The 361140-nt window shown below is 70.6% G+C and carries 335 protein-coding genes, 1 tRNA gene and 3 pseudogenes; 201 read left to right on the forward strand and 138 right to left on the reverse strand.

The annotated features are described in order from the left end of the window. From BHU06_RS11000 to BHU06_RS11010, 3 genes and pseudogenes are all read right to left on the reverse strand, one after another. Positions 1–154, reverse strand: a pseudogene (locus BHU06_RS11000) (electron transfer flavoprotein subunit beta/FixA family protein); the annotation flags it as partial. After that, complete coding sequence (locus BHU06_RS11005; RefSeq protein ID WP_070399241.1) at positions 151–996, reverse strand: CoA ester lyase; 846 nt, start codon at positions 994–996, stop codon at positions 151–153. The pseudogene BHU06_RS11000 and the gene BHU06_RS11005, both read right to left, overlap by 4 nt. Beyond that, the gene (locus BHU06_RS11010; protein ID WP_070399528.1) at positions 996–1316 is read right to left on the reverse strand and encodes a 2Fe-2S iron-sulfur cluster-binding protein; all 321 of its coding nucleotides are present in this window, start codon (positions 1314–1316) and stop codon (positions 996–998) included. Before BHU06_RS11010 ends, BHU06_RS11005 begins: the two co-directional genes overlap by 1 nt. Positions 1317–1440: 124 nt before the next feature. On the opposite strand from BHU06_RS11010, the gene BHU06_RS11015 reads away from it, so the two are divergent. The 21 genes from BHU06_RS11015 (at position 1441) to BHU06_RS11115 (ending at position 23936) form a co-directional block, all read left to right on the forward strand. Further along, entirely contained in the window at positions 1441–2730 is a 1290-nt protein-coding gene (locus tag BHU06_RS11015) for a Rieske 2Fe-2S domain-containing protein (protein ID WP_139147049.1), read from the forward strand. Continuing rightward, positions 2730–3221 carry an aromatic-ring-hydroxylating dioxygenase subunit beta gene (locus BHU06_RS11020; RefSeq protein WP_070399242.1) on the forward strand — a complete coding sequence of 164 codons (492 nt, stop codon included), beginning with the start codon at positions 2730–2732 and terminating at the stop codon, positions 3219–3221. Before BHU06_RS11015 ends, BHU06_RS11020 begins: the two co-directional genes overlap by 1 nt. Before the next feature lie 22 nt (positions 3222–3243). Next, entirely contained in the window at positions 3244–4068 is an 825-nt protein-coding gene (locus BHU06_RS11025) for an enoyl-CoA hydratase/isomerase family protein (RefSeq protein WP_083293167.1), read from the forward strand. Then, complete coding sequence (locus BHU06_RS11030) at positions 4069–4809, forward strand: SDR family NAD(P)-dependent oxidoreductase (protein ID WP_070399243.1); 741 nt, start codon at positions 4069–4071, stop codon at positions 4807–4809. Beyond that, positions 4806–5813: an alpha/beta hydrolase gene (locus BHU06_RS11035; protein WP_083293168.1), complete on the forward strand. Its 1008-nt coding sequence runs from the start codon at positions 4806–4808 to the stop codon at positions 5811–5813. The genes BHU06_RS11030 and BHU06_RS11035 overlap by 4 nt, the downstream gene beginning before the upstream one ends. Continuing rightward, entirely contained in the window at positions 5810–7273 is a 1464-nt protein-coding gene (locus tag BHU06_RS11040; protein ID WP_070399245.1) for a 3-oxoacyl-[acyl-carrier-protein] synthase III C-terminal domain-containing protein, read from the forward strand. The genes BHU06_RS11035 and BHU06_RS11040 overlap by 4 nt, the downstream gene beginning before the upstream one ends. 11 nt (positions 7274–7284) lie before the next feature. Beyond that, positions 7285–8487 carry an acetyl-CoA acetyltransferase gene (locus tag BHU06_RS11045; protein ID WP_070399246.1) on the forward strand — a complete coding sequence of 401 codons (1203 nt, stop codon included), beginning with the start codon at positions 7285–7287 and terminating at the stop codon, positions 8485–8487. A 2-nt stretch (positions 8488–8489) separates the two neighbouring features. Next, positions 8490–9284, forward strand: coding sequence for an enoyl-CoA hydratase/isomerase family protein (locus BHU06_RS11050; protein ID WP_070399247.1), 795 nt, complete (start codon positions 8490–8492; stop codon positions 9282–9284). Then, positions 9281–10063, forward strand: coding sequence for an enoyl-CoA hydratase-related protein (locus tag BHU06_RS11055; protein WP_070399248.1), 783 nt, complete (start codon positions 9281–9283; stop codon positions 10061–10063). Before BHU06_RS11050 ends, BHU06_RS11055 begins: the two co-directional genes overlap by 4 nt. 26 nt (positions 10064–10089) lie before the next feature. Then, the gene (locus BHU06_RS11060; protein WP_070399249.1) at positions 10090–11607 is read left to right on the forward strand and encodes a 3-hydroxyacyl-CoA dehydrogenase; all 1518 of its coding nucleotides are present in this window, start codon (positions 10090–10092) and stop codon (positions 11605–11607) included. Next, entirely contained in the window at positions 11604–12458 is an 855-nt protein-coding gene (locus BHU06_RS11065; protein ID WP_070399250.1) for a MaoC family dehydratase N-terminal domain-containing protein, read from the forward strand. The genes BHU06_RS11060 and BHU06_RS11065 overlap by 4 nt, the downstream gene beginning before the upstream one ends. Positions 12459–12494: 36 nt before the next feature. Beyond that, entirely contained in the window at positions 12495–13811 is a 1317-nt protein-coding gene (locus BHU06_RS11070) for an NAD(P)/FAD-dependent oxidoreductase (RefSeq protein ID WP_070399251.1), read from the forward strand. A gap of 8 nt (positions 13812–13819) precedes the next feature. After that, a complete protein-coding gene (locus tag BHU06_RS11075; protein WP_070399531.1) occupies positions 13820–15502 on the forward strand; it encodes an acyl-CoA dehydrogenase family protein in 1683 nt (560 codons plus the stop codon). A gap of 1 nt (position 15503) precedes the next feature. After that, positions 15504–16727, forward strand: a complete 1224-nt coding sequence (locus BHU06_RS11080) for a CoA transferase (protein WP_070399252.1) — start codon at positions 15504–15506, stop codon at positions 16725–16727. A gap of 143 nt (positions 16728–16870) precedes the next feature. Further along, positions 16871–17911, forward strand: a complete 1041-nt coding sequence (locus tag BHU06_RS11085; RefSeq protein WP_070399253.1) for a TRAP transporter substrate-binding protein — start codon at positions 16871–16873, stop codon at positions 17909–17911. A gap of 3 nt (positions 17912–17914) precedes the next feature. Beyond that, positions 17915–18406, forward strand: a complete 492-nt coding sequence (locus BHU06_RS11090; RefSeq protein ID WP_070399254.1) for a TRAP transporter small permease — start codon at positions 17915–17917, stop codon at positions 18404–18406. Between the two features lies 1 nt (position 18407). Continuing rightward, a complete protein-coding gene (locus BHU06_RS11095; protein WP_070399255.1) occupies positions 18408–19715 on the forward strand; it encodes a TRAP transporter large permease in 1308 nt (435 codons plus the stop codon). Further along, a complete protein-coding gene (locus BHU06_RS11100) occupies positions 19712–20788 on the forward strand; it encodes a phosphotransferase family protein (protein WP_070399256.1) in 1077 nt (358 codons plus the stop codon). The genes BHU06_RS11095 and BHU06_RS11100 overlap by 4 nt, the downstream gene beginning before the upstream one ends. Then, the gene (locus BHU06_RS11105; RefSeq protein WP_070399257.1) at positions 20785–21240 is read left to right on the forward strand and encodes a hypothetical protein; all 456 of its coding nucleotides are present in this window, start codon (positions 20785–20787) and stop codon (positions 21238–21240) included. Before BHU06_RS11100 ends, BHU06_RS11105 begins: the two co-directional genes overlap by 4 nt. 5 nt (positions 21241–21245) lie before the next feature. Further along, complete coding sequence (locus BHU06_RS11110; protein ID WP_070399258.1) at positions 21246–22361, forward strand: hypothetical protein; 1116 nt, start codon at positions 21246–21248, stop codon at positions 22359–22361. Positions 22362–22382: 21 nt separating this feature from the next. After that, a complete protein-coding gene (locus tag BHU06_RS11115; RefSeq protein ID WP_070399259.1) occupies positions 22383–23936 on the forward strand; it encodes a long-chain fatty acid--CoA ligase in 1554 nt (517 codons plus the stop codon). Here BHU06_RS11115 and BHU06_RS11120 read toward each other — a convergent pair. Beyond that, on the reverse strand, positions 23878–24540 hold the full coding sequence (locus BHU06_RS11120; protein ID WP_070399260.1) for a TetR/AcrR family transcriptional regulator: 663 nt from the start codon (positions 24538–24540) through the stop codon (positions 23878–23880). The genes BHU06_RS11115 and BHU06_RS11120 overlap by 59 nt on opposite strands. 115 nt (positions 24541–24655) lie before the next feature. Between BHU06_RS11120 and BHU06_RS11125 the strand changes: the two genes are divergently transcribed. The 7 genes from BHU06_RS11125 (at position 24656) to BHU06_RS11155 (ending at position 32817) form a co-directional block, all read left to right on the forward strand. Beyond that, positions 24656–25921: an NAD(P)/FAD-dependent oxidoreductase gene (locus BHU06_RS11125; protein WP_070399261.1), complete on the forward strand. Its 1266-nt coding sequence runs from the start codon at positions 24656–24658 to the stop codon at positions 25919–25921. 131 nt (positions 25922–26052) lie between these two features. Continuing rightward, positions 26053–26883 (forward strand): ABC transporter ATP-binding protein, encoded by an 831-nt coding sequence (locus BHU06_RS11130; RefSeq protein ID WP_070399262.1) that lies wholly within the window; start codon positions 26053–26055, stop codon positions 26881–26883. Continuing rightward, positions 26880–27671, forward strand: a complete 792-nt coding sequence (locus BHU06_RS11135) for an ABC transporter ATP-binding protein (RefSeq protein ID WP_070399263.1) — start codon at positions 26880–26882, stop codon at positions 27669–27671. Before BHU06_RS11130 ends, BHU06_RS11135 begins: the two co-directional genes overlap by 4 nt. Next, positions 27664–29526 (forward strand): long-chain fatty acid--CoA ligase, encoded by a 1863-nt coding sequence (locus tag BHU06_RS11140; protein WP_070399264.1) that lies wholly within the window; start codon positions 27664–27666, stop codon positions 29524–29526. The genes BHU06_RS11135 and BHU06_RS11140 overlap by 8 nt, the downstream gene beginning before the upstream one ends. A gap of 58 nt (positions 29527–29584) precedes the next feature. Next, on the forward strand, positions 29585–30457 hold the full coding sequence (locus BHU06_RS11145; protein ID WP_070399265.1) for a branched-chain amino acid ABC transporter permease: 873 nt from the start codon (positions 29585–29587) through the stop codon (positions 30455–30457). Beyond that, positions 30457–31503, forward strand: a complete 1047-nt coding sequence (locus BHU06_RS11150; protein WP_070399266.1) for a branched-chain amino acid ABC transporter permease — start codon at positions 30457–30459, stop codon at positions 31501–31503. The genes BHU06_RS11145 and BHU06_RS11150 overlap by 1 nt, the downstream gene beginning before the upstream one ends. 156 nt (positions 31504–31659) lie before the next feature. Next, complete coding sequence (locus BHU06_RS11155) at positions 31660–32817, forward strand: ABC transporter substrate-binding protein (protein WP_070399267.1); 1158 nt, start codon at positions 31660–31662, stop codon at positions 32815–32817. Between the two features lie 22 nt (positions 32818–32839). Here the strand turns inward: BHU06_RS11155 and BHU06_RS11160 are convergent, their stop codons facing one another. Next, positions 32840–33433: a TetR/AcrR family transcriptional regulator gene (locus tag BHU06_RS11160; protein WP_070399268.1), complete on the reverse strand. Its 594-nt coding sequence runs from the start codon at positions 33431–33433 to the stop codon at positions 32840–32842. A 142-nt stretch (positions 33434–33575) separates the two neighbouring features. On the opposite strand from BHU06_RS11160, the gene BHU06_RS11165 reads away from it, so the two are divergent. The 5 genes from BHU06_RS11165 to BHU06_RS11185 are packed head-to-tail and all read left to right on the forward strand — an operon-like array spanning position 33576 to position 38818. Further along, positions 33576–34739 carry an acyl-CoA dehydrogenase family protein gene (locus tag BHU06_RS11165; RefSeq protein WP_070399269.1) on the forward strand — a complete coding sequence of 388 codons (1164 nt, stop codon included), beginning with the start codon at positions 33576–33578 and terminating at the stop codon, positions 34737–34739. A 4-nt stretch (positions 34740–34743) separates the two neighbouring features. Next, a complete protein-coding gene (locus BHU06_RS11170) occupies positions 34744–35919 on the forward strand; it encodes a CaiB/BaiF CoA-transferase family protein (RefSeq protein ID WP_070399270.1) in 1176 nt (391 codons plus the stop codon). Beyond that, positions 35916–36452, forward strand: coding sequence for a DUF2889 domain-containing protein (locus BHU06_RS11175; protein ID WP_070399271.1), 537 nt, complete (start codon positions 35916–35918; stop codon positions 36450–36452). The genes BHU06_RS11170 and BHU06_RS11175 overlap by 4 nt, the downstream gene beginning before the upstream one ends. After that, positions 36449–37258, forward strand: a complete 810-nt coding sequence (locus BHU06_RS11180; protein ID WP_070399272.1) for an enoyl-CoA hydratase-related protein — start codon at positions 36449–36451, stop codon at positions 37256–37258. Before BHU06_RS11175 ends, BHU06_RS11180 begins: the two co-directional genes overlap by 4 nt. Before the next feature lie 33 nt (positions 37259–37291). Next, a complete protein-coding gene (locus BHU06_RS11185; RefSeq protein ID WP_070399273.1) occupies positions 37292–38818 on the forward strand; it encodes a cryptochrome/photolyase family protein in 1527 nt (508 codons plus the stop codon). Positions 38819–38827: 9 nt separating this feature from the next. On the opposite strand, the gene BHU06_RS11190 is transcribed toward BHU06_RS11185, so the two are convergent. Then, positions 38828–39820: a sodium-dependent bicarbonate transport family permease gene (locus tag BHU06_RS11190; protein WP_070399274.1), complete on the reverse strand. Its 993-nt coding sequence runs from the start codon at positions 39818–39820 to the stop codon at positions 38828–38830. Between the two features lie 88 nt (positions 39821–39908). On the opposite strand from BHU06_RS11190, the gene BHU06_RS11195 reads away from it, so the two are divergent. The 8 genes from BHU06_RS11195 (at position 39909) to tcuB (ending at position 53638) form a co-directional block, all read left to right on the forward strand. Then, positions 39909–40796, forward strand: coding sequence for a LysR family transcriptional regulator (locus BHU06_RS11195; RefSeq protein ID WP_070399275.1), 888 nt, complete (start codon positions 39909–39911; stop codon positions 40794–40796). 163 nt (positions 40797–40959) lie between these two features. Next, positions 40960–42171 (forward strand): efflux RND transporter periplasmic adaptor subunit, encoded by a 1212-nt coding sequence (locus BHU06_RS11200; protein ID WP_070399276.1) that lies wholly within the window; start codon positions 40960–40962, stop codon positions 42169–42171. Positions 42172–42277: 106 nt separating this feature from the next. Then, a complete protein-coding gene (locus BHU06_RS11205) occupies positions 42278–45403 on the forward strand; it encodes an efflux RND transporter permease subunit (protein ID WP_070399277.1) in 3126 nt (1041 codons plus the stop codon). Between the two features lie 6 nt (positions 45404–45409). Beyond that, a complete protein-coding gene (locus tag BHU06_RS11210) occupies positions 45410–48553 on the forward strand; it encodes an efflux RND transporter permease subunit (protein WP_070399278.1) in 3144 nt (1047 codons plus the stop codon). A 4-nt stretch (positions 48554–48557) separates the two neighbouring features. Then, positions 48558–49985 (forward strand): efflux transporter outer membrane subunit, encoded by a 1428-nt coding sequence (locus tag BHU06_RS11215; RefSeq protein WP_070399279.1) that lies wholly within the window; start codon positions 48558–48560, stop codon positions 49983–49985. 9 nt (positions 49986–49994) lie between these two features. Next, a complete protein-coding gene (locus BHU06_RS11220; protein ID WP_070399280.1) occupies positions 49995–50960 on the forward strand; it encodes a LysR substrate-binding domain-containing protein in 966 nt (321 codons plus the stop codon). A gap of 100 nt (positions 50961–51060) precedes the next feature. Further along, positions 51061–52476: an FAD-dependent tricarballylate dehydrogenase TcuA gene (gene tcuA, locus BHU06_RS11225; RefSeq protein ID WP_070399281.1), complete on the forward strand. Its 1416-nt coding sequence runs from the start codon at positions 51061–51063 to the stop codon at positions 52474–52476. After that, positions 52463–53638, forward strand: coding sequence for a tricarballylate utilization 4Fe-4S protein TcuB (tcuB, locus tag BHU06_RS11230; protein WP_070399282.1), 1176 nt, complete (start codon positions 52463–52465; stop codon positions 53636–53638). The genes tcuA and tcuB overlap by 14 nt, the downstream gene beginning before the upstream one ends. Before the next feature lie 36 nt (positions 53639–53674). Here the strand turns inward: tcuB and BHU06_RS11235 are convergent, their stop codons facing one another. Together BHU06_RS11235 and BHU06_RS11240 are read right to left on the reverse strand one after the other, a co-directional pair. Continuing rightward, a complete protein-coding gene (locus tag BHU06_RS11235; protein WP_070399283.1) occupies positions 53675–54082 on the reverse strand; it encodes a hypothetical protein in 408 nt (135 codons plus the stop codon). A gap of 50 nt (positions 54083–54132) precedes the next feature. Next, entirely contained in the window at positions 54133–55068 is a 936-nt protein-coding gene (locus BHU06_RS11240; protein ID WP_070399284.1) for a LysR substrate-binding domain-containing protein, read from the reverse strand. A gap of 158 nt (positions 55069–55226) precedes the next feature. Between BHU06_RS11240 and BHU06_RS11245 the strand changes: the two genes are divergently transcribed. The 11 genes from BHU06_RS11245 (at position 55227) to BHU06_RS11295 (ending at position 68831) form a co-directional block, all read left to right on the forward strand. Further along, a complete protein-coding gene (locus tag BHU06_RS11245; RefSeq protein WP_070399285.1) occupies positions 55227–56477 on the forward strand; it encodes an ABC transporter substrate-binding protein in 1251 nt (416 codons plus the stop codon). A 69-nt stretch (positions 56478–56546) separates the two neighbouring features. Next, positions 56547–57422 carry a branched-chain amino acid ABC transporter permease gene (locus BHU06_RS11250; RefSeq protein ID WP_070399286.1) on the forward strand — a complete coding sequence of 292 codons (876 nt, stop codon included), beginning with the start codon at positions 56547–56549 and terminating at the stop codon, positions 57420–57422. Positions 57423–57433: 11 nt separating this feature from the next. After that, positions 57434–59968 (forward strand): branched-chain amino acid ABC transporter ATP-binding protein/permease, encoded by a 2535-nt coding sequence (locus BHU06_RS11255; protein WP_070399287.1) that lies wholly within the window; start codon positions 57434–57436, stop codon positions 59966–59968. Positions 59969–60011: 43 nt separating this feature from the next. After that, positions 60012–60404: a cupin domain-containing protein gene (locus BHU06_RS11260; RefSeq protein ID WP_070399288.1), complete on the forward strand. Its 393-nt coding sequence runs from the start codon at positions 60012–60014 to the stop codon at positions 60402–60404. Next, the gene (locus BHU06_RS11265) at positions 60404–61864 is read left to right on the forward strand and encodes an aldehyde dehydrogenase family protein (protein ID WP_070399289.1); all 1461 of its coding nucleotides are present in this window, start codon (positions 60404–60406) and stop codon (positions 61862–61864) included. Before BHU06_RS11260 ends, BHU06_RS11265 begins: the two co-directional genes overlap by 1 nt. Positions 61865–61886: 22 nt before the next feature. Then, positions 61887–63665, forward strand: a complete 1779-nt coding sequence (locus tag BHU06_RS11270) for a thiamine pyrophosphate-binding protein (RefSeq protein WP_070399290.1) — start codon at positions 61887–61889, stop codon at positions 63663–63665. A gap of 26 nt (positions 63666–63691) precedes the next feature. After that, complete coding sequence (locus BHU06_RS11275; protein ID WP_070399291.1) at positions 63692–64417, forward strand: SDR family NAD(P)-dependent oxidoreductase; 726 nt, start codon at positions 63692–63694, stop codon at positions 64415–64417. Positions 64418–64505: 88 nt separating this feature from the next. Further along, a complete protein-coding gene (locus tag BHU06_RS11280) occupies positions 64506–65411 on the forward strand; it encodes a sugar ABC transporter substrate-binding protein (protein ID WP_070399292.1) in 906 nt (301 codons plus the stop codon). After that, positions 65408–66382: a tripartite tricarboxylate transporter substrate binding protein gene (locus tag BHU06_RS11285; RefSeq protein ID WP_070399293.1), complete on the forward strand. Its 975-nt coding sequence runs from the start codon at positions 65408–65410 to the stop codon at positions 66380–66382. The genes BHU06_RS11280 and BHU06_RS11285 overlap by 4 nt, the downstream gene beginning before the upstream one ends. 25 nt (positions 66383–66407) lie before the next feature. After that, positions 66408–67382, forward strand: a complete 975-nt coding sequence (locus BHU06_RS11290; RefSeq protein ID WP_070399294.1) for a tripartite tricarboxylate transporter substrate binding protein — start codon at positions 66408–66410, stop codon at positions 67380–67382. A gap of 9 nt (positions 67383–67391) precedes the next feature. Then, positions 67392–68831, forward strand: coding sequence for an FAD-dependent oxidoreductase (locus BHU06_RS11295; RefSeq protein WP_070399295.1), 1440 nt, complete (start codon positions 67392–67394; stop codon positions 68829–68831). Here the strand turns inward: BHU06_RS11295 and BHU06_RS11300 are convergent. Then, entirely contained in the window at positions 68828–69616 is a 789-nt protein-coding gene (locus BHU06_RS11300) for an IclR family transcriptional regulator (protein WP_070399296.1), read from the reverse strand. The two genes, BHU06_RS11295 and BHU06_RS11300, sit on opposite strands and share 4 nt — an antisense overlap. A gap of 188 nt (positions 69617–69804) precedes the next feature. On the opposite strand from BHU06_RS11300, the gene BHU06_RS11305 reads away from it, so the two are divergent. Genes BHU06_RS11305 through BHU06_RS11330 form a run of 6 tightly spaced genes read left to right on the forward strand, consistent with a single transcriptional unit; the run spans position 69805 to position 75751 of the window. Beyond that, positions 69805–70803, forward strand: a complete 999-nt coding sequence (locus BHU06_RS11305; RefSeq protein WP_070399297.1) for a tripartite tricarboxylate transporter substrate binding protein — start codon at positions 69805–69807, stop codon at positions 70801–70803. Then, positions 70800–71621, forward strand: a complete 822-nt coding sequence (locus tag BHU06_RS11310) for an SDR family NAD(P)-dependent oxidoreductase (RefSeq protein ID WP_070399298.1) — start codon at positions 70800–70802, stop codon at positions 71619–71621. Before BHU06_RS11305 ends, BHU06_RS11310 begins: the two co-directional genes overlap by 4 nt. A 19-nt stretch (positions 71622–71640) precedes the next feature. After that, on the forward strand, positions 71641–72792 hold the full coding sequence (locus BHU06_RS11315; RefSeq protein ID WP_070399299.1) for an acyl-CoA dehydrogenase family protein: 1152 nt from the start codon (positions 71641–71643) through the stop codon (positions 72790–72792). Then, on the forward strand, positions 72789–73688 hold the full coding sequence (locus BHU06_RS11320; RefSeq protein ID WP_070399300.1) for an acyl-CoA dehydrogenase family protein: 900 nt from the start codon (positions 72789–72791) through the stop codon (positions 73686–73688). Before BHU06_RS11315 ends, BHU06_RS11320 begins: the two co-directional genes overlap by 4 nt. A gap of 24 nt (positions 73689–73712) precedes the next feature. Beyond that, on the forward strand, positions 73713–74942 hold the full coding sequence (locus BHU06_RS11325; RefSeq protein ID WP_070399301.1) for a CaiB/BaiF CoA-transferase family protein: 1230 nt from the start codon (positions 73713–73715) through the stop codon (positions 74940–74942). 14 nt (positions 74943–74956) lie between these two features. Further along, positions 74957–75751 (forward strand): enoyl-CoA hydratase/isomerase family protein, encoded by a 795-nt coding sequence (locus BHU06_RS11330; RefSeq protein ID WP_070399302.1) that lies wholly within the window; start codon positions 74957–74959, stop codon positions 75749–75751. A gap of 10 nt (positions 75752–75761) precedes the next feature. Here BHU06_RS11330 and BHU06_RS11335 read toward each other — a convergent pair whose 3' ends face one another. The 3 genes from BHU06_RS11335 to BHU06_RS11345 all read right to left on the reverse strand — a co-directional run bounded on the left by BHU06_RS11335 (position 75762) and on the right by BHU06_RS11345 (position 78570). Then, positions 75762–76484: an aldolase gene (locus BHU06_RS11335; protein ID WP_070399303.1), complete on the reverse strand. Its 723-nt coding sequence runs from the start codon at positions 76482–76484 to the stop codon at positions 75762–75764. After that, a complete protein-coding gene (locus BHU06_RS11340; protein WP_070399304.1) occupies positions 76481–77404 on the reverse strand; it encodes a delta(1)-pyrroline-2-carboxylate reductase family protein in 924 nt (307 codons plus the stop codon). The genes BHU06_RS11335 and BHU06_RS11340 overlap by 4 nt, the downstream gene beginning before the upstream one ends. 83 nt (positions 77405–77487) lie before the next feature. Next, on the reverse strand, positions 77488–78570 hold the full coding sequence (locus tag BHU06_RS11345) for a TRAP transporter substrate-binding protein (protein ID WP_070399305.1): 1083 nt from the start codon (positions 78568–78570) through the stop codon (positions 77488–77490). Positions 78571–78841: 271 nt separating this feature from the next. On the opposite strand from BHU06_RS11345, the gene BHU06_RS11350 reads away from it, so the two are divergent. Continuing rightward, a complete protein-coding gene (locus BHU06_RS11350; RefSeq protein ID WP_070399306.1) occupies positions 78842–79315 on the forward strand; it encodes a (2Fe-2S)-binding protein in 474 nt (157 codons plus the stop codon). 13 nt (positions 79316–79328) lie between these two features. Beyond that, a complete protein-coding gene (locus tag BHU06_RS11355) occupies positions 79329–81575 on the forward strand; it encodes a xanthine dehydrogenase family protein molybdopterin-binding subunit (protein WP_070399307.1) in 2247 nt (748 codons plus the stop codon). Between the two features lie 90 nt (positions 81576–81665). Here the strand turns inward: BHU06_RS11355 and BHU06_RS11360 are convergent, their stop codons facing one another. Further along, positions 81666–82589: an AraC family transcriptional regulator gene (locus BHU06_RS11360; RefSeq protein WP_070399308.1), complete on the reverse strand. Its 924-nt coding sequence runs from the start codon at positions 82587–82589 to the stop codon at positions 81666–81668. Between the two features lie 186 nt (positions 82590–82775). Here BHU06_RS11360 and BHU06_RS11365 point away from each other — a divergent pair, with 186 nt between their 5' ends. Beyond that, positions 82776–83720 carry an RNA polymerase sigma-70 factor gene (locus BHU06_RS11365; protein ID WP_070399309.1) on the forward strand — a complete coding sequence of 315 codons (945 nt, stop codon included), beginning with the start codon at positions 82776–82778 and terminating at the stop codon, positions 83718–83720. Positions 83721–83767: 47 nt separating this feature from the next. Continuing rightward, positions 83768–84226 (forward strand): carboxymuconolactone decarboxylase family protein, encoded by a 459-nt coding sequence (locus BHU06_RS11370; protein ID WP_070399532.1) that lies wholly within the window; start codon positions 83768–83770, stop codon positions 84224–84226. 15 nt (positions 84227–84241) lie between these two features. Here the strand turns inward: BHU06_RS11370 and BHU06_RS11375 are convergent, their stop codons facing one another. Further along, positions 84242–85132: a LysR family transcriptional regulator gene (locus BHU06_RS11375; protein ID WP_070399310.1), complete on the reverse strand. Its 891-nt coding sequence runs from the start codon at positions 85130–85132 to the stop codon at positions 84242–84244. Between the two features lie 101 nt (positions 85133–85233). Here BHU06_RS11375 and BHU06_RS11380 point away from each other — a divergent pair, with 101 nt between their 5' ends. Beyond that, positions 85234–85848 (forward strand): FMN-dependent NADH-azoreductase, encoded by a 615-nt coding sequence (locus BHU06_RS11380; RefSeq protein ID WP_070399533.1) that lies wholly within the window; start codon positions 85234–85236, stop codon positions 85846–85848. A 21-nt stretch (positions 85849–85869) separates the two neighbouring features. On the opposite strand, the gene BHU06_RS11385 is transcribed toward BHU06_RS11380, so the two are convergent. Continuing rightward, a complete protein-coding gene (locus BHU06_RS11385; RefSeq protein ID WP_070399311.1) occupies positions 85870–86376 on the reverse strand; it encodes a LysR substrate-binding domain-containing protein in 507 nt (168 codons plus the stop codon). Between the two features lie 316 nt (positions 86377–86692). Here BHU06_RS11385 and BHU06_RS11390 point away from each other — a divergent pair, with 316 nt between their 5' ends. The 10 genes from BHU06_RS11390 to BHU06_RS11435 all read left to right on the forward strand — a co-directional run bounded on the left by BHU06_RS11390 (position 86693) and on the right by BHU06_RS11435 (position 98330). After that, the gene (locus BHU06_RS11390; protein WP_070399312.1) at positions 86693–87709 is read left to right on the forward strand and encodes a TRAP transporter substrate-binding protein; all 1017 of its coding nucleotides are present in this window, start codon (positions 86693–86695) and stop codon (positions 87707–87709) included. A gap of 52 nt (positions 87710–87761) precedes the next feature. Further along, the gene (locus BHU06_RS11395) at positions 87762–88247 is read left to right on the forward strand and encodes a TRAP transporter small permease (RefSeq protein ID WP_070399313.1); all 486 of its coding nucleotides are present in this window, start codon (positions 87762–87764) and stop codon (positions 88245–88247) included. Positions 88248–88313: 66 nt separating this feature from the next. After that, positions 88314–89600, forward strand: a complete 1287-nt coding sequence (locus BHU06_RS11400) for a TRAP transporter large permease (protein WP_070399314.1) — start codon at positions 88314–88316, stop codon at positions 89598–89600. A gap of 33 nt (positions 89601–89633) precedes the next feature. Next, positions 89634–91088: an NAD-dependent succinate-semialdehyde dehydrogenase gene (locus BHU06_RS11405; RefSeq protein ID WP_070399315.1), complete on the forward strand. Its 1455-nt coding sequence runs from the start codon at positions 89634–89636 to the stop codon at positions 91086–91088. Between the two features lie 27 nt (positions 91089–91115). Next, entirely contained in the window at positions 91116–92537 is a 1422-nt protein-coding gene (locus BHU06_RS11410; RefSeq protein ID WP_070399316.1) for a Rieske 2Fe-2S domain-containing protein, read from the forward strand. A gap of 20 nt (positions 92538–92557) precedes the next feature. Continuing rightward, positions 92558–93520: a PDR/VanB family oxidoreductase gene (locus tag BHU06_RS11415; protein ID WP_083293173.1), complete on the forward strand. Its 963-nt coding sequence runs from the start codon at positions 92558–92560 to the stop codon at positions 93518–93520. Positions 93521–93610: 90 nt separating this feature from the next. Next, a complete protein-coding gene (locus tag BHU06_RS11420; protein WP_070399317.1) occupies positions 93611–94384 on the forward strand; it encodes a GntR family transcriptional regulator in 774 nt (257 codons plus the stop codon). Positions 94385–94418: 34 nt separating this feature from the next. Continuing rightward, complete coding sequence (locus BHU06_RS11425) at positions 94419–95876, forward strand: sulfatase-like hydrolase/transferase (protein ID WP_070399318.1); 1458 nt, start codon at positions 94419–94421, stop codon at positions 95874–95876. Between the two features lie 12 nt (positions 95877–95888). Then, on the forward strand, positions 95889–97526 hold the full coding sequence (locus BHU06_RS11430; RefSeq protein WP_070399319.1) for a GMC family oxidoreductase: 1638 nt from the start codon (positions 95889–95891) through the stop codon (positions 97524–97526). Next, positions 97527–98330, forward strand: a complete 804-nt coding sequence (locus BHU06_RS11435; RefSeq protein ID WP_083293174.1) for a TSUP family transporter — start codon at positions 97527–97529, stop codon at positions 98328–98330. Between the two features lie 4 nt (positions 98331–98334). Here BHU06_RS11435 and BHU06_RS11440 read toward each other — a convergent pair whose 3' ends face one another. Further along, positions 98335–99096, reverse strand: coding sequence for an IclR family transcriptional regulator (locus tag BHU06_RS11440; protein WP_070399320.1), 762 nt, complete (start codon positions 99094–99096; stop codon positions 98335–98337). A 96-nt stretch (positions 99097–99192) separates the two neighbouring features. Here BHU06_RS11440 and BHU06_RS11445 point away from each other — a divergent pair, with 96 nt between their 5' ends. The 6 genes from BHU06_RS11445 to BHU06_RS22520 all read left to right on the forward strand — a co-directional run bounded on the left by BHU06_RS11445 (position 99193) and on the right by BHU06_RS22520 (position 104689). Next, complete coding sequence (locus BHU06_RS11445; RefSeq protein WP_070399321.1) at positions 99193–99993, forward strand: SDR family oxidoreductase; 801 nt, start codon at positions 99193–99195, stop codon at positions 99991–99993. Positions 99994–100096: 103 nt separating this feature from the next. Continuing rightward, on the forward strand, positions 100097–101413 hold the full coding sequence (locus tag BHU06_RS11450; RefSeq protein ID WP_070399322.1) for an NAD(P)/FAD-dependent oxidoreductase: 1317 nt from the start codon (positions 100097–100099) through the stop codon (positions 101411–101413). 19 nt (positions 101414–101432) lie between these two features. Continuing rightward, positions 101433–102359: a bile acid:sodium symporter family protein gene (locus tag BHU06_RS11455; protein WP_083293175.1), complete on the forward strand. Its 927-nt coding sequence runs from the start codon at positions 101433–101435 to the stop codon at positions 102357–102359. A 7-nt stretch (positions 102360–102366) separates the two neighbouring features. Beyond that, positions 102367–103341, forward strand: coding sequence for an SDR family oxidoreductase (locus BHU06_RS11460; RefSeq protein ID WP_070399323.1), 975 nt, complete (start codon positions 102367–102369; stop codon positions 103339–103341). Next, positions 103338–104237, forward strand: coding sequence for an EamA family transporter (locus BHU06_RS11465; RefSeq protein ID WP_070399324.1), 900 nt, complete (start codon positions 103338–103340; stop codon positions 104235–104237). The genes BHU06_RS11460 and BHU06_RS11465 overlap by 4 nt, the downstream gene beginning before the upstream one ends. Further along, a complete protein-coding gene (locus BHU06_RS22520; RefSeq protein WP_175442839.1) occupies positions 104234–104689 on the forward strand; it encodes a helix-turn-helix domain-containing protein in 456 nt (151 codons plus the stop codon). The genes BHU06_RS11465 and BHU06_RS22520 overlap by 4 nt, the downstream gene beginning before the upstream one ends. A gap of 26 nt (positions 104690–104715) precedes the next feature. On the opposite strand, the gene BHU06_RS11475 is transcribed toward BHU06_RS22520, so the two are convergent. The 6 genes from BHU06_RS11475 to BHU06_RS11500 all read right to left on the reverse strand — a co-directional run bounded on the left by BHU06_RS11475 (position 104716) and on the right by BHU06_RS11500 (position 110754). Next, positions 104716–105426 (reverse strand): hypothetical protein, encoded by a 711-nt coding sequence (locus BHU06_RS11475; protein ID WP_139147051.1) that lies wholly within the window; start codon positions 105424–105426, stop codon positions 104716–104718. 261 nt (positions 105427–105687) lie between these two features. Beyond that, entirely contained in the window at positions 105688–105996 is a 309-nt protein-coding gene (locus BHU06_RS11480; protein ID WP_070399326.1) for a type II toxin-antitoxin system RelE/ParE family toxin, read from the reverse strand. Beyond that, entirely contained in the window at positions 105993–106265 is a 273-nt protein-coding gene (locus BHU06_RS11485; RefSeq protein WP_070399327.1) for a YlcI/YnfO family protein, read from the reverse strand. The genes BHU06_RS11480 and BHU06_RS11485 overlap by 4 nt, the downstream gene beginning before the upstream one ends. Before the next feature lie 115 nt (positions 106266–106380). Further along, positions 106381–107358 carry a tripartite tricarboxylate transporter substrate binding protein gene (locus tag BHU06_RS22815; RefSeq protein WP_070399328.1) on the reverse strand — a complete coding sequence of 326 codons (978 nt, stop codon included), beginning with the start codon at positions 107356–107358 and terminating at the stop codon, positions 106381–106383. Between the two features lie 53 nt (positions 107359–107411). Beyond that, positions 107412–109388 (reverse strand): NAD(P)/FAD-dependent oxidoreductase, encoded by a 1977-nt coding sequence (locus BHU06_RS11495; protein ID WP_083293176.1) that lies wholly within the window; start codon positions 109386–109388, stop codon positions 107412–107414. 46 nt (positions 109389–109434) lie between these two features. Continuing rightward, positions 109435–110754 carry a carboxylesterase family protein gene (locus BHU06_RS11500; RefSeq protein ID WP_254668156.1) on the reverse strand — a complete coding sequence of 440 codons (1320 nt, stop codon included), beginning with the start codon at positions 110752–110754 and terminating at the stop codon, positions 109435–109437. 106 nt (positions 110755–110860) lie between these two features. On the opposite strand from BHU06_RS11500, the gene BHU06_RS11505 reads away from it, so the two are divergent. Then, complete coding sequence (locus BHU06_RS11505) at positions 110861–111778, forward strand: LysR family transcriptional regulator (protein WP_070399329.1); 918 nt, start codon at positions 110861–110863, stop codon at positions 111776–111778. 14 nt (positions 111779–111792) lie between these two features. Here the strand turns inward: BHU06_RS11505 and BHU06_RS11510 are convergent, their stop codons facing one another. From BHU06_RS11510 to BHU06_RS11530, 5 genes are read right to left on the reverse strand one after another with little or no spacing between them, the layout of a single operon-like run. Next, positions 111793–112803, reverse strand: coding sequence for a 2Fe-2S iron-sulfur cluster-binding protein (locus BHU06_RS11510; RefSeq protein WP_070399540.1), 1011 nt, complete (start codon positions 112801–112803; stop codon positions 111793–111795). Positions 112804–112826: 23 nt separating this feature from the next. Next, positions 112827–113306 (reverse strand): heme-binding protein, encoded by a 480-nt coding sequence (locus tag BHU06_RS11515; RefSeq protein WP_070399330.1) that lies wholly within the window; start codon positions 113304–113306, stop codon positions 112827–112829. Positions 113307–113338: 32 nt separating this feature from the next. Beyond that, positions 113339–114838 (reverse strand): aldehyde dehydrogenase family protein, encoded by a 1500-nt coding sequence (locus BHU06_RS11520; RefSeq protein ID WP_083293177.1) that lies wholly within the window; start codon positions 114836–114838, stop codon positions 113339–113341. Then, positions 114835–115683, reverse strand: a complete 849-nt coding sequence (locus tag BHU06_RS11525; RefSeq protein ID WP_070399331.1) for an alpha/beta fold hydrolase — start codon at positions 115681–115683, stop codon at positions 114835–114837. Before BHU06_RS11525 ends, BHU06_RS11520 begins: the two co-directional genes overlap by 4 nt. A gap of 53 nt (positions 115684–115736) precedes the next feature. Beyond that, positions 115737–116468, reverse strand: a complete 732-nt coding sequence (locus BHU06_RS11530; protein ID WP_070399332.1) for a TenA family transcriptional regulator — start codon at positions 116466–116468, stop codon at positions 115737–115739. A 192-nt stretch (positions 116469–116660) separates the two neighbouring features. Here BHU06_RS11530 and BHU06_RS11535 point away from each other — a divergent pair, with 192 nt between their 5' ends. From BHU06_RS11535 to BHU06_RS11555, 5 genes are read left to right on the forward strand one after another with little or no spacing between them, the layout of a single operon-like run. After that, complete coding sequence (locus BHU06_RS11535) at positions 116661–116951, forward strand: 2Fe-2S iron-sulfur cluster-binding protein (protein ID WP_070399333.1); 291 nt, start codon at positions 116661–116663, stop codon at positions 116949–116951. A 28-nt stretch (positions 116952–116979) separates the two neighbouring features. Beyond that, positions 116980–117303, forward strand: a complete 324-nt coding sequence (locus tag BHU06_RS11540) for a hypothetical protein (RefSeq protein WP_070399334.1) — start codon at positions 116980–116982, stop codon at positions 117301–117303. Further along, positions 117300–117581, forward strand: coding sequence for a 2Fe-2S iron-sulfur cluster-binding protein (locus tag BHU06_RS11545; protein ID WP_070399335.1), 282 nt, complete (start codon positions 117300–117302; stop codon positions 117579–117581). Before BHU06_RS11540 ends, BHU06_RS11545 begins: the two co-directional genes overlap by 4 nt. 5 nt (positions 117582–117586) lie before the next feature. Beyond that, the gene (locus tag BHU06_RS11550; RefSeq protein WP_070399336.1) at positions 117587–118342 is read left to right on the forward strand and encodes a sulfite exporter TauE/SafE family protein; all 756 of its coding nucleotides are present in this window, start codon (positions 117587–117589) and stop codon (positions 118340–118342) included. A 13-nt stretch (positions 118343–118355) separates the two neighbouring features. Continuing rightward, the gene (locus BHU06_RS11555; RefSeq protein WP_070399337.1) at positions 118356–119276 is read left to right on the forward strand and encodes an ornithine cyclodeaminase family protein; all 921 of its coding nucleotides are present in this window, start codon (positions 118356–118358) and stop codon (positions 119274–119276) included. Positions 119277–119376: 100 nt separating this feature from the next. Here the strand turns inward: BHU06_RS11555 and BHU06_RS11560 are convergent, their stop codons facing one another. The 3 genes from BHU06_RS11560 to BHU06_RS11570 all read right to left on the reverse strand — a co-directional run bounded on the left by BHU06_RS11560 (position 119377) and on the right by BHU06_RS11570 (position 122822). Beyond that, positions 119377–120030 (reverse strand): GntR family transcriptional regulator, encoded by a 654-nt coding sequence (locus BHU06_RS11560; protein ID WP_070399338.1) that lies wholly within the window; start codon positions 120028–120030, stop codon positions 119377–119379. A gap of 192 nt (positions 120031–120222) precedes the next feature. Continuing rightward, positions 120223–121254 (reverse strand): porin, encoded by a 1032-nt coding sequence (locus BHU06_RS11565; protein WP_070399339.1) that lies wholly within the window; start codon positions 121252–121254, stop codon positions 120223–120225. 38 nt (positions 121255–121292) lie between these two features. Continuing rightward, positions 121293–122822 (reverse strand): hypothetical protein, encoded by a 1530-nt coding sequence (locus tag BHU06_RS11570; protein ID WP_070399340.1) that lies wholly within the window; start codon positions 122820–122822, stop codon positions 121293–121295. A 481-nt stretch (positions 122823–123303) separates the two neighbouring features. Between BHU06_RS11570 and BHU06_RS11575 the strand changes: the two genes are divergently transcribed. Together BHU06_RS11575 and BHU06_RS11580 are read left to right on the forward strand one after the other, a co-directional pair. Further along, positions 123304–124785, forward strand: coding sequence for a gamma-glutamyltransferase family protein (locus BHU06_RS11575; protein ID WP_070399341.1), 1482 nt, complete (start codon positions 123304–123306; stop codon positions 124783–124785). A 35-nt stretch (positions 124786–124820) separates the two neighbouring features. Then, positions 124821–125441 (forward strand): glutathione S-transferase family protein, encoded by a 621-nt coding sequence (locus BHU06_RS11580; protein WP_083293178.1) that lies wholly within the window; start codon positions 124821–124823, stop codon positions 125439–125441. A 7-nt stretch (positions 125442–125448) separates the two neighbouring features. On the opposite strand, the gene BHU06_RS23115 is transcribed toward BHU06_RS11580, so the two are convergent. The 7 genes from BHU06_RS23115 to phnD all read right to left on the reverse strand — a co-directional run bounded on the left by BHU06_RS23115 (position 125449) and on the right by phnD (position 133589). Then, positions 125449–127041 carry a methyl-accepting chemotaxis protein gene (locus tag BHU06_RS23115; protein ID WP_070399343.1) on the reverse strand — a complete coding sequence of 531 codons (1593 nt, stop codon included), beginning with the start codon at positions 127039–127041 and terminating at the stop codon, positions 125449–125451. 256 nt (positions 127042–127297) lie between these two features. Further along, positions 127298–128743, reverse strand: coding sequence for a phosphonoacetaldehyde dehydrogenase (gene phnY, locus BHU06_RS11590; protein ID WP_070399344.1), 1446 nt, complete (start codon positions 128741–128743; stop codon positions 127298–127300). Continuing rightward, a complete protein-coding gene (gene psrA, locus BHU06_RS11595) occupies positions 128740–129837 on the reverse strand; it encodes an iron-containing alcohol dehydrogenase PsrA (RefSeq protein WP_070399345.1) in 1098 nt (365 codons plus the stop codon). The genes phnY and psrA overlap by 4 nt, the downstream gene beginning before the upstream one ends. Before the next feature lie 8 nt (positions 129838–129845). Beyond that, entirely contained in the window at positions 129846–131087 is a 1242-nt protein-coding gene (gene phnA, locus BHU06_RS11600; protein WP_070399346.1) for a phosphonoacetate hydrolase, read from the reverse strand. Next, positions 131087–131902, reverse strand: coding sequence for a phosphonate ABC transporter, permease protein PhnE (gene phnE / locus BHU06_RS11605; protein WP_070399347.1), 816 nt, complete (start codon positions 131900–131902; stop codon positions 131087–131089). Before phnE ends, phnA begins: the two co-directional genes overlap by 1 nt. Beyond that, positions 131902–132714, reverse strand: a complete 813-nt coding sequence (gene phnC, locus BHU06_RS11610; protein WP_070399348.1) for a phosphonate ABC transporter ATP-binding protein — start codon at positions 132712–132714, stop codon at positions 131902–131904. Before phnC ends, phnE begins: the two co-directional genes overlap by 1 nt. Further along, on the reverse strand, positions 132711–133589 hold the full coding sequence (gene phnD / locus BHU06_RS11615) for a phosphonate ABC transporter substrate-binding protein (protein ID WP_070399349.1): 879 nt from the start codon (positions 133587–133589) through the stop codon (positions 132711–132713). The genes phnC and phnD overlap by 4 nt, the downstream gene beginning before the upstream one ends. 176 nt (positions 133590–133765) lie before the next feature. Here phnD and BHU06_RS11620 point away from each other — a divergent pair, with 176 nt between their 5' ends. After that, the gene (locus BHU06_RS11620; protein WP_070399350.1) at positions 133766–134629 is read left to right on the forward strand and encodes a LysR substrate-binding domain-containing protein; all 864 of its coding nucleotides are present in this window, start codon (positions 133766–133768) and stop codon (positions 134627–134629) included. Positions 134630–134649: 20 nt separating this feature from the next. Here the strand turns inward: BHU06_RS11620 and BHU06_RS11625 are convergent, their stop codons facing one another. Further along, positions 134650–135300 (reverse strand): GntR family transcriptional regulator, encoded by a 651-nt coding sequence (locus BHU06_RS11625; RefSeq protein WP_070399351.1) that lies wholly within the window; start codon positions 135298–135300, stop codon positions 134650–134652. A gap of 114 nt (positions 135301–135414) precedes the next feature. Between BHU06_RS11625 and BHU06_RS11630 the strand changes: the two genes are divergently transcribed. The 6 genes from BHU06_RS11630 to BHU06_RS11655 are packed head-to-tail and all read left to right on the forward strand — an operon-like array spanning position 135415 to position 140985. Continuing rightward, positions 135415–135966, forward strand: coding sequence for a TRAP transporter small permease (locus tag BHU06_RS11630; protein ID WP_070399352.1), 552 nt, complete (start codon positions 135415–135417; stop codon positions 135964–135966). 58 nt (positions 135967–136024) lie between these two features. Then, complete coding sequence (locus BHU06_RS11635) at positions 136025–137314, forward strand: TRAP transporter large permease (protein ID WP_070399353.1); 1290 nt, start codon at positions 136025–136027, stop codon at positions 137312–137314. Positions 137315–137356: 42 nt separating this feature from the next. Then, on the forward strand, positions 137357–138361 hold the full coding sequence (locus BHU06_RS11640) for a DctP family TRAP transporter solute-binding subunit (RefSeq protein WP_070399354.1): 1005 nt from the start codon (positions 137357–137359) through the stop codon (positions 138359–138361). Beyond that, positions 138358–139335: a C-terminal binding protein gene (locus BHU06_RS11645; protein WP_239478189.1), complete on the forward strand. Its 978-nt coding sequence runs from the start codon at positions 138358–138360 to the stop codon at positions 139333–139335. Before BHU06_RS11640 ends, BHU06_RS11645 begins: the two co-directional genes overlap by 4 nt. A 53-nt stretch (positions 139336–139388) precedes the next feature. Continuing rightward, positions 139389–140036: an RraA family protein gene (locus BHU06_RS11650; protein ID WP_070399355.1), complete on the forward strand. Its 648-nt coding sequence runs from the start codon at positions 139389–139391 to the stop codon at positions 140034–140036. A gap of 1 nt (position 140037) precedes the next feature. Beyond that, positions 140038–140985, forward strand: a complete 948-nt coding sequence (locus tag BHU06_RS11655) for a sugar kinase (protein WP_070399356.1) — start codon at positions 140038–140040, stop codon at positions 140983–140985. Here BHU06_RS11655 and BHU06_RS11660 read toward each other — a convergent pair whose 3' ends face one another. Both BHU06_RS11660 and BHU06_RS11665 read right to left on the reverse strand, forming a co-directional pair. Beyond that, positions 140986–141867, reverse strand: coding sequence for an oxaloacetate decarboxylase (locus BHU06_RS11660; protein WP_070399357.1), 882 nt, complete (start codon positions 141865–141867; stop codon positions 140986–140988). Between the two features lie 5 nt (positions 141868–141872). After that, complete coding sequence (locus BHU06_RS11665) at positions 141873–142865, reverse strand: tripartite tricarboxylate transporter substrate binding protein (protein WP_070399358.1); 993 nt, start codon at positions 142863–142865, stop codon at positions 141873–141875. Positions 142866–142994: 129 nt separating this feature from the next. Between BHU06_RS11665 and BHU06_RS11670 the strand changes: the two genes are divergently transcribed. From BHU06_RS11670 to BHU06_RS11695, 6 genes are all read left to right on the forward strand, one after another. Beyond that, positions 142995–143912 carry a LysR family transcriptional regulator gene (locus tag BHU06_RS11670; RefSeq protein ID WP_070399359.1) on the forward strand — a complete coding sequence of 306 codons (918 nt, stop codon included), beginning with the start codon at positions 142995–142997 and terminating at the stop codon, positions 143910–143912. 133 nt (positions 143913–144045) lie between these two features. Then, on the forward strand, positions 144046–145548 hold the full coding sequence (locus BHU06_RS11675) for a COG3014 family protein (RefSeq protein ID WP_070399360.1): 1503 nt from the start codon (positions 144046–144048) through the stop codon (positions 145546–145548). 19 nt (positions 145549–145567) lie between these two features. Then, positions 145568–145972, forward strand: coding sequence for a YcfL family protein (locus BHU06_RS11680; protein WP_070399361.1), 405 nt, complete (start codon positions 145568–145570; stop codon positions 145970–145972). Between the two features lie 31 nt (positions 145973–146003). Then, the gene (lpoB, locus tag BHU06_RS11685) at positions 146004–146600 is read left to right on the forward strand and encodes a penicillin-binding protein activator LpoB (RefSeq protein WP_070399362.1); all 597 of its coding nucleotides are present in this window, start codon (positions 146004–146006) and stop codon (positions 146598–146600) included. 14 nt (positions 146601–146614) lie between these two features. Then, positions 146615–147502 (forward strand): hypothetical protein, encoded by an 888-nt coding sequence (locus BHU06_RS11690; protein WP_070399363.1) that lies wholly within the window; start codon positions 146615–146617, stop codon positions 147500–147502. A 7-nt stretch (positions 147503–147509) separates the two neighbouring features. Further along, on the forward strand, positions 147510–148496 hold the full coding sequence (locus tag BHU06_RS11695; protein ID WP_139147052.1) for an alpha/beta hydrolase: 987 nt from the start codon (positions 147510–147512) through the stop codon (positions 148494–148496). A gap of 42 nt (positions 148497–148538) precedes the next feature. On the opposite strand, the gene BHU06_RS11700 is transcribed toward BHU06_RS11695, so the two are convergent. Continuing rightward, complete coding sequence (locus BHU06_RS11700) at positions 148539–148880, reverse strand: YciI family protein (protein ID WP_070399365.1); 342 nt, start codon at positions 148878–148880, stop codon at positions 148539–148541. Between the two features lie 53 nt (positions 148881–148933). Next, the gene (locus BHU06_RS11705) at positions 148934–150934 is read right to left on the reverse strand and encodes a PAS domain-containing protein (protein ID WP_070399366.1); all 2001 of its coding nucleotides are present in this window, start codon (positions 150932–150934) and stop codon (positions 148934–148936) included. A gap of 305 nt (positions 150935–151239) precedes the next feature. On the opposite strand from BHU06_RS11705, the gene BHU06_RS11710 reads away from it, so the two are divergent. From BHU06_RS11710 to BHU06_RS11730, 5 genes are all read left to right on the forward strand, one after another. Further along, positions 151240–153831 (forward strand): PAS domain S-box protein, encoded by a 2592-nt coding sequence (locus tag BHU06_RS11710; RefSeq protein ID WP_070399367.1) that lies wholly within the window; start codon positions 151240–151242, stop codon positions 153829–153831. Between the two features lie 43 nt (positions 153832–153874). Next, the gene (locus BHU06_RS11715) at positions 153875–154516 is read left to right on the forward strand and encodes a response regulator transcription factor (protein WP_070399368.1); all 642 of its coding nucleotides are present in this window, start codon (positions 153875–153877) and stop codon (positions 154514–154516) included. Between the two features lie 93 nt (positions 154517–154609). Then, the gene (locus BHU06_RS23120) at positions 154610–155044 is read left to right on the forward strand and encodes a hypothetical protein (RefSeq protein WP_175442840.1); all 435 of its coding nucleotides are present in this window, start codon (positions 154610–154612) and stop codon (positions 155042–155044) included. Between the two features lie 91 nt (positions 155045–155135). After that, entirely contained in the window at positions 155136–156680 is a 1545-nt protein-coding gene (locus BHU06_RS11725) for a methyl-accepting chemotaxis protein (protein WP_070399370.1), read from the forward strand. A gap of 8 nt (positions 156681–156688) precedes the next feature. Beyond that, positions 156689–160396: a CHASE domain-containing protein gene (locus BHU06_RS11730; RefSeq protein WP_175442841.1), complete on the forward strand. Its 3708-nt coding sequence runs from the start codon at positions 156689–156691 to the stop codon at positions 160394–160396. A gap of 18 nt (positions 160397–160414) precedes the next feature. Here the strand turns inward: BHU06_RS11730 and BHU06_RS11735 are convergent, their stop codons facing one another. From BHU06_RS11735 to BHU06_RS11775, 9 genes are all read right to left on the reverse strand, one after another. Next, positions 160415–162436 carry a PAS domain S-box protein gene (locus BHU06_RS11735; protein ID WP_070399372.1) on the reverse strand — a complete coding sequence of 674 codons (2022 nt, stop codon included), beginning with the start codon at positions 162434–162436 and terminating at the stop codon, positions 160415–160417. A 103-nt stretch (positions 162437–162539) separates the two neighbouring features. Beyond that, positions 162540–164219 carry a SulP family inorganic anion transporter gene (locus BHU06_RS11740; protein ID WP_070399373.1) on the reverse strand — a complete coding sequence of 560 codons (1680 nt, stop codon included), beginning with the start codon at positions 164217–164219 and terminating at the stop codon, positions 162540–162542. An 87-nt stretch (positions 164220–164306) separates the two neighbouring features. Next, positions 164307–165752: an NAD-dependent succinate-semialdehyde dehydrogenase gene (locus BHU06_RS11745; RefSeq protein WP_070399374.1), complete on the reverse strand. Its 1446-nt coding sequence runs from the start codon at positions 165750–165752 to the stop codon at positions 164307–164309. Then, on the reverse strand, positions 165749–166507 hold the full coding sequence (locus tag BHU06_RS11750) for an SDR family oxidoreductase (protein WP_070399375.1): 759 nt from the start codon (positions 166505–166507) through the stop codon (positions 165749–165751). Before BHU06_RS11750 ends, BHU06_RS11745 begins: the two co-directional genes overlap by 4 nt. 9 nt (positions 166508–166516) lie before the next feature. Continuing rightward, the gene (locus tag BHU06_RS11755) at positions 166517–167473 is read right to left on the reverse strand and encodes a PDR/VanB family oxidoreductase (RefSeq protein WP_070399376.1); all 957 of its coding nucleotides are present in this window, start codon (positions 167471–167473) and stop codon (positions 166517–166519) included. Beyond that, complete coding sequence (locus tag BHU06_RS11760; protein WP_070399377.1) at positions 167470–168510, reverse strand: aromatic ring-hydroxylating dioxygenase subunit alpha; 1041 nt, start codon at positions 168508–168510, stop codon at positions 167470–167472. Before BHU06_RS11760 ends, BHU06_RS11755 begins: the two co-directional genes overlap by 4 nt. Positions 168511–168529: 19 nt before the next feature. Further along, entirely contained in the window at positions 168530–170050 is a 1521-nt protein-coding gene (locus BHU06_RS11765) for a tripartite tricarboxylate transporter permease (protein WP_070399378.1), read from the reverse strand. After that, positions 170047–170547 (reverse strand): tripartite tricarboxylate transporter TctB family protein, encoded by a 501-nt coding sequence (locus BHU06_RS11770; RefSeq protein ID WP_083293180.1) that lies wholly within the window; start codon positions 170545–170547, stop codon positions 170047–170049. Before BHU06_RS11770 ends, BHU06_RS11765 begins: the two co-directional genes overlap by 4 nt. A 7-nt stretch (positions 170548–170554) precedes the next feature. Continuing rightward, on the reverse strand, positions 170555–171526 hold the full coding sequence (locus tag BHU06_RS11775) for a tripartite tricarboxylate transporter substrate binding protein (protein ID WP_070399380.1): 972 nt from the start codon (positions 171524–171526) through the stop codon (positions 170555–170557). 126 nt (positions 171527–171652) lie between these two features. Between BHU06_RS11775 and BHU06_RS11780 the strand changes: the two genes are divergently transcribed. Continuing rightward, on the forward strand, positions 171653–172570 hold the full coding sequence (locus tag BHU06_RS11780) for a LysR substrate-binding domain-containing protein (protein WP_070399381.1): 918 nt from the start codon (positions 171653–171655) through the stop codon (positions 172568–172570). On the opposite strand, the gene BHU06_RS11785 is transcribed toward BHU06_RS11780, so the two are convergent. Genes BHU06_RS11785 through BHU06_RS11795 form a run of 3 tightly spaced genes read right to left on the reverse strand, consistent with a single transcriptional unit; the run spans position 172561 to position 175855 of the window. Further along, a complete protein-coding gene (locus BHU06_RS11785; protein ID WP_070399382.1) occupies positions 172561–173886 on the reverse strand; it encodes a sulfatase in 1326 nt (441 codons plus the stop codon). The genes BHU06_RS11780 and BHU06_RS11785 overlap by 10 nt on opposite strands. Positions 173887–173893: 7 nt before the next feature. Beyond that, positions 173894–174862: a tripartite tricarboxylate transporter substrate binding protein gene (locus BHU06_RS11790; RefSeq protein WP_070399383.1), complete on the reverse strand. Its 969-nt coding sequence runs from the start codon at positions 174860–174862 to the stop codon at positions 173894–173896. A gap of 30 nt (positions 174863–174892) precedes the next feature. Further along, positions 174893–175855 (reverse strand): tripartite tricarboxylate transporter substrate binding protein, encoded by a 963-nt coding sequence (locus BHU06_RS11795; protein ID WP_070399384.1) that lies wholly within the window; start codon positions 175853–175855, stop codon positions 174893–174895. 110 nt (positions 175856–175965) lie between these two features. Here BHU06_RS11795 and BHU06_RS11800 point away from each other — a divergent pair, with 110 nt between their 5' ends. From BHU06_RS11800 to BHU06_RS11820, 5 genes are all read left to right on the forward strand, one after another. Next, positions 175966–176484 (forward strand): MarR family winged helix-turn-helix transcriptional regulator, encoded by a 519-nt coding sequence (locus BHU06_RS11800; protein ID WP_070399385.1) that lies wholly within the window; start codon positions 175966–175968, stop codon positions 176482–176484. A 71-nt stretch (positions 176485–176555) separates the two neighbouring features. Further along, on the forward strand, positions 176556–177629 hold the full coding sequence (locus tag BHU06_RS11805) for a cyclopropane-fatty-acyl-phospholipid synthase family protein (protein ID WP_254668157.1): 1074 nt from the start codon (positions 176556–176558) through the stop codon (positions 177627–177629). A 4-nt stretch (positions 177630–177633) separates the two neighbouring features. Next, positions 177634–178440, forward strand: a complete 807-nt coding sequence (locus BHU06_RS11810; RefSeq protein WP_070399387.1) for a DUF1295 domain-containing protein — start codon at positions 177634–177636, stop codon at positions 178438–178440. Then, positions 178437–179075, forward strand: coding sequence for a DUF6134 family protein (locus BHU06_RS11815; protein ID WP_139147053.1), 639 nt, complete (start codon positions 178437–178439; stop codon positions 179073–179075). The genes BHU06_RS11810 and BHU06_RS11815 overlap by 4 nt, the downstream gene beginning before the upstream one ends. 36 nt (positions 179076–179111) lie before the next feature. Then, positions 179112–179597, forward strand: a complete 486-nt coding sequence (locus BHU06_RS11820; protein ID WP_083293181.1) for a DUF2177 family protein — start codon at positions 179112–179114, stop codon at positions 179595–179597. Here the strand turns inward: BHU06_RS11820 and BHU06_RS11825 are convergent. Both BHU06_RS11825 and BHU06_RS11830 read right to left on the reverse strand, forming a co-directional pair. Further along, the gene (locus BHU06_RS11825) at positions 179560–180246 is read right to left on the reverse strand and encodes a ChrR family anti-sigma-E factor (RefSeq protein WP_070399388.1); all 687 of its coding nucleotides are present in this window, start codon (positions 180244–180246) and stop codon (positions 179560–179562) included. The genes BHU06_RS11820 and BHU06_RS11825 overlap by 38 nt on opposite strands. Before the next feature lie 33 nt (positions 180247–180279). After that, positions 180280–180867: a sigma-70 family RNA polymerase sigma factor gene (locus tag BHU06_RS11830; RefSeq protein WP_070399389.1), complete on the reverse strand. Its 588-nt coding sequence runs from the start codon at positions 180865–180867 to the stop codon at positions 180280–180282. A gap of 207 nt (positions 180868–181074) precedes the next feature. On the opposite strand from BHU06_RS11830, the gene BHU06_RS11835 reads away from it, so the two are divergent. The 4 genes from BHU06_RS11835 to BHU06_RS11850 are packed head-to-tail and all read left to right on the forward strand — an operon-like array spanning position 181075 to position 185375. Then, positions 181075–182445: an NAD(P)/FAD-dependent oxidoreductase gene (locus tag BHU06_RS11835; protein WP_070399390.1), complete on the forward strand. Its 1371-nt coding sequence runs from the start codon at positions 181075–181077 to the stop codon at positions 182443–182445. Next, positions 182442–183299 carry a DUF1365 domain-containing protein gene (locus tag BHU06_RS11840; protein ID WP_254668158.1) on the forward strand — a complete coding sequence of 286 codons (858 nt, stop codon included), beginning with the start codon at positions 182442–182444 and terminating at the stop codon, positions 183297–183299. Before BHU06_RS11835 ends, BHU06_RS11840 begins: the two co-directional genes overlap by 4 nt. An 11-nt stretch (positions 183300–183310) precedes the next feature. Beyond that, positions 183311–184567 (forward strand): cyclopropane-fatty-acyl-phospholipid synthase family protein, encoded by a 1257-nt coding sequence (locus BHU06_RS11845; RefSeq protein ID WP_083293182.1) that lies wholly within the window; start codon positions 183311–183313, stop codon positions 184565–184567. Positions 184568–184625: 58 nt separating this feature from the next. Next, positions 184626–185375, forward strand: coding sequence for a YoaK family protein (locus tag BHU06_RS11850; protein ID WP_070399391.1), 750 nt, complete (start codon positions 184626–184628; stop codon positions 185373–185375). Between the two features lie 98 nt (positions 185376–185473). Here the strand turns inward: BHU06_RS11850 and BHU06_RS11855 are convergent, their stop codons facing one another. After that, positions 185474–186829, reverse strand: coding sequence for a TonB family protein (locus BHU06_RS11855; protein ID WP_070399392.1), 1356 nt, complete (start codon positions 186827–186829; stop codon positions 185474–185476). 46 nt (positions 186830–186875) lie between these two features. Further along, the gene (locus BHU06_RS11860) at positions 186876–188561 is read right to left on the reverse strand and encodes an FAD-dependent oxidoreductase (protein WP_254668159.1); all 1686 of its coding nucleotides are present in this window, start codon (positions 188559–188561) and stop codon (positions 186876–186878) included. Positions 188562–188724: 163 nt separating this feature from the next. Between BHU06_RS11860 and BHU06_RS11865 the strand changes: the two genes are divergently transcribed. Together BHU06_RS11865 and BHU06_RS11870 are read left to right on the forward strand one after the other, a co-directional pair. Then, complete coding sequence (locus tag BHU06_RS11865) at positions 188725–190272, forward strand: BCCT family transporter (RefSeq protein ID WP_083293183.1); 1548 nt, start codon at positions 188725–188727, stop codon at positions 190270–190272. Then, a complete protein-coding gene (locus BHU06_RS11870) occupies positions 190269–190952 on the forward strand; it encodes a MarC family protein (protein WP_070399394.1) in 684 nt (227 codons plus the stop codon). The genes BHU06_RS11865 and BHU06_RS11870 overlap by 4 nt, the downstream gene beginning before the upstream one ends. 6 nt (positions 190953–190958) lie before the next feature. Here the strand turns inward: BHU06_RS11870 and BHU06_RS22930 are convergent, their stop codons facing one another. Genes BHU06_RS22930 through BHU06_RS11885 form a run of 3 tightly spaced genes read right to left on the reverse strand, consistent with a single transcriptional unit; the run spans position 190959 to position 193986 of the window. Then, positions 190959–191669 carry a GNAT family N-acetyltransferase gene (locus BHU06_RS22930; protein WP_204743381.1) on the reverse strand — a complete coding sequence of 237 codons (711 nt, stop codon included), beginning with the start codon at positions 191667–191669 and terminating at the stop codon, positions 190959–190961. Between the two features lie 8 nt (positions 191670–191677). Further along, positions 191678–192847, reverse strand: coding sequence for an acyltransferase family protein (locus BHU06_RS11880; RefSeq protein ID WP_070399395.1), 1170 nt, complete (start codon positions 192845–192847; stop codon positions 191678–191680). A gap of 59 nt (positions 192848–192906) precedes the next feature. After that, positions 192907–193986 (reverse strand): patatin-like phospholipase family protein, encoded by a 1080-nt coding sequence (locus BHU06_RS11885; protein ID WP_070399396.1) that lies wholly within the window; start codon positions 193984–193986, stop codon positions 192907–192909. A gap of 54 nt (positions 193987–194040) precedes the next feature. Between BHU06_RS11885 and dinG the strand changes: the two genes are divergently transcribed. After that, positions 194041–196272, forward strand: coding sequence for an ATP-dependent DNA helicase DinG (gene dinG / locus BHU06_RS11890; RefSeq protein ID WP_254668160.1), 2232 nt, complete (start codon positions 194041–194043; stop codon positions 196270–196272). A 6-nt stretch (positions 196273–196278) separates the two neighbouring features. On the opposite strand, the gene BHU06_RS11895 is transcribed toward dinG, so the two are convergent. Further along, positions 196279–197253: a hypothetical protein gene (locus BHU06_RS11895; protein ID WP_070399397.1), complete on the reverse strand. Its 975-nt coding sequence runs from the start codon at positions 197251–197253 to the stop codon at positions 196279–196281. Positions 197254–197399: 146 nt separating this feature from the next. Here BHU06_RS11895 and BHU06_RS11900 point away from each other — a divergent pair, with 146 nt between their 5' ends. Both BHU06_RS11900 and BHU06_RS11905 read left to right on the forward strand, forming a co-directional pair. Further along, positions 197400–197870: a CopD family protein gene (locus tag BHU06_RS11900; RefSeq protein ID WP_070399398.1), complete on the forward strand. Its 471-nt coding sequence runs from the start codon at positions 197400–197402 to the stop codon at positions 197868–197870. Positions 197871–197935: 65 nt separating this feature from the next. Further along, a complete protein-coding gene (locus BHU06_RS11905; RefSeq protein ID WP_070399550.1) occupies positions 197936–199435 on the forward strand; it encodes a phospholipase D family protein in 1500 nt (499 codons plus the stop codon). Between the two features lie 7 nt (positions 199436–199442). Here BHU06_RS11905 and BHU06_RS11910 read toward each other — a convergent pair whose 3' ends face one another. Genes BHU06_RS11910 through BHU06_RS11920 form a run of 3 tightly spaced genes read right to left on the reverse strand, consistent with a single transcriptional unit; the run spans position 199443 to position 201823 of the window. Beyond that, positions 199443–200465, reverse strand: a complete 1023-nt coding sequence (locus BHU06_RS11910; protein ID WP_070399399.1) for a metal-dependent hydrolase — start codon at positions 200463–200465, stop codon at positions 199443–199445. A 28-nt stretch (positions 200466–200493) separates the two neighbouring features. Beyond that, positions 200494–201126 carry a protocatechuate 3,4-dioxygenase gene (locus tag BHU06_RS11915; RefSeq protein WP_083293185.1) on the reverse strand — a complete coding sequence of 211 codons (633 nt, stop codon included), beginning with the start codon at positions 201124–201126 and terminating at the stop codon, positions 200494–200496. A gap of 49 nt (positions 201127–201175) precedes the next feature. After that, positions 201176–201823, reverse strand: coding sequence for a DUF502 domain-containing protein (locus tag BHU06_RS11920; protein ID WP_070399400.1), 648 nt, complete (start codon positions 201821–201823; stop codon positions 201176–201178). Between the two features lie 152 nt (positions 201824–201975). Here BHU06_RS11920 and BHU06_RS11925 point away from each other — a divergent pair, with 152 nt between their 5' ends. Further along, positions 201976–202293 (forward strand): hypothetical protein, encoded by a 318-nt coding sequence (locus BHU06_RS11925; protein ID WP_070399401.1) that lies wholly within the window; start codon positions 201976–201978, stop codon positions 202291–202293. Here BHU06_RS11925 and rsmI read toward each other — a convergent pair. After that, entirely contained in the window at positions 202284–203126 is an 843-nt protein-coding gene (gene rsmI, locus BHU06_RS11930; RefSeq protein ID WP_083293207.1) for a 16S rRNA (cytidine(1402)-2'-O)-methyltransferase, read from the reverse strand. The genes BHU06_RS11925 and rsmI overlap by 10 nt on opposite strands. Positions 203127–203207: 81 nt before the next feature. Between rsmI and BHU06_RS11935 the strand changes: the two genes are divergently transcribed. From BHU06_RS11935 to BHU06_RS22125, 13 genes are all read left to right on the forward strand, one after another. Beyond that, positions 203208–203612 carry a YraN family protein gene (locus BHU06_RS11935; RefSeq protein ID WP_070399403.1) on the forward strand — a complete coding sequence of 135 codons (405 nt, stop codon included), beginning with the start codon at positions 203208–203210 and terminating at the stop codon, positions 203610–203612. A 28-nt stretch (positions 203613–203640) separates the two neighbouring features. After that, positions 203641–204261: an SIS domain-containing protein gene (locus tag BHU06_RS11940; protein WP_070399404.1), complete on the forward strand. Its 621-nt coding sequence runs from the start codon at positions 203641–203643 to the stop codon at positions 204259–204261. Beyond that, positions 204258–204965 carry a BON domain-containing protein gene (locus BHU06_RS11945; RefSeq protein ID WP_070399405.1) on the forward strand — a complete coding sequence of 236 codons (708 nt, stop codon included), beginning with the start codon at positions 204258–204260 and terminating at the stop codon, positions 204963–204965. Before BHU06_RS11940 ends, BHU06_RS11945 begins: the two co-directional genes overlap by 4 nt. A gap of 205 nt (positions 204966–205170) precedes the next feature. Next, complete coding sequence (locus BHU06_RS11950; RefSeq protein ID WP_070399406.1) at positions 205171–207099, forward strand: filamentous hemagglutinin N-terminal domain-containing protein; 1929 nt, start codon at positions 205171–205173, stop codon at positions 207097–207099. A 444-nt stretch (positions 207100–207543) separates the two neighbouring features. Further along, the gene (locus tag BHU06_RS11955) at positions 207544–207969 is read left to right on the forward strand and encodes a hypothetical protein (protein ID WP_139147055.1); all 426 of its coding nucleotides are present in this window, start codon (positions 207544–207546) and stop codon (positions 207967–207969) included. Between the two features lie 342 nt (positions 207970–208311). Continuing rightward, positions 208312–208605 (forward strand): DUF1330 domain-containing protein, encoded by a 294-nt coding sequence (locus tag BHU06_RS11960; RefSeq protein ID WP_070399408.1) that lies wholly within the window; start codon positions 208312–208314, stop codon positions 208603–208605. Between the two features lie 41 nt (positions 208606–208646). Continuing rightward, positions 208647–209003 (forward strand): RidA family protein, encoded by a 357-nt coding sequence (locus BHU06_RS11965; protein WP_175442842.1) that lies wholly within the window; start codon positions 208647–208649, stop codon positions 209001–209003. After that, positions 209000–210373, forward strand: coding sequence for a (Fe-S)-binding protein (locus BHU06_RS11970; RefSeq protein ID WP_083293186.1), 1374 nt, complete (start codon positions 209000–209002; stop codon positions 210371–210373). Before BHU06_RS11965 ends, BHU06_RS11970 begins: the two co-directional genes overlap by 4 nt. After that, complete coding sequence (locus BHU06_RS11975; protein WP_070399411.1) at positions 210370–211338, forward strand: tripartite tricarboxylate transporter substrate binding protein; 969 nt, start codon at positions 210370–210372, stop codon at positions 211336–211338. Before BHU06_RS11970 ends, BHU06_RS11975 begins: the two co-directional genes overlap by 4 nt. Positions 211339–211345: 7 nt before the next feature. Continuing rightward, the gene (locus tag BHU06_RS11980; RefSeq protein ID WP_070399412.1) at positions 211346–212122 is read left to right on the forward strand and encodes a ferredoxin--NADP reductase; all 777 of its coding nucleotides are present in this window, start codon (positions 211346–211348) and stop codon (positions 212120–212122) included. Further along, entirely contained in the window at positions 212119–212445 is a 327-nt protein-coding gene (gene fdxA / locus BHU06_RS22115; protein ID WP_083293187.1) for a ferredoxin FdxA, read from the forward strand. The genes BHU06_RS11980 and fdxA overlap by 4 nt, the downstream gene beginning before the upstream one ends. A gap of 8 nt (positions 212446–212453) precedes the next feature. Next, the gene (locus BHU06_RS22120; protein WP_139147056.1) at positions 212454–213113 is read left to right on the forward strand and encodes a Crp/Fnr family transcriptional regulator; all 660 of its coding nucleotides are present in this window, start codon (positions 212454–212456) and stop codon (positions 213111–213113) included. Between the two features lie 38 nt (positions 213114–213151). Next, positions 213152–214141: a fumarylacetoacetate hydrolase family protein gene (locus tag BHU06_RS22125; protein ID WP_083293189.1), complete on the forward strand. Its 990-nt coding sequence runs from the start codon at positions 213152–213154 to the stop codon at positions 214139–214141. A gap of 179 nt (positions 214142–214320) precedes the next feature. Here BHU06_RS22125 and BHU06_RS11985 read toward each other — a convergent pair whose 3' ends face one another. Together BHU06_RS11985 and BHU06_RS11990 are read right to left on the reverse strand one after the other, a co-directional pair. Next, positions 214321–216093, reverse strand: coding sequence for a hypothetical protein (locus tag BHU06_RS11985; RefSeq protein WP_070399413.1), 1773 nt, complete (start codon positions 216091–216093; stop codon positions 214321–214323). Positions 216094–216102: 9 nt separating this feature from the next. Next, on the reverse strand, positions 216103–217020 hold the full coding sequence (locus tag BHU06_RS11990; protein WP_175442843.1) for a DMT family transporter: 918 nt from the start codon (positions 217018–217020) through the stop codon (positions 216103–216105). Positions 217021–217129: 109 nt separating this feature from the next. Between BHU06_RS11990 and BHU06_RS22525 the strand changes: the two genes are divergently transcribed. Both BHU06_RS22525 and BHU06_RS11995 read left to right on the forward strand, forming a co-directional pair. Next, the gene (locus tag BHU06_RS22525) at positions 217130–217375 is read left to right on the forward strand and encodes a hypothetical protein (protein WP_139147057.1); all 246 of its coding nucleotides are present in this window, start codon (positions 217130–217132) and stop codon (positions 217373–217375) included. Between the two features lie 22 nt (positions 217376–217397). After that, positions 217398–218183, forward strand: a complete 786-nt coding sequence (locus tag BHU06_RS11995) for a hypothetical protein (protein WP_070399415.1) — start codon at positions 217398–217400, stop codon at positions 218181–218183. A 13-nt stretch (positions 218184–218196) separates the two neighbouring features. Here the strand turns inward: BHU06_RS11995 and BHU06_RS12000 are convergent, their stop codons facing one another. The 3 genes from BHU06_RS12000 to BHU06_RS12010 are packed head-to-tail and all read right to left on the reverse strand — an operon-like array spanning position 218197 to position 221351. Continuing rightward, complete coding sequence (locus BHU06_RS12000) at positions 218197–219090, reverse strand: NAD(P)-dependent oxidoreductase (RefSeq protein ID WP_175442844.1); 894 nt, start codon at positions 219088–219090, stop codon at positions 218197–218199. A gap of 55 nt (positions 219091–219145) precedes the next feature. Then, positions 219146–220282 (reverse strand): PilT/PilU family type 4a pilus ATPase, encoded by a 1137-nt coding sequence (locus tag BHU06_RS12005; protein WP_070399417.1) that lies wholly within the window; start codon positions 220280–220282, stop codon positions 219146–219148. 25 nt (positions 220283–220307) lie between these two features. Then, positions 220308–221351: a type IV pilus twitching motility protein PilT gene (locus BHU06_RS12010; protein ID WP_070399418.1), complete on the reverse strand. Its 1044-nt coding sequence runs from the start codon at positions 221349–221351 to the stop codon at positions 220308–220310. Positions 221352–221392: 41 nt separating this feature from the next. Between BHU06_RS12010 and BHU06_RS12015 the strand changes: the two genes are divergently transcribed. Then, a complete protein-coding gene (locus tag BHU06_RS12015) occupies positions 221393–222115 on the forward strand; it encodes a YggS family pyridoxal phosphate-dependent enzyme (protein ID WP_070399419.1) in 723 nt (240 codons plus the stop codon). A gap of 114 nt (positions 222116–222229) precedes the next feature. Here BHU06_RS12015 and BHU06_RS12020 read toward each other — a convergent pair whose 3' ends face one another. Continuing rightward, complete coding sequence (locus tag BHU06_RS12020; RefSeq protein ID WP_070399420.1) at positions 222230–222700, reverse strand: Lrp/AsnC ligand binding domain-containing protein; 471 nt, start codon at positions 222698–222700, stop codon at positions 222230–222232. A 98-nt stretch (positions 222701–222798) separates the two neighbouring features. On the opposite strand from BHU06_RS12020, the gene BHU06_RS12025 reads away from it, so the two are divergent. Both BHU06_RS12025 and BHU06_RS12030 read left to right on the forward strand, forming a co-directional pair. Then, positions 222799–225795, forward strand: a complete 2997-nt coding sequence (locus BHU06_RS12025; protein ID WP_070399552.1) for an L-glutamate gamma-semialdehyde dehydrogenase — start codon at positions 222799–222801, stop codon at positions 225793–225795. Positions 225796–225868: 73 nt separating this feature from the next. Beyond that, the gene (locus BHU06_RS12030; RefSeq protein ID WP_070399421.1) at positions 225869–227224 is read left to right on the forward strand and encodes a glutamine synthetase family protein; all 1356 of its coding nucleotides are present in this window, start codon (positions 225869–225871) and stop codon (positions 227222–227224) included. Between the two features lie 15 nt (positions 227225–227239). Here the strand turns inward: BHU06_RS12030 and BHU06_RS12035 are convergent, their stop codons facing one another. After that, positions 227240–230176 carry an EAL domain-containing protein gene (locus BHU06_RS12035; protein WP_070399422.1) on the reverse strand — a complete coding sequence of 979 codons (2937 nt, stop codon included), beginning with the start codon at positions 230174–230176 and terminating at the stop codon, positions 227240–227242. Between the two features lie 245 nt (positions 230177–230421). Here BHU06_RS12035 and BHU06_RS12040 point away from each other — a divergent pair, with 245 nt between their 5' ends. Together BHU06_RS12040 and BHU06_RS12045 are read left to right on the forward strand one after the other, a co-directional pair. Beyond that, positions 230422–230727, forward strand: coding sequence for an RNA-binding protein (locus tag BHU06_RS12040; protein ID WP_239478184.1), 306 nt, complete (start codon positions 230422–230424; stop codon positions 230725–230727). A gap of 35 nt (positions 230728–230762) precedes the next feature. Continuing rightward, a pseudogene (locus tag BHU06_RS12045) lies at positions 230763–232574 on the forward strand (carboxyl transferase domain-containing protein); the annotation flags it as partial. Positions 232575–232581: 7 nt separating this feature from the next. Here BHU06_RS12045 and BHU06_RS12050 read toward each other — a convergent pair. Genes BHU06_RS12050 through BHU06_RS12060 form a run of 3 tightly spaced genes read right to left on the reverse strand, consistent with a single transcriptional unit; the run spans position 232582 to position 238485 of the window. Beyond that, positions 232582–233067: a response regulator gene (locus BHU06_RS12050; RefSeq protein ID WP_070399425.1), complete on the reverse strand. Its 486-nt coding sequence runs from the start codon at positions 233065–233067 to the stop codon at positions 232582–232584. Then, positions 233064–236933, reverse strand: a complete 3870-nt coding sequence (locus BHU06_RS12055) for a PAS domain S-box protein (RefSeq protein ID WP_070399426.1) — start codon at positions 236931–236933, stop codon at positions 233064–233066. Before BHU06_RS12055 ends, BHU06_RS12050 begins: the two co-directional genes overlap by 4 nt. 49 nt (positions 236934–236982) lie before the next feature. Further along, positions 236983–238485 (reverse strand): FAD-linked oxidase C-terminal domain-containing protein, encoded by a 1503-nt coding sequence (locus tag BHU06_RS12060; RefSeq protein WP_070399427.1) that lies wholly within the window; start codon positions 238483–238485, stop codon positions 236983–236985. 185 nt (positions 238486–238670) lie between these two features. Here BHU06_RS12060 and BHU06_RS12065 point away from each other — a divergent pair, with 185 nt between their 5' ends. Beyond that, complete coding sequence (locus tag BHU06_RS12065) at positions 238671–239093, forward strand: Hsp20/alpha crystallin family protein (RefSeq protein WP_070399428.1); 423 nt, start codon at positions 238671–238673, stop codon at positions 239091–239093. Positions 239094–239124: 31 nt separating this feature from the next. Here the strand turns inward: BHU06_RS12065 and BHU06_RS12070 are convergent, their stop codons facing one another. Beyond that, positions 239125–239994 carry a LysR substrate-binding domain-containing protein gene (locus BHU06_RS12070; protein WP_070399429.1) on the reverse strand — a complete coding sequence of 290 codons (870 nt, stop codon included), beginning with the start codon at positions 239992–239994 and terminating at the stop codon, positions 239125–239127. Between the two features lie 106 nt (positions 239995–240100). After that, positions 240101–240949 (reverse strand): formyltetrahydrofolate deformylase, encoded by an 849-nt coding sequence (gene purU, locus BHU06_RS12075; protein ID WP_070399430.1) that lies wholly within the window; start codon positions 240947–240949, stop codon positions 240101–240103. A gap of 119 nt (positions 240950–241068) precedes the next feature. Between purU and BHU06_RS12080 the strand changes: the two genes are divergently transcribed. Beyond that, complete coding sequence (locus BHU06_RS12080) at positions 241069–242412, forward strand: aminotransferase class III-fold pyridoxal phosphate-dependent enzyme (protein ID WP_070399431.1); 1344 nt, start codon at positions 241069–241071, stop codon at positions 242410–242412. On the opposite strand, the gene BHU06_RS12085 is transcribed toward BHU06_RS12080, so the two are convergent. Further along, positions 242413–243210 carry a ChaN family lipoprotein gene (locus tag BHU06_RS12085; protein WP_070399432.1) on the reverse strand — a complete coding sequence of 266 codons (798 nt, stop codon included), beginning with the start codon at positions 243208–243210 and terminating at the stop codon, positions 242413–242415. It lies immediately after the preceding gene. A 54-nt stretch (positions 243211–243264) separates the two neighbouring features. On the opposite strand from BHU06_RS12085, the gene BHU06_RS12090 reads away from it, so the two are divergent. Continuing rightward, complete coding sequence (locus BHU06_RS12090; RefSeq protein WP_254668161.1) at positions 243265–244359, forward strand: AbrB family transcriptional regulator; 1095 nt, start codon at positions 243265–243267, stop codon at positions 244357–244359. A 39-nt stretch (positions 244360–244398) separates the two neighbouring features. On the opposite strand, the gene BHU06_RS12095 is transcribed toward BHU06_RS12090, so the two are convergent. The 3 genes from BHU06_RS12095 to BHU06_RS12105 form a co-directional block, all read right to left on the reverse strand. Then, on the reverse strand, positions 244399–244683 hold the full coding sequence (locus BHU06_RS12095; RefSeq protein WP_070399434.1) for a DUF3567 domain-containing protein: 285 nt from the start codon (positions 244681–244683) through the stop codon (positions 244399–244401). A 162-nt stretch (positions 244684–244845) separates the two neighbouring features. Continuing rightward, positions 244846–245613, reverse strand: a complete 768-nt coding sequence (locus BHU06_RS12100; protein ID WP_217494349.1) for a DUF3108 domain-containing protein — start codon at positions 245611–245613, stop codon at positions 244846–244848. A 17-nt stretch (positions 245614–245630) separates the two neighbouring features. Further along, entirely contained in the window at positions 245631–246515 is an 885-nt protein-coding gene (locus BHU06_RS12105) for an IclR family transcriptional regulator (protein ID WP_070399436.1), read from the reverse strand. Between the two features lie 83 nt (positions 246516–246598). Here BHU06_RS12105 and BHU06_RS12110 point away from each other — a divergent pair, with 83 nt between their 5' ends. Next, entirely contained in the window at positions 246599–247612 is a 1014-nt protein-coding gene (locus tag BHU06_RS12110) for a fumarylacetoacetate hydrolase family protein (RefSeq protein ID WP_070399437.1), read from the forward strand. Positions 247613–247642: 30 nt separating this feature from the next. Here BHU06_RS12110 and BHU06_RS12115 read toward each other — a convergent pair whose 3' ends face one another. After that, positions 247643–248002: a TraR/DksA family transcriptional regulator gene (locus tag BHU06_RS12115; protein WP_070399553.1), complete on the reverse strand. Its 360-nt coding sequence runs from the start codon at positions 248000–248002 to the stop codon at positions 247643–247645. Positions 248003–248111: 109 nt separating this feature from the next. Between BHU06_RS12115 and BHU06_RS12120 the strand changes: the two genes are divergently transcribed. From BHU06_RS12120 to BHU06_RS12130, 3 genes are read left to right on the forward strand one after another with little or no spacing between them, the layout of a single operon-like run. Continuing rightward, a complete protein-coding gene (locus BHU06_RS12120; RefSeq protein WP_175442845.1) occupies positions 248112–248954 on the forward strand; it encodes an enoyl-CoA hydratase/isomerase family protein in 843 nt (280 codons plus the stop codon). 29 nt (positions 248955–248983) lie between these two features. Beyond that, complete coding sequence (locus BHU06_RS12125; RefSeq protein WP_070399438.1) at positions 248984–249802, forward strand: PhaM family polyhydroxyalkanoate granule multifunctional regulatory protein; 819 nt, start codon at positions 248984–248986, stop codon at positions 249800–249802. A 31-nt stretch (positions 249803–249833) separates the two neighbouring features. Continuing rightward, a complete protein-coding gene (locus BHU06_RS12130; protein WP_070399439.1) occupies positions 249834–251126 on the forward strand; it encodes an FIST C-terminal domain-containing protein in 1293 nt (430 codons plus the stop codon). Between the two features lie 13 nt (positions 251127–251139). On the opposite strand, the gene BHU06_RS12135 is transcribed toward BHU06_RS12130, so the two are convergent. Both BHU06_RS12135 and BHU06_RS12140 read right to left on the reverse strand, forming a co-directional pair. Further along, positions 251140–251880 (reverse strand): ProQ/FINO family protein, encoded by a 741-nt coding sequence (locus BHU06_RS12135; RefSeq protein ID WP_254668166.1) that lies wholly within the window; start codon positions 251878–251880, stop codon positions 251140–251142. Further along, a complete protein-coding gene (locus tag BHU06_RS12140; RefSeq protein ID WP_070399441.1) occupies positions 251844–252575 on the reverse strand; it encodes a helix-turn-helix transcriptional regulator in 732 nt (243 codons plus the stop codon). Before BHU06_RS12140 ends, BHU06_RS12135 begins: the two co-directional genes overlap by 37 nt. 135 nt (positions 252576–252710) lie before the next feature. Here BHU06_RS12140 and BHU06_RS12145 point away from each other — a divergent pair, with 135 nt between their 5' ends. Then, positions 252711–254660 carry an MFS transporter gene (locus BHU06_RS12145; RefSeq protein WP_070399442.1) on the forward strand — a complete coding sequence of 650 codons (1950 nt, stop codon included), beginning with the start codon at positions 252711–252713 and terminating at the stop codon, positions 254658–254660. A 3-nt stretch (positions 254661–254663) separates the two neighbouring features. On the opposite strand, the gene BHU06_RS12150 is transcribed toward BHU06_RS12145, so the two are convergent. After that, positions 254664–256985: a PAS domain S-box protein gene (locus BHU06_RS12150; protein ID WP_070399443.1), complete on the reverse strand. Its 2322-nt coding sequence runs from the start codon at positions 256983–256985 to the stop codon at positions 254664–254666. A gap of 116 nt (positions 256986–257101) precedes the next feature. On the opposite strand from BHU06_RS12150, the gene BHU06_RS12155 reads away from it, so the two are divergent. Next, positions 257102–257881: a hypothetical protein gene (locus BHU06_RS12155; RefSeq protein WP_139147058.1), complete on the forward strand. Its 780-nt coding sequence runs from the start codon at positions 257102–257104 to the stop codon at positions 257879–257881. An 80-nt stretch (positions 257882–257961) separates the two neighbouring features. Here BHU06_RS12155 and BHU06_RS12160 read toward each other — a convergent pair whose 3' ends face one another. From BHU06_RS12160 to ssb, 3 genes are all read right to left on the reverse strand, one after another. Further along, positions 257962–258381 (reverse strand): hypothetical protein, encoded by a 420-nt coding sequence (locus BHU06_RS12160; protein ID WP_139147059.1) that lies wholly within the window; start codon positions 258379–258381, stop codon positions 257962–257964. Between the two features lie 190 nt (positions 258382–258571). After that, the gene (locus BHU06_RS12165; RefSeq protein ID WP_070399446.1) at positions 258572–259231 is read right to left on the reverse strand and encodes a response regulator transcription factor; all 660 of its coding nucleotides are present in this window, start codon (positions 259229–259231) and stop codon (positions 258572–258574) included. 167 nt (positions 259232–259398) lie between these two features. Further along, positions 259399–259896 (reverse strand): single-stranded DNA-binding protein, encoded by a 498-nt coding sequence (gene ssb, locus BHU06_RS12170; RefSeq protein WP_070399447.1) that lies wholly within the window; start codon positions 259894–259896, stop codon positions 259399–259401. A gap of 116 nt (positions 259897–260012) precedes the next feature. Here ssb and BHU06_RS12175 point away from each other — a divergent pair, with 116 nt between their 5' ends. Then, on the forward strand, positions 260013–261560 hold the full coding sequence (locus BHU06_RS12175) for a chloride channel protein (protein ID WP_254668162.1): 1548 nt from the start codon (positions 260013–260015) through the stop codon (positions 261558–261560). Here the strand turns inward: BHU06_RS12175 and BHU06_RS12180 are convergent, their stop codons facing one another. The 6 genes from BHU06_RS12180 to BHU06_RS12205 all read right to left on the reverse strand — a co-directional run bounded on the left by BHU06_RS12180 (position 261561) and on the right by BHU06_RS12205 (position 268321). Next, complete coding sequence (locus BHU06_RS12180) at positions 261561–262730, reverse strand: MFS transporter (RefSeq protein WP_070399448.1); 1170 nt, start codon at positions 262728–262730, stop codon at positions 261561–261563. Between the two features lie 155 nt (positions 262731–262885). After that, on the reverse strand, positions 262886–264253 hold the full coding sequence (locus BHU06_RS12185) for a CoA-binding protein (protein ID WP_070399449.1): 1368 nt from the start codon (positions 264251–264253) through the stop codon (positions 262886–262888). Further along, a complete protein-coding gene (locus tag BHU06_RS12190; protein WP_239478181.1) occupies positions 264234–265322 on the reverse strand; it encodes a nitronate monooxygenase family protein in 1089 nt (362 codons plus the stop codon). The genes BHU06_RS12185 and BHU06_RS12190 overlap by 20 nt, the downstream gene beginning before the upstream one ends. Beyond that, complete coding sequence (locus tag BHU06_RS12195; RefSeq protein WP_070399451.1) at positions 265322–266302, reverse strand: tripartite tricarboxylate transporter substrate binding protein; 981 nt, start codon at positions 266300–266302, stop codon at positions 265322–265324. Before BHU06_RS12195 ends, BHU06_RS12190 begins: the two co-directional genes overlap by 1 nt. Before the next feature lie 24 nt (positions 266303–266326). Then, the gene (locus BHU06_RS12200; protein ID WP_070399452.1) at positions 266327–267490 is read right to left on the reverse strand and encodes an acyl-CoA dehydrogenase family protein; all 1164 of its coding nucleotides are present in this window, start codon (positions 267488–267490) and stop codon (positions 266327–266329) included. Between the two features lie 12 nt (positions 267491–267502). Continuing rightward, a complete protein-coding gene (locus BHU06_RS12205; RefSeq protein WP_070399453.1) occupies positions 267503–268321 on the reverse strand; it encodes an IclR family transcriptional regulator in 819 nt (272 codons plus the stop codon). Positions 268322–268475: 154 nt separating this feature from the next. Here BHU06_RS12205 and BHU06_RS12210 point away from each other — a divergent pair, with 154 nt between their 5' ends. Continuing rightward, positions 268476–269687 carry a CaiB/BaiF CoA-transferase family protein gene (locus BHU06_RS12210; RefSeq protein WP_070399454.1) on the forward strand — a complete coding sequence of 404 codons (1212 nt, stop codon included), beginning with the start codon at positions 268476–268478 and terminating at the stop codon, positions 269685–269687. A 45-nt stretch (positions 269688–269732) separates the two neighbouring features. Here the strand turns inward: BHU06_RS12210 and BHU06_RS12215 are convergent, their stop codons facing one another. Genes BHU06_RS12215 through BHU06_RS12225 form a run of 3 tightly spaced genes read right to left on the reverse strand, consistent with a single transcriptional unit; the run spans position 269733 to position 272479 of the window. After that, positions 269733–270215 (reverse strand): MaoC/PaaZ C-terminal domain-containing protein, encoded by a 483-nt coding sequence (locus BHU06_RS12215; RefSeq protein ID WP_070399455.1) that lies wholly within the window; start codon positions 270213–270215, stop codon positions 269733–269735. Between the two features lie 4 nt (positions 270216–270219). After that, positions 270220–271242 carry a YhdH/YhfP family quinone oxidoreductase gene (locus BHU06_RS12220; RefSeq protein WP_070399456.1) on the reverse strand — a complete coding sequence of 341 codons (1023 nt, stop codon included), beginning with the start codon at positions 271240–271242 and terminating at the stop codon, positions 270220–270222. A gap of 16 nt (positions 271243–271258) precedes the next feature. Next, complete coding sequence (locus tag BHU06_RS12225) at positions 271259–272479, reverse strand: acyl-CoA dehydrogenase family protein (RefSeq protein ID WP_070399457.1); 1221 nt, start codon at positions 272477–272479, stop codon at positions 271259–271261. Positions 272480–272665: 186 nt separating this feature from the next. Between BHU06_RS12225 and BHU06_RS12230 the strand changes: the two genes are divergently transcribed. Then, positions 272666–273784 (forward strand): CaiB/BaiF CoA-transferase family protein, encoded by a 1119-nt coding sequence (locus tag BHU06_RS12230; protein WP_070399458.1) that lies wholly within the window; start codon positions 272666–272668, stop codon positions 273782–273784. 170 nt (positions 273785–273954) lie between these two features. Beyond that, positions 273955–276927, forward strand: coding sequence for an excinuclease ABC subunit UvrA (gene uvrA, locus BHU06_RS12235; RefSeq protein WP_254668167.1), 2973 nt, complete (start codon positions 273955–273957; stop codon positions 276925–276927). Between the two features lie 28 nt (positions 276928–276955). Here the strand turns inward: uvrA and BHU06_RS12240 are convergent, their stop codons facing one another. The 3 genes from BHU06_RS12240 to BHU06_RS12250 are packed head-to-tail and all read right to left on the reverse strand — an operon-like array spanning position 276956 to position 279585. After that, positions 276956–277825: a MipA/OmpV family protein gene (locus BHU06_RS12240; RefSeq protein ID WP_083293195.1), complete on the reverse strand. Its 870-nt coding sequence runs from the start codon at positions 277823–277825 to the stop codon at positions 276956–276958. Further along, entirely contained in the window at positions 277822–278376 is a 555-nt protein-coding gene (locus BHU06_RS12245) for an RcnB family protein (protein ID WP_070399460.1), read from the reverse strand. The genes BHU06_RS12240 and BHU06_RS12245 overlap by 4 nt, the downstream gene beginning before the upstream one ends. Before the next feature lie 18 nt (positions 278377–278394). After that, positions 278395–279585, reverse strand: a complete 1191-nt coding sequence (locus BHU06_RS12250) for a DUF4382 domain-containing protein (RefSeq protein ID WP_070399461.1) — start codon at positions 279583–279585, stop codon at positions 278395–278397. Positions 279586–279715: 130 nt separating this feature from the next. Between BHU06_RS12250 and BHU06_RS12255 the strand changes: the two genes are divergently transcribed. Beyond that, on the forward strand, positions 279716–281263 hold the full coding sequence (locus BHU06_RS12255; protein ID WP_070399462.1) for a CYTH and CHAD domain-containing protein: 1548 nt from the start codon (positions 279716–279718) through the stop codon (positions 281261–281263). A gap of 35 nt (positions 281264–281298) precedes the next feature. Here BHU06_RS12255 and BHU06_RS12260 read toward each other — a convergent pair whose 3' ends face one another. From BHU06_RS12260 to pyrF, 9 genes are all read right to left on the reverse strand, one after another. Beyond that, the gene (locus BHU06_RS12260; RefSeq protein ID WP_175442846.1) at positions 281299–282393 is read right to left on the reverse strand and encodes a DUF1513 domain-containing protein; all 1095 of its coding nucleotides are present in this window, start codon (positions 282391–282393) and stop codon (positions 281299–281301) included. 76 nt (positions 282394–282469) lie between these two features. Continuing rightward, entirely contained in the window at positions 282470–283510 is a 1041-nt protein-coding gene (locus BHU06_RS12265; protein ID WP_070399463.1) for an imelysin family protein, read from the reverse strand. Continuing rightward, positions 283510–284907: a di-heme oxidoredictase family protein gene (locus tag BHU06_RS12270; RefSeq protein WP_070399557.1), complete on the reverse strand. Its 1398-nt coding sequence runs from the start codon at positions 284905–284907 to the stop codon at positions 283510–283512. The genes BHU06_RS12265 and BHU06_RS12270 overlap by 1 nt, the downstream gene beginning before the upstream one ends. A gap of 59 nt (positions 284908–284966) precedes the next feature. Continuing rightward, on the reverse strand, positions 284967–286121 hold the full coding sequence (locus BHU06_RS12275) for an imelysin family protein (protein WP_070399464.1): 1155 nt from the start codon (positions 286119–286121) through the stop codon (positions 284967–284969). 66 nt (positions 286122–286187) lie between these two features. Next, positions 286188–286829: a glutathione S-transferase family protein gene (locus BHU06_RS12280; RefSeq protein ID WP_070399465.1), complete on the reverse strand. Its 642-nt coding sequence runs from the start codon at positions 286827–286829 to the stop codon at positions 286188–286190. Beyond that, complete coding sequence (locus BHU06_RS12285) at positions 286826–287539, reverse strand: glutathione S-transferase family protein (protein ID WP_070399466.1); 714 nt, start codon at positions 287537–287539, stop codon at positions 286826–286828. The genes BHU06_RS12280 and BHU06_RS12285 overlap by 4 nt, the downstream gene beginning before the upstream one ends. Before the next feature lie 61 nt (positions 287540–287600). Next, positions 287601–289034: a DUF1501 domain-containing protein gene (locus tag BHU06_RS12290; RefSeq protein WP_070399467.1), complete on the reverse strand. Its 1434-nt coding sequence runs from the start codon at positions 289032–289034 to the stop codon at positions 287601–287603. Positions 289035–289044: 10 nt separating this feature from the next. After that, a complete protein-coding gene (locus BHU06_RS12295) occupies positions 289045–290886 on the reverse strand; it encodes a DUF1800 family protein (RefSeq protein WP_070399468.1) in 1842 nt (613 codons plus the stop codon). Between the two features lie 150 nt (positions 290887–291036). Continuing rightward, a complete protein-coding gene (gene pyrF / locus BHU06_RS12300) occupies positions 291037–291879 on the reverse strand; it encodes an orotidine-5'-phosphate decarboxylase (RefSeq protein WP_070399469.1) in 843 nt (280 codons plus the stop codon). A gap of 75 nt (positions 291880–291954) precedes the next feature. Between pyrF and BHU06_RS12305 the strand changes: the two genes are divergently transcribed. Beyond that, positions 291955–292866, forward strand: a complete 912-nt coding sequence (locus tag BHU06_RS12305; RefSeq protein ID WP_070399470.1) for a DMT family transporter — start codon at positions 291955–291957, stop codon at positions 292864–292866. A gap of 15 nt (positions 292867–292881) precedes the next feature. On the opposite strand, the gene BHU06_RS12310 is transcribed toward BHU06_RS12305, so the two are convergent. The 3 genes from BHU06_RS12310 to tsaB form a co-directional block, all read right to left on the reverse strand. Beyond that, the gene (locus BHU06_RS12310; protein WP_070399471.1) at positions 292882–293727 is read right to left on the reverse strand and encodes a uracil-DNA glycosylase family protein; all 846 of its coding nucleotides are present in this window, start codon (positions 293725–293727) and stop codon (positions 292882–292884) included. Next, positions 293724–294269 (reverse strand): ribosomal protein S18-alanine N-acetyltransferase, encoded by a 546-nt coding sequence (gene rimI / locus BHU06_RS12315; RefSeq protein WP_070399558.1) that lies wholly within the window; start codon positions 294267–294269, stop codon positions 293724–293726. The genes BHU06_RS12310 and rimI overlap by 4 nt, the downstream gene beginning before the upstream one ends. A 140-nt stretch (positions 294270–294409) precedes the next feature. Further along, positions 294410–295171 (reverse strand): tRNA (adenosine(37)-N6)-threonylcarbamoyltransferase complex dimerization subunit type 1 TsaB, encoded by a 762-nt coding sequence (gene tsaB, locus BHU06_RS12320; protein WP_070399472.1) that lies wholly within the window; start codon positions 295169–295171, stop codon positions 294410–294412. A gap of 61 nt (positions 295172–295232) precedes the next feature. Between tsaB and dacB the strand changes: the two genes are divergently transcribed. After that, entirely contained in the window at positions 295233–296702 is a 1470-nt protein-coding gene (gene dacB, locus BHU06_RS12325; protein WP_254668163.1) for a D-alanyl-D-alanine carboxypeptidase/D-alanyl-D-alanine-endopeptidase, read from the forward strand. A gap of 257 nt (positions 296703–296959) precedes the next feature. On the opposite strand, the gene BHU06_RS12330 is transcribed toward dacB, so the two are convergent. The 3 genes from BHU06_RS12330 to purE are packed head-to-tail and all read right to left on the reverse strand — an operon-like array spanning position 296960 to position 299698. Further along, complete coding sequence (locus tag BHU06_RS12330) at positions 296960–297955, reverse strand: L-threonylcarbamoyladenylate synthase (RefSeq protein WP_070399560.1); 996 nt, start codon at positions 297953–297955, stop codon at positions 296960–296962. A 13-nt stretch (positions 297956–297968) separates the two neighbouring features. Then, positions 297969–299207 carry a 5-(carboxyamino)imidazole ribonucleotide synthase gene (locus BHU06_RS12335; RefSeq protein ID WP_070399473.1) on the reverse strand — a complete coding sequence of 413 codons (1239 nt, stop codon included), beginning with the start codon at positions 299205–299207 and terminating at the stop codon, positions 297969–297971. Next, positions 299204–299698, reverse strand: a complete 495-nt coding sequence (gene purE, locus BHU06_RS12340) for a 5-(carboxyamino)imidazole ribonucleotide mutase (protein WP_070399474.1) — start codon at positions 299696–299698, stop codon at positions 299204–299206. The genes BHU06_RS12335 and purE overlap by 4 nt, the downstream gene beginning before the upstream one ends. 77 nt (positions 299699–299775) lie before the next feature. Between purE and trxA the strand changes: the two genes are divergently transcribed. Then, entirely contained in the window at positions 299776–300684 is a 909-nt protein-coding gene (gene trxA / locus BHU06_RS12345; protein ID WP_070399475.1) for a thioredoxin, read from the forward strand. A 70-nt stretch (positions 300685–300754) separates the two neighbouring features. Here trxA and BHU06_RS12350 read toward each other — a convergent pair whose 3' ends face one another. The 3 genes from BHU06_RS12350 to BHU06_RS12360 all read right to left on the reverse strand — a co-directional run bounded on the left by BHU06_RS12350 (position 300755) and on the right by BHU06_RS12360 (position 304545). Next, entirely contained in the window at positions 300755–301663 is a 909-nt protein-coding gene (locus BHU06_RS12350; RefSeq protein WP_070399476.1) for a phosphoribosylaminoimidazolesuccinocarboxamide synthase, read from the reverse strand. A 118-nt stretch (positions 301664–301781) separates the two neighbouring features. Then, positions 301782–302780, reverse strand: coding sequence for a tripartite tricarboxylate transporter substrate binding protein (locus BHU06_RS12355; protein WP_070399477.1), 999 nt, complete (start codon positions 302778–302780; stop codon positions 301782–301784). Between the two features lie 67 nt (positions 302781–302847). Beyond that, on the reverse strand, positions 302848–304545 hold the full coding sequence (locus tag BHU06_RS12360; RefSeq protein WP_070399478.1) for a long-chain fatty acid--CoA ligase: 1698 nt from the start codon (positions 304543–304545) through the stop codon (positions 302848–302850). A gap of 162 nt (positions 304546–304707) precedes the next feature. Here BHU06_RS12360 and BHU06_RS12365 point away from each other — a divergent pair, with 162 nt between their 5' ends. Continuing rightward, the gene (locus BHU06_RS12365) at positions 304708–305535 is read left to right on the forward strand and encodes an IclR family transcriptional regulator (protein ID WP_070399479.1); all 828 of its coding nucleotides are present in this window, start codon (positions 304708–304710) and stop codon (positions 305533–305535) included. 75 nt (positions 305536–305610) lie between these two features. Here BHU06_RS12365 and fba read toward each other — a convergent pair whose 3' ends face one another. Next, positions 305611–306675, reverse strand: coding sequence for a class II fructose-bisphosphate aldolase (gene fba / locus BHU06_RS12370; RefSeq protein ID WP_070399480.1), 1065 nt, complete (start codon positions 306673–306675; stop codon positions 305611–305613). A gap of 164 nt (positions 306676–306839) precedes the next feature. Between fba and BHU06_RS12375 the strand changes: the two genes are divergently transcribed. After that, positions 306840–307604, forward strand: coding sequence for a YdiY family protein (locus BHU06_RS12375; RefSeq protein WP_070399481.1), 765 nt, complete (start codon positions 306840–306842; stop codon positions 307602–307604). A gap of 16 nt (positions 307605–307620) precedes the next feature. On the opposite strand, the gene pyk is transcribed toward BHU06_RS12375, so the two are convergent. Continuing rightward, positions 307621–309048, reverse strand: coding sequence for a pyruvate kinase (pyk, locus tag BHU06_RS12380; protein WP_070399482.1), 1428 nt, complete (start codon positions 309046–309048; stop codon positions 307621–307623). 237 nt (positions 309049–309285) lie between these two features. On the opposite strand from pyk, the gene BHU06_RS22820 reads away from it, so the two are divergent. Next, positions 309286–309444: a hypothetical protein gene (locus BHU06_RS22820; RefSeq protein WP_175442847.1), complete on the forward strand. Its 159-nt coding sequence runs from the start codon at positions 309286–309288 to the stop codon at positions 309442–309444. 33 nt (positions 309445–309477) lie between these two features. On the opposite strand, the gene BHU06_RS12385 is transcribed toward BHU06_RS22820, so the two are convergent. From BHU06_RS12385 to BHU06_RS12410, 6 genes are all read right to left on the reverse strand, one after another. Then, the gene (locus BHU06_RS12385; RefSeq protein ID WP_070399483.1) at positions 309478–310830 is read right to left on the reverse strand and encodes an ATP-binding protein; all 1353 of its coding nucleotides are present in this window, start codon (positions 310828–310830) and stop codon (positions 309478–309480) included. After that, positions 310827–312245 (reverse strand): CHASE3 domain-containing protein, encoded by a 1419-nt coding sequence (locus BHU06_RS12390; protein ID WP_083293199.1) that lies wholly within the window; start codon positions 312243–312245, stop codon positions 310827–310829. Before BHU06_RS12390 ends, BHU06_RS12385 begins: the two co-directional genes overlap by 4 nt. A gap of 12 nt (positions 312246–312257) precedes the next feature. Next, positions 312258–312683: a response regulator gene (locus BHU06_RS12395; RefSeq protein WP_070399485.1), complete on the reverse strand. Its 426-nt coding sequence runs from the start codon at positions 312681–312683 to the stop codon at positions 312258–312260. A gap of 169 nt (positions 312684–312852) precedes the next feature. Continuing rightward, positions 312853–313173: a BON domain-containing protein gene (locus BHU06_RS12400; protein WP_070399486.1), complete on the reverse strand. Its 321-nt coding sequence runs from the start codon at positions 313171–313173 to the stop codon at positions 312853–312855. Positions 313174–313198: 25 nt separating this feature from the next. Then, positions 313199–313636, reverse strand: coding sequence for a BON domain-containing protein (locus BHU06_RS12405; protein ID WP_070399487.1), 438 nt, complete (start codon positions 313634–313636; stop codon positions 313199–313201). A gap of 70 nt (positions 313637–313706) precedes the next feature. Further along, positions 313707–313952 carry a CsbD family protein gene (locus tag BHU06_RS12410; RefSeq protein ID WP_070399488.1) on the reverse strand — a complete coding sequence of 82 codons (246 nt, stop codon included), beginning with the start codon at positions 313950–313952 and terminating at the stop codon, positions 313707–313709. A gap of 242 nt (positions 313953–314194) precedes the next feature. Here BHU06_RS12410 and BHU06_RS12415 point away from each other — a divergent pair, with 242 nt between their 5' ends. Beyond that, the gene (locus BHU06_RS12415; RefSeq protein WP_070399489.1) at positions 314195–314827 is read left to right on the forward strand and encodes a response regulator transcription factor; all 633 of its coding nucleotides are present in this window, start codon (positions 314195–314197) and stop codon (positions 314825–314827) included. 15 nt (positions 314828–314842) lie between these two features. Here the strand turns inward: BHU06_RS12415 and BHU06_RS12420 are convergent, their stop codons facing one another. Beyond that, positions 314843–316288 (reverse strand): phosphatidylserine/phosphatidylglycerophosphate/cardiolipin synthase family protein, encoded by a 1446-nt coding sequence (locus tag BHU06_RS12420; RefSeq protein WP_070399490.1) that lies wholly within the window; start codon positions 316286–316288, stop codon positions 314843–314845. A gap of 249 nt (positions 316289–316537) precedes the next feature. Here BHU06_RS12420 and BHU06_RS12425 point away from each other — a divergent pair, with 249 nt between their 5' ends. The 4 genes from BHU06_RS12425 (at position 316538) to BHU06_RS12440 (ending at position 321852) form a co-directional block, all read left to right on the forward strand. Continuing rightward, positions 316538–316702 carry a DUF1328 domain-containing protein gene (locus tag BHU06_RS12425; protein WP_009515886.1) on the forward strand — a complete coding sequence of 55 codons (165 nt, stop codon included), beginning with the start codon at positions 316538–316540 and terminating at the stop codon, positions 316700–316702. Positions 316703–317130: 428 nt separating this feature from the next. Then, positions 317131–318903 carry an N-acetylglutaminylglutamine amidotransferase gene (locus BHU06_RS12430; protein ID WP_070399491.1) on the forward strand — a complete coding sequence of 591 codons (1773 nt, stop codon included), beginning with the start codon at positions 317131–317133 and terminating at the stop codon, positions 318901–318903. Between the two features lie 22 nt (positions 318904–318925). Further along, positions 318926–320656: an N-acetylglutaminylglutamine synthetase gene (ngg, locus tag BHU06_RS12435; RefSeq protein ID WP_070399492.1), complete on the forward strand. Its 1731-nt coding sequence runs from the start codon at positions 318926–318928 to the stop codon at positions 320654–320656. Beyond that, complete coding sequence (locus BHU06_RS12440; protein WP_070399493.1) at positions 320653–321852, forward strand: osmoprotectant NAGGN system M42 family peptidase; 1200 nt, start codon at positions 320653–320655, stop codon at positions 321850–321852. Before ngg ends, BHU06_RS12440 begins: the two co-directional genes overlap by 4 nt. On the opposite strand, the gene BHU06_RS12445 is transcribed toward BHU06_RS12440, so the two are convergent. Genes BHU06_RS12445 through BHU06_RS12455 form a run of 3 tightly spaced genes read right to left on the reverse strand, consistent with a single transcriptional unit; the run spans position 321853 to position 325218 of the window. Beyond that, positions 321853–323034, reverse strand: a complete 1182-nt coding sequence (locus BHU06_RS12445) for an MFS transporter (RefSeq protein WP_070399561.1) — start codon at positions 323032–323034, stop codon at positions 321853–321855. Positions 323035–323080: 46 nt separating this feature from the next. Then, positions 323081–324253: a tRNA guanosine(34) transglycosylase Tgt gene (tgt, locus tag BHU06_RS12450; RefSeq protein WP_070399494.1), complete on the reverse strand. Its 1173-nt coding sequence runs from the start codon at positions 324251–324253 to the stop codon at positions 323081–323083. Between the two features lie 47 nt (positions 324254–324300). Then, the gene (locus tag BHU06_RS12455) at positions 324301–325218 is read right to left on the reverse strand and encodes a LysR family transcriptional regulator (RefSeq protein ID WP_070399495.1); all 918 of its coding nucleotides are present in this window, start codon (positions 325216–325218) and stop codon (positions 324301–324303) included. A gap of 117 nt (positions 325219–325335) precedes the next feature. On the opposite strand from BHU06_RS12455, the gene BHU06_RS12460 reads away from it, so the two are divergent. From BHU06_RS12460 to BHU06_RS12485, 6 genes are all read left to right on the forward strand, one after another. Next, positions 325336–326619, forward strand: a complete 1284-nt coding sequence (locus tag BHU06_RS12460; protein ID WP_070399496.1) for an aromatic ring-hydroxylating dioxygenase subunit alpha — start codon at positions 325336–325338, stop codon at positions 326617–326619. After that, the gene (locus BHU06_RS12465) at positions 326616–327110 is read left to right on the forward strand and encodes an aromatic-ring-hydroxylating dioxygenase subunit beta (RefSeq protein ID WP_070399497.1); all 495 of its coding nucleotides are present in this window, start codon (positions 326616–326618) and stop codon (positions 327108–327110) included. Before BHU06_RS12460 ends, BHU06_RS12465 begins: the two co-directional genes overlap by 4 nt. Then, a complete protein-coding gene (locus BHU06_RS12470) occupies positions 327107–327487 on the forward strand; it encodes a chorismate mutase (RefSeq protein WP_070399498.1) in 381 nt (126 codons plus the stop codon). The genes BHU06_RS12465 and BHU06_RS12470 overlap by 4 nt, the downstream gene beginning before the upstream one ends. Further along, positions 327484–328479 carry a tripartite tricarboxylate transporter substrate binding protein gene (locus BHU06_RS12475; RefSeq protein ID WP_070399499.1) on the forward strand — a complete coding sequence of 332 codons (996 nt, stop codon included), beginning with the start codon at positions 327484–327486 and terminating at the stop codon, positions 328477–328479. The genes BHU06_RS12470 and BHU06_RS12475 overlap by 4 nt, the downstream gene beginning before the upstream one ends. 22 nt (positions 328480–328501) lie before the next feature. Next, positions 328502–328819, forward strand: coding sequence for a non-heme iron oxygenase ferredoxin subunit (locus BHU06_RS12480; protein ID WP_070399500.1), 318 nt, complete (start codon positions 328502–328504; stop codon positions 328817–328819). Between the two features lie 134 nt (positions 328820–328953). Further along, entirely contained in the window at positions 328954–329388 is a 435-nt protein-coding gene (locus BHU06_RS12485) for a cytochrome c (RefSeq protein WP_070399501.1), read from the forward strand. Between the two features lie 12 nt (positions 329389–329400). On the opposite strand, the gene queA is transcribed toward BHU06_RS12485, so the two are convergent. Beyond that, a complete protein-coding gene (gene queA / locus BHU06_RS12490) occupies positions 329401–330444 on the reverse strand; it encodes a tRNA preQ1(34) S-adenosylmethionine ribosyltransferase-isomerase QueA (protein ID WP_070399502.1) in 1044 nt (347 codons plus the stop codon). Positions 330445–330507: 63 nt separating this feature from the next. On the opposite strand from queA, the gene recG reads away from it, so the two are divergent. From recG to ubiA, 3 genes are all read left to right on the forward strand, one after another. Continuing rightward, positions 330508–332604 (forward strand): ATP-dependent DNA helicase RecG, encoded by a 2097-nt coding sequence (gene recG, locus BHU06_RS12495; protein WP_070399503.1) that lies wholly within the window; start codon positions 330508–330510, stop codon positions 332602–332604. A 117-nt stretch (positions 332605–332721) separates the two neighbouring features. Further along, complete coding sequence (locus tag BHU06_RS12500; RefSeq protein ID WP_070399504.1) at positions 332722–333681, forward strand: hydrogen peroxide-inducible genes activator; 960 nt, start codon at positions 332722–332724, stop codon at positions 333679–333681. Then, positions 333678–334556, forward strand: a complete 879-nt coding sequence (gene ubiA, locus BHU06_RS12505; protein ID WP_070399505.1) for a 4-hydroxybenzoate octaprenyltransferase — start codon at positions 333678–333680, stop codon at positions 334554–334556. Before BHU06_RS12500 ends, ubiA begins: the two co-directional genes overlap by 4 nt. Positions 334557–334640: 84 nt before the next feature. On the opposite strand, the gene BHU06_RS12510 is transcribed toward ubiA, so the two are convergent. The 4 genes from BHU06_RS12510 to BHU06_RS12525 form a co-directional block, all read right to left on the reverse strand. Next, entirely contained in the window at positions 334641–335108 is a 468-nt protein-coding gene (locus BHU06_RS12510) for a DUF2846 domain-containing protein (protein ID WP_070399506.1), read from the reverse strand. A 160-nt stretch (positions 335109–335268) separates the two neighbouring features. Then, on the reverse strand, positions 335269–336102 hold the full coding sequence (proC, locus tag BHU06_RS12515) for a pyrroline-5-carboxylate reductase (protein WP_070399507.1): 834 nt from the start codon (positions 336100–336102) through the stop codon (positions 335269–335271). Positions 336103–336131: 29 nt separating this feature from the next. Continuing rightward, on the reverse strand, positions 336132–337631 hold the full coding sequence (glpK, locus tag BHU06_RS12520; RefSeq protein WP_070399508.1) for a glycerol kinase GlpK: 1500 nt from the start codon (positions 337629–337631) through the stop codon (positions 336132–336134). Between the two features lie 19 nt (positions 337632–337650). Next, complete coding sequence (locus BHU06_RS12525; RefSeq protein WP_070399509.1) at positions 337651–338436, reverse strand: DeoR/GlpR family DNA-binding transcription regulator; 786 nt, start codon at positions 338434–338436, stop codon at positions 337651–337653. A 155-nt stretch (positions 338437–338591) separates the two neighbouring features. On the opposite strand from BHU06_RS12525, the gene BHU06_RS12530 reads away from it, so the two are divergent. The 26 genes from BHU06_RS12530 to BHU06_RS12655 all read left to right on the forward strand — a co-directional run bounded on the left by BHU06_RS12530 (position 338592) and on the right by BHU06_RS12655 (position 355559). After that, positions 338592–339671, forward strand: coding sequence for an ABC transporter ATP-binding protein (locus BHU06_RS12530; RefSeq protein WP_070399562.1), 1080 nt, complete (start codon positions 338592–338594; stop codon positions 339669–339671). After that, positions 339671–340756: an ABC transporter ATP-binding protein gene (locus BHU06_RS12535; RefSeq protein WP_070399510.1), complete on the forward strand. Its 1086-nt coding sequence runs from the start codon at positions 339671–339673 to the stop codon at positions 340754–340756. The genes BHU06_RS12530 and BHU06_RS12535 overlap by 1 nt, the downstream gene beginning before the upstream one ends. Positions 340757–340814: 58 nt before the next feature. After that, positions 340815–341708, forward strand: a complete 894-nt coding sequence (locus tag BHU06_RS12540; protein ID WP_070399511.1) for a carbohydrate ABC transporter permease — start codon at positions 340815–340817, stop codon at positions 341706–341708. After that, positions 341701–342513, forward strand: coding sequence for a carbohydrate ABC transporter permease (locus tag BHU06_RS12545; RefSeq protein ID WP_070399512.1), 813 nt, complete (start codon positions 341701–341703; stop codon positions 342511–342513). The genes BHU06_RS12540 and BHU06_RS12545 overlap by 8 nt, the downstream gene beginning before the upstream one ends. A gap of 30 nt (positions 342514–342543) precedes the next feature. Then, positions 342544–342852 carry a DUF2160 domain-containing protein gene (locus tag BHU06_RS12550; RefSeq protein WP_070399513.1) on the forward strand — a complete coding sequence of 103 codons (309 nt, stop codon included), beginning with the start codon at positions 342544–342546 and terminating at the stop codon, positions 342850–342852. Between the two features lie 90 nt (positions 342853–342942). After that, entirely contained in the window at positions 342943–344673 is a 1731-nt protein-coding gene (locus BHU06_RS12555) for an ABC transporter substrate-binding protein (RefSeq protein WP_070399514.1), read from the forward strand. 63 nt (positions 344674–344736) lie between these two features. Then, entirely contained in the window at positions 344737–346281 is a 1545-nt protein-coding gene (locus BHU06_RS12560; protein WP_070399515.1) for a glycerol-3-phosphate dehydrogenase/oxidase, read from the forward strand. Between the two features lie 201 nt (positions 346282–346482). Beyond that, positions 346483–346851: a 50S ribosomal protein L14 gene (gene rplN / locus BHU06_RS12565; RefSeq protein ID WP_009514936.1), complete on the forward strand. Its 369-nt coding sequence runs from the start codon at positions 346483–346485 to the stop codon at positions 346849–346851. A gap of 10 nt (positions 346852–346861) precedes the next feature. Further along, positions 346862–347182 carry a 50S ribosomal protein L24 gene (rplX, locus tag BHU06_RS12570; protein ID WP_070399516.1) on the forward strand — a complete coding sequence of 107 codons (321 nt, stop codon included), beginning with the start codon at positions 346862–346864 and terminating at the stop codon, positions 347180–347182. 2 nt (positions 347183–347184) lie between these two features. Then, positions 347185–347724 carry a 50S ribosomal protein L5 gene (gene rplE, locus BHU06_RS12575; RefSeq protein WP_070399563.1) on the forward strand — a complete coding sequence of 180 codons (540 nt, stop codon included), beginning with the start codon at positions 347185–347187 and terminating at the stop codon, positions 347722–347724. 8 nt (positions 347725–347732) lie between these two features. Further along, positions 347733–348038, forward strand: coding sequence for a 30S ribosomal protein S14 (rpsN, locus tag BHU06_RS12580; protein WP_070399517.1), 306 nt, complete (start codon positions 347733–347735; stop codon positions 348036–348038). 18 nt (positions 348039–348056) lie between these two features. Further along, positions 348057–348452, forward strand: a complete 396-nt coding sequence (gene rpsH / locus BHU06_RS12585) for a 30S ribosomal protein S8 (RefSeq protein WP_070399518.1) — start codon at positions 348057–348059, stop codon at positions 348450–348452. 24 nt (positions 348453–348476) lie between these two features. Then, on the forward strand, positions 348477–349010 hold the full coding sequence (gene rplF, locus BHU06_RS12590) for a 50S ribosomal protein L6 (RefSeq protein ID WP_070399519.1): 534 nt from the start codon (positions 348477–348479) through the stop codon (positions 349008–349010). Positions 349011–349021: 11 nt separating this feature from the next. After that, positions 349022–349387 carry a 50S ribosomal protein L18 gene (gene rplR / locus BHU06_RS12595; protein ID WP_070399520.1) on the forward strand — a complete coding sequence of 122 codons (366 nt, stop codon included), beginning with the start codon at positions 349022–349024 and terminating at the stop codon, positions 349385–349387. An 18-nt stretch (positions 349388–349405) separates the two neighbouring features. Continuing rightward, entirely contained in the window at positions 349406–349924 is a 519-nt protein-coding gene (gene rpsE / locus BHU06_RS12600) for a 30S ribosomal protein S5 (RefSeq protein ID WP_070399521.1), read from the forward strand. Between the two features lie 11 nt (positions 349925–349935). Further along, the gene (rpmD, locus tag BHU06_RS12605) at positions 349936–350118 is read left to right on the forward strand and encodes a 50S ribosomal protein L30 (RefSeq protein ID WP_070399522.1); all 183 of its coding nucleotides are present in this window, start codon (positions 349936–349938) and stop codon (positions 350116–350118) included. Between the two features lie 14 nt (positions 350119–350132). Continuing rightward, the gene (rplO, locus tag BHU06_RS12610) at positions 350133–350573 is read left to right on the forward strand and encodes a 50S ribosomal protein L15 (RefSeq protein WP_070399523.1); all 441 of its coding nucleotides are present in this window, start codon (positions 350133–350135) and stop codon (positions 350571–350573) included. Positions 350574–350596: 23 nt separating this feature from the next. After that, positions 350597–351916: a preprotein translocase subunit SecY gene (gene secY / locus BHU06_RS12615; RefSeq protein ID WP_070399524.1), complete on the forward strand. Its 1320-nt coding sequence runs from the start codon at positions 350597–350599 to the stop codon at positions 351914–351916. Between the two features lie 3 nt (positions 351917–351919). Beyond that, entirely contained in the window at positions 351920–352138 is a 219-nt protein-coding gene (infA, locus tag BHU06_RS12620; protein WP_009514918.1) for a translation initiation factor IF-1, read from the forward strand. Between the two features lie 42 nt (positions 352139–352180). Beyond that, a complete protein-coding gene (gene rpmJ, locus BHU06_RS12625; protein WP_009514917.1) occupies positions 352181–352294 on the forward strand; it encodes a 50S ribosomal protein L36 in 114 nt (37 codons plus the stop codon). A gap of 22 nt (positions 352295–352316) precedes the next feature. After that, positions 352317–352682 carry a 30S ribosomal protein S13 gene (gene rpsM / locus BHU06_RS12630; protein WP_009514915.1) on the forward strand — a complete coding sequence of 122 codons (366 nt, stop codon included), beginning with the start codon at positions 352317–352319 and terminating at the stop codon, positions 352680–352682. An 18-nt stretch (positions 352683–352700) separates the two neighbouring features. Then, entirely contained in the window at positions 352701–353105 is a 405-nt protein-coding gene (gene rpsK, locus BHU06_RS12635) for a 30S ribosomal protein S11 (RefSeq protein WP_009514913.1), read from the forward strand. Between the two features lie 170 nt (positions 353106–353275). Next, positions 353276–353899 carry a 30S ribosomal protein S4 gene (gene rpsD / locus BHU06_RS12640; RefSeq protein ID WP_070399525.1) on the forward strand — a complete coding sequence of 208 codons (624 nt, stop codon included), beginning with the start codon at positions 353276–353278 and terminating at the stop codon, positions 353897–353899. 102 nt (positions 353900–354001) lie between these two features. Then, the gene (rpoA, locus tag BHU06_RS12645) at positions 354002–354985 is read left to right on the forward strand and encodes a DNA-directed RNA polymerase subunit alpha (RefSeq protein WP_070399526.1); all 984 of its coding nucleotides are present in this window, start codon (positions 354002–354004) and stop codon (positions 354983–354985) included. Between the two features lie 84 nt (positions 354986–355069). Beyond that, positions 355070–355465: a 50S ribosomal protein L17 gene (gene rplQ / locus BHU06_RS12650; protein WP_070399527.1), complete on the forward strand. Its 396-nt coding sequence runs from the start codon at positions 355070–355072 to the stop codon at positions 355463–355465. 17 nt (positions 355466–355482) lie between these two features. Next, positions 355483–355559 (forward strand) — tRNA-Met (locus BHU06_RS12655). 330 nt (positions 355560–355889) lie between these two features. On the opposite strand, the gene BHU06_RS12660 is transcribed toward BHU06_RS12655, so the two are convergent. Both BHU06_RS12660 and BHU06_RS23125 read right to left on the reverse strand, forming a co-directional pair. After that, the gene (locus BHU06_RS12660; RefSeq protein ID WP_368072911.1) at positions 355890–360827 is read right to left on the reverse strand and encodes a DUF3320 domain-containing protein; all 4938 of its coding nucleotides are present in this window, start codon (positions 360825–360827) and stop codon (positions 355890–355892) included. A 6-nt stretch (positions 360828–360833) separates the two neighbouring features. After that, positions 360834–361001, reverse strand: a pseudogene (locus tag BHU06_RS23125) (DUF4011 domain-containing protein); the annotation flags it as partial. Positions 361002–361140 lie beyond the last annotated feature (139 nt).

Below are 361140 nucleotides of genomic sequence, written 5' to 3' on the forward strand. Positions count from 1 at the left end.
TCTCCTTCAGGCGCACCGCCTCTTCCACCGCGATCTCGTCGAACGGGTTCATCGACATCTTCACGTTGGCAATGTCGACGCCGCTGCCATCGCTTTTCACGCGGACCTTGACGTTGTAGTCGACCACCCGTTTCACGGGCATCAGAATCTTCATGCGTTCTCCTGCGGGTTGATGTCTTGGGCGAAGCGGCGCGCGCGCGCCAGCACCGGGGCGTCCACCATGGCGCCCTCGAAACGGAAGGCCCCTTCCCCGTGCGCGGCGGCCGCCGCCAGCACGCGCCGCGCCCAGGCGCGCTGTTCCTCGCTGGGCCCCAGGGCCGCGTTGATCGGGGCGACCTGGGCCGGGTGGATGCACAGCTTGGCGCCGAAGCCGAAGCGGCGCGCGCGGCGCGCATCGGCGCTCAGGCGCGCGTTGTCTTGGAGCGCCGTGGTCACGCCGTCCACGGGTGGCGCCAGATCGGCGCGGCGCGAGGCCATGACGAAAGACAGGCGCACCGGCGCCAGTTCGGCCTCGTCGCTCTCGCAGTCCATGCCAAGGTCGGACTGGAAATCCAGGTGGCCAAAGGCCAGGCGCAAGACGCCGGGCACGCGCGCGATGGCATCGATCCGCGACAGGCCCTGGGCCGACTCGATCAGCGGCAGCCAGCGGCGCGCGGGGAAGGCGGCGAACAGGCGCAGCAGGTCGGCGGGCGCTTCCACCTTGGCGGGCATCACCGCGCCCAGGCCCTGCAGCGCCACGAGCAGGGCCGCGTCGTCCGCGTGCCAGGGCGTGGCCGGGGCATTGAGCCGCACCAGCAGGCGCGAGCGAACGCTGGCGTCCAGCGAGGGCCACAGGCGCGCCAGTGCCTCGCGCGCGCCGGCCTTGCGCTCGGGCGCCACCGCGTCCTCGAGGTCGATGACCAGCGCGTGCGCGCCGCTGGCGAGCGCCTGGGGCAGGCGCTCCAGCCGGTCGGCGGGCAGAAACAGCAGGCTGCGGGCGAGGGCGATGCCGTGCATCAGACCTGCTCGTCCGGCAGCTGGATGCGCATGCCCGCCAGCGCGGGCTGCATGCGGATCTGGCAGCACAGGCGGCTGTTGCCGCGCAGGTCGGGCACGCCTTCGAGCATGAAGACCTCGGTCTCCGAACGCGGGGGCAAGCGGTCCAGGAAGGCCGGGTCCACGTAGCCATGGCAGGTGGCGCAGCTGCACACGCCGCCGCAATCGCCCAGGAGGCCGGGCACGGCGTGGTCGATCGCAACCTGCATCAGGCTGCGGCCTTCGGGGGCCTCGACCGCGTGCTCGCTGCCGTGGGGGTCGATGAAAACAACGGTGGGCATGGGTGAATCGTCCTTGGTGAAAACCCCGAGATGGTGGTTTGACATAGTCCGTCTCGTCGGACTATTATTCCACCAACCGAGGCACCGGACAACACACATTCCATCCCCAACGGAGGACCCCGAATTGGACCACTGCGCCCCCGTGATCCCCATCGCCAGCGCGCCCGCCGCCGAGCCGCGCTGGGACCAGCTCGTGCGCGACGAGCACGTGCACGGCTCGCTCTACACCGACCCCGCCATCTACCAGGCCGAACTGCAGAAGATCTGGTTCCGCACCTGGGTCTACGTGGGGCATGAGAGCGAGGTACCGAACGCCAACGACTACGTCATGAAATCCATCGGCCCCGAGCCGGTCATCATGACGCGCGACCGCCACGGCACGATCCACCTGCTGCACAACCGTTGCCCGCACCGCGGCAACCGCGTGTGCATGACCGAGCAGGGCAACGCGCGCTCCTTCACCTGCCCCTACCACGGCTGGACCTTCGCCAACGACGGCGCGCTCAAGGGCTGGCCTTTTCCCTCGGGCTACGAGGGCGTGGACCGGGGCGACTACGGCCTGGGCAAGGTCGCGCGCGTGGCCAGCTACCGCGGCTTCGTCTTCGGCTCCATGGCGGCCGAGGGCCCCAGCCTGGAAGAGCACCTGGGCGCGGCCATGAAGGCCATCGATGCGCTGTGCGAGACCTCGCCCGAGGGCGAGGTGGAGATCACCGCCGGCTTCCTCAAGCACAAGGTCAAGGCCAACTGGAAGTTCCTGGTCGAGAACGAGACCGACGGCTACCACCCGTCCTTCGTGCACGCCTCCATCTTCGAGGTGGCGCAGAGCGGCATCGGCTCGCTCTACAGCGCCGAGTCCACGGCGGTGTCGCGCGACTTCGGCAACGGCCACACCGAGAACGACCTGCGCCCCGAGTTCCGAAAGCGCGACGTGCCGCTGTCCTGGTTCGGCACCACGGTCGACAAGCTGCCCGAGTACACCGCGAAGATGAACGCGGCCTACGGCGAGGAGAAGGCGCGCAAGATCATGATCGACGGCACGCCGCACATCATGATCTACCCGAACCTGTTCATCGCGGAGATCCAGATCTTCGTGATCCAGCCGCTGTCGGTGGACGAGACCGTGCAGCACGTGACCGCGCTGCAGTTCAAGGGCGCGCCCGACCTGAACCGGCGCATGCGCCAGCAGACCATGGGTTCGGTGGGCCCGGCCGGCTTCCTGCTGGCCGACGACGCCGAGATGTACGAGCGCACCCAGATGGGTGTGCGGATGCGCAATCCCGAGTGGCTGTTCCTGGGCCGGGGCAAGCACCGCGAGCGCCGCGACGCCGACGGCTTCCTGATCGGCGACAACACGGACGAGGTGCCCAGCCGCGGCATCTGGCGCCACTACCGCGCCACCATGGAGGCCGCGTGATGCCCATGACGAGCGAACAACGCGCCACGCTGGAAGACGTCACGCAGTTCGTCTACCACGAAGCGCGCCTGCAAGACGAGCACCGCTACGACGACTGGGAGTCGCTGTGGACGGACGACGGCGTCTACTGGGTGCCCGCGAACGGTGACGGTGGCGACCCCGAGAAGGTGATGTCCATCATCTACGACAACCGCTCGCGCATCGCGCTGCGCATCCGCCAGTTCCACACCGGCAAGCGCTTCAGCCAGACGCCGCAGTCGCGCCTGCGCCGCCTGATCTCCAACATCGAGGTGCTGGAGGACGACGGCCGCGAACTCAGCGTGGGCAGCAACGTGCTGATCTTCGAGAACCAGACGCGCGGCGACGTGCTCTGGGCCGCGCGCACCGAGTACCGCCTGCGCCGCATGGACGGCCAGCTGCGCATGGCGCGCAAGACCGTGACCCTGGTGAACAACCAGGACGCGCTGTACTCCATGGCCTTCCTGATCTGAATCCCGAGAACGGAGGCGAACGATGAGCCAAGAGACGGCATCCGAGGTGCTGGTGGGCGAGGGCCCGGTGCGCCTGGCGCTGCACGCCGACGGCGTGGCCCACCTGCGGCTGGCGCGGCCCGAGGCCGCCAATGGATTGAACGTGGAGCTGTTGCGCGCCCTGCATGAGGCGGTGCTGCGCATCCACGGCGAGGGCCGCGTGCGCGCGGTGCTGCTGACGGGCGATGGCCCGCACTTCTGCGCCGGGGGGGATGTGCACACCTTCCTGGCCAAGGGCGAGGCGCTGCCCGATTACATCCGCGTCGCGACGGCGCTGCTGCAGCTCGCCACGGCCGCCCTGATCCGGCTGAACCCGCCGGTGGTGGCGGCGGTGCAAGGCTTTGCGGCCGGCGGCGGCGGCATGGGCCTGGTGTGTTCGTCCGACTTCGTGGTGGCTGGCGAGTCCACGCGCTTCCTGGCCGGCGCCACGCGCGTGGCCATGGTGCCCGACGCGGGCGTGTCGGTCACGCTCACGCAGCTCGTGGGCTTTCGCCGCGCGATGGAAATCCTGATGCTCAACCCCACGATCACCGCGGCCGAGGCCAAGGACATGGGCCTGGTCACGCGCGTGGTGGCCGACGAGCGCCTGATGGACGAGGCCTGGTCGCTCGCGCGCCAGCTGGCGGCCGGCGCGCCGGCCGCGCTGGCCAACACCAAGCGCCTGCTGTGGAACGGCATTGGCCAGGGCGTGGAAGCCGCCATGCCCGAGGAAAACCACATCCAGGCCCTGCTGTCCGGCATGGCCGACGCGCGCGAGGGCCTGGCGGCGGTGATTGAGAAACGCACGCCGCGTTTCACGGGGCGTTGAATGGCCATTGACAAGACCGCGCGACGGCGCGCCCTGGTCACCGGGGGCGCCAGCGGCATCGGCGAGGCCATCGTGCGCCGCCTCGCGGCCGATGGCCTGGACGTGCTCATCGCCGACCGGCAGGCCGAGGCCGCCCGGCGCCTCGCGCAAGCGACCGGCGCCCGCGCCGTGGCGCTGGACGTTTGCGACTTCGACCGCGTGCACGCGGTGGTGGCCGAACACGGCCCCTTCGATGTGCTGGTGAACAACGCGGGCGTGGACCAGCACGCCTTCTTCACGAACACCACGCCGGCCGACTGGCGCCGCCTGCTGGCGGTGAACCTGGAGGCCGTGCTCAACACCACGCACGCGGTGCTGCCGGGCATGCAGGCGCGCGGCTTCGGCCGCATTGTCAACGTGGCCTCGGAAGCGGGCCGGCTCGGCTCGCGCGGCGGCTCGGTGTACGCGGCGGCCAAGGGCGGGGTGATCGCCTTCACGCGCTCCATCGCACGCGAGAACGGCCGCAAGGGCATCACGGCCAACGTGGTGGCGCCGGGGCCGATCGACACGCCGCTGCTGCGCCAGGCCGTGGCGCAGGGCGGCGACAAACTCTTGGACGGCATGACCCAGGCCACGCTCGCGGGTCGGCTCGGCACCGGCGAGGAGGTGGCCTCGGCCGTGGCGTTCCTCGCCTCCGAAGGCGCGGCCTACGTCACCGGCGAGGTGCTGGGCGTCTCGGGTGGCATGGGGTGCGGCGCATGACACAGGACCACCACGCTCCGCCGCTGCCCGCCGAGGGGGCCGATCCGGCCGGGGGCGGCCCGGCGCCGGATCGGACCTCATCGCCGTCCTCGGTCGAGACCGTCGTCGCCCGCGTGAAAGCGGTCTACGGCCGCTGGCGCCGCGACACCCCCGTGGCGCAGATGCGCGCCGACTGGGACCGGCTCTTTGACGCCACCGGCGAGGCCGCGTTCGAGCCGCTGACCGCGGGCGGCGTGCCCTGCGCCTGGGTCACCGCGCCCGGCGCGCGCACCGACCGCGCCATCGTCTACTTCCACGGCGGCGGTTTCCAGGTCGGCTCGCTGCGCTCGCACCGCGAGCTGATGGCGCGCCTGTCGGCCGCCGCCGGCACGCGCGTGCTGGGCGTGGACTACCGCCTCGCGCCCGAGCACCGCTACCCGGCGCCGCTGCAGGACGCGCTGGCGGTGCTGCAGTGGCTGCGCGGCCAGGGCCTCGCGGCGCGCGACACCGCGCTCGCGGGCGACTCGGCGGGCGGTGGCCTGGCCCTGGGCGCGCTGCTGGCGCTGCACGGCCGGGGCGATGCCCTGCCGGCCGCGGCCTTCCTCATGTCGGCCTGGACCGACCTCGCCGCCACCGGCGAGAGCTACGAGACCCGTGCCGGCGCCGACCCCATCCACCAGCGCCCCATGATCCTGGCGATGGCGCGCAACGCCCTCGGCCCCGACGGCGATGCGCGTGACCCGCTGGTCTCACCGCTGTACGCCGACGAACAGGCCCTGGCCGCGCTGCCACCCCTGCTGCTGCAGGTGGGCGATCGCGAGACCGTGCTCAGCGACTCGGAGGCCTTCGCGCGCCGCGTGAATGCCGCCGGTGGCCAGGCGCGATGCCAGGCCTGGCCCGGCATGGTCCACGTCTTCCAGCAATTCCCCGACGAACTGCCCGAGGCGCGCGACGCGCTGGCCGAGGGCGGCCGCTTTCTCGCGTCCCACCTGGGGCGCCCCACTTCCGGAGACACCTCAGCATGATCGGAATCACCGCCTATGGCGGCTACGTGCCGCGCCTGCGCCTGTCGCGCCAGGCGGCGGCGCAGGCCAACGCCTGGTACGCCCCGCAGTTCGGTGGCCGCAAGGGCACGCGCGCCTTCGCCCACTGGGACGAGGACAGCATCACCCTGGCCGTGGCCGCCGCGCGCGACTGCCTGGGCCCGGTCGGCCAGCGGGACCGATCGACCGTGCGCGCCCTGCTGCTGGCCAGCGACACGCTGCCCTTCGCCGAGCGCCTGAATGCGGCCGTGGTGTCCGGCGCGCTCGATCTCGACGAGGGCATCGAGGCTCTGGACCTGGGCGGCACGCAGCGCGCGGCGCTCTCGGCCTTCACGCAGGCCGTGGCGCGCGTTCAGGCCGGCGGCGGCGACACCCTGGTGTTGGCCGCCGACAACCGCCGCACGCGCGCGGCCAGCGCGCAGGAGCTGGAGTACGGCGACGCCGCCGCCGCCCTGCTGGTGGGCACGCAGAACGTGCTCGCCGAGTACCTGGGCGCGGGCACCGTCACGGCCGATTTCGTGGACCACTTCCGCGCCGCCGGCGAGGACCTGGACTACCACTGGGAAGAGCGCTGGGTGCGCGACGAGGGCATCACCAAGCTGGTGCCGCGCGCGGTGCAGGCGGCGCTGGCCCAGGCCGGCGTGGCCGCCGCCGAGGTCGACCACTTCATCTTCCCCACCACCTTCGCCAAGATGGACCAGCAACTGGCCAAGGCGTGCGGCATCCGCGCCGAGGCGGTGGTGGACAACCTGGGCGACAGCGTGGGCGACAGCGGCGTGCCGCACGGCCTGCTGCTGCTCGCGCAGCTGCTGGAGCGCGCGCGGCCTGGCCAGCGCATCGTGCTGGCGCAGTTCGGCAGCGGCGCGCAGGCCCTGGTGTTCCGCGTCACCGAGGCCATCGATGGCTTCAAGCCCGCGCGTGGCGTGGGCGAATGGCTGGCGCGCGGCGTGGAGGAGCGCCACTACACGCGCTTCCTCTCCTTCAAGGGCCAGCTGCAGCTGGAGCGCGGCATGCGCGGCGAGCAGGACAAGAAGACCGCGCTGTCGACCGCCTGGCGCCACCACCGCGCGCTGCAGGCCCTGGTGGCCGGCCGCTGCGAGGTGACGGGCAGCGTGCACTTCCCGCCTTCGCGCCTGACATACGACGCCCAGCCCCTGCAGGACACGCAAAAGCCCCACCCGCTGGCCGACCGGCCCGCGCGCATCCTGAGCTGGTCGGCCGAGTACCTGTCTTGGCACCCGGCGCCGCCGCACCACTACGGCCAGATCGACTTCGAGGGCGGCGGCCGCATCCTCATGGACTTCACCGACCTGGAGGTGGGCGAGGTGGACAGCGGCACCGCCATGGAGATGGTGTTCCGCGTCAAGGACGTCGACGACCGCCGCGGCTTCACGCGGTACTTCTGGAAGGCCACGCCGGTGCGTGGCGCGTCCAAGACCTGAAGGAGAACAGCATGGCACAAGGCATCAAGGACAAGGTCGCCATCCTCGGCATGGGCTGCAGCAAGTTCGGCGAGCGCTGGGACGCCAGCCCCGAGGACCTCATGCTGGAGGCGTACAACGAGGCCATGGCCGACGCCGGCATCGCGCCGGACCAGCTCGGCGCGGCCTGGTTCTCCACCCACATGGACGACGTGGGCACGGGACGCGGCGGCACGCCCATGGGCATCGCGCTGCGCCTGCCCAACATCGGCATCACGCGCGTGGAAAACTTCTGCGCCGGCGGCTCCGAGGCCATCCGCGCGGCGGTGTACGCGGTGGCCGCGGGCGCCTGCGACATCGCGCTCGCCCTCGGCGTGGAAAAGCTCAAGGACACCGGCTACGGCGGCCTGCCCATGGCCACCGTGGGCACCTACATCCCGCAGTGGTACCCGAACGCGGTGGCGCCGGCCAACTTCGCGCAGCTCGCCAGCGCGTACCGCGCCAAGCACGGCATCGACGCGGCCCTGCTCAAGCGCGCGATCGCGCATGTGTCGGTGAAGAGCCACGCCAACGGCGCCAAGAACCCCAAGGCCCACCTGCAGAAGCCCATCACCGAAGAGCAGTGCCTGAAAGCGCCCACCATCGCCGCGCCACTGGGCCTGTTCGACTGCTGCGGCGTGTCCGACGGCGCGGCGGCGGTGATCGTCACCACGCCGGAGATCGCGCGCGGCCTCGGCAAGCAGGGCCTGGTGACCTTCAAGGCCCTGCAGGTGGCGGTCTCGAATGGCTGGGAGCTGCAGTCCAACGAGTGGGACGGCAGCTACGTGCACACCGCGCGCGTGGCCGCCAAGCGCGCCTACGCCGAGGCCGGCATCGAGCGCCCGCGCGAGCAGATCAGCATGACCGAGGTGCACGACTGCTTCTCCATCACCGAGCTGGTGACCATGGAGGACCTGGGCCTGTCCGACGAGGGCCGCGCCGTCTACGACGTGCTCGATGGCCACTTCGACGCCGAGGGCCGCGTGCCCTGCCAGATCGACGGCGGCCTCAAGTGCTTCGGCCACCCGGTGGGCGCCAGCGGCATCCGCATGCTCTACGAGATCTACCTGCAGCTGCAGGGCCGCGCGGGCGCGCGCCAGCTCGCGGACCCGAAAACCGGCCTGATCCACAACCTCGGCGGCCAGCCTTCGCAGAACGTGTGCTCGGTTTCCATCGTGGGGCTGGAAGGCGTCTGAACATGAGTGAGCCCGTCGTTCTGCTCGACCACCCCGCGCCGCGGGTGGCGCGCCTGCGCATCAACCGCCCGGCGCAGCGCAACGCCATCGACGAGGCCGTGCGCCAGGGCTTCATCGATCATCTCGACGCCCTGGGCCGGGACGCGTCGGTGCGGGCCCTGGTCATCGGCGGCGTGCAAGGCGTGTTCTCCGCCGGCGGCGACGTGCCCAGCATGCTGGGCCTGAGCGAGGCCCAGGCGCGCGCTCGCCTGGGCCATGTGCAGCAGGTCTGCCAGCGCGTGGCCGATCTGCGCCTGCCCGTGGTGGCCGCTATGGAGGGCGTGACCGCGGGCGCGGCCGTCGGCCTCTCGCTGCTGGCCGACCGCATCGTGATCGGGCGCGAGGCGCGCGTGCTGTTTCCCTTCCTCAAGATCGGCCTGGTGCCCGACTGGGGCCAACTGCTCACGCTGCCGCGCCGCGTGGGCCTGCCGGTGGCTCGCCGCCTGCTCTGCGGCGGCGAGCCCGTGCGCGGCGAAGAGGCGCTGCGCCTGGGCCTGGCCGACGAGCTGTGCGAGGACGCGCAGGTGATGGACCGCGCCGTGGCCCTGGCCGGCGAGCTGGCCCTGCTGCCCGCCGAGCCCTTCGCCCGCATGAAGCAGCGCCTGCAGCACCCCAGCGCCACGTTGGCCGAGGAGCTGCAGCGCGATCAGGACGACCAGGCCGCCTGCCTGCTGGGCGCCGACTTCCGCGAGGGTTTTGCGGCCTTCCGAGAGAAGCGCGCGCCCGATTTCATTCACCGCCCCGGAGACCGCGCATGAGCGAAGCCCCCCAGGAGCCGGTGCGCCTGTCGCGCGACGGCGCGGTGGGCGTGCTCACGCTCAACCGCCCCGACAAGCGCAACGCGCTCGACCTGACCATGCGCGCGGCCATCGCCGCCGCCGTGCGCGGGCTGGAGGCCGACGCCGAGGTCAAGGCCATCGTGGTCACCGGTGGCGACAGCGTGTTCGCCGCCGGCGCCGATCTGAACCTGCTGGTCGACAAGGGCGCGCAGGACGTGGCCGACATCGACCTGGGCCAGTACTGGGCGCCGCTGGCGAACGCGCGCAAGCCCGTGGTCGCGGCGGTCAGCGGCTTCGCGCTCGGCGCGGGCTGCGAACTGGCGCTGATGTGCGACTTCATCGTGGCCGATGCCAGCGCCCGCCTGGGCCAGCCCGAGCTGGCCGTGGGCATCATGCCCGGTGCGGGCGGCACGCAGCGCCTGGTGCGCAGCGTGGGCAAGCAGGTCGCCAGCCTCATGCTGATGACGGCCGAGCCGCTGACGGGCGAGCGCGCTTTTCAGCTCGGCCTGGTGGCCGAACTCGCGCCCGAGGGCCAGGCGCTGGTGCGCGCGCTGGAGCTCGCGCGCAAGGCCGCGCGCCTGCCGCCGAAGGCCATCGAGGCCACCAAGCGCGTGCTGCGCCAGGGCGCCGACCTGCCGCTGGAGGCGGCGCTGGCGCTGGAGAACCGCGAGTTCCTGTTGCTCTTCGACACCGAGGACAAGACCGAGGGCATGCGCGCCTTTCTCGACAAGCGCAAGCCGCAGTTCAACGGCCGCTGAACGCGGCGCACCTTTTCCCTTTCTCCATGGCGACTGTTTCCCCCACCACCATCGGCGTCGTCGGCGCCGGCACCATGGGCCGCGGCATCGTGCAGCTCTTCGTGCAGGCCGGCCACACCGTGTACTGCCACGACGCGCAGCCCGGCGCGGCAGCGAAGGCCATTGACTACGTCGACGGCATGTTCGCGCGCGCGGTGGAGAAGGGGCGCCTGGCGGCCGCCGACCACGAGGGGGCGAGGCATCGCCTGAAGGCCTGCAACACCCTGGCCGATCTCGCGGGCTGCGAGCTGGTGATCGAGGCCATCGTGGAGGACCTGGCGGTCAAGCGCGCGCTGTTCCGCGAGCTCGAAGGCCTGCTCGGCGAACAGGCCATCCTGGCGAGCAACACCTCGTCGCTCACCGTGGCCGAGATCGCGTCGGCCTGCCAGCGGCCCGAGCGCGTGGCGGGCCTGCACTTCTTCAACCCCGTGCCGCTGATGAAGGTGGCCGAGGTGATCGCCGCCGTGCGCACCGCGCCCGCCGTGGTGCGGCGCCTGAGCGAACTCACCGAAGGCGCGGGCCACCGCGCGGTGGTCACGGCCGACCAGCCGGGCTTCCTCATCAACCACGCCGGGCGCGGCCTCTACACCGAAGGCCTGCGCCTCGTTGAGGAACGGGTGGCTGCGCCGGCCGACGTCGACGACGTGCTGCGCGAGGCCCTGGGTTTTCGCATGGGCCCCTTCGAACTGCTGGACCTCACCGGTCTGGACGTGTCCTCGCGCGTGATGGCCTCGATCTACGAGCAGTTCCAGCAGGAGCCGCGCTTCCGGCCGTCGTCCCTGGTGCCGCCGCGCGTGGCCGCCGGCCTGTTTGGCCGCAAGAGCGGGGAGGGCTGGTACCGCTACGTGGACGGCCAGCCGCAACGCCCGCCTGCCCGGCCACTGCCCCCCTTGCCCGAGGCGCTGGCGGTGTGGGTGGACCCGGCCGCGAGCGGCGCCGACGGCCTGCGGGGGCTCGTGGCGGCGGCCGGCGCGCGCCTCGTCGACGGCCCGGGCAACGCCGACCTGTGCCTGGTGATGCCCTGGGGCGAGGACGCCACCGGCGCGGCGCTGCGGCTCGGCCTGGACGCCACCCGCTGCGCCGCCGTGGACCCGCTGCCCCCGCTGGCGCTGCGCCGCACGCTCATGCTGACGGCGGTGACCTCGCCGGCCGCGCGCGACGCGGCCCACGCGCTGCTGGCGAAGGACGGCACGGCCGTGACCCTGATCAACGACAGCCCCGGCTTCATCGCGCAGCGCGTGATGGCCACCATCGTCAACATCGCGGCCAACATCGCGCAGCGCGGCATCGCCAGCGTGGCCGACCTGGAGGATGCGGTGCGGCTGGGCCTGGGCTACCCGCAGGGCCCGCTGAGCTGGGGCGACCGGCTCGGCGCGGCGCGCCTGCTCGAGGTCCTGCGCGCGCAACTCGCCGCCACCGGCGACCCGCGCTACCGCCCCAGCGCCTGGCTGCAGCGCCGCGTGGCCCTGGGCCTGCCGCTGACCACGCCGGAGGCCGAACGATGAGCGCGGTTGACCTTGAGCACCTGCGCCAGTGGGTCGGCCGCAGCGACAGCCGCGAACAGCATCTGGACCCTTTCCCGGCGCGCGCGCTGGCCGGCCTGCTCGACCATGCACAGGCGCCGGAGGAGGGCGATGCCCTGCCGCTGCCCTGGCACTGGCTCTACTTCCTCGATGCGCCCAGCCGCGAGGGCACGGGCGTGGACGGCCACCCCCGGCGCGGCGGCTTCCTGCCGCCCGTGCCGCTGCCGCGCCGCATGTGGGCGGCGGGCGAGCTCACGCTGCACGAGCCGCTGCGCCTGGGTCGGATGGCACGCAGGACCTCCACCGTGCGCAGCGTGGACCTCAAGCAGGGCAAGGCCGGCGCCTTGGTGTTTGTCACGGTGGCGCACGAGCTGGAACAGGACGGTCAACCCCGCCTCAGCGAGTTGCAGCACATCGTCTACCGCGAAGCGCCCACCGCGCCCGCGCCGCTGCCGCCCGGCGAGGCCGCGCCCACCGACGCGGACTGGCGGCGCGACCTCGTGCCCGACCCCGTGATGCTGTTCCGCTTCTCCGCGCTCACCTACAACGGCCACCGCATCCACTACGACCGCGACTACGCCACGCGCGAGGAGTTCTACCCCGCGCTGGTGGTGCACGGCCCGCTGCTGGCCACGCTGCTGCTCGACCTGGCCGCGCGCGAGCGGCCCGGCGCGCTGCCCGCGCACTTCGGCTTTCGCGCCCAGCGACCCGCCTTCGACACCGACCCGCTGCGCCTCAACGGCCGCCCGAACGCCGGGGCCGACGGCGCCGCGCTCTGGACCAGCGACCCCCAGGGCTTCGTCGGCATGAGCGCCACGCTGCGCTGGCGCTGAGCGGCCCGCACACGAACTTCCACAGGAGACCCACTGATGACCCATCCCCCCTACGACGTGGTCGTGATCGGCGCCGGCGCCGGCGGCATGAGCGCGGCCGCCCACCTGGTGGCCGCCGGCCGCAAGGTGCTGATCGTGGAGTCGCAGGACCGCCTCGGCGGCCGCGCCTCCAGCGAGGAGATCGACGGCTTCATCGTCAACCGCGGCGCCATCGCCATCGAGCGCGGCAGCGGCTTCGAGCAGACCTTCGACCTGCTGGGCGTGCCGCTGGACGTGCGCGAACCCCAGCCCGCGACCGTGTTCCGCATCGACGGCAAGATCATCGACCCGAGCAAGGGCGGCGGCTGGAACCTCATCCTCGGCGGCCTCACCAAGGCCGCGGCCAAGATCGGCGCGAGCTTCGGCGACGTGCGCAAGGGCAATGCCGAACTGCCCGAGGAAGCCCTCAGCACCGAGGACTGGCTCAAGAAGTTCACCAAGAACGCCACGGTGCACCGGCTGTTCCGCAACTTCTGCGCGGCGATCTGGGCCGCCAACGCCGACGAACTGCCGGCGCGCGCCTTCCTGACCTACTTCGCTTTCAAGGGCGCCTTCAAGCGCTTCGGCTTCTGCCCGCGCGGCACCATCGGCCTGTGGAACGACCTGGGCGCCGGCATCCGCGCCAAGGGCGGCGAGATCTGGCTCGACGCGCCGGTCCGCAAGATCCACGTCAGCGACGGGCGCGCCACGGGCGTGGACGTGGAGCGCCACGGGGTGACGCAGCGCGTCGACGCGCGGGTGGTCATCAGCAACGTCGGCCCGGCCGCCACCATCGCGCTGGCCGGCGAGGCGGCGCTGGGCGCCGAGTACGTGGCCAAGGCCCGGCGCGTGCTGCGCCCGGCCGCGAACATCGTGGTCAACTTCGCGACCCGGCAGCGCCTGATCGACCAGCCCGGCCTCATCACCTTCGCCAACACCGAGAGGCTGTGCAACATGGGCGAGCTCACGGCGATGTGCCCCGAGATGGCGCCGCCGGGCTGGCACCTGTACGTGGCCTACGTGGTGCCCAAGCCGGCCCTGGGCGACTTCGACGAGAAGGTCGAGACCGAGCTGGGCCTGCAGGACCTGCGAAACGAATTCCCCGGCTTCGCCGACGCCAGGATCCTCTCGATCCGCGTGATGCGCGGTGAGTGGCCGGCCCAGCGCTCCTGCGCCGGCTTCGACCTGCCGCAGGAGACGCCGCTGCCCAACCTCTGGAACGTGGGCGATGCCGTCAAGGACTACGGCGGCGGCGGCACCCAGGCCTGCGTGGACACCGGTCGCGAGGCGGCGCACAAGGCGCTGGGCGTGCTCGGCGTGGGTCAAGCCGCATGATGCGCGACATGAACACCGCCCTGCAACAGCCGCTCGCCGACGCCTCGGCCGTGCTGGCGCGGCTGCGCTCGCTGTTCGACGCGGGTGTGCTGGTGCTGGCGCGCCATTGCCTGGAGAACGGCCGCCTGAGCGCGCGGCGCCTGGACGCGGTGCAGGTGCCCAGCTTCGAGATGGCCTGGGCCGGCGCCGAGCTGCTGGCCGCCGAGACCGCCATCGCCGCGCTCACGCCCGACAGCGACCCGCTGGACGCGCGGCTTGCGCTGGTGTTCACGGTGGACGCGGTGGTCTCGCTGCTCGACCGCCTGGACGCGATGCTCGCCGAGACCGGCGAAGACCCGGCGGCGGTGGACGCGCTGCGCGCGGCGCCCGAGTGGCGCGCGCTGCGCCGCGCCGTGGGCGGCGCCGAGGCCCTGCAGGCCACGGGCCGGGGCGTGGTCGAGGCCCAGGGCCTGGTCGGCGACATCGCCCTCGACGAGGCCCATGGGCTCGCGCAGGATGCCTTTCGCCGCTTCGCCGCCGAGGTGGTGGCCCCGCAGGCCGAAGCCATCCACCGGCACGACCTCACCGTGCCCGAGTCGCTGCTGCAGCCCATGCGCGAGATGGGCGTGTTCGGCCTCGCCATTCCCGAGCGCTTCGGCGGCAGCGCGCCCGACGATCGCGAGGACACCCTGCTCATGGTGGTGGTGACCGAGGCCTTGTCCGAAGGCTCGCTGGCGGCCGCGGGCAGCCTGATCACGCGGCCCGAGATCCTCACGCGCGCGCTGCTCGCGGGCGGCACCGACGGGCAGAAGGCGCACTGGCTGCCGCGGCTCGCGGCCGGCGAGCCGCTGTGCGCCATCGCCATGACCGAGCCCGACTGCGGCTCCGACCTCGCGGCCTGTCAGCTCAAGGGCACGCGCGTGGACGGTGGCTGGTTGCTCAACGGCGCCAAGACCTGGTGCACCTTCGCCGGCAAGGCCGGCGTGCTGATGGTGGTGGCGCGCACCGACCCCGACCGTTCGCTGGGCCACAAGGGCCTGTCGGTGCTGCTGGCCGAAAAGCCCTCGGTGGACACGCACCAATTCGAGGTGAAGCAGGACGGCGGCGGCACGCTCACGGGCCGCGCCATTCCCACCATCGGCTACCGCGGCATGCATTCCTTCGATCTTTCGTTCCAGGACTACTTCGTGCCCGACGCCAACCTGGTCGGCGGCGAGGCCGGCCTGGGCAAGGGCTTCTACTACACCCTCGCGGGCATGGTGGGCGGGCGCATGCAGACCTCGGCGCGCGCCTGCGGCGTGATGCGCGCGGCCCTGCGCGCGGCCGTGCGCTATGCGCAGGACCGCAAGGTCTTCGGCGCGCCGCTGGCCGACTTCGCGCTCACCCAGGCCAAGCTGGCCCGCATGGGCGCGCGGCTGGCGGCCTGCCGCCGCCTGGCTTACACCGTGGCCGGTATCGTCGACGGTGGCCACGGCCGCATGGAGGCCAGCCTGGTCAAGCTGCTGGCCTGCCGCTCGGCCGAGTTGGTGACGCGCGAGGCCCTGCAGCTGCACGGCGGCATGGGTTACGCCGAGGAAACCGCGGTGAGCCGCTACTTCGTCGACGCGCGCGTGCTCTCCATCTTCGAGGGCGCCGAGGAGACGCTGGCGCTCAAGGTGGTGGCGCGAAGCCTCATGGAGCGCGCGCTCGGCATCGCGCCAGCGGGGGCTTGAGATGGCGCAGCCACAGGGCATCCTGAGCGGCCTGCGCGTGGTGGAGGCCGCGGCCTTCGTGGCCGCGCCGCTGGGCGGCATGACGCTGGCGCAGATGGGCGCCGATGTGATCCGCATCGACGCCCTGGGCGGCGGGCTCGACCACCGCCGCTGGCCCGTGACCCGGGACAACACCAGCCTGTTCTGGTGCGGGCTCAACAAGTCCAAGCGCTCGGTGGCGCTGGACCTGGCCTCGCCCGAAGGCCGCGAGCTCGCCATGGCCCTGGCCTGCGCGCCCGGCGAGGACGCGGGCCTGTTCCTCACCAACTTCCCGCCGCGCGGCTGGCTGGACCACGAGGCCCTGAAGGCGAAGCGGCCAGACCTGATCCAGCTCACGCTGATGGGCGACCGCCACGGCGGCTCGGCCGTGGACTACACCGTCAACCCGCGCCTGGGCCTGCCCTACGTGACGGGTCCGGTGGACGGCGAAGGCGCGGTCAATCACGTGCTGCCGGCCTGGGACCTGATCACCGGCCAGATGGTGGCCGTGGGCATGCTGGCCGCCGAGCGCCACCGCCGCCGCACCGGCCAGGGCCAGCACGTGACGCTGGCGCTGGAGGACGTGGGGCTGGCGGTGATGCAGCACTTGGGCTTCATCGCCGAGGCGCAGCAGGGCCAGCCGCGCGAGCGCCATGGCAATGCGCTGTTCGGCGCCTTCGGCCGCGACTTCCTCACACAGGACGGTGAGCGCGTGATGGTGGTGGGCCTCACGCCCCGGCAGTGGCGTTCCCTCGTCGAGGCCACGGGGCTGGGCGCGGCGGTGGACGCGCTGGGCGCGCGGCTGGGGGTGGACCTCTCGCGCGAGGGCGAGCGCTTCCAGGCGCGCGAGGCCTTGGCCGAACTGATCGGCCCCTGGATCGGCGCGCGGCCATTCGCGCAGGTGGCGCGGGCCTTCGACCAGCACGGTGTGTGCTGGAGCCGTTACCAGACCGTGGCCGAACTCGTGCGCGACCCCGAGTGCTCACCGGCCAACCCGCTGTTTCAGCGTGTGGAACAACCGGGCGTGGGCGAGATGCTCGCCGCGGGCATTCCGCTGAATTTCGGCGCCGTGCCGCGCCTGCCGGCGCAGGCCGCGCCGCGCCTGGGCGAGCACACCGAGGAGGTGCTCACGCAGGTGCTGGGCATCGACGCCGCGCAGTTCGGCCGCCTGCACGACCGCGGTGTCGTGCGCGCGGCCGACCGCTGATCCGACAGACCGGGGAAACCCCGAGTGATCGCGCCGCACAAACCCTTCTCATATACCGTCCCGTCGGACTATTATTCAACCCATGCAGCGCAGCTTGTGTTGCGCCGTCGTTCCGACCCCCGCCCAACCCTAGGAGACCAGCCATGATTTCCCGCACCCGCCGCCTCGTCGGCGCCCTGGCGCTGATCGGCGCCTTCGCGGCCGCCGCGCCCGTGTCCGCCCAGACCACGGTCATCAAGTACTCCAACTGGCTGCCGGTGGGCCAGGCCATGCGCATGGAGGTGATCGAGCCCTGGATCGCCGAGGTGGAGAAGGTCACCGCCGGCCGCGTGAAGATCGACACCCTGCCCAAGGTGGTGGGTACGCTGCCCGCGCAGTTCGACGTGGCGCGCGACGGCCAGGCCGACCTGGTGGTTTTCATTCCGGGCTACACGCCCAACCGCTTCGACATCCTCGAAGCGCTGCAGATGCCCTTCGTGAGCGACAACCCCGAGGTGCTCGCGCCCATCGCCGACCGCTTCTTCCGCAAGCACCTCGCCAGCTACGGCGAGTTCAAGGGCGTGCACCCGCTGTCGGTCTACGTCGTGTCACCGGGCCAGCTGTTCAACAACAAGCGGCCGCTGCGCAGCATCGCCGACTTCAAGGGCCTGAAGTTCCGCAGCCCACAGCCCAGCGCCACGCAAGCGCTCACGCTGCTGGGCGCGGTACCGGTGAACAAGCCGGTAAGCGAGACCTACGAGCTGATGTCGTCCGGCGTGCTCGACGGCACGCTGATGCCACCGGAGTCCATCCCCGCCTTCAAGCTCAACGACCTGGTGCCCTACGCCACCATCGTGCCGGGCGCCATCTACAACACCGTGCTGGTGCTGGGCATCAACGAGGACAAGTGGAAGTCGCTGCGCGCCGAGGACCGCGAGGCCATCACGCGCATCAGCGGCGACGCCTTCGCCGCCAAGATCGGCGCCGCCTACGCCAAGGGCGACCGCGCGGCCTTCGACGGCCTGCGCAAGGCGGGCAAGAGCGTGGAGACCGCGTCCGGGCCGTTGGTGGAGGAAATGAAGAAGGTGCTCGCGCCGGTCGAGAAGGACTGGATCGAGAAGGCCAAGAAGAAGGGCGTGGCCGATCCGCAGAAGCTGCTGGACGAGCTGCGCGCCGAGGTGGCCGCGGCCTCGCGCGGGAAGTAAGGCATGGCGCGCGCACGGGAAGGACGCCTCGAACGCGCCCTGACGGCGGTGGGCACGCTGAGCCTGCTGGCGCTCATGGCCATCGTGTTCATCGACGTCGCCGGCCGAAACCTGCTCAACAGCCCGCTGCCCTGGGGCACGGAGGTGATGGAGGTGCTGCTCGGCCTGATGGTGTTCGTGTTCTATCCCGTGCTGGCGCGCCGGCACGGCCACATCGTGGTCGACCTGGTGCCGGTGCCGCGCGGGGCGCGCACGGCCCAGCGCCTGCTGGCGGGCGGCGTGGGCGCGGCGCTGTTCGGCGTCATCGCCTGGACCTGCGGCCGCCAGGCCATCCGTTCGGCGGGTTATGGCGACGCCTCGGCCATCCTCGGCATTCCCACGGCCTGGGTGCTGTGGGGCATGGCGGCACTGGCCGGCCTGAGCGCGCTGGTCTTCCTGGCGCAGGCCTTCGGCGCCTGGCGCGACGACGCGGCACCCGCCGATCACGGAGCTTGAGATGCTCGCGGTCTCCCTTGGATTCCTGATCGCCTTTGCGCTGATCTTCCTGCAGGTGCCGATCGCCACCGCCCTCGGGCTGGTGGGATTCGGCGGCGTGGTGGTGCTCAATGGCTGGACGCCCGCGCTCAGCATGGCCGCCACCATCACGCGAGACAGCACGCTGGTCTACACGCTCATCGTGCTGCCGCTGTTTGTTCTCATGGGCAATCTGGTGGCGGGCGCCGGCATCTCCGGCGACCTGTTCCGCGCGGCGCAAGCGCTGATCGGCCGGCGCCGCGGCGGCGTGGCCATGGCCACGGTCGCGGCCTGCGGCGCGTTCGGCGCCATCTGCGGCTCCAGCGTGGCCACGGCCGCCACCATGGGCAAGGTCGCCATTCCCGAGATGCGCCGCCTGGGCTACGGCGACCGGCTGGCCTCGGCCGCCGTGGCGGCGGGCGGCACGCTGGGCATCCTGATCCCACCCTCGGTGATCATGGTGGTGTATGGCGTGGCCACGCAGACCCACATCGGCAAGCTGTTCGCGGCCGGCATCGTGCCGGGCCTCATCGCCGTCGTCGGCTACCTGCTGGCCGTGCGCTACCTGGTCTGGCGCGACCCCTCGCAGGCACCCGTGACCACCGAGCGCCTGGTGATGGACGTGCGCGGGTTGGTGCGCACGCTGTGGCCCGTGGTGGCGATCTTCGGCATCGTCATGGGCGGCATCTACGGCGGCCTGTTCACCTCGGTCGAGGCCTCGGGCATCGGCGCCGCGGCGGCGCTGCTGTTCGCGCTCACGCGGCGCAACCTCACGCTGGCGCAGATCCGCGGCATCTTCGTGGACAGCGCAAGCACCTCCGCCATGATGTTCGCCATCATCCTGGGCGCGGCCCTGTTCGGCGAGTTCGTCAACATCACCGGCGTGCACGAGGGCCTGCTGGCCATGGTGCAGGGCAGCGGCCTGTCGCCCTTCGGAGTCATCCTGGTGATGATTGCGATCTACCTGGTGCTCGGCTGCGTGCTCGAGAGCCTGTCCATGATCCTGCTGACGGTGCCGATCTTCTTTCCCATCGTCACGGCACTGGGCTACGACCCGGTGTGGTTTGGCGTCCTGATCGTGGTGGTGGTGGAGATCGGCCTCATCACACCCCCTATCGGCGTCAACCTGTTCGTGATCCGCTCGGTGACGCCCGACATCGCCATGGGGTCCATCGTGCGCGGCGTGCTGCCCTTCATCACGGCCGACCTGCTGCGCGTGCTGCTGATCGCCTCCGTGCCCGCGCTCAGCCTGTGGCTGCCCAATCTGTTGTTCAAGAGCACCGGCGGATGAACGAACCCAGCCTGGACCTGTCGGCGGACACGCTCGGCCGCCGACTCGCGCCCTTTCTCTCGCGGGCCCTGAACCACCCGCTGCGCCTGGACGGTTGGCGCCGCTTTCCGGCGGGCTTCTCCTGGATCACCCTGGGCCTGCGCGCCACGCCCGGGGACGGTGGCGAGCCGCTGGACCTGATCCTGCGCATCGGCGACCCGCGCGGCCTGCTCGCGCCCTACCGCGCCGAGCCCGAGTACCGCGCGCTGGAGGCGCTGCAGGGCCTGGCCTCGCTGCCGGTGCCGCGCGTGTTCGCCTTCAGCGACGACCCCTCGGTCATCGGCGCGCCCTTCCTGGTCACCGGCCGCGTGGACGGCGACACGCCCATGCCCTGGAAGGGCGCGGCCGAGGCGCGCGGCGAACGCCACAACGCCAGCCTGGCGCGCGACTTCAGCGACGGCCTGGCCGCGCTGCACGGCGTGGACTGGCGCGCCACCCCGCTCAAGCGCCTGTGGGGCGAGGTCGACCCCGCCACGGTGGCGCGCGAGCAGACCCTGTACTGGTGGCGCCATGCCGGCTTTGGCGACGACGCCACGCACGCGCCGCCGCAGCTGCACCACGCCATGCGCTGGCTGCTGCGCCACGCGCCCGCGGCGCCGCGCGTGGTCATCGTGCACGGCGACTACCGCGTGGGCAACTTCCTGCAGCAGGACGGCCGCATCACCGCCGTGCTGGACTGGGAACTGGTGCACGCGGGCGATCCGCACGAGGACCTGGCCTGGGCCGCGCTGCGCGTGTTCTCGGGCGGCACCGGCCGCGTGGGCGGCCTCATGGACCGCCAGGCCTTCGTCGAGCGCTACGCGCGCCAGGCCGGCTTCACGCCCGACCCGGTGGCCTGGCGCTACTACGAGGTGCTGGGCCTGTACAAGAGCGCGTCCATGTTGCTGAGCGCGGCGCAGCGCGTGCAGAGCGGGCGCGCGCGCGACATCCGCATGGCCTCCATGGGCTTTCAGGTCGCGTCCACGCTGTTGGAACTCAATCGCCTGATCGGCGAAGCCGCCGCCGAGTCGCGCGGCGCGGAGGTGATGCCATGACCACCGACCTGGGACGGCTGATCGAGGCCTTGCGCCGCACGCTCAACGACACGGTGGCGCCCGAGCTGAGCAGCGACTTCGCGCGTGGCCAGCTGGCTGCCGTGCACGACATCCTCGGCAAGCTCGCCGGCATGACCGTGTGGGACCCACAGGCCCTGCAGGCCCAGGCCCAGGCCCTGCGCGAAGGCCATCGGCGCTTCGCCGAATGCGCCGCGCGCGCCGGCCTGGTGCTGCCGGCGGGTGGCGACGCCGCCGGCCTGGACGCCGCGCAGGCGCGCACGCGCGAACTCAGCGATTGGCTCGATGCGAACGGCCCCACGCTGGCGCCGGCGCTGGCCGCCGAACTCGACGCCATCCTGCGCCAGGCCCTGCGCGAGCAATTGCGCGTGGAGCGGCAGCGCATCCCCCTCACCGACTTCAGCGCCATGACGGCCGCTGCACCGAAGGACTGAATCCCATGCTGACCCCCCAGGACGACCTGCCCGGCCACCAGACGCCCGGCACCTTCGCTCAGGCCGGCCACGGCGATCCGCGCTTCACCGAGCGCTGGTGGTACACCGCGCACCCGCTCGACGGCCGCCCGCTGATCCTCGACGTCGGCTTCGGTTACTACCCCAACCGCGGCGTCATGGACGCGTTCGCTGGCGTCACCGTGGGCCGTACGCAGTTCAACTTTCGTGCCTCGCGCCGCCTGGGCGCGAACCCGCTGGACCTGGCGGTCGGCCCGCTGCGCCTGGACATCGTTCAAGGGCAGCGCCTGCACCGTTTGGCACTGCGCGACAACGCCTCGGGCATCGCCTTCGAGCTGGACTTCGAGGCCAGCTTTCCCGCGGCGCAGGAAAAGCAGAGCCGGCGCGAGCGCGACGGCGCGGTCGAGGAAGACCTGGCGCGCGTGGCCCAGTTCGGCCGCTGGCGCGGCTGGCTGCAGGTGAACGGCGAGCGCCACGCGGTCGAGCCGGCCAACTGGTGGGGCCAGCGCGACCGCTCCTGGGGCGTTCGTTCGGAGATGCGCACCGACTGGGCCGCGCCGCCCCTGCAGACGCACAAGAAGTTTTTCTGGACCTGGTCCATGTTCCAGACCCCCAGCATGGGCGCGTCGATCTTTCTCAAGGAGCGCGAGCCGGGCCAGCCCTACTACCTCTCGGGCGCGGCGTTCCAACGCCAGCCTGACGGCAGCGTGCGCCACCACGAGGTCGCATCGGTGGCGCACGAGCTGCAATGGGCCGACGACCCGCTGGGCCAGACCATCGCCTCGGGCGAGTTCACGCTGGGTTTCGCCGATGGTGGCTCGCGTCTGATCCGCGTCGAGGCCCTGCCCGCGCGCTACTACCTCAAGGGTGGGCTGTATGGCGGCTGGGGCGGCTGGAACCACGGCGACGACAAGGGCGCCTACGCCGAGGCGCACGACGCCTGGAACCTGGACGATCCGCTCACCCGCCAACGCGCCCGAACCCTGGGCGACCACGTGGTGCGCGTGAGCGTGGACGGCGAGACCGGCATCGGCATCAGCGAGTACGGCGTGGCCGCCGGCTACCCCAGGTATCCGCTGCCGCAGAAGCACCCGGCGCTATAAAGTCGGGAGCAGGAGACACTCATGCAGCTGACACAGGCACTCACACGGGCGGTGCAGACCCGCCACCGCTTCGCCGCCACCCTCTACAAACACCGCCAGCGCAGCTGGGCCCAGGTGGGCGAGCGCGTGCCGCGCCTGGCCGCCGGCCTGCGCGGGCTCGGCCTGCGGCCGGGCGACCGCCTGGCCGTGCTGGCGTTCAACAGCGACAACTACATCGAACTGTTCTTCGCCGCCGCCTGGGCGAACCTGGTGATCGTGCCGCTGAACACGCGCTGGGCCATTCCCGAGAACGTCTACAGCCTGCAGGACGCCGGCTGCGCGGGCCTGGTGGTGGACGACGGCTTCGCGGCGCAGGTGCCCGAACTGCTCAAGGGCCACCCCATGGACCGGGTGGTGCACATGGGCGATGCGCCCACGCCCGCCGGCATGCAGGCCTACGAGGCGCTGATCGCGCGCACGCCGCCCATGGCCGACGAATGCGGCCGCGACGACGAGCTCTGCGGCATCTACTACACGGGCGGCACCACCGGCCACCCCAAGGGCGTGATGCTCTCGCACAAGAACTTCATCGCGGCGTCCATCAACTGGATCGCCACCTTGCACTTCTCGGACCAGACGCGCTACATGCACTCGGCGGGCCTGTTCCACCTGGCCGGCGCGTCCCCGGCCTTCGCGCTCACGCTGGCCGGCGGCACCCACGTGTGCCTGCCCAAGTTCGACGCCGTGCTGGCCTTCGAGGCGATACAGACCCACCGGGTCAACTACGTGCTGTTCGTGCCGACCATGATCAACATGATGTTGAACCACCCGGACTTCGAGCGCTACGACCTCAGCAGCGTGCGCTACTGCGAGTACGGCGCCTCGCCGATTCCCGACGCCGTGCTGGCCGCCGCCATCGCCAAGCTGCCCAGCTGGGAGTTCATCCAGGGCTATGGCATGACCGAGACGGCCGCGCTCACGGTGAGCCTGCCCTGGCGTTTCCACTTTGATGGCGAGCATGGCCCGCACAAGCGCCAGGCCGCCGGCCGCGCGGCCTATGGCGTGGACGTGAAGATCGTCGACCCCGACGGCCGGGAGCTGCCGCGCGGCACGCCGGGCGAGATCGCGGTGCGGGGCGCGCAGGTGATGCTGGGCTACTGGAACAAACCCGAGGCCACGGCCGCCGCCATCCGCGACGGCTGGATGCACACCGGCGACGGCGCCTGGATGGACGAGGACGGCTTCATCTACATCGTCGACCGCGTCAAGGACATGATCATCAGCGGCGGCGAAAACATCTACTCACGCGAGGTGGAAAACGCGGTGCACGCCCACCCGGCGGTGCGCGAGTGTGCCGTCATCGGCGTGCCCGACGAGAAGTGGGGCGAGGCGGTGATGGCCGTGGTGGCGCTCAAGGATGGTCAGCGCGTGAGCGAGCAGGAGATCATCGACCACTGCCACACGCTCATCGCCAACTACAAGTGCCCGCGCCAGGTGGTATTCCGCGAGGCCCTGCCGCTGTCGGGCGCGGGCAAGATCATGAAGAACGTGCTGCGCGAGCCTTACTGGCAGGGGAAGAAGCGCTCGGTGAACTGAAGGCGTTCGCCGGCGGCGCCTTGAACCCGTGCACGAACAGGTGCGAGATGCGCGCCGCCAGCTCCTTCGGGCCGATGTCGCCCGAGGGCCGGTACCAGCTGAAGGTCCAGATCATCATGCCGAAGAGCAGCAGCGCGTAAGGCTTGCGCACGCGTGCGGTTTCCATCAGGCCGGGGTTGAGTTCCTCCAGCAGGCCGTTGAGCAGCTCGGTCATGCTGCTCTCCAGCGAGCGGATGGTGCGCAGCTCCGCGCGCGGCAGGTACTTCAGGTCGTTCATCAGGATGATGTGCTCGTCGCGCTCGCGCGCCGCGCCCTGCATGAAGCTCTCCACGAACTGCTGGAAGCGCACCTCGGCCGGCAGCGGCTGCGCCACGATGCGCGTCAGGTCCTCGGCCTGGCGCGTGATGTGGTCGTGCACGATGGCGTAGAGCAGCTCTTCCTTGCTCGGGAAGTAGTGGTAGATGTGCGACTTGGAGGTGCCGCAGGCCTTGGCCACGTCTTGCATGGTCGCCTGGTCGAAGCCCTTGCGCGCGATCAGCGCGGCGGCCTTGTCCAGGATGGTGGCCTTCTTGTCCTCATAGTCGTCCGCCCGCGTTCTGGTCATCGCTGCTCCTTGAAAGTGTGTCCAGCCCCATTGCGCTCGGGCCCGAAGCTGTTTATATTTAGACCGACGAGACGGACTATATATTGACCTGGATCAACCACTCATCAGGGTAAGCATGGAGACTTCGCACAAGCATCTGGTGATTGTGGGCGCGGGCCATGCCGGCAGCGAGCTCGCAGTGTCGGCGCGCCAGAACGGCTGGCCCGGCCGCATCACGCTGCTGGGCGAGGAATCCGTGCTGCCGTACCAGCGACCGCCCCTGTCCAAGGCCTGGCTGGCCGGCCAGGTGGACGCCGACGGCCTGCTGCTGCGCCCGCGCAGCGCCTACGACACGGCCCGGATCGAGCTGATGACCGGCGCGCGCCTGCAGGCCATCGACCGCGCCAACCACCGACTCGTGCTGGCCGACGGCAGCGCCCTGGCCTACGACAAGCTGGCGCTGTGCACCGGCGGGCGGCCCCGGCCCTTGTCCTGTGCCGGGCTGGCGCCGGGCCAGCGGCCCCGCAACCTGCACTACCTGCGCCACATGGCCGACGCCGAAGGCATCCGAGCCCAGCTGCGGCCCGGCGCTCGGGTGCTGATCATCGGTGGCGGCTACGTGGGGCTGGAGGTCGCGGCCTCGGCGCGCGGCCTGGGCGCCGAGGTCACGCTGCTGGAGCTGCAGCCGCGCGTGCTCGCGCGCGTCGCGGGCACCGAGGTCTCGGCCTTCTATGAGCGCGTGCACCGCGCCGCTGGCGTGGACCTGCGCACCGGCACCGAGCTGGCCTCGGTCGAGGTCGAGGACGACAGGGTCCGCGCCGTGGTCTGCCGCGACGGCGCGCGCCTGCCGGTGGACCTGGTGGTGGCCGGCCTGGGCATGCTGCCCAATGTGGAGGCCGCGCGCGCCGCCGGGCTGGCGGACGAAGGCGGCATCGCGGTGGACGAGCTCTCGCGCACGCGCGACCCGGACGTGCTGGCGGCCGGCGACTGCACACTGCAGTTCAGCCGCCTCTACGGCCGCGAGCTGCGCATCGAATCGGTGCCGAACGCGTTGGAGCAGGCGCGCGCGGCCGGGTCCTGGCTGGGCGGCAAGCCCAGGCCGAACCGCGCCGTGCCCTGGTTCTGGTCCGACCAGTACGCGCTCAAGCTGCAGATGGCGGGCCTGTCACAGGGCCATGAGCGCTGCGTGCTGCGCGGCGACCCGGCCACGCAGTCGTTCAGCGCCTTCTATGTGGCGGGCGAGCGCCTGCTGGCCGTGGACGCGGTCAACCGGCCCGCCGATTTCATGCTGGCCAAGCGCGCGCTGGCCCAGGCCTGCACGGTGGACGCGGCGCGCCTGGCCGATGAGTCGGTGCCATTGAAAGACCTTCTGCAGACCGCCTCGGCGGTCCCCGCCATCTAGGGTATTCCCCAGGGATTCGACAGGAACCAGGCACCATAATTCGCCTCAATTAAAGACCGACGCGACGGACTAATTATTAAGGAGTGACCTCTTGCCGCGCCGCGATGCGCGGGAGAGGAACGGAGACACCCATGACACCCCCTACCGCCGCCAGCGCATCGCCCGCGCCCGCGCTGGCCATCCACAACATCCAGGTCGTCTACGGCGGCGCCATCGAGGCCGTGCGCGACGTCTCGCTCGAGGTGCGCCCCGGCCAGATCGTGGCCCTGCTGGGCTCCAACGGGGCCGGCAAGTCCACCGTGCTCAAGGCCGTCTCGGGCGTGCTCGACGCCGAGGACGGCGTCATCGAGAAGGGCAGCATCCTGCTCGGCGGGCGCGCGGTCGAGAAGGACCCCGCGCCCGCCATCGTGCGCCAGGGCATGGTGCAGGTGCCGGAAGGCCGGCGCCTGTTCCAGACCCTCACGGTCGAGGAAAACCTGATCACCGGCGCGCACCTGCAGAGCGCCGCCCACCTGGCGCAGACGCGCGACGAGGTCTTCACGCTGTTCCCGCGCCTGGCCGAGATGCGCCAGACCATCGCGGGCTACCTCTCGGGCGGCGAGCAGCAGATGGTGGCCATTGGCCGCGCGCTGATGAGCCGGCCCAAGGTGCTCGCGCTCGACGAGCCCTCGCTGGGCCTGGCGCCGCTGGTGGTGAGCGAGATCTTCCGCTGCATCCAGACCCTGCGCGAGACCACCGGCCTGACCATCCTCCTGGTCGAGCAGAACGCCAGCCGCGCGCTGGCCATCGCCGACTACGCCTACATCATGGAGAACGGCCGCGTGGTGCTCGACGGCACCAGCGAGCAGCTGCGCCGCAACGCCGACGTGCGTGAGTTCTACCTGGGCCTGAGCTCGCAGCCCGGCCGCACCAGCATGAAAGACGTGAAGCACTACAAGCGCCGCAAGAGGTGGCTGTCATGAGCGCCGCGCATCAGACCCCCGTGCTCGAGGCCACGCGCATCTCCAAGCGCTTCGGCGGCGTGAAGGCCGTCAACGAGGTGAGCCTGAAGGTCATGCCGGGCGAGATCGTGAGCCTGATCGGCCCCAATGGCGCGGGCAAGACCACCACCTTCAACCTGGTGAGCGGCGTGTTGCCGCCCAGCGAGGGCCGGATCGCCTTCCAGGGCCGCGACACCGCGGGCCTGAAGTCGCACCAGTTCGCGCGCCTGGGCATCGGCCGCACCTTCCAGAACCTGGCCCTGTTCCGCCACGGCACGGTGGTGGAGAACCTGCTGGTGGGCCGGCACATCCACTTCCGCTACCCGGTGTGGGAAGCGCTGGCCTTCTGGGGCCGCCCGCGTCGCGAGGAGATCGCCGCGCGCGAAAAGGTGGAACGCATCATCGAATTCCTCGAGATCGAGGAACTGCGCGACAAGCCCGTGAGCCAGCTCGCCTACGGCCAGCAAAAGCGCGTGGAGCTGGGCCGGGCCCTGGCCTGCGAGCCCAGCCTGCTGCTGCTCGACGAGATCGTCGCGGGCATGAACCGAGAGGAAAAAGAAGACATTGCGCGCTTCACGCTCGACATCCGCGACGAGTTCGGTATCGCGGTGCTCATGATCGAACACGACATGCAGGTGGTGATGGACCTGTCCGACCGCGTCTATGTGCTGGACTTCGGCTGCCTGATCGCCGAAGGCACGCCGGCCGAGGTGGCCGCCAACCCGGCCGTGCTGGCCGCCTACCTCGGCGAGGAGGGCGCCCATGCTTGACCATCAGACGCTGCTGCGCGGCGAGGGCACGCTGCCCGGCCTGCTGCGCCTGCGCGCGCGGGAGCGCGGCCAGCAGGTGGCCCTGCGCGAGAAGGTGCAGGGCATCTGGCGCGGCCGAACCTGGGCCGACTACTACCGCGACGCCCGCCGCACCGCCCTCGGCCTGATGAAGCTGGGCCTGCAGCGCGGCGACCGCATCGTCATCGCGGCCGAGGACATCCCTGAGTGGTTCTACGCCGACCTGGGGGCCCAGATGCTGGGCGTGCAGGTGGTGGGCATCTACCCCACCAACCCCTGGGCCGAGGTGCAGTACATCGCGGGCCACTGCCAGGCCAAGGTGGCCATCACCGGCGACCAGGAGCAGACCGACAAGGTGCTCGACGCCATGAAGGAAGGCCCCGGCCTGCCGCACCTGCGGCACATCTTCTGCGTCGACATGAAGGGCCTGCGCCGCTACGCGCCGGGCCAGCCGCACAGCTACGAGCACCTGATGGCGCTGGGCGACCAGTTGATCCAGGAGGACCCGCTGGCCGAGCAGCGCCTGGACCAGAGCATCGACTCGCTGGTGCCCGACGACGTGAACATCCTCGTCTATACCTCGGGCACCACCGGGCCGCCCAAGGGGGCCATGCTCACGCACCGCAACTTCATCTTCGCGGCCTACTCGTATGGGGCGGCGCGCCAGATGGTGGACAAGCGCTTCGAGTCGGTGTGCTACCTGCCGCTGTGCCACGTGGCCGAGCGCGGCTACTCCACGGTGCTGCACCTGCTCACCGGCGGCTGCGTGAACTTCGCCGAATCCATCGACACGGTGTCGGCCAACATCCGCGAGATCGCGCCCACCTTTTTCTTGGGCGTGCCCCGCATCTGGGAGAAGCTGCAGCAGCACTTCGAGTTCCGCATGAAGGACAGCGGCCGCGTGCAACGCTGGCTCTACCGCGTGGGCATGCAGCGCGGGCGCGCGCTGTCGGACCGGCGCGCCGTGCACGGCCGGCTGGTGGCCCTGGGCGACCGGCTCGAATTCGGCCTCTGGTACCTGCTGCTGTTTCGCAACATGCAGCGCCACATGGGCCTGAACCGCACGCACACCCGCATGTGCGGTGGCGCTTCGGTCTCGCCCGAAACACTCAAGTTCTTCGACATCATCGGCCTGCCCGTGGGCCAGGGTTATGGCCTCACCGAGGCCGGCGGCCTGGCCTTCGTGCAGGTGCCGGGGCGGCCCTTCGTGCCGGGCAGCTGCGGGCCGGCCATGCCGGGCGTGGAATGGCGCGTGGGCGAAGACGGCGAGGTGTTCGTGCGATCACCGGGCGTGTTCCAGGGGTACCTGTTCGACGACAAGGGCACCCAGGACATCCTGGCGCCGGACGGATGGCTCGCCAGCGGCGACATCGTCGAGGTGCGCGCGACGGACGAGATCGCCGTGGTCGACCGCAAGAAGGCCATCATCATCACCAGCGGCGGCAAGAACATCGCGCCGTCGGAGATCGAGAACGCGCTCAAGGACAGCCCCTTCGTGCGCGAGGCCATCGTGGTGGGCGAGGGCCGCAAGTTCCTCGGCGGGCTGATCCAGATCGACTTCGACAGCGTGGGCCGCTGGGCCGCCGAACGCGAGCTGCCGTACACCACCTTCAAGTCGCTCACGCAGATGGGCGAGGTGCGCGAGCTGATCCAGCAGGTGGTGGACGAGGTGAACTCGAAGTTCGCCCGCGTGGAGAACATCCGCAAGTTCGTGCTCCTGGAGAAGGAGCTGGACCACGACGACGGCGAACTCACGGCGACGCAGAAGGTGCGCCGCGGCCTCATCAACAAGAAGTTCGCGCGCGAGCTCGAACAGATCTATGGAGGCGCGTCATGAGCCCCGCACGGCCGCCCGAAGGGGCTCTCACCGCAGCGCGTCGCGCGGAGGTTTCCGAATGAACTACTTCATCGAACTGGTCGTCTCCGGGCTGGCCATCGGCGCGATCTATGGCCTGGTGGCCATGAGCTTCGCGGTCATCTTCAAGGCCACCGGCATCGTCAACTTCGCCCAAGGCGAGATGGGCATGCTCACCGCCTACACCTCCTGGTCCATCGCCACGGCGCTGGGCACCGACGCGGTGTCCACCATCGTGGTCGCGGTGGCCGTGGGCGCGGCCCTGGGCCTGGTCTGCGAGCGCCTCATCATGCGGCCCATGCTCGGCGAGCCGGTGCTGTCGGTGGTGCTGGTGACCGTGGGCCTGGCGGTGGTTCTGCGCGCCCTGGTGACGCTGATCTGGGGCGCCGCGCCGCACAAGTTCAACGTGGAGGGCGCCGACACCATCGTGCACCTGGGCGACATCGGCCTGCGCGCGAGCCAGATCACGGTGATCGCGGCGCTGCTGATCGCCATCGGCGGCTTCTGGTTCTTCCTGCGCCACAGCCGCTTCGGCGTGGCCATGCGCGCCGTGGCGGCGGACGAGAAGACCGCGCGGCTCATGGGCGTGTCCACCGCGCGCGTGCAGGCCGTGGCCTGGGCCTCGGCCTCGGGACTGGCGGGCCTGGCCGGTGCCTTCTTCGCGGTCATCTACGGCCTGGCGCCCACCATCTACGAGATCGGCCTCAAGGCCTTCCCGGCCACGGTGCTGGGCGGCTTCGACTCGGTGCTGGGCTCGGCCTTCAGCGGCCTGTTCATCGGCGTGCTGGAGAACCTGGTGGGCGGCTACCTGCCCAGCACGCTCAAGGAGATCGCCGGGTTCCTGTTGATCCTGGTGGTGCTCATGGTGCGGCCCTTCGGGCTGTTCGGCGAAAAACGGATCGAGAGGGTCTGATGCGCAGTGGTTTCTTCAAGCAAGGCTATGGCGAGCTGGTCGTCCTGACGGACTCGCCAGCGGTCAAGGGGTGGACGGTGGCGTTGCTCGCGGCGCTCGCGCTCGCGCCCTTCGTGCTCGGCAACTTCATGCTGTCGCACCTGACCGTCATCCTGTTCACCACCGTGGGCGCGCTGGGGCTGATGGTGTTGACCGGCTTCACCGGCCTGATCTCGCTCGGCCACGTGGGTTTCCTCATGCTGGGGGGCTACGCCTACGCCATCGCGGTCACGCGCTGGGGCCTGCCGGCGGAGGTGGCGCTGCTGCTGTCGGCGGCGCTGCCGGCGCTGTTCGGGCTCATCGTGGGCCTGCCGTCGCTGCGGCTGCACGGCCTGTACCTGGCCATCACCACGCTGGCCTTCGCGCACATCGTGACCGCGGGCATCCTGGCCGGCGGCGAGCTCACCGGTGGCGGCAGCGGCATCATGGTCGAGCGGCCCGTGGTGCTGGGCATGGACCTGTCCAGCGACCGGGCCTTCTACTGGTTCTGCCTGGGCGTGTGCGCGCTGGCCGTTCTGGCGGTGCTCAACCTGCGCCGCTCCTATGCGGGCCGCGCCCTGGTGGCCGTGCGCGACAACGACATCGCGGCGCGCACCATGGGCATCAGTCTGGTGCAGTACAAGCTGCTGGCCTTTCTCATCAGCGCGGCGCTCACCGGCCTGGCGGGTGGCCTCATGGCCATCTACATGAGCTTCGTGTCGGTCGAGGGTTACCCCTTCCTGCTGAGCATCGAGGCCCTGGCCATTGTCATCGTGGGCGGCATCGGCTCGGTGCTGGGCGCGGTGCTGGGCACGGTGTTCATCGTGACGCTGCCCGAGGTCTTCTCCAGCCTGATGTCTTTCATCGGCGGGCGGCTCGCCGACACCATGACCACCAGCGCGCACGAGATCAAGACCGTGCTCTACGGCGTCGCGATCATCGCCTTCCTGCGCTTCGACCCGCGCGGCCTGCGCGGCATCTGGCACGACCTGCGCCACACCTGGGTGCACTGGCCACTGCGATATTGACATGCACCCCCGCCGCGCTCCGCGCGACCCCCTTCCAGGGGGCGACACCTGCGGCCTGGCAAAGCCAGTTCCGCGGTGTCTCTCGCTGGGGCGGCTGGCGCTCCACCAATCTTTCGCTTTCCCAACGGCTACGGCCATCACATCCCAGGAGACAACATGAACCGCAGACTCACCGCCCTCGCCATCGGCCTGCTGGCCGCGGGCGCCACCTTCAGCGCCGCCGCGCAGCAGCAAGGCGTGACCGATACCGAGATCGTGCTCGGCGACATCCTGCCGCTGAGTGGTCCGCCCGCGCTGCTGGGCGTGGCCCACAACCTGGGCGTCAAGGTCGCCGTGGCCGAGGCCAACGCCGCCGGTGGCATCAACGGCCGCAAGCTGCGCCTCATCACCGAGGACGACGGCTACGTGCCCTCGCGCACCATCCAGGGCGTGCGAAAGCTCGTCAACAGCGACAAGATCTTCGCCTTCACCTCGATCTCGGGCACGGCGCAGTCGCAGGCGGCCATGTCCATCATCAAGCAATCGGGTCTGCCGGCCATGGCGCCGATCACCACCTACGAGGGCCTGTACAAGCCCACCATCAAGAACGTGTTCGCCGTGGGCTACGACATGCGCGAGGCGGTGTATGGCCTGGTCTCGATGATGGCGGATCGGTACCCGAACAAGAAGTGGGCCGTGATCTCGCAGGACGACGAGTACGGCGAGAACGTGCGCGAGGGCTTCGAGCGCGCGGCCAAGGAAAAGAAGCTGCAGGTGGTCTCCAGCCAGATCTTCAAGAAGGGCCAGTCGGACTTCTCGTCCGAGATCCTGAAGGTCAAGCAGTCGGGGGCCGAGGCGCTGATGGCCGGCGGCGTGCTGGGCGAGAACATCACCATGACCAAGGAGCTGGAGCGCATCGGCCACAAGATCCCCGTGGGCGTGACCTATGTGTCGCGCGTGCCCGCCAGCGCCAAGATGATGGGCAGCGCCGGCGAGAACGTGTACACGGTGGACTACGTGTACCTGGAGAGCTCGCCCGAGGCCAAGGGCTTCATGGACAAGATGGAGAAGTACCTGACGGCCGAGGAGCGCGGCCGCGCGAACCGCTACAGCTTCACCGGCTACGCGGCGACCCGCGCCCTGTTCACGGCCATGGAGCGCTGCGGCAAGGCCCTGACGGCGGACTGCACCAACGCGGAGCTGGCCAAGCTGAAGAACCTGGAGACGGGGGCGATGACGCCGATCGGCTTCACCGCCGAGAACCACCTGGCCGCGCCCAAGCTGTTCCTGCTGAAGGCGGATCCGGCGGCGTCGACCTACAAGCTGGCGCAGTGAGCGGCCGGGGGGCGGGGAGGGCTCAGCCCTTCTCGGCCAGGAAGCCCTTGAGGAACAGCCGCGACAGCCGGTCGCACAGTTCCTGGGGCTTCACCTCGCCCGAGGGCTTGTACCAGAAGTCGGTCCAGTTCAGCATGCCCAGCAGCATCATGGTGTAGGGCTTGTAGACCGGCTCCGGCAACTCGGGGTTGAGGTCGTGCAGCAGCCGGGTCACCTGCTCGGTCAGCTGGCGCTGCAGGTTGATCAGCGGGGTCTGCTTGGCCTTGGGCAGGAACTTCACGTCGTTCATGGCCACCATGTGGCGTCGGCGCGACTGCGCGGACTTCTGCGTGTAGGCCTCCACCACCATCTGCAGCCGCTCGCGCGCGCTGGCCTTGCTCACCAGGGCCTCCTCGATCGCGCCGATCAGGCGCTGCAGGTGCTCCTGCAGCATGGCGAACAGCAGGTCGTCCTTGGTGGGGAAGTAGTGGTACAGCATCGACTTGGTCGCGCCGCAGGCCTTGGCCACGTCCTGCATCTTGGCGGCCGGGTAGCCTTCCTTCGCGAAGATGGCCGCCGCCGAATCCATGATGGCCTGGGCCTTGGTTTCGTAGTCGTCCGAACGGATGCGCGGCATGGGTCCTCCTGGCGAAAAAGAGCGGCGCGAGTGTAGCAAGGCGCCTTGCGGGCCCCGGCGCCTGCCCATAAAATAAACCGACACGCCGGACTATGAATGAAAAGGGCCCGGTTTTTCTTGACCCGCATCAACGCCGCATCACATGACCGAATTCGAATTCCTCGAACCCGACTTCCTCGATGAGGACCTGCGCATGGTGCGTGACCAGGTGCGCCGCTTCTCCAAGGAACGCATCGTGCCCTTCGCCGACGCCTGGGAGGCCTCGGGCGAGATTCCGCGCTCCCTCTTCCGCGAGCTGGGCGAGCTGGGCTTCCTGGGCATGCGCCACCCGGTGGAATACGGCGGCGGCGGCCTGGGGCCGCTGGCCTCGGTGGTGCTGGGCGAGGAGCTGGCGCGCTCGGGCTATGGCGGCGTGGCCTCGGCGCTCACGGTGCACAGCGACATGTCGATCAGCCACATCGCGCACCGCGGCTCGCACGAGCAGAAGCAGAAGTACCTGCCCGACGCCTGCGCGGGCCGCAAGGTCGGCGCGGTCTGCGTGACCGAACCCGGCGCCGGCTCCGACGTGGCCGGCCTGCGCACGCGCGGCGAGCGCACCGCCGATGGCGGCTGGCTCATCAACGGCTCCAAGACCTTCATCACCAACGGCGTGCATGGCGACATCTACATCGTGGCCGCGCGCACCGACCCCGAGGCCAAGGGCAGCCGCGGCATCTCGTTGTTCATCGTGGAGAAGGACAACCCGGGCCTCAAGATCACGCGCCAGTTCGACAAGCACGGCTGGCGCTCGTCCGACACGGCCGAGCTGTTCTTCGACGACCTGAGGCTGCCCGCCGATGCGCTGCTGGGCGAGGAGGGCAAGGGCTTCTACTACATCATGGGCACCTTCCAGAACGAGCGCCTGGTGGTGGGCGCGCTGGTCTCGGGCACCTGCGCGCGCGCCATCGAGCTCACGGTGGATTACGTGCGCCAGCGCCAGGCCTTCGGCAAGTCGCTGTGGGACCAGCAGGTGGTGCGCAACAAGCTGGCCTGGATGGCTTCCAAGGCGGCGGCCGTGCGCGCGCTCACCTACCAGTGCGCGCTCATGATCGAGCAGGGCAAGGACACGGTGCGCGAGGTCTCCATGCTCAAGGCCTTCGGCGCCGAGACTCTGCAGGAGGTGGTGCACACCTGCCTGCAGCTGCACGGCGGCACCGGCTTCATCACCGGCACGCCGGTGGAGCGCATGGCGCGCGACGCGCGCATCCTCACCATCGGCGGCGGCGCCACCGAGGTGATGCTGGAAGAAGTCGCCAAGCGCATGTGAGCCCATGCCCGGACCGCTCGCCCACCTCACCGTCATCGAGCTCGCGGGCATCGGCCCCGGGCCCTTCGCCTGCATGGTCCTGGCCGACCTGGGCGCCACCGTCATCCGGGTCGACCGCCTGCCGGGCCCGCCCTCGCGCGGCGGCCTGGAGGACCTGATGCGCAACGACAGCATCGTGGACCGCGGCCGCCAGTCGATCGCCGTGAACACGAAGGACCCCCGCGGCGTGGAGGCCGTGCTTCGGCTGGTCGCGTCCGCCGACGTGCTGATCGAGGGCTTTCGCCCCGGCGTGACCGAGAAGCTGGGCCTGGGCCCCGAGGCCTGCCGCGCGCGCAACACCCGCCTGGTCTATGGCCGCATGACGGGCTGGGGCCAGAGCGGCCCGCTGGCCCAGACCGCCGGGCACGACCTCAACTACATCGCGCTCAGCGGCGCGCTGCACGCCATGGGCCCGGCCGACCGGCCGCCCGCGCCGCCGCTCAACCTGGTGGGCGACTACGGCGGCGGCGGCATGCTGCTGGTGGTGGGCGTGCTGGCCGCGCTGGCCGAGGCCCAGCGATCGGGCCAGGGCCAGGTGGTGGACGCCGCCATGACCGATGGCGCGGCCCTGCTGATGAGCGCCCAGTACGGGCTGATGGCCAAGGGCTTCTGGCAGGACCGCCGCGAAAGCAACTTCCTCGACGGCGCGGCGCATTTCTACGGCACCTACGAATGCGCCGACGGGCGCTACGTGTCCGTGGGCGCCATCGAGCCCCAGTTCTACCGCCAGTTGCTCGAACGCTGCGGCATCGAGGACCCGGCTTTCCAGCGCCAGTGGGCGGCCGGCGAATGGCCCGCATTGCGTCAGAAGCTGGAAACGCTGTTCCGCACCCGCACGCGCGACGCCTGGTGCGCGCTGCTGGAGGGCACGGACGCCTGCTTCGCGCCCGTGCTGTCGATGGCGGAGGCGCCCGCGCACCCGCACAACGCCGCGCGCGGCACCTTCGTGCGCGGCGAGGACGGCCTGGTGCAGCCCGCGCCCGCACCGCGCTTCGACCGCACGCCCGCGCAGCTGCCGACGCGCGCGCCTGTGGTGGGCGCCGACACGCGCGCGCTGCTGGCGCGGGCCGGCTACGCATGCGCCGACATCGAGACCCTGTGCGCGGCCGGCGTGGTGCACGCCGCGCAGGCGGTGCGATGAGCGGGCGCCGGCCGCTGCACCTGCGGCGCGTCCAATGCGAGGCCTTTGAGCGCGAGGATGGCCTGATCGACCTCGACGGCCTGCTCATCGACACCAAGCCGCAGCCGCTGCAGCTGGTGCACCGCGCGGTGCCGGCGGGCCAGGCCATCCACCAGATGCGCGTGCGCCTGACCATCGACCGCGAGCGCCGCATCGTCGACGCCCGCGTGTCCAGCGACCACGCGCCCTACGCGGACTGCCGCGGGGTCGAGGCGGCCTACCGACAGCTCGTGGGCCTGCGCATCGAGCCGGGCTTCACCCTGGCGGTCAAGCGCCTGTTCCGCGGCACGGCGGGCTGCACCCACATGACCGAGCTGCTGCCGACCCTGGCCAGCACGGCCTTCCAGGTGCTGTGGGCCAGCGGCGAATTCGCCGATGCCGAGGCCGTTGCCACCCAACGCCACTCGCCGCTGGGCGGCTGCCACGCGCTGCGCCTGGACGGCGATGTGGTGCGCACCTACTTCAAGGAACACGCCCGGGAGACACCGCCATGAAGCCAGCCGTCCTGTTCGAGTCACGCGAAGGCATCGCCACGCTGACCCTCAACGAAGGCGATCGCCTCAACCCCCTCAGCCCCGCGCTGCAGCAGGGCGCGCTGGACGCCTTGCGCCGCGTGCGCGAGGACCGGTCCATCCGCGCCCTCATCCTCACCGCCGCCGGTCGCGCCTTCTGCGTGGGCGCCGACCTGAACGACTTCAGCGAACGCGCGAAGGACGCCTCGCGCGGCTCGCTGGGCACGCAGGTGGGCCAGATGCTGGACCAGACCGGCAACCCCCTGGTGGCCGAGCTGCGGTCCCTGCCCGTGCCGGTGGTCTGCGCCGTCAACGGCGTGGCGGCGGGTGGCGGCGTGGGCCTGGCCCTGGCGGCCGACCTGGTGATCGCCGCGCGCTCGGCCTACTTCTACCTGCCTTTCGTGCCCGCGCTGGGCGCCGTGCCCGACATGGGCGCGAGCTGGGCGCTGCCGCGCGCCGTCGGCCGCGCGCGCGCGCTCGGCCTGGCGCTGCTGGGCGACAAGCTGGACGCGCCGCGCGCGGCCGACTGGGGCCTGATCTGGGCCTGCGTGGACGACGCCGCGCTGGTCCAGGAAGCCTGGTCCCTGGCCAGGCGCCTGGCCGCGCTGCCGGGGCACGCCATCGCCGAGACCCGTGCGCTGTTCGCGGCCAGCGAGCGCAACCACCTAATGCAGCAGCTGGCGCTGGAGCGCGAGCGCCAGGCCGAGCTGATCGACGGCGAGTCCTTCGCCGAGGGCATGCGCGCCTTCATCGAGCGGCGGCCACCGGTGTTTCGCGGGCGGGGCTGAACCACCGCCCGGGCGCCGTGTAAGGTGCGCGGGATGAGCCTCCCGTGCCGCCACCTGGTCGTCGTGCTCGGCGACCAACTCGACCCCCAGAGCAGCGCCTTCGATGGCTTCGACGCCGCGCGCGACCGCGTGTGGATGTGCGAGGCCACCGAAGAGAGCACGCACGTCTGGAGCAGCCAGCAACGCATCGTGCAGTTCCTGGCCGCGATGCGGCACTTCGCGGCCGCGCTGCGCGAGCGGGGCCTGCCGCTCGACTACGAAACCCTGCGCGAAGGCGGCCTGGCCGATGCGCTGGGCGAGGCGCTCGTGCGCTGGCGCCCGCAGCGCGTGCGGCTCACCTGGCCGGGCGACTGGCGGGTGCTGCAGGCGCTGCGCCTGGCGGTGGGCGACACGCCGCTCGATCTGCTGGAGGACCGGCACTTCTTCTGCAGCGCCGAGCGTTTCGCCCGGCACGCGCGCGGGCGGCGGACCTTGCGCCTGGAGACCTTCTACCGCGAGATGCGGCGAGAACACGGCGTGCTCATGGACGGCGACGGCCCCTGCGGCGGCGTCTGGAACCTCGACAGCGAGAACCGGTCGGCCTTCGGCACGCAGGGCCCGGGCTTCCTGCCGCCGCCCGCGCGCTTCGAACCCGACGCGCTCACCGCGGAGGTGATCGCGCTGGTGCGCGCCCGCTTCGGCGAGCATCCCGGTCAGGCCGAGCCGTTCGGCTGGCCCGTGACGCGCGCGCAGGCGCTGCAGGCGCTGCACCAGTTCATCGACGAGCGCCTGGCGCACTTCGGCCACTGGCAGGACGCCATGTGGGGCGGCGAGCCCTGGCTCTACCACGCGCAGCTCTCGGCGGCGCTCAACCTCAAGCTGCTCCATCCGCGCGAACTGGTCGCCGCCGCCGAGGGCGCCTGGCGCGCGGGGCGCGTGCCCCTGGCCTCGGCCGAGGGTTTCATCCGCCAGATCCTGGGCTGGCGCGAGTACGTGCGCGGCGTCTACTGGCTGAAGATGCCGGCGTACGCCGACCACAACGCGCTGGACGCGCGGCTGGCGCTGCCGGCCTGGTACTGGAGCGGCGACACGCCCATGCGCTGCCTGTCCGATGCCATCGGGCAGACGCTGCGCCACGGCTATGCGCACCACATCCAGCGCCTCATGGTCACCGGCCTGTTCGCGCTGCTGTACGGCGTGGAGCCGAAGCAGGTGCATGCCTGGTACCTCAGCGTCTACGTGGACGCGGTCGAGTGGGTCGAACTGCCCAATACGCTGGGCATGAGCCAGTACGCCGACGGTGGCCTGCTCGCCAGCAAGCCCTACATCGCCACCGGCCGCTACATCGAGCGCATGAGCGACCACTGCCGCGGCTGCCGCTTCGACCCCGGGCAGCGCACGGGCGATCGTGCCTGCCCGTTCACCACCCTGTATTGGGACTTCCTGGTGCGCCACGCGGCGCGCTTCGCGGCGCACCCGCGGCTGGCGCCGCAGATCAGGCACCTCGATCGGATCGGCCCCGAAGAGCGCGCCGCCATCGCCGCGCGCGCCGCCTGGGTGCGCGGCGGCGGCCTGGGCTGAGGCGCCGCCTCAGAGCGCCGTCGCCAGCCAGGTGTAGAGCGGGATGCCCAGCAGGATGTTGAGCGGGAAGGTCAGGCCCAGCGACAGGCCCAGGTAGAGCGAGGGGTTGGCCTCGGGCACGGCGTGCCGCAGCACGGCGGGGACCACGATGTAGGACGCGCTGGCGCTCAGCACCATCAGCAGGGCCGTGTCGGCCGGCGGCAGGCCGAGCAGGCGCGCCAGGGCGAGGGCGATGGCCGCGTGCGTCAGCGGGCCCAGGACCGCATAGGCGATGAGCACCGGCGAGGCGCGCCGCGCGTCGGCGAAATTGCGCGCCACGAGCAAGCCCATGTCGAGCAGGAAGAAGGCCAGCAAGCCCTTGAACAGGTCGCCCGCGAAGGGCTGCATCACGGCCCGGCCCGCGTCACCGCTGACCCAGCCCACCACCAGCGAGCCCAGCAGCAGGAGCTGCGCGCCGTCGGTGAAGGACTCCCGCAGGATGCCGCGCAGCGGCGTGCCGCCGGCCCCCGGCGACAGGGCGGCCTGCCCGGCCCCGACCACGATCGTCGCGCGCGAGGCGTGGCGCGCGGCGTTGGCCAGCAGCACCGCCATCAGGATCGCGGGCGACTCCATCAGCACCATGGCCACGGTCATGTGCCCGCCCGGCGCCAGCCCCAGGTTCTCCAGGTGCTGCGTGGCGGCAACGAAGCTCACCGCGCTGACCGAGCCGTAGGCCGCGGCCACGGCGGCGGCGTCGAAGTGGGAGACGCGGTGCCGCAGGAAGGCATACCCCAGCGCGGGCACCAGGAAGGCCATGAACAGCGCCGCGGCCAGGCTGCCGAGCATGGCCGGCGTGAGGCCCGCGGCGGCCAACGCGAAGCCGCCCTTGAGGCCCAGCGCCATCAGCAGGTAGAGCGAGAGGAATTTGCCGATGGCGGGCGGGATCTCCAGGTTGGAGCGCAGCGCGCCGGCGAGTACGCCGAAAACGAAGAACAGGATCGCGGGGTCCAGCAGGCCGGTCATGGGGAAGCTCCAGGTTGGCCGGCATGCTAGGCAATGGAGAGTGCTTCGTAAAATCGATTTATCCGGGCGTTCACATAGGAAAAAATCTATGAATGTGAGTTTTCGGCAATTGCGCCTGTTTCTCGCCCTGCACGAAACCGGCAGCGTGAGCGGCGCCGCGCGGGCCATGCACGTGACCCAGCCCACCGCCTCCATGCAGCTGCGCGAGATCGGCGAGGCCGTGGGCCTGCCGCTGTACGAGGTGATCGGTCGCAAGGTGCACCTCACGCCGGCCGGGCTCGACCTGGCCCGGACCGCGCGCGCCATGGTGCGCGAGTGGGACAGCTTCGGGCAGCAGGTGGCGGCCACCAAGGGCCTGGCGCGCGGCCGGCTGAAGGTCTCGGTGGTGAGCACCGCCAAGTACTTCGTGCCGCGCCTGCTGGGGCGTTTCTGCCACAAGCACCCCGCCATCGACGTCGCGCTGGAGGTGCTCAACCGCGACGGCGTGGTGCAGCGCATGCGCGAGAACCTCGACGACCTCTACATCATGTCCATGCCACCCGCGGACCTCGCGGTCGAGGGCGAGGTGTTCATGGCCAATCCCCTGGTCGTGATCGCCGCCTCGCGCCACCCGCTGGCCCGCGGCCAGGGCCTGGCGCTGCGCGCGCTGGCCGAGCAGCGCTTCATCCTGCGCGAGCGCGGCTCGGGCACGCGCATGGCCAGCGACCGGCATTTCCGGGCCGAGCGCTTCGTGCCGGACGTGCGCATGGAGCTGGGCAGCAACGAGGCCATCAAGGAGGCGGTGGCCGGTGGGCTGGGGCTGGGCGTGGTGTCGCAGCACGCGCTGCACGGCCACTCGCGCGAGCACGGCGTGGTGGTGCTCGACGTGCAGGGTTTTCCGATCGCCTCGCAATGGAGCATCGTGCACCTGGCCGGCAAGCGCCTGTCCCCGATCGCCCTGGCGTTTCGCGACCACCTGCTCGGCCATTCCCGCTGAAGGGCCCGGTGCCCCCGCGCGCGGCCGCGGCGAGGGCGCCCGCGCGGCCGGGTCTTTCAGGTCGGTGTTGTTGCGACTGGCTATCATTTGCCGCGATACCCCCCCGACGCGCCCCGCGGCGCCTCGCGCGCGCCGCGCCGCCCGCGCTTTCCACGCTGTTCCCATGCCCGAATCCGATCGAACGCCCGCGCCCCCGTCTCACCGTTCCTGGGCGCGCGGCCTGCTCTGGCTGGGCCTGTTGCTGGCCGGGGGCGCGGCGGCCTGGTGGTTTCTGCTGCGCCCGCCGCAGACGCCGCCGCCGGCGCCCAGCCAGTGGCGCGGCCCGGTGGCGGTGCGCGTGGAGCCGGCCCGCACCGAAGACTTCACCGTGCAGGCGCGCGCCGTTGGCACCGTGGCGCCCTACAACACCGTGGTGGTGCGCAGCCGCGTCGCGGGCCAGCTGGCCCGCGTACTGGTGCGCGAAGGCCAGCGCGTGGCGCGCGGCCAGCTGCTGGCCGAGATCGACCCGGAACCGCTGCGCGTGGCGCTGGCCCAGGCGCAGGGCCAGCAGCAGCAGAACCTGGCCCAGCTGCGCAACGCCGAGAGCGAACTCGCGCGCTACGAGCAGCTCTTCACGCGCGACGCCATCGCCCGCCAGCAGCTGGACCGCCAGGCCGCGCTGGTGCAGCAACTGCGCGGCACGCTCAAGGCCGACCAGGCGCAGGTGGACAACGCGCGGCTGCAGCTCTCCTACACCCGCATCGAGGCGCCCATCGCGGGCCGCGTGGGCCTGCGCCGGGTGGACGCCGGCAACCTGATCGCCGCCAACGACGCCAACGGCCTGTTCACGCTCACGCAGACGCAGCCCGTGGCCGTGCTCTTCAGCGTGCCCGAGCCCCAGGTGGCCGACGTGCGCGCCGCGCACGCGGACAAGCCCCCACCCGTGGTCGAGGCCTGGGACCGCGACAACCGCCAGCGCCTGGCCGTCGGCCGCCTCGATACGCTGGACAACCAGATCGACGCCGCCACCGCCACGCTGCGCCTGAAGGCGCGCTTCGAGAACGCGGACGACGCGCTCTTTCCCAACCAGTTCGTCAACGTGCGCCTGGCGCTGCGCCAGCTGCCCGGCGCGGTGACCATCCCCACCGACGCGGTGCAGCACGGCTCGCGCGGCAGCTATGTCTACGTCATCGCCGACAACAAGGCCCGCGTGCGCGACCTCGTGCTGGGCCCGGCCAGCGGCGGGCGCACCGTGGTGACGAAGGGCCTGGCCGAGGGCGAACCGGTGGTGCTCGAAGGCCTGGACCGTTTGGAGGAAGGCCGCGCGGTGAAGGTGGTGCAGGCCACCGAGCTGCCGGCGAACTCACCGCTCGCGCCGGACGCCGCCCCGCGCTGACGTATGAAACACCCCCGCCGCGCTTCGCGCGACCCCCTCCAGGGGGCGGCGCCTGCGGACCGGCAAAGCCGGTTCCGCGGCACCCACGAGCGACGGAGCCACTGAAATGTCCACGCCCTCCCTCTCGCGCCCCTTCATCCTGCGGCCGGTGGCGACCTCGCTGCTGATGCTGGCGGTGCTGATCGCCGGCCTGCTGGCCTGGCGCCAGCTGCCGGTGTCGGCGCTGCCGCAGGTGGACTACCCGGTCATCCAGGTCTTCACCTTCCAGCCCGGCGCCAGTCCCGACGTCACCGCGCGCACCGTCACCGCACCGCTGGAGCGCCGGCTCGGCCAGATCCCGGGCCTGGCGCAGATGTCGTCCACCAGCTCGGGCGGCGCCTCGGTCATCACCCTGAAGTTCGCGCTGGAGGTGGACCTGGGCGTGGCCGAGCAGGACGTGCAGGCCGCATTGCAGAGCGCCAACAGCCTGCTGCCGTCCGACCTGCCGGCGCCGCCGATCTACCGCAAGGTGAACCCGGCGGACGTGCCCATCCTCACCCTGGCCATCTCGTCCGAGACCCTGCCGCTGCCGCGCGTGGTCGACCTGGTGGACACGCGCATGGCGGGCCAGCTCTCGCGCCTGCCCGGGGTCGGCCTGGTCAGCCTGGCGGGCGGGCAGCGCCCGGCCATCCGCGTGATGGCCAACAGCCGCGCGCTGGCGGCCAACGGCCTCACGCTGGAGGAGCTGCGCGCGGCCATCGCCGCCGCCAACAACAACCAGCCCAAGGGCAGCTTCGACGGCGCGCTGCGCAGCACCATGCTCGACGCCAACGACCAGCTGCGCTCGGTGGCCGAGTACCGGCGCCTGATCGTGGCCTGGCGCGACGGCGCGCCGCTGCGCCTGGCCGACGTGGCCCAGGTGGAAGAGGGCGCCGAGGACCGTTTCCTGGCCGCCTGGGCCGGCATGGCCTGCGCCGAAGGCCAGCCGGCCGGCGGCTGCGGCCTGGCGCCGGCCGTGCTGCTCAACATCCAGCGCCAGCCCGGCGCCAACGTCATCGCCGTGGCCGACCAGGTGCGCGCGCTGCTGCCGCAGCTCACCGCCACGCTGCCGGCCACGGTGAAGGTGCAGGTGGTGTCCGACCGCACCGAGAGCATCCGCGCCTCGGTGCGCGACGTGCAGAAGGAGCTGCTGTTCGCCATCGCGCTGGTGGTGCTGGTCACCTTTGTCTTCCTGCGCACGCCGGCGGCCACGCTCATCCCCAGCGTGGCCGTGCCGCTGTCGCTGGTCGGCACCTTCGCGGCCATGCTGCTGCTGGGCTACTCGCTCAACAACCTGAGCCTGATGGCGCTGACCATCGCCACCGGCTTCGTGGTGGACGACGCCATCGTCATGCTGGAGAACATCGCGCGCCACCGCGAGCAGGGCGCGGGGCCCATGGAGGCAGCGCTCAAGGGCGCCAGCGAGATCGGCTTCACCCTGGTCTCGCTCACGGTCTCGCTGGTGGCGGTGCTGATCCCGCTGCTGTTCATGGCCGACGTGGTGGGCCGCCTGTTCCACGAGTTCGCCGTCACCCTGGCCGTGGCCATCGCCATCTCGCTGGTGGTCTCGCTCACGCTCACGCCCATGATGGCCGCGCGCCTGCTGCCGCGCCCGCCCGCGCACGGCGAGCAGCGCGACTGGCTGAGCGGAACCATCGAGCGCTACGGCCACGCGCTCGACTGGGTGCTCGCGCGCCAACCGCTGGCCCTGCTGGCCCTGGCCGCCACGCTGCTGCTCACCGGCCTGCTCTACCTGGCCGTGCCCAAGGGCTTCTTCCCGGTGCAGGACGCGGGCGCGATCCAGGTGGTGACCGAGGCGCCGCAGAGCGTGTCCTTCGGCGCCATGGCCGAGCGCCAGCGCGCGCTGGCCGAGGCCCTGCTGGCCGAAGCGCCGGTGCAGAGCATCGCCTCCTACATAGGGGTGGACGGCAGCAACGCCACGCTCAACAGCGGGCGCATGCTGATCACGCTGGCGCCGCACGCGCAACGCTCGGTCTCGGCCGGCGAGCTGATCGACCGCCTGCGCGAGCGTGCGCGTGGCGTGGGCGGCATCCAGGCCTGGTTCCAGCCGGTGCAGGAGCTGGGCATGGAAGACCGCATCAGCCGCACGCAGTACCAGTTCACCCTCAGTTCGCCCGACGGCGCGCTGCTGGCCGAGTGGAGCGAGCGCCTGTTGCAGGCCCTGGCGCAGCGGCCCGAGCTGGCCGACGTGGCCGGCAACCTGCAGCGCGAGGGCCTGCAGGCCTACCTGGAGGTGGACCGCGACGCCGCCGCCCGCCTGGGCCTGCGCATGAGCGACATCGCCTCCGCGCTGCAGAGCGCCTTCGGCCAGCGCCAGGTCAGCACCCTGTTCACGCACGCCAGCCAGTACCGCGTGGTGCTGGAGAGCGACGACGCGGCGCGCGGCGGCCTGCAGGCGCTGGAGGGCGTGTACGTGCGGCCCGCCGGCGGCGCGGCCGATGCGCGTCCGGTGCCGCTGTCCGCCGTGGCGCGCGCGGTGGAGCGGCGCGCGCCACTGGCCATCGAGCACCAGGGCCAGTTCCCGGCGGTCACTCTGTCCTTCAACCTCGCGCCCGGCCATTCGCTGGGCGAGGCCGTGGCCGCCATCGATGCCGTGCGGCGCCAGATCGAGCTGCCGATCGCCGTGGAGCTGGCCTTCCAGGGCGCGGCCGAGGGCTTCCGCAGCTCGCTCACCAACACGCTGTGGTTGATCCTGGCCGCCGTGGTGGTGATGTACCTGGTGCTGGGCATGCTCTACGAGAGCGCGGTGCACCCGCTGACCATCCTGTCCACGCTGCCCTCGGCCACGGTGGGCGCGCTGGCCGCGCTGCTGCTGGCGGGCCGCCCGCTGGACCTGATCGCGGTGATCGGCGTGGTGCTGCTGATCGGCCTGGTGAAGAAGAACGGGATCATGATGGTGGACTTCGCGCTCGACGCCCAGCGCCGCCTGGGCCTGTCGCCGCGCGAGGCGATCCACCGCGCCGCGCTGCTGCGCTTTCGCCCCATTCTCATGACCACGCTGGCCGCGCTGTTCGGTGCCGTGCCGCTGATGCTGGCCAGCGGCTCGGGCGCCGAGCTGCGCCAGCCGCTGGGCATCGTCATGGTGGGCGGCCTGGTCGTGAGCCAGGTGCTCACCCTGTTCACCACGCCGGTGGTCTACCTGGCCTTCGACCGCCTGGCGCGCCGCCGCGCCGCGCGCGCCCCGCTGGCCTGAACCGCCATGCACGCGCTGGCCCGCTTCTTCATCCGCCGCCCCGTGGGCAGCGCGATGCTGGCCGCCGCCATCGTGCTCGCCGGCCTGCTGGCCCTGCGGCTGCTGCCGGTGGCGCCGCTGCCGCGCGTGGACTTCCCCGTCATCCAAGTGCGCGCCAGCCTGCCCGGTGCCAGCCCCGAGAGCATGGCGTCCACCGTGGCCGCGCCGCTGGAGCGCGCGCTGGGCAGCATCGCGGGCGTCACCAGCATCCGCTCCAGCAGCAACCAGGGCAGCACCGGCGTGACGCTGCAGTTCGACCTGAACCGCGACATCGACGACGCGGCGCGCGAGGTGCAGGCCGCCATCAACGCGGTGCGCGGGCAACTGCCGTCCGGCATGGTGGGCAATCCCAGCTTCGTGAAAGTCAATCCCTCGCAGGCGCCCATCATGGCGCTGGCCCTGTCTTCGCCGCGGCTGCCCCCGTCGGCGCTGTACGACAACGCCTCCACCGTGCTGGCGCAGAAGCTCGCGCAGGTGGCGGGCGTGGGCGAGGTCACGGTGGACGGCTCCTCGCTGCCGGCGGTGCGCGTGCAGGTGCAGCCCCAGGCGCTGGCGCACCGCGGCCTGTCGCTGGACGACGTGCGCCGCGCGATCGCCGACGCCAACGCCTGGCGGCCCGTTGGCGCGGTGGAGCGCGACGCCTCGCGCTGGCAGATCGCGCTGCCGGCGCCGCTGCGCACGGCGGCCGATTTTTCGGCGCTGGTGGTGCGCAACGAAGGCGGCGCGCTGGTGCGCCTGTCCGACGTGGCCGAGGTCAGCGACTCGGTGGAGAACCGCTACACCGCCGGTTACCACAACAACCGCCCGGCCGTGGTGCTGCTGGTGAGCCGGCGGCCGGGCGCCAACATCGTGCAGACCGTCGACGCCATCCACGCGCAGCTGCCGCAGCTGCGCGCCTTGCTGCCGGCCGACACGCAGCTGAGCGTGGTGATGGACCGCTCGCCCGGCATCCGCGCCACGCTGCGCGAGGGCCGCTTCACCCTCGTCCTGAGCTGCCTGCTGGTGATGGCCGTGGTCTGGGCCTTCCTCGGCAGCCTGCGCACGGCGCTCATTCCCGCGCTGGCCCTGCCGGTGTCGCTGGTCGGCGCGCTGGCGGCCATGTGGTGGCTGGGCTTCTCGCTCAACAACCTGTCGGTGATGGCCTTGATCGTGGCCGCCGGCCTGGTGGTGGACGACGCCATCGTGGTGCTGGAGAACATCCAGCGCCACCTCGAGCGCGCGCGCGCCGCTCTGGCCGCCACCGGCCGGCGCGAGATCGGCCGGCGCACCGTCTGGCGCGCCGCCTTCACCGGCGCGGGCGAAGTCGGCTTCACCCTGCTCGCCATGAACGGCGCGCTGATCGTGGTCTTCGTCTCCACCCTGTTCATGGGCGGCGTGGTGGAGCGCCTGTTCCGCGAGTTCTCCCTCACCCTGGTGGCGGCCATGCTGATCTCGCTGGCCGTGTCGGTCACGCTCACGCCGGCGCTGTGCGCGCATGGCCTGCCGGCCGGCCCGCGCACGCGCGCGCCGGGCCCGCTGGCGCGCCTCATCGCCACCGCGCTGGCCGACGTGCAGGCCGGCTACGCGCGCAGCCTGGCCTTCGCGCTGCGCCACCACTGGCTCACCCTGCTGCTGCTCGTGGGCACGGTGGCGCTCAACGTCTGGCTCTACGTGGCCATCCCCAAGGGCATGCTGCCGCAGCAGGACACCGGCCAGCTCAGCGGCTTCGTGCGCGGCGACGACGGTTTCTCCTTCCAGGGCATGCAGCCCAAGGTGGAGGCCTACCGCCGCCTGCTGGTGGCCGACCCGGCCGTGGCCGACGTCACCGGTGTCAGCGGCGGGCGCACCGGCACCAGCAATTCCTGGTTCCGCATCCGCCTCAAGCCCCTGGCCGAGCGCGGCGAGCCGGCCTCGGCCGTGGTCGCGCGCCTGCGCGCCGCCGCGCCGCCCATCGCCGGCGGCATCCTGTTCGTGTCGGTCGATCAGGACATCCGGCTGGCCAGCGGCGGCGGTGACGGCGAGTACCTGTTCGTCATGCGCTCCGATTCGCTGGACGACCTGCGCCAGTGGACGCGCCCGGTGGGCGAGGCGCTGCGCGCGTTGCCCGAGCTGGCCGGCGTGGACTTCGGCGCCGGCGAGGATGCGCAGCAGGTGGTGCTGCAGGTGGACCGCGAGGCCGCGCGCCGCCTGGGCGTGGGCATGGACACGGTGACCACCGCGCTCAACAACGCCTTCTCGCAGCGCCAGGTGGCCACGCTGTACGACGCCCTGAACCAGTACCGCGTGGTCATGGAGGCCGACCCGCGCGGCAACAGCGAGCCGAGCGCGCTGGAAGAGGTGCAACTGCTCAACGGCGCGGGCCAGCGCGTGCCGCTCAGCGCCATCGCCACCTGGCGCTATGGCCTCACGCGCGACCGCGTGCAGCACGACGCGCAGTTCGCTTCCGCCGGCATCAGCTACGGCCTGGCGCCAGGCGTGAGCCTGCAGCAGGCGCAGGCGGCCATCGAGCGCGCCGTCAACGGCCTGCTGCTGCCCACCAGCATCTCCACCGGCGAGCGCGCGGGCGACCCGAACAGCCTGCAGGCCACGCTCAAGCGCCAGCCCTGGCTGATCCTGGCCGTGCTGGTCACCGTCTACCTGGTGCTGGGCATGCTCTACGAAAGCCTGCTGCACCCGCTGACCATCCTGTCCACCCTGCCCTCGGCTGGCGTGGGCGCGCTGCTGGCGCTGCGGATCTCGGACACCGAGTTCAGCCTGATCGCGCTGCTGGGCCTGTTCCTGCTGATCGGCGTGGTGATGAAGAACGCCATATTGATGATCGACTTCGCCCTCGCCGCGCAGCGCCAGCGCGGCCTGGCGCCGCGCGACGCCATCCACGAGGCCGCGTTGCGCCGCCTGCGCCCCATCCTCATGACCAACCTGGCGGCGCTGCTGGGCGCGGTGCCGCTGGTGCTGGGCCTGGGCGAAGGCTCGGAACTGCGCCGCCCGCTGGGCATCGCCATCATCGGCGGCCTGGCCGTGAGCCAGCTGCTCACGCTCTACACCACGCCCGTGGTCTACCTGATGCTGGAACGGCTGCGCGCGCGCCTGGGCCCACCCGCCGCGCCCGCGCCCGCCGCCACCACCGCCTGACGCCATGCCCTTGTTGCCCCTGTCCGCTTCCTTGCCCCGCCGCCTCGCGCTCGCGGCGCTGCCGCTGATCCTGGCGGCCTGCGCCAGCGGTGGCCGCGAGGCGCCCGCGCCGCGCATCGAGCTGCCCGCCGGCTTCCGCCACGCCAACGCCGAGGCCGCGCGCGAGCCCATTCACCCCGAGTGGTGGCGCGCCTACGGCGACCCCGAACTCGACGCCCTGCTGCGCCGCGTGGCCGAGTCCAGCCCCGAACTCGCGCAGGCCGAGGCGCGCTGGCGCCAGGCCCTGTCGCAGGTGGACGCGGCGCGCGCGCTGGCGCTGCCCAGCCTCGGCGCGGGTGTTGGCGTCACGCGCAGCGGCGGCGGCACCACCAGCAGCGGCGCCAGCGCCGGCACGCGCCGCCTCTACGACGCCGGCCTGGATCTGTCGTGGACGCCCGACCTCTGGGGCCGCGCCGCGCGCGAGCGCGAGGCCGCCGCGGCCGGCGCCGACGCCCAGGCCGCGCTGCTCGACGCCGCGAGACTGGCGCTGCAGTTGGCCGCCGCGCAAGGCTACGTGCGCCTGCGCGCGCTCGACGCCCAGCTGGCGCTGCAGGCCGAGGCCGATGCCGCCTACACGCGCTCGCTGCAGATCACGCGCCTGCAGTACGAGGCCGGCCTGGTGGCGCGCGCCGACGTCATCCAGGCGGACACGCAGCTGCAGTCCCTGCGCACGCAGGCCTTCACGCTCCAGCGCCAGCGCGCACTGGAGGCCAACGCGCTCGCGCTGCTGGCCGGCGCCACGCCCACGGACTTTCCCGTCGCGGTGCGTGAAGGCGCCTTGCCCGCCGTGCCGCCGGTGCCCGCCGCGCTGCCCGTCGAGCTGCTGCGCCGCCGTCCCGACCTGGCCGCCGCCGAGCGCCAACTCGCCGCCGCGCACGCGCGCCTCGGCATCGCGCAGACGGCCTGGCTGCCGGACCTCACGCTCTCGGCCAGCGCCGGCTGGCAGGCGTCGAGCTTCGCGCGCTTGCTCGACACGCCCTCGCGCGTGTGGTCGCTGGGCCCGCGCCTCGCCGCCACGCTGTTCGACGGTGGTGCGCGCCGCGCCAACGAGGCCCTGTTCGGCGCTACCTACGACGAACAGGCCGCGGCCTGGCGTGCGGGCGTGCTCGCCGCCGTGCGCGAGACCGAGGACGCGCTTGCGCAACTCGCCACCCTGGCCGAGCAGGAGCGCCAGCAGGCGCGCCTGGTGGAACTGGCCAACGAGAACGAGCGCGTGGTCGGCTACCGCTACGAGGCCGGCGAGATCAGCTTCCTGGAAGTGGCCACCGCGCAGAATCTGGCGCTGTCGGCGCGCCGCGCCGCGCTGGACGTGCGCGCCGAGCGGCTGGCGGCGAGCATGGCCTTGGTGGCCGCGCTCGGTGGTGGCTGGCAAGGCCCAGCCGGGAACGACTGAGGACCCGCCATGGAACTGAGGCAACTGCGCTACTTCGTCCGCATCGTCGAACTCGGCTCCATGAGCCGCGCGGCGGCGGAACTCGACATGGTCCAGTCCGCGCTGAGCCAGCAGATCAGCCGGCTGGAAAGCGAACTCAGCACGCGCCTGCTGCAGCGCACGCCGCGCGGCGTGCTGCCCACCGAGGCCGGCATGGCCTTCTTCCGCGAGGCCAAGCTCACCTTGCGCCACGCCGAACAGGCCGCGCGTGCCGCGCAGGCCGCGCGCCTGTCGGGCTCCGTCAGCGTGGGGCTGGCGCCCACCACGGCGGCCGTGCTGGGCCTGCCGCTGATGCAGGCCATGCTCGAGCGCTACCCCGACGTGCGCCTGCACCTGGTGGAGGGCATGTCGGGCCATCTCGCGGCCCAGCTCAAGGCGCGCGAGCTCGACCTTGCCGTGCTGTTCGATCCGCACGCGGGACAGGGGGGGGCCGCGCCGGGTGACCGCCTGATGGACCGCCAGCCCCTGTTCACCGAGGACATCTTCCTCATCACGCAGGCCAGGCGGCGGCTGCGCAAACGCCTGGCGCTCGCCGACCTTGGCGACGAGCCCCTGATCCTGCCCACGCACCCACACGGCCTGCGCCTGACGCTCGACGCCGCCTTCGCACGTGCCGGCATCCGCCCCCAGGTGGTGATGGAGGTGGACTCCTTGTCCATGGTGATGGCCGCCGTGGACGCCGGCCTGGGCAGCAGCCTGCAGCCCTACGCGGCCGTGCACGGCGTCCCCGATGCGCAGCAGCGCCTGCGCCTCTCGCTCATCGACGACGCCCAGGTGCGCCGCACCAACCTGCTGTGCAGTCTGAGCGAGGACGAGCTGTCGCCCGCCGCCCTGGCCACGCGCGTGGTGGTGGTGGACTGCGTCAAGCGCCTCATCGGGGGCGGTGCCTGGCCCGGCACGCGGCTCTGGTCGCCCGACAGGCTTCACAAAGACTGATACCCCCATGCCTGGCGCCCGCTTCCCGGCGAAGCGGCGCCTGCCTAGAGTGCGGCCATCGTCGGCGGAAGGCCGCTGGCGGCTTTCCCGCGAGGCTGGTTTGGAACCCGATGTCCTGGTCATCGGCGGCGGCAACGCCGCCCTGTGCGCCGCGCTCATGGCGCGCGAAGCGGGCGCCAGCGTGCTGCTGCTCGAAGCCGCGCCGCGCGCCTGGCGCGGCGGCAACTCCGCCCACACGCGCAACCTGCGCTGCATGCACGACGCGCCGCAGGACGTGCTGGTCGACGCCTACCCCGAAGAGGAGTTCTGGCAGGACCTGCTCAAGGTCACCGGCGGCATCACCAACGAACACCTCGCGCGCCTGACCATCCGCGCGTCATCGACCTGCCGTGACTGGATGCGCCGCCACGGCGTGCACTTCCAGCCGCCGCTCTCGGGCGCGCTGCACGTGGCGCGCACCAACGCCTTCTTCATGGGCGGCGGCAAGGCGCTGGTCAACGCCTACTACCGCAGCGCCGGGCGCCTGGGCGTGAAGGTTCGCTACGAAGCCCCCGTCGACCGCCTCGAGCTCGAGGACGGCCGCTTCGTCGCCGCCCACCTGCGCGGCGGCGAACGCATCGCCGCGCGCGCCTGCGTGCTCGCGGCCGGCGGCTTCGAGTCCAACCGCGACTGGCTGCGCGAAGCCTGGGGCCAGAACGGGCGCGGGGAATGGCCGGCCGACAACTTCCTCATCCGCGGCACCGCCTTCAACCAGGGCGTTCTGCTCAGGCACATGCTCGACGAGCAGCGGGCCGACGGCATCGGTGACCCGACGCAGGCCCACATGGTCGCCATCGACGCGCGCGCCCCGCTGTACGACGGCGGCATCTGCACGCGCATCGATTGCGTCTCGCTGGGCGTGGTGGTCAACCGAGAGGCGCACCGCTTCTACGACGAGGGCGAGGACTTCTGGCCCAAGCGCTACGCCATCTGGGGCCGGCTGGTGGCCCAGCAGCCGGGGCAGATCGCCTACTCCATCATCGACAGCCAGGCCATCGGCCGCTTCATGCCGCCCGTGTTCCCCGGCGTGAAGGCCGACAGCCTGCCCGAACTCGCGCGCCAGCTCGGCCTGGACGAGAGCACCTTCATGCAGACCCTGAGCCACTACAACGCCGCCTGCCGCGTCGGCCGCTTCGACCACACCGCCCTCGACGACTGCCACACCGAGGGCGTGTCGCCCGCCAAGACGCACTGGGCCCGGCCCATCGACACGGCGCCCTTCTACGGCTACGCACTGCGCCCCGGCGTCACCTTCACCTACCTGGGCCTCAAGACCGACGACACCGCCGCCGTGCGTTTCAGGGACCAGCCCAGCGAGAACCTTTTCGTGGCCGGCGAGATGATGGCCGGCAACGTGCTGGGCAAGGGCTACACGGCCGGTGTCGGCATGTCCATCGGCACCGCCTTCGGGCGCATCGCGGGCACGAACGCCGCCGCCGCCGCCATGAAAAGGGGAGCGCGGCATGCAGGCGCTTGAAGCCCTCGCGCGCGACGCGCGCGCCCTCGCCCAGGGTGAACCCGTGGCGGCCACGGGCCCGGAGGCCGAGGTCGCGCGCCAGCTCCAGATCTGCAACGCCTGCCGCTACTGCGAGGGTTTCTGCGCGGTCTTCCCGGCCATGACGCGCCGGCTCGAATTCCCCAAGGCCGACGTGCACTTCCTGGCCAACCTCTGCCACAACTGCGGCGCCTGCCTGCACGCCTGCCAGTACGCGCCACCGCACGACTTCGCCGTCAACATCCCCAAGGCCATGGCCCAGGTGCGCGGCCAGACCTACGCTGACTGCGCCTGGCCGCCCGCGCTGGGCCGGCTCTACCAGCGCAATGGCCTCGTGCTGTCGGTGGCACTGGCGCTGGGCCTGGCGCTGTTCCTGCTGCTGGCCGCGGCCTTGCAGGGCTCGCTGTGGGCCGGCGCGCCACGCGGCGACTTCTACCGCGTCTTCCCGCACCAGCTGCTCGTGGGCATCTTCCTGCCGGTGTTCGCCTTCGTGGTCTTCGCGCTCGGCATGGGCGTGCGCCGCTTCTGGCGCGACATCAAACCGGTGACCGGGGGGGTGGATGTGGCGGCCCCCGCCGCCGCCGAGGCCACGCACAACGTGCTGCGCCTGAAGTACCTGGACGGCGGCCACGGCGAGGGCTGCCCCAACGAGGACGACGCCTACACCCTCTCGCGCCGGCGCTTCCACCACCTCAGCTTCTACGGCTTCCTGTTGTGCTTCGCGGCCACCAGTGTGGGCACGCTGTACCACTACCTGTTCGGCTGGGTCGCGCCCTACGACCTGCCCAGCCTGCCCAAGCTGCTGGGTGGCGCGGGCGGTGCGATGCTGGTGCTGGGCACGGCGGGCCTGTGGCGCCTGAACCGCCGGCGCGATCCCGCGCATGGCGACCGGGCGCAGAAGCCCATGGACCTGGGCTTCATCGCGCTGCTGTTCCTCACCGCCCTGACGGGCCTGCTGCTCTGGTGGGGGCGCGGTACGCCCGCGATGACCGTGCTGCTGTGCGCGCACCTGGGTGCGGTGATGGCGCTGTTCGCCACGCTGCCGTATGGCAAGTTCGCGCACGGTGTGTTCCGCACGGCGGCGCTGCTGCGGCATGCGGTGGAGAAGCGCTTGCCGAACCCGGTGGGTTTGGGGACGGACTGATCAGGGTGGCGCCGAGGCCAAGGGCCAAGACCGCGCTCAGTCCCGGCAGTACCCTTCCCCGGTCCGGACCTTCAGGCAGTCCTTCTTGCCGGCCAGCCACTTCATGCCCGTCTGCTCGCCGTTACTGGCGCGCAGGACCTCCTTCTTTCCATCGCGCTCGAATTCGACCGCGTCGCCCACCGCCATGCCGACGAAGGTCCTCGGCCCATCCAGGTTCTGCACGGTGACGTCGTAGTGGCCGTTGCCGCCCGTGATGCGGACGAAGGTCCCTTCCGGACCGCTCCATTCGCCGATCCACTGGTCGGTGGCGGGCGCGGGGGGCGGCGTGGGCGCGGCGGGCGCAGGCGCGGGCGGTGGGGTGTCGGCGCCGCGGTCCGAGCAGCCCGCGAGCCACAGCGCCGCGGCCAGGCCCACGGCCAGCTTCCATCGGGATGGGGTGTTCATGGCCGCAGTGTGCCGCGCCACCCCGCGGGCGCAAAGTCCCGCCCCCGCACTCAGATCAGGTTCACCCCGCGCCAGACGCCACCGCGCACCAGGTCCTTCACCGTCTCGCGCAGCTCCGTCCTCACCACCGCCGCCGCCGGCGACAGCCGCGTCGGGTCCACCGAGTACAGGTAGTTCGGCCGCTTCATGTCGGCGTCGGAGAAGGCCAGCGTGCGCCAGCGCTCGCGCATGCGGCCTTCGAGCAGGGCGGCGGCCATGGGTTTGATGGTCACGCCCAGGCCGTCGCGCACGCAGGTCATCAGCAGCGAGAGCGAATCAATCTCGGCCACGACGTGCGCGGTGAGGCTGCGCTGCTCGAACTCGGTGGTGATGCGCCGGCGCAGGCCGTGGATGCTGGTGGGCAGGATCAGTGGCAGCGCCGCCGTCTCGGCGCAACTGATCTTCACGCGCCGCTGCGGCACCAGCTCGCTGTCCTGCGGCAGCATCACGAACAGCTCTTCCTCCACCAGGGGCTCGCAGGGCAGGTCGGGCACGGCGTCGCGGCTGAAGAGAATGGCCAGGTCCAGCTGGCCCATGCGCATCATCTGCGCCAGGTGGCCGCTCATGCCCTCCACCACGTTGAGCACGATGCCGGGGTACTTCTCGCGGATGCGGCGCATGAAGCTCACGCCCACCGCGCACACCGTGGTGGCGGCCAGGCCCACCGAGACCATGCCGTGCACCGAGCCCGGGTCCTGCCGCGCGATGCTCAGCGCCTGCTCCAGCTGGCGCAGCATGAAGCGCGCGTGGTGATGCAGGGCGGTGCCGCTCTCGGTGGGTGTCACGCCCTTGGCGGTGCGGATCAGCAGGGGCTTGCCCACCTCCGCCTCCAGCTTGGCGATCTGCTGGCTCAGCGCGGGCTGGGCGATGAAGAGCTGGCGCGAGGCCTTGGCCAGGCTGCCGCTTTCAACGATCTGAACGAAGTACTTGAGCTGGCGGAAGTCCATGTTCTGCGGTCTCCATCTCTCTCGGGAAAAGGGGTGTTTTCAGGGCTATAGGATTTTCTTCTATCCAGTCTCGGAAAACAGTATTTTTCATCGCTGTCAGCGCTTCCTATCATGCCGTCCGCATCGAGAAGAGAACCCCTACAACGAGGAGACGAGACATGGATCGGACACTGGACCAAGGAACGCGGCGGCGCACGCTGCTCAAGGCTGGCGCGCTGGCCGCCGGCGGCGCGGCGCTGGGTCTGCCCGCGCTGGCGCAGGGCAACGAGCCCATCCGCATCGGCCACCTGACGCCGCTCACCGGCTTCCTGGGCGCGCTGGGCGACTACGCCATGCAGGGCATCAAGATGGCGGTGGGAGAGGTGAACGCCGCCGGCGGCGTGAACGGCCGAAAGATCGAACTGATCAGCGAAGACTCGGTGAACCCGCAGACGGCCTCCAGCAAGGCCCAGCGCATGATCGAGCGCGACAAGGTGCTGGTTCTGATGGGCGAGATCAACTCGGCCTCGGCGCTCACCATCTCGCAGGTTGCGGCGCGCAACAAGACCCTGTTCATGAGCATCGGCGCGCGCTCCGACGCGCTGCGCGGCAAGGACTGCAACCGCTACACCTTCCACGTCGACATCCCGGTCACGGTGATGGTCAACGCGGCCGGCGAGGCGCTGCTGCGCGAGGGTCTGGTCAAGGGCAAGAAGATCTACGCGCTGACCTCCGACTACCTGTTCGGCCACGACCTCTCGCGCGCGGCCAAGCGCTTCTTCACCGCCAATGGCGGCACGGTGATCGGCGACGAACTGGTGCCCACCGACCTGACCGACTTCAGCCCGCAGCTGCTCAAGATCCGTCAGGCCCGGCCCGACCTGGTCGCCACCAACCTGGGCGGCAACCAGGTCACCAACTTCGTCAAGCAGTACGCCGAGTTCGGCCTGCAGTACCCGGTGGCCGGCTTCAACCTCAACACGGCCGACGCCTGGGCCGCGGGCGAAGGCAACCTGGGCGGCATCTGGCCCACGGTGTGGCACCACGAACTCAAGACGCCGGGCTCCGTGGCCTTCGTCGAGCGCTTCACCAAGAAGTACGGCCGCATCCCCGAGAACCACGCCTGGATCGAGTACGTCTCTCTGATGATGCTGGTGCAGGCGATGAAGGAGACCAAGTCGACCGACACCGACAAGCTCATCGCCTACTTCGAGTCGGAAGCCCAGTTCGACATCCTCAAGGGGCGCAAGGCCTACTTCCGCCGCTGGGACCACCAGCTCATGCAGGAGGCCTACCCGTTCACCGTCAAGCCCAAGGGCCAGGCCAAGCACAAGCAGGACTTCCTGCAGTTCGGCGAGGCCGTGCCGGCCGCCAATGAGCCGCTGGAGAAGCTCGCACCGCCCCAATCGGAGAGCGCCTGCAAGATGTGACCGGGTCCTGAACGACCCCGGCCGGCACCCCGCATCGGGTGCCGGCGTCCCCACTTTCCCCACCCTTCCATGCAGATCGTTTTCTTGCTCGAGCAGGTCGTCAACGGCCTGGTGCTCGGGGGCTATTACTTGCTGCTCGCTCTGGGCCTGTCGCTGATATTCAGCGTGGGCGGCATCGTCAACCTTTCGCACGGCGCGTTCTACGCGCTGGGCGCCTACCTCTCGCTGGAGGTGATCCGCTTCGTCGGCTTCGGCCCCAGCGTGGTGATCACGCCGCTGCTGGTGGGTCTGCTGGGCATCGCCTTCGAGCGCTTCCTGCTGCGCCGCTTCTACGCGGCCGACCCCATCCTCAGCCTGCTGGTCACCTTCGGACTGGCGCTGGTGGCGGAGCAGGCGCTGCGCATGATCTGGGGTTCGGCGCCCTTGCCATCGAACATGCCCGCGGCCTTCAAGGGCAGTGTGCTGTTGGGCGACTTCATGCTCTCCAGGTACCGCCTGTTCATCCTGGTGGTGGTCATCCTGGTCATGGGCGGCATCTGGCTGCTGCTGCACAAGACGGCCTTCGGCCGCGTGGTGCGCGCGGGCGTTCAGAAGCCCGACATGGTGGCCGTGCTGGGCATCAGGCTGCAGCCCTACATGACGGCCATCGTGGTGCTGGGCGTGGCCACCGCCGCGTTCGCGGGGGTGCTGTTCGGCCCCATCGCCATCGTGCACCCGGCCATGGGCATGGAGGTCATGACCGTGGCCTTCGTGGTGGTGGTCATTGGTGGCCTGGGCAGCTTCTGGGGTGTGGTGGCGGCGGCGCTGCTGGTGGGCGTGGTGCGTGGCGTCACCACGCACTTCCTGCCGGCGGCCAGCGAAGCCTCCATGTACGTGCTGATGTTCCTGGTGCTGATGTTCCGGCCGCGCGGCCTGCTGGGTGAGCGCATCGAGCGCTTCGAATGAGAACCACAAGAATGAGTGCCTTCCTGTCTTCCAAGCACCGCCCGCTGTGGGTCGCGGCGGCCGGCCTGGTGCTGCTGCCGCTGGCGTTCCAGGCCGTCGGCCTCACGCTGGACTCGGCCACCGTGGTGATCATCCTGGCCATGGCGGCCATGGGCCTGAACCTGCTGGTGGGCTACACCGGCCTGGTGTCCTTCGGCCACGCGGCCTGGTTCGGCATCGGCGGCTACGCCGCCGGCCTGGCGCAGTTGCACTGGTTCCCGAACCAGATGCTGCTGCCGATGCTGTTCTCTGTGCTGTTCACGGCCGCGCTTTCGCTGGTGGTGGGCTTCCTGATTCTGCGCCGGCGCGGCGTGTACTTCTCGCTGCTCACGCTGGCGCTGTGCGCGCTGACCTTCGCCATTTCCTTCCGCTGGACCGGCCTCACGGGCGGCGAGGGCGGCCTGGGCGGCATCGAGCGCGTGAGCGTGGGCCCCATCGACCTCAACGGCCACCTGAGCTACTACGTGTTCGCCGCGCTGGTGGGCTTCGCCGTGGTCTGCGCCCTGCACCGCGTGGTGCGATCGCCCTTCGGCCACGTGCTGGTGGCCATCCGCGAGAACCAGCAGCGCGCCACCTTCCAGGGCTACGACGTCAACCGCTACAAGCTGCTGGCCTTCGTGCTGTCGGCCACGGTCACCGGCCTGGCCGGCGCGCTGCTGGTGTTCCTGCACCGGCTGGCCGCGGCGGAGTCCACGGCCGTGCATTTCTCGGGCGAGCTGCTGGCCATGGTGGTCATCGGCGGCATGCACAGCTTCCTGGGTCCGGCCCTGGGCGCGCTGTTTTTCCTGCTGTTCCGCGAGCTGTTCTCCATGTGGACCGACAACTGGCTGCTGTACTTCGGCCTGATCTTCGTTGGCTTCATCATCTTCTCGCCCTCGGGCCTGGCGGGCATCGGGGCGCAGCTGCGCCGCCGCCTGCGGCCGCCGCCCACCGACGGCGCGGCCATGAGCAAACGCAAAATCTACGAAGGCCTGCCGCTGCCCGAGTTCCTGCGCCCCGCGCGGCGCGAGGGCACGGTGCTGGAGGCGGCCGAGGTCGGCAAGCGCTTCGGCGGCATCCAGGCGGTGCGTGGCGCCAACATCGCGGTGCAGGCCGGCCAGATCCACGCGCTGATCGGTCCCAACGGCGCCGGCAAGACCACCACCTTCAACCTGATCTCGGGCATGTTCCCGCCCAGCACGGGCGCGGTGAAGCTGCACGGCGAGGTCGTCCACCATCTGCCGCCCGACCGCATCTGCCAGCAGGGCCTGGCGCGCTCCTTCCAGATCACCAACCTGTTCAAGGGCCTGACGATCCAGGAGAACCTGCGCCTGTCGCTGCAGGCCCGGCACCCGGCGCGTTTCAACTTCTGGCGCGACATCGACAGTTTTCCGTCCATCCGGGCCGAGACCGCCGAGCTGATGAAGTTCCTGGGCCTGGAGGGCATGGAGGCGGTGGGCGGGGCCGACCTGTCCTACGGCGGCCAGCGCCTGGTGGACCTGGGCATCGCGCTCGGCTCCAAGCCGCAGGTGCTGCTGATGGACGAGCCGCTGGCGGGCCTGGCCGCGGCCGAGCGCGAGCGCGTGTCGCGCCTGGTGAAGACCATCGCCAGCAACATCCCGGTGCTGATCGTGGAGCACGACATCGACCGCGTGCTGGAGCTGTCGCACCGCGTGACGGTGATGAACCAGGGCGAGGTGCTCATGAGCGGCACGCCCGACGAGGTGCGCGCCGACCACCGCGTGCAGGAGATCTACACCGGCACCGGCACGCCGCCCGTCACGGGCCGCAGCGGCGCGGCGACCGGCGAGCGCGCGCTGGTGCTGGACTTCGAGCGGGTCGACGCCTTCTATGGCAAGAGCCACATCCTCAACGGCGCCAGCCTGCAGGTGCGCGAGGGCGAGATCGTGGCCCTGCTGGGCCGCAACGGCGCGGGCAAGTCCACGCTGCTCAAGAGCCTGGTGGGCCTGGTGCCGCCGGCCAGCGGTCGCGTGGTCTTCAATGGCCGCGACATCGCCGGCCTGGGCGCGCCCGACATCGCGCGGCTGGGGATCGGCTACGTGCCGCAGGGCCGCGGCCTGTTCGCGGGCATGACGGTCGCCGAGAACCTGGAGCTGGGCCGCCTGGCGCGCCCCACCGACGGCAGCACCGGCGTGGTCTGGGACGAAGCGAAGATCTTCGAATTCTTCCCGCGCATCAAGGAACGCATGCACGTCGCGGCCGACTACCTCTCCGGGGGCGAGCAGCAGATGGTGGCGGTGGCGCGCGCGCTGTCGGGCAATGTGCGCCTGCTGCTGCTCGACGAACCGTTCGAAGGACTGGCGCCCACCGTGGTGCAGGAGCTGTTCACCGCCTTCGACCGCCTGCGCCAGCACGTGTCCATCGTCATCGTCGAACACAACCTGGATCTGGTGCTCGCCCTCGCCGACCGCGCCTACGCGCTGGAACGCGGCGCCGTGTTCCACGAAGGCCCGGCCGAGCCCCTGCTCACCAACCTCGACTACCGCAAGAAGATCCTCTGGCTCTGAGCCGGCGGACCGAATCCCACACCGATACGACACAGGAATGCCCATGAACCCAACCCCCCGCCCCCCCGGCACCGCGCTGGTGGAACAAATGGCGAAGCTGCTGTGGAAGGAGTACCCCGGCCACTTCGGCGGAGCCCTCTCCAAGGAGCTGGCCGGCCCCGAGACCACCGGCAGCCGACGCCTGGACTTCCGCCTCTCGCGCTACGCGCCCATGGCCTACGTGCAGGAGCACGTGCACCAGATCCAGGAGCAGGTCTACTACGTGCTCGAAGGCGAGGGCGTGCTCACGCTGGACGAGCAGCGCCACCTGATGCGCCCGCACGACTTCGTCTACGTGCCGCCGGGCGTGCGCCACAGCTTCCACAACACCGGCACCGCCGGCCTGGTGTTCCTGGTGATCACGACGCCCGCGTCGGACGAAGAGGAGAGCCTGTGATGGACCGTCAGGCATCGGCCTTGGTGGACGCGGCGCGGCAGGGCGCGCTGCGCCAGCTCATCGACGGTGAATGGGTGGATGGCCAGGGGCCGCGCACCGCCGTGCGCGACAAGTACACGCTGCAGCCCTTCGCCGAACTCACCCAGGCGGACGAGGCGCAGACGCGCCGTGCGGTGGACGCGGCGCACGCGGCCTTTCGCCGCGGCGTGCCCGCCGCCTATGAGCGCGGCGTGGTGCTGGAGCGCGCGGCCGCGCTGCTGGAAGCGCGCAGCGACGCGTTCGTGCGCGCCATGCAGCGCGAGGCCGGCTTCACGCAGAGCGACGCGGCGGGCGAGGTGCGCCGCTGCCTGCAGACGCTCAAGCTGTCGGCCGACGAGGCGCGCCGCCTCGCGGGCGAGGTGATCCCGCTGGCCGGTGCGCCCGGCGCGGCGGGCCGCATCGGCTTCACCATCCGCGTGCCGCTGGGCGTGGTGGCGGCCGTCACGCCCTTCAACTCGCCCCTGAACACCGTGACGCACAAGGTGGCGCCGGCCTTCGCCGCAGGCAACGCGGTGATCCTCAAGCCCTCGACGCACACGCCGATGACGGCCTGCCTGCTGGCCGAGCTGCTGCTGGAGGCCGGCATGCCCAAGGGCTTCCTGAACGTGCTGCACGGCAGTGGCGAGGTGGTGCGCTGGCTGCAGGCCGACGACCGGGTGCGCTTCTTCGCCTTCACCGGCAGCACCGAGGTGGGCCGCCAGATCCAGCAGGCCGCGGGCCTGCGCCGCACGCAGATGGAGCTGGGCTCCATCGCCTGCACCATCCTCTGCGAGGACGCGCGCCTGGACGCGGCCCTGCCCAAGATCGTCAACGCCGGCTACCGCAAGGCGGGGCAGGTCTGCACCTCGGTGCAGCTGCTGCTGGTGCACGAGTCCCTGCAGGCCGAGGTGGAGACCCGCCTGGCGGACATGGTGCGGGCCCTGCCGTACGGCGACCCGAGCGACAACAAGACCTTCGTCGGCCCCGTGATCAGCGAGGACGCGGCCATCCGCATCGAGGCCTGGATCGAGGAGGCCGTGGCCTCGGGCGCGCAGCGCCTGGCCGGCGGTCCGCGCCAGGGCACGGTGGTGCCGCCCACGCTGCTGACCCGGCTGCGCGACGACATGCGCGTGAGCTGCAGCGAGATCTTCGGCCCGGTGGTCTGCATCCTGCCGTTCCAGACGCTGGAGCAGGCCATCGCGCGCGTCAACGCCACGCCCTTCGGCCTGGCCACCGGCATCTTCACCCACCAGCTCGATGAGGCCTTCGCGGCGGCGCACCAGCTTGAGGTGGGCGGCGTGCACGTGAACGAGACTTCGAGCTCGCGCGTGGACCTGATGCCCTATGGAGGCTCCAAGGACAGCGGCTTCGGCCGCGAGGGCCCGCGCTACGCGGTGCACGAGATGACCGAGGAACGGGTCATCACCTTCACGATGAATTGAACGGAAACCACGGAACACGACCATGCCCCGAATGAAAGGCGGCGAACTGATCGCCCAGTACCTCGTCCAGGAGAAGGTGCCCTACATCTTCGGCATCTGTGGCCACGGCAACGTCGGCATCCTCGACGCGCTGTACGACGTGCGCGACCGGCTGCAACTGATCTCCCCGCGCCACGAGCAGTGCGCCGGCCACATGGCCGACGCCTACTTCCGCGTGAAGCACCAGCCGGTGGCCACGCTCACCTCCACCGGTCCGGGCTCGGCCAACATGGTGATGTCCTGCGCGACCGCGCTGTCGGACTCATCGGCCTTCCTGTGCATCACCTCCAACGTGCCGACCTCGCAGCACAACCGCGCGCCCTTCCAGGAGCTCTACAAGCACAACCAGGCCGATTTCGCGCAGGTGATGCGCCCGGTGGTCAAGCGCGCCTTCCAGCCATCGCGCGTGGACATGCTGCCGCTGGCGCTGCGCCAGGCCATGGACACCATGGTCACGGGCCGCCCGGGGCCGGTGAACCTGGACATTCCCTACAACGTGTACCAGGAAGAGGCGGACGTCGAGCTGCCGCCGGCCTCGCACCTGCACCGCGCGCACCGGCCCGGCGCCAACGAGGCCGACGTGGCCGAGGCCCTGGCCCTGCTGGCCGCCGCGCGCCAGCCCGTGCTCTTCATCGGACACGGCGCCACCCTGTCCGAGGCGGGCGAGGAGATCACCGAACTCGCCGAGCGCCTGGGCATCCCCGTCATCACTTCGCCCAACGGCATGGGTTGCATCCGCGGCGACCACCCGCTGGCCCTGGGCTTCATCGGCCGCAACGGGGCCTACCCGGCGAACGAGGCCGGTCGACGCGCCGACCTGGTCATCACCTTGGGCACCCGCTTCGACGACCGCAGCTCCTCGAGCTGGCACGACGGCTACTCCTGGAACTTCCCCAAGACCCGGCTGGTGCATGTGGACATCGACCCGCAGGAGCTGGGCCGCAACTACGTGCCCGACCTGGGCGTGATCGCCGACGTCAAGGTGTTCGTACGCCAGCTGATCAACGGCTTGCCCCAGCGCGCGCAGATCTCGGCCGATCGCTACGCGCCATGGCTGGAGCAGGTGCGCGGCTGGCAGGCGCAGTGGGAGGCCTTCGTGCGCCCGCACTTCGGCGACTCCACCAGCCCGCTGCGCCCCGAGTTCGTGGTCGGCACACTGCAGCAGGTGCTGCCGGACGACGTCATCCTCGCGCTCGATTCCGGCGTGCACCACAACTGGTTCATGCAGTTCTGGCAATCCAAGCGCCCGCAAAGCATGCTTAACAGCTGGGGCTATTCCAGCATGGGCTTCGGCGTCTGCGGCGTGATGGGCGCGCAGCTGGCCGCGCCCGGCCGGCCCTGCGTGGCTGTGGTGGGCGACGGGGGCTTCACCATGGCGCCCTACGTGTTGTGCACGGCGGTAGAGCACAACCTGCCGGTGGTCTGGATCGTCTGGAACAACTTCGCCTGGGGCGCCATCCGCGACCTGCAGTACGGTCTGTTCGACGGCCGCGAGATCGGCACCGCCTTCTACAAAGGCCAGAGCGGCGAGCGCTACAACCCCGACTTCGCCGCCTGGGCTCGCGCCTGCGGGGCCGACGGCTACACCGTGACGCGCCCGCAGGACCTGGGCGCCACCGTGCAGCAGGCGCTGAAGAACCAGCGCCCCTGCGTGATCGACGTGCACGTGGACGCCGACGTGCGCCCGCCTTCAACGGGCACCTGGCAGCTGCCCCCCATTCCCTACAAAGAACCGGCGTACGGCAAGCCCTTCAAGGCCTGAACCGAATCCATCCCTCAGGAGTTCCCATGAGCAAGAACAAGATCGCCCTGGTGTTCGGCGGCACGCGCGGCATCGGCGCGGCCACGGTGAAGGCGCTGGCCGAAAGCGGCCACGACGTGGCCTACACCTACGTGAACAGCGCACCGAACCTGTCGGCCACCATCGGCGGCGCCACCACCAGGGGCTACCGGGTCGACATCCGCGAGCCCGAGCAGGTGGCCCAGGTGTTCGCCGACGTGGCCAGGGACTTTGGCGCCGCGCCGCATTGCGTGGTGGCCAACGCCGGCATCAACGTGCCGCCCGGTCCCCTCGCGCAATACGACCCGGAGAACTTCCGCCAGGTGGTGGAGGTGAACCTGGTCGGCGCCTTCAACGTGCTGAGCGCCGCCGCCCGGCACGTGGCCGACGGCGGCAACATCATCGGCCTGACCACATCGATGGTGCGCGTGGCCGTGCCCGGCGGCGGGGCCTACACGGCCACCAAGGCCGGCGTCGAAAGCCTGCTGCGTTCCCTGTCGAAGGAGCTCGCGCCACGCGGCATCCGCGTCAACGGCGTGGCGCCGGGCCCGGTGGACACCGACCTGTTCCGCGCCGGCAAGGACGAGGCGGCCATCGCCCGCTCGGCCGGCATGAGCCCCTTCAATCGCGTGGGCCGGCCCGAGGAGGTGGCCGAGGTCGTGGCCTTCCTCGCGTCCGACAAGGCGTCGTGGGTACACGGCCAGATCATCCAGCCCAACGGCGGCATGGTTTGAGCATGGTGCCCCCACGTTCGCGCACCGCGTGTCGCTCTCTGCCCCTCAAGGGGGCGCGTTTCGCCTTGGGGCCGACCGGCGGCGAAACATGATGCGCCTCGCCGTCTTCACCAAGAACCTGACGAACCCGGCCTACGGCGCGGCCCGGCTGGGGGCGGAGCGCGCGGCCGCTGCCCTGGCGGGGGCCGAGGTGCTGCACTTCGTGCCGCAGACGCCGGACGATCCCGATGAGCAGACCCGACTGATCGATGAGGCCCTGGCCCTGAACCCGCGGCCCAACGCCTTCGTGCTCTCGCCCGTGCACGCGACCCGGGTGGACCCCGCGATCCGCCGCATCGCCGCCGCCGGCATTCCCATGGTCGGCTTCGTCAACCCCATCGACGCCGCGCCCATGGCCGGCTATGTGAGCTCGGACGACTTCGCACTCGCGCAAGCCATCGCGGACCACCTGCACGCCCACCTCGGCGGGCGCGGGCGCGTGCTGGTGGTCACGGGCCCCGAACCGTCTTACACCAGCCAGGAGCGCCTTCGCGGCTTTCGCGCGGCGGCCGGGCGCGCGCCCGGCGTGTCGTGGGCGGGCCAGATCGCCGGCGACTACGCGCGCGACGTGGCGCACGAGCGCACCGCGCGATGGCTGGCCGCGCACGGGCCGGTCGACGCCTGCCTGGTGGCCAACGACATCATGGCCATCGGCGTGCTCGACGCGCTGGACGGCGCGGGCCAGCGCGCCGCCGTGGTGGGCGTGAACGCCATCCCGCAGGCCATCGAGGCCATCGCCGCCGGCCGCATGCTGGCCACGGCCGACTTCAACGCCATGCAGATGGCCTACCTGGCCACCGAATGCGCCGTGCGCCACCTGCGCGGCGAGGCCATTCCCGCCCGCATCGAACTGCCCGTGCAGATCGTGGACCGCGGCAACCACGCGCGATGGGACCTGCCCTACGGGCAGCGGCCCGTCATCACGCTGGACGAACTCCGGAGACAACACGCATGAACAAACGCCATTTCCTCCAGGCGGCCGGCGCCGGCCTGCTCGCCGCCGCGCTGCCCGGCCGGGGCCTCGCGCAGGACTACCCGGCCAAGCCCATCCGCATCGTCGCGCCGCTGGCCCCCGGCGGCGCGGTCGACATCCTGGCGCGCCTGATCGCCGAGCGTCTGCAGCCGCTCTACAGCCAGACCGTGATCGTGGAGAACAAGCCCGGCGCCAGCGGCCACCTGGGCGCGCAGTTCGTGGCGCGCTCGCCGGCCGACGGCCACACCCTCATGGTCGGCACCATCGGCATCCACGCGGCCTATGCGAGCTACAGCAAGCTCAACTACGACCCGGCGAAGGAACTGCAGCCGATCCTGGTCATCGGCGAGGCGTCCAACATCGTGGTGGTGCCGGCGAACTCGCGCTTCAAAACCTTCGCCGATTTCCTGGCCGAGGCCAAAGCCAGGCCGGCGGGCATCAACTACGCCTCGGCCGGTCCGGGCAGCTCCATCCACATGATCACGGAGCTGTTCCAGCTCGCCATCGGCCAGCGCATGAACCATGTGCCCTACAAGGGCAGCGGCCCCGCGCTGGCCGACCTCATCGGCGGCCAGGTGGACGTGATGTTCGAGAACATGTCCTCGGGCATGGCGCACGTGCGCGGCGGCCGTCTGCGCGCGCTGGCCGTCACCGGTCCGAAGCGCGACCCGCGCTTCCCCGAGCTGCCCACCATCGCCGAGGCTGGCGTGCCAGGCTTCAGCGGCACCTCGTGGTTCACGCTGGCGGCGCCAGTCGGCACGCCCGCGCCGCTGGTGGACAGGCTCAGTCGTGACGTGCAGAAGCTGCTGGCCGCACCCGACGTGGCCGAGCGCTACAACGCCCTGGGCATGGGCTTCGCGCCCCACACGCCGGCCGAGGCCCGGGCCTTCATCCAGAGCGAGACCACCAAGTGGACGCGCGTGATCGAGGCCGCGAACCTCAAGCTCGACTGAACACGACAACGACCGGAGACACCGCATGATCAAGAAGACCGTTCGCGCGGCCCTGCTGGGCCTCGCCATGAGCGCCGCCGCCCTGTCCGCCACGGCGCAGGACGCGTACCCGAGCAAGCCGATCCGCCTCGTCGTTCCCTACGCCGCCGGTGGACCGGCCGACCTGCTGGCGCGCGGCGTGGCCGAGAAGCTATCGCCGCGCCTGGGCCAGAGCGTGGTGGTGGAGAACAAGCCCGGCGCGGGTGGCCACACCGGTGGCGAACAGGTGGCTAAAGGAGCGGCCGACGGCTACACCTTGGTGCTGGCCACCATCGCCCACAACGGCGCGACCAAGCTCTACCCCAACCTGCGCTACGACCCCAACACCGAGCTGCAGCCCGTGATCCTGGTGGCGGAAAGCCCCAGCGTGTTGCTGGTGCGCCAGGACCTTGCCGCGAAGTCGGTAAGCGAGTTGCTCGTCCTGATGAAGGCCCAGCCCGGCAAGCTGAGCTACGGCTCGGCCGGCAACGGCTCGGCCATGCACATGGCGGCCGAGCTGTTCCGCTACATGAGCAAGACCGAGGTGGTGCACGTGCCTTACCGCGGTGGCGCGCCTGCCATGACCGACCTGCTCGGCGGCCGCATCGACTTCATGTTCGACAGCCTGGGCACCGCACACCAGCACCTGCCCTCGGGCAAGGTGCGCGCCCTGGCCGTGACCAGCACCACGCGCAACCCCAGCCTGCCCGACGTGCCCACCGTGGCCGAGGCCGGCCTGCCCGGCTACGCGTCGGTGCCCTGGTACACCATCTCCGCGCCCAGGGGTGTGCCGGCGGCGGTGGTGAACAAGCTCAACACCGAAATCAACGCGGTCCTGAAGGACGCCGACCTGGTCAAACGCTGGGACAGCCTGGGTGTGGTGGTGCTGGGTGGAACGCCCGCCGAGGCGGCCAAGCGCAACCAGGTGGAAACCGCGAAATGGAGCGCGGTGATCGAGGCCGCGAACATCAAGCTGGACTGACCCGCCACCATGCATGACGTGATCGTGGTGGGCGGTGGCGGCGCCGCGCTGGCCGCCGCCATCGAGGCGCGCGGGCGCGGGGCCCGCGTGCTGCTGCTGGAAAAGAACCCGAAGCTGGGTGGCTCCACCGCCTGGTCCATCGGCTCGGTCACGTCCACCGGTACGCCACACCAGCGGCGGCGCGGCATCGTGGACAGCCCGGCCGACCATTGGGCCGACATGCCGGGCTTCGCGGGCGATCTGGATGCGCGCGACAACGCCGAGCTGCGCCGCGTGCTGTGCGACCACATCCCCGAGACCTTCCAGTGGCTGCTGGATTCGGGCGTGCGCTTCATGGGGCCCATGCCCGAGCCGCCGCATCGCCAGCCGCGCATGCACAACGTGCTGCCGAACTCGCGCTCGTTCATCTACCACCTGGAGCGGCGCGCGCGCCGCGCGGGTGTGGAGATCCGCTGCGGCGTGCGCGTGACCGCGTTGCTGCGCGAAGGCGATCGTGTGACGGGTGTGGAGGCCGACGGCGCCGCAGGCCGACAGCGCTTGGAAGCGCGCGCCGGCGTGGTGCTGGCCGCGGGCGATTTCACCAACAGCCCCGAGTTCAAACGCCGCTTCATGGGCGAGCAGGCATCGCGCGTGGAGGGCGTCAACCCCACGGCCACGGGCGACGGCCAGCGTCTGGCCGAGGCGCTGGGCGCGCGCATCGTCAACGGCGAGCTCGCGCTCGGCCCGGAGATCCGCTTCATCGCCCCCGCCCGCGAGACCTTCGTTCGGCGCCTGCCGCCCTGGCGCTGGCTGGCCACGCTGATGGGCTGGTCGTTGGACCACCTGCCGGCGGCGCTGCTGCGCCCGCTGATGATGAAATTCCTGACCACGGCGCTGGCGCCCTCGTCAGCGCTGTTCGAGGCTGGCGCCGCGCTGGTGAACCGACGCGGCGAGCGCTTCGGCGATGAGCTCGACCGCTCGGCCTGGCGGCTCGCGGACCAGCCGGACAAGCAGGGTTACATCGTGCTGGACCGCGCGCTCGCGCAACGCTTCGCGGCCTGGCCCCATTTCATCTCCACCGCGCCCGGCATCGCCTACGCCTACATCGACGACTACCGACGCAACCGGCCCGACGTGTTCACCGAGGCGCCGAGCGTGGCCGCGCTCGCGGCGCGGCTGGGCCTGGATGCGAACGCGCTGGCCCGTTCGGTGGCGGAGCGTTCGCTGGGCGACGGGCCGTACGTGGCACTGGGCCCGGTGCGCCCGGTGTTCGTGCACAGCGAGGGCGGGCTGATGGTGGACACGCGCCACCGCGTGCTCGGCGCGCACGACCGTCCCATCGAGGGCCTGTACGCAGCCGGCGCGACGGGGCAGGGCGGCCTGCTGCTCAAGGGTCACGGGCATCACCTGGCCTGGGCCTTCGTGTCGGGGCGGCGGGCGGGGGCGCAGGCGGCGGCGCACGGCGCCTAGTCGCGCGCCCGGCCAGGCCCCGCGGCCTGCACTTCTTCCACGATCACCTTCTTCCACGCCGCGATGCGCGACTCCGTGACCATGGTGGCGTGCGCGGCGATGCTGATGGCCAGGTGCGGCGTGCCCTCGCTCGCGGGCAGGGCGCGGCCCATGCCGAAGCCGTCGTCCACCACCGTGCCCTGGCTGATGGCGAAGCCGCTGCGGCGCACCAGGGCCACGGCGGCGCGCAGGCTGTCGGCGTTCAGGCGCGGGTAGCGGTCCAGCCCCGGCGCCACGGCGCGGATCATGTCGTCGGCGCGCGCGGGCTCGAGCGCGGCCAGCAGGGCGGTGGCGCCCGCGCCCACGCCGAGCAGGCGGCGTTGGCCCACGTCCACCGGCACGAAACGCACCACCGCGTTGCCGTCCACCTTGAGCAGGCACACGGCCTCGGTGCCGCTGCGCCGCATCAGGTAGGCGGTGACGCCCGTGCGCGCCGCCACCGCCTCCACCGCGTGGCGCCAGCGCCTCACGTCCTGCGAGCCCGCGGCGGGCGTGAGACCGAACTCGTGGATCAACGGGCCCATGCGGTAGCGGCGGCCATCGGCGCGCTCGACCAGGCGCTCGTCGAGCAGGCAGCCCAGGATGCGGTGCACCGTGGAGCGCGGCAGCGCCAGGCGCTGCGCGATGCCGGCGAGCGAATCGCCTTCGGCGCCGGCCTGGGCGATGGCGCGCAGGATGCTGGCCGCGCGGTGCACGGCCTGCGTGCCGTCGGAACTGGGGGGTGGCGGCGCGGCGGTGCGGGGCATGGTCTTGGTGGTCCGAGTTTTCGATCCAAGCATTCTGTCCACATCGTGGAACACTGGGAATGTGTTTTCCCCTAAAGCGGAGGCCGCCAGGTTCCAGAGAGAGAAGGCCGTTCCTAGAATCGCGCCCCACTGGCCGCTTCCAGGCATGCAGGTCAGATGTTCCATCAATTGAAACAGGAGACAGACCCATGCCCCGCACGCCGATCCACCGCCCTTCTTCGCCGCGCCGCCGCTGGCTCGCGCGCGCCGCCGCCAGCGCGCTGGCGCTGGCCGCCGCTGCCGGCGGCGCCTGGGCGCAGGCCGATTTCCCGAACCGGCCGGTGAAGCTGGTCGTGCCCTTTGCGGCCGGCGGCTCCGACACCATGGCGCGCGCCTTCGCCGAGAAGCTGGGCGCCGTGCTCCGGCAGCCGGTGGTGGTGGAGAACAAGCCCGGTGGCGCGGCCATCATCGGCTCGCAGCATGTGGCGCAGTCGCCGGCCGACGGCTACACCATGCTGTGGCTGGGCGGCGGCAGCCTCACGCCCGTGCTCATCAAGGACCTGAAGTTCGACATCCTCAAGTCGCTGCGGTCGGTGGTGAGCATCGCGCGCGGTGGCATGACGCTGATGGTTCCCGGCGCGATGCCGGTGAACAACTTCAGCGAGTTCCTGGCCTACGCCAAGGCGAACCCGGGCAAGCTGAACTACTCGCACACGGCCGGCAGCATCCTGCTGGCCACCGAGATGCTGAAGTCCAAGGCCGGCTTCGAGGCGGTGGCCATTCCGTACAAGGGCTCCACGCAGGTGGCCACGGCGCTGATGACGAACGAAATCCAGATGGGGATCGACGTGCCGGTGTTCTACCTGGGCATGATCAAGGAGGGGCGCATCAAGGCGATCGCGCACGGGGCGCAGGAGCGCTCCCCCTCGCTGCCCGACGTGCCCACGCTGGCCGAGGTGGGCGTGCGCGATCTGCAGTTCGCCTTCTCCTATGGCATCTGGGTGCCGGCTGGCACGCCCGACGCGGTGGTCGAGAAACTCAACGCGGCCTTCAACGAGGTCCTGAAAGACCCATCCATCCGCGAGCGCCTGGCGCAGGCCGGCGTGGTGCCCGTGGGCGGAGGCACCGAGGTGCACGCGCAGAACACGAAGGCCGAGCAGGACATGTGGGCGGCGGCGGCCAAGCAGATCGGGTACCACCCGCAATGAGCGTGCCGGGTTTGTTCTCTCTGGTGGGCAAGACGGTCGTCGTCACCGGCGGCGGCAAGGGCATCGGGCGTGGCATCTCGGACGCGATGGCGCGGTGCGGCGCGAACGTGGTGGTGTCGGGGCGCGGCGCCCTGGCGCTGGACGAGACGGTGCGCGGCGTGCAGGCCCTGGGCGCGCAAGCCCTCGCGGTGGTGGGCGACATCACGCGCAGCGACGACCGCGACCGCCTGATCGCCGCCACGCTCGAGCGCTTCGGCGCCATCGACGGCTGGGTCAACAACGCCGGCAGCGCCAGCCCCGCCGACGTCGGGCCGCTCGACACCATCGGCGAGGCGCAGTGGGACCGCGTGGTCGACCTCAACCTCAAGGCCGCGTTCTTCGCCGCGCAGGCCGCCGCGCGCGCCATGGTGCGCGGGGGATCGATCGTCAACATCAGCTCGCGCAGCGCCTCGTACCCCAACCCGGGCACGGGGCACTACGGCGCGGCCAAGGCGGCGCTGGAGAACCTCACGCGCACCATGGCCGCCGAATGGGGTCACCGCGGCATCCGCGTGAACGCGGTGGCGCCCGGCGTGGTGATGACGGATGAGTTGGCGAAGACCTTCGACACGCCCGAACGCATCCGCCGCCAGGTGCAGACCGTGCCGCTGCAGCGCCTGGGCCGCCCCGAGGACGTGGGGCCGCTGTGCGCCTACCTGGTGAGCGACGCGTCCGCGTGGACCAGTGGAACGGTGATCGGCGTCAGCGGCGGCAGCTTCGTGCCCATGGGCTACCTGAGTTACCTGCACCAGGTCAACCGCGACGCCGCACCCGCCTGAAAGAACGACAGGGACTCACATGGATTTCTCGTGGACCGAGGAGCAGACGGCCTTGCGCGAACGCGTGCGTGACCTGCTCGCGCGCGAACTGCCGCCCGATTGGGCGCGCCTGAGCCGCCACGGCCCGGGCAGCCCGGAGCAGACGGCCTTCTCGCTGAATTTCTGCCCGAAGCTGGCCGAGGCCGGCCTGCTGGTGCCGCACTGGCCGGTGGAGCACGGTGGCCGCGGCGCGCCGCCCTGGCACCACTTCATCATCGGTGAAGAGCTCTGGGCCGCTGGCGAACCGCGCGGCGCGCAGTACATGAACGTCAACTTCATCGGCCAGACCATCATGCGTTTCGGCTCGGTGCCGCAGCAGCGGCGCTACCTGCCGCCGATGGCCGCGGGTCAGGCGATCTGGTGCCAGGGCTTCTCCGAGCCGTCGGCGGGATCGGACCTTGCGGCCTTGCGCACGCGCGCCGAGCGGCGGGGCCAGGACTATGTGATCAACGGCTCCAAGATCTGGACGTCGTACGCCGGCCTGGCGCAGACCTGCTTCCTGCTCGCGCGCACCGGTGGCGCGGGTCGCCAGGGCATCTGCATCTTCCTCGTGCCCATGGACACGCCAGGCATCACCGTGCGCGGCATTCCTTCGCTGATCGGCGAGGGCGACATCCACGAGGTCTTCTTCGACGACGTGGTGGTACCGGCCGATGCGCTGCTCGGCGAGGAGGGTCAGGCCTGGCCCATCATCGGCTGGGCGCTGTCGCACGAGCGCGTGGGCATCGCGCGCTACGCCTTCTCGCGCCGCGTGCTCGACGGCATGGTGCGCCAACTGCAGTCGCAAGGCCGCTTCGACGATCCGCTGATCCGGGCGCGCGCGGGCCAGGCGCTGGCCGCCATCGAGGCCGCGCGCCTGCTGGTCTACCGCGTGATTCACCAGCGCGCGCGCGGCCTGCCGCCCACGGCCGACGCCAACGTGGCCCGCACGGCCGTGATCGCGGCCGACCACCAGGTGTCCGATTTCGGCATGCAGTTCCTGCCCGACAGCTACTGCGGCGACGCCTTCCCGCTGCACCTCTCGCACCACGAACGCGCCATCGCCGCCGGCATCGCGGCGGGCGCGGCCGAGGTCCAGCTCAACCTGGTGGCGCAGGACTTCCTGAAGCTGCCGCGCGAGGCCCGCGCATGAACTTTGAACTCAACGACGACCAGCGCGCCCTGCTCGACGCGGTGGAGCAGGTGGTGCAGCACCACCTCGCGCGAACGCCCGCGCCGGCGCGCGTGGAGTGCCTGCCCGAACTGGACCGCGACCTGGAGCAGGGCGGCTACTTCGAGGCCATGACCACCGAAGGCCTGGGCCCGGTGGCCGCCGCCGCGATGGTGATCGCCCTGGCGCGCCTGCCGTTCTGCACCGAGCTCGGCGCGTCGGCGCTGCTGGCGCCGCGGCTGGGCCTGCCGCGCGTGTGCGCGGTGCTGGGCGAGGACCGGCACGCGCCAGCGCGCTTTCTCGCGCAGGCGGCCTGCGCGGTGGCCATCGAGGCCGATGGGGTGTTCGCCGCGGCGCTGGCGCCGGGCGACGCGCGCGAGGTCGAGAGCCTGTGGGCCTACCCCATGGGCGAACTGGTCGCGCCCGAGGCCCTGTCCTGGCGGCGGCTGGACACCGACCCCAAGGCCTGCCTGGACCTCTGGCGCGTGGCCCTCGCCGCCGAGATCGCCGGCTGCCTGTCGGCCGCGCTGGCCAGCGTGGTGCAGCACGTGAGCGACCGGCGCCAGTTCGGCCGCCCGCTGGGCAGCCTGCAGGCCGTGCAGCACCGGCTGGCGCACAGCGCCGTGGCCGTGGAGGGGGTGCGCTGGCTGGCGCTGGCGGCGGCGGCGGGCAGTGTGCCGGCCGCGCTGGCCCTGGGCCAGGCGCAGCAGGCCGTGCGCCCGGTGGCCTACGACCTGCACCAGTTCATGGGCGCCATGGGCCTCACGCTGGAACACCCGCTGCACCGCTGGACCTACCGCGCGCGGCGCCTGCAATCGGAACTCGGCGCGGCGGATCGCCAGTTCCAGCTCGCGGCCGGTCAGGCCTGGCCCGCATGACATGAGTTCAGGAAAGACCCGCACATGAAACGCCTGCCCCTCACCGGCATCCGGGTCCTGGACCTCAGCCGCATCCTCGCCGCGCCGCTGGCCGCGCAGTCCCTGGGCGACCTCGGCGCCGAGGTCATCAAGATCGAGCGCCCGGGGCGCGGCGACGAGGCGCGCCGCTGGGGACCACCCTTCCTGAAAGACCGCGACGGCCGCGACACGCGCGAGTCGCCCATGTACCTCTCGGCCAACCGCAACAAGCGCTCCATCACCATCGACCTCGCCCGCCCCGAGGGCCAGGACCTGGTGCGCCGACTCGTCGAACGCAGCGACGTGCTGATCGAGAACTACAAGGTCGGCGACCTTCAGCGCTACGGCCTGGACTACGACTCGCTCAAGCGCGTGAACCCGCGCCTGGTCTATTGCTCCGTCACCGGCTTCGGCCAGACCGGCCCCTACGCCGCGCAGCCCGGCTACGACACGGTGTTCCAGGCCATGAGCGGCCTCATGTCGGTGACCGGCCTGCCCGACGGCGTGCCCGGCGGCGGCCCCATGAAGACCGGGCCCAGCCTGGCCGACTTCATGGCCGGCCAGTTCGCGACCGCCGGTGTCCTGGCCGCGCTGTACGAGCGCGACACCCACTCGGGCGAGGGCGCGCACATCGACATCGCCTTGCTCGACAGCACCATCGTGGCGCAAACGCATTCGGTGGCGACCTACCTGGCCACCGGCCAGGTGCCGCCGCGCCGCGGCACCGAGGGCAACGGCGGCTTGCCTTCGCAGGCCTTTGCCTGCGCCGACCGCAGCGTCATCGTCATCTGCGGCAGCGAGGAGCAATACCGCCAGTTCTGCGAGGTTCTGGACCATCCCGAACTGGCGAGCGACCCCCGCTTCGCCACCAACAGCGATCGCCTGCGCCACCGCGCGGAACTGGCTTCGACCTTCGGCGCCATCACCGCGCGCTGGACCTCGGTCGAGCTGCTCGCCGCGCTCAAGAACGCCGGCATTCCCAGCGGCCCGGTCAACAGCTACCCCGAGGTGTTCGCCGACCCGCAGGTGCAGCACCGTGGCGTGGCGCTCGTGGCCGAGCACGCGCAGGCCGGCCCCACGCGCTTCTGTGGCAGCCCGATCCGCTTCACCGGCGTGGCCGACCGCGCGCCCATGGCGCCGCCGGTGCTGGGCCAGCACACCGACGAGCTGCTGCTCGAGGTGCTGGGGCTCGATGAGGCCGCCATCGCGGCCTTGCGCGGGAAGGCCGTGCTCTGAGCCCGGGGGCCGCGATGGACGCGTACGACACCCTGTTGCTCGGCGTCGACGGCGGCGTGGCCCGCCTGACGCTCAACCGCCCCGAGGCGCGCAACGCCATCAGCCGCCGCATGGCCGATGAGCTGACCGAGGCGCTGCGCGCGCTGCGCGCGCGCGAGGACGTGCGCGTCCTGGTGCTGCACGGCGCGGGCGAGCACTTCTGCGCCGGCGGCGACGTCAAGGGCATGGGCGAGGCCGGTCCGCGCGGCGCGCCCGAAGCCCGGGCCGGCATGGCGCGCTACCGCCACATGACCGAGGCCCTGCACGGTTTCGACAGGCCGGTGATCGCCGCGGTGGACGGCGTGGCCTATGGCGCCGGCTTCAGCCTGCTGCTGCTGGCCGACCTGGTGCTGCTGAGCGAGCGCGCGCGCCTGTGCATGGTGTTCGGGCGCGTGGGCCTGGTGCCCGATTGCGGCGCGCTGCACACGCTGCCGCGCGTGGTGGGCCTGCAGCGCGCCAAGGAGCTGGTGTTCTCCGCGCGCGAGGTCCGCGCGCCCGAGGCGCTGGCGCTGGGGCTGGCGATGGAGGTGCTGCCCGCGCAGACCCTGCTCGACCGCGCCCTGGCGCTGGCGGCGGCGCTGCGCGAGGCCTCGCCGCTGGCTTTGTCGCTCGCCAAGCGCGCCTTGAACCGGTCCTTCGACCAGGACCTCGCCGGCCTGCTCGACGCGGAGGCCGATGCGCAGGCACTGGCCTTGTGCAGCGAAGCGCACGCCGAGGCGGTTCGGCGCTTCGTGCACAAGGCACCCGCGCGCTTCGCCTGGCCGGACTGATCGGGCGCGCTCAGAGGCGGCGCCGCAGCGCCTCGAAGAACAACTCGGACTGCAGGCGTTCGCCCAGGGTCTGTTCGGCCACGCGCGCGGCCATCTCGGGCGTGCTGGGCGCCAGCGGCAGGCCACTGGAGGCGGCGAGCACCTGCGCCATGCAGGCGCGCTCCAGGTAGTAGAGGTCGTCGAAGGCGTGGTCGATGCGCGCGCCGCAGACGATGACGCCGTGGTTGGCGAGGAAGGCCACGTCGGCGCCGCCCATGGCGCGCGCGATGCGCTCACCCTCGGCGTGGTCGAGCGCGAGGCCGTTGTAGACCGGGTCGCTGGCCACGCGGCCATGGAAGCGCATGGCGTTCTGCGACAGCGTGCTGTCCAGCGCGCGCTCGCGCGTGAGCGTGAGCGCGGTGGCGTAGGGCATGTGGGTGTGCAGCACCACGGCCTGGCGCGCCACGCGGTGCACGCCGGCGTGGATGTGCATGGCCGTGCTCTCCACCGGGTGGCGGCCCGCGAGCGCACGGCCCTGCGTGTCCACCATGACGATGTCCTCGGCCTGCACCTCCTGCCAGAGCAGGCCGCGCGGGTTGAGCAGGAAGCGGCCCGAGCCGTCGGGCAGCTCCACGCTGAAGTGGTTGCACACGCCTTCGGACAGGCCGAAATGCGCGGCGGCGCGCAGCGCGAGCGCGAGGTCGGCGCGCAGGCGGCGCACGGGTTCGGTGTGGAAGTCTTGTTCGTGGTTCATGCGTTGATGTCGGTGAGATCGGCCGCCACCAGCCGGGCGGCCGCGAGGTCCCAGCCCGCCCAGCCGCAGTTCTTGAAGAACACCGGGCCCGCCGGGCGCGGGCGCGCCAGCCAGTCGGCCAGCGTGGGCACGGCGGGCACGTCGAGGCCGGCCTGCAGCAGGTCGCCGGCCTCGTGGTCGGCGTCGCGCGTGTCCACCGCCAGCGCGCCGCGCGCGGCGACGTGGCGGCAGACCTCGGGCGCCCATTCGAGCATGGTGGGCGTGAAGGCGCCCACGGCGGCGATGAAGGCGTCGTCGCGCGGCAGGGCGCGCAGCGACGCGGCCTGCGCCGGGGTGGCGCTCACCACCAGCGGGCAGTCGGCGAGCGCGGCGTTGGCGTCGTCCACGCGCCGGGCGTCCAGGCCGAGGTCGCGCGCGTGCGCGACCAGGGCATCGGCGCTGGCCGCACCGCGCGAGGCCACGCGCACCTGCCGAACGCCCAGACCACTGGCGAAGGCCTCCAGGTGGGCGCGTCCCTGCACGCCGGCGCCCACGATGAGCAGCGGGCCGTCGGTGCGCGGCGCGAGCGCGCGCGCGGCCAGCAGCGAGACGGCGGCGGTGCGGCGCGCCGTCACCGTGGGGCCGTCGAGCAGGGCCAGGCGGCGGCCGTCGCGCGCGTCGAACACCACCACGTCGCCCTGGATCGCGGGCAGGCCGCGCGTGGCGTTGTCGGCGACGAAGCTGATCAGCTTGGTGATGGCCACGCGCGCGTCGGTGGCGGGCATGGCGAAGAAGGTGCCGCCCGCGGGCAGGGGCAGCACGGTGCGCGCCGGCACCTTCACCGTGGGGTCGCGCAGCAGCGCGGCGATGGCGTCGGCGAGCGCGGGGTAGGGCAGGGCGGCGGCGGTGGCCTCGGCGGCGTACAGGCGGGGTGGGCTCATGGACCGATGATGCGGCATGGCGCCGGCCCCGCGGACAAAAAAAAGCCCGCCGGGCGGCGGGCTTTGTCTCGGGGCCGGACCGTTCAGATCTTGGCCGAGGTGATGTAGCTGTCGTAGCGCCACTCGGAGAAGCGGCTCCACAGGATCTGGTCGCGCTGGAAGGCGCGCATGTCCTGGTGGATCTTCTTGAACTCGGGCGACTTGGCCTCATGCTCGGCGAAGACCTCCATCGCGGTCTTGAAGCCGGCGTCCATCACAGCCTTGGGGAAGGCGACCAGCTTGGTGCCCGAGGCCACCAGGCGCTTGAGGGCGATGGGGTTCTGCGCGTCGTACTTGGCGGTCATGTCGCGCGCGGCCACGGCACCGGCGGCGCGCACGATGGCCTTGTTCTCGGCGGACAGGGCGTCGAAGGCCTTCTTGTTGATGAAGAACTCCAGCTCGGCGCCGCCTTCCCACCAGCCGGGGTAGTGGTAGAAGGGCGCGACCTTGTTGAAGCCCAGGCGCTCGTCGTCGAAGGGGCCGACGAACTCGGTGGCGTCCAGCGTGCCCTTCTCCAGGGCCTGGTACACCTCACCGGCGGGCATGTTCTGCGCCACCACGCCCAGCTTGGCCATGGACTCGCCGAACAGGCCGCCGCCCATGCGCATCTTCAGGCCCTTGAGGTCGGCCACGGTCTTGATTTCCTTGCGGTACCAGCCGCCCATCTGGGTGCCGGTGTTGCCGGAACTCATGGAGAGGATGTTGTACTTGGCGTAGAACTCGTCCATGAGCTTGCGGCCGTTGCCGTGCTCCATCCAGGCGTCCATGTGGCGCGCGGTCAGGCCGAAGGGCACGGCGCAGCCGAAGGCGAAGATGGAGTCCTTGCCGGTGAAGTAGTAGGACGCGGTCTGCGCCATCTCGATGGTGCTGTCCTGGATCGCGTCGACCACGCCGAAGGCGGGCACGATCTCGCCGGCGGCGTGGATGGAGACCTCGAACTTGCCGCCGGACAGCGCTTTCACGGTCTCGGAGAACTTCTCGGCCGAACCGAAGATGGTGGGCAGCGATTTCGGGAAGCTCGACGCCAGGCGCCAGCGCACGGCGGCCTGGGCATGCACCGCGGGTGCGATGCCGGTGGCGAGCACGCCGGCGATGCCGGCGTTCTTGATGAGGGAACGGCGATCCATGGAAATTGACTCCTCGGGAAACGGGGGTTGGGGTTGCGGACGCAACCACCTATAGGGAGGGGCAGTATGCCACCCCCCATTCCTAGGGTTTCCACTAGATCGCGCCCCACCCCAAGGCCTGGGCCGCGCGCGCCTGGGCCTGGAGGATCAGGCAAGCATCTCGCAGCCCTGTGCTAACACCCCCGGGGGACGCTGGCCAACACTCCCGGCCATGCCGGCGGCCTGGGCCCCGGCATGGCCGATCCGCTTCCTTTTCCCTTTGGGAGACCCCATGACCACCCTTCAAGTCAATGGCCGGAACCACACGCTCGATGTGGACCCCGGCACCCCCGTGCTCTGGGCCCTGCGCGACAACCTGGGCATGACCGGCACCAAGTTCGGCTGCGGCGCGGCGCTGTGCGGCGCCTGCACCGTGCACCTCGATGGCCAGGCCATCCGCTCCTGCATCACGCCCGTGGGCAGCGTGGAGGGCCGCGCGATCACCACCATCGAGGCCGTGGCGCAAGGCGAGGACCGCGTGGGCCGCGCCGTGCACGAGGCCTGGGTGAAGCACGACGTGGCGCAGTGCGGCTACTGCCAGAGCGGCCAGATCATGAGCGCCACGGCCTTCCTCAAATCGCTGCCCAAGGGCCAGCGGCCGAGCGCCGCCGACATCGACGCGGCCATGGCCGGCAACGTGTGCCGCTGCGGCACCTACGAGCGCATCCGCGCCGCCGTGGCCGAGGCCGCGCGCGCCATCGCCTGACGGAGGAACGGACATGCTGCCTTCCACTTTCACCCCCGAACTGCCCCGCGCGCTGCAGCTGATGCTGGCGCGCGGCGGCGCGCCCGCCGAGGGCGCGGCCGAACTGCCGCGCCGCGGCTTCCTCAAGCTCGCCGTGGCCAGCGGCTTCGCGCTGGGCCTCGCGCCCCTGGCCGCCCAGGCCCAGGGCGCGGGCGCGCCCGACGCGGCGCTCAAGCCCACGCAGCGGCCCGGCGCCTTCGTCGCCATCGCCACCGACGGGACCGTCACCGTCACCGTGAACCGGCTCGAATTCGGCCAGGGCGTGCAGACCGCGCTGCCCATGGTGCTGGCCGAGGAGCTGGACGCCGACTGGAGCCAGGTGCGCAGCCAGCTCGGCACCAATGACCCGGCCTACGCCGACCCGCTGGCGGGCATGCACCTCACGGGCGGCTCCACGGCCGTCAAGAACAGCTTCACGCAGTACCGCGAACTCGGTGCCCGCACGCGCGCCATGCTGGTGGGCGCGGCCGCCGCGCGCTGGCAGGCCGACCCGGCCGCGCTGCGCACCGAGGCCGGCCACGTCATCGGTCCCGGCGGCCGCCGCGCCAGCTACGGCGAACTGGCCGAGGCCGCGATGCAGCAGCCCGTGCCCGAGCGCGTGGCGCTGAAGGACCCGAAGCGCTTCAAGCTCATCGGCCAGCCCACCACGCGGCTGGACGCGCGCGCCAAGAGCAGCGGCCGGCAGGACTTCGGCATCGACGTGCGCCGCCCGGGCCAGCTCACGGCCGTGATCGCGCGCCCGCCGGTGTTCGGCGCCAAGCTGCGCTCGGTGGACGACGGCGCCGCGCGCGCCGTGAAAGGCGTGAAGGCCGTGCTGCGCGTGCCACTGGACCGCGGCGCCGAGGGCGTGGCCGTGGTGGCCGAGGGCTACTGGCCCGCCAAGCTCGGGCGCGACGCGCTCAAGCTCGACTGGGCCAGCGACGCGGTGGACAAGGTCGACAGCGAACGCCAGCTCGCCCAGTACCGCGAGCTCGCCGGTCGGCCCGGCGCGGTGCATTTCGACGCCGACATGGCGCCGCTGGCCACGGCGCCGAAACGCATCGAGGCCGAGTTCGTCTTTCCCTACCTCGCGCACGCGCCCATGGAGCCGCTCAACTGCACGGTGGAGCTCGCCGAGGGCGGCGCCACGATGTGGGTGGGCACGCAGATGCCGGGCCTGGACGGCCTGGCCGCGGCGCGCGCCCTGGGCCTCAAGCCCGAGCAGGTGCGCGTGAACGTGCAGGCGGCCGGCGGCGGCTTCGGCCGGCGCGGCGTGCCCAGCAGCGAGTACGTGGTCGAGGCCTGCCAGATCGCCCGCGCCGCGCGCGAGGCGGGGGTGCGCGCGCCGGTGCGCACCGTCTGGAGCCGCGAGGACGACATCAAGGGCGGCTACTACCGCCCCATGCACCTGCACCGCGCGCGCATCGGCTTCGATGAGCGCGGCCGCGTGCTGGCCTGGGACCACGTGATCGTGGGCCAGTCCATCATCGCCGGCAGCCCCTTCGAGCCCTTCATGGTGAAGAACGGCGTGGACCAGACCGCCGTGGAAGGCATGCGCGCGCCCTATCCGCTGCCCATGCGCCTCACCGTGCACCACCCCCAGCTCAACGTGCCCGTGCTGTGGTGGCGCAGCGTGGGCTCCACGCACACCGCTTTCGTGATGGAGACGCTGATCGACCAGATCGCGCGCGAGACGAACCAGGACCCGGTGGCCTACCGGTTGGCGATGTTCGGCGATCAGCACCCGCGCCACCGCGACGCCCTGAAGCTCGCGGTGGACAAGAGCGGCTACGGTAAGCGGCGGCTGGCCGAGGGCCGCGCCTGGGGCGTGGCGGTGCACGAGAGCTTCGACTCGGTGGTGGCCTACGTGGTCGAGGCCTCGGTGAAGGACGGCGCACCCGTGCTGCACCGGGTGACGGCGGGCGTGCACTGCAACCTCGTGGTCAACCCGCGCACGGTGGAGGCGCAGGTGCAGGGCGCGGCGCTGATGGGCCTGGGCATGTGCCTGCCCGGCGCGGCCATCACGCTCAAGGACGGCGTGGTCGAGCAGGGCAACTTCGGCGACTACCGCGTCGCGCGCATCACCGAGATGCCGACGGTGGCCGTGCACACCGTGCCCAGCGCCGACCCGCCCACCGGCATGGGCGAGCCCGGCCTGCCGCCGCTGGCGCCGGCGTGGGCGAACGCGCTGGCGAGGATCACCGGCAAGCCCTTGCGCGACCTGCCCTTCAAACTGGGGTAGCACCCCCGCCGCGCTTCGCGCGACCCCCTCGAGGGGGTGGCACCTGCGGCCTGGCACAGCCGGTTCCGCGGTGCCTCTGGGGGCGCTGCTTCAGGCGGGCACCGGTGTGTATCCCTCGCCGGTGCCCAGCGCGCTCTCCAGGTCGCGCAGCGGCGACAGGCCGAACTGGCGGCTGTACTCGCGGCTGAACTGGGAGGCGCTCTGGTAGCCCACGCGGTAGCCGGCGCTGCCCACGTCCAGCCGCTCCACCAGCATCAGCCGGCGCGCCTCCTGCAGGCGCAGGCGTTTCTGGTACTGCAGCGGCGTCATGGCGGTGACCAGGCTGAAGTGGTGGTGCAGGGACGAGGCGCTCATGCCCACCTGGCTGGCCAGGGCCTCGATGCGCAGCGGCTGCCGGTAGTTCTGGCGCAGCCAGGCGATGGCCTTGGCGATCTTGTTGCTGGGGCTGTTGGCCGAGGCGATGCGCAACAGGGCGGGGCCGTGCGGACCGGTGAGCAGGCGGTAGAGGATTTCCTGTTCGATCAGCGGCGCCATGGCCGCGATGTCCTGCGGGCGCTCGAGCAGGCGCACCAGGCGCAGCATGGCGTCCAGCAGCTCCAGCGGTGCCTTGTGCACGGCCACGCCGCGCAGGCTGTCGCCGCGCAGGGCCTCGGGCGGCAGGCTCACGCGCGACAGCACCTCCTGCAGGCGCGCGCCGTCGATGGCCATGCCCAGGCTCAGCTTGGGCCGCTCGGGCGTGGCCTGCACGATGCACGAGATCACGGGCAGGTCCAGCGTCACCACCAGGCAATCGCCGACGCCATAGTGGTAAACCTCCTCGCCCAGGGTGAGGCGCTTGGCGCCCTGCGTGACCAGCGCGAAGCAGGGCCACTGCGCCGTGTGCATGGGCAGCGAGGGCGAGCTTTGGCGGGCGAAGAACAGGTGGTCCACCGCGGTGGGCGTGAGGCCGTCGCGGTCGGTGGATCGGGCAATGATGCCGTTGATCTCGCTCAGGTAGTCGTCGGGCTTGAGCATGGGGCGTTCAGACGTAGGGGCGGCGCCGGGATGATCCCGCAAATGGCCCGATCCTCCACGCCCGTGGGGTCAAACGGGCGCGGGTCCGCAGGATCGGGCAAGCCCGGCGGAGGATCGTGGCAGCCGCCCGTCGGGCTGTCGCGCGGCCCTGGTCACAATCGCTCCCTCCCATCCGTCTGGCGCGTCATGAACGATCACACCCTGGACAGCTTCCTGCGCCTGCGGCCCCGGCTGCGGGGCATCGCCTACCGCATGCTGGGCTCGGCCGCCGACGCCGACGAGGTGGTGCAGGACGCCTGGCTGCGCTGGCACGGCACCGAGCACGCGTCGGTAGACAACGCCGAGGCCTGGCTGGTCTCCGTCACCACCCGCCTGGCCATTGACCGGCTGCGCGCGGCCCAGTCGCGGCGCGAGCAGTACGTGGGCACCTGGCTGCCCGAGCCCATCCTCACCGAGGCCGAGGCGCCGCACACGCCCGAGCAGATGCTGGAGCGGGCCGACCAGCTCTCGCTCGCCTTCCTCGCGGTGCTCGAGCGCCTGGCGCCCGAGGCGCGCGCGGCCTTCCTGCTGCGCGACATCTTCGAGGCCGAGTACGGCGAGGTGGCGGCGGCGCTGGGCAAGAGCGAGGCGGCCTGTCGCCAGCTGGTGCACCGCGCGCGCACCCTGCTCAAGGACGGGCGCGCGCGCCAGACCGTGCCACCCGAGGACCAGCGGCGCCTGCTGAGCGCCTTCGCCGAGGCGGCGTCGCGCGGCGACATCAGCGGCCTGAAGGCCGTGCTGGCCGAGGACGCGCGGCTCGTCAGCGACGGCGGTGGCAAGGTGCCCAGCTTTGGCGTGCCCCTGCTGGGCGGCCAGCGCATCGCGCAGCTCTATCTGGCCACCAGCCTGCGCTTCGCGGGCCGCGTGCACTACGAACTGGCCCCGCTCAACGGCGAGTGGGGCCTGCTGCGCTTCATCGACGGCGCGCTGGAATCGGCGCAGGCGCTGCGGATCGAGGACGGCCGCGTCGTGGGCATCCAGGTGCAGCGCAACCCCGACAAGCTGCGGCACATCGCGCAGGCGCTGGGCCACGCGCAGCTGGACCCATCGGTCACAAACTACGTCACAGGAGACGGCGCCGCTTCGTCTTGAGGGGTGAAGGCTTTCTTCATTTCTTCTCACAACGAAAGGTGATCCTCGTGAACGCTCCCCGTCTCCCCTGGACCGAGATCGCGCCCAAGACCTACCAGGCCATGGCCGCCGTCAAGGCCAGCACCATGCGCTCCACGCTGGGCAAGGGCCTGATGTCGCTGATGGACCTGCGCGTGTCGCAGATCAATGGCTGCGCCTTCTGCGTCGACATGCACACGCGCGAGCTGCGCCAGCACGGCGAGGCCTGGCAGCGCATCAACAGCCTGTGCACCTGGCGCGAGACGGTGCTGTACAGCCCGCGCGAACGCGCGGCGCTGGCCTGGGCCGAGGCATTGACGCGCCTGCCGGACGGGCACGCGGGCCACGACGCCGCCTTCGACGCGCTGCGCGACCACTTCAATGACCAGGAGATCGTTGAACTCAGCTGGACCATCGCCCAGATCAACACCTGGAACCGCATGGCCGTGGGCATGCACGCGCCGCTGCCCGACAAGCCGATCGAATAACGCTAGCCGCTGCGCTTAACCGGCCCCGCGCGCGTTGGCCAGCAGGATCTCGGCCAGGCGCTGCGCGGCCGGGCCGGCGCCCTCGCGGTCGCCGAACACCAGGTACAGGTCGGCGAAGCGCTCGCCGCCGCGCCGCATGGGCAGGGGCTTGAGCCGGCCCGCGTCGAGGTCCTGGCGGATCAGTTCCTCCGGCAGCCAGGCGAAGCCGTGGCCGCCGCGCGCGGCCTCGATGGAGGTGGAGATGTGGCTCACCGTCCAGCGGCGCGGCGTCTGCACCGCCGGCTCGTGGCCGCGCTGCGGGCTGGTCTCGCGCACCACCAGGTGGCGGTGCTGCCGCAGGTCGCGCAGCGTGACGGCGCGGTCCAAGCGGTGCAGGGGGTGGTCCGGGTGGGCCACCAGCAGGAAGCGCACGCGCATCAGGTGCTGGCCCTCGTAGCCCGTGGGCACGGTGCCGTAGATGGCGATGTCGATGCCGCCTTCTTCCAGCAGCGAGCTGCGGTGGCCGAGCACGGCCTCCACCACCTCGACGCGCGTGTGCTCGGCGCTCTGGCCGAAGCGCTCCAGGCAATCGAACAGGCGCCGGTTGGGGTAGATCACCTCCACCGCCAGCCGCAGCTCGGCTTCCCAGCCCAGCGACAGGCAGGCCGAGGCCGATTCCAGCGCGGCGGCCTCGGCCACCAGGTAGCGCGCGCGCTGGTAGAGCTGCTCACCGGTGGGCGTGAGCCGGGCCTTGCGGCCCTCCAGCTCGAACACCTGCACGCCCAGCTGCGCCTGGATCTGCTGCACCGCGTAGGTGACGGAGGACTGGCTGCGGCTGAGCTGCTCGGCCGCGCGCGCGTAGCCGCCGGCCTCCACCACGGCCACCAGGGCGTTCCATTGATCGAGCGTGACGCGGGGGTGGGCCATGGCTTTTATGATCGATTGAGTAGATGGTTTTGAGCGGAATTTTGCGCTTTTTCATTCGATCAGTCGATGTTTCAATGGCGCATCCCAACAAGGAACCCGCCATGAAAACCCTGCTCCTGATCCGCTCCAGTCTCCTGCTCGGCAACGGCCAGTCCAACCGCCTGGCCGACCGCTACGTCGCCGCCTGGCAGGCCGCCCACCCCGAGGGCCGCGTCGTCGTGCGCGACCTCGCGACCCAGCCCGTGCCGCACCTGGACCTGGCGCGCGTGGGCGCCTTCTCCACGCCGGCCGAGCAGCGCACGCCCGAACAGCAGGCCCTGGTGGCCGAGTCCGACGCGCTCATCGCCGAGCTGCAAAGCGCCGACGTGGTGGCGCTGGGCCTGCCGCTCTACAACTTCGGCATCCCGTCCACGCTCAAGGCCTACTTCGACCACATCGCCCGCGCCGGCGTCACCTTCCGCTACACCGCGGCCGGCGCCGAGGGCCTGGTCAAGGGCAAGCAGGTGCTGGTGTTCGCCGCGCGCGGCGGCCTCTACCAAGGCCAGCCGCACGACACGCAGACGCCCTATGTGCGCAACTTCCTGGGCTTCCTGGGCATGACCGACGTGCGCTTCGTCTTCGCCGAGGGCCTGGCCATGGGCGAGGAACCGCGCCGCGAAGGCCTGCGCGCCGCCGAGGCGGACATCGACGCCCTGCTGGAGCCCGTGGCCGCCTGAGCGCGGTGGCGCCGCAGCCCCTTAGGCGGCTCCCGTGGCCGAACGGCCCAGGTGCTGCGCCAGCGCGCGCAGCAGCGGCGCCGCCGCGGGCGTTAGCGGCACGCCGCGGCGTGCGATCGAGAAAAACTCCATGGTCACCATGGGCTGGCCCATGCGGTGCACGTCGACCGCATAGCGCCGGCAGGTGCTGGCCGCGAAGGCGGGAAGCACCGCCACGCCCTGGCCGGCTTCGGCCATCGCGATCAGCGTGTGCAGGTGAGCGAACACCGGCCGGTCCTCGCGCGGCAGCGCGGGCGCGAGGCGGGCGTCCACGAGCTGCTGGATCGCGTTGTCCGCTGGCAGCGCCAACAGCGGCCGCGCCCGCAAAGCGGCCCAGCTCAATGTGCCGCGGCCATTGAGGGCGGCGGTCAGCGTGCCGCGCGCGCCCACGGCCACCAGCGGCAAGCGCAGCAGCAGCTCGCGCGTGGTGGCCGGCGACTCGCACAGCAGCACACCCACGCCCACATCCACTTCGCCACGTTCCACCATTGACTGGATCTGTCGGCGGGCTCAACGGCGGCGGCCACCACCAAGCCGCGGCACCGCAAGAACACCATGATGCGCTGAGCCAGCCCCCGCCGCTGGCTCGGTCCAGGCCGGTCGCCTCCTTGGCGATCGGCCTTTTTTATAGGCCTCCTCTCGATGTAAGCGCCAGCTTCATGGCATGACCTGGTGCTAGGGTTTCCCCGATCTTCTTCAGAGCTATGGTCCTATATAGTTCATCGCAGTTGGCGCAGACCAACGCACCCATCCACCACCAGATCCAGGAGACAAGATGTCCAGCACATTCGCTCGAAGGGCGGCCTTGGCCGCCCTCGCCACCGCCGGGGCGCTGGTCGGCGGCCTGTTCGCCACCGCGGCCTCGGCCCAGGAAATCACCATCAAGTACGCCAACGTCATGGCGCCGGCGCACGACACCAGCAAGGGCGTGGACAAGTTCGCCGAACTGGTGGCGAAGAAGTCCAACGGCCGGATCAAGGTGCAGCACTTTCCGGGCGGCCAGCTGGGCAGCGACAAGGAAACCTACGAGGCCGCGCAGCAGGGCCTGCTGCAGATCGCCGGCGGTTCGTACGCCAACCTCGTCACCATCACCCGCGCTTTCGAGGTGCTGCACCTGCCCTACATCTTCGACAGCCGTACCGAGGCGCACCGCGCGCTCGACTCGGCCAAGGTGCGTGAGGCCATCAACAAGGAACTCGACCAAGTCGGCCTGCGCTGGTTGATGACCTTCGAATTCGGCTTCCGCGACATCAACACCACCAGCAAGAAGGTACTGGAGCCCGGCGACCTGGGCGGCCTGAAGATCCGCGTCTCACGCTCGCCCACGGAGGTGGGTGGCGTGAAGGCCTTCGGCGGCACGCCGGTCACCGTCGACTGGCCCGAGGTCTACAACGCGCTGCGCTTCAAGGTGGTCGATGGCGAAGCCCAGCCCTTCGGCACCATGGTCAGCGCCAAGCACCACGAGATCATCAAGGAGCACCTCGAGCTCGACTGGCAGTACTACGGCTTCGTGGGAATGATCAGCACCAAGCAGTGGAATGCCTATCCGCAGTGGGCGCGCAAGGTCATCGAAGAGGCCGCGACCGAAGCGGAGCAATACCACCGCCGCATCTGGGCCGAGGAAGACGAGAAGGCGAAGGCGGCCTACCTCAAGGCGGGCGGCCAGATCACCGTGCCCACGCCGGCCCAGCGGGCCCTCTGGGTGAAGGCGGGCCAAGGCATGTGGGGGTCGTCCGGCATCGACAAGTCGCTCATCGACCTGGTCCGCGCCGAGGCCACCGCCACCGCGCCGGCCGCCAGCGCCACCACCGCCGCCAAGTGAAGTCGCGCCCCGCCTGGTGTTCGGGCGGGGTGTCACCCTAGGGATACGCCCCATGGAAAAGCTGCTCGATCGCGCCACCGCCGCGCTGGTGGCCCTGCTCGTTGCGACGATGGTCGCCGTCATCCTCGCCTCGGTCTTCACGCGCTACGTGCTCAACGACCCGCTGAGCTGGGCCGAGCAGGTGGCCAAGTACCTGATGATCTGGGCCGCCTTCCTGGGCGCCAGCATCGGCATCAAGGAGGGCGCGCACATCGCGGTGACGGTGCTGGTCGACGTGTTGCCGCCTTCGCTGCAGCGCATCTGCTCCTACCTGGGGTACGCGCTCACCGCGGCCTTCCTGTCGGTGGCGCTGTACCAGGGCGTGCTGTTCACGAACAAGGTGCGGCCGCACTCGGATCCGCTGGTGTGGGAGATGAGCATGGCCTGGGCCTATGCCGCCATCCCGGCCGGCTGCCTGCTCATGCTGGTGCAGCTGGCCTTCGTGTTCTTCAAGGGCGACGGCGGCCAGAAGATGTCGTCTACCGCCAGCATGACATGAGCCCGGCGCGCCCCCGCGGCCCGGTGCCCCTACTTCCCTTCATTCCTGTCTGACACGAGGTTGCTCATGGGTGCCACCCTGATGCTGACGTTCCTGGGCGTGCTCGCCATCGGCGTGCCCGTCGCCTTCGCCCTGGGCATCGCCGCCATGGTCATCTTCACGGTGATCAACCCTTCGCTTCTGGCCCTGGTGCCGCAGCGCATCTTCACCGGCATGGACCTGTTCGCGCTGGTGGCCGTGCCCTTCTTCATCCTCGCCGGCGAGCTCATGGGTGGCTCGGGCATCCTCGACCGCATCATGGCCTTCTCGCGCATGGTGGCCGGCGGCATCCGCGGCAGCGTGGCGCAGGTCACCATCCTGGTGAGCATGATCTTCGGCTGGATCAATGGCTCGGGCGTGGCGGGCGCCAGCGCCGTGGGCTCGATGATGATCCCCACGGCGACCAAGCAGTACGGCAACGCGGGCTTCGCCTGCGCTGTCACCGCCTGCGCCTCGACGGTGGGGCCCATCATTCCGCCGTCCGTGCCGATGATCATCTACGCCCTGGTGGCGCAGAACGTCTCGGTGGGCGCGCTGTTCGCCGCGGGCGTGGTACCGGGCCTGCTGATCGGCCTGGGGATGATGGCCATCGTGTACTTCATCGCGCGCCGCCGCAACTACCCGGCCGACGGTGGCCGCTACACACTGGGCCAGCGCTTCGTGATCTCGCGCCAGTTCCTGGTGGCCCTGCTGCTGCCGCTGATCATGGTGGGTGGCATCGTCTCCGGGGCCTTCACACCGGTGGAGTCGGGCGCCATCGCCGTGCTCTACGCGATGCTGGTGGGCTTCTTCGTCACGCGAACCCTGGACCTGAAAGGCCTCTACGCCGCGCTGCGCAAAACCGGGGTGATCTCCTCGGTGGTGTTCCTGATGATGGGCGTGGCCAACGTCGCCGCCTGGATCATGACCACCGAGCAGGTGCCGCAGGCCGCGGCCGAGGCGATCCGCGCGTTCACCGACGACCCGCTGGTCTTCCTGCTGCTGGTCAACCTCATCCTGCTGATCGTTGGCTGCCTGTTCGACACCGTGGCCGCGATGGTGATGTTCGGCCCCATCCTGATCCCCATGGCCGAGGCCTTCGGCATCGACCCGCTGCACTTCGGGGTGATCGTCTGCATCAACCTGATCATCGGCATGGTCACGCCTCCGGTGGGCATCTGCCTGTTCGTGGTGTCGGGCATCGCCAAGACGCCGATCGAGCGCGTGGTCAGGGAGAGCCTGCCGTTCCTGTTCTGGCTGCTGGCGGTGCTGGCCATTGTCACTTACCTGCCGCAGAGCTACCTGTGGCTGCCCCGGCTGATGGGCTACGCCTGAGCGGCCTTCCTTCACGCCCTTGCCCGATTCAACATGAACGACAACGCCTATCCCTCAAGCCTCGAGCTGCTGGTGGCTGGTCAATGGCGCGGCCTGGCGGGCCGCGACAGCCTGCCGGTGGTCAACCCCGCCACACAGCAGGAAATCGGCCGCCTGCCCGTCGCCACCGATGCGGACATCGACGACGCACTGGCTGCCGCGCAATCGGCCTTCGAATCCTGGTCGCGCACCAGCGCCTGGCAGCGCGCCGCCGTACTGCAACAGGCCGCCCGGCTCATCGATGCGCGGCGCGATCGCATCGCCACCCTGCTGACGCTGGAGAACGGCAAGCCGCTGGCCGACGCGCAGGGCGAGATCGACCGCGTGCTGGAGGCGCTGCAGTACTGCGCCGAAGAGGCCAAGCGCGCCTACGGCCGCATCCTGCCGCCGCGCGCGCCGCTGCTGGTGCAGTCCACGGTCAAGCGCGCCATCGGGCCGGTGGCCGCGCTGGTGCCGTGGAACTTCCCGGTCTTCCTGGCGGCGCGCAAAGTGGCGGCGGCGCTGGCCGCGGGCTGCACGGTGGTGCTCAAGCCCGCGGAAGAGACCCCCGCCGCTTGCGTCGAGCTCGTGCGCGCCTTCGTCGACGCCGGCGTGCCCACGGGCGCGCTGAACCTGCTCTATGGGGTGCCGGCGCAGATTTCGCAGCGGCTGATCGCCTCGCCCGTGATCCGCAAAATCTCCTTCACCGGCTCGGTGCCGGTGGGCCGGCTGCTGGCCACGCAGGCCGCGCAGCACCTCAAGCCCTGCACCATGGAGCTGGGTGGGCACGCGCCGGTGATCGTGTTCGACGACGTGGACGTGGACAAGGCCGTGCGCGCCTGCGTGGCCTTCAAGTTCCGCAACGCCGGCCAGGTCTGCCTGTCGCCCAGCCGCTTCTATGTGCAGTCGGGCGTGCAGGAGGCCTTCACGCGCCGCTTCACCGAACTGGCCAAGGCCATTCGCGTGGGCGACGGCCTGCTGCCCGACACGCAGATGGGGCCGCTGCAGAACGCGCGCCGCCTGGAGGCCGCCAGCCGCCTCGTCGAACAGGCGCACGGCGAAGGCGCGCGCGTCGAAACCGGCGGCGGCCGTCTGGGCCGCCAGGGCTTCTTCTTCGCGCCCACCGTGCTGAGCCAGGTGCCCGCCAGCGCGCGCATCTTGGCCGAGGAGCCGTTTTGCCCGGTCGCGCCCATCGTGGGCTTCGACACCTTCGACGAGGCCATCGCCCAAGCCAACGCCACCGAATTCGGGCTGGCGGCCTACGCCTTCACCCAGCGCCTGGACCGCGCCGCCGAGTTCACCGAGCGCATCGAGGCAGGCTGGATCGGGGTCAACAGCTTCACGCCCTCGCTGTCGGACGCGCCCATCGGCGGCATGAAGGACAGCGGCCTCGGCTACGAGGGCGGCCCTGAGGGCCTGGACGCCTACCTGCACATCCGTTTCATCAGCCAGGCCAACGCGCTGGCCTGATCGATCGACTTCATCAGGAGAACACACATGACCAACACCGCCAAGGCCCAACCCCTGCGATTCACGGGCTACCAGCAACGCAACAAGCCTGGCCCTGACCTGGAGCTCACCAGCACCGAACCCGGCACGCCCATGGGCGAGTACATGCGCCGCTACTGGCAGCCGGTGTGCCTGTCCGAGGAACTGAAGGACGTGCCCAAGGCCATCCGCATCATGAGCGAGGACCTGGTGGTGTTCCGCGACAAGAGTGGTGACATCGGCGTGATGCACCGCCACTGCTCGCACCGCGGCGCTTCGCTCGAGTACGGGATCATCGCCGAGCACGGCATCCGCTGCTGCTACCACGGCTGGCACTACGGCATCGACGGCCGACTACTCGACGCGCCGTGCGAGGCCGATCCCACGCGCCTGAAGGAGACCGTTTGCCAGGGGGCCTATCCCGCCTTCGAGCGCCACGGCCTGGTCTTCGCCTACATGGGCCCGCCGGAGTCGCAGCCGCCGTTCCCCGAGTTCGACAGCTACGGCTTTCCCGCCGATACCAAGCTGGTGCCGTTCTCCAACATCTACCCCTGCAACTGGCTGCAGGTGTACGAGAACATCATGGACCACATGCACACCGCCGTGCTGCACAACAAGATGGTGGTGGACGGTGTGGACGCGGCGGTGGCCGACGGCGTCTCGCTCGAAGGCTTCGGCGACATGCCCGTCATGCAGTGGGAGCCCACCCGAACGGGCAATGGCTGCGTCTTCGTGGCTGGCCGGCGCTTGCCCGACGACAAGGTCTGGGTGCGCATCACCGAGATGGTCTTCCCGAACTACCTGCAGATCGGCTCCCTGCTGCCGACCGCCGCGCGCGAGCGCCACGGCACCTCGGGCTGTACCCGCTGGAACGTGCCGGTGGACGACGAGCACATGATCATCTTCGGCTACCGCCACTTCAACAGCACCGTGGACCCGGACGGGCTCGGGGTGGAAGCCGACTGCGGCGTCGACAAGATCGACTTCCTGGAAGGCCAGACCGGCAACCGCAGCTACGAAGAAGGCCAGCGCGCCCCGGGCGACTGGGAGGCCCTGGTGAGCCAGCGCCCCATCGCGATCCACGCCCTGGAGCACCCCGGCAGCTCCGACGTGGGCGTGTACCTGTGCCGCAAGCTGCTGCGCGAAGCCGTGCGCGGCAAGGCCTCGCCCGACCCTTTGTACGAGCGCCTGACCGCCGAGGGCCGCAGCCTGCCGCTGTACGCGCAGGACAGCGTGCTGCACGCCGCGGAGCTGCCGCGCGCCGAGGACCGCAAGCTCGTGCTCTCGCTCGGCAAGCGCGTGCTCGACATCATGCGATCGGCCGACGATCTGCCGACGCCTGCCCAGCGCGACGCCTTCGTGCGCGAGCAGCTCGACCGCATCGACGGCGGCCTGCAGGTGCTGGGCCAGGCCGAGACCCAGGCGGGCTGACCCCAAGCAGGAGCCGTTCCGTGAAGCTGCGAGTCCGATCCATCACGCACGAGGCCGAGGGCATCCTGTCCTTCGAACTGGTCGACCCGGCCGGCGCGCCGCTGCCAGCCTTCGAGGCCGGCGCGCACCTGGACGTGCGGGTGCCTGGCGCCAGCATGTCGCGGCGCTATTCGCTGTGCGGCCCCACCGGGGACACGCGGCACTGGCGCATCGCCGTGCTGCGGGTGACCCACAGCCGCGGCGGTTCGCGCGCCATGCACGAGCGCGTACGCCCCGGCGATCTGCTGGAGGTGTCCGGGCCGCACAACTTCTTTCCGCTGTGGGAGCAGGCCGAGCGCAGCCTGCTGCTGGCCGGCGGCATCGGTGTCACGCCGCTGCTGGCCATGCTGCACCGCCTGCGCGCGCAGGGCCGGCCGGTGGTGCTGCACTACTGCTCGCAGAGCCCCGAGCGTACGGCGTTTCGCGAACTGCTTGAGCCGCTGGTGGACGAAGGCCTGGTCCACTTCCACCACGACAACGGCGACCCGCGGACCGGGCTCGACATCGAGGCCCTGCTGCGGCCGGTACCCGATGGCACGCACCTCTACTACTGCGGGCCGGGCGGCTTCATGCAGGCGGTGCAGCGGGCCAGCGCCCACTGGCCCGAGGGCAGCGTGCACTGCGAGTACTTCGGCGCCGAGCCGGCGGCGCCCGCGCCCTCGGCGGCGCCCGGCGAAGGGGATGGCGACGGTGTGCCGGTGCGGCTGTTGCGCTCCGGTCGGACCCTGCAGGTGCGGCCGGCGCAAACGCTGCTGCAGGCCTTGCGCGAGGCCGGGGTCGATTGCGCCAGCTCCTGCGAAGCCGGTGTCTGCGGCACCTGCCAGGTGGCCTACCGCGACGGCACGCCCGAGCACAACGACCTCATCCTGAGCGAAGAAGAACGCGCCTCGCAGGTGCTGGTGTGCTGCGCCCGCGCCCGCGAACCCTTCAGCCTGGACATCTGAGCACCGGCATGATCCGCACGGCTTTCCACACACGATCCGCACCCGGGCATGGGGCCCGGGCACACGCCACCAAGAAGGGAGGGGCGCGCCATGAGCACCGTTGAAGAATTCTTCCAGGTCCTGCAACTGCCCGACCGCAGCGGCCGACCCAAGTACCAGCGCCTGGCCGACACGCTCGTGGACGCGATCCGCCAGGGCCTCTGGCGACCCGGTGACCGCCTGCCGCCCGAGGAGGAGCTGACCCAACTCACGCCGTTCAGCCTGGGCACGGTGCAGCGCGCCCTGCGCGACCTGTCGGAGCAGGGCCTGGTGATCCGCCAGCACGGCCTGGGCAGCTTCGTGGCTGACCCGCCGCGCGAGCTGCAGGACCCCTGGCACTGCCGCTTCGTCGGCGACGACGGCGAAACCCTGCTGCCCATCTTTTCGCAGGCGGTGGCCCGCGTCGCGGTGCAGGGGCAGGGGCCCTGGACGCGCCACCTCGGCGTGGAGGCCGAGGTCATGCGCCTGGACCGCGTGATCATCGTCAACGACGAATTCCGCATCTTCAGCCGCTTCTATGGCGACCGCCGCGTGCTGCGCCACCTGTGGGAGATGCCCATGGAGGAGCTGCACGGCGCCAACTTCAAGAAGGTGATCGTGCGCCAGTGCCAGCTGCCCATCACCGAGATCACGCACTGCGTGAGCACGCGAACCTTCGATGACGAGGCCTGTGAGCGCATCGCCATGCCCGCCGGCACCAGCGGCCTCTACATGTACGCGAGCGCCTACGCCGGCCGCGAGCGCTGCGTCTACTTCCAGGAATTTTCGATCGCGCCCAACGGGCGATCGCTGCAATTTCCCGAGACCACCGTCTCGCCGTTCTGACCCGACCGACCCCCTTTCCCGAGGCAAGACCGCCATGAAAACCCCCGCCCGCAACCTGATCGTCATCATGTCCGACGAGCATTCGCCCAAGGCCCTCGGCTGCTACGGCAGCGAGATCGTGCGCACGCCGAACCTGGACGCGCTGGCCGCGCGCGGCACGCGCTTCTCGGCCGCGTACTGCAGCAGCCCGGTGTGCATTCCCGCGCGCGCCTCGTTCGCCGTCGGCAAGTACATCCACCAGGTGGGCTACTGGGACAACGCCGACGCCTACGACGGCGCCATCCCGAGCTGGCACCACCACCTGCGCGAGCGCGGGCACGACGTGGTCTCGATCGGCAAGCTGCACTTTCGCAAGACCGGCGAAGACCACGGCTTCAGCGACGAAATCATCCCCATGCACATCATCGAGGGCAAGGGCGACCTGATGGGCCTGGTGCGCAGCGAACTGCCGGTGCGCAAGGGCGCTTACAAGATGGCGCGCTATGCCGGCCCTGGCGAGAGCCAGTACACCTTCTACGACCGCGAGATCACCGCGCGCGCCCAGGTGTGGCTGCGCGAGGCGGTGCGCCGCGAGTCCGACAAGCCCTGGGTTCTGTTCGTGTCGCTGGTGGCGCCGCACTTCCCGCTCACCGCGCCGCCCGAGCACTACTACCACTACTACGAACAGAACCTGCCCATGCCCAAGCTCTACGAGAAGGGCGAGCGGCCCACGCACCCCTACCTGGTCGACTACGCGCGCAGCTTCAACTACGACGACTACTTCGACCGCGAAACCGTCAAGCGCGCGGTGGCCGGCTACTACGGCCTGTGCTCCTTCCTCGACGAGAACATCGGCAAGATCCTGCGCACGCTGGAAGAGACCGGACTGGCCGACAGCACGCGGGTGATGTACACCTCGGACCACGGCGACAACATGGGCACGCGCGGCCTGTGGGGCAAGTCCACCATGTTCGAGGAGACCGCCGGCGTGCCGCTGATCATGGCGGGCGAAGGCATCCCGCGCGGGCACACGGTGGACACGCCGGTCAGCCACGTGGACGCCTACCCCTTCATCCTCGACGCCGTGGGCCACACCGATCCCTCGCTGCGCGAGGGCTACCCCGGCGTCTCCCTGTTCGACACCGCCGCTGGCGCGGTGCCCGACCGCAACGTGCTGGTCGAGTACCACGGCATGGGCTCCACCACCGGCGCCTTCATGATCCGCCACGGCCGCTACAAGTACGTGCACTACATCGGCTATCCGGCGCAGCTGTTCGACCTCGAAACCGACCCCGAGGAGCTGAACGACCTGGCCTCCAACGGGCGTTACGCGGCCGTGCTCGACGAATGCCACCAACGCCTGCTGCGCGTGTGCGATCCCGAGGAGGTGGACCGCCGCGCCAAGGCGCGCCAGGCCGAGCTGCTGGCGCAGAACGGTGGCCGCGAGGCGGTCATCGAACGCGGCGACCTGGGCTTCACGCCGGCGCCGGGCGCCGTCATCGCGTTCGATTGACGGGGGCCGGGCATGAGCGACCAGGGCTATGACTTCATCGTTGTCGGCGCGGGTTCGGCCGGCGCCACGCTCGCCTCGCGCCTGGCCGAACGGCAGCGCGGCCGGGTGCTGCTCGTGGAGGCCGGTGCCTCGCGCGAGCGCGACTTCTGGATCCGCGCGCCCATCGGTATCGCGCGGGTGGTGGGCGATCCGCGCTACGTGTGGACCTTCCGCACCGAAGCGCAGAACGCCCTGGTGGGGCAGAACGTGTACTGGCCGCGCGGGCGCATGCTGGGTGGCAGCAGCGGCGTCAACGGCACCATCTACGTGCGCGGCGAAGCGGACGAGTTCGACCATTGGCGCGAGCTGGGCTGCGAGGGCTGGAGCTACGCCGACCTGCTGCCGTACTTCCGCCGGCTGGAGACCACGGCCGTGGGCGACGCGGCCTACCGCGGGCGCGAAGGCCCGGTGCACGTCAGCACGCTGGGCGACATGCGCGATCCCTTGTCCGATGCCTTCCACGCCGCCTGCGTGAGCGCCGGCATTCCCGCCAACCCCGACTACAACGGCGAGCGCTACGAGGGCGTGGGCTACCTGCAGCTCAATACCCGCCACGGCCAGCGCTGCGACACGGCCACGGCCTACCTGAACGGGCGGCGCGCCGAGCACCTGCACGTGGTCACCGAGGCCACGGTCACGCGCGTGCTGTTCGATGGCCGCCGCGCGGTGGGCATCGAGTACCTGCAGGGCGGCGAGCGCCGCCAGGCGCGGGCGGCGCGCGAGGTGATCCTGTCGGCCGGCCCGATCAAGTCGCCGCAGTTGCTGGAGCTCTCGGGCATTGGCCAGGCCGAGCGCCTGCGCGAGTTGGGCATCGGCGTGGTCCATCACCTCGCCGGCGTCGGTGAGAACCTCATCGACCACGTGCAGACGCGCGTGACCTACGAGGCCAACCGGCGCGTCGGGCTGAACCAGGTGGTGGGACACCCCATCCGCCAGACGCTGATGGGCCTGCGTTACCTCACCACGCGCAAGGGCCTGATGGCCACGCCCGCCTTCACCATCCACGCGCTGGCGCGCACCGCCCGCGATCGGCAGCTGGGCCGCACCCGTCCCAGCGTGAAGATCCAGCTCGCCCAGCTGAGCGGCAACGCCCGCTTCGAGATGACCACCGGTGGCACGCCGGGCGCCATGCTGGACGACTACCCGGGCTTCTCCATCGGCTGCTTCCAGCTGCGCCCGCGCTCGCGCGGCCAGGTGCACGTGGCCAGCGCGGACGCGATGGCCGATCCCGTCATCGACCCGCGCTACCTCACGCACGAGGACGATTGCGCGGACGTGGTGGCCTCGGTCCGCCTGGCGCGCCAGGTCGCGTCGCAGCCGGCGCTGGCCGGCTTCATCGTGCGCGAGACGCGCCCGAGCGAGCAGGCGCGCAGCGATGACGAGCTGCTGGCCTACGTGAAGAAGTCCGCCGCGACCTCCTTCCACCCCGTGGGCACCTGCCGCATGGGCGCCGACGAGCAGGCCGTGGTCGACGCCGCGCTGCGCGTGCGCGGCGTCGACGGCTTGCGCGTGATCGATTCGTCCGTGATGCCGACCATGCCTTCGTCGAACACCAACGCGGCGTCCATCATGGTGGGCGAGAAGGGGGCCGACCTGGTCCTGGGGCGCTGAGTGCCGCCGGGGCTGTCCGAGCTGGCGCCGCTCGCCTGGCCCCACGCGCCCTGGCTGCTGCTCCTGGCGGTGCTGGTGTCCTTCGTGGCCGGCGTGGTGCGCGGCTTCGCCGGCTTCGGCTACTCGGCGCTGGTGGTCGCGGCCTTGTCGCCCTTCGTCGCACCGGGGCCGGTGGTGGTGGCGGTGCTGATGCTCGAGGTGCTGGCCTCGCTGCGCGTGCTGCGCCAGGCCGGGCCCTTGATGGACCGTGGCTGGCGCGACGCCCTGCTGGGCGGCAACCTGCTGTTCGTGCCGCTGGGCATGGCCGGCCTGGCCTGGCTGGACCCGGGCGTGGTGCGCGTCGTGGTGGCGGCCTTGTTGCTGGCCGGCGCGCTCGGCGTGCGCCTGGTGATCGGCCGCCGGCTACAGGCCACGGTCTCGCTGCGCGCCACGGCGGCCGCGTCGTCGGGCCTGCTGAACGGCTTCGCGGCCTCGGGTGGCATCGTGGCGGCGCTGCTGATGGCGGCCACGGGCATGCCGGCGACCACGCTGCGCGCCACCATGATCAACCTGCTGATGTGGATCAGCGCCTACGCCTTGCTCTGGGGCGCGGCGCTGTCCTTCGTGGGCCGCTCGCCGTTGTTCGGCGCGCAGGCCCTGGGCTGGCTGCTGTTGCTGTGGGTGCCCCTGCTGGCGGGCATGCGCGTGGGCGGCCGCGCCTTCGAGCGCACAGACGCGCGGCGCCAGGCGCGGCTGGTGCTGGACGTGCTGATCGGCGCCGCCGCGCTGGGGCTGCTGGTGGCCTGCCTGGCCCGCCCCGCCTGAGGCCTCACAGCGTGCGCGCCAGCGCCTGCGCCGCCTCCGCCAGGCGCGGCAGGAACGCGGGCAGCCGCGCCAGCGGCACGCGCGCCGACGGCGCCTGCAGCGCCAGCGCGCAGCGCAGGCCGCGCTCGCCGCTGGCCCGCACCGGCACCGCGATGCAGACCAGGCCGTCGACGAACTCCTCGGCGTCGAAGGCGTGGCCCTGGCGGCGGATGGTCGCCAGCTCGGCCTCCAGCGCGTCGCGCCGCACCAGCGTGGTGGCCGTGTGGTGCGTGAGGCTCAGGCCATCGAGCAGGGCCCGGCGCCGCGACGGATCCAGGTGCGCCAGGAACAGCTTGCCGCTGGCCGAGCAGTGCAGCGGCACGCGCGTGCCCGGGCGCAGCTCCAGCCGCAGCGGAAACGCCGACTCCACCCGGTCCAGGTAGACCACCTCGGCGCCCGACAGGGCCGTGAGGTTGCAACTCTCGCCCAGCTCGGCCACCAGCTGGCGCAGCACCGCGTGGCGCACGCCGTGCTGCGTGCTCGCGCCCAGCGCGTCTTCGCTCAGGCGCAGCAGGCGCGGCGCCAGCGCGTAGCGCCGGCCGTCCGGTTCGCGCTGCAGCCAGCCGCCCATCTCCAACTGCTGCAGCATGCGGTGCACCGTGGGCTTGGGCCAGCCGGTGCCGGCCACCACCTCGGGCAGGGCCAGGGGCCGGCCCTCGCGCACCAGGTGCTCGATCAGGTCCATCAGGCGCAGGCCCGGACTGGTGGGGGAGGCGGGTTCTTCCATGTCTCGAATTCCGAGACAAATCAATAAAAGTTTTCGAGACGCAGTGTAGGCCCCCCCTACAGTCGCCGGCAATAACCCACAGAGGAGGCCCGCGCCTTGCGATTCCACAACGCCGTGCTCACCGGCGCCTGCGGCGGCTTCGGCCAGGCCCTGGCGCGCCAGCTCATCGCGCAGGGCGCCCGGGTGGCCCTGATCGGCCTGAACCGCGCCGCGCTGGACGAACTCGCCGCGCTCGCGCCCGAGCGCTGCGCCGTCTACACGCCCGACGTGAGCGACGCCGCCGCCATGGCCGCCGTGGGCGCCGACTGGCTCGCCCGCTTCGGCGCGCCCGACCTCGTGATCGCCAACGCCGGCGTGGCCGGCGGCTTCGACACCGCCCGCCCCGACGACCTGCGCGTGATGCGCCGCATGCTGGAGATCAACCTGCTGGGCGTGGCCACCAGCTTCTCGCCCTTCCTGGGCGCCATGAAGGACGCCGGCCGAGCGGCCGCGCTGGTGGGCGTGGCCAGCATCGCCGGCTGGCGCGGCATGCCGGGCAACGGCGCCTACTGCGCCAGCAAGGCCGGCGTCATCGCCTACCTGCAAAGCCTGCGCGCCGAGCTGCGGCCCACGGCCCTCACCGTGCACACCGTGAGCCCGGGCTACCTGCGCACCGCGCTCACCGCCGGCAACCGCTTCGCCATGCCCGGCCTGCTGGAGCCCGACGAGGCCGCGCGCCGCCTGCTCGCGGGCGTGGCGCGCGGCACCGAACACATCGTGCTGCCGCGGCGCATCGGCTGGCTCTCGCGCCTGCTCGACCTGCTGCCCGAGAGGCTGCACGACAAGATCCTGCTGGGCCAGCCGCGCAAGCCGCGCGCCGGCGAACCCGGCGCCACCGACATCCCCGGACTGAAATGACGACCACCCCTGCCGCGCTTCGCGCGACCCCCTCAAGGGGGCGACACCAGCCGTCTGGCCAAGCCAGCCCGGCGGTGTCCCTGGGTCAAACCCGCTGATTCCCATGACCGCTCCCACCGAACAACAGATCGCCCTCATCGGCGCCGGCCCGTCCGGCCTGGCCGGCGCGCGCTGCCTGCAGAAACTCGGCGTGCCCTTCCAGGGCTTCGAGGCGCACGGCGACGTGGGCGGGCTGTGGAACATCCACAACCCGCGCTCCACCGTCTACGAATCGGCGCACCTGATCTCCAGCAAGCGCATGACGGAGTTCCTGGAATTCCCCATGGGCGAGGGCGTGGCCGACTACCCCAGCCACCGCGAGCTGCTGGACTACTTCCGCGCCTTCGCCGACCACTTCGGCCTGCGCCAGCACTACCGCTTCCACACCCGGGTGCTCAAGGCCGAGCCGGTGTCCGACGCGCCCGACACCCTGTGGCGCCTGACCACGCAGACCGGCGAGGCCGCGCCACAGACCGCGCTCTACAAGGGCCTGGTGGTGGCCAACGGCACCCTGGCCGAGCCCAACATCCCGCGCTTCGAGGGCTCGTTCAGCGGCGAGATCTGGCACACCGCGCAGTACAAGTCGGCCACGCAGCTCGCGGGCCAGCGCGTGCTCATCGTCGGCGCGGGCAACTCGGGCTGCGACATCGCCGTCGACGCCGTGCACCACGCCAGAAGCATCGACATCTCGGTGCGGCGCGGCTACTACTTCGTGCCCAAGTACGTGTTCGGCAAACCGGCCGATTCGGTGGGCGGCAAGATCTCGCTGCCGCCCTGGCTCAAGCAGCGCATCGACAGCACCATCCTGCAGTGGTTCACCGGCGACCCGGTGCGCTTCGGCTTCCCCAAGCCCGACTACCTCATGTACGAGTCGCACCCGGTGGTGAACTCGCTCATCCTGTACCACATCGGCCACGGCGACGTGGCCGTGCGCCCCGACATCGCGCGCCTGGACGGCCCCACCGTGCACTTCAAGGACGGCAGCGCGCAGGACTACGACCTCATCCTCACGGCCACCGGCTACAAGCTGCACTACCCCTTCCTGGACCACGCGCTGCTGAACTGGCAGGGCATGGCGCCGCAGCTCTACCTCAACATCTTCGCGCCGCGCTTCGACCGCCTCGCCGTGCTGGGCATGGTGGAGGCCAGCGGCCTGGGCTGGCAGGGCCGCTACGAGCAGGCCGAGCTGGTGGCGCGCTACCTCAAGGCCCTGGACGCGGGCGCGCCGCAGGCCGCCGCGCTCAAGGCCGCCAAGGCCGGCCCGCCGCCGGACCTGTCGGGCGGCTACCGCTACCTCAAGCTCGAGCGCATGGCCTACTACGTGCACAAGGGCACCTACCGCAAGGCCGTGCGCGAGGCCGCCAACGCCTTCCCGCAATGAGGATGAGGAGACACCGCCCATGCTGCCCGTCGACGAGATCCGCCTGAACTTCAACCCCGCCTCGCTCGCCGTGCTGAACGCGGTGCTGGCCTTCCTGATGTTCGGCATCTCGCTGGACACGCGCATCGAGGACTTCAAGCGCGTGCTGCGTTTGCCGCTGGCCTTCACCGTGGGCATCGTGGCGCAGTTCCTGTTCCTGCCCGCCATCACCTTCGGGCTCACGCTGCTGCTGGGCGTGGCGCCCAGCATCGCGCTGGGCATGATCCTGGTGGCCTGCTGCCCGCCGGGCAACGTGAGCAACATCCTCACCCACCGCGCCAACGGCAACGTGGCCCTGAGCGTGTCCATGACGGCGGTGTCCAACGCCATCGCCATCGTGGCCATGCCGCTGAACTTTGCCTTCTGGGGCGGCCTGCACCCCACGGCCTCGACCCTGCTCAAGACCATCGCGCTGGACCCGGTGCAGATGGTGGGGCACATCCTGCTCATCATCGGCATCCCCTTCGCGCTGGGGCTGTGGGTGGCGCACCGCTTCCCCCGGGCCACGGCGCGCTTCAAGAAGCCGGTGCGCATCTTCAGCTTCCTCGCGCTCATCGGCTTCATCGTCGGCGCCATCGCGGGCAACTGGCGTTACTTCCTCGACTACGTGGGCCTGGTCATCGTGGCCGTGGCCATCCACGACGCGCTGGCCTTCGGCATCGGCTGGCTCAGTGCGCGCGCCGTGGGCCTGCCCGACTACGACCGCCGCGCCCTGTCCATCGAGGTCGGCATCCGCAACGCGGGCCTGGGCCTGGTGCTGATCTTCAGCTTCTTCGGCGGCCTGGGCGGCATGGCCGTGGTGGCCGGCGTCTGGGGCTTCTGGGACATCATCGCCGGCATGCTGCTGGCGGGCTGGTGGGGCAGGCGCCCGTTGCGGGGCGGCGTGCCGGGGCAGGCCCGCGCATGAGGTCCGCATGAAAGCGAAGAGCATCCTCATCACCGGCGCCGACGGCTTCCTGGGCCGCGGCCTGGTGGCCGCGCTGGCGCGGCGCGGCGACACCGACACGGTGGTGGTCACCGACGTGCGCGAGGTCGAGCCCGCGCGGCGCCTGCCCGGCATCACCTACCGCCGCGTCGACGTGCGCGACGACGGGCTGGGCGCGCTGCTGGCCGAGCACCGCGTCGACACCGTGGTGCACCTGGCCTCCATCGTCACGCCCGGCAAGGGCTCCACGCGCGAGCTGGAGTACGCGGTGGACGTGGGCGGCACGCGCAATGTGCTCACGGCCTGCCTGGCGCAGGGCGTGCAGCACCTGATCGTGTCCTCCAGCGGCGCGGCCTATGGCTACCACGCCGACAACCCCGCCTGGATCACCGAGGACCACCCGCTGCGCGGCCACGAGGCCTTTGCCTACGCGCACCACAAGCGCCTGGTGGAAGAGATGCTGGCCGAGGCGCGCCGCCAGCACCCCGCGCTGGCGCAGACCGTGCTGCGCATCGGCACCATCCTGGGCGAGCGCGTGGACAACCAGATCACCGCCCTGTTTCAGAAGCCGCGCCCCATCGCCATCGCCGGCAGCGACAGCCCCTTCGTCTTCGTCTGGGACGAAGACGTGGTGGGCGCGCTGCTGCACGCGCTGAGCGGCGACGCACCGCCGGGCTGCTTCAACCTCGCGGGCGACGGCGCGCTCGGCATCCATGAGATCGCCGCGCGCCTGGGCAAGCGCGCGCGCGTGTTCCCGGCCGGCCTGCTGCGCGCGGCCCTGGCCGTGGGCCGCGCGCTCGGCGTGTCGCGCTACGGGCCCGAGCAGATCGACTTCCTGCGCTACCGCCCGGTGCTGCTCAACACGGCCCTGAAGGAGCGCTTTGGCTACGTGCCGAAGAAAACCAGCGCCCAGGCCTTCGAGGCCTTCGTCGCGGCGCGGCGGGCGCAAGGGCGCCCGCTGTGAGCGCCCCCCTTCCGTTCTCGCGTGGCGATGCGCTGCGCGCCCTGGCCGTGGTCGTGATCTGGGGCCTGAACTTCGTGGTGATGAAGCTGGGCCTGCAGGCCATCAGCCCCATGCTGCTGGGCGCGCTGCGCTTCGCGGCGGCCTCGCTGCCCTTTCTGCTGTTCGTGAAACCGCCGCCGCTGCCCTGGCGCTTCGTTGCCGGCTACGGCTTGGTGCAGGGCCTGGGCCAGTTCGGCTTCCTGTTCCTGGGCCTGCAGCTGGGCATGACGGCCGGCATGGCCTCGGTGGTGATGCAGACCCAGGCCTTCTTCACTTTGCTGCTGGCCGTGCCGCTGCTGGGCGAGCGCGTGCGCGCCCACCAGTGGCTGGGCCTGGGCGTGGCGCTGGCGGGTTTGTTGCTCATCGCCTCGGCCCATGGCGAAGGCCCGGGCCAGATGACGCTGGCGGGCTTCGTGCTCACGCTGTCGGCCGCGGCCATGTGGGCCTTGTCGAACATCGTGGCGCGCCGCGCCAGCCAGATCGCGCGCTACGAGCCCTTTCCCTTCGTGGTGTGGAGCAGCCTGTTCCCCATCGTGCCGTTCGCGCTGATCGCTCTGGCCACCGACGGCCCGGCCAGCGTGCAGCGGCAACTGCAAGGCATGGGTGCCGGCGCCTGGTTTGCGGTGGTGTACCTGGCGCTGGCCGCCACGCTGCTGGCCTACAGCCTGTGGACGCGACTCTTGCAACGCCACGCGGCCACGCGGGTCACGCCGTTTTCTCTGCTGGTGCCGGTGGTGGGGCTGTGGGCCGCCTGGGTGGCGTACGGCGAGGCGCCGCTGGGGCTGCAGTGGCTGGGGACGGGGGCGGTGCTGCTGGGCTTGGTGGTGAATCAGGTGGGGGGGAGGCGGGCGGGGTGATCGCCCCTGAAACCCCGCTCCTTCTTGCCCAATTGGCGGCGAACCTCTGCGCGCTTCGAGCAAAGGGCAACTGGACTTCCAGCGCGCTGGCGGAGCAAGCGCACATCAGTCGGCGGATGCTTCAACTGCTGGAGCAGGGGGGCGTCAACGTCTCATTGGGCGCCGTGGACAAGTTGGCGCGGGCCCTCGGCGTCACAACGGGTTCACTGCTCGGGAAAAGGCCCCAGGCCCGGCAGGACGGTGCCGTCTTGATCGAGCAGGTTCTGGCAACGAACCTCGTCTCGGCGAGAAAGCGGTTGAACCTGACCCAGGAAACGCTGGCTCAGCAATCCGGTGTCAGCAGAGCCGTCATTGCGCACATCGAACGTCAGGCGCGCAACCCCTCGCTTCACACGCTGGCGAGGCTGGCCGCTTCGCTGGATTTGTCGCTTGAAGCGCTGTTGAGCAAGTAGCTCGGGTGGGGGCGATTGGGTGGTCGCTAGCCTGCCTCAGTGGTGGGAACCAAAGGTTGCCCATCCGGGAAGATCTGCTCGAGCCTGGCAAGAAGTCCCTTCTGGTACTCGATTACCTTCTGATCGCGAGGTTTGGCGTCGTGCGCGAGGCTCCAGAGCATCGCCGCGGCAGCAAGGACGGCGAACTCCGCGTTTCTCGCCCGGAAGTACACGAAGCGCCACTCCATCCCAATTCCGATCTCGGGATGCAGGATCGCAGCTTGAATTTTCCCTGGAGGGTGAACAGCAAGGTCGCGGTACTTGTAGATCTCCTTGAGGTTGTTTCTGAGGGCCAAAGTGCCCCGCGGCTTGAGCGAAAACGCTCTGCGCACAGTCTCCGAGATCTGGCTGTATCGAGCCGTTCGCCTGGTTCGCCACGTCCGCGCCAGGTCGTCGGGAATCACCTTGCACTCGCGCAGGACCGCATACAAGGCGTCCCAGGCAATGGCAGCGGCTGTGATCGCCTGCATTGACGCCTCAAATTCAGCTTCAAGTAGCGCTGCCTTTGTCTCCTCGGTAGCGCTCGCCCAAGCCTGTTGCCGTTGAGATCTCGCGAGCAACGCACTATCGAGGTGGCGCTTCGCAACCTGAACCCAGGTGGGGCATACATCGAATCGAAGGTGCAGGACGATCGGGTCCGCGTCGATCGACCCGTCCTCACCAATGCGAAGCGAAAACTGTGGAATGGAGACGGTCATTCCGCGAGTCAGATAAACGCCGGTCATGCGAGCCCTTGAATGCAAGGTTGTCGATCAAATTGCGATTGAGATCGTCTTTCCGCATCGTATCGGTGTGGCTGCGCTGGCAGAGGGGTCGGGAGGAGCTCCCTGCGGGTCTACGATTCGATCCCTGCGTAGCCCTCGCCGGTACTGAGTCCGCTGCCGGTGCTCAGAGGAATCTCGGCTGCCGACGGTCAGGTCTGCCGCGAATGGCCGCAATCAGTGCAGGCGCAGCTCTGTTCAGTGGTAGTCGTTTTCGCGCTGGTGCCGGATCGCTGCGATGGTGATGGCGTGCGCTTCCACTTCGTACAGCGCGACGTAGCCCGTTCTGCCAAACGAGATGAGCAACTCCCGCTCGAATGGCGAACCGACCTTGCGCCCCATGAACGGGTTCGACGGCAGCAGCTGCAAGGCCAGTCGAATGGTGTTCAGCGCTTGCTCGGGAAGCGCCCAGTTGGGCGTGGAACTCTTGAGCTCGCGCTCGACGATGAAATCAAAGAGGCGATCGAGGTCGTCCCTGGCCTCGGGCGTGAAGCGCAGCAGCCTCACCGGGCGGACGACGCTTTGGCGGCCCGAAGCCGGTCGTCGAGCCGAGACAGAACCTCATCCGCATCAAGGTAGTTCCCCGTCTCCTTGGCGCGGGCGAGCGAGGCGAAGCCGCGCTGGTGGAATTCGGCGTCGGCCATGCGGCGCATCAGCTCCCGGCGCACCGCATGCTCGACGAGCGAACTCAGGGTTTCGCCCTCGGCCAGCACCTCTTCGAGCTGCTGGCGAAACTCGGGTTCGACCCGGATCGGGGGAAGGGAAGCGGATCTCATCCGGCGAATGTATCGCAGATGCGATGCAGCCGGCTGGGCCGCTGGTCGAAGGCGCAGGCCTGCGGGATGCGGCTTTCACGCAGGCCTGCCACGGAGCCCGTCGGCCATGCCGCGCTCAGTTCAGGCGGATGTTGGCTCCCCGAATCACCCCGCGCCATTTCTCCGTCTCCCCCGCCAGAAACCGCTGCATCGCCTCCGGCGTCGAGCCCACCGCTTCCATGCCCTTGGCCGCGGTGCTTTTCTTGAAGGTCTCGTCCGCCAGCACCGCATTCACCATGCCGCTGAGCTTGGCGATGTTCTCGCGCTTCATGCCCTTGGGGGCCACGAGCGAGATCCAGGTCATGGCCTCGTAGCCGGGGTAGCCGGCCTCGGCCACGGTGGGCACGTTGGGCAGGGCCGAGGGGCGCGCGCTGCCGGTGGTGGCCAGGGCCACGATGCGGCCCGACTGGATCATGGGCAGCGCGGCCGTGAGGTCCAGAAAGCCGAGGTCCACGCGGCCACCGCCAATGTCCTGCAGCGCGCCGGGCGTGCCGTTGTAGGGGATGTTCACCATGAAGATGCCGGTCTTCTGTTTGAACAGCTCACCCGCCAGGTGGTGGCTGGTGCCGGTGCCGTTGGTGGCGTAGGACAGCTCGCCGGGCTTGGCCTTGGCGCGCTGCACCAGGTCCTTGAGCGACGTCAGGCCCGATTCGCGGCTGGCCACGATCACCACCGGCGCCTGCGCCAGCATGGAGATCGGCGTCAGGTCGGTCTCGGGGCGGTAGCCCAGGTTGGGGTAGAGCTCGGGATTGATGACCAGCGCGCCGGTCACGCCCACCAGGATGGTGTGGCCGTCGGGCGCGGCGCGCACCACCTGCCCGGTGGCCAGGTTGCCGGCGGCGCCGGGCTTGTTCTCGATGATGAAGATGCCGTGGCCCTGGCTCTGCAGCTTGTCGGCCAGCTCGCGGGTGACGGCGTCGGCCGAGCCGCCGGGCGGGAAGGGCAGCACGAACTTCACCGGCTTGTCCGCCGGGTAGTCCTGCGCGGCGGCCAGCGTGGCGATGAGGGCGCCAAGGCCCAGGGCGATGAGGGAGCGAAGGGCGGACGTGAACATGTGTCTCCTTGTGGTGTGTGTCGGTGAAAGAAAGGGGAGGGGCGGGCCCGTGCTCAGGCGAGCACGTAGTCCTCGGGCCTGAAGCGGGCGGTGAGGTTCCAGTACTCCAGCATGCCGAAGGGCCAGGTCTGCGCGGCGCGGCCGCTCTTGTTTTTGTACCAACTGCTGGTCTTGGCCACGGCCCAGGCCTTGGTCTGGTTGCCCTGGTCGATCCAGGCGTTGTATTGCGCGTAGGGCTCGGGCCGGCAGTCCACGGTCCTGTGGCCCTGGCTGAGCACGTGGCGCAGCGCGCGCAGGGTGTACTCCACCTGGCACTCGGACGAGAAGATGGCGCTGCCGTTCACCACCACGCCGGTGTTGGGGCCGCTGGTCATGAACAGGTTGGGAAAGCCCGGCACGGAGATGCCCAGGTAGGCGCGGCAGTCGCCGTCCCAGTGGCGGTGCAGGTCCTGGCCGGCGCGGCCGGTCACCTTGAGCGGGTAGAGAAAGTCGGCGGCCTTGAAGCCGGTGGCGCAGATGATGAGGTTCACCTCGTGGCGCTGGCCGTCGGTGGTGTGGATGGCGTTCTCGCTCAGGTGCGAGATGCCCTGCGTCACCAGGTCCACGTTGCCGGCCTTGAGCATCTGCGGCCAGGTGCCGTTGTCGCGCAGCATGCGCTTGGCGCCCGGCGGGTAGTCGGGCGTGGCGTGGGCCAGCAGGTCGGGCCGGTCGGCGAACTGCTGCTGCAGCATGGCCAGGCATTCCTGGCGCAGGGCCTCGTTGCCGGCGCTGATGGACACCGGGTGTTGCCACGCCGGGTCCAGTTCCACCAGGTGCAGGCGGCCTTCCACGCCGATCCAGAACTGCCAGAAGCGCACCCAGCGGCCGTAGCTGGGCACGTGGCCCAGCAGCCAGCGGATGCCGGGCTTGAGGTCGTCGTGGTAGGTGGGCGTGGGCAGCATCCAGGGCGGGTTGCGCTGGAACACGCTCAGGCGGCTCACCTGGGCATAGATCTCGGGGCCGATCTGGAACGCGCTGGCGCCGGTGCCGATGAGCGCGACGCGCTTGCCTTGCACGCTCACGTCGGGGCGCCAGGCGGCGGAGTGCACCACCTCGCCCTTGAAGGACGCCAGGCCCGGGAAGTCGGGGATGTGCGGCCGGTTGAGCAGCCCCATGGCGGTGATGACGAAGTGGAAGTGCTCCACGTGCGCGCTGCCGTCGGCGTGGCGCGCCGTCACTTTCCAGGCGGCTTTGTCTTCGTCGAATTCGAGCGCCTCGACCTCGGTGTTCACGCGGATGTGGGGCCGGATGCCCGTGCGGCGCACCACGTCGAGCAGGTAGCGCAGGATCTCGGGCTGCTGCGAGAACTGCTGCGTCCAGTCCTGCTTCTGCGCGAAGGACAGGCTGTAGGCGAAGTTGGGCGTGTCCAGGCGGCAGCCGGGGTAGGTGTTCTCCCACCACACGCCGCCGATCTCGCGGTTCTTCTCGAACACCGTGAAGTCCAGGCCGGCCTGCTTGAGCCGGTAGGCGGCGGTGATGCCGGCGAAGCCGGAGCCGATCACCGCCACCTTGGTGCCGGCGGCCTGCGGGAAGTCGCTCACGTGCCAGCCGGGCGCGCCGCGGTCGTCGGGCACGTTGACCTCGTGGCGCAACAGGTCCATCAGGTCCTCGTGGCCGTCGCGGATGAGGAACTGCACGATGCGGTCCAGCCACTCGGGCGAGGGCGTGGGCGCTTCGGGGCAGCCGGCGTCGCGGTAGCGGATGAGGGCCTGCGTGGCCAGGGCGCGGGCCTTGGCCTGGGCCTCGGCCGACAGGCCGCCCTGTGGCGCGATGCGCGCCGTCATCGACGGCGAGGGCGGCTTGAGATCGTCCTCCAGCAGGGCCGGGTCCTGGGTCAGCATGGCCAGGGCCGCGAGCAGGGCGGGCAGGTCGGCGTCGCGCACGGCGGCCTCGATCTCGGCGTCGGAGGCCGCGATGGGCTGGACGCGGTCGAAGGCGGCCAGGGTGTCGTCGTCAAGGGTCGGGGGCAGGTCCCCTTCGGTCAATCGCATGGTGCTTGCTTGGGCTCTCGGGTAGGAAGGGAAACGGGGGCGGCGTTCACGCGAACACCTGGGGCTGCGGGCCCGGTGCCCAGGGCAGGGGCCGGCCGTGCACGAAGTCCAGCCAGGCGGCCTGCATCTGCTGCGTGAGGCGCTGGCCATCGGCGGGATGCAGCCCGGCGAGCAGGGGCGCCGAGGCGAAGGCGCCGTGCGTGCCGAACACGAAGGGCAGTTCGGCGCAGTGGCAGGCGCCCAAGGGCAGGCCGGGCGGGCCGTCGAAGCGATAGAGCCAGGCCTGGGCGCCGGCGCGCGCCGACTGCGCGGCCCACTGGCGCGCGGGCGTGGCGAAGCGGCGCTCCGTCTCGGCCCCGTCCACCGCTGTGCCGGGGGCGGCGAAGGCGCGCATCTCGTCGCGGTTCCAGCCGGCGAGCACGTCGACCCGGCCGGCCGCGTGGGCGGTCAGCGGCGCCGACAGGGGCGGCAGCGTGTCGCCGTCGAGCACCGGGCCGAAGAGGCCGTGGCCGTCGGCCGCCGCGCGCGTGGCGGCCACCACCTCGGGCGCGAGCTGCGCGCGCAGCAGGCGCTCCACCGGCAGGTCGCGGGCCTGGCGCAGGTCGGCCGCGCCCGCCGCGCGCAGCAGCGTGCGGCCGATGAACCGCGCGGCCTCGGCCGAGCGGGCGCCGCGGCCCAGGGGCGCGCTCTGCAGGATCGCGCGCTGGAAGCCCGAGGCGCCGCGCATGCCCAGGGCCGCGACGTTGACGCCGCCCGCGGACTGCCCCATGGCGGTGATCCGCGCCGGGTCGCCGCCGAAGGCCGCGATGTGGGTCGCCACCCATTGGAAGGCCAGCTCCAGGTCCAGCAGGCCGAGGTTGGCCACGCCGCCGTCGGCCAGCAGCCAGCCCAGGGGACCCAGGCGCGCGTTGAGGCCCACCACGACCACATCGCCGCGGCGCGCCAGGGCCTCGCCGCTGTACCAGTCGAGCACGCCGCCGCTTTGCCAGGCGCCGCCGTGGCACCACACCAGCACGGGGCGGCGCGCCGCGTCGGCCCCGGGTGTCCAGACCGTCAGGTGCAGGCAGTCCTCGGACTGCGGCGCCTCGCAGGCGCCCAGCACCGGGGCGAGCGCCGAGGGCAGCTGGGGCGCGATCGGGCCGGTGCCGGTGGCGTCGACCTCGCCGCGCAGGGGCAGGGGCGCGGGCGGGGCGAAGCGCCGCGCGCCCACCGGTGCCAGCGCGTAGCGCAGCCCGCCAAAGCGCGACACGCCCCGCCGCCGCAGGCCCAGCAGCCGGGCCTCGCCCAGGCGCAGCGCCACGCGCTCGGGCGGGGCGTCGGTCGCGGGCGAAGGCGGGGGGTGATCGGGGCGGTCGTTGCGGCGCACGGGGTGTCCCTGGGGGGCATCGGTCGGCGGGGGGAAGGCCGCGATTGAAGTCCAGATCCGTTCATTCGTAAATCGATAGTTATTCAATCATCCATAAAATGACTTCATGAATACGTCCCGCGTCACCGGCCTCACCCTGAAGCAGTTGCGCGCCTTCGTCGCGGTCTACAAGCTGCGGCGCCTGAGCACGGCGGCCGCGCAGCTCTACGTCACGCAGTCGGCCGTGAGCGTGCTGATTCGCCAGATGGAAGAGGTGCTGGGGATGCGCCTGTTCGACCGCACGACGCGCTCGCTGCAGCCCACGCCGGCGGCGCACGACGTGATCGAGACCGCGCAGCGCGTGCTGCGCGACATCGACTCGCTGAGCGCCGGCCTGGACGACCTGTCCTCGCTGCGGCGCGGCCGTGTCACGGTGGCCTGCACGCCGACCCTGGCGGAGGTCCTGCTGCCGCCGGTGATCCGCGCGTTCCGCGAGCGGCACCCGGACATCCAGGTCAACGTGGACGACTGCGCGCCCGACCAGTTCATCGCGCGCCTGATCGGTGAACGCGCCGACTTCGGCATCGGCACGCCCGACCGCGCGGACGACGGCGTGCAGATGCAGCGCCTCATGGGCGACCACCTGAGCGTGGTGCTGCACAAGGACGACCCGATGGCGGCGCGCAAGTCGGTGCGCTGGAAGGACCTGGACGGCGTGCCCGTGGCCACCGTGCGGCCCGGTTTCGGCGTGCGCCCGCTGATCGACCATTCCGCCGCGCAGGCGGGCATCCGGCTCAACGTGGCGCGCGAGGTGTCCCTGCTGTCCACCGCGCTGTGGATGACGTCCTGCGGCATGGGGCCGTCCATCATGCCGGCCGCCTATCTGCGCTACTCGCGCGACCCGGACCTGGTGGCGCGGCCCCTGAGCGGGCCACGCGTCTCGCGCGACATCTACGTGCTGGTCAAGGAAGGCCGCTCGCTGTCACCGGCGGCGCGCCAGCTGGTGCAGGTGCTGCACGCGCGCATGAAGGCGTTCGCCGGCTGAGGGGGCGGCGCCCCTCAGCCCGCCACCAGTTCGCTCTGGAACAGGAAGCTGTCGGAGTAGAAGAAGGCCGGGTCGGCCCCCTGCGCCGCGAGCTCGGCCTTGGCGCTGGCGATCATGGCGGGCGAGCCGCACATATAGAAGGCGCACTCGCCGAGTTCGGCGCCCAGGTCTTCGATCACCGCCTGCTGCACGTGCCCGCGCCGGCCGCTCCAGGCCTCGCCCGCGCGCGAGAGCACGGGCACGTAGCGGAACTCGTAGAGGCCTTCGCCCCAGGCGCGGATCTCGGCGTCGAGGTAGAGGTCGGCCTCGGTGCGCGCGCCCCAGTAGAGGTGCACGGGCGGGCAGTCCTCGTCGCCCTTGAGCGATTCCAGCATGCTCTTGAGCGGGGCCAGGCCGGTGCCGGTGGCCAGCATCACGATGGGGCGGTAGTCCTGCGGGTGCAGTCGGAAGCTGCCCAGGGGCAGCTCCACCTCCAGCGCGTCGCCGGGCTGCAGCTGCGTGAGCTCGCCGTCGGTGAAGCGGCCGCCCGGGATGCGGCGGATGTGGAAGTCCACGCGCGCGCCGGCCGGGCAGGAGGCCATGGAGAAGCTGCGGTGGCTGCCGTCGGGCAGGTGCACGTTCATGTACTGGCCGGGGTGGAAGCGGAAGTCGGGTTCCACCGGCAGTTCCAGGCACAGGCGCGTGACGTCGCCGCACAGCGCCTCGACGCTGTCCACGCGCGCCAGCAGGCGCTGCGGCGGCGGGCCCAGGTCGGGCTCGACGCTCACCACCAGGTCGCCGCAGGCGCGCGCCTGGCAGAGCAGGGCCTGGCCGGCGGCGGCCTCTTCCTCGCTCAGGCCCATGGGCAGCTCGTCTTCGTAGCGCACCTGGCCCTCCACCACGCGCACGCGGCAGGTGCCGCAGGCGCCGTTGCGGCAGTCGTAGGCGAAGGGCACGTCGTGGCGGCGCGCCGCGCTCAGCACGGCCTCGTCGGCGCCGGCGTCGAAGCAGTGGCCGGTTTCCAGCCAGGTGATGCGGTGGGCCATGGCGCGCTCCGGCGACGGGACCATCAGTACTTCAGGTCGGCCTTGACGACCACGTCCAGGCCTTGCCCGGCCAGCAGGTCCTTGAGGGCCTGCAGCGCGGCCAGGCCGCAGGCGGTGTCCTGCTCGCCGTTGCCGCCGCTCAGGCCCACGCCGCCCACCACCTCGCCATTGACCACGATGGGGAAGCCGCCGACGAAGACGGCGAACTTGCCGTCGAAGCTCCACTGGATGCCGAAGGCCTCGTTACCGGGCAGGGCGGGGCCGTTGGGCGGCGTGTTGAACAGGTGGGTGGACCGCTTGTGGCCGGCGGCCGTGAAGGCCTTGTTCCAGGCGATCTGCGGGCCGGTGACCCGCGCGCCGTCCATGCGCTCCAGCACCAGCGGGAAGCCACCTTCGTCGGTGATGCAGACGGTCTCGGGCACGCCCAGGGCCTGGGCTTTGTCGAGGGCGGCGGCGGCCATGCGGCGCGCTTCGGGCAGTTGCAGCTTGAGAGCGGATTTCATGTGGGTCTTGTCCTTGTAAGAGCGGGGCGGGTTCAGAGGCCGCGGTAGACGACCTTGGTCTGCGTGAAGAATTCCAGGCCCACGCGGCCGGACTCGCGGAAGGTGGAGGTGCTGGAGTTCTTCATGCCGCCGAAGGGCGCGTTCACCAGGTTGCCGGTGGTGGTGCGGTTGATCTTCACCGTGCCCGACTGGATGTTGTTGGCGAAGTCGTGCATGTAGCGCGGGTTGCGCGTGGCGATGGCGGCCGACAGGCCGTACTCGCTGTCGTTGGCCATGGCCATGGCGCTGGCGAAGCTGTCGGCCTCGAGCACGGCGATCACCGGGCCGAAGATTTCTTCGCGCGCGATGCGCATGGACTGCGTGACCTTGTCGAACACGGCCGGCGTCACGTAGTAGCCCTTGTCGTAGGGCGCGCCGGTGAGGCGCTCGCCGCCGCACAGCAGCCGCGCCTCCTGGCGGCCGATGTCCAGGTAGTGCAGCACGGTCTCGAGCTGCTTGGCCGTGGCCAGCGGGCCCAGGTCCATGCCGGGCTGGTGGCCGGGGCCGATCTTGAGCGTCTTCACGCGCTCGACCAGCTTCTTGGTGAAGGCCTCTTTCACGGCCTTCATCACGATCACGCGGCTGGTGCCGGTGCAGGCCTGGCCGGTGAGCGAGAAGCCGCCTTTGATGGCGAGTTCCACGGCCTGGTCCAGGTCGGCGTCTTCCATCACGATCAGCGGGTTCTTGCCGCCCAGCTCCATCTGCAGCCGCGTGGTCAGGTGCACGGTGCGGTGGATGTGCATGCCGGCCTGCGTGGAGCCGGTGAAGGAGATCGCGCGGATCGATTTCGAGGTGGTGATGATGGGGCCCACGTCGCCGGCGCGGCCGGTGATGTAGTTGATGACGCCCTTGGGGATGCCGGCCTCGACCAGGGCCTCGACCAGGCGCAGGCCGCTCAGCGGCGCGTCCGACGAGGGCTTGAAGACGATGGTGTTGCCGGTGATCAGCGCGGGCGCGATCTTGCGCGCCGGGATGGAGGCCGGGAAGTTCCAGGGCGAGATGACGGAGACCACGCCCAGCGGCTCGCGCTGGCTGTAGACCATCATGTTGGCGTCGTCCTGCGGGTAGGTCTCGCCGCCGAAGGTCTGGCCCTCGATGGCGTAGAAGCGGAAGGTCTGGGCCGCGCGCAGGAATTCGTCCTTGCCGAGTGCGACCGACTTGCCTTCCTCGCGGCTGAGCTCCTCGCCGAAGCGCTGGGCGTTGGCCTCCAGGTAGTCGGCGGCCTTGTTCAGGATCTTGGCGCGCTGGCTCGGCGCGGTCTTGCGCCAGTCCTCGAAGGCGGCGGTGGCGGCGTTGACCGCGTCCTCCGCGTCCAGCGCGGTGGAGGCCTGGAAGCGGCCGATCAGCTCGTCGGTGTGGGCCGGGTTGCTGTTGTCGAAGGTGCGCGCGCTGCGGCACTTGACCCATTGGCCGTCGATGTAGTTCAGGAACTCCTCGACCGGCCGGCCCGGGGCGCTGATTTCGGTGAGGAAGGCTTCGGCTGTCGTGCTCATGGTGCGGGTGTTCCGGTGGAGGAGGAAAGCGGTGTCAGGAAATCGCCCAGGCAGTGCGCGAAGGCCTGCGGGTGCGTCAGCTGGGGGAAATGGCCCGCGCCCGCCAGGGTGCGGCGCGTGGCATGGGGGGTGGCGGCGGCCAGGCGGTCCACGCCGGGGCCGAAGGCCTCGGGGCTGCGGTCGCCCTGCGTGAGCAGCACGGGCAGCGGGCTGTGGGCCAGCAGTTCGGGAGACAGCGCCAGCCGCTCGGGGTCGCGCGACTGGTCGAGCCAGGTGGCGGCGTTGGCCACCCAGGTGGCGCGCATGCGCGCGTCCATGACCTCTTCCCAGGGCTGGCCGGTGAGCGCGACCTGTTCCGCGAAGACCCGCGCGCCGAGCGCGGCCTCGCCGTTGTCGATGAGCGCCGCCGCGCGCGCCATGGCCACCTTGGTGGCTTGCGCCAGCGGCGCGTGCGCGGGCGATTCGCCCAGCACGCCGAACAGCGGCGGCTCGTGCAGGCACAGGCTGCGCAGCCGCTCGGGGTGCCGCGCGGCGTACAGCAGCGCCACGCAGGCGCCGTAGGAATGGCCGACCAGGTGCACGGGGCCCTGGCCGATGGCCTCGATCACGCCGTGCAGGTCGGCCACGTCCTGGCTGATGTGTCCCTGTCCACCGGGTTCGGTGCTGCCGCCATGGCCACGGCGGTCGTAGGCCACGACGCGCCAGCGCGGCGACAGCAGCGCGGCCACGGCGTCCCAGGCGCTGTGGTCGTCCCAGGAGCCGTGCACGAAAACCAGGGTCTCGCCCTGGCCGGCGCTGCCGACCAGGAGCTCGACCTCGTCCAGGGTCAGCCGGTGGTGGTTCATATCGGAAGGAGGGGCCGGGTGGGGCGGGCCGCGCCGCGGCCCGCCGCGGGGGCTCAGGCGGCCTTGGCCAGCACCGGCTTCTGCTGGGCCGGGGCCACGTAGTCGTTGTAGAGCGCGGTGGTGTAGAGCAGGCGCATCTCGGCGCCGATCTCGCAGATGCGCAGGCAGCGCTTCTGCAGCTCGGGCGTGTTGGCGTGCTCCAGCACGATCTGGTAGCCGCGCTCGCCGTGGATCTCGTCGGACACGATGTGCAGGTCGAAGAACTCGACTTCCTCGTCGGTGAAGCCGTACTTCTCGCGCAGCGTGGGCGTCTGCTTGCGGTAAATGGACGGCACCTGCGACTCCAGGCCCACCACCAGGCCGGCCACGGCGACCACGGGGTCTTCGCGCATGGCCACGGCGTAGCACCAGCTTTGCAGGGCGCGCGTGGTGGGGCTCATGTTGTCGGCGTCGACGATGCGCTCGCGCGTGGTGCCGCAGGCCTCGCCGAAGCGGATCAGCAGGTCGGTGTGGCGGTCGCCGCCGATTTCTTCTTCATACATGTTGGCCAACAGGAAGTCCTTGGCCTCGGTCATGTGGTCGGGCGTGCGCGCGTACAGGTAGCCCAGGTAGTCGGCGAAGGGGCCGACGTAGTGGTAGTGGTTCTCGGCCCAGCGCGCGAGGTGCTCGCGCGAGAGCGTGCCGCCGGCCCAGGCCAGGCTGAAGGGGGACTGGTTGGCGCTCTTGCCCTTGATGGCGTTTTCGAGGGCGGTGCGGAATTCGTCTCGGCTGAGCAGTTGGGACATGGGGGGCTCTCCTGGTGGGTGATGGGTGGACACCGGCATCGGGGCGGTCTCTCGCGACCGATTGGCGTATACAGTATACATAGCGGTCGATTCCAAGGCAAAAACCGACCGAATCAACGGGCAAATGAGCGCCGTCGTTAAAAGTATACTGTATACTTTCTCCGAATCCAAGACCAGTCCAGCCCTGCCGACATGCCCATCGTCACCTTCCACAAGAACGGCCAGACCTACCGCGACGAGGTGGCGCCCAAGAGCAACCTGGTGGTGCGCGCGGGCATCAAGGCCTATCCCTACCCGCACCTGCAGTACCAGTGCGGCATGGGCAAGTGCGCCACCTGCGCCACCCGCGTGCTGTCCGGTGCCGAGCACCTGCCGCCGCCCAACTGGAAAGAGAAGAAGCAGCTCGGCGAGCGCCTGGACCAGGGCTGGCGCCTGACCTGCCAGCTCTGGATCGAGCACGACATCGAACTCCAGCAGGACTGACCCCCCCGCGCCCGCGAAGGACCGCCCCATGACCACCTACGTGATCCTGACCAGCAAGCCCGGCCAGTTCCGCACCGAGCCGAGCGACGGCCTGGTGCCGGTCGAGGCCTGGGACTACCACTGCGACGGCCGCGTGCGCGCCCGCTTCCTCGTGGCCGAGCTGCCCGCGCCCACGCGCGTGCGGGTGATCGATGAAAGCGGCCAGGACACCGTCAACTCGGTGCCTTCCAAGTTCCTTGAATCCTTCGCGGACCTCGAATCGGCCCGCCGGGAGCTGCGCAATCTGTGCAGCTACGGCAGCACCCAGGCCGAGCTGCGCCCCCGCGATCCCGCCGCCTTCAACACGCCATGACCGTCAACATCACCTTCATCAGCAACGACAACAAGCTCGTCAGCGCGCCGGACAACAGCAACCTGCTGCGCGTCTCACTGCGCGAGAAGGGCGGCATTCCCTTCAAGTGCGGCGGCGGCCTGTGCGGCACCTGCAAGTGCCGCATCGAGCAGGGCCTGGACAACACCGACGAAGTGAAGGCCAAGGAGCGCAAGCACCTCAGCGACGAGGACCTGGCCGCGGGCTTCCGCATGGCCTGCCAGACGTTCGTGAAGGGCGACATCGCCGTGTCCTGGTGAGCGCCATGGACTGGCTGTCCACCGACCTCGTGCAGGGCGTCAGCGGCCTGCACTACCTCGCGGCCGGCGTGCTGGTGCTGGTCGGTGCCTGCCTGCAGGGCGTCAGCGGCCTGGGCTTCGCCATGTTCGCCGCGCCCCTGGCCGCGATGTGGTTCCCCGAGCTGGTGCCGGGCCCGCTGCTGGTGCTGAGCTGCCCGCTCGCGTTGATGGGCGGCCTGCGCGACCGCGCGGACATCCAGTGGAACCTGGCCAGCGTGGCCGTGGCCGGCCGCCTCGGCGGCACCGTGCTGGCCGCGGCCTGCCTGGTGCTGCTGCCGGTGAAGACTTTGTCGCTGATGTTTGCGCTGCTCATCCTCACCGGCGTGAGCCTGAGCCTGACCGGCTGGCGGGTGATGCCCTCGCGGCGCAACATGGCCGTGGCCGGCGTGGCCTCGGGGATGATGGGCACCATCACCTCGGCCGGCGCGCCGCCGTTCGCCATCGCCATGCAGAACATGGGCGCGGCCCAGCTGCGTGGCACCTTCGGCGCCATCTTCTTCATCGGCTCGGCGGTGTCGATCACGGTGCTCACCGTGGTGGGCCGCATGGGCGCCCACGAATACCTGCTGAGCGCCCTGCTGATGCCGTGGATGTTCGCCGGCTTCTTCGCTTCCAACCCGATCAAGCGCTTCGTGCCCGCGCCGCTGGTGCGCAAGATGCTGCTCGCCATGGCGGCGATCGGCGCCATCGTCGTCCTGCTGCGCACGCTGTCCGCGGCCTGAACCCTTCACCACCATGCAACACATCACCGACGCCGTCGTCGACGCCACCATCAGCCCCGAGGACGCGCAGGCCGTGCTGGACGATGCCTTTGCGCGCTTCGGCCGCGGCGAGGCCGCGATGCAGGCGCGCGTGCGCACCGAGGCGGGCGGCGTCAAGCTCTCCACCCTGGGCGCGGTGGTGCCGGGCCAGGGCGTGGTCGGCGCCAAGGTCTACACCACCATCCAGGGGCAGTTCACCTTCGTCATCCTGCTGTTCGCCGCCGACGACGGCCGCGCGCTGGCCTCGTTCGACGCCGGCGCCATCACGCGCCTGCGCACCGCCGCCTGCTCGGTGATCGCGGCGCGCCACCTGGCGCGCGCCGACGCGCGGGTGATGGCCCTGTACGGCGCCGGCGTGCAAGGCCGCATGCACGCGGTGCAGATGGCGCGCGCCTTCTCCCTGGGGGAGATCCGCGTGAGCGACCCCTACGCGCCGCCCACGCTGGCCGGGGAGCTGCAGGCCGCCTGCGGCGTACCGGTGCGCCTGTGCGCGCCGGAGGCCGCGGTGGAGGGCGCCGACATCGTGGTCACCGCCTCGCGGTCCACCACACCGCTGTTTCGCGGCGAGCAGCTGGCACCGGGCAGCTTCGTCGCCGCCATCGGCTCCAGCCTGCCGCACACGCGCGAGCTCGACGACGCGGCCCTGCGCCGGGCCGCGACCATCGCCGTGGAGTGGAAGCCGCAGACCCTGCAGGAGGCGGGCGACCTGGTGCTGGCCGCGCCCGGCGCGCTGGACCCCGCGCGCATCGTCGAGTTGGGCGAGCTGGTCGCGGGCCTCAAACCCGGCCGGCAGGACGCGCAGGCGGTGACGCTCTACAAGTCGGTGGGCGTGGGCCTGGAAGACGTGGCGCTGGCCGGTTTGGTGTGGCAGCGCCTTCAAGGCGCGGCGAACTGAGACAGCCCCAAGGCCAGAGATACCGCGGAACCGGCTTCGCCGGGCCGCTGGTGTCACCCCTTTGAGGGGGTCGCGCGCAGCGCAGCGGGGGTGTTCCTGTTCAGGGTTCCATCTGCGCCGCGTTGTACACGTGGCGCATGGCGAGCAGCGAGGCGAGTTCCGCGTCGCCCTTGATCACCGCGCGCAGGATCGCGGCGTGCTCGTCCCAGTTCTGTTGGCCGCGCGTGCGGTTGAGCGGGGCGAAGATCAGCGCGGTGCGGTCGCGCAGCGAGCGCATCAGCTCCTGCAGCACCGAATTGGCGGCGATGCTGCCCAAGGCGTCGTGGAAGCGCTGGTTCATCTCCAGCAGCGCGGCCTGGTCGTCGCTGGTGGCCATGCGCGTGCCCTCGGCCAGGATGCTTTCCATCGCGGCGATCTGCTTCTCGTCGTGGCGCTGCGCGGCGAGCTTGGCGTTGAGGCCTTCGAGCGTGGCGCGCACCTCGACCAGTTCGCGCACCTGCTCGGGCGAGAAGGCGGTGACCGAGGCGCCGCGGCGCGGCTCGATGGTGACCAGGCCTTCGGCGGCCAGCTGGCGCAGGGCCTCGCGCACGGGCATGCGCGAGACGCCGAGTTCGTCGGAGAGGCGGCTCTCCACCAGGCGCTCGCCCGGCGAGATGGCGCCACCCATGATGCGTTCGCGCAGGGCCTCGACCACCAGCGTGGTCAGGGGCGAATGGCTCGCCCCCAGCGAGGCTTCCTTGCGTGGCAGGTTCATGGTGTGGGCGTGGCTCTGTGTTCGGCGGGGCGTCGGGCGGGGCCGGGGCTGGGTCCGAAGCCGGCCGATTCTATTCGAGCGCCCAAAAAAGACCGCGGCCCGAAGCCGCGGCGAATGCCCTGACGTGAAGGGCTCCAAAGGAAAACTCGACGGATGAACAGCGGGGGGAACACGGCCCCCCGCGCGTCTGCGTCAGAACAGGTGGTACATGCCCACGCCCAGCACGCTGCCGTCCTGGTCGGCGGCGCCCGGCGTCTTGATGGTGTTGGCGCGGTAGCCGCCGTACAGCGTGGTGCGCTTGCTCAGGCTGTAGAAGGCCGCCACGCTCCAGCCCGTGCGCTTGACGTCCGGCGCGCCGGGCGCCACCGTGGTGACCAGCTTGCCCGTGTAGTTGGGGTCGCCCACGAAGCCCGTGACCGAGCCCTTGGACTGCGCGATACCGCCCGACAGCAGCCAGCCACCGGCCAGGGGCACGTCGGCGGCGATGGTCCATTCCTTGGTGTCGTCCGCGCCGTAGGCCACGCGGCCGTAGCTGGCCAGCAGCTTGGCGGGGCCGAAGTCGTACGAGCCGTTGACGCGCGTGAACTTGATCGCCGTGGAATTGCTCGTGGCCTTCTCGTTCTGGAAAGCGACGCCGGCGAACACCGGGCCGCCCGCGTACTTGACGTGCACGCTGGTGATCGAGCCGGCGCCATCGGCGGCGGTCTTGTTCTCGCCGGTGCCGTAGCTCACCACGCCGCTGAAGCCGCCGAAGTTGGGCGAGGCGTAGTAGACGCCGTTGTTCGGCGCGTCCTTGTACGAGGTGCTCAGCCACGCGCCCTGGTTGGGCGCGAGCACCGAGTTCTTGGCCGCCAGCGCCGTGCCGCTGATGTCGTCGAACGCGCTCCAGGCCTTGCCGAAGCGCAGGTCACCGAAGCCGCCCGAGATGCCGACCCAGGACTGGCGCGTGAACGACAGGGCGGGGGCGCCGCCGCTGTCCATCGCGAAACCCGACTCGAGCTGGAAGTTGGCCTTGTAGCCGCCGCCCAGGTCTTCGCTGCCCTTGAAGCCGAAGCGGCTTTCATAGACGCCGCTGCTGTCGAGCTTGCTCATGCGCAGGCCGGTGGCGGGGTTCTTCTGGCTCGACAGGTACATGTCGGCCAGGCCGTACAGGGTGACGCTGGATTGCGCCATGGCCGCGCCGGTGGCCAGCGTGGCGGAGATCAGCAGGATGCTTTTTTTCATGGGAATACCGCAGGTTTGGGGGTGGTGGGGGAGGGGATTCAGAACAGCACGACGGCCAGCACGGTGGACGCCGCCAGGCCGATGAGCACCGGCAGCGCGAGCACGCGCACCAGGTCGGTGACCGGGACCCGCGCGAAGCCGGCCACGGCGATCAGCGAGGACCAGGCGATCAGCGTGCCGCCGCCGGTCCAGATCGCGCCCATCTGGCCGATCGCGGCGAGCGTGGTGGCGTCGATGTTGGAGACCGGGCCCAGGGCGCCGGCCAGCGCGCCGGTCAGCGGCAGGCCGGAGAAGCCCGAGCCGTCGATGCCGGTGACCATGCCCACGATCAGCAGGCCGAAGGCCACGAACAGCGGGTTGTGCGGGATCCAGTCCTGCGCGCTGCGCACCAGGTCGAACAGCAGGCTGGGGGTTTGTGATGCGTCGCCACCGAAGATGGCGGCCGCGGTTTCACTGGCGCCCAGGAAGAAGAAACCGGCGATCGGCAGCACCGAGCCCATGGCGCGGAAGGCGAACACGAAGCCCTCGGTGATGTGGTCGGCGCTGGCTTCCAGCATCTGGCGCGCGCCCTTCATGGCCAGCGTGGCGAAGATCATCAGCAGCGCGGCGGCGCCACCCACCAGCGACGCGCCCGCGCCGCCCTTGAAGTCGCCCAGCGGCACGCCCAGCTTGGGCAGCACCATCAGCACGATCACCGTCAGGAACACCAGCGGCGTGACGATGGCGAACAGCTTGGACCACTTGAATTCTTCGGCCGGCACGCTCTGCAGCTCGCGCTTGAGGTCCTGGCTGGTCACCGGCTGGTGCTCGCGGCTGGTGCCCTGGGCGATCTCGGCCTTATGGGTCGTGCCTTCGTGCTCGTGCGCCAGTTCGCCCTTGACGGCCAGTTCCTGCCAGCGCTCCAGGTGCAGTGGGCTGGCGGGCTGGAACTTGCGGCGGTGGAAGATGAAGATCAGCACCAGCGCGACCACGCCGGTGATGATGGACAGCGCCAGCGCGCGGTCGGCGATCACCGCCGCCGCCGCGCCCGCGGCCTTGGCACTGATGCCGGGGGCCACGCCGATCACGTAGTCGGACGACAGCGCCATGCCCTGGCCGGCCACGGCGATGGCGGCCGCGCCCACGATGGGCGGCAGGCCGGCCGCGATGGCGGCGGGCAGCAGCACCGCGCACACCAGCGGCACGGCGGGCGTGGGCCAGAAGAACAGCGAGATGAAGTAGGTGATGGCCGCCAGCAGCAGGTACGACACCGGCCCGTTCTTCATCAGCAGGCGGAAGGGCCGCACCATCAGGATGTCGGACTTCAAGGCCTTGAGGGCGTTGAGCAGCGACGTCATCAGCGCGATCACCAGGAAGATGTTGAACAGCTCCTTGGCGGCCACCAGGCTGGCGCTGTAGACGCTGCCCACGCCAGCGAGGGGGTTGCCCGTCCAGGCCAGGCCGACGAGAAAGGTGGCGGCGATCGAGGGCACGAGCACGTTCGCGCGGAACACCATCGTCACGATGATGCTGATCACGCCGAGCAGGTACATCCAGTGCGCCGCTGTCAGGGTTACGTTGGAATCCATGGGTTTGTCCGTGGGTGTGGTGCCTGCAGGGTCAGGCGGTGGTTGGTGGGCTGCGACCGGTGCGGGCGGCACCGTGGGGTGGTTGGCCGGCGGCCTTCCCTCTTGTTTCTGCCGGCGGGGTTCTGTGCTTGGCTGTCCTGTGTTCAGGCGCAGGTGCTTCGGTGGCGGGTGAGATCGTATACAGAATACTGTTTTAGCGTTTCAGGGTTTTCCCGCGCCACAACGGGGCCTGTATCGGCCCAGAGTGGTGCGTTTTTGCCCGTCTCAGGGGTGGTTTTGGGGTGTTTGGGCTGGAGTGAGGGCATCTGTGAATACCGTATACATCAGATGCGGCCACGGAATGCAGGCTTCGTGCCAGGCCTTGTGCCCACCCCCAAGGAAAGGGCTTGCCCGGAAAGCGAAGGGCTTGGACAGGCGTTGCCCGGGGGTTTGTCGCTGCCCCCATGTGTTTGTATACTGTATTCTTTTGAGCGGACGACCCATGCACAACAGCCCCCTTCCCTGCGCGGTTCGCGGCGAGACGGCCATGGTGGCGACCGGCCACCCCTTGGCGGCGCAGGCCGCGGCGGGCGCGCTGGCCCAGGGCGGCAGCGCGGTGGACGCGGCCATTGCGGCGGACGCCGTGATGGGCGTGGTGGAGCCCATGGCCACCGGCATCGGCGGCGATCTGCTGGCCATGCTGGTGCCGCCGGGCGCCGAACCCCAGAGCTACAACGGCTCGGGCCGCTCGCCGATGGCTTTCGAGGCCGGGCTGCTGGCGCCGTTTCCCGGCGCCCGGTTGCCCGAGCGCCACGTGCACACCCTCACCGTACCGGGCGCGGTGCGCGGCTGGCACGACCTGCATCAGCGGCATGGGCGGCTGCCCTGGCGCGGGCTGTTCGCGCCGGCGATCGCCGCCGCCCGGGACGGCTTCGCCGTCGGCGCCGTCGCGGCGCGCGAGTGGGCGCTGTTCCAGCCGGTGATCGCCAGCGACCCGGTGAGCGCGCGCCTGTACCGCGCCGACGCCCCGCCACGCGCGGGCGAGGTCTTCCACAACCCCGAACTGGCCGCCACCCTGGAGGCCATTGCCCACGGCGGCCCCGACGCCTTCTACCGGGGCGCGCCCGCCGCCGCGGCCGAGCAGGCCAGCCGCGCGCGCGGCGGCGTGCTGACCGCCAGCGACTTCGCGGCCCACAGCGGCGGGTTCTGCACGCCCCTGCGCGGGCGCTTCCGGGGCCTGGAGGTGCTGCAGTGCCCGCCCAATACCCACGGCCTGGCCGTGCTGCACGCCCTGGAAGCCCTGGATGCGCTGCCCCTGGACCCCGAGGACCCGCGCAGCGCGCTGGACATGGTCCGTTGCATGGGCGAGGCCATGGCCCACGCCAAGCGCGTGGTCGCCGACCCGGCAGGCAACACCGTGTGCACGGTGGTGGTCGACGCCGAGGGTTTCGCGGTCACGCTGATGAGCAGCGTGTTCAAGCGCTTCGGCAGCGGCATCGGCGTGCCGGGCGCGGGTTTCGCCTTGCAGAACCGCGGTTTCGGCTTCGCCCCACCCGGCCAGCTCAACGGCGCCGCGCCGGGCAAGCGCCCCTACCACACGGTGGTGCCCGGGGCCGCGCTGCGTGGCGGCGTCTTTCACGCCGGCTTCGGCGTGGTGGGCGGGGCCATGCAGCCGCAGGGCCAGGTGCAGCTCCTGGTGCGCCTGGCCGCCTGGGGGCAGGAGTTGCAACAGGCCATCGCCGCGCCGCGCTGGCGCCTGGAGGGCGAGCGCGCCCTCGCGATCGAGGCCGGCACACCCGAGCCCGTGGTGCGCGCGCTGCGCGCGGCCGGCTACGCCGAGCCCACCGGACAGGGCGAGCTGGGCGGGCGCAGCGACTTCGGCGGCGCGCAGATGGTGCTGCGCGCGCCCGATGGCCAGCTGCTCGGCGGCTCCGATCCGCGCAAGGACGGCCTGGCCCTGGCATGCGAGGCCGCCACCCGCTGAACCCGCCTTTTCACCGACCCCCGCAAAGGACCCCCATGGCATTGACGATCTATGGCATCGCCGCGTCGCGCGCGATCCGCCCGCTCTGGGCCGCCGAGGAACTGGGCCTGCCCTACCGGCACGTGCCCTGGCACTACAACGGCCCCGAGACCCGCGAGCCGGCCTACCTGGCGATCAACCCCAACGGCACCGTGCCCGCCATCGACGACGGCGGCCTGCTGTTGTTCGAGTCGCTGGCCATCACGCTGCACCTGGCGCAGACGCGCCCGGCGGGCGGCCTGTGGAGCGACACGCCCGAGGGCGTCGCCGGCGTGTACCAGTGGACGCTGTGGGCCGCGACCGAGATCGAACCGCTGGCGCGCCAGTGGTTCCACCACACCAGCTTCCTGCCGCCCGAGCAGCGCATCGAATCGCTGGCCACGGCCGCCCTCGACAAGCTGCAGGCGCGCCTGGCGGTGCTCGAGCGCCACCTGGCCGGGCGCGAGTGGCTGGTGGGCGAGCGCTTCAGCGTCGCCGATCTGAACCTGGCCGCCGTGCTGCAGCGGCTCGACGCCCTGGGCCGCGGTGAGCTGCCCCACACCCGGGCCTGGCACCAACGCTGCCTGGCCCGGCCGGCGGCGCAGCGCGCCTGGGCCCTGCGCCAAGCCAAGGCCTGAGCGGCGCTCAGGCGCGCGCCGGGCCGCTGGCGCCGCCCGCGTCCAGCAAGCGGAAGAAGCCCACCACCTCGGCCAGCCGCGCCGCCTGCGTGCGCAGGCTGTCGGCCGCGGCGGCGCTTTCTTCCACCAGCGCGGCGTTCTGCTGCGTGGCCTGGTCGAGCTGCGCGATGGCGCTGTTGACCTGGCCGATGCCCTCGGTCTGCTCGCCGGTGGCGGCGCCGATCTCCGAGATCAGGTCCGTCACGCGGCGCACCTGGCCGACGATGTCGTCCATCGCCGCGCGCGCGTCGCCGACCAGGCGCGAGCCCGATTCGACCTTGCCCACGCTGGCGCCGATCAGGGCCTTGATCTCTTTCGCCGCCTCGGCGCTGCGCTGGGCCAGGCTGCGCACCTCACCGGCCACCACGGCGAAGCCGCGGCCCTGCTCGCCGGCGCGCGCCGCTTCCACGGCGGCGTTGAGCGCCAGGATGTTGGTCTGGAAGGCGATGCCGTCGATGACGCCGATGATGTCGCCGATCTTCTGGCTGCTGGACTGGATGTCCTGCATGGTGGCCACCACCTGACCCACCACCTCGCCGCCCTTCACGGCGGCCGAACTGGCCGAGGTGGCCAGTTGCGTGGCCTGGCGCGCGGTGTCGGCGCTGTTGCGCACGGTGGCGTTCATCTGCTCCATCGAGGCGGCGGTCTGCTGCAGGTTGCTGGCCTGCTGCTCGGTGCGGGTCGAGAGGTCGGCGTTGCCCGAGGCGATCTGGGCGCTGCCGGTGGCGATGCTGTCGCTGCCCTGGCGCACGTCACCCACGATGCGCACCAGGCTTTCGTTCATGGCCTTGAGCGCGGCCTGCAGTTCGCCCAGCTCGTCGCGGCGCGTCACGGCGATGCTGGAGCGCAGATCGCCCGAGGCCACGGTCTGCGCCACGCTCACCGCTTCCTGGATGGGGCCGACGATGGAGCGCGTCATCAGCAGGGCCAGCATCAGCGCGGCCACCACGGCCACGGCGCTGGCGCCGATCATCAGGTTGCGGTTGCGGGCATAGCTGGCGTTCGAGGCCTGGACCTCATCCGCGGCCTGCTCGGCGGCAAAGTCCAGGTAGGCGTGGCCGGCCTTGACCAGGGCCTCGAGCAGCGGCCGGCAGTCGGTCTCCATGCGCTGCACGGCGCCTTCGCGATCGCCCTTCACGGCGCGGTCCAGGATGTCCAGCGCCACCGGGCCGTACTTCGCTTCCACGGCCACGAGTTCGTCGAACAGGCGGCGCTCCTGCGGGCTGGTGTGCTCGTCGCTGTCCAGTGCCTGGCGCAGCGCCTTGAAACCCTCGACCACCTGGCCGTGGGCGACGGTGGTGGCGTTCTTTTCCTGTTCCCGGGCCCCGGGCGTGCCGACGAGCACGAGGTTGCGCACGCCGATGGCGCGCGCATTGGCCGCGTCCAGCACGTTGTTGGCCAGCATCACGCGGTGCGAGGTCTCGCCCACGTACTGATTGAAGCTGTCGTGCTCGTGCCCGAGCGAGCGCACCGACAGCGTGGCCACCGCGAGCACGATGACCGCGAGCAGCATGAAGCCGGCCATCAGCCGGGCTTTGACGGACAGACGATCGATACCCATGACCCTGGCTCCCTTCCTTGGTGAACGTGTGGCTACCGGTGGGGTATGCGGTCCCGATGGGGGGTCCGCCTTCCGGATATCGACACGCGCCGCGCGGGGATTTCAGGTGACGCGACAGCCGGCCGGCGCCTTGCCACTTTGGTCGTCAGGGGGGTGGGTTCTGGTGCTGAAATGCGGGCCTTTGATCTACAGGTCGACGCCGGCCCGCGCCGGTCGTCACGACCTTAAGTCGTCCAGCGGGCCTTGCCCGCTGCCGTCACCAGGGCATGGAGAAGGTCTTGCAGTTGGTGAAGGACTTGATCGCCTCCTGCACGCCTTCCTTGTAGCCCAGGCCCGAGTCCTTGATGCCGCCGAAGGGTGTGAGCTCGATGCGGTAGCCCGGCACCTCCCACAGGTTCACCGAGCCCACCTTCAGCTCGCGCGCGAAACGCGCGGCGTCGTCGAAGCGGTTGGTGCAGATGCCCGAGGACAGGCCGAAGGCCGTGCCGTTGGACAGTCGGATCGCCTCGTCGATGTCCTTGAAGCCGATGATGGGCGAGACCGGGCCGAAGGTCTCTTCGCGCACCACCGTCATCTCGGGACGCACGCGGTCGAGCACCGTGGGCGAGTAGAGCGCGCCGTCGCGCCGGTTGCCCACCAGCAGGCGGGCGCCCTGCACCACGGCGTCGTCCACCACGCGCTGGAAATGCGCCGCCGCGGCCGCGTCGATCACCGTGCCCATCTCGTTGCGGCGGTCCATCGGGTCGCCGTAGGTCCAGGCGCGGGTCTTGGCCACCACGCGCTCGGTGAAGTCGGCCAGCACCTTCTGGTGCACCAGCATGCGCTTGACGGCGGTGCAGCGCTGGCCCGAGTTCTTGTACGAGCCTTGCACCGCGAGCTCGCTGGCCTTGTCGAGGTCGGCGTCGTCCATCACGATTAGGGGGTCGTTGCCGCCCAGCTCCAGCACCAGGCGCTTGTAGCCCGCCTTGGCGGCGATGTACTTGCCGATGGCCACGCCACCGGTGAAGGTGATCAGGTCCACGTGCGGGTTCGTGATCAGCTCGTCGGCGATCTCGCGCGGGTCGCCGCTCACCACCTGCAGCATCTCCGGTGGCAGGCCGGCCTCGTACAGCAGGTCGGCGAACCAGTAGGCCGACAGCGGCACCTTCTCCGAGGGCTTGAGCACCATGCGGTTGTTGGTGGCCACGCTGGGCACCACCTTGTGCGCCACCTGGTTCATGGGGTGGTTGAAAGGCGTGATGGCCGTGATCACGCCCAGCAGCGGCTCGCGCGTGGTGATCACCTTGCGGCGCTTGCCGTGCGGCGTGAGGTCGCAGGAGAACACCTGGCCGTCGTCGCGCAGGGCCTCGTTGGCGCCGAAGTTCAGCACGTCGGCCACGCGGCCGATCTCGTACACGCTGTCCTTCTTGCTCAGGCCGGACTCGGCGGTGATCAGGTTGGAGCCGGCCTCGGTGCGCTCGCGCAGCAGCGCCGCCGCGCGGTTGAGGATGGCCGAGCGCTCGTAGCGGCTGAGCCGGGGCTGGTAGGCCTGGGCGATGTCCATGGCGCGGCGCACGTCCTCCACGCTGGCCATGGCCACGCTGCCCACGCGCTCGCCGTTGTAGGGGTTGAGCACGTCGAAGCGGCGGCCCGTGTGCACCTGTTCGCCGCCGATGCGCAGCGCTTCTTCCCGGAAGCCGTGGCTTTCCATCACCTCGCTCATGCCATTTCCTTTTCGGCGCTGCCGATGAAATTGCGGCCGCGCGCGCCGGTCAGGGCGTGCGCCACCATTTGTTCGGCCTGTTCGTCGCTCACGCCGTAGTCGGCGAAGCGCGTGCGCACGCCCAGGCGTTCGATGAAGGCGGTGAGGCGCCCGGGCGCCTCGTCCAGGTCGCCCAGGGCCTGGGCCAGCACGGCGTCGCGGTCGGCCCGGCGGCCGATGGCGCGCGCCAGCACCAGGGGCAGCGGGAAGGAGCAGGCGATGCCGTGCGGCAGGCCGTAGCGCAGCGTCATCTCGTAGGAAATGGAGTGCGCCAGCGCGGTGCGCGTGTTCGAGAAGGCCATGCCGGCCTTGAGCGCGGCCAGCGCCATGCGCGCGCGCAGCTCGCGGTCGTCCAGGCGGTGCATCAGTCGCGGCAGGGCGTCCAGGATGTCGTGCACCGCCGCCACGGCGAAGGTGTCCGACACCGGGTTGGCGTTGACGTTCCAGATCGACTCCAGCGCGTGCGACAGCGCGTCCAGCCCGCTCTGCAGCGTCACCGACGCGGGCAGCGAGAGCATCAGCTCGGGGTCGATGATCGCGGCCGTGGGCCAGGTCTCCTTCAGGTGCAGCGAGTGCTTCACCTGGCGGCCACGGTCCCAGATGGTGGCCCAGGGCGTGACTTCGCTGCCGGTGCCGGCGGTGGTGGGCACGGCGATGAGCGCCTTCACGCCGGACGGCGTGAACGGCTGGCCCGAGGCCAGCGCGGCCACCAGGGTGGCGAAGGCGCCGTCGGGCGTGCCCACCATCAGCGCCTTGGCGGTGTCGATGGCGCTGCCGCCGCCGAGCGCGACGATGGCCTCGGCGCCGCGGTCGTCGCGCCAGAAGGCCTCGTAGGGCGCGGCGAGCTCGGCCACGTCGGGGTTGGGGCGCACGTCCTCGATGACGCCCACCAGGCCATCGCCGAGCAGGGCCTCGACCCGGGCCACCAGGCCCAGCGCGCGCGCCTCCGGAAAGGTCACCAGCAGGGCCTTGCGGCCGGCGAGCAGCCCGGGCAGGGCACACAGGGCCCCGGCCCCGTAGACGCTGCGCACGGGGTTGTAGTAGTCATGCGGCATGGGGACCTCTAGCGGTTGACGGCCACGTGGTTGAGCGCGAGGTCGAAGACGTCGAAGTTGCGCAGCCGGCGGGTGGCGGGCACACCCTGCAGCGGGCGGTTGAACAGCAGCGGCACCTTCTGTTCGGAGATGCCGCCGTGCGAGCGCAGCGGCACCGTGAGGCCGGAGAGGTCGTGCTTGTGCTCGCTGGTGCCCAGCACCGTGAGGTGGTCGCTCACGATGACCAGGTCGCCGATGCGCTCAGGCGGCAGCTCGAAGCGGCTGGCGGCCTGCTCGCGGCTGAGCACCACCTCGATGCCCGGCAGGGCCTCGATGGCGGCGCGCGCGCGTGCGATGGCCTCGGCGCCGGGCAGGTGCACGGTGGCGTAGGAGCCCAGCGCGCCGTGGTGCACCACGTAAGGGTCGGTGATGGGGAGGATCACGCGCGCCTGGCCTTCGCCGAGCAGGCCGTCGAGCACCTGCTGCAGGTAGAGCACGCGCGGGCGGCCGGCGGCATCGGTCTTGGCGCTCATGCCGTGGTCGGCGGTGAGGCCGATCACCGCGCCCAGGGCGTCGAGCCTGGCCAGGTAGCCGTCCATCATCCGGTAGAAGGCGTTGGCCTCGGGTGTGCCGGGCGCGCACTTGTGCTGCACGTAGTCGGTGGTCGACAGGTACATCAGGTCCAGCGGCCGCGTCTCCAGCAGGCGCACACCGGCGGCGAAGACGAACTCGCTGAGCTCGGCGCTGTAGACCGAGGGCACGGGCTTGCCCACGAGGTCCAGCACGCCGTCGATGCCGCACTCGGCCACCGTGGCCTTGTCGGCCTTCTCGGCCGAGAAGCAAATGCCTTGCAGGCCGTGGCCCAGCAGCGTGCGCAGCTTGTCCTTGGCGGTGACCGCGGCCACCTTGGCGCCGCTGTCGGCGAAGGCCGCCAGCAGCGTGGGCACGCGCAGCCAGGCCGGGTCGTTCATCATGACCTCGCGGCCACTGTCCACGTCGTAGAAGTAGTTGCCGCAGATGCCGTGCACCGAGGGCGGCACGCCGGTCACGATGGACACGTTGTTGGGGTTGGTGAAGCTGGGCACCACGCAGTCCCCGACCACCGACGCGCCCTTCTCGACCATGCGCTTGAGGTAGGGCGCCACGCCGGCCTGGATGGCCTGGGTCACGTAGTCGGGCTCGCAGCCGTCCACGCAGACCACCACCACCGGCTGCAGCGGCCGGGCATACCGACGGCCATTCACCGTCACCGAATCGACGCGGGCGTCCATCAACGCGCTCCCTTCTGGATCCAGGCGCGCAGCCTGGTGGACACGTAGTCGGCCGCCATCACCATCACGATGATCACCACGATGCAGGTGGCGGTGTCCTGGTATTGAAAGAGCTTCATGCTGCCGACCAGCTCGAAGCCGATGCCGCCCGCGCCCACCATGCCCAGCACCGTGGCCTGGCGCAGGTTGGTCTCGAAGCGGTAGAGAACGACGGCGATCCACGCGGTGATGACCTGCGGGATGACGCCGAAGATGACGGTCTGCACCGGGCCCGCGCCAGTGGCGCGCAGGGCCTCGATGGGGCCCTGGTCGATCTCCTCGATCGACTCGGAGAAGAACTTGCCCAGCATGCCCGCGCCGTGCACGGCCAGGGCCAGCACGCCGGGGAAGGGCCCCAGGCCCACCGCCGCCACGAACACCAGCGCGAGGATGATCTCGTTGATGCCGCGCGTGACGTTGAACACCTGGCGCGTGAAATGGAACACCGCCAGGTTGGGCGTGAGGTTGCGCGCCGCGAAGAAGCACACCGGCACGGCCATGACGACCGCGAGCAGCGTGCCCCACAGGGCGATCTGCACGGTCTCGATGGCGGGCACCCAGAGCTTGTCGAGGAAGGCCCAGTTGGGCGGCACCATGCGCGCCAGGAAGTCGCCGATCCAGGGCAGGCCCTTGCCGAGTTCGCCGAAGCTGACCTGGGCGCCGCGCGCGGCCCACCAGAGCGTCACCAGCGCCAGCGCGCCGAGGCCCAGGCGCGGCCACCAGCCGGCCGAACCGGTGGGGCGTGCGACGAGCAGGGAGTAGGAACCGATGTTCATCACGCCTCCTCCAGGGCCAGATTGGGCCGCGGCGCGGCCTGGGCGGCGCGCGCGGGACTGGCGGCTTTCGCGCTGCCGTCGTCCAGGCCCGGGTAGATGCGGTGCAGCACCTCGTCGGTGAGCTGGTCGGGCCCGCCTTCGAACACGATGCGGCCGGCCGACACGCCCACGATGCGCTCGCCGAACTCGCGCGCGTATTCGATCTGGTGCAGGTTGCACACCACCGAGATGCCCAGCTCGCGGCTGGCCTGCTTGAGGTACTGCAGCACCGTGCGCGAGGTCTTGGGGTCCAGGCTGGCGACCGGCTCGTCGGCCAGGATGATCTTGGGCTGCTGGGCCAGGGCGCGCGCGATGCCCACGCGCTGCTTCTGCCCGCCCGACAGGGTGTCGGTGCGCAGCTCGGCCTTCTCTTCGAGCTCCACGCGGCGCAGGCACTCGCGGGCGATCTCGATGTCGCGGCGCGGGAAAAGCTGCAGCCACGAGGCCACCGAGGGCATGGCGCCGAGCCGGCCGGTGAGCACGTTCTTGAGCACCGACAGGCGCGGCACCACGTTGTAGTGCTGGAAGATCATCGCCACCTGGCGCCGCGCGCGGCGCAGGCTGGCGCGCTCGGCGGTGACCCGCTGGCCGTCGACGTGGATGTCGCCCTGCGTGGGTTCGCACAGGCGGTTGATGCAACGCAGCAGGGTGGATTTGCCGGCGCCCGAGGGGCCGAGCACGACGAGGAACTCGCCGGGGGCCACGTCGAGGTCGATGCCCTTGAGGGCGTCGAAGTCGCCGTAGCGCTTGGTCAGGCCGCGGATCTTGATCACTTCATCTTCCTCAGGTCGAGGTTGAGGGCCTTGGCCGTGTCCCGGATGATGTTGTAGGCCGCGTCGTTGGTGGGGTGAAAGCCGTTGAGCTCGCCCTGGTCGGACCAGGGGATGTTCTTGACCTGCAGGAAGGCGGCCTGCACGCGCTTCTTCAGCTCGGGGTCGAGGTCCTTGCGCCAGACCGTGGGCGACTCGGGGATGGGGTCGGACTTCCACACCGTCACCAGGTCCTCGCGCTTGGCCAGGCCCTTGTTGATGGCGGCGTCGAGGATGCGGTCGGCGATGGCCACCGCGTCGACCTTGCCGTTCTGCACCGCGACCGCGTTCGAATCGTGCGAGCCCGAGAAGATGACGCGGCCGAAGTCCTTGTCGGGGTTGAAGCCGGCCTTGATCAGGCCGGCTTTCGGGAACAGGTGGCCCGAGGTGGAGCTGGGGTCCACGAAGGCGAAGGTCTTGCCCTTGAGGTCGGCCACGGTCTGGATGCCGCTGTCTTTGCGCGCGACGACCAGCGAGTGGTAGAAGGTGCGCCCGGCCTTCTTGGTCTCGGCCACGGCGAAGGCCTCGATGTCGGCCACCGTGGTGCCCAGCACATACGAGAAGGGGCCGAGGTAGGCGACGTCGAGCCGCTTGGAGCGCAGCGCCTCGATGACGCCGTTGTAGTCGGCCGCCACGAAGGGCTTGACCGGCATGCCCAAGGCCTTGGACAGCATGTCCATCATGGCCTGGCTGTTGGCGATCATGGCGCGCGAGTCCTCCGACGGGATCAGCCCGACGGTGAGCACGCCATTGGCGCGGGCGCTCGGCGACAGGCCGAGCAGGGGCGCGCCGAGCAGGGCCGGCGCACTGGCAAGAAGGGAACGGCGGGAAAGCGGCATGGGGTGTCTCCGGTTGCGGTACTTGAAGCTGTCCGTCAGTTTTTGGGCGTCACATGTCCGATCCGTGACGCTGTGTCGCACTGTCGGTGCGAGGACGACATTCATCCAATTCAAGTTTTTACACCGATGTATTGAGAGAATCTATAGTTGAGCAGGGATAACACGGAGGCCCTTCCATGCGACTGACACAGCTGCGCTCCTTCCACGCGGTGGCCACCACGGGCAGCTTCACGCGCGCGGCCGAACGGCTGCACGTGAGCCAGCCCACCGTCACCACGCAGGTGGGCCAGCTGGAAGCGCTCTACAAGGTGGAGCTGTTCCACCGCTCGGGCCGGCGCGTGCGGCCCACCGAGATCGGCGAACGGCTGCTGCAGCTGTCGCGCCAGATGTTCGACCTGGAGGCCGAGGCGGTGCAGCTGCTGCGCGAAACCGGCGAGCTGCGCTCGGGCCATCTGCGCGTGGCCGCGGTGGGGCCCTCGCACGCCACCCGGATGCTGGTGGCCTTCAACCAGCGCTACCCGGGCGTGAAGATCTCGGTCGCCACGGGCAACTCACAGGAGGTGCTGGACCGGCTGGCCGACTACAGCGCCGACGTGGGGGTGCTGGCGCAGGTCTCGCTCGACAAGCGCTTCGTCTCGGTGCCCTACAGCGAGCACCCGGTGGTGATCTTCTGCAACGCGGCCCACCCCTTCGCGCGCCGGCGCAGCATCCGCACCGCCGAGCTGCAGGGCGAGAAACTGATCCTGCGCGAGGAGGGCTCGACCACGCGCAAGGCCATCGAATCCGCGCTGCGCGCCGCGCGCGTGCAGCCCGAAGTGGTGATGGAGGTGGCCAGCCGCGAAATCATTCGCGAGGCCGTGGCCCAGGGCGTGGGCGTGGCCGCGGTGTCCGACGTGGAGTTCGTGCCCGGCCCGGGCCTGCACGCGGTGCGCATCAGCGACGCGCAGGTGCGCACCTACGCGCACGTGGCATGCCTGGCCGAGCGGCGCGACACGCGCATGGTGCGGGCGTTCTTCGAGGTGATCGGGCACGAGGTCTGAGCGCCCGTGGCCGGGGGCGCTCAAGCCCCGCCGCAGGCCGCCCGGTAGCGCGGCTCGTTGTCCAGCACGTGCTCTCGCAGCAGCGCGCCGGCCGCGTCCACGTCGCCGTCGCCCACGGCGTCCACCAGCACCTGGTGGCTGCTGACCGCGTTGTCGATGGGCGAGCGGTGCCGCAGCGCGGTGAGCTGTGAGCGCAGCACCTCGTAGCCGGCGCGCACGTAGGGACTGGGGCAGTGCTCGAAGAGCTGCCAGTGGAACGCCATGTCGATGCGCGCCAGCGCGGGCAGGTCGCGCGCGGCCTCGGCCGCCTTCATCTCCTTCACGCACTGCTTCATGCCCTTGAGCAGCGCGGCGCGGTTGGCCGCCATGGCCTCGCGCAGGGCCTCAGTCTCCACCAGCGCGCGGAAGCGGCAGAGCTGGCCCACCTGTTCGGGCGTGAGCCGAAAGACGAAGGTGCCGCGCTGCGGGTGCACCTGCACCAGGCCCTGCGACTGCAGGCGCACCAACGCCTCGCGCACCGGCGTCTTGCTCACGCCCATCAGGGCCGCCAACTGCGCCTCCGACACCTGCTCGCCCAGCTTCAGGTCGCCGGTGACGATGGCCTCGCGAATGCGCTCGCCCACCACGTCGGTGAGCAGGCGAGGGCGTTCAAGCTCGAGTTGTCGGGTCATGGTGGTTTCGGATCGTGGGTGGGCAGTGTAAGGGCTTTCCCCAAATCCTATATCTGAGATATCAGATACGATTGCGGCAAAACCCTGAGTCGAACCACCGGAGACAGCGCACCCATGGCGTTCAGCGAATCACCGGCCCGCCCCTCGCTCGCGGGCCGCCTGGAGCACGGTTTCGTGCGCCTCAACCAGGCCCTTATCGTGCTGCTCATGGCCTCGATGGCGATCCTCGTGTTCGCCAACGTGGTCATGCGCTACGTGTTCAACCAGTCCATCTTCTGGGTCGAGGAGTTCACCCAGATCCAGATGATCTGGGTCGCCTACCTGGGTGCCGGCCTGGCGCTGCGCGAAGGCCGCCACGTGGCCGTGGACATGCTGCAGGACGTGCTGCCCGCGCGCCTGCGCCACGCCCTCCGCTGGTTCATCGCCCTGGCCATGGCGCTGTTTCTGCTGACCCTGTTGGTGCTGGGCGTGCAGATCGCCGAGTTCACCTGGAACCAGGAAACACCGGCCATGGGCCTGCCCGCCGGCCTGCCCTACCTGGGCATTCCGCTGGGCGCGGCGGCCATGCTGCTGCACCTGCTGCTGTTCTGGCGCCAGTTCATCGCGCGCGACTTCGTGCAGGTGGAAGAGATCGGCGACGACCACGCCGAGGAGGCGCACGCATGAGCCCCGCACGGCCGCCCGAAGGGGCTCGCAACGCAATGCACCGCGCGGAGGTTGCCGAATGAGCGCGGTCCTCTTCATCGTCTTCATGGTCGGCCTGGCCATCGGCGTGCCCATCGCCCTGGCCATGGGCGGCGCGGGCCTGCTGGCCCTGGCCATCGACGGCAACCTCTCGCTGCTGTCGGTGCCGCAGCGCTTCTTCGACGGCATCAACAGCTTCCCGCTGATGGCCGTGCCCTTCTTCATCCTGGCGGCCGACCTGATGACGGCCAGCGGCATCACCACCGCGCTGCTGCGCTTCGCCGGCGCCATGGTGGGCCACGTGCGCGGCGGCATGGGGCATGTGAACGTGGTCACCTCGGTGATGTTCGCGGGCATCAGCGGATCGGCCCTGGCCGACGCGGCCGGCCCGGGCGCGATCGAGACCCGCATGATGGCCAAGAGCGGCTACGACAAGGCCTACTCCGCGGCACTGTCGGCGGCCACCTCGGTCATCGGCCCCATCATTCCGCCGTCCATCGTGATGGTGATTTACGCGCTGACCGATAGCCGCGTCACCGTGGCCGGCCTGTTCCTGGCCGGCGTGGTGCCGGGCCTGCTGATGGGCCTGGCGCTGATGGCCATGAACCACTACCTCTCGGTCAAGCGGGGCTATGGCACGGTGGGCACGGCGCCCGGCTGGGGCGTTCGCCTGCGCGCGCTGTGGAGGGCCACGCCGGTGCTGCTGATGCCGGCCATCATCATCGCGGGCATCCTCACCGGCCTGTTCACACCCACCGAGGCCTCGGCCGTGGCGGTGTTCTACGCGCTCTTCATCGGCCTGTTCGTCACGCGCACGCTCAACGCGCGCCTGATCTGCCGCGTGCTGCTGCAAAGCGGCCTGGTCACCTCGGCGGCGCTCATCATCGTGTCCATGGCCTCGCTGTTCGCCTGGCTGCTCACGCTGCTGCAGATCCCGCAGGCCATCGGCGCGGCCATCGGCGGCATGACCACTGACCCGGTGGCCATCATGCTGATCGTGATGGTCTTCGTGCTGATCTGCGGCCTGTTCATCGACACCCTGCCGGCCGTGATCATCCTGGTGCCCGTACTGGCGCCGCTGTCGGACCAGTTCGGCATCCACCCGCTGCACTTCGCCATGGCCATCGTGCTCAACCTCACCATCGGCCTGGCCACGCCACCCGTGGGCGGGGTGCTGTTCGTCATGAGCTCGGTCGCGCGCCTGCGGCTCGAAGAGCTCACGCGCGCCATCCTGCCGCTGCTCGCCGCCCTGCTGGTGGTGCTGCTGGCGGTGGTGCTCATCCCCTCGCTCAGCACCTTCGTGCCCGGCCTGTTCGGCTACGCGCGCTGAGCCCCTGCTCTTCCGTTCCCCAACCACAAGGAGACACCCGCCATGAAGTTCAAGACCCTCGTCGCCGTGATGGGCCTGGCCCTCGCGCTGCCCCTGGCCGCGCACGCGCAGAAGACGCTGAAGTACGCGCACTTCCAGCCCGCCAAGGACGACCAGCCCAAGCACGTGGCGGCCCTGGCCTTCAAGGAGCACGTGGAGAAAGCCACCAACGGCTCGATCAAGGTCGAGATCTTCCCGGCCGGCCAGTTCGGCAAGGACCAGCCCACCATGGAAGCGCTTCGCCTGGGCACGCTGGAGATGGCCGTGGCGCACGACGGCGCCATCGGCACCGTGCACAAGCCCATCGGCGTTCTGGGCATTCCCTTCCTGTACGACAACCATGAGCACGCCTGGCGCGTGTACGACTCCGAGTGGCTCAAGGGCTTCTCGGACGACATGGTCAAGAAGACCGGCATCCGCGCGCTGGGCTTCGCCGACAACGGCGTGCGCCACTTCACCAACAGCCTGCGCCCGATCCAGACGCCGGCCGACATGAAGGGCATGAAGATCCGCATCCAGCCCTCGCCGGTGTTCAAGGCCCTGGTCGAGTCGCTGGGCGCCTCGGCCTCGGCCATCCCCTGGGGCGAGCTGCCCACCGCGCTGCAGCAGAAGGTGGTGGACGGCCAGGAAAACGGTGTGACCAACATCCTGGCCGCCAGCCTGTACCAGCACCAGAAGTACGCCACGCTGGACGGCCACGTGTGGTCGGTGCACGGCTACCTCGTCAACGACCGCTTCTACACCCGGCTCACCGACGTCGAGCGCAAGGCCGTGGACGAGGGTGTGAAGAAGGCGATGGCCATCCACCGCAAGATGACCGCCGAGCAGGACAAGAACGCCAAGAAGATCCTCGAAGGCGTGGGCATGCAGGTCTATGAACCCACCGCCGCGCAGATCGCCGAGTTCCGCAAGCTGGCCCAGCCGCCGGTGCGCCAGTGGGCCGAGGGTGAGATCGGCAAGAACTACGTCGATGCGCTGTTCAAGGCCGTGGAGGCAACCCGCAAGTGAATGGACTGAACCAGGGAGGCGGGCTCGAGCGGCTCGTCGTCGCCATCGACGACGGGTACGCGAGCTACGACCAGGAAGAGGCCCTGCTGGGCGCCGAGGGGGCGCGTTTCGAGGTCCGCCCCTGCCGGCGCGACCCGAAGCGCGCGCTGGACGCCGCGCGCGAGGCCGACGTGGTGCTGGTGCGCGAGTCGCCGCTGCCACGCGAGGTGATCCAGGGCCTGGCGAAATGCAAGGCCATCGTTCGCTACGGCATCGGCGTGGACAACATCGACCAGGTGGCGGCCAGCGAACGCCGCATCGCGGTGGCCAACGTGCCCGACTACGGCACCGACGAGGTGAGCTCGCAGGCCGTGGCCCTGGCCCTGGCGGTGTCGCGCCGCCTGTGGCTGCACGACCGCGAGGTGCGCGAGGGCCGCTGGTCCACGGGCGTGCTGCAGCCCATGTTCCGCCTGCGCGGGCGCACCCTGGGCCTGGTGGGCTTTGGCCGCATCGCGCGCATGACGCTGGAGAAGTTCGCCGGCTTCGGCTTTGCCCGCGTGCTGGTGAACGACCCGCGCGCCGAGCTGCCCGATGGCGTGGAGCGCGCCGACATCGACACCCTGTGCGCCGAGTCCGACGTGATCTCGCTGCACGCGCCGCTGAACGAGCAGACGCGGCACCTGATCAACGCCGAGCGCATCGCGCGCATGCGGCCGACGGCCATCCTGGTGAACACCGCGCGCGGCGGCCTGGTGCACACCGATGCGCTGCACGAGGCCCTGGCCGCGCGCCGCATCCTGGGCGCCGGGCTCGACGTGTTCGAGCAGGAGCCGCCCGGCATCCACAAGCTGTTCAGCCTGGACAACGTGGTGGTGAGCAACCACATGGGCTGGTACAGCGAGGAAGCGATGCGCGACCTGCAGCGCAAGACAGCCGAAGAGGCCGCGCGCGTGCTGCGCGGCGAGGCGCCCCTGAATTGGCTCAACCGGTGGTGAGGCCACCAACGACACCACCAACGACACCAGCAAACATTGCAAGAAAGCAGGACATGAAAGAACTGATCGACGGATTCAACCAGGTTGCCGTGGCCTCCGTGGCCGACGCGGTGGACAAGGTCTGCGGCAAGCGCGGCTACATGGCCGCCTGCATCAAGCCGCGCATCAACGACAAGCGCATCTGCGGCCCCGCCGCCACCGTGCTGGAGGCGGCCACCGACGAATTCGTGCCGCCGCAGCATGCGCTGGACCTGATCGACGAGGCCCCGGCGGGCAGCGTCATCGTCATCAGCATCGAGGGCGGCGAGCCCGACGTGGCGGTGTGGGGCGGCCTGATGACCGCGGGCGCCGTGGCCAATGGCCACGTGGGCGCCGTGCTGGACGGCGGCGTGCGCGACCTCACCGAGATCCGCCGCGACTACGGCTTCCCGGTTTATGCGCGCGACGTGAGCCCCGGCACCACGCTGGGCCGCTACCGCACGGTGGCCTCTCAGGTGCCGGTGCGCGTGGGCGACGTCCTGGTGCACCCGGGCGACATCCTGGTGGGCGACGTGGACGGCGTGGTGGTGGTGCCGCGCGCCCAGGCCGAAGAGGTGCTGAAGGTGGCGCGCGAGATCGACGAGCGCGAGCTGGAGCAGGCCAAGCTCATCATCGCGGAGAAGTCGCTGCGCAAGGGCCTGGCGAAGTACGGCCGGATCTGAGATGGCGAAGGGAGCAGTCGTGGCGGGAGAAGCACTCGACATCCTCGCCTTGGGCGAGGCCATGGTCGAGTTCAACCAGACCGGCGAGGGCCAGGGCCGCCTGTACCTGCAGGGCTTTGGCGGCGACACCTCCAACTTCGCCGTGGCCGCCGCCCGCCAGGGCGCGCGCGTGGGCTACCTCGGCGCGCTCGGCGACGACCCGTACGGCGCGATGCTGCGCCGCCTGTGGGACGAGGAGGGCGTGGACCACGCGAGCGTGCGGGCCGATCCCGAGGCCTTCACCGCGATCTATTTCGTCACGCACGACGAGCGCGGCCACCACTTCAGCTTCTTTCGCACCGGCTCGGCCGCGAGCCGCTACACGGCGGCGCAGCTGCCGCGCGAGCGCATCGCCGCCGCGAGGGTGCTGCACCTCTCGGGCATCTCGCTGGCCATCTCGCCGACGGCCTGCGACACCGCCTACGCGGCCATGGCCATGGCGCGCGAGGCCGGCACGCTGGTGTCCTTCGACACCAACCTGCGCCTGAAGCTATGGCCGGTGGACCGCGCGCGCGCCGTCATGAGCGACGTGATCGCGCGCTGCGACATTTGCCTGCCCAGCTACGACGATGTGGTGGCCATCACCGGCCTGAGCGAGCCCGACGCCCTGGTGGACCACTGCCTGCGCCTGGGCGCGAAGGTGGTGGCGCTCAAGCTCGGCGAGAAGGGCGCGCTGGTGGCGGACGCGAATGAGCGCCACCGCATCGAGCCTTTTCCCTGCCAGCCGGTGGACGCCACCGGCGCGGGCGATGCCTTCGGCGGCGCCTTCGTCGCGCGCCGCCTGGCCGGCGACGGCCTGCTGGAAGCCGGCCGCTACGCGGCGGCGGTGGCCGCCTTGTCCACGCAAGGCTATGGCGCGGTGGCGCCGATCCCGCGCGCGGACGAGGTGCGCGCGCGGCTGGCGGGCTGATCAGCCGCCGTAGCGGCGCTCCAGCGCGGCCCAGCGATCGAAGCCCACGATGCGCTTGTAGTCCTCGAAGCCCACGCCGGAGCCCACCAGGCGCAGCTCGCCGCTGCGCAGGTCCTCCAGGCTGGCCATCATGGTCTTCACCGAACGCATCAGCAGCGAGATGCCGTAGATGACGATGCGAAAGCCCAGGTCCTCCAGCTCGGCGGGCTTGAGGATGGGCGTGCGCCCGCCTTCCAGCATGTTGGCCATCAGCGGCACGCCCTGGAGCGCGCGGCCCACCTGCTCCAGCTCGGCCACCGATTCGGGCGCCTCGATGAAGAGGCCGTCGGCGCCCGCGCGCGCGTAGCGTTCGCCGCGCCGCAGCGCCTCGTCCATGCCGACCACCTCGCGCGCGTCGGTGCGCGCGATGATGAAGGTGCGCGGGTCGCGCCGCTGCTCGGCCGCGGCGCGGATGCGCCGCTCCATCTCCTCGCAGGGCAGCAGTTCCTTGCCCTTGATGTGGCCGCAGCGCTTGGGCGAGACCTGGTCCTCGAAGAACAGGGCTTGCGCGCCCATCCGTTCATAGGTGTGCACCGCGTGCACCACGTTCTTCACGTCGCCGTAGCCGTTGTCCACGTCCACCAGCACGGGCAGGTCGGACACGGCCATGATGTCGCGGTAGGCCGCGCTGAGCTCGCCCAGCGTCGCCAAGCCGATGTCGGGCAGGCCGTGGCGCGCGCCCACCACCGGAAAGCCGCCGATGAAATAGGCCTTGAAGCCGGCCTGCTGGATGAGCAGGGCGGAGATGGCGTCGTGCGCGCCGGGCAACACCAGCGGGCGCTCGCTGGCGACGAGCTCGCGGAAGTGGGGGTGGGGCGCTGACGCCGTCGGGTCTTGGGACATGGGACTCACTGATCGATCTTGATGTTGCCTGCCTTGATGACCGCGGCCCAGCGCTGGCCGTCCTCCTGAACGAGCCGCTCCAGCTCGCGCGGGCTGCCGCCCAGGGGCTCGGCGCCCTGGCGCTGAAACTGCGCGCGCAGGTCGGGGTCGCGCAGCACGGTGTTGACGTGGCGGTTGAGCTCGCTCACCACCTTGGGGTCCAGCCCGGCGGGGCCCATTAGGGCGAACCAGGTGGTGCCGTCGAAGCCCTCGAAGCCGGCCTCGCGCAGCGTGGGCAGGTCCGGCGCCAGCGGCGAGCGCTGGGCGCTGCCGATGGCCAGGGCTTTCACCTTGCCGGCCTGCGCCTGGGGCAGCGTCCACACGATGCTGTCGAAAGCGAAGTCGATCTGGCCGCCGTTCAGGTCGGGCAGGGCCTGGATGCCGGTCTTGTATGGGACGTGCGTGGTGGGCAGCTTGGCGCGCTGCGCGAAGTCGGCGCCGATGAGGTGCGTGACCGAGCCATTGCCGCTGGACGAGTAGTTCAGCGTGCCCGAACGCGCGCGCGCCGCCTGCAGGAACTCCGCCACCGTGGCGACCTTCAGCGCCGGGCTCACCACCAGCACGTTGGGCGCCGTGGCCAGGCGCGCGATGGGCGCGAAGTCGCGCTGGGCGTCGTAGGGCAGGGGGCGCAGGTGCGGCAGCACCGCGTGCGTGCTGCTGGTGGCCAGCAGGAAGGTGTAGCCGTCGGGCGCGGCCTTGGCCACGGCCTGGGCGCCGATGGCGCCCGCCGCACCCGCGCGGTTGTCGATCACCACCGGCTGCTTGAGCGCGGCCGAGAGCTTCTCGCCCACGATGCGCGCCAGGGCGTCGGTGCTGCCACCGGCGCCGAAGGGCACGACGATGCGCAGCGGACGGTCTGGCCAGGCGGGGGACTGGGCGTGGGCGGGCGCGAGCAGCGCGGCCAGCAGGGCGAGCCCGCCGGCGCCCAGCCAGCGGGCGGGGTGGAAAGAAAAGGGCATGGCGTGTCTCCGGTCGTTGTTTTGGATGCAAGGGGTTCATGCGTTCCGCTTCGCACTCTAGGAAAGCGTCCCGTGGGCATCAAATGATTTGTTTCCATCCCCATTCATGAAGCAGATTGATAATGGTCCATGGACTTCCGCCGCCTCGACCTGAACCTGCTGGTGGTGTTCGACGCCGTGCTCAGCGAGCGCAGCGTCACGCGCGCGGCCGAGCGGCTGGCGCTCACGCAGCCGGCGGTCAGCCACGCGCTGTCGCGCCTGCGAGCGGCCTGCGGCGATCCCATCGTGGTGCGCCAGGGACATGGCATGGTGCCCACGCCACGGGCCGTGGCCCTGCACCCGGAGGTGCGCGCCCTGCTGGCGCGCGCGCAGCGCGTGTTCTCGCTGTCCAGTGCCTTCGATCCGCGCCAGTCGCAGCGCCAGTTCCACCTCGGCTGCTCGGATCACGCGGCCCAGGCCCTGCTGGGGCCGGTGCTCGAGGACCTGCTGCGCGACGCGCCCGGCGTGCGCCTGCAGCTGCTGCACGCGGGCCGCAGCAACGCCGCCGACATGATCCGCGCCGGCGCGCTGGACCTGGCCCTGGGCGTGTTCAACAGCGCCGACGACACCATCGCCGTGCGCACGGTGCGCGAGTCGCCCTATGTGTGCCTGATGCGCGCCGGCCACCCGCTGGCCACCGGGCGCTTGACGTTGGCGCGCTACCTCTCGGCCCAGCACCTGCAGGTGCTGGTGCAGCCGGGCGCTTTCGGCGGCATCGACCAGACGCTGGCGCGCCTGGGGCATGCGCGCGACATCCGCTTGGTGGCCGCCCACTTCGGCGCCGCCTTGGGCTTGCTGCCGCGCGGCGAGCTGTTGTTGACGGTGCCCGACGACCTGGCGCCGGACGCCGCGGCCCGGGGCCTGGTGCGGCGCGCCCTGCCGTTTGCCCTGGAGCCGTTTCGCCACCAGCTCGCCATGAGCCGACGCGCGGGCGAGGACCCGGGCCTGGCCTGGCTGGTCGAGCGCATCGCCGCTGCCCCCGGCCGTCGCGCCCGTTCGGCGCGCTGAAGCCACCGCGCGGCGTCGGCCGTGCACTCACCTGTGCACTTTCCCACGCCTTGCCGTTGGTCGCCCCTTAACTTTTGTTCACATCTGTCGAGATTGGGCGGGCCCAGAGGACCAACTCAATCGGAGGAGTGAGATGAAAGCAAAAAGAGGGGTGACCTGGCTGGCGGTGCTGGCCACGGTGTGGCTGGCGGGTTGCGCCAGCATGCAAAGCCACCACGAGACCGCCACGCAGATGCAGGCGGCAGGACAACAAGGGGACTTCAAGACCGCACTGACGCGCCTGGACGAGCGCCACGCCTCGCCCGAGGCGCGCAAGGAACTGCTCTACAACCTGGAGAAGGGCGAGCTGCTGCGCCTGGACGGCCAGATCGAGCCCAGCACCGAGGCCTTCCTGGCCGCCGACGCCAAGGTGCAGGAATGGGAGCAGGCGGCCAAGACCGACCCGCAGAAGCTCATGGGCACCGTGGGCGCGGCGCTGGTGAGCGAGCGCCTCAAGGTGTACGAGGGCCAGGACTATGAGAAGGTCTGGCTCACCACCCGCCTCGCCCTCAACCGGCTGGGCCAGGGCCGCATCGACGAGGCGCGCGTGGACATCAAGCGCACCCACGAGCGCGAGGCCGTGATCGCCGAGTTCCGCAGCAAGGAAACGCAGAGCACGGTCGACGAGGCCAAGGGCCGCGGCGTGCAGGCCCAAGGCCGCGAGATCAACGGCTACCCGGTCGAACTGCTGGACGACCCCGAGGTGCTGGCGCTGCAGAACGGCTACCAGAACGCGCTGAGCCACTACCTGGCGGGCTTCGTCTACGAATCGCTCAACGAGCCGGGCCTGGCCGCGCCGGGCTACCGCAAGGCCATCGAGCTGCGCCCGGGCGCGCCCGCGCTGGAAGAGGGCCTGCGCGGCCTGGACGAGCGCACCGGCTTCACCTGGAAGCGCAAGCAGCGCATGACCGACGTGCTGTTCGTCGTCGAGGCCGGGGTGGCCCCGGCGCGCGTGCCCAAGGCCTTCACGCTGCCGGTGCCGGTGGGCTCCAGCATCCGCACGGTGAGCATCTCCTACCCGGTGATCGATCCCTCGCGCGACGCCCCGCTGGAGAGCCTGCAGGTCGGCGAGCGCGCGCTGCCCCTGAGCAAGGTGGTCGACCTCAACGTGATGGCGCGCCGCGCCCTGCGCGACGAGATGCCGGGCATGGTGATGCGCGGCTTCTCGCGCGCCATCGCCAAGGGCGTGGTGCAGGACCAGCTGCAGAAGCAGGGCGGCCTGCTGGGCGGCCTGATCGGCATCGTGGCGTCGGCCGCCACCGAACAGGCCGACGACCGCATGTGGCGCATGCTGCCCGGGCGTGTCTACCTGGCGCGCGCGCACCTGCCGCCCGGCGAGCACGACATCAGCTTGCACGGCGTGAGCTTCGGCAAGGCCCGCGTGGACGGCCAGTACGCCGTGGTGCCGCTGCGCCTGTACGAAGGTCGCCCGCTGGCGGGCGCGGTCGGCCAGTTCGGCCAGCTGCCCCTGGTGGAGGCGGTGGCCACGCCGGCCGTGGCGCCGGCCGCCAAGCCCGTGGCCGTGAAACCCGCGGCCAAGCCGGCCCGCAAGCCCCGCCCGACGACGTCCGCCAAGGCCGCGGCCGCCGCCCTGTGAACCCCAACCCCATCCAAGCATGAACCCCATCCTGAACTGGTGCGCCCGGGCCTCGCTGGCCGGCGCCTGTCTGCTGGCGGCGCCGCTGGCGCTCGCCGACGCCGTGCCGGCCTCGGTGTCGCCCGCCGTGGCGGCCAAGCTGGCCTGGCGCGGCGAAGCGCCCGACATGGCCGTGCCCGAGATCCGTGTCGCGCGCAAGGGCGGCTTTCTCTCCGTGCAGTCCGACCTGCGCAACGGCGGCGAGAAGGACCAGGCCCTGTACTACCGCTACCGCTGGCTGGACCAGCACGGCAACCAGGTCGGCGACGGCGACGCCTGGAAACAGCTGAACCTGTTCGCCAAGGCGCAGCAGACCCTCAAGGGCACGGCCCCGCACCTGAGCGTGGCCGACTTCCGGCTCGAACTCAGCTTCGAGACGCCCTGATCCCCTTTCACGACCAACGGACCTTCTTCCCATGAAAACCCGAATCCTCCTTGCCCTGGTGCTCGTCGGCGTGCTCGCCGGCTGCGCCACCAAGCGCAGCCAGCCGGTGGTGCGCTTCGACCGCCAGGTCAACTACGGCGACGCCAAGGCCGTGGAGCTCGTGACCAATGAGTTCGGCTCCTCCGACCTGCAGCTGATCGCCGAGTCCATGGTCGGCAGCCTGCTCGAGACCGAGGTGCTGCAGGGCCGCCCCACGGTGACCATCGCCACCGTGCGCAACAAGACCAGCGAGTACATCGACACCACCAACGTGATGAACTCGATCCGCACCGCGCTGACCAAGTCGGGCAAGGTGCGCTTCGTCGCCAACATCAACGAGATGCAGAACCAGGTCGACGAGCTCAACCGCCAGAACCAGAGCGGGCTCTACAAGACCAACACCACGGCCAAGCTCGGCAAGATGACGGCGGCCAAGTACCGCTTCGAGGGCGAATTGACCAGCATCGTGAAGCAGAACAGCTCCACCAAGGACGTGTACTACAAGTTCACGCTCAACCTGTTCGACAACGAGGAGGGCTCGCTCGAATGGGCCGACGAGAAGGAAATCCGCAAGACCAGCAAGCGCTGATCCGGAGGCACACCATGACCCCCCTCAAACCTTCCCGCCGCGCCTTCGCCGCCACGCTCGCGGCCGGTACCGCCCTGTTCGCCGGCGCCGCCTTCGCGCAGGCCGCGCCGCGGATCGCGGTCACCGACCTGGGCTACACCCAGCGCGTGGCCGAGTACTTCGAGGCCGCCACGGCCAGCCAGCAAAGCGCCATGAAGGCCACGCCGACCTCGCTCAGCGCGAGCGGCAGCGCCAGCATGACCTACGTGGCCGGCACGCATTCCTACATGGAGCACCGCGAGCTGCGCGCTTTCAGCAACGACATCCGCGGCGCCCTGCTCAAGGGCACGTCCTTTCGCCTGGTGCAGGGCAAGGGCTTCGACGCCGGCGACCCGCAGCCCACGGCGGCCGAGCGCGCCCTGCAGCAGGTCAAGACCGGCAAGATCGCCAAGCCGGTGCGCCAGCCCGACGTGAACGACATCATCGCGCGCATCCGCAAGGGCGAATTCGCCGGCGCCGACTACGTGCTGTTCGGGCAGCTCTCCAGCATCGAGTTCCGCGACGCGTTCTCGCCGCTGCAGGGCACCAGCAGCGCCACGCACCAGTACGGCCTGGACCTGCTGGCCGACTTCTCGCTCATCGACACGCGGACTTACGAGATCAAGGCCGCGTTCTCGGCCCAGGGCGCGGGCAACGACACCAAGCTGCTGTCGGCGCGCGGTGACGTGATGCCACCCAACCGCGCCAAGGTGATGCGCGAGACCTCGCAAAGCCTTGCGGCCGAGGTGTTCGCGCAGATCGGCGAGCAGCTCTCGCTGGACCGCGCGCTCGCGCCGCGCCTGCGCGGCGCCTCGCCGGCGGGGGCGGCGAACGCGCCGGCCGGCGCGGCACCGGCCCAGCCCGAGGTGATGATCCTGCGCTGAGCCGGTGGTGCCCGGCGTTTCCCTGCGCGCGAAGCCCTGGCGCGGCCTGCCGCGCACGGCCGCCGCGTTGCTGCTGGCCTGCGCGGGCGCGGCGGCGGCCGCGCCATCGGCCTTGGCCGCGCCCGACGGGCCGAGCGCCGCGCTCCGTGCGCCCTGGAGCCGCGTGGACCTGCCCGGATCGGCGCCGGGCCGCCGCGTGCCCGTGCTGCGGCGAGAGGCCAGCCCCGACGCGGCCGCGCCGCGCGTGGTGGTGGTGCCGGGCTCGGGCTGCGCCGGTCTGGGCCCCATCGCCCCGGCCTACTTCGCGGGCCTGGAGCGCGCGCAGGTCTGGGTGCTGCACAAACCTCTCACGAACCCCTGGGTGCGCACCGCGCCCGACGGCTGCGGCGAGGCCTTCGCGCGCGACGACCGGCCCACGCGTTGGCAGGCCGACGCCCTGGCCGCGCTGCAAGCGCTGCGGGCGAGCGAGCCCGAACGGCCCACCTGGCTGGTGGGCATCTCCGAAGGCGGCGACCTGCTGCCCGCGCTGGGCCAGGCCTTGGGCACCTCGCTGCGTGGCCTGGTGTTGCTGTCGGCCAGCGGGCTGGACCCGGCCGAGACCCTGCGGCTGCAGGCGCAGCGGATCGGCCGCCCCGAGGCCTGGGCGGAAATCCGCGCGGCCGCGGCCAGCGCGCGGTCCGACGACGACCTGGTGCACGGCCGCAGCCTGGGCCATTGGCGCGACCTGTTGGCCTGGCGCCTGTTCGAGCCGCTCACGGCCCCGGTCTGGGCCGTGTGGCAGTGGTGGGGCGACGCCGATGAACTGATCCCCGCCGAGGCCTATGAGCGCTTCGGGCGCGAGGCGGTGGCGCGACCCGCGCGGCTGTGCGTTCGGCGCTGGCCCGGTGCCGACCACGGCCTGAACCGGCCGGGCGCCGGTCCGGCCCAGCCCGCCCTGTGGCTGGCGTTGCTGGCCGCTACCGAGGCCGATGACGCGGGCTGCGGCCTGCCCTGAGCACCGGCCGCCACGGCAGTGGCACCGCGTGCCCCGGTTCGGCTAGCTCTCCGGGTCGTGCCCAAACTCGCGCAGCTCCTGCGAACAGCGGCAGGCGGTGGCGATCCGGGCGGCCCACACGATGGCGGCGTCGCGCGATGGCAGCCGCAGGACGCAGAAGCCGCCGTCGAACCCCTTCGTCTGCGGATAGGTGCCGGGGGTGACCGTGCGGTCCGAGGCGACCATGAGCGGTGCGACGTCTCCATTGATGCCCCCGCCGAACACGTACACGCCAGCGGCCTTCGCCTCGCGGATGACCGCGCGTGCGGCGTCGCCCACGGCCGCCATCTCCTCGGCGGGAACGCTCATCGCGCCGGCGGGAAAAGAGATCAGGTAGTTCGTCATCGTTCGCTCCCTCGGTTGAGGCCGATGTGGGCCGGACCCGCCGCGCCCGGCGCTCAGGGCAGTTCCAGGTCCGTCGACGGCGCGCGCAGCTCCACGAAGAAGGTGCAGCCCTGGCCAGGCGCGGTGTCGCACCACAGCCGGCCTTCGTGCCGCAGCACGATGCGCTGCGCCAGCGCCAGGCCCATGCCGATGCCCTCGTAGTCCATGGAGTGGTGCTGGCGCTGGAACATCACGAACAGCGACTTGGCCTTGGCCAGGTCGAAGCCCACGCCGTTGTCGCGCACGAACAGGGTGTGCAGCCCGCCCACCGGTGGCAGCTGGCCGACCTCGACGCGCGCCTGGGCCACGCGGCGCGTGAACTTGGCGGCGTTGTCCAGCAGTTGGCCGAACACCTCGGCCAGCAGGATGGCGTCGCCGCCCACCACGGGCAACTGGGGGTCGACCACCCAGTCGATCTCGCGCGGCGCGTTCTCGGCGCGCAGCCGGCCCACGATGCCCAGGATCAGCGGCGTGAGCGAGACCGGCGAGGGGTCGACGCTCAGGCGGCCCAGCCGCGCGTACTCCAGCAGGCCGTCGATCATCTGGCCCATGCGCTTGGCGGCGGTGCCGATGGCGGTCTGGAACTGCAGCAGCTCGTGGTGCTGCGCCGGATCCAGGCCCTCCTGCGTGAGCGCGACGTACTGGCCGATGTGGCGCAGCGGCGCGCGCAGGTCGTGCGCCACGGTGTAGGAGAAGGCGTCGAGGTCGCGGTTGGCGGCGTCCAGCTGCTGGGTGCGCTCGGTCACGCGGTGCTGCAGCTCCTCGTTCAGCCGCGCCATCACGTCGGCCAGGCGCTTGGATTCGCTGAGGTCGTGCGTGATGACCGACAGGCCTTGCAGCCGGCCTTGCGGGTCGCGCAGCGCGGTCAGCGTGGCGTGCGACCAGAAGCGCGTGCCGTCCTGGCGCTGGCTCCAGCCCTCGTGCTCGGCGTGGCCTTCCTCCAGGCAGACGTCCAGCATCACCTGCACGTCCAGGCCCGCGAGTTCCTTGTCCTGCGGCTCGAACAGCGCGTCCAGCGAGCGGCCCAGGATCTGGCCGCGCTCGAAACCATGCAGGCGCTGGGCGCTGTCGGTCCAGTCGGCCACGCCGCCGTCGGGGTCGAGGAAGAAGATGGCGTGGTCGCGGATGGCGTGCGACATCAGGCGAAAGCGCTGCTCGCTGGCGTAGAGCTCGGCGCTGCGCTGGGCCACGCGCTCCTCGAGGTCGAGGTTGGCGTTGAAGACGAAGTCCTCGGTGCGGCGGCGCTCGGTGATGTCGATGAGCTCGATGAAGAAGCCGTGCACCTCGCCGTCGTGGCTGTCGGGCAGGTAGTGCACCTCGTGGTAGCGCGGCGTGCCGTCGGCGTCGGGGCGTTCGGCCTCGTGGCTCAGCGACTCGCCGTTGAGCGCCTTGGCCACGCGCGGCAGCACCTCGGGCAGCACCTCGGGCGACAGCACGCGGCTGAGGTCGATGCCGATGACCTCGTCGGCGGTGAGCCCGTAGCCGGCCGCGTAGGCGGCGTTGCAGAAGCGGCAGACCAGGTCCTTGTCGTAGTAGGCCAGGCGCGAGGGCGTGCGGTCGGTGATGGCCTGCAGCAGGCGCAGCCGCGCGACGATCTGGCGCTCGATGCGGTCGCGGCCGGTGACCTCGACCACGGCGGTGTGCGAGCGCAGGAAGCGCCCGCTGGCATCGCGCACCGCAAGCGAGACCAGTTCCACGGAGAAAAAGGCGCCGTCCTTGCCGAACAGGCGCAGGGTGAGCGGGAGCGCGCGGCCCTGGGCGCGCAGCTCGTGCAGGTGGTCGCGCAGCTGCTGCAGGTCGGCCTCGTCGCGCAGGCGGGCGAGCGTGGGAAAGTCCAGGTCGCCGCCGCTGGCCAGCCGGTCCACGTCGGCGCGGTCGTGGCCCAGCCAGTCGAGCAGGGTGTCGTTGATGGCCAGCACGCGCAGGCCGGTGTCCAGCGCGAGCAGGCCGCAGGGGGCGTTGTCCCACAAGGCATGGCCTTCGGCGATCGCCCGTTCGCTGCTCGTGTGTTCCATGTTGGTGTGGCCTCCCACCCGTCGTGTGCGGGTCTTGCGGGGGGTATCCCCCGGAGCGGGCACTCTAGCCGCCGATGGCGTGCTATGCAAATGGGGGCTGGGGCCGCCGGTTCGGCGGCCGGCGTGGCCGGTCGGGCGCTCAGCCAGGGGGCGGTGTTGCTCAAACCCGGCGGACACCGGTGTCTTCGAGGGGAATGGCTGTATTTCCCCTGTGCACAGAGGCGTCTGTAACGTAGAGTTGCCGCACGCCCGATAGAACGACCGTCAGGGAGGCTGGCGGAGCGGGCCAGGAGGAAGCCCCCGGCATGGCGGGAGACCGCAAGCGCTCGGTACAACTCTGGTTGCCACTGCTGCCCGCAGCGGTGGCACTGGTGCTGCTCGCGCTCATGGTGTGGTCGGTGGAGCGGGTGGTGGGCGACGAGCTCGAGCGGCGCGCCCAGCAGCGGGTGGAGCAGACCGCCGCCATCTATGCCGACCGGCTCTCGCGCGTGCTCGCGCGCCACGCCGCCGAACTCGACCTGCTCACGCTGACGCCCAGCCAGCAGGTGTCGCCCCAGGGCTGGCGCCTGCAAATGGACCGCCTGCGCCAGCGCCACCGGGGGTACGTGTGGATCGGCGCCACCGACAGCGAAGGCCTGGTGCTGGCCGCCAGCGATGGCCTGCTCGAGGGCGTGTCGATCGCGCAGCGGCCGGTGTACCTCAAGGGCCGTGAAGGCACCTGGTTCGGCAGCCTGCACCCGCCCGTGTCGCTGCGTGAGCCGCTGGTGGCGCTCCAGCGGCCGGTGCCCACCGAACTCGCCGACCTCGCCATGCCCTATCACGGCGCCGACGGCCAGCCCGCCGGCGTGCTGGCCGCCCACCTCGACGCCGCCTACTACGACGCGCTGCGCCGGGATGTGCTGGGCCCGACGGACGCCCGCCGCGGCCTGCAGCTGGAGCTGGCCGACCAGGACGGCCGGCGCCTGCTCGGCGAGCGCGCGGGGTTGTCGGCCACGCAGTGGCTGGACCTGCTGGGCACGCCCGTGGGCACGCCGCGGGTCTTTGAGGACGAGCAGGGCGAGGCCATCCTGCTGGTGCGCCACGGCATCGACCGCGCCACCCTGCCGGTGAAGACCGACTGGCAGGTGGTGGCCTGGCAGCCCCTGGGCATGACACTGGCGCCGGTGCGCGAGCTGGAGCGCTACGTGCTGGTCTGGGGCGGCGGCACGGTGCTGCTGGTCAGTCTGGGCGGCTTCTGGCTGTCGCGCCGGCTCGCCCGGCCGTTCAACCAAATGCTGGACGTGGTGGCCGAGCGCCTGGGCCCGCAGGCGGACGCCGCGCCCGGCACGGTGCTGCGCGTCATCGCCGAGCAGATGCGACGCCTGCCCGCGCAGGGCGGCGGCGGCTCGCGCAGCGAACAGACCCTGACGCAGGTGCTGCACGACGCCAGCCGCCTGCAGGCCGTGCTGCAGCACCTGCCCGCGCCCATGTACCTGGTGGACATGGACTTTCGCGTGCTGTTCTGGAACGACGCGGCCGAGCGCATGTTCGGCTGGAGCGCGGCCGAAACCGAGGGCCGCCACGTCGACGAGATCTTCCGCGACAAGGACCCGACCAACAGCGCGCGCCAGGCCATCCGCCCGCAGATGATCGCCGGCCAGGGGCCCTGGACCTTCGAGACCCACCTGCTGCGCCGCGATGGCAGCGACATCTGGGGCGAGTGGCGGCTCACCAAGGTGTTCGGTGCCGACGGCGAACCCATCGGGCTGCTGGCCCAGGTGCGCGACCTGACGGCCGAGCGCCTGAGCGAGATGCGCCTGCGCGAGCAAGGCGAGGTGCTGGGCGCCATCATCAACGCCGCCAGCGATGCCGTCATCAGCGTCGACATGGTCGGGCGCATCACCATGTTCAATCCGGCGGCCGAACGCATTTTTGGCCGCGAGGCGCTGGCCATGATCGGCCAGCCGCTGGACAGCCTGCTGCCGCCCGAGCACCGGGGCGAGCACCTGGCCCTGATGCAGCGCTTCGGCAACTCGCGGGTCACCACGCGGCCCATGGGCTTCGGCCGTGTCAAGGGCCTGCGCGCGGACGGCGCCGAGCTCGAACTCGAGGCCTCGATCTCGCACGCCGTGGTGCGCGGCCACAAGCTGCTCACCGCCATCCTGCGCGACGTGACCGAGCGCGTGCGCGCCGAGCAGGCGCTGGCGCGGTACCAGCTCGAACTCTCCGAGCTCACGCACCGCCTGCTGAACCAGGAGCAGGTCACCACGCGCGAGCTGGCCCAGACCCTGCACGACCAGCTCGGCCAGACCCTGGGCGCGATCCGCCTGTCCTTCGACTCGCTGGCGCAGATGACCCGCGAGCTGCTGCCGCCGCGCGCGCAGGAGCGCTCGGACACGGTGGGCCGCCAGATCGACCACGCCATCGCCGAGGTGCGCCAGGCCCTGGTGCGGCTGCGCCCGCCCATGCTGGAAGACATGGGCCTGACGGCCGCGCTGGACAACGACATCCGCCAGCGCGCGGCCGAGGCAGAGGGGGTGGCGCTGCACCTGCAGACCGTGGGCGACGTGGTCGCGCAGCGCTGGCCCGACGACGTGGAGTACGCCGCCTTCATGGTGGCGCGCGAGGCCGTGGCCAACGCGCTGCTGCACGCGAAGGCCAGCCGCATCGTGGTGCGCCTGGAGGGCGACGCCACCCACCTGCGGCTGGACGTCGTCGACGACGGCGTGGGCCTGCCCGAGGAACTGGCCTTCGGGCGACCCGGGCACCTGGGCATGGTGGGCATGCGCGAGCGCGCGCTGGCCATCGGCGCGCGGCTCAGCGCCCGCGCGCGCAGCGGGCGCGGCACGCGGATCACCCTGATCTGGACCGCCCGTCCCGGCAGCGTGTTCGGCGAACTGCCGGACACCGACAACTGAATCGAGCCACGGCCGACACGACCACAACGGAGAACCCCCCCTCATGAGCGACATCTACCTGGTTGACGACCACGCCATGCTGCGTGACGGACTGAAGGCCGTGCTGGAGGACGCCGGCCACCGCGTGGTGGGCGAGTCCGCCGACCCCACGGCGGCCCTGGCCGAGATCGTGCGCCTGGCGCCGTCGGTGGTGCTGCTGGACCTGCACCTCGGCCTGCGCTCGGGCTTCGAGCTGCTGGAGCAGCTGGTGCAGCGCAAGGCCCCGTCGCGCGTGGTCATGCTCACCATGTCGGCCCAGCCGCGCCACGTGGCCGAGGCCATGCGCCTGGGCGCTTTCGGCTACGTGCTCAAGGGCTCGCCCGCGCGCGAGGTGCTGGAGGCGGTGGAGGCGGTGGCCGCCGGCCGCAAGCACCTGGGCGGGCCGGTGGCGCAGTTGGCCGTGGAGGGGCTCACGCAGGCGGACGACAACAACCCCCTGGCCGCGCTGTCGGTGCGCGAGCGCCAGGTGATCCAGCTGGTGGTGCAGGGCCACACCAGCGCGGCCATCGGCGAGCAGCTGCACCTGTCGCCCAAGACGGTGGAGAGCTACCGCAGCCGGCTCATGGCCAAGCTCGGCGTGAGCGACCTGCCCGCGCTGGTGCGGCTGGCGATCCGCGAGGGCCTGATCAGCGCCGACGACCTCTGACACGGGGTTCCCCGCTGCCCGCGCGTCCAGATTTCCCCGCAGCGCCGGCGCGGCCGCGCGCGCACCATCCTTGCCATGGACCTGGAGATCGACATGGCACCCACCCTACCCCCCGGCCTCGGGCACGGCAGCCTGCAGGTGCTGGTGCTGGTGCTTTGCCCGCGCGGCCAGGCGCTGCAGGACGTGCGCGAGCAGGTCGCCCGCTGGGCGGTGCCCGGACAGGTGCGCTGGACCAGCGACCCGGTGGAGGCCCTGCGCCTCGCGCTGGCGCAGCCGCCGGCGCTGGCGATCGTTGACGCGCGCCTGGACCGCGCGGGCGGCCGCGCCCTGGTGGGTCAGCTGGCGCGCTGGCGCTCGGACCTGGAGGTGTTCATCTTCGACGACCCGCCGGCCGAAGGCCTGCGTGGCCAGGGCAGCCTGTGGCACTGGTGCGAGCTGCCGCGCGTGCTGCGCTGGTGGGCGAGCCGCCACCTGCCGTCCCAGGCCGTGCCCGACAGCCTGCCTGTCCCGCTGGCTCGCGCCGCCTGAACCAGGCGCCCGGCCGTCGGAATCAGGGTTTCCTGGCACAAGTCCCCCGTTCTCCCGCCGAAAGCCTGGGAATCCCCCTCTGGAGATCGCCATGCGCAACAACGGACCCGTCACCCGGCGCGAATACCTGATGCAGGAAGGCCAGACCCTGGTCTCCACCACCGACCTCAAGAGCCGCATCGTCTACTGCAACCCCTCGTTCGTCGAGGTGAGCGGCTATGAGCGCGAGGAACTCCTCGGCCAGCCGCACAACATGATCCGCCACCCCGACATGCCGCAGGAGGCCTTCCGCGACATGTGGGCCACCATGCAGGGCGGCCACCCCTGGTCGGGCCTGGTGAAGAACCGCCGCAAGAACGGCGACCACTACTGGGTGCTGGCCAATGTGACACCGGTGATCGACGGCGGGCGCATCACGGGCTACATGTCGGTGCGCACCAAGCCCACGCGCGAACAGGTGCAGGCGGCCGAGGCGCTGTACGCCCGCATGCGCGAGGAAGCGGCGGTCGGCCGCGCGGTGCACGTGCTGTCGGCCGGCGAGGTGCGGCGCCGCGCGCCGCTGGCGCGCCTGGGCCGCGCGGCGGGCTGGGTGTTCGCGCAGCGCACCCTGCTGTCGCTGCTGGCCATGGGCGCGGCCGGCGCGCTGCTGGGCGCTTACCTGCCCAGCCACGCCGCCGCCATCGGGCTCACCAGCGTGGCCGCGCTGCTGGCGGGTGCCTGGCTGCAGCGCCAGGGCGACCGGCCGCTGGGCCGCATCCTGCAGTCGGCCAACCGGCTCGCCGCTGGCGACCTGGCCACGCGCAGCGCCGACGCCGCCAGCGGCCTGATCGGGCGCATCCACCGCGGCCTGTCGCAGCTCAACGTGAACCTGCAGGCCGTGGTGAGCGACGTGCGCACCCAGGTCGAGGGCATGCACCACGCCACGCGCGAGATCAGCGCGGGCAGCGCCGACCTGAGCGCTCGCACCGAGGCCCAGGCCGGCAACCTGCAGCAGACCGCGGCCTCGCTGGAGCAGATAACGGCCACCATCCGGGCCAACGCCGAGTCCTCGGGCCGCGCGGCCGAGCTCGCGCGCCAGGCGCGCGGCCAGGCCGAGCGCAGCGGCAAAGCCATCGAATCGGTGGCGCGGCGCATGGCCGACATCCAGGCCGCCAGCGAGCGCATCACCGAGATCGTCGGCGTGATCGACGGCATTTCCTTTCAGACCAACCTGCTCGCGCTCAACGCGGCGGTGGAGGCCGCGCGCGCCGGCGAGCACGGCCGCGGCTTCGCCGTGGTGGCCGGCGAGGTGCGCTCGCTGGCGGCGCGCGCGCGCGATTCGGCCAAGGAGATCAAGGCGCTGATCCAGGCCTCGCAGGAGCAGGTGGAGGCCGGCGCGCGCCTGGTGGGCGAGACGCGCGCCACCGTGCAGGAGAGCGCCGGCAGCATCGGCCGCGTGAGCGAACTGGTGGCCGAGATCAGCGCCGGCTCCAACGAACAATCCCAAGGCGTGGCGCAGGTCAATGCGGCCGTGGCCCAGCTCGACAGCCTGACGCAGCAGAATGCGGCCATGGTCGAACAACTTTCCGCATCGGCCGCCTCGCTGGCGGCGCAGGCCGGCACCGTCACGCAGACGGTGCGCGTCTTCAAGCTCTGATGGCGGCGATGGGGCTTGCCAGCGGCGGCCGTTCCTGGCCCTGGGTGGCCATCACGCTGCTGTGCGGGGCCCTGCTCACGGCCGTGGCGGTGCTCCACCGCGAACGCGCCAACGACGCCTACGTGCGCGCGCGCTTCGAGGCGCAGTCGCGCGAGGTGGCCGACGACATCACCCACCGGCTCTCGCTCATCCAGTACGGCCTGCAGGCGACGCGCGGCGTGGCCCAGCAGGCGGGCGAGCATGGCCTGACGGTGGACGACTTTCGCGCCTACATGCGCTCGCGCGACCTCGAGCACGAATTCCCCGGCGTGCGCGGCTTTGGCTTCATGCGCCGCCTGCCGCCCGGCGGCGAGGACGACTACCGCCGCCTGCGCCAGCGCCTGGGCGTGGCGGACGCGCCGATCCGCGGCCAGGGCCCGAACGGGGGCGAGCGCATCGTGGTCGAGCTGGTGGAGCCCCTGGCGCTCAACCACCAGGCGGTCGGCCTGGACATCGCCGCGGAGCCGTTTCGCCGCGAGATGGCCGCGCAGGCCGTGCGGCGCAACCGCCCGTTCATGTCGCGCCCGACGACGCTGGTGCAGGCGCCAGGAGCGCGTGCCTTTGTCGTCATGTTGCCGGTGTTTCGCCGGGGCATGCCGATCGACAGCCCGCAGGAGCGCGACGCCGCGGCCTATGGCTGGGTCTATGCGCCGATCGTGTTCGACGACCTGGTCGCCGGGCTGCCGCTGCGCGAGCAACTGATCTCGCTCACGCTGACCGACATCACCGAGCCCGAACTGGCCGAGCCTTTCTTCAGCACGGCGGCGCTGGGCGAGGCGCCATCGGCCGGCGCGCTGTCGCAGGCCCTGCTGCGCGTGCCCTTCGGTCGCTCCTGGGCGATCCACACCGAGGCCCGGCCCTCGTTCGCTTCGCAGTTCGACCTGCCGTCGCCGCGCGGCGTGGCCTGGACGGGCGCGCTTGGCACGGTGCTGCTGGCGGCGCTGCACGCGCTCTGGCTGAACCTGCGCCGCCGCCACCGCCAGACGGCCGAGCTCAACGCCCGCCTCGAAGACCGCGTCGCCGAGCGCACGCGCTCGCTGGAAGACACCGAGCGCTTCCTGCGCACCGTGCTCGATGCCGTGCCGTCCATGATCAGCTACTGGGACCGCGACCAGATCAACCGCGCGGCCAACCGCGCCAACCTGCACTGGCGCCAGCCCGAGGGCGGCACGATGGTGGGCCTGCGCGTGAAGGACACCCTCGACGAGGCCACCTACGCCCGCCTGCAGCCGCGCATCGAAGCCGTACTCGACGGCCGCCAGCAGACCTTCGAGGTCACCGTGCGCACGCCCGCCACCGGCGAGCCGCGCGAGCTGCGGCTGACCTACCTGCCCGACGCGCGCGACGGCCGGGTGCATGGCTGGTACGCCGTCGTCGACGACGTGACCGAGCGCAACCGCAACCGCCGCGAACTGGAGGCCGCGCTCACGCTGCAGGCCACCGAGCGCCTGCGGTTGCAGAGCATCCTGCGGGGCACCAACGCCGGCACCTGGGAATGGAACATGCTGACCGGCGATGCGCGCTTCAACGAGCGCTGGGCCGAGATGCTGGGCCACGACTACGACGTGCTGAGGCCCAGCCACGTGCGGGCCTGGCGGGACCATGTGCACCCCGAGGACCTGACGCTGGCGCGCGAGCGCCTGCGCCGGCACATCGACGGCGAGCTGCCGTTCTACGAATGCGAGGTGCGCATGCGCCACGCCGACGGGCGCTGGGTCTGGGTGCTCGACCGCGGCCAGGTGCAGACGCGCAACGAGGACGGCGCCCCCGAGTGGATGTACGGCACCTCGCAGGACATCAGCGAGAGCAAGGCCAACGAGCAGAGCCTGCGCGAGGCCATGCGCGCGGCCGAGGCGGCCAGCCAGAGCAAGAGCGCCTTCCTCGCCAACATGAGCCACGAGATCCGCACCCCGCTCAATGCCGTGCTGGGCGTGGCCCACCTGCTGGGCGACACGCCGCTCGACGCCTCGCAGCGCGCCCTGCTCGACAGCGCGCAGACCGCGGGCCGCGCGCTGCTGGGCATCGTCAACGACGTGCTCGACGTGGCCAAGATCGAGGCCGGCGAAATGCGCCTGGCCGACGAGGCCTTCGCCCTGGGGGGCCTGCTGCGCGAGGTGGAATCGGTCTATGCGCTGCCGGCGCGCGACAAGGGCCTGTCGCTGTCGCTGTGCCTGCCCGAGGACGTGCCGGCCTACGTGATGGGCGACGCCGCGCGGCTGCGCCAGGTGCTGGTCAACCTGGTGGGCAACGCGCTCAAGTTCACCCAGCAGGGCGGTGTCGTCATCAGCGCCGAGGTGCTGCGCGGCGGCGAAGGCCCGCAGCTGCGCCTGAGCGTGCGCGACAGCGGCATCGGCATCCCGCCCGAGGTGCAGGCACGGCTGTTCCAGCCCTTCACCCAGGCCGACGAAACCACCACGCGGCGCTTCGGCGGCACCGGCCTGGGCCTGTCCATCGTGCGCCGGCTGGTCGCGCTCATGGGTGGGGACGTGGGCCTGAACAGCGAGCCCGGCCGGGGCAGCGAGTTCTGGCTGCGCGTGGCGCTGCGCCCGGCCAAGGCCTCGGACCTGCCGCGGCCCGCGCCGCCCCCCGCGGCCAGCGACTCGAACGGCCTGGCGGGCCTGGCCGTGCTGCTGGTGGATGACAGCGAGATCAACCTGGACATCGCGCGGCGCATGCTGGAGCGCCAGGGCGCGCGCGTGCAGACCTGCGGCGACGGCGAACAGGCCCTGGGCTGGCTGCGCGCCTCGCCCGCCGCCTTCGACGTGGTGCTGATGGACGTGCAGATGCCCGTGATGGATGGCCTGGAGGCCACCAACCGCATCCGCAACGAGCTGCGCCTGGTGGATCTGCCGGTGATCGCACTGACGGCCGGCGCGCTGGCCGACGAGCGCCGCCGCGCGCTGCAGGCGGGCTTCAGCAACTTCCTGGCCAAGCCGATCGACCCCGAGGAACTGATCGAGGCGGTGCGCCGCGCCGCCTCGGCGCGCGGGGCCTCGACGGCGCATGCGCCGGCGGCGGTGCCGCGACCGGCGCCCGTGGCGCCCGGCCCCGTGACGCCCCGAGCACCCGCCGGGGACTGGCCGGCGATCGAGGGCATTGATGCGGCGGCCGCGCGGCGCCAGCTCGGCGGCGATCTGTCGCTGTTCCAGCGCCTGCTCGCGCGCCTGCTGGCCGAACACGGCGACTGGGCGGCGCTGCCGCCCGGGGCCGCCGACCGATGGGACGGCGAAGCGCGCATGGCCTGGCGGGCCCGGGCCCACCGCCTGCGCGGCAGCGCGGGCGTGCTGGGTGCGTTGGCCCTGTCTCGCGCCGCGACCGCCTTGGAGACCGCACTGGAGCCGGGCGGCGAGCCCGCGCCCGCCGGCGCGGCACTGGCGGCCGTGCACGCCGCGTTCGACGCGCTGCGGGCGGCCGTGCCGGCCGAGGCCACGCGCCCGCGACCGGTGCCTTTGGCGACGCCCGGCCCCGATCCCGACGCACCGGCGCTGGCCGCGCAGCTTGAGCGGCTGGCCGAGCAACTGGCGACGCAGGACCTGGACGGTGTCGAGACCTTCGAGGCCTGCCGCGCCGCGCTGGAGGTTCACTTCGGCGCCGAGCGCGTGGCCGCCCTGGCCGCGGCCATCGACGGTCTGGATTTCGCCACCGCGCGGCGCCTGCTCGACGGCACCTCGGCCTGACGGGCCCGGCCGGCGCGCTCAGCCCGGCGTGCAGGGCTGGCGCAGGCGCTGCACCAGCCGGTCGATCGCCTCCAGCAGGTCCTCGCCGGTGTTGGGCTTGTCGATCAGCTCGGTGATGCCGGCGGCCGCGGCGTCGCGGCGCAGCTCGGTGCTGAGGTAGCCCGAGGTGATGGCCATCGCCGCGCCGGGCTGGTGCACGCGCAGCGCGCGCACCAGCTCCACGCCGTTCATGCCGGGCATGGAGTGGTCCAGGATCGCCAGCTCGTAGTCCACCTCGCCATTGCGCACCGCGCGCAGGGCCTCGATCGGGCTGGTGAAGACGCGTGGCTCGTGCCCCGCACGGCGCAGCAGGCGCTGCATGAGGTCGGCGATGAGTTCGTCGTCGTCGACGTAGAGGATGCGCGCGCCGCGCACGGCCGGCGTGGCGCGGTGGGCCTCGGGCGCCGCCGCCGGTTCGCCGCCGTCTACGGGCGCGGCCGCCGCGCGGAAGTACAGGTCGAACCGCGTGCCCTCACCCGGGCGGCTGCGCACCTGCACCACGGCCTGGTGGTCGCGCAGGATGCCATGCACCACCGCCAGGCCCAGGCCCGTGCCCTCGCCCGGCGGCTTGGTGGTGAAGAAGGGCTCGAACAGGTGGGCCAGGGTGGCCTCGTCCATGCCCATGCCGTTGTCGCGCACGCTCAGGCGCACGCCGAGCGCGGGCCAGTCCTGCGTGGGGCCCTGGGCCAGCACGCCGGCCACCGGCAGGGGCGGCGGGCCGGCGTGCGGCTGCAGTTCGATCTCCAGCCGCCCGCGCGAGCGCTCGGGCATGGCCTGCCAGGCGTTGGTGCAGAGGTTGAGCAGCACCTGCTGCAGTTGCGTCGGGTCGGCCAGCACCGGAGGGGTGTCGGGGTCGCAGCGCACGCTCAGCTCCACGCCCTTGGGGATGGTGGCGCGCAGCAGGCGCACCGATTCGTCCACCACCGGTTGCAGCGGCATCACGCGCCGTTGCAGCGCCTGGCGGCGGCTGAAGGCCAGGATGCGGCGCACCAGGTCCTTGGCGCGCGCGCCGGCCTTGAGGATTTCGCCCACGCTATCGGCCACGGCGGGCGCTTCGCGGGCGTCGTCGAGCGCCAGGCGTGCGTTGCCCAGGATGGCCGCGAGGATGTTGTTGAAGTCGTGCGCCACGCCGCCGGCCAGCGTGCCCAGCGCCTCCAGCTTCTGCGACTCGCGCAGCTGGGCCTCCAGCGCGAGGCGCTGGTCCTCGGCCCGGCGGCGCTCGGTGAGGTCGAAGTCGATGCAGAAGATCTCGACGCCGCGCTCGGGGTGCTCGGTGATGATCTCGCTGCACTGCACCTCCACCGCGGCGCCGTCCTTGCGCAGCAGCCAGTGCACGCCGGTGTTGAGCGTGGCGCGCCCGTCCAGCGTGCGCTGGTGGTTGCGGTCGAAGCTGCCGCGCAGCTCGGGCGGGATCACCAGCTCCAGCATGCTGCGGCCGATGGCCTCGTCGGCGCGGTAACCGTAGACGTGCTCGGAGCCCTTGTTCCAGTAGCGCACGATCATGTCGGGCCCATAGGCCTGCACGGCGATGTTGGGGATGCTGTCGAAGATGCGGCGGAAGCGGTCGTCGCTGGCCAGGTCGAGCGAGCGCGCCCGCACGCTGTCGGTCACGTCGCTCACCAGCACGGTCCAGTGCACGCGGCCGTCGGGCTGGGGGCGCGGTTTGCCCATGGCACGCAGCCACTTCTGGCGGCCCCGCGCGTCGACGATGCGCCACTCGTGCGCCCAGGGCGTGCCGCGCCGCGTGGCCTCTCGGAAGCCGCTGCGCAGCAGGCGGCGCTGCTCGCGCGGCGCCATGAGCCAGATCACCGCCTCGTGGGCCAGGATGGTGGCGGCGTCCACGCCCCAGAGCTCGGTGCAGCCTTCGCTGATGTACACCAGCGATCCCTGGCCCCGGGCGTCGAAGTCGTAGCGCATCAGGGCGCCCTGCACGAGCAGGGCGAACGCGTCGAGTTGCGCGAACTCGTCAGGCGTCTCCTGGGAACCGGAACTGAGGTTCAACCGTTTCTCCGCGCGGGCGTGAACACCGGTCTGTTGGGGAATGTACGACCAACAGCCTTTTCGGCGCGACCGCGCCGGTCTTGAGCCGACCGACAGGGTGGCGTCAGTCCCGGGGGGCGGCTTCGGGTTCGGCGGTGGCGCCCTGCGCGATGGCCTGCAGCGCCTCCGCCTCGGTGCGGTACAGGTGCAGGCGCTCGTTCTCGTACAGGTGCCCGGCGGTGCGCAGCACGCGCTCCACCGGCAGCTTCACGCCCACCAGGTGCAGGTGCACGCGCTGGTCGTCGAGGCGCTCGCGCAGGCGGCCGAAGGCCTCGGCACCGGTGGCGTCGATCCAGTTGATGGGGTGCGCCACCAGCATCACGTGCGTGGTGTCGGGCTGCTGCTGCAGGTGGTCGGCCACGGCGCGCTCCAGGGCGCTGGCGGTGGCGAAGTCCAGCGCCGCGTCCATGCGCAGCGCGCACAGGTGCGGGGCCAGCGGCGGCAGCTGCCACAGGTGGCGGTCGCGCAGGCTGCCGTCGGGGTGCAGGCCCACCTCGATGATGCGCGGGTGCAGGCGCAGGTAGAGGAACAGCGTCAGCGCCATCACCACGCCGGCCAGCACGCCCCAGTACAGGCGCGGCGCGGCCAGCAGCGTGATGGCGAAGGTGGCGCCGGCGATCAGCGCTTCCACGCGCGACAGGCGCCACAGGAGCAGGAAGGCGCGCGGCTTGATCAGGCCCCACACCGGCAGCACCACGATGGCCGCCAGCACCGCCAGCGGCACATGGTGCAGCAGCGGCATGGCCAGCAGCAGCGCCAGCAGCACCACCGCCACCGAGAACACCGTGGCCCAGGCGGTTTGCGCGCCCGCGTACAGGTTGAGCGCCGAGCGCGAGAACGAGGAGCTGGTGGGCATGGCGCCGGTGAGGCCCGAGGCCAGCTTGGCCAGGCCCTGGCCGATGAGGTCCTGGTCCTGGTCCCAGCGCGCGCCGCGCTGTCCGCTGTCCACTTTGGCGCTGCTGGCCGTCTCCAGGAAGCTCACCAGCGTGATCATGAGCGTGGGCAGCACCAGCGCGCCCAGGGTCTCCCAGCCCGGCCAGCCGGGCAGGAAGAGCGCGGGCAGGCCCTGCGGCAGCGTGCCGATGACCGGGCCGCCCTGGGCCTCGAAGCCCAGCAGCCGGCTCAGGCCCGCGCTGACCAGCACCAGCACCAGCACCGAGGGAAAGCCCGGGCGCAGCCGGCGCGCGCCCACCAGCAGCGCCAGCGCGCCCAGGCCGAAGGCGAAGGCCTGCAGGTGCCAGCCGCGGCCCGCGAGCAGGGCGCCCATGTTGTCGAAGCCGGTGAGCGCGGGCAGCTGCGAGGCGATGATCAGCACCGCCGCCGCCTGGGTGAAGGCCATGAGCACCGGCGAGTTCACCAGGTTGAGCAGCCAGCCGTAGCGCACCAGCCCCAGCAGCACCTGCAGGGCGCCCGACAGCAGGGCCAGCCACACCGCGAGCTGCACCCATTCGGCGCTGCCCGGCGTGGCCAGCGGCGCGAGCGAGGAGCCCACCAGCAGGCAGGTGAGCGCCGTGGGGCCCACCGACAGCCGCGGCGAGGCCGAGAACAGCACCGCGATGAGCGCCGGCAGCAGCGCGGCGTAGATGCCCGTGACCAGCGGCATGCCGGCCAGCGCGGCGTAGGCCACGCCCTGCGGCACCACCATCAGGCCGACGGTGAGGCCGGCGAGCGCCTCGTTGCGAAGCAGCGCGCCGTCGGGGCGGGGCCACTGCAGGAAGGGCAGGAAACGGTGCAAGCGCGGCATGGGGCGGTCGGTCGACGGGAACGGGAAGCCGGAGCCGGCGATTATCGACGGCGGGACCGCGCGGCCCTCCGCCGCGCCCGGCGGACCTCAGGCCACGAAGTGCGTGAAGCGCGTGTCCAGGTAGGCCTCCATGCCTTCGATGCCCGATTCGCTGCCGTGGCCGCTGTCCTTCACGCCGCCGAACGGCGCCTCGGGCACGGACACGCCCAGACCGTTGATCGCCAGGCTGCCCACCTCCAGCCGCTCCGACACCTTCAGGATGGCCTTGGCGCTGTCGGTGAACAGGTAGCCGGCGAGGCCGTAGGCGTTGTCGTTGGCTCGGGCGATGGCTTCGTCGAGCTGGTCGAAGGGCGCCACGCAGGCCACCGGGCCGAAGGGCTCGTCCTGCATGGCCGGCGCGTCCTGCGGCGCATCGGCCAGCAGCGTGGGCGCGACGAAGCAGCCGACCGCCGGCGCCTCGCCCGCGAGGCGGCGCGCACCGCGCTGCACGCTGCGCTCGATCAGGTCAAGCACGGCCGCGCGGCGGCGCTGGTTGGCCAGCGGCCCCATCTGCGTGCCGGGCGCCAGGCCCGGGCCCAGCACCAGGGCGCGGCTGGCCTGCGCGAAGGCGTCGATGAAATCCACGTAGAGCCTGCGCGCCACGTAGAAGCGTGTGGGCGCCAGGCAGGCCTGGCCGGCGTTGCGGAACTTGTGCGCCACCATCAGCGGCACCGTGCGCGCGAGGTCCGCGTCCTCGCAGACGATGACCGGCGCGTGACCACCCAGCTCCAGGGTGATGCGCTTGAGGTGGCGGCCCGCGAGCTGCGCCAGGTGGCGGCCCACGGGCACCGAGCCGGTGAAGCTCAGCTTGCGGATAACCGGCGAGGCGATCAGCGCCTCGGAGACCTCGGCGGGCACGCCATAAACCAGCTGCAGCGCGCCGGGCGGTAGCTCCTCGGCCAGGCAGGCCACCATGGCCGCCACGCTCGCTGGCGTCTCCTCGGCGCCCTTGAGGACGATGGAGCAGCCGGCCGCGAGCGCGCCGCCGAGCTTGCGCGCCGACAGCACCAGGGGGAAGTTCCAGGGCGAGAAGGCCGCGACCGGGCCCACCGGCTGCTTGAGCACCGTCATGCGGCTGTCGGGCTGGCGCGCGGGGACCACGCGGCCGTACACGCGCCGCGCTTCCTCGGCGTACCACTGGATGAGGTCGGCGGCCATCAGGCATTCGGCGCGCGCCTCGGCCAGCGGCTTGCCCTGCTCCAGCGTGAGCAGCGTGGCGATGTGTTCGCAGCGCTCGCGCATGCGCGCCACGCCGCGCGCCAGGCGTTCGCCGCGCTGGTGGGCCGGCACGCGGCGCCAGTGCTCGAAGCCCTCGGCGCTGGCCCGCAGGGCGTCCTGCAGGTCCTTCGCGCTGGCCAGCGCGAGTTCGTCGAGGGTCTGGCCATCGGCCGGGTTGACGATGGCCTGGCGGCGCTCGCCGCCGCCGCGGCGCCACGCGCCAGCGATCAGCAGCTCGGGGCAGCGGTAGGCGTGCAGTTGTTGGGGAGCGCTCATATGTTGCGTCCCCCGTCCACGTCCAGGCAGACGCCGGTGAGGTAGGCGGCCTCGTCGGAGGCGAGGAAGGCCACGGCCGAGGCCACGTCGCCGGGGCGCGTGAAGCGGCCCAGGGGAATGCGCGCCAGGAAGCGCTCGCGGTTCTGCGGCGTGTCCTCGGCGCCCATGAAGTCGCCCAGCATCGCGGTCTCGCCGATCATGGGGTTGACCGCGTTGACGCGCACGCCCGAGCGCGCGAACTCAAGCGCCAGGCCCTTGGTGAGGTTGATCATGGCGGCCTTGCTGCCGCTGTACCAGGTGAGCCCGGGGCCGGGCCGCACGCCGGTGGTGGAGGCCACGTTGACGATGGTGCCACCGCCCTGCGACACGAAGCCCGGCAGCACCGCGTGGGCCGACCAGAACAGGCTCTTGAGGTTGACGCGGTAGACGCGGTCGAACTCTTCCTCGCTCACGTCCAAGGCGGGCTTGTTGCGGTGCGTGGTGCCGGCGTTGTTCACCATGATGTGCAGCCCGCCCAGGGTGTCGCGGGTGCGCGCCACCATGCCGCGAAAGGCCTGCTCGCTGGCGACGTCGCAGGCCGTGGCGCCGGCGCGGCCGCCTGCGGCGCGGATCTCCTCGGCCACCCGTTCGGCGCCGTCGAGGTTGAGGTCGGCGATCATCACGGCGGCGCCGCGCTGGCTGAGCAGGCGCGCGATGGACGCACCGAAGCCTGAAGCGCCACCCGTGACGATGGCGACTTTGTCGTTGAGTTGCATGGATTTCCTCTAGATGTCGAGCACCAGCCGGTCGCCGGCGCATCGCGAAACACAAACCAGCACCCGCCGCTGGGCCGCGCGTTCCTCGGTCGAGAGCACGCTGTCCAGGTGCAGGGCCTCGCCGTCGAGCAGGGGCGCCTCGCAGGTGCCGCACAGGCCCTCGCGACAGGCGAAGGGGTGCTCCACGCCCAGCCGCTCCAGCGCGTCGAGCACGCTTTCGTGCGGGGCCACCGTGGTCTGCAGCCCGCTGCGCGACAGCCGCAGGACGAAGCCGCGGCGCTCGCCGCCGTCCTCGGTTGCGCTGGCCTTGAAGCGCTCCATGCGCACCGAGCCCGCGGGCCAGTGCGCGCTGGCGCGCGCCAGCGCGTCGAGCATGGGCGCGGGGCCACAGGCGTAGAGGCCGTCCCAGCGCGCTTCGGCGAGCAGCGGCGCGGCGTCGATCGGTCCGCCCTGTTCGTCGTCGAAGTGGGTGCGCAGGCGCGCGCCCGCCAGGGCCTTGAGTTCGTCGTGGTAGGCCAGGCGCGAAGCGCTGCGCGCGCAGGCCAGCAGTTCCCAGTCCAGACCTTGCGCCGCGCAGTGCCGCGCCATGGCGACGATGGGCGTGACGCCGATGCCGCCGGCCACCAGCAGCACGCGGCGGTGCGCGGGGTCCATGGCGAACAGGTTGCGCGGGGCGCTCACGCGCAGCACCTGCCCGGTGCGCAGCTGGTCGTGGATCCACGAGGAGCCGCCACGGCTGTGGGCGTCGCGGCCCACGGCCACCAGATAGTGGGGCTGGCGCTCGGCGCCATCGGCGTTGACCAATGAGTACTGGCGCGTCAGTCCGTTGGGCAGCGCCAGGTCGACGTGCGCGCCCGGCGCCGCGCCGGGCAGGGCCGCGCCGCCGCGGTGGCTGAGCTCGATCGCGAGCACGTCGCGGGCGAGCGAGCGCACCGCGCTGACCACGACCTCGGTGCCGCCGTTCATGCCTGCGCGCCCGCTTCGGCCTTGGCCAGGCGATCGATCAGCCAGCGCGCCTGGTTCAAGCCGGCGTCGGCGGCGATTGGAACCAGCGGCCGGTCCGGCGCCTGGCGCATGACCTTCTGCTGCGCCTCGATCATGGCGCGGTCTTCCTCGAAGGCCACCACCACGTCGCGGTAGATCTGCTCGGTCATGGCGTCGTTGTCGAGCTCGAAGTTGCGCGCCTGGCAGAACCAGTAGTGGCTGGTGTGCTCGGTCTCGGGGGTCTGGATCGAGGTGTGGCGGAACTGCAGGGCCTCGGGCACGCGCGTGCCCTGCGGCGCGCCGCTGCCCGCGGGCGCGGAGCCGGCGTCCATGCGCAGCACGGCCGGCGGCGTCCACTGGTAGATCTGCCAGCGGTCGACCTTGCCCTCGAACCGGGCCACGCGCTTGTGCAGGTTGGGCATCTCGTCGTCGAGGTACCAGCGCGTGATGGTGAGGCTGCCGTTGCCCGTGGTGTCGCGTTCGATGCGCGGCTTGAGATCGGCCGCGCTGCTGGTGCCCAGCGTGGTGGGGTGCACCCAGGCCAGGTGGGTGAAGTCCAGCAGGTTGTCCACGATCAGCCGGTAGTCGGCCTGGTAGTGGATGTAGCCCGGCTTCATGCGCCACTCGGGCGAGTCGTGCCAGAAACAGTCGACGATATCCTCGGCTTTGGCCAGGGCCGGATCGCCCATCCAGATCCACACCAGGCGGTTGCGCTCCACCACCGGGTAGCTGCGCACGCAGGTCTTGGGCGGGATCTGAGCCTGGCCCGGGATCTCGACGCAGGCGCCCGAGGGGTCGAACTTCAGCCCGTGGTACAGGCAGCGCACGCAGTCGCCTTCCTTGCGGCCCAGGTGCAGCGGGGCGGCGCGGTGGCAGCAGCGGTTCTCCAGGGCCACGGCGCGGCCCTGGCTGTCGCGGTACAGCAGCACGGGCTCGTTGAGCAGGGTGCGTTCGAACAGGCCCTCCGGGGGCACTTCGATGTCCCAGGCGGCGACGTACCAGGCGTTGCGGATGAACATGTCTCGCTCCAAAAACGTTTTACGAAGAGGCTTGCTGGCGCGCCTCGCGCGCCCGCCAGTGCAGCCGCAGGCCGCGCACCAGGGGCTGCAGCACGGCCAGCGCGCAGGCGGCCAGCAGCGCGGCGGCGATCGGGCGCATGAAGAAGATGGACCAGGACCCGGAGGAGACGCTGAGCGACTGGCGCAGCGTCGACTCCAGGATGTCGCCCAGCACCAGGCCCAGCACCAGCGGGATCACCGGCAGGCGGCCCAGGGCGCAGGCCCAGCCGAGTACGCCTGCACCGAGCGCGACCCACACGCCGTACATGGAGCTGCTGGTGGAGTAGGCGCCGGTGAAGCACAGGGCCAGGATCGCCGCGCCCAGCCAGCGCGGGTCGAGCCGGCTGAGCCGCGCGAAAGGCCGCGCCAGCACCAGCAGCAGGAGCATGGTGGCGATGTTGATCGACACCAGCGCAGCGAAGATGCCATAGACCAGGTCGGGCTGGTCGGTGAACAGCGTGGGGCCCGGAACGATGCCGTGCACGATGAACACGCCCATGATGATGGCGGTGATGGCGTCGCCGGGGATGCCCAGGGTGAGCACGGTCAGCATGGCGCCGCCGCTGTTGGCGTTGTTGGCGGTCTCGGCGGCGACGATGCCCTCGGGGTTGCCCTGGCCGAAGCTCTCGGGCTGTTTCGCGGCGCGGCGCGCGGCGAAGTACGACATGGTGGTCGACAGCGCCGAGCCCACGCCGGGCAGGATGCCGATGGCCGTGCCGATGCCCAGCGAGCGCAGCAGGGTTCGCGGGTAGCGCAGCGGCTCCAGGAAATGCTCCAGCCGCGGCTTGCCGAAGGCGGCCATGGGCTCCGCCGTGCGCTCGCCGGGCGGGCTGGACAGCAGCACCAGGGCCTGCGCCACGCCGAACAGGCCGATCACCACCGGCACCAGGGGCAGGCCGGTTTGCAGCGCGGTGAGGCCGAAGGTGAAGCGCTGCTCGTTGGAGGTGGGGTCGATGCCGACCGTGCCGATCAGCAGGCCCAGGCCGATCATCATCACCGCGCCGGCGATCTGGCGCTCATAGGCGCGGGCGATGAAGATCATGGCCAGCAGCGCGGCCATGAAGTTCTCGGCCGCGCCGAAGCGGCTGGTGAACTGCGAGACCGGCGCGGCGACGAAGGCCAGCACCAGCGCGCTCACGATGCCACCGACGAAGGCCGAGGCGAAGGCCAGCGACAGCGCACGCTCGGCCTCGCCGCGCTCGGCCATGGGCGCGCCGTCGAACATGGTCATGATGGATGAGGCCTCGCCCGGCGTGCGGATCAGGATGGAGGTGACCGCGCCGCCGTAGTACGCGCCGACGTAGATGCCCAGCAACAGCGTGATGCCGGCCAGCGGGTTCATGCCATAGGTCAGCGGCAGCATCACCGCGATGGCCACGCCCGGGCCGATGCCGGGCAGCACGCCGATCACCACGCCGGTGAGGGCGCCCACGGCCACGGCCAGCAGCACGGCCGGGTGGGCCAGCCCCGCGAAGCCCATGAAGGGTTCGATCCAGCTCATGCCAGCCACCCTTTGATCCATGGTTCGATCCAGGGCTCGGGGAACCACACGTGGAACAGCTCGACGAAGACCAGCTGCAGCACCGTGGCCGCGATCACGGCGAACAGCGCCGAGGCGCGCCAGGGCAGGCCGGCGCCGCGGCAGGCGGCGAGCAGGAACAGCGCCACGCCCGGGGCGAAGCCCAGCAGCAGCACAGCGGGCACCAGCAGAACGAAGAGCGCGAGCCCGGCCAGCGCCACGCCGAGGCGGCCTTCACCGGTCTCCACTTCCTCGTCGCCCAGGGCCGCGTCGCCGCGCTGGTGCAGGCGCAGCAGGTGGACCAGCGCGCCCAGCAGGATCAGCCCGGCCGCCAGCAGCGGAAAGGCGCCGGCGGATTCGTACCAGTGCGCGGCCAGCTCCGTGCCATTCACCAGCGCCGGCAGGTTCAGGGCGATGGCCCCGGCCATGAGGCCTAGGACCACCGAAAGGGATCGCGCCACGGCGCCCGGCAGACTCATCGCGCGCTCACTTCTTCACCAGACCCAGCGATTCCATGACCGGGCGCAGCCAGGCCGCGTCCTGCTGCATCAGCGCGCTGGTCTGCTCGGGCGAGAGGTGCTCGAACAGCGTGCCCGATCTGTCGGCGTAGGCCTTCACCAGCGGGTCCTGCAGCGCGGCGTCGAGCGCCGTGGCCAGCGTCTGGATGATCTCGGGCGGCGTGCCCTTGGGCGCAAACAGGCCGGTCCAGATCGACACGTCGAAGCCGTAGCCCAGCTCCTTGGCGGTCGGCACGTCGGGGAAGGCGGGCAGGCGCTTGGGCGTCATGGCCACCAGCACGCGCGCGTTGCCGGCCTTGACCTGTCCCATGATGTTGATCGACTCGACCGTCACCACGTCGGCGTCGCCCGCGTTGAGCTGGGTGTAGCCCGGCGAAGGGTAGGAGACCAGCTTGGGCTTCCAGCCGTCGATGCCGGACATGCGCACCACGCTTTGCGTGGGCACGGCACCCGGACCGAAGTTGCCCAGGATCACTTCCTTGCCCTTGGCGTGCGCGGCCAGCTCCTTCATGGTCTTGAAGGGCGCGTCGGCCTTGGCGGCCACCACGAAGGGCAGCACGTTGTAGATGCCGATGGGCGCCATGTCGGTCATGGCGTAGGGTGCATTGCCGGCGATCACCTGCGAGACCGCCGGGCCGATGTTGATCGAGCCCAGGGTGTAGCCGTCGGGCGCGGCCTTCACGAACTCGGCGGTGCCGATGACCGCCTGGCCGCCCGGCTTGTTGATCACCTGCACCGGCACGCGCAGCTGCTTGCTCAGCGCCTGCGAGACGGTGCGCATGCCGACGTCGGCCGAGGTGCCGGCGGGCCAGGGCACCACCACCTCGATGGGCTTGCTGGGGTACTTGGCCTGCGCGTGCGCCAGGCCGGCGATGAGCAGGCCGGTGGCCGCGGCGAGAGTGGTGCGCAGCAGGAAGCGGCGCCGCTGGAGGAAGCTCATGTTGTCTCCTGTCGTTTGTGTGGGGAGAGGGTGGGAGCGATGCTAGGGAGGGTTCGTGATCGGCACCAAATCGCTTTTGCCGACCTATGATCCGCAAACCCGATCTCCGTAGAAACCCTGGACCTCATGAAACTGCAGACCCTGCAAGCGCTGATCGGCATCGAGGAGCTGGGCAGCATCCGCGCCGCCGCCACGCGCATGCACATGTCGCAGCCCGCGCTCACGGCGGCGATCCAGCAGCTCGAGGCGGAACTGCAGGCGCCCTTGCTGGCGCGCAGCAAGCAGGGGGTGAGCTTCACGCGCTTCGGCCAGGCCTTCATGCGGCACGCGCACCTGATCGTGTCGGAGAGCCAGCACGCGCAGGATGAGATCGCGCAGATGCGCGGCCTGTGGGAGGGGCAGGTGCGCTTCTCCACCTCGCCAGCGATCGCGCTGGCGGTGCTGCCCCAGGCCCTGACCAGCTTCTCGGCCAAGTACCCCGGCGTGGTGCTGTCGGTGCGCGACGGCCTGTACCCCGGCGTCACGCCCGCGCTGCGCGAGGGCACGCTGGACTTCGCGATCACGCCCGCGCATCGGCAGGAGGTGCAGAGCGACATCGTGGCCGAGCCGCTCTACCAGAGCGACATCGTGATCGTTGCGCAGCGCGAGCACCCGCTCGCGCAGGCCACTAGCGTGGCCGAGCTGCGCGACTGCCAGTGGGTGCTGTCGAGCGCGCCGGGCGGGCCGGGGGCGGTCATCGATGAGGTGTTCGCGCGCGCCGGCCTGGGCGAGCCGCGGCTGGGCATGGTGTGCGAATCCTTCCTCGCCCTGCCGGGCGTGGTGACGCATTCGCGCATGCTCTCGACCATGCCGCGCACCCTGTTCGAGATGAACGCCTTTCGCGAGTCGCTGTGCATCGTGCCGGTGCGCGACGCCATGCCCAGCCCGACGATCTGCGTGCTGCGCCGCCACGACCTGCCCCTGACGCCGGCCGCGCGCGAGCTGATCGGCTGGATCCAGCACGTGGCGCTGGCCGGCCGGCGCGCGCTGGCCGATCAGCGCTGAGGCATGTCCTTATACGAGTAGCCCAGGCTCACCGTCGCGTCCTCGGGGATCGGCGGCATGCTGGCGTTCCAGGCCTCCCAGCGCTCGCGCATGGCGGCCAGGCGTTCGGGTTCGCGCGGCGCCAGGTTGGCGCGCTCGCGCGCGTCCTTGGCGATGTTGAAGAGGTAGTCGTTGCCGTCCACGCGCAGGTACTTCCAGTCGCCCTCGCGCAGCGCGCGCTGGCCGCGGTGGTTCATGCGCCAGTGCATGGGGCGCTCGATGCGCGCGCCAGCGTCGCGCCACACGGGCAGCAGCGACACGCCGTCGGGCGCGCAGGCGGGGTCGGGCGCCACGCCGGCGGCGTCCAGCAGGGTGCGCGAGAAGTCCATGCTCATGCCGTGCTGCGCGGTGCTGCCGCCGGCCGGCACCTGCGCGGGCCAGTGCACGATCCAGGGCACGCGGATGCCGCCCTCGGTGAGGTCCATCTTGCCGCCCACCAGGGGCCAGTTGTCCGAGAAGCGCTCGCCGCCGTTGTCGCTGGTGAAGACGACCACGGTGTTCTCGGCCAGGCCGTGCCGCTTGAGCGCGTCCATGATCCAGCCGATGCCTTCGTCCATGTGGTGGATCATGCGGCGGTAGCTCTCCACGTTGCCGCCGTGCAGGTGGAACAGGTTCTTCGCCAGCTCGGGCGCGACGTGGGCGTCGTCGCGCGTTTCCCAGGGCCAGTGCGGCGCGGTGTAGTGCAGGCTCAGCATGAAGGGCGTGCCGCCCTGGGCGCCTGCGGCCATGCGGTCGACGTAGTCCACGGCGCGCCGGCTCAGCAGGTCGGTGAGGTAGCCCTCCTCGGCCTTTTCCTCCTCGCCGAACCACAGGTCGTGGTCGCCGGTGCTGGCGCAGTGGGTGAAGTAGTCCACGCCGCCGGCCATGGGGCCGAAGAACTCCTCGTAGCCCGAGCGCAGCGGCCCGAAGGCCGGCGGGTAGCCCAGGTGCCACTTGCCGATCAGCGCCGTGCGGTAGCCCGCGCCGCGCAGCAGCGAGGGCAGGGTGGGGTGCTCGGGCGGCAGGCCCAGGGTCTGGCTCTTGCGCGCCTTGCTGTTGATGGGCTCCTCGGCCGCGCCGCGCAGCCGGTACTGGTAGCGCATGGTCATCAGCGCGAAGCGCGTGGGCGAGCACACCGGCGAGTTGGAATAGCCCTCGGTGAACTTGAGGCCACCGGCGGCCAGCGCGTCGATGTTCGGCGAGACGCGGCCGAAGCCGGCTTCGCGGCCGCCGTAGCAGCCCAGGTCGGCGTAGCCGAGGTCGTCGCAGACGATGTAGATGATGTTGGGGCGGTTCATGTCGCGATCATTCCACTTTCATGCCGGTGGCCTTCACGATCGCGCCGTAGCGCGCGTTCAGGTCGGCCAGGCGCTGGCTGGCGGCGGCGCCGGTGAGGCCTTCGTAGAACAGGTCCAGGCCGTTCATGCGGGCCTTGACGTCGGGGCGCCGCAGCGTCTCGGCGATGGCCTTGCCGATCTGCTGCACCAGGGCGTCGGGCGTGGCGGCGGGCGCCATCACCACGTAGAGCACCTCCTGCTCCAGGCCTTTGAAGCCGAGCTCGCCCACGGTGGGGATCTCGGGCGCGAGCGCCGAGCGCTGGCGGCTGGTGACGGCCAGGGCGGTGATCTTGCCGGCCTTCACGTGCGGCAGCATGCCCGGCGTGGCCAGCGCGCCGCCGTCCACCTCGCCCGCGAGCACGGCGGTAACGGCCGGTGTGTTGCCGCGGTAGGGCACGTGGGTGAGCTTGTGCCGGGTGGCTTCGGCGAACACCTCCACCGCCAGGTGGCCCGGGCTGCCGCTGCCGGCCGAACTGAAGTTGACGTTCTTCGCCCCGCTCTGCTCCACCAGCTGGGGCAGGGTCTTCAGGCCGGTGGAGGGGTGCACGCCGATCAGCAGGCCCGAGGAGGCCATGATGATCACGGGCTTGAGGTCCGCGGCCTTGAAGCCCTGGTTGGGGTAGAGGTGCGGGTTGATGGTGAAGGTGGTGTCGATGCCGAACAGCAGGGTGTTGCCGTCGGGCGCGGCCTTGGCGGCGTCGGCCGCGCCGATGTTGCCTGCCGCGCCGGGCTTGTTGTCCACCACGAAGTTCTGCTTGAACCGCTCGTGCAGCCCCTGGGAGACCGAGCGCGCCAGGATGTCCGCCGGGCCGCCCGCGGGGAAGTTGGTGACGAAGCGCACGGTCTGCGCGGGCCAGGCCGTCTGGGCGTGCAGGGCGGGGGCGGCGAGGGCGGCGGCGAGGGCAAGGCCCAACAGCGCGCGGCGGCGAGCGGTCATGAAAAAAACTCCTTCGGACAAGGCGGGTGCTCAGTCGAGCTGGATGCCGGTGGCCTTGATCGGGGCCTCCCAGCGCTTGAGGTCGGCCGCCTGGGCGGCGGCCAGTTCGGCGGGCGTGGAGCCCACGGCGTCGTAGCCCAGGCCGAGCAGGCGCTCGCGCAGGGCGGGCGTCTTCACCGCGGCGGCCACGGCCTTGGACAGGCGGTCGCGCGCGGCGGGGTTCATGTTCGCGGGGCCGTACATGGCGAACCAGGCGGTGGCCACCATGTCGATGCCGCTTTCCTTGAGCGTGGGCACCTCGGGCACCTGCGGGTCGCGCTGCGCGCCGGTCACGGCCAGGATGCGCACCTTGTTCGTGCGGTGCAGCTCGGCGGTTTCGGAGACGACGTCGAACTTGTAGTCGATGTGGCCGCCCAGCAGCGCGGTGTTGGCCGGGCCGCCGCCCTGGAAGGGCACGTGGTTGAGCTTGGCGCCCACCTGCTGCTCGAACAGCACGCCCATGAAGTGCGGCAGCGTGCCCAGGCCCGGCGTGCCGTAGGAGGCCACCCCCGGCTGCGCCTTGGCGGCCTGCACCATCTCGCCCACGGTCTTGGCCTTGCTGGCGGGGCCGGCCACCACGCCGAACTGGAAGTTGGCGATCAGCGAGACCGGGCTGAAGTCCTTCACCGCGTCGTAGTCCAGCTTCTTGTAGACGTGCGGGAACAGCACCATGGGGCCGCTGGGCAGCACGATCACGGTGTGGCCGTCGGGCTCGGCGCGCTTGACGAGGTTGAGCGCGATGCGCCCGCCCGCGCCGGGCTTGTTCTCCACCACGATGGGCGCGTACTGGTCGCGCAGGTGCTCGCCGAGCAGGCGGGCCAGGGTGTCGGCCGAGCCGCCGGGCGGAAAGCCCACCACGATCTTCAACGGGGTCTTGTCCTGCGCGAAGGCACCGCCGCCCAGGGTGAGGGCGGCGAGCAGGCTGGCATGGATCAGGCGGCGGCTGAAGGTCATGGTGTGTCTCCGGGTGTGGTTGTCGTGGTGCGGGTGGTCCCGCTTGGAGCCGGCCATGCTAGGGATTCACAATCGATTGCGGAAATCAACCGTTCTACGGGTTTACCCTGATGTCATCCCCCCCTGCCGGGACCGACCGGCTGCTGCACCCCGAGCGCCAGGCCGACTTCCTGCTCTACCGCCTGTACCGCATCCACATCACGGCCGGGCGCACGGTGGTGCGGATGTGCGAGGAGCGGCACGGCATGACGCGGCGCGAGTGGCGCGTGCTGTCCTTCCTGGCCGAGAACGAGGGCGTGCTGTCATCGGCGCTGGCCGAGCGCGCCATGCTGGACCGGGCGCGCACCTCGCGCACCCTGACCTCGTTGGCGGGCAAGGGGCTGATCGAGCGCCGGCCCAAGCCGCACGACCGGCGTGAGGTGCAGATCTTCCTGAGCGAGGCGGGGCGCCGGGTGCACGACGACATCTTCCCGCGCATCGCGGCCATCAACCACGCGCTGGTGCAGGGCCTGACGCCCGAGCAGCGGCGCGCGCTGGACGCCATGGTCGCGCACGTGCAGGCCCTGGCCGACGGCATGCTGGCGGGCGAGGCGCCGCTGGCGCGCGACAACCCGGACGACGACCACTGAGGCGGCGCGTCGGCGCTCCCCCGGCTGATCCACGGCGCGCCCTCCCGCGTACAAGGACCATTCGCCACTTCATGGGGGCCCGCATGGCGCTCGATCTGTCTTCCGTGGCCCTGCAATGGGCCGAACGTGGCTGGCTGCCCGAGCCGGCTCTGCGCCTGGGCATCCGGCGCCTGCTGCGCGAGCGGCTGGACGAGACCCGCCACCAGGACCCCGAGGGCGCCGCCGCGCTGACGCAGGCCTTCCTGGCCTCGCTGCGGGCCGCGCCCCTGGCGCTGCACACCGACAAGGCGAACGAGCAGCACTACGAGCTGCCGCCCGCCCTGTTCGAGGCCATGCTGGGCCCGCAGCGCAAGTACAGCTGCTGCTGGTGGCCCGAGGGCGTGTCCTCGCTGGAGGCCGCCGAGGAGGCGGCGCTGGCCGAGACCGCCGCGCGCGCCGGCCTGGCCGACGGCCAGCGCATCCTGGAGCTGGGCTGTGGCTGGGGCTCGCTCAGCCTGTGGATGGCGGCGCACTACCCGAACGCCAGCATCCTGGCGGTGTCGAACTCGGCCTCGCAGCGCGCCTTCATCGAGGCCCAGGCGCGCGCGCGCGGGCTGGGCAACCTGCGCGTGCTCACCTGCGACTTCAACGCCTTCGGCGAGGACGGCGCGCACGACGGCCAGTTCGATCGCGTGGTGTCGGTCGAGATGTTCGAGCACCTGCGCAACTGGCCCCAGGCCTTCGCCAAGGTGGCGCGCTGGCTGCGCGACGACGGCCGCTTCTTCATGCACGTCTTCGTCCACCGCGAAGCGCCGTACGCCTTCGAGGCCCGCGACGCCAGCGACTGGATGAGCCGCCACTTCTTCTCGGGCGGCATGATGCCCAGCGACGACCTCGCCCTGCTGTGCCAGGACGACCTGGCCCTGCTGGAACGCTGGCGCTGGGACGGGCGCCACTACGCGCGCACCGCGGCGGCCTGGCTGGAGCGGCTGGACGCCCATCGGGAGGCCCTGCGGCCGGTGTTCGAGTCGGTCTACGGCGCGCGCCAGGCGCCGATGTGGTGGCAGCGCTGGCGGCTGTTCCTGCTGTCGGTGGAAGAGCTGTTCGGCTACGACCAGGGGCAGCAGTGGTGGGTGAGCCACTACCTGTTCGCGCCGCGGCGCTGATCCCATGGAGGCCAACCACGCGCTGCTCGCCGCCGCGGCCGCGGGCCTGCTGACAGCCTTCGCGATCGCGCTGCCCACCTGGCTGGCCAGCCTGGCGCTGCGCGACGCCAGCGTCGCCGACCGCGTCTGGCCGGCCTTCGTCGCGGCGCCCGCCCTGGTCTATGCCTGGCGGCTTGGCGCCGACGCGCGGGCCCTGGCCATGCTGCTCATCGCGCTCGCCTGGGCCTTGCGCCTGGGCCTGTTCATCACCTGGCGCAACTGGGGCCACGGCGAAGACCGCCGCTACCGCGACATGCGCGAGCGCCACGGGCCCGGCTTCGCGCTCAAGAGCCTGTACCTGGTGTTCCTGCTGCAGGCGCTGCTGGGCTGGGTGGTTGGCTGGCCCCTGCTGGTGGCCATGGGGCGCGCTGGCGCGGCCTGGGGCCTGTGGGACTGGGCGGGCGCGGCGCTCGCCCTGGGCGGCCTGCTGATGGAAACCGTGGCCGACGCCCAGCTGGCGCGCTTTCGCCGCGACCCCGCGAACCGCGGCCAGGTGATGGACCGGGGCCTGTGGCGTTGCTCGCGCCACCCCAACTACTTCGGCGAGGCCTGCGTGTGGTGGGGCCTGGGCCTGATGGCGCTGGGGGCGGGCGGCGCGGCCGGCGCCTGGTGCCTGGTCTCTCCGCTGCTGATGACGGTGCTGCTGCTGCGGGTGTCGGGTGTGACCCTGCTGGAAAAAGACATCGGCGAGCGCCGCCCCGCCTACCGCGACTACGTGGCGCGCACCAGCGCCTTCTTCCCCTGGCCGCCCCGGCGCGGAGGCGCGCGGTGAGGGCCTGGCGCGGGTGGGCGCTGGCCTGGCTGCTGGCGGGGGCCGCGGCGGCGCCCGCGCGGGCCGAGGTCTGGGCCTTCGAGGTGCGGCTGGACGGCCGGCCGATCGGCTCGCACCGCTTCGAGCTGAGCGGCCCGCCCGAGGCGCGCGAGGTGCAGAGCGTGGCGCGCATGGACGTCACCCTGCTGGGCGTGCCGCTGTACCGCTACCGCCACGAGGCGCGCGAGCGCTGGCGTGGCGATTGCCTGGACGGGGTCAGCGCGCGCACCAACGACGGCGGCGAAACCAGCCAGGTCGAGTGGCCCGACGACACGGCCGGCGCCAGCGGGCCTGTCCGGCCCGCCTGCCTCATGAGCTACGCCTACTGGAACCCCGCGCTGACGCGCCAGACGCAGCTGCTCAACCCGCAGACCGGCCAGCTCGACGCGGTGCGTTTCGAGCGCCTGGCCGATGCGCCGCTGGCGGTGAACGGGCGCGAGGTGACGGCCGCGCGCTGGCGGCTCGTCGCCACCGCGCCCACGCCCGCCGCGACCCGCCAGACGCTGACCCTGTGGCTGGAGCGCGCCAGTGGCCGCTGGATCGGCCTCGACGCCCTGGTCCGGGGCGATCGGCTGCTGAGCTACCGGTTGCCCTGAGGCCTGTCTTTTTTCTTTTTTTTGGCGGAGACCCCCATGCCACACGCGACTTCCCACGCCCCGGCCGCGACGGCCTCGACCGCTGCCGCGCCGGCCTGGCGCTGGCCGCTGGCCTATGCGCTCACCGCGCTGGTGTTCCTGGCGCTGGACGCGGTCTGGCTGAGCAGCATGCACACCACGCTGTACCAGCCCGCCATCGGCCATCTGTTGTCCGGCACCGTGGACTGGACGGCCGCCGGCCTGTTTTATGTCCTGTACATTACCGGCCTGCTGGTGTTTGCCGTGGCGCCCGCGCTGTCCTCCGGCCGCTGGGGCACCGCGCTCGGCCGCGGGGCGCTGTTCGGGCTCCTGGCCTACGCGACCTACGACCTCACGAATCAGGCCACGCTGCGCGACTGGCCCTGGCGCGTGACGCTGGCGGACCTCGCCTGGGGCGCTTTCGTCAGCGGCACGGCCTCGGGCCTGGCGGCCCGGCTCACCCTGGCTACATGCCGACGAGCCCGCCCAGCCAGCGGGCGATGACCCCGTCGAAGGCCAGCCGGCCGTCGACCGAGGCGAGGCAGATGCACTCGCCGCCGTCCTGCACCACCGGCTGGTGGTGGACATCGGCATCGGCGAGGTCGAAGTCGCCCGGGCCGAACAGGGCGCGCCCGTCATGGAAGTGGCCGTAGAGGATCTGCGTCAGCTCGGTGCCGCGGTGGGTGTGCCGGGGCAGGTACTTGCCGGCGCCGATGCGCAGCAGGAAGACGTTGGCCTCGGGCGCGTCGGGCACGTTCACGCGGCTCCAGCGCATGCCCGGCCCCAGCCAGCGCCAGCGGGTGGCGCTGCAATCGGCCAGGGCGCGTGGCCACACGGCGCCCAGGGGCAGCGGGGGCGGCGCGCTGGGCCGGCGCGGCGCCCGGTCGCCCAGCGTGGGGACGGGCGGGTGTGGCTCGATGCGCGCGATCCGATCGAGGGCGCGCGCCAGCGCGTCTTCCCGCAGCGGCGCGGGCGGCTGCTCGTCCAGCAGCACCCCGCCCAGGGCGCGCAGCGCCGCCACGCGCTGGCGGCAGGTGGCGCAGAGTTCCAGGTGGGTGGCCACCACCAGCCGCGCCCCGATCGGCAGGCCGACCGCGGCATGCGACAGCAGCAGTTCGTCGCTGGGGTGGTGGTGAATCTCGGGGGCGTCCATGGTCGGGTTCGGCAAGGGGATCGTTGGGTGGCCTCAGGTGTCGAGCAACTTGCGCAACTGGGCCACGGCCAGCCGGATGCGCGACTTGACCGTGCCCAGCGGCAGGCCGAGTTCGGTCGCGATGCGCGCGTGCGGCTCGTCTTCGTAATAGGACAGGCGCAGCACCTGCGCCTGCTCGGCGGGCAGCCGCTCCAGCGCCTCGCGCACGCGCTGCGCCAGCCGCTGCGCATCGGTCTGCTCGGCCAGCCCGGGGCCGTCGGCCGGGAGCTGGTCGAACTCGAAGCATTCGTCGCCCGCGAAGTCCAGCCGTTGCCGGCGCGAGGCGTCCACGCGCAGGTGGCGCGCAATGGTGAACACCCAGGTCGACACCGCGGCCTGCGCCGGGTCGAACAGCGCGGCCTTGCGCCAGACCATGGCCAGGGCCTCCTGGGCCAGGTCCTCGGCGGCCTCGTCGCTGCTGCCGGTGCGCATCAGGTAGCTTTTCACGCGCGGGGCGAAGTGCTGGAACAGGCGGGCGAAGGCCTGCGGGTCCCGGTGTTCGGCGATGCGGCGCAACTGGGCCGGCCAGTCCTCGGACGGGTCGGGCGCGGCGCGGTCGGCGTGGAGCGGAACGATGGTCAAGTGCGGCGTCCTGGGCGGGCTCGGCGGGGTCCCGCCCGGGGGGGTGACCCAGGGGGTGGAGGATTCGTCGCGTCGAGCTTGGCCCATGGCCCTTTTACGCGGCGCGCGGGGGATTGGATCATCGCCCAGTCCGGGATGGCGCGGCGGGGAATCCAAAACCGCCTGGCCTGCGTACAAGCAGGGCCTCACCGACCGAAAGCCACCCCCATGAGCCGTTCCCCCGACCTCGATACGCCACCGCGCGCCCGAACCGGCGGCGACCGCCTGCGCATCGCCGTCGTCGGCGGCGGCATCGCCGGCCTGTCCTGCGCCTGGCTGCTGTCGCGCCGCCACGCCGTCGAGCTGTTCGAGGCCGAGGCGCGGACCGGCGGCCACAGCCACACGGTGGACGCGCCCTGCGGCGCGCGGCAGGTGCCGGTGGACATCGGCTTCATCGTCTACAACGAGCCCGCCTACCCCAATCTCACCGCGCTCTTTCGCCACCTGCGGGTGCCGACCCGGGCCTCGGACATGTCGTTCGCGGTGAGCCTGGACCGGGGCGGCCTGGAGTACGCCGGCACCGACCTCGGCGGCCTGTTCGCGCAGCGCGCCAACCTGCTGCGCCCACGCTTCTGGCGCATGCTGGCCGAGCTCTGGCGCTTCTACCGCGAGGCCCCGCGCGACGCGGCGGCCTGCGGCGGGCTGTCGCTGGACGCCTACCTGGACGCCCGGGGCTACGGCCGCGCCCTGCGCGACGACCACCTCTACCCCATGGGCGCGGCGATCTGGTCTTGCTCGGCCGAGCGCATCGGCCAGTACCCGGTGGCCGCCTTCGTGCGCTTCTGCGAGAACCACGGCCTGCTCCAGGTATCGGGCCGGCCGGTCTGGCGCACCGTCGACGGCGGCAGCCGCGAGTACGTGCGCCGCCTGGTGGGCGACTTCGACGGCCACATCCACCACGAGGCGCCGGTGACCGCGGTCGAGCGCGGGCCCGCGGGCGTGCGGCTGCGCCTGCGCGACGGCGGCTGGACGCCGGCCTTCGATCAGGTGGTGCTGGCCACCCACGCGGACCAGTCGCTGCGCCTGCTGGCCGAGCCGACGCAGGCCGAGCGCCGCCTGCTCGGCGCCTTCGGCTACACGCGCAACCTCGCGGTGCTGCACAGCGACCCCGCGCTGATGCCGCGCCGCCGCGCGGTCTGGTCGAGCTGGAACTACCTGGCCGAGCGCGGCGCCCAGGCCGCGCCGACGGTGACCTACTGGATGAACCGGCTGCAGCCGCACCTGCCCCAGGGGCGGGAAGCGCCGCCGCTGTTCGTCTCCCTCAACCCGGCGGCCGCGCCGCGGCGCGAGCACCTGATCCGCACCGAGGTCTACGAGCACCCGAGCTTCGACGCCGCGGCCATCGCGGCGCAGCGTGAGCTCTGGTCGCTGCAGGGCGAGCGCAACACCTGGTTCTGTGGGGCCTACTTCGGCTCGGGCTTTCACGAAGATGGCCTGCAGGCCGGGCTCGCGGTGGCCGAGGCGCTGGGCGGCGTGCGCCGGCCCTGGACCGTGGACGGCGAGTCCGCGCGCATCCACCTGCCCGGGGCCTTGGCGTGACGACGCCTCGGCCGGCGCCACCGCCCCCCGCCGCCGCGCCGGCCCTGGCGTGGCGCTCGGCGCTGTACGACGGGCGGGTGGTGCACCAGCGGCCGGGCCCGGTGCGGCACCGCCTGGCGTACCGCATGTTCTCGCTGCTGCTCGATATCGATGAGCTGGCGTCGCTGCACGCGCGCCTGCGCTGGTTCTCCGTCGGGCGCTTCAACCTGTTCAGCCTGTGGCCCTCGGACCACGGCGACGGCAGCGCCCACGACGCCGCGGGCCTGCGCGCCCAGCTGGACGAGCGCCTGCGCGAGGCCGGCCTGCCGGTGGGCGGCGCCATTCGCCTGCTGGCCCTGCCGCGCGTGCTCGGCTATGCCTTCAACCCCCTGAGCGTGTGGTTCTGCGACGCGCCGGACGGGCGCTTGCAGGCCATCGTCTATGAGGTCAACAACACCTTCGGCGAGCGCCACAGCTACCTGATCGAGGTGCCCGAGGCGCAGCGCGGTGCGCGCCTGATCGAGCAAGGCTGCGACAAGCGCCTGTTCGTGTCGCCGTTCCTGGACATGGAGCTGGCGTACCGCTTCCGCATCGAGCCGCCGGGCGAGCGCCTGTCCATCGGCGTCGGCGTGCACCGCCGCGACGGCGGCGCCGCCGTGCTGCACGCGCGGCTGGACGCCCAGCGCCGGCCGCTCAGCGATGGCGCGCTGTGGCGGACCTTCTTCGCCTACCCGCTGCTGACGCTCAAGGTGATCGTCGGCATCCACTGGGAAGCGCTGCACCTGTGGCGCAAGGGCGCGCGGCTGCGGCCGCGCCCGGCCCCGCCGGCCCAGGCCATGAGCGTCGTGCGCTCCGGCGATTCTTCTTCCTCCTGACGCGAGCACCCATGTCCCACGACACCCCTTCCTTGCGGCCCGTCCCCCACCACGCGGCCCCGGCGGCGCCGGCGGCCACCCTGAGCGGCGACGCCTCGGGCCTGCGCCAGGCGCCGCTGCGCCGGCTGCTGTCGCGCGTGCGCGCCGGCCGGTTGCTCCTGACCCTGCCCGACGGCGCGCGCCTGCAGGCGCAGGGCGCCGCGCCGGGCCCGAGCGCGGAGCTGCGCCTGCACCGCTGGCGCCCCTTGCTGCGCCTGCTGCAGCAGGGCGACCTGGGCCTGGCCTGGTCGTACCGCGACGGCGACTGGAGCACGCCCGATCTGGTGGCCCTGCTGTCCTTCGGGCTGGCGAACGAGGCCGCGCTGGACGGCGCCATCTCCGCGCCCGCGCCGGCGCGCTGGCTCGCGCGGCTGCTGCACCGCCTCAACGCCAATACGCGGCGCGGCAGCCGCCACAACATCGCCGCCCACTACGACCTGGGCAACCGCTTCTATGAGCGCTGGCTGGACGGCAGCATGCTGTACTCGAGCGCGCTGTACGACGGGCCGGCGGACTCGCTGGAGGCCGCGCAGGCGCGCCGGCTGGAGCGCATCCTCGGGCTGCTGGACGTGCGGCCGGGCCAGCGCGTGCTCGAAATCGGCTGCGGCTGGGGCACGCTGGCCGCCACGCTGGCGCGGCGCGGCGCCGAGGTGGTGGGCGTCACGCTCTCGACCGAGCAGCTGGCCTTCGCGCGCGAGCGCGCCGCCGCCTGGGGCGTGGCCGATCGGGTCGATCTGCGGCTGCAGGACTACCGCGACGTCGAGGGCCGCTACGACCGCGTGGTCTCCATCGAAATGATCGAGGCCGTGGGCGAGGCCTATTGGCCGGTCTACTTCGCCACGCTGCGCGAGCGGCTCAAGCCCGGCGGCGTGGCCGTGCTGCAGGCGATCACCATCGACGAGCGCCGTTTCGAGGGCTACCGCGACAACCCGGACTTCATCCAGCGCTGCATCTTTCCAGGCGGCATGCTGCCTTCGCCCGAGCGGATGGCGCAGCAGGCGCGCCAGGCGGGGCTGCGCCTGAGCACCGAACTGCGCTTTGGCCACAGCTACGCGCGCACGCTGGCCGATTGGCGGCGGCGCTTCCAGGCCGAGTGGCCGGCCATCGAGGCCCAGGGCTTCGACGCGCGCTTCAAGCGCCTGTGGGAGTACTACCTCGGCTACTGCGAGGCCGGCTTCCTGGCCGGGCGCGTCGACGTCGGCCTGTACCGCCTGGTCCACGAGAACTGAAGGCGCGCCGGGGGGCGCGGGACAATCGGGGCCACGACAGCGATCCCGGAGTGTTCCCATGCCCATCCAATACGCGCGATTCCTTGTCGGCCGCGAGCGCACGCTGGCGGCCAACCGGCAGGTGGGGCTGCTGCTGGCCTTCGTCGCCGGGGCCATCAACGCGGGCGGTTTTTTGGCCGTGCGGCAGTACACCTCGCACGTGACCGGGCTGGTCTCGTCCATGGCCGACCACCTGGTGCTGGGCGAGGGCGCGCTGGTGGCCTCGGCGCTGGCGGCGGTGCTGGCTTTCCTGCTGGGCGCCATGTGCTGCGCGGTGATGGTCAATTTCGCGCGCCGGCGCGCCATGGCCAGCGAGTACGCCTTGCCGCTGCTGCTGGAGGCCCTGCTCATCCTGTGCTTCGGGCTGATGGGCGCCTGGCTGGCGCGCTTCGAGGGCCTGTTGATCCCGGCCACCGTGGCCCTGCTGTGCTTCATCATGGGCCTGCAGAACGCGGTGGTGACCAAGCTGTCGAACGCGGTCATCCGCACCACGCACATGACGGGCGTGGTGACCGACCTGGGCATCGAGCTCGGCAAGCTGCTGTACTGGAACCGCGCCGAAGGGCCCCAGCCCGTGGTGCGCGCCGACCGCGACCGCATGCGCGTGCTGGGCGGCCTGCTGGGCGCCTTCGTGGGCGGCGGGGTGGTGGGCGCCTACGGCTTCAAGCGCCTGGGCTACGGCTTCACGGTGCCACTGGCGGTGGCGCTCACGGTGGTGGCGCTGGTGCCGGTGTGGGACGACTGGCAGCGGCGGGGGCGCAGGGACTGAGGCGGGGCCCTGGTGGACGGCGCGTCGACCGTGGACAAAGCCCGATCGCGCATCCCCGTCCGCTCACGAACCAACCGCTGTCCGGCATGGTGGGGCTGTCAGGGATCCAGAACGAATCGGAACGGGATCCGCACCGTGGACTCCGTTTCCAGGCCGTCGCGGTCCCTGGCAGGGTGAAAGCGCGAGGCGGACACGCTGTCCAGTGCGGCCTGATCGAGGCTGGCGTAGCCGGAACTGGACGCGACGGCTGGGCGCAGGGGGACACCGTCCGCCCCGATGCGCACGCGCACGCTCACGACGCCGGTGTGTCCGTGCCGACGCGCGGCGGCCGGGTAGGCCGGCGGGACCGTGGTCCGCGCGGCCGGCTTCGTCACGGCCCGCCGCTGCTCCATTCTTTGCTCGTCTTGCGCGAGGGCCTGTGCCTGCGCGGCGTAGCGGGCGGTGGCGTCCTGGTCCCCCACACGCTCTGCCTGGTCACGCAACCAGTCGACGATGGGGCGCTCCCATGGCGTGGGCGCTCCCGGTAGGCGCATGGCCTCATCGAGGGCCTTCCTTGCCCAACTGGCGGCCGCTTCGGATGAGCCCTTTCGATCCAGTATGCGAGCCAGAGTGAACTGGCCATTCGCGATGACTGCGCCGGATGCCTGGTGCTCGGTCCAGCGGCGCATGGCCTCTTGCAGTACGGCCTGTGCCTCATCGAGTCGGGCCTGGCTCAATAGGCTGGACGCCAGGGTGTTGTAGGCGTTCGGCCGCAGCCTGGCATGGGCTGGGTTGGCTTCGACGATGGCGATGAGGCGGCGCACGGTCTTCTCGGCCCGGTCGGCGTCCCCCAAGGCCAAATGGTGTTCGGCCTGCGTTTGCAGAACCATGGCGGTCATCTCGCTCGAGGGGCCCAGTGCCGCTTCGCTGTTTCGCAAGGACGACTCCAGCAAGGCCTGTGCGCGCTGCGGCTGCTGCCGGCTCCACAGAAGACGGCCGTGCGCGAGCTGCAGCTGGGCGGCGAGGTCGCGCTCTGCGTCGGCGGGATCGGCGAGAACGTCCAAGGCCTGTTGGTAGTGCGCATCGGCTTCGGCCAGGTGGCCTTGCCGCTCTTGGAGGCCAGCGAGGACGCCCAGATAGGCCGCCATGAGGGCGGGGGGCGCCGGGGGCAGCTGGCGCAGCACCGCAATCGCCTGCTGCATGGGGCGTTCGGCCTTCGCATACAGCCCTTGCGCCCGGTAGGCCTGCGCCAACGACACGAGGCTCACCACCCGTGGATGGCTGATGGGCGGCAGCAGCTGTTCCGACAGGGTGTCGAGCCGTTGCGCCGCGGCGGTAGCGTCCGAATACCGGTGCGCGTCCGACAGCGCTTCAACCTCCTTTCGCAGGTCGTGCCATTGCGCCGGCTGCGCCCAAGCCGCCGTGACGATCGCCCCTGCCAGACAGGCGGCGCGGACACATTGGGTCATCAGCATGTCGGGTCGTCCCCAGAGCGCACCATGAATGGGGTGGCATTTAACCTCAGGTGCCGGCCACGCGGCGCCACACCGCCGCCGCCTCGGTCGCCTCGCGGCCGCGCCAGGCCACCACCTGATCGGGTCGCACCAGCAGCAGCTGCCCGTCCAGCACGGGCGCGGCCTCGGCTTCCGAAGGGCAGCGCAGCGCCACGTCCAGGCCGCGCGCCCGACCGGCCTCGGCCAGCGCCTGTCCGTCGGCCTGCAGCGCGGGCGGTGCGAGCACGGTCCACTCGAACCCCAGCTCGTCGAACAGCGAGCGCTCGCCGCCCAGCCAGGCGTGCGGCAGGCGGCCCCCGGGGTTGTTGGAGGGCTCGTAGTGGTTGGCCGCGTCGGGCGGGATGCGGCCGGGGTCGCTGAAGACGATCGGCGAGGCGTCATACCGCTCGCCGAAGGTCACGCCGGGGATGTTGAACTCGCGCCGCACGTGCTCGTTGAGCACCGCGCTGGCGTGTTCGCGCAGGGCCTCGCCCTCGGCACCGGCGGCCTCGAGCGCGGCCGTGGTCTGGAACAGGCCGATGGAATCGGCGAAACCGCGCGCGTAGTTCGTGTTGCGCAGGCCGATGGGGCGGCGCTCGGTCTCGTAGCTGTCCAGCAGCGCGGTGGCCGAGAGCCCTTTCAGTACCGACGCCAGCTTCCAGCCCAGGTTCACCGCGTCGCCCACGGCGGTGTTGTAGCCCAGGCCGCCGGTGGGCGTGAACAGGTGCACCGCGTCGCCGGCCAGGAACACGCGGCCCTGCTGGTAGCGATCGGCCACCAGCGAGTGGCCCGCGATCCAGGTGCCGGTGGACAACACCTCGACGGGCAAGTCCATGCCGCTGGCCTGCGCGAACAGGCGCTTCGCGTCCTCGTGCGCCCAGTCCGACGGGTCTTCATGCGCGTGTACGGCCGCGTGGAAGGCGAACTCGCCCTGGCCGTCCACCGACGCCATGAACACGCGCCGCTCGTGGTTCACGCTCACGTACATCCAGGCCACGTCGTGCGGCAACTGCTCATAGAACGTGGGTGCGCGCAGGTAGACCGCGAACATGCGCCCGCCCATGAACTCGCGCTGCACGCCGGTGGCGCCGCCGTAGGCGATGCCCAGGGCCTGGCGCACCACGCTGCGCGCGCCGTCGGCGCCCACCAGGTAGCGCGCGCGCACGGGCACGGCGGTGCCGCTGCCGTCGGCCGGGGCCACGAGTGCGTCCACGCCCTCGGCGTCCTGCTCGAATTCCACCAGCCGCCAGCCAAAGCCCACGGGCCGGCCGGTGCGCGCCTCGGCGTGGCGGCGCAGCACCGCTTCCACGAACTTCTGCGACACGCGGTGCGGCAGCTCGGCCGCGTTCCAGGCGCCGCGCAGGCCGCGCACGTGCTCGCTGGCCTGCGCCGCCGTGGGCAGGCGCAGCCGCGCCAGCTCGTGCGTGGCGAAGCGCGTGAAGTAAGCGATGTCGGTCGGGTGGTCGCCCGGCAGGCCCATGGCGCGGATCTCCTGCGCGATGCCGATGCGCCGGAAGTGCTCCATGGTGCGCGCCTGCGTGGCATTGGCCTGCGGGTTGAAGGCCGTGGTGGCCTTCGGGTCCACCACCAGGCAGCGGATGCCGCGCAGGCCCAGTTCGTTGGCGAGCATGAGGCCGCAGGGGCCGGCGCCCGCGATGAGCACGTCCACGGCCATCGTCGCGCCCACGCGCTGGGCGTCTTGCAGTTCCTTCACTGTTTCTCCTCGGGTCTGATTCGCAGAGGCCGGCGCCGCGGCCTGGCCGATGCGGGATTGGACCGCCAGAATCGCCCCGGTGGCGCGGCGCGGGCCCCCTGGAAAAGAGTTTTCCAGCGTGCTGGCGTGTATGGTGTGGCCTCGATCTGGAGGAGAAGACCCCATGCAACTCATCGTCTCGGTCGGACTGATCCTGGCCATCGTGCTCTGGGGCGTGCTGTCGCCGGCCTCGCTGGGCGCGGTGTTCGACACGCTGCTGGCCGTCATCACGCGCGATTTCGGCTGGCTCTACCTGTGGGTGGTGCTGGGCCTCGTGGTCATGGCCCTGGTGCTCGCATTCAGCCGCTACGGCGACCTCAAGCTCGGCGGCGAGGACGAGGAGCCCGAGTTCTCGCTCGGCTCCTGGTTCGCCATGCTGTTCGCCGCCGGCATGGGCATCGGCCTGGTGTTCTGGGGCGTGGCCGAACCGATCTCGCACTACGGCAACCCGCCGCCCGGCATCGCGCCCCAGACGCCCGAGGCCGCCAACGCCGCCATGCGCTACAGCTTCTTCCACTGGGGCCTGCACCCCTGGGCGGTGTACAGCGTGGTGGCGCTGGCCATCGCTTTCTTCCAGTTCCGCAAGGGCGGTTCGGCGCAGGTGAGCACGGCGATCGAGTCGCTGCCCTGGGGTTTTGCCCGGCGCCTCGGGCCGCTGGTCAATGTGCTGGCCGTCATTGCCACCGCCTTCGGCGTGGCGGCCTCGCTCGGCATGGGGGCCTTGCAGATCAACAGCGGCCTGGCCGCGCTGACCGGCATGCCGGTGGGCCCGGCCTGGCAGGTCGGCATCATCGCCGTCACCACGGTGCTGTTCGTGGGCTCGTCGGTGTCGGGCGTGGGGCGCGGCATCAAGTGGCTGTCCAACGCCAACCTGCTGCTGGCGGCGCTGCTGGCGCTCACGCTCTTCGTGCTCGGCCCCACGGTGGCCATCATCGACACCTTCACCACCACGCTGGGCAGCTACGTCAGCGAGTTCGTGCGCATGAGCCTGCGCATGACCCCGTTCCGCGACAGCGGCTGGGTGGGCGGCTGGACGATCTTCTACTGGGCCTGGTGGGTGAGCTGGTCGCCCTTCGTGGGCCTGTTCATCGCGCGCGTCTCGCGCGGGCGCAGCGTGCGCGAGTTCGTGCTCGGCACGGTGCTGGCGCCCACGCTGGCCGGCTTCCTGTGGTTCTCGGTGTTCGGCGGCACGGCGCTCACGCTTGAGGTGATGCGCGGCGTGCCCTTGTCCGAGGCGGTGAGCGCCGACGTGTCCACGGCGCTGTTCGCGATGTTCGAGGCCTTGCCGTTGGGCAGCGTCATGAGCGTGGTGGCCACGGTGCTGGTGGTGGTGTTCTTCGTCACCTCGGGCGATTCGGCCACGCTGGTGCTGAGCATGATGAGCACGGGCGGCGACGAGAACCCGCGCGCGCGGGTCAAGCTCATCTGGGGCGCGCTGATCTCGGGCATCGCGATCTCGCTGCTGCTGGCCGGGGGCCTCAAGGCCGTGCAGACGGCCACCATCGTGTTCGCGGTGCCGTTCGCGGTGGTGATCGTGCTGATGGCCGTCGCGCTGTGGCGTGGCGTGCGCGACGACTGGGCCGAGGAGAACCGCCGCGAGCGAGCGCTGCGCCGGCGCATGCGGGAGATGGTGGAGCCGCCTCAGGGAGGGAACGGGGTGAGGGGGCCATGAGCGTCGAACTGAGCCTGGCGTTCGGCAAGAGTTTCCTGTTCGTCTTCGCCGCGCTGCTGCCCATCCTCAACCCGGCGGCCACGGCGCCGATCTTCCTCGGCCTCACCGAGGGCGCGTCCGAGCGCACGCGCGCCATGCTGGCGCGCAAGATCGCGCGCAACATGTTCGCGCTAATGGTGGGCAGCATGCTGGTGGGCTCGCACGTGCTGGCCTTCTTCGGCATCTCGCTGCCCATCGTGCGCGTGGGCGGTGGGCTGATCCTGGCGGCCACCGCCTGGCGCCTGCTCACGGCCACGCAGTCCACGGCGGACAGCCGCACCGAACTGGCCGACGCCTTCACGCCCGAGATGGCGCGCCGCCAGGCCTTCTACCCGCTGACCTTCCCGATCAGCTGCGGCCCGGGCTCCATCGCCGCGGCCATCACCGTGGGCGTGTCGCTGAGCAACGACCGCGTGGGCCTGGCGCTGGCCAACATCGGCGGCGGCGTGCTCGCGCTGCTGGCCATCGGCCTGCTGCTGTACCTGGCGTTCCGCTACGCCGAGCACCTGCTGCGCCCGCTGGGCGAGGCCGGCGCGATCATCTTCCTGCGCCTGTCGGCCTTCATCCTGCTGTGCCTGGGCGTGCAGATCGTGTGGGACGGCGTGAGCGAGCTGGTGCGCGGGCTGATGAGCAGCCTCTGAGCGGGCTCAGACCAGCACGTCGCGGATCGACGGGTCCTTGTCGAACTGGGCCTTGGCGAAGGGGCACAACGCGACGACCCGGGTCTTGGTCTCGCGCGCCCAGGCCACCAGCGCGTCGAGCAGCTGGCGCCCCGCGCCCTGGCCCTTGAGGCGCTCGTCGACCTGGGTGTGGTCGATGATGATCAGCGTGGGGTTGGTGCGGCTGTAGGTCATCTCGGCGAGGCGCTCGCCGGCCTGCTGGATGAAGAAGGCGCCGGTGCTGCCGGCTTCCTGGTGTTCGATGGAATGGGTCATGGGAAGGGTTGTTTCAGGTGGGCCGCCGTCGATCCATTGGACAGGCACCCCTTGCCGCAGCGTGTTGTGCACCTCCGCCACCGCATCGGTTTCGCGCAGCAGCCGGGCAATGGTGTCCGGTGGCGCGGGCGACTGTACCCGCGCCCGGTAGCGCACGTCGCGCGCGGCCAGGCCGATGCCGGCGAATTCGGCCTCGGCCTGCACCTCCACCCGCTCCAGCACCACGCCCAGGCGCGCGGCCTCGCGGTACAGGTCGTTGCAGTAGCAGGTGGCCAGGGCCAGCATGAGGAACTCGCCGCCGTTGGTGGCCGAGCCGCCGCCCGCGGCCTTGGGCGCGACGGGCAGCGTGTGTTCGGCGTCGCCTGTGCGCAGAACCACCTGGTGCTGGCCCGGTGCGTGGGTGAGCGAAGCCGAAATGCGCATGCTTCGGCTCATGCCGGTTCGCGCGCGGGGCCGCGCGGGCGCCGCGGGTGGCGCTTGCCATTGAGCAGCTGGCTGATCCAGCCGTGGCGCACGAACAGCGCGTAGCTGCCCAGGCAGACCAGCGTGGAGGCGGTGATGTTGAGCGCGATCTTGGCCGCGGCCGGCAGGGGCTGCTCGAACAGCAGGGCGCCGAACAGGATGGTGAGCGGGTAGTGCACCAGGTAGACCCAGTAGGCGCTGTCCGCGAGGTAGCCCAGCACCGCCTGGCGCGAGGACAGCCAGCGCAGGGCCAGGCCGATGGCGGCGAAGCTCCAGAGCCAGGCGATGCAGTGGTAGCTGTACCCGATCAGCAGCGCCGGGCCCTGGCGCAGCGCCACGGCAAAGGCGATGAGGTAGCAGGCCAGGCCCGCCACCGCGTAGCCCGCCCAGTGGCGCTGGAACCGCGCGAACAGCTCGGCCTGCCGCCCGTGCAGCATCAGCCCGAAGGCGAAGAAGCTGCCGTAGTAGAGCCATTCGTTCCACTCGGGCAGGAAGGCGCCGGCGGGCTGCAGGACGGCGTTCGGGTAGGCCGCGCTGGCCAGCAGCAGCGGCAGTGCCAGCGCCACGCAGGCCCAGGGCTGGCGCGCCAGCCAGGCCAGCGCCGCCTCGGCCGGCGCGAACCAGGCGCGCGGCAGGCGCCACAGCGCGGCGGTGAAGACGCACAGCCACAGCAGCATCCACAGGAACCACAGGTGGATGGTGTTGGGGCCGCCCAGGATGGGCAGCTCCGGCAGCACGCCGGGGTCCAGCCCCCAGCGGTGCAGCACCATGCGGTTCATGAAGAACAGCGCCGCCAGGCCCGAGGCCAGCCAGAGCGGCGGCCAGAACAGCGCGAAGGGCAGGCCCAGGCGCAGCAGGCGGTGGCGCAGCAGGCCGTCGGGGCCGCGCGAGCGCGCCAGCAGCGCCGCGAAGAAGCCGCCCAGGATGAAGAAGGCCGGCATGCGAAAGGCGTGGATGGACGAGACCACCACGTCGGCCACCAGGGTGCGCTGCTCGTCGCGCCAGGCGTTGGGCAGGTGCTGGGTGGCGTAGATGGCCTCCACGTGCAACACGATGCCCAGCCACATGAGCAGGGCGCGCAGGTTGTCCAGCGCGTGCAGGCGCTGTCCGGTGCTCGGAACGGGCGGGTGTTCGCTCATTGGGCGGGCACATTAGCAGCCCGCCGGTGATCGCGCCACCCCGCGCTGGGGACGGCCGCTCAGCCGGTGCCGCCGCCCGCGTCCGTCTCCAGCGCCAGCGTGCCGCGCACGCCCAGGTCGGCGCGGTGCCGCGCGAGCCAGGTTTCGGCCGCGCCGCGGCCCTGCTGGAACAGGCGCTCGAGGAAGGCTGGGTCGGTGCGCGTTTTGCTGCCCGCGCCCAGGGCGGCCAGTTCGGCGCCGCCGTCCACCCGGTGCAGGCGCAGCGCGGCGATGCGGCGGAACACGGGGCTGCGCAACTGCCGCGCGACCCAGCCCTCGGCGGCCAGCAACTCCTTGAGCAGAGCGATGCTGCGCAGCTCCTTGATCAGGCTGGCGTTGAAAGTGACCTCGTTGATGCGGTCCAGGATCTCGTTCGCGCGCACCGGCAGCGCCTCGCGCGCGGCGGGGTTGATCTGCACCAGCAGCAGGTCGTCGCCCGGGCTTTCCAGCAGCGGCAGCAGCGAGGGGTTGCCGGCGTAGCCGCCGTCCCAGTAGGCCTCGCCGTCGATTTCCACCGCCTGGAACAGCAGCGGCAGGCAGGCCGAGGCCAGGATCACGTCGGCCGAGAGCTCGTGCTGGCGGAAGATGCGCAGCTCGCCGGTCTTCACCCGCGTGGCGGCGATGAAGAGCTGGGTGCGGTGGCAGGCGCGCACGCGGTCGAAGTCCACCGTGTCGCGCAGGATGTCGCGCAGCGGGTTGAGGTTGAGCGGGTTGAGCTGGTAGGGCGAGGCCTGGGTGCTGAGCCACTGCGCGTAGGAGCGCACCGGCCCCAGCCAGGGCGCGGCCCAGGGGCTGTCGGGGTCCAGCCAGGGCGCCGCCGGCGCCGACTCCAGGCCGCCAAAGGGGTTGATTTCGCCCACGCGCGTCCAGAACCGCCGCAGCGCGGCGCGCGCGCCGTCGCGCCCGCCTTCCATCAGGCCGCTGGCCAGGGCGACGGCGTTCATCGCGCCCGCGCTGGTGCCACTGATGCCGGTGAGGCGCAGAGAGGGGTCCTCCAGCAGGCGGTCCAGCACGCCCCAGGTGAAGGCGCCGTGCGAGCCGCCGCCTTGCAGCGCGAGGTCGATCGGGGTTTTGTGGGCGGGGACGGCTGGCTTGCTCATGGTCCATTGTTGCACTGCAGCATGAATCCGGGGCTATTCCCGGGCTCGGCGACAATGCCGGGCTCCATGATGAACGCCGAGCACCGCGAAGACCCAGCCAACGCCCCCCAGGGGCCGTTGGCGCGTGAGGCGATCGCGCTGGCCGCTTTCGACCACGTGGTCTCGCACGCGCCGGGCTTCCGGGCGCGCCCCGGGCAGCGCGAGATGGCCGCCTTCATCGCCGAAACCTTGGCCGGCGTGAAGCTGGGCGACGACAGCGTCTCGGGCGAGGCCGGCGCGCCCGAGCGCGGCATCGCCGTGGTGCAGGCCGGCACCGGCGTGGGCAAGTCGGCGGCCTACGCGGCCACGGTGATCCCGCTGGCGCTGGCGCAGCAAAAGCGCGTGCTCATCAGCACCGCCACCGTGGCGCTGCAGGAACAGCTCATCAACAAAGACCTGCCCGCGCTGGCCGCGCTGCTGCCCCAGCCCTTTGCCTACGCCCTGGCCAAGGGGCGCGGGCGCTACGTCTGCCGGCTCAAGCTGGACCAGCTGGCCGGCGGCGAGGCGCAGGACGCCGACCTGTTCGGCGAGGAGGGCGCCGGCCCGGCCAGCGGCGCCGCGAAGGACGACTGGGCGCAGCGCGCGCGCCAGTACGCGCAGTGGACCATCGCGCTCGACCAGGGCGACTGGAACGGCGACCGCGACCGCCTCGACGAACCGCCCGATCCCGCCCTCTGGGCGCCGGTGGCGGCCGAGCGCCACACTTGCACCGCGCGCCACTGCCCGGCCTACAACAGCTGCAGCTACTACCAGTCGCGCAACCGGCTGGCGCAGGCGCAGGTGATCGTGGTCAACCACGACCTGCTGCTGTCCACCCTGGGCCTGCACGCGCTGCCCGCGCCGGCCGACTGCTACCTGGTGCTGGACGAAGCGCACCACCTGCCCTCGGTGGCCCAGGGCCAGTTCACGTCGCAGATGGACCTGATGCGCACCGGCTGGCTCGACCCCCTGCCCAAGGCCTTCGAGGAGGTCGCGCGCGCCATCGCGCACCGCCACGACCTGGACCTGGCCGAGGCCACGCGCGGCGCCAAGGCGGCGCTGGCCGATCTGGCGCGCCTGGGCATGGACCTGCTCGGCCCGGCCGTGCGCGAACACCCGGCCGAGGCGCCGCCGCTGGTGCACCGCCTGGACGCGGGCGCCCTGCCGGCCGGCTGGGCCGAGCCCCTGGCCCAACTGCAGGGGCACGCCCAGCGCCTGCTCAAGCTGGCCGAGGCCCTGGCCACGCAGCTGCGCGCCAACGCGCGCGACAACCCCGGCGAGGCCGCGCGCTGCGCCGAGCACTACGCGCGCATCGGCCGCTTCGCGCCGCGCCTGCAAAGCCTGCACGACACCACCAGCCAGTGGCTGCTGCTGGCCAGCGAGGGTGCGCCGCCGCAGGCCAAGTGGATCGAGGCCCGCGTGGAGCGCGGCATGGTGGCCATGAGCGCGCACGCCTGTCCCTTGCAACCGGGCAGCCTGCTCAGCGGCCACCTGTGGCGCCAGGTGCGCGGCGCGGTGGTCACCTCAGCCTCGCTGGTCACCTGCGGCGGCTTCGACCACTTCCTGCACGAGGCCGGTCTGGCCTGGGACGCCGCCGTGGCCACGCGCGAGGTGCAGAGCCCCTTCGACCACGCGAAACAAGGCCGCCTGGTGGTGGTGCAGACCCGCGCCGACCCCAAGGACGTGGACGGCTACACGCGCGAGATGCTGGACCTGCTGCTGGCCGACCTGCGCGAGGTGAAGCGCGGCGCGCTGGTGCTGTTCACCTCGCGCGCGCAGATGCGATCGGCCCAGCAGTTGCTGGAGCGTGGCGAGCACGCGCGCCTGCGCGAGCGCGTGCTGGCGCAGGGCGAGTCCTCGCGCACGGTGCTGCTCAAGCGGCACGCGCAGCGCGTGGGCGAGGGCGAGGCCTCCATCCTGTTCGGCCTGCAGTCCTTCGGCGAAGGCCTGGACCTGCCGGGCGAGCTGTGCGAATGGGTGTTCATCACCAAGCTGCCCTTCGCCTCGCCCAGCGACCCGGTGGGCCAGGCGCGCGCCGAATGGCTCAAGAGCCAGGGCCGCGACCCGTTCAGCGAACTCGTGGTGCCCGCCACCGGCGCGCGCCTGCTGCAGTGGACCGGGCGCGCGCTGCGCACCGAGACCGACGAGGCCACCGTGGTCTGTTACGACGGCCGCCTGCTGCGCCAGGGTTATGGCCGGCGCATGCTGCAGGGCCTGCCACCCTACCGCCTGCAGCGGCGGCAGGCGGGGGTGACGGCCGACGTGTGAGGCCGCTCAGGGGGTGAGGGCGCGGGCGCAGCGGGCCGGGAAAACGTTCACCTTGTTGACGATGGCCTGCTGCGTCAGCGTGGGGTCGAAACGGTGCAGGTGCGCGGAGGTGGTGGGCGAGGCCGCGGCCTCGCTGGAGCTCCAGTACCAGCTGTCGGCGATGCCGCCGATGTCGCCGTTCTCCTTCAGGCGGCTCTGCATGTTGCCCGCGAGCAGCGGCGCCGCCTGCGTGCCGCAGACGCCACCACCGAAGGTGTAGCCCAGTTCGCAGATGGCGGGCAGGTACCAGTCGGAGAACCCGCTCGCAGCGCTGTCCTGGCAACGGCCCGCCGCGGACGGGATGGCGCCCACGGCCATGACGATCTGGTTGGTGTTGCTGGCGCCGTCGGTCAGGCTGCTGGCGCCCATGAGGCTGGCAGGGCCCCAGTCGCCCATCGGCGTGGCGTCGCTGGGTGCGGCGACCTTGCCGCCGACGCTGCCGCTGGCGACGGTGGTGTCGTCAAGGTCGAACACCCAGCCGCCTTGGTACCAGCTGCCAAAGGTGATCACCTGGAGCGCCGCGTTCACGCTGTTGGTGTTGCTGCCCTCCACCTCGAGCAAGGCGGACGCGGGGGCGGCGTTGCCTGGTGCGGCCGTGGGCGTGGCGCCGGGCGTGACCGTGGCGGTGCAACTGGCGCCCGCCGCCAGCGTGGCGCCGCAGGTCGAGATCTGGCTGGTGCCCGCGGGCAGGCCCGTGGTGTTCAGGGCCAGGTTCAGCGCGGCGTTGGCACCGGTATTGGTGATGGTGAGCGTTCTTGCAGTGCCCGACACCGCCAGCGCCAGCTGCGACACGCTGAGGCTGAGCGTGGTGGCCGGTGCGGGCGGGGGCGCGGGGGCGGGGGCCGGGCCTGGCGAGGGAGAGGAGTTGCCGCCGCAGGCGGCCAGGCTTCCAAGGGCGAGCAAGGCCATGGCCCGGCGCAACAGGGGGCTGATCGACGGCATCTGCTGAGGTCTCCTGAACGATAGGGGTGACGGCGGCGCCGCGCACGATATCACCGACTCGGGCCGGGCCGCCGCGCCGAACGCCCTTTGCTACGATGCCCCGGGCCCACCGCCGGCCGCTTTCTTCCCCTCTCCACCCGATCGCCATGCTCTACGCCGTCCTCAAACTCCTCCACGTGCTCGCCATCGTCTTCTGGGTCGGTGGCATGGCCTTCGCACACGTCTGCCTGCGGCCTTCCGTGACCATGCTGCCGCCGCCCGAGCGCCTGCGCCTGCTGCACGCGGTGATGCAGCGCTTCTTCCGGGGCGTGCTGGTGGCCGCGCTGCTGGCGCTGGTCACCGGCCTGTGGATGATCGGCCGCGTGGCCAAGGAGTCGGTGCAGGCGGGCGTGAACTTCGCCATGCCGCTGGACTGGACCCTCATGGGCGCACTGGGCATCCTGATGATCGCCATCTTCGGCCACATCCGTTTCGCCCTGTTCAAGCGCCTGTCGCGCGCCGTGGCGGCCAGCGACTGGCCGGCCGCCGGCGCGGCGATGGCCTCGATCCGCCAATGGGTGCTGGTCAACCTGGTCATCGGCGTGGCCATCATCGCCATCGCGCTGCTGCTGACCTGAGCGACGTGCGTGCGACACCTGGCCCCGCCTGCCTGCGCCGCGCCGCCACCGCCGGCCTGATCGCCATGCTGTCCGTCCTGCTGCCGGCCTGCGCGCTGCCCCCGCTGGACGGGCGGACCGAATCCCATGCCCTGGCGCCGGCCGAAGCGGCCGGCACCGCACTGGGCCGCGCCCTGGCGCCGCAGGCGGCGGCCCACCCGGGGCAGTCGGGCATCCTGGCGCTGGAGGACGCGCTGGAGTCCTTCGCGGCGCGGATGCTGCTGGCGCGCGCCGCCGAGCGCACGCTGGACGTGCAGTACTACATCTGGCGCGACGACATCACCGGCCACGCCCTGCTGGACGAACTGCGCCAAGCGGCCGCGCGCGGCGTGCGCGTGCGCCTGCTGCTGGACGACAACGGCCAGTCCATGGACGCCACGCTGCTGGCGCTCGACGCCCACCCCGGCATCGAGGTGCGGCTGTTCAACCCGTTTTCGGTGCGCCACCCCAAGGCCCTGGGCTACCTCACGCACTTCTCGCGCGCCAACCGGCGCATGCACAACAAGGCGCTGATCGCCGACAACCAGGCCGCCATCGTGGGCGGGCGCAACGTGGGCGACGAATACTTCGGCGCCACCGATGGCGTGCTCTTCGCCGACCTCGATGTGCTGGCCACCGGCGCGGTGCTGCCCGACCTGTCGGCGGACTTCGACCGCTACTGGGCCAGCGGTTCGTCCTACCCCATCGATCGCATCGTGCCGGCCGGGCGCGCGGCCGACGCGCGCCCGGTCAGCGAGGCGCTGGCGCGCCAGGATCCGCGCGCCGCGCGCTTCTCCGAGGCCCTGCGCGCGTCGCGCTTCCTGCCCGATCTGCTGGCCGGCACCCTGGAGCCCCTGTGGGCCCAGGTGGAGATGGTCAGCGACGACCCGCGCAAAGGCCTGGGACAGGCGCGCGACCAGGACCTGCTGGCCCACCAGCTGCGCCGCATCCTGGCGCGCCCGCCGCGGGCCTCGCTGGACCTGGTGTCGCCGTACTTCGTGCCCACCGACGCGGGCGTGGGCGTGTTCGCCCGGCTGGCCGCCAGCGGTGTGCGCGTGCGCATCCTGACGAATGCGCTGGAGGCCACCGACGTGTCCGCGGTGCACTCGGGTTACGCGCGCCACCGCCAGGCGCTGCTGCGCGCGGGCGTGGAGCTGTATGAAATGCGGCGCGGCGCTACGGTGCCCGGCCGCTCCGGCCTGATGGGCAGCTCGGGCTCCAGCCTGCACGCCAAGACCTTCGCCATCGACGGCCAGCGCGTGTTCGTGGGTTCCATGAACTTCGATCCGCGCTCGGTGCGGCTCAACACCGAACTCGGCTTCATCATCGACAGCCCGGCCATGGCCCAGGCGGTGGAGCGCGCGTTCGGGCGCGAGATCCCGGCCGCCGCCTACGCGGTGCGCTTGGACGGGCAGGGCGGCCTGGTCTGGATCGAGCGCGGCGAAGGCGGGCGCGAGATCCGCCACAACCGCGAGCCCGGCGTCGGCCTGGGGCGCAGCGCCTGGATCGGCCTGTTGTCGCTGCTGCCCATCGAGTGGCTGCTGTAGCCGGCGCTCAGTCGGCCTGGGCCCGCAGCCCCGGTGGCGCCACCCGCTCGCCCCACAGGCGGCGCCACAACCAGTCCAGGCCCTGCGCCACGTCGATGCGCATGCCTTGCAGGCGCGAGGCGCGCGGCCCGTTCGCCCGCTCGGCTTCGGTGCCGAGGTCGAAGTGGAAGGTGTAGTGCGGCTCCTGGCCCATGCGCAGGTCGGTCACGTAGAGCCGGCCCCCGTCTTCCAGGACGCGGAAGAAGCCGTGGGTGAACGCGGCCATGCGCCGCAGGCCCTCGACGCCGGCGTGGCGCTCGGCCAGCGCGGCGCCGCGGGTGTAGCGGCGCCAGTCGATCGCGCGGCCTTCGTCGAGCAGCGAGTAGTGGCCTTCGGCGTACTGCGTGGGGCCCATGGCGACCACCCGCCAGAGCACGGTGTTGAAGGGCGCCGGCGTCACCAGCAGTCGATCGGCCGCGATGCCCTGCTGGCGCAGCGAGTCGCGCGCCACCTGGGCCACGTGGTGCTGCGCCGCCACGCTCCACGCCAGGTAGGCGCTGCTCAGCAGCAGCCCGATGGCGTTGGCCCTGAGCCCGGTGCGCGGCGCCGACAGCGCCCACACCACGCCCACGATCAGGGGCAGGGTGTACGCCGGGTCGATGATGAACACGCTGCCCACGCCGAAGGGGTGGTTGCTGAAGGGCAGCAGCAACTGCGTGCCATAGACCGTCATGGTGTCCAGCAGCGGGTGCGTGACCAGGGCCAGCCACAGGGCCAGCCACCAGCGCCGAAACAGCGCGCCCTCGCCGTGCAGGCGCGACACCCCCCAGGCCAGCAGCGGCGCGAACAGCGTGAGGTAGAACAGCGCGTGCGACTCGCCCCGGTGCAGCACCATGTTGAGCACGGCGTCGCCGTGGTCGATGAAGGCGTCGAGGTCGGGCAGGGTGCCGGCGATGGCGCCCCACAGGGCGGGCTTCCAGGCGGCGGTGCGCCGGCCCATGACGGCCATGGTGACGGCGGAGCCGAGCGCGATCTGGGTGAGTGAGTCCATGGTGGACGCCGATGCTATCGGCGCTCCATCAGGCCTGGACGACGATGGGGAATGTGGCCTTCACGCCATCGCCGTCGGGCGTGAACGGCCGGGTGAGCGCCGCGCGGGCGGCCTCGTCCAGCCGGCGCCAGAGGCCGTCGCGCGGGTTGCCGGGGTCGCCCTGCACGTAGAGCTGGGTGGTGAGCAGCTCCATGCGGTCCAGTTTCACCTTCACGTGGATGTGCGGCGTGCGCCCGGTGTACGGCACGGGGCGCAGGGCGCGGAAACGGTAGCGGCCCTCGCGGTCCAGCGCCGCGCGGCCGAAACCCTGGAAGGCCGGATCGGCGCGGTCGCCGTCGCCCGGGTGGTGGTAGTGCCCGTCCGCATCGCATTGCCAGATCTCGACCACCGCGCCCCGCAGGGGCCGACCGTCCAGATCGACCACCGTGCCCTCGATCCAGGCGGCCTGGCCCTTGCCGTAGCGCACCTGGCCGTTGCGCAGCAGGTCGGCGTCGGTGTCGGCGGGCAGCGTCACGGGGTAGAAGGGGCCCTCGGTCTGGGGGGGCGTGGGCCGCAGGCCGCCTTGCGCGATGGCCGGGCTCAGCCAGCCGGGGGCGGCGATCAGCGCGGCGCTGCCAAGCAGCAGGCAGCGGCGGGTGCGGGCGGGAGTGGAGGTGGCCATGGCGGTTTCGAAGCGCGGGTGGCCGGTGAGTTCCGCGCGCCGCCTCGTATCAGTAGGGTTCGCGCCCCGGTGGGGGCGGGGTGTCGGGCGCGGCCTCGCGGCCGTTGTCGCGGGCCGAGGCCATCCAGGCGATCAGCGAAGAGCGCATGGCCTCTTCCACCGACATCTCGACCGGCGTGACCCAGCTGCGCGGCACGAACACCGTGTAGCCGCCGATCATGTAGCCCATGGGCAGGTAGACGGCCACCTGATCGAGTTCACCGAGCGCGCCGGGCAGACCGCTGAAGTTTTGCCGCGTCACCAGGCCGACGATGGACATCTCGCCGCCCGGTGCGCGCAGCAGGACCACCTGCTGCTGCGGGTGGTCCTTGTCGTGCGGGGCGAAGTAGTCGGCGAAGTTCTTCAGCGAGGAGTAGATGCTCTTGACCACCGGCAGGTTGGTGAAGGGCAGCTCCACCACCGAGAGCACGCGCGCGACCTCGGGGCGCGAGACCAGCACACCCAGGCCGAAGATCAGCGCCGCCACGATGACGATGCCCAGGCCCGGCAGGTAGAAGTCGCCGACGAAGGGGCTGATGAGCGCGCGCGTCAGCGATTCGGTCCACACCACCAGCAGGTACAGCGCGTACAGCGTGAGGGCGGCCGGCAGGAAGGTGATCAGGCCGCGCAGGAAGGTTCGGGTCAGGGTCGATTTCATGGGCGTGGGGGAGAATAGCAGTCCCTGGTGGCGAACGAATGCCGCCGACGGGCGGGCCTTGCAATGGCCGTGCCCGCCCCCAGGTGCCGGATTCGCCCGCATTTCCGCCGCGGGACGCCGGAACTCACGTGACCCCATCCGCTCTCTCACCCATGAATCCTGTTGCCGATCTGCTGGGCCGCGTCGCGGGCTTTGCTCTGCGCCTGGCGCTGGGCCTGGCCGCGGCGGTCTTCCTGGTGAGCCTGTTGCTGGCCTCGGTGCTCGCCGTGGCGGGCATGTCGCTGTGGGCCTTGCTCACCGGGCGCCGGCCGGCGCCGCTGGTGGTGTTCGGCCGCATGCGCGAGCGTTCGCGCCAGTACTCGCAGGGCGTGTGGCGCGCTGGCCCGGCCGCGCCGGGCGCTGCGCCGCGCGGCGAGGTGGTGGACGTGGATGCGCGCGAGGTCGAGGAGCCGCGCCGGCCTCAGCCCTGAGGCGGTGGCGCGCGGCGCGCCAGCGCCGCCTCGTACAGCGCGTTGCGCGGCGCGCCGGTGATGTCGGCGGCCGCTTTCACGGCGGCCTTGAGTGGCAGGTCCGCGAGCAGGCGGTCGAGCACGCGCAGGGCGGCTTCGGGCAAGGCGTCGTCCTCGGGGGATGAACCCTCGCGCGGGTGCACCAGCAGCGCGAACTCGCCGCGGATGCGGTTCGCGTCGCCCGCCAGCCAGCCCGGCAGGGCGTGGGCCGCCAGGTGCACCACCTCCTCGAATTGCTTGGTCAGTTCGCGCCCCAGCGTGATCGGGCGGGGCCCCAGGGCCGCGGCCAGGTCGCGCGCCAGCGCCTCGATGCGGTGCGGCGCTTCGAGCAGGACACAGGCCTGTGGATCATCGGCGATGGCTTGCAGCCCGCGCTGACGCTCCGCGCCCTTGGCCGGCAGGAAGCCGGCGAAGCGGAAACCGCCGTCCCAGCCCGTGTGGCCGCTCACGCTCAGCAGCGCTGTCAGGCTGCTGGGGCCGGGCACTGGCACGCAGCGCAGGCCGGCGTCGCGCACGGCGGCCACCAGGCGCGCGCCGGGGTCGCTCACGCCGGGCGTGCCGGCGTCGCTCACGTACACCACGCGCTGGCCTTCACGCAGCAGGGCGACGACGCGCACCGCGGCCTCGCTCTCGTTGTGCTCATGCGCCGCGATCAGCGGCTTGTGCAGCCCATAGGACTGCAGCAGCGCGGCGGTGTGGCGCGTGTCCTCGCAGGCCACGCAGTCGGCCAGGTCGAGCACGTGCAGGGCGCGCAGGCCGATGTCGGCGCGGTTCCCGATAGGGGTGGCCAGCATGTACAGCGCGCCCTGCGGAAAATGCTGCGCACCCGCCGCGGCGCGCGCGGCGTGGAGCAGTTCAAGGGCAGGGGGTGACACGTGCGGTGGTTTCCATCAGGGGCGCCGAAGCCGGCGCGCGAGGCCGGCCAGCGGGCCGAGGACAGGGCCTTGGCGCACCTGCAAGGCCAGGGGCTGAGCTTGGTGCAGCGCAACTTCCGCACGCCCGGGCGCGGCGGCGGCGAGATCGATCTGATTATGCGGGAGCCCGACGGCACGCTGGTCTTCGTCGAGGTGCGCCAGCGCCGATCAGGGGCCTATGGCGGCGCGGCCGCGAGCATCGATGCCACGAAGCGCCGGCGCATCGTGTTCGCGGCGCGGCACTTTCTGGCGCGGCAGCGGTCCATGCCACGTGCACGCTTCGACGCCGTGCTCATCCACGGCGACGGCGGGGAGCTTCAGTGGCTGCGCGCGGCATTCGACGCCAGCGATCCGTTTTCTTTTTGACACGAGGCCCACGGCTATCATCGCGCCCATGCTCTTGCAGCGCATTCAACAGCAATTCATCGACAGCGCCGACCTCAAGTACCAGAGCGCGCCGGTGCTCGCCCCTCTGGTCGAGGGCGCGGTGTCGGCCTTGCTGGCCGGCCTCACGGGCGGTGGCAAGGTGCTGGCCTGCGGCAATGGCGCCGGTGCCGCGCTGGCCCAGCAGTTCGTGGTGCACATCCTGGGCCGCCACGAGCGCGACCGCCCCGGCCTGGCCGCGCACTCCCTGTCGGCCGACGCCGCCGTGCTCACCGGCATCGCCAACGATTTCGACGGCCGACAGGTCTTCGCGCGCCAGATCCATGCCCTGGGCCTCGCGGGCGACGTGCTATTGGTCTTCAGCACCGACGGCCAGGCCGGCAACCTGGTGGCCGCCATCGAGGCCGCGCACGAGCGCGAGATGACCGTGGTGGCCCTGACCGGCGCGCGCGGTGGCCGCGTGGCCGCCCTGCTGCGCGACACCGACGTGCACATTGGCGTCCCCCACGAGCAAGCCTCGCGCGTGCTCGAGGTGCAGCTGCTGGTGCTGCACTGCCTGGCCGACGGCCTCGACGCCCAACTGCTCGGCCTGCCCGATTCCACCCCCATCGACACGGAGAACCCCGCATGACCACGACCCGACCTTCCGCGAACCGAACCCGCCTGGGCACCGCCGTGCTGGGGGCTGTCGGCCTGTCGCTCGTGCTGTCCGCCTGCGCGCCGCTGGTGCTGGGCGGCGCGGCCGTGGGCACCGCGCTGGTGGCCTCCGACCGCCGCAGCTCGGCCACGCAGCTGGAGGACCAGACCATCGAAATGCGCGCCGGCAGCCGCATCCGCGATCAGCTGGGCGGGCGCGCCAATGTCTACGTCAACAGCTACAACCGCCAGGTGCTGCTCACCGGCGAGGTGCAGAACGAGGCCACCAAGGCCGAGGCCCAGAGCATCGTGTCGGGCGTGGACAACGTGCGCAGCATCGTCAACGAGCTGCAGGTGATCAACTCGCCGGGCTTCTCGCAGCGCACCACCGACACCTTGATCACGGGCCGCATCAAGGCGGGCTTCGTGGACGCGCGCGACATCCCCACCACCGCCATCAAGGTCACCACCACCAACAACGTGGTGTATCTGATGGGCCGTGTCACCGCCAAGGAAGCCGAGCGCGCCACCCACGTGGCCCGCAACGTGGACGGCGTGCAGCGCGTGGTGCGCGTATTCGAGGTGCTGACCGAAGAAGAGCTGAAGCGACTGGCGCCGGAGCCGTCCGTTCAGCCCTCGAACGTCGTGACGCCGCCGCCGGGCAGCAGCGCGCCTGCGACCACCGCGCCGCGCCAGTGAGCGCGACGGGGTGCGCAACACCCCGTGAGTGAGTTGTGATGGAACCCGTCCCCGACAGTGGGCGGGGCGTGCGACTGGCCTCAAGAATCCCTCAAGCTTTCCCCAACTACTGTTGAGGCGGTATTCGGCGTTCTGCCTCGCGCTGATGTGATCGTGCATTCCGTGCCCATGGCGCGGCGTTGTGACTCGCATCAGGGGGCAGGGGATGAGCAGCAAGACGCGCCAGCGCATGGTGTTTCAGCGCATGGCCATGGCGGTGGCCGTGGCCATGGGTGCTTGGTCGATCGGTACGCCAGCCTGGCCGCAGATCGTGGCCGACCCGGGGGCGCCGGGGCGCCAGCGGCCGACGGTGCTGTCGGCGGGCCGCGGCGTGGCATTGGTCAACATCCAGACGCCCAGTGCGGCGGGCGTGAGCCGCAACAGCTACCGCCAGTTCGATGTGGGCGCCGCGGGGGCGATCCTGAACAACAGCCGCGGCGAGGCGCAGACCCAGCTGGGCGGCTGGGTGGCGGGCAACCCCTGGCTGGCCACGGGTGGCGCGCGCATCATCCTCAACGAGGTCAACTCCAGCGACCCCAGCTGGCTCAAGGGCCCGATTGAAGTGGCCGGCCAGCGCGCCGAGGTGGTCATCGCCAACCCCTCGGGCATCCAGGTCGACGGCGCGGCCTTCCTCAACGCCAGCGGCGTCACGCTCACCACCGGCACGCCCGTCTTCAACGGCGGCGCGCTGGACGCCTACCTCGTGCAGGGCGGGCAAGTCCGCGTCGAGGGCGCGGGCCTGGACGCGCGCGGCGCCGACGCCACCGCCATCCTGGCGCGCGCCACGCAGCTCAACGCCGCGCTCTGGGCGCAGCGCCTGACGCTCGTCAGTGGCGCCAACACCATCGACGCGACCAGCCAGCGGCCCACGGGCGCGGCCCCGCCCGCGGGCGAGGCCCCTGCCTTCGCGCTGGACGTGGCCGCCGTCGGCGGCATGTACGCCGGCCAGATCCAGCTCATCGGCACCGAGGCCGGGCTGGGCGTGAACAACCAGGGGGTCATCTCCGCCGAGAGCGGCCCGCTGCAGCTGCGCGCCGACGGCTGGCTCGTCAACAAAGGCAGCCTGCAAAGCGAGGGCGAGCTGCAGGTGAAGGCCCAGGGGGTGGACAACGCCGCGGGCGCCGTCATCGTGGGCGAGCGCGTGGGCCTCGGCGCCGACACCGTCAACAACGGCGAGGGGGCCGTCATCGCCGCGCGGGGCGATCTGTCCATCCAGGCCCGTGAATCCATCAGCAACCGGCGCGGTGGCCTCATCCTCAGCGGCGCGGACATGGCCCTCGCGGCCGAGCGCATCGAGAACCGCAGCGCGCGCATCGAAGCCCTGGGTGAGCTGGACGTCAAGGCGCGCGTGCTCATCAACGCCAACGAGCACCTGCAGACCGAAGTCACCACGGACGGCGGCACCACCACCACCCGCACCCTGTACTTCACCCCCAGCGGCGAAGTCGATGCGAGCGAGATCGCCTGGATGGCCGTCAAACCCCTCTCGCTGATGCAGGGCAGCGAAGGCTGGAACGACTACGTGCGCTATGGCCGCCCCTGGATCCTCACCCGGGCCAGCGCCGAGGCCCTGGGCGTGAGCGACCCGCAGTTCAATGCCTGGTACCACGGCCCCGAGCCCTTTGTCGCCGCCGGCATCGTCACCGTGGGCAGTGGAGACAGCGAGGCCCAGGTCTGGCAAGACGCGCAGTTCAACTACCGCCGCGGCGACCCCATCTGGGCCGCCCTGGGCGTGGCCCCACCGCCCGGCGAGCCTCCGGGCCCCATGCCCCGCCCGCCAGTTCCCGACGGCGCCGTCCCCGTGGACCTGAGCGCCTACCAGCGCGAACTCGCCGCCTGGCAGGCCCAGGCCGCCCCCTGGGTGGCGCTGGGCGAGACGCTCGGGGCGGTGAGAGGCGCCATCAACGCCGAGCTGCGCCCCTTCGACATCTACCAAACCGTCACCGAGACCCGCCCCGCGCTCAAGACCGTGCACAGCGAGCCCGGGCAAATCCTCTCGGGCGGCGGCATGCGCATCGACGCGAGCGAACGGCTCAGCAACCAAGACAGCGAGATCGTGGCCGGCGGCGTTCTGCCGAGCTCCTGCGTTTTCTGACAGCACTGGATGAGTTGATTGCTGTTGCCATAGCTCAGCGGAAAGCGCTTTATGCAATAGCGGATTGATCGGTCCACGTTCTTCGTCGCGCCAGGCGCCATTGAAGGGCAGGGCTCAGAGAGAGCAAGGGCCGCGCGGGCAATATCGGCATCGGTTTGCAGATGGCCGGCACGGGCGCGGTCGTTGACGGCGCCGCTTGTGCGGGCTACCACGCGGAGTTCTCAGCGGAGGGGGAGGCGCGCATACAGCCCGGAGCTGAGATTAAATACAACGCCAACGGAACATATGAGGCACGGGTGCAGATTTGGGATTCGAAGAAGGGTGCTTGGGTGGACAACTTCGCTGGGGGACTGGCTTTGACGCCACCTCGCCAAGCGGCATTCAGATTCAGTTTCGATGGGACGCGAAGAATCAGAGAACCACGTTCTATCCAATCGGAAAACCATGAGCACGAAAAATCAGCTCTTTCTTAGATGTCGGCCCGGAGATTGGATCGTCAAGCCGGAAGAGGGGAAGCATTACAAGGTAGATCTCGACCTTCATGTTTATGACGGATTGGGAAACCTTTTGCCTGCGTTCGAGTTGATGTGCGGGGCCATCTACAGCGACATCCAAAGCGCCAAAGGCTCAGGAGCAAACTTCCTCGAAGGCATTCGCCAGATCGAGGCTGGTGAAACCTCCTACATCGAAGCCGATGGCAACGCCTGGGTGGCCTACATCACCCCTGACAAAGTCTGGTTCGAGGGGCTATACAGCCAAGGCGAAGGCGGCGAGGTCAGCTTCGCTCAATACAAGCTCGCCGTGCAAACCTACGTGCGCTTTCTGGCGGATCCAGAGCAAAAGCCGATCGAGGTCGAATTTCCTTCTTGAGCGCGGAGTTCGCCGCCGATGGGGTCGTGTGGGCTGCTGCCGGTTTCATAGACACCTTGTTGAGGTGGAAGATGAAACCGCGCAGGTCAGGCCAAAGACATGGGGCAGGAATTGCGCTGCGGTCGTGCCCGGCGTCCTCAGGCATGCGATCAAAGCGACTGCCGCGTCTCGTGGTCGGTAGCTCACCAGATGCACCAGCGGAACATCGGGAGGCCGGGCTCCTCCTTGAGAAGTGCCTGATGACCGCGGGCAGGGGATTTCACATCCGCTGTTAAGAACTTAACCGGCAAGACGGTCACGCAGTAGGACACTGGAACTTCCTTAACTCAGAAGGGCGTTCCTGTGGCTGTATACGTTGTCGCTCAACTCAAATTCAAGGATCGGCCAGCCTACGACCGCTACCAGGCTGCATTCGGGCCTGTCTTTCGGCAGTACGCGGGGCAGGTCCTCGCCGCGGACGAAGCACCTCGTGTGGAAGAGGGCAGTTGGTCCGCTGACAAGGTGGTTCTGCTTTCCTTTCCCGATGAGTCGACCTACCGCACCTGGGCGGACTCGCCCGAGTACCAGGAGATTGCCAAGGACCGCCACGCAGGCGCGGAAGGCGTCGTCCTGCTGCTGAAAGGGTTTCCAGCATGAGTCGCCGTGTAGTCGAGGTAGGAAAGCCTTGGGAGAGCACGGTGAAGTTCTCCCTGGGCGTGGTGCACTCCGGCCTGACGCTGCATACCGCCGGTGTAACGGCCCGAGATTCTCAGGGGCAGCTTGTTGGCGAGGGAGACATGAGAGAGCAGACCGCTCAATGCTTTCGCAATCTCGACGACATCATCAAGGCGGCTGGCGCCCGCTGGGAGGACGCAGTGAAGCTCACGCTGTACACGACCGATATTGAGCGATTCCATACCGAGACGATCGAACTCCGGGCTCCCTATTTTGTCGGTAAGCCCGCCGCTACGTTGCTGGAGGTCTCCCGGTTGATTGACCCTCGCATGCTGGTTGAAGTTGAGGCGGTTGTGCATCTGCCGGGTCAGAAGCCATGAGCACCATGGCCGCTGATGCGGGCGCCTACCTGGGCAGCGAGATTGAAGACTTGCTTGCGACATGCACGCGATGCGCGCGATGCGTTGAGGTGTGTCCCGTTGTTCCGCACGGTGCGGCCTCCGGCGCGGAACCCCGCCAGGTGATTGGTGGTGTCTTGAATCTGCTGCGTACCGGCGCTGCACCGGAAGCGGCCTCGTCCGATTGGCTGCACGGGTGCAACGGATGTGGTGATTGCATCCCTGCATGCCCGGAAGAAATCAATCCTCGGCGCCTGCTGATGCTGGCAAGCATGCATGACGCTGCCCGAGAAAGCAGAACGCCCCAACTCTTTCGACGCATGGCACGGTCCATCAAACTGATGATCGCCATGCAGTTGCTGCCATCGGATTACGCCCGGCTGTTCATGCCGACGCGTCCGCGCAAGGCACAAGTGGTCTTCTACACCGGCTGCAATGCACTTCGAACGCCAAACCTCATGTTCAACACCATGGCGATCCTTGATGCGTTGGAGGTGGACTACGAAGTGGCCGGGGGACCCTCATCGTGCTGTGGTGTCATCGCCTCCAAGTGGCAGGGGGAGCTGCAAGTGGGTGGACGTGTCACGGCTCACACGATCAAACGCTTTGAAGCTTTCGAGCCAGAGAAGGTTTTGAACTGGTGTCCGACCTGTGAAATTCATTTGAACGAAACCATGCAAGGCTTTGTTCCCCGTGAACATGAGTTCGACCATGTTACGGACTACTTCATGACTCGTGCGGATCGGCTGAAGGAGCTCTTTGTCCAGGAGATTCCTCGCCGGGTGGTTCTGCACGCTCATCATGGGATGCCCGAGATCGGGCGCAACGTTGAATCCCTGCTGCGTTCGATCCCGGGGCTTGAGGTGGTGGAAGCAGTCCTGGAGTCCTCTTACACCTGCGGTGGTTCGGGTTGCTCCAAGACGCCATCGTTGCAGGCTCAAGAGCATCAGCACCTTGTCGACCGGGTCAGATTTCACCAGGCCGATGCGCTGGTCACGCTGTATCACGGTTGTCACATGGCCTTCATCGGACTTGAGAGAACCGAAGATTTCGAGGTGGTGAACTTCACCGAACTTCTCGCTCAGGCACTGGGGCAGGCGCCACATCCGGATCGGCTCAAGGAGCTCCGTCACCTCGATGACTGGAGGGCCATCGTGGAGGCTTCCCAACCCTTGCTGCAGAAGAATGGTCTGTCGATCGACAGCGAATGGCTGGAGCGTCATGGCGCGGAGATCTTTTCGGTCTCTGAGTTCAAGGGCGGCCTGGACTGCCTGGCGACAGATGCACCCAGAAGTACTTTCACTCCATCCACCCACGTCTCTCACCTACCCACCGCTGGAGGTCTCTCATGAAGTTCTTGACGCGATCCGTGCTCGCCATTGCAGTTGCCGCCTGGACGGTCTTGCCATTGAGGGCGCAGGAGGTGTTCCCGTCAAAGCCCGTGCGTATCGTGGTGCCGTTCACCGCCGGGGGGCCCACCGACGTGCTGGCTCGCATGCTGGGTGAAAGGCTGTCGGAGAAGTGGAAGCAACCGGTGGTGATCGAGAACCGTGCAGGTGGTGGCTCCACCATCGGTACCAACCTGGTTGCCAAGGCCCCTGCGGACGGCCACACCATCGGAATGGTGGTCATGGCGCATGTGGTCAACCCCGCCATTCGCAGCGACCTGCCATACGACACGCTGGGCGACCTCGCGGGAGTGAGCCAGATCACCACGTCGGCCTGTGTGCTGGTGGCCCATCCATCGGTGCCGGCCAACAACGTGCGCGAGCTGATCGCGCTTTCCAAAGCGCAGCCGGCCACACTGAGCTACGCCACGCCGGGTGCCGGAACCCTCAACCACATGTCCGGTGCGCTGCTCAACTCCCTTGCGGGTACCGACCTGTTGCATGTGCCTTACGGTGGCAGCGCGGCTGCCCATGCCGACGTGCTCAGCGGTCGCGTCCCCCTGATGTTCGACGTGTGGGCACCTGTCAGGGAGTATGTCCGGGCTGGCCGGTTGAAAGTACTCGGCATCACCTTGAAGGATCGGATGCCCAGTGACCCCACGTATCCCACGATTGCGGAGACGGTGCCTGGCTTTGAAGTGGTGTCCGCCTTTGGCATGGTGACGTCCAGCAAAGTGCCACGGCCCGTGATTGACAAGCTCGGTGCGGACATTGCTGCCGTGGTGAAGGAGCCGACATTCGCTGCGAAGGTAAGAGATTTCGGCATGGAGCCCGTGGGCAGCAGCCCGCAGGAGTACGACCGCTTCATCCGGTCGGAAGTGTCGCGCTGGTCCCGCGTGGTCCGCGAGAGCAACATCAAGGTGCAGTGAGCCGAGCATGAGTGCCATCACCACCCAACGCGTGACCTCCATAAGGCACTGGAATGACACGCTGTTTAGCTTCACCACCACGCGTGCGCCCGGTCTTCGTTTTCGAAATGGACACTTCATCATGGTGGGCCTGCCTGTGGCAGGCAAACCTTTGATGCGTGCATACAGCATCGCCAGCCCGAACCACGCAGAGGAGCTTGAGTTCTTCAGCATCAAAGTACCTGATGGTGCGTTGACGTCGCGGCTCCAGCATCTTAGTGAAGGGGACGAGGTGCTGGTCGGCAGCAAGGCCGTGGGGACCCTTGTGCTCGACGATTTGCGTCCAGGCCGCAATCTGTACCTTCTCGCCACGGGAACGGGGCTGGCGCCCTTCATGAGCCTTGTGCGCGACCTGGAGGTCTATGAACGGTTCGAGCGCGTCGTTCTGGTCCATGGGGTTCGGTATGTGAGCGAGCTGGCGTATGCAGAGGAACTGCAGGTGCACCTGCCCAACGACGAGTACCTGGGTGAACAGGTTGCCCGAAGACTCGTGTACTACCCGACCTGTACGCGCGAGCCGTTCAAGGTGACAGGGCGCATACCTGAGCTCATTCGCAGCGGTCGTCTGGCGAACGACCTGGGATTGCCCCTGCTCTCGCCCGCCTCGGACAGGGTGATGATCTGCGGAAATTCGCCTGCTCTGGCAGAGATCCGTGCCGAACTGGATGCCCGCGGGTTTGAGGCATCTCCCTGCACAGGCGATGCCGGCGACTACGTGTTCGAGCGAGCTTTCGTAGAGACATGAGCTACGTGGTCACCGAGAGCTGTATCCGGTGCAAGTACACCGATTGCGTGGCCATTTGCCCAGTAGACGCGTTCAGGGAGGGGCGCAACATGCTGGTCATTGACCCGGCAGCGTGCATAGACTGTGGCGTATGTGAGCCGGAGTGCCCAGCTGGGGCGATCGTGTTTGATATGGATGCGGCGCCACTCTGGCGCGACCTCAATCAACGCATGGCTGCTCAGTGGCCAGTTATTTCGGAGCCCAAACGCGCCCCACCCGATGCGGACCTGTTTCGTGGTGAGGCCGACAAGTACGCTAGATACTTCACCGAGACTGCGGCGTAGTGTGCTTGATGGAACGGCGGAACAATCCCAAATGGAACCAGGCGCTGCAAGGCCTCAGTCACGACGAGGCAGAGGCTGTGCACAGCCTGATGCGTGCCCGTTCCTATTCTCCTCGAGGAGTGATCTTCAGTCAGGGTGAGCCCAGCGATACGCTGGTTGTGGTGCGCAATGGACGGGTGCGGCTGTTCATCACATCACCCGAAGGGGAAGAGTTCACGCTCAGCCTGCTGACAGGCGGCAGCATCCTTGGTTTGGCCGCTGCCGTGCTTCAGCGACCGCGGATTCTCTCGGCTGAAGCAGTAGGGCATGTGGATGTCTCCATCCTTTCAACCAGTGATTTTGTTGCCAGCATGGGCCGCTTCCCACGCTTCTCCCACAACATCACTCGCCTGCTGGCCCTTCTGGCCGTAGAGAATATTGAGCGCAGCGCGCCACTTGTGCTGGATTCGGCATCGCAGCGCCTTGGGCGCATTCTGGTGGCCCTGGCTACCCGAATGCCCAGCGGAGAACAGGCGGTGCGCGATCTCACCCACGATGACCTTGGAAAGATGATCGGCGCAAGCCGGACTTGGGTAAGTCTGACACTCGCCGATTTTGAGCGGCGCGGCCTCGTTACCCGTCAGCCAGGATGCATTGCCATTCTGGATCCTAAGGGACTGATGCTCTGAGCGCAGATAGCGCGCTCGCGAACTCTGGAGATAGCTGAATGAAGCTCGCAACCTACCGCGATGGGTCACGCGATGGACAGTTGGTTCTTGTCACTTCCCGACTGGAAGAAGCTGTGTTTGTCTCGGATATAGCCCAGACGCTCCAATGTGCCCTGGACCGATGGGACGCTGTGGAGCGGGACCTGAGGCGTAGGGCTGCCTTACTGGAGGCCGGCCAGCTTGCAGGTGCCTTCCCCTTCCAGGCTTCCATGTGTATGGCGCCTCTGCCTAGGGCCTACCAGTGGGCGGATGGCTCGGCTTATCTCAATCATGTTGAATTGGTTCGCAAGGCTCGGGGTGCTGCCATGCCAGCTGAGCTCTACAGTGATCCCTTGATGTACCAAGGTGGTAGTGACATGCTGTTGGGGCCCACCGATGACATTGTTTTCCAGGATGCATCCTGGGGCATCGACTTTGAGGCCGAACTGGCGCTGATACTGGGCGACTTGCCCGCTGGCGTATCTGCCGAGGCGGCGTCCAAAGGCGCGCGACTTGCCGTTTTGGTCAACGACGTTTCTTTGCGTGATTTGATCCCGACTGAACTGGCAAAGGGTTTTGGCTTCGTCCAGAGCAAACCCGCTTCCGCCTTCTCACCAGTGGCCGTGACGCTCGATGAGTTGGGCCCCGCATGGGATGGGGAACGTGTGCATCTTGACTTGGCGGTCTGGCGCAACAACGAGCAGGTGGGCAATCTGCGCAGCGGAGAGGACATGCACTTCTCGTTCGCTGATCTCGCGTCTCACCTGTGTCGTACTCGCTCCGTTTGTGCCGGTACGTTGCTGGGAGCAGGTACAGTTTCCAATCGCCGCGCGGGCGCTGGGTTCGGCTGCATTGCGGAGAAGCGAATGCTCGAGATCCTGGAAGAAGGCAGGGCGGCGACTCCCTACTTGCAAGATGGCGAGACCGTGCGGATTGAGGCCTTCGACTCTAGCGGTCATACGGTATTTGGTCCTATCCATCAGAAAGTTGTAGTGTCATCGTGTGCCTAGGGGAGAAAGGGCGTTTCGGGGATACCTGAACCGTGTGCGAAGTTCGCTTTCTCCAGTAGCGGGCGCTCTACAAACCGATGGTTTGAAATGGGGGCGTCGGCAGTTTGCAAGTCGGGGCCAACGACGGAAACGGCCTGCAAAGAGAGGGCGTGGTCGATGGGGCTCAGCTGCTCAGTTAGTCAGGTCTCGGGAAGGCCCAGTTGCCGCATGGCATTGGCGATGCGCTGGCGCATGGGGCTTTCTGCGCTGCCTATGGCGAGATACGAGGACACAGTCAGTTCCGGTGCCTCGGCTCGCAACTGGTTCAGGATGGCCTTGCCTTCGTCGAACTGCCCCAGTTCCGCATGAGCCGTCAGCAGCAAACGCAGCGTGGGGACGTGGTGCTTGTGGGCCCTCAAGGACAGGCGGCCACAAGCAACCGCTTGGTCCAACTGGCGATCAGCAAGCAAGGCATTGCCCGTGAGCAGGTCAAAGAAGTATCGCAAGGGGTCGACGGGTGAAAGCGAGCGCGCGACGTACGCCTCGGTCACCGACAGGGAACTGGAGCCCCAGCCAGCGGAATACAGGCTTTTGAATAGCCACGCCATGGGCTCGCTGGGGTTGGCTTCAACGGCCGACGCCAGATAGTGGCTTGCCTGCTGAGGATCGCTCAGCAATTGGCATTGGATGTAGCCTTCCACCGCGAGGGCCATCGCATTCTTGGGTTCGACGTCCAGCGCATGCTGCGTCTGCTCGCGGGCCTGCCTGATGTCGCGGGCCACGTTGCCACTGGTTCCCTTGACCACATTCAAGGCGTGCCACATGGCCAACCACGCACGGGGCAGTGCGTGTTCGGGGTGCCGCATGGTCAACTCGTTCAAGGTTGCGCGCCCACGATCGAAGGCCTTGATGGAATGGCTGTGCACCATCGAAATTCCGGCCAGCATGAGAAAGCTGCTGTCCAGGCTCGGCAGCGGACGCGTCAAGGCCTGGCTCACGTGCGCCTTGTCCAGCGCCTGCGCCACCGTGCGCGCCAACTCGTGCAGCAGCTCGCTTTGCTCCTGCAGCAGATCGCTCAGCGCGTGCTGCAAGTGACCGGTCCACAGCAGGGTGTGGCTGCGCGCTTCGGCCAGTTCGGCCGTCACAACGAGTTTGTCGTTGCGTATGCTGTAGCTGCCTGACAGAATGAAGGTCGCACCCAGGTGTCGTTCGATCTCGGCGAGTTCGCTACTGCCGCGCAGGGCCGACGTGGATTGCCGCGCGATCACCCGTAAGCCGATGCTGTGGGACAAGCGTGCGATCACGCCATCGGCGATCAACTCGCCGAGCACCCAGTGCTTGACTTCTGGTGCGTTGGCCTGAAAGGGAATAACGGCCAAGGCCGGGCGGAGGTCCTGAGCCTCTGCGGTAAGGCGGTCCGAAATTGCCCCGTGTGTCGGATGGGCTCGGAATAGGCGCACGGGTTGGACGAACGACTCCACCCAATGGCCCAGGTCTTCGAAGTCGGCGTCGAGACCATTTGCCAGCCGATCGCGCAGTTCGGCTGTGACCAGGACTTCGCCGGGCGCGGCCAATGCCGTCAACTCCGAGGTCAGTTGCACGTCGCGATCGACGGGCTCAAGCTGGCCGTGGCCATAGCTGGCCAGATGCGCACCCGCGCGCAAGTGCAAATGCTTCGAGGCATCTGTCCGCCCATTCAAAGCATCAGCCAGCTGATTCAGCGCAAAGGCCGCCTGCACGCAGTGGCGAGCGTCGGCAAATTCCATCATCAGGCCGTGGTTCGTTTGTCTGACGATGTGCCCCTTGTGGTGCGACAGCAACTGCCAATACGCATCGCCCGCCCAATGCTGAAGTCGGTCCATGAGCGGATCGGATCCGCCCCAGGTACCTGTCGTGTTGTCGGCGATGTCCATCGCCATCAGTGGGCGTTCTTCGATTCGGGAACTGGGGAAGGTGGTGTCGGCGGCACTCATGGCGTGATCTCAGGACTGAATGCGGTTGTTCCTTGAAAAGGGAGCGGATTTCGCCGGATCGATGCCGGCGAGCACACTGGCGATGAGGATGCCCGAACTGACCAGGACTACCGCCATTGCCTCATGAGGATGAATGCCATCGCCGACGATGGCCCGGCCAAGGAACATGGACAACACGGGGATGGCAGCGAAGAAGACGGCAACGCGTTGGCTGCCGAGTTGGCGCGTGGCGTAGCTGGCCAACAGGACAGCGCAGGCCCCCATGCCGAGGCCCTGGAAGATTGCCTGAGTCAGCACCTCTGAAGCGGGCGCGGTCCAGAGTGCAGACGACGCAGGCGATGCCAGCAGCAACAGTCCCCCAACGATGCCCGAATACACCGCCACCAATGCCGCGGCCTGCATGGGGTCCACCTCATGTTGCTGGACATAAACGAGGTAGGCCGCTGCCAGTGCCGACGACAGCAGAAAGAACAGGTCGCCAATCCATATCCGGCTGTCGAAGGACGTCCACGACGAATAGCCCAGCAGCATTAGCGCGCCCATGGCGATCAAGGCAAGACCCAGCGTTTGTCGCCAGTCTGGCGCTGCCCCGTACCCCAGTCGGCGCCATAGCATGACCCACACCGGGAGAAAGCCTGGCCCCAAGGCAGACGCATGACTGGCGGGGGAGAACTGAAGGCCGGCGATCGCTGTCAGGTGCATTCCCCAGCCGTGCAGAAAGGCGAGAGCCAAGCCCGTCACCGCCAGTTTCCTAGGCAACTGCCGCCAATGGATCAGCAGGAATGGCAGAAACACCAGCCCGCCGATGCCGCAGCGCAGCAGGACCAGATCCAGGGGGCCCAGATGGTGCGTGAGGGACAGCCGCGTGACCGCTGGCGCGCTGGACGCCAGAAGCACCACAGCCACTGTGGCTCCGTAGGCGTTCAAGCGACGGTTGGATGGCGCGAATTGCACGGTACTCCCCCTGGTGGTCTGATCGACCCGGCTCGCGAGCGGGCCAGTCTAGTCCTTTCTTTGAAACTTTCAGGAGATTCTGATGAACATCACTCAAAGCTCATCTTCGAACCGTTCCACCGAGAAAAAGGCCGTCATTGGCGGGGGGTGGATCACCGCGCCAGCTGTGGCGGCGCATGTGCGCCGGCATCTGGCCGATGCGGAATATCGGGCACCGCAACAGCCTGCGGGCGGTGATAGAAAGGCGCTCATCGGCGGCGGCTGGATCACAGCGCCTGCTGTCGCTGCGCATATGCGGCAGAAAATGCGGACCACGACCCAGCGCTGAACCTTTCAGAGAAGCACTCACCATGCCCCAGCAGCCGGATAGGCAACAGCAACCCACCATCAAGTTCCACCGCATCTATCCGGCTGCCATCTCGCCCATGCGGGCCGACAAGTCCGCGCTGGGCCTGATGCCCACGATGGCTTATCGCCATTGCGAGGCCATGCGAGTGGCCTCTTCTTTCGGTTGGTATGCCTTTCCGGCGGAGGAAGTCCACCTCCGCTGGAACGGCGCCGACGTTTTCGTCAGGGAAGGTGGCGGCCAGTGGCAGCCACTGGTGCGGTCCGAGTTGCCGGGGTTCGCGGATCACTGGAACGAACACGCGCCCGAGGACCTGCTGGACCTGGCCCCCCCCTTTCTGACACGCCTGCCCATGCCCGGCCTGGTGCAGGTCTGGACTGGCCTGCTCTGCAGCACCGCCCCCGGCTGGAGTGTGCTGGTGCGGCCGCCGAGCAACATGCGCGGCAGTTTTCTCTATTCCGCGTTCGAGGGGATCATCGAGACCGACCGCTACCGGCCGTGTCCCCTGTTCATGAACATCCAGCTCCTGGCCACCGACGTGGACATCATGCTGCCCAAGACGGTGCCGCTGCTGCAGGTGCAGCCGCTCTTGCGCGAGACCTACGACGAGCGCGCGCATTCGTCACAGGAAGTGGATGGCCTGGGCGCGCAGGAGGACGGCGCGCCGGCCCTGAGTCCGCAGGAGTGGCAGGCCTACCGGCGCACCATCCGCGTCGAGACCGAGGGCCTGCCGCCGGAGTCGGGCCACTACGCCGCCGACACCAGAAAACGGGACAAGTCCGGCGACTGAGGCCGGACACCGCTCACTTCAGCCGCTTGATCAGGCTGGACGTGTCGTAGCGCTGGCCGCCCATGGCCTGCACGTCGGCGTAGAACTGGTCCACCAGCGCCGTGACGGGCAGGCGCGCGCCGTTGCGTTTGGCCTCGTCGAGCACCAGGCCCAGGTCCTTGCGCATCCAGTCCACCGCGAAGCCGAAGTTGAACTCGCCGGCCACCATGGTCTTGCCGCGGTTGTCCATCTGCCAGCTCTGGGCCGCGCCCTTGCCGATGACCTCGAGCACGAGGTTCATGTCCAGCCCGGCCTTCTGGCCGAAGGCGATGGCCTCCGACAGGCCCTGGACCAGGCCGGCGATGCAGATCTGGTTGACCATCTTGGTGAGCTGGCCCGCGCCCGGCGCGCCCATGAGCGTGAAGGCGCGCGAAAAGGCCATGGCCACCGGCTTGACCGCATCGAAGGCCGCCTGGTCGCCGCCGCACATGACGGTGAGCAGGCCGTTCTCGGCGCCCGCCTGGCCGCCCGAGACGGGCGCGTCCACGAAGGCGATGCCCAGCGCCTTGGCGGCGGCGTACAGCTCGCGCGCCACGTTGGCCGAGGCGGTGGTGTGGTCCACGAGGATGGCGCCGGGCTTCATGCCGGCGAGGGCGCCGTCGGCGCCCAGGGTCACCGAGCGAAGGTCATCGTCGTTGCCGACGCAGCAGAAGACGATGTCGGCGCCCGCCGCGGCTTCGCGCGGCGTGGCCTTGAAGGCACCGCCGTGCTGCTGGGCCCAGGCCTCGGCCTTGGCGGTGGTGCGGTTGTAGACGGTGACCTGGTGGCCGGCCACTTTCAGGTGGCCTGCCATGGGGCTGCCCATGACCCCCAGTCCGAGGAAGGCGACGCGGCGCGAGGGAGTGGGTTCGTAGGTCTTGGGGTTCAAGGCGGGTCTCCTGGGTTGGCTGTGGTGCAACCCGGAATGGTACCCAGACCCCAGGTCAGACGATGGTCAGGTGCTCGGTGCCGGCCGCCAGGTCCAGGGTCTTGGCGCGCTGGCTGTTGAGCTTGATCTGCAGGCGCAGGTCGTTGAGCGAGTCGGCGTTGCGCAGCGCGTCCTCGTAGGTGATGAGGTTGGACTCGAAGGCGTCGAACAGGGCCTGGTCGAAGGTCTGCATGCCCATCTGGGTGCTCTTCTTCATCACTTCCTTGATCTCGGCCACTTCGCCCTTGAAGATCAGGTCGGAGATGAGGGGCGAGTTGAGCAGGATCTCGACCGCGGCGTAGCGGCCCTTGTTGTCCTGCCGCGGCACCAGCCGCTGCGAGATCAGCGAGCGCAGGTTGAGCGACAGGTCCATCAGCAGCTGGGCGCGGCGCTCTTCGGGGAAGAAGTTGATGATGCGGTCCAGCGCCTGGTTGGCGCTGTTGGCGTGCAGCGTGGCCAGGCACAGGTGGCCGGTCTCGGCGAACTGGATCGCGTGCTCCATGGTCTCGCGGTCGCGGATCTCGCCCATGAGGATCACGTCGGGCGCCTGGCGCAGGGTGTTCTTGAGCGCCGCCGCCCAGCTCTCGGTGTCCAGGCCGACCTCGCGCTGCGTCACGACGCAGTTCTTGTGCGGGTGCACGAACTCGATCGGGTCTTCCACCGTGACGATGTGGCCGTAGGAGTGCTCGTTGCGCCAGTCGACCATGGCCGCGAGCGAGGTGGACTTGCCCGAGCCGGTGGCCCCCACCAGGATGCACAGGCCGCGCTTGGACATGACCACGTCTTTGAGCACCTGCGGCAGGCCCAGCTTGTCGATCGTGGGCAGCACGGCGGGAATGGTCCGCAGCACCAGGCCGACCTTGCCCTGCTGGATGAAGGCATTGCAGCGAAAGCGCCCGATGGCGGGCGGCGAGATCGCGAAGTTGCACTCCTTGGTGCGCTCGAACTCGGCGGCCTGCTTGTCGTTCATGATGGCGCGCGCCAGCGCCAGCGTGTGGCCCGCCGTCAGCGGCTGAGGCGAGACCTTGGTGACCGCGCCGTCGACCTTGATCGCGGGCGGGAAGTCGGCCGTGATGAACAGGTCGCTGCCGCCGCGGCTGAGCATGAGCCGCAGCAGGTCGTTGATGAATTTGGATGCCTGGTCGCGTTCCATCTGGTGCCCCTTGCCCCGTGTGGGATCAGCCCGGGAAGTTCTCGGGAATCTTGGCCTTGCTGCGCGCCTCGGCCGGGCTGATGATGTTGCGGCGCACCAGGTCGGTGAGGTTCTGGTCCAGCGTCTGCATGCCCGCGCTGTTGCCGGTCTGGATGGCCGAATACATCTGTGCCACCTTGGCCTCGCGGATGAGGTTGCGGATGGCGCTGGTGCCCAGCATGATTTCGTGCGCGGCGACGCGGCCGCTGCCGTCCTTGAGCTTGCACAGCGTCTGCGAAATGACGGCCACCAGCGACTCGGACAGCATGGAGCGCACCATCTCTTTTTCTTCGGCGGGGAAGACGTCGATGATGCGGTCGATGGTCTTGGCGGCGCTGGAGGTGTGCAGGGTGCCGAACACCAGGTGGCCGGTTTCGGCCGCGGTCATGGCCAGGCGGATGGTCTCCAGGTCGCGCATCTCGCCCACGAGGATGGCGTCCGGGTCTTCGCGCAGGGCCGAGCGCAGGGCGTTGGAGAAGCTCAGGGTGTGCGGGCCCACCTCGCGCTGGTTGACCAGGCACTTCTTGGATTCGTGCACGAACTCCACCGGGTCTTCCACCGTGAGGATGTGGCCGTACTCGGTCTCATTGAGGTGGTTGATCATGCCGGCCAGGGTGGTCGACTTGCCCGAGCCCGTGGGCCCGGTCACCAGCACCAGGCCGCGCGGGCGCAGCGCCAGGTCGGCGAAGATCTTGGGCGCGTTGAGCTGCTCCAGCGTGAGGATCTTGCTCGGGATGGTGCGGAACACGGCGCCGGCGCCGCGGTTCTGGTTGAAGGCGTTGACGCGAAAGCGCGCCAGGCCTTCGATCTCGAACGAGAAGTCGCATTCCATGAACTCCTCGTACTGCTTGCGCTGGCTGTCGTTCATGATGTCGTACACCATCGAATGAACGGCTTTGTGGTCCAGCGCGTCGACATTGATGCGTCGCACATCGCCATGCACCCGTATCATGGGCGGCAACCCGGCGGACAAATGAAGATCGGAAGCTTTGTTCTTGACGCTGAATGCCAGCAGTTGGGTGATGTCCATCCCGGGTTTTTCCGTGTGATGAGGGGCAGTTGCAAACGATTATGACGACGATCGCAGGCAATCTCCAGCAAGTGAAGGAGCGCCTGTGGCGCGCTTGCGATGGGGCTTCGCGAGGCAGCGCAGAGGTTACGCTGCTCGCGGTTTCAAAGACCTTCGGACCCGATGCCGTCCGTCAGGCCCATGCCGCCGGCCAGACGGCTTTCGGCGAAAACTATGTGCAGGAAGGCGTCGAGAAGATCGCGCTGGTGGCCGAGTCGCTGCCGCGCGCGGCCATCGAATGGCATTGCATTGGGCCGGTGCAGAGCAACAAGACGCGGCTCGTTGCCGCGCAATTCGATTGGGTGCAATCGGTCGATCGCCTGAAGATCGCGCAGCGCCTGAGCGAGCAGCGCCCGCCCGAGTTGCCGCCGCTCAACGTGTGCCTGCAGGTCAACGTGGACGGGGGGCCGAACAAGGCCGGCGTGCCGCCGGCCGAGCTGCCCGCGCTGGCCGAGGCGGTGGCCGCGCTGCCACGCCTGCGCCTGCGTGGCCTGATGTGCATTCCCGAACCCGCGCCCGACTTCGAGTCGCAGCGCGCGCTGTTCGCGCTGGCGCGCGCGGCCTACGACGACCTGCGCGCGCGGGGCCACGCGCTGGACACCCTGTCGATGGGCATGAGCGAGGACCTGGAGGCCGCGGTGGCGGCGGGCGCCACGATGGTGCGCGTGGGCCGCGCGGTGTTCGGCGCCCGGGCGCCGAAGCCGGTGGCGTCGCCCGCGGCCTGATCGCGCTGTGGGCGCCGGCGATCCCGTGGCCCTGGCCGCTGGCGGCGGACGAGGTCATGCCCTGCCCGTCGAGCCGCTGCCAACGCGGTACTCACCGTCGCATCCCCCGCGGTGTCACAGTGGCAGGCGCGTGCTGGTTTTCACTTCCTCCATCACGGCGTAGGTGCGCGTCTCGCGCACGCCGGGCATCTGCCACAGCACCTGGCCGGCGAAGGCGCGGTAGGCCGCCATGTCGGCCATGCGCGTCTTGAGCAGGTAGTCGAAGCCGCCGGCCACCATGTGGCATTCCAGAATCTCGTCGTGCACCTGCACGGCGGCGCGGAACTGGTCGAAGACATTGGGCGTGGTGCGGTCCAGCAGCACCTCCACGAAGACCAGCAGGCCGCGCCCGAGCTTGTGCGGGTCCAGCCGCGCCTCATAGCCCTGGATGACGCCTTCGCGCTGCAGGCGCTGGGTGCGCGCCAGCACGGCCGTGGCCGACAGGCCCACGGCCTCGGCGAGCTTGAGGTTGGGCAGGCGGCCATCGGCCTGCAGCAGGCGCAGGATCTTGAGGTCGATGCGGTCGAGCTCGGGAGGGGGGTGCATGCCGAGTTATTCTCTTTGAATGGCCAAATAATAGACAAAAATTCATCCAAAAGGCGATCAGGATGCGGGAATTCACTATCTCGCGGACCACCATCGCCATGCTCGACCCCATCCCCCAGGCCCCGCTCCCGCACACCGACCGCCTGCCCGACCCCTACCGCGCCGAAGCCGGCGTGCTCGCCGACCGCCTGGCCGCGCTGGACGGCGCGCTCGACTGGGCCGCGGTGAAGGCCCAGGCCGCGCCCTGGGTGCGCGCGGTGCGCGAGAACCCCCCTCCCTTCTGGGCCCTGGAGCGCCTGCTCACCGAATACCCCATCAGCAGCGACGAAGGCCTGGCCCTGATGCGCCTGGCCGAAGCCCTGCTGCGCGTGCCCGATACCGAGACCGCCATCGCGCTCACCGCCGACCAGCTGGGCCGGGCGGATTTCGACGGGGCGTCCGACGCGGCGATGGCGCGGCTGTCCTCGGCCGCCATCGCGCTGAGCAAGCGGTGCTTGCCCGCCGAGGGTGAGGCCCCCGGCCTGGTGGCGCGCGTGGGCGCGCGCTCGGTGGTGGCGGCCACGCTGCGCGCGGTGCAGTTGCTGGGGCGCCAGTTCGTGCTGGGCGAGGGCATCGAGGACGCGCTGCGCCGCGCCGAGGCCGGGCAGCGTGCCCAGCCCAGGCTGCGCCACAGCTTCGACATGCTGGGCGAGGGCGCGCGCACCGAGGCCGACGCCGCGGATTACCTGGACAGCTACCGCCAGGCGCTGGAGGCCATCGCGCGCCGCGCCGACCCCGCGCGCCACCCCTCGCTCAACGACGGCCTGTCGATCAAGCTCAGCGCCCTGCACCCGCGCTACGAACCGGCCCAGCACAAGCGCGTGATGCGCGAGCTGGTGCCGCGCGTGTGGACCCTGTGCGAACGCGCGGCGCAGGCCTCGCTCAACCTCACCATCGACGCGGAAGAGGTGGAGCGGCTGGAGCTGTCGCTCGATGTCTTCGAGGCCCTGGTCGCTCGCGTGGGGCGCGAATGCCCGCGCTGGGAGGGCCTGGGCCTGGCGCTGCAGGCCTACCAGACGCGCGCGGTCGAACTCATTGGCGAGGTGGCCGCGATCGCGCGGCGCCACGGCGTGCGGCTGATGTGCCGGCTGGTGAAGGGCGCTTACTGGGACAGCGAGATCAAGCGCGCGCAGGAACTGGGGCTGGCCGGCTACCCGGTGTTCACGCGCAAGCACCGCAGCGACCTGAGCTACCTGGCCTGCGCGAGCGCCCTGTTCGACGCCGCCGACGCGGTCTTTCCGCAGTTCGCCACGCACAACGCCGGCACCATCGCCGCCGTCCTGCAGATGGCGCGCCGGCGCGGCACGGCTCGTTTCGAGCTGCAGCGCCTGCACGGCATGGGCGAGGGCGTGTACCGAGAGGTGCTGCGCGAGGGGTCGGTGGGCTGTCGCGTCTACGCCCCTGTGGGCGCGCACCGCGACCTGCTGGCCTACCTGGTGCGCCGCTTGCTGGAGAACGGCGCCAACTCGTCCTTCGTGCACCAGCTCGCCGACGAATCGGTGGGGCTGGACACGCTGCTCGAGTCGCCCTTCGCGCGCTGCGCCGGCGAGGAGGGCGGGCCGGCCTTCGCCCCGCCCCCGCGCCTGTACGGCGTGGCCCGCCCCAACAGCGAAGGCCTGGACCCGGCGGTGGGCGCGCACCGCGAGGCGCTGGCCGCCGCCTGGCGCCAGGCGGCCGTGCCCCTGGTGCCCGAGGCACGGCCCGACGAGATCGCGCCGGCCGTGCGGCGCGCCGTCGAGGCCTTCGAGGCCTGGAACCAGCGCCCGGTGGCCGAGCGCGCCGCCGTGCTGCGCCGCGCCGCCGACGCGATGCAGGCGCGGCTGCCGCCGCTGTGCGCCCTGCTGGTGGCCGAGGCGCGCAAGACCTGGCCCGACGCCATCGCCGAGGTGCGCGAGGCGATCGACTTCCTGCGCTACTACGCGGCCGAGGCCGAGCGCCTGCTGGCGCCGCTGGAGCTGCCCGGCCCGACCGGCGAGCGCAACACCCTGCGCCTGCAGGGGCGTGGCGCCTGGGTCTGCATCAGCCCCTGGAACTTCCCGCTGGCCATCTTCACCGGACAGGTGGCGGCCGCGCTGGTCACGGGCAACACCGTGCTGGCCAAGCCGGCCGAGCAGACGCCCGCGATCGCCTATGAGGCCGTGCGCCTGCTGCACGCGGCGGGCGTGCCGGCCGCGGCGCTGCAGCTGCTGCACGGGCCGGGCGACACCGTGGGCGCCGCCCTGGTGGCCGAGCCCGCCGTGGCCGGCGTGGCCTTCACCGGCTCCACGCCGGTGGCCAAGGCCATCCAGCGCGCGCTCGCGGCCCAGGACGGTCCCATCGTGCCCCTGATCGCCGAGACCGGGGGCGTGAACGCCATGCTGGTGGACAGCAGCGCCCTGCCCGAGCAGGTGGCCGACGCCGTGGTGCAGAGCGCCTTTCGCAGCGCGGGGCAGCGCTGCTCGGCGCTGCGTCTGCTGTGCGTGCACGAATCCATTGCCGACGGCGTGATCGAGATGGTGCGGGACGCGGCCCACGCGTTGGTGGTGGGCGACCCTTCCGATCTGGCCACCGACGTCGGCCCGCTGATCGACGACGACGCCTTCGCCGGCGTGGCGCGGCACCTGGCGCGCCTGCGCGCCACGGCCGTGGCGCTGCTGCCCGAGGGGGAGGACGGGGCCACGCACACCGTGGCGCCGCAGCTGTTCGAGATCCGCGAGGTCGCCGAGGCCTCGCAGGAAATCTTCGGCCCGGTGCTGCAGGTGCTGCGCTGGCGCGGCGACCCGAAAGCCGTGATCGCCCAGGTCAACGCCCTGGGCTACGGCCTCACGCTGGGCCTGCAGACGCGCATCGACAGCCGTGCGCTGGCGCTGGCCGCCCAGGCGCGCGTGGGCAATGTCTACGTCAACCGCAACACCATCGGCGCGGTGGTGGGGGTGCAGCCCTTCGGCGGCGAAGGCCTGTCGGGCACCGGTCCCAAGGCCGGCGGGCCGCATTACCTGCCGCGCTTCTGCGCCGAGCAGACCCTGAGCGTCAACACCACGGCCGCCGGCGGCAACGTGGCGCTGTTCAGCGCGTGAGAAGCGGCCTGTCTCGCGGGGCGGGGCCCGGCGTACAGTCGCGGCCATTCCTCTTCTTCACCCGCGACGCCCCATGGCCGACACCCCCAGCAGCGACCCGCAACGCATCCAGCAGTGGCTCGACGAGCACCGCATCACCGAAGTCGAGTGCCTGATCCCCGACATGGCGGGTCAGGCGCGCGGCAAGATCGTGCCGCGCCACAAGTACGACCCGGCCGTGGGCCTGCGCCTGCCCGAGGCCGTGCTCACCATGACCGTGACCGGCGACTACCCCGAGAAGGACTACACCTCGGTCGCCGACCCCGACATGCAGCTGCGCCCCGACCCGGCCACGCTGCGCCCGGTGCCCTGGGCCAAGGAGCCGACGGCGCAGATCATCCACGACTGCTTCTCTTTCGATGGCAAGGCGGTGGACCTGTCGCCGCGCAACGTGTTGCGCCGCGTGCTCAAGCTGTATGAGGACGAGGGCTGGAAGCCCATCGTGGCGCCCGAGATGGAGTTCTACCTGGTGCAGGTCGAGCCCGACGAGGACATTCCACTCAAGGCCCCGGTGGGGCGCACACGCCGCAGCGAAGCGGGCATGCAGAGCTTCTCGATGGACGCCATCAACGAGTACGACGACATCTTCGACGTCATGTACGACTGGTGCGAGGCCGAAGGCATCCAGCTCGACACCCTCATCCACGAGATGGGCACGGCGCAGATGGAGATCAACCTGGACCACGGCGACCCGTTGCCGCTGGCCGACCAGGTTTTCCTGTTCAAGCGCACCATTCGCGAGGTGGCGATCCGCCACCAGATGTACGCCACCTTCATGGCCAAGCCCATGCAGGGCCAGCCGGGCAGCGCCATGCACATCCACCAGAGCGTGGTGGGGCTGGCCGACGACCAGAACATCTTCAGCCGCGCCGACGGCGAAGCCTCCGACCGCTTCTTCCATTTCATCGGCGGCCTGCAGACCTACCTGCCGGCGGCCATCGCCTTCTTCGCGCCCTATGTGAACTCGTACCGGCGCCTGTCGCGCTACACCTCGGCGCCCATCAACCTGAGCTGGGGCTACGACAACCGCACCTGCGGGCTGCGCGTGCCGCATTCGGTGCCGCAGGCGCGGCGGGTGGAAAACCGGCTGGCGGGGGTGGACGTGAACCCCTACCTGGCGCTGGCGGCCAGCCTGGCCTGCGGCTACCTGGGCATGAAGCAGGGCATCAAGCCCACCGATCCCCTGTCGGGCAGCGCCTACGAGCAGCCGCACCAGCTGCCGCGCCACCTGGACGACGCGGTCGAGAACCTCATGCGCTGCGCGCCGCTGGTGGAGCTGTTCGGCGAGCACTTCATCCAGACCTACGCGGCGATCAAGGACACGGAATACCGCGAGTACTTCGACGTGGTCAGCCCTTGGGAGCGGCGCTTCCTGCTGCTCAACGTCTGAGGCGGGCGGGCGCGCTCAGCCCACCACCACCATGCCCGACACGGGGTTGGACAGCAGCGCGTCCAGCGCCTCGACGGGCAGCGGCTTGGCGAACAGGTGGCCCTGGAACTGGTCGCAGCCCTGGTAGGCCAGGAAGTCGCGCTGCTCGATCGTCTCCACGCCCTCGGCCACCACCTGCAGGCTCAGCGACTGCGCCAGCGCAATGATGGCGCGCGAGATCGCCGCGTCGTTCGGGTCGGTCAGCACGTCGGCCACGAAGGCGCGGTCGATCTTCAGCTGGTCCAGCGGCAGCCGCTTGAGCAGCGACAGCGAGGAGTAGCCCATGCCGAAGTCGTCCAGCGAGAGTGTCACGCCGAGCGACTTCAGCATGCCCATCTTTTCGATGGTGATCTCCATGCGGTCGGCCAGCAGGCTCTCGGTGAGCTCCAGCTTCAGCCGCTGCGGCCGGATGCCGCTGGCGCGGATGCAGGCCATCACCGAGTCCACGAAGTCCGGGTGGCGGAACTGGCGCACGCTCACGTTGACGGCGATGCTGAGGTTGGCCGTCTCCGGCCGCTTGGACCAGGCCGCCAGTTGCCCGCAGGCCGTCTCCAGCGCCCACAGGCCCAGTGGCAGGATCAGGCCGGTGTCCTCGGCCACGGGAATGAAGGCCGCTGGCGAGAGCAGGCCGCGCTCCGGGTGGTTCCAGCGCAGCAGGGCCTCCACGCCGATGATCATGCCGGCCTTGTCCACCTGCGGCTGGTAATGCACCACGAACTCGCGCCGGCGCAGGCCGTCGCGCAGGTCGGACGCGGTGCGCGCGTTGTCGCTCATTTCGGCCTGCATCGCGGGGTCGAAGAAGGACAGCGTGTTGCGGCCCATGGACTTGGCCTGATACATCGCCAGGTCGGCCTGCTTGAGCAGATCGCCCACGTCGGCCTGCGTGCCGTGGAAGATGGTGACGCCGATGCTGGGCGTGGCGAAGTGCTGGTGTCCGGTGAGCGCGAAGGGCTCGCGCAGGGTCTGCAGCACCTTGTTGGCCAGCACGCGCGCCTTGTGCGCCGCCGCCACCGGACTGGGACTGAGGTCGTCGGCCATCACCACGAACTCGTCGCCGCCCAGGCGCGCCACCAGGTCGGTCTTGCGCACGCTGGAGGTCAGGCGCTGCGCGACCTTCTTGAGCAACTGGTCCCCCATCTGGTGGCCCAGGGTGTCGTTGAGGATCTTGAAGTTGTCCAGGTCGATGAACAGCAGCGCGCCGTGCTGGCCGCTGCGCGCGCTGCTGGCCAGGGCCTGCTGCAGCCGGTCGAGCAGCAACTGGCGGTTGGGCAGGTCGGTCAGCGGGTCGTAGAAGGCCAGGTGGCGGATCATGTCCTCGGCCGTCTTGCGCTGCGTGATGTCGCGCCCCACCGCCACCCAGTGCGTCACCTCGTCCGCGCTGGGCTGCACCGACACCACCTCCAGCTCGACCCAGAACAGCGCGCCGTTCTTGCGCCGCACCATCAGCTCGGTGCGCGCCTTCTGCGTGTCGCGCAGGCCGCGCGAGATCTCGCGCAGCTTGGACACCGCCGGGTCCAGGTCGAGCAGCATACCGGGCGACTGGCCCAGCACCTCGGCGCGCGAGTAGCCCGTGTGCAGCTCGAAGGCGTCGTTGACGAAGACGATCTTGGGCTCGTTGCGCAGCTCCTGCGCGCCGGTCTCGGCGATCAGCACGATGTCGTTGAGCCGCGCGACGCTGGTCTCCAGCAGCATCAGCTGTTCCTGCGAGCGGCGGCGTTCGGTCACGTCGCGGAAGTACACGGCCAGGCCTTCGGCGAAGGGATAGGCCCGCACCTCCAGCCATTTGCCCAGGGTGGCGAACCAGTCCTCCAGCTCCACGCGCCGGTTGGTCTGCAGCGCGCGGCCCAGGTGTTCCTTCAGGCGCTGCGCGACGCTGGGCGCGAAACCGTGCCAGACCTCCACGCCCAGCAGGTCGGCCGTGGTTTTTTGCAGCAGGCGTTCGCTTTCCTGGTTGAGGTAAGTGAAGCAGCACTGGCGGTCCAGCGTGACGAAGGCCTCGGTGATGCTGGCCAGCGTGGTCGTCAGGCGCATGGCCAGGCGCAGGGTTTCCTGCTGGGCCTGCTTGGTGGCCGAGATGTCGTGCACGGTCACCTGCACGCGCATGGGGTCCCCGTTGTCGTCGAGCACGGCGGCGCCCACGACTCGCACCCACTTGGGTCCGCTCGTCTCGATCAGCACCTGCACCTCTTCGTCGAAGGGGTCGGCGCTGGCGGCGCAGCGCTCCAGCCGCTGGCGCAGGCCCTGGCGCCACTCGGGCGCATGGTGTTCCAGCAGGTCCTCCAGGGTGCGCGGCTGGGCCTCGGGGCCGAGGCCCAGCAGGCTCAGCAGGCCGGGCGAGCAGTCCACCCGCTCGCCCGAGGTCTCCACCGACCAGCTGCCCAGGCCCGCGGTGCGCTCCACCAGCTCGATCTGGCCCTGGTGGCGGCGCTGCATCGCCACCTGCGTGGCCAGCAGCTCGCGCTGGCGGCGCTGGGTCAGCACCAGGTCGGCCGCCGTTTCGCTCACCAGGCCGATGCCGATTTCGTTGCGGCGCTCTTCCCGCGGGTGGTGGTCCAGCAGCAGCAGGAAAGCGCCCGGCGCGCGGGCCAGCGGCAGCCAGTGCAGGTGGTGGACGGCGCGGCGGCCGCGGCCCAGCTCCAGCGGGACCCAGCGCGATTCGCGGTTGGTGTCGCCCACCCAGGCCTCCTGCGGGCCCAGCGTGTGGACGATGTCCAGGGCGAGCGCCTCCATGGGGGCATCCAGCCCCCAGCGGCCCAGCACGCGAACACCTGTTTCCAAGCGTTCCAGCAACAAGGCCGCCGAGACACGGCCTTCGCGCGCGGCCAGGTGGGCCACGCGGTCGAAGGCCTCGCGCGGCTCGGGAAGCCGAGTGGCATCGGCGGTCGGCACATTTGAGGGACGGGCGGTGGGCATGATGGCCTTAGGATAGCGAGCCTGGCGCGGCCCGCGACCAGCCGGCGTTGCCGGGCGGCATTCGCCATTCGTGAACTACCGCACGCCACGCCGCGCAGCGACGGATTTTTGTAACAGACTTGTGACTTTTTGTAGCCTCTGCCCTAGCATCCGACCCATTGTCATTGGTGCACCGCGATTCAAGGACACACTCCATGCAAGCCATGTCCACCACTGACATCCGAACGGATGGGGGAGCCCGCAAGGTGAGCGCACTCGCAGAACTCCGGCAGCACAACGATGTGTCGAGCCTGAAATCGGCCCTGCACCAGCTGTGCAGCGAATTCGGCCGCATTTCGCGGCTGGACATCCTCACGGCCATGCACGAAGGCACCAAGCAGGCCATCTGCTTTCTGCGCATGGAACGCCCCGAGCAGGAACAGCAGCTCATGAAGACCCTGGGCGTGGGTCGTTTCGGTGGTGAGGTGGTGTTCGTGCTCAACCTCAACGTGCCGAGCAAGCAGAACGACTTCGGCCCCTCGTCGCAGTGGTGCGACTCCGACATCTACTGAGCGGCTTCGGGGCACGCTCCCACCTCCCCTAGACCTTGCGCTCGCCGCTCCAGGCCCAGGTCGTCCAATGGCTGGTGCAGCCGGGCGATCCGGTTCGCCTGGGCCAGCCGCTGCTGGTGGTCGAGGCCATGAAGATGGAGCATGAGCTCCCGGCGGAGCGCGACGGCCGCCTGGCCGACCGCCTGGTGGCCCCGGGCGACACCGTGAACGCGGGCGATCCGCTCTGGCGCATCGAGCCGCTGGTGGTGCCGGCACCGTCCCCCGCCGCCGAGCCTCCATCGCCCGCCGCTCCCGCCGCCGACAGCGAAGCGCTGCATCGGCTGCGCGCGCGGCTCGCCCTCGTGGAAGACGCCGCGCGTCCCGAGGCCGTGGCGCGGCGCCATGCGCTGGGCCTGCGGACCGCGCGCGAGAACGTCGCCGACTTGTGCGACCCGGGCAGCTTCATCGAATACGGCGCGCTCGCCGTGGCCGCCCAGGCCGCGCGCCGCAGCGAGGCCGAGCTGATCGCGCAGACGCCGGCCGATGGCCTGGTCACTGGCATCGGCGCGGTCAATGGCGCGCTGTTTGGCGCCGAGCGCTCGCGCACGGCCGTGCTGGCCTACGACGCCACCGTGCTGGCCGGCACCCAGGGCATGCGCAACCACCAGAAGACCGACCGCCTGCTGGGCATCGCGCTCGACCAGCGCCTGCCCGTGGTGCTATTCGCCGAGGGCGGTGGGGGCCGGCCGGGCGACACCGACATGCCCATCGTGGCGGGCCTGCACGTGGGCACCTTCGCGGCCATGGCGCGCCTGTCGGGGCGGGTACCGAGCATCGGCATCGCGGCCGGCCGCTGCTTCGCGGGCAACGCGGCCCTCTTGGGCTGCTGCGACCTGGTCATCGCCACGCGCGGCAGCAACATCGGCATGGGCGGCCCGGCCATGGTCGAGGGCGGTGGCCTGGGCCGCTTCCCGCCCGAGGCGATCGGCCCGGCCCAGGTGCAGCACGCGAATGGCGTGATCGACCTGCTGGTGGACGGCGAGGCGCAGGCCGTGGCCGCGGCGCGCCGCGCCCTGGCCTTCTTCCAGGGCCGTGTGGCGCCGGTGCCCTCGCCGCCGCCCGAGCGGCTGCGCGAGGCCTTGCCCGCCAGCCGCTCGCGCAGCTACGACAGCCGCGCGGTCCTGCATGGCCTGGCCGACGGCGGCAGCGCGCTCTGGCTGCGCGAAGGCTTCGGCCTGGGCATCCATACAGCGTTGGCGCGCTTCGACGGCCGCGCGGTGGGCGTGCTGGTGAACAACCCGCGGCACCTGGGCGGCGCCATCGATCCCGACGCGGCCGACAAGGCCGCGCGGTTCATGCGCTGGTGCGATGCCCATGGCCTGCCGCTGCTGAGCCTGGTCGACACGCCGGGCTTCATGGTCGGCCCCGAGGTCGAGGCGCGCGCCCAGGTGCGGCACGCGAGTCGCCTGTTCGTGGCGGCGGCGGCCTTGCGCGTGCCGTTCTTCAGCGTGGTGTTGCGCAAGGGCTTTGGCCTGGGCGCCATGGGGATGACGGCCGGCGGCTTCCATGCGCCGGGCTTCACCGTGGCCTGGCCGGGCGCCGAGTTCGGCGCCATGGGGCTGGAAGGGGCGGTGCGCCTGGGCTACCGCAAGGAACTGGAGGCGGTGCCCGAGGGGCCGCAGCGCCAGGCGCTGTTCGATGAACTGCTGGCGCGCCAGATCGCCCAGGGCGCGGCGATTCCCATGGCCACCACGCTGGAGATCGACGCCGTCATCGACCCGGCGGACACGCGGGCCTGGCTGTTGCGCGGGCTGGAAGGCGCCAAGCTGCGCGACGGGCCGGCCGTGCGCACCGTGGACCCGTGGTAAGGCGCCGCTAGAGCAGCTCGCCGAAACCGGTGCTGCGCACGCCCGCGGTGGCCAGCGGCGGCGCGGTCTGGTTGATGTTCACCCAGAACTCGCACACGTGTTTCATGGCGCTGAGGAACTGCGAGAACTCGGTCGGCTTGGCGATGTAGGCGTTGGTGCCGGCGTCGTAGGCGCGCAGCAGGTCGCTGGGCTCGGTGGACGAGGTGAGCACCACCACGGGGATGTTGTGCAGGATGTCCGAGCTTTTGATCTCGCGCAGCACGCCGATGCCGTCGAGCAACGGCATCTTCAGGTCCAGCAGCACCAGCACGGGGTTGCTGCCCGGGCGGTTGGCGAACTGGTTGCGCCGGAACAGGTAGTCCAGTGCCTGCATGCCGTCGGAGACGTGCGTCACGCGGCCGTCCAACCCGTGGCGCGAGAGCGCGAGCTTGGTGAGTTCGGCGTCGTCGGGGTTGTCCTCGACGAGAAGGATGGCATCGGCGGTCTTGTTCATGGTTCCAGGGGGGCCGGCATGGAATCGGTGGGATCGGGTGCTCGGGGGCCGTCGATGGGAAGGGCGAAATGGAAGACGCTGCCTTCACCCAGGCGGCTTTCCGCCCAGATGCTGCCGCCATGGCGCTCCACGATACGACGGGTCAGGGCAAGGCCGATGCCTGTGCCCTCGAATTCCGACGCGCGGTGCAGGCGCTGGAACACGCCGAAAAGTTTCTGCGCGTACTTGGTGTCGAAGCCGACGCCGTTGTCGCGCACGGAGAAGGTGTAGCCGCGCACCGGGTCCAGGTGCCAGCTGACCCCGATGACGGCGCGCTCGCGTGGCCGCGTGTACTTGAAGGCGTTGCCCAGCAGGTTGGCCCAGACCTCTCGCAGCAGCAGGGCGTCGCCGTGCACGATGGGCAGGTCGGAAGCGATCTGCCAGTCCACCACGCGGCCGTCGGTGTCGTGCGCAAGCTGCGAGACCACGGCGCTGACGAGGTGGTTGAAGTCGACCGGCGCGATGTTCACCGCCGCGCGCCCCAGGCGCGAGAAGGCCAGCAGGCCATCGATGAGCTGGCTCATGTGGCGCGCCGAGTTGCCGATGGTGGCGAGGTAGCGCGTGGTGGTTTCGTCGCGCTGCAGGCCCAGGTGCTCTTCCAGCAGGCTCACGAAGCTGGAGATGTGGCGCAGCGGCGAGCGCAGGTCGTGCGAGACCGAGTAGGAGAAGGACTCGAGGTCCCGGTTGGCGGCCAGCAGCTGCTCGGTGCGTTCGACGACGCGCTTTTCCAGCTCGTCGTTGATGTTGCGCATGAGGTCATCGAGCTGCTTCGCGTCCGTCATGTCGCGGTTGATCTTGGCGAAGCCCTTGAGGTCGCCGCGCTGGTCGCGCAGGGCGATCAGCACCGAGTGCGACCAGTAGCGCGAGCCGTCCTTGCGCAGCTGCCAGCTCTGCACGTCGTGCTGGCCGCGCGAGGCGGCCAGGCGCAGCATGCGCTCGGCGTCGGCGCGGCCGGCGGCTTCGTCCACCGGGTCGAACAGCACGCCGTAGTGGCGGCCCAGCATCTGCACGGGCGAGTAGCCGTCCATGCGCTGGGCGCTGTCGGTCCAGTCGGTGATGAAGCCGTTGGCGTCGAGGAAGAAGATGCAGTAGTCGCGCAGGTTGTCCACCATCAGGCGGAAGCGCTGCTCGCTTTCCAGCAGCTCGGCCGAGCGTTCCTGGATGCGCTGCTCGAGCTCCTCGTTCAGGTGGCTGACGCGCTCCTCGACGCGCTTGCGATCGGTGATATCGATGATCTGCACGAACACACCGCGGACCTTGCCGTCCGGCCCTGGGTCGGGCAGGTAGTTCGCGCTCATGAAGATCGGCGTGCCGTCGGGCATGCGGCGCCAGGCCTCGAAATGCTGCGAGGTGCCGGCCAGGGCGCCGCGCATGCGCGGCTCGATGTCGGCCCAGATGTCGGGGGCGACGCAGCGGCTCAGGTGCTGGCCGACGATGCGCTGCGGGTCCATGCCGTAGACCCGCAGGTGCTCGGCGTTGGCGAAGCGGAAGTGCAGGTCCGCATCGAGGTAGGCGATGAGGCCTGGCACGCGGTCGGTGATGGACTGCAGGAAATGCTGCTGGCGGCGCAGCGCGTCCTCGGCCGCCCGGCGGCGGGTGATGTCGACCACCGTGGTGTTGCTGCGCAGGAAACGGCCCTGCGCATCGCGCACCGTGGTGGACGAGACCAGCGCGTAGAAGCGCGTGCCGTCGCGGCGCAGCATCTCGTATTCCACACCGTCGAGCGCGTCGTCCTGCAGCATGCGGTGCATGTGCGAATCGAGCAGCGGCACCTGGTGCGGCGGGATCACGTCGCGGAAGTTGAGCTTGCCCACCACCTCGTCGCGCGTGTAGCCCAGCCACTCCAGCTCGGTGTCGTTGATCGAGACGAATATGCCGTCGATGTCGAGCGAGTGGTAGCCGCAGGGCGCGCGGTTGTACAGGGCGTTGGCTTGTTCGAGCGCGCGCGCGAGCCGCTGGTTGGCCTGCGAGACACGGTCTTCCGAGGCCTTGCGCTCGGTGATGTCGATCATCTGGATGATCAGGCCCTGCACCTGGCCATCCATCTGGAAAGGGATGTACTCGATGCTGGCGTAGTACGGCTCGCCGCCGGGGAAGCGGCGCTCGCCTTCGAAACGCTGCGGCTCGCCCGCGAGCGCGGCGCTCAGGCGCTCGCGCACGGACTCGTAGACCTTGCGGTCGGCGATCTCGCTCAGGTGCAGGCCGACCACCGAGTCGTGCGAGCGGTCTTCCCGCCAGCGGGTGTAACTGGCATTGGCGAAGCGGCAGATGAGGTCGCGGTCGAAGAAGGCGATCTGCACCGGCGCGTTGTCGCTGATGGTCTGCATGAACCGGCTCTGCGCGGCCAGCGCCTGCTGCGCCGCCTTCAGGGCGGTGATGTCGATCAGTGTGTTGTTGGAGCGCAGGAAGCGCCCCTTGCTGTCGCGCACGGCCGTGCTGCTGACGAGCGCCGAGAAGGTGCTGCCGTCGCGGCGGCGCACCACGGTCTCGATCGGGTCGAGCTTCTCGCCGGCGACCAGGCGGTTCAGGCGCTCCAGCACCTGTTCCTGGTTGCCGTCGCCGGGCGGCACCATGTCGCGCACGTTCAGCTTGCCGATCACCTCGTGGCGCTCGTAGCCGAGCCAGTCGAGTTCGGTGCGGTTGATGAGCACCAGGGTCCCGTTGGCGTCGAACGAGTGGTAGCCGCAGGGGGCCTGGTTGTAGAGCGCCTGCGCCTCGGCCAGCGACATGCTCACGCGCTCCTTGGCTTCGGCCAGTTCCTCGGTGCGTTCCTTGACGCGCTTTTCGAGCTCGGCATTGAAGCGGCGGATCTCGTCCTGCTGCTGGTGCAGTTCGGTGATGTCGCGCGAGACGGCCAGCAGCATGGCGGGCTGGCCTTGGGCGTCGCAGATCGGCGTGAGCGCGGTGTCCCACCACTTGGGCGTGCCCTTGAAGGTGTTGCCGAAGGCGACGAAGCGCGAGCCCTTGCCTTGCCGCGCGGCGGCGACGGCGTCGCGCGCGAGCGTGCCGCCCTCGTCGGGCCACCAGGTGGTCCAGTCGCTCAGGCGAACTTCTTCGAAATCGTCCACCTCGACCAGGCGGCAGCCCTGCTCGGTCATTTGCACCACGCGGCCTTCCAGGTCGAGCACCTTGGTGCAGTCGGGGCTGCTGGCGATGATCTGGCGGTTGAGTTCGTCCTTGATGCGGGCCTCGGCCTCGAGCACGCGCATCGGGGTGATGTCCTGCACGAAGCCGAGCTGGCTGACGACGCGGCCGCTGGCGTCGCGCAGCGGGGCGTTGCGCGTCAGCACGTACACGGTCTCGTTGCCCGGCTTGACGATGCGGAACTCGACGTTGAGGCTCTCGCCGCGCGAGATGCCGCGCACCCAGGCGGCCTGCACGCGCTCCAGGTCTTCGGGGTGCACGCGGGCGAGCCAGCCGAAGTTGGGAAAGTCCTCGCGCTGCAGGCCGAAGATCTGCTGCAGCTGGCTGTCGATGTGGGTCAGCAGCCCGCCCTCGTCGGTGCGAAACACGCCGATGGGGAACACGCTCGCGAGCGCGGCGAACAGGGCCTCGAACTCCAGTTTGGCCTGGGCGGGACGGCCGTCGCGGTCGGCGTCCAGGGCCGAGACCAGCGACAGCGGCAGGTCGGCGCGCAGCCCCGGCTGGCTCGCGTCGGCCGCCGGGTTCAGGCCGCTGAGCTGCTGCGCGTAGCGCTGGCGCAGGTACTCGTTCTCGGCGCGCAGCGTGCGCAGCTCCAGCTGCATGGCCCGCTCGCGTTCGCTGACGCCCGCCTCGCCGTCGCGGCGGGCCAGGGGCGCATCGGTGGGCGAAAGGCGGGCGCTCATTGGAGGCAATGTACCCCAGCCCAGGGGGCCTGCCGCGTGGAACAGCGCCCTAAAACCGGGGGAGATCGGGGTGCGGCAACCGCCCGCCGCGCACCAGCAACCGCCCGTACTCCGCACAACGTTGCAAGGTCGGGATCACTTTGCCAGGGTTGAGTAATTCTTTGGCATCAAAAGCGCGCTTGATACCGAACATCTGATCGTTCTCTTGCGCGCTGAACTGCACGCACATGCTGTTGAGCTTTTCCACACCGACGCCGTGCTCGCCGGTGACGGTGCCGCCCATGGCGACGCTGGTCTCCAGGATGTCGGCGCCGAAGCGCTCGCAGCGCTGGAGCTGGTCGGGGTCGTTGGCGTCGAACAGGATCAGCGGGTGCAGGTTGCCGTCGCCCGCGTGGAACACGTTGGCGCAGCGCAGGCCGTAGGTGGTCTCCATGGCCTGGATGGCCAGCAGGATGTCGGCCAGGCGCTTGCGCGGGATGGTCGAGTCCATGCACATGTAGTCGGGGCTGATGCGCCCGCTGGCCGGGAAGGCGTTCTTGCGGCCGCTCCAGAAGCGCAGGCGCTCGGCCTCGTCGCGGCTGACGGCGATGGCGGTGGCGCCGCAGCCGCGCAGCACGGCGCTCATGCGGTCGATTTCCTCGGCCACCTCCTCGGGTGTGCCGTCGCTTTCGCACAGCAGGATGGCCTCGGCGGACAGGTCGTAGCCGGCGTGCACGAAATCCTCGACGGCGGCCGTCATGGGCTTGTCCATCATCTCCAGCCCGGCCGGGATGATGCCGGCGGCGATCACGGCGGCGACCGCGTCGCCCGCCTTTCGCACGTCGTCGAAGCTGGCCATGATGCAGCGCGCCAGCTGCGGCTTGGGCACCAGTTTGACCACCACCTCGACGGTGACGGCCAGCATGCCCTCGCTGCCGACCACTAGGGGCAGCAGATCGAGGCCGGGCGTGTCCAGGGCCTCGCCGCCGAAGGTGACCGGCTCGCCCTCGATGGTGAAGCCGCGCACCTGCAGCACGTTGTGGATGGTCAGGCCGTACTTGAGGCAGTGCACGCCACCGGAGTTCTCGGCCACGTTGCCGCCGATGGTGCAGGCGATCTGGCTGCTCGGGTCGGGCGCGTAGTACAGGCCATGCGGCGCGGCGGCCTCGCTGATGGCCAGGTTGCGCACGCCGGCCTGCACGGTGGCGGTGCGCGAGCGCGGGTCGATGCGCAGGATGCGGTTGAACTTGGCCAGCGACAGCACCACGCCCAGGGCATGCGGCATGGCGCCGCCGGACAGGCCGGTGCCGGCGCCGCGCGCCACCACCGGCACGTCCAGCGCGTGGCAGGCCTTGAGCACGGCGGCCACCTGGGCCTCGGTCTCGGGCAGGGCCACCACCATCGGGCGCTCGCGGTAGGCGGTGAGGCCGTCGCATTCGTAGGGGATGGTGTCCTCGGGCTGCCACAGCAGCGCGTGGGCGGGCAGCAGGGGCGTCAGGGCCCGCACCACGGCGGCCTGGCGCTCGGCGCGGGCCAGGCGCGGGGCCTGGTCGGGGTGGGGTGGGGCGTTCATGGCGGGGGCGTGGGTGGCGGGCCAGTGTAGGCGCGCCGGGCCCGGCGGGGATTGAAAAATCCTGCAGCGGCTGTTGACGAGCGGCGGGGGCGCGGGGTCTTGAAATGTTCGGGGGGCGACTTCAGTTTCGAGGCACCCCGGTGCCGCGGTGGTCGCGGCGCCCTCGAATCTGGAGGACTTTCACCATGACCGGACTCATTGCCCGCAACAGCCTGTTCGATGACCTGTTCCGCGACGTCGCGCCCGGCTTCTTCGTCAAGCCGCTGCACGGCGACGCCCTGCCCGCGCAGATCAAGGTGGACGTGAAGGAAACGCCCGTGGCCTACACCGTGGACGCCGAGCTGCCGGGCGTGGCCAAGGACGACATCCAGGTCACCATCGAGGACGACGTGGTCACCCTGCGCGCCGAGGTCAAGCAGCAGGACGAGCAGCGCGACGGCCAGCGCGTGCTGCGCAGCGAGCGGTACTACGGCGCCGTCTCGCGCGCCTTCCAGCTGCCGCAGCGTGTGGACAAGGACGCGTCCAAGGCGCGCTTCGATAACGGCGTGCTGCGGCTGACGCTGCCCAAGAAGGCCGCCACCTCGGCCCAGCGCCTGGCGATCGATTGAGTGGGAGTGCGGTGGGCGCCGTGGGCGGCGCTCACCCCATGGCCTGCTGCAGCCAGCGCGCGAACGCCGCGCATTCCCAGCGCTCCATGGTGCCGGTGCGCCAGCACAGGTAGTGCGCGTGCGGGCTGGGCACGCGGCGCGGGTACAGGGGCACCAGGGCGCCGCTGTCCAGCCAGGGCGCGGCCAGCTTGTAGCGCAGCAGGCCCACACCCATGCCGGCCGCGGCGGCGTCGCACATCAGGCCGATGTCGTTGAACTGCGAGCCCTCGGTGGGCTCGGGCCAGTCCAGGTCGTGCGCGGCGAACCAGGTGCGCCAGGGCTCCAGAGGGCTGCGCAGCAGGGGCAGGCCTTCCAGGTCCTCGGGTGCCTCGAAGGGGCCGTGCTCGCGCGCGAAGGCCGGCGAGGCCATGGGCGAGACCTCGTCCTTGGCCAGCAGCAGGTACTCCACGTCGGCGTAGCGGCCGGTGCCGTAGCGCACCATCAGGTCGGCGTCCTCGGCCACCACGTCCAGCAGCGGGATGCTGACCTGTAGCGTGAGGTCGATCTCGGGATAGGTGTCGCTGAACTGCTTCAGGCGCGGCAGCACCACCGAGCGCGCGAAGGTGGGGGTGATGGCCAGGCGCAGCTTGCGCCGCCCGGGCGCGGCCTTCTGGCTGGGGAAGCGCTGCAGGGCGCCCAGGCCGTCGCGCACGTGGGTGAGGTACTCGATGCCGTCGGTGGTGAGCGAGAAGTCCGCGCGGCCGAACAGCTTGGTGCCCAGGATCTCTTCCAGCTGGCGGATGCGGTGGCTCACCGCGCTGGGCGTGACGTTGAGCTCGTCGGCCGTCTGCGTGACGCTGCGCAGCCGCGCCAGGGCCTCGAAGGCCAGCAGGCACTGGATGGGCGGGATGCGCGCCGTCATCACGCCCCCACGCTCCGCCGCTGGCGCGGGTCGCTGCCCCCCGCGGGGGCTGGCCCGCCTTGGGGCGGCCCGGCGGCGGTCCGTTCGGCGTTGATGAGGTCTTGCATCACTTGAAGACGACGGTCTTGTGCCCGTTGAGCAGCACGCGGTGCTCGCCGTGCCATTTCACGGCGCGCGCCAGCACCTGGCTCTCGGTGTCGCGGCCCAGGGCGGTGAGGTCTTCCACCGTGTCGGTGTGGTCCACGCGGGCCACGTCCTGTTCGATGATGGGACCCTCGTCGAGGTCGGCCGTCACGTAGTGGGCGGTGGCGCCGATCAGCTTCACGCCGCGGTCGTGCGCCTGGTAGTAGGGCTTGGCGCCCTTGAAGCTGGGCAGGAAGCTGTGGTGGATGTTGATGGCGCGGCCCGAGAGCTCGCGGCACAGCTCGTTGGACAGGATCTGCATGTAGCGCGCCAGCACCACCAGCTCGGCCTGTTCGGCGCGGATGATCTCCAGCTGCTTCGCCTCGGCCTGGGCCTTGGTGGCGGCCGTCACCGGGATGTGGTGGAAGGGCACGTTGTAGCTGGCCGCCAGCTGGTAAAAGTCGCGGTGGTTGCTGACGATGGCGCGGATATCCAGCGGCAGCAGGCCACTCTTCCAGCGGAACAGCAGGTCGTTGAGGCAGTGGCCTTCGCGGCTCACGAAGAGCACGGTGCGCAGCGGTTGCGCCAGCGGGTGCAGGCCCCAGCGCATGCCGAAGGGTTCGGCGAAGGCGCCCAGGCGCTCGCGCAGCTCGGCCTGGCTCAGTTGCGCGCAAGCGAATTGCACGCGCATGAAGAACAGCCCGGTGTCGTGGTCGTTGTACTGGGCTGCCTCTTCGATGTTGCCACCGTGCTGGAACAGAAAGCCCGAGACGGCGTGCACGATGCCGGGGCGGTCCTGGCAGGACAGGGTGAGGACGTAGGTGTTTTCCATGGCGGCGCGATTGTCGCAGGGCGGCCGCCAGTGGGTCTGGCGCGGGGTCGGGCAGTGGCGCCCCCGGCGCGCGGGGGCGGTGCCAGAATGCCCGGATCACCGCTCGCAGGAGACGCCGCATGGCTTACAACGACTTCAACATGGACAACCAGTGGTTGCCCTTCACGCCCAACCGCAGCTTCGCCAAGGACCCGCGCATCTTCGTCGCCGCCGACGGCATGCATTTCACCACGCACGACGGCCGCCAGGTCATCGACGGCATTTCCAGCCTGTGGTGTGTGGGCGCGGGCCACAACCGCCAGCCCATCAACGAGGCCATCAAGCGGCAGCTGGACACGCTGGACTACGCCACCGCCTTCAGCGTGAGCAACGACAAGGCTTTCCGAGCCGCCGAGATGATCGCGGCCCTGGCGCCCGGCGACCTGAACAAGGTGCTGTTCTGCAACTCGGGCAGCGAAGCGGCCGACACCTCCATGAAGGTGGCCCTGGCCTACCACCGCGCGCGCGGCGAGGGCCAGCGCAACCTCTTCATCGGCCGCGAGCGCGGCTACCACGGCGTGGGCTTCGGCGGCATGTCGGTGGGGGGCATCCCGGCCAACCGCAAGGTCTACGGCACCAGCCTGCTGCCGCGCGTGGACCACCTGCGCTTCATCCACGACCCGGTGAAGCACGCCTTCGTGCAGCACCAGGAGCCGGTGTGGGAAGAGGACATCCTGCTGGAGCTGGAGAACCGCATCCTGCCGCTGCACGACCCGAGCAACGTGGCGGCGGTGATCGTGGAGCCGGTGGCCGGCAGCGCGGGCTGGTACGTGCCGCCCCAGGGCTACCTCAAGCGCCTGCGCGAGATCTGCGACAAGCACGGCATCCTGCTGATCTTCGACGAGGTCATCACCGGCTTCGGCCGCCTGGGCACGGCCTTCGGCGCCGACTGGTACGGCGTGCAGCCCGACATGCTGAACTTCGCCAAATGCGTCACCAACGGCGTCATCCCCATGGGCGGCGTGGTCTGCAGCCAGCGCATCTACGACGCCATGATGGGCGCGCACGGCAACGCGCCCGACCACGCCATCGAGTTCTTCCACGGCTACACCTACTCGGGCCACCCGGTGGCCTGCGCGGCGGCCATCGCCACGCTGGAGCTGATGCAGAAGGAGCAGCTGTTCGCGCGCGCCGGCCAGATGGGCCAGGTGCTGAGCGACGCCATGTTCAGCGCCATCAAGGGCCTGCCGCACGTCATCGGCATCCGCAGCCTGGGCCTGGCCTGCGCGGTGGAACTGGCGCCGCAGGCGGGCATGCCCGGCAAGCGCGCCTTCGACGTTTTCCTGGACTGCTTCCACCGCGGCGTGCTGGTGCGCAACGCGGGCGACAACCTGGTGTTCGCGCCGCCTTACATCGTGGAGCGCGAGCACATCGAGACCATGGTCTCCGTGCTGGCCGACGCGATCCAGCGCCTGAAGGACTGATCAGTGCTTGAAGCGCTCGCGCAGCCCGGCGCAGTGGTCGCGCTCGGGCAGCGCGGGCGTGGGCCAGACCACGTCACCCGGCGCGTCGGCGCCGGCCGCGCCCGCGCGCGCCACCACCACGCGGCGGGCCTGGCTGGCGGGCAGGTGCAGCGGCACCCCGATGTCCGTGCGCACATGGCCGTTGCCCGCGATCAGCAGCACCGTGCGGCCCGGCGCCAGGGCCTGGAGCGCGGTGTCCGCCAACGAACGGTCGCGCGCGAGCTGGATGCGCGTCATTGGCGCGATCTGGCTGTCGGGCAGCAGATCGCAGTGGCCTTCGCGCACGGCGGCGCGCTGGCGGTCCAGCACCGGGGCGTCCACCGACCGGTCCAGCGCGGTGTCGGCCATGGCCTCGCGCATCCGCGCGCGCGGCAGGTTGCCACCGAGCACGGGCACGCCCGCGCGCACGGCGGCCATCACCACCGGCCCGTAGACCGGCCAGGGCCAATTGGCCCCCTGGTCCCAGGCCAGGGCCTGGCGCACGGCGTCTTCGCTGGCGTCGCGCGACAGGTGGCGCGTATCGCGGCCGGCCTCGGCCATCTCCATCACCACGGCCGCGAGCTCGCCGCGCGTGGCCAGGGTCTGCACCAGTTCGCGCTGCAACTGCTGGTGCTCGGGCGCGTCGTGCTGCTCGCCCACCAGCAGCAGGGGCGTGGGCTGGGTGCGGGCGAGCAGGGCGGACAGGTCCCGAGGGGTTGTCTGGGCGCAGGCCGCGAGCCAGAGCACGGCCAGGCCAGTGGCGGCAAGGGAGGGCTTCATGCACCGATACTACGGGCCCCGATGGCGCCCTCCGCGCCGCCCGAGATTTCCCGAGTGCCTTTCCCTGTGTCGCGCTTCGGGCCGGCGTCCTGGACGCGCACGGCCCTGACCCTTTTGCTCGCCTACGCCGCCGCCCGCCTGTGCGTCTGGCTGGGCACGCCCATTCCCTGGATGATCGGACCGCTGCTGGCCAGCGCCCTGGTGTCGGTGCTGGGCGCGCCCACCGAAAGCTGGACACCGCTGCGCAACGCCGGGCAGTGGGTGATCGGCGCGGCCCTGGGCCTGTACTTCACCCCCGAGGTGGGCGCCCTGGTCGCCGGCTTGTGGTGGGCGATCGTCCTGGGCGTGGCCTGGGCGCTGCTGCTGGGCCTGGGCTTCGCGGCCTGGCTGCGGCGCCAGCACGCGGCGCGCCTGCGGCTGCCGCCCGCGCAGTTGATCGCCACCACCTATTTTTCGGGCGCCATCGGCGGCGCGTCCGAGATGACCCTGTTGGCCGAGCGCCAGGGCGCGCGCACCGACTTGGTGGCCGCCGCCCACACCCTGCGCGTGCTGCTGGTCACGGTCACCATTCCGTTCGCCCTGCAGGCCGCGGGTGTGCATGGGCTGGACACGCTGCCGCCCGCCATCCGCGAGGTGCACGCGGGCGGGCTGGCCCTGCTGGGGCTGCTCACGCTGGCCGGTGCCCTGGCCATGCAGCGACTGGGCCGCGCCAACCCCTGGTTCATGGGCGCGCTGGTGGTGACCATGGCGATCACGCTGGCGGGCGTGCAGCTCTCGGCCCTGCCGCTGGCCTTCACCAACGCGGCCCAGCTGTTCATCGGCGTGAGCCTGGGGGTGCGCTTCACGCCGGCCTTCGCGCACACGGCGCCGCGCTGGCTGGGTTCGGTGGCACTGGCCACCTTCGCCATGATGGCCCTGTGCGCCGGCTTCGGCTGGGTGGTGGCGCGGCTCACGGGTCTGCACCCGGTGACCATGCTGCTGGGCACCTCACCAGGGGGCATCGCCGAGATGGCCATCACCGCCAAGGTGCTGCAGCTGGGCGTGCCGGTGGTCACCGCCTTCCAGGTTTGCCGCCTGGTGGCGGTGCTGGTCCTGGCCGAGCCGGTGTACCGCTGGCGCTGCGCGCGGGCACAAAAAAGCCTGGCATAGCCAGGCTGGGCTGTGGGTTGTCGGGGCGCCCTGGTGCGCTCAGTGCATCACGACCGGGTTCTGGGCCAGCGAGGCGTAGCCCTCCAGCGTGTTCTCCACCTCTTCCTGCGAGGGGCTGTTGCGCTGCCATTCCACGATCTGGGCCTGGAACATCTCGGCCCAGGAGCCGTCGAGGTAGACCTCCTTGCCCGAGCGCTTGTCCACGATTTCAAAGCCATGGCGCGGGATCTGCGGCCCGGTGTCGGTGGGGGCCTCACCGTCGGCCGGCGCGTTGGCCAGGATGTGGACCACCGCGAACGCTTCCGAGTCGTACAGCATGTGCATGGACTTGATTTCCTTTCCGCCAATCGCTTTCGGCGCTGATGCCGTTATATCGGCAAATTGCATCCCCACTGGAGCAGGGGTATGCCCCAGTTGGGGACGCGACGGCGTTTTTCAATCGGCTTGTGGCGTTTGAGCCGAAACGGGTTCCGGGGTGCTCGGCGGCTAGGGCAAACGGGCGAGCCGTTGATCGGCCACATCGCCATTCGGCTGGGCGATGCGCAGGCGCACCGGCAGGTGGCCCAGGGAGGGCGCCAGCCAGACCTCGACCGTGCTGTCGTGCGGCTTGCGCGGGGTGCGTTTCAGCAGCCGGGCCTCGATGTTGCCGACCGGCAGGCGCAGGGTCTCCAGAGCGCCCACCTCGAACTGCCAGATCTCGGCATCGCCCAGGCCGGCCACCTGGAAGCTCAGCACGTCGCCGGTCTGGCGCGGCTGGGCGCGCAGCAGGCCGGCGAGCTGCAGGAACAGGCTCAGGCGGTCCTGCGCGCCAGGCAGCCACTCGGCCTCGGGGGCGTTGTTGCTGAAGCGGATGCGCTTGGCCCCGGGCTCGAACTGCACGGCGCGCTCGCTGCTGCGCTTGTCGGCGAACCGCGTCGGCCGCAGGCCGTCGGGGCCCACGCTGCCCTGGCTGGTCTGCACGCGCTTGCCGAGCAGGGGCATGGCGAGCTCCAGGCGGGCCTCGTAGTTCGGGCCCTCGCGGCGCCAGGAGAGGCTGCCGGTGGCGCGGTAGTCGAAGCCCTTGGCCTGGCCGAACACCTCGTAACTCAGCTCACTCGCCGGGGGCGGGTCGCTGCGCGGGGCGGTGGCGCTGGCGGCGGGTGCCGGTGGCGCGGCGGCGAACGCGGTGCCGCCCCCCTGGGGGCCGAGCGCCGCGGCGAGGGCCGCCAGCACGCCGGCGCCCAGCCACAGCCAGGGGCGGGATCTCGGGCCCACGGGGGTCTTGAGTGGCTTCATGGCTCGTCGGACCGGGGCGCCGCTTCGCGGTGCCCGAGATCGGCGCTGAGCCGACGGGCGGCGTCGCGCAGCGCGGTCGCCGGGCCGCCGTCCCAGTCGGTGTCCAGGGTGGCCACCGAGCCCAGCACCACCATGGCCAGCACCATGCGGCCCTGCACGTCGAACACGGGGGCGCCAAAGCCGGCCACGCTGGCCTGCAGGCTGTGCACCACGCGCGCCACGCCGCGGCGGCGCACCTCGTCGAGCATTTCCTGCACCTCGGCCATGGAGGTGGGCAGGTCCAGCGGCAAGGGGCCGTTGCGCGGCAGCTTCTTCAGGCGCGCGAGTTCCTCGCGGATCATGGGGCCGACGCGCTGGGCGTCGTGGCCCTCGTCGCCCATGAAAGCGGCGAAGCAGCGGCCGGTGGCGGACGACAGCAGGGGCATCACGTCGCCCAGGCGCAGCGCCACGGGCACGGCCTGGGGCGCCTCGGTCCAGTGCACCATGGTGGGCCCCTGGTTGCCCCAGACGGCGATGGCCAGGGTGTGACCGGTGAGCGGCAGCAGGGCGTCGATGCGCTCGCGCGCCAGGCGCACGGCGTCGATGCGCGACAGGCTGGCCAGGCCCAGGCGCAGCGCGGCCGGTCCCAGGTCGTAGCGGGTGCTGGCGCTGTCCTGCGTGACCAGGCCCAGGCGCTGGAAGCTCACCAGGTAGCGGTGGGCCTTGGCCGCGCTCATGCCGGCGGCGGCGGCCAGGTCGCGCAGCATCAGTGCGCCGCTGGCCCTCGACAGGGCGTTCAACAATTCAAAGCCGACCTCGACCGATTGGATGCCCGCGCGCTGGGGTTCGCTGTCGTCGCTCTCGTTGGCGGGGCTTTGGTCTAGAATCTCGCTCTTACGCATAGGTTAATCGATTTCACTATCCGTAATTATCGCCCCAAAGCCCCTGGGGCACCCATCCACTCAGAAGGCAGCAGGAGATACGCATGAAACTCGCCACCTACAAGGACGGCTCGCGCGACGGACAACTGGTGGTGGTCTCGCGTGACCTGAGCACGGCCCATTATGCGACCGGCATCGCGAACACCCTGCAGCAGGCCCTGGACGACTGGAACTTCATCAGCCCCCAGCTGCAGGACCTGTACGTGACCCTGAACCAGGGCAAGGCGCGCCACGCCTTCCCCTTCGACCCGGCCATGTGCATGGCGCCGCTGCCGCGCGCCTACCAGTGGGCCGACGGCTCGGCTTACCTGAACCACGTGGAGCTGGTGCGCGCCGCGCGCAACTCCGAGGTGCCGGCCAGCTTCTACGAAGACCCGCTGATGTACCAGGGCGGCAGCGACGACTTCATCGGCCCGATGGACGACGTGGTGGTGCCCAGCGAGGACTACGGCATCGACTTCGAGGCCGAGATCACCGTCATCACCGGCGACGTGCCCATGTGCGCGACGCCCGAGCAGGCGCTCGAGGGCATCCGCCTGGTGATGCTGGCCAACGACGTTTCATTGCGCAACCTGATTCCCGCCGAACTGGCCAAGGGCTTCGGCTTCTTCCAGAGCAAGCCCGCCACCGCCTTCAGCCCCGTGGCCGTGACGCCCGACGAGCTGGGCGACGCCTGGCAGGGCGGGCGCCTGCACCTCACGCTGCAGAGCACCTGGAACGGCCGCAAGGTCGGCATGTGCGAGGCCGGCCCCGAGATGACCTTCCACTTCGGCCAGCTCATCGCCCACATCGGCAAGACGCGCAACGTGCGCGCGGGCTCCATCGTGGGCAGCGGCACGGTGAGCAACAAGGGTGTGGAAGTCGACGGCCGCAAGGACTGGCCCAAGGGCTACAGCTGCATCGCCGAGAAGCGCGCGATCGAGACCATCCTCGACGGCAAGCCCTCCACCGCCTTCATGAAGTACGGCGACACCATCCGCATCGAGATGAAGGGCAAGGACGGCCAGTCCATCTTCGGCGCGATCGACCAGAAGATCGCGCCGCTGACCAAGGCCTGAACCCGGCCCCGGGGCGCGGACCGCGCCCGATCAGCGCTCGGCCCGCGCCTGGCAGTCCAGGCAGCGGTCGGCCGTGGGCTGCGCGTGCAGGCGCGCGGCGGGTATCTGCGCGCCGCAGTCCACGCACAGGCCATAGCTGCCGTCGGCGATGCGCGCGAGCGCGGCGTCGATGGCGGCCAGTTCGCCCGCTTCACGCTCACCCAGCACCGAGCCGAGGTCGAAGGCCGGGTCCGCGACGGCGTCGTTGTCGTCGGCCGCCTGGGCGCGCTTGTCGGCGGCCACTTCGGCGCGGCTGCGGGCACCGCCCCGCTGGGCGTACAGGCGCTCCAGCAGCGCCTGGCGCGCGGCACGCAACTGGATCTCGAAGGTGTCGGAAATGAACGTGCTCATGGGGGCCTCCTGCGTGGCTTCCATCTTGGGCCCGGCCGGCGCCGTGGCGCTTGATGCAGGTCAAGCACAATCGATCGGTCCAAGAGCAAACGACCATCAGGAGACCACCATGAGCCCGACCATCGACTACAGCCGCTACCAGACCCTGGAGATCAGCCGCCGTGGCCCGCTGGTGAACGGCACGCCCAGCGTGCTCGACATCCGCATGCGCGCCGATGGCCCCGGCGGCAACGGCAAGCTGCCCACCGCCGGCCACGAAGGCCACTGGGAGCTGAGCGAGATCTGGCGCGACGTGGGCCGCGACGACAGCGTGCGCGCCGCCGTGCTGCGCGGCAGCGGCATGGGCTTTTCCGGTGGCGGCGACCTGGCCCTGGTGCAGGACATGGCCACCGACTTCGAGGTGCGCTCGCGCGTCTGGAAGGAGGCGCGCGACCTGGTCTACAACGTCATCAACTGCGACAAGCCCATCGTCAGCGCCATGCACGGCCCGGCCGTGGGCGCGGGCCTGGTGGCCGGCCTGCTGGCCGACATCTCCATCGCCGCGCGCAGCGCCAAGATCGTCGACGGCCACACGCGCCTGGGCGTGGCGGCGGGCGACCACGCGGCCATCGTCTGGCCGCTGCTGTGCGGCATGGCCAAGGCCAAGTACTACCTCATGCTGTGTGACGCCGTGAGCGGCGAAGAGGCCGAGCGCATCGGCCTGGTCTCGCTGGTGGTGGACGACGACCAGCTGCTCGACAAGGCCTACGAGGTGGCCGACCGCCTGGCCGGCGGCAGCGCCAGCGCGATCCGCTGGACCAAGTACTCGCTCAACAACTGGCTGCGCCAGGCGGGCCCGAGTTTCGACACCTCGCTCGCGCTGGAATTCATGGGTTTTGCCGGGCCCGACGTGCGCGAAGGTGTGGCATCCTTGCGCGAGCGCCGCGCGCCGCGCTACGGCGTCGACGGCTGATCCCCGGTCCTTCCATCGAGGAGTTCGCCATGAGCGATGCGTCCGCCAGCGGCTTCGGCAAGTTCGTGCCGGGTTTCGATTTCCTGCAGAACCTGGCCACGCAGGCCGCCGGCGGCATCGCCCAGGGCATCGGGCAGAACATCCCGCAGCTGCCCAACCTCAGCCACTGGGTGGCGCCCACCTTCAACGTCGAGGAACTCGAGAAGCGCATCGAGGAGCTCAAGGCCGTGCACTACTGGCTGGACCAGAACGCCAAGGCCCTGGGCGCCACCATCCAGGCGCTGGAGGTGCAGAAGATGACGCTGTCCACGCTGAAGTCCATGAACTTCAGCATGGGCGACGTGGCCAACGCGCTCAAGCTCAAGACGGCCGAGGTCGCCGCCAAGGCCAACCCCTTCCCGGGCCTGGAGGTGCCGCCGCGCACCTACAGCACCGAAGTGGCCAAACCCGCGCCCGCGCGGCGCAAGCCGGCCGCGAAGAAAGTGGCGCCCAAGGCCGACAAGGCCGGAGCGGCCGCTCCGGCGGGCGGTGTGGTCGATCCGCTGCAGTGGTGGGGCGCCCTGTCCCAGCAGTTCCAGCAGATCGCCACCAACGCCCTGAAGGACGCGGCCAAGCAAGGCGCGCTGGACACCACGCGCCAGGTCGCCACCGGCCTCACCGACGCCGCCGTGAAGACCGCCACCGGCCTGGCCGGCCAGGCAGCGCGCAGCGCCGCCGGCACCGTGGGCCGCGGCATGGGGGCGGCGGCGGGCGTGGGCCGTGCGGCGGCGCGTGCCGTCTCGTCCGGCGCCCCGGCGGCACCCGCCAAGAAGGCGGCGCCCCGAAAGACGCGCGACAAACGCGCTTGAACCCGCGGGCCCCGCGGGGCTCGAACACCGCATGAAACGTTTCCCCCAGGCGCACGCCACCCACCCGCAATGGCGCATGGCCGCCGCCATGGTGGTGGCGCAGCTGCGCGCGCAGATGGCCCTGCCCGACCACGCCAGCCAGCCCTCGCTGGGGCTGCTCTACATCACCGACCACTACGCCGGCGAGGCCGAGGCCCTGCTGGAGTGGATGAGCGCCGAACTGCCCGAGGTGACCGACTGGGCCGGCACCGTGGGCGTGGGCGTCTCGGCCAGCAACGTGGAGTACTTCGACGAGCCGGCGCTGTCGGTGATGCTGTGCGACCTGAGCCCCGACCAGTACCGCGTGTTCAGTGGCGTGGCCCCGCTGTCGGCCAGCGGGCGCGCGGACGGCGGCGAGGGCTTCGTCGCCCACACGGCCCTGGTGCACGCCGACGCCGGCACGCCCGAGGTGGGTGAGCTGATCGCCGAAATGGCCGAGCGAACCGGCAGCGGCTACCTGTTTGGCGGCCTGGCGGGCAGCCGCGGCCCCACCGTGCAGTTCGCGCTGGGCAGCGCGGGCACCCTCAGCGGTCACGGCGCGGCCAGCGGGGTGTTCCACGGTGGGCTCAGCGGCGTGGCCTTCGGGCGCGAGGTGGGCATCGTCTCGCGCGTCACGCAGGGCGCGCAGCCGATCGCGGCGACCCACGTGGTCACCGAATCCGACTCTCACCTGGTGATCCGCCTGGACGGCGAGCCCGCGCTGGATGTGCTGCTGCGCGAACTGGAGATCTCGCTCGACCACCCCGAGCACGCCATGCTGCGGCTGCGCCACACCCTGGTGGGCGTGACCCGCCCTGGCCCCGACGGCACCCCGCTGGCGACCAGCGAGGCCTCGCACCGGCGCGGCGCCTTCGGGCACGAGGTGATCGTGCGCCACATCATCGGCCTGGACCCGGTGCGCCGGGGCGTGGCCATCGCCGAGCTGGCGCCCGAGGGCTCGCGGCTGGCCTTCTGCGAGCGCCACGTGCAGGCGGCGCGCGCCGACCTCATGCGCGTGTGCGCCGAGGTGCGCGAGGAACTGGAGCCGGAGGAACTGCTGTTCGGCGCCGGTGCGGCCGAGGTGGAGGCCGCGCCGCGGCCGGCCCGCGCCATCGCGGGCGCGGTGTACGTGAGCTGCGCGGGCCGCGGCGGGCCGCACTTCGGCGGGCCGAGCGCCGAGCTGCAGATCGTGCGCCACGCGCTGGGCGACGTGCCGCTGGTGGGCTTCTTCGCCGGTGGCGAGATCGCGCACCACCGGCTCTACGGCTACACCGGCGTGCTGACGGTCTTCGTGCGCGAGGGTTGAGCCGGCCGCGCCCTCAGCGGCGCTGGCGCGCGCGCTCCAGGGCGCGCTGCGCGTCGTCCGGCGTCATGCCATAGCCGTCGGCGAAGGCCGCCACGCTCAGGCCGCTCGATTCGAACGCCCGCAGCAGCGCGGCCTCGCGCGCGATGCGCGCGCTGGCCTCGTCCAGCGCCGCCTCGGTGGCCGCGTTGATCGCCTCGTCGCGCCCGCGCACCAGCGTGGCATAGGCCTCGCGGCCCAGGCCGCTGGCCTCGAAGGCGCGCGCGATGCGCTGGCGCAGCTGCGGCGCCAGGTCTTCGGGGCTGCGCGACTGGCGGCGGCGGTACACCTCCACGATGGCGTGGTGGCGCTGCTCGGGGGCGACCACCTCCACCGCCTGGCCTTGCAGGTCGCGGCGCGGCTGGCCCGAGCCCACGGCGTTGAGGTAGCGCGTGCTGCGCGTGTGCAGGCCCAGGGCGGCCTTCAGGGCCTCGGCCTCCAGCGCCTCGCCGTGCGCGGCGATCAGGTCTTCGAAGATGCCGCGCTTGAGCGGGCGCGGCTCGTCGCCGAACAGGGCGGGGTGCCACTCGGCGAGCTGCGCCAGCAGCGGGTGGCGCGGCGCGGACGGGGCCTTGGGCGTCTTGGGGCCCTGGCGCGGGCGCCGGGGCTGGGGTCGGGTCTCGTTCATGCAGGGGTCGGTTCGACAGGCAAGCCCGCGATCATGCCAGCGGCGCGGCCGGTTCAGCGGCGCAGGTGGGTGAAGGCCTCGAATTCCCAGCGGCGCATGGCCAGCACCAGGGTGTAGCCCTCGCGGTCCTTCTCGGCCAGTTTCTGGTCGGTCTGGTGCTGCTGCGCGAAGTCCTGCGCCACGCGCTGCAGGCGCTCCAGGAACAGCGGCGCCAGCGTGCGGCTCACCGAGCCGTGCACCAGCATCAGGCCCTCGCCGGGGCCGTCGAAGCCGCCCGCGAAGTAGTCAAGCAAGGCGTGTTCGCGGAAGAAGTTCATCACCGCGCCGTGCGGCCGCCAGCGGAAGGTCTTGGCCAGCTTGAGGCGGTAGCGGTTGAGCGGGCGCAGCTCGATGATGCCGATGCGGTCGAGCTGGGCCAGGGACTTCACGCAGTCGGCCTCGCTGAGCCGGTAGGTGCCGGTGATCTGCTCCACCGTCCATTGGCTCAGCACGCAGATGGCCACCAGCAGCAGCTTCTTGTCGGCCACCACGGCCCGCTCCTGCGCGGGCGTGAGCTCGGTCACCAGCGGCTGCGCGTCGGCGACGCGGCGCGCGAGTTCCGCGAAGTCGAGCTTGAGCGCGTGGCAGATGGCGTCGATGCGCGAGAGCGACATGTCGCCCTTGGCCAGCATGCGCTTGACGCTGGACTCGGCCATGCCCATGGCGATCGCCAGGTCGGCGTAGGTCATGCGCGCGGATTTGAGTTCCCGCTTGAGGGCGGTGACGAGGTCGGCGGTGGTGCTCATGGGTGGTCAGAGTATCGAAATTCGGTACCCTGGATGGTGCCAGTCGATCCCGTATCGAAATTCGCGCGGTGGACGGTGGGGGCGGGCAGAATCCGCCGCGCGCCTTCCCGGCGCCCACCCAGAGGAGGAGACGCCATGACCACCGCCACGCTGTCCCCGGACACCGGCGCCGTGCCCCAGGCCCCGGGCCACAACCAGTTTGCCCTGCTCAAGCAGCGCCGCTTCGCGCCCTTCTTCTGGACGCAGTTCCTCGGCGCCGCGAACGACAACCTCTTCAAGTTCGCGTTCACGGTGCTGGTCACCTACCAGCTGCAGATCGGCTGGCTGCCCGCCAGCCTGGCAGGCCTGGTGATCGGCGCGCTCTTCATCCTGCCCTTCCTGCTGTTCTCGGCCACCAGCGGCCAGCTCGCCGACAAGCTGGACAAGCGCTCGCTCATGGTCTTCGTCAAGCGGTTGGAGATCGGCATCATGGCGCTGGCCGCCTGGGGCTTCTTCGGCCAGCACGTCGCCGTGCTGCTGGCCTGCACCTTTCTCATGGGCCTGCACTCCACCCTGTTCGGCCCGGTGAAGTTCGCCTACCTGCCGCAGCACCTGGGCGAGCGCGAGCTCACCGGCGGCAACGGCATGGTGGAGATGGGCACCTTCGTCGCCATCCTGCTCGGCAACGTGGCGGGCGGCCTGATCATCGCCGTGCCCGAGATCGGCGCGCACCACGTGGGCTTCGCCTGCGTGGGCCTGGCGCTGCTGGGGCGCTTCGCCTCGCACCATGTGCCGCCCACGCCGGCCACCGATCCTGCGTTGGTCATCAACTGGAACCCGGTGAGCGAGACCTGGCGCAACCTCAAGCTGGCCCATGGCAACACGGTGGTGTTCCGCTCGGTGCTGGGCATCAGCTGGATGTGGTTCTTCGGCGCCGTCTTCCTCAGCCTGTTCCCCGCCTTCGCGCGCGACGTGCTGCACGGCAACGAGCAGGTGGCCTCGCTGCTGCTGGTGGTGTTCTCGGTCGGCATTGGCGTTGGCTCGCTGCTGTGTGAGGTGCTGTCGCGCCGGCACGTGGAGATCGGCCTGGTGCCACTGGGCGCCATCGGCATGAGCGTGTTCGCCATCGACCTGTACTTCGCCACGCGCGGCCTGCCGCCGGCCGGGGTGATGGCGCTGGGGGCCTTCCTGTCGCAGCCGGCGCACGCGCGCGTGCTGATCGACCTGGCGCTGCTGAGCCTGTTCGCCGGCCTGTACAGCGTGCCCATGTACGCGCTGATCCAGATGCGCAGCCGGCCCACGCACCGCGCGCGCATCATCGCCGCCAACAACATCCTCAATGCGCTGTTCATGATCGCCAGCGCGCTGGTGGCCGGCGCGCTGCTGCAGATGGGGTTCACCATCCCACAGATGTTCCTGGTGGTGGGTCTGGCGAACGCCGTGGTGGCGTTCTACATCTTCATGCTGGTGCCCGAGTACCTGCTGCGTTTCGTGGCCTGGGTGGCCTCGCGCCTGGTCTACCGCTTCCAGGTGAGTGGCGACGAGAGCATCCCCACCGAAGGCGCGGCGGTGCTGGTGTGCAACCACGTGAGCTTCGTCGACGCGGTGCTGATCATGGCCGCCAGCCCGCGCCCGATCCGCTTCCTCATGGACCACCGCATCTTCCGCCAGCCGCTGCTGGGCGGGCTGTTCCGCCTGGCCAAGGCGATCCCCGTCGCGCCGCAGAGCGAGGACCCCGGTGCCTACGACGCTGCGTTCGAGCGCGCCGCCCAGGCGCTGCGCGAGCGCGAACTGGTGGCGATCTTCCCCGAGGGCGGCATCACGCGCGACGGTCAGCTGCAGGCTTTCCGGGGCGGCGTGATCAAGATCCTGGAGCGCGCCCGCGCGGACGGCCTGGAGGTGCCCGTCATCCCCATGGGCCTGACCAACCTGTGGGGGTCGTTCTTCAGCCGCATCGAGGAGCGCCAGGGCGCGCGCGTGGCCATGGTGCGGCCGTTCCGCCGCGGCCTGTTCAACCGGGTGGGCCTGAACGTGGGCGCGCCGCTGGCCGCGCCGGGCCTCACGCCCGACGGGCTGCGCGAGCGGGTGGCGGCGCTGCTCGCCTGAGGCTCAGGCCTCCAGCGCGGCGAGCAGGGCGTCGGGCTCGACGGGTTTGTGCAGGAGTGGGAAGCCGAGTTCGGAGGCTTCCTGGATGCGCTGGGGGGAGGTGTCGCCGGTGAGGATGTAGGTGGGCACGGGGGCGGGCAGGCAGGCGTGCACGGCGGCGATGGCCTGCACGGCGGTCATGTTGCCGCCGAGGCGGTAGTCGGAGAGCAGCAGGTCGATCTCGTGGGCGTGAGCGATGGCCAGCACGACGGCCTCGTCGGCGGAGTTGGCGCACCAGACCTGGTGGCCCCAGACCTGCAGCAGCTGCTGCATGCCCATGAGGACCTGCTCCTCGTCGTCGATGACGAGCACGCGGCGCGCGCCCGGGGCTGGCGCGGCGGCGGGCCGCCCGCTGCGCTGGGTGGGCTCGGGGGGGGAGGGCGCGTGGGCGTGCGTGGGTGTGTGTGCGGGTGCGTTCGCGTTCGCGTTGGCGTTCGCGTGCGTGTGCGTGTGCGTGTGCGTGTGCGTCGGTGCGCGTGGCACGCTGATGCAAAAGAGCGAGCCGCGCCCGGGGGTGGAGCACACGCGCAGCGGCGCGTCGATGAGGCGGGCCGATCGTTTGACGATGGACAGGCCCAGCCCAAGGCCATGGGACTGGCTGCGCCGCGAGTGGGCGGCATCGATTTGGTAGAACTCCTCAAAGATGGCCTCCAGCTGCTCGGGGGCGATGCCGATGCCCTGGTCCCAGACCTGAATCTCCAGGCGATCGCCGCGCGATCGGGCACCCAGCAGGATGCGCCCGCGCTGGGAGTAGCGGATGGCGTTGGCCATGAGGTTGGAGAGGATGCGGCGCAACACGGTGGCGTCGGTGCGCACCCAGGCCGAGGAGCTGGCCACATGCAGGCGCAGGCCCTTTTCGTGGGCGAGCTCGGCGAACTCCTGGTCGAGTTCGGCGAAGAGCTGGGCCAGGGGCAGGGCGGCGAGCTCGACCTGCACGGCGTTGGCGTCGAGACGGGAGACGTCGAGCAGCATGTTGAGCAGCTGGCCCAGGCCGTCCAGGGAGGACTGCATGCGCCGGCAGATCTGGGTGAGCTCGGAGCTGGGCACGCAGGGGGAGCGGGCCATGGCGCGCAGGGCGGTGAGGAACAGGCCCAGGGCGTGGATGGGCTGGCGCAGGTCGTGGCTGGCGGCGGCCAGGAAGACGGACTTGGCGCGGTCGGCGGCCTCGGCGCGGTCTTTCTGCGAGCGCAGGTCCTCGATGAGGGTGTGGATGCGCGCCTGCGCCTGGCGCCGGTCGCGGATGTCGCGGATGACCGTCATGCGCAGCCGCTCGCCCTTGATTTCCATGGTGCGGCCGATCAGCTCGACCGGGATCGTCTCGCCGTTCGCGTGGTGGATCTCCGACTCGAAGTAGGCGTCCGCCCCGCTGCCGATGGCCACGCGCGAGCGGTCCCGGTGGCGCCTTGGGGTCATCGACACCACCGTGCGCCCGACAAGTTCGGCGTGGGGGTGGCCCGAGAGCTGGCAGGCGGCCGGGTTGGCGTCGGTGATGGTGCCGTCGCGATGGAACAGCACCCCCTCCGCGCTGACCTCGAGGAAGCGCGACAGCCGTTCGCGCGAGGCGCGCAGGGCCCTCTCGGCGCGGTGGCGTTCGGTCACGTCGGTCATCAGCACGAAGGTGCCGCGCAGACGGCCATCGGGCGAGCGGTCGGCGGAGAGGGAGACCTCCAGGACCTCTTCCTCGTCCGCGCGGCGGCGCCGGTGCAGGAAGGTCAGGTCCTGGCCGCTGCGGGCGTACGGCCGGCCCGCCCTGCGCAGCTGAAGGCGTTCGTCGGGCGTGAGCAGGTCGGCCACGGTGCGGCCCAGGATCGAGGTGTCGTCGTGGCCCATCGCGCGCGCGAACCGGTTGTTCGCGAACAGGCAGCGCACCTTGGGCGGGGCGCTGAAGTACGCGAGCTGCATGGGCAGTTGCTCGAACAGTCGGCGGATCCAGCCAGTGAGCGCGTCGTGCGCCTGCCGCTCCACTTCCTGGTCCGTGACCTCGACCAGGTAGCAGCCGTGCGCGCGCTGCACCGGGTCCCACCATCCCGCGCAGCGGTAGTGAGCAACGCCCCGTGCGGGGTGCCACAAGCGCAGGGTCAGGGTGAAGTCGCGCGCGCGTGGCAGGGCCTGCAGCAGGTGCAGCCGGCTGTCGCGATCGAGGCCGTTGCGCCAGTCGCCGCCCCAGGGCGCTTCTTGCATGCACGCCTGCCAGCCGGGCGACGCCGCCAGCACCTCGCCCACCGCCGACAGCAGCGCGCCGATACCGGGCACCAAAGCCCAGGCGGCGGCGCTGTCGGGTGGCATGGGGATGGCAACAGGCGGCAAGGTGCTGAAGCCGGTCAATATAGTTCCCGCGCATTATTGAATCGGGCTGCTCGCGCGCCAAGACTCAAGGGGTCTGATCTGCAAGGAGGATGAGCGTGCACGCAGCCGGTTCCAACCCGCGTTTTTCCCCACCGTCCGGCACGCCACCGCGGGTGGCCGTCTCGCCAGGCGCGCTGCCGGTCGGTGCGGTCCTGAGCCACGTGGCCCGCATGGCCATGGATGCGGCCGACGCCCGCCAGCGCACGGTCGCGGCGGTCGACGCCTGCGCCCGCTTGATCGCCGCGCGCCAGCGCCTGACCCTGGCGCTTGACGGCCAGCAACGCATCGAACAACTCATGCAATTGGCCGATGGACGCGAGCGGGCGCGCCGCCTGCGGCCGGATGAGCGCGAGGCCCTCCAACCGCACCTTGAGGCGGTGTGGGCCCGGGCGGCCCAGGCCTTGAGCGAATGGCGCGACGCGGGCCAGCATTTCACCGGCGTGACCCATCTGTTGCCCACCCAGTTGTCGCACGCGGTGGCGCAGGCCCCCGCGCTGACGGTGCAGGCCTGGCAGGCGCTCATGCAGGCCCAGGTGCGCGAGGCGGGGGGCGGACCTTCCGACGAGGTCGACGTGGCCTTGTGCCGGTACATGGCCGCGCACCGGCGTTGCGAAGAGGCCCAGGCACGGGCCAGCGCCGCGCGCGCGGCGCGCGGCCAGGCCGAATCCGGTTGGCGCATGGGTCGAGGCAGCCTGTCGGGCCTGGCCGGCGCCTGCCTGGCCGAAATGGCGAGCGTGGACACCTGGCTCGCGGCCGAGGCGCGGCGGGCCGCTGCGCGTGGCGCCTTGTGCGCGCTGGCGGGCGGCCTGGTGTGGCAGCTGCCGCTCGAGCGCTGAGGAAAAAGTGGGGTGGGGCATAAAAAAAGCCGTTCACGCCCGAAGGCATGAACGGCTCGGTGCATGGGCCGCCGGCCGAATCAATGCACCGCGGTGGCAAACCCTTCAACCGTCGCGGGCGTGCGGAACCACAGGCCCGCGAAGCCGCTGTAGCGCGTCAGGTTGCTGAGCCGGATGCGCTTGTCGATCTTTTTCTCGAAGTACGGCAGGCGGTTCAGCATCTGGATCACGTTCGGCTCCCAGCGCAGCACCTTGATGAAGGCGGCATAGATCTCCATGCCCGCGGGGCTGAAGCCCACGGGGCGCACGCTGACCCGCACGAGCTCGGGTGTCAGACCCAGGACCTGGAACCACTCGTTGATGAGGGTCTCATAGTCGGCGGCGATGGTGGTGGGCATGATTGCCGAGTCGATGTCCGAGTCCATCTGCTCGTCGCTTATCCGGGTCGTGCTCCGGATGCCGAGTCGCTGCATCACGCCGTTGGCCAGTACTTGTCTCATGGTTCCACCTCGTTGGTGAGTGAGCGTTCGTGCGCCGGTCGGAGGGAGGCTGCACGCACGTTCAACATGGACTTCAGTATCCGGACGCGGGGCGTCTGTCTCAATAATGCGCGAGCACTATTTTGATTTTTCGCTCGTGAACACGGGTCCCGACGACCCGGTTTCCCTCTGAGAACGAGGGCGCGAATGCTCAGAGGTTGGAGCCGACGTCGGGGGCTTCCATGAGCCCCGACTGCATCGCGTAGGCCGCGATCTCGGCGCCGTTGTGCAGGCCCAGCTTGAGCATCACGTTCTGCCGGTGCTTGCGCGCCGTGAGCACGCTGATGTGCAGCGCGTCGGCGATTTCCTGGTTGGTGCCGCCGCGCGCGATCATGCGCACGATCTGCTGCTCGCGCTGCGTGAGTGTCTGCGGCAGGCCCTGAGCGTTGGGCCGCTTGTTGGCGGAGCTGTCCAGACCCTTCGCCACCTGAGGGCTGATGTAGCGCCGACCCTCCATGACGGCGCGGATCGCGTCGAGCAGTTCGGCGCCCTGCTCGTGCTTCAGCACGAAGCCGTTGACCCCGGCACCGAAGGCATTGGCCACCGACCCCGGGTAGACGTTGCCCGTGACGACCAGGATGCGCAGGTTGGGGGCCACGCGCCGCACGCGCCGTGCCACCTCGACGCCCGAACTGTCCGACAGGGCCAGGTCGAGCAGCAGCAGGTCGGGCTTGTGGAACTGCACCAGCAGTTCGACATCGCTGCCCTTGGCCGTTTCGGCCACCAGATCAAAGTCGCCAGCGGACTGCAGCAGCATGCCGATGCCTTGGCGAACGAGTGCGTGGTCTTCAGCAACAACAACCCGGACCATGAGAACCTCTTGAGATGAACAGTTAAAACCCCGTCGAGAATAATCAATTGGTCAACAGATTGCAGCGGCGTTTACTCCATAAGCATCAATTTTTTTGAGCTGCCGGGGCCGTGCGGCCAAAAAAAACCCACCGTTGCGGTGGGCCAGATTACGCGGTTTGCGCGAATTCAGAAAGGGATGTCGTCGTCCATGTCGTCGAAGCCCGTGGGCTGGCGCGCCGGCGCCGGCGCGGGGCGGGGCGACGGGGCCGGGCGGCCAGCGGGCGCCGCCGCTCGGGGCGCCGCTGCGGCGCGCGGTGGGGCGCCGCCGTCGTCGCCGCCACCCATGCCTTCACGGCCGCCGAGCAGTTGCATCTCGGTTGCGATGATGTCCACGGTGTTGCGCTCGACGCCGCCCTGGTCGGTGTACTTGCCGTACTTCAGGCGCCCTTCGACGTACAGCGGGCGGCCCTTCTTGACGTACTCGCCCGCGATTTCGGCGAGGCGGTCGTAGAAGGTCACGCGGTGCCACTGCGTCTCTTCCACGGTCTCGCCGGTGTTGCGGTCCTTGCGGCGGCTGGAGGTGGCGATGCTCACGTTGGCCACGGCCTGGCCGGAGGGCAGGTAGCGGATCTCGGCGTCGCGGCCGCAGTTGCCCACGAGGATGACTTTGTTGACGGATGCCATGGGAATTCCTTGCGTGTCGGTTGGGGCCGCGTGTGGCACACGGCCGGCCGCAGGATTGTGCCGCATGCACCCGGGCGCGCCGGTGCGATTTGCCGCGAAGGGAATAATCGGCCTTCATGAGACAGCGCGAGCCCGACTTCTTCCAGAACCTGCAGGATGAATTTTCCGATCTGAGGGCCTGGGTCGATCGCAGCGTGGTGCTCGCCTATGCCGTGGTCGCCGGGCTGTTCGTGGTGGCGTTCACCTGGCTGAGCGAGGCGGCTTTCGAGCTGTTCAAGCACCTGCACGGGCGCGCGCCGTGGGCCGTGCTGGTGTGGACGCCTTGCCTCACGGCCCTCATCGTGTGGTGCACGCGCCGCTTCGCGCCGGGCGCGGGCGGCTCGGGCATCCCGCAGGTCATGGCGGCCCTGGACCCCGGCATCACGCCCGGCATGCGGGCGGGCCTGGTGTCGCTGAGGCTGACCTTCGCCAAGATCGTGCTGGGTGTCGCGGGGCTGCTGGCGGGCTTGTCGGCGGGGCGGGAAGGGCCCTCGGTGCAGGTGGCCGCCGGCGTCATGCACGATGCGCGCCGGTGGCTGCGCCCCGGGTCGGCGATGGGGGAGCACGCTTTGCTGGTGGCCGGCGGTGCCGCCGGCATGGCCGCCGCATTCAACGCGCCGCTGGCCGGCGTCGTCTTCGCGATCGAAGAGCTGTCGAAGAAGATGGAGTCGCGCAACAACGGGCTCATCATCGCCGCCATCGTGGTGGCGGGTCTGGTGGCGATCTCGGTGTTCGGCAACCTCACCTACTTCGGCTCGATCGAAGTGCCGCGCCTGAGCTGGCAAGCCTTCTGGCCGGGCCTGCTGGTGGCGCTGGTGTGCGGCGTGCTCGGCGGCCTGTTCAGCCGCTTGCTGGCCGCGTCGCTGCAAGGCCTGCCCGACCGCGTCAGCGCCTACCGGCGGCGCTATCCGGTGCGATTCGCCGCGGTGGCCGGCATGGGGGTGGCGGTCATCGGGCTCGTCACCGGCGGCGCCACGTTCGGCGCGGGCGCCGAACAGGTCCGGCTCATGCTCGCTGGCGAGGCCGAGACCTCGCCCTTGTACGTGCTGCTCAAGCTGGTCGCAACCTGGCTGACCTCGTGGAGCGGCGTGCCCGGAGGCATCTTCGCTCCCTCCTTGTCCATCGGCGGCGGCATTGGTCATGACATCGCCATGCTGCTGGGCGGCGACAACGCCCGCCTGCTGGCACCCAGTCTGATCGCGCTGGGCATGGCGGGTTTCCTGGCCGCCACCACGCAGGCCCCGCTCACGTCCTTCATCATCGTGATGGAGATGATCAACGGCCGCTCCATGGTGCTGAGCCTGATGGCGTCGGCCATGCTCGCCAGTCTGGTCGCGCGCCTGATCAGCCGGCCGCTGTACTCCGCGCTGGCCGGGATGATGGTGCGCAAGCTGCGCCCGCGCGCGGCAACCACCGCGGCGCCGGACTCGGATCTGCCCAGCGAGCCGGCCAGGCAGCCGGAGCCCGACGCGCAGCGGTCGGACACTGCCCCGCCCCACGCCGAGCCGGCGGCCGAAGCGACCGCTCCGCCGCAAGCCGACCCCCAGCTGGACCCGGACACCGACCGCCCGCCCGAAGCGGAGCCCCCCAGCGAGCCCGGCCCCTTGCCCGCGCCGCCGCGCTGATCAGTGCGCGGCCGCGCTGGGGCGCATACCCCAGGCGATCAGCAGCCAGAGGGCGAGGATCGCGGCGCTGGCGCCGAAGACGCCCGGCGCGCCCCACGCGCGCGACACCAGGCCCCCCAGCGAGCCGCCGACGAAGATGCCGAGCGACATCAGCGTGTTGAAGACCCCCAGCGCGGTGCCCCGCTGATGGGGCTTGGCCAGCCGGGAGGCCAGGCTGGGTTGGCTGGCCTCCTGGGTGTTGAAGCCCACGAAGTACAGGCACAGCAGCACCCCCAGCAGCGGCAGGCTGGGCTGGTGGAGCTGGGCGAGAAACCCCAGCTGCACCACGCCGAGCAAGGCGATGGTGCCGAGGTAGACGGCGCGGAAATGGCCGCGCCGCTCCAGCCGGAACAGGAAGCCGCCGACGATCAGCAGCGAGACCACCAGCGCCGGCAGATAGGCCTGCCAATGCCGCGCCGTGTCCAGCCCGGCCTGCACCAGCAGGGCCGGTACGGACAGCCAGGTCATGATCTGCGCCGCGTGCAGGGCGAACACCCCGGCATTCACGCGCAGCAGATCGCGTTGGCCCAGCACCTCGCGCAGGCTGGCGCGCGGCGCGTGCGCCTGCCGGGCCGGCTCGGGCGGCACCACCCAGGCCACCACCGCCATGGCCGCCAGGCTCAGCGCCAGCGTGATCAGGAACAGGCCCGACAAGCCGACATGCGGCACCAGCGCCGGCGCGGCCACCAGGGACAGCGCGAACATCAGCGCGATGCTGATGCCCACCAGCGCCATGGCCTTGGTGCGCACGCTGTCGCGCGTGAGGTCGGCGAGCAAGGCGGTGACGGCCGCGGAAATGGCGCCCGCGCCTTGCAGCGCGCGGGCCGCCAGCAGCCAGTGCACCGACGGCGCCCAGGCCGCGAGCGCGCTGCCGGCGGCGAAGACCGCCAGGCCCAGCAGGATCACCGGCTTGCGGCCGAAGCGGTCCGAGGCCATGCCCAGCGGCACCTGCAGGAAGGCCTGGGTGAGGCCGTACATGCCCATGGCCAGGCCGATCAGGGCCGGGTCGTCGCCGCCGGGGTAGCGCCGCGCTTCCAGCGCGAACACCGGCAGCACGATGAACAGGCCCAGCATGCGCAGGGCGTAGATGGCGGCCAGCGCCGCACTCGCGCGGCGTTCGCCGGACGTCATGCGGTGCTGATCGACAGGCGGGGCGGAGGGGGAGGGGGCGGTGCGCGAAGCGGTCAAGGCGGACAAGGGGGTCGACAGGCCAACCCTGCATTGTCCGTGATCGGCGCGGGCAGGTCGGCGGCCGGCCGGATTCGGCCCCGCGCGCCGGCGCCGGTTCAGGCCGCCGCCGCTTCCACGGCCCGGGCGGGTTCGTCGAACACCTCGCAGCCCTGCGCGCGCAGCCAGGCCTGCTGCTCGGCGCCGAGGATGCCGCTGAGGACGAGCCGCGCCGCCGCCGGTTCGGCGCGCAGCCGCGCGATGCCTGCCTGCAGCAGCGGCCACACGCCCGGCGCCTGGGCCGCGGCCGCGAGGAACACGGCGAGCGCGCGGTACTGGCCGCAGGTGGCGGCGTCGTGCAGCGACTGCACCAGCACGGCCGGCTGCGCGAAGACCTGCCCGGTCACGTCGATCGGGTTCAGCGTGGACGCGAAGGGGATGGCCTGCTTCAGCCGCTGCGCCGCCGCGTCGGGCAGCGGCGGCAGGCGCAGGCCCAGCTCCTCGGCGCGGTCCGCCATCATGATGCCCACCCCGCCCGAGACGCTGAACAGGGCGATGGCCTGACCGGCCGCGGGGGCGGCCACCGCGCCGGGCCGCGCCGCGTCGCCGAACAGCTCGCCGATGCGCGAGACCTGGCGCGCGCCGCAGGCCTCGAACAGGTTCCGGTAGACCTCGGCATCGCCGGTGTCGCTGCCCGTGTGCAGCTGGGCGGCGCGGGCGCCGGCCGGCGTGTGGCCCACCTTGACCGCCGTCACCGGCTTGCCCGCCGCGCGTGCGGCCAGCAGGGCCTCGCGCAACCGGCCCAGGTCGCGCGCCCCTTCCAGGTACACCAGGATGGCGTGGCAGCGCGGCTCGCGCACCAGCCAGTCGATCGCGTCGGCCGCTTGCACGCCGGCTTCGTTGCCGGTGGTGATCCAGTGGCCGATGGCCACGCCGGCCCGCCGCGCGAGCGTGTAGGCGTAGCCGCCGAAGGCGCCGCTCTGGCTGACCAGGGCCACAGAACCGCTGGCAGGCGCGTCGTCCAGCACGACGGGCGAGAAGGTGGCGAACAGGCGCTCGTGGAAATTCATGGCGCCCAGGCAGTTCGGGCCCAGCAGGGCGATGCCCGCGTCGCGCGCCCGCTCGCCCAGGCGCCGCTGCTGGCGCGCCCCGTCCGTCGACACCTCGGCGAAGCCGGAGCTGAAGACGATCGCCGCGCGCGCGCCCGTGCGCACCAGCTGGTCCATGGCATCGTCGCAGGCCGAGGCGGGCACCGCGACGAGGACCAGGTCCACCGGCGCGCCGATCGCATCGAGCGAGGCGTAGGCGCGTTGGCCTTGGATCTCCGGGGCCGTGCGGTGCACCGGGTAGATCGCGCCCGTGTAGCCGTGCCGCAGCAGCAGCCGGATCGGCATGCCGCCGACCTTGTTGGGCTCGGTGGAGGCGCCGATGATGGCGATGGAGCGCGGCGCCAGCAGCGCGCGCAGATCAGGCCGTGAGGCGCTCAAGGCGGCTCCAGGCCCGCTCCATGCCATCCACCAGGCCGGCCATCTGCTCGGCCACGGTGGTCTCGCCCCGGATGGCGAACACGCTTTGGCCAGCGGCTTCGTAGATCAGGCGCGGATCGCCGTGCTCGTGCATGGAGGCGAAGACGTCGCCGGTCAGCACCTGCTGCAGCGGCATGTCCAGCGGCCGCGGCGCGCCGGGTTGCTGCCAGGCGTCGATCCATTCGCTGCGCACCACGCGGCAGGGCTTGCCGCTGTGCGCGCGCGTGATCAGGGTGTCCTCGCTCGCGCTGTCCACGAGCCGCTGCAGCAGCGCCGCCGGCGTGTGGTTCTCGCGCGCCGCCATCCAGAGCGTGCCCAGCCAGGCGCCCTGCGCGCCCATGGCGATGGTGCCCAGCACCTGTTCGCCGGTGCCGATGCCGCCGGCGGCCAGCACCGGCCGGCCCTCGGCCACGGCGATGACCTGCGGCAGCAGCGACAGGGTGCCGACAGGGCCCGTGTGGCCGCCGGCGTCGTAGCCCTGGGCCACCAGCACCTCGACACCCATCTCCATGGCCTTGCGCGCGTGGCGCACCGAACCCACCAGCGAGAAGGTGAGCTTGCCGCGCGCCTTGGCCCGTTCGATGAGGTCGGCGCGCAGGCCGATGGCGGTGGCCACGCCGCGGCAGTTGGACGCCAGCACGGCCTCGATCTGTTCGTTGAACAGCGCCTCGGATCGCACCTGCGTGGTGAAGAAGCTGGGCTTCACCGGCGGCTTCACGTCGAAGCGTTCGCGCAGCCCCTGCACGAAGTCCCGGTGCTCGGCCGGCAACGCCCCGCGCAGCTCGTCGATGGTGGCGGCCTGCGGCACGCGGCTGGGCAGCATGAGGTCGATGCCGTAGGGCATGTCGCCCATGCGCCGCTGCACGTCTTGCAGGATGTGCGGGATCTCGTGCGGCAGCTCGCGCGCCAGGCCGAGCACCGGGAAGCCCCCGGCCTGGGCGATGGCCACCACGACGTCGACGGAGTGCGAGAAGCCGAAGATCGGGTGGCGAACGCCCAGGCGCTCGCAGATCGGGGTGCGCAGCGCCATCACTGGGGTTCGATGCCGGCTTGCTTGATGACGCGGCCCCAGCGGGTGAACTCGCTGCTCACGAGGGCGTCGAAGTCGGGGCCGCTCTGCGGCGCGAACTCCATGCCCATGCCTTCGAACTTGGCCTTCATGTCGGGCATGGCCAGCACGGCCGCCACGTCGGCGGACAGCTTGCGCATGACGGGCTCGGGCACCTTGGCCGGGGCCACCAGGCCGAACCAGGTGCCGACGTCGTAGTTTGGCAGCTTGGCGGCCTCGGCCACGGTGGGCAGGTCGGGCGCGGCGCTGGCGTGCTTCGCGGTGGTCACCGCCAGGGCGCGCAGCTTGCCCGCCTTCACGTGCTGCATGGCCAGCGCCGCCGTCAGCGGCATCATGTTCACGCGGCCCGCGAGCAGGTCGTTCAAAGCGTCGGGCTGGCCCTTGTACGGCACATGGGTCAGCTTGATGCCGGCCTCCTGCGCGAGCAGCTCGCCGGCCAGGTGGTTGGAGGTGCCGATGCCGGCGGTGGAATAGGTCACCGGCGCGCTGCTTTTCTTGGCCAGGTCGATCAGTTCCGGCAAGGTGTTCGCCGCCACGCTCGGGTGCACCACGATGATGTTGGGCACCACCCCGATGCCGGCCACAGAGCGGAAGTCGCGCACCGGGTTCCAGGTGACGTTCTTCTGCAGGCTGGGGATCACGGCGTAGCCCGGGCTGACCAGCAGCAGGGTGTAGCCGTCCGGGTTCGACTTGGCCACGAAGTCGGTGCCGATGGAGCCGCCCGCGCCGGTCTTGTTCTCCACGATCACGGGCTGCGGGTAGCGCGCGGACAGCTTGTCCGCGATGGCGCGCGCGATCGAGTCCACGATGCCGCCGGCCGAGAAGGGCACGATGATGCGCACCGGCTTGTTGGGGAAGCCGTCCTGGGCGAAGGACGGTGCGGTGGCCAAGGCCAATGCGCTGGCGGCGCTGGCCAGCAGGGTGCGGCGGCTGAGGGTCATGTTTGTCTCCTGGTTGTGGTGGGGTCAATCGGTCGCGGCCATGGCCATGGTCCGCTTGGCGATATTGGTCAGGTGGATCTGGCTCGTGCCTTCGTACAGCCGGAACAGGCGCACGTCGCGGTAGAAGCGCTCCGCCACGTTGTCGTTGATGTAGCCCTGGCCGCCGAACACCTGCACGGCCCGGTCGGCGACGCGGCCGCACATCTCGCTGGCGAACAGCTTGCACATCGAGGCTTCCATGGTCACGTCGAGGCCGTCGTCGCGTTTGCGCGCGGTCTCCAGCAGCAGGGCGCGCGCGGCGTGCACCTCGGTGTTGCTCTGCGCGATCATTTGCTGCACCAGCTGGAACTCGGCGATGGCCTGGCCGAACTGGCGGCGGCTGGCCGCGCGCGCGACCATCTCGTCGACCAGGCGGATGGCCGGTCCGATGCACAGGCCCGCCAGGTTGATGCGCTGCTTGTTCAGGGCGCGCATCGCGGTGCGGAAACCCTGCCCTTCCATCTCGGGGCCGCCGACGATGGCGCTGGCCGGCACGCGCACCCGCTCCAGCACCACCTCGCCCACGGGCGAGCCGTGCTGGCCCATCTTGCGGTAGGCCTCGGGCGTCGACAGGCCCGGCGCGCCGCGCTCGACCAGGAAGGCGGTGATGCCGCGGGCACCCTTGCCCTGCGGGTCGGTGCGCGCGAACACGGTGAACAGGTTGGCCAGGGGCGCGTTGGTGATGAAGCACTTGCGCCCCGTGATCAGGTAGTCGCCGCCATCGCGCATGGCCACGGTCTTCTGCGCGGTCGCGTCCGATCCCGCCTCGGGCTCGGTGAGGGCGAAGCAGCCGGTCAGCTGCCCGCTGGCGAGCCGCGGCAGGTACTGGCGCCGCTGTTCTTCGGTGCCGTCCACCACCAGTGACTCGGAGGCGATGCCGGTGTTGCCGCCGAAGCGGGCGCGAAAGGCGGTCGCGCACTGCGAGACCTCGATGTTGACCAGCGACAGCTCCTCGCTCGTGAGGCCGGCGCCGCCATAGGCCTCGGGGATGCTGTGGCCGAACAGCCCGAGGGCGCGCATGCGCTCCACCAGCGGCTCGGGGATGCGGTCCTCGCGGTCAACGTCCGCTTCGGCGGGGATGCACTCGTCGCGCACGAAGCGACGGACTTCGGCGAGCAGCGTCGAAAAGGCGTCGGGGTCTCGGATCATGGGGGCGGGTTCTCAGTTGGTGGCGCGAACGCCGTAGGCGAGCTCGATCTGGCGCACCGCTTCCAGCAGCAGGGGCGCCACCTCGCGCGAGAGCTTGTCCTTGGGCAGGCTGTAGCCGATGAGCGTGCAGTTCATGGCCACCGGCTGCTCGCGCGCGGGCAGGCGGATGGGCGCGGCGATGGCGTGGACGTCCTTGCGCCAGTCGCCGCGCGAGTGGCAGAAGCCGTGGGCGGCGAACAGCTTCTGGTCGGCCTCCCAGGCGGCGCGGTGCTTGTCGTACATCTCGCGGTCGTGCACCTTGAGGTAGTTCAGGATCGCGGTCTGCTCCGGCTTGGGCAGGCTCTGGATGAGCGCGCGGCCCATGGCCGAGGCCAGCAGCGGGCGGGTGCTGCCGATGTCGGGCCAGTGGTAGTTGGCCTTGTCGGCGCGCACGGCATCCAGGTACACGACGTCGGCGCGGTCGCGCATGCCCAGGTTCACCGAACAGCCGGTCGCGCGCGCCAGCTGCTCCATGAAGGGCCGCGCCACCTGGCGCACCTGGGCGCCGGCGAGCACGGGATGGCTCAGGGACAGCACGCCGCTGCCCAGCCGGTACTTCTGCAGCGCGGGATCGCGCGTGAGGTAGCCCAGCAGCGTGAGCGTGTAGGTGAGCCGCGAGACCGTGGGTTTGGGCAGGCCGGTGCGCTCGGCGATCTCGCGGTTGCCCAGCACCGGATCCGCCACCGTGAAGGCGCGCAGCACGTTGAGTCCACGCGCCAGGTTCATGGAGAACTGGCGGTCCTCCGCGAGGTCGTGGGGATCGACGAGACCGGGGAGCGTGATCGAGGTCATGCGGCGTTTCGCTTGCTTGGGGGCCATGATGGGTACTTCGAAAGACGAGGTAAACGGCTGTTTCGCTGTGCGAAACATCGATTGTGGGCAGCGAAAGGCTCTGGCACAACGGCGTGGCGCGGCCGACCGCGGCCACAGACCCAAGGACCTCACCGTGACCCCGACCCCCCGCTCAGCAGGCGCCCTCGCGGGCGTGCGCATCCTCGACATGGCTACCGTGCTGGCGGCCCCCATGGGCGCCACCCTGTGCGCCGACCATGGCGCCGAGGTCGTGAAGCTGGAACTGCCGGATGGCAGCGACGCCCTGCGCGGCCTGCAGCCGGTGCAGGACGGCGTGCCGCTGTGGTGGAAGGTGGCCAACCGGGGCAAACGCGGCATCACGCTCGACGTGCGCCAGGCGCGCGGGCGCGAGCTGTTCCTGTCCCTGCTCCCGCGCTTCGACGTGCTGGTGGAGAACTTCCGCAGCGGCACGCTGGACCGCTGGGGCCTGGACATCGCCACCTTGCACGCGGCCAACCCGCGCCTGGTGGTGGTGCGGCTCACCGGCTTCGGGCAGACCGGGCCGTACAAGGCGCGGCCGGGCTACGCGCGCATCTTCGAGGCCATGAGCGGCTTCACCAACCTGACCGGCGAAGCGGGCGGGCCGCCGCTGCACAGCAACTTCCCGGTCGGCGATGCCGTGGCGGGCCTGTTCTGCGCCTTCTCCATTGCGTCGGAGATGGTGCGCCTGCGCGGCGACCCGAACGCCAAGGGCGTGGAGGTGGACCTGGCCGCCACGGAGGCGCTGTTCCGGCTGCTCGATTGCCTGCCGGTGGAGCACGAGCGGCTGGGCCAGGTGCGCCGGCCCGAGGGCAATCGCGCCAGCTACACGGCGCCGTCCAACATGTACCGCAGCCGCGACGGCCAGTTCTTCTCGCTGGTGGCCTCGTCGAACGCGATCTTCGCGCGCCTGTGCGAGGCCCTCGGCGAGCCCGAGCTGGCCAGCGACCCGCGCTTCAACACCAACCCGGCGCGCGTGAAGCACCTGGTGGCGCTGGACGAGCACCTGGGCGGGTGGTTCGCGCGGCACGACTACGCCGCGCTGGCCGAGCGGCTCGAGCGCGCGGGCATTCCTTTCAGCAAGGCCTACACCATCGAGGACATCGAGCAGGACCCGCACTTCATCGCGCGCGGCGCGATCGTGCGCCTGCCGGACCCCGATTTCGGGAGCCTGCCCGCGCCCTGCATCGTGCCGCGCGTGGTGGGCCGGGAAATGAACGTGCCGCGCACCGGGCCGTCGGTGGGCGAGCACAACGCCGAGGTGTATGGCGCGCTGGGCGTGGGCGCCGATGAGCTGGAGCGGCTGCGGGCGCAGGGTGTGATCTGAGGCCCTGAGGCCTCGATGGGCGCGGTGGCGAACCGCGCCCTTGTCTCAGTTCGTCGGCGCGCGGTCCGGGTCGCAGAGGTACATGCACTGCACCTCCATGGTGTGCACCGCGGTGCCGTGCTGGTTCACGATCTCGCGCCGGAAGCCGACGACACCGCGGTCGCCCTTGCTGGTGGGGCGCGTCTCGATCACTTCCATCACCAGGTGCACGGTGTCGCCGGCCTTCACCGGCGCGTGGATGCGCCACTTGTCGATGCCCAGCATGGCCACCAGCGTGCCGTCGTTCAGGCCGGACTGGCAGAGCAGGCCGGTGGACACCGCGAAGACCAGCGGGCCGTGCGCGATGGGCTCGCCATAGGGCTGCGTGCGGCAGAACTCGTGGTCCATGTGCGGGGCGTTGAAGTCGCCCGAGACGCCGGCGAAGTTGACGATGTCGGTTGGCGTGATGGTGCGCCGCGCGGTCTGGAAGCGGTCGCCGACCGCGAACTCGTCGAAGTACTTGCCGCGTGGGCGGGTGGTGGTGCTCATGGGCTCAGGCTCCCTCGAAGCGCAGCAGGGCGCGGCCCGAATTGCGGCCCGCCAGCTGCGCTTCGCTGAAGGGCAGCAGTTCGTCCAGGCCGATGAAGCCGAGCTGTGGGCTCAGGCGGTCGAAGTCGGGTTTCCAGTCGCTGCCCAGGCGCGCCCACAGGCGGTGGCGCTGCTCCCAGGGCGCGTTGGCCACGATGCCCACCAGCTTGATCGCCCGCATGATGAAGGGCAGCACGCTGCCGTCGAAGCCGTTGCTGGCCGCGTTGCCCACGCAGGCCACGCAGCCCTGGTCCTGGGTGGAGCGCAGCAGCCAGGACAACAGGGGGCCGCCGACGTTGTCGATGGCCGCCGCGAACTGAGGCTTCTCCAGCGCGCGCGGTGGCGCGGCCAGGATCTGCGTGGCATCCAGCACCTCGCTGGCGCCGGCCGCGCGCAGCGCCTCGGCCTGCTCCATGCGGCGCGTGATGGCGGTGGCCCGGTGGCCCGTGCGGGCCAGGATGCCCAGCGCGCTCAGGGCCACGGCGCCGCCCGCGCCGGTGATGGCCACGGGCCCCGAGTCCGGCCGCAGGCCTTCCATCTGGAAGCGCTCCAGTGCCATGGCCGCGGTGAAGGCCGGCACGCCAAGCGCGGCGCACTCCAGGGCCGTCAGGCCGGCGGGCAGGGCCTGCACGTGGGCCGCGGGCACGCGCACGATCTCGGAGAAGCCGCCGTCGAAGGCGATGCCGGTCTGGAAGCCGTGCACCAGCACGGTCTGGCCCGGGGCGAAGGCGGCGGCGTCCGAGTGCAGGACGTCGCCCACCAGCTCGATGCCCGCCACGCGGGGGAAGCCGGTGATGATCTTGGCCTTGCCATGCAGCGACAGGCAGTCCTTGAAGTTCACGCCCGCGTAGCGGTTGCGGATGACCACCTCGCCGGGGCTGAGATCGTCCAGCGTGAGCTCTTCCAGGCGGCTCTCGGTGCGACCGTCCACCACATGGGTGCGGACGGCGCGAAAACGCGGGGGGATGGGGGTGTTGGCTTGGGGCATGGCGTGTTGGCTTGAATCAGTAGTCCACCAGGGAGCCTTCGTGCAGGCAGGGGTTGCGTTCGGCGCCGCGCGCGCGGCGCACCCAGTCCCGCCCGATCACGGTCTTGTGCACCTCGCTGGAGCCTTCGCCGATCTGGTTGAGCTTGGCGTCGCGGAAGAAGCGCTCCAGGGGAAAGTCCTGCAGGTAGCCGCGCCCGCCGGTGAGCTGCAGCGCGTCGGTGACGACCTTCATGCACAGGTCGGTGGCCTGCAGCTTGGCCATGGAGGCGTAGGTGGCGACGTCGGCGTCACCGCGGTCGTACTTCTCGGCCACCAGCGACAGCAGCGCGCGCGAGGCCTCGATCTGCGTCGCCATGTCGGCCAGCATCCATTGCACGCCCTGGTGTTCGCCCAGGGTCTTGCCGAACACGCTGCGGTCGACGGCGTAGGCGGCGGCGATCTCCACCGCGCCGATCGCGCGGCCCAGGGCCATGGCGGCGTGGCCGATGCGCGCGCGCAGCAGGGCGTCCTGCGCCAGGCTGAAGCCCTCGCCCTCGGCGCCCAGGCGGTGAGACGCCGGCACGGCCACCTCGGTCAAGCTGAGCGAGGCGATGGGCACGCCGTACCAACCCAGCTTGCCCACGTCGGGGCTGATGGTGAAGCCGGGCGCGTCGCGCGGCACCAGCGCGGCCAGGAAGGTCGAGGGCTCGTCCTCGGCGCAGCCCACGATGACGAACCAGTCGGCGGTGCTGGCGCGGGTGATGAACTTCTTGCGGCCGGTGATGCTGTAGCCGCCGGGCGTGCGCCGGAACACGGTCTTGAGGCCGCGCACGTCGGAGCCGGCCTCGGGTTCCGTCAGACCGAAGGCGGCCTGCAGCTCGCCGGTGCACAGGCCGGGCACCAGCTGCTGCTTCAGGGCCTCGCTGGCGCCGGCCACGATGGCGCGCGTCGACAGGTCGGTGCCCGTGATGAGCGAGGCCGAGGTGCTGCACACGCGCCCCAGCTCTTCGATGATTCGGATGCGCAGCTGCTGGCGCGCGTCGCTGCCGCCATAGGCGCGGGGAAAGGCGGTGCCCACGATGCCCTCGCGGGCCAGCAGGCGGAAGTTGTCCCAGGCGAACACGTCCTGTTGGGCCACCTCGGCGGCCTTGGGGCCCAGGGTGTCGCGGCAGAGCCCGCGCACGCGCAGCACCATGGCCTGTTCGTCGCTGGTCAGTCGGTGCAGGAAGTGGTCGCCGAAGAGGGTGGGGTGGTTCATGGTGCGGGCCTTTGCGCGGCATCATGCGGCGCGGGGCAGGCCGAGTCGAGACGGTGTTTCGATGTGCGAAACGGCGCCTTGCGCCCGCGCCGGGGCGGTGGCCTGATGGGCGCTCCACACCGGCCGCGCCATGCCCTCGACCCCTTGCTTTCGACCGTCCGCCCACGCGCCTGGGGAGTGCCCGCCATGACGCGGCAAGGCCCGCTGGCCGGCCTGCGCGTGCTGGAGATCGAGGCGATCGGCCCGGTGCCGCTGGCCGCCATGCTGTTGTCCGACCTGGGCGCCGACGTGTTGCGGGTGGACCGGCCGGCGGCGCCCGAGCTCGGTGTCCCGCGCGACCCGCGCTTCGAGCTGAGCGCGCGCGGACGCCGCTCCGTGGTCATCGACCTGAAAGAACCCGCCGGTGTCGAACGCGCCCTGTGCCTCGCCGAGCGGGCCGACATTCTTCTGGAAGGCATGCGCCCCGGCGTGATGGAGCGCCTGGGCCTGGGGCCCAACGAATGCCTGGCCCGCAACCCGAGGCTGGTCTATGGCCGCATGACCGGCTGGGGCCAGCACGGGCCCTTGGCCAACACGGTGGGCCACGACATCAACTACATCGCCACCACCGGCGTGCTGCACGCCATCGGCCCGCGCGACGGGCCGCCGGCCGTGCCGCTCAACCTGGTGGGCGACTTCGGCGGCGGCGCCCTGGTGCTGGCCTTCGGCGTGCTGGCCGCGCTGCACGAAGCGCGCGCCAGCGGCCAGGGCCAGGTGGTCGACGCCGCCATGGTCGATGGCTCGCTGGCCCTGCTGGCGCCGGTGATCGGCCGCTGGCAAAGCGGCGCCTGGCGCGATCAGCGCGAGGCGAACGCGCTCGATGGCGGCGCGCACTTCTATGGCTGCTACGCCACCTCGGACGGCCAGGCGGTGGCGGTGGGCGCCCTGGAGCCGCGCTTCTACGCCGCGCTGCTCAAGGGCCTGGGCCTGTCGCCGGACGCGCTGCCGCCGCAACACGACCGCAGCGCCTGGCCCGCGATGCGCGCGCGCCTGGCGACCTTGTTCGCCCAGCACCCGCGCGAGCACTGGGTGAAGGTGTTCGAGGGCACCGAGGCCTGCGTCTCGCCGGTGCTGTCCATCGCCGAGGCCATGCGCAACGCGCACCTGCACGCACGCGGCAGCCTGCTCGAGCTCGACGGCGTGCTGCAGCCGGCGCCCGTGCCCCGCTTCTCGCGCACGCCCGGGGCGGTGGCGGGGCCACCGGTGCCCCGGGGCGGTGGCGGGGAGGACGCGCTGGCCGACTGGGGTCTGGCGGCCCCGGGCTAGGCGGTCCGGGGCGCGAATGCGCTGCGGTTTATCATGCCCGGTTGCCCTGCACGAATCGCGCCTTGAACCCGATCCCGCCCGCCGATATGCCGCCCACCGACCCGCGCCCGGGCGATACCGCCGCCCCACCGAAGGTGGCCGAAGCCGACGCCCGCTACCTCGGCGACGCCATGCGTTTGCGCGGCGCCACGCTGTCGGTGCGCGGCGCGCGCACGCACAACCTCAAAAACATCGACCTCGACATCCCCAAGCACCGGCTGGTGGTGATCACGGGGCTGTCGGGCTCGGGCAAGTCCAGCCTGGCCTTCGACACGCTCTACGCCGAAGGGCAGCGCCGCTACGTGGAAAGCCTGTCGGCCTACGCGCGGCAGTTCCTGCAGTTGATGGACAAGCCCGACGTGGACCTGATTGAAGGCCTGGCGCCGGCCATCGCCATCGAGCAGAAGGCCACCAGCCACAACCCGCGCTCCACCGTGGGCACGGTGACCGAGATCCACGACTACCTGCGCCTGCTCTACGCGCGCGCCGGCACGCCGCACTGCCCCGACCACGACCTGCCGCTGGCCGCGCAAAGCGTGGCCCAGATGGTGGACGCCACCCTGGCCCTGCCCGAGGGCACGCGGCTGATGGTGCTGGCGCCCGTGGCGCGCGCGCGCAAGGGCGAGTTCGCCGAGCTGTTCGCCGACATGCAGGCGCGCGGCTACGTGCGCTTTCGCGTCGATGGCGCGGTGGTGGAGGCCGAGGCCCTGCCGGCGCTGAAGAAGAACGACAAGCACGACATCGACGTCGTGATCGACCGCCTGAAGGTGCGCGCCGAGGCCGATGCCGCCGGCACCCACACGCAGCGCCAGCGCCTGGCCGAGAGCTTCGAGGCCGCGCTGCGCCTGGCCGACGGCCGCGCCCTCACGCTCGACATGGACTCGGGCGAGGAACACGCGCACTCGGCGCGTTTCTCCTGCCCGGTGTGCCACTACACCGTGGCCGAGCTCGAACCGCGCCTGTTCTCCTTCAACTCGCCCCTGGGCGCCTGCCCCACCTGCGACGGCCTGGGCCACACCGAGTTCTTCGATCCCGCGCGCATCGTCGCCTTCCCTTCGCTCAGCCTGGCCAGCGGCGCCATCAAGGGCTGGGACCGGCGCAACGGCCACTACTTCTCGCTGGTCGAGAGCCTGGCCGCGCACTACGGCTTCGACGTGGACACGCCCTGGGAGTCGCTGCCCGAGGCGGTGCGCCAGGTGCTGCTGTTCGGCTCGGGCGACGAGGAAATCCGCTTCCAGTACGCGCTGGACGGCGGCGAGCGCGCGAACAAGCGCGTGAACAAGAAGCACGCCTTCGAGGGCATCGTGCGCAACTTCGAGCGGCGCTGGCGCGAAACCGACAGCGCCACCGTGCGCGAGGAACTCGCGCGCTACCGCGCCACGCGGCCCTGCCCGGAGTGCGCCGGCGCGCGCCTGCGCCGCGAGGCGCGCCACGTCTTCGTGGGCGAGGGCGCGCAGCGCCGCGCCATCTTCGAGATCGGCCACGTCACGCTGGGTGAGGCCCTGCGCTGGTTCGCCTCGCTCGCGCTGAGCGGCGCCAAGGGCGAGATCGCGGGCCGCGTGGTGCACGAAATCCGCCAGCGCCTGAGTTTCCTCAACGACGTGGGCCTGAATTACCTCAGCCTGGACCGCAGCGCCGACACGCTCTCGGGTGGCGAGGCCCAGCGCATCCGCCTGGCCAGCCAGATCGGCAGCGGCCTCACCGGCGTGATGTACGTGCTCGATGAGCCCAGCATCGGCCTGCACCAGCGCGACAACGACCGCCTGATCGGCACCCTGCAGCACCTGCGCGACCTGGGCAACACCGTGCTCGTGGTCGAGCACGACGAGGACATGATCCGCGCCGCCGACCACGTCATCGACATGGGCCCGGGCGCCGGCGTGCACGGCGGGCGCGTGATGGCCCAGGGCAGTTGCGAGGACGTGGTCGCGGTGCCCGAGTCGCTCACCGGCCAGTACCTGGGCGGCACGCGCCGCATCGAGGTGCCGGCCCGGCGCACGCCCTGGCAGCCGGCGCGCGCGGCCACCGCGCCGGCCGAACCCGTCAAGCCGCGCTTCCCGAGCGCCAGGGGCCGCGCGGCGGCCGCGCCGCCGGCCTCGGCCGCCGATGGCGGCCAGGCGATCCGCGTGCTCGGCGCCAAGGGCCATAACCTGCGCGGTGTCTCGGTGGATTTCCCGGTCGGCCTGTTCACCTGCGTCACCGGGGTCTCGGGCTCGGGCAAGTCCACGCTCGTCAACGACACGCTCTACGCCGCCGTGGCGCGCGCCATTTACCGCTCGCACGACGAGCCGGCGCCGCACGACGCCATCGAGGGCCTGGAGCACTTCGACAAGGTCATCAACGTCGACCAGTCGCCCATCGGCCGCACGCCGCGCAGCAACCCGGCCACCTACACCGGCCTGTTCACCGGCATCCGCGAGCTGATGGCCGAGGTGCCGGCCGCGCGCGAGCGCGGCTACGGCCCAGGCCGCTTCAGCTTCAACGTGGCCGGCGGGCGCTGCGAGGCCTGCCAAGGCGACGGCGTGGTCAAGGTCGAGATGCACTTCCTGCCCGACGTCTACGTGCCCTGCGAGGTCTGCCACGGCCAGCGCTACAACCGCGAGACGCTGGAGGTGCTCTACAAGGGCAAGAACATCGCGCAGATCCTGGAGCTCACGGTGGAGCAGGCGCACGCCTTCTTCGGCGCCGTGCCCACGCTGGCGCGCAAGCTGCAGACCCTGCTCGACGTGGGCCTGTCCTACATCCAGCTCGGGCAGGCCGCCACCACCCTGTCGGGCGGCGAGGCGCAGCGCGTCAAGCTCGCGTTGGAGCTGTCCAAGCGCGACACCGGGCGCACGCTCTACATCCTGGACGAGCCCACCACCGGCCTGCACTTCGCCGACATCGAGCTGCTGCTCAAGGTGCTGCACCAGCTGCGCGACGCGGGCAACACCATCGTGGTGATCGAGCACAACCTGGACGTCATCAAGACCGCCGACTGGGTGATCGACATGGGCCCCGAGGGCGGCACCGGCGGCGGCACCGTGGTGGCGCAGGGCACGCCGGAAGCCGTGGCCGCGAACCCGGCCAGCCACACGGGGCGTTACCTCAAGCGCCTGCTCTGAGGCCGGCGGCGCATGAAGCCCACCCGTCTCAGCGGTTGCGGTAGGCCAGCCCCAGGCCCGCGCTGAAGGTGGTGGGCCGCGTGGCCAGCGGGCTGCGCCGCGCGGCGCCCTGCAGCTGCGCCACGCCCAGGCCCGCGTAGCCCACCCAGTGCCGGTTGATGGCCGAGGTGAGGCGCCAGCCCAGCGACAGGCTGTCCCAGCCCGAGCCGATGGCGTAGGCGGGCAGCCCGGTGGCCGCGGCGCCCTCGGGGCCGATGCCGTAGTGCGTCTGGCGGAACGTGCCGTTGGCCCAGCCGGCACCGAAGGACAGGTCCCAGTGCGTGTCGCGCGAGAGGCGGTGGCGGTAGTTCAGGCCCGTGTCCAGGCGCAGCCCGCCGTCGCGGCCCAGCAGGTCCTGCGAGGCCCGGCTGGTCAGGCTCCAGTGTTCGCTGAGCGTCAGGCCGAGGGTGAGTCGGCCGCGCACGGTGGCGCGCACCTTGCCCAGGCCGTGGTAGCGCGGGTCCTTTTCGTCGCGCCAGTCGCGGCCCTCGTCGATCGAGAGCGAGGTGTTGAGCGTGAGCCTGTCGCCGCGCGCGAGCTGGGTGCTCACGCCGCTGTCCACGGTTTCGCGGCCCTGGTTGAGCAGGGCGCTGGCGCCGGAACTGGCGAAGCGCCAGCGCCCGAGCTGAAAGGCCCAGATGCCGCCCAGCGAGAGCTTCTGCTCGGCGGTGCCCAGCGGGTTGGCCGAGGAGCCGATGGCCGCGCCGATGAGGTAGTCGCGGCTGGCCTGCAAGGCCACGTCGTCGCGCGGTGCCGATGCCGGCTCGGCGGCGGCGGCGGGGGCGGCGTCGCCGCGTGCTTGCGCGAGCCCGGCCGATGCGGTCACCAGCAGCGCCGCGGCGGCCAGCGCGGGCTTCACAGACGGCCCAGGTCTTCGATGGCGTCGACCACGATGCCGGTGCCGATGGCGATGAGCAGGATGTCGGTGGCCACGCGCACGTACTTGTGGCCCGCTGGCGGCACGCCCAGGCGGATGGAAATGGCGTCCGGCACGGGGTAGTAGACGACGTCGCGCGGCAGCGGCGCGCCGCGGTGCCACTTCTTGGCCTGGCCGGGGGGCATGCAGCCGTTGTGCTTCTTCGCCAGGCCGGGCGGGCAGTGGCCGGCGCGCCAGCGGGGCTCGTAGTACTCGACGGCGGCGCGGCGCTGCGTGTCGGTGAAGTAGCCGCCGATCTGCACGTTCACCGAGAGGTTCGTCCGGTCGCCATCGGGACGGACATACCGGGTGCCGCCGTCGCGATCGCCACGGTCATCGCCCTTGTGGGGTTTGCCACCTTTGTGTTTCTCCTCGGACTGGCCGTGTTTGCCGCCGCCGGCGTGCGGGGGTTTCTCGGCCAGCGTGGGCGCGGCGGCCAGGGCCAGGGCGGCGCCCAGTACGAGGGCGGACAAGGAGCGGGAGGGAATGGGCATGGCTTGAGGCTCTGCGGTTCAGGGGAAAACGAAATCCTGGTCGATGGTGTCGCTGGCGGCCGCGGTCAGGGGACCGGCGGTCTTGCTCACACCGCCCGTGGTGGCGCGCAGCGTGAAGTGGCCCGCCGCCGCGTTGTCGGCCGAGAAGCTCAGGCTGTTGCCGGCGGCGTGCTGGGCCACCTGCGGCGCCGCCACCGCGTTGCCGGTGTAGGCGTATTCGCCGGTGACGGCGTTCACAGGCCGCTCCACCAGCGTGAGGGTGTCGCCCGCCGTGAGCGTCTGGCGCAGGGCCACGGTCGCGTCGAGCTCGGTGGGCACGGGCGTGAGCGAGACCTGTCCCGTGAAGATGGCCGTGCCCGAGGCGGGCGGGTCGATGCGCTGGCCGGCCGGCGCGGCGCGCACCAGCTGGCCGCTGAACACCTGCAGCTGGCGCACCGCCGCCGTGGCCCGCCCGGGCGTGACCACCACCAGCGTGTACTCGCCCGGCTCCACGGGTTGCAGCTTGAACAGGCCGCTGGCGTCGGCCACGGTGGCGCGGCGTACCTCGCCGTTCTGCTGCAGCGAGACGCTGGCGCCCGCCGTGGCCGCAGCGAGGGAGACCTCGCCTATCACGCCGGTCTCCACACGCGGCAGCGTGCGCAGCACGGGCTTGAGCAGGTACTGGCCCGAATTCCCGGCCACCACCACGGACCGGCAGGCGTCGAAGTCGATCACCACGTCGGTCAGGCCGTTGCGCTGCACCGCCAGGCTGGTCTGCACCTTCAGGCCGGACGGCTGGCCGCTCGGGGTTTTGAGTGGCACCCTCACGCCCGGGTTGCCGCTGAGCACGATCCAGTTGCGGTCGGCCTGGGCGCCGGTGTTGGCCGCCAGCACCAGGCGCAGGCGGGTATAGGTGCCCGCGGGCACGCGCGCCTGCCCGAGGTCGAGCAGGGCGCCGTTGGTGTAGTCCAGCAGGTTGACGCGCTGGGGCGGGTCGACGGGGATCGAGCGCCAGCCCGGGTCGCTGTCGGGCGCGTCGGCGGTGTGCACGCGCACCTCGTTCACCGTGACCACCACCTCGTCGTAGCCACACGCGGGGTTGTCGGTGAGGGCCACGCGCAGGGTGCCGCTGCCGCCGTCGCCATCGCCACCACCACCCCCGCCGCAGGCGGCCAGCAAGCCCAGCAGGGCCGCGCCCAGCGCGGCGCGCATCCAGGACATCGTGTTCATGTTTGTCTCCAACGCAACGACACACCGCGCTCCCGTGGCGCGCGAGCGGCCATTGTTGGCCGAGGCAGCGCCCGCGTGGTAACCGGCTGTAAGGTGGCGGGCGTCAGGGGAACTGTGGTCTGATCGACCCATGCCCCAGGAAACCGAGCTCAAGCTCGCGCTGCACCCCAAGGACGCCGCGCGTTTGCTGGCCCACCCGCTGCTGGGCGGCCTGCCGCGCGCGGGGCAGCGCCTGTTCAACACCTATTTCGACACCCCCGAGCTGGCGCTGCGCGAGGCGCGACTGGCCTTGCGCGAGCGCCGCCTGGGCGCGCGGCGCTGGCTCACCGTCAAGACCTCGGGCAGCACCGTGGGCGGCCTGTCGCGGCGCGGCGAATGGGAGGTGCCCAAGCCGCGCGGGCGGGTCGATTTCGCGCGCGTGGTGGATGAGCCCGCGCTGGCCGCCGCCCTGCAGGACTGGGCGCCCCGGCTGCGCGCGGTGTTCCGCACCGACTTCGTCCGCCGCGCCGTGGTGGTGGAACACGCGGGTGCGCGCATCGAGCTGGCCGTCGACGACGGGCACATCAGCGTGGGCAGCGGCCGGCGCGCGCGCCGCGAGCGCCTGCTCGAGGTGGAGCTGGAGCTGCTGGACGGCCCGGTCGACGCGCTGTTCGACCTGGCGCACACCCTGGCGCTCGGCCCCGAGGGCCAGGCGGCGCGCGCGCTGCGCCTGCACCCCGAGCCGCGCAGCAAGGCCGAGCGCGGCTACGCCCTGTTCGCCGGCCAGGCCGCCATGCCCCGGCGCGCCACGCCGCTGGCCTTGGCGCGCGACATGGCGGTGCGCGAGTCCTTCCAGGCCGCCAGCCTGGCCTGCCTCACGCACCTGCAGGCCAACGAGGCCGAACCGCGCGCGCTCGCCGACCTGCCGCTGGCCGGCGCGCCGCTGCCCGACCCGGAGTTCGTGCACCAGCTGCGCGTGGCCCTGCGCCGCCTGCGCACCGGCCTGCGGCTGTTTCGCGAGCACCTGCCGCGCCGCTGGGTGGCGCACTGGTCGGCGCACTGGAAGGGCCTGGCCGACGCGCTGGGCGCGGCGCGCAACTGGGACGTCTTCGCCACCGAATGGCTGCCCGATCGCCTGCCCGACAGCGATACCCGCGCCGAGGCCCAGGCCTTGCGCGCCTGGGTGGACGCCCAGCGCCGCGCGGCCAACCTCGCGGTGGCGCGCCGGCTGGCCGACCCGGCGCACGCCCTGGCCTTGCTGGCCTTCACGCGCTCGGTGTTCGCGCTGCCGGTGCCGCGCGCGCGCGTGAACCTGCCGCGCTGGGCGGTGGCCCGGCTGCGCGCCGGCCATGCGCGGTTGCGCGAACAGGCGCGCGACGCGCGCCGCCTGGGCCCCGATGGCCGCCACGAGCTGCGCCTGGCGCTGAAGAAGCTGCGCTACACGCAGGAATTCCTGATCGGCCTGCTCGACCCCCAGCGCGCCGCGCGCAGCACCGCCACGCTGGCCGAGGCGCAGGCGCTGCTGGGTGAGCTGAACGACCTGGCCACGGCACAAGGCCTGCTGCAGCAGGTGCCGCCCCGCGTGGCGCCCGCGCTCGTGGCCGCCTTGCAGTCGGGCCTGCAGGCGCAATTGGAGGCGGGCCTGCTGGCCTTGCCGGCCATGGAGAGTGCGCTGGAGCGCTCGCCACCGCCCTGGTGAGCGACCCGCGCCGGGGCGGGGCCGGGACCGGGCCCTCAGGCGCGCGCGCTCACCCAGTGGTTGTCGAGTTGCAGCGCGGCGGACAGGGCCTGGCGCTCGCCGTCGTGCCAGGTGACCGCCGCGCCAGCGGCCCAGGCGTGCCCAGGCCGTGCGGCCAGGGCGCCGGCCGAGGGCAGGTTCACCCGCTCGGCGATGGCGCCGCGTGCATCGAGTCCCAGCAGCGCGTTCGCGCGCGTGGCGCTGAGCCAGAAACCGCCGCCGGCGCGCGCGCAGATGTCAGCGCCATAGCCGCGCGCCTGCGCCATCGGGGGCGCGGCGCGCAGCGCGCTGCCGTCCCAGGTGGCCAGCAGGGGGGCGTCGCGGCGCGCGGCCTCGTCGTCGTGCTCGGCCTGCAGGGCGATGCCCACGCGCCGGCCCACCGGGTCCCAGGCAAGGTGGCGCACGCTCAGGCGCGGATCGTCCAGGCGCCACTGGCCCAGCAGGGCGCCCGACGCCGGGTCGAGCGCCACCAGCGAGGGGTCCATGCGCGACAGGTCGCGGTGGCTGCGGCCGGTCTCGCTCTGCGTGGGGATGCCGCCGTTGGCCACGAGCAGCGCGCCGGCCGGGACGCGGCCCAGGGCCTCGGGCAGCACCAGCATCTCGTGCGGGTCCATGCCCTGCGTGGCCCACTCGCCGGTTTTCTCCAGCGTGCGCGGATCGCGCACGCCGATCAGCCCGGCGGCGTCGGCCTGGTTGGTCTCGGTGGTCCACACCGCGCGCCGGTCGGCGGAGGGCAGCACATGGCCGTTGAGCCGGCGGTCGTCGTCCACCCAATGCCACTGGGCCGCGCCGCTGTCGGGCCGCCAGCGCAACAGCCAGTCGCCGGGGCGGCGCGCGGCCACCAGCACGGCGCCGTCGGCTTCCAGGGCGAGGCCGTGCGCGCGCGTGGGCAGCGGCAGCTGCGCCAGCACGGACACGCGCGCCTCGTCCATTTGCAACAGCCCGGCCCTGTACTGCCCACCCTCCGCCCAACTGGCGACCAAGAGGCTGTTCGGGGCGCGCGCCAGCGCGGGAACGCCGATGCCCGCCGCCAGCCAGGCGAGGATGCCGCGGCGGGTCAGACCTGCCGCGGGCGAAGCATCCAGAAACACCGCGGATCCGGCTTCGCCGGTCCGCAGGTGTTGTCCCCGGAAGGGGACGCCGCGCAGCGGCGCAGGGGGGAGCCGTCTAGTCGCCATCGGCACTGGAAAACCCCAGGTTCACTTCGAGGCTGCCCGCCACCTCGGACTGCATCAGCGTGGTCAGCCTCTTGAGCGTGCGCGCCGCCGCGTCGACGCTGGCGGGGGCGCCAGGCTGAACGCCCTGCATCGCGCGGTCGGCCTCGTCCACCGTCGCGCGCCAGCGATCGGCCAGTGCGATGTGCCCGCGCCCGCGCAGGTAGGACTCGATGCTCACCCGGCCCGCGCCGATGGCGGGCGCGCCGTTGTCGGGTTGGCGCGCCAGGGCGCGCAACTCGGCCCAGCCGGCGGCCCAGGCCGCGCCGGTCTGGCCGCTGGGCAGCCGCGCGAAGGCGGGCGCGGCACCGCGCGTCTCGGCCTCGCGCAGGGGTTTCTCCATGCCCGCCCAGCGCAGGCGCTCCAGGCCGCCCAGCCATTGGTTGATGAATTCCACGAAGGCCGTGACGGCGGCTTCTTCTTCGGGCGGCGCGGCGGCCAGCGCGTCGAAGGCGGCGCGCAGGGCCTCGGCTTCGCGCTGCACGGCCTGCGCGGCCAGCACGGCGTAGGCGCAGGCGCCGCTGCGCGGCGCGGCGGGCGCGCTCCACAGCAGGTACTCGACGGCAGGAAGGCCCTTGGCGGGCGTGCCCACACGCTCCATGTCGTCCAGGGTTTTGGGTTCGCGCGCCAGCGAGCGCTTGAGCAGTTCGGGGCGCAGCGGCTGGAAGTCGATCTCGCGCAGCGAGCGGCGCTCGATCAGCGGGCCCACGGCCACGGCGGCCAGGCGCTCCCAGGCCAGCGCCGTCTGCGTCCAGGCCGCGCGCGCCGGCGCCAGCGCGGCCGGGCCGGCGCAGTGGCCCTGCAGCGCCTGCACCAGCCTGGGCGCCTGCTCGGCCAAGGCGCGCGCCAGCGGCGCGGTGTGGTCGCGGTACAGGGCGGCCACCGCGTCGGGCGGGTAGTAGTAGGGCGCGGCGGCCTGCGCCCACAGCGCGCCGGGCGCGCACAGCAGCAGGGCGAGTGCCGCGCCAAGCCGCCAGCGGGATCGGGTACGCATCAGAGGCTCTCCACGAATTTCACCAGGGCGCGGCGGTCGGCCTCGCCGAACTTCAGCACCTGCTGCTTGCTGTCCTCGGCCTCGCCGCCGTGCCAGAGGATGGCCTCGAGCACGCCATTGGCTCGGCCGTCGTGCAGCAGGCGGGTGTGGCCGTTCACGTCCTTGATCAGCCCGATGCCCCACAGCGGCGGCGTTTTCCACTGGCGGCCGTTGGCCAGGAAGTCGGGTCGGCCATCGGCCAGGGCCTCGCCCATGTCGTGCAGCAGCAGGTCGGTGTAGGGGTGGATGGTCTGGCCCTGCAGGGCCCGGCTGGTCAGGCGCGGGAAGGGGCCTTCGGCCGTGGTGTAGGTGGGCCGGTGGCAGACCGCGCACTGCGCCTGAGCGAACAGCCGCTGGCCCCGCAGCACCTGCGGGTCCTGGATGTGGCGGCGCGCGGGCGGCGCCAGCGTGGCCTGGTAGAACACCACCTCGTCCAGGGTCTTGGGGTCGATCTCGGGCTGGCCGTTGCGCGAGCCCTTGGGCGCGGCCAGGCAGTCCTTCTGCCGGGGCGTGCAGGTCTCGTCGGGGAACTGCGCCGAGGTGATGCCGATGTCGCCGTGGAAGGCGCCCGCCGTCTGGTGGGCGACGGTGGCCACGTTGGCCTTCCAGCCGAAGCGGCCGAGCATCTCGCGCTGCGCGAACACGTCCCACACGCGGTTGGGCTGTCCCTTGATGGGGCCGGGCAGCGCCGCCTGGGCCTCGGCGTTGGCCAGGACCTCGCGTTCGGGGATGGCTTCGAGCAGGCCCACGCCGATGACCTGCGGCGCGATGCGCGGGCTGATCATCACGCCCGGGGCGAAGGGGCCGTAGGCGAGGCGGTCGACGATGTACTCGGGCTTTTGCAGCGTGTAGGGCGTGCCGTCGGCGAAGCGGCCCTGGATGGCTTGCCAGCGCAGGCGCACCCGGCCCTCGGGCTTGACGCCCTGGACCGCTGCGGTGTTGAGCTGGTCGCCATAGACGGGGTCGTGCTTCGGGCCGCCGTGCGCGTCGGTACCGGGCACCGACAGGCGCAGCAGCAGGGCCAGCGGCTCCTGATCGGAGATGCCGCGCCGCCATGGCGGCGGCTCACCGCGGCCGTCGAACAGGTGGCAGGCGCCGCAGGAGCGCGCCAGGAAGTTCGGGCCCAGGCCGTCGCGCGCCTTGGTGCTCGCGGGGGCCTCGACCCAGTTGCGCTTGAAGAAGGAGTTGCCGATGACGAAGCGCGTGCGCTCCGGGTCGGTGAGGTTGGCGGCAGGGAAGGAGAAGGCGTTCTGCCCGGTGGCCCAGACCGTGGTCGCGCCGCCGGTCTTTTCGCCCAGGGGATCGGGCGCCGCGTCGGTCGGGCTGGTGGGGGCAGGCGCTTGTGCCGCCGCCTGCAGCGCGGCGACCGAAGTGAGCGCCGCCACGCCCAAGGCCGCGGCGGCCCAGGCCGCTGGCCTCACGGTTGCACCAGCGTGAGTTTGGCGATGCCCACGGCGGCCGCGGCGGCCACGATGTCCTTGGACTGCTCGGTCAGGCTTTTGATGGTGGCCTCGATCTTCGGGCGGCCCGCCGAGCCGGCGACGATGGCGCGGTCGAAGGGCGCGGGAATGGCCTCGGCCGACGCCACCGAGGTGCGGATCTGCTGGGTGGTCTTGTCGGCCACGCCGGCGTTCCTGGCGCTCACCAGGTCGCGCAGGCTGGGGCCCTGCAGGGTGCTGCCGTCGGCGCGCACGTAGCGGCCCAGCCAGACGTTCTCTATGCCCTTGGCGTTGGCCACGGCGTCGCGGTGGGTGTTGTCGGAGAAGCAGCTGTGCTCGTCTTCCTGGTCCTGGCTGGCCAGGGCCACCTCCAGGCGCTCGCCGGCCAGTTCGCCGCGCGAGAGCGAGCCCATGGCCACGAACATCTTGCGCAGGGACTCGTTGCCGCCCTTCTCGAACGTCGCGCGGTAGTTGTTCTTGGCGCCCGGCGCCCAGGCCTTCACCAGGCCGCCCAGGTCGTCCACCAGCAGGTCGGTGACGGTGTTGAGGTACTGGCGGCGGCGGTCGGCGTTGGGGGCCTTGCCGTCGACAAAGTCCTCGAAGCTGCGGTTGCCCGGACCGGTTTCGGACAGGTCCTGGCCCCAGAGCATGAACTCGATGGCGTGCCAGCCGGTGGCGATGTTCTCCTCGCCGCCTTTTTCGTTCAGCGCGGCCAGCGCCTTCTTGGTGAGGGCCTGCTTCTTGTTGTTGACCAGGCCGGCGGTCTTCTTGCCGTCCACGTAGTCCACGTAGGACTCGTCCATGGGCCAGGCGTTGAGCCGGCCTTCGGGGCCGTTGTCGTTGTCGATGGGGCCGCCATAGAAGCGGAAGGCCTCGGTCTGCCCATAGAACTCGCGCGCGGCCAGCCAGGCCTTGCGGGCGGCGTCCTGGGTGGGCTGCGAGGGCGCGGCGGTGAAGGCCTTGACGGCGGCCTGCAGCGCCTTGGCGGCGTTGAGCGTGTCCTCGTAGTTGGCGTGCACCAGGGCCGCGTAGTGGGTGGCCACGCTGGCGGGGGTGGCGGCGGTCTGGGCATGCAAAGGGGCGGCCAGGCTCAGGGCGAGCACGGCGGCGGCGGCGAGGGGCTTCAGGCGCATGGCGGTTCTCCAGGACGGAAGGGAGGAAACGCCGAATTCTAAATGCAAATAATTCTTATCCTTGACTTAAGCGGGTTTGACCGGGCCGCCGTCCGAGCGGGAGGGCTGCCGCTCCGCCACCCGATCCCGCCACGCCGCCAGGGCGGCGAGTCCCTGTTCCCCCGGCTTGAACTTGATCAGCCGCGCGAATTCGATGGTGCAGAAGGCCGTGATGTCGGCGATCGTGAAGCGCTGCCCCGCCACCCAGGGCTGGCCGCGCAGCAGGCCGTCGAGCCAGCGCAGGGTCTCCATCGCCTTGGCCTGCTGCGACGCCCCGAACGCGGGGAATTGCGGTTGCTCCAGCACCGCCAGGCCGGGGTGCTGGTGGCGGATCGCCTGCGCCAGCGGCAGCGTCACGTACCACTCCACGTGCCGGTCGGCCATCTCGATGAAGGCGCGCTCCTCGGCGTCGCGGCCCATCAGGTTGGGCTCGGGCTGCAGGCCCTCGAGGTAGGCGCAGATCGCGCGCGACTCGCTCAGCGCGCGCCCGTCGTCGAGTTCGAGCACGGGGATGCGCGCCATCGGGCTGCGCGAGAGCACGGGGTGCGATTTGTGCTCGTGCGCATTGATGTCGACCAGCACCTCCTCGATGCCGGTCATGCCCTTTTCGGCGATGAACATCTGCACGCGGCGCGGGTTGGGCGCGCGCTCGGACACGTAGAGCTTCATCGGCGGTCCTCCTTCAGGCTCTGGCCGGTTTCCATCAGCTGGCGCGCGTCTTGCGAGAAGCGGCGCGCCGCTTCGTCGCCATCGCGCGTGAGGTCCACCTTCGACGGCGGCGATTCGATGCCGCGCTGCACCGCCGGGCGCGCGCGGATGGCGTCGCGCCAGCGCTTGAGGTGCGGCAGGTCGTCGATGGCCACGCCGGACCAGCGGTGCGTGCGCACCCAGGCCCAGTTGGCGATGTCGGCGATGGAGTAGTCGCCGGCCAGGTACTCGTTGTCTTTCAGGTGGCCGTCGAGCACGCGGAACAGGCGCTTGGTCTCGCCCTGGTAGCGATCGATCACCGCCGGGATCTTCTCGGGGAAGTAGCGGAAGAACACATTGGCTTGCCCCATCATCGGGCCCACGCCGCCCATCTGGAACATCAGCCACTGCAGCACGCGCGAGCGGCCTTTCGCGTCCGTGGGCATGAGCCGGCCGGTCTTCTCGGCCAGGTAGATCAGCACCGCGCCCGACTCGAACACCGCGAAGCCGCCGGCCCCGTGGTCCACGATGGCGGGGATGCGGCCGTTGGGGTTGATGGCCAGGAAGTCGGGGCGCTTTTGCTCGCCGGCCGTGAGGTCGAGCACCTTGAGCGCGTAGGGCAGGCCCAATTCCTCCAGCGCGATCGAGGCCTTGTGGCCATTGGGGGTGGCGGCGGTGTAGAGGTCGATCATGGGGGCATGCTAGTGCGCCCCGTCGCGCGCGGGTGTCGCGCGCGCTCCGACCGCCGGACCCTCAGGCCATGAACCCCAGGTTGCCCGGGTAGTCCACGCTGTTGAAGTTGCCGATGTAGGGCAGCACCTGGCCCAGCTCGCCGCCGCTCACGCCGAACCACTGCGCCAGCGTGGCCGCGTACTGGCTCACCGAGGTGCTGGGCAGCAGCCGGCCCTGGCCCACGTGCCACTGATCGAAGCTGTCGCTGGTGCTGTTGGTCACGCTCACGGGCGGGGCCTTGCCGTAGAAGGCGCGGCCGCGCACGGCGCCACCCACCATGAGGTGGTGCGAGCCCCAGCCGTGGTCGGAGCCGTCGCCATTGGAGGTGAGCGTGCGGCCGAAGTCCGAGGCGGTGAAAGCGGTCACCTTGTCGGCCACGCCGAGCTGCACGGTGGCGTCGTAGAAGGCGGTGAGCGCGCCGCTCAGGCGCTCCATCAGGCCGGCCTGGCCGTTGAGCAGGTTGTCGTGCAGGTCGAAGCCACCGAGCGAGACGAAGAACACCTGGCGCCGGCTGCCGAGCTGGTTGCGCGCGGCAATCAGCCGCGCGACCAGGCGCAGCTGGCTGGCCAGGCCGTTGTTGGCCGGGAAGCCGCTGAACGGCGCGGTGTTGGCGGGAAAGGCGTTGAGCGCGCTGGTGATGGCGCCTTCGGTGCCGTAGGCGCGCGCGGTGACGAGGTTGTATTCGTTCTCCAGCGCGTGCGCGCGGGTCTGCATGGCGATGTCCACCAGTGCCGAGCGCACGGCCGGCGAACCATAGACGTTGCCGTTGAGGCAGTTGATGCGGACCGCCCCGCCGCTGCCGACCTGGTAGCTCAACGCCTCGTCGCCCGAGAGGAACACGGTGTTGCCGGCCACCGAGACGCAGGTGAGCACGCTGTTGGTGTTGCTCGATCGCGCCAGGTCACCCACCTGGCCGCCCCAGCCCGTGGTGCTGCCTTCGGCGGCCGAACTCATCCACACCGATTGCTGGTCGTTGTGCGAGAACAGCTTGGGCGGGCGCGGGAAGGAGGCGCTGTTGCTGTTGTACTGCTGGCGCGTGAGCGGCACCACCAGGGGCCCGACGTTGAGCTGCACGGCGGCCGCGCCGGCGTTGAAGAGGTTGGCCAGGCCCGTCATGGCGGGGTGCAGGGCGTACTGCTTGCCGTCGGGCAGCGGCACGGCGGGGTTGAGCACCGTGGCCGCCAGGTCGGCGCGCGGGATGGCGATGCCGCCGCGGATGGCGGCGTACTGGGCGTGGCTGGTGGCGTCGTAGTTGATGACGGTGTTGGCGTAGTCGTTGCCACCGAACAGGAAGACGCAGACCAGGGCCTTGTAGTCGGTGGCGTCGAAGGCCGCGGCCTCGCCGATGGCGGCGAGGTTCATCACCGTGGGCAGGGCGGTGCCGGTGAAGGCGAGCTGGCCGGCGCGGCGCAGGAAGGCGCGGCGGGTGTGTCGGGCGGGGGCGATGAAATGCATGGCGCGCTCCTCACTTCTGGACCAGGTACTCGGGGCAGGCCATCACCATGAGCACGGCGGCCCAGACCCGGCGGTTCTTGGCGTCGGCGCTGCTGCCGGCCGTGACGGTGGTGGCGTTGAGCGCGTTGACCATGAGCGTGCGCGTGGCGGGTGAGATCTGCCCCGCCGCCAGCACCAGGTTCAGGTGGTCCACCAGCGCGGCGGCGTTGGTCACCAGCGCGAGTTCGCGCGCGTAGTTGGCCTTCACGTCGTAGGCGTAGTTGTTCCAGGCGGCGTAAGGCACGCCCGGGTTGGGGCAGTTGATGCCGCGCTCGATCACCCCCTGCATGAAGTTGAGGTAGCCGCCCACGCTGGACTCGTTGACGAGCTGGAACTCCGGCGCCGTGGCATTGCGGGCCGCCAGGGCGGTGTTGGGCGGCACGTAGCCGGGGCGGAAGAAGTTGAAGACCGAGGGCGAGCGCAGCGGGCTCTGGCCGAGTTGGGTGCCGGCGTCGGCCAGGTCGAAGACCTTCCAGCTGCCCGCCGCCGACGCGACGTTGAAGCTGCGCGCCCACTGGATGAAGCGGACCATGGGCTCGCGCAGCTTGCCGTGGGTGCTGCTGGCCAGCGAGAGGCCGCCGCGCGCCTCGGGGTCGAGCAGGATGGCGACCATCACCGCCTGCAGGTCGCCGCGCTGCCCCTTGCCGTTGTTGTTGAACTTGCTCGCCACGCGCGCCACGTAGGCCGGGCTGGGGTCGCTGGTCACCAGGCGCTGGATCATCTGGCGCGCGAAGAAGGGCCCGGTGTTGGGGTGGTTGAACAGCGTGTCCAGGGCGATGCGCAGCGCCGCGCGCCCCGGCGTGCCGGCCGGCACCGTGGCGCCCAGGAAGCGCGCCTCCAGCGTGGAGTGGCGGCTCTCGCGCAGGCTCATGGGCTTGCGCGCGAAGGCGCTGGATTCGATGGTGTAGTTCTGCCCGACCGGCGTGTGCCGCACGCCGTCGGAGGTGTCGAAGTCCCAGCCGGTGAAGACCCGCGCGAGGTGGGTCACGTCGTCCTGGGTGTAACTCTCGATGGGGCGGCCACCGCTCATTCTGGGCGTGCCGTCGAGGTTGAGTTCGAGCAGGCCGATGGTGAAGAGCTGCATCACCTCGCGCGCGTAGTTCTCGTCGGGCACGCGGCCGGTGGAGGGGTTCTCTTTCTGGTTGCCCTTGGTGTTGAGGAAGTAGCCCATGGCCGGGTGCAGCGTCACGTCCTCGAGCAACTGGCGGAAGTTGCCGAAGGCGTTGCGCATGAGCATGTCCCACCACGAGGCGTAGGCGTGGCTGCGCCAGGTGAACTCGGCCGTGGTCAGCGAGCTGACGAAGATCTCGGACAGCGCGAGCGCGACGCGCTTGCGCATGGCCTCGCCGCCCGACAGCAGCTGGCTCCAGAGCATGAAGTCGGCCGGGTACTGGTTGAAGAAGTAGCTGTTGCTGTCGATGGCGCCGTAGCCGCGCGCTTCCAGCCAGTCCCAGCCGCTCTGGCCGCGGGGCTGCTGGAACTGGCGCGCCAGCCACAGGGCGTAGCCCTCGCCGCGCAGCGCCGCGATCTCCTGCGGCGTGGAGGAGAACTGCGCCTGCTGCAGGAAGCGCGCCGCCTCGGCGTCGTTGTTCGCGGCGAGGTAGGTGTAGCCGTCGAGGGGAAAGTCCACCACGGGCACGAAGGGCGGCTCGGCCGATCCGCCGTCGCTGCCACCGCCGCCACCCCCGCAGGCGGCCAGCGCCGCCGTGGCCGCTGCCGCGGCAGCGGCGATCCCTGCACGGGTCCGCGCCGCCGGGTCTTCTTGCTCGATCAGCGCATCGCTGGGCAGATCGTCCTGTTCGATCGTCGCCATGGCCACCCTCCATCTGGATGGGGCGCGAGTCTAGGCAGGCGACCGCGGGCGCCGATGGCGCGTTGCGCTTGGTTACAGGGGGGTGTCGTGGCGTCGCCGCATCCGCTGAGCGGCTTACCGTACGGGGGTATTTGTCAAGCCGCCGGTCGTTCAGCCGATGCGCGCCGCGTGCAATTGATCACGCGTTTTGAAGGCCGCCTGGCGCGCCGCGGCGGCGAAATCGTCGCCCGCCGAGGCGTAGAGGATGGCGCGCGAGGAGTTCACGACGACGGGGCCGGTGATGGCATCGCCCTGCACGCGCAGGCCCGCGCGCACGGTGGCCGCGGCGTCGCCGCCCTGCGCGCCCACGCCGGGGATGAGCAGGGGCAGCGTGGGTGCGAGTTCGCGCACGCGCGCGATCTCGGCTGGGTAGGTGGCGCCCACCACGAGGCCGAGCTGGCCATTGAGGTTCCAGGGTCCTTGCGCGAGGCGCGCCACGTGCTCGTACAGCAGGGGCTCGCCGGCGACGGAGGACAGGCGCTGCGCCTGCAGGTCGTCGCCGCCGGGGTTGGAGGTGCGGCACAGCAGGAAGGCGCCCTTGCCGTGGCGGCGCAGGTAGGGCTCCACCGAGTCGAAGCCCATGAAGGGCGAGAGCGTGACGGCGTCGGCGCCGAAGCGCTCGAAGGCCTCGATGGCGTACTGCTCGGCGGTGGCGCCGATGTCGCCGCGTTTGGCGTCGAGGATCACGGGCACGCCGGGCGCGGCGCGGCGCATGTGCGCGACCAGGCGCTCGAGCTGGTCTTCGGCGCGGTGCGCGGCGAAGTAGGCGATCTGCGGCTTGAAGGCGCAGACCAGGTCGGCGGTGGCATCGACGATGGCCGCGCAGAAGTCGTGGATGCGCGAGGCGTCGTTCTTCAGGTGCGCGGGGAACTTGGCGGGGTCCGGGTCCAGGCCCACGCACAGCAGGCTCGCGTTGTCGCGGGTGGCGGCCTGCAGCTGGTCGATGAAGGTCATGGGCCGGGATTTTAGGTGGGGGCCTCGGCCGCCCGCCCGGTGGACGGGATTTGGAACAACCGTACGATCGGCGGCATGCACTCGATATCGCGCCGGCAACTGGTTCTGCTCGTCCTCCTCACCCTGGTGTGGGGCATCAACTGGCCGATCATGAAGATCGGCATCTCGGGTTATCAGCCGCTCACCTTTCGCGCCCTGAGCATGTGGATCGGCCTGCCGGTGCTGGCCGGCGTGCTGTGGTGGCGCGGGGCGCCGTTCCGGATGGCGCGCGAGCACTGGGGCCAGCTGGCGTGGCTCACGGTGATCAACATGCTGTTCTGGCACACGCTGGCGGTGCTGGCGATCCAGTCGCTGTCCAGCGGGCGCGCGGCCATCCTGGGCTACACCATGCCGGTGTTCTCGGCCATCGTGGGCGCGGTGTGGTTCGGCCAGCGCCTGCCGGTGCGCGCCTGGGGCGGCGTGGCGGCGGCTGGCCTGGGCGTGCTGCTGCTGCTGTGGCACGAGTTCGTGCGCCTGTCGGGGGCGCCGCTGGCGGTGGGCATGATGCTGCTGGCCGCGGCGATGTGGGCCTGGGGCACCCAGCAGATGCGGCGCACCACGCTGCCCTACGACACGCTGACGATCTCGTTCTGGATGATCGCGCTGACCACGGTCTGGATGAGCGCCCTGTCCTGGCTGTTCGAGCGCGAGGCCTGGGGCGTGATGCCCGGCCCGGTCGTGTGGTGGGCCATCGTCTACAACGCGCTGGGCGTGTTCGCCTTCGCTCAGGTGGCCTGGCTGGTGCTGGCGCGCGACCTGCCGCCGATCGCGTCCACGCTGAGCGTGATGATGATCCCGGTGCTGGGCGTGTTCAGCGGCGCCTGGCTGCTGGGCGAGGTGCTGCACTGGCAGGACTGGGTGGCGGTGGCGCTGATCATGCTGGCGATCGCGGCCGTGCTGTGGCCGGCGAGGCCGGCCGCGCCGGGCGCCGAGCCGCCGAGGGCCTAGCGCCCGCGCCAGGCTCTACCGATCGATCTCCATGGCCAGGCACAGGTCGGCCCAGGCCTTGGCCTTGTCGATGGGCGTGCGCAGCAGGTAGGCCGGGTGGTAGGTCACGATGACCGGCACGCCCTCGTAGCGGTGCAGGCGCCCGCGCAGGCGGCCGATCGGCTCGGTGGTCTTGAGCAGCGACTGCACCGCGAAGCGGCCCATGGCGATGATCAGCTTGGGCCGCACCAGCGCCACCTGGCGCGACAGGAAGGGTTCGCACTGCACCACTTCCTCGGGCGCCGGGTTGCGGTTGGCCGGCGGGCGGCACTTGAGCACGTTGGCGATGAACACGCCGCGCGCGTCCATGGCCTGGCGGTCGCGCCCGCAGGCACGCAGCATGGCGTCGAGCAGCTGGCCGGCGGGGCCCACGAAGGGCTCGCCCTGGCGGTCTTCCTGTTCGCCGGGGGCCTCGCCCACGATCATCCAGTCGGCTTCGGTGTGGCCGACACCGAACACGGTGTTGCGCCGCGACTCGCACAGGCCGCAGGCGCGGCAGTCGGCCACGGCCTCGCGCAGCGCGGGCCAGTCGAGCGTGGCGATGTCGCTGCGCGCGGGGCTGGGGTGGGTGGGCGGTGCCGGCATCGGCGCAGGCACCGGCACCTGGGGCGGGCGGACCGCCGCGGGTGGGCGACCGGCGGGTGCGGGCGTGGCCGTCGCGGCGGGCGCCGCCACGGCGCTGGTCGCCGGCTCGGCGCTGGCCCCGGGCGCGCGCGGCGGGGCGGGCACCCAGACCTTCACGCCCATCTCGGCCAGCATGGCGCGCTGGCGCGCGTCGAGTTCGCGCACCCAGCCGTCGGGCGTGTCGATCCGATCGGTCATTCGGTGCCCTGCGTGCCGTCCAGGCCCAGTTGCATCACCACCGCGTCCTCGCGCTGCAGCGCCGACAGCGGGTAGTAGCCGCGGCGCACGCCCACCTCGCGAAAGCCGTAGCGTTCATACAGCCGGCGCGCGGGCGCATTGCTCTGGCGCACCTCCAGCCACAGCGCGCGCGCGCCCTGGCCGCGCGACCACAGCGCCAGCGCATCGAGCATGAAGCGCGCCCAGCCCTGGCGCTGGTGCGGCGGGTTCACGGTGAGGTTGAGCAGGTGCACCTCGTCCACGCCGGGCATGGCCACCAGGTAGCCGAGCAGCCAGCGGCCGTCGGGCCGGGGGGGCCAGGGGCTTTCGCCCGCGTGCGCTTCGCCGATCAGCATCACGGCCGGGTAGCCGGCCTGCAGCGAGTCGCGGAAGTGCCGCGGCGACCACGGGTGGCCGTAGGCGCTGGTCTCGACCGCGTGCACCGCGTCCAGGTCGGCTTCGGTCATGGGCATGAAGGCGATGGCGCGCGCCTCGGCCTCCAGCGGCACGGGCAGGGTGTCCATGGGCGCGGGCCACAGGCCGGCGGTCCATCCGGGCAGGGTGGCGGCCGCATCCATCGAGGGATGCCGCGGCACCGGCTTTGCCGGGCCGCTGGCATCGCCCCCTGGAGGGGCTGACGGGCAAAGCCCGGCGCGGGGGTGCCTCATGTCCCGGCCTCGCGTTCGGCCGTGGTGCGCGCGACCTTGTCGCGCACGTACAGCGGCAGGGCCTCGGCGGCGCCGACCGCGGCGCCCCGGGCCATCAGCGCCGGGGCCAGGCGCAGCAAGGCGTCGGCCGTGGGCAGGGCCGCGCGGCGGCGGCCGGGCGCGTCGCGCAGGGCGTCGGCGTAGGCCGCGAAGGCGTTGCCCGCGAGCAGGGTGCGGGTGCCGTCGGCCAGGCCCTGGTCGTGCAGCCAGCCCGCGAGGTCGGCGGGCGCGCACAGCCGGGGCGGGGCGAGGGCGCGCAGCGATTCGCCGTCGAGTGCGTAGGCCGCCAGGTAGAGCTCGTCCATGCGCGCGTCGAGCAGGGCCACGATGTGGGCGGGCGCCGTGTGGCCCTCGGCCGCGTCGTCGGCGCGGGCCTGCTCGGCCAGGGCCAGCAGGGTGTCGATGGGCAGGACGGGCAGGCCCTGGGGGTGGCGCGGCCCGCGCGTGCCGTAGGCCAGGCCCTGGGCCACGGCGCAGGCGGTGCGCAGGCCGGTGAACGAGCCGGGGCCGCGCCCGAAGGCGATGGCGTCCAGTTCGTCCAGCGACCGGCCGGCCTCGGCCAGCAGGCGCCGCACCTGGGGCAGCAGTTCGGTGGAGGCCTGGGCGCCGCCGGGGCCCTGGAAGCGGTGCACGGCCTCGCCGGCCCGCCCGGTGCCCAGGGCCAGCGAGAGGGTGTCGGTGCTGGTCTCGATGGCCAGGAAACACGGGGCGGCAGGCATCGGGGGATTATCGGCCACCGGCCTGGAGGGACCTGCCGGGGCCCGGCCGATAATCCCCCGCGTGAACCGATTCCTGTCGTCCCTGCTGTTGGCGCTGGCCATCGCCCTGCCGGCCTGCGCCCAGGGGCCTTCGCGCGAGGCGCTGCCGCCACCGGTGGCGGCGGCGCTGGCACGGGCCGAGGTGCCCGCCACCGCCTTCGCCGCCGTGGTGGTGCCGCTGGACGGCCATGAGGCGCGGGTGCGCCACCAGTCGGGGATGCCGGTCAACCCGGCCTCGGTGATGAAGCTGGTGACCAGCTACGCCGCTTTCGACCTGCTGGGCCCCGGCTACACCTGGAGCACGCGCTTCTACACCGACGGCCCGCTGGAGGCCGGTGCGCTGCGCGGCAACCTCTACGTGCGCGGCGGCGGCGACCCCAAGTTCGTGCTCGAGCGCATCCAGGAGGCCTTCGCCGCCCTGCAGGCGCAGGGTGTGCAGCTCATCCTCGGCGACATGGTGCTCGACAGCAGCGCTTTCGACCTGCCGCCCTACGACCCCGGCGCTTTCGATGGCGAGGCCCTGCGCCCCTACAACGCCGGGCCCGACGCGCTGCTGGTGAACTTCAAGTCGGTGGTGCTGGGTTTCATGCCCGACGCCGCGGCGGGCGTGGCGCGCGTGGTCAGCGAGCCGCCGCTGGCGGGCCTGGCCATCGACGCCAGCGTGCCCCTGTCCAACGGCGCCTGCGGCGACTGGCGCGGCGGGCTGCGCGCGCGCTTCGACGACCCCGGCCGCATCGCCTTCCAGGGCCGCTACCCCCTGCGCTGCGGCGAGCAGAAATGGCCCGTGGCCTACCAGGACCCGGCCAGCTTCGCGGCGCGCGCGATGGAGGGCCTGTGGCGCGCCAGCGGCGGCCTGCTCACGGGCCAGGTGCGCGCCGGCCTCACGCCGCTGGACGCCAAGCTGCTGCTCGACGCGCCCTCGCTGCCGCTGACCGACATCCTCACCGACGTGAACCAGTGGAGCAACAACGTGATGGCCCAGCAGGTGTTCCTCACGCTGGGCCAACTGGCGCCGCAGGCCACGGCGCTGCCCGGCAGCGGGCCGCTGCCCTGGAAGCGCAGCGGCTTCGAGCAGGCGCGCACGGTGCTGGGCAACTGGTGGCGCCGCACCTTCGGCGAGCGCGTGCCGGCGCCCGTCATCCAGAACGGCTCGGGCCTGTCGCGCGACGAGCGCATCACGCCCGAGGCCCTGGCCCTGCTGCTGCGCCACGCGGCGCGCCATCCGCAGGCCGACGCCTTCGTCGGCACGCTCTCGCTGGCGGGCGTGACCGGCACGGCGCGCCGCTACGCCGCGGATGAGCGCAGTCCGGTCTACGGCCACGCCTGGCTCAAGACCGGCACGCTGCGCGACGTCACCGGCGTGGCCGGCTATGTGAACGCGGCCAATGGCGTGCGCTACGTGGTGGTGGCCTTTGTGAACCACCCCAACGCGCCGGCGGCGCGCCCGGCGCTGGAGGCGCTGGTGGAGTGGACCGCCCGGCTGGCGGACTGACTGGGCGTTTTTCCCCTCCAAGATCTTGCGCTGACGGTTGGCTTCTCGCCACCACCCGTCCCACCTGCACCCAAGTGCACCACCAGGCATTCCGATCCCCCTGAATTGGGGCAGATGCCAACCCATCACCGAGCGGGGGGCGGTCCGTTGCTTGTCTTGGCTGGCCACACCGTCGGCCCAAGAAGAAGCAGAGGCACGAAGCCCTGCCCTACCCAGACCTTTTGACAAGCGACAGATCGAACGCCGGTCGTTCGATATCAGGCCGCCGCGCGGCTCAAGCGGTCGCGCACGCCGTCCCACTCGGGGCCGTCGGGTGGCGTTTCCACCCAGATCAGGCGCACGCCGGTGGCGTCGAGTTCGCGCAGCACGGCGAACAGCTCGCGCGCGGCGGCTTCGGCGTCGTCGGGCATGCGCCGGCGCGGCGCGCCGCGCGCGGCCTCGATCGGGCTGCGCGCGTACAGGGCGATGTGCCGGGCGTCCTCGCCCAGCACCTGGAAGGCCGCGCGCAGCTGCCTGGCGTCCATCAGCCGCACCTTGGCGCGCGGCGCGTAGTGCGATTCCAGCGTGCCCGAGGCGCGCGGCGCGGCCCCGTCGCGCGCGCGCAGCGGCTGGCCGGCGATGGCCTCCAGCCGCGCCTGCGTGAGCACGCCGGGGCGCAGCAGCACCGGGTGGCCGCGCGTGCAGTCCACGATGGTCGATTCGATGCCCACGGGGCAGGCGCCGCCGTCGAGCACCAGCAGCGCGTCATCGGCCAGCGCGGCGAACTCCTCCATCACGTGCGCGGCGCTGGTGGGGCTGACGCGGCCGAAGCGGTTGGCGCTGGGCGCGGCCACGCCGTGCACGCCATGCGCGGCGGCGGCGCGCAGCACGGCCTGGGCCACGGGGTGCGAGGGGCAGCGCAGGCCGACCGAGTCCTGCCCGCCGGCGGCCACGGCGGCCACCTCGGCGCGGCGTGGCAGGATCAGCGTGAGCGGGCCGGGCCAGAGCGCGGCGATCAGGCGCTCGGCGAAGGCCGGCACCTCGCGCGCGTAGTGGTCGATGGCGGCGCGTGGCGCATCGGCCGCGACGTGCACGATCAGCGGGTGGTCGGCTGGGCGGCCCTTGGCCTCGAAGATGCGCCGCACCGCGCTGGCGTTGTCGGCGTCGGCGGCCAGGCCGTAGACGGTCTCGGTGGGCAGGCCCACCAGGCCGCCGTCGGCCAGGCGCCGCGCGCCCTGTTCGATGGCCTCGGGGCGCGACGCGTCGAGCAGCAGCGGCATGGCGGGCCTAGAGCGGCGGCAGGCCCAGCAGGGCCAGCGCTTTCGCGGCGGTGCCGCGCACCGCGGCCACCGTGGGGCCGGTGATGTTGAGGTGGCCCATCTTGCGGCCCGGGCGGGCGCTGGCCTTGCCGTACAGGTGCAGGTGCGTGCCGGGCAGGGCCAGCACCTCGTCCCAGGGGGGCGTGACGGGCGTGTCGCTGGCCCGCGCGTGCCGCGCGTTCGGGGCGAACCACAGGTCGCCCAGCAGGTTGAGCATGATGGCCGGGCTGTGCTGCACCGGCGCGCGCAGCGGCAGGCCGGCGACCGCGCGCACCTGCGCCTCGAACTGCGAGACGTCGCAGGCGTTCTGCGTGTAGTGGCCGCTGTTGTGCGGGCGCGGCGCCATTTCGTTGACCACCAGGTCCAGGCCGCCGCGGCCGTCGTCGACCAGGAAGTACTCCACGCAGAGCACCCCCACGTAGCCGAGCTGGCGCGCGATGGCCATGGTGGCGGCCTGAGCGCGCCGCGCCAGGGCGGGGTCGATCGCGCCCTCGTAGACCTCGGTGACGGCGAGGATGCCGTCGCGGTGGGTGTTCTTCTGCACCGGGAAGCTGACGCACTGGTCGTCGGCGCCACGCGCCACGATGACCGAGCATTCGGCGCGCAGCGGCATGAGCCGCTCCAGCACGCAGGGCACGCGGCCCAGGCGGTCCCAGGCGGCGGCGAGTTCGGCGCGGTCCTTCACGCGGGCCTGGCCCTTGCCGTCGTAGCCCAGGCGCGCGGTCTTCAGGATGCCGGGCAGCAGCTCGGCCGCCACGGCGGCGAGCTGTTCGGGGGTGTCGATGCTGGCGTGGGGCGCGGGCCGCACGCCGTCGTTGTCGGCCGCGCAGCGCTCGAAATGCGCCTTCTCGGCCGCCCGGTCCTGGGCGATGGCCACGCTGGCCGCGCCGGGCGCCACCGGCCGCAGCGCCGCCAGCGACGCCAGCGCGGGCGCGGGCACGTTCTCGAACTCGGTGGTGATGGCGTCGCTGCACTGGGCCAGCTGTGCCAGTCCCTTCGGGTCGTCGTAGGCGCAGCGGATGTGGTGGTGGCTGATGAGGCCGGCCGGGCTGTCGGCGTCGGGGTCGAGCACGGCGGTGCTGAAGCCCATGGCCTGCGCGGCCTGCACGAACATGCGGCCGAGCTGGCCGCCGCCCATCACGCCCAGCGTGGTGGGGCGGCCCGAGGCGTCGGTGGCGCCGGGAAGCAGGGGGGGCGTTGCGGTCATGCGTGGGGAGGCAGGGTCATGGCCCGCGCGGCCTCGGTCTGTTCGGCGCGGAAGGCCTGCAGTTTCTGTCGCAGGACCGGGTCTTCGCCGGCCAGCATGGCCACCGCGAACAGGGCCGCGTTGGCCGCGCCGGCGGGGCCGATGGCGAAGGTGGCCACGGGCACGCCCTTGGGCATCTGCACGATGCTGTGCAGCGAATCGACCCCACTGAGGTGCTTGCTCGCCACGGGCACGCCCAGCACGGGCACCACGGTCTTGGCGGCCAGCATGCCGGGCAGGTGGGCGGCGCCGCCCGCGCCCGCGATGATGGCCTTGAGGCCGCGCGCCGCGGCGGCCTCGGCGTAGGCGAACATGTCGTCGGGCATGCGGTGGGCCGAGACCACCCGCGCCTCGTGCGCGACACCGAACTGCTGGAGGATCTGCACGGCGTGCTGCATGGTGTCCCAGTCGCTGCTGGAACCCATGACCACGCCCACGGGGATGGGGTTCATGGAATCGGCTTTCGGCCCGCGGGGCCTCCGGTAAAGTCGCGATTTTACGTTTTGCCCCCAATTACCCGAGCGCAGCCATGATCGACGTCACCATCGCCAACTTCGAAGCCGAGGTCATCGAGGCCTCGATGCAGACCCCCGTGCTGGTGGACTTCTGGGCCCCGTGGTGCGGGCCCTGCAAGGTCATCGGCCCCATCCTGGAAAAGCTCGAAACCGAATACGGCGGCCGCTTCAAGCTGGTGAAGGTCGATTCCGACCAGGAGCAGCAGCTCGCCGCGGCCTTCGGCATCCGCAGCATCCCCACCTGCGTGCTGCTCATGAACGGCCAGCCGGTCGACGGTTTCATGGGCGCGCTGCCCGAAGGCCAGGTGCGCGCCTTCCTCGACAAGCACGTGCCCGGCGAGGGCGAGCTCGTGGCCGAGGTCGAGGAAGCCGCCGCGCAGGAGGCGCTGGCCGACGGCGACACCGAGACCGCGCTGGAGCGCCTGCGCCAGGCCGTGCAGGCCGACCCGGAGAACGACGACGCGCGCTTCGACCTGGTGAAGCTGCTGCTGGAGCTGGGCGAGGACGACGAGGCCAAGGTGGCCTTCGCGCCCGTCATCGCCAAGGCCGCGGGTGTGCGCCGGCTCGACTCGCTCAAGCGCTGGATGGACGCGCGCGACGCGCAGGCCGAGGTGGCCGAGCCCGAGGCCCGCATGGCCGCGCTGGACACCGCCATCGCCGCCAACAAGCGCGACTTCGACGCGCGCTTCGCCCGCGCGCAGCTGCTGATGGCCTACGGCCAGTGGACGGCCGCGATGGACGAGCTGCTGGAGATCCTGATGCGCGACAAGTCCTGGAACGACGAGCTCGCGCGCAAGACCTACATCGCGGTGCTCGACGTCATCGAGCCGCCCAAACCCAAGGTGGCCGAGGGCCAGGTGCCGCCGGAGGACCCGACGGTGGCGAGCTACCGGCGGCGCCTGTCGTCCGTCGTGCTGAGCTGAAGCGGGCGCTCACGCGGCGCCGCGGCGCGGGCCGCGCCTCGCAGGCCGCGGCCAGGCCGGCGGCGAAGCCTCAGCCGACGAGGCGCGTGAGCGCCTCGCGGTACTTCTCGGCGGTTTTCTCGATCACCTCGCGCGGCAGGCGCGGCGCGGGCGCGGTCTTGTCCCAGGGCTTGCCGTTGACCTTGGCGCCTTCGAGCCAGTCGCGCAGGTACTGCTTGTCGTAGCTGGGCGGGTTGCTGCCCACGGCGTAGCTCTCGGCCGGCCAGTAGCGCGAGCTGTCGGGCGTCAGCACCTCGTCCATCAGCACCACGCGGCCGGCGGCGTCCAGGCCGAACTCGAACTTGGTGTCCGCGATGATGATGCCCTTTTCGAGCGCGATGGCGGCGGCTGCCCGGTAGAGCCGGATGGCGATGTCGCGGATCTGCGCCGCGACCTCGGCGCCCACCATCTCCACCGTGCGCTCGTAGGTGATGTTCTCGTCGTGCTCGCCCATGGCGGCCTTGGCTGCCGGCGTGTAGATGGGTTCGGGCAGCTGGGAGGCGTTGCGCAGGCCCTCGGGCAGCGGCACGCCGCAGACCGAGCGGCTCTCCTGGTACTCCTTCCAGCCGCTGCCGGCCAGGTAGCCGCGCACCACCGCTTCCACCGGAATGGGCTTGAGGCGCTGCACCAGCATGGACCGGCCCACCACCTGCGCCCGCTCGGCCGGCGTGACCACGCTTTCGGGGTCTTCGCCCGTGAGGTGGATGGGGCAGATGTTGAGGCCCTTGGGGCCCAGGCGGTCGAACCAGAACAGCGACAGCCGGGTGAGCAGTTCCCCCTTGCCGGGAATGGGTTCGCCCATGATCACGTCGAAGGCGCTGATGCGGTCGGACGCCACCATGAGGATGCGGTCGTCGCCAACGGCGTAGTTGTCGCGCACCTTGCCGCGCGCGAGCAGCGGCAGCGACGTGAGGTTGGAGGTGTGCAGGGCGGAGGTCATGGCGCGGTAGGAGTCGAAGGCAAGAAAAAGGCCCGTTGAACGCTCAACGGGCCTTGCGCAGTTCGGCCGGATTATCGCAAGTTGGCGCGACCGCCGGGGCAATGCCCCACCCGGGCCCTCACTTGGCGGCCAGTCCGAGGCGCTCGATCAGGGCCTTGTCCTTGGCGAAGGTCTCGCCGGCCCACTTCTTGTAGTCCTCGCCGCTGCGGTACCACACGGCCTGGTTGAGCTGGGCCAGCACCTCCATGTGCTTTGGCTCGTCCATGGCCTTCTTGAAGGCGTCGTGCAAGGCCTTGACCACGGCCGGGTCCATGCCCTTGGGGCCGGCCAGGCCGTAGGGCGAGGTGGACACCACGCCGTAGCCCAGCTCCTGCGCGGTGGGCACCTCGGGCCATCGCTGGGTGCGCTGCTCGCCGAAGGTGACGAGCAGGCGCATCTGGCCGGCGTCGACGTACTTGTCCCAGCCGCTGGCGTCGCTCTGGGCCATCACGTGGCCGCCGAGCAGGGCGGCCTGCAGGTCGGCGTTGCCCTTGAAGGGCACGTGCACCAGCTTGACCTTGGCGTTGCCGGCCAGCTCTTCCATCAGCAGGTGCGGGCTGCTGCCGGTGCCGGTGGAGCCGTAGTTGATCTCGCCCGGGCGCTGGCGCGCGGCCTCGATGTAGTCCTTGAAAGTTTTGTAGGGCGAGTCGGCCTTGACGGTGAGGCCGAAGGTGTAGCCCGAGACGCCGATGATGTAGGTGAAGTCGTTCAGCGGGTCCCAGCTGGTTTTCTGCATGTGCGGCATGCGCAGCAGGCCCAGCGGGAACTGGGCGATGGTGTAGCCGTCGGGCTTGGCGGTCTGCGCCATGGTGCTGGGGCCCAGGGTGCCGCCGGCGCCGGGGCGGTTCTCCACGGTGATGGCCTGGCCCAGGTGCTTGCTGGCGAGTTCGGCCAGGGTGCGCAGGTGGCGGTCGGTGGAGCCGCCGGCCGGCCAGGGAATGATGAGCGTGATGGGACGGCTGGGGTAGGCCTGCGCCTGGGCCGCGACCCAGGGGGCGGCGCCGGCGCTGGCGGCCACGCCGGCCAGCAGCAGGCTGCGGCGGCGCAGGGTCGGGGCGTGTTCTGTCGGGCGGGTCATCGTCTTGTCTCCTTGCGGGTGGTTTGCCGGATGGCGATGGGTGCCGCGCAGCGCACGGCGCGGGGGATCACGGGGGCGCGGCGGCGTCGCGCGCGGCCTGCTGCTCCTGCAGTTCGCGCCACATCACCTTGCCGCTGCCCGAGCGGGGCAGCGAGGCCACGAATTCGACGATGCGCGGGCTCTTGTAGGCGGCCATGCGGCCGCGCGCCCAGTCGATCAGGTCCTGCTCGCTCACGCGGCCGCGCTGTCCGGGGCGCAGCACCACCAGAGCCTTGACCGTCTCGCCGCGCCGCGCATCGCGCGCGGCGATCACGCAGGCCTCCTGGATGGCGGGGTGGTGGTACATCAGCGCCTCCACCTCGGCGGGCCAGACCTTGTAGCCACTGGCGTTGATCATGCGTTTGAGGCGGTCGGTCATGAAGAAGTAGCCCTCTTCGTCGACGTGACCCAGGTCGCCGGTGCGCAGGAAGCGCTGGCCGCCGATCTCGATGAAGGCCTGCGCCGTGGCCTGCGGCTGGCGCCAGTAGCCCTGCATCACCTGCGGGCCGCGCAGCACGATTTCGCCGGTCTCGCCCACGGGCCGCTCGGCCCCGGTCTCGGGGTCGATCACGCGGGCGTCCACCTCGAACACCGGCAGGCCCAGGCACTGCGGCTTGGGCCGGTGCGGCGGGTTGATGTGGGTGGCGCCCATGGCCTCCGTCATGCCGTAGCCCTCGATGTAGTCGCGGCCGGTGAGGGCCTTGAGCCGTGCGGCCAGGGCGTCGGGCATGGCCGCGCCGCCGCCGCGCACGCAGCCCAGGCGGGAGAGGTCGACGCGCTCCAGGTCCGGCTGGGCAAGGAAATCGATCACCATGGTGGCGATGGCCTGCCACACCGTGACGCCGTAGCGCTGCATGCAGTGCGCGGCGGCCTCGCGGTCCCAGCGCGAGAGCACCACCAGCGTGGCGCCCGCGTACAGCGGCCCGTTGAGGCTGCCCGACAGGCCGGTGACGTGGAAGAAGGGCAGCACCGCGAGGCAGACCGCGTCGGGCGTGGTGCCGAACCAGCGCACGCCGCCCACCAGCGTGGCCATCACGCTGCGGTGGGTGTGCATGCAGCCCTTGGGCAGGCCGGTGGTGCCCGAGGTGTAGGGCATGGCGCAGAGATCGTCGGGGCCGGCGGTGAGCGGGCCCGGCGTGAGCCCGGCCGCCAGCGCGTCGGCCCAGGCGGCGAGGGCGGGATGGTCGCCCAGCGGCTCGCGCGGCGCGCGCACGAAGTCGGGCACGCGCAGTTCGGTGGGCTCGCGCAGGTGGTCGCTGTAGGTGGCGACGAGGACGTGCTGCAGGCCGGTGCCGTCGGCGCTGGCGCCGTCCGCCAGCAGGGGGCGCAGTTGCGGCAGCAGGTCCTGCGCGGCGATGGCCACGCGCGCGCCGCTGTCGTTCACGCAGTGGCGCAGCTCCGCCACGCGGTTCATGGGGTTCACCGGCACCACCACCGCGTTGGCGCGCAGGATGCCGTAGAAGGCCAGCGCCCACTGCGGGCTGTTCTGCAGGCACAGCAGCACGCGGTCGCCGGGCCGCACGCCGCAGCGCTGCTCCAGGAAGGCGGCGATGCGCTCGGCTTCGCGCAGGGCCCGCCCGTAGCTCAGCGGCGTGTCGTAGTAGACGGTGAAGGGCTTGTGCGGGTGGCGCGCGGCCGAGGCCTCCAGGTTGTGGAAGACGTTGGCCTCCGGCGCCGCGAGCGGGCGCGGCAGACCGGGCGGCCAGTGATCGGCGAGCGGGCGCATGAAGCTTTGATATTCCGCTGATCGGAAAAACAATCCGTGTGCGATCAATATGCGGCGCGGTCCACCGGGGCGTCAATGCGATTCAGGGAAATCGAGCCCCCCTGTTCGTGGGTGATGGGCCTTAAATTCCGATCAGCGGAATAAGACGAAAGCCACCGATCCATGGGACGCCAGCGCCACCCCCTTTCGCCCACACCCGACGAGGCCGATCCCTCGCAAGACCGGCGCTTCGTCACCGCGCTCGCGCGCGGCCTGGCCTTGCTGCGCTGCTTCGGCCCGGCCGACCGCTGGCTCGCGCACCAGGCGCTCGCGCGCCGCAGCGGCCTGCCGCAGGCCACGGTGTCGCGCCTCACGTTCACGCTCACCAGCCTGGGCTATCTGCGCCACCGCGCCGCCACCGGCGAGTACGCGCTGAGCCCGGCGGTGCTGTCGCTGGGCTTCAGCGTGCTCTCCAATTTCGAGATCGGGCGCCTGGCGCGGCCCTTCATGGAAACGCTGGCCGAGGACACGCAGGCCGCCATCTCGCTGGGCGTGCGGCACGGCACCTCGGTGGTCTACGTGGCGCATTGCCGCAGCACGGCGCGCCTCATCCTGGGGCTGGACGTGGGCACGCGCCTGCCCTTTGCCGAGACGGCCATGGGCCGCGCGATGTGGTGCGCCTCGGCGCCGGGCATGCGCTCGCTCGTGGCGCAAAGGCTGCGGGCCGAGGACCCGGCGCGCTGGCCCGAACGGGAGGCCGGCCTGCGCCGCGCCGAGGCCGATCACGCGGCGCGCGGCTACGTGGTCTCGGCCTCGGAGTGGGAGCAGGACATCGCCGCCATCGGCGTCGGCGTGGACCTGGGCGATGGTCGCGAGCCCTTGTCGCTCACCGTGGGCGGGCCGGCCGCGCGCCTGAAGGGCGCGCTGCTGCACGAGCACTTCGCGCCGGCGCTGGTGCGCACGGGACGCGAGATCGTGGCGGCGATCCAGGCGGGGGACTGGGAGGACTGATCCGCCGCGCCCAAGAAAAACGCCACCGTCGGCCAGGCCGAGCGGTGGCGTCAGCGCCTCGGGCGCGTTGGGGGATCAGTTCACGACCTGGGCCAGTTCGCCCTTGGCGTACCTGGCGGCCACCACCTGCAGGCTGTCGCCCTTGATCTTGCCGGCCTGGCCTTCGCAGCCGAATTCGATGTAGCGCTGCTTGCAGACCTGCTTGGCGGCCTCGCGCGCGGGCTTGAGCCATTCGCGGGCGTCGAACTTGTCGGGGTTCTCGGCCAGGAACTTGCGCACCGCGCCGGTCATGGCCAGACGGATGTCGGTGTCAATGTTGATCTTGCGCACGCCGAACTGGATGGCCTTCTGGATTTCCTCGACCGGCACGCCGTAGGTTTCCTTCATCTTGCCGCCGTACTGGTTGATCTGGGCCAGCAGCTCCTGCGGCACGCTGGACGAGCCGTGCATCACCAGGTGCGTGTTGGGCAGGCGGCGGTGGATTTCCTTGATGCGCTCGATGGCCAGGATGTCGCCCGTGGGCTTGCGCGTGAACTTGTAGGCGCCGTGGCTGGTGCCGATGGCGATGGCCAGGGCATCGAGCTGGGTCTTCTTGACGAAATCGGCGGCCTGCTCGGGGTCGGTCAGCAGTTGCTCGCGCGTCATGGTGGCGTCGGTGCCGTGGCCGTCTTCCTTGTCGCCCTTCATGGTCTCCAGGCTGCCCAGGCAGCCCAGCTCGCCTTCGACGGTGACGCCCAGCTTGTGGGCCATGTCGACGACCTTGCGGGTCACGTCCACGTTGTAGTCGTAGCTCGCGATGGTCTTGCCATCGGCCTCCAGGCTGCCGTCCATCATCACGGAGGAGAAGCCCAGGTTGATGGCGCCCTGGCAGACGTCGGGGCTCTGGCCGTGGTCCTGGTGCATGACCAGGGGGATGTGCGGGTACATCTCGATCGCGGCCTGGATCAGGTGCTTGATGAAGGGCTCGCCCGCGTACTTGCGTGCGCCGGCGCTGGCCTGAAGGATGACGGGAGCGCCCACTTCGTCGGCGGCCGCCATCACGGCCTGCACCTGTTCGAGGTTGTTCACGTTGAACGCCGGGATGCCGTAGCTGTTGGCGGCGGCGTGGTCGAGCAGTTCGCGCATGGAAACGAGCGCCATGGGATTCCCCTTTATCCGTTGAATCGTTGGTAACCGTGGTGTAACCCGCCATTTTAGCTTTCGGGTCCTGCCAGGCCGTGTCGTCACCAATGGTCACAACCCCATGGGGAACTGTGGGCGTGCAAAGCCACACGTTCAGGCTTTTGCAGAAGAAAGGAACCGCCATGGCACGCCGCCCCCTGATCGCGACGCTGACGTCCGCCGCCCTGCTGGCGCCGGCGCTCACTCAGGCCCAGGTCACGCTCAAACCCGACGGCCAGTGGCGCTACCTGCTGAGCGCGGGCGCCAACTTCTCCTCCGGCAACAACGACGCCGCGACCCTGAACCTGGCCGCCGAGGGCGCGCGCCAGACCAGCATGGACAAGTGGACCTGGGACGCCAAGGCCGACCGCGCCCGCAGCAACGGCGTGGACACCGTGGAGCGCTATGGCCTGCGCACCCAGTACAACCGCGACTTCTCCATCGACTGGTTCGGCTTCGGCTCGGGCGAGCTGATGCGCGACCGGCTGGCGAACATCTCGAGGCGCTACTCGCTGGCCACGGGTGTGGGCCGCCACATCTGGAGCGACGCCTCCGGCTTCTTCGACATCTCGGGCGGCCTGGGCTACAGCTACGACCGCTACATCACGCCCACCGTGATCGCCGACGAATTGCGGGGGGCCTACGGCCGCCTGGAGCTGGTGCTGTCGGAGGAGTCCAGCCACAAGCTCACCGACACCACCAGCTTCCGCCAGAAGTTCTCGGTCTTTCCGGACCTGCGCGATTCGGGCAAGTTCCGCGCTGTGCTGGACCTGGGCCTGACGGTGGCGATGACGCAGCGCGTGAACCTGACCGCGGGCCTGAACCACCGCTACGACAGCGACCCCGGCACCAACCTCAAGAAAGCCGACACCATGTTCGTGACCGGCGTGTCGATGCGGTTCGACTGAGCGCCGGGGCTCGGGCTCAGCCCGCGCGGCAGATCTTCAGCGTGTTCGTGCCGCCGGGCTGGCCCATGGGCTCGCCCACGGTGATCGCGTAGACGTCGCCGGCCTGCACGATGCCGCGCTTCTTCAGGTGCGCCTCGGCGTCGGCCAGGGCGTTGTCGCGGTCCACGTTGGTTTCCATCAGCAGCGGGCGCACGTTGCGGTAGAGCGTCATGCGCCGCTGGGTGGTGAGGTTGGGCGTCATCGCGTAGATGGGGGTGCGCACGATGTGCCGGCTCATCCACAGCGCGGTGGAGCCCGAGTCGGTGAGCGCCACGATGGCCTTGGCGCCCAGGTGGTGCGCGGTGAACAGCGCGCCCATGGCGATGCTGTGGTCGATGCGCGTGAAGGTCTTGCCCTGGAAATCGGCGCCGAGCTCGTGCAGGTCGGCCTTCTCGGCCTCCAGGCAGATGGCGGCCATCTCCTGCACGGTCTCCAGCGGGAACTTGCCGGCGGCGGTCTCGGCGCTGAGCATCACCGCGTCGGTGCCGTCGAGCACGGCGTTGGCCACGTCGCTCACCTCGGCGCGCGTGGGCACGGGGTTGACGATCATGCTTTCCATCATCTGCGTGGCGGTGATGACAACCTTGTCCATCTCGCGCGCCAGCCGGATCATGTGCTTCTGCAGCGCCGGCACGGCGGCGTTGCCCACCTCCACCGCCAGGTCGCCGCGCGCGACCATGATGCCGTCCGAGGCCTTGAGAATGTTGGCGAGTTCGGGGATGGCCTCGGCGCGCTCGATCTTGGCGATCAGACCCGGCTTGTGGCCGCCGCCGGCCACCGCGCAGAGCTGGCGCGCGAGCTCCATATCGGTGGCGTTCTTGGGAAAGCTCACCGCCACGTAGTCGGCCTTCAGGCCCATGGCGGTCTTGATGTCGTCCATGTCCTTGGCGGTGAGCGCGGGAGCGGTGAGGCCGCCGCCCTGCTTGTTGATGCCCTTGTTGTTGGACAGCTCGCCGCCGAGCTTGACGGTGGTGTGCACGGCCGGGCCCTGCACGGCGTTGACGGTGAGCACGATCAGGCCGTCGTTGAGCAGCAGGGTGTCGCCGGGCTTCACGTCGCGCGGCAGCTCCTTGTAGTCCAGGCCCACGCCCTGTTCGTCGCCGGGTTCGGTGCGCTCGGCGTCCAGCACGAACTTCTCGCCCGGCACCAGCTGCACCTTGCCCTGGGCGAACTTGCCGACGCGGATCTTGGGGCCCTGCAGGTCGGCCATGATGCCCACCTCGCGGCCGGCGCGCTGCGCGGCCTCGCGCACCAGCGCGGCGCGGTCGATGTGGTCCTGCGCCTTGCCGTGCGAGAAGTTCAGCCGCACCACGTTGACGCCGGCGCGAATCATGGCCTCGAGCAGGGCCGGATCGCTGGAGGCAGGGCCGAGGGTGGCAACGATCTTGGTGGCGCGCGTAGCCATGGGGTGCAGTCTCCTGAAAGGGCCGGAACACCGGCGGGCATGTAATTTGGTTTCATTATCCCTGAAGAAATTTCCGCGTGGTTACAAGCGCGGAACGGCCGGGTGCTCCTTGTAGGACAGTGCCGACACGCCGAACCGCCACCGTCCTGCGCGGCGTGGGCCGCGGCGTCCCTACAGTGGCGCTGGCGATCGATCGGGGGCGCGCCGCGCGGCAGCCCCGACGTCCAAGGAGGACCCATGCGCCACGCCGCCCTTGCCATCCTGGCCTACCTCAGTACCGTCGTCATCGCGGTGGCGGCCAGCCTGGCGCATCCCCCGTCCGATGGGGAGCGCCATTTCGTGAAGGCGGTGGCCGAACTCGGCACCGCGGCGGCCAGCGCGCTCAACTGGCGCTGACGCCTCCCTTCGAACCGGCGGCGCGGCGCCGCTTCACTCCGATACCGCCGGCTCGGCCGCGGGCGCTGCCGGCAAGCGTGCCTCGATCAGGGTGCCCTGGCCCGGGGCGCTGGTGATGCGCAGCTGCCCCGCGTGCGACTCCACGCGCACGTTCATGCCCAGCAGGCCGTGGTGGCCGGCGGGCACGTCCTCGATGTCGAAGCCGCGCCCGTCGTCGCGCACCGAGAGGTGCACGGCGTCGCCGCTCTGCGCGAGCCTCACCCACACCTCGCGCGCCTGGGCGTACTTCTGCACGTTGGTGAGGGACTCCTGCACCAGCCGGTAGGCTGTGAGCTCGGTGTCCTTGCAGAGCGTCACCGGCGAGAACTCGGTGTGCACGGGGATGCCCAGCCGGCCGGCGGCCTCCTGGCACAGCATCTCCAGCGCGGGGATCAGGCCCAGTTGGTCGAGCGAGGACGGGCGCAGGTGCTCGATGATGCGCCGCTTGACCGCGATGCTCTCGTTGACGCGCTGTTCGAGGCCGGCCAGGCGCTCTTTCGCCGTCTCGGGCAGGTCGGGCACGCGGCGCAGGCGCGCCAGCTCCAGCTTCATCGCCGTGAGCAGGCCGCCCATTTCGTCGTGCAGCTCGCGCGCCACGCGCCCGCGCTCGTCCTCGCGCGCGTTCACGTGGTGGCCGGCCAGGTGGCGCAGCGCGCTGGTGCGCACGGCGACCTGCTTGGCCAGGCGCTCGTTCTCCTCGGCCTTGCGCTGGTCGGACTCGCGGATCTGTCGCATGAACAGGCTCAGCGCCAGCAGCGAGACCAGCACCAGCCCATGCAGCGCCACGCGGTTGACGAGCAGGGCGTCGTGCAGCGAGATGCGCGCGCGGGCCTGCACCGCGCCGGCGCGCTCCAGCACGCCGTCGAACTCCTGGCGCAGGTCGGCGTAGAGCTGGCGGCCATGGTCGCCGCTGGCCAGCACCTGGGCCTGCGTGTTCTGGCCCTTCTCGGTCATCTCCACCCACAGCGCCAGCATCGCGTTGCGCTCCACCACGCGCTCGCGCACCTTGTCGATCGAAGCCTTGCGTTGCGGGTCGAGCGCGATCAGCCATTCGAAGGCGCCGGGCCGAGCGACGGCCATGTCCTGCATGGCCGTGCGGTAGTTGGCCAGGTCGCCTTCGTTGCCGCTGGCGATGAAGGCGCGCGCCGCGGTCTCGGCGTCGGTGAGCGCCTGCAGCGTGCGCGCGGCCTGCATGCGGGCGTCGGTGAGGGCGATGCCCTGTCGCAGCGTGTTGTTCGAGTGCTGGTAGCTGCTCTCGTTGATGGCCATGACCACGATGGCCAGGGCCACGATGAGCGGCATGACCCAGCGGGTGCGGGCGACGCGTTCGATCGACGACTTGATCATGCGGGTGGGTCCTCGGGCATGGCGGTGGGCTCGGTGGGGCGTGCGCGCCCGGGCAATCGGACCTCGACGTGTGTGCCGTCGCCCGGTGCGCTGCGCACGGTGAAGGTGCCGCCCAGCGACTCGATGCGGTGGCGCAGGTTGCGCAGGCCCAGGGCCGAGGTGGAGCCGCCGCGCTCGGCGAAACCGCGCCCATTGTCGGCCACGGACAGCGCGATGGCGCCGTCCTCGCCGCTCAGGCGCAGCACCACCCGGCTGGCGCCGGCGTGGCGCTCCACGTTGGACAGCGCGCCCTGGGCCACGGCGAACAGCGCCTGCCGCGTCGAGGCGTCGAGCTCCAGCGGCTGCAGATCGCGTTCGACCGCCATGCCGGTGCGCTGGTGCAGCTCGTCCGCGCGCTGCTCCAGCGCGGCCTGCAGGCCCAGGTTCTGCAGCGCCGAGGGCATCAGGCCTTCCATCAGGCGCCGCTTGGTTTCGATGCCCTGGTCGAGCGTGGCGCTCAGGTGCTGCAGGCGCGCGCTCACGTCGGCGCTGGGCGCGGACAGGGCGTGGCGCAGGCGGGTCAGGTCGAGCTTGGCCGTGGTGAGCAGCGCGCCCAGGTCATCGTGCAGGGCGCGCGCCAGGCCGCCGCGTTCGCCCTCGCGCATTTCCTGCAGGCCCAGGTTGAGCAGGGCCAGCTCCTCGGTGCGCTGGCGCACCTGCTGCTCGAAGGCGTCGCGCTCCGCCCGCAGCTGGGCCGCGTGCGTCACCTGGCTGGCCTGCAGGGCCGCGTTGTTGCGCAGGAAAAAGATGTAGGCCAGCAGGCTCAGCAGCGCCAGGCCGTGCACGCTGAGGCGGCCCACCTCCAGCGTGCGGTAGATGGCGGCGCGCTCGCCCGCGATGCGGCGCTCTTCGGTGGCCAGCAGCACGTCGGCCACGCGGCGCACCGCCTCCATCTTCTCGCGCCCGATGTCCGTGAGCACCAACCCCTGCCAGGCAGCGTGCGAGCCGGCGTCGTACAGGGCGATGGTCTCGGCCGCCTCGGACACCTTCTGCAGCGACTTTTCCTCCAGCGTGTCCACCAGCCGCGCAAGCTCGGGGTCGGTGCGGTAGTGCTCATGCAGGCGGCCGATGGCGTTGCCGAGGTCGGCGCGCGCGGCCTGGTAGGGCCGCAGGTACGCGGCGCGGCCGGTGAGCAGGTAGCCGCGCTGCGCGGACTCGATGTCGAGCAGGCGGCGCATCACGGTTTGCAGGGCGTTGCGCGCGGTGTCGCGCCCGCCCAGGTTGACCAGGGAGTCGAGCGCGCGCTGGTAGGTCCATTCGGCGCCAGCGAACACGCCCACGGCCAGCAGCACGGCCAGGGCCACGCTCAGCGGCATGTGCCACCGGGCGGCGCGCCAGTGGGCGCGGCGCCAAGGGCGGGGGCGGGGGGTCGGCATGACCGCCGCGCCTCAGTGCAGGTCGCCCGGGGCGGTGGCGGTGCCGTCGGAGATGCGCTCGCAGTAGCTGATCAGGTCCTCAAGCTCGCAGGACTTGTCGAACACGCGATCGGCCCCGAGCTGGGCGCAGCGCTTGCGGATGTCGGGCGTGGCGTAGTTGGTGAGCACCACCCGCCGCCCGGGCAGGCCGGCGTCTTGCGCGGCCTTGAGCACGCCCAGGCCGGAGCCGGTGAGCAGGAAGATGTCCACGATCATGAGGTCGAAGCGATCGCCTTCGGTCTCACCCGTGCCGCCGGCCCCGGTGAGCCAGTTCACCGCCTCCGTCTCGTTGCGGGCATGGCCCACGACCTCGACATTGGCCAGTTCCTGGAGCGTGGACACCAGGTTGTCGTAGATGACCTTGTTGTCCTCGACGATGAAAGTGCGAAGCGGTGACACGGGGCAGGCGGAAACGTTGGGCGGGCGAAGGTCCCGCGAAAAGGGAACGGGCGCGCGGGCACAGCCATGATGCCGTGTTCGCGCGCCCCCCGGGCTTCCTGTCCGCTGATGGTGTTGTAGGAGGTTTCCTACAGGGGCCGGCGGGGAGGCGCCGGGGGGCGCGCCCCGCTCAGCGCACCACGATGTCGTTGCGCACCGACTTCACCCCCGGCGTGTTGCCGGCCAGGCGGGCCGCGGCGCTGCGCTCGGCCTCGGACTTGGCGAAGCCCGAGAGCTGTACCGTGCCGTTCAGGGTCTCGACGTTGAGCGACATCGCGCTCACCGCCGGGTCCTCGGCGAAACGCGCCTTCACGCGGGTGGTGATGGTGGCGTCGTCGATGTAGGCGCCCACGGTCTGCTGGTCGCGCGCGACCGAGCAGCCGCTGACCTGGATCAGCGCCAGGCCGGCCGCGGCGGCGAACACGGCGGTGGTGAGTCGGGTGGCAATCATGGACATCTCCTGGTGGGGTGGGTGATCAGCTGGCCTGGACGGTCAGGCGGTTCTCGACCTTCACCACGCCCTGCACGGCCTGGGCCAGCGTGGTGGCGCGGTCGCGGGCCGCGGCGGTGGGCGCCGTGCCTTTCAGTTCGACCTGCCCGTTGGTGGTGTCGACGTCGATCGCGAGCGCGCTCAGCTGATCGTCGGCGGCCAGCGCGGCGTTCACCTTGGCGGTGATGGCGGCGTCGGAGGCATCGCGGGCGATGGTGTCGGTGGCTTCCTTGCCGGCCGCCTGCATGTCCTGGCCCGCCTGGCGGGCGTCATCGCGCATCTCGCGGCCGGCTTGCTGGATTTCGTTCACGGCGCTGTCCATGCGTTGGCCGACGGTGGCGTCTTCGCGTTCTCCGCAGGCCACCAGCGCCAGGGAGGCGAGGGCGGCGGCGGCAAGGGCGGTGTAGCGGGTGCTGGGTTTCATGGTGATTCCTTTCGGGGGCCGGCGCCGAAGGCCGGCCGGGAGGGTGAATGGGGTCGGGGCTGGCGGCCGCTCAGTGCGGGCGGCGCGTGCCGCTGCCGGGGGGGTCGAACCAGTCGTCGCTCACGGTGCGCTCCCACGCGGCCACCTGGCGCTCGGCCTCGTCTTTGGCGCAGCCATAGCGCTCCTGGATCTTGCCGGCGAGCTGTTCGCGGCGGCCGGCGACGACGTCGAGGTCGTCGTCGGTGAGCTTGCCCCACTGCTCGAGCATCTTGCCCTTGACCTGTTTCCAGTTGCCTTCGATGCGATCCCAGTTCATGTGTTGGCTCCTTGAGGGTTGCGGGTTGCGTAGCGCCATCCGGGGGGATGGCGTCGGCCGTTGCGCGCTGCGCCAGCCGTGAAGCCACTGTAGGAAGCCGGGGCCGCGCGCGCTGTCGGGCGGATCGCCGCGCGGCTGTAGGACGGCGCCGATGCGCGCGCCCCGCTTGTAGGAAGCGTCCGACCCCGGGCGCGCGGCGGGCCTGCTAAATTGCAGCGCTCCGCTTCATCCATGAAAGACACATGATCAAGGTAGGCATCGTCGACGACCACGCCATCGTGCGCTCCGGCTTGCGGCAGTTCCTCGGCGAACACGTGGACCTGAAAGTGACGGGCGAGGCGAACAACGGCCGCGAGGCCCTGGAGCTGGCGCGCGGCGGCGAGGTGGACGTCCTGCTGATGGACATCTCCATGCCCGACCACAGCGGCGTGGACGCGCTGCAGGCCATCAAGGCGCGCTTTCCCGATCTGCCGGTGCTCATCCTCAGCGGCTTTCCCGAGGCGCAGTACGCCACCACGCTGCTGCGCTACGGCGCCAGCGGCTACCTCAACAAGGAATGCGAGCCGGAGGAGATCGTCAACGCCATCCGCCTGGTGGCGCGCGGGCGGCGCTACATCAGCCCCTCGGTGGCCGAGCTGCTGGCCGACAACGCGGTCGGCGACGCCGAGCGCCTGCCGCACGAGCTGCTGTCCGAGCGCGAGCTGCAGGTCTTCCTGCGCCTGGCCAAAGGCGAGACCGTGGGCAGCATGGCCGAGTCCATGTTCCTGAGCGTCAAGACCGTGAGCACCTACCGCACGCGTGTGCTGGAGAAGCTCAAGCTCGCCAGCAACAGCGAGCTCACGTACTACGCGCTGAAGAACGGCCTGATCCAGTAGGCGGCCGCCGCCGGCTCACAGCCAGCGCTCCAGCAGCCGCCCCACGCCCTCCATCAGCCGACCGCCCAGGCCGCGCCGTTCCCAGGCCTCCAGCGTCACGGCGCGTGAGGCCTGGCGGTCGCGCTCGAACAGCGCGTTCATCTGGCCGCCGAACTCCTCGCCCAGCACGATCACGTTGAGTTCGTTGTTGGCGACGAAGCTGATCCAGTCCAGGTTGCTGGAGCCCACCGTGGAGAACACGCCGTCGATCACGGCCGTCTTGGCGTGCATCACGGCCTGGTCCATCTCGAAGATGCGCACGCCGGCCTGCAGCAGCTGCGTGTAGTACGACCTCCCTGCGTGCAGCACCAGGGAGGAGTCGCTGCGGCCCGGCAGCACCAGCTCCACCGACACCCCGCGCCGCGCGGCGTCGCACAGCGCCTGCACGAACACCTCGCCGGGCGCGAAGTAGGCCATCGAGATGTGCACCTCCACCTGCGCCGCGTCGATCGCCGCGACCAGCGCCGTGTAGATGCGGTTGCCGTCGTCGCGCGGGTCGCTGGCCAGGACCTTCACCACGCGTTCGCCGGGCTCGGCGGCGAGCGGCTTGTCGGGCGGCTCACCGAGCCCGCCCGGGCAGCCCTGCTCGCGCCAGGTGGTCTCGAACACCTTCGCCAGCGCCGGCACCACGGGGCCGCGCAGCTCGATCTGGGTGTCGCGCCAGCCATCGTCGATGGGCGAGGCCCCGGCCGGGGGCGCCGAGCGGCGCCACGAGGCCGATCCCGAGCCGTACACCCGGCTGATGTTGATGCCCCCCGTGAACGCCACCTGCTGGTCCACCACCAGCAGCTTGCGGTGGTCGCGGTGCGTGATGCCCCAGTAGCCGGGCCGGCGCACCGGGTTGATGGGGTTGAACTCGCACACGGCGACCCCCCCGTCCTTGAGCCGCTGGAAGAACGCCACCGGCGTGGTGATGGAGCCCACCGCGTCGTAGATCACCGCCACCTTCACGCCGTCGGCGGCGCGGCGCAACAGCAGATCGGCCACCTCGGCGGCCACGCCCTGGTCCTCGAAGATGTAGCTCTCCAGCAGGATGCGCCCGCGCGCCTGGGCGATCGCCGCCTTCATGGCGCCGAAGGTGGCCGGGCCGTCCACCAGCAGCCGGGTGCGGTTGCCCCGGTACAGGTCGGCGTCGCCCGATTGCGTGAGCGTGCGCAGGTGGTGGCGCAGCAGTTCGTGGCGGCCTTCCTGGCTCAGCTCGCGCAGGGTCTGGCGTTTCTCTTCCTTCGACAGCACGCCGTCGGCCCCGCGCACGGTGACCAGGCCGGGGCCGCCGCCGGCCTGGGCCAGCTGCGGCTCGCGCGGCGGCAGGCTGGTGCAGCCCGCCAGCAGGTACAGCGTGAGCGCGCACAGCCAGGCCCAGGCGAACCACCAGCGGGCGGGGGGCAGGGGGCGGGGCGGGTCGAGGTCCTCGTGGCGCATGGTGTTGGCGGCGCAGTGGGGTCGCCCGCAGTGTGCGGCGCGGCCCCGCGCGGCGCCGTCGGCGTGCGCGACGGGTCGGCGTCGGACGGCACCGACACGGCGCCCGTCCGTCGGTGGGGTCCTACAGGTCGATGCGGTGCGCACTTGCAGCGCGCGGGTCGGCGAATGCCTAGAGTGAAGCCATCACAACGGTGGTCGTTGTGAATGCAACGCCGGGGTCGCGGCAGCGGCCTCGCAGAGGAGCCAGACATGCTGCATTACGCCGTGGTTTTCTTCGTCATTGCCTTGATCGCTGCCGTGCTGGGTTTTGGTGGCATCGCCGCCAGCGCGGCCGGCATCGCCAAGATCCTTTTCGTCATCTTCCTCGTGCTGGCGCTCGGCTCCATGCTGCTGGGCCTGTTCCGGGGCCGGTAGAGACGTATCGAACAGCGGTACCGATTGTCTCCAGCGTTTGAACCGGTTCCAAGAACCGGTTCTTTTTTGGCACTCGCTCCGTGGTGCGCTCCTCCGGGGGCGCGCGTCGGCCTTCATAATATGAAAAAACGCAATTAAAACTTGAACATCATGCTCATTTGAGTATGATGAGCCGTTCCACCCCATCATCAACCCGCGTGCACCCCGTGCCACGGTGTGGGGGGAGCCCCGGCGGTGCCGGGCGCCCTTGGGCGATTCGCTTCCCGCATGGCCGGCTCCGCCGGCCGCCCGCCTCGGACGTGCACCGGCCGATCGACGTCTTCTCCCCGCTGTTTCCAGGTTCTGTCCGGCGCTGCCCGGTCCGACCGCCGTTACCGAAGCACCGCCTTGGCGCCGACCGGCCATCCGAACAGGAGGGCAGCACCGCCATGTGTGGACTTGCAGGAGAGATACGTTTCGACGGCCGGGCCGTCGACCCCGGCGCGATCGCGCGCATGAACGACCGGCAGAGCGCCCGCGGGCCCGACGGCCAGGGCCTGCTGGTCGTCGACCGCCTCGGCCTGGGCCACCGGCGGCTCAAGATCATGGACCTGTCGGACGCCGCGCAGCAGCCCATGACCGATCCGCTGCTGGGCCTGGGCGTGGTCTTCAACGGCGCCATCTACAACCACCATGAACTGCGCGAGGACCTGATCGCGCGCGGCTACCGCTTTCATTCCAGCGGCGACACCGAGGTGCTGATCAAGGCCTACCACGCCTGGGGGCCGGGCTTCGTGCGGCGCCTGCAGGGCATGTTCGCTTTCGCCCTGTGGGAGCGCGACAGCGGCAAGCTGCTGCTGGGGCGTGACCGGCTGGGCATCAAGCCCCTGTACCTGGCGCCGGTGCCGGGCGGCCTGCGCTTCGCCTCCACGCTGCCGGCGCTGCTGGCCGGGGGCGGGGTGGACGCCGGCATCGACGCCATCGGCCTGCACCACTACCTGTCGCTGCACGCCATCGTGCCGGCGCCGCGCACCCTGCTGCGTGGCGTGCGCAAGCTGGCGCCCGGGACGCTGCTGCACGTGGACCCCGACGGCCAGCAGCGCGAGGAGTGCTACTGGTCCCTGTCCTTCGAGCGCGACGCCAGCGACGAGCAGCGCTCCTTCGACGACTGGCAGGAGCTGCTGCTCGACGGCCTGCGCACGGCCGTGAAGCGCCGCCTGGTGGCCGACGTGCCCGTGGGCGCGCTGCTGTCGGGCGGCGTGGACTCCAGCCTCATCGTGGGCCTGATGGCCGAGCAGGGCGTGCGCGACCTGCGCACTTACAACGTCGGCTTCGAGGACGTGGGCGGCGAGTGCGGCAATGAGTTCGTGTACGCCGACACCGTGGCGCGCCACTTCGGCACCACGCACGAGCGCCTGTTCGTGCCCGAGTCCGAGCTGCTGGACCGCCTGCCCGCCGCCATCGAGGCCATGAGCGAGCCCATGGTCAGCCACGACTGCATCGGCTTCTACCTGCTCAGCGAGGCCGTGGCGCGCCACAGCAAGGTGGTGCAAAGCGGGCAGGGCGCCGACGAGGTGTTCGGTGGCTACCACTGGTACCCCAAGCTGGACGGCAGCCAGCGCCCGGTGGACGACTACGCGGCCGCCTTTCTCGACCGCGACCACACCGAGATGCGCGCCGTGCTGCAGGACCCCTGGCTGGGCGACGACCACACGCGCGCCTTCGTCGCCGAGCGCCTGCACGCGCCGGGCGCGAGCGACCCGGTGGACCAGGCCCTGCGCCTGGATACCACCGTGATGCTGGTGGACGACCCGGTCAAGCGCGTGGACAACATGACCATGGCCTTCGGCCTGGAGGCGCGCGTGCCCTTCCTGGACCACGAGCTGGTGGAACTGGCCGCGCGCATTCCCGCGCGCCACAAGCTGGCCGATGGCGGCAAGGGCGTGCTCAAGGCCGTGGCGCGGCGCATCGTGCCGCGCGAGGTGATCGACCGCCCCAAGGGCTACTTCCCCGTGCCCGCGCTCAAGCACCTGCAGGGGCGCGTGCTAGCCATGGTGCAGGACGCCCTGCACAGCCGCGCCGCGCGCGAGCGCGGGCTGTTCCGCGAGGGCTATATCCAGACGCTGCTGGCCGCGCCGGGTGAGCACATCACGCCGCTGCGCGGCTCCAAGCTCTGGCAGCTCGGCCTGCTGGAGCTGTGGCTGCAGACCCACCTGCGCTGACCCACCAGAGGAGACACACGAGATGAGCACCGTCCGCCACCACGCCCCGCGCGCCCTGCGCCTGGGGCGCTCGCCCATTCCCCACCAGGCCGCCGAGCGGCGCGACGCCAGCGTGCACTGCGGCTGGGGCCGCCTGATCGCCGGTCACACCTTCGACGACCCGGCCGCCGTCGCCCAGGCCCTGCTGCAGGAGACGCCGGGCGAGCGCGACATCGCCTTCTACCTGGACAAGCCGCACGTGGTGGTCTCGCATGCGCCGCAGCAGCTGTTCGTCGACCCGTCCGAGACCTTCCGCCTGGCGCTCAACACCTACGCGGCGCAGCGCGCGCGCCGCCAGGGCTTCACCATCCGGCGCCTGCGCTCGCGCGCCGACGTCGCGGCCATCAACGCCATCTACCGCGCGCGCCGCATGGTGCCGGTGGACCCGGCGCGCGTCTGGGGCGAGCGCGGCGACCGCGCCACCGTCTACGTGCTCGCCGAGGACCGCCAGAGCGGCGAGGTGCTGGGCGTGGCCATGGGCCTGGACCACAGCGAGGCCTTCGGCGACAACAATGGCGGCAGCAGCCTCTGGGCCCTGGCTGTGGCGCCGCAGGCCAGCCACCCGGGCATCGGCGAAGCGCTCACGCGCTACCTGGCCGAGCTCTTCATCGCGCGTGGCCGGGCCTTCATGGACCTGTCGGTGCTGCACGACAACGCCCAGGCCATCGCGCTCTACCGCAAGCTCGGCTTCCAGAACATCCCCGTGTTCGCGGTGAAGCGGCGCAACGCCATCAACGAGTCCCTGTTCACCGAAGGCAGCGACAGCGACGGCCTCAATCCCTACGCGCGCATCATCGTGGACGAGGCGCAGCGGCGCGGCATCCGCGTCGAAGTGATCGACGCCGAGCACGGCTACTTCCGCCTCACCCACGGCGGGCGCGGCGTCACCTGCCGCGAGTCGCTCAGCGAACTCACCAGCGCCGTGGCCATGAGCCGCTGCGCCGACAAGCGCGTGACCTCGCGCCTGCTGGCGCGCGCGGGACTGGCGGTGCCGGCCCAGGCCACGGCCAGCGACCGCGAGCACAACGAGGCCTTCCTGCGCCAGCACGGGGCCGTGGTGGTCAAGCCGGTGGACAGCGAGCAGGGCAAGGGCATCGCGGTCAACCTCACGTCCATCGACGAGGTGGAGACCGCGATCGAACACGCCAGCCACTTCGGCGGTGGCGTGCTGCTGGAACAGTTCTGCGAAGGGCAGGACCTGCGCATCGTGGTCATCAACCACCAGGTGGTGGCCGCCGCCGTGCGCCAGCCCGCCACCGTGGTGGGCGACGGCCAGTCCACCATCGCCGAGCTCATCGACAAGCAGAGCCGCCGCCGCTCGGCGGCCACGGGCGGCGAGTCGCGCATTCCCGTGGACGGCGAGACCCGGCGCTGCCTGGCCGGCCAGGGCCATGCGCTGGGCGACGTGCTGCCCTTCGGCGAATCGCTGCCCGTGCGGCGCACCGCCAACCTGCACACCGGCGGCACCATCCACGACGTGACCGACCGCCTGCACCCCGCGCTGCGCACGGCGGCCGAACACGCCAGCCGCGTGCTCGACATCCCGGTCACCGGCCTGGACTTCCTGGTGCCCTCGGTGGAGGGCCCCGACTACGTGGTCATCGAGGCCAACGAACGCCCGGGCCTGGCCAACCACGAGCCCCAGCCCACGGCGCAGCGCTTCGTGGACCTGCTCTTTCCTGGCACCGCACCGGCGGCGCCCACCGCACCATGAACACCAGCGACGACGCCCGCACCCCCCTGCCGCCGCTCGACGAGGCCTACCTCGAAGAGACCCTGCTGCAGCTGCTCGCCATTCCCAGCCCCGTGGGCCTGACCGACGCCGTGGTGCGCTACGTCGCGGGCCGGCTCGATGGATTGGGCATTCCCTACGTGATCACGCGCCGTGGCGCCATCCGCGCCACGCTCCGTGGCCAGGAACGCCACCCGGCGCGCGCCATCGTGGCCCACCTGGACACGCTCGGCGCCATGGTGCGCGAGCTGAAGGACAACGGCCGCGTGGGCGTGGTGCCCATCGGTACCTGGTCCTCGCGCTTCGCCGAGGGCGGGCGGCTCACGCTGTTCACCGACACCCAGCAGATCCGCGGCACCTGCCTGCCGCTGATGACCTCGGGCCACGCCTTCGGCGATGCCATCAACGCCCAGCCCAACACCTGGGACAACGTCGAGGTGCGGCTGGACCTGCCGCTGCACAGCCGGGCCGATCTCGCCGAGGCCGGCGTGCACGTGGGCGACTGGATCGCCTTCGACCCGCAGCCCGAGGTGCAGCCCGGCGGCTACATCAACGCCCGCTACCTCGACGACAAGGCCGCCGTGGCGGTGCTGCTGACCGCCTGCAAGGCGATCCAGGACAGCGGTGCGCCCCTGCCGGTGGACGTGCACCCGCTGTTCACCATCACCGAGGAAGTGGGCTCGGGCGCCTCGGCCGCGCTGCACGGCGACATTGCCGAGATGGTGAGCCTGGACATCGCCATCGCGGCGCCGGGCCAGGCCACCGACGAGCGCGCCGTCACCATCTGCCTGCAGGACCTGTCGGGGCCTTTCGACTACCACCTCTCGCACAAGCTCATCAAGCTGGCGCAGGCGCATGGCATCGAGCACCGGCGCGACGTCTTCAAGTTCTACCGCAGCGACTCGGCCGCCGCCGTCGAGGCCGGCAACGACATCCGCACCGCGCTCATCGGCTTCGGCGCCGACGCCTCGCACGCGCAGGAGCGCACCCACCTCGATTCGCTGCGCGCGCTGGGGCGCCTGTCGGTGGCCTATCTGATGTCGGCGCCCGTGGCGCGGCGCGACCGCCGCAGCATGGGCTCCATCGAGGGCTTCACCGAACAGCTCAGGCCCGAGGAGATGCAGGTCAACACCACGCCGCTGCCCGACCCGCAGGCGTTTCTGGAGCCGAAGGACTGATCAGCGCGGCGCCGCTTCCTCGGCCAGCAGCGGGCGCAGCGCCCACAGGCCGAGCGCGGGGCCCAGGGCCAGCCAGGGCAGCAGCGCGCCCAGCGGCACCGAGCCGGCCAGCCACACGAACAGCAGGATGCTCGCGATGCTGATGCCGAAGCCGATGCTGTTGGTGAGCGTGAGCACGCTGCCCACCGCCTGTGGCGGTGCGTTGCGCGCGGTGAGCGTGCTGAACTGCGGCGAGTCGCCCGACACCGTGATGCCCCAGAGCACCAGCCAGGCGTAGAAGGCCGCGTCGGGCGCGCCCAGCAGCAGCGGCGTGGCCAGGCAGCAGGCGCCGCTCATGGCCAGTTGCGCGCCCGCCACGCGCGCGCTGCCCCAGCGCTGCGCCACCCAGCCGCCGCCCGCGCAGCCCAGCGCGCCCGCGCCGAGCACGAGAAACGCGGCCCAGGACAGGTCGGTGCCCGACAGCCGCGTGGCCAGGATCAGCGGCACCATGACCCACATGGTGTAGAGCTCCCACATGTGGCCGAAGTAGCCCAGCACCGAACTGCGCACGCGCGCATCCGTCCACACGGTGCCCAGGGCGCGCCACTGCAGCTGGCTCACGCGCGCCGCCGCGCCGGGCGGATCGCCCAGCGCGGCGTACAGCAGCACGCCGCCCGCGGCCGCCAGCGCGGCCACGCCCAGCATCAACGTGGGCCAGGGCAGGGCGTCGCCGAGGGCGCGCAGGGCGTGCGCGCTGGCCGAGCCCACCACCAGCGCCGCGATCAGCAGGCCCAGGGCCGCGCCCAGACCCTTGCTGTACCACTGGGCGGCGATCTTCATGCCCACCGGGTAGATGCCCGCCAGGAAGAAGCCGGTGGCGAAGCGCCACAGCAGCAGCGAGGTGAAGTCGCGCACCGTCCACCACGCGCCCACGGTACAGGCCGCGCCCGCCAGGGCGCAGACCAGAAAGACCAGGCGCGGCGGAAAGCGGTCGGCGATGGCCAGCAATGCGAACACCAGCGTGCCCGCGATGAAGCCGAACTGCAGCGCCGAGGTGAGCGTGCCCACCGCACTGGTGGCCCAACCGAGCTCGCGCTGCAGGTCGGGCATGACCGCGTTCACCGCGAACCAGAGCGAGGTGCCCGCGAACTGCGCGAGCACCAGGACGGGCAGGACGTGGCGGGGGGGCGCGGGCCGGTTCATGGTGCGCAGCTTAATCGCGCGCCATTTGCTGCGCTGCCGCGAAGGTTCAGACCCCGCGCGCGCGCTCCGCATGGAAGCGCTGCCGGAACTCGCCGAACGTGCCCGCCTCCAGCGCCGCGCGCACCTCCTTCATGAGGTTCAGGTAGTAGTGCAGGTTGTGGATGCTGGCCAGCATGGGCCCCAGCATCTCGCCGCAGCGGTCCAGGTGGTGTTGGTAGGCGCGGCTGAAGCCCTCACGTCCGCCCTCTGCCCAGCTGACCCCGCCGCTGCCCGCGCAGGCGTAGCAGGTGCAGGTCTCGTCCAGCGGGCGGTGGTCGGCCTTGTGCCGGGCGTTGCGGATCTTCAGGTCGCCGAAGCGCGTGAACAGCGTGCCGTTGCGCGCGTTGCGCGTGGGCATCACGCAGTCGAACATGTCCACGCCGCAGGCCACGCCTTCCACCAGGTCCTCCGGCGTGCCCACGCCCATGAGGTAACGCGGCTTGTGCGCGGGCAGGCGGTGCGGGGTGTGGGCCATGATGCGGCGCATCTCCTCCTTGGGCTCGCCCACGCTCACGCCACCGATGGCGTAGCCGGGGAAGTCCATCTCCACCAGCGCGTCCAGCGACTCCTGGCGCAGGTGCTCGAACATGCCGCCCTGCACGATGCCGAACAGCGCGTTGGGGTTTTCCAGGCGCTGAAACTCGGCCTTGGAGCGCTGCGCCCAGCGCCGGCTCATCTCCATGCTCTGGCGCGCCTCGGCCTCAGTGGTGATGTGGCCCTTGGTCTCATAAGGCGTGCACTCGTCGAGCTGCATCACGATGTCGCTGTTGAGCCCGGTCTGGATCTGCACGCTCACCTCGGGCGACATGAAGAGCTTGTCGCCGTTGACGGGGCTGGCGAAGTGAACGCCCTGCTCGGTGATCTTGCGCATCTCGCCCAGGCTCCAGACCTGAAAGCCGCCCGAGTCGGTGAGGATGGGCTTGTTCCAGCGCTCGAAGGCGTGCAGGCCGCCGAAGCTCTTCATCACCTCCTGTCCGGGGCGCATCCACAGGTGGAAGGTGTTGCCCAGGATGATCTGCGCGCCCATGGCCTCCAGGCTGGCGGGCGTGACGCCCTTGACCGTGCCGTAGGTGCCCACGGGCATGAAGATGGGCGTCTGCACCACGCCATGGTTGAGCGTGAGCGTGGCGCGGCGCGCGTGGCTGTTGGGGTCGGTCTTGAGCACCTCGAAGGTCAGCATGGAATCTCTCGTGTCTCGATGGATGGGCGCAGGGGAGCGGTGCGGCCTCAGGCTGGCAGGTCGCCGAACAGCCGCGCCACCAGGCCGCGCAGCCACAGGTGGCCGGGGTCGCGGTGCAGGTGGGCGTGCCAGAGTTGGTGGATGGTGTTGGTGGGCAGGCGCAGCAGCAGCGGTCGCATGACCAGATCGAAGGGCCCGAGCGCGCGCTGGGCGAAGCGCTCGGGCACGGTGGCGATGAGGTCGGTTTCCGCCAGCACATGGCCCAGGGCCACGTAGTGCGGCACCGTCAGGTGCACCTGGCGCGCCACGCCCAGGCGCTCCAGCGCGGTGTCGACCTGGCCGTGGCTGGTGCCGGCGGCCACCACGCGCACGTGCGCGGCCTGCCGGTACTGGGTCGCGCCCAGGGCCTTGCGGGTGCCGGCCAGGGGGTGGCCGGCGCGCATCAGCGCCACGTAGGGCTGGCGGAACAGCGCCTGCTGGAAGAAGCCCGACTGCAGCTGCGGCAGCGAGCCCAGCGCCAGGTCGACGTGGCCGCTGGCCATTTCCTCGCGCAGCGCCTCGTGCGCCACGGGCACGCAGCGCAGGGTCACGCCCGGCGCCTCGGCGGCCAGCGCGTCCATCAGCACCGGCAGGAAGTAGATCTCGCCCACGTCGCTGAGCGCCAGCGTGAAGCAGCGCTGGCCATGCGCCGGGTCGAAGGAGGCGCGCACGTTGAGCGCCTCGCGCAGCGTGCCCAGGGCCTGGGCCACGGGCTCGGCGAGCTGCTGCGCGTAGGGCGTGGGCTCCATGCCGTGCGGCTTGCGCAGGAACAGCTCGTCGCCCAGGCATTCGCGCAGGCGGCGCAGCGCGTTGCTCACCGCCGGCTGGCTTTGCCCCAGGCTGGCCGCCACGCGCGAGACATTGCGCTCGCGCAGCAGTTGGTGCAGCACCACCAGCAGGTTCAGGTCGATCTCGGACAGCTCCATGGCGGCCGGTATTCTATTTGTGAATATCTTGTATCACCTGGATTCCGTTGCCGGATGACGCGCGGCGCGCCACCATCCCGGGGTGCCCCACGCGCACCGACCCTTGGAGACAAGACCATGAACCCCACGCCCGACACCGGCGGCGCGCCGGACGCTTTGCGCTGGGAAGCCGGCGACACCAGCCGCATCCCCTTCGCCGTCTACACCGATCAGCAGCGCCACCAGCGCGAGCTCGAACGCTTCTTCTACCGTGGCCACTGGTGCTACGTGGGCCTGGAGGCCGAGATCCCCCAGCCGGGCGACTACCGCCGCTCGGTGGTGGGCGAGCGCTCGGTCATCATGGTGCGGGCCGAGGGTGGCGCCATCCACGTGGTGGAGAACGTCTGCGCCCACCGCGGCATGCGCTTCTGCCGCGAGCGCCACGGCAACAAGAAGGAGTTCGTCTGCCCTTACCACCAGTGGAGCTACGCGCTCAATGGTGATCTGCAGGGCGTGCCGCTGCGCCGCGGCGTGCGCCAGGACGGCCAGGTCAAGGGCGGCATGCCGGCCGACTTCGACCCCAAGCAGCACCACCTCACGCAACTGAAGGTGGCCGTGCGCGGCGGCGTGGTGTTCGCCTCCTTCGACCCCGAGGTGGAGTCGCTGGAGGACTACATGGGCCCGACCATCCTGGGCTACTTCGATCGCCTGTTCAACGGCCGAAAGCTCAACATCCTAGGCTACAACCGCCAGCGCATCCCCGGCAACTGGAAGCTGATGCAGGAGAACATCAAGGACCCCTACCACCCAGGCCTGCTGCACACCTGGTTCGTCACCTTCGGCCTCTGGCGCGCCGACAACAAGTCGGAGCTGCGCATGGACGCGCACCACCGCCACGCGGCCATGATCTCCACGCGCGGCAGCGCGGGGCAGGCCACGGGCAGCGCCTCGCAGGTCACGCAGGTCTCCAGCTTCAAGTCCAGCATGCAGCTGGAGGACCCGCGCTTCCTGGACATCGTGCCCGAGCCCTGGTGGGGAGGACCCACGGCGGTGATGACCACGCTGTTCCCCAGCGTGATCTTCCAGCAGCAGGTCAACAGCGTGTCCACGCGCCACATCCAGCCCGATGGCCACGGCGCCTTCGATTTCGTCTGGACGCACTTCGGCTTCGAGGACGACACGCCCGAGATGACCCAGCGCCGCCTGCGCCAGGCCAACCTGTTCGGCCCGGGCGGCTTCGTCAGCGCCGACGACGGCGAGGTGATCGAGTTCTCGCAGCAGGGCTTCGAGAGCAAACCCGGCCACCGGGCACTGGCCGAACTCGGCGGCCGCGAGGTGGGCGAGACCGACCACATGGTCACCGAGACCCTGATCCGCGGCATGTACGCCTACTGGCGCCAGGTGATGGAGGCCCCGCTGTGAACCGCGACACCACCTCTCTTGACCTGTCGCTCTACCACGAGCTTCAGGCCCTGTACGCCGACTACGCCTTGGCCGTGGACAGCGGCCAGTGGGACCTCTGGCCCGGCTTCTTCACCGAGGACTGCGTCTACAAGCTGCAGCCGCGCGAGAACCACGAGCGCGGCTTCCCGCTGGCCACGCTGTCCTTCGAAAGCCAGGCCATGCTGCGCGACCGCGTGTACGGCATCAAGGAAACCCTGTTCCACGACCCCTACTACCAGCGCCACGTCGTGGGTGCGCCGCTGGTGCGACGGATGGACGAGCAGGGCGCGCTGCACTGCGAGGCCAACTACGCGGTGTTCCGCACCAAGCTGGACGGCCCGAGCACCGTGTTCAACGTCGGGCGCTACCTCGACGTGGTGGTGCGCACCCCGCAGGGCCTGAAGTTCGCGCAGCGCCTGTGCGTGTACGACAGCGAAATGATCCCCAACGCCATCATCTACCCGATATGACCCAGAACAACCAAGAGCCCGATCCCCACGGCGGGCCGCTGAGGCGTTTCAACGACCCGGCCTACGTGCCCCTGTGCCGCAACCTGGCCGAGGTGCGCGAGAACATCGACGCACTGGACCAGAAGATCGTGGCCCTGCTGGCCGAGCGCGGGCGCTACGTGAAGGACGCGGCCCGCTTCAAGCGCGATGCCTTCCAGGTGTCGGCGCCGGCGCGCCAGCAGCAGGTGATCGACAAGGTGCTGGCCCTGGCCGAGCGCCACGGCGCCTACCCCGAGGTGGTGGAGGCCTGCTACCGCGCGCTGATCGCGGGCTTCATCGCGCGAGAACAAACAGACTTCACCCAGATGAGCGACGTCGAAACCGGAGACCCGACATGAACCGCATCCAGAACCGCTGCGCCGCGCTGCTCGCTGGCCTCACGCTCGCCGGCGCCGCCGGGCAGGCCCTGGCCCAGGCGGCCCCGGCCGCCGATTGGCCGCAGCGCCCGGTGCGCGTGGTGGTGCCCTACGGCCCGGGCTCCTCGCCCGACATCCTGGCGCGCCTGGTCAACGAGCGCCTGACGGCCCGCCTGGGCCAGGCCTTCATCGTGGAGAACCGGCCCGGCGCCGGCGGCAACTCGGGCACCGAGTACGTGGCCAAGGCCACGCCCGACGGGCAGACCTTCCTGCTCTCGGTCAACGCGCCCCTGGTCTACAACACCATCCTCTACAAGAACCTGCGCTACGACCCGTTCCGCGAGCTGGTGCCGGTGACGCTGGCCGTGACGTCGCCCAACGTCTGCGCCGCGGCCAACAGCATGGGTGTGGACTCGGTCAAGGGCTGGCTGGACGCCCTGCGCGCGCGCCCGGGCCAGTACAACTTCGCCTCCACCGGCAACGGGTCCATCTCGCACCTGGGCGTGGAACTGCTCAAGCTCAAGACCAAGTCCTTCGCGGTGCACATCCCGTACGCCTCGTCCTCGCAGGCGGTCACGGCCATGCTGCAGGGGGACGTGCACTTCGCCTGCCTGCCCGGCGCCACCGTGATGCCGCAAGCCAAGGCCGGCAAGCTCAAGGTGCTGGCCATTACGTCGGCGGAGCGCTCGCCGCTGCTGCCCGAGGTGCCCACGCTCAAGGAGTCGGGCGTGCCCGACATCCAGGCCGCGCCCTGGTTCGCCTACATGGCGCCGGCCGGCACGCCGCCGGCCATCGTGCAGCGTTTGAACCAGGCGCTGGTGGCCGTGCTGCGCGAGCCCGAGGTCACCGAGAAACTCAAGGCCCAGTACTTCGACGTCATCGCCAGCACCCCGGAGCAGCTGGGGCGCTTCATGCGCGAGGAAGAGGCGCGCTGGCGCCCGGTGATCCAGCGCGCCGGCCTGACGCCCGATTGACGCCGCGACGCAGGAGCACGCCATGACCACCCCCCAATGGACCGACGTGGCCGCCGAGGCCGACCTGTTCGAGGGCGCCGGCATTCCCGTCGCGCCCGAGGGCCACGACATCGCCCTGTTCGCGATCGACGGCGAGGTGTTCGCCACCGACAACCTCTGCACGCACGGCCACGCCAAGCTCTGCGACGGCTTCCTGGAGGGCCACGAGATCGAGTGCCCCTTCCACCAGGGCCGCTTCGACGTGCGCAGCGGCGCGCCCACCTGCGCGCCGGCCACCGAGGCCGTGAAGACCTGGCCGGTGAAGGTGGAGGGCGGGCGGGTCTACCTGGACCTGGGCTGAGGCGGGCGGGGGCGGCGCCCGCAACTTGCGCCGCGTCAACATGGGTGGCACCGGCGCCTCCTAGGATGAATTCGAGGGTTCGCCACTGCGGCTTGGTGGTGAGGCCTTCGCTTCAACCCCACTGGAGGCATCCCATGAAGAAGTCGATCAAGTACGCGGCCGTGGCGGCCGGTCTGCTGGGCGCCCTGGCCGCGCAGGCGCAGGCCCCCCAGGCCAGCGTTGACCTGGGCAAACTGGAGTTCACCGACAACTGCGCCGCGTGCCATGGCGTGGACGGCAAGGGCAACGGTCCGCTCGGCGGCCTGTTGCAGAAGAGTCCGCCGGATCTGTCGCAACTGGCGAAGAAGAACGGCGGCGTGCTGCCGGTCAACCGCATGTATGCGGTGATCGAGGGCACCGCCGCCATACCCAGCCACGGCGTGCGCGACATGCCCGTCTGGGGACGGGAGTACCGCATCGAGGAGGGGCAGCGCCTGCGCGAGGCGCGCGGCCTCTACGAGCCGGCCGAGGTGGTGCGCGCGCGGATCCTGACGCTGATCGAGTACATCAGCCGGCTGCAAACGCCTTGAGCCGCCGCGGGGTCAGCGCCGGCACAGCAGCATGGCATCGCCGTAGCTGAAGAAGCGGTAGCGCTGTTCGATGGCATGGCGGTACAGCGCCATCACGCGCTGATACCCGGCGAAGGCGCTCACCAGCATCATCAGCGTGCTCTTGGGCAGGTGAAAGTTGGTGATCAGCCGGTCCACCACCTGGAAGTGAAAGCCCGGCGTGATGAAGATCTGCGTGTCGCCCTCGGTGCGGCCGAAGGCGGCCCAGCTCTCCAGCGTGCGCACGGTGGTGGTGCCCACCGCCACCACACGCCTGCCGCGCGCGCGGCAGGCGTCGATCGCGGCGATGGTGGCTTCGGGTACGCGGTACCACTCGGCGTGCATGGTGTGCTCGGCGATGTTCTCGGTCTTCACCGGCTGGAAGGTGCCGGCGCCCACGTGCAGCGTGACCTCGGCCGTCTGCACGCCGCGCGCGCGCAGCGCGGCCAGCAGGGCCTCGTCGAAGTGCAGCGCGGCGGTGGGGGCGGCCACGGCACCGGGGTGCTTGGCGAACACGGTCTGGTAGCGGCGCTCGTCCTCGGCGGTGTCGCCGTGCTCGATGTAAGGCGGCAGCGGCACGTGGCCGTGCGCGGCCATCAGGGCGTGCGGCTCGCCGCTGAAGCGCAAGCGGAACAGGGCGCCGTCCTCGTCGGGCCAGCGGCCGATCAGCTCGGCGCTGAAGCCACCGTCCATCTCCAGCACCGCGCCCACCAAGGGCTTCTTGCTCACCTTCATGTGCGCCACCACCTCGTGGTTCTGCAGCACGCGCTCCACCAGCAGCTCCACGGCACCGCCCGTGGCCTTGCGACCGAACAGGCGGGCCTTGATGACCTGGGTGTCGTTGAAGACCAGCAGGTCGCCGGGGTCCAGCAGGCCGGGCAGCTCGTGGAACACGCGGTCCACCGGCGCGTCGGCGCGGCCGTCGAGCAGGCGCGAGGCGCTGCGCTCGGGCGCCGGGTGCTGGGCGATGAGTTCGGGGGGCAGAGCGAAGTCGAAGTCGCTCAGAGTGAAGCGGCGGTGGTCGACGGGAGAAGTCATGTCGCTTGAGGGCCGGACGGACCCGTTCCAAGGAAGGGGGAGGGGCGAAGGCAGAATTGTCCCATGGCCGAACCCGCCGCCACCGCCGCCCCGACCCCGCCCAAGGCCCTGTCCGCGCCGCAAAAGGCCATGCACAAGCTGGGCCTTAAGCGCGACATCGACCTCGCGCTGCACCTGCCGCTGCGCTATGAGGACGAGACCCGGGTGGTGGCCCTGCGCGAGGCGCGCGAGGGCTCGGTGGTGCAGATCGAGGGAACGGTCACGCACAGCGAGGTGCAGTACCGTGGCCGGCGCCAGCTGCTGGTGACGCTGGACGACGGCAGCGACACCTGCACGCTGCGCTTTTTCAGCTTCTACCCCTCGCACCAGAAAACGCTGGCGGTGGGGGCGCGCATCCGCGCGCGCGGCGAACTCAAGGGCGGCTTCGCGGGCTACACCATGCTGCACCCGGCGTTCAAGCTGGCGGGCGGCGAGCTGCCGAACGCGCTCACGCCCATCTACCCCACCAGCGCGCAGCTGCCCCAGGCCTACCTGCGCAAGGCGGTGGTGGGCGCGCTGGCCCGGGTGGACCTGCGCGAGACCCTGCCGCCCGATCTGCTGGCCTCGCTGCAGCGCTCGGCGCGCGTGAGTCCCACGCTGCGCGAATCGCTGCAGCAGCTGCACCACCCGGCGCCCGACGTGGCCTTGGCCGCGCTGGAGGACGGCAGCCATCCCGCCTGGCAGCGCCTCAAGGCCGAGGAGCTGCTGGCCCAGCAGCTGTCCCAGGCCCTGGCCAAGCGCGAGCGCGACACCCTGCGCGCGCCCGCGCTGCCGCTGCGCCGCGAAGGCCTGCACGAGCAGCTGCTGGCGGCGCTGCCCTTCGCGCTCACGGCGGCCCAGCGCCGCGTGGGCGAGGAGATCGCGCTCGACCTGGGGCGCCAGGTGCCCATGCACCGCCTGCTGCAGGGCGATGTGGGCTCGGGCAAGACGGTGGTGGCCGCGCTGGCGGCGGCCATCGCCATCGACGCGGGCTGGCAGTGCGCGCTGATGGCGCCGACCGAGATCCTGGCCGAGCAGCACTTTCGCAAGCTCATCGGCTGGCTGGAGCCGCTGCTCGAACCCCTGGGCAAACGTGTGGCCTGGCTCACCGGCAGCCAGAAGAAGAAGCAGCGCACGGAGATGCTGGCGCTCATCGCCAGCGGCGAGGCCGCGCTGGTGGTGGGCACGCACGCGGTGATTCAGGACCAGGTAGTGTTCCAGCGCCTGGCACTGGCCCTCATCGACGAGCAACACCGCTTCGGCGTGGCGCAGCGCCTGGCGCTGCGCGGCAAGACCGGCGGCGCGCTGGAGCCGCACCTGCTGATGATGACGGCCACGCCCATTCCGCGCACCCTGGCCATGAGCTACTACGCCGACCTGGACGTCTCCACCATCGACGAGCTGCCGCCCGGGCGCACGCCCATCGTGACCAAGGTGGTGAGCGATGCGCGCCGCGCCGAGGTGGTGGCGCGCATCCGCGGCCAGATCGACGAAGGCCGGCAGGTCTACTGGGTGTGCCCGCTGATCGAGGAGAGCGAGGCCCTGGACCTGAGCAACGCCACCGCCACGCACGCCGAGCTGTCGCAGGCGTTGCCGGGCGTGCTGGTGGGCCTGCTGCATTCGCGCATGTCGCCGGCCGAAAAGAAGGCGGTCATGTCGCTGTTCGAGCAGGGCCAGATGGGTGTGCTGGTGTCCACCACCGTCATCGAGGTGGGGGTGGACGTGCCCAATGCCTCGCTCATGGTGATCGAGCATGCGGAGCGCTTCGGGTTGTCGCAGCTGCACCAGCTGCGCGGGCGCGTGGGGCGCGGCGCGGCGGCCTCGGCCTGCGTGCTGATGTACTCGCCGCCCGAGGGCGGGCGCCTGGGCGAGACCGCGCGCGAGCGCCTGAAGGCCATGGTCGAGACCAACGACGGCTTCGAGATCGCGCGCCGCGACCTGGAAATCCGGGGGCCGGGCGAGTTCCTGGGCGCGCGCCAGTCCGGCGCGCCGCTGCTGCGCTTCGCCGACCTGGCCACCGACAGCCACCTGCTGGACTGGGCGCGCGGGGCCGCGCAGGCCATGCTGGACCGGCACCCGCGCGAGGCCGAGCAGCACCTGGCGCGCTGGCTCGGCAGCAAGGCCGAGTACCTGAAGGCCTGAAGCCAGTCCGGCGCGCGTGTCTGATCCAGACACGCCGTGGAACCGGCTTCGCCGGGCCACTGGCGTGGTCCCCCTGGGGGGAAGACGCGCAGCGGCGCAGGGGGGCACAATAAGCCCATGACGCTCACCGAACTCAAGTACATCGTGGCCGTGGCCCGCGAGAAGCACTTCGGCAAAGCGGCCGAGGCCTGCTTCGTCTCGCAGCCCACGCTGTCGGTGGCGATCAAGAAGCTCGAGGAGGAACTCGAGCTCAAGATCTTCGAGCGCAACGCCAGCGAGATCGCGGTCACGCCGCTGGGCGAGGACATCGTGCGCCAGGCCCAGACCGTGCTGGAGCAGGCCGCCGCCATCAAGGAGATCGCCAAGCGTGGCAAGGACCCGCTGGCCGGCCCGCTCAAGCTCGGCGTCATCTACACCATCGGCCCCTACCTGCTGCCCGAGCTGGTGCGCCAGGTGATCGAACGCACGCCGCAGATGCCGCTGGTGCTGCAGGAAAACTTCACCACCAAGCTGCTCGAGCAGCTGCGCCTGGGCGAGATCGACTGCGCCATCCTGGCCGAGCCGTTTCCCGACACCAACCTGGCCATCGCGCCGCTGTACGACGAGCCCTTCATGGCCGCCGTGCCGCACACGCACCCGCTGGCCGCGCAGGGCCACATCACGGCCGACGAGCTCAAGCGCGAGACCATGCTGCTGCTGGGCACGGGCCACTGCTTCCGCGACCACGTGCTGGAGGTCTGCCCCGAGTTCGCGCGTTTCTCCAACGACACCGAGGGCATCCGCAAGAGCTTCGAGGGCTCCTCGCTGGAGACCATCAAGCACATGGTGGCCGCCGGCATGGGCGTGACCCTGGTGCCGCGCCTGTCGGTGCCGCGCTCGGCCCTGGGCGGCCCCCAGGCGGCCCGCGACGACCTGGGCGATTCGCCCTACGTGCGCTACCTGCCGTTCCAGGGCGAGGCGCCCACGCGCCGCGTGGTGCTGGCCTGGCGGCGCAGCTTCACGCGCTACGAGGCCATCGCCGAGCTGCGCAACGCCATCTACGCCTGCGAGCTGCCGGGCGTGAAGAGACTGTCGTGACGACCACCGCCCCCGCTTCGCCGGTGCCCTCGCGCCTGTCGCTCTGGCTCGACCTGATCCGCTGGAACCGCCCCGCCGGCTGGCTGCTGCTGCTGTGGCCCACGCTGTCGGCGCTGTGGGTGGCGGCGGGCGGCTTTCCCGGCTGGCACCTGCTGCTGGTGTTCACGCTGGGCACCGTGCTGATGCGCAGCGCGGGCTGCTGCGTGAACGACGTGGCCGACCGCGACTTCGACCGCCACGTCAAGCGCACCGCGCAGCGGCCCGTCACCTCGGGCCGCGTGTCGGTGAAGGAGGCGCTGGCCGTGGGCGCGGTGCTGGCGCTGATCGCCTTCGGCCTGGTGCTCACCACCAACGCGCTCACCATCGCGCTGTCCTTCGCGGCGCTGGCGATCACCCTGGCCTATCCCTTCGCCAAGCGGGTGGTGTCCATGCCGCAGGCGGTGCTGGGCGTGGCTTTCAGCTTCGGCATTCCGATGGCCTTCGCGGCGGTGCAGGGGGCCGTGCCCCCGCTGGCCTGGGTGCTGCTGCTGGGCAACCTGTTCTGGGTGCTGGCCTACGACACCGAGTACGCCATGGTCGACCGCGACGACGACCTGCGCATCGGCATGAAGACCTCGGCCATCACCCTGGGCCGCGCCGACGTGGCGGCGGTGACGGCCTTCTACCTGCTGCACCTGCTGATCTGGACCCTGGGCCTGTGGCCGCAACTGCGCCCCCTGGCGTGGCTGGCCGCGCTGGCCGTGGCGCTGGCCCAGGTGGCATGGCACTTCACGCTGATCCGCGCGCGCACGCGCGAAGGCTGCTTCGCGGCCTTTCGCGCCAACCACTGGTTGGGCTTCACGCTGTTCGTGGGGGTGGCGGTCGGCCTGGTCTGAGCGCGGCGTGCGTGCGGTCTCCGCTCGCCTTCGCACCAGGTGCCATGGAGGCGAACCCGCTGGCCGACGCCGCCTCGGCGCGGCTTACTTGCCGTCGCAGGTGCCCGGCTGCGCCAGGCTGAGCTTGGCCACATCGGCCTTGCCCTGTTCTTCCGGGATCTGCTCCAGATCGGCGCCGCCCACGAAAGCCCCGAATTTGATGAACTGGCGGACGAAGTAGTTTTTGCCCGCTTCCATGAACACCTCCAGGGCGTTGGGTGAGAACTCCGACTCCGTTTCGATCTTGTGCTTCGTGTTGCCCTCGAGCTGCGTGTAGAAGAACACGTTGGAAGCGCTCTCACCCAGGCAGTTGCCGTTCACCCAAACGTCCTTCTTCAACGCTTGCCCGACGATGCTGTTGCGGTAGACGTAGAGCCCGGATTTGCCCGCGTCGGGGGCGCTGAACTGCTTGGCCTTGTCGGACTCCTCTTTGCTGGCCATGTTGACCGAAGCACATCCACTCAGCACGGCGGCGGCGAGGGCGAGCAAGGTGATTTTGATGTTGGACGTCATGGGTTCGTTTGTTGGAAACAGGTGATAAACGCGGTTTCGGTTCCTCCCGGAAACTCGACCTCCCCCCGGGGCGCGCGGCGCCGCAGGCGCGGGGATCATAGGCGTGCGTGGTCCAACCCGTCCCCCGGTGCGCCTGCTCTGGCTGACACCTAGGTGACGCTCACTTCCCGAACTCGCGCCCCAGTTCCTCGGCGCGCTGCTGCGCCGCTTGCAAGGCTTTCTCGAACGACGCCTTCATCCCCGCCGCCTCCATCGCCGTGAGCGCGGCGTACGTGGTGCCTCCCTTGGAGGTGACGCGCTCGCGCAGCACCTGCGGCGGCTCGCCCGAGCGCTGGGCCAGCGTGGCCGCGCCCACGAAGGTGCCCACGGCCAGTTGCAGCGCGGTGTCGGCCGGCAGGCCCATGCGCGCGCCGGCGTCGCGCATGGCCTCGAGGAAATAGAACACGTAGGCGGGGCCCGAGCCCGAGAGCGCGGTGACGGCGTCGAGGTCGCGCTCGGCCGCCACCCACACCAGCTCGCCCGTGGTGCGTACCACGCGCTCGACCAGGGCGCGGTCGGCGGCCGAGGCACCGTCGCGCGCGAACAAACCCGTCATGCCCAAGCCCACGAGCGCGGGCGTGTTGGGCATGGCGCGCACGATGCGCTGCGTGCCCAGCCAGGCGGCCATGCTGTCGCTGGTGATGCCGGCGGCCACGCTCAGGTGCAGGGCGTTGCCCAGGTGCGGGCCGGCGGCCAGCGCGGCGTCCTTGAAGGTTTGCGGCTTCACGGCCCAGACCACCAGGTCCGACGGCTTGAGCCCTGTGCCCGCCGCGTCGAACAGCGCCGCGCCGGGGAACTGCTGCGCCAGGCGGGCGCGCTGCTCGTCCCAGGGCTCGACGATCTGGAGGGCGCTGGCCGCATGGCCCTGGCGCAGCAGGCCGCCGATGACGGCGCTGGCCATGTTGCCGCCGCCGATGAAGGTGATGAGGGGGGAGGGGGATGCGGGCGTGTTCATGCGCGCGATTGTCGCCGCGCGCCGCGGCCCTAGGCGGCGGTGGTCTGCCGCACGGCGTGCTCCCAGGCCGCCATCTTCTCGGCCGCCCGCGCGCGCGAAATCTGGGGCTCGAAGCGGCGCTCGGCGCGCCACTGCGCGCTGAGCTCGTCCGTGCCCTGGTACACGCCCGCGTGCAGCCCCGCGAGGTAGGCCGCGCCGAGCGCGGTGGTCTCCACCACGGCGGGGCGCACCACAGGAATGCCGAGCAGGTCGGCCTGGATCTGCATCAGCAGGTCGTTCACGCTGGCCCCGCCGTCCACGCGCAGCTCGCTCACCGGCACGCCGCCCGCGGCCACGGCGTCGCGGCTCATGGCCTGCAGCAGGGCCGCGCTCTGGAAGGCGATGCTCTCCAGCGCGGCGCGCGCGATGTGCGCGATGGTGGTGCCGCGCGTGAGGCCGGTGATGGTGCCGCGCGCGTCGGGTTGCCAATACGGCGCGCCCAGCCCGGTGAAGGCCGGCACCACCACCACGCCGTCGGCGTCGGGCACGCTTTCGGCCAGGGCCTGCACCCCGCTGCTGGCTTCGATGGCGCGCAGGCCGTCGCGCAGCCACTGCACCACCGCGCCGCCGATGAACACGCTGCCTTCCAGCGCGTACTGCGCCGGGCCCGGCGCCTGCGCGCAGGACGTGGTGATGAGGCCGTTCTGGCTGGCCTGGAAGCGCTCACCGGTGTGCATGAGCATGAAGCAGCCGGTGCCGTAGGTGTTCTTGGCCATGCCGGCCCGGAAGCAGGCCTGGCCGAACAGCGCGCTCTGCTGGTCGCCGGCCACGCCGCCAATGGGCAGGGCGGCGCCCAGCCAGTCGGCGTGCACCTGGCCGAAGTCGGCGCTGGATGGCAGCGTCTCGGGCAGCAGGGACCGCGGGATGCGCAGCAGGTCCAGCAGCTCGTCGTCCCAGTCGCGTGTGTTCACGTTGAACAGCATGGTGCGCGCGGCGTTGCTGTGGTCCGTGACGTGGCGCGCGCCGCGCGTGAGCTGCCAGATCAGCCAGCTGTCCACGGTGCCGAAGGCCAGCTCGCCGCGCTCGGCCTGTTCGCGCGCGCCGGGCACGTGGTCCAGGATCCACTGCAGCTTGGTGCCCGAGAAGTAGGCGTCGATGCGCAGGCCGGTCTTGCGCTGCACCAGGGCCTCGTGGCCTTGTTCGCGCAGTTCGGCGCAGGCGCCCTCGGCGCGCCGGTCCTGCCAGACGATGGCGTTGTACACCGGCTCGCCGGTGCGGCGGTTCCACACCAGCGTGGTTTCGCGCTGGTTGGTGATGCCGACCGCGCGCACCTCCCCGGCGCGCAGGCCGGCCTTGGCCAGCACCTCGCGCGCGGTCTCCCGCTGGGTGTTCCACAGATCGCGCGGGTCGTGCTCCACCCAGCCGGGCTGCGGGTAGATCTGCGGGAACTCGCGCTGGGCCATGGCCACCACGCGGCCCTGGCGGTCGAAGACGATGCTGCGCGAGCTGGAGGTGCCCTGGTCCAGGGCCAGCAGGTGGGTGGGGTTCATCGGTCGTGTTCCGGGGCTTTCAGGTGGCGAGCGCCGCGCGTTCGCCGGCCACCACGCATTCCACGTGGCTCTGCTCGATCAGCGCGTTAAAGGGCTCGGGCGGCGCTTCGTCGGTGAACAGCGCGTCGAGGTCGTCGAGCCGCGCCAGCTCCACCATGGCGGGCCGGTTGAATTTGCTGTGGTCGGCGGCCAGCCAGACCTGGCGCGACTGCGCCACGATGGCGCGCGCCACCTTCACCTCGCGGTAGTCGAAGTCGCGCAGCGTGCCGTCGGCTTCGATGCCGCTGATGCCGATCAGGCCGATGTCGACCTTGAACTGGTGCATGAAGTCCACCGTGGCCTCGCCCACGATGCCCTGGTCGGCCGCGCGCACCTGTCCGCCGGCGACGATGACCTCGCAGTCGGGGTTGGTGCTCATGAGCGAGGCGATGTGCAGGTTGTTGGTGATCACGCGCAGGCCCCGGTGGCGCTGCAGCTCGCGCGCCACGGCCTCGATGGTGGTGCCAATGTTCATGATCAGCGAGCAGCCGTTGGGCACGCGCGCCGCCACGGCGCGCGCGATGCGCTGCTTGGCGTCGGCCTGCATGGCCTGGCGCTGGCGGTAGGCGATGTTTTCGGTGGTGGAGCCGGGCAGTCGCACGCCGCCATGGAAGCGGGCCAGCAGGCCGGCCTCGGCCAGGCGCTGCACGTCGCGGCGAACGGTCTGCAGGGTGACGCCGAAACGTTCGGCCAAGGCTTCGATGGTCTGGGGGCCGTGCGCGCGGACCTCGTCGAGCAGTTGGGTGTGGCGGGGATTCAGGTTCATGTCGGGGTGGCCGGCGATCGGGTTCCGAACATATCGGAAAACACTGATGGACTTCTAAGGGTATGTACCGAACATAAAAAGAAAAGAAACGAACAAAGATACGCGCAAACGAAAGCGCGACGCCGGACTTATTGCACGCCGCGCCCACCACGCCCATGCAGCTGTCACTGGATCACATCACCAAGACCGTGGGGCCTTCGGTCCACCTGTACCCGCTGAGCCTGGCGCCCGTGCCGGGCGCGGTCACGGTGCTGCTGGGCGCCACGCAGGCGGGCAAGACCAGCCTGATGCGTGTGATGGCCGGGCTGGACACGGCGAGTTCCGGGCGCGTGCTGGTGGACGGCGAGGACGTGACGCGCCGCCCGGTGCGCGAGCGCAACGTGGCCATGGTCTACCAGCAGTTCGTCAACTACCCCTCGATGACGGTGGCGCAGAACATCGCCTCGCCGCTGCGCCTGCGCGGCGAGCGCGACGTGGAGGCCCGCGTGCGCGCGCTGGCCGCGCGGCTGCACATCGAGCCCTTCCTGGACCGCCTGCCGGCCGAGCTGTCGGGCGGGCAGCAGCAGCGCGTGGCGTTGGCGCGCGCCTTGGCCAAGCGGGCGCCGCTGATGCTGCTCGACGAGCCCCTGGTGAACCTGGACTACAAACTGCGCGAGGAACTGCGCGAGGAGCTGTCGGCGCTGTTCGCCGCAGGCGAGGCCACGGTGGTCTACGCCACCACCGAGCCTGGCGAGGCCCTGCTCCTGGGCGGCCACACGGCCGTGATGGACGCGGGCGAGCTGCTGCAGTACGGCCCCACGGCCGAGGTCTTCCACCGGCCGAAGAGCCTGCGCGTGGCGCGCGCCTTCAGCGACCCGCCCATGAACCTGCTGCCCGCGCGGCGCAGCGCCCAGGGCGGCCTGCGCGTGGCCGGCGCGCTGGACTGGCCGCTGGACCTGCCCCTGTCGGCGGGCGATGACTTCGTGCTCGGCGTGCGCGCCGGGGGCCTGCGCGAGCGCGCGCAACCGGGCGACCTGGCCATCGAGGGCCGTGTCGAGCTGGCGGAGATCGCGGGCTCCGACACCTTCGTGCACGTGCACAGCGCCGTGGGCGAACTGGTGGCGCAGCTGGTGGGCGTGCACAAGCTGGACCTGGGCGCGCCCATCCGGCTGTACCTGCACCCCGACCAGCTCTTCGTCTTCGACGCGAGCGGTCCGCTGGTGCGCGCGCCGCTGGCGCGCCAGGGGGCGCACTGATGGCCCTGATCGAACTCGACCTCGCCCACGCCTACGGGCCGGACCCGCGCACTGACGAGGACTACGCCCTGCTGCCGCTGAAGATGGCGTTTCGCGACGGCGGCGCCTACGCGCTGCTGGGTCCCTCGGGCTGCGGCAAGACGACCATGCTCAACATCATCTCGGGGCTGCTTGTGCCTTCGCAGGGCACGGTGCGCTTCGACGGCCGCGACGTCACGCGCGAGTCGCCCCAGCAGCGCAACATCGCGCAGGTGTTCCAGTTCCCCGTCATCTACGACACCATGACCGTGGCGCAGAACCTGGCGTTCCCGCTGCGCAACCGCAAGGTGCCGCAGGCCGAGATCCACCAGCGCGTGGGGCGCATCGCCGAGATGCTGGAACTCAGCGGTCAGCTCGACCACCGCGCCGCCGGGCTGAGCGCCGACCAGAAACAGAAGATCTCGCTCGGGCGCGGCCTGGTGCGCTCGGACGTGTCGGCCGTGCTGTTCGACGAGCCGCTGACCGTGATCGATCCGCACCTGAAGTGGCAGCTGCGGCGCAAGCTCAAGCAGATCCACCACGAACTCAAGCTCACCCTGATCTATGTCACGCACGACCAGGTGGAAGCCCTGACCTTCGCCGACGAGGTGGTGGTGATGTCGCGCGGCCGCGCGGTGCAGAAGGGCACGGCCGCGGACCTGTTCGAGCGCCCCGCGCACACCTTCGTGGGCCACTTCATCGGCTCGCCCGGCATGAACTTCCTGCCCGCGCAGGCGGTGCGCGGCGGCGTGCTGGTGAACGAGCAGCCGCTGGCCTTCCAGGACGGGCGGCGGCTGCCGGAGGGACCGGTCAAGCTGGGCATCCGCCCCGAGTACCTGCGCCTGGGCGAGCCCGGCGACGGCCGCTCGCTGCCGGCCCGTGTGAGCCGCGTGCAGGACATCGGCACCTATTTCCTGCTTAGCTGCGAACTCGGCGAACACACGCTGAAGTGCCGGCTGGGCGCCGAGGCCGCGCCGCCCGCCGTGGGCGACACCGTGCACTTGCGCCTGCTGGACGCGCACACCTGCTTCTACCGCGACGAGCAACTGGTGGAGAACATGGCATGAGCGCCGCACGCCCGCCCGAAGGCGCTCGCACCGCAGTGCGCCGCACGGAGGTTTTCCCATGAGCGCGATCAACAAACCCGTGAACCAGAAGGCCTGGTGGCTGGTGTTGCCGGTCATCCTGTGCGTGGCCTTTTCGGCCGTGCTGCCGCTGATGACGGTGGTGAACTACTCGGTGCAGGACATCATCTCGCCGCAGCGGCGCGTGTTCGTGGGCACCGAGTGGTTCGCCATGGTGATGCGCGACAGCGAGTTGCACCTGGCGCTGTGGCGCCAGATCCAGTTCTCGCTGGCGGTGCTGCTGGTGGAGATTCCGCTGGGCATCGCGCTGGCGCTGTCCATGCCCGCGCAGGGCTGGCGCGCCTCGGTGGTGCTGGTGATCGTGGCGCTGTCGCTGCTGATCCCCTGGAACGTGGTGGGCACCATCTGGCAGATCTTCGGGCGCACCGACATCGGCCTGCTCGGCCACACGCTGGAGCGCCTGGGCTTCGCTTACAGCTACACCGGCGACCCGAGCCACGCCTGGTGGACCGTGCTGGTCATGGACGTGTGGCACTGGACGCCGCTGGTGGCGCTGCTGGCCTACGCGGGCCTGCGCAGCATCCCCGACGCCTACTACCAGGCCGCCCGCATCGACGGCGCCAGCCCCTGGGCGGTGTTCCGCTACATCCAGCTGCCCAAGATGCGCGGCGTGCTCATGATCGCCGTGCTGCTGCGCTTCATGGACAGCTTCATGATCTACACCGAGCCCTTCGTGCTCACCGGCGGCGGCCCGGGCAACGCCACCACCTTCCTGTCTCAGTACCTCACCACCAAGGCGGTCGGCCAGTTCGACCTCGGGCCCGCGGCCGCCTTCTCGCTGATCTACTTCTTCATCATCCTGCTGTTCTGCTTCGTGCTCTACAACTGGATGCAGAGCCTGGGCACGTCGGACAAGGAGCAGGGCCATGCGTGAATCCCGCTTCCGCGCGCGCACGCTGTTCCTGATCGCCTACCTGGTGTTCGCGCTGCTGCCCATCTACTGGATGGTGAACATGAGCTTCAAGACGAACGGGGAGATCCTGTCCTCGTTCACGCTGTGGCCCGAGACCTTCACCTGGGACAACTACCGCACCATCTTCACCGACGCCTCGTGGTACTCGGGCTACATCAACAGCCTGATCTACGTCGGCATCAACACCGTGATCTCGCTCACTGTGGCGCTGCCCGCGGCCTACGCTTTCTCGCGCTACCGCTTCCTGGGCGACAAGCACGTTTTCTTCTGGCTGCTCACCAACCGCATGACGCCACCGGCGGTGTTCCTGCTGCCCTTCTTTCAGCTCTACACCACGCTGGGCCTGATGGACACGCACATCGCCGTGGCGCTGGCGCACCTGCTGTTCAACGTGCCGCTGGCGGTGTGGATCCTCGAAGGCTTCATGAGCGGCATCCCGCGCGAGATCGACGAGACCGCCTACATCGACGGCTACAGCTTCCCGCGCTTCTTCTTCACCATCTTCCTGCCCCTCATCAAGGCCGGCGTGGGCGTGGCCGCGTTCTTCTGCTTCATGTTCAGCTGGGTGGAGCTGCTGCTGGCGCGCACGCTCACCAGCGTGAACGCCAAGCCCATCGTGGCGACGATGACGCGCACGGTCTCGGCCTCGGGCATGGACTGGGCCACGCTGGCGGCGGCCGGCGTGCTGACCATCGTGCCGGGGGCGATCGTCATCTGGTTCGTGCGGCACTACATCGCGAAGGGCTTCGCGATGGGCCGCGTTTGACAAGTCTGTTCCCAACGATTGGAGGACCCCATGTTCGACTGGATGGTCTGGACCCCGCCGGTGGCGATCTTCTTCACCGCCATCGCTCTGCTGCTCTTTGGCATGACGGTGTGGGAGGTTCGCGCGCCCACCATCGAGCGCAAGGGCTTTCTGCCCATGAAGACCACGCGCGGCGACCGGCTCTTCGTGGGCCTGCTCGGCGCCGCCTACGTCAACCTGGCCTTCGTCGGCATGGCCGGCCGCTTCGCCGAATGGTTCCGGCTGGAGCAGGAACCCTCGGCCTGGATCGGTTTCGCCGTCTCGATGCTGTGGCTCGCGCTGGTGATGCGCAAGGGCTGAGCGACGTTTTCAACGACCGGACCGCCGCTTCCCCGGTGCCGTGTCGATCCGCTGGCGGGGAGGCACACCATCAACACCCAAGGAGACAACATGAAACTGCGACACACGGCGCTCGCTGCGCTGATCGCGACCGGCGCCGCGCTGCCCGCCTGGGCGGACGAGGCCGCCGCCAAGCGGTGGATCGACAGCGAGTTCCAGCCGTCGACCCTGAGCAAGGCCCAGCAGGCGGCCGAGCTCAAGTGGTTCATCGACGCCGCCGCCAAGCTCAAGGCCAAGGGCGTCAAGGAAATCTCGGTGGTGTCCGAGACCATCACCACGCACGAGTACGAGTCCAAGACCCTGGCCAAGGCCTTCAGCGAGATCACGGGCATCACCGTCAAGCACGACCTGATCCAGGAAGGCGACGTGGTCGAGAAGCTGCAGACCTCGATGCAATCGGGCAAGTCCATCTACGACGGCTGGATCAGCGACTCCGACCTCATCGGCACCCACTACCGCTACGGCCAGATCCTCAACCTCACCGACTACATGGCCGGTGCGGGCAAGGACTTCACCAACCCGGGCCTCGATCTCAAGGACTTCATCGGCACCAAGTTCACCACCGGCCCCGACGGCAAGCTCTACCAGCTGCCCGACCAGCAGTTCGCCAACCTCTACTGGTTCCGCGCCGACCTGTTCGCGCGCCAGGACCTGAAAGACAAGTTCAAGGCCAAGTACGGCTACGACCTCGGCGTGCCGCTGAACTGGAGCGCCTACGAGGACATCGCCGAGTTCTTCACCAACGACGTGAAGACCATCGACGGCAAGCCCATTTACGGCCACATGGACTACGGCAAGAAGGACCCGTCGCTGGGCTGGCGCTTCACCGACGCCTGGCTCTCCATGGCCGGCACCGCCGACATCGGCACGCCCAACGGACTGCCGATCGATGAATGGGGCATCCGCGTGGCCGCCGACAAGTGCACGCCGGTGGGTGCCTCGGTGGCGCGCGGCGGCGCGACCAACTCCCCGGCGGCCGTCTACGCGCTCACCAAGTACGTGGACTGGATGAAGAAGTACGCGCCCAAGGAAGCCACGGGCATGACCTTTGGCGAGGCCGGCCCGGTGCCCGCCCAGGGCCAGATCGCGCAGCAGATCTTCTGGTACACGGCCTTCACCGCCGACATGACCAAGCCAGGCCTGCCGGTGGTCAATGCCGACGGCACGCCCAAGTGGCGCATGGCCCCCGGCCCCAACGGCCCGTACTGGAAGCAGGGCATGCAGAACGGCTACCAGGACGTGGGCTCCTGGACCTTCTTCAAGAACCACGACGCCAACCGCACCGCAGCGGCCTGGCTGTACGCGCAGTTCATCACCGCCAAGACCACCTCGCTGAAGAAGACCATCGTCGGCCTCACGCCGATCCGCGAGAGCGACATCCAGAGCAAGGCCATGACCGACATGGCGCCCAAGCTCGGGGGGCTGGTGGAGTTCTACCGCTCGCCCGCGCGTGTGGCCTGGAGCCCCACGGGCACCAACGTGCCCGACTACCCCAAGCTCGCGCAGCTGTGGTGGCAGAACGTGGCGCAGGCCGTCACGGGTGAGAAAACGCCGCAGCAGGCCATGGACGGCCTGGCCGACCAGATGGACCAGGTGATGGCCCGCCTGGAGCGCGCCGGCATGGAACGCTGCGCGCCCAAGCTCAATCCCAAGGGCGACCCCAACAAGTGGCTGAGCGACAAGGCCGCGCCCTGGAAGAAGCTGGCGAACGAGAAGCCCAAGGGCGAGACCATCGCCTACGATCAGCTGCTCAACGCCTGGAAAGCGGGCAAGGTCCGCTGACCGATATCCTGCGCCGCGTTGCCCCGGGCGCCTCATGCCCGGGGCCCGTCCGCCCTGTTTCGCATGAACCGAGAACAACGACTCGCCTCCCTCGCCGAGACCGAACGCTTCGACCTGGTGGTCGTGGGCGGTGGTGCCACCGGCCTGGGCGTGGCGCTCGACGCCGCGCTGCGCGGTTTCTCCGTCGCCTTGTTCGAATCGCATGATTTCGCCGGCGGCACGTCTTCGCGCGCCACCAAACTGCTGCACGGTGGCGTGCGCTACCTCGCGCAAGGCAACGTGGCCCTGGTGCGCGAGGCCCTGGCCGAGCGCACCACGGTCATGGCCATCGCGCCCCACCTGGCGCAGCCGCTGCCTTTCGTCATGCCCAGCCACCAGTGGTGGCAGACGCCGTTCTACGGCATCGGGCTCAAGCTGTACGACCTGCTGGCCGGGCGCGCCGGCCTCGGGTCCACCGAGTTCCTCGACCGCGCCCACACCCTGGAGGCCCTGCCGGGCGTGAACCCCCAGGGCCTTAAGGGCGGTGTGCGCTACTGGGACGGCCAGTTCGACGACGCGCGCCTGGCCATCGCGCTGGCGCGCACCGCCGAGGTCGCGGGCGCGTCGGTGTTTAACCATGCCGAGGTGAGCGCCATCGCCGCCGACGGCGACGGCCACGCGCTCACCGTGAAAGACCGCGTGGGCGGCGCCGAACACCGGGTGCGCGCGCGCTGTGTGGTCAACGCCACCGGCGTCTGGGTCGACGCCCTGCGCGAGGCCGCGGGCACGCCCTCGCACATGGTGCGGCCCAGCCAGGGCGTGCACCTGGTGGTCGACCGCGACTTTCTGGGCGGGGAGCACGCGCTGCTGGTGCCCAGGACGCGCGACGGCCGCGTGCTATTCGCCGTGCCCTGGCTGGGCAAACTGATCCTGGGGACCACCGACACGCCGCGCCAGGACCTGGCGCGCGAGCCCGAACCGTTCGCGCAAGAGCTGAGCTTCATCCTCGACGAAGCCTCGCGTGCGCTCAGCCGGCCGGTGCGACGTGCCGACATCCGCAGCGCCTGGGTCGGCCTGCGCCCGCTGGTGGCGCCGCCGAGCGACGGCGGCGCCGGTACCAAGGCGCTGTCGCGCGAGCACACGGTGGTGGTCGACCGCAACGGGCTGGTCACGGTCACCGGTGGCAAATGGACCACCTACCGCGCCATGGCCGAGGACGTCCTGCAGCAGTGCTTCGACGCCGGCCGCCTGCCGCCCCGCGCCGGTGGGCAGAGCGCCAGGCACCGGCTGGTGGGCGCGCCGGTGCGCGCATCGGTGCCGATCCATGCCGCGCCCGGCTGGCACCTGTACGGCACCGAGGCCGAGCGGGTGCGTGGCCTGCCCGGCGCCGACCAGGCGCTGGGCCTGGGCCTGCACGCCGCGATGGTGCGGTTCGCGGTTCGTTGTGAGCATGCGCTCACTGTTGAAGATGTGTTGGCCCGCCGCTGGCGCGCACTCTTCCTGGACGCCATCCAGGCGGCGCGCATGGCGGGCTCGGTGGCCGCCATCCTGCGCGAAGAGGGCATCGCCGATCCGCGCACCGACGACTTCCTGGCGCTCGCCCATCGTTACGCCGCGCCCGGCCTTTGACGCAGTTTTCGATTCATGCCATAATGCACGGCTTCGCTCCCTTTTGGGGGTGATGTATCTTGGCGAAAGCCTTCTGCCCACCGAAGGGTGGCCTCCGCCGCGGCAGCAGCCGCTTGCAGTGGAAGCCCTCCAACGACGGGCCCAAGACTGATCGCTGCTGTCCGTGGTGGACAACAGCATTCAAGTTGGGACTTAAATCAAATGATTCAAACGCAATCTCGACTCGATGTTGCTGACAACACGGGTGCGAAATCCGTGATGTGCATCAAGGTGCTCGGCGGCTCCAAGCGCCGCTACGCCAGCGTGGGCGATGTCATCAAGGTCAGCATCAAGGAAGCAGCGCCTCGCGGCCGCGTCAAAAAGGGCGAGGTCTACAACGCCGTGGTGGTGCGCACCGCCAAGGGCATTCGCCGCCAGGACGGCGCGCTGATCAAGTTCGATGGCAACGCGGCTGTGTTGCTCAACGCCAAGCTGGAGCCCATCGGCACCCGCATCTTCGGCCCGGTGACGCGCGAGCTGCGCACCGAGAAGTTCATGAAGATCGTGTCGCTGGCCCCTGAGGTCCTCTGAGGTAAGCAGCATGAACAAGATTCGCAAAGGTGACCAGGTCATCGTCCTCACGGGGCGCGACAAGGGCAAGCGCGGTACGGTGCTCGAGCGCACCGACGAGCAGCATGTCGTGGTCGAGGGTGTCAACGTCGTCAAGAAGCACGCCAAGCCCAACCCGATGAAGGGTGTGACCGGCGGCATCGTCGAGAAGACCATGCCCATCGATCAGTCCAACGTGGCGATTTTCAACGCGGTGACCGGCAAGGCCGACCGCGTGGGCATCAAGGTTCAGGCCGATGGCAAGCGCGTTCGCGTCTACAAGTCCAGCGGCGAAGAGATCAAGGTGGCATGACCATGGCACGTTTCAAGCAACACTACGCCGAGAAGGTGGCGCCCGAGCTGACCAAGAAGTTCGGCTACAAGTCGCCGATGGAGGTGCCGCGCATCACCAAGATCACGCTCAACATGGGCGTGAGCGAGGCGGTCGCCGACAAGAAGGTGATGGACAACGCCGTGGGCGACCTCACCAAGATCGCTGGCCAGAAGCCCGTCGTGACCAAGGCCAAGAAGGCCATCGCCGGCTTCAAGATCCGTGAGCAACAGGCCATCGGCTGCATGGTCACGCTGCGCGGCGCCCGCATGTACGAATTCCTCGACCGCTTCGTCACCGTGGCCCTGCCCCGCGTGCGCGACTTCCGCGGTATCTCGGGTCGTTCGTTCGATGGCCGTGGCAACTACAACATCGGCGTCAAGGAACAGATCATCTTCCCCGAGATCGAGTACGACAAGGTCGATGCCCTGCGTGGCCTGAACATCAGCATCACGACGACCGCCAAGACCGACGAAGAGTGCAAGGCTCTGCTGGCGGGTTTCCGTTTCCCCTTCAAGAACTGAGGTGGCGTGTGGCTAAACAAGCACTGCTCCAACGTGAACTCAAGCGCGAGAAGCTCGCCGCCAAGTTCGCCAAGAAATACAACGAGCTCAAGGCCATCGCCGGCGACGCCAAGAAGTCGGACGAAGAGCGCGACGCCGCCCGCCTGGCCCTGCAAAAGTTGCCCCGCAACGCGAACCCGACCCGTCAGCGCAACCGCTGCGAGATCACCGGTCGCCCGCGTGGCACCTTCAACCACTTCGGCCTGGCCCGCGCCAAGGTCCGCGAAATGGCTTTTGCCGGTGAAATTCCCGGCATCACCAAAGCCAGCTGGTAAGCCTTAGGAGAACCCCACATGAGCATGAGTGATCCTATCGCCGACATGTTGACCCGTGTCCGCAACGCGCAGATGGTCGAAAAGGCCACCGTGGCGATGCCGGCGTCGAAAGTGAAAGCGGCGATCGCCCAGGTCCTGAAGGACGAGGGCTACATCGAAGACTTCAAGGTGGTCAACGAAGGCGGCAAGAGCGAGCTGGTCATCACCCTGAAGTACTACGCCGGCCGTCCCGTGATCGAGCGCATCGAGCGCGTGAGCCGTCCCGGCCTGCGCGTCTACCGTGGCCGCAACGCCATTCCCCAGGTCCAGAACGGCCTCGGCGTGGCGATCGTGACCACCCCGCGCGGCGTCATGACCGATCGCAAGGCGCGCGCCACCGGTGTCGGTGGTGAAGTGCTGTGCTACGTGGCCTGATGCGGGCATCGAGGAGAGACTGAAATGTCACGTATTGGAAAACTGCCGATCACGGTTCCCACCGGGGTCGAGGTCGTTGTCAAGGACGGCCTGATCAACGTCAAGGGCGCCAACGGGGCCCTGAGCCTGGCCGCCAACGCGCTGGTCAAGATCGACATCAACGCCGGCAAGGTGACCTTCGCGCCGGTCGACGAGTCGCGCGAGGCGAACGCCATGTCGGGCACCATGCGCCAGCTGGTCAACAACATGGTCACTGGTGTCAGCAAAGGCTTCGAGAAGAAGCTCAACCTGGTCGGTGTGGGTTTCAAGGCCCAGGCCCAGGGCGCCAAGCTCAACCTCACGGTGGGCTTCTCGCACCCGGTGATCATGGACATGCCTGCCGGCATCAAGGTGGAAACGCCCGCGCCCACGGAAATCGTGATCAAGGGTGCCGACCGCCAGCGCGTCGGCCAAATCGCGTCGGAAGTGCGCGCCGTGCGTCCGCCCGAGCCCTACAAGGGCAAGGGCATCCGCTATGCGGATGAGAAGGTCGTGATCAAGGAAACCAAGAAAAAATAAGGAGTCCGATCATGCTGACCAAGAAAGAACAACGCCTGCGCCGCGCGCGCCAGACCCGCATTCGCATCGCCCAGCAAGGCGCGGTGCGCCTGACGGTGAACCGCACCAACCTGCACATCTACGCCAACGTCGTGTCCGCCGACGGCTCGCGCATCCTCGCCTCGGCTTCCACGGCCGAGAAGGAAGTGCGCGCCCAACTGGGCGCCTCGGGCAAGGGTGGCAATGCCGCCGCTGCCGCCGTCATCGGCAAGCGCATCGCCGAGAAGGCGAAGGCCGCCGGCATCGAGAAAGTGGCGTTCGACCGCTCGGGCTTTGCCTACCACGGCCGCGTCAAGGCCCTTGCAGACGCCGCCCGCGAGGCCGGCCTGCAGTTCTGATGAAACGGGATCAACGACATGGCTAAGTTTCAGGCAAACATCAAGAACGAAGCGAACGAGGACGGTCTGCGCGAAAAGATGATCGCGATCAACCGCGTGACCAAGGTGGTCAAGGGCGGTCGCATCCTCGGTTTCGCAGCGCTCACCGTCGTCGGCGACGGCGATGGCCGCGTGGGCATGGGCAAGGGCAAGGCGCGTGAAGTGCCGGTGGCCGTGCAGAAGGCCATGGAGCAGGCACGCCGCAACATGATCAAGGTGTCGCTCAAGGATGGCTCCCTGCACCATGCGGTGCACGGCGAACACGGCGCCTCGAACGTGATGATGCTGCCGGCCGTCAAGGGTACCGGCATCATCGCCGGCGGTCCGATGCGCGCCGTCTTCGAAGTGCTGGGCGTGACCGACGTCGTGGCCAAGAGCCACGGTTCGAGCAACCCCTACAACCTGGTGCGCGCCACGCTGGACGCGCTCGAGAAGTCCACCACCCCGGCCGAGGTCGCCGCCAAGCGCGGCAAGACGGTCGAGGAAATTCTGGGCTGAGAGGAATCCCGATGAGCACTCCCAACACCCTGAAGGTCCAGCTCGTGCGCAGCCCCATCGGCTGCAAGCAGAGCCACCGCGACACCGTGCGCGGCCTGGGCCTGCGCAAGCTCAACAGCATCAGCGAACTGCAGGACACCCCGGCCGTGCGCGGCATGATCAACAAGATCAGCTACCTGGTCAAAGTCCTCTGATCGGAGACGACGACATGGAACTCAACAACATCAAGCCAGCCGAAGGCGCCAAGCACGTGAAGCGTCGCGTGGGCCGCGGCATCGGTTCGGGCCTGGGCAAGACCGCGGGTCGCGGCCACAAAGGCCAGAAATCGCGGGCCGGTGGCTACCACAAGGTGGGCTTCGAAGGCGGCCAGATGCCGATGCAGCGCCGTCTGCCCAAGCGTGGCTTCAAGTCCGCGCTGCTGCAGTTCAACGCCGAAGTGACCCTGGGCCAGCTCAACGCGATCGAGGCCGCCGAGATCGACGTTCTGGTGCTCAAGCAGCTCGGCCTCGTGCCCCAGCTCGCCAAGCGCGTGAAGGTCATCAAGTCCGGTGAGATCACGCGCGCCGTGACGCTCAAGGACGTGCTGCCGACCGCTGGCGCCAAGGCCGCGATCGAAGCCGCCGGCGGCAAAGTCGCCGCGGCCGCCTGAACACGCCCGTTCGAAAGGACCTCGTGGCAACCGCTTCCCCGTCCCTGGCCAAGACCGGCAAGTACGGCGACCTGCGTCGCCGGCTGGTCTTCCTGCTGCTGGCGCTGGTGGTGTACCGCATCGGCGCGCACATTCCTGTGCCGGGCATCAATCCGGAGCAGCTCCAACAGCTCTTCCAAGGGCAGCAGGGCGGCATCCTGAGCCTGTTCAATATGTTCTCGGGCGGCGCGCTTTCGCGTTTCACCGTGTTCGCGTTGGGCATCATGCCGTACATCTCGGCCTCCATCATCATGCAGCTCATGACGTACGTGATCCCCACGTTCGAGCAGCTGAAGAAGGAGGGCGAAGCGGGCCGCCGCAAGATCACCCAGTACACGCGCTACGGCACGTTGGCGCTGGCGATCTTCCAGGCCATGGGCATCGCGCTGGCGTTGGAAGGCCAGGCGGGTCTCGTGATCGATCCGGGCATGGGCTTTCGCCTCACGGCGGTGGTGAGCCTGGTGGCGGGCACGATGTTTCTGATGTGGCTCGGCGAGCAGATCACCGAGCGCGGCCTGGGCAACGGCATTTCGCTGCTGATCTTCGCTGGTATCGCGGCGGGTCTGCCCAATGCGGTCGGCGGTCTGCTCGAGCTCGTGCGCACGGGTGCCATGAATGTGCTGGTGGCGCTGTTCATCATCGCGCTGGTGATCCTGGTCACCTATTTCGTGGTGTTCGTGGAACGTGGCCAGCGCAAGATCCTGGTGAACTACGCGCGCCGTCAGGTGGGCAACAAGGTGTACGGCGGTCAGTCGTCGCACCTGCCGCTCAAGCTGAACATGGCTGGCGTGATCCCGCCGATCTTCGCCTCGTCCATCATCCTGCTGCCCACCACGGTGGTGAGCTGGCTGAGCACGGGTGACTCGACCCGCTGGCTGCGCGACCTGGCTTCGGCCCTGTCGCCCGGGCAGCCGATCTACGTGGCGCTGTACGCGGCGGCCATCATCTTTTTCTGCTTCTTCTACACCGCCCTGGTCTTCAACAGCCGGGAAACCGCGGACAACCTGAAGAAGAGTGGCGCCTTCATCCCCGGTATTCGTCCGGGCGACCAGACGGCCCGCCACATCGACAAGATCCTGCTTCGGCTGACGTTTGCCGGTGCGATCTATATCACCGCGGTGTGCCTGCTGCCCGAGTTTCTGATCCTGGAATACAACGTGCCCTTCTACTTCGGTGGCACGTCCCTCCTGATCATCGTGGTCGTGACCATGGATTTCATGGCCCAGGTGCAAAACTACATGATGTCGCAGCAGTACGAATCGCTGCTCAAGAAAGCGAATTTCAAGACTTCCCTCGGCAACTGAACCATGGCCAAGGACGACGTGATCGAAATGCAGGGTGAGGTGGTTGAAAACCTCCCCAATGCGACTTTCCGCGTCAAGCTCGAAAACGGGCACGTGGTCCTCGGCCACATCTCCGGCAAGATGCGCATGCACTACATCCGCATCCTGCCTGGCGACAAGGTCAAAGTGGAGCTCACGCCCTACGACCTGACCCGTGCCCGCATCGTGTTCCGCGCCAAGTGAAGCGCCTGTACTGAACGTTTACCGGATTTCTAGGAGAAGAAAATGAGAGTTTCGGCTTCGGTCAAGAAGATGTGCCGCAACTGCAAGATCATCAAACGCCACGGCGTCGTGCGTGTGATCTGCACCGATCCCCGCCACAAGCAGCGTCAAGGCTGATCGATTCGTCAAGAGGATTCACATGGCTCGTATTGCAGGCATCAACATTCCGCCGCACAAGCACGCCGAGATCGGCCTGACGGCGATCTTCGGTATCGGCCGCACCCGCGCTCGCCAGATCTGCGACGCGTGCGGTATCGCGTACAGCAAGAAGATCAAGGACCTCTCCGACGCGGAGCTCGAGAAGGTGCGTGACCAGGTGGGCACGTTCACCATCGAGGGTGACCTGCGCCGCGAGACCACGATGAACATCAAGCGCCTGATGGACATCGGCTGCTACCGTGGCTTCCGCCATCGCCGCGGCCTGCCGATGCGTGGTCAGCGCACCAAGACCAACGCACGCACGCGCAAGGGTCCGCGCAAGGCCGCCCAGTCGCTGAAGAAGTAATCGGTTCGAAGGAAAACCATGGCCAAGTCCCCCTCCAGCAGCGCCGCCGCCCGCGTTCGCAAGAAAGTCCGCAAGAACATCGCGGACGGCATTGCGCACGTGCACGCGTCGTTCAACAACACCATCATCACCATCACCGACCGCCAGGGCAACGCGCTGTCGTGGGCGTCGTCGGGTGGCCAGGGCTTCAAGGGTTCGCGCAAGTCGACCCCCTTCGCGGCCCAGGTGGCCTCCGAAGTGGCCGGCCGCGCCGCGATGGAACAGGGCATCAAGAACCTCGACGTCGAGATCAAGGGTCCCGGCCCGGGTCGCGAGTCGTCGGTGCGTGCGCTGGGTGCCCTGGGCATCCGCATCACCTCGATTTCCGACGTGACGCCCGTGCCCCACAACGGCTGCCGCCCCCAGAAGCGCCGCCGCATCTGAGCCCGTCTTTACCTGGCGTTTGGCTTCGCGCTAGAATGCCAGGTTCTCCGAGCGCCACCGCAGTCATGCTGCGGTGGCATTTTTGCTAAGCCCACCGCCCCCGCCATCGCGGGATGGCTCCCGCAATCACAGTCCCTGTGGGTTGCGGCAGACGACAAAAGGAAACCAACGTGGCACGTTACCTCGGCCCCAAGGCCAAACTGTCCCGTCGCGAAGCCAGCGACCTGCTGCTCAAGAGCGCGCGCCGCTCGATCAGCGACAAGGCCAAGTTCGACTCCAAGCCCGGCCAGCACGGCCGCACCTCGGGCCAGCGCACCTCCGACTTCGGCGTGCAGCTGCGCGAGAAGCAGAAGGTCAAGCGCACCTACGGCGTGCTCGAACGCCAGTTCCGCCGCTACTTCGCCGAGGCCGATCGCCGCCGCGGCAACACCGGCGCCAACCTGCTGTTCCTGCTCGAGTCGCGCCTGGACAACGTCGTGTTCCGCATGGGCTTCGCCTCCACCCGCGCCGAAGCGCGCCAGATCGTGTCGCACAAGGCCATCACGGTGAACGGCCAGTCGGTCAACATCCCGTCCTTCCTGGTCAAGGCCGGTGACGTGGTCGCTGTGCGCGAGAAGTCCAAGAAGCAGGCCCGCGTGATCGAGGCGCTGGAACTGGCCAAGCAGATCGGCTTCCCCGGCTGGGTCGAAGTGTCGGTCGACAAGGTCGAAGGCGTCTTCAAGAAGACCCCTGACCGCGATGAATTCGGCTCGGACATCAACGAGTCGCTCATCGTCGAACTGTATTCGCGTTAATCCCGTCCCCGGCCGGGCGCGGCATCCGCTGCGTCGCCGGGCCATTCCATGCTCCGTCTGCCTTATCGGTGTAACGAGCCGAGGGAACTGAAGGAAGTCTGAATGCTGAACAACCTGCTCAAGCCCAAGTCCATCAACGTCGAGCAACTCTCGGCCAATCGCGCCAAGGTCACGCTGGAGCCCTTCGAGCGTGGCTACGGGCACACCCTGGGCAACGCCCTGCGCCGCGTGCTGCTGTCGTCCATGGTGGGCCATGCCCCCACCGAAGTGACCATCGCTGGCGTGGTGCACGAATACTCGTCCATCGACGGCGTTCAGGAAGACGTGGTCAACCTGCTGCTCAACCTCAAGGGCGTGGTGTTCAAGCTCCACAACCGCGACGAGGTGACCCTGAGTCTGCGCAAGGACGGTGAGGGGGTCGTGACGGCCGCCGACATCCAGACCCCGCACGACGTCGAGATCGTCAACCCCGACCACGTCATCGCCACGCTGTCGGCCGGTGCCAAACTCGACATGCAGATCAAGGTCGAGAAGGGCCGCGGCTACGTGCCCGGCACCCTGCGCCGCGGCGACGAAGCCGCCCGCTCGATCGGCCGCATCGTCCTCGACGCCTCCTTCTCGCCGGTCAAGCGCGTGAGCTACACGGTGGAAAGCGCCCGCGTCGAGCAGCGCACCGACCTCGACAAGCTCGTGCTCGAGATCGAGACCAACGGCTCCATTGGCCCCGAAGAGGCCGTGCGCGCCTCGGCCAAGATCCTCGTTGAACAGCTCGCCGTGTTCGCCCAGCTGGAAGGCGCCGACCTCTTCACCGAGGCCCCGCAACAGCGCAGCTCGCAGCAGTTCGATCCGATCCTGCTGCGTCCCGTGGACGAGCTCGAGCTCACCGTGCGTTCGGCGAACTGCCTGAAGGCCGAGAACATCTATTACATCGGTGACCTGATTCAGCGCACCGAGAACGAGCTGCTCAAGACCCCGAACCTGGGCCGCAAGTCGCTCAACGAAATCAAGGAAGTGTTGGCCTCGCGTGGTCTCACGCTGGGCATGAAGCTCGAGAACTGGCCGCCCGCCGGCCTCGACAAGCACTGATCTCAACCCTGAGCCTTCGGGCCAGGCCATGACGAACCGCCGGTACCTGATACGGCCGGCGGCAAAAGACGGAAAGGAAACACCATGCGTCACGGACACGGACTTCGCAAACTCAACCGCACCAGCGAGCACCGCCTGGCGATGCTGCGCAACATGATGAACTCGCTGCTCACGCACGAGGCCATCAAGACCACGCTGCCCAAGGCCAAGGAACTGCGCCGGGTCGTCGAACCCATGATCACCCTGGCCAAGGAGCCGACGGTGGCGAACCGCCGCCTCGCCTTCAACCGCCTGCGCGACCGCGATGTGGTGGTCAAGCTCTTTGACGAACTCGGCCCGCGCTTCAAGGCCCGTCCCGGTGGCTACACCCGCATCCTGAAGATGGGTTTCCGCGTGGGCGACAACGCGCCCATGGCCCTGGTGGAGCTGGTGGACCGCGCCGAACCGGCCGCCGACGCCGGTGAAGCCGACAAAGCGTGATATAATTTTTGGCTTGACGCGGAGTGGAGCAGCCTGGTAGCTCGTTGGGCTCATAACCCAAAGGTCGCAAGTTCAAATCTTGCCTCCGCAACCAACAAAATCAAGCACTTGCTTGTCATCAAGGCCCTCGGAAATGAGGGCTTTTTTGTTTGTGACGAGGTTTGTGACGAGGTCTGTGTCGTCACAAAATCGGCGAAATGCTGTTGTGACCATTGGGCAATGTGTCGAGGTCGTGACCTTTCGCCTTGGCTTGCCGAATCAGATCGCGAGTGGCTCTTCTGTAGCGCTTGCTGCCGTTCGAGCCATCTCGTCCTACGTGCGCTACATGCCACGTTGCGGTTGTTCGTTCCTCGTTAAGTCGCCTCGGCATTGTTGGGGGCACGATGATTTAACTCAGGTCTCCGCGGTGAAGGCTCGAGCAAGTTCAGCGGACCGCGCTAGCCAATGCCGCCTCCAGTCGACCCCGACTCGCCGCGCGCAGGCTCATCAAGCCAATCTCCCGCGCCATCGCAACTAGCGCCTCTTCGCCCGTTCGGCCGGATGCGACCACCTCTTTCGCTAGCGATAGCAGTTCCTGTTCGCAAATCTCGTCCACGCTGCGCAAGCTGTTATCGTTCGCTGGCCAGCGGAAGGCGACAGCATTTCCAGGAACTAACCCATCCGGCCAATAGAAGGTGCCGGGCGCTTCCTCCGTACTGCGGAAGCGTTGACGCGCGACGCGCTCGACGCGCTCCTGAATCTTGTTACCTGTGCGCTGGAAGCCGTGTGCGCGCGCGATGCGCCGGGCCAGCACGGCATCGAGTACTGGGCCTTCGTGATGCACCACCCACTCCACCATGGCTTTCACGACTGCGTCGTAACCGTAGTCGTAGAAGCGGTCCGCTGAGACAGCACCGTCAGGTACAGCTTGCGCAGGCTGCGATGCTTGAAAGCGCGAGACTGGTTTCTCGCTGGCTCCCGATGTAGGGACGGGGTCCGCAACAGAGGCGGCCGCGTGCGCATACATCACGTCGGCTTGCCGCTCGCCTGTGGGGGCTACAAGCGTCTGCATCTCGTCGCGTTCTGCGGCCCGTGCGATGGCAACTTCGGCCTCACTGACCGCATTGGCGGAGGGTTCGGATTCTTCCGTCGCCAAAGCGTCGTCATGTACCGCGCTGGCCTTCTGCGCCTCAGCGGTGGCTTGGAGCTCCCTGTCTTTGGCCAGCAAGGTGTTGAGTCGCTCGTGGACACGGTCGAGCGTGCCGCCCGGATTGATCCACCAGTCAGTGGACCAGATACGCAGGATCTCCCAGCCCAGGCCGCGCAACACTAGCTCACGGAGCTTGTCCCGATCGCGTGCGGTGGCGGAGCGGTGGTAAGTCGCCCCATCGCATTCCACCCCGGCTAGGTAGCGCCCAGGGAAGTCCGGGTGCACCACGCCAAGGTCTATGCGGAACCCGGAGGCGCCGATCTGCGTGTGGACCTGCCAGCCTTTGCGGCCGAGTGCGGAGGCCACGCCGGCTTCGAAGGGGCTTTCGAAATCGCCCCGGCTGCCCGCGTGTGCCTCCGCTAGGGCGCGCCGGCCGCGCTCGGCGAACTCCAGGAAGTGCTTGAGGTCGCGCACGCCCGTGGCCTTGGTGCGCGACAGGTCCATCTGGTCGCCTCGCAGGCTGGAGAACACCCGCAACTCGTGCCGTGCGCGCGTCACGGCTACGTTGAGGCGGCGTTCACCGCCATCGCGGTTGAGCGGCCCGAAGTTCATCGACAACACGCCCGCGATGTCCGGGCCGTAGGTGATGGAGAAGTACATGATGTCGCGCTCGTCTCCCTGCACGCTCTCCAGGTTCTTCACGAACACGGGCTCGAGTTCCACCTCGGAGAAGAACGGCTCTAGGCTTGGATCCTTGCGACGCTCTTCGTCGAGCAGGTCTTCGATCAGACCCTGCTGCTCGGAGTTGAAGGTGACGACGCCGATGGTGAGCTTGCTTTCCCGGAAGCCTGGGGATTTGAGCCGTGCGACGAGATCGGCGACCAGCGACCGAGCTTCGGGCTGGTTGATACGCGCGCCGCCCTTCTCGTACTGGCCCTTCACCAGATGGAAGCTCACCGCGCGATCGTCGGTGACAGGAGAGGGGAATGTGACGAGTTCGCCCCCGTAGTAGCGGTGGTTGCTGAAGGCAATGAGGCTTTCGTGGCGTGATCGGTAGTGCCACGAGAGCTTGCGCGTGGGCAGGCTAGCGCCCAGGCATTCGTCGAGGATGCTTTCCAGGTCACCTTCGACGTCTTGAGAATCACCGTCGGACGAATCGGCTCGGTCGAAGAAGTTGGTGGGCGGAAGTTGCTTGGGATCTCCTACCATCACCACTTGCTTGCCCCGTGCCATGGCGCCGATGGCGTCCCACACTGGGATCTGTGAGGCTTCGTCAAAGACCACGACGTCGAAGCTGTTGCTGCTGGCCGAGAGGTACTGGGCGATGGACAGCGGGCTCATGAGCAGGCAGGGCGCGAGCTTTAGTACGGCCGAGGGTGTCTTGTCGAGAAGGTTGCGCAACGGAAGGTGGTTGCGCTTCTTGGTCATCTCGTACTTCAGGATGCCCCATTCGCTGCTTCGCGGCAGGTTGTCCATCGAAGGCAAGTCCGAACACAGCTTGGCACGGATCCATTGCTGCGTGACTTGGGTGAACTCTTCGTCCAGCGCCCGGAACTCCTGGATGCGCTGTTCGTGTTCTGCTGAGACGAAGCGCCGGAGCACGAGGTCTTCGTCGACGGCCTCCCTCAACCACCACCGCGAGTAGTTCACTTCGAACGCTTTGGGCACCTGGGCAGGTTCGATGTCTCCGGCCTCGAGCGCCCCCACCAGTGCCGCTAGCCCTGCGTCGCGGGCCGACGCTTGCACATTGCGCCAAGCGCACCAGGCATTGAGCCCGGATTGAGCGGCTTCCACGCGGGCGGCGATGTCGGCCAGATCATCGGGCACCAAATCGGCAAATGCGCGGCGTACTTCATCGGGCTGGGCGGCTTTTGTGGCGAAAGCGTCCACAGCGGCGTGCAAGGCCGAGACCTGAGCCAGAAGTTGCTGGCAGGCTCGGCCAATCGGGGCGGTGTCGCTCAGCTCCTGTGAGCGATGTGCCAACACGTTGTGCAAGGCAATGCGTGTGGTCTCAACCGCTTCCGTCGACAAGTTCATGCCAATCAACGCAGCGTGCATCGAAGAATGGAAGCGCAGTGCCCGTCCAGCCGCTTCGAGGTCGGTGTCCAGGTCCGCCCATACGTCCGGGCAATGCGAGCGAATAGCCGCAAGACCGGTCATCCGTGTTTCTAGGTTGCCTCGCGAGATCAAGCGAGCGTGGTCTTGCTGGAGGCGGGGGCCGCAGCGGCCATTGGCCACGGTTGAGTGTTCGCCTTTGGGTATGCCGCGGTTCTTCAGAGAGAGCCGTTCGCTTTCGAAGGCGAGCGCGGCCCGAAGTGCGTCCACATCTGTTTCATGGCCGCGCCACAAACCATCGCTGGCGGCGCTCAGGGGTTCACACTCGGCTATGCGGTCGTCGAGATCCCGCAAAGCCTTAAGGCGCGTGACCTCTGCGGACCAGCGTTCACCGCAATGGCCTTCGGCCGCGGCAGAGAAACCGTCCAAGGAGAAAGGGCGACGGGCCCGAGCCGCCAGCAAGGCCGCATTTGCTTTCAGCGCGCTGCGCACATGGTCTGGACGGGTCTTGACGCCGGCCCAGAGGCCATCGACGGTCACGCCAGGGTTGATCTGGCCAATCTCTTCCCGAAGGGCTTTGATTCGAACGAGCGCCGCCAGGTCCTCCGCCACGCGGGGCTCGCCAGTGCCGTCGATGACGGCCTCCAGCGTCTTGCGAACTTTGTGCTTACCCAGCCACGAGATTGGCCAGATGGACTTCTCCGCCTTGGCCCAATCGCGCTGAAGCGCGGACACGTTGAGCTGAGCCACGCCGGAGCTGTATTTCACCGACAGACCTCCCCTCAGGCGAACCGATTCCTCGATCCACTGTGCGCCGCGCTCCAATTCGTCGCTGATTGACGTGGGCCAAGGATTGCCCAGCGCGCTGTGCAGGCCACGGTACTGCTCCAGCAGGTTCAGCGCTTGCAGCAGTTGGGATTGAAGCGCTTCTGCCCAGACAGGGCTCAGTTGGGCCGAGGCTTCGCGGTGCTGAGCCACCAATTCAAGTCCAGCCTTCAACTCACCGCAAAGTTCTGCACTCTGTGGCAGAGCGCAGAAGGCCCACTGATGCCCGATAGCCTGCGGAAGTGCCCTGGCCAGCACGGCGAGCGAGGACCGTGTCGTGCGGTGCATGACGGGCTCGTCGATGGCCATTTGCGAGAAGAACTGCTTCGCCGCCGCATCGAAGGCGGTGCAGGCCGCGCCGAGTTCACGAGTGGCTTGCACCATTTCCTGTTGCCAACGCGCGGACCAATCGGTCTGGTGCACTGGCGTCAACGGGCCGTTGCCGAGGTGTTGGACGCCTACTGCGGAAGCGTTGACCTGCAAGCGGCTGGCCAGGTCACGAAGGCCAATCAATGCGGTCTCGTCGTGGGCGTGTGACGAAGGCCAGAAAAGCCGCAGATCTGGGAGAACTTCGCCATTGGTGACGTGGCCAATGGCTTCGTACACCGACAAGCCATTGCGGTGTCGATGGTGCAGGCGCGCCACGTATGTCGATAGCTGCTCGCGCACCCGAGCCAGTTGCTGTGCTTTGGCTTCCCACTGGGTCGAATCGACTTCGCCTTTCGACTCCCAGGACTTCTGAAGTTGGGCGAGCACGTCGAGCTTGCGTGTCTTGTTCGAATGCAGTTCCAGGCAGAACTCACCCAGACCCACCTCGCGTAAGCGTCGATAGACGACATCGAGGGCGGCGATCTTCTCGGCCACGAAGAGAACGCGCTTTTCCTCGGCTAAACACTGCGCAATTAAGTTCGCGATAGTCTGGCTCTTCCCGGTGCCTGGTGGCCCGATGAGCACGAAGTCCTTTCCCTTTGCGGCCGCCATTACCGCAGCCAGCTGCGACGAGTCGGCCGGCAACGGACTGAATAGCTGTTGCGGGGGATAGTCCGTGTCGAGCCGGCGCGGCTCCGGAAAGTCCACGCTGGACCGGTAGGGCTCACGCGGTGTGTCGATGAGGTGCTTGACGACCGGCGACTCGCGCAGGTCCTCAGTGCGCTCGGCCAGGTCCTTCCACATCAGGTATTTGGCGAAAGAGAACGTCGACAGAACCACGTCTTCGCTGATTTCCCATCCCCGGATGTCTTTGATGGCGGCGCGAACTCGCTTCCAGATGCCCGCGATGTCGATGCCGTTCTCGTCGCTGGGAAGTTCTTCCAGAGGGACCCCAAGATCGAGTTCGAAGTCCTGACGCAGCATTTCCACCAGGGTGGGGTTGAAGCGGGGATCGTCCTCGTGGGCGCGCAAGGAGAAGCCCGAGCGCGCGCTTTTGCGGTCAAGCGTGATGGGCAGGAGGATCAAGGGCGCCTTGACTCGGGCTTCTGGTTTGTCAGGTCGTGACCAGACCAGAAATCCCAAGGCCAGGAAGAGGGTGTTGGCTCCGCCTGTTGACGATCATTCAAAACTGACCCACCTGTAAGGGGCGCGATCGAGCAAATCTGACCCACGTGTAGACACTGCCCTGCTCAATGTTTGAGCAGGGGAACCAGGAGTGATCAACGTGGGCATGTTG

The organism is Hydrogenophaga sp. PML113, from assembly GCF_001777155.1.
GTDB lineage: Bacteria > Pseudomonadota > Gammaproteobacteria > Burkholderiales > Burkholderiaceae_C > Hydrogenophaga > Hydrogenophaga borbori.

Excerpts from the sequence above, each read along its gene's own strand:
- BHU06_RS12555 (WP_070399514.1), top strand. The coding sequence starts at position 342,943 with ATGAAACTGCGACACACGGCGCTCGCTGCGCTGATCGCGACCGGCGCC.
- BHU06_RS11380 (WP_070399533.1), top strand. The coding sequence starts at position 85,234 with ATGAAAACCCTGCTCCTGATCCGCTCCAGTCTCCTGCTCGGCAACGGC.
- BHU06_RS11775 (WP_070399380.1), bottom strand. The coding sequence starts at position 171,526 with ATGAGCTTCCTCCAGCGGCGCCGCTTCCTGCTGCGCACCACTCTCGCC.
- BHU06_RS12025 (WP_070399552.1), top strand. The coding sequence starts at position 222,799 with ATGCTCGACCCCATCCCCCAGGCCCCGCTCCCGCACACCGACCGCCTG.
- BHU06_RS11115 (WP_070399259.1), top strand. The coding sequence starts at position 22,383 with ATGCAGCTGACACAGGCACTCACACGGGCGGTGCAGACCCGCCACCGC.
- BHU06_RS11655 (WP_070399356.1), top strand. The coding sequence starts at position 140,038 with ATGGCGAAGGGAGCAGTCGTGGCGGGAGAAGCACTCGACATCCTCGCC.
- BHU06_RS22820 (WP_175442847.1), top strand. The coding sequence starts at position 309,286 with ATGCGCCACGCCGCCCTTGCCATCCTGGCCTACCTCAGTACCGTCGTC.
- BHU06_RS11885 (WP_070399396.1), bottom strand. The coding sequence starts at position 193,986 with ATGAGCAAGCCAGCCGTCCCCGCCCACAAAACCCCGATCGACCTCGCG.
- BHU06_RS11515 (WP_070399330.1), bottom strand. The coding sequence starts at position 113,306 with ATGAAATCCGCTCTCAAGCTGCAACTGCCCGAAGCGCGCCGCATGGCC.
- BHU06_RS23115 (WP_070399343.1), bottom strand. The coding sequence starts at position 127,041 with ATGGGTATCGATCGTCTGTCCGTCAAAGCCCGGCTGATGGCCGGCTTC.
- BHU06_RS11040 (WP_070399245.1), top strand. The coding sequence starts at position 5,810 with ATGATCGGAATCACCGCCTATGGCGGCTACGTGCCGCGCCTGCGCCTG.
- BHU06_RS12455 (WP_070399495.1), bottom strand. The coding sequence starts at position 325,218 with ATGGAGCTGTCCGAGATCGACCTGAACCTGCTGGTGGTGCTGCACCAA.
- BHU06_RS12470 (WP_070399498.1), top strand. The coding sequence starts at position 327,107 with ATGACCCAGAACAACCAAGAGCCCGATCCCCACGGCGGGCCGCTGAGG.
- BHU06_RS12355 (WP_070399477.1), bottom strand. The coding sequence starts at position 302,780 with ATGACCCGCCCGACAGAACACGCCCCGACCCTGCGCCGCCGCAGCCTG.
- pyrF (WP_070399469.1), bottom strand. The coding sequence starts at position 291,879 with ATGACCTTCATCGACCAGCTGCAGGCCGCCACCCGCGACAACGCGAGC.
- BHU06_RS11250 (WP_070399286.1), top strand. The coding sequence starts at position 56,547 with ATGCAGATCGTTTTCTTGCTCGAGCAGGTCGTCAACGGCCTGGTGCTC.
- BHU06_RS12125 (WP_070399438.1), top strand. The coding sequence starts at position 248,984 with ATGAGCGATGCGTCCGCCAGCGGCTTCGGCAAGTTCGTGCCGGGTTTC.
- BHU06_RS11260 (WP_070399288.1), top strand. The coding sequence starts at position 60,012 with ATGAACCCAACCCCCCGCCCCCCCGGCACCGCGCTGGTGGAACAAATG.
- BHU06_RS11080 (WP_070399252.1), top strand. The coding sequence starts at position 15,504 with ATGGCGCAGCCACAGGGCATCCTGAGCGGCCTGCGCGTGGTGGAGGCC.
- BHU06_RS11440 (WP_070399320.1), bottom strand. The coding sequence starts at position 99,096 with ATGGAAGAACCCGCCTCCCCCACCAGTCCGGGCCTGCGCCTGATGGAC.
- BHU06_RS12310 (WP_070399471.1), bottom strand. The coding sequence starts at position 293,727 with ATGACCGATCGGATCGACACGCCCGACGGCTGGGTGCGCGAACTCGAC.
- BHU06_RS11005 (WP_070399241.1), bottom strand. The coding sequence starts at position 996 with ATGCACGGCATCGCCCTCGCCCGCAGCCTGCTGTTTCTGCCCGCCGAC.
- BHU06_RS11010 (WP_070399528.1), bottom strand. The coding sequence starts at position 1,316 with ATGCCCACCGTTGTTTTCATCGACCCCCACGGCAGCGAGCACGCGGTC.
- BHU06_RS11745 (WP_070399374.1), bottom strand. The coding sequence starts at position 165,752 with ATGAGCGCTCCCCAACAACTGCACGCCTACCGCTGCCCCGAGCTGCTG.
- BHU06_RS11385 (WP_070399311.1), bottom strand. The coding sequence starts at position 86,376 with ATGGTGGAACGTGGCGAAGTGGATGTGGGCGTGGGTGTGCTGCTGTGC.
- BHU06_RS11165 (WP_070399269.1), top strand. The coding sequence starts at position 33,576 with ATGACCGAATTCGAATTCCTCGAACCCGACTTCCTCGATGAGGACCTG.
- BHU06_RS11520 (WP_083293177.1), bottom strand. The coding sequence starts at position 114,838 with ATGAGCACGACAGCCGAAGCCTTCCTCACCGAAATCAGCGCCCCGGGC.
- BHU06_RS12480 (WP_070399500.1), top strand. The coding sequence starts at position 328,502 with ATGACCACCCCCCAATGGACCGACGTGGCCGCCGAGGCCGACCTGTTC.
- BHU06_RS11705 (WP_070399366.1), bottom strand. The coding sequence starts at position 150,934 with ATGGAACACACGAGCAGCGAACGGGCGATCGCCGAAGGCCATGCCTTG.
- BHU06_RS12255 (WP_070399462.1), top strand. The coding sequence starts at position 279,716 with ATGCCCCAGGAAACCGAGCTCAAGCTCGCGCTGCACCCCAAGGACGCC.
- BHU06_RS12205 (WP_070399453.1), bottom strand. The coding sequence starts at position 268,321 with ATGACCTCGATCACGCTCCCCGGTCTCGTCGATCCCCACGACCTCGCG.
- BHU06_RS11650 (WP_070399355.1), top strand. The coding sequence starts at position 139,389 with ATGAAAGAACTGATCGACGGATTCAACCAGGTTGCCGTGGCCTCCGTG.
- BHU06_RS12545 (WP_070399512.1), top strand. The coding sequence starts at position 341,701 with ATGCGTGAATCCCGCTTCCGCGCGCGCACGCTGTTCCTGATCGCCTAC.
- BHU06_RS12335 (WP_070399473.1), bottom strand. The coding sequence starts at position 299,207 with ATGACCGCAACGCCCCCCCTGCTTCCCGGCGCCACCGACGCCTCGGGC.
- phnD (WP_070399349.1), bottom strand. The coding sequence starts at position 133,589 with ATGCCGCTTTCCCGCCGTTCCCTTCTTGCCAGTGCGCCGGCCCTGCTC.
- BHU06_RS12195 (WP_070399451.1), bottom strand. The coding sequence starts at position 266,302 with ATGACCCTCAGCCGCCGCACCCTGCTGGCCAGCGCCGCCAGCGCATTG.
- BHU06_RS11710 (WP_070399367.1), top strand. The coding sequence starts at position 151,240 with ATGGCGGGAGACCGCAAGCGCTCGGTACAACTCTGGTTGCCACTGCTG.
- rplO (WP_070399523.1), top strand. The coding sequence starts at position 350,133 with ATGGAACTCAACAACATCAAGCCAGCCGAAGGCGCCAAGCACGTGAAG.
- BHU06_RS11760 (WP_070399377.1), bottom strand. The coding sequence starts at position 168,510 with ATGTTCATCCGCAACGCCTGGTACGTCGCCGCCTGGGACATCGAAGTG.
- BHU06_RS11455 (WP_083293175.1), top strand. The coding sequence starts at position 101,433 with ATGCTGCCCGTCGACGAGATCCGCCTGAACTTCAACCCCGCCTCGCTC.
- BHU06_RS12220 (WP_070399456.1), bottom strand. The coding sequence starts at position 271,242 with ATGCCCCAAGCCAACACCCCCATCCCCCCGCGTTTTCGCGCCGTCCGC.
- BHU06_RS12285 (WP_070399466.1), bottom strand. The coding sequence starts at position 287,539 with ATGATCGACCTCTACACCGCCGCCACCCCCAATGGCCACAAGGCCTCG.
- BHU06_RS12430 (WP_070399491.1), top strand. The coding sequence starts at position 317,131 with ATGTGTGGACTTGCAGGAGAGATACGTTTCGACGGCCGGGCCGTCGAC.
- BHU06_RS22525 (WP_139147057.1), top strand. The coding sequence starts at position 217,130 with ATGAACATCACTCAAAGCTCATCTTCGAACCGTTCCACCGAGAAAAAG.
- BHU06_RS12150 (WP_070399443.1), bottom strand. The coding sequence starts at position 256,985 with ATGCCACCCGACAGCGCCGCCGCCTGGGCTTTGGTGCCCGGTATCGGC.
- BHU06_RS12245 (WP_070399460.1), bottom strand. The coding sequence starts at position 278,376 with ATGCCCATTCCCTCCCGCTCCTTGTCCGCCCTCGTACTGGGCGCCGCC.
- BHU06_RS11560 (WP_070399338.1), bottom strand. The coding sequence starts at position 120,030 with ATGAACCTGCCACGCAAGGAAGCCTCGCTGGGGGCGAGCCATTCGCCC.
- rpmJ (WP_009514917.1), top strand. The coding sequence starts at position 352,181 with ATGAGAGTTTCGGCTTCGGTCAAGAAGATGTGCCGCAACTGCAAGATC.
- BHU06_RS11155 (WP_070399267.1), top strand. The coding sequence starts at position 31,660 with ATGAACCGCAGACTCACCGCCCTCGCCATCGGCCTGCTGGCCGCGGGC.
- BHU06_RS11505 (WP_070399329.1), top strand. The coding sequence starts at position 110,861 with ATGAATACGTCCCGCGTCACCGGCCTCACCCTGAAGCAGTTGCGCGCC.
- BHU06_RS11405 (WP_070399315.1), top strand. The coding sequence starts at position 89,634 with ATGAACGACAACGCCTATCCCTCAAGCCTCGAGCTGCTGGTGGCTGGT.
- BHU06_RS11975 (WP_070399411.1), top strand. The coding sequence starts at position 210,370 with ATGAAGTTCTTGACGCGATCCGTGCTCGCCATTGCAGTTGCCGCCTGG.
- BHU06_RS12030 (WP_070399421.1), top strand. The coding sequence starts at position 225,869 with ATGGCCGACACCCCCAGCAGCGACCCGCAACGCATCCAGCAGTGGCTC.
- BHU06_RS11495 (WP_083293176.1), bottom strand. The coding sequence starts at position 109,388 with ATGCGATTGACCGAAGGGGACCTGCCCCCGACCCTTGACGACGACACC.
- BHU06_RS11330 (WP_070399302.1), top strand. The coding sequence starts at position 74,957 with ATGGACGCGTACGACACCCTGTTGCTCGGCGTCGACGGCGGCGTGGCC.
- uvrA (WP_254668167.1), top strand. The coding sequence starts at position 273,955 with ATGCGTTTGCGCGGCGCCACGCTGTCGGTGCGCGGCGCGCGCACGCAC.
- BHU06_RS12165 (WP_070399446.1), bottom strand. The coding sequence starts at position 259,231 with ATGGTCCGGGTTGTTGTTGCTGAAGACCACGCACTCGTTCGCCAAGGC.
- BHU06_RS11280 (WP_070399292.1), top strand. The coding sequence starts at position 64,506 with ATGATGCGCCTCGCCGTCTTCACCAAGAACCTGACGAACCCGGCCTAC.
- BHU06_RS12500 (WP_070399504.1), top strand. The coding sequence starts at position 332,722 with ATGACGCTCACCGAACTCAAGTACATCGTGGCCGTGGCCCGCGAGAAG.
- BHU06_RS11880 (WP_070399395.1), bottom strand. The coding sequence starts at position 192,847 with ATGAGCGAACACCCGCCCGTTCCGAGCACCGGACAGCGCCTGCACGCG.
- BHU06_RS11020 (WP_070399242.1), top strand. The coding sequence starts at position 2,730 with ATGCCCATGACGAGCGAACAACGCGCCACGCTGGAAGACGTCACGCAG.
- phnY (WP_070399344.1), bottom strand. The coding sequence starts at position 128,743 with ATGAGCGAGGTGATGGAAAGCCACGGCTTCCGGGAAGAAGCGCTGCGC.
- BHU06_RS12305 (WP_070399470.1), top strand. The coding sequence starts at position 291,955 with ATGCACTCGATATCGCGCCGGCAACTGGTTCTGCTCGTCCTCCTCACC.
- BHU06_RS11915 (WP_083293185.1), bottom strand. The coding sequence starts at position 201,126 with ATGGCCACCTCCACTCCCGCCCGCACCCGCCGCTGCCTGCTGCTTGGC.
- BHU06_RS12295 (WP_070399468.1), bottom strand. The coding sequence starts at position 290,886 with ATGGCGACGATCGAACAGGACGATCTGCCCAGCGATGCGCTGATCGAG.
- BHU06_RS11805 (WP_254668157.1), top strand. The coding sequence starts at position 176,556 with ATGGGGGCCCGCATGGCGCTCGATCTGTCTTCCGTGGCCCTGCAATGG.
- rplX (WP_070399516.1), top strand. The coding sequence starts at position 346,862 with ATGAACAAGATTCGCAAAGGTGACCAGGTCATCGTCCTCACGGGGCGC.
- BHU06_RS12365 (WP_070399479.1), top strand. The coding sequence starts at position 304,708 with ATGGGACGCCAGCGCCACCCCCTTTCGCCCACACCCGACGAGGCCGAT.
- BHU06_RS11630 (WP_070399352.1), top strand. The coding sequence starts at position 135,415 with ATGGCGTTCAGCGAATCACCGGCCCGCCCCTCGCTCGCGGGCCGCCTG.
- BHU06_RS12120 (WP_175442845.1), top strand. The coding sequence starts at position 248,112 with ATGAGCCCGACCATCGACTACAGCCGCTACCAGACCCTGGAGATCAGC.
- BHU06_RS11185 (WP_070399273.1), top strand. The coding sequence starts at position 37,292 with ATGAGCCTCCCGTGCCGCCACCTGGTCGTCGTGCTCGGCGACCAACTC.
- BHU06_RS12130 (WP_070399439.1), top strand. The coding sequence starts at position 249,834 with ATGAAACGTTTCCCCCAGGCGCACGCCACCCACCCGCAATGGCGCATG.
- BHU06_RS11425 (WP_070399318.1), top strand. The coding sequence starts at position 94,419 with ATGAAAACCCCCGCCCGCAACCTGATCGTCATCATGTCCGACGAGCAT.
- BHU06_RS11350 (WP_070399306.1), top strand. The coding sequence starts at position 78,842 with ATGACCACCCTTCAAGTCAATGGCCGGAACCACACGCTCGATGTGGAC.
- BHU06_RS11980 (WP_070399412.1), top strand. The coding sequence starts at position 211,346 with ATGAGTGCCATCACCACCCAACGCGTGACCTCCATAAGGCACTGGAAT.
- BHU06_RS12115 (WP_070399553.1), bottom strand. The coding sequence starts at position 248,002 with ATGAGCACGTTCATTTCCGACACCTTCGAGATCCAGTTGCGTGCCGCG.
- BHU06_RS11270 (WP_070399290.1), top strand. The coding sequence starts at position 61,887 with ATGCCCCGAATGAAAGGCGGCGAACTGATCGCCCAGTACCTCGTCCAG.
- BHU06_RS11090 (WP_070399254.1), top strand. The coding sequence starts at position 17,915 with ATGGCGCGCGCACGGGAAGGACGCCTCGAACGCGCCCTGACGGCGGTG.
- tcuB (WP_070399282.1), top strand. The coding sequence starts at position 52,463 with ATGCAGGCGCTTGAAGCCCTCGCGCGCGACGCGCGCGCCCTCGCCCAG.
- BHU06_RS11145 (WP_070399265.1), top strand. The coding sequence starts at position 29,585 with ATGAACTACTTCATCGAACTGGTCGTCTCCGGGCTGGCCATCGGCGCG.
- BHU06_RS11240 (WP_070399284.1), bottom strand. The coding sequence starts at position 55,068 with ATGGACTTCCGCCAGCTCAAGTACTTCGTTCAGATCGTTGAAAGCGGC.
- BHU06_RS11420 (WP_070399317.1), top strand. The coding sequence starts at position 93,611 with ATGAGCACCGTTGAAGAATTCTTCCAGGTCCTGCAACTGCCCGACCGC.
- BHU06_RS11060 (WP_070399249.1), top strand. The coding sequence starts at position 10,090 with ATGGCGACTGTTTCCCCCACCACCATCGGCGTCGTCGGCGCCGGCACC.
- tgt (WP_070399494.1), bottom strand. The coding sequence starts at position 324,253 with ATGCTGACCTTCGAGGTGCTCAAGACCGACCCCAACAGCCACGCGCGC.
- BHU06_RS12190 (WP_239478181.1), bottom strand. The coding sequence starts at position 265,322 with ATGGCGCTGCGCACCCCGATCTGCGAGCGCCTGGGCGTTCGCCACCCG.
- BHU06_RS11170 (WP_070399270.1), top strand. The coding sequence starts at position 34,744 with ATGCCCGGACCGCTCGCCCACCTCACCGTCATCGAGCTCGCGGGCATC.
- BHU06_RS12360 (WP_070399478.1), bottom strand. The coding sequence starts at position 304,545 with ATGCGCCCGCTCGCCGATCACTGGCCGCCCGGTCTGCCGCGCCCGCTC.
- BHU06_RS11850 (WP_070399391.1), top strand. The coding sequence starts at position 184,626 with ATGCCCATCCAATACGCGCGATTCCTTGTCGGCCGCGAGCGCACGCTG.
- BHU06_RS12445 (WP_070399561.1), bottom strand. The coding sequence starts at position 323,034 with ATGAACCGGCCCGCGCCCCCCCGCCACGTCCTGCCCGTCCTGGTGCTC.
- BHU06_RS11195 (WP_070399275.1), top strand. The coding sequence starts at position 39,909 with ATGAATGTGAGTTTTCGGCAATTGCGCCTGTTTCTCGCCCTGCACGAA.
- BHU06_RS11255 (WP_070399287.1), top strand. The coding sequence starts at position 57,434 with ATGAGTGCCTTCCTGTCTTCCAAGCACCGCCCGCTGTGGGTCGCGGCG.
- rpsK (WP_009514913.1), top strand. The coding sequence starts at position 352,701 with ATGGCCAAGTCCCCCTCCAGCAGCGCCGCCGCCCGCGTTCGCAAGAAA.
- BHU06_RS11795 (WP_070399384.1), bottom strand. The coding sequence starts at position 175,855 with ATGACCTTCAGCCGCCGCCTGATCCATGCCAGCCTGCTCGCCGCCCTC.
- BHU06_RS12160 (WP_139147059.1), bottom strand. The coding sequence starts at position 258,381 with ATGAGACAAGTACTGGCCAACGGCGTGATGCAGCGACTCGGCATCCGG.
- BHU06_RS11190 (WP_070399274.1), bottom strand. The coding sequence starts at position 39,820 with ATGACCGGCCTGCTGGACCCCGCGATCCTGTTCTTCGTTTTCGGCGTA.
- BHU06_RS12400 (WP_070399486.1), bottom strand. The coding sequence starts at position 313,173 with ATGATTGCCACCCGACTCACCACCGCCGTGTTCGCCGCCGCGGCCGGC.
- BHU06_RS12385 (WP_070399483.1), bottom strand. The coding sequence starts at position 310,830 with ATGATCAAGTCGTCGATCGAACGCGTCGCCCGCACCCGCTGGGTCATG.
- BHU06_RS22125 (WP_083293189.1), top strand. The coding sequence starts at position 213,152 with ATGAAGCTCGCAACCTACCGCGATGGGTCACGCGATGGACAGTTGGTT.
- BHU06_RS11905 (WP_070399550.1), top strand. The coding sequence starts at position 197,936 with ATGCTGTCCGTCCTGCTGCCGGCCTGCGCGCTGCCCCCGCTGGACGGG.
- BHU06_RS12200 (WP_070399452.1), bottom strand. The coding sequence starts at position 267,490 with ATGATCCGAGACCCCGACGCCTTTTCGACGCTGCTCGCCGAAGTCCGT.
- BHU06_RS11235 (WP_070399283.1), bottom strand. The coding sequence starts at position 54,082 with ATGAACACCCCATCCCGATGGAAGCTGGCCGTGGGCCTGGCCGCGGCG.
- rpsM (WP_009514915.1), top strand. The coding sequence starts at position 352,317 with ATGGCTCGTATTGCAGGCATCAACATTCCGCCGCACAAGCACGCCGAG.
- BHU06_RS11580 (WP_083293178.1), top strand. The coding sequence starts at position 124,821 with ATGGCATTGACGATCTATGGCATCGCCGCGTCGCGCGCGATCCGCCCG.
- BHU06_RS12180 (WP_070399448.1), bottom strand. The coding sequence starts at position 262,730 with ATGACGTCCGGCGAACGCCGCGCGAGTGCGGCGCTGGCCGCCATCTAC.
- BHU06_RS11920 (WP_070399400.1), bottom strand. The coding sequence starts at position 201,823 with ATGAAATCGACCCTGACCCGAACCTTCCTGCGCGGCCTGATCACCTTC.
- BHU06_RS11095 (WP_070399255.1), top strand. The coding sequence starts at position 18,408 with ATGCTCGCGGTCTCCCTTGGATTCCTGATCGCCTTTGCGCTGATCTTC.
- BHU06_RS11570 (WP_070399340.1), bottom strand. The coding sequence starts at position 122,822 with ATGGATTCCAACGTAACCCTGACAGCGGCGCACTGGATGTACCTGCTC.
- BHU06_RS12050 (WP_070399425.1), bottom strand. The coding sequence starts at position 233,067 with ATGAACAAGACCGCCGATGCCATCCTTCTCGTCGAGGACAACCCCGAC.
- BHU06_RS12475 (WP_070399499.1), top strand. The coding sequence starts at position 327,484 with ATGAACCGCATCCAGAACCGCTGCGCCGCGCTGCTCGCTGGCCTCACG.
- BHU06_RS11365 (WP_070399309.1), top strand. The coding sequence starts at position 82,776 with ATGAACGATCACACCCTGGACAGCTTCCTGCGCCTGCGGCCCCGGCTG.
- BHU06_RS11765 (WP_070399378.1), bottom strand. The coding sequence starts at position 170,050 with ATGAGCTGGATCGAACCCTTCATGGGCTTCGCGGGGCTGGCCCACCCG.
- BHU06_RS12350 (WP_070399476.1), bottom strand. The coding sequence starts at position 301,663 with ATGACCTCCGCCCTGCACACCTCCAACCTCACGTCGCTGCCGCTGCTC.
- BHU06_RS11150 (WP_070399266.1), top strand. The coding sequence starts at position 30,457 with ATGCGCAGTGGTTTCTTCAAGCAAGGCTATGGCGAGCTGGTCGTCCTG.
- BHU06_RS11100 (WP_070399256.1), top strand. The coding sequence starts at position 19,712 with ATGAACGAACCCAGCCTGGACCTGTCGGCGGACACGCTCGGCCGCCGA.
- BHU06_RS11245 (WP_070399285.1), top strand. The coding sequence starts at position 55,227 with ATGGATCGGACACTGGACCAAGGAACGCGGCGGCGCACGCTGCTCAAG.
- BHU06_RS12405 (WP_070399487.1), bottom strand. The coding sequence starts at position 313,636 with ATGAAACCCAGCACCCGCTACACCGCCCTTGCCGCCGCCGCCCTCGCC.
- BHU06_RS11320 (WP_070399300.1), top strand. The coding sequence starts at position 72,789 with ATGAACTTTGAACTCAACGACGACCAGCGCGCCCTGCTCGACGCGGTG.
- BHU06_RS11285 (WP_070399293.1), top strand. The coding sequence starts at position 65,408 with ATGAACAAACGCCATTTCCTCCAGGCGGCCGGCGCCGGCCTGCTCGCC.
- BHU06_RS12460 (WP_070399496.1), top strand. The coding sequence starts at position 325,336 with ATGAACCCCACGCCCGACACCGGCGGCGCGCCGGACGCTTTGCGCTGG.
- BHU06_RS12485 (WP_070399501.1), top strand. The coding sequence starts at position 328,954 with ATGAAGAAGTCGATCAAGTACGCGGCCGTGGCGGCCGGTCTGCTGGGC.
- BHU06_RS22120 (WP_139147056.1), top strand. The coding sequence starts at position 212,454 with ATGGAACGGCGGAACAATCCCAAATGGAACCAGGCGCTGCAAGGCCTC.
- BHU06_RS12015 (WP_070399419.1), top strand. The coding sequence starts at position 221,393 with ATGACGACGATCGCAGGCAATCTCCAGCAAGTGAAGGAGCGCCTGTGG.
- BHU06_RS11730 (WP_175442841.1), top strand. The coding sequence starts at position 156,689 with ATGGGGCTTGCCAGCGGCGGCCGTTCCTGGCCCTGGGTGGCCATCACG.
- BHU06_RS12540 (WP_070399511.1), top strand. The coding sequence starts at position 340,815 with ATGAGCGCGATCAACAAACCCGTGAACCAGAAGGCCTGGTGGCTGGTG.
- BHU06_RS22815 (WP_070399328.1), bottom strand. The coding sequence starts at position 107,358 with ATGTTCACGTCCGCCCTTCGCTCCCTCATCGCCCTGGGCCTTGGCGCC.
- BHU06_RS11310 (WP_070399298.1), top strand. The coding sequence starts at position 70,800 with ATGAGCGTGCCGGGTTTGTTCTCTCTGGTGGGCAAGACGGTCGTCGTC.
- BHU06_RS12420 (WP_070399490.1), bottom strand. The coding sequence starts at position 316,288 with ATGCGCCACGAGGACCTCGACCCGCCCCGCCCCCTGCCCCCCGCCCGC.
- BHU06_RS11400 (WP_070399314.1), top strand. The coding sequence starts at position 88,314 with ATGGGTGCCACCCTGATGCTGACGTTCCTGGGCGTGCTCGCCATCGGC.
- BHU06_RS11855 (WP_070399392.1), bottom strand. The coding sequence starts at position 186,829 with ATGCTGATGACCCAATGTGTCCGCGCCGCCTGTCTGGCAGGGGCGATC.
- BHU06_RS11325 (WP_070399301.1), top strand. The coding sequence starts at position 73,713 with ATGAAACGCCTGCCCCTCACCGGCATCCGGGTCCTGGACCTCAGCCGC.
- BHU06_RS11895 (WP_070399397.1), bottom strand. The coding sequence starts at position 197,253 with ATGCCGTCGATCAGCCCCCTGTTGCGCCGGGCCATGGCCTTGCTCGCC.
- BHU06_RS11665 (WP_070399358.1), bottom strand. The coding sequence starts at position 142,865 with ATGCCCTTTTCTTTCCACCCCGCCCGCTGGCTGGGCGCCGGCGGGCTC.
- BHU06_RS11340 (WP_070399304.1), bottom strand. The coding sequence starts at position 77,404 with ATGAGCCCACCCCGCCTGTACGCCGCCGAGGCCACCGCCGCCGCCCTG.
- BHU06_RS11180 (WP_070399272.1), top strand. The coding sequence starts at position 36,449 with ATGAAGCCAGCCGTCCTGTTCGAGTCACGCGAAGGCATCGCCACGCTG.
- BHU06_RS12265 (WP_070399463.1), bottom strand. The coding sequence starts at position 283,510 with ATGCGTACCCGATCCCGCTGGCGGCTTGGCGCGGCACTCGCCCTGCTG.
- BHU06_RS11725 (WP_070399370.1), top strand. The coding sequence starts at position 155,136 with ATGCGCAACAACGGACCCGTCACCCGGCGCGAATACCTGATGCAGGAA.
- rimI (WP_070399558.1), bottom strand. The coding sequence starts at position 294,269 with ATGGACACCCTGCCCGTGCCGCTGGAGGCCGAGGCGCGCGCCATCGCC.
- BHU06_RS12060 (WP_070399427.1), bottom strand. The coding sequence starts at position 238,485 with ATGAACGCCCCACCCCACCCCGACCAGGCCCCGCGCCTGGCCCGCGCC.
- BHU06_RS11950 (WP_070399406.1), top strand. The coding sequence starts at position 205,171 with ATGAGCAGCAAGACGCGCCAGCGCATGGTGTTTCAGCGCATGGCCATG.
- BHU06_RS11985 (WP_070399413.1), bottom strand. The coding sequence starts at position 216,093 with ATGAGTGCCGCCGACACCACCTTCCCCAGTTCCCGAATCGAAGAACGC.
- BHU06_RS12550 (WP_070399513.1), top strand. The coding sequence starts at position 342,544 with ATGTTCGACTGGATGGTCTGGACCCCGCCGGTGGCGATCTTCTTCACC.
- BHU06_RS12055 (WP_070399426.1), bottom strand. The coding sequence starts at position 236,933 with ATGAGCGCCCGCCTTTCGCCCACCGATGCGCCCCTGGCCCGCCGCGAC.
- tsaB (WP_070399472.1), bottom strand. The coding sequence starts at position 295,171 with ATGCCTGCCGCCCCGTGTTTCCTGGCCATCGAGACCAGCACCGACACC.
- BHU06_RS11295 (WP_070399295.1), top strand. The coding sequence starts at position 67,392 with ATGCATGACGTGATCGTGGTGGGCGGTGGCGGCGCCGCGCTGGCCGCC.
- BHU06_RS11290 (WP_070399294.1), top strand. The coding sequence starts at position 66,408 with ATGATCAAGAAGACCGTTCGCGCGGCCCTGCTGGGCCTCGCCATGAGC.
- BHU06_RS11050 (WP_070399247.1), top strand. The coding sequence starts at position 8,490 with ATGAGTGAGCCCGTCGTTCTGCTCGACCACCCCGCGCCGCGGGTGGCG.
- BHU06_RS12080 (WP_070399431.1), top strand. The coding sequence starts at position 241,069 with ATGGCTTACAACGACTTCAACATGGACAACCAGTGGTTGCCCTTCACG.
- BHU06_RS12275 (WP_070399464.1), bottom strand. The coding sequence starts at position 286,121 with ATGCGCCTGAAGCCCCTCGCCGCCGCCGCCGTGCTCGCCCTGAGCCTG.
- BHU06_RS11410 (WP_070399316.1), top strand. The coding sequence starts at position 91,116 with ATGACCAACACCGCCAAGGCCCAACCCCTGCGATTCACGGGCTACCAG.
- BHU06_RS12440 (WP_070399493.1), top strand. The coding sequence starts at position 320,653 with ATGAACACCAGCGACGACGCCCGCACCCCCCTGCCGCCGCTCGACGAG.
- BHU06_RS11540 (WP_070399334.1), top strand. The coding sequence starts at position 116,980 with ATGACCACCTACGTGATCCTGACCAGCAAGCCCGGCCAGTTCCGCACC.
- BHU06_RS11300 (WP_070399296.1), bottom strand. The coding sequence starts at position 69,616 with ATGCCCCGCACCGCCGCGCCGCCACCCCCCAGTTCCGACGGCACGCAG.
- BHU06_RS11925 (WP_070399401.1), top strand. The coding sequence starts at position 201,976 with ATGAATCCTGTTGCCGATCTGCTGGGCCGCGTCGCGGGCTTTGCTCTG.
- BHU06_RS11135 (WP_070399263.1), top strand. The coding sequence starts at position 26,880 with ATGAGCGCCGCGCATCAGACCCCCGTGCTCGAGGCCACGCGCATCTCC.
- purU (WP_070399430.1), bottom strand. The coding sequence starts at position 240,949 with ATGGAAAACACCTACGTCCTCACCCTGTCCTGCCAGGACCGCCCCGGC.
- BHU06_RS11510 (WP_070399540.1), bottom strand. The coding sequence starts at position 112,803 with ATGGCCCACCGCATCACCTGGCTGGAAACCGGCCACTGCTTCGACGCC.
- BHU06_RS11275 (WP_070399291.1), top strand. The coding sequence starts at position 63,692 with ATGAGCAAGAACAAGATCGCCCTGGTGTTCGGCGGCACGCGCGGCATC.
- BHU06_RS12415 (WP_070399489.1), top strand. The coding sequence starts at position 314,195 with ATGATCAAGGTAGGCATCGTCGACGACCACGCCATCGTGCGCTCCGGC.
- BHU06_RS12390 (WP_083293199.1), bottom strand. The coding sequence starts at position 312,245 with ATGCCGACCCCCCGCCCCCGCCCTTGGCGCCGCGCCCACTGGCGCGCC.
- BHU06_RS11130 (WP_070399262.1), top strand. The coding sequence starts at position 26,053 with ATGACACCCCCTACCGCCGCCAGCGCATCGCCCGCGCCCGCGCTGGCC.
- BHU06_RS11535 (WP_070399333.1), top strand. The coding sequence starts at position 116,661 with ATGCCCATCGTCACCTTCCACAAGAACGGCCAGACCTACCGCGACGAG.
- BHU06_RS11955 (WP_139147055.1), top strand. The coding sequence starts at position 207,544 with ATGAGCACGAAAAATCAGCTCTTTCTTAGATGTCGGCCCGGAGATTGG.
- BHU06_RS12375 (WP_070399481.1), top strand. The coding sequence starts at position 306,840 with ATGGCACGCCGCCCCCTGATCGCGACGCTGACGTCCGCCGCCCTGCTG.
- BHU06_RS11525 (WP_070399331.1), bottom strand. The coding sequence starts at position 115,683 with ATGAACCACCACCGGCTGACCCTGGACGAGGTCGAGCTCCTGGTCGGC.
- BHU06_RS11450 (WP_070399322.1), top strand. The coding sequence starts at position 100,097 with ATGACCGCTCCCACCGAACAACAGATCGCCCTCATCGGCGCCGGCCCG.
- BHU06_RS11820 (WP_083293181.1), top strand. The coding sequence starts at position 179,112 with ATGCCACACGCGACTTCCCACGCCCCGGCCGCGACGGCCTCGACCGCT.
- psrA (WP_070399345.1), bottom strand. The coding sequence starts at position 129,837 with ATGCCGCATGACTACTACAACCCCGTGCGCAGCGTCTACGGGGCCGGG.
- BHU06_RS11360 (WP_070399308.1), bottom strand. The coding sequence starts at position 82,589 with ATGCTCAAGCCCGACGACTACCTGAGCGAGATCAACGGCATCATTGCC.
- BHU06_RS11205 (WP_070399277.1), top strand. The coding sequence starts at position 42,278 with ATGTCCACGCCCTCCCTCTCGCGCCCCTTCATCCTGCGGCCGGTGGCG.
- BHU06_RS11790 (WP_070399383.1), bottom strand. The coding sequence starts at position 174,862 with ATGACCGCTCGCCGCCGCGCGCTGTTGGGCCTTGCCCTCGCCGCCGCC.
- BHU06_RS11355 (WP_070399307.1), top strand. The coding sequence starts at position 79,329 with ATGCTGCCTTCCACTTTCACCCCCGAACTGCCCCGCGCGCTGCAGCTG.
- BHU06_RS11810 (WP_070399387.1), top strand. The coding sequence starts at position 177,634 with ATGGAGGCCAACCACGCGCTGCTCGCCGCCGCGGCCGCGGGCCTGCTG.
- BHU06_RS11460 (WP_070399323.1), top strand. The coding sequence starts at position 102,367 with ATGAAAGCGAAGAGCATCCTCATCACCGGCGCCGACGGCTTCCTGGGC.
- BHU06_RS11690 (WP_070399363.1), top strand. The coding sequence starts at position 146,615 with ATGACCCCCCTCAAACCTTCCCGCCGCGCCTTCGCCGCCACGCTCGCG.
- proC (WP_070399507.1), bottom strand. The coding sequence starts at position 336,102 with ATGAACACGCCCGCATCCCCCTCCCCCCTCATCACCTTCATCGGCGGC.
- BHU06_RS11785 (WP_070399382.1), bottom strand. The coding sequence starts at position 173,886 with ATGAACCGCCCCAACATCATCTACATCGTCTGCGACGACCTCGGCTAC.
- BHU06_RS11030 (WP_070399243.1), top strand. The coding sequence starts at position 4,069 with ATGGCCATTGACAAGACCGCGCGACGGCGCGCCCTGGTCACCGGGGGC.
- BHU06_RS11640 (WP_070399354.1), top strand. The coding sequence starts at position 137,357 with ATGAAGTTCAAGACCCTCGTCGCCGTGATGGGCCTGGCCCTCGCGCTG.
- BHU06_RS11825 (WP_070399388.1), bottom strand. The coding sequence starts at position 180,246 with ATGGACGCCCCCGAGATTCACCACCACCCCAGCGACGAACTGCTGCTG.
- fba (WP_070399480.1), bottom strand. The coding sequence starts at position 306,675 with ATGGCGCTCGTTTCCATGCGCGAACTGCTCGACCACGCCGCCGCCAAC.
- dinG (WP_254668160.1), top strand. The coding sequence starts at position 194,041 with ATGCCGGGCTCCATGATGAACGCCGAGCACCGCGAAGACCCAGCCAAC.
- BHU06_RS11575 (WP_070399341.1), top strand. The coding sequence starts at position 123,304 with ATGCACAACAGCCCCCTTCCCTGCGCGGTTCGCGGCGAGACGGCCATG.
- BHU06_RS11680 (WP_070399361.1), top strand. The coding sequence starts at position 145,568 with ATGAACCCCATCCTGAACTGGTGCGCCCGGGCCTCGCTGGCCGGCGCC.
- BHU06_RS12510 (WP_070399506.1), bottom strand. The coding sequence starts at position 335,108 with ATGACGTCCAACATCAAAATCACCTTGCTCGCCCTCGCCGCCGCCGTG.
- BHU06_RS12280 (WP_070399465.1), bottom strand. The coding sequence starts at position 286,829 with ATGAAGCTCTACGTGTCCGAGCGCGCGCCCAACCCGCGCCGCGTGCAG.
- BHU06_RS11870 (WP_070399394.1), top strand. The coding sequence starts at position 190,269 with ATGAGCGTCGAACTGAGCCTGGCGTTCGGCAAGAGTTTCCTGTTCGTC.
- BHU06_RS12250 (WP_070399461.1), bottom strand. The coding sequence starts at position 279,585 with ATGAACACGATGTCCTGGATGCGCGCCGCGCTGGGCGCGGCCCTGCTG.
- BHU06_RS23120 (WP_175442840.1), top strand. The coding sequence starts at position 154,610 with ATGGCACCCACCCTACCCCCCGGCCTCGGGCACGGCAGCCTGCAGGTG.
- BHU06_RS12660 (WP_368072911.1), bottom strand. The coding sequence starts at position 360,827 with ATGCTGCGTCAGGACTTCGAACTCGATCTTGGGGTCCCTCTGGAAGAA.
- purE (WP_070399474.1), bottom strand. The coding sequence starts at position 299,698 with ATGAACCCCATCCCCGTGGGCGTGGTCATGGGTTCCAGCAGCGACTGG.
- BHU06_RS11160 (WP_070399268.1), bottom strand. The coding sequence starts at position 33,433 with ATGCCGCGCATCCGTTCGGACGACTACGAAACCAAGGCCCAGGCCATC.
- BHU06_RS11660 (WP_070399357.1), bottom strand. The coding sequence starts at position 141,867 with ATGTCCCAAGACCCGACGGCGTCAGCGCCCCACCCCCACTTCCGCGAG.
- BHU06_RS11035 (WP_083293168.1), top strand. The coding sequence starts at position 4,806 with ATGACACAGGACCACCACGCTCCGCCGCTGCCCGCCGAGGGGGCCGAT.
- BHU06_RS12070 (WP_070399429.1), bottom strand. The coding sequence starts at position 239,994 with ATGACGGCGCGCATCCCGCCCATCCAGTGCCTGCTGGCCTTCGAGGCC.
- BHU06_RS11565 (WP_070399339.1), bottom strand. The coding sequence starts at position 121,254 with ATGAAAAAAAGCATCCTGCTGATCTCCGCCACGCTGGCCACCGGCGCG.
- BHU06_RS12535 (WP_070399510.1), top strand. The coding sequence starts at position 339,671 with ATGGCCCTGATCGAACTCGACCTCGCCCACGCCTACGGGCCGGACCCG.
- BHU06_RS11845 (WP_083293182.1), top strand. The coding sequence starts at position 183,311 with ATGTCCCACGACACCCCTTCCTTGCGGCCCGTCCCCCACCACGCGGCC.
- BHU06_RS12410 (WP_070399488.1), bottom strand. The coding sequence starts at position 313,952 with ATGAACTGGGATCGCATCGAAGGCAACTGGAAACAGGTCAAGGGCAAG.
- BHU06_RS12230 (WP_070399458.1), top strand. The coding sequence starts at position 272,666 with ATGACGCGGCAAGGCCCGCTGGCCGGCCTGCGCGTGCTGGAGATCGAG.
- BHU06_RS11550 (WP_070399336.1), top strand. The coding sequence starts at position 117,587 with ATGGACTGGCTGTCCACCGACCTCGTGCAGGGCGTCAGCGGCCTGCAC.
- rpoA (WP_070399526.1), top strand. The coding sequence starts at position 354,002 with ATGCTGAACAACCTGCTCAAGCCCAAGTCCATCAACGTCGAGCAACTC.
- BHU06_RS11375 (WP_070399310.1), bottom strand. The coding sequence starts at position 85,132 with ATGGCCCACCCCCGCGTCACGCTCGATCAATGGAACGCCCTGGTGGCC.
- BHU06_RS12105 (WP_070399436.1), bottom strand. The coding sequence starts at position 246,515 with ATGCGTAAGAGCGAGATTCTAGACCAAAGCCCCGCCAACGAGAGCGAC.
- BHU06_RS12085 (WP_070399432.1), bottom strand. The coding sequence starts at position 243,210 with ATGAAGCCCTCCCTTGCCGCCACTGGCCTGGCCGTGCTCTGGCTCGCG.
- BHU06_RS11265 (WP_070399289.1), top strand. The coding sequence starts at position 60,404 with ATGGACCGTCAGGCATCGGCCTTGGTGGACGCGGCGCGGCAGGGCGCG.
- BHU06_RS11395 (WP_070399313.1), top strand. The coding sequence starts at position 87,762 with ATGGAAAAGCTGCTCGATCGCGCCACCGCCGCGCTGGTGGCCCTGCTC.
- BHU06_RS12035 (WP_070399422.1), bottom strand. The coding sequence starts at position 230,176 with ATGCCCACCGCCCGTCCCTCAAATGTGCCGACCGCCGATGCCACTCGG.
- BHU06_RS11475 (WP_139147051.1), bottom strand. The coding sequence starts at position 105,426 with ATGACCGTCTCCATTCCACAGTTTTCGCTTCGCATTGGTGAGGACGGG.
- BHU06_RS11755 (WP_070399376.1), bottom strand. The coding sequence starts at position 167,473 with ATGAACGGCGGCACCGAGGTCGTGGTCAGCGCGGTGCGCTCGCTCGCC.
- BHU06_RS11065 (WP_070399250.1), top strand. The coding sequence starts at position 11,604 with ATGAGCGCGGTTGACCTTGAGCACCTGCGCCAGTGGGTCGGCCGCAGC.
- BHU06_RS12530 (WP_070399562.1), top strand. The coding sequence starts at position 338,592 with ATGCAGCTGTCACTGGATCACATCACCAAGACCGTGGGGCCTTCGGTC.
- rplR (WP_070399520.1), top strand. The coding sequence starts at position 349,022 with ATGCTGACCAAGAAAGAACAACGCCTGCGCCGCGCGCGCCAGACCCGC.
- BHU06_RS11740 (WP_070399373.1), bottom strand. The coding sequence starts at position 164,219 with ATGCCGCGCTTGCACCGTTTCCTGCCCTTCCTGCAGTGGCCCCGCCCC.
- BHU06_RS12110 (WP_070399437.1), top strand. The coding sequence starts at position 246,599 with ATGAAACTCGCCACCTACAAGGACGGCTCGCGCGACGGACAACTGGTG.
- BHU06_RS11670 (WP_070399359.1), top strand. The coding sequence starts at position 142,995 with ATGGACTTCCGCCGCCTCGACCTGAACCTGCTGGTGGTGTTCGACGCC.
- BHU06_RS11715 (WP_070399368.1), top strand. The coding sequence starts at position 153,875 with ATGAGCGACATCTACCTGGTTGACGACCACGCCATGCTGCGTGACGGA.
- BHU06_RS11750 (WP_070399375.1), bottom strand. The coding sequence starts at position 166,507 with ATGCAACTCAACGACAAAGTCGCCATCGTCACGGGTGGCGCTTCAGGC.
- BHU06_RS12140 (WP_070399441.1), bottom strand. The coding sequence starts at position 252,575 with ATGAGCACCACCGCCGACCTCGTCACCGCCCTCAAGCGGGAACTCAAA.
- BHU06_RS12020 (WP_070399420.1), bottom strand. The coding sequence starts at position 222,700 with ATGCACCCCCCTCCCGAGCTCGACCGCATCGACCTCAAGATCCTGCGC.
- BHU06_RS11125 (WP_070399261.1), top strand. The coding sequence starts at position 24,656 with ATGGAGACTTCGCACAAGCATCTGGTGATTGTGGGCGCGGGCCATGCC.
- BHU06_RS11625 (WP_070399351.1), bottom strand. The coding sequence starts at position 135,300 with ATGACCCGACAACTCGAGCTTGAACGCCCTCGCCTGCTCACCGACGTG.
- BHU06_RS11910 (WP_070399399.1), bottom strand. The coding sequence starts at position 200,465 with ATGGACTCACTCACCCAGATCGCGCTCGGCTCCGCCGTCACCATGGCC.
- BHU06_RS11220 (WP_070399280.1), top strand. The coding sequence starts at position 49,995 with ATGGAACTGAGGCAACTGCGCTACTTCGTCCGCATCGTCGAACTCGGC.
- BHU06_RS12290 (WP_070399467.1), bottom strand. The coding sequence starts at position 289,034 with ATGCATTTCATCGCCCCCGCCCGACACACCCGCCGCGCCTTCCTGCGC.
- BHU06_RS12010 (WP_070399418.1), bottom strand. The coding sequence starts at position 221,351 with ATGGACATCACCCAACTGCTGGCATTCAGCGTCAAGAACAAAGCTTCC.
- rpsE (WP_070399521.1), top strand. The coding sequence starts at position 349,406 with ATGGCTAAGTTTCAGGCAAACATCAAGAACGAAGCGAACGAGGACGGT.
- BHU06_RS11075 (WP_070399531.1), top strand. The coding sequence starts at position 13,820 with ATGAACACCGCCCTGCAACAGCCGCTCGCCGACGCCTCGGCCGTGCTG.
- BHU06_RS11945 (WP_070399405.1), top strand. The coding sequence starts at position 204,258 with ATGACCACGACCCGACCTTCCGCGAACCGAACCCGCCTGGGCACCGCC.
- rpmD (WP_070399522.1), top strand. The coding sequence starts at position 349,936 with ATGAGCACTCCCAACACCCTGAAGGTCCAGCTCGTGCGCAGCCCCATC.
- BHU06_RS11200 (WP_070399276.1), top strand. The coding sequence starts at position 40,960 with ATGCCCGAATCCGATCGAACGCCCGCGCCCCCGTCTCACCGTTCCTGG.
- BHU06_RS12215 (WP_070399455.1), bottom strand. The coding sequence starts at position 270,215 with ATGAGCACCACCACCCGCCCACGCGGCAAGTACTTCGACGAGTTCGCG.
- BHU06_RS11335 (WP_070399303.1), bottom strand. The coding sequence starts at position 76,484 with ATGAACCACGAACAAGACTTCCACACCGAACCCGTGCGCCGCCTGCGC.
- BHU06_RS11700 (WP_070399365.1), bottom strand. The coding sequence starts at position 148,880 with ATGACGAACTACCTGATCTCTTTTCCCGCCGGCGCGATGAGCGTTCCC.
- BHU06_RS11140 (WP_070399264.1), top strand. The coding sequence starts at position 27,664 with ATGCTTGACCATCAGACGCTGCTGCGCGGCGAGGGCACGCTGCCCGGC.
- BHU06_RS11675 (WP_070399360.1), top strand. The coding sequence starts at position 144,046 with ATGAAAGCAAAAAGAGGGGTGACCTGGCTGGCGGTGCTGGCCACGGTG.
- glpK (WP_070399508.1), bottom strand. The coding sequence starts at position 337,631 with ATGAACCCCACCCACCTGCTGGCCCTGGACCAGGGCACCTCCAGCTCG.
- BHU06_RS11620 (WP_070399350.1), top strand. The coding sequence starts at position 133,766 with ATGCGACTGACACAGCTGCGCTCCTTCCACGCGGTGGCCACCACGGGC.
- BHU06_RS11530 (WP_070399332.1), bottom strand. The coding sequence starts at position 116,468 with ATGTCCCAACTGCTCAGCCGAGACGAATTCCGCACCGCCCTCGAAAAC.
- BHU06_RS11070 (WP_070399251.1), top strand. The coding sequence starts at position 12,495 with ATGACCCATCCCCCCTACGACGTGGTCGTGATCGGCGCCGGCGCCGGC.
- BHU06_RS12005 (WP_070399417.1), bottom strand. The coding sequence starts at position 220,282 with ATGGAACGCGACCAGGCATCCAAATTCATCAACGACCTGCTGCGGCTC.
- phnA (WP_070399346.1), bottom strand. The coding sequence starts at position 131,087 with ATGGACGCCCGCGTCGATTCGGTGACGGTGAATGGCCGTCGGTATGCC.
- BHU06_RS11315 (WP_070399299.1), top strand. The coding sequence starts at position 71,641 with ATGGATTTCTCGTGGACCGAGGAGCAGACGGCCTTGCGCGAACGCGTG.
- BHU06_RS11970 (WP_083293186.1), top strand. The coding sequence starts at position 209,000 with ATGAGCACCATGGCCGCTGATGCGGGCGCCTACCTGGGCAGCGAGATT.
- rplF (WP_070399519.1), top strand. The coding sequence starts at position 348,477 with ATGTCACGTATTGGAAAACTGCCGATCACGGTTCCCACCGGGGTCGAG.
- BHU06_RS11995 (WP_070399415.1), top strand. The coding sequence starts at position 217,398 with ATGCCCCAGCAGCCGGATAGGCAACAGCAACCCACCATCAAGTTCCAC.
- ngg (WP_070399492.1), top strand. The coding sequence starts at position 318,926 with ATGAGCACCGTCCGCCACCACGCCCCGCGCGCCCTGCGCCTGGGGCGC.
- BHU06_RS11430 (WP_070399319.1), top strand. The coding sequence starts at position 95,889 with ATGAGCGACCAGGGCTATGACTTCATCGTTGTCGGCGCGGGTTCGGCC.
- BHU06_RS11800 (WP_070399385.1), top strand. The coding sequence starts at position 175,966 with ATGTCATCCCCCCCTGCCGGGACCGACCGGCTGCTGCACCCCGAGCGC.
- BHU06_RS11545 (WP_070399335.1), top strand. The coding sequence starts at position 117,300 with ATGACCGTCAACATCACCTTCATCAGCAACGACAACAAGCTCGTCAGC.
- BHU06_RS11305 (WP_070399297.1), top strand. The coding sequence starts at position 69,805 with ATGCCCCGCACGCCGATCCACCGCCCTTCTTCGCCGCGCCGCCGCTGG.
- rpsH (WP_070399518.1), top strand. The coding sequence starts at position 348,057 with ATGAGCATGAGTGATCCTATCGCCGACATGTTGACCCGTGTCCGCAAC.
- BHU06_RS11635 (WP_070399353.1), top strand. The coding sequence starts at position 136,025 with ATGAGCGCGGTCCTCTTCATCGTCTTCATGGTCGGCCTGGCCATCGGC.
- BHU06_RS11900 (WP_070399398.1), top strand. The coding sequence starts at position 197,400 with ATGCTCTACGCCGTCCTCAAACTCCTCCACGTGCTCGCCATCGTCTTC.
- BHU06_RS11940 (WP_070399404.1), top strand. The coding sequence starts at position 203,641 with ATGCTCTTGCAGCGCATTCAACAGCAATTCATCGACAGCGCCGACCTC.
- rplQ (WP_070399527.1), top strand. The coding sequence starts at position 355,070 with ATGCGTCACGGACACGGACTTCGCAAACTCAACCGCACCAGCGAGCAC.
- BHU06_RS11175 (WP_070399271.1), top strand. The coding sequence starts at position 35,916 with ATGAGCGGGCGCCGGCCGCTGCACCTGCGGCGCGTCCAATGCGAGGCC.
- BHU06_RS12525 (WP_070399509.1), bottom strand. The coding sequence starts at position 338,436 with ATGAACCTGAATCCCCGCCACACCCAACTGCTCGACGAGGTCCGCGCG.
- trxA (WP_070399475.1), top strand. The coding sequence starts at position 299,776 with ATGATCGACGTCACCATCGCCAACTTCGAAGCCGAGGTCATCGAGGCC.
- BHU06_RS12095 (WP_070399434.1), bottom strand. The coding sequence starts at position 244,683 with ATGCACATGCTGTACGACTCGGAAGCGTTCGCGGTGGTCCACATCCTG.
- ssb (WP_070399447.1), bottom strand. The coding sequence starts at position 259,896 with ATGGCATCCGTCAACAAAGTCATCCTCGTGGGCAACTGCGGCCGCGAC.
- BHU06_RS12425 (WP_009515886.1), top strand. The coding sequence starts at position 316,538 with ATGCTGCATTACGCCGTGGTTTTCTTCGTCATTGCCTTGATCGCTGCC.
- BHU06_RS11555 (WP_070399337.1), top strand. The coding sequence starts at position 118,356 with ATGCAACACATCACCGACGCCGTCGTCGACGCCACCATCAGCCCCGAG.
- BHU06_RS11485 (WP_070399327.1), bottom strand. The coding sequence starts at position 106,265 with ATGAGATCCGCTTCCCTTCCCCCGATCCGGGTCGAACCCGAGTTTCGC.
- BHU06_RS11780 (WP_070399381.1), top strand. The coding sequence starts at position 171,653 with ATGAAACTGCAGACCCTGCAAGCGCTGATCGGCATCGAGGAGCTGGGC.
- BHU06_RS12065 (WP_070399428.1), top strand. The coding sequence starts at position 238,671 with ATGACCGGACTCATTGCCCGCAACAGCCTGTTCGATGACCTGTTCCGC.
- lpoB (WP_070399362.1), top strand. The coding sequence starts at position 146,004 with ATGAAAACCCGAATCCTCCTTGCCCTGGTGCTCGTCGGCGTGCTCGCC.
- rsmI (WP_083293207.1), bottom strand. The coding sequence starts at position 203,126 with ATGCTGGCCACCCCTATCGGGAACCGCGCCGACATCGGCCTGCGCGCC.
- pyk (WP_070399482.1), bottom strand. The coding sequence starts at position 309,048 with ATGGCTACGCGCGCCACCAAGATCGTTGCCACCCTCGGCCCTGCCTCC.
- recG (WP_070399503.1), top strand. The coding sequence starts at position 330,508 with ATGGCCGAACCCGCCGCCACCGCCGCCCCGACCCCGCCCAAGGCCCTG.
- BHU06_RS11770 (WP_083293180.1), bottom strand. The coding sequence starts at position 170,547 with ATGAGTCTGCCGGGCGCCGTGGCGCGATCCCTTTCGGTGGTCCTAGGC.
- BHU06_RS12145 (WP_070399442.1), top strand. The coding sequence starts at position 252,711 with ATGACCACCGCCACGCTGTCCCCGGACACCGGCGCCGTGCCCCAGGCC.
- BHU06_RS11105 (WP_070399257.1), top strand. The coding sequence starts at position 20,785 with ATGACCACCGACCTGGGACGGCTGATCGAGGCCTTGCGCCGCACGCTC.
- rplE (WP_070399563.1), top strand. The coding sequence starts at position 347,185 with ATGGCACGTTTCAAGCAACACTACGCCGAGAAGGTGGCGCCCGAGCTG.
- BHU06_RS11345 (WP_070399305.1), bottom strand. The coding sequence starts at position 78,570 with ATGGATCGCCGTTCCCTCATCAAGAACGCCGGCATCGCCGGCGTGCTC.
- BHU06_RS11120 (WP_070399260.1), bottom strand. The coding sequence starts at position 24,540 with ATGACCAGAACGCGGGCGGACGACTATGAGGACAAGAAGGCCACCATC.
- phnE (WP_070399347.1), bottom strand. The coding sequence starts at position 131,902 with ATGAACATCGGTTCCTACTCCCTGCTCGTCGCACGCCCCACCGGTTCG.
- BHU06_RS12560 (WP_070399515.1), top strand. The coding sequence starts at position 344,737 with ATGAACCGAGAACAACGACTCGCCTCCCTCGCCGAGACCGAACGCTTC.
- BHU06_RS11865 (WP_083293183.1), top strand. The coding sequence starts at position 188,725 with ATGCAACTCATCGTCTCGGTCGGACTGATCCTGGCCATCGTGCTCTGG.
- fdxA (WP_083293187.1), top strand. The coding sequence starts at position 212,119 with ATGAGCTACGTGGTCACCGAGAGCTGTATCCGGTGCAAGTACACCGAT.
- rplN (WP_009514936.1), top strand. The coding sequence starts at position 346,483 with ATGATTCAAACGCAATCTCGACTCGATGTTGCTGACAACACGGGTGCG.
- BHU06_RS11085 (WP_070399253.1), top strand. The coding sequence starts at position 16,871 with ATGATTTCCCGCACCCGCCGCCTCGTCGGCGCCCTGGCGCTGATCGGC.
- BHU06_RS11215 (WP_070399279.1), top strand. The coding sequence starts at position 48,558 with ATGCCCTTGTTGCCCCTGTCCGCTTCCTTGCCCCGCCGCCTCGCGCTC.
- BHU06_RS11025 (WP_083293167.1), top strand. The coding sequence starts at position 3,244 with ATGAGCCAAGAGACGGCATCCGAGGTGCTGGTGGGCGAGGGCCCGGTG.
- BHU06_RS11055 (WP_070399248.1), top strand. The coding sequence starts at position 9,281 with ATGAGCGAAGCCCCCCAGGAGCCGGTGCGCCTGTCGCGCGACGGCGCG.
- BHU06_RS11045 (WP_070399246.1), top strand. The coding sequence starts at position 7,285 with ATGGCACAAGGCATCAAGGACAAGGTCGCCATCCTCGGCATGGGCTGC.
- BHU06_RS11835 (WP_070399390.1), top strand. The coding sequence starts at position 181,075 with ATGAGCCGTTCCCCCGACCTCGATACGCCACCGCGCGCCCGAACCGGC.
- BHU06_RS12175 (WP_254668162.1), top strand. The coding sequence starts at position 260,013 with ATGAGACAGCGCGAGCCCGACTTCTTCCAGAACCTGCAGGATGAATTT.
- queA (WP_070399502.1), bottom strand. The coding sequence starts at position 330,444 with ATGACTTCTCCCGTCGACCACCGCCGCTTCACTCTGAGCGACTTCGAC.
- BHU06_RS11110 (WP_070399258.1), top strand. The coding sequence starts at position 21,246 with ATGCTGACCCCCCAGGACGACCTGCCCGGCCACCAGACGCCCGGCACC.
- infA (WP_009514918.1), top strand. The coding sequence starts at position 351,920 with ATGGCCAAGGACGACGTGATCGAAATGCAGGGTGAGGTGGTTGAAAAC.
- BHU06_RS11210 (WP_070399278.1), top strand. The coding sequence starts at position 45,410 with ATGCACGCGCTGGCCCGCTTCTTCATCCGCCGCCCCGTGGGCAGCGCG.
- BHU06_RS12225 (WP_070399457.1), bottom strand. The coding sequence starts at position 272,479 with ATGAACCACCCCACCCTCTTCGGCGACCACTTCCTGCACCGACTGACC.
- BHU06_RS22930 (WP_204743381.1), bottom strand. The coding sequence starts at position 191,669 with ATGCGCATTTCGGCTTCGCTCACCCACGCACCGGGCCAGCACCAGGTG.